Origin of the sequence: Mycobacterium europaeum (genome assembly GCF_034555895.2) — a bacterium.
Taxonomy (GTDB): domain Bacteria; phylum Actinomycetota; class Actinomycetes; order Mycobacteriales; family Mycobacteriaceae; genus Mycobacterium; species Mycobacterium europaeum.
Genome location: NZ_CP157315.1, coordinates 4,450,427 through 4,911,799 on the forward strand (window position 1 = coordinate 4,450,427; position 461,373 = coordinate 4,911,799).

Sequence of the window (461,373 nt, forward strand, 5' to 3'; positions counted from 1 at the left end):
GTCAACATAGCGCTGCACGGCCGCCACCGAGCCGAATCGCGCCTCCGGCGGCAGGGTGAGCTTTGCCCCGAAGAAGTCGACCGCGGGTGACCCGTGCTCGGCGGCACGGTCGAACAGCGTCCGGACGAACTCCTCTGCCGCGTAAACCTTCGCCCGCTGGGAGTCTCGCGTGGCCGACGGCCCCGGGCTCACCGGCCCAGCGGGGTGCGCGCGCCGGGCAGTTCGGGGCTGTTGCCCAGCCGCGCCCGCCGGCCGGCCCGGTCGCCCGCGCGCCGCGCCGCCGACGAATACCCGGCCGTCGCCCGGCTGACCTGATAGGTGCCGCGCGCCTTGGAGGCGCTCCGGTAATAGTCGTGTAGCTCGACATCCTTGTTGCGCAACGCAATAGCGGTGCCGGGCGGGCGGCGGCGGTCCCTGGTGGCCTCGCGCCGGGCCTCGTCGCGGGCCTCCGCCAGCCGCTGACCCACGCGCGCCCCGAAGGCGAGCTGGAAGTTCAGCCGCGCGGTGATGGTCGGCGTGGGGCGGTGCGCGCCCGAGGCGAGGTAGGCGTCGGAGGCCCGCACCATCTGGACGACCAGGCTGGCGTAGAGCGCGTGGGTGGCGTCGATGTCCTCGGCGAACCCGTAGGCGTACACGAACGTCGAATTGGACGCCACGTCACAGCGCACGTCGTTCGCCAGGGCGATCACCACGAACAGCTGCACATACGTGCGCAGGCCCTTGGTGCCCGCGGTTCCGATGGTGATGGTGCGCTGCGTCGGGGCCTGGGCCGGCGAGCGGGTGGCCGCATGGGACCGCGCCACCGCCAGGTCGATGGCGGACGCCGTCGCCAGCCGCTGCGCGGCGCTCATGAAGGCGTCCGCCTCGTGCGGGTTGTCGGTGCCCTCGGCCTGACGCAACAGTGCGGCGATGCGGGCCAGCATCTTGTCGTCACTCATACGCGCCAAACTACGGGAGCGTTCCGACAGTTTCCTCAGAGCCGCGCGGTGATCCAGGAGACCACGTCGTTCAGCACCTGCTCGCGCTCGGGCTCGTTGAAGACCTCGTGGTAGAGGCCCGGGTAGACCTTCAATTCGACGTCGGTCGAGCCGACGCACTCGACCAGGCGCCGGCTGCCGGCGACGGGGATCAGGCGGTCGTCGGAGCCGTGCACCACCAGCAGCGGCGCGGTCAGCGCGGGCGCGCGCTGCGGCATGGTCTCGCCGACCTGGAAGAGCGCGCGCCCGATGCCGGCCGGGACCTTGCCGTGGTACACCAGCGGGTCGTTCTTGTAGGCCGCCACGACCTCGGGGTCCCGGGAGATGGCGTCGACGTCCAGTTCCTGCACCGGCAGGCCGGGCACCACCGCGCCGAGCAGCCGGGCCGCCAGGACCATCAGCGGCGACACCTGATCCTGGGCCGCCACGGCGGGCCCCGACAGCACCATCAGGTCGTAGCTGTCGGGGCGTTCGACGCCGTAGGCGAACACGATCGCGCCGCCCATGCTGTGCCCGAGCACGACGCACTTGAGGCCCGGATGCTCGCGGGTGGCGATGCGGACCAGGCTGTCGAAGTCCGCGGTGTACTCCGAGATGTCCCGCACCAGCACCCGCTTGCCGCCCGAGCGGCCGTGCCCACGGTGATCCAGCGCGTACGTGACCAGGCCCGCCGCACCGAAACACCGCGCGACGTGGTCGTAGCGGCGGGCGTATTCCCCGAGGCCGTGCGAGAGTACGACCACCGCCCGCGGCGCGGTGTCGGGCGTCCAGACGTCGTAAACGATGCGCACGCCGCCGAATCCGTCGAAGTTCCGTTCGTCGCGGTTCACTGCACGGTCCTAGTCATTAGGGGCAGCGTAATGGCTCGCGGGGCGGGTCGCCCCGCCAGACACTGTCGTAGGCTCATGCACTGTGGGGCCGCTTGCACAAGACGCCGCCGACTCCGAACTCGCCTCCGCGGCCGGCGGGGACTTCTCGGCACACGCCGAGCCGTTCCGTCGTGAGCTGCTGGCGCACTGTTACCGGATGACCGGGTCGTTACACGACGCCGAAGACCTGGTTCAGGAGACGTTGCTGCGGGCGTGGAGGGCCTACGACCGCTTCGAAGGCAAGTCCTCGATGCGGACGTGGCTGCACCGCATCGCCACCAACACCTGCCTGAGCGCGCTGGAGGGTCGGCAACGACGGCCGCTGCCGACCGGCCTGGGCACCCCCAGCTCCGACCCGACCGCCGAGCTCGATGAGCGCCGCGAGGTGCCGTGGCTCGAGCCGCTCCCGGACCTGACGAACGACCCGGCCGACCCGTCGGTCATCGTCGGATCGCGCGAGTCGGTGCGGTTGGCTTTTGTCGCCGCGCTGCAACACCTTTCACCCCGGCAACGGGCGGTGCTGTTGCTGCGCGACGTGCTGCAGTGGAAAGCCGCCGAAGTCGCCGGCGCGATCGGCACCACCTCGACCGCCGTCAACAGCCTGCTGCAGCGGGCCCGGTCCCAGCTCGACGCGGTCGGGCCCAGCTCCGGCGATCGGTTGGCGCCGCCGGACTCCCCGGAGACCCAGGACCTGCTGGCCCGCTACATCGCCGCCTTCGAGACCTACGACATCGACCGCCTGGTGGAGTTGTTCACCGCCGAGGCGATCTGGGAGATGCCGCCGTACGCCGGCTGGTACCGGGGCGCGCGGGACATCGTCACCCTCATTCATCAGCAATGCCCCGCCGAGTCCGCCGGCGACATGCGCCTGCTGCCGCTGGTCGCCTACGGCCAGCCCGGCGCCGCCATGTACATGCGTGCCGGCGAGATCCACGTGCCCTTCCAGTTGCACGTGCTCGACGTGCGGGGCGACCGGGTGTCCCACGTGGTGGCGTTCCTCGACGAGACGTTGTTCGCGAAGTTCGGGCTGCCCGGTTCGCTGTGACCGACGCGGCCGAGATCACACCCGCGCCCGGGCGGCCGCGTCTGTTGTTGGGCGCGTACGACCTCGCCGGCGTGGGCTACGGGGCCGCGGAGTTCTTCGTGTCCGGGACGGCCACGTCCTACGCGCCGACGGCGCCGCTGGGACCCGACGGGATGTGGAGCGTATCCCCCTCGGGCACAGCCGATTACACCACCCGGGTGGTGGTGCTGAGCCCCACGGACCCGGCGCGGTTCAATGGCACGGCGCTCGTCGAATGGCTCAACGTGAGTGGTGGCATCGACGCCCCGGCGGTGTGGATGATGGCGCACCGGGAAATCGTGCGGGCCGGCTACGCCTACGTCGCCGTCTCGGCGCAGAAGGTGGGCGTCGACGGCGGGGCGGGTCTGCTCGGCATCGACATGTCGCTGAAAAGCCAGGACCCGGCGCGTTATGCGCGCCTGCACCACCCGGGCGACGCCTTCTCCTACGACATCTTCTCCCAGGTCGGCGGTCTCATCGAAAAGGCCGGGAAACCCGGCCTTTTGGGTGGGCTGCGGGCCCAACGCGTGATCGCGCTGGGCGAGTCGCAATCGGCCATGTTCCTCACCACCTACGTCAACGCCGTCGACCCGCCGGCCCGGACGTACGACGGCTTCCTCGTTCATTCGCGATTCGGCCCCGCGGCCCCGCTCGACGGGGCGTCCATCTTCGACGAAGCCGGCGCGGTGCAGGCCGTCGCGTTCCGACCGGACCTGCGGGTGCCGGTGCTGACGATCATCACCGAGACCGACCTCTTCGGCGGCGCCCGGGAGGGCTACTACTTCGCGAGGCAGCCCGACAACCGATGGCTGCGGGTCTGGGAGATCCCCGGGGCGGCGCACGCCGACAACTACACCATCCAGGTGGCCCCGATCGACAGCGGATCGGCGCCGCTGGCGGACCTCGTCGCCGCGTATGCACCCACCAACGTGCTGATGGGCCAGCAACTTTCGCACCACATCAACTTCGCCCCGCAACACCACTACGTGGCGCAGGCGGCGCTCGCCGCGCTGAACACCTGGGTGCGCGGCGGCGAGGCCGCGCCCGCCGCCCCACCCATGCGGGTCGACGCGGTCGGGCCACAACCCGTTCCGGACGCCAACGGCCTGGCGCAGGGCGGCGTCAGGACCCCGTGGGTGGACGTCCCGGTCGCGCGGACCTCCGGACTCGGCGGCGAGGGGGGCATCATGGCGTCGCTCTTCGGCTCCGGTGAGCTCTTCGACGCCGAGACGTTGCGCCGGCTGTACCCGGGCGGCCTCACCGAGTACCTGGAACGCTTCACCGTCGCGCTCGACGCGTCGATCCGGGCGGGCTTCATCCTGGCGGCCGACCGCGCCGAGATCCTCGAGCTGGCCGCCGCAACCTATCCCGGCGACCGGCCCTAGAACAGGCGGCTGTCCGGTGACGGCCCTGCCACCGGGCGGACCAGTCCGGCGCCGGTCACCAGCGGCAGGTCCAGCGCCGAGAGCAGGCCGGGCGGGGCCGCGCACACCGCCGGAATGGCGTTGACCATCCGCGACGCGCCCGCGATGCGGGCACCCAGGTCGTGGTCGTGGTCTTCGGCCATCTCGAATTCGCAACGCATGCTCGGGGATCCCTCGATCTCCACCCGGTAGAGGCCGCGGCCGGAGGCCTGCCCGAAGCCCAGGTCCTTCGGCGGGATCGAAATGTTGGGCTGCGGCCAGTCCGGGGCGATGTCGTCGCGCATCCGGGTCACGTGGTCGAGGACGAAAGTCGGCTTGCCGCCCACGTATCCGGTCAGCGTGGAGCGCATGGCCGCGATCGTGCCGGCGCCGATGTGGCCGGTGGGCGTGTCGAAGGCCTCGGCGGTGGGGATGCGCTCGTTGCTCTCCTCGATGTCGTCGATCTGCACCCCCAGCCCGGCGGCGAGCTGATGCAGGACGGGGCCCCAGCCGAAGGCGAACATTCCGGGCTGGGCCGCGAACGCCCGGTATTCCGGTGGCTGGCCGAAACCGAGGATCTCGTACACGGCGGCCCGGTCCGGGTAGGTCGCGTAGTTGAACATCTCGGTCACCCGCACCGAGTCGATGGCCCGCGAGACCCCGGTGAGCACCAGCGGCAGCACGTCATTGGCAAAGCCCGAGTCGATGCCGGTGGTGAAGAACGACACCCCGCCGTCCAGCGCGGCCCGCCGCAGCGGGTCGGTGAACGCCGCGTCGACCGCGTCGGGAAACACCAGCGGCACCACCGAACACGACACGACGTTCTTACCCGCCCGCAGGATCGAGACCATGTCCCCGACGGCATCCAGCGGCCGCAGGTTGGCACCGGCGGCGTACACCACCGCGTCGGCGTCGCCGGCGAGCAGCGCGGCCGGATCCTGGGTGGCCACCACGCCGACCGGCGCCGTACCGCACAGTTCGCCGGCGTCGCGGCCCGCCTTGCGGTCGCTGTGCACGACCAGGTCGACCAGCTGCAACTCCGGGTGGTCGATCACGCCCCGCAAGGCGATCACTCCCATGGACCCGGGCCCCCACACTCCCACCTTGATCACGGCGAATTATCTCCTAATATTAGGATCAATATTTCGGTATTTTGGACGGATCGTAGGGAGGTCGACATCGGCACGTCAACCGCCAAATCACCGCCAACCGCTCGCGTGATGGATGTGCTTGCCGCGCTTGCGGATTCCCCGAATGGGCTGACGTCCGCGGAGGTGGCGAAGCGCTGCGCCATCAGCACCTCCACCTGCGCTCTGGTCCTGGCCGAACTGGAGGGCCGCGCCTGGGCGACGCGCCGCGAAGATCGCCGCTACGTCCTGGGCAGTGGCCTGTTCGGTCTGGTGCACGGGCTGCGCCTGCAGTTCCCGTTGCTGGACCGGGGCCGCGAAGCGCTGCGGTTCCTGCACGCGACGCTCGGCGCGGGCTGCTCGATGTCGAAGATCGGCAGGCGGCACCTGACCACCGTGGACGCGGTCGGTCACGGCACCGACGGGGGACGGGCCGTCGGCCAGCGCTTCCCCATCGACCCGCCGTTCGGCCTGGTCGCAATGGCCTGGCGTGACGACGAATTCGTCCACGCCTGGCTGCACCGGGTGACCCCGCGGCTGACCCGGCCGCAGATCGCCGAACACCTGCGGGTGCTCGCCGACATCCGGGCCCGCGGGTACGGTGCCTGGCGGTTCGACGACACCCATCAGTCGCTGCACCATCGCCTGACCGACCTGCTCGCTTCCCTGGAGCCAACGGCCCAGGTCACCCGCCAGCTGACCACGCTGATGACGATGGTGACGCTGCAGTCGGTCACCCGTGATATCGAAAAGAATTTGGCCGCAGTCGAATTCGTGGTGTTGCCGATTTTCGCCCGTGATGGCCAGCCGGAGTACCAGATCGAGATCCACCTGGGCCGCTCCCCCGGGCTGACCCTGCCCGAACTCGACGCCGCGCTGCGGCATGCCCAGGCGCTGCTCGCCACGACGGTGGCCTGACCACCCGATCAGAGTGAGCACATGGCCGCCCGCGTGTCGATAACAACGACATCGTCGCGCCCGGAACGGGATTCGGCACACATCTGCACCGGGACATGGAGATCGTGACCTGGGTCCTGCGGGGGCGACTGGTACACCAGAACTCCCTGGGTCGCCCGGGGCGCGGTCGCGTGCGAGGGCCTGCGGGTGACGGCGGACGGGGCCGTCGGAACTGCTGGTCTGGGAGATGGACGTGAAGCTGGGCGCGCCGAGCCCATAGAGTGGGCGTGACAGACAGGAGCCGGCATGTCGCAACCGCGGCCGCAGCACGCGGCGCCCAACCCCGACCGGAACATCAAGGCCGTCCGCACCGTGCGGTTCTGGGCGGCGCCGCTCGTCATCACGCTGGCCCTGATGTCGGCGTTGTGCGCGCTCTACCTCGGCGGCATCTTGAACCCGATGACCAACCTGCGGCACTTCCCCATCGCCGTGGTCAACGAGGATGCCGGCCCGGCGGGCGCGGAGCTGACGGGGCGGTTGGTCAACGGCCTGGACAAGGAGAAGTACGACGTCCGCGTGCTCACCCGCGACGCGGCCAGGCACCAACTGGACACGGGTCACGTGTACGGCTCGGTGCTGATCCCGCCGAGCTTCTCCTCGAGACTGCGCGACCTGGGGACGAGCGCGGTGATGCCCAGTCATGCGGAACGGCCCGTGATCACGATCTCCACCAATCCGCGGGCCGGCACGCTCGGCTCCAGCATCGCCGGCCAGACCCTGACCATGGCGATGGGCCTGGCGGATGGCGAAGTGGGCGAACGGCTCATCGCACAGGTCGAGGAGCAGGCGGGCGGCGCCCCGCTGGCCGGTGCCGCCGAGGTGGGCCTCGCCTCTCCGATCGAGATCGAATCCAAGGTGTACAACCCGCTGCCCAACGGGACCGGCAACGGGCTGTCCGCCTTCTACTACGCGCTGCTGCTCCTGCTCGCGGGGTTCACCGGCAGCATCGTGGTCAGCACCCTGGTCGACGCGTTGCTCGGCTACGTACCTGCCGAATTCGGGCCGGTGTACCGCTTCGCCGAGCAGGTCAAGATCTCGCGCTTCCAGACGCTGCTGCTCAAGTGGGCCATCATGGTGCTGCTGGGGCTGCTCACCTCGGCCGCCTATCTGGCAATCGCGCACGGGCTCGGCATGCCCATCGATCTCGGCTGGCAGCTCTGGGCCTACGGGGTGTTCGCGATCGCCGCGGTGGGCATCACCTCCTGTTCGCTGCTCTCGGTGCTGGGCACCGGCGGGCTGCTGGTCAGCATGCTGATCTTCGTGATCCTGGGCCTGCCGTCGGCCGGCGCCACCGTGCCGCTGGAGGCCACCCCGGCCTTCTTCCGCTGGCTGGCCGAATTCGAGCCCATGCACCAGGTCTTCCTGGGCGCCCGGTCGCTGCTGTACTTCAAGGGACACGCCGACACCGGGATATCGCAGGCGCTGATCATGACCTCGGTCGGCCTCGTCATCGGGCTGCTCCTGGGCGGCGTCGTCACCCACCTCTACGACCGCAAGGGCTTCCACCGGATCCCGGGCGCGGTCGAGATGGCAATCGCCACGGAACACCAAGCCCAACACCAGGCGCGCCAGGGCAAGCACGAGCGGCCGCCGCAGCCCGAGCCCGAAAGCTCAAGCGAGCAAACGTAATTCGAACGCCACCCGAGCGTCATCCGGCCGTGACCTAGATTGACAGTGTGACGGGTGTGGCTGATGATGTTGATGTTGCATCCAGCTCCGGGTGGAAAGGGCGATCGTGCTGACCCGATGCGCCAGCTTGCGCCGGCTGGTTTCCGGCTGCACCGCCCTCGTCGCGTGTGTCGCCCTCGCGAACAGCACGGGACAGCCCGTGGCGCACGCCGCCGACGGCCGCGACCTGCTGGCCAACGCCATCAACACCACCAAGGGTTCCTACCTGGTCTACAACTTCGGGCCCGGTCACCCGGCGCCGATGCTCAACGCCGGCGGCAGCTGGTATGAGATGAACAACGGCGGCCACCTGATGATCATCAAGAACGCGGCGGGACGGCTGTCGCCGCACCTGCTGGTCGACACCCACCAGGGCGATCAGGCCCGCTGCGAGAACAACCCCGCGGCCCGCACCGGCGAGGGGCTCTGGCAGGCGTCGGAGCTCTATACACCGCTGCAGGCGTGGCAGCGGATGGGCCAGCCGACGATCGCGATCAACGCCAACTTCTTCGACGTGCGCGGGCAGAAGGGCGGCTCGTGGCGCCAGACCGGCTGCAGCTCACCGTTGGGCGCCTTCGTGGACAACACCCACGGCCAGGGCCGCGCCAACCAGGCCGTCACCGGCACCGTCGCCTACCCCGGCAAGCAGGGCCTCTCGGGCGGCGGCGAAAGCTGGAGCGCCCTGACGACGATGATCCTGCCGTCCGGCGGGGCGCCGTACGTGGTGTGGCCCCGGACCAAGAACGACTACGACTCCGCCACTCCCGTGGTCACCGACCTGCTGAACAAGAACGAGCGGTTCGTCGCGGTGTCCGGGATCGGGCTGCTGGCGCCCGGCCAGACGGGACAGCTGCACGACGGCGGACCCAGCGCCGCGCGAACGGCGTTGGCGTACTCGAGGCCGAAAGACGAGATGTACGTCTTCGAGGGCGGCAGCTACACGCCGGACAACATGCAGGACCTGTTCCGCGGCCTGGGCAGCGACAACGCCGTCCTGCTCGACGGCGGCGGGTCGTCGGCCATCGTGTTGCGCCGCGACACCGGCGGCATGTGGGCCGGTGCGGGTTCGCCGCGCGGATCGTGCGACACGCGGCAGGTGCTCTGCGATTCGCACGAACGGGCGCTGCCCAGCTGGCTGGCCTTCAACTAGCCGGGCCCGAAGCGGAAGATCAGCAGGCTGGCCGCCACCACGGCCGCCGTGACCGCGAAGACCGGTGCGACGACGAATCGCGACATGGTCGCGCCCAGGAAGGCGCCGGCGCACATCGTCGCCACGACGCCGAGACGCAGCGCCTGGCGGTCACCGGTGCCGCCGGCCAGGCGGCTGTCCAGACCGAGGCTGACGATCGTCGACGTCAGGACCGTGGTGGACAGTTCCTGGATACCGAACTGGCGGGCGCTCGAGTGCTGCAGGCCGAACGTGACCGCGAGAATGCCGATCATGATCAGCTTGGTGTTGTCGTGATACCGCAGGGCGCCCGTGCCGGCAAGCGCCGCCAGCACCACCAAAAGAGCGGTCTCCGTTGCCAATACGGTGGTGATCCACGGCCGTGTCCGGTCGCCGAAATGCCGCCGCATGCGGCCGCTGAGGATCGTGGTGCACACGAAGGTGGGCAGGGCCACCACGACCGCGGTCAGGTCGACGCTCGTCCGCGGCGCCAGCCAAAAGCCAAGGAAGATGACGTTTCCCGTCATGTTGGCGACGAACACGTGCCCGAGCACCAGGATGCTGATCGAGTCCGCCAGGCCGGTGGCGAAGGTCAGCAAGAGCAGAGCCGCAACCGTCGAGCGCTCCGACACCGGCGAAGTAACGGCCATGGGTCGTCGCGGTCCGCGCTAGACGTGCGGCGTCAAATCCAGCGACGTGATGGTCGTCATCCTGGTCACCAGCCACCGGTTGTTGGCGCGCTTGAGGAACAGCCGGTAGGACAGGTACTTCAGCGAGGGCACGTTCTTGGTCAATGGGCTGGTGGACGTGGTGTTGGTGTACACGATGACGACGGCGTTGGCGTCGTCGATCGATTCGACCGCCGCGCCGGTGACGTCGGTGTGGTTGGTGATCTTGGCCTGCTTGTTGGGCGCCACGATGGCGTCGACGAACTTGCGGTACTGCGCCTCGAAGTCCCCGCTGAGATAGCGCGACGCGCGGTCGGCGAGGGTGTCCATGTTCTCGGGCGTGTAAGTCCACAGCGTGGTGATCGCCTCGGCCGCGGTCCGCGCCGCCTTGAGTTTGGTTGCCGCGGCGGCACGATCGGCCAGGTACGGCTGCACCGTCGCGCCGGCGAACGCGGCCGAACCGACGAACAGCACCGCGGCCGCGACGACGGTGATCGCCAGCCGCTTGCCGGCCAGCCATCTGCGTTTCGCGCGGCCGGCGGGTTGGGCGTCGGCGGCGGAATCCTCGTCGGTCGTGGATTCCTCTGCGGCAGGGGCGGCTTCGTCGCCGTCCGCCGACTCCGCGCGCTCCTCGGGCGCCGCCACCCCGGGGGCGGCGACGGTCTCGTCGGCGGCTAGATCACCTGCTGCAGGTTGCTGATCTTCCACTGCTTCCCTTCCTGCGTGGCGGTCGCCGTCCACCGGTTGGCGTTCTCCCAAGCTTGTTTACCGTCCGGCGATTTGGAGCTGACCGCGGTGGCGACGATGACGGTGGCGCTGCCGTCGTCGTTCCATCGCTCGACCCCGGCGTCCAGGACGGTGCCGGTGGCCGGTTCGGCCCGGGCCACCTGCAGCAAGATCTCGTTCGCCTTGTCGCGGTACTCCTTGGCGAAGTCGCCCGTCGCCTGGGCGAGGACCCGGGTCACATAGTCATTGGCATGGAACGGGTCGATCGAGGTGAACTGCGTCATGAACCCGGTCACGTAGCTGAGCACCTCGCGGTCCTTCGACGCGGCGCGCTCGCGGGATTCATGGTTGCCAAGCATCAGGCTGCACACCGTGATCGCGGCCGCCATCAGCACCGCGGCGACGGCGCTGGCCACGGGCAGGCCCCATGGCCGTCCCGGCGGCACCGGGCTCGGGACCAGCAGCGGTTCCTCCCCCGGTGCGAACTTGCGGCGGGGGCTCACTTTTCGCCCCCGGGCGGTTTGGGCTTGGTGAGCACGGTGAGGTCGTCGACGAGCCAACGCCCGCCGCCGTCCCTGGTGAAGGTCACCCGGACGGTGGCGGAGATGTAGCGTTCGTCGGGCGCGGCGCCGCGCCGCCCCTGCATGAACATCAGCATCGTCGCCCGATCCGGGGCCGCCGCCTGGATCGCGTGGTCGGTCACCCAGTACTCGTTGATGACCGGGGTGCCCTTCTGCACCATGTCCTGTTGGGCGGCCAGCTGCTTGCGGTACTTGTCGGTCGCCAGCGACAGGGCGCGGGCGAAGTCGTCGTGCAGCGACTTGGGGTCGTAGGTCAGCATCTGCGCAACGATCTTGGGCCCCTGGATGTCGAGCTGGGCCCGGGTGCGGTCGGTGGCCCGATCCGGGGCGAACACCGCCCCATAGCTCATCGCCGCACCGGCGACGCACAGCGCGGCCCCGCCCAGCACCACCGCGGCCGTCCACCGTCGCACGGCGAAGGCCGGCTCGGCCGTGTCCCGACGCCGGACCTCGGTGCGCAGCAGCATGTCGGCGAAGGTGCGACGCCCGGAATCCCATAGCGGCCAAAGCCATCCCACCACCGATACGGTGTCGAGCAGGTGTGCCAGGTCGCGCAGCAGCAGCGCCCACGGTCCGATCGGCGCACCGTCGCGGCGCGCCACCGTGACGCCGAAGAGGGCCCGCCCCACGCTCCAGCCGGTGACCGCCGGAAGCAGCGACCGGTTCACCAACACCAGCAGGATGGCCGCGCCACCTACCGAGACGCACAGCCACCACCACACGCCCTGGGCCGGGACGGTGAAACCGACCAGCGCCATCGTCACCACCACCGCGGCACCCGGCAACACGTCGACGGCCAGCGCACCGGCCCGAACATGCCAGGGCACCAAGGGGTTCCGCGCGAGCTCCTGGGCGGCCGTGGCCGGTGGCTTCTCGACCACCACCGTCACTTCGTCACCTGGTCGAGCTTGGCTATCTTGTATTGCCCTTCGGCCAGCGCCATTTTCACCCGCAGGCGGTACCCGGTTTCGTTCTGCGTCTGATCGTTGGCGACCTTGACGCGCACCGCCACCAGCACATCCACGGAACCGTCGGGGTTGTTGCGTTCGACCGCCGCCCGCATGTCGGACACCTGGACATGGACGTTGGCCGCCTGATACGCCTGAACCAGCATGCTGGTGTAGAGCAGCGCCTGGGAGCGGAACGCGTCGGTGCCGCAGTCGATGATCTTCTGCTCGCTCGCCGCCATCGCGTTGGTGTCGGGGGCCTGGGTCGCCGAGACGCAGTCGACGGCGGCCTTGAGGGCCGCGGCGTCGTTGCGGGCGATCGCCTGGCTTTCGTGGTGGTAGCGCAACGCGAAGTAGCCGCCCGCGCCGGCGGCCGCGGCGCAGAGCACGAGGGCAGCGGCGATGCCGGCCAGCCAGCCCCGGCCCATCCGCGACGGGCGACGTACGACCTCACCGGGTCCGGCCCCGGATTCCGCCGGTTCTCCGGCGGCGGCCTCGGGACCGGTCTCCTCCGCGGCCGCGTCCCCGGGCTGCGACGGCTCCTCCGCGGGCGCGGCCGTCGTCTCGGCGTCCGTGGGCTCGTCCGCCGTCACCCCGGAACCGGTCGGCTCGGTTGCCTCCGGATCGGTCGGTTCGTCGGCCGCCACGTCGGGATTGGTCGGGTCGGCGGCGAGCGCCGGGTCCTGGTTCTTCGGACGCCGTCCGCGCAGACGACGAAACTTCGGCATCGGTGGGGGGTTCAGCCGGCTGGTGCCAGCATCTCCTTCCATCCGTCGTCTCCTGTTCTGGCCGAGTTTTCGACAGAGTATTTAACCCCGTCTGGCCCTACCAGTTCACCGCTTTGGGGGCTGTAGGTCGCCACCGGAGGCCCGCCGGGCGTGTAGACACACGGGTTGGGCTGCTGGCCGTTGCACTGCACCGTACCCGACCCCGGCCGCGACAACGGGTCGCTGGTCGGCGGAGGGGTACCGGCCACCCGGTCCGAGGGGGCCGGGTTCAGGCCGGTGTCGATCGACGGCGCCGGGATGACCTGGCCCGGCTTCACCGGCTGGTCACAGCGGGCCGCGGGCGCGGGGCAGCTCACGATCTGGTTGGGGTCGCCGTACCAGGGGTTGGTTCCCGCCGGAACGTACGGCTTGGGGTCGCGGCACTCCCGTGGGGTGGCCGCCCGCTTGTCCGGGATGTCCGTACACGGGATGTTGCGGGACCCGCGCACACTGTTGGCCGGGGTGTCCATCGGAATCTTGCAGTAGGTGCCCGACGGCAACGGCTGAATGCTGGTGTCGGCCGGGGACCGCCACTCCGATGCCGGGATGAAGCCGGTCAGGCACGGCGGCGGCTGGTTGATCGACAACGCCAGGTCCAGCGCGGCCATGTTCGGGAACGGCGCCGCCACCGTCTGGGCGATCGACGCACCCTGCGGCAGGAACACCAGCACCTGCTCGACGCCGGTGTGGTAGCGCTTGAGCAGATCGAACACCACCTCGAGGTTGGCCAGCGTCTGCGGCAACGAATCCCGCACGTCGTTGAACACCTCGTTGACCTGGTCTGCCGTCGGCGCCGCCTGCCGCAGCACGCTTTTCACGTGCTGGTCCTGCTGGGCGGACTGCCTGCCCAGCCGGTTCAGGTTGCGCGCCCAGCGCTCGATGGCATCGCCGGACTTGACCTGGCTGTCCAGGATCGGTCCCGAGTTCTGGATGATGTCGTTGACGTCGGTGATGTTGGTCTTGAAGTCACCCACGATCGCCTGGGTGGAGTCCACCAGCCGCTGCAGCGCGGGCCCCAGGCCGCCCACGGATTGCGCGGTCTCGTCGAGCAATTGGGCGATCTTGTCCTTGGGCAACACGGCCAGCCCGCGGTTGGCGGTGTCCAGCGCCGGGCCGATCTCGGCCGGCACCGTGCCCCTGGTGATCGTCTGGCCGTCCGACAAGAACTTCCCCGGGTTCCCGGTCGACTCCAGGTCCAGGTACTGCTCACCGACGGCCGACACCGAGTGCACGTTGGCCGTCGCGTCGATCGGGATCTTGTAGCGGCTGTCGAGGCTCATCGTCGCCTCGGCGCCGCGCTCGGTCGGCTCGACGTCGGTGACCTTGCCGATGGTGACACCGCGATAGGTCACGTTCGCCGTCGGATACAGCCCACCCGACGCCGGCAGCTCGGCCTTCAGCGTGTACCGGCCGACGCCCACCAGGCTCGGGATCTGCAGGTAGTACACCCCGAGCACGAGCAGCGAGATGACCGTGAGGATCCCGAACGCGATCAGCTGGCGTCTGATGAAAGGAGTCAGCAATTCCTGTCCCCCCTCTCAACCAGCGGTCCACCGGGCGCGTCATTCGGGTTCGGCGTGTAGCGGACGTCGGGGATCATCGTCTCGGGGTCGCGCCCGAACGACTGCTCGAGCGCGCGCAGCGCCCCCGACAACCCGGTGCCGGTGAGGAACGCGTTGTCCACCGAGCTGTAGGTCACGTCGAGCGTCAGCGAGATGTTGATGTAGTCGCCGCGGAAGATCTTCGGCACCGTGTCGATGTCGAACGGCTGCGTGAGGATCAGCTTGAGCGCACCGACCAGGTACGGCGAGGCGCGACCCAGCTCTTTGAGCGGGCATTGCAGCGCCTGCAGGTCGGTGTGCAGCGGCCCACGGGCTTCCGACAGATACTGGTTGGCGGCCTGGCTGAGCCGGCCCACCGCGTCGACGGCGTTGATCAGCAGGTTCTTGGTGTCGGCGAAATGCTTGATCAGCGGCGGGATGTCGGTGAGCACCCGGTCGAGGACGTCGGCCCGGTTGCCGACGTAACCCAGCAGCCGGTTGGTCGAGTCGATCGCGTGGGTGATGTCGTCGCGTTGCTCGTTGAGCTGACTGGTGAAGGTGTCCAGCTTGCCCAGGAAGGAGCGGATCGCCTCGCCGCGGCCGTTGAAGATGTTGTAGACCTCGTTCTGCAGCACCTCCAGGTTGGGGATGCCGCCGCCACGCAGGATCAGCGACAGGCTCGCCAGGGTCTGCTCGGTGGTCGGGTACGCCGAGGAATTCTTCAGCGGGATGGTGTCGCCGTTCTTGAGCAGCTGCTGCGAGGGGTTGGGCGGCGCGGCGAGCTCGACGTGCTGGGAACCCAGCAGCGAGGTCTGGCCGATCTTGGCGGTGGCGTTCTTCGGCAGCTTGACGCTCTTGTCGACGCCCAGTGTCAGCGTGGCGATCCAGTTCTTCAGCTCGATCTTCTTGATGGATCCGACGAACACGTCGGCCACCATCACCTTGCTGTTGCCGTTGATCGCCAGCGTGTCGGGCACCTGCACGTAGATCGTCATGGCGCCCGAGCCGCTGCCCGGGCCACCCGGGATCGCGACGTTGGAGATCCCGCGCCAGCCACACGAACTCAACACCAGCGCCGCCACCAGCAGCACCAGCGCCTGCCAGGTCCGACGGCGGGCCAGCCTCAACAACATCACTGGCCGTCGGTTCGGCTTGCTCCTCACTGGCCACCCCCGAAGTCAGTCGGCACCGCGGGCCCGCCCGCGTTGGGTGCGGGCGCCGCGACCGGCGCCGGCGTCGGGGCCACCGGGCCGGGGGCCACGTCGGGTCCCGGCGGCGGCGGCTGGATCGGCACCGGCGCGTTCAGGCCGATGGGCGGCACGATCGGGTTCTCGTCGTAGGCGTTGGGCGGCCCCGGCGGGGTCTGCAGGTTCGACTGGACGGGCGCGATGTTGGGGCCTCCCATGAGTTCGGCCAGCGAGTCCGGCGTCATCAGGCCCGCGGTGATCGGCCCCACCTGCTGCCCCTGCATCCCGGGCGCCACGATCCAGCCGGGCTGCGTGTTGCGGTGCGACGTCGGGGTGTCCGGGACCCAGATGCCCGGCACGGTGGTGTCCTTGTATCCGTTCGGCGGGTGCAGCCGGTCTTCCGAATAGGCCACTTCCTTGGGCAGGGTCTCCGCGGTGCTGAACAGGTTCGCGCCGAACGGCAGGTAGTTGAACTTGATCGCGTCGAGGATCGGCGCCAGGTACTGCGCGCACAGTTCGGCGGACTCCTGATACCCGAGCCGGCTGCCCGCCTGGATCGAGCTGCAGATGAACTGCATCGGGTTGGCGAAGTTCGTGATCGCCGGGATGGCGACCACCGATCCGTGCGACGGGTGATAGATCTGGTTGATGTTGGCCGCGGCCGTCGGCAGCACGTGCAACGCGGTCTCCAGCCCGTTGAGCGGGTCGGGCTGCAGGATCGTGTTCGTCACGGTCGCCAGGTTGTTGATGTCGTAGGTCAGCACCTCGCGGTTCTTGTTCAGGAACGGGCGCACCGTGGACAACAGGCCGTCGAACTGCTCGATCGCGTTCGAGAGGTCCGTGTCGTTGTGCGCCAGCCGCGTAGTGAACTCCGCCAGGTTCTGGTTCAGCGCGACGAACTGCTGGTCGTCCTTGTGCAGCGCGTTGACGAACAGCGCCAGGCTTTTCACCACGGCGAAGAAGTCGCCGCGGCCCTCGTTGAGCGCCGTCAGCGCCTGCGACAGGTTGCTCAGCGTGGTGTTGATCTCCTTGCCCTTGCCGGCCAGCCCGTTGGCATAGGACTCGATGACCTCACCGAACGGTCCGGTCGGCTGCTCCGGCGTCGGCCCCAGCTTGGAGATGATGTTGGTGATGCTGTTGCGCAGCTGGTCCCATTCCACCGGGACTTGCGTGCGCTCCTCGGGGATCACCGCGTTGTCGGCCAGCACCGGGCCGCCCTTGTAGGGCGGCTCCAACTGGATGGTGCGCGAGGCCACCAGCGTCGGGTTGAGGATGACCGCGTTGGCGTTCGCCGGCACCCGGTACTTGTTCTCGTAGTGGAAGGTGACCTTCATCTTGTCGCCGGCCGGCTCGATCTTGTCGATCGCGCCTACCCGCATTCCCATGATCTGGACCTTGTCGCCCGGGTACAGCGCGTTGGCCGCCGGGAAATAGGCCACCACCGTGTTGGTGGTCAGCTTCTGGTAGAGCCGCCACCCGACGAACCCGACGACGAGGGCAAGCACGATCACCAGCGAGCCGAGGATCACGGTCGCCCGCGTCAGCTTCGGTAGCCGGATGTTCCGGATGTCAAAGGCGGTGCTCAATTCTGGCTACCTCCCCCGGCCGCGCCGCTGCCTCCCGATCCGCCGGGGTTGATGAAGGGCGCCGGCAACTGTTCGCCGGGCCCGGGTGGTGCCGCCGGCCCCGGCGGGAAACCGGGCGCGAACGTCGACGGCGGTGGCGTCGGTCCGGCCGGCGCCAGGTTCTCGGTGCGCGCACCCGGCGGTGCCTGCGCCGGCAGCGGGACGGGGGTCCCCGGAACGTTCGGCGGCGGGTCGCCCGGCCGTCCCGCGATCGGGATGCCCGGCGTCGGCGGCAGGCCGCCCGGGTTCGGCGGCGAGGTCATCACGTCGACCGGCGCCGGGAAGCCCGAACCGCCGAACGGACCGATACCCCCGCCCGCGCAGGGCAGCGGATTCCACGGCCGCGGCAGACCCTCGTCGCCGACGGTGACGTTGCCGCCCGGGTTGGCCGGGGTGTACGAGCAGGGCGATCCCGGCGGGACGGCCGGCCCCGGGTGCTCCGGCGTGCCCTCGAGCACCGGCGGCGCCGGCGGCGGCGCGCCGTTGGGGAACCGGGTGCCGTTCGGGTCGGGCCACCGGAATTCGGGCAGCCCGGCGCTACGCCAGAAGTTCTCCGGGTCGATCCCGCGCTTCTTGAACGCGGCGTCGACCCACGGCTGAATGATCTGGTACAGCGCGAGGTTGTGCAGGACCACCTTGAAGAACGGCCCCGACGCGATGGACTCGTTCAACGACGGCAGGAACTTGCCGACCTCGCTCAGCCCCGCGGCGACGTCGTCTTTGCGTGCCTTCAGGATGTCGCTGACGGTGCGCAGTTGCTCGAGCACGTGGTTGAGGTTGGGGTTGTCGTTGATGAAACCCTTGACCTGCTCGGAGAAGGCGGCGACGTTGGCCAGCAGCGCGTTGATGGCCTGGCCGCGCTCGTTGAAGGCGGCCAGCAGCGTCTTGGTGTTGACCAGCAGCCGGTCCACCTGCTCACTGCGGTCGCCCAGCACGCTGGCCACCTGGTTGGCCTGGGCGAGCAGATGCTTGACCTGCTCGTCGCGCTTGCCGATGGTGTCGGAGAACTTGGCCACGCCGTCGAGCGCCGCACTCAGGTGGGGGTAGGTCTGGTCGATGGTCTGCGACAGCACGTGCAGCGATTCCTTGACCGTGTCGATGTTCCAGCCCTGCGCGGCCTTGGTGACGTCGAAGAACGCGTCGTAGATCTGGTAAGGCGTCGTGCTCTGCCCGATCGGCAGGGTGGCGCCGGGCCGCAGCGGCTGGGCGCCCCGGGCCTCGACGTCCAGGATCTTCTTGCCGAGGATGGTGTCGGTCTTGATCGCCAGCCGGCTCTCGGTGCCGATGGTGGCGGTGCCGATCGAGAACTTCAGCCGAATGTGGTCGCCGTCGATCTCCAGACCTTCGACCTTGCCGACGTCGACGCCGGCGATGCGCACCTTGTCACCGGAGTTGATGCCCCCGGTGTCGGTGAACTGCCCGTAGTAGCTGGGCTTGGCGAAGATCATCGGGACGCTGGTGAAGCTCTGCCCCACGCCGATGACGAGCAGCGTCACCAGGATGCCCATGAGGCCGATGCGAACCCGGTTGGGTGGTTCCAGTGTTCTCATTGCGGGGTGCACCTACCCGTCGGCTGCTGGAACAGCCGGACCGTGCGGACCGGGCCGCCGGCCTGCAGGCCGTTGATCTTGAGCGTGATGTCGCAGGCGTAGAAGTTCACGAAGTCGCCGTAGGAGCCGATGGCGCGGCCGATCATGTTCAACGCGGTGGGCACCCTCTTGAGGTAGTCGTCGAGCCCGTCGCGCTGGTCGATGAGCGGCTGCTGGATCGCGTCCAGGTAGTTGAGCGTCTTGTGCAGCAGGCCGCGGTCCTCGGCGAGCAGGTCGGCGACCGTCCCGGCGGCGTTGCTGATGTGCGCGGTGCCGCCGGCCAGCTGGTCGCCGTGGTCCTTCAGCCCCGTGATGAGCACCTCGAGGTTGTTGACCGTCTGGTCGAACTGCTGGCGGTGGCGCACCGTGGTGTCCAGCACGATGTTCAGGTTCTTGATGACCTCGCCGATGGCCTGGTCGCGCTCACCAATCTGGTTGGTCAGCTGCGCGGTCTGGTCGAGGATGTCGTTGATCGTGCCGCCCTGTCCCTGGAACACGGTGATCAGGGACGTGGCGATGGTGTTCACCTTCTGCGGGTCCAGCGCCCGGAACAGCGGTTTGAACCCACCGATCAGGGCGTCCAGGTCCAGCGCAGGCGAGGTGTGCGACGCCGGGATGAAGCCGCCCGGCGGCAGCACCCGCTCGGCGCCCTCGCCCTCGCCGCGCTTGAGCTCCAGGTAGCGGTTGCCGATCAGATCGAGGTAGCGGATCTGGGCGGTCGTCGACTGGTACAGCGGCACCGAGCGGTCGACGTTGAACTCCACCCGCGCCCGCTTGCCGCCGTCGACCACCTTGACCGAACTGACCTTGCCGATCTCCACGCCGGACGCGCGGACGAATTGGCCGGCCCGCAGCCCGCTCACATTGGTGAACTCCGCCGAGTATCCGTTCGTGCGGTCAAAACGCATCTGACCGAACACGACGACGATCATCACGGTGAAGATCAGCAGCACCAACGAGAAGATGCTGAGCCTGACGATGGTTCCGGTGATTTTCATGGGTTGATCGTGTTATCCCCTACTTGGCGGCCCCAGACGTACTCGATGGCGTACGGGGACCCGGTGTCGAGGTGGTTGTACGGCGCGAGGCTGTTGCCGGTGTCCATCACCAGCTCCGGTGCGGGCCACAGGTCGTGGGTGATCTGCTGCCAGCACCCCGGCGCGCCCCCCGGGCCGCCACGGGCGTTCACCCGCGGCAGGTTCTCCGGGTAGGTATACGGGTTCGGCGCGCCGCCGACGACCCCCGCCAGGCCACCGACCAGGCTGGCCAGGGTGACCACCGCCGACACGGGGTTGGCCAGCAACCCCAACCCGGACAGCGCCTCGGTGTGGGCATTCAGCGAGTATCCGTTGCCGCCCAGGAAGGAGGAGGCCTTCGGCTCGATGTCGTGGTAGTTGCGCAGCGTGCAGAAGAGCTCGGGGCTGTAGGTGTCCAGCAGCTGCGCGCTGGGCACCAGGTCTTGCGCGCCGCGCGCCAGGTACGGGCCACCGCGGTTGAAGATGTCGGCGCCGGTGTTGCCGAACCCGGCCGCCGACAACAGCGCCTGGTCCAGATCCTTCTGCTGGGCATTGACGGTGCGCGCGGTGATCACCGCGTTGTTCAGGAAGTCCAGCAGGTCGGGCGCGGCGTCGGCGTAGGTGTCACCCAGGCCCGCCAGCAGTTGAATGTCGCGACGCGCCTGCGGCATCTGCGGGTTGACGTCATCGAGGACCGCGTTGGCGTTGACCACCGACTGCCCGAATTTGTCGCCCAGCCCGGTCAGCGCCTGGGCGGCCGCGCTCAGCGTCAGGTTCAGCTTGACCGGATCCACCTTCTCCGCGATCGAGGTGACCGTCTGGAACAGCGTGTTGATCTCGGTGGTCACCGACCGCGCGTCGATCACGGTGTGCGGGTTGAGCCTCTGCGGGGAGGGGTGTTGCGGCGTCGTCAGGGACACGTACTTGCCGCCGAACACCGTGGTGGCCTTGATGTCGGCGTTCACGTTGGCCGGGATCAGCGACAGGTACCGCGGATAGACCTCCAGCGTGAACTTGGCGGCCGGCTTGCCGTCGCGCAGGGTCTCGGAGATGTTGCCCACCCGGCCGATCTCCACCCCGTTGTAGGTGACCTTCGAGCCCGGATCCATCACCAGCCCCGCCCGCGACGCCAGCATCGTCAGCTTGGTCTTCGGGGTGAAGTCGCCGCGGAACTGCCCGTAGACCAGGGCCAGCGCCACCAGCGCGATGACCAGCGCCGCGGCGCCCGCCAGCTTGTACGGCGGCTTGCGGGGCGGGTTGACCTTCACCGGCGACGTCATGGCGGCTACACCGTGAGCGCGAAGTTGGGGTTGACGCCGTAGAGCGCCAACGCGGCAGCCAGAACAACGACCTGAACCGATACCAGCGAGAAACGCATCGACCGGCCGACGGCCTCGCCGACACCGACGGGCCCGCCGCCGGCGTTGTAGCCGTAGAAGCAGTGGGTGATCATAACGACCGCCGTGATGATGATGGCTTCCAGGAAGGACCAGAACACGTCGTCGGGACGCAGGAACGTCCGGAAGTAGTGCTCATAGGTGCCGTTGGACTGCCCATAGAGCACCGTGGTGGTGATCTGCGGGGACAGGAACGACATGATCATGGCCAGCGCGTAGAGCGGAATGATGACCACCAGGCCGGCCATGATCCGGGTGGTCGCCAGGAACGAAATCGACTTGATGCCCATGACTTCCAGGGCGTCGATCTCTTCGCTGATGCGCATGGCGCCCAACTCCGCCGTGGCGCCCGCCCCGACGGTGGCGGCCATCGCGATGCCGGTGACGACCGGGGCGGCGATGCGCACGTTGATCAGCGCGGCGAAGAATCCGGTGAACGCCTCGACGCCGATGTTGCCCAGCGAGGCGAAGCCCTGGATGGCCACCAGGGAGCTACCCGACAGGGTGACGAAGCCGACGATCGCGACCGTGCCGCCGATGACGGCCATCGCGCCGGTGCCCATGCCGATCTGGGCGATCAGCCGCAACGTCTCCTTGCGGTAGTTGCGCAGCGCGTGCGGGACGTGCCCGAGGGCCTGCACCCCGAACCAGGCCATCTGGCCGATGTCGTCGAGCCCGCGGCCCGCGGCGCCGCCGTAGCGGTTGAGGTTTTCCACCGCCCGCGGGAAGCGGGAGCGTAATACGGCAGCGGTCGACATGTCAGTGGCCCGTTCCGAATCGCACGCCGATGGTCGTCAGCACCACGTTGACCGCATACAGCGCGACGACGCAGAGCACGACGGTCTCGTTGACTGCGGTGCCCAGGCCCTTGGACCCGCCGCGCACCGTCAGGCCGCGGTAGCAGCCGACCAGCCCGGCGATCAGACCGAACGTCGCGGCCTTGACGGTCGCGATGACCACCTCCGGCAGGCCGGTGATCGTGGTCAGGGTGGCCAGGTAGGCGCCACCGGAGACGTTCTGCAGATAGACGCCGAACAGGTAGCCGCCGACCAGGCCGACGGTGATCACCAGGCCGTTGAGCAAGGTGGCGACCAGGGTCGCGGCGATCACCCGGGGCACCACCAGCCGGTGGATGGGGTCGATGCCGAGCACCTCCATCGCGTCGATCTCCTCGCGGATGGTGCGCGCACCGAGGTCGGCGCAGATCGCCGTCGAACCGGCGCCGGCCACCACCAGCACCGTGGTGAGCGGGCCGAGCTGGGTGACGGCGCCGATCGCCGCGCCCGCCCCCGACAGGTCGGCGGCGCCGAACTGCGCCAGCAGCACGTTGAGCGTGAAGATCAGCAAGACGGTCAGCGGGATCGACACCATGATGGTCGGCAGGAACGCCACCCGCATGATGAACCAGCACTGCAGGACGAACTCGCGCCACTGGAACGGCCAGCGGAACAACGCCCTTCCGGTCAGCACGCACATCCGGAAAAACCCGCCGATGACCGTCAGCGGCGTCTGCAGCTGGTCGCGCAAGTACCCCACCAAATAGGGGCCCTGCCGACTAGCCGACGTTGAAGTCACCGCTGCCCCCTCCAGCTGGTACCGCGCGCCTCACGGCGCCACGGCGGATCGTGTCGCACGCCTCGCCCCCTCGCCGCTTCGCGGTCGAGGTGGTGCCCCCGCTCCGCCTCAATCCAACGTGTGTGACCATCGGCTCCCTACTGGCAAGTAGTAACGGAGACCACAGGAATGTACCCGATGGCCAAGCACGTGTGAACTGCATCAGCACAATTAACCCTTCGTCAACAACGGGCAAACGTTACAGTTTCCGTCAGCTTTCCTCTCTGGCATTTAAATCTCTTGCGGTGGAACGACTTTCGCCGATATTTGCGGACCCGTAGCGAATGCGTAGCTCAGTCTTGAGCACCTTACCGGCCGGGTTGCGCGGCAGCGCATCCACGATCTCGAGCGCCTTGGGATGCTTGTACCGCGCCAGCCGCTCGGTCAGGAATTCCTCCAGCTCGTCGAGCAACAGCGAGTCGCCGGCGACGGCCGCGACCGCGATCGGCACCTCACCCCACTTGTCGTGGGAACGCCCGATCACCGCGACTTCGACGATGCCCGGATGGCTGGCCAGCACGTTTTCCACCTCGGCGCAGTAGATGTTCTCACCGCCCGAGATGATCATGTCCTTCTTGCGGTCCACCACCCAGACGTAGCCGTCGGAGTCCATCCGGACCAGGTCCCCGGAATGGAACCAGCCGCCCGCGAACGCCTCCGCGGTGGCCTCCGGGTTGTTCCAGTAGCCACTCATCAAAGTCGGTGCGCGGTAAACGATTTCGCCGACCTCGCCGATGGGTACGTCGTTCATGTTTTCGTCGACCACGCGGGCGGCCACGGTCGGAATAACCTTGCCGACCGATCCGCGTTTGCGGATCGCGTCCTCGCCCAGCAGCATGCAGGTGACCGGCGACATCTCGGTCTGGCCGAACGCGGCGAGGATCTGAGCTCCGGGGAACGTCGCCGACATCTCGCGCAGCAGCGCGTCGGGCGCCGGCGCGGCCCCCCACGAGATCACCCGCAATCTCAGGTCGCGCGGACGCGCCCGCTGCTCGGCGCAGACCGCCTGCCACTGTGCGGGCACCAGGAAGAGCCCGGTGACCTTCTCTTCGGCCAGCACGTCGAGCAATTGTCCCGGCTCGAACGCTCCGAGCGGGTAGATCACCGTCGGCGTGCCGAGCAGCATGCCGGTCAGCATGTTGCCGATGCCGGCGATGTGAAAGAACGGGACCCCGATGAACCCGACGTCGCTGTTGAGGTCGGCGCCGTTGGTGTACAGCCCCGTCATGGTCTGGCCGGTCAGGTTGGTGTGGGTCAGCACGGCACCCTTCGGGCGGCCGGTGGTGCCCGACGTGTACATGATCAGCGCCGGCGAATCGTTGGGGATGTCGACGGGCTGGTGCGAGGGCCCGGGCTCGTTGATCAAGTCTTCGTAGCCCAGCACGCTGTCGTCGGTCGAGCCGCCGGCCACGACGATCGTGCCCAGCAGGGGCTCGACGTCGCGGACCCCGGTCGCCACCGGGGCGAGCACCGATTCGGTGATCATCACGCGCGCTTCGCAGTCCTGAACCAGGAACGCGATTTCGGCGGCGGTGAGCCGGAAGTTCAGCGGAACGGCGATGCCGCCGAGCATGTTGACCGCCAGCACCGACTCGACGAATTCGGTGCGGTTGAGCATCAGCACCATCACCCGATCGCCGAAGCCGACTCCCCGACGGCTCAGCGCATCGGCCAGCGCCGACACCCGGTCCCGCAACTCCCCCCACGTCACGGTCTTCCCGAGGAACCGCAACGCCGTCGCGCCGGGCTGCATCAGGGCGTGCCGCTCGAGCTGGGTCACCCAGTTCTGTCGCCGGGCCAGATACGGCTGTTCGGTTCCCTGTGCCAGATGGCTCGCCAATTGCGCGGTCAACTCAGCCCTTTCCCTTCACTCGAGCACCGCTTGCGCCAGGTTGATATTTGATAAAACATGGTGTTGTGTGGGTCACATTATGGCCTTGAGGCCCTGCTGACAAGCCCCGACAAAAGTTTCAGACCAACCTCCCCGAAGCCCCCGAAAGCCCTGGCAGCCCCCGTGAACGCACCGATATCCACGCGACTGAGGAGCCGACGGCCGCTGCGCCGGGCGCAGTTGTCCGACGAGGTCGCGGGCCACCTGCGGGCGGCGATCATGTCCGGGACCCTGCGGCCGGGCACGTTCATCCGGCTGGACGAGACCGCGGCCGAGCTCGGCGTCAGCGTCACACCGGTGCGCGAGGCGCTGCTGAAGCTGCGCGGCGAGGGCATGGTGCAACTCGAACCGCACCGCGGCCACGTCGTGCTGCCGCTGACGCGCCAAGACATCGAGGACATCTTCTGGCTGCAGGCCACCATCGCCAGGGAGCTGGCGGCCGCCGCCACCGACCACATCACCGACGCCGACATCAACGAGCTCGAGCGCATCAACGAGGCGCTCGCCGCGGCCGTCGGGTCCAGTGACGCGGAGACCATCGCGGGCATTGAGTTCGCGTTCCACCGGGTCTTCAATCAGGCGAGCGGCCGCATCAAGCTGGCCTGGTTCCTGCTCAACGCCGCGCGCTACATGCCGGTGCTGGTGTACGCCGCCGATCAGCAGTGGGGCGCGGCCGCCGTCGAGAATCACCGGCAGCTGATCGCCGCGCTGCGCCGGCGGGATGCGGCGGCGGTGATCGAGCACACCGTCTGGCAGTTCACCGACGCCGCGGCGCGGCTGATCGAGATGCGGGACCGCACCGGTCCCTAACGGCGATCGCGAGCGCGGCGAAGCCGGGCGAAGCGGGCCGCCGCCATCGGACCCAGCGGCGATCGCGAGCGCGCCGAAGCCGGGCGAAGCGGGTCGCCGCCATCGGACCTAGCCGGTGGCCAGCTGTTCGGCGCGCTGCTTGAGCTTCTCGGCCAGGTGGTCCAGGACGTTGTTGAGGAGCTGCTTGACCATCGGCGCGGGCACCGGCATCGAGGTCTCGACGTCCAGATCCACGGTCAGCAGGCTCGACTCGCCCAGCTCCACCACGCTGAACAGCTGTTCCTGCTTGGTGAAGAGGTCGCCCTGCTGCAGCACGGTCTGGATCTGGTTTTCCCCCGGGTAATACACGGCCTGGATGAACATGCCTTGCATGCCTTGGTAGTCGGTGTCGAGCCGCAGCTGGCTGGGGCGCCCGTCGTCGTAGCGGGCGAGCACCCACAGGCCCTTGATCTCCTCGTTCCACTGCGGGTAGGCCTCGAAGTCGGCGACGATGCCCATGATCCTGGCGGCGTCGGCGCGGACCTCGACGGTCTTGCTCATAACTGGCATTGGCGAAGCATAGCCGGGGCCGCGGGTCCGCTCCGCCGCTGCGGCCCGGACCGCGGGGGAACGCGAAAACGCCGCTGCGACGGGTGATCTCGGCCTACCGGTCCACGACCGCCGTGGACAGCAACGTGCGGACGTCGTCGGGGATGGGAACCGGCTTGCGACTGGACCGGTCGACGTAGACGTGCACCCAGTGCCCCAGCGCGGTGATGGGCTGCGCCTGCTCGGCCTGCACCGGCCGGAACACGCCGAGCCGGTACGTGACGCTGCTGCGGCCCAACCGGGTCACCGCCACGCCCACCACCAGAGCCTCGGGGAAATGCAGTTCCGAGAAGTACCGGCAGCCGGATTCGGCGACGATGCCCAGGGCGGGTGTGGTGAGCGGGTCCAGTCCGGCGCCGGTGTTGATCCAGGCGTTGATCGCGGTGTCGAACAACTGGTAGTACACCGCGTTGTTGAGGTGGCCGAACATGTCGTTGTCGGCCCACCGGGTGCCCACCGGCCACCGCACCGGGAAGTCGTCGCTGGTGAGCCCGTCCGGTGCCGGCGGCACCGCCGGAGCCGGCGAGACCGGGGGGTCCGAAGCCATGGTTGTATTCCAACATGGTTCGGATTCGCGGTGCCGTGCTGGACCGGACTGGCCCGCCCGTACGCCGAGTCCCGGCCGATCCGCGTCGTCGATCTCGACCTGGAGCCGCCGGGCAGCGGTGAGGTGATGATCCGCATCGAGGCGGCGGGCGTGTGTCACTCCGACCTGTCGGTGGTCGACGGTAACCGGGTGCGTCCCATGCCCATGCTGCTCGGGCACGAGGCGGCCGGAATCGTCGAGCAGCTCGGTGACGGCGTCACCGACCTCGCCGTCGGCCAGCGGGTGGTGCTGGTGTTCTTGCCGCGGTGTGGTCATTGCGCGGCGTGCGCGACCGAGGGCCTGACGCCCTGCGAGCCGGGGAGCGCGGCCAACGCCGCCGGGACGCTGCTGGGCGGCGACATCCGGCTCAGCCAGGCCGGCCACCCGGTGCACCACCACCTCGGCGTTTCGGGTTTCGCGACGCACGCCGTCGTCAACCGCGCCAGTGTGGTTCCGGTGCCGCCCGACGTGCCGCCCGAGGTCGCGGCGCTGCTGGGGTGCGCGGTGCTGACCGGCGGTGGCGCCGTGCTCAACGTGGGCGATCCGAGGCCGGGTCAGACAGTCGCCGTCGTCGGCCTCGGCGGCGTCGGCATGGCTGCGGTGCTCACGGCGCTCACCTATGACGGCGTGCGCGTCGTTGCCGTCGACCAGTTACCCGACAAACTGGCCGCCGCCCGCGCCCAGGGCGCGCACGAGGCGTACACGCCGCAGCAGGCGGTGGACGCGGGGGTCAAGGCCGCCGTGGTCATCGAGGCCGTCGGCCATCCCGCCGCGCTCGAGACGGCCATCGACCTGACCGCGCCCGGCGGCCGCACCATCACTGTCGGCCTGCCGCCGCCGGCCGCGCGAATCACGTTGTCGCCGTTAGGTTTCGTGGCCGAGGGCCGCTCCCTGATCGGCAGTTACCTGGGCTCGGCGGTGCCCAGCCGTGACATCCCCCGCTTCGTCGCGCTCTGGCAGGCGGGCCGGCTGCCGGTGGAATCGCTGGTGTCGTCCTCGATCCGGCTGGATCAGATCAACGAGGCGATGGACAATCTGGCCGACGGCATCGCCGTCCGGCAGCTCATCAGGTTCGACTAGCCGCTATCTCGGGTGCAGGGGCGCGACGGGTTCCACCGCCACGTCCGGCAGCCGGTGGTCTTCGATGTAGTCCCAACGGATTTCGTAGCCGAGCCCGGGCGCCGACGGTATCGGGACGAATCCGTCCGGCGTGAGCGGGTCGCACGGCGCGCTGAGGTACGGCGGCGCGACGTCGTAGCGGGCCCCGGGCCCGAGCAGGCCGCGCTCGTAGTATTCGCAGACGTCCTCGCTGGTGGCGCCGAGCACCTGCAGGTTGCCGAAGCCGCTCATGTGGAGCTCGCAGCGCATGCCGACCGCCTCGCACATCCCGGCCAGCTTCATCACGCCCGTGATGCCGCCGCGCAGGACGTCGATGCGGCTGATGTCGGAGGCCCCGCGCAGGATCCAGTCGGCCCGGGTGTAGATGCCACCCTCGGCGATCTCGGGTGAGCAGATCGGGATGTCGAGTTCGTCGCCGAGTCGCCGGTAGGCCTCGACCCGGTACTCCGGCATCGGATGCTCGTACCAGTAGAAGCCCAACCGCTCCAGCTCACGGCCGACCCGCAGTGCGTCTTGGTGGGTGTGGTAGGTGCCCCAGGGGTCGAACATCAACACCATCTCGTCGCCGACGGCCGCCCGAACCTCGCGGCACACCCGGATGTCCCAGTCCACGTAGGACGGTCGCGGCAGCGCGAACTGACCTGTCGCCGGATTCCAGTAGTGGTAGGGGTGAATCTTGTAGGCGGCGTAGCCCTGCCGCTTGCACTCGACGGCGTGGGCGGCGTAATCGTCGGGGGATCCGAGGTTGTTGAAGCTGCTCGCATAGGCCTTGACCCGGTCCCGGGCGCCGCCCAGCAGTTTGTGCACGGGCAGCCCCGCGGCCCGGCCGGCCAGATCCCACAGCGCGAGATCGATGACGCTGCAGACGTTTTCGGGGAGCTTCGCCGCCCACAGTTGCCGCCAGATCTCCGCCCGGTCGAATGGGTCGTGCCCGGCCAGCAGCGGGCTCAGGAATTGCCGGATGATCGCCTGATCGCCGGGCAGCAGGCCGTCCTGGTCGCCGTGGAAGTGACCGCCGAAGTAATAGCCCTCGATCCCCTCGTCGGTGAGCACCTTGGTCACGGTCTGCACCACGGGGTGGTCGGTCATCAGCTGGCCGAATGAGATTCGATCCACGAACGACTCGAACGGCACGACCTCGAGGCCGGTGATCTTCATGGCAGCACATTTTGCCGAGGACCCGCGCGCTCAGAGTAGGGGCGAAGGTCCCGCGCCGACGATGCCGACCTCGGACCCCCTCATCGCACCTGCACGCATTGGCCGCCGTCGACGACCAGTTCCGAACCGGTGATGAACGACGCCCGCTCGGAGACCAGGAACGCGACGGCGTCGGCGATCTCGCTCGGCTGGCCGATGCGCCCGAAGGCCGACGACGCCGCGAGCCGCAGTTGGGTCGCGTCGTCGAGCATCGGGGTCGCGATCGGTCCGGGGAACACGGCGTTGACCCGGATGCCGAGGGGGGCCAGTTCCGCGGCCGCGTTCTGGGTCAGGCCGCGCAGGGCCCACTTCGCCGAACCGTAGGCGGCGTGGTGCGGGAAGGCGCGGATGGCTCCGGTGCTGCAGATGTTGACGACGGCGGCGTGCTGCGCCGCGCGCAGGTGGTTCAGCGCCGCGTGGATACCCAGGAAGGCCCCGAAACAGTTGACCCGCCAGGAATTTTCGAAACCCTCGGCGGTCTCGTCGGCCAGCGAGGCCCGGTGCAGCACGCCGGCGCCGTTGACCAGCGTGGTCAGCGCGCCGAACCGTCCGATCGTGGTGTCGACGGCCGAGCGCCAACCCGCCTCCGAGGTGACGTCGAGTTCGAGCGCGATCACCTCGTCGTCGCCCAGTTCGCCGACCGCGGTGGCCAGTTCGTGCGCGCGCCGGTCGCAGGCGGCCACCGAGTAGCCTTCGGCGCGTAGGTGTTTGGCGATGGCCCAGCCCTGCCCGCCGGCCGCGCCGGTCACCAGTGCGACGCGTGGAGCATCGTTCATGGTTCGGTCGCCTCCCGCAGGTGCTCGGCGGCCCCGCGCCGCAGCGCGTGTGATTCGGCGGTCAGGGTGATCATGGAGAAGCCCAGCTTCGCCATGGCGCGCCCCGTGGTGCCGTCCCCGGCGTGAATGCCGGTCACCAGCCCGGCCTCGTTGGCCGCACGGTGGATTCGCACGATGGCATCCAGGACGGCGGGATCTCTGGTTGCGCCGTCCACGCGCACGCCCAGCGAGAGGGCCAGGTCCGCGGGCCCGACGTAGAGCCCGGCGAGGCCTTCGACGGCGCAGATCCGGTCGAGGCCGGACAGCGCCGCGGCCGTCTCGATCATGGCGAACACGCTGACCCGGGACTCGAGCGCGGCGGTGTCGCGGCCGAGGTCGGCGCGCAGGGGGCCGAAGCTGCGGATGCCTGCGGGCGGGTAGCGGGTGGCTGCCACGGCCGCGGCGGCCTGGTCCGCCGACTCGATCATGGCGATGACGACGGCGTCGGCGCCGGCGTCGAGTACGCGCCCGATCGGGGCCGCGTCGGCGTTGGGCAGCCGCACCAGCGTGCCGATGGGCAGGTGTTCGGTCCGGCGCAGCATGCCGGCGATGTCGGCGTCATCGAGGTAGCCGTGCTGGGCGTCGAAACCCACGTAATCGTAACCGGCGCGGGCGAATTCCTCGGGGCCGAGCAGCGTGGGCCCGGTGACCCAGCCACCCCAGACGGGGGTGGCCCGGTCCAGCGCCCTCCGCAAGTTCTCGGTCATCCCGCGATCGCGATCTTGACGCGCTCGGGGACCGGGCGGCAGGCCAGCTCGAAGGCGGCCTGCACGTCGTCGATGCCGAACGTGTGCGTCAGGTAGGTGGCGAGCAGCCCGGGATGTTCGGCGGCGAACTTCCCCGCGAGCCCCAGCATCCGCCGCCGGTCCAGGGTGACGCCGGACTTCAGCGTCAGGTTGTTGCGCAGCATGCTGCGCATGCTGATCGGATAGGCGTCGTCGTCGGCGACGCCGAAATAGAAGATCGTGCCGCCGGGCGCGGTCGCGTCGATGGCGTGGCCCAGGGTGGCCACCTGGTGGCCGACGGCCTCGATGACGACATCGGCGCGGTCGGCGGCGGCAAGCCGGCTGACCCAGCGGTCGCTGGTGGCGCGTACCGGGTCGTCGACACCGAATGCCGTTGCCAGACTTGACCGGTCGACGGGGTCGACCCCGGTGACGCGCCGCGCGCCAGCCGCCTTGGCGACGTAGGAGAACAGCAGTCCGATGGAGCCCTGGCCGATTATCGCCACGTGTTGGCCGGCGAGGTCCGGGAGTTGCTCGAGGGCGTACAGGACGCACGCCAGTGGTTGCAGGCCGACCGCTTGCGCCGGGGTGAGCGCCGGGTCGTAGGGCGCCAGACCGTCGCCGTCAGTGACCACGCGTTCCATCATGCCGTCGAACCCGGAGGCCCAGCCCACCACGCGGTCGCCGGGACGGTGGTCGGCGTGCCGGCTGGCGATCACCTCGCCGGTGACTTCATGGATCGGGAAGCCGTCCTTCTCGGCCGCGCTGGTGCCGTCGTCGCCCGGCAGCCGGCCGCGCGCGCCGTGGAAGGCCGGCAGGTCGCTACCGCAGACACCGGCCGCCGTGAACCGCAGCAACACCTGGCCGTCGGCGAGGCACTCGGGTGTCTTCTCGGGAATCGATGTCCGCTCGAACACATAGGGGGCGACGATCCGGTAGGACCACACGTCAGACCTCCACCGGGATGGTGTTCCATCCCCACTGGAAACTGGAGGGTAGCCGTTGGGCGGCCTCGGCCTGTATCGCGTAGTCGGGAACCCGGCGCAGCCATTCCTGTAGCAGCACAGCGACTTCCAGCCTGGCCAGGTGGTAGCCGATGCAGAAGTGCTGGCCGCGGCCGAAGGCCAGGGAGCGCCGGATGGGTCTGTCCCAGATGAATTCGTCGGGTTGGGGGTACTCGCGTTCGTCGCGGTTGGCCGAGGCGAGCAGGGTGATGATTCGCTGGCCGGGCCGGATGGTCTGGTCGTGGATGGTGAACGGCTTGCGCGCGGTTCGGGCGAACCACTGCGCCGGCGCGCAGTACCGGATCATCTCCTCGCGCGCGATCGGCACGTTGTTCTCGGGGTCGGCGCGCACCGCGGCCATCTGGTCGGGCCGCCGGCCAAGCTCCCACAGCCCGTGGGCGACGATCTTGGGCACCGTCTCGGTGCCGCCGATGAAGATGCACAGCATCTGGGTGGCGACCTCGACGTCGTCGAGCGGGCTGCCGTCGGGCAGGCGGTAGCCGAGCAGGCCGTCCACGACGGCCAGCGGATCCCCGGACCGGTCCCGGCGGCGGCGGACGGCCGGCAGCAGGTATTCGAAATAGTTGGGCCGCGCTTCGGCGGTGTCCACCCCGACGCCGGGCTCGGCGAGGCTGCCGGCGTTGACCGCCGCGAGGACTTGCGGCGCGAGATCGGTTGGGATGCCCAGCAGTTCGCATACGACCGACGCCACGACGATGCCGCCGTAGTCCTGGGTCAGGTCGAACGAACCGCGGGGCAGCAGCTCGTCGAGGCGCTCGTTGGCCAGCGCGCGGATTCGGGCCTCCCACCCGGCGACGGCCCGGGGGCGCAGCGGCCCGGAGTGCGCCCGCCGGATCTCCGCGTACAGATCCGTGTCGAACACCGCGTGGAACGGCAGCGGGTGCAGCGGCGGGTCGGCCACCGGGCCGGTGTTGTGGGTGGCCAAGACCGACGCCGCCGGCAGGGTCCCTTCCGACGCGACGAACGTCCCGTCGTTGACCTCCAGCACCTGCCAGACGTCCTCGAAGCGGGACAGGGCGAAGGTGTCCCACTGCGGCATGTAGTACACGGGGTGGTGATCGCGAAGGATGCGGTAGTACGGCAGCGGATTGGCCATCACCCGCGCGTCGAAGGGGTCGTAGGAGAAGTTCACGGCCTCTTGCTGTCCCGTCACTGCAGCGGCGACGGCGGTAGGGCCTGCAGGATCGAGTCTTCCCAGCCGTCGCGCAGGGCGGGCGCCACACTCATCCAGGTGACGATCTCGGCGGGTGGGCTTTCCTTCCACGAGGGGTAGTGGTCGGCGAAGCATTGCCAGCCGCCGTCCAGCGCCCAGTAGTGGATGACCTCGTTGTAGCGGAACGTCGTGGTGAAGGACCCCAGCCAGCGCTTGCCGGTGCGTTCCGACCAGGGGACGTAGAGCCGCTCCAGTTCGCGGATGTAGTCGTCCTGACGCCCCGGCTTGGTCTGCATGATCTCCTGAATCACCAGCGGCGCAGTGAAATTCGCCTCGAGCAGCTGGGCGAGGGTCTTGTTGCTGGGGCCCGGGTACATGATGCGGCCCTCCCCGGTGGCGCCGGTGTCGGCCAGAAAGGCCGACCACTTGCCGAACGCGGCCTCGTGGCTGCCGCCGCGGGCCTGGGCCGCCCCGATGCGCGCATAGTCGGCGAACCCGTCGATCTCCCAGATGATTGTCACCTGCGGCCAGTGACCGTTGTAGGGCGTGCTCTCCCAGATCGCGAACAGCCGGGCACCGAGCTCGTCCATCATCGGCCGGTAGGTGTCGGTGAAGACCTCGGTGAAGCAGTCGCTTCGCCCGGAGCCGAGCGAGATCGTCTCGTGCAGATAGAGCAGTGTGTGCCGGTGATACTTCTTCATCAGTCGAGCCGGACCAGCCCCGAATCACCGCGTCCGCAGGTCGCCAGGTCGCAGAGCAGCGTCTCGGTGGAATCGACCGCGGGACAATCGATCCCGGCCGCGGCCAGCGCATGGCCCTTGAACCTTCGGGCGGCCGCGCTGAGCGCGTACTGCGCCCTGGCCACCCCCCGGTCCACCCGTAGGGGCCACCCGGAGGGCGCCCGGCCCCACAAGGCGACTTCGGTCAGCCGGTCGTCGAGCGACGCGAGCACCGTGTCGCGCACGCGCGCATCCGCGGTGAACGCCTCGGCGCTCACCGCCAGGCTCTGGCTCGCCCGGCGGGGACCCGTGGCGGCGAATTGCTCCTCGAAGTCCACCGCCTGCGCACCGAGGATCCGCAGGGACCGGGAGTCGCTGCCGCTCGGCAGCAGCACCGTCACCTGCCAGCCGGCCATCGCCCGATCGTAGAGCCAACCTCCGGCCGATCGGACCACGTCGACGGCGCTGACCGCGATGACGTCGAGCCGGTATCGCAGGCACTCCCGGTCAGCACGGCTCGCCCGGGCGTCGACCCGGCTGCCTTCCCTGATGTCGAACGTTGACGTGACCATTCAATCCGTTCCTCACCGCCGCATCGAATCCGTGCTTCGGCGTTTACCGCAACGCTTGTCCTGGGCTGGCGCCGCTCACGCGACACATCGGACAGCGTGACACTTGTGAGGGATTTTGTAAAGGCGCGACCGGTGGTCACGAGCCGCGGCGCGCTTTGAGTTCGGCGAGGACTTCCTCGGTGTGCTGCCCGAGTTCCGGTGCGGCAGAACGCGGTGCCCACGGGGTGCCGTGGAAATCGGCCGGTGTGGCCACCATCGGGACGCTGGATTGCCCGTCCGGGACGTCGACGATGCCGCCCGCGGCGTGGAATTGCTCGTCGGCCACGACGTCTTCGAGGCTGTTCACCGGCGACCAGAAGAAATCCGGCTCGGCGGCGAAGACCTGAGCCCATTCGTCGAGCGTGCGGGTGGCAAAGACCGCGTCCAGCTCGGCGATCAGCTCGACCGCGTTGACGAACCGCGAGTACGCGTCGCTGAACCGGGGGTCGGAAAGCCACTCCGGGTGGCCGACCGCGCGGCACAGCGGGGGCCAGTGCCGATCGCCTTGGAGCCCGACGATCCAGAATCGGCGCCCGTCGGCCGTGGCGTAGTTGTTCATGCACGGGTTGCCCATCGATTCGCGTTGCCCGATCGCGATCGGCTGGCCGGTCAGCAGGTAGGTGTTGAGGTCAAAGCTCACGGTGTAGGCGCCCTGGCGGTAGAGCGAGGTGCTCACCAGTTGGCCGGTGCCGGTGCGCGCGCGGGCGACCAGCGCCGCGCAGACGGCGGCCGCCAGCGTCATGCCGGCGGAGTGATCGCCCATGCCGCCGCGCTGGAAAGGCGGGGTGTCGCCGGGCCGGGTGAGCAGGTGCGCGACGCCCGCCCGCGACCAGAACGCGGCCACGTCGTAGGCGGCCCGGTCGGCGTCGGGCCCGGTCTCGCCGTATCCCGTGATCAGCCCGTAGACCAGCCGCGGGTTGCGGGCCGCCACCGCTTCGTAGTCGAGCCCCAGCCGTTTTAGCGCCGCCGGCCGCACGTTGGTCACGAAAACGTCCGCGCCGTCGAGCAATTCGAACGCCGTGTCGCGACCGGCCTCCTCGGTGAGGTCGAGCACGACGCTGCGCTTGGAGCGGTTATCCATTTCGAACGGCGGGTTGACCCCGAGGTCGCAGCCCAGCATCTTGCCGAACATCCGGCCCGGATCACCGCCCGGCGGTTCGATCTTGACGACGTCTGCACCCCAGTCGGCCAGGATGCCGCCGGTCGCCGGCCCGGCGACCCACACCCCGAGCTCGACGACGTTGATGCCCTCCATCGGTCCAGTCATGTCTGGAACCATAATGAGCCGGACTAGACGCCGGCGGTAGGGCAGTGGTTGCAGTGCCCGTTCGTCGGGTGTCCAGTCCTCGGGTAGTGCTTCGGGTTCCCGGCGATCGTTCATCCAGGTGCAGAACGGGCTGGTGCTCGGGCCACCCTGGAACGCAAACAACATGTCACGCATTTGGTCTCGGAATCTGCGCGCCGCGACCTTGTCCCTGCGGGCCTGTTGAGCCGTCAGTGCTTTAGCCCCCACCTCAATCTTGAGGGTCCCATCATCCCTGAGATTCACGTCCTTGCCTGGTCACAGGCCATACGGGCGTTAGGGTGACGTCCATGATCCAGCGCCGTAGCCATCGGTGGGCGGCACTGCTGGGCGTTTTAGCGCTCGCCGGTTGTCAGTCGGCGGGCAAGACGGGTCCGACCGCCGCACCATCTGCATCCACACCGAACTCCGCGACAACCGCGCCGGGGACCAAGCCGATGGCTGCGTTGTTCTATGCCAAGGATGGGTCGCTGTATGTCAGCGCACCCGCCGGTACCCCTGGCCGCCAACTGACAGCGGGAAGTGTGGACACACAGCCAGCGCCCTCCCCCGACCAATCGCACGTGGCATTCGTCCGCAAGACAACAGCTTCCGACTATGGCGGTGAGCTGTGGGTGCTCGGCCTCTCGCCGCAACTCGCACCCGCCGGCCCACCCCGGCGGCTGGTGGACCCGGCCGCCCTTCCGCACGGCACCGGCGGCATACCCGCGATGGTCGCGAGTCCCCGGTGGTCACCGACCGGACAACAGGTGGCCTTCGTCGACAACCCGACCGGTGGGGCCGTGGACGGAGGCGTCCTGCTGGTCGCGGCGGCCGACACCGGTGCAGTGCAGCCCAGACAACAACCGCCCGCCGCCGCGTGGGCGCCCTTCGCCGAATCCGCCTTCGCGTGGGCGCCCGACGGCAGCCACATCGTCTGGTTGAACGAACGCAGCGATGTCGGGCCGGTGGACGTCAACGTCCTCGCCGCCGTCGGCGGCGGGTCTACACCGGTCGCTACCGGGACGAACGCCTCCTCGGTGACCTACGGCGACGGGGGCAGCACGATCGTCTTCACCAACGGAGACACCACGGATCCGGTCATGTTCCCCAAGAATCCGTTCGCCGTCCGCACGGGCGGTATCTACTCCGTCGCTGCCCCCGCCGAATCCGGCGCGACGCCGGCCACCCCCACCCCCCTGTTCATCAGGTCGGGGTTGTACTACGGCGACATCGCGGCCCTGGGCTCCGGTGCTGTGGCCTTCACCACGCAAGCCGTCACGCGAGGCGGTGCCAGTTCTCCCAAGACGATCCAGATTCTCGACAAGGGCTCGTCGCTGCCGCGCACGACCATCACCGACGTCGGGACGGGGTTGAATTGTCAAAAGTCTCCTCGGGGACAAGGCTCTTGTCGAGTCACCCAAGGACCGGTGTGGGGTCCCGGCGACGTCGTCGCCTACCTCGACACCTCTTCTCAAAGCGCACTGGTGGTAACCGATCTCGACAACCGCAGCCCCAGACGGGTCGACACCGGCGTGGACTCCTTCGCATGGTCGCCCCGGCAACCATGAGTCAGAGTTTTCGCCGTGCTGCAGGTGTTCGGCACCCCTGCATCAATGCGGGGCGGGCGCCTGCCGATCACCTGATACCGCCGCCGAATTCGCCTCGCCGTCGACGATGACGGACAGCCCAGCGGGTTCTCATCCGACGCCATGGCAGAGCGACCCTAACCGTGGTGACCTTTGGCCCCTGTTCGCACTTGGTCGCGGTACTTACGTTCGACTTCTATGACCGGTCATTTCTGTTCCTCGTGTGGCGCACCACTCGAGCCGGCCGCAGCGTTTTGCGCCAATTGTGCGCACCCAGTCGGCGGGGTGCCCGCGGTTGAGCCGGCGGTGGGTCAGCCCGCCACTCCCAGCGCGGAAATCGCTTCCGGAGCACAACCCTTCGCACGGTCGGTCCGCGCACATGCCGTGTCCCGCCAGTCCCGTCGCCGATCCGTTTTTTCCTACGCGGTTGCATTGCTACTCGTCGTCGGACTCGCCATCGGAATCACACTGTCCCTGACTCGCTCCTCCCGCCAATCCGGCGAGCTCTTCCTTGTCGACGGTCGGACCCCGACGACAGGCACGCCCCCCGCCGAGTCGAGCTGCGGATCATCACGTGAGTCGTTCAGCCCCAAGACCTCAGACGAGAGGACGCTCGTCAGCTACTTCACGGCGATCAACGACAAGGATTACGCAACGGCCTGGAACCTTCTCGGCGATCGCCTCCGTTCCGAGTACGGATCCCAGCAGGCGTTCGCAGACATGATGAGCCAACACGTCAGCTGTGTGCGGGCGCTTGACATCGACCCCGTAGGTGGCCAGGAGTACCGAGTGCAGTTCGCGGCGCAGTACACCACGCCGTTCCCAGCGGGCAGCGGGCAGCTCCCGACCTTCTGGACGGTTTCTGACGGCAAGATCGTCTCATCCGGCACCGGGCCCTAACGACGATGCTCGACCACCATTACGCGCGCATCCGACTCGGCTTCGGCGACGGGAGTGGCGGAGCTCTTTTCAACAGGGGCCGTCACCGCTGGGCGGCGTTGCGCACGATCCTCGCGATCTTCGTCGTCGCGATCGCGAGCTGCGCACATACCGCAGACGACAACCAAAAGGGCACGGGCAGTGGCCGATTCACTCTGCCGCGGGGGTCTGACGAGGTCATGATCGAGGTGTCCAGCGGCGGCGGCCTCGTGCTGCCCGTCGTACGCGTCGACGATTCATTGCCCCGGGTCTGGATCTCGGGAGATGGCCGCTATCTCCGGCAGTCGGCAACGGGGGCCGATACGCCGGTGCTCGTCGCGATGGAGGAACGTCGAATCCCCGAAGCAGCCCTGCAGAACCTGCTCACCGAGGCGAGCAATGCGGGGCTCCTCGCCGACTCGCCGGACTATGGCACCCCGAAAATCTTCGATGCCGTAAACACCCGCATTCTCCTCGTCGCCGACGGCAGGCGGCACGATGTACTCGTGCGCGCGCTCGGGTATCCCGTTGCCGGACTCGACGCCGCCACCGTCGCGGCACGCGAGCGCGTCTCGCGCTTCATCGATTTGCTCGAGCACCCCGAGCGCATCACCGGCGTCGGCACTCCGAGTCCGTACCCACCGACGGGGGTGGCAGTGTTCGTGCTCGGACCGGCGGCGGCCTCGGCTACCAAGCCTGCAGCGATGTGGCCCGTCGGCGATCTCGCCACGGCCGGCACGCCGACAAACTGGCCCGCTGCGTCGACGCGGTGCTTCGTCGTCACCGATGCGGACCTCCGAGCCGTGACCGCCGCAGCGTCTGGGACTTCCCGAACCGCGCCCTGGCGCTCGGGGGATGCTCTCTGGGAGATCGCCATGCGGCCATTGCTCCCGGATGAGCACACCTGCGCCGACGTCGTCGGTTAGACGGGCGACGCTGCCGCCGTCATCCGGCAAACTCCTGCAGGCGGGGGTCGAGCCCTGCATTTCAGCCACCATGCGCTCGAGCGTGCGACGCACGTCCGACACCGATTGTCAGGAATCGGAGGCGCCAGAGCCCGCGCCGACGCCCGGTCTGGGACGCTTGACACCATGAGTCTGGTAGCCGGGCGAGGCCCGCTCAGCAGCGATCCGGCGGGCCGGTTCAGACCCGCGATACCGGCCGGCCTCGACCTCGCGGTCTACATCGAGCCGCACCCCCGCCGCATCCAGGCCATCAAGGACGGGCGCCGGGTGATCGACACCGAGCGGGCGTTGCTGGTGCACCGGCGGGGCCGGCCGCTGAGCTATGCCTTCCCGGCGGGCGAGGTCGGCGACCTGCCCGCCGAGGCCGAGCCGGAGGCCCCGGGCTTCGTGCACGTGCCCTGGGACGCCGTCGACAGCTGGCTGGAAGAAGGCCGCGAACTCGTGCACTACCCGCCCAACCCCTACCATCGCGTCGACTGCCGCCCCACCAGGCGGCGCCTGCGGGTCTCGGTCGCGGGCGCGGTGCTGGTGGACACCGACGACACCGTCATCCTTTTCGAAACTTCGCTGGAGCCAAGGCTTTACGTCGATCCGGCGTGCGTGCGCACCGACCTGCTGCGCCGTTCGGACACGTCGAGCTACTGCAACTACAAGGGTTTCGCGACGTACTGGTCCGCCGTCGTGGATGGTCACGTCGTCGACGACATCGCCTGGAGCTACCGTGACCCGCCCCCGGAAAGCCTGCCCATCAAGGGGTTTTTCAGCTTCGACACCGCCCGGGCCGACGTCGACGCCGAGCTGCCGGCGAGCGGCCTCACCTAGCTCGCCAGCCCGACGATCGCCAGCATGAACAGCACCCCGCCCAGCAGCGTGGTGATGAACGAACCCAGGCCACGAGACCCCCTGCCGGGCCCACCTCACTGCGACCGGTACCCGGTGAGAACGTATCGCGGAAGCCGTTTGTGTCGAGCCGAAGTCAGCCACCGTAGCTGGGGCGCCCCAGCTTGAGCCCGTGCTGTGCGATCATGTTGCGGAACACTTCCAGCGTGCCGCCGTAGATGCCCAGCGGCAGCGCCAGCCGGTAAAGGTGTTCCGCCGCACCGTCGGTCGCGGAGCCGGGAGTTTCGGTGGGCAACGCCGACGCGCTCCCCAGCATGTCCATCAGGTCCGGGGTGACGTCACGCATCGTCTGCGCGACCGCGACCCGGCCGAACATCCCGGGCGTGGACAGCGCCGCCTCCATCCGGGCAACGTCGCGCCCGAGCCGATATTTCACCGAATCGTCGTCGATCGGCCGCCGCCCGTCCGGCCCCGGTCGAGCGACGGCGGCCGCGACTGCGTCGACCACTTCCGCCATGATGTCGCCGTGGGCGGCCATCGCGGCAATGTATTGCAGGCCATGATCTTCCGGCTCCACGACGCCGTGCTCGGAGTCCAACGCCGCACGCATCACGGTCCAGCCACCGTTGACCTCGCCGATGCGGTACAGGTCGTCGACCCGGACGTCGCTGTAGTAGACGATGTTCGTGCGGTCGCCGTCCAGGGTGCGGATGCCTTGGATCTCGATGCCCGGCGAGTCCAGTGGCACCAGGAACATGGTCAGGTTCCGGTGTTTCGGGCCTCGCGGGTCGGTGTTGGTGAGCAGGAAGACGTAACGGGCGTTCTGCGCGTTGGACGTAAACATCTTGGAGCCATTGATGATCCAGCCGTCACCGTCGCGCACGGCGCGGGTCTTGCAGGTGGCGACGTCCGACCCGCCCTCGGGCTCGGTGTAGCCCAGGCACAGCCGGATCTCGCCGGAGAGCACGCCCGGCAGGACGCGGTCGGCGAGCTCCGGCGCCCCGAATTGCCGCACCAGGCGGGCGACGACGGACGTGGTGCCCCAGTGATACCAGGGTGTGTGGGCCCGGGCGATCTCGAGTTGGAAGATGCGGCGCCGAACCGGGCTGAACCCGCCCTCGGACTCCAGCTTCCAGTCCGCTGCCAGGTAGCCGGCCTCGCCCAGCGCCAAATGCACGCCCTCGTCGAAGTTTTCACCGAACTGCAGCTGCCGGTGCAGCACCTCGTCGGTGACGTGCTTCGCGATGAACGCCCGCGTCTCGTCGCGGAAGGCCTGGTCCTCGGGCGAGAGGTCGACGTGGGAGAAGTCCATCAGGCCGCGTCGATCACGAGGGTCCGGAACCGGTCGAGTGTCTCCAGCGCGTGCGCCATGCTGTCGCCGGGGAGGTGAAGGCTCACCCACGTCACGCCCACCTTCGCCAGCTTCTCCAGGCCGTCGAGGTAGGCGTCGGCGTTGAATTCGTCACTGGCGGGGCTGCCGCCCTCGAAGTTGGTGAAGGTGACGTCGATCGCCGACCAGTCCCGGCCCGCGGCGTCGCACCGGCGCCGCAGATCGTCGATACCCTCGGTGAGGCGCGCCACCGAGTCGATCACCGCCGTGCCGGCCGTCTGCGCCAGCTGCGGCGGGGCGGGAAACGGGCACCAGCCGTCACCGTATTGCGCCACCCGCTGGCGCGCCGACGACGTGTTGCCGCCGATCCAGATCGGTGGATGCGGGTCGCTCAGGGGGCGGGGGTGTGCGGTGATCCCCCGCGCGGTGAAATGCCGTCCCTCGTAGGTGATGTCGTCGCCCGTCCATACCGCCCGGATCACCTGTAGGGCTTCCTCGAACAGCTCGGCCCGTTCGTCGTAGCTGACCCCCAGCGCGGCGAACTCCCGTTTGAGGTAGCCCACACCCACCGCGAGCGTGAACCGGCCGCCGGAGAGCAGGTCCAGTGTGGCACCGGACTTGGCCACCACGAACGGGTTCCGGTACGGCAGCACCACGATGTTGGGGATCAGTCGCAGCGTGCTCGTCGTCGCCGCCGCGAAACCCAGTGCGACGAAGGGGTCCAACGCGTCATGGCCACCGGCCTCCAGCCACCGCTGCGACGGGGCGGGGTGGTCGGTGAAGCCGAACCCGTGGATGCCGGCCGCCTCGGTGGCCGCGGCCACTTTCCCGATGCCGTCACCGCTCACCAGCTCGGTGTTGTACGGATGGCTGTGCATCGGGTGGGTGATGGTGAAGCGCATGAAGGCGACCAGCCGCTAGAACCGTGCGCGCGAATCGATGGCCGTGTCGGTGGTGCGCAGCGGCCGGATCAGCGCCTCCTGGGCGAACGAGCACAGCAGCTCGCCCTCCTCGGAGTGCACCGTGCCGCGCACGTAGGACATTCCCGCGCCGACCTGGGTGCTCTCGTGGGTGTAGAGCAGCCACCCGGCCCAGCGCACCGGTTCGTGGAACGCCACCGAGATGCTCATGGGTGCGGTCGACACGGTCAGGTGCGCCTGTGCGGTGCCGATGCCCGGATGCGCGCGCATGGTGGTGGAGATCCCCAGATGCCCGGTGAAGTACGCCAGCAGGGCCTTGGCCAGGTCGTCCCGTTCCGGGATCGGGTCGTAGTGCAGCCACGCGTACAGCTCCGGCGGCCCGACCTCGTCGGGGCTGTTGACGTCGACGACGTCGACCAGGCGAAGCTCCCGGCCGACCATCGGCATCGGCGAGTGGATGGCGTCGGCGGGCGGGGCCACGTCCGGGCGCGGCAGGTGGTGGCGGATGACGTCGCCGGTCGGCACGTCGGCGAGCACCGTGATGCTCAGGCACCGCCGACCGTTCTGGTGCACGGCGACGACCGCGGTGGCGGTGGACCGGCCCTCCGCGACGACGTCGAGGACGAGTTCGATCGGCGGGCCGACGGTGACGGCGCGGGAGAAGACCGCGTGCGCCGAGCGCACCGACTTGTCCGGGAATCGTTTGGCCACCGCGACAATCGCCTGGGCGAGCACCTGCGTGCCCTCCACTACCTGCCGTTCGTCGCCGACGGCGATCCCGGTGTCCCCGGTGTACCGGTCTTGCCCGTCGGGCCGCACGTCGAACAGATCAAGCAGGCCCTGCACCGTCCACTCGGTCTGCTCAGATTCCTCGGAAGCCATGGTCAATTTCGCTCCGCCTCTCGCGCCAGCAGCTCTCGGCTCAGCGTGACACTTGGCGTAGGATTTGTAAAGCTTGGCTAACAACACCGGTCCGCCGGTTGCGCGATTGACACCGGCACCCGCGGTGCCTGACACTTTGGCGGTGTTTTGTAAAGCGGGAGCTGGGGTGGAAGGCACCGGCGCATGATTCCCGAGCCGCTGGCCAACGGCTTCTGCTTCGGCGAGGGGCCACGCTGGTTCGAGGGCCTGCTGTGGTTCTCCGACATGCTGGGCGAGGCGGTGCACACCTCCACCATGGGCGGGTCCCTGACCACGTTGCCGCTGCCCGGGCACTCCCCCTCAGGCCTGGGTTTCCGCCCCGACGGATCGCTGCTGATCGTCTCGGCCGAAGACCGCACCGTGCTGCGTTACGACGGTGAAACCGTCGACACCATCGCCGATCTCGGCGGCCTGGCGCCGGCGGACCTCGGCGACATGGTCATCGACGACGCCGGCCGCGCCTACATCGGATGCCAGGCGCGTAGCGGCGGCGCGATCATCCGGTTGGATCCCGGCGACGACACCGCCACCGTCGTCGCCGAAGACCTCGACTTTCCCAACGGGATGGTGATCACGCCCGACCGCCACACCCTGATCGTCGCCGAGTCGGTCGGCCGGCGGCTGACCGCGTTCACCATCGGCGCCGACGGTGGGCTGGCCGACCGCCGCACGTTCGCCGACGGCCTGGACGGGCCGCCCGACGGCATCGCGCTCGACGCGGACGGCGCGGTGTGGGCGTCGATGACGCTGGCCCGCCAATTCGAGCGGATCGTCGAGGGCGGCGCCGTGACCGACCGCATCGACATGGGCGACCGCGTCGCCATCGCCTGCGCGCTCGGCGGCCCCGAGCGCCGGACGCTGTTCCTGCTGTCCAGCACGGAGGCGTACCCTCAGCGCCTGGTCGGCACCCGCCTCTCGCGGCTGGATGCCGTGACGGTGACCACCCCCGGCGCCGGCCTGCCCTGAGGAAGAGGTTGACGATGTCGGACTCCTATTACGAGCTCATCGACGGCGCCGATCCGTTGGGAGAGAAGTTCCGGGCCACCGACCTGGCGCGCGGCACCTGGTCGGCGTCGATCCAGCACGGCGGTCCGGTGTCGGCGCTGCTGGTGCGGGCGCTGGAGCGCTGCCAGCGGCGCGAGGACACCCGCCTGTCCCGCGTCGTCATCGACCTGCTGGGCGGGGTGCCCGCCGAGGGTGATCTGTGGGTCAACGCGCAGGTGCAGCGCGGCGGGAAGCAGATCGAACTGGTCGGCGCCGAGATGCTGGCGCCCGGCCCCGATGGCCAGCCCCGGCCGGTGGCGCGCGCGAGCGGATGGCGGTTGCAGACGCTGGACACGCGGACGCTGGCCCACGCCGGGGCCCCGATGCCCGGGCCACGCAGCGAGGCGCGCAACCGCAACCTCAAGGCGCGGGAGTGGGACCGCAACTACGTGCACAGCCTGGACTGGCTGTGGTTGACCGAGCCGCTGAGCGAGGGCCCCGGCGAATCGTGGATCAATCCGACCGTGGACCTTGTCACCGGGGAGAGCATGACCCCGCTGGAGCGCCTGTTCGCGGTGGCCGACTGCGCCAACGGCATCGGCAGCAAGCTGGACATCACCCGGTGGACGTTTCTCAACACCGACCTGGCCGTGCATGTGTTCCGGGTTCCCGACGGTGACTGGATCGGCATTCGCGCCGAGACCAGCTACGGCCCGGACGGCGTCGGCGCCACGATCGGCACGTTGTTCGACGAGCAGGGCGCGGTCGGCGCCATCCAGCAGTCGGTGCTGGTGCGCCCGCGTCCGGGCAAGTCTGGCCGGGAGGCGAAATAACGGTGAACGACTTCGTAGAGTTGCACTTATGAGCCGCCCGGCCCAGACCGTGGACCCCGACACCTCGACGCGTCAGCGCATTCTCGACGCGACCGCCGAGGTGCTCGGCCGCAACGGCAAGACCAAGCTCAGCCTGTCCGACGTCGCCGCCCAGGCCGGGGTGTCACGCCCGACGCTGTACCGCTGGTTCGCCTCCAAAGAGGAGTTGCTGTCGGCCTTTTCGAACTACGAGCGGCAGATCTTCGAAAGCGGACTGGTTCGGGCGACGGCGGGCCTGAAGGGGGTCGACAAGCTGGACGCGGTGTTGAGGTTCATCGTCGAATACCAGCATTCGTACTCCGGCGTGCGCATGGTCGACGTCGAGCCCGAGCACACCATCGCCGAGTTCTCGTGGGTGATCCCGCAGATGCGAGAGGGATTGCAACGGCACCTGCCCGGGCCCAACGCCGCGGTGAAGGCGGCGACGGTGATCCGGATCGCCATCTCGCACTACATCGTCCGAAGCGACGACGCGGACCAGTTCCTGGCGCAGCTGCGGCACGCGGTCGGAATCAAGGGCAGTTGAGACTCCGCGAGACTGCTGTGAGCGACGCGTTTCACAAGTAACCCCGTCGGTAGTTGCAGTCTCGCGACGCTGCTACTCGAACAGCACCGCCGCGTTGAGGTAGCCGGTCGGGTCGAGCGCGGCCTTGATCGTGCGCATCGCCGCGATGTCCGCGGGCTCCCGGGACATGCCCAGGTAACGCCGCTTGCGCGTGCCGACGCCGTGTTCGGAGCTGACGTTGCCACCGCACGCCGCGATCAGCTCCATCATCGGCTCGTACAGCGCACGCTCCCGGTCGGCCGGGCAGCGCAACACGTTGAGGTGCAGGTTGCCCTCCCCGATGTGGCCGAACAGCACGGGCACCGCCTCCGGGGCGCGCGAACCGATCAATTCGGCTGCCGCCCCGGCGAATCCGTCGACGGACGCCAGCGGCAGGGAGACGTCGAACTTCAGCGGCGGCCCGTAGACGCCGAGCACGTCGGCGAGCGCCTCGCGAACCTGCCACAACCGTTGTTGCGCACCAACATCCACGCCGACGGCGGGTTCGGAGCACATGTGCGCGCCGTCGAGCAGGTCGGCTAGCCGGTCGGTCTGGTCGTGATCGGCGGCCAGCTCCACCAGTAACAGCCAGTCGCCGGTGACCGGTGCGCCCACCCCGAGGTGCTCGCCGGTCAGCGCGGCGGCCCGGCCGTCGATCAACTCCAGGGCGGCGATGCCGTCCGCATCCCGGAACGTCCGCCCCGCGTCCACCAGAGCGTCGAGTTCGGCGAACCCGCACAGCGCGGTCACCCTCCGCGCGGGAACGGAGTGCAGTCGCAGTTCGAGCGCGGTGATGACACCCAGGGTGCCCTCGGCGCCGACGAACAGCGCCGACAGGTCGTAGCCGGTGTTGTCGCTGCGCACCCGGCTGTGCCGGCGCAGCAGCGACCCGTCGGGCAGCGCCACCTCCAAGCCGACGACCTGTTCGCCCATGTTGCCGTACCGGACGGTGCGCAGGCCGCCGGCGTTCGTCGAGGCCATGCCACCGACCGTCGCAGTGTCCCGCGCGGCCAGGTCCACGCCGAACACCAGGCCGGCGGCACCCGCGGCGCGTTGCACCGCGGCCAGCGTGGCGCCGGCACCGGCGCGGACGCGGCGTTCGAGGGTGTCGACATCATCGACGGCGTGCAGCCGCTCGGTGGACAGCAGCACGTCGTCGTGCTCGGGCACGGTGCCCGCCACCAGAGAGGTCCGGCCGCCCTGCACCGTCACGTGCGCCCCGGCATCCCGGCACACCCGCAGCACCTCGGCGACCTCCAAGGCCGACCCCGGCCGCACCAACGCACTGGCCTTGCCGCGATAGCGGCCGGTGTGGTCGACGCTGCGGCCCGCGAGCACGTCGGGATCGGTGACGACGTGGCCGGACCCGACGATCTGGGTCAAGCCGGCAAGAGACACAAACGCGGTTATAGCACCTAGAAGTCTTTGTGGTTCACGTCGGTCACCAGGCCGCCGTCCATGATGAACTCGCTGCCGGTGGCGTAGGACGACTCGTCGCTGGCCAGGAACACGACGAACGTCGCGACCTCGCGCACACTGCCCGGGCGGCCCAGCGGGATGGTGACCATGTCTTCGGGCAGGTGCTTGGTCATCGGGGTGCGGATGAAGCCGGGGTGGATCGAATTGACCCGGATGTTCAAGGGCGCCAACTCAAGTGCCGCCGATTTGGTCAGGCCGCGCACGCCCCACTTGGACGCGACGTAGGGGTGCACCAAGGGCGCGCCGCGTAGTCCCTCGATGGACGACACGTTGATGATGGAGCCACCGCCGGCCTCGGTCATCGGGTCGACGGCCACCCGCATACCCAGGAAGGTGCCGGTGAGATTGACGTCAATCACCTTCTGCCACTTAGCCATATCAAATTTTTTCAGCTGTCCGAGTGCGACGGTTCCGGCGTTGTTGACCACCACGTTGAGCTTGCCGAATTCGCCGATGGCGGTGGCGACCGCAGCCTCCCACTGGTCGAGCTGGGTGACGTCGAGGTGTACGTAGCGCGCGGAGTCGCCGATCTCCTCGGCCAGCGCCTTGCCCTGGTCGTCCAGGATGTCACCGATCACGACCTTGGCGCCCTCCGCGACCAGCAGGCGCGCGTCTTCGGCGCCCATGCCGCCGGCGCCGCCACTGATGATCGCTACCTTGCCGTCAACCCGTCCCATTGAGTGTCCTTTCGGTGTTACTGAGCTACCAAGTCTTTAGGTGCGTAGAGGCCCTTGCCCGTCACCAACGGCAGGTCGAGCGTGGTCCGGATGCCGGGCGGCGCGGCGATCACCGCGGGAATCGCGTTGACGATGCGCCCGGCGGCACCCACGATCGCGGCGTGGTTGTGATCGCCCTTGCGGCTGCTGGGAACGATGTCCACGGCGTAGGAGGGCTCGCCGGTGATCTCGACGCGGTAGGAGCCGCCGCCGGCGGCCGGCTGGGCCCAGTCCGGTCGCAGGTCGGGCCGCAGCCGGGTGATGTGCTCGATGACGATGGCCGGCCGCCCGTTGGACATGCCCCGGATTTCGAATTGCAGTGCGGCCATGGTGCCCTTGGCGACGTGCCCGACCGCGATGTCGAAGTCTTCCGGCGCGGGTTCGCGCTGGTAGGACTCGGTGATCTCGTCGATGTCGATGCCCAGGCCCGCCGCCAGCTGACGGATCGCCGTCCCCCAGGCGATGCCGAGGATGCCCGGCTGCAGCAGCATCGGCACCTCGTCGAGCGGCCGGCCGAATCCCATGTAGTGCATGACCTCCGCGCCGTCGTAGGTGGCGTAATCGGCGATCTCCATGCAGCGCACCTGCTGGATGCTCTGGCAGGTGCCCGCCAGCGCGAACGGGATGAGGTCGTTGATGAACCCGGGGTCCACGCCGGTGATGAAGATGCTCGAATTGCCTTGCCGGGCAGCGTCTTCGACGCGGTCGATGTACTTGTCGGGCATGACCCCCCACGGGTACTGCAGCAATCCCGGCGAGGACCCGACGACGTTGATGCCGGCGGCCAGGATGCGCATGACGTCGGCCATCGCCTCGGGCAGCCGGGTGTCGCCCATGGCGCAGTAGACGACGCACTCCGGTTTGGTGGCCAACAGGGCATCCAGGTCTCCCACGGCCGCGACGCCGGTGACGACGCCGGGATCGAGGCCGGCGCCGCACAGGTCGCCGGCGTCCTTGCCCACCTTCTCCGGGGTGGACACGCACACGCCCGTCAGCTCGAACTGCGGGTTGGTGATCAGCTCGGTGAGGGCCAACCTCCCGACGTTTCCGGTACCGACGTGCGCGACGCGGATCGCCATGAGAGTCTCCGTTCGTTGAGCGCTCAAACGTTTCTAGACAGTAGTCCATTAAGTCTTGGTGGCATACCGGCGGACTGGTCGTGATCGCCCGGGCAGAATGACTCGGTGATGACACAACGCGAAGACGTCCGATTCCCGTCCGATGGCGATCTGATCAGCGCCTGGCTCTACCGGCCGGCGGGCGGCAGACCCGCGCCCCTGCTGGTGATGGCCCACGGGCTGGGCGGGGTGCGAAGCATGCGGCTGGATGCCTACGCCGAACGGTTCAGCGCCGCCGGTTACGCCTGCCTGGTGTTCGACTACCGCAATTTCGGTGACAGCGAGGGCCGGCCCCGCCAGGTGCTCGACATCGGCATGCAGCTCGCCGACTGGGCCGCGGCAGTCACCTACGCGCGGACTCTGCCGGGCATCGATCCCGATCGAATCGCGTTGTGGGGCACCTCGTTTGCCGGCGGCCACGTGATCGCCACGGCCGCCCGGCTGCCGGGCATCGCCGCCGTGGTCGCCCAGTGCCCCTTCACCGACGGCATCGCGTCGGCGCGCACGATCAGCAACCCGTTGGTCTTCGCGCGGGTCGGCCTGCTGGCGGCACGTGACCTGCTGGCCGCCCGGCTGCGCAAGCCGCCGGTCATGGTGCCGACGGTCGGACGACCGGGAGACGTCGCCTTGATGAGCACACCCGACGCCTACCCCGGCTACCTCAGGCTCGTGCCCGAGGGTGAGGAGCTGACCAACGAGGTGGCGGCCCGCATTGCGTTGACGATCATGGCCTACCGTCCCGGCCGCGACACCGCGAAGGTCCCCTGCCCGATCCTGTTCTGCGTGTGCGAGGCCGACTCGGTGGCGCCCGCGGCGGCGACGCTGCGCTATGCGGCCAAGGCCCCGCGCGGTGAGGTCAAGCTGTACCCCGAGGGTCATTTCGACATCTACGTCGACGAGGCGTTCGAACGCGTGGTGGCCGACCAGCTCGCCTTCCTCGACAAGCACCTGAAAGCCGCGGGCTAGCCCGGGGCGATCGCGAGCGCGGCGCAGCCGGGCGAAGCGGGTCGCCCCGATCGGGACCAGGGGCGATCGCGAGTGCGGCGCAGCCGGGCGAAGCGGGTCGCCCCGATCGGGACCAGGGGCGATCGCGAGCGCGGCGCAGCCGGGCGAAGCGGGTCGCCCCGATCGGGACTACGGGCCGAGCGGGGAGCTCGTGCGGATCGCTTCGTCGCGGATCAGGCCGCGCAGCAGCGCGGTGCTGAATTCGGCGGCGATCTCCTTGGCGCTGCGGCGCCCGCTCGGCCGCAGCCACCGGTAGGCGCCGAGAGTCATGCCGATGTATCCGAGCGCCAGGACGTGGGAGTCGCACTGGTAGAACTCGCCGCTGGCGATCCCCCGGTCGATGAGCCCGTGCACGTGCTCGTAGACCTGGGTTTCCTTCTCCCGGACCGCGGCGACCTGCTCTTCGGTGAACCACTCGGTGATGTAGGGCTGCTCCTGGAAATACACCGCGGCGCCCTCGGGGTTGGCGGCGATCTGGTCGAGCAGACGCACGGTGTACTGGTAGAGCGCCTCGCGCGCCGTCATCGAGGGGTCGTCGTGGACGGCGGCCAGGGTGCGCTCCGCGGCCTGCTGGTAGATGTCGTAGAGGATGAGGGACTTGCTGGCGTAGTAGTGGTACACCGTCGCCTTGTTCAGCCCGATCACGTCGGCGACGTCGTCCATCCGGGTGCCGTGATAACCGCGTGCGGCGAACAGCTTGGTGGCCACAGCCAGCAACTCCTCGCGGCGCGTTCGTCCGTTCTCGGATGCCATCGGTACTCGCTATCGTCATCGCCCGGCCGGTTGCCGGGCGACCGGGCAAGGCCAATTATCAATCAACTGGTTGGACAGTTTAGGCAAACGCCCGGTGTCGCCCCGACGAGGATGGGACTAGACTCGCCGTGGAAGCTCAAGTCGCGACTGGAGGGGTGGCCCCATGGATCCGAATCCGGACTACGACGCTAGCGACGAGATCGAGTTCTTCTTCCGCTACGTCCCGTGGGGCCTGCGCGGGGTGGTCGACGGCAACGGCTACCCGCCGCCCGCCTACCCGCCCGTCTAGCCTGTCGGCCCTACAGGGCCTTCAATTCCTCGGCGACCTCGGTCACCGACTTCTTGGCGTCCCCGAACAACATCGTCGTCCCCTCCGCGTAGAACAGCGGGTTGTCGATGCCCGCGAACCCGGAGTTCATCGACCGCTTGAGCACGATCACCGACTTGGCCTTGTCCACGTTGAGGATGGGCATGCCGTAGATCGGGCTGGACTGTTCGTTGCGGGCCGCGGGGTTGGTGACGTCGTTGGCGCCGATGACGATCGCGACGTCGGTGCGGGCGAACTCGTCGTTGATGTCGTCCATGTCCTTCATGGCGTCATAGTCCACCTCGGCCTCGGCCAGCAGCACGTTCATGTGGCCGGGCATCCGGCCCGCGACCGGGTGGATCGCGTACTTCACCGGCACGCCCTTCTCCTCGAGCAGGCTGGCCATGTCCTTGACGGCGTGCTGGGCCTGCGCGACGGCCAGGCCGTAGCCCGGAACCACGATCACCTGGTTGGCGTAGGCCATCTGGATGGCGGCGTCGGCGGCCGAGGTCGACTTGACGTGTTTGTCGCCGCCGTCTCCGCCGGCGCCCGGGGCCACGCCCCCACCGCCGAAGCCACCGGCGACGATCGCCGGGATGGAGCGGTTCATCGCCTTGGCCATCAGGTTGGTCAGGATCGAGCCGGATGCGCCGACGATCATGCCGGCGACGATCATCGCGGTGTTGTTGAGCGCCAGCCCGGCCGCCGCGGCCGACAGGCCGGTCATCGCGTTCAGCAGCGAGATGACCACCGGCATGTCGGCACCGCCGATCGGCAGCACCACCATCAGGCCGAGCACGCCGGCCGCAGCCAGCAGGCCGACCATCCACCACAGCGACACCCCGCCGGTGCCGGGGTGGGCATGCAGCCCGATGACCACGGCGGCCGCCACCGCGGCGACCAGCAGCAGCAGGTTGATCGGCTGCTGGGCCTTGCCGAAGCCGATCGGCGCCCCGGAGATGATCTCCTGCAGCTTGCCGAACGCGATGATCGATCCCCAGAACGAGATCGAGCCGATGATGGCGGCGAACAACGACGCCACCACGATGTGCACGGTCGGCGACTCGCCATGCTGGAAGGCCGAAAAGCCCTTGGTTTCCATGAATTCCGCCAGGGCGATGAGCGCGACGGTGCCGCCGCCGACGCCGTTGAAGAAGGCCACCAGCTGCGGCATGGCGGTCATCTTGGTCAACCGGGCGGGCGGAACGCCCAGCAGCACACCCACGACCAGGCCGGCGATGATCAGCACCCAGGATTCGGTGTGCCGGATCTTGATCAGGGTCGCGGCGACGGCGATGGCCATGCCCACGGCGGCGATCAGGTTCCCGCGCACCGCGGTCTTGGGGCCCGTCAGGCCCATCAGGCCGTAGATGAAGAGGGCGAACGAGATGATGTAGAGGACGGTGACGAGGTAGTTCATTTCGCCGCCAGGTTCTCGGTCTTCACGGGCGCGGCTTTCTTCTTGCCTTTGAACATGCCCAGCATCCGGTCGGTCACGATGAAGCCGCCGATGACGTTCAGCGTGCCGAAGACCACCGCGACGAACAGGATGATCTGCACCGCCAGCGACGGGTGCTCAACCTCGCCGAACACCACCAGGGCGCCCAGCACCACGATGCCGTGAATGGCGTTGGTCCCCGACATCAGCGGCGTGTGCAGCGTGTTGGGCACTTTGGATATGACTGCGAAGCCGACGAACCCGGACAGCACCAGGATCGCCAGGTTGGCCAATAGCTCGTCGTACATGTAGTCCTCTCTAACCGGCCGCGGGCGTCCGGGTGACGCACGCCGCCGCGACGACCTCGTCGTCGAAGTCGGGGGCGAGCTTGCCGTCGGTGATCAACAGCTCCAGCAGCGCGGTGATGTTCTTGCTGTAGAGCTCGCTGGCGTGCTCGGGCATCGTCGCCGGCAGGTTCAGCGGCGAGGCGATGGTGACCCCGTGCTTGACCACGGTCTTCCCCGGCTCGGTGAGCTCGCAGTTGCCCCCGGTCTCCCCGGCCATGTCCACCACCACGCTGCCGGGCTTCATCGACTCCACCGCGGCGGCGGTCACCAGCCGCGGCGCGGGCCGCCCCGGCACCAGCGCCGTCGTGATGACCACGTCGAACCCGGCGATCGCTGCTTCCAGGGCCTTCTGCTGCTGCGCGCGTTCCTCGTCGGTGAGCTCACGGGCGTACCCGCCCTCGCCGGCCGCGTCGATGCCCAGGTCCAGCCACTGCGACCCGACCGAACGAACCTGGTCGGCCACCTCGGGACGGACGTCGTAGCCCGTAGTCCGCGCGCCGAGGCGCTTGGCCGTGGCCAGCGCCTGCAGCCCGGCCACACCGACACCGAGCACGAGCACGCTGGCCGGCTTCACCGTCCCCGCCGCGGTCGTCAGCATGGGGAAGAACCGGGTCGACTCCGAGGCGGCGAGCAGCACGGCCTTGTAGCCGGCGACGTTGCCCTGCGACGACAGCGCGTCCATGACCTGCGCCCGCGAGATCCGCGGGATGGCCTCGAGCGCGAACGCCTGCACGCCGGCCGCGGTGAGCGCGCCGATCGAGTTGTCGGCATTGCGGGGCGCCAAGAAGCCGATCAGCGTCTGGCCGCGGCGCAACCTGGCGACCTCTTCTTTGGTCGGGGGCGCCACCTTCACGACGACGTCAGCGGACCACGCGTCCCCGATGCTGGCCCCGGCCTCCGTGTAGAGGGCGTCGGGAAGCAACGCCCGTTCGCCGGCACCGGGCTCGACCACCACCGCGACGCCGCTGCCGATCAGCGACGCCACCGCCTTGGGCACCAGCGCGACCCGCCGTTCATCGGCCCCGGACTCGGCGACCACCCCTACCGTCGTCTGAGCATCTGTCATGGCGCGTACATCTGCTTTCCCGCACTTTCCTGCCGTTTTGATGTGCTGCCGCCGGCCGGCCGCACGCTTCGCTACCTTAACGCCTGCCGGATTGAGCCCCGGACGTGCGATCGGCCGGGGCGGGATACCCCCGACGCGGCCGATCGACTCCCTCGATGGTTCGCTACCCGCGGCGTGCGCAGTAGCGGGCATCGAGTTGTGGAGTCACACGAACAGGTTGTGGCCCGCCCGCTACCAGAGGGGGATGTCCTGCCCTCGCTCCGCGGGCGGGCGGGGCCCGAAATAGCGCCGCTCGGACTCGTCGATCCGCACGTCGTTGATGCTGGCCTCGCGGCGCGCCATCAAGCCCGACGGGGCGAACTCCCACAACTCGTTGCCGTAGCTGCGGTACCACTGGCCGCCGGCGTCGTGGCACTCGTACTGAAACCGCACGGCGATGCGGTTGTCGTGGAAATCCCACAGGCTTTTCCGCAGCGCGTAGTCGAGTTCGCGCTGCCACTTGCGGGTCAGGAAGGCCACGATCTTCTCGCGCCCGACCACGTGGTCGCCCCTGTTCCGCCACTGCGAGTCGGGCGTGTACGCGAGGCTGACGCGGTGCGGGTCGCAGGTGTTCCACGCGTCCTCGGCGGCCTGCACCTTCTGCAGGGCCATCTCCAGGGTGAACGGCGGGAACGGCGGACGGGATTCGGTCATGGCGACATGTCTACCGCGAGCAGACACAAAATCGCACTAATCCGCACGCCGGCAGGTGACTTTGCGTCTGCTCGTGGCCCCGAAAGACACGTGTCCTATCGTGACGGCATGGACTTCGCGATGTCGGCCAAAGCCAACGATTACCACCAGCGATTGACCGACTTCATGACCGAGTACGTCTTCCCGGCCGAGGCCGAGTACGACAAGTACCGGGAGCAGGTCGGCCCTAACGACCACACCGTCCCACCGATCATCGAGGAACTGAAGACCAAGGCCAAAGAGAGCGGCCTGTGGAACCTGTTCCTGCCGGCCGAGTCGGGCCTGACCAACCTCGAGTACGCGCCGCTGGCCGAGATCAGCGGCTGGAGCCTGGAGATCGCGCCCGAGGCGCTCAACTGCGCGGCGCCCGACACCGGCAACATGGAGACGCTGCACCTGTTCGCCACCGAGGAGCAGCGCAAGCAGTGGCTGGAGCCGTTGCTGGCCGGCGAGATCCGCAGCGCCTTCTCGATGACCGAGCCGGCGGTCGCCAGCAGCGACGCCCGCAACATCGAGACCTCCATCGTGCGCGACGGTGGCGACTACGTCATCAACGGCCGCAAGTGGTGGACCTCCGGGGCGTCGGACCCGCGCTGCAAGATCCTGATCGTCATGGGCCGCACCAACCCGGAGGCGGCCAGCCACCAGCAGCAGTCGATGGTGCTGGTGCCGATCGACACCCCCGGCGTGACGGTGGTCCGCTCCACCACGGTCTTCGGCTACCAGGATCAGCCCGGGCACTGCGAGATCATCTACGACAACGTCCGGGTGCCGGTGACGAATCTGCTCGGTGAGGAAGGCGGCGGTTTCGCGATCGCCCAGGCCCGGCTCGGCCCGGGCCGCATCCACCACTGCATGCGCGCGCTCGGCGGCGCCGAGCGGGCCCTGGCCCTCATGGTCGACCGGGTACAGAACCGGGTGGCGTTCGGCCGCCCGCTGGCCGAGCAGGGCGTGGTGCGCGAGGCGATCGCCAAGTCGCGCAACGAGATCGACCAGGCGCGGCTGCTGTGCCACAAGGCGGCGTGGACCATCGACCAGCACGGCAACAAGGCCGCCCACACGTTGGTCTCGCAGATCAAGGCGGTCGCGCCACAGGTGGCCTGCAACGTGATCGACCGCGCCATCCAGGTGCACGGCGCCGCCGGCGTCAGCGAGGACACGGTGCTGGCCCGGTCATACGGCTGGCACCGGGCCATGCGCCTGTTCGACGGCCCCGACGAGGTGCACATGCGGACCATCGCGCGCGCCGAACTCGGCGCGGAGAAGTCTCCGCTGGCCGCGGCGGTCACCGCGCATGGGTAGGGCAGCGCTGCGGGAGTTGCCCGGCGCGTGGAACTTTCGCGATGTCGCCGACGGCGTGGGCGCGCTGCGGCCGGGCCGGCTGTTCCGGTCCAGCGAGCTGAGCCGCCTCGACGACCACGGCCGGGCGACGCTGCGGGAGCTGGGCATCACCGACGTCGCCGATCTGCGCGCCGCCCGGGAAGTCGCCCGTCGCGGGCCCGGCCGGGTGCCCGAGGGCGTCGACGTCCACCTGCTGCCGTTCCCGGACCTCGGCGACGAGGCCGACGACACCGACGAGGCCCCGCACGAGCACGCGTTCCGGCAGCTGATGACCAACGGCGAACCCGACGAGTCCATCAACGACACCGCCGCCCGCTACATGGTCGACGAGTATCGCCAGTTCCCCACCCGCAACGGCGCCCAGCGCGCGGTGCACCGCGTCGTCACGCTGCTGGCCGCCGGGCGCCCCGTCCTCACGCACTGCTTCGCGGGCAAGGACCGCACCGGGTTCGTGGTGGCGACGGTGCTGGAGACCGTCGGCATCGATCGCGACACCATCGTCGCGGACTACCTGCGCAGCAATGACGTGGTGTCGGAGCTGCGGGTCCGGATCTCGGAGATGATCCAGCAGCGCTCGGAGGCCGAGCTCACCCCGGAGGTGATGACCTTCACCGAGGCGCGGCTGTCCGACGGTGTGCTCGGGGTCCGGCCGGAGTACCTGGCCGCGGCGTGGCAGACGATCGACGACGAATTCGGTTCGCTGGACGCCTATCTGGGCGATGCGGGCATCACCGAGGCCGACGTGGATCGACTACGCCAGGCGCTGCTCGCCTGACTCGCTCCACGCGGCCCCGGCCCAGACCGCTACAGCTTGAAGTTGGCCTGCTTGGCCGCGGAGAGATCGTCGATCTCGGCCCAGTGCGCGGCGACGTCCTGCACTGACGGCGGCTTGTCGAAGTTGGCGCCCTCGTTCTGGAACAGCGCCACCCGCTGCACCTTCCCGCCGCCGACGACGAAAACCGAGGCGTTGTTGGCGTTTTCCTCGGTGCACAGGTAGGCCACCACCGGCGCGACGTACTCGGGCGTCAGCTTCTCGAGCACTTCCTTGGGCAGGATGTCCTCGGTCATCCGGGTGGCCGCGATCGGCGCGACGGCGTTGGCGTGGATGTTGTACTTCGCCCCCTCCTGCGCCAGCGTGTTGATCATGCCCACCAGGCCGAGCTTGGCCGCGCCGTAGTTGGTCTGCCCGAAGTTTCCGAACAGGCCGCTGGTGGAGGTGGCGACGACGACCCGGCCGTAGCTCTGCTCGCGGAAATGCGGCCACGCGGCCCGCAGCACGTTGTAGCCGCCGTACAGGTGCACCTTGAGCACGGCGTCCCAGTTCTCGAACGTCATCTTGTGGAAGGTGCCGTCGCGCAGGATCCCCGCGTTGCTCACCACGCCGTGCACGGCGCCGAACTCGTCGAGCGCCGTCTTGATGATGTTGGCCGCGCCCTCGGGTTCGGCGACGCTGTCGTAGTTGGCGACGGCACGGCCGCCCGCGTCCTTGATCTCGTTGACGACGTGGTCGGCCATGTTGTGGCCGGCGCCGGTGCCGTCGCGGGCGCCGCCCAGGTCGTTCACGACGACGCTGGCGCCCTCGCGGGCGAGGGTCAGGGCGTACTCACGGCCCAGGCCGCCGCCGGCTCCGGTGACGACGATGACGCGATCCTGCACTCCGGGCATCGGATTCCTCTCTACGGTGAAAAGTAGGTCCTAGTAAGCGATTTCGAGCACTCAGAACATTCTGCGGGCCATCTTGAAGGCCCGCGCCGTGTACGGCGGGTAGATGAAGCTGGACAGGTCGGGGCGGGTCGGCTTGGTCAACACCGACTTGCGGTGGCTGAACTCCTCGAAACCGTAGCGCCCGTGGTAGGCGCCCATCCCCGATGCGCCGACGCCGCCGAACGGCAGCTTGGCCGTCGACACCTGGAAGGCCAGGTGATTGACCAGCATGCCGCCGGCCGGCACCTCCTTGATCACCCGCTCGCGGGTCTCGCGCGTCTTGGTGAACAGGTAGGCCGACAACGGCTTGGGCCGCGAGTTGACGAATCGTATTGCGTCGTCCAGGGATTGGACCGTGATCACCGGCAGCACCGGTCCGAAGATCTCGTTCTGCATCAAAGGCCCGTCCGGGTCGGGGTCGACCACGACGGCGGGCTGGATGCGCAGGCTCGCCGGGTCGCACTTGCCGCCGACGATGACCTTGCCGTCGCCCCCGGCGAGGTAGCCGCTGATCCGGTCGAACTGACGCTGGTTGACGATGCGCATGCCGTTGGGCTTGTCCGAGGTGAACTTGGTGATGGCCGCGCCGATCTTGTTCACCAGGTCGTCGCGAATCTTGGCGTCCGCCAACACGTAGTCGGGGGCGACGCAGGTCTGGCCGGCGTTCAGCAGCTTCATCCAGGCGATCCGCTTGGCCGCGACGTCCACGTCGGCGTCGGCCGCCACGATCACCGGGCTCTTGCCGCCGAGCTCCAGCGTGCACGGCGTCAGGTGGGGCGCGGCGCCTTCGTAGACCTTGCGGCCGATCTCGGTGCCGCCGGTGAACAGCACGCGGTCCAGGCCCTGCGCGATGAGCTCCTGGCTGACCGAACCGTCGCCCTCCACCACGGCGATCGCGTCGCTGTCGAGGTATTTGGGCACCAGCTCGGCCATCAGGTGCGCCGACGCCGCGGCGATCTCAGAGGGCTTGAGGATGACGGCGTTGCCCGCGGCGATCGCGCCGACCGCCGGACCCAGCGTCAGGTAGAACGGGTAGTTCCACGCGCCGATGATCAGCACCGTGCCGTACGGCTCGTACTCGATCCAGCCGCGACCGGGCAGCTGCGGCATCTCGAGCAGCTGGTAGCGGCGGCGCGTCCATCTGCGCACCCGCTTGGCCGCATACTTCGCCTCGCCGGCGGTGGTCGCGACGTCGGCGATGAACGCCTCGAACGGGCTGCGGTCCAGATCCTGGGCGAGGGCGTCCGCGATGGCCGCCTCGTTCTCTTCCATCAGCTTGGCCATCTGCAGCAGCTGCCGTTTGCGCCACTCGATGTCGCGGGTGCGACCGGTGGCGAAGGTCTTGCGCAGCCGCTGCACCGTCGCCGGGATGTTCGCCGGCTGGGGGCTCGGCGCTCCATTGGTGGCGGATGTCGTGGGTGTAACCGATTCGGTGGTCATCGTTGTCCTTCCCTGCTTCGGTCATCCCGGAGGCGCCCGCTACTCGTCGCAGGAGCGCGCGTGGGTGATAACGGCGATCCTAACCATCCGGTTGGGAGAGCAGTAGAAAGGATCTGGCCGACCGCCGCGACCGCCGTTGGCGGCGCTGGCGGCGATGCCGCGAGACTCGCCCGGCCAGCGGGGAATTACAGCCGCTCGGCGATGACGAAGTCGGAGAAGGCGTCGTCGTCGTCGGCCTGCGCGACGTTCTCGACCCAGCGGCCCAGCCGGCGCATCTCGTCGGTCGAGCGCTGCGCCTGCGCGCGCCAGCCGTGGTCGTTCAGCCACTCCGTGACGTCGGCCCGGTGCTCGTCGCGGTACATCAGCTCCCCGACGTCGACGGTCTCTTCGATGCCGAGCTCGTCGGCGACCTTCCGGAATCGCTCGCGCATCTGCTGCCGGCGCTCGTCGGCGTGCGCGGGCGCGGTTTCCGCCGAGACGCGGCTTCCCGCCGGGCTCAGCTCACCGATCTGGGTGAACAGCCGGTCCTGCGCCTCGGCCGGCAGGTACATCAGCAGGCCCTCGGCCAGCCACGCGGTGCGCGCCGTCGGGTCGAAGCCCGCCTCGCGCAGCGCGGCCGGCCAGTCCTGCCGCAGGTCGATGGCCACCGCGCGCCGGTCGGTGGACGGCGTCACGCCGTTTTCCGCCAAGGTCGTGGACTTGTATTCCAGCACCTGGGGCTGGTCGATCTCGTACACCACGGTGCCGGCGGGCCATTCGAGGCGGTACGCGCGCGAATCGAGGCCCGACGCCAGGATCACCACCTGCCGGATCCCGGCGGCGACGGCGTCTGTGAAGTAGGTGTCGAAGAAGTGGGTGCGCACCGCCTGGTAGCCGCGCATGTGCTCGAGCTGCGCCGCGGAGTCGGCGTCGAGGGCTTCGATCTTGGCCGCCACGTCGGGATCGAGCATGTGCTCCCACAAGACCCCGGCGCCGGCGTTGGTGACCAGGAGTTTCGCGTAGGGGTCGCGGATCAGGGCGTCGGGCCGCTCGGTTTCGACGGCCCGGGCGGCGGCGACCATGACCGCCGTGCTGCCGACACTGGTTTTGATGTCCCAGGTGTCGTCGTGGGTGCGCAGTGAGCTCATCGCGTTGCTCCTTGGGTCGTGGGGCGAAAGTCAGGAGGTCGGCTCGCCGAGGCGCGCGCGCAGCAGCGTGCTGCGCACCGCCTCTTCGGCGAGGTCGTCGGGTACCGGGCGGCCCAGCCGGGCCATTTCTTCGCGGTTGTCCACGGTGTCTACCTGCCAGCCGTGGTCGCGCAACCATTGGGCGGGATCCGAGCGGTCCGGCTCGTGATAGGTCAGCGCCTGCACGTTGACGTCGAGCCCGAGCCGTTCCCGCATCCGCAGCCAGCGCTGCGAATTGCTCCGGGAGTTCATGCCGAACGCCTCGATGGCGACCCGGCTGCCCGGGGCGCTCAGGGCGGTGAACATCTCGAAGAGGCGATCTTGCGCATCGCTCGGCAGGTACGGGAGCAAGCCCTCGGCCAGCCAGGCGGTCGGTTGAGTGCGGTCGAACCCGGCCGCGGCCAATGCCGCCGGCCAGTCGTCGCGCAGGTCGACCGGAACCGGGCGGCGACTCGCCGTGGGAGCGGCGCCATGCTGCTGCAGGATTCCGGTCTTGTATTCGAGAACCTTCGGCTGGTCGATCTCGTACAGCGCGGTGCCGTCCGGCCAATTGAGGCGGTAGGCCCGGGAGTCCAGTCCGGCCGCCAGGATGACCACCTGCCGGATGCCGGCGTGGACGGCGCCGTCGAAGTACTCGTCGAAGAAGTGCGTGCGCACGGCCTGATAGTCGATGCCGATGCGATGCGCGCGGCGTCCCTGCTCGTCGCCGTCGAGCCAGGCCAATTCGGGGTCGGCGAGCCGCGCCCATGCCGAACCGGCCGACGAGACCAAGATGCGGGCGAACTGGTCACTGATCAGCGGGTCGCTTCCGGCGGTCTCCGCCGCGCGTGCCGCCGCGACACCCAGCGCGGTGGCACCGACGAGTTCGGTGATGGTCCAGCTGTCGCCGGCTGATCTCAAAGAAGGCGGTAACGACGCGTCCAGGTCAGTCATGACCCGTCCATGCTACCGGGATAAGTTAGTTAGCCTATACGCTTTGTGGGCAAGTTCACTGCGGGCGCAACCGCTAAGCGTCGGGCACGCGGAAAGCGCCTTCGAGCAGTCGGCGGATCATTCCGGTGATGGCCAACAGGGCGTCGGGGGTCTGGACGAAGCCGGCATACAGGCCCACCCCGCACATCAGCACGACCAGCGCCTCGACTAGCGCCGAGGCCTCGAAGTCGGCGGGGATCTCACCCCGCTCGATCGCAGCATTGACCGCCCGGACCAGAAATTCCCGGACGATCCGGACGGAATCGTTTTCGGTCGTGTTCCATTCCGGGTGCCGTTGCGACTCGAGCACTCCGGTGATTATCAGCGCCGATCCGGCGGGAGTGTCGGAATTAGCGCGCACCGCAACGGAAATGAACGCGGCGAGCTGCGCCGGCAGCGTGGTTTCGCGTTCGGCTTCTCTGATCCCGGCGCCGATGACGGCCTCGTTGGTTTGCTGGAGCACCTCTCCGTACAAGACCCGCTTGCTGGAGAAGTAGTGGTTGATGGCCGGGCGCGTCAGGTCGGCGCGGCCCGCGATCGCCTGGAACGTCGCGCCGTCGTAACCGCGTTCGCTGAACACCAGGCGAGCGGCCCGCATGATCCGCTGTCGCGTCTCGTCGGCCTTTGCGGCAGGGGGACGCCCCGGCCGGCGTCCCACCCCTGAAGGCATCGTTAGAGTGTGCCACCGCCATGGTGCGGCATCAGGGCATTTGGCGGAATGCTGCCGAATTTCCCGGCCTGGTAGTCGTGCAACGCCTCGACCAATTCCGCCCGTGAATTCACCACGAAAGGCCCGTAGTGAAATACCGGCTCGCGAATGGGTTGGCCACCCAGCAGCAACACATCCATGGCCGTGAAGCGCGCCGATTCCGGTGCGCGGTCGGCGCCCAAGGTGATCCGATCTCCGGGCCCGAGCACCGCCAATTGGCCCGCGCGAATCGGGTGAGCGAGCGGGCCGACGTGTCCGCTGCCCGAGAGCACGTAAATCAGCGCGTTGAAATCCCGCCGCCACGGCAGGTTCAGGCGGGCGCCGTTTTCGATCGTGGCGTGCGCGAGGGTGATCGGCGTGTGGGTGATGCCGGGCCCGCGGTGACCGTCGATGTCGCCGGCGATGATGCGGATCAGCGTCCCGCCGTCGTCGGAGGCGATCAGCGCCGCGTCGCCCCCTTCGATGGCCTGGTACCGGGGCGGCGCGAACTTGTCCCGCTTGGGCAGGTTCACCCACAACTGGATCCCGTGGAAGAGGCCGCCGCTGTCGACCAGTTCGGCGGGCGGCGTCTCGATGTGCAGGATGCCCGAACCGGCGGTCATCCACTGCGTCGCGCCGTCGGTGATCAGGCCGCCGCCGCCGTGGGAGTCCTGGTGGGCGAATTTGCCGTCGATCATGTAGGTGACGGTCTCGAACCCGCGGTGCGGGTGCCAGTCCGTACCCCTCGGCTCGCCCGGTTCGTAGTCCACCTCGCCCATCTGGTCCATGTGCACGAAGGGGTCGAGGGCGGCGGCGCTGACCCCGGCGAAGGCGCGGACGACGGGAAAGCCCTCCCCCTCGTAGCCACGGGGCCCGGTGGTGATCGACCGGACCGGCCGTTCGGTGTCGGCCGGCGCGGCGGCTCCGACGCGCGGCAACGTCAGCGTGTTTGCGGTAATGGCGGGCATCTGACCTCCGTAATGAGAACTGCCCGTATAACCGGACCGCGGTCCGATTATTCCTCCGGACGCACCCACCGGCCGCCGGATAATTGCGTAGTGCAATATTTGCTCTGGTAGATGGTCGTCGCGTCCGGCCGTCTCGACTCGGTCAACGAGCAAAGTGAGGCCTTCGGGGGAAGGATGCGTGGATGGGGCAAAAACCGACGGCCACCGATCCTGTCCGCGCGGCGAGGCCCGTGGCCGATGCGGTCGGCCGACTCGCGGGGTGGCTGCGGGCGAACCGGCTCGGCCTGTTCTGCGTTGCGCTCGTGGTCGGGCTCGGCGCCGGGCTGGGCGCGGTGGCCTTCCGGTACCTGATCTACGGCTTCACCTGGCTGGCGACCGGGCACGACGAATTCGGCCAGGACGGCTGGGTGGGCAGCGACCATTTGCCCTGGGTCGGAATCGGTTTCTTCGTGATCATCCCGGTCGTCGGCGGTTTGCTGTACGGACCGCTCATCTCGCGGTTCGCCAAGGAGGCCCGCGGCCACGGCGTCCCGGAGGTCATGATCGCGGTCGCGGAGAACGGCGGCCGCATCCGTCCGCAGGTGACGGTGGTGAAGGCGCTGGCCTCCGCGCTGTGCATCGGTACGGGCGGGTCGGTCGGCCGTGAGGGGCCGATCGTACAGATCGGGGCGGCGCTGGCATCCGGCTTCGGCCAGTGGGTGCGCATGCCGGAGAACCGGCTGCGGGTGCTGGTGGCCTGCGGCGCCGCCGGCGGCATCTCGGCCACCTTCAACGCACCGATCACCGGGGTGTTCTTCGCCGTCGAGCTGATCCTGCGCGAACTGTCCGTGGAGGCGGTCTTCACGATCATGCTGTCCTCGATGGTCGCCGACGTGGTCGCCCGCGTCTTTTTCGGCTCGGCGCCCTTCCTGACCAAGCTGCCCGCCGGCATCGAGCTGAACCACATCGCCAACTACCTGCTGGTGGCGCTGCTCGCGGCCATCGCCGGGCTCATCGGGATCGTGTTCAAGAACGTCCTCTACAAGACCGAGGACCTTTGCGACCGGGCGTGGGGCAAGCGCCCCGATTGGGCGCGGCCTGCGGTCGGCGGGATCGTGCTGGGCCTGCTGTTGCTCGCGGTGCCGCAGCTCTACGGCGTCGGCTACCCGGTGATGTACGCCGCGTTCGCCGGCCACTACGCGCTGTGGTTCTTGGTGCTCCTCGCCGCCGGGAAGATGCTGGCGTGCGGCCTGACCATCGGCATCGGCGGATCGGGCGGCGTGTTCGCTCCCTCGCTGTTCGTCGGGGCCACCTCGGGCATGGCCTTCGGGCTGTTCGTCCAACACACGATCGGCACGGCCGTCGGGCACCCCGCCCTCTACGCCATCGTCGGGATGGGCGCCGTGTTCGCCTCGGCCGCGCGCGCCCCGCTCACGGCGCTGGCGAGCACCGTCGAAATGACCGGGGATTTCACCCTCACGCTGCCGGTCATGTTGGCCGTCGCCGTCGGCACGACGGTGTCGCGCGGGCTCTCCTACGGCACCATCTACACGACCAAGTTGTTGCGCCGGGGCATCGACATCGACCGCCCCACCCCCAGCAACGCGTTCGCCGACCTCACCGCGGCCGACGCCATGCACCGGTTCACCGTTCCGGTGGACCTGACCCGCCCGCTCGGCCACACCAACGGCGACCTGACGGGCCTGCTCGGTCCCGTCACGCGCATCCGAGAGCCGCAGGCGCTGTTCGCCAATGACAGCCTCGCTCAGGCCTTGCGCCAGCTCGTGCTCTACGGCCGCGACGGGCTTCCCGTCATCGACACCGAGGTCCGGTCCGTTCAGGGCTGGTTGACCAATCAGAACGTGCTGCGCGCGCTCAGCGCCTACTTCGCCGCCGCCCAGCCCGGTGTCGAGGCCGGCCGCCAGGCCGCCGAGTGGGCCGAACCGCAATCCACGCTCCCCGAACATGACCCGCACAGCCAGCTCGACGGCTACCGCATCGTCGAGCACACCCTGGCCAGCGACTCGGCCGCGGTCGGCCGAACCCTCGGCGACCTCGAGTGGCCGGACGGCCACTTCGCCGTCTCCGTGCTGCACAACCGGCGACTCGTCGATGCCGACGCCACCCTACGGCTCGCCGAGGGCGACCGGGTCAACGTTCTCACGCCCAAAGACGGCGTGCGGCAAGCGGATTCGGCGCCCAGCTAGGAAGCGCCGCGCGCGCTGCTGGCGGCGTCGCGCTCGGTGGTCGAGCCCTCGTGGGTCAGCTTTCCGCCCGCGCTCTCCAGGTGGGCGCGGACGAACCACTGGAACTTCTCCAGGTTTCCGGCCTGATCGATCAACAGGTCCTGGGTGACCGGGTCGAGCTCCTCGGTCTCCTCGATGTACTTGCGGATGTCCTCGATGACACCGGTGTAGACCAGGTCCAGCGCGGCCAGGTGGGCCTGGACGGTGTCGCGACCGACCGAATAGTCGTCCCAGGTGCGGTCTTTGATGATCGCGCCCGGGGTGCCCTGCGGTGAACCGCCCAGGGCCGCGATGCGTTCGGCGACGTCATCGGCGAAGCCACGGACCGCCTCGACCTGCGGGTCGATCATTTCGTGCACACCAATGAAGTTCGGCCCCACCACATTCCAGTGGACGTGCTTGAGCGTCAGGTGAAGATCGTTGTAGGTGCTCAGTTGCTTTTGCAGCAGTTCGGTCAGCCGGGCTCCCTGTTTGTCGGTGAGGCCCGGGATGGTGAACTGGGTCATCGATTTCCTCCGTTTCGCACACGGTCACGTCTCCGCACAGGGTTACCCGATGGCCGGTGCCGAAAACGCCGCCGCGGCGAGGCCATGACCACGTTTAGAGCTCGCTGATGTGCTGCACCGGCAGTCGGGGCCCGCGCCGCGGCTCGTATGCCAGCCCGCTGGCCTCGAGCAAGCGGACCACGCGGTGGCGGTGCGGCCGCATCGGCTCGAGCAGTTCGACCATGCCCGCGTCATCGACCGGGCGGCCCACCAGCGTCCAGCCGATCATCTTGGGGATGTGGTAGTCGCCCACCGACAGCGCGTCGGCATCCCCGAACGCCCGCTGCGCCGTCTCCGCGGCGGTCCACTCCCCCACCCCCGGCAACGACATCAACGCCTCCCGGGCCCGCGCAGCCGGACGGGATGTCAGCCGCTCCAGCGAGTCGGCCCGCCGCGCGCACGTCACCAGCGTCTGCGCCCGCCTCGGGTCGACATTGGCGCGATGGAATTCCCAGGACGGGATGCGTCGCCACACTTCGGCGGGTGGCGGCACCCGCATCCGCGCCGGCGCCGGTCCGGGGGCCGGCGAGCCGTACTTGGACACCAGCAGGCGCCACGACCGGAACGCGTCGGCACCGGGCACCCGCTGCTCGATGATCGCCGGGATCAGGGCCTCCAGCACCAGCCCGGTGCGGCCCAGCCGCAGGTGCGGGACCCGGCGGTGCGCCTCGGCGACGACCGGGTCACGCGGCACGAAATCCGAGGCGTCGTCGTGCAGGCCCAGCAGCGCCGGCAGCCGTTCGACGAACTCCGGGGCCCCGCCACCCCACGCCACGCACCGGGCGGCATTGACGGCCGCCCGGCTGATCCGGGCGGTGACGGGGCCGGTCGGCAACAGGCTGGTCCGCCAGATGGCGCCGTCACCGGATGCCTGGAAACAGGGATCCCCGAAACCGCGCCGCAGCGGCGCCAACGTGTGCCCGAAGCTGACCGCCCCGGGAAACGTGACAGTGCGCGCGATCTCCACCGACCGACTTTCCGATTGACCGTTAACGATGTGCCAAGTCAATATTGCGATGTGATGACGCCGTTCGATGACCCGCAGGGCGAACTGGCCTGGATGTTCCTCCAAAGTACGAGCGACGGGGGCGACCTCGACGAAGGCTTCGCGCTGCTCAGTGACGACTTCACCTACTGGTCACTCGTCACGCGCACTTCCTGCGACAAGGAGACCTTCCGGCGAACCGTCGAGCGGCGCAAGGCCGAACTCGAGCTGACCATCGACCTGGTGCGCTGTGTCAACGAGGGAGAAACCGTGGTGGTCGAGGCCCAGGCGAACGGCACCACCACCGGCGGCGTCGAATACGACAGCCCGTTCGTCTGCATCTTCGACACCCGCGACGGGTTGATCGTCTCGATGCGCCTGTACAGCGACACCCGAGCGCACGAGGCCGCTTTCCCCGGGTGGATCTGCTAGGACGCCGAGACGCTGATCTCCGCCTTGTTGGGGTAGAAGGCGACGTGCCCCGCGATCGCCGCGACCGCCGGATAGGGCCGCTCGTAGGTCCAGATCACGTCCTCGACGGTGTCGCCGGCCGAGCTGGTCACGCTGTAATAGCTGGCCTCCCCCTTGAACGGGCAGTAGGTGCTGGTGTCCGTGCGGGTCAGCCGGTCCTGCACCACGTCGCTCATCGGAATGTATTGCACCGCGGGCAAAGAGGCCTCGCGCAATTCGAGGGCGGCCGTCGTGTCGGCGACCAGCTCACCGTTGACCCGGACCTGTACCCGTCCCCGGGTCGGCTCGATGGTGATCGGGTGGCCGGCGTTGGGCTCTTTGATTTCGGGATGGCTCATGGTCTCCTCCTAGACGCCGATAGCGGGTGCAACACGTGCCGAGGGCCGACACTTCCCGATCAGGGCGGTCCGAACGCGTAGCGGTGATACTGGGCCATATTGGCCATGGCCGGAACCAGCGACATGGCCCTGCCCATCACGTGGTAGGCGCGCGGAAGTCGCTCGAAGGTGTCTGATTCAAACCACCGCACCCAGGAAAGCAGCCGAGTGCCGGGCACCGCCGCCAGTATCTCGCCCGGTCCGTCGATGCCCCAGCTCAACTTTGATCCTGACCGGCGCACCACCGCGTTCATCCACTGCGACTTGATACCCATCCGGTTGAACGCGTCGAATTGCAGCTCGCCGCGGTCGAAGCGATCAACGACCCGTCGCAGCAGCGCGATGCCGTCCTGTTCGCACAGATACATGGTCAGGCCTTCGGCGATCATCAGCGCGGGCCGGCCATTGGGTATCCGCGTCAGCCAGGCCGGATCGGTCACCGACGCCGCGACGACGTGGCAGTGCTCGGCGGCGGGATAGAGCCGGGTGCGCAGCTCGGCGACGTCGGGGTAGTCGATGTCGTACCACTCCACCAGCGGGCCCGGTTGGAGCCGGAAGTATCGACCGTCCAGACCGCAACCCATATGCAGGACAACGGCGCTCGGATGTGCGTCAAGGAATTGGCGTGCCCAAATGTCCAAGTGCGCGGTGCGGGTCGTCACCGACGCTGATTTGCGCGCGGTGATGGTGGTCTTCGTCCAGTCGTAGTCGATCCGCCCGACGGCCTCCTTGGCGTAACGGTCGCCCAGGATCGGGTTCGGCAAGTCCGCGTCCAGCGCCTTGGCGTACAGCGTCGCCAGCATCGTTTGGGGCGGCCCATGCAGGTCGACGCGTATCCGGTCCATCGGCCGGGCGCCTAGTCGGGCTGCGCGGCCGGAGCGTTCTTCCGCGGGGTCCGCATCGCCGCCCAGAATCGGGCCGCCTCGCGGATCGATTCCTCGACCGGGCGGGGCTGCCAACCCAATTCGCGCTTGGCCTTGCTGCTGTCGACGTCGGATTCGGCGCGCATCATGCGCACCGACGCCAGGCTGAGCTCGGAGTCCTTGCCGGTGAGCCGCGCCTTGAAGGTGCCCGCCGCGGCCAGGGCGTAGAGCATCGGGACCGAAATCGCGCGTTGCGGCGGCGGCACCCCGGCCTCGTCGGCCGCGATCCGTACGACGTCGTTCAGCGCGATCATCCGCTCGGAGACCAGGTATCGCTCACCGATGCGCCCGCGCTCGGCGGCCAGGATCATGGCCCGCGCGGCGTCGTCGACGCCGACGACTTCCAGCCGAATGCCGTTCATCAGAAAGGGCAGCTTGCCGAAGACCGCCCCGGCGATGAAGGCACCGTGCGGCGTGCCACCCCAGTCACCGCTGCCGTAGGTCGTCGACACGCACATCGCGACGGCGGGCAGGCCGGCGTCGGCCACGTACCGCATCACCAGGTTCTCGGCCTGCACCCTGGACTGCACGTAGGGCGTCAACCCCCGCGGGCTGATCACGTCGTCTTCGGTGGCCACGTGCCCGTGTCGGCGGCCCACCGTCGCGTAGGTGCTGGTGAAGATGAACCGGCGCAGGTCCGGTTGGTTGACGGCGGCATCGAGAACGTTGCGCAGGCCGTCGACGTTGGTGCGGAACAGCGGCGCCGGATCGCGCAGCCACGCGCGGGTGTCGACGACGCAGTAGTAGACGTCGTCGACGCCGTCCATCGCCTCGCCCAAGGTGGCGTCGTCGAACACGTCGCCATGAAACCGGGTCAGCTCGAGGTCGTCGATGGAGCGGGTGTTGGCGTTGGGCCGCACCATGGCGCGCACCGCGAAACCGTCGGCCACGAGCTGGCGGGTGACGTGCGAGCCCAGAAAGCCGTTGGCGCCTATAACCAGCTTGGGGCCGAGTTTGGGTTTGACGCTCACTGGAATCCTCCGTTTTCCTGCATCCACCGAGCGGCGTCGTCGTCGAGCGTGCCCAGCGCCTGGGCCTTCCGGCACCACTTCATGCCGGCGCGCAGGAAACGCAGCGGGTTGTAGATGTCTTCTTCACGGCTCCACTGGCCGTCCCCGGCATAAGTGATGATCGTGATGTTGGTTGCGCTGATGACGCTGCCGTCGCCCGGGTCGCGCATCGGGTTGTCGAGTTCGAGGATGACCCGCGCGGTCGACTCGTCGACGACGGACCACAACGTGGGGAACGCGACCATGTGGCTGCCCGGAAAGGTTGTCATCGTTTGCTTGATCCACTCGCGCACCTCGTCGCGGCCCCGCATGGTGCCGGCGGCATGCTCGACGTACTCGACGTCCGGTGTGTACTGCTCGACCCAGGCGTCCCAGTCGCGCGTCTCGGCGGCCCGGGCGACCGTTTCCTCGAATTTCTCGAAGGCGGCGGCCAGTTCGCTACGGGAGAACGAACGGGTGGTCACTTTGCGGCACCGTTGCGGCTCATCGGCGGAGTGTAGCCTGGGCGGCATTGCGGCCGGTTAGGAGGACGAGCAATGGCAACCCAAAAAGCGTTACTTGCCGGCGGGTGTTTCTGGGGCATGCAAGAACTCATCCGCAAGCAGCCGGGCGTGGTTTCGACCCGGGTCGGTTACACCGGCGGCGACCTCCCGAACGCCACCTACCGCAATCACGGCACGCACGCCGAGGCGATCGAGATCGTCTTCGACCCGGCCATCACCGACTACCGCACCATGCTGGAGTTCTTCTTCCAGATCCACGATCCGACAACGAAGGACCGCCAGGGCAACGACCGCGGCCCCAGTTACCGGTCGGCCATCTTCTACCTCGACGGGGAGCAGAAGCGCGTCGCGCTGGACACCATCGCCGACGTGGAGGCCTCCGGGCTGTGGCCCGGCAAGGTGGTGACCGAGGTCAGCCCCGCCGGCGACTTCTGGGAGGCCGAGCCCGAGCACCAGGACTACCTGCAGCGCTACCCGAACGGGTACACCTGCCACTACATTCGCCCGGGCTGGAAACTGCCGCGCCGGGCCACCGCGGACCAGTAGGCGGCTCCCACTCCCGGCGCCGGTGTGCGCGGCCACCGAGATGGACATGCGATGGTGTGGCCCGCAACATCGACAGACGGGCCCTTCGAGCACGAGAATTCAACGGACAGGACGCGAAGCGCCCCAACGGTGGTGTGTGCTCCGCGCGCGCGTGAAAATCCACCGCTGAAGGAGCTTCGTGCCCATGCCGTCTCAACCCACCGTCTGGGATGTCACCTACGACCTGCTGCGCACGCTGGGCATGACGACGGTGTTCGGCAATCCCGGCTCAACGGAACAGACATTCCTCAAAAACTTCCCCGACGACTTCACCTACGTCCTGGGCCTCCAGGAGGCGTCGGTGCTGGCCATGGCCGACGGCTTCGCGCAATCCACGGGCGCGCCCGCCCTGGTGAACCTGCACACCGCCGCGGGCACCGGCAACGCCATGGGCAGCCTGATCGCCGCCTACAAGAGCAACACCCCCATGATCGTCACGGCCGGGCAGCAAACCCGCGAAATGCTCTTGTCTGAGCCGTATTTGACCAACACCGGCGAAACCTTGCTGCCGCTGCCGTGGGTGAAATGGGCATACCAGCCGGCCCGCGCCGAGGACGTACCCGCGGCATTCATGCGCGCCTACACAGTCGCGGTCCAGCCTCCGGCCGGCCCGGTCTATCTGTCCATCCCCCTTGATGATTGGGACAAGCCGGCGCTCGGGCCGGCCGTGGTGCGCACGGCCAGTTCGCGGACCGCACCGGACGCGGCGCGGCTCGCCGAATTCGCCGACCGCATCAACCGGGCGCAGCGTCCGCTGCTCGTCTTCGGTCCCGAGGTCGACCGGGCCGGCGCATGGGATGCCGCCATCGCGTTCGCCGACAAGGTGCACGCGCCGGTCTATGCGAGCGCTCTTCCTGATCGAGTGTCGTTCCCCGAGGACCATCCCCTGTACCAGGGCATGCTGCCGATGACGATCGCCGAGGTGAACGCCGTGCTGCAGGGCCATGATCTGGCTGTCGTCGTCGGCGCCCAAGTGTTCCGCTACTACCCGTACGTGGCCGGCGACCACCTGCCCGACGGCACCGAGTTGCTGCACATCACCGCCGACCCGTGGCTGGCGGGTGCGGCGCCGGTGGGTGACAGCCTGCTCAGTGACACGTTGCTGGCCCTGCGGCAGCTCGCCCCGCTCATCGAGTCCAAGCCGGGCCGTCCGACGCCCACGCCGTTGGACCGCAGCCCGGGCACCGTGGAACACGCCACCGCACCACTGACCCCGGCCCAGGTGTACGCCGCTCTCAACACGGTGAAGCCGCCGGAGGCAGCGCTGGTCAACGAATCGACGTCCACCATGGCCGAGCAGGCGCGCTGGCTGCCCACCCTGCATTCGGAGTCCTTCTTTGCCACCGGCAGCGGCGGTATCGGTTGGGGCGTCCCAGGTGCGGTCGGTGTCGCGCTGGGCGATCGCGCCCGCGGCCGCAAACGCGTCGTCGTGGCGACCATCGGAGACGGTTCCTTTCAGTATTCGATTCAGGCGATCTGGACAGCGGCGCAGCATCACTTGCCGATCGTCTTCGTCGTGATGCGCAACGGCGAGTACGCGGTGTTGAAATCCTTTGCGCTGCTTGAGAAGACTCCCAACGTGCCTGGCCTGGACTTGCCGGGACTCGACGTCCAGGCGCTGGCCACCGGCTTCGGGTGCCGGGCGGTCACCGTGGCCGGCACCGAGCAACTGGTAACGGAGTTCAACGCCGCGCTCGGGGCCGACGGCCCGACGGTGATCGTGGTACCCACCAAGCCGCAGCTCGCGCACCTCGGCTGACTCGCAATGCGTGCCATAGAGGTCACCCGCACCGGTGGCCCGGAGGTGCTGCGCTACGTCGAACGGCCGATCCCCGAACCCGGACTCGGGCAGGTGCTGATCAAGGCCGAGGCGATCGGCGTGAACTTCATCGACACCTACTTCCGCACCGGCATGTACCCGCACCCGTTGCCGTTTGTGCCCGGCAGCGAGGCGTGCGGCACCGTCGTCACACTCGGCGAACGTGTCGACCGGATCGGTGTCGGCGATCGGGTGGCCACCTCCGTCGCTCTCGGCGCCTACGCCGAGTACTGCGTGGCGCCAGCCGATTTGGTAACCCCAGTGCCTCACGGGATTTCGTCCGAGGTGGCGGCTTCCGCGCTGCTGAAGGGCCACACCGCACACCTGCTCATCAAGTCGGTCTACCCGGTGCGCCCCGGCGACACGGTGTTGTTGCACGCCGGCGCGGGCGGGGTCGGGCTGATCCTGACCCAGTGGGCAACGACTCTGGGCGCGCACGTCATCACCACCGTGTCGACGCCGCGTAAGGCCGCCCTGTCGCGGGCAGCGGGGGCGATCACCGTCACCACGGGCGAACGGTACCGCCTCCACGACGCCGCGCGTGCCCACCGCGACCTGGAGAGCCGCAAAACCCATGGCTCGACGGTGCTGATTCCCTGAGGCGGCCGACGGCACCGGCACCGGCTAGGCTGCCGCTATGCCGGCCGACCCCGTCGAAGCGCAGCTCGCAGCACTCGGCGGGGCACTGCTGTCGCGCGCCGACGAGCTCGCCGACACCATGGTGACGCTGATGCGCCGCGACGTCAGCTTCCATCGGACCGTCGCCCTTGTCACCGACGAACAACTGCGCCACGCGGTGCGGACCCATCTCGATTTCATTCTGGGCGTATTCGGGCACCCCGACCGGGATTACGACACCAGCGCGGCCGCCGCGACCGGCCGCAGCCGCGCTACCGCGGGCGTGCCCTTGCCTGCCGTCATGGACTCCTACCGGATCTGCGCACGGTTCTTGTGGGACGAGCTGCGCGCCGAGGCGCTGCGGTCGGAATCGGTCAGCGATGCCGGGCTGGTGCGCGCATCGTCGGCGATGTGGATGGCGCTCGAGGATTTCACCACCGCGATGGTGAGCGGGTACCAGCAGGAGATGGCCCGCCAGCTCGTCGGACGCCAGCAGGAGCGTTCGGCGATGGTGCAGGCGCTGATTGACGGCCGGCTCACCGACACCGTCGATCTCTGGAATACCGCCGACGCGCTGCGCATTTCGCTCCAGGGTCCGTACGTCGTGGTGTGCGCCGAATTGGCCAGCATCGGGCGGTCGGTGCTGCCGGGCGTCGAAGACCGGTTGGCCGGGCACGGGGTGTTTTCCGCCTGGCGGTTGCAGCCCGACATCGAGGTCGGGATCGTGCACCTTGGCCCGTCCGGGCAGCTCGACCTCATCGTGGGCGTGTTGAGCGACTATCCGCCGGTGCGGATCGGAATAAGCCCACCGATGGGCGACCTCGCGGACACCGCCGGCGCGTTGCGCTATGCGCGGATCGCGATGACGGCCTCGCGGCCCGACCGCGACCCGATCACCATCTTCGATCAGAAGGTGACGGCGGTGACCGCAGCGGCGGCGCCCGAAGTGATGAACCACATCGCCGCGAACGTGCTTGGCGCCCTTGATGATCTGCCCGCCCATGAGCGCGACGCGCTATTGGACACCCTGGAGGCTTGGTTCGACCACGGCGGTTCGGCGGAGCGCGCGGCCCAGGCACTGTATGTGCATCCCAACACGGTGCGACAACGGCTCCGCAAGCTCGAAGACAGAACGGGACGCCTGGTCACCGAACCCCGCTCCGCGGCCGAGCTGTGCATCGCCCTGGAAACCACCCGCCGCAACGCCGGCGACTGAACCATCCGGCCCGTCAGCGCCGGTGCACCACCACCCGGCCGCCGTCCTTCGGCGTGTAGGCGACGCCCCGGCCGTGCCACCGCTCCCCCGGAGCGGTGGTGGTCTCGATAGTGAAGTGGCGCAACACCGTTCGCAACACGACATCCATCTCCATGTTGGCGAACGCGGCCCCCACGCAGCGGCGGGTGCCACCGCCGAACGGAATCCACGCGAACGCGGACGGCTTGCTCCCGACGTACCGCTGCGGATCGAAGCGCTCCGGATCCGGGAACACGTCGGGGTTTTCGTGGATTTGCGCGATGCTCACCAGCAGGGAATCGCCGCGTGGAATGACCCACTCCCCGAGCTGATAGCGCGCCGGGTAGACGCGCCGGGCGGCGAAGTCGATGACCGTCCGGGCCCGCTGCACTTCCAGGATGGTCGCCAGGCGCAGCTCCTGACCGTCCTCGTCGGCCTCCTCGACCAGTGCCGCCAGCACATCCGGGTGTCGCGTCAGCCGCTCGAACGCCCACGCCAGCGTGGAGGCCGTGGTTTCGTGCCCGGCGGCCAGCAGCGTGAGCAGTTCGTCGCCGATGTCCTTGCGCGACATGACCGAACCGTCGTCGTAGGTGCTGCGCAGCATCAGTGCGAGCACGTCGGTGCGTTCCTCGAAATTCGGATCGGCCCGCTCGGCTTCGATCAGCCTGTCGATGACGATGTCGTACTGGCGGCGCCACTCGTCCAACCGCCCCCACGGGGTGTAGCGGCCGTAACTGCGTTTCGGCTTGGGCATGGTCGCCATCCGCGAGCCCAGCGTGACCCACGGCGGGATGAGGCGGCGCAGCTCGTCGAGTTCGGCGCCCTCGGCACCGAACACGGCGCGCAGGATCGCGTTGAGCGTGATGCGCATCATCGACGGCAGCGTCGGGAAGGCCTCGCCCTCGGGCCACCCTGCCGTCTCGCGCAGGGTCTCTTCCTCGATGATCGCCTCGTACTTCTTCATGCTCTTGCCGTGGAATGGGGGCGCCAGCAGCCGCCGGCGGCGGCGATGATCCTCCCCGTCGAGCGCGAACACGGAGCCGGAGCCGAACAGCCGGCTCAGATTGGGCTGGATGTTGCCGAGCTCGTCCGGGCTGGTGGTGAAGATCTGCTTGGCCAATTGCGGATCTCCGACCACCACGACCGGGCCGTAGATCGGCAGGTTCAGCGTGAATACGTCGCCGTGCCTGCGCGCCAGCCACTGAATCATCACCCGCCGCGACACCGCAAAACCCAGGCCCTGCAAGAACTTCGGCAGCCGGGTCGCCGGGGGCAACCTGACTGCGGCAGTGGCCGGCGGGGCGGTGACGACTTCGCTCATGGTGGGCTGCTCCCCATCTTCACCCCGGGACACCGGGGGTGGTACCGCGGTGTACCAGAACCGTTCGGACATACGGTACTCTGTGGTACCACAGCCTGACAAGGGTGCCGTACCGATAGAAAGGGGCGCCGGCCGTGACATCACCGACGACGGCAGCGGTCGACGACGCGGTTGTCGGCGACCCGTTCCGGGTCCGGCTGCTCGACGGCCTGGCCACCTCGATCGCCGAGCGCGGGTACCGGGCCAGCACCGTCGCCGATGTCGTCCGTAACGCCCGCACCTCCAAGCGCACCTTCTACGACCAGTTCGCGAGCAAGGAGGAGTGCTTCCTGGAGCTGCTGGGCTCCGACATCGAAAGGCTGGGCGAGTGCATCGTGGCGGCGGTCGACCCCGAGGCCGACTGGCATCAGCAGATTCGTCAGGCGGTCGAGGCCTACGTCGGTTACATCGAGTCCCGCCCCGCCATCACGCTGAGCTGGATCCGGGAACTCCCGTCGCTCGGCGCCGCCGCCCGCCCGGTGCAGCGGCGCGGGCTGCAGTTGCTGTCCAGCCTGCTGATCGACCTCAGCGCCAGCCCGGGCTTCCAGCGGGCCGCGCTGCCGCCGCTGACCGCCCCCTTGTCGGTCATCCTGCTCGGCGGTTTGCGCGAACTCACCGCCCTCGCCGTCGAAGATGGAAAACCGGTGCGGGGAATCGTCGAGCCGGCCGTCGACGCCTCCATAGCCCTGCTCGGCCCGCGACACTAGTCTCATTGCAGACCCCTCAACCAAACGGAGGACTCACGATGCGGCTGTCGACCCGAAACCAGCTCAAAGGGACCATCACCGAGGTCGACCTCGGTACCGTGATGGCGATCGTGAAGGTCAAGCTCGACGGCGGCGATCAGGTCGTCACGTCGTCGGTGACCAAGGACGCCGCAACCGATCTCGGACTCAAGGTCGGCCAACCGGCGACCGTGTTCATCAAGTCCACGGAAGTCACCATCGGCGTCGACTAGCCCATGGCGACGACCATGCGCGCCGAGCGCTTCTACGCCGACTCCAAACGGGTTGCGCTCGAAGATGTTCCAATACCGGAGCCCGGCCCGGGTGAGGTCCTGGTCAAGGTCGCCTTCTGCGGCATCTGCCACTCCGACCTGAGCCTGATCAACGGCACCTTCCCGGCGCAGCGTCCGGTGGTGACCCAGGGCCACGAAGCGTCGGGCACCATCGCCAAACTGGGCCCGGAGGTGACCGGCTGGGCCGAGGGCGACCGCGTCGTGGTCGCCGCCGGCCGGCCGTGCCAGACCTGCCCGAACTGCCGGCGCGGTGACGTCGTGAACTGCCTGCGGATCCAGCTGATGGCGTTCGCCTACGACGGTGCCTGGGCCGAGTTCACCGTGGCGCAGGCCGCGGGCCTGACCCGGGTGCCCGACAACGTGCCGCTCGAGCAGGCCGCGATCCTCGCCGACGCGGTGTCCACGCCGTTCGGCGCCGTCGTCCGCACGGGGAAGGTGGCGGTCGGCGAGTCGGTCGGCGTCTGGGGCGTCGGCGGCCTCGGCACGCACATCGTCCAGCTCGCGCGGTTGGTGGGCGCCGTCCCGATCGTCGCCGTCGACATCAACCCCGCCGTCTTGGAGCGGGCGCTGGCCGTCGGGGCGGACTACGCGTTCGACTCCCGCGACGACGGGCTGCGGGACAAGATCGCGGAGATCACCGGCGGGCGCCTGCTGGATGTGGCCTTCGACGCCGTCGGCCTCAAGGCGACGTTCGAGCAGGGGCTCGATTGCCTCACCCCGGGCGGCCGGCTGGTGGGCGTCGGGATGAGTGCCGAGGCGCCGACCGTGGGGCCCACCTCGCTGTTCGGCCTGACCCGCAAGCAGGTGCTGGGCCACCTGGGCTATCAGAACGTCGACATCGAAACCCTGGCGAAGCTGGTTTCGGCCGGGCGCCTTGACCTTTCACGGTCGATCAGCCGGATCGTCGCCCTGGAAGACGTGGCCCACGGCATCGAGATGCTCGAGCGGCAGGAGGGCGACCCGATTCGCATCCTGGTGCGGCCCTGAGGTCGCCCGCGCTCCACGACATATGACCAGTTGCGACGACGCGCCGAAAAGGCGCGCAGCGGTTTATGTTTCGTCGCGCAGGAAGGCCCGGACGCGGTCCAGCACCAGCTCGGGGCGCTGGTCGACGATCCAGTGGCCGACGCCGTCGACCAGCTCCACCTTGAAATCGCTGATGTGGTCGGCATAGCCGTCGGTCAGGTCGGGCGTGATGACCGGGTCTTCGGTGCCGGTCAGCCAGCGGACGGGTACCTCGACGCGGGCGTCGTCGTACTCGCCGCGCATCCAGCGCAGCATCTCCCCGGTCTGGAAGCTGCGATACCACCGGGAACCGGCTTCGGCATGGCCGGGCTGACGCATGCACTCGAGGTACATGGCGACGTCGTCGTCGGGCAGCGTGAAGCCGCCGCCCACCCATGACCCCAACAGGCGGACGAACCGCGAGTTGGGAGCGCTGATCACCCGGGGGCCGATGACCGGCAGGGAGATCGGGATCTGGTACCAGAACCGCCAGACGTTGCGGACCGTCGACAGGCCCCGCTTCACCCACGGCGCCACGGTGTTCACCCCGAAAAACCCGCTCACCTTTTCCGGGTGGCGCAGCATCATGATGAACGCGACCGGCCCGCCCCAGTCGTGGGCGACGAGCTTGACCGTCTGCACGTTCAACCGATCCAGGACGGCCGCCAGATCGTCGGCCATCTCGGCCTTGGTGTAGCTCGAGCGTGGCGCCGAGCTCCAGCCCGCGCCGCGCAGGTCGGGGCACAGCACGCGGTAGCCGTCGGCGGCCAGCGGGCCGATCAGGTTGTGCCATTCCCACCAGTTCTGGGGGAAGCCGTGCACCAGCATCACCGCCGGCCCGTCGGCTGGACCCGCGTCCGCGACGTGGATCGTCACACCGCTTCCCACATCCACGTACCTGTGTTCGACGCCGTCCAGCTCGGGCATGGTCACCATGCTTTGAGAAGGTAGCGGCCCGGCGTGGGTTAAGCCAGAAACCGTTCGACGTAGGGCGCGAAGCGGCGGCGCAGATCGGCCTCGTCCAACCCGAACATCTCGCAGGACGTCACGACGTTGCCCAGCCGGCCGCGGCGGTGGCCGGTCAGGTAGTCGTCGATCGCCGTTCGCGCCTCGTCGGTGAACGGCTCGTCGGCCAGGGCGTACACCCGCTGGGCCACCCCGAGCTCGTCGGCCATGAAGTCGTCGAAGCGGATGTCGATCGCGCGTTCCGGCCCGATGGTGTCGCGGTCGCGGACGAGGGCGGACAGCATGTCGTCCAGGCGTTCGATCCACGAGGCCGCAATGTCCTCCACCGGCACGGGCGTCCGGTGCATGCGGGCGGAGTAGGTGATCATCGCGATCATCGACAGCGCCACCGGCACCGGGTCGCGGTGGGTGAACACGACGATGCTGCCGGGGAAGACGCGATCCAGCACCGGCACCTGCTCGAGGTGTTGGGGCGACTTGAGCAGCCAGCGCCGCCCGCCCCGCAGGAACTGCATGGCCTTGAGTTGCCGGGCGAGGTACTGATAGTGCGGCGTCTGGTCGTGCGCCCGGTAGTACTCACGCCAGCCCGGTACCTCGGCCAGCGTCTCGAACAGCATGGTCGAGAAGTCGTTGGCGAGCAGCTGGATCTCTTCGTGCACGTGGTCGGTGGTCATCTCGTGCATCAGCGGGAAGTGGGGCATCACCGTGTTGATCACCCCGACCGCGACGTCCATGCGCGCCCGCCGCGGGTCGGGCTCGACACCGGCCTCGGCCGGCACGGGGAACGGTTCGGCGCTCTCCCAATACGGCATGGTGCGGAAGGTGGGCGGCGCCGCCAGCAGGTTGTGCAGGTGGGTGGTGCCGGTGCGGGGCAAGCCGGCGATCACCACCGGCGGTTGCAGCTCGATGTCGTCGATCTCGGGGTGCCGCCGCAACAGGTCGGTCAGCAGGAGCCGGTTCTTGAGCAACTGCAGCAGCTGGCCGTAGAAGTTCACCACCCCGGCCCCGTGCAGGCCGTCGATGTCGCGCAGCGCGGCGAGGTAGACGTCGAGCCGCTCGCGGTAGTCCGACGGGCCGAAGTCGTCGAGGCCGGTGTCGGCGGTGGCCCGGGCGTGCAGCGCGTCGGCGTCGAGCGGGCAGTCGGGCGCCAGCGAGGCCATCATGTCGAGGATCTGCTGGGCCTCGGCGCCGAATCGGGGCCGGGCGAGGTCGTCGAGGAGAACGGCGTCGGTCACGGCGACTTATGTTACTCTCGGTTTCGTAATGGTAGTGGATTTTGGCCGACCCCGTGACCCGCGCATCGACGGAGCGGTGCTGAGCGCCACCGTCGAACTGCTCGCCGAGACCGGCTATGCCGGGCTGTTGGTCTCCGCGATCGCCGACCGCGCCGGCACCAGCAAGCCCGCGATCTACCGGCGCTGGCCGAGCAAGGCACACCTCGTGCACGAGGCGGTGTTTCCCATCGGCGCCGCGACCGAGCTGCCCGACACCGGGTCCCTGCCCGAGGATCTGCGCGAGATGGTCCGTCGCTCAATGGTTTTCCTGACCACACCGGCCGCCCGGGCGGCCTTGCCGGGCCTGGTGGCCGAGATGGCCGCCGACCCGTCCCTGCATGCGGCGCTGCTGGAGCGGTTCGCCGGCGTCATCGGCGGCGGCCTCGCCGAGTTGCTGGCGCGGGCCGCGGACCGCGGCGAGGTAAGGCCCGACGTGACCGCCACCGAACTGACCGAGGCCATCGCCGGCATCACGCTGATGGGCTTGCTCACCCGCGTCACCGAGCTCGACTCCGAGACCGGGCAGGCCTGGATCGACCGCACCACCACGTTGCTCCTGAAGGGAATCCGCGCATGACGCACGAAACGACCGCCGCGTGGCAGGACCTGCTCGGCACCCTCGGCGCCCTGGACCGGTCCTTCACGGAGGGCGACCGGGCGGTCACCGACGACCGGCACGTCGCCGACGGCTACCGCATGCTGGCCAGCACGCTCGGCGTGGCCTTCGACGCCTACCTGTTCACCGAACCCGGCCGGCCCCAGTTCGTCGCGGTGAACACGCCGTTCCGCCGCGACCGGCGCTGGGGCGGTGACAACACCGACGCCTACTACTTCGTCTGCCCGGTCGACCCGGAGCGCCGCTACCGCATCAGCGGCAACAAGGGTGACAGCGTGTACTTCTCGGTGACCGCTTACAACGAGCCGTCACCGGGCGCGTGGTCCGACCGGGTGGTCGCGATCGTCCGGGACAGCGATCTGGACGTCCTCGATATTGATGCCGACGGCAACTTCGCCTTCGAACTCGGCCCCACGCCCGACGCCGCCGTGCTGATGACCCGCGACTACCAGGCCGACCCGCTGACCGGGCGCCCCGTCACCTGGCGGATCGAGGCGCTCGACGCGCCGGACCCCATCCGGCACGGCGACGCCGAGACGGCGGCACGCCTGCGCGCCGTCGCGACCTGGTTGCGCACCATGTTCGCGATCGTGCCGCTCGCGGTCGGCACCCGGGTCGACGACGATCACTCCCTCGGGCACGAAACGGCGCACGCGGCAAACGAATTCGCCGACCCCTATCAGGTCCCCGACGCGAACTTCGGCTGGTCGGCGCGCGACGCCTGCTACGCGTACGGCAGCTTCGTGCTCGACGACGACGAAGCGCTGGTGATCACGCACCGCCCGCCCACCTGCCGGTTCTGGAACCTGGTGGTGTGGAACCAGTTCATGGCCACGTTCGGCGCCGCCGAGGGCCCCGACGTCCGCTGCTCGATCAACGGGCACAGCGCCGCGTTCAACGCCGACGGCTCGGTGACGATCGTGTTGTCCCGCGCGATGACCGGCCATCCGAATTCGCTGACCACGCTGGGCTATCCGCGCGGGAACCTCGCCTTCCGGTGGTTTTTGGCCGATGGGGTGCCGGCGCGGCCGGAGGTGAAGCTGGTGAAGGCTTCGCTGGCGCCGACCGCCACCACCTGACCCGGCGAGCGTGGGCCCCGGGTACGCGAATCGCCCCGAATTCGTCCATCGCCCCCACGCTCGAGAGTCAGGTTTCGCGGACCAACTCGATGGCCCGGCCGAGCGTGCGCAGCTTCGCCTCCAGCGTGTCGCCGGCCGGATACATCCGCACGGTGTTCACGCCCGCGTCCCGCCACACCGCAAGCCGGGCGCGCACCAACTCCTCGGTGCCGATCAGCGTGGTGGCCAGCACCATGTCGTCGGTGGCCAACGCGGCCGCGCCGTCGCGGTCACCGCGCTGCCAGCGCTCGCGGACCTCGGCGGCGACGTCGGCCCAGCCCTGCCGGCTGTAGGCCCGGTTGTAGAAGTTGGTGCTCGCGGACCCCATCCCGCCAAGGCTGAAGGCGAGCTCTTTCCTGCGGCCGGCGACCATGCCACGCAGTTCCTCCTCGTCGGCGGCGAAGGCGACCTCGGCCCCCTGGCAGACGTCGATGTCGGCGCGCCTGCGGCCGGCGGCGGCCAGGCCGTCGTCGAGGTGCGAGAAGTAGGCGTTGCCCGCGCCCTCCGGGACGAAGCTGGTACCCAGCCAGCCGTCGGCGACCCGCCCGGTCAACCGCAGCATCGCCGGGGACAGCGCGGCCAGGTAGACGGGGATGGGATGCTCGGGCCGGGTCGACAATCGCATCGGCACGCCCTCACCCCCGGGCAGCGGGATGTGAAAATGCTTGCCGGAGTAAGAGACTTTCCCCCCGGTGCACACCTGCCGCACGATGTCGACGGTTTCGGCGATGCGGCCCAGGGGCCGGCCGAACGAGACGCCGTGCAGCCCCTCGATCACCTGGGGGCCGGACGCGCCCAGGCCGAGCAGGAACCGCCCGCCCGACAGGTTGGACAGGGTGATCGCCGTCTGGGCGACCATGACGGGCGAGCGGACGCCGACCTGCAGCACGCCCGAGCCGAGCAGGATCCGCTCGGTGCGCGCCGCGAGGTAGCCCAGCGCCGACGGCGCGTCGGAGCCCCAGGCCTCGGCGACCCAGCACACGTCGAGGCCCAGCTTCTCCGCCTCGACGACGAACGTCGCGGTGTCACGACCGGCGCTGGACAACTCGACCGTCGTGGCGGTGCGCATCAGCGCACCCCGTGCTCGGCCAGCCTCTTGATCGCCGCGAGGGTCTTGCCCATCGCGCCCTCGAACTCGCGCATCCGCACGAAGACGATCTTCTGTTCCTTGTCGGGCATCGACTCGATGGCCACCGACAGCCCCGAGCGCCCCGGCCCCATCTGCATCCAGTAGCTCAGCGCCGTGCCGCCGTCGCGGGGTGTCAGGCGGAACCGCCACATCGCCGCGGGATTGGCGGGATCGCCCACGGCCCAGGCGAATTCGCGGGGCTCGTCGCACGCGACGATCTGCGAGGTGGCGCTCCATTGCCCGAACGCGTCGTGTCGGTTGTGTCCGATGAACCGGGCGCCCACGCACGGGGCGTCGGCGCCCTCGGCCCACTCCACGGCTTGCAGCTCATTGCTCAGCGTCGGCATCAGTTTGATGTCGGAAACCAGGCTCCACACCCGGGCGGGTTCCGCGTCGATCCACGTCGATGCCTCCACCGTCGGTTTGTCCGCGTAGCGCGCGCCGGTCCATTCCACGACGCCCATTGTCCCCCGCGCGCAAGACCCGGGCGCGGGGGACGTGGGCCGCCGTCAGGCGGCGGCGGGCACCGGACCGGGCGCCCGGTCGTTCGTCACCCTGCGCAGGACCGAGTCCGGGAAGGTGAGCCGGACGATCTTGCGGACGACGGTGCCGAACTGGCGCAGCAGGGGGCCGCGGTTGTAGGGGATGCCGTAGCGCTGGCAGATCTCTTGGACCTCCGGCGCGATCTCGGCGTAGCGACGGGCCGGCATGTCCGGGAACAGGTGGTGCTCGATCTGGTGCGACAGGTTGCCGGAGAGCAGGTGGAAGAGCTTGCCGCCGGTGAGGTTCGCCGAACCGAGAACCTGGCGGAAATACCACATGCCGCGCGACTCGTCCCTGGTCTCCTCGACAGTGAATTCCTGGGTGCCGTCGGGGAAGTGGCCGCAGAAGATGATCATGTACGACCACACGTTGCGCATCAGGTTGGCGGTGAGGTTGCCGGTGAAGACGAACGGCGCGAACGGCCCGGCCAGCAGCGGGAAGGCGACGTAGTCCTTGAGCGTCTGCCGGCGCGTCTTGCGCCAGATCTCGCGCAGCACCTCGCGTTTGTCGGCGAGCTCGATCTCGCCCGAGCGGATGCGCTCGGTTTCCAGCTCGTGCAGCGCGACGCCGTACTGGAACAGCACCATCAGCAGGAAGGCGTAGACCGGGTTGCCGAGGAAGTAGGGCGTCCAGCGCTGGTCCTCGCTCATCCGCAGGATGCCGTAGCCGATGTCGCGGTCCATGCCCACGATGTTGGTGTGGGTGTGGTGCATGTAGTTGTGCGAGTGGCGCCACTGATCGGCCGGGCATGCGGTGTCCCACTCGAAGGAGCGGCCGGAGATGTTCGGGTCGCGCATCCAGTCGTACTGACCGTGCATGATGTTGTGGCCGATCTCCATGTTGTCAAGGATTTTCGACAACCCGAGCATCGTGGTTCCCAGCAGCCAGGCGGGCGGCAGGAACAGCAGCGCCCGGCCGCCGACCTCCAGCGCGCGCTGGGTTTTGATGACGCGGCGGATGTAGTCGGCATCCTCCGCGCCCAGGTCGGCCATCACGCGTTCCCTGATGGCGTCCAGCTCGCGGCCGAATGCGTCGGCCTGTTCGGGGGTGAGGTGAATCGTGTTCTGTGTCATGGCTTTCCTTCAAGAAAATTGTCGCTAGAGGGATAACTCGACGTCGCCGACCGGCACGGAGACGCAGATCTGCACGTCCTCGTCGGGACCGGTCGAGACCGCCCCGGTGATCAGGTTGCGCACCGTCCCGGCGGTTTTCCGCCGGGTACAGGTGTGGCAGATGCCCATCCGGCAGCCGTTCTCCGGTGTCAGGCCCGCCGACTCCGCCTGTTCCAGCAGCGAGCGCCCGTCGTCGACGACATCGACCCCGCTGTCGGAGAAGGTGACCCGCCCGCCCGAGGGATTGGCCGGCGCCTCGAACGACGGCGGCACGAAGCTCTCGGTGCAGACGTTGTCGCAGTGATTTCGGACGGCGTCGACCAAGGGCGTTGGCCCGCAGACGAACACCGCGTCCGGGGATGGCATCGCGGCGGCCAGGTGTGCGGCGCCGAATCGACCGGCGAGGTCGCCGCCGTCGGATCGGGTGTAGCCGTGCAGCACGCGGACGCCGGGCAGCGCGGCGAGCTCGTCGCGGTAGCACGCCTCGGCCGCCGTGCGGGCGTAATGGACGAACGCGATCTCGCCCGGGTGGCCCTCGGCGACCAGGGTGCGCAGCATCGCCATCACCGGCGTGATGCCGCTTCCACCGGAAACGAAGAGGATTCGGCGCGGCCTGTGCTGCGGCAGCGTGAAGTCGCCGCCGACCCCGGCCAAGCCGACCACCATGCCGCGGTGGGCGTGCTCGTACAGGTAGGTCGAGACCAGCCCGCCGTCGTGCCTGCCGATCGTCAGCTCGAGCCGGGCCGCGCCCTCGGCGTTGGCCGGCGAATAGCAGCGGGTGTGCCGGCGGCCGTCGATCTCGACGGTGAGGTTGACGTATCGGCCGGCCCTGACGGTCCAGGCGGACGTGAAGCGCTCGTTCGGGGCGAGAACGAGGGTGACGCTGCGGGCGGTGGTCCGGCGGACGTCGATCACCTTGGCGCGGCCCTCGCCCAGCGTCCAGGTCGGCGCCACCAGCTCGGTGTACCGGTCGACGCCGTGTGGACCGGTGAGCAGGTCGAGAAGGTCTGAACCCAAGACGCGCTTCCGAAACGTGCGAGCGAGGGCCCGACCAGAACTCTGAGCGGTTTGAGTGAACATATGTACACCGTGCGGCCGCACCACCCGGTCAGTCAAGGGTTTACTGCAGCTCTGTGGTAGGGTTCACATAGTGAACAGCCGTACTCCTAGCTCACGGGTGCGCGGTTCTGGTCGCGAGCGCGTGCGCGAAAGCCGGTCGCGCGAGGAGCGCAAAGAGGCGACCCGTCGCGCCATCATCGCCGCGGCGCTCAAGCTGCTGCAGGACCGCAGCTTTTCCAGCCTGAGCCTGCGCGAGGTGACCCGTGAGGTCGGGATCGTCCCGGCGGCGTTCTACCGTCACTTCGAGTCGATGGAGGCCCTCGGGCTGGTCCTGATCGACGAGTCGTTCCGGAGCCTGCGCGACACCCTCCGCGAGGCCCGCGCCGACAAGCTCGACCCGAATCGGGTGATCGAATCGTCCGTCGAGATCCTGGTCGCCAGTGTCGCGCAGCGGCGGGAACATTGGCGATTCATCGCACGCGAACGCAACAGCGGGCTGAGCGTGCTGCGCTATGCCATCCGCACCGAGATCCGGCTGATCACGTCCGAGTTGGCGACCGACCTGGCGCGCTTTCCGCGGCTACACGAATGGAGCACCGAGGACCTCAACGTGCTGGCGACCCTGTTCGTCAACGCGATGATCGTCATCGCGGAGGCCATCGAGGACGCGCAGAGCACCGAGGCTCTGGAAGACATCCGGCGGATCGCCGTCAAGCAACTGCGGATGATCGCGATCGGCATCGCCGGCTGGAAGAGCAGCCCCTAGCGCCCGTTCGCGTGTCCGGCCGGCAGTGAACAGTCGAACACTGGTTGCCTCACTCCGTCGTCTGCGTGAAGTCCGGCGCCCCGTTCTCGTCGACGACCTCGTAGAGCGACCGGCCGTCTTCGGGCGCGCCGTCGATCTGACCGCGATGCGCGCGCCCGGGAGGGCCGTCGGGGGTCGCGCCCGCCGCGTCGTCGCCAGAGACGTCAGGCTCCTCTTCGGCCAGCCGGGCATCCAGGGATTCACCCTCGCGCGCTTCCCGTGCGGTCATGCCGAACCGGTTCGCTTCGCTCCAGCCCTCGGGCGGGTCGACGACGATGTCACCGTCGTCGTTGTGGACCTCGTCGGAGTCGGTGCCTTCACTCGCGTTCAGGGTGTCACCGGGTCCGCCTTCCTCGGGAAAGTCAGCGGGGTCCACCACCTCGTCGGCTTGCGGGTTTTCGCTCATGCGGGAACGGTTGCCCGCCGGGTAGGGGGGCTAAACGCCGGTGACCGCTAGCGCGGCGTCCGCCACATCGCCCACATCGTCGGGCCACCGTCGGGCACGACGATCTCGCGGGTCACCGTGAAGCCGAAACGTTCGTAGTACGGCACGTTTTCGGGCTTGCTCGACTCGAGATAGGCGGGACAGTACTCGGCGTCGCAGCGGTCCAGCCGCGACCGCATCAGCGCCTGACCGAAGCCCCGCCCGCGGACCGAGGGGTCGCTGCCGATCACGGCGAGATACCAGTGCGGCTCTTCGGGATGCGTGCGCTTCATCAACTCCTGCAGCCCACGCGCCCTGCCCGAACGCAGGCCGAACACCCGCAGGAAAGTGGGGATCATCGCGAGTTCACCCAGGCGCGTCTCCCGCCACTGATCGGGTGGATCCCACAGCGCCGCCGCGCCGATGCCGCCGCCGTCACAGGCCACCTCGACACCGCCGCACCCCAGGTGGTGGTGGCGCGTCATGGTCGCGAACAACCGGTGCAGGTGCGCGGCCCGCGCCCTCGGGTCGGGCAGCAGCCAGGTGGTCACCGGGTCGTCGTGGAAGGCCCGGCCCAGCGTGCGTGACAACTCGCGGAGATCGGCCTTGCGCGCCGAGCGTGTCTGGGGGCTCACCCGAGTCAGGCTAGCGGGTGGCCCACCGTCGCATCAGGGGTGTGATCGCCGCGGCGACGGGTACGTTAGACCCGTGACCGGCGTCTCGCGTCGCGCATTCGGGCGGATGGCCGCCGGTGCGGGCGCGCTCGGCACCGCCGGACTTTCCGCCGGCTGCGGGCGCCCCGGCACCGACCACGCCACGCCCGCGGCCCCACCGCCGCCCGCGGCCAAGGCGGTGGGTGTGGTGCTCTCCCACGAGCAGTTCCGCACCGACCAACTGGTGGCCCAAGCCCGGGCCGCCGAACAGGCCGGCTTTCAGCATGTCTGGGCCAGCGACCACATCCAGCCGTGGCAGGACAACGAGGGTCATTCGATGTTCCCGTGGCTGACCCTGGCACTGGTGGGCAACGCCACCAGCCGCATCGCCTTCGGCACGGGCGTGACCTGCCCCACGTACCGGTACCACCCGACGGTGGTGGCACAGGCCTTCGCCTCGCTGGCGGTCCTGTATCCCGGACGCGTCTTCCTCGGGGTCGGGACGGGGGAACGGCTCAACGAACAGGCGGCCACCAACGCGTTCGGCAAGTACACCGAGCGCCACGACCGGCTGGTCGAGGCGATCATCCTGATCCGCCAGTTGTGGAGCGGATCACGAACCTCGTTCGCCGGGCGCTACTTTCAGACCAACTCGTTGAAGCTCTACGACACGCCGCCGACACCGCCGCCCATCTTCGTCGCGGCCAGCGGACCGAAGAGCGCGACAATGGCCGGCCAATACGGCGACGGATGGATCGGTCAGGCCCGAGATGTCACGAACTCCACGCTGCTGGCCGCATTCGACGCCGGCGCCCGCGCGGCCGGCCGCGATCCCGGCAGCATGGGCAAGCGCGCCGAGATGTTCGCAGTAGTCGGCGACAGCGCGGAGGCGACCGCCGCCGCCGACCTGTGGCGCTTCACCGCCGGCGCGGTCGACCAGCCCAACCCGGTCGAAATCCAGCGCGCCGCACAGGTCAACCCCATCGACAAGGTGCTGGCCAACTGGACCGTCGGCACCGACCCCGCGCCGCACATCAAGGCGGTGCAAGCGATCCTGGATGCCGGCGCGGTGCCGTTCATGCATTTCCCCCAGGCAAACCCGCTCACGGCCATCGAGTTCTACCGCACCAACGTGCTGCCCAAGTTGCACTGATCGCCGGCGGAAATCGCCGCCTTCTCGATACGCGCACCGCGGCAAGGCATCTGGCGGGCATGGGTGGACATCACCGCCCGAAGCGTCATGACACTACCCGCAAAGAGGCTGACGGAAACAACTGATGTTTTGCCACAACCCGATGCGCGCCGCCGGCACGGGGAGCTTGAGGAGCAGTTCTTTTGGCCGGCGGTGCGTGACGCGGTCGGTGACGGCATCGTCGACAAAGCGCTCGAACAGGAGCAGGCCGGTAAGCGACTGTTGCAACGGCTCGAGGACGGCAAGCCGGGCGAGCCGGACTACCACGAAGCGTTGCAGGAGTTCGTCAAGGCCGGTCGCGAACACATCGCCTACGAGCAGGACGTGGTGTGGCCGCAGGTCGAGCTCGCGATCAGCCGGGACGACTTGGAGAAGATCGGCGAAAAGCTGGAACAGGCAAAGAAAATCGCTCCGACCCGGCCCCACCCGGCCACCCCGCCCAACCCGGCGGTGCTCAAGACGATGGGGATGGGAGCGGCGATCGTCGACCACGTGCGCGACGCACTCACCGGCCGCGACAAGGACAACCCACCGGATCCGCAGGCCAAGTGAAAACCGCGAGGGCCGGGCGCTGGGACCACAGCGCCCGGCCCTCGTCGTGAATCAGCTTGTGGGAACGCGCTGTTCGTGGGTGAACGGCTTCTCGGCCTTGATGGCCGGCGAGCCCTGCGGGTTGTCCTGTGCGCCCTTGTTCTGCCGAGTGTCACCGCCCAGCCACTGCTGTTCCGGCTTCTCGACGTACTCCCACTCCATACCCTCCGGCCACGGGCCCTGGCCCTGGTTCCACGGGCCGCGGATCGATTCGCCGCCGCCGTTGGACATGTTGAACGCGACGTTCTGGAAGCGCGGGTCGGCGGCCAGCTGCCCCGGAGGGAAGTTCACCGGAAGCTCGTTGAGCGCCGCGGTGAACTGCTGGTAGTGCGCCACCTCGCGGGTCATCAAGAAGTTCAGGGTGTCTTGCACGCCCGGGTCGTCGGTGAACTGCTTGAGGTATTCGTAGACGATCTTCGCCCGCGACTCGGCGGCGAGGTTGCTCCGCAGATCCACCGTGGGGTCGCCGTTGGCGTTGACGTAGGAACCCATCCATGGCACCCCTTGCGAGTTGCTCACATCGGGGCTGCCGCCGTTCAGCGCCATATACAGCGGATTGACCGCGACTTGATGGACGATCTGGTCACGACCGTCGGCGCTGGCCACCGCGGGCATCCAGTCGCACTTCTCGTTGGCCATCTTCAGGTTGTCGTTGAGGCCGTCCAGCAACATCGTGATCATCGAGCCGACCATCTCGAGGTGGCTGAGTTCCTCGGTGGCGATGTCCATGAACAGGTCGTACATCTTCGGGTTCTTGTCGCGTAGGACGAACGCCTGGGTGAAGTACTGCATGGCGGCCTTGAGTTCACCGTTGGCGCCACCGAACTGCTCTTGTAGCAGCGTCGCAAACCGTGGATCGGGCTCGCTGACGCGGACCTCGAATTGAAGATCTTTGTTATGGATGAACACTGGGCCTCCCCGGGGGGTTGAGATAGATCTGGTCGACGGCGGGTACCCGTGGTCGATGCGAACAAACGTTGCCGGCGGCCACCTGCCACCGGCATTCGCAACACCAGCAACCGATGCTCGGCACCGGGCGGACACGCATGCCGGGCGGTGATGGAGAATCCGCTCTTATGGAGTCCGCAGACCCGACCTCGACCCACCAACTGGCCCTGCGCATGGCCGAACTGGCCCGGGACATCGCCACGCCGCGCTCCCTCGGTCAGGTGCTCGCCGACGTGACCACCGCCGCGGTGGAGCTGATCCCGGCGGCGGACATCGCCGGGGTGCTGTTGATCAAGGGCGGCGGAGAGTTCGAATCGGTCGCGGACACCGACAGCCTGGCTGCGCAGCTCGACAGGTTGCAGCACGAGTTCAGCGAGGGCCCCTGCCACGACGCCGCGCTGAAACAGACGATCGTGCGGACCGACGACCTCCGCAACGAGCCACGCTGGCCGCAATACGCCCCCGCGGCGGTGGAACACGGTGTGCTGAGCAGTCTTTCGTTCAAGCTGTACACCGCTGAACGCACCGCCGGCGCGCTGAACCTGTTCAGCTTCCGGGCCGACCCGTGGGACACCGAAGCCGAGACCATCGGCGCGGTCTTCGCCGCGCATGCCGCATCGGCAATCATGGCCGGACGGCACGGGCAGCAGATGCAGTCCGCCCTGTCGACGCGGGACCGCATCGGCCAGGCCAAGGGCATCATCATGGAGCGCTACGGCGTCGACGAACTGCGCGCGTTCGACCTGCTGCGCCGGCTCTCCCAGGAGAGCCAGCTCAAGCTCGTCGACATCGCCCAGCGCGTCATCGACACCCGCGGCGACGGCTGATCCGCCGCCGCCGCCATCTACGATGGGATGGCCTTCATCGACGAAGCCGGCGCGACGCGGTGCCGGGGAACGGGTGGCCACCGTGTGGGATTTCGAAACGGATCCGGAATATCAGGCGAAGCTCGACTGGGTGGAAAAGTTCATGGTCGACGAACTCGAGCCGCTCGATCTGGTCGCGCTAGACCCGTATGACAAGAAGAACGCCGAGATGATGGCGATCCTGCGGCCCTTGCAGCAGCAGGTGAAGGACCAGGGGCTGTGGGCGGCGCACCTGCGCCCCGAGCTCGGCGGACAGGGCTTCGGTCAGGTCAAGCTCGCGCTGCTGAACGAGATCCTCGGCCGGTCCCGCTGGGCGCCGTCGGTGTTCGGCTGCCAGGCGCCGGATTCGGGCAACGCCGAGATCCTGGCGATGTTCGGCACCGACGAGCAGAAGGCCCGCTACCTGCAACCGCTGCTGGACGGCGAGATCACCTCGTGCTATTCGATGACCGAACCGCAGGGCGGTTCCGACCCCGGGCAATTCGTCACCGCCGCCACCCGCGACGGCGACGACTGGGTGATCAACGGCGAGAAGTGGTTCTCCACCAACGCCAAGCACGCCTCGTTCTTCATCGTGATGGCCGTGACCAACCCCGAGTCGCGCACCTACGACAAGATGTCCCTGTTCATCGTTCCGGCCGAGACACCCGGCATCGAGATCGTCCGCAACGTCGGCGTGGGCGCAGAGTCCAGCAAACGCGCCAGCCACGGCTATGTCCGCTACACCGACGTCCGCGTCCCGGCCGACCACGTGCTGGGCGGCGAGGGCCAGGCGTTCATGATCGCGCAGACCCGGCTCGGCGGTGGCCGCATCCACCACGCGATGCGCACAATCGCCTTGGCGCGCAGCGCGTTCGACATGATGTGCGAGCGCGCCGTGTCACGTCAGACGCGGCACGGGCGGCTGTCGGACTTCCAGATGACCCAGGAGAAGATCGCCGACAGCTGGATCCAGATCGAACAGTTCCGGCTACTGGTGCTGCGCACCGCGTGGCTGATCGACAAGCACCACGACTACCAGAAGGTGCGCCGCGACATCGCGGCGGTCAAGGTCGCCATGCCCCAGGTGCTGCACGACGTCGTCCAGCGGGCCATGCACCTGCACGGCGCGCTCGGCGTCTCCGACGAGATGCCGTTCGTCAAGATGATGGTGGCCGCCGAGTCGCTGGGGATCGCCGACGGCGCCACCGAATTGCACAAGATGACGGTGGCCCGCCGCACCTTGCGCGAATACCAGCCCGTGACAACACCTTTCCCCTCCGCACACATCCCCACCCGGCGCGCGGAGGCGCAGGCCCGGCTCGCCGAGCGGCTCGAGCATTCCGTCGCGGAGTTCTGACCCGGGAGCCTGGGCTGCCGTAAAGTGTCACCGCGGTTTATGTCTGGCGGTGGCGCCGGTGGTGCGGTGCCGCCGGCCGAACGGGCGGCCAGGTCAGGTGATGTAGCGGACGATGCTCTCGGCCACACAGGCCGGCTTGGGTGAGCCTTCGATTTCGACGGTGGTCGACATGGTCGCCTGCACGGCGCCGTTCCCGACATCGTCGACGCCGACCAGGGACGTCTGCGCGCGCACCCTGGAGCCGACCGGCACGGGCGCGGGAAAGCGAACCTTGTTGAGGCCGTAGTTTATTGCCAGCTTGATGCCGTTGACGGTGTAGATCTGGTGCTGCAGGCGGGGCAGCAGCGCCAGGGTCATGAAACCGTGGGCGATCGTCCCACCGAACGGACCGGCGGCCGCGCGGTCGGGGTCGACGTGGATCCACTGGTGATCGCCGGTCGCGTCGGCGAACAGGTTGACGTCTTGCTGGGCGATCGTCACCCAGTCGCTGTGCCCGATCGTCTCGCCGGCGGCGGCCGCGAGGTCGGCTACAGATTCGAAGGTGCGCATCGACGTTCCTCCTTGACTCCGGGTGGTAACCATAGCGCTGCAGCCATGCCGGCCCGCCAGCCGGCCCACCCCGCTTGCCCGGGCACCGCGCGGGTAGTCGCGACCGGGAAAGCAGCGCCGCCTCCGGGGAAAGGGCCCGGCGATCGATAGAGCGACCGGTCGCATGGCGCCCGGCCGGCGCGGCATCCAGCGCGCCGCCGACACCCCGGGGGCGGGTTTGGCGTTGGACGCCTGGGGAACCCGTCACAGGGTCAGGAGCCGCACCGAAGGGAAGCACACATGGCAGATTCGAACGGCCACAAGACAGAGTCCGACGTCGAACCGGAGGCTCACGAGTCTCGCTCACGCGCCGCGGCCGGAGAGGCCGACGGCTCGTACGTCGGGGCGGCCAGTGCGGACGATTCCTTCGATGCCGGGGAAACGGGCGCCGAAGCGCGCAGTCAACGCGGCTGACTGACGCCGCGGCTCCAGCACGGCTCTCAGGAGAGCCCGTACAGCAGCACGGCGAAGCCGACCAGCACGGCGGCCGCGGCCGCGAGTGCGCGGCGCTGGTGCTGCATCCAGTGCCTGATCCGCTCCAGCTGAGGGTCGATTCGTGAACCGACGACGAGGTAGGCCAGGACTGGGGCGGCGACAGTCGAACTCGCCAGCGCCGCATAGTAAGCCACCGCCAGCACCGAGCTGACCGGGGTCATGCGGACGGTGGCGATCTCCGTCCCGACGGCCGCGCTGGCGGCCAGCACCTTCGGGTTGGCCAGCATGGGTAACATCCCGATCGCGGCCGCGGCCGACGGAGTGATCGTGCCCACGCTGTTTTCCCACCCGGGCCCGGCCTCTCCGTGGGCGCGTCGCCACCACAGCCAGGCACCGAACGACATCAGCACCACGCCGGCACCCATGACCACCCAGTCGGCCCACGCCGGTGCGGGCCCCAGCAGATCGTCGAACACGCGCGGGAACTGCATGAACCCCGCCGCGAGGACGGTCAGCGACACCAGCCTGCCCGTCAAGTACGCGACACTCGACGAGTACGGCCGGTCGTTGTGAACGAGCAGTACCAACGCCACCACGATGGGTATGGGCGAAAGTGCCACCACGAGGGCCGGTGCGGTCAGCTTCGCCAATACCAGGCCCGAAACTACCGACACACCAATACCTTTCAGACGTCCACCAGCGTCACGTCAGAACGCCGGCAGACTTCGGTGATCACGACACGCTGCCGGGCCCGCGGTAGTCACGGGCCCGGCTCAACCCCCGATGGGCCGGCGTCAGGGCGTCGGAGATGGTTGCTTCAGCGCGCCGATCGCGGCTTCCAGCTTGGCGGTGGCCTGGTCCGCAACGTCCTGCAGGGCGCCCTGCTCACCGGTCACCTTGACCATCAATTGGGGATCCATCGCCTCGACGAGAACCGCGTCACCCGAGCTGTCGGGGTCGGTCCGCACCACGACGTTGCATGGCAGCAACTGGCCGATCTGGCGGTGAATCCCGAGGGCGCGATGCGCCAACGTCGGATTGCAGGCACCCAGGATGACGTAGTCCTCCATGTCCTCACCGAGCTTCTTCTTCAGCGTGGCCTTCACGTCGATGGTGGTCAGCACACCGAAACCCTGCTCGGCCAGAGCTTCCGTCGTCCGATTCACCGCGTCTTCGAACGAGGTGTGCAGCGTGGCGGTCAACCCTGATGTCATTTCTTCCTCCTCTTTCCAGGTTTTCTCGATGGCGCGTGCGCCTCAGGCCGCGTCGCGCGGCCGTTGCAGCTGGGCGAACTGGGGAACCGCGGCCAACGTCGCGATCGCGTCGAACAATGCGACCGAGTCCTTCTCGTCGGGTACCGCGGTGAGGACCGGCCCGAAGAACGCATGCCCGTCGATCTGCAGAATCGGGCTGCCGCCGGTTTCGCCGAGAGCATCCTGTGCCGCCTGGTGCCCTCGGCGGACGGACTCGTCCAGGGACTCGTCGGACACCGCCTCGGCGGTGGTGTCGCGCACCCCCACCGTGGTCAACAGGTGGGCGACGAGGCCGTCGTCGAGGGGCTCCGAGCGGTCGATGTATCGCTCACCGAAGGCGAAGTAGGCGGCAACCCACCCGTCGTCACCCTTCTCCCGCGCTATAGCGGCCATCAACCGGCCGACTTTGCGGGAGTCGCGCATCCGCGCCTGCTGCGGGGGCGGGAGTTCCCGTCCCTCGTTGAGCACCGCCAGGCTCATCAGCTGCCAATCCACCGACATGCCGGTCTTCTCGGCGACGGCGCGGATCCAGCGTGCGGTGTTCCAGGAGAACGGACACACCGGGTCGAGCCACAGCGTGACCTTCGATCCGGCTCGACCACTGTCGGCAGGCTCCATTGCTCATCCCCTTGTCGTAGCGGCCTGTCGTCAGGCCAGGCTGAGGAACAGCTTTTCCAACTCGTCGATCGACAGGCCGGCCCCGTCAGAGGGACTACCCTCCGGCCGGGTGATGCAGTCGCGCAGACCCGAGGCAATGATCTTGAATCCGGCGCGATCCAGCGCCCGCGACACCGCGGCCAACTGGGTGACGACATCTTTACAACTGCGGCCCTGCTCGATCATCGCGATGACGCCGCCGAGTTGGCCGTGGGCCCGGCGCAACCGCGCGAGGACCGCATCCATGTCGGCGGGGTCGTGGCCGGCGAGGTCGGCCTTGACCGGCCAACCGCCCTGAAATACTTCTTCCATGACTCCTTCATACCATACCCCGGGGGGCATCGGAGCCGGAATAGCAATACCCCAGGGGGTATGGTACTACTAGAACCGCGGGTGAAGCAGGAACTCGCGGGTATCCCGGCGTGCGTTGACGCGGGGCGTGTGCCTGCTGACCCTCAACTGCGGGCCGAATGGCCCTATTGGCTTCGATGACGCGGGCTGAGACTCCATACCAGGAGGACCAGGTCACGAGGGAAAGGAAACGTCAGTGTCCACGTTTCTCAGACGGGCGTGGGTACCGCTCGTGGTCGTGGTGGCGGTTGCGCTTGGCGGCGTGGCCGTCGATCGGCTTCGCGGCGTTTTCGGCTCGGAAGCGATCTTCACCGCCACCGGCAGCAGTGCCGCGCCTCTGGAGCCCTCGCATATCAAGCAGGTCATATACGAGATCTACGGGCCCAGCGACACGACAGGAAGCGTGAGTTACTTGGACAAGAACGCTCAGCCGGCACAGGCCGACTTCACCAGCCTGCCCTGGACCTTCACGATCACCACGACCGTGCCTGCCGTGATCGCCAACGTGGTGGCGCAGGGCGATAGCGACCGACTCGGGTGCCGCATCACCGTCAACGGTGTGGTCAAGGACGAGCAGTCCTCGACCGGGCGCCACGCCCAGACTTCCTGCCTGGTGAAGGCCGCATGAACACCGACACCGACACCCGTCCGAGGTTCATGCGGTTCGTCCGCACCTTCGCGTGGCCGATCATCATCGGCTGGCTGCTGCTCACCGTTGCCCTGAACGTGCTTGTGCCGCCGATCGAATCGGTCGCACGCAAGCACGCGGTGACCATGTCACCGCAGGATGCGCCGGCGATGATTGCCGCCAAACGGATGGGCGCGACGTTCCACGAGTCGGATTCCGACAGCATCGCGATGGTCGTCCTGGAGAGCGACAAGCAACTCGGCGACGAGGCGCACCGCTATTACGACGGCCTGGTGAAAAAGCTGGAGAACGACCCCAAACACGTGCAGCACGTCCAGAACGTGTGGGGGGACCCGCTCACCGCCGCCGGCGTTCAGAGCAAGGACGGCAAAGCCGCCTATGTCCAACTCAACCTGGCCGGCAACCAGGGCAGCACCCTGGGCAACGAATCCGTCGATGCGGTGCGCAAGATCGTCGACAAATCAGACCCGCCCAAGGGGCTCAAGGTATATGTCACCGGCCCGGCACCGCTGACGACGGACATGAACGAGGCCGCCGATAAAAGCATGTTCAAGATGATGGGCGTCACGGGCGTGGTCATCATGATCATGCTGTTCATCGCCTATCGGTCCGTCAGCACGGTGCTGCTCGTTCTGGTGATGGTCGGCTTCGAAATGGGGACGGCCAGAGGACTTGTCGCGCTCCTCGGGAATTACCAGCTGTTGGGTTTCTCGACCTTCGTCGTTGCCATGTTGTCCTCGTTGGCGATCGCGGCCGGGACCGACTACGCGATCTTTCTGATCGGGCGCTACCAGGAGGCGCGTCAGGCGGGGCAGGACCGGGAAACGGCCTACTACACCATGTTCCGCGGAACCTCGCACATCATCCTGGGCTCGGGGTTGACGATCGCGGGAGCCACCTTCTGCCTGCACCTGGCGCGGCTGTCGTATTTCAAGGCGCTCGGCATTCCGTCCGCGCTGGGCTTGCTCGTCGTCGTCGCCGGAGCGATGACCGCGGCGCCGGCCGTTGTCGCTGTGGCAACCCGGTTCGGGCTGCTCGACCCCCGCCGGATGATCAAGACCCGTGGGTGGCGGCGCATCGGCACCGCGACGGTGCGCTGGCCCGGCCCGGTGTTCGCGGCCTCCTTGGTCATCGCCATCGTCGGCATCCTCATCATGCCGAGCATGAAGATCAGCTACAACGACCGCTACTACATTCCGCCGGGCGTGCCGTCGAACATCGGATACGCGGCCGCCGAACGCCATTTCAGCGCCGCCACGATGAATCCCGACATCCTCATGATCGAGAGCGATCACGACATGCGGAACAGCGGCGACATGATCATCCTGGACCGGCTCGCCAAAGACATCTTCCGGTCACCGGGAATCGCGATGGTGCAAAGCATCACCCGGCCACTCGGCGGGCCGATCGAGCACACCTCGATACCGTTTCAGATCAGTGCCCAATCGATTCCGATCCAAGAGAACCTCCAGTTCATGAGGGACCGCACGGCCGACATGCTCAAGATGAGCGACGACCTCGGCGCCATGATCGGCTCGATGCAGCGGATGCAGGGCCTGCTCGGGCAGATGAGCAGCGCGACGCATCGCATGGTCGGCGACATGCACGACATGCAGGCCACGCTGGACGAAATGCGGGACCATCTGGCCGATTTCGACGACTTCGCGCGACCGCTCCGCAGCTATCTGTACTGGGAACAGCACTGCTACAACATCCCCATCTGCTGGGCGACGAGGTCGGTGTTCGAGGCGATCGACGGTGTGGACAAGTTCAGCGAGAACATGAGCACGCTGATCAAGGACGTGGACAACATCGACGCGATCATCCCGCAGATGGCCGCGCAGTTCCCGCCGATGATCGCCGTCGCCCAATCCATGCAGGGCACTCTGCTCACCATGCACAGCAGCTTCTCCGGCCTGGTCACGCAGATGGCTCAGATGACCGACACGGCCAGCGCGATGGGGCAGGCCTTTGACGCCTCCCGCAGTGGCGACTACTTCTATCTGCCGCCGGAAGCCTTCCAGAATCCCGACTTCCAGCGCGGTCTGAAGCTCTTCCTGTCTCCGGACGGCAAGGCCGCGCGCTTCATCATCACCCATGACGCGGATCCGGCCACCCCGGCGGGCATTTCAGCCGTCATGCCCGAACTCGCCGCCGCGCACCAAGCGGTCAAGGGAACGACCCTGACCGGGGCCAAGTTCTACCTCGCCGGGACGGCGGCGATCTACCGCGACATCCAGTCGGGATCCCATTACGACCTGCTGATCGTGGGGCTCGCGGCGCTGACGCTGATCTTCGTCGTCATGGTGATCATCACGCGGGCACTGGTGGCGTCCCTGGTGATCGTGGGGACGGTGCTGCTCTCCCTGGGCGCCGCCTTCGGGCTCTCGGTGCTGGTGTGGCAACACCTCTTCGGCCTGGAATTGAACTGGATCGCCCCGGTGTTCGGGTTGATCATCCTGCTGGCCGTCGGCTCGGACTACAACCTGTTGCTGGTGTCGCGGTTCCAGGAGGAGATCGGAGCCGGCCTCAAGACCGGCATCATCCGGTCGATGGGCGAGACCGGTGGGGTCGTCACCACGGCGGGCCTCGTCTTCGCCTTCACCATGATGTCGATGGTCGCCAGCGATCTGCGCTCGATCGGCCAGGCCGGCAGCACCATCGGCCTCGGCCTGCTGTTCGACACGTTGATCGTGCGGTCGTTGATGACGCCGTCGATCGCCGCGCTGCTCGGGCGGTGGTTCTGGTGGCCGATACGAGTGCGCCCGCGACCCGCCAGCTCCATGCTGCGGCCCTTCGGTCCGCGCCGCCTGGTTCGCTCCCTCCTGCTCGGGGAGGAGACGGACGCGCACGCCCCCAGGCGCGAACAGACCATGACCTCGACGCCGGGCTGACGATCGCCGGCGCAAGATGGGGCCTGTGCGGCTACTGCTGATTTCCGACACCCACGTCCCCAACCGCGCCCGCGACCTGCCCGCAGGGGTGTGGGATGAGGTGGACGCGGCCGACGTCGTCGTGCACGCCGGCGATTGGGTGACGACCGAGCTGCTCGACGAGCTCGACAGCAGGTCGGCCCGGCTGGTGGCCTGCTGGGGAAACAACGACGGTCCCGCATTGCGCTCGCGCCTGCCGGAACGCGCGGAGGTCACCCTGGCGGGCGTGCGCATCACGGTCGTGCACGAGACCGGCGCCGCGGCCGGGCGCGAGGCGCGGATGTCGCGGCTCTACCCCGACACCCACGTCCTGGTGTTCGGGCACAGCCACATCCCGTGGGACACCACCACCGAAACCGGCCTGCGCCTGCTCAATCCGGGCTCACCGACCGATCGCCGCCGACAGCCGTTCTGCACCTACATGACCGCCTCCGTCGACGCGGGGGCCGTCACCGACGTCGTCCTGCATCGACTTCCGAAGTAGCCGATACATAACCGGCGCACAGCTTGGCCACATAAATAGCTCGGTTACAGAGATATCCTGGGAAGGGTGCAGTCGAGTACCGATGTGGTCACCGAGGTATTTCGCGTCGTCGGCCGGTTTCGCCGGCAACTGCGGCGGTCCGCCGGCCGCGGCTTCGACTCGTCGCGCCTGACCGAGTCGCAGTCCGAGCTGTTGTGGCTGGTGGGCCGGCGGCCCGGCATCTCGGTGAACGCCGCCGCCGCCGAGCTCGGACTGGCTCCCAACACCGCCTCGACCCTGGTCTCCAAGCTGGTGTCCGGGGGGTTGCTCATTCGGACCGTCGGCGACACCGACCGCAGGGTCGGCCGGTTACACCTCGCCGAGCCCGCCCAGCAGATGATCGACGCGTCCCGGGCCGCGCGGCGCGAGGCGTTGGACAAAGCGCTCGCCGAGCTCGACGACGATCAAATCGAGTCTTTGACAAGAGGATTGGAGGTCATAGAGATGATGACCAAGACACTGCAGGCGCGACAGCCATGAGCGGATCACTGCCGATGGCGATCGACGGCAGGCACCTGAGCTATCGCTATGGCCGGTTCACCGCCGTCAACGACGTGACGTTGCAGGTCCGCCCCGGCGAAACGATGGGCCTGTTGGGCCCCAACGGCGCCGGGAAGACGACCATGGTCCGGATGCTCACCACGCTCGCGCCGGTGCAGCAGGGCGAATTGCGCATCTTCGGGCTGGACGCGCGCCGCCACACCACCGACATTCGCAGCAACATCGGCTATGTCCCGCAACAACTCTCGATCGAGCCCGCATTGACCGGCCGCCAGAACGTCCAGTGGTTCGCGCGGCTCTACGGCGTGCCCCGGGCCGAGCGGTCAGATCGGGTCCGGCAGGCGCTGACCGCCATGGACCTGCTCGAGGTGGCCGATCGGCTGGCCGCGGCCTATTCCGGTGGCATGGTCCGCCGCCTCGAGGTGGCACAGGCGCTGGTCAACCGCCCGTCGCTGCTGGTGCTCGATGAACCGACGGTCGGGCTGGACCCGATTGCGCGGGACGGGGTCTGGACACAGGTGCGAAAGATGCAGGCGCAGTTCGGGATGACCGTGCTGCTGACCACCCACTACATGGAGGAGGCCGACGCGCTGTGCGATCGCGTCGCGCTCATGCACCACGGTGAGTTGCGCGCGGTGGGCACACCGGCCGAGCTGAAATCCACCGTGTCGACGCGGGCGACCCTCGAGGACGTGTTCCGCCACTATGCCGCCTCCGGCCTGCAGGACGAACCGGCCGGGTCCGAGTCGGCGGGTTCGTTTCACGAAATCCGTTCCGCCAGAAAGGTTGCCCGCCGTGTCGGTTGACAACGTCATGCCGGGAAACCTGGTGCGCGCGCCGCGCGGATGGCGGCGGGTGGGCGCCGTGTTCAGCCGGATCGGCGCGTTCGCGATCGTCGAGATGCAGAAGCTGCAACACGACCGGACCGAGCTGGTCACCCGGATGGTGCAGCCGGCGTTGTGGCTGCTGATCTTCGGGACGACATTCAGCCACTTGCACGTCATCCACACCGGATCGGTGTCATACCTGGCCTTCCTGGCGCCGGGGATCATCGCCCAGTCGGCACTGTTCATCTCGATTTTCTATGGGATACAGATCATTTGGGACCGAGACGCCGGCGTATTGGCCAAGCTGATGGTGACACCGGCGCCGGCATCGGCGCTGATCACCGGCAAGGCGTTCGCGGCCGGTGTGCGCTCGGTCGCCCAGGTCGTCGGCGTCATGGCGTTGGCATACCTGATGAATGTCGGGCTGACGGTCAACCCGCTGCGGATCGTGGCGGCGATGGCCGTCGTCATGCTCGGCGCCGGGTTCTTCGCGTGCCTGTCGATGACGCTGGCCGGGCTGGTCCGCAGCCGCGATCGCCTGATGGGGATCGGCCAGGCGATCACGATGCCGCTGTTCTTCGCCTCCAACGCGCTGTACCCGGTGGACGTGATGCCCGCCTGGCTGCACGTGCTGAGCAGGGTCAACCCGCTCAGTTACCAGGTCGACGCCTTGCGCGGACTGCTCATCGGCACGCCCTTCAACCCGATGGACATCGTCGTGCTGGCGGTGGCCGCCGTGCTCGGAATCGCGGCCGCCTCAACGCTATTGCGCCGGCTCGTCACCTAGGCGCAGCGCGCCGATAGCCGTCGCGCCGGCGATTGGGAAGCCCGTCGCGCGGTTTCGGTAGCCGATCGTGACCCGAGCGTGACGATTGCTCGCCGACTCCCAATCGTTAGCCAACCGCGATCTGAACCTGCGGCCGCGACAGGCGATTTCCGTCGTCTCCGCGTGTTTCACTGCCCAGCGAACGGATTCGACCGCCGCACGCGGCAGATGAAAGTTGGGATGGGTAGAGAGCTATGAAGTTCTTCGGACAGTTGCGGAAGTTGCGTGGCGCCGCGGCGACCATGCCGCGCCAACTGGCGGTCGCGGCCATGGGGGCTGCCCTGATGTCCGGCCTCGTCACCGCGGCCGGCGTCTCGGCTACCGCGGGGGCGTTCTCGAAGCCGGGGCTCCCGGTGGAGTACCTGGAGGTGCCGTCACCGTCGATGGGCCGCAACATCAAGGTGCAGTTCGAGGGCGGCGGACCGCACGCGGTGTACCTGCTCGACGGGTTGCGCGCCCAGGATGACTACAACGGCTGGGACATCAACACCCCCGCCTTCGAGGAGTTCTACCAGTCCGGCCTGTCGGTCGTGATGCCCGTCGGCGGCCAGTCCAGCTTCTACAGCAACTGGTACCAGCCGTCGTCGGGCAACGGTCAGAACTACACCTACAAGTGGGAGACCTTCCTGACCCAGGAAATGCCGCTGTGGTTGCAGGCCAACAAGCAGGTTTCACCCACCGGCAACGCCGCGGTGGGCCTGTCGATGTCCGGCGGCTCGGCGCTGATCCTGGCCGCCTACTACCCGCAGCAGTTCCCGTACGCCGCCTCGCTGTCGGGCTTCCTGAACCCGTCCGAGGGCTGGTGGCCGACGCTGATCGGGCTCGCGATGAACGACTCGGGCGGCTACAACGCCAACAGCATGTGGGGCCCGTCGACCGACCCGGCGTGGAAGCGCAACGACCCGATGGTCCAGATTCCGCGGTTGGTCGCCAACAACACCCGGATCTGGGTCTACTGCGGCAACGGCACGCCGAGCGACCTCGGCGGCGACAACATGCCGGCCAAGTTCCTGGAGGGCCTCACGCTGCGCACCAACCAGCAGTTCCAGAACAGCTACGTCGCCGCGGGCGGTCGTAACGGGACGTTCAACTTCCCGGCGAACGGCACGCACTCGTGGCCCTACTGGAACCAGCAGTTGGTCGCGATGAAGCCCGACATCCAGCAGGTGCTGCTGGCCAGCAACACCACCGCCCAGCCGGCCCAGCCGGCACCACCGGCGGCACCGGCGCAGCCGGCCGCCTGAAACCCGCCGAACCAGCATCGGCAGCAGCGCACCGGTCAGCGCTGCTGCCGATGCTTTTTTTCGTTCCGTTCCAGCAACAGGGCGCGCCGGTCCTGGTGGAAGTAGGTGTACCCGGTCGTCACCGCGCATACGGACGTGGCCATCACCAGCATCCAGGTCCCGTTGACGACCACGCTGATGAAGCCGCCCACCGCCGCGCCCACCATAAAGCTGGCCAACAGCAGAAAGTAACCGAGCCAGTCCGAGACGTTTCCGCCACCAGCGATGTGGCGCTCGATGCCCTGGCCCATCTTGACGGTCGTGCCGGTCACATAGCTCAACGGCACCGAAACCTCGCCGTTCTTGACAAAAGAGGTGTTCAACGCCCCGGTACCAAACGCCAACAGCATCATCGGCGCGAAATCGACGAGATTCTGCGCCCATCCCACATCGAAGACGTCGATCACGGTGGCGGCCGCCAAACTGAAGGTGGTCAGCACCGTCGGGCCGTGCGGATGGTCCACCCAGAAAAATCGGCGGCACAGTGACGCAACGACCACACCGGCGACGAACGCCGCAATGAGCAGCCCGGCACTCACGGCCAGCCACCCTTCCCCGGTGAAATACCCGAGCACGGCGCGTTGGGCGTTACCGGTGATGAAAACCACGAAGTAGCCCGCGGAGTGGGTGAATGAGATCGCGCCCACCACCCCGGCCAGCGCCGCCAGCACCCACGACAACCGCGCTTCGCTATTGAAGGTTTCGCTCGCCACGCTGACATGCTGTCAGACGCCCGCCGCCCTCGCAGGGCGACGCATAGCGATTTCCTACCCCGCGCCTACGAGGCGGTGAGCCGGGCGATGGACCGCAACGGAATCGCCAACCAGTGCGGCCGGTGCCGCGCCTCATAGCCGGCCTCGTACACGGCCTTGTCCAGTTCGTAAGCGGCCAACACGTCGGCCGAATCGCGCGGGTCGACCCCCGACGCGGCGGCGTACCCCTCGCAGAACGCGGTCCGGTTGCGCTCGACCCACTCGCGGGCGCGCGCGGCCAGCTGCTTGTCGTCCGCCTGGTCCACCAGTGGTCCGTATGCGGCGTATTCGAAGGACCGCAGCACGCCGGCCACGTCGCGCAACGGTGAATCCGGTGCCCGGCGCTCATCGAGCGGCTGGCCCGGCTCGCCCTCGAAGTCGATCAGCAGCCAGCTTTCGGGGGTGCGCAGCACCTGGCCGAGGTGCAGGTCGCCGTGCACCCGCTGGACGGTGATCGCCTGATCGGACAGCTTGGAGAACCGCTCCTCGATGGTCGCCGCGTACTCCTGCAGCTCGGGCACCTTCGCCACGGTCGACGACAGCCGCGCCAGCACGGTGTCGACCGGGAAGGCCGACTCCGCGGTGCCCAGTGACTGGGCCAGGGTGGCGTGCACGGACGCCACGGCCTCGCCGAGCCGGCAGGACTCGCCGGCGAAGTCGCCGCCGACCTCGTGGGCGTACAAGTCGCCCTCCGCGAACAGGTCGCGCACGCTGGCGGTGGCCATCGCCCACCCTTCCGCGGCGTTGGATGCGAACTCGGTCACCATGCCGAGCGGCCACGCCGCGTCGGCCGGTCCGTCGGGGGCGGCCATCTCGTAGGTGCCGAGCAGCCGGGCCACGTGCGGGTTGCCGGCGCGGCCCAGCACCCGGTTCAGTTCGATGTCGGGGTTGATGCCGCTGCTGACGCGGCGAAACGCCTTGAATATCGCGGCCCGGTCGAAGATGACGCTGGTATTGCTCTGCTCGGCGTCGGACACGTGCGGCAACGCCTGAAGGGGCAGCTCGACGCCGGGCTCCTTGACGAACCTCACCTCGGTGCCCGACGCGGTACGCACGGCCGACGAGTCGATCAGCGACAGCAGAAACTGGGGTGCGTCCGTGTCGTACAGGCCGTCGAAACCGGTGCGGTCGCCGGCGGCGCCGATGGTGGCCACCGAGCTGTACTCGGAGACCGGCCCGGCATCCCATCGGACGATCACCTGGTAGCGCTCCGACGAGCCGTCGGCGTACTGGGCGTCGACCAGGACCAGGTCCAGGTCGTCGCGGAACGGGACGACGACGGCCGCCTCCGCGGAGGTGAGCTCCCGGTTACGTCCGGCGTACCACCGTTGTTGTGGAAGCCAGTCGGACCAGGGCAGCTTGGCCGGCTCGGTCATCGGTACCCCCACCCCATCACTTCGCTCTGCATCGTCGCCAGCGTGCTCATGCGTCCTCCTCACATGCGGTCAGCTGGAACCAGTAGAAACCGTGGCCGGGCAATGTCAGCAGGTAGGGCAGGTGCCCGATCCGGGGAAATTCGACATGCCCGGTCAGTTCCACCGGTGTGCAACCGCTCCAGTGCTGCAGATTCAGTTCGATCGGCTGTGGGAACCGCGACAGATTGTTGACGCACAGCACCGTGTCCCCGCCCCCGGGCGCCTGGCGCACGAACGCCAGCACCGACGGGTTGGAGCCCCCCAACTCCTCGAACGTGCCGATCGCGAAGGCCTCGTGGCGGCGCCGCACGGCCAGCATCATGCGGGTGAAGTTGAGCAGCGACGTGGAGGTGTCGCGCTGGGCCTCCACGTTGACCGCCTGATAGCCGTAGACGGAGTCCTGGCTGGCCGGCAGGTACAGCCGGCCGGGGTTGGCCTTGGAGAAGCCGGCGTTGCGGTCCGGCGTCCACTGCATCGGGGTGCGCACGCCGTCGCGGTCACCCAGCCAGATGACGTCACCCATGCCGATCTCGTCGCCGTAGTAGAGCACCGGCGAGCCGGGCAGCGACAGCAGCAGCGCGGTGAACAGCTCGATCTGGTTGCGGTCGTTGTCCAGCAGCGGCGCCAGGCGGCGCCGGATTCCCACGTTCGCCTTCATCCGCGGGTCCTTGGCGTACTCGGAGTACATGTAGTCGCGCTCTTCGTCGGTGACCATCTCGAGCGTCAACTCGTCGTGGTTGCGCAGGAAGATGCCCCATTGCGCCATGTCGGGGATCTCCGGCGTTTGCGCCAGGATCTCCGAGATCGGAATGCGCGACTCACGGCGAACCGCCATGAAGATGCGCGGCATCAGCGGGAAGTGGAACGCCATGTGGCACTCGTCGCCGCCGGTGGTGGGGTCGCCGAAGTACTCGACGACGTCGGCCGGCCACTGATTGGCCTCCGCCAGCAACACCCGGCCGGGGAACTCGTCGTCGACGACCTTGCGGACGCGTTTGAGGAAGGAGTGCGTCTCGGGCAGGTTCTCGCAGTTGGTGCCCTCCCGCTCGAACAGGTAGGGCACCGCGTCCAGCCGGAAGCCGTCGATGCCCAGGCCCAGCCAGAAGCGGATGACGTCGATCATGGCTTCCTGCACGGCCGGGTTGTCGTAGTTCAGGTCCGGCTGGTGGGAGAAGAAGCGGTGCCAGTAGAACTGGCGGCGCACCGGGTCGAAGGTCCAGTTGGACTCCTCGGTGTCGACGAAGATGATCCGGGCGTCGGTGTAGCGCTCGCTGGTGTCGCTCCACACGTAGAAGTCGCCGTACGGGCCGTCGGGGTCGTGCCGCGATTCCTGGAACCAGGGGTGCGATTCCGACGTGTGGTTCATCACCAGGTCGGTGATGACCCGGATACCCCGCTCGTGCGCGGCGTTGAGCAACGCCACGAAATCCTCGACGGTGCCGAACTCGGGCAGCACCTTGTAGAAATCCCGGATGTCGTAGCCGCCATCGCGCAGCGGCGAATCGTAGAAAGGGGGCAGCCAGATGCAGTCGATGCCCAGCCATTGCAGGTAGTCCAGGCGTCCCAGAAGTCCGCGCAGATCACCCGAACCGTCGGCGTTGGCGTCGAAGAACGCCCGGACCAGCACCTCGTAGAACACGGCGTGCTTGAACCACGTCGGGTCGGTGGGCAGCGCGGCGGCGTTGTCGAAGTCGTCGGACTCGGGGTGCTCGACGACACCGTCCTGAACGTGACTACCCCCTGCGGGATGGTGCTCGACAGCTTCTCTTGCGTCGTTCATCAAATCCACGATGCCACGTGTACCCGAGGCGCGACATTCGGAATCACGCCCACCGACATGCGACGAAACTCGCTTGGCACCAACCGAATTGACCACCAACCGCGCATCATCGGCGCGGGTATCAGGCCGGCGGCCCGTCGCCCAGCGTCACGTTGGTGGTGCGGTCGCCGCCGCCGGCGGAGCGGTAGTGCACCGCGATGTTGTCGCCGGGGTGGTGCGGGACGAGGACCTCCGTCATCGACGTGGCCCCGTTGATCGGGACGGTGTCGACCCCGGTGATGATGTCACCGGGCGAGATCCCGGCCCCCGCGGCGGGGCCGCCGGTCACCACGCGTTCGACGCGCGCGCCGTTGCCGTTGCTGTCGGTGACGCCCAGGCCGAGGAACGCGGTCGGGCCGATGTGCACGGTGTTCGAGCCGGCGCCCGCCCTGATCTGCCCGGCCACGCCCATCGCGTGGCCGATCGGGATGGCGAAGCCCTGTCCCCCGCCCGACATCTTGTAGTTGTCGGTGGCGGCGGTGTTCACGCCGACGACCTGCCCGTCGCCGTTGACCATCGGTCCGCCCGAGTCGCCGGGCCTGATCGGCGTGTCGGCCTGGATCAGGCCGCCGAGCGACTCGTTGGCGCCGGTCAGGGTGTCGGTCGCCGAGACGCTCTGGTTGAGCGCGATGACCTTGCCCGCGACGGCGCTGGGCGTTCCGCCCTGGCCGCCGGCGTTGCCCATCGCCACGACGGGCTGGCCCACCGCGACGCCGCCGCCGATGGCCGCGGTCGGGAGCCCGGCGGCGCCGCGCAGTTGCAGCACCGCGATGTCCTGGGTGCGGTCATAACCGACCACGTCGACGGCATACGTCTGGCCGTTGCCGACGTCGAAGGCGCTGATGTCCGTCGCGCCGGAGATGACGTGGTTGTTGGTCAGCACGACGCCGTTGGGGTCGATCACGATGCCGGTCCCGGCGCCCACCGCGTTGTTGTAGCCGAACTTGGTGTTGATGTTGACCACCTGCGGCCCGACCTGGCCGACCAGTGCCGCCGCATCGACCGGCGCCTGCGGCCGGGTGATCGGCGAGGCGCCCGCCGGCGCGATGCCCAAGCCGAGGCCCAACCCGACCACGGCCAGCACGCTCACCAACCATGACCACCACACCGAGCGGTGGTGCGCTTTGCTCATCCCGTCACCCTTCCTGCGTCGCGGAAAACACCGAACTGTCCCGGCCTTGGGGTCTGGGCGGCACAATCGTGTGTATATAACCGTAATGCAGGTAGCTATTCACGGCAGTGGCAAGGTTCTCATCAGCCACGATGGCCTCCCGTCCACCCTTATGACCGGCGCCTAGGCTGACACGGTGGTCGGATTCGACGCCAAGGCCAGCTTCGCTGAATCGCCGGTGGCCCGGCTGGCCACGATCACCCCGGCCGGCCTGCCCCACCTGGTTCCGGTGGTGTTCGCCGTCGCCGGGGACTCCCCCGACCTGGTGTACACCGCCGTCGACGCGAAACCCAAGACGACGCGGCGGCTGCGGCGGCTGACGAACATCGCGCACGATCCCCACGTGAGCCTGCTCGTCGACCACTACGCCGACGACTGGACGCGGCTGTGGTGGGTACGGGCCGACGGCGCGGCCACCGTCCACACCGAGGGGGCGGCGATGGAGTCCGCCTACCGGCTCCTGCGGGCCAAATACCCGCAGTATCAATCCGTTTCGCTGGACGGACCGGTGATCGCCGTCGCGGTGCGCCGCTGGTCCAGCTGGCACGCCTGACGGCAACGCCCGCCATTGCGCCGGGCCGACGCAATTGTGGCCGGACCGTGGCCTTGTGTTGGGCCGCGGTTGGGGGAAAAGTTGCTTACGGACCCTGTGAGCTAGGACACACCGCACCGGGCGCGCCCCGCCGGTGATGCGGCCGGGGAGAACTGGAGGAACGTCATGGCGGACAAGGCGAGTGCGTCCCAGGGCGCGGCGGCCGCTCCCACCGCGAAGGGGCCCGGCGATGTGCGCAACGTCGTTCTGGTCGGTCCCTCGGGTGGCGGCAAGACCACCCTGGTCGAGGCGCTGTTGGTCGCCGGAGGGGTGCTGACCCGGGCGGGCTCGGTGACCGACGGCAGCACGGTCTGCGACTACGACGACGCCGAGATCCGCCAGCAGCGCTCCGTCGGTGTTGCCGTCGCCTCACTGGCGCACGACGGCGTCAAGATCAACCTGGTCGACACCCCCGGGTACGCCGATTTCGTCGGCGAGTTGCGGGCCGGCCTGCGCGCCGCCGACTGCGCGCTGTTCGTGATCGCGGCCAACGAGGGCGTCGACGAACCCACCAAATCGCTCTGGCAGGAATGCGATCAGGTCGGCATGCCCCGCGCCGTGGTGATCACCAAGCTCGACCACACCCGCGCCAACTACGCCGAGGCCCTGGCGGCCGCGCAGAACGCCTTCGGCGACAAGGTGTTACCGCTTTACCTGCCGACCGGCATGCCGGCCTGCGAAGGCCTGATCGGCCTGCTGTCGCAGACGCGTTACCAATACGCCGGCGGCAGGCGGACCGCCCAGCCACCCGATCCGTCCGACGCCGCCCGGATCGAGGAGGCCCGCGGCACCCTGATCGAGGGCATCATCGAGGAATCCGAGGACGAGTCGCTGATGGATCGCTACCTCGGCGGTGAGTCCATCGACGAGGCGGCGCTCATCGAGGACCTGGAGCGGGCCGTGGCCCGGGCGTCGTTCTTCCCGGTGATCCCGGTGTGCAGCAGTACCGGTGTCGGCACCCTGGAGTTGCTGGAGGTCGCCACCCGCGGGTTCCCGTCGCCGATGGAACACCCGCTCCCCGAGGTGTTCACCCCGCAGGGCGCCCCCCACGCGACGCTGACCTGCGATCCCGACGCTCCCCTGCTCGCGGAGGTGGTGAAGACGACGTCGGACCCTTACGTCGGAAGGCTCAGCCTGGTCCGGGTGTTCTCCGGGACCATCAGGCCCGACACGACGGTTCATGTGTCGGGCCATTTTGCGTCGTTCTTCGGCTCCGTCAACGGCTCCAATTCCCATGGCGGCACGCACCCCGACCACGACGAAGACGAACGCGTCGGCGCCCTGTCGTTTCCGCTCGGCAAGCAGCAGCGCCCCGCGGCGGCCGTGGTGGCCGGCGATATCTGCGCGATCGGCAAGCTGAGCCGCGCCGAGACCGGCGACACGCTCTCGGACAAGGCGGAGCCGCTCGTGCTCAAACCGTGGACGATGCCCGAGCCGCTGCTGCCGGTCGCGATCCAGGCGCACGCCAAGACCGACGAGGACAAGCTGTCGGTGGGGCTGGGCCGGCTGGCCGCCGAGGACCCGACGCTGCGGATCGAGCAGAACCCCGAGACCCACCAGATCGTGTTGTGGTGCATGGGGGAGGCACACGCCGGTGTCGTCCTGGACGCGCTGGCCAACCGGTACGGCGTCACCGTGGACACCGTGGAGCTGCGGGTCCCGCTGCGCGAGACCTTCGGCGGCAAGGCGAAAGGCCACGGCCGGCACGTCAAACAGTCCGGCGGGCACGGCCAGTACGCGGTGTGCGACATCGAGGTGGAACCGCTGCCGGAGGGCGCCGGATTCGAGTTCCTCGACAAGGTGGTCGGCGGGGCGGTGCCCCGGCAGTTCATCCCGAGTGTGGAGAAGGGTGTGCGCGCGCAGATGGAGAAGGGCGTGCATGCCGGCTACCCGGTGGTCGACATCCGGGTCACGCTGCTCGACGGCAAGGCGCACAGCGTCGACTCCTCCGATTTCGCGTTCCAGATGGCCGGGGCCCTGGCGCTGCGCGAGGCGGCCGCGGCGACGAAGGTGAGCCTGCTCGAGCCCATCGACGAGATCTCCGTGCTGGTGCCCGACGACTTCGTGGGCGCGGTGATGAGCGACCTGTCGGGTCGCCGCGGCCGGGTGCTCGGTACCGAGACCGCGGGCGAGCGCACGCTGGTCAGGGCCGAGGTGCCCCAGGTGGAGTTGACGCGCTACGCGATCGACCTGCGCTCGCTGGCCCACGGCGCCTCGTCGTTCACCCGGACCTTCGCCCGCTACGAACCCATGCCGGAGGCCGCGGCGACCCGGGTGAAGGCCACCGTCTGAACGTCAGGCCCCGCCCCCGAAGCGCTGGGCGACGGCGCGGCGGTCCAGCGAGCCCTTGGCGGTGTGGGGCAGCTCCGCGGCCTGCTCGAAGCTGGTCGGCACCTCGAAGGGGGCCAGGCGGTCGCGGGCGAACGACGCGAGTTCGTCCGGGGTCGGCGCGACGGATCCCCGGGGGACGATCACCGCGGCCACCGTCTCGCCGTACAGCGTGTCGGGCATCCCGAAGACGGCGACCTCCAGGACGTCGGGATGGCTGCCCAGCACACCCTCGACGCGTTCGGGCGAGATCTTCTCCCCGCCCCGGTTGATGAGTTCCTTGATCCGGCCCCGGATGACCAGCTCACCGGCCGCCGACAGGGTGCCCAGGTCGCCCGTGCGCAGCCACCCGTCGGTGAAATTGGCGGCGGTGATCGCCGGGTCGCCGAGGTAGCCCCGGACCACGGTGGGGCCGTGCAGCCACACCTCGCCGACCTCACCGGGCGGCACGGGCCGGCCGTCGGTCCCGACGATCCGGATCTCCGGCCCGGTCGAGCGACCGACGAGACCGGGTGTGGCCGCGGGGTTCTCGGTGTGGCCGATTTCGGTCGTCGCCACCTGATGCGTGGCCTCGGTCATGCCGAAGGCGCACACCACCGGGGCCGAGAAGGTGTCCTGCAGGGCCTGCGCGGTTTCCGCGGTGAGCGGGGCGCTGCAACTGCGGATGAAGCGCAACGCGGCGTTGCCCGGCTGGTCGGTCCTGGCCCGCTCCAACAGGATCTGGTGAATCGTCGGGACCGCCGTGTACCAGGTGGCGCGGACGGCGTCGATGTCGTCCCAGAAGGTGTGCGCCGAGAACCGTCCGCGGGCCGGCAGCAGCACCGTGCCCCCGGACACCAGGGTCGCCAGCAGCGCGGCCAGCAGCCCGTGACCGTGGTAGAGCGGCATCACCGCCACGGTGGCGTCCCGGGGGCCGAGCCCGTATCCGGCGCCGATGGCGTGCACCGAGCCGGCGATGTTGCCGCGGGTCCACGGGACCATCTTCGGCACCCCGGTGGTTCCGCCGGTGAACATGATCATGGCGTCGTCGTCGCGGAGGCCCTCCGGCGTCGAAAACTGTTGCGCAGCGCCCGCGGTCGTGTCCAGGCTGACGGTCGGGGCACCACCACCGGTCGTCACCGCGAGTGGCCACCACGGCAGGTGCTGTCCCTCGTCGTCGCCCGGTGCGGCGCCGTCGATGAGGACCGCCCTGGCGCCCACGGCCTCGCTGCGTGCGCGCTGTTCGCCGACCGGCAGCGCCGGATCCAGCGGGACGGCGACCAGGTCGGCCCGTGAAGCGGCCAGCAGCCCGACGACGAACTCCGCGTTGCTTCCGGAGCGCAGCGCGACGCGGTCGCCCGGGCGCAGCCCGGCCCGGGCCAGCCGCCCCGCCAGGTCGTCGGCGAGCCGGAGCAGGTCGCGGTAGCTGACCGGCACCCGATCGGCGGTGACGACCAGCGCGGGGGTGTCCGGGGACCGGCCCCCCGCCTCCTCGACCAGATCGGCGATGCGTGCGCCCGCGGTGCGGGCCGAGCCCACGCCGCCGCCGATGATCTCTTCAGGCCTCGTCGTCCTCATCGCCGCGCTCCCTTTCGTCATTGTCTCGACAACATCCTGCTCGAACCATGCCCGGTGGCGTTGCCGCGCGTCCAATAGTGGTTCGCTCACGACCGATAACCGTTGGCTATCGACGCCGCCGGGCCGCCGCTGCCAGCGCCGATAGACGGCGTGAATCGCTGCATAGCGGTTCGGTCTTGGACAACCGGCGGGTGGCCGCGTCAGAGTATGGGCCGAGCCTTTACTTCAGCGGAAACACACACGAGGAGTCGCCCCATGACCGGGTCCACGCGTTTGATCGACGGCTTCCATCTGGTGGTGGACGCGCTCAAGGCCAACGACGTCGACACCATCTACGGGATCGTCGGCATCCCAATCACCGACCTGGCCCGCGTCGCGCAGGCGTCCGGAATCCGCTACATCGGCTTCCGCCAGGAGACCTCGGCCGGCAATGCCGCGGCCGCCGCCGGATTCCTGACCCGCCGGCCGGGCGTGTGCCTGACGACGTCCGGGCCCGGGTTCCTCAACGGGTTGCCCGCGCTGGCCAACGCCACCGTGAACTGCTTCCCGATGATCCAGATCTCGGGGTCCAGCAACCGGGCGCTGGTCGATCTGCAGCGCGGCGACTATCAGGACATCGACCAGCTCAACGCCGCACGGCCGTTCGCGAAGGCGGCCTATCGGATCGGCCGGGTCGAGGACATCGGGCGCGGCGTCGCGCGTGCCGTGCGCACCGCGATCTCCGGCCGTCCCGGCGGCGTCTACCTCGACATCCCCGGTGACGTGTTGGGGCAAGCGCTGGACGCCGCGGCGGCCGCGGACACGGTCTGGCGGATCGTCGACCCGGCACCCCGGCAGCTGCCGGCGCCCGAGGCGGTCGAACGCGCGCTGCAGATGCTGGCCCAGGCGCGGCGACCGTTGATCGTGCTCGGCAAGGGCGCCGCATACGCCCAGGCCGACACCGTGATTCGCGAGTTCGTCGAGGCCACCGGGATTCCGTTCCTGCCGATGTCGATGGCCAAGGGGCTGCTGCCCGATTCCCACCCGCAGTCCGCGGCGGCCGCGCGGTCCCTGGCGATCGCCCGGGCGGATGTGGTCCTGCTCGTCGGCGCCCGGCTGAACTGGCTGCTGGGCCACGGGGATTCGCCGCAGTGGTCCGCCGACGCCAAGTTCGTGCAGGTCGACATCGCGCCCTCGGAATTCGACAGCAATCAGCCGATCGCCGCGCCCCTGGTCGGCGACATCGGCTCGGTGATGTCGGCGCTGCGCGACGCAGTGGGCGCCCAGCCCATCAGGGTGCCCACGGAATGGACCGCGGAGCTGGCCGAGCGCGCGGACCGCAACGACGCCAAGATGCGCGAGCGCCTGGCCGAGGACGCTCATCCCATGCGGTTCTACAACGCGCTCGCGGCGATTCGGGCGGTGCTGCAGGAGAACCCGGACGTGTACGTGGTCAACGAGGGAGCCAACGCGCTGGACCTGGCCCGCAACGTGATCGGCATGGAGGTCCCGCGGCACCGGCTGGACACGGGAACCTGGGGTGTCATGGGCATCGGCATGGGTTACGCCATCGCCGCCGCCGTCGAAACGGGCCGGCCCGTCGTCGCGATCGAGGGTGACAGCGCATTCGGCTTCAGCGGCATGGAAGTCGAGACGATCTGCCGCTACCGGCTCCCGGTGACCGTGGTCATTCTCAACAACGGCGGCGTCTACCGGGGGGACGAATCCTCCAACGGAGCGGACCCGGCTCCCACCGTGCTGAACGCCCGGGCGCACCACGAGCTGATCGCGCAGGCCTTCGGCGGCAAGGGATATCACGTCACCACCCCTGCGGAACTGTGCTCGGCGCTGGCGGAGGCGATCGACTCCCGGAGCCCGTCGATCATCGACTGCGAGCTCGACCCCACGGCGGGAGTGGAGAGCGGGCATCTGGCGAACCTGAACCCGACCAGCGCGGCCGCGACCGGAAAGGTCAGCGCCGGTGCGTGATTCGCGACAGCTGCACGTCGAAGAACTCGTTCAGCGACAACCCCTCGGCGGAGGCCGCCAGCGCGCGGGCGATCGGTGAACCCGGGCCGGCGGAATTGGTGGCCAGGACGATGTCGGCCTTGAGCACCGGGTCGACCATCTCCACCGCGCGGACCTCCGGACCCAGCGGCGACGTCCACAACCAGGTGTGCGGCACGATGCACGCCCAACTCCCCGCGGCGACCTGAGCGAGTAACGAGGCGACGGAGTCGGTTTCGACCTGCGGGGCGACTTCGATGGCGTGGTCGGCGAAGGCTTTGTCGATGATCTGGCGATCCCGCATGTCGGGGGTGAGCAGCGCCAGCGGCAATTGCGCGGCCTCCGGCCAGGTCATCGTCGGCGCGGCGGACCCCAACATGTCCGCGGGCGACAACAGCACGTAGTGCTCCTGGTACAGCGGCACGAGGTTCATGTCGTGGGCCTCGTCGGGCGACGCGTGCACGATCGCGGCATCCAGTTCGAATTCACGGAGGCGCCGGTACAGTTCGGTGCCCGCCAGCCGGGACGAGATGTGCACCTTCGCCAACGGGTGCGCCGAGCAGAACGCCGAGAGCACCAGCGAGGCCGTCGTGGACGCGGTGGGCACGGTGCCGAGGCGCAGCATGCCGGTGATGCCCGATCGCACCGCGTGCACCTCGGCCTTGAAGGCGTCGTGCTCGGCGAGAATCCGCCTGGCCCACACCACCAACCGCTCCCCTTCGGGTGTGAGGCCCTCGAAGCTGTGCCCGCGATTGATCAGCGTCACGTTCAATTCGCGCTCCAGCTTGGCGATCGCCGCGGACAACGCGGGTTGGGACACGAAGCACTTCTCGGCGGCGCGGGCGAAGTGGCGCTCCTGCGCGACCGCAACGAAATACTCCAATTGTCGGAAGAGCACCCGCACCTCCTCGGCCCACAAAGTTTCGCTGAGGCTAGCGTCTCGCCGGCACGCCAGCCAGTCCGGCGAGCCGATCCACCACCGACCCATTCCCGGGCCGTCGCCCTCACCGGCGAACCGGCAAACGTTTGCTGAAAAGGGCGTGCGGGAACAGCCGGTAGAATACCGTCGTGGTAATCGCACCATCTCGAAGGGCGGGCGCTATGCGTCGAGGTGTTCGTTATCTATTTGTTATGGTCGCGATCACGGCGATGGCGCTCATCGGATCGACCGGTCGCAGCCACGCTTCCGTCCCGGCGCCGCAACCCGCCCCCTCGGTCGCCTCGGTTTTGCCGGCTGACGGCGCGGTGGTGGGCGTCGCGCATCCGGTCGTGGTGACGTTCACCGCGCCGGTCGGCGATCGCGCCGCCGCCGAGCGGTCCATCCACGTCGCCTCGCCGAGCAACACGCCCGGACACTTCGAGTGGGTCGAGAACAACGTCGTGCAGTGGGTGCCCAACCGGTACTGGCCCGCCCACACCCACGTCTCGGTCGGCGTTCAGGCCCTGACGACGGGCTTCGACACCGGAGACGCGTTACTGGGCGTCGCCAGCATCTCTGCGCACACCTTCACCGTCAGCCGTAACGGCGAGGTGCTGCGCACCATGCCGGCCTCGATGGGCAAGCCCAGCCGGCCCACGCCGATCGGCAATTTCACGGCCCTGGAGAAGCAGCGCACCGTCGTCATGGACTCGCGGACCATCGGCATCCCGCTCAGCTCGCCCGAGGGATACAAGATCACCGCCCAATACGCCGTGCGCGTCACCTGGAGCGGCGTCTACGTGCACTCGGCGCCCTGGTCGGTCGACTCCCAGGGCTACGCCAACGTGAGTCATGGGTGCATCAACCTGAGTCCCGACAACGCCGCCTGGTACTTCAACCAGGTGAACGTCGGCGATCCCATCCAAGTCGTCGCCTGATTGCGGGCCCGCGCCGCTCACACCCGCCGCGGCGCGGTCGAGTCCCGTGTGACGACGGTCACAACGCCTGAACGGAAGACCGGCCCGCGGCAGTGAGTTCTCGGTAGACGATGATCCGAACGGGAGGCTGGCGATGACCGGTGATGCGAAGCAAGAGTCAGCCGTTGCGGATTCGAGCGGTTCGGCGCGGCAACACGTGGCCGACCGCATCCGTCACCTCGACGCCGTCGACGAACAGTTCCGCACCACCAAGCCGGACGCCTCGGTCCAACAGACGGCGCGTGAGCCGGGGCTTCGCCTGCCAGAGATCCTGCGAACCTTCGTCGAGGGCTACGCCGACCGTGCGGCACTGGGCTGGCGGGCACGTTCGCTGGTCACCGACTCCGCGACCGGCCGCACCACCGCGCAGTTGCTTCCCCGGTTCGACACCTTGACCTACCGCGAGCTCTGGGCGAACGTCGGGGCGATTGCCAGCGCCTGGCGCGGCGACGCCACGAATCCGGTGGCCCCTGGAGATTTCGTCGCCACAGTCGGTTTCGCCAGCGCCGAGTACCTGACGCTCGACCTGGTCTGCGGATATCTCGGGCTGGTGGCGGTGCCGCTGCAGCACAACGCGGCGGCGTCCCGGTTGCGGCCGATCATGGCCGAGGTCGAGCCGCGGGTGCTCGCGGCGGGCGCTGGTTATCTCGACCTCGCCGTCGAGGCGGCGCTGGGCAGCGCGTCGTTGCGGCGCTTGGTGGTTTTCGACTACTCCCCGCGCATCGACGATCAGCGTGAGGCTGTGGAGCGCGCGCGGGCGACGCTGTCCGCCGCGGGGATGACGGTGACGGTCGAGACGTTCGACGAGCTGATCGGGCGCGGCCGCACCCTGCCGCTTGAGCCGGCCTACACCGGCGGCACCGACGAACGCCTGGCCATGATCATGTACACGTCGGGCAGCACCGGACTGCCCAAGGGCGCCATGTACACCGAGCGCATGCTGTGCAAGCTGTGGACCAACGAGCTGATGCCCGAGTTCGCGGACACGCCGGTGCTGAACGTCAACTTCATGCCGCTCAATCACCTCGGCGGCCGGATACCGCTGTCGACAGCGTTCCAGGCGGGCGGCACCAGCTACTTCGTTCCCGAGAGCGACCTGTCGACGCTGTTCGACGACTGGAACCTGGTGCGCCCCACCGAGATGGGGCTGGTGCCGCGGGTGGCGGAGATGCTCTACCAGCGTTACCAGAGCGCGGTGGACCGGCGCGTCTCCCGGGGCGTCGACCCGGAATCCGCCGCGGCCGAGGCGCGCACCGAGCTGCGCAAGCAGGTATTGGGTGGGCGCATCGTCACCGCCTTCTGCGGCACGGCGCCCCTGGCCGCCGAGATGCGAAGCTTCGTCGAGACCTGCCTGGGCGTACACGTACTCGACGGCTACGGCTTGACCGAGGTGGGGATGGTGACCAAGGACGGCAGCATCGCCCGCCCCCCGGTTCTGGACTACAAGCTCGTGGACGTCCCGGAACTCGGTTACTTCCTTACCGACAAACCCTTCCCGCGCGGCGAGCTGCTGGTCAAGTCGCTGACCGCCACGCCCGGATACTTCAAACGCCCGGACGTCACCGCCAATGCCTTCGACGCGCAGGGCTATTACCGGACCGGGGACGTGATGGCCGAACTGGAGCCGGACCGGCTCGCCTACGTCGACCGCCGCAACAACGTATTGAAGCTCGCGCAGGGTGAATTCGTGGCCGTCGCGCGGCTGGAGGCGGTGTTCAGCAGCGCGGCGCTGATCCGCCAGATCTTCGTCTACGGCAACAGCGAACGACCCTACCTGCTGGCCGTCATCGTGCCGACCGCCGACGCGCTGGAGAGGTTCACCGGCGATGCCGAGGGGCTCAGGGCGGCCCTGGGCGAATCCCTGCGCCAGTCAGGCAAACTCGCCGAGCTCCAGTCCTACGAGGTGCCGGTCGACTTCCTCGTCGAGGCCGATCCGTTCAGCGAGGACAACGGGCTGCTGTCCGGGGTGGGCAAGCTGCTGCGGCCCAAGCTCAAGGAGCACTACGGCGAACGACTCGAGCGGTTGTACGCGGACCTGGCGGCCAACCGGGCCACCGAGCTGCGGGCGCTGCGCGACGGGGCGGCCGACCGCCCGGTGATCGACACGCTGGTGAGCGCCGCCGAAGCTCTGCTCGGCCTGGCGGGCGGGCCGCCGGACCCCGGCGCGTTGTTCATCGAACTCGGCGGAGATTCCCTGTCGGCCCTGACCTTCTCCAATCTGCTGCAGGACATCTTCGACGTCGAGGTCCCGGTGGGCATGATCACCGGCCCGGCGACCACCCTCAGCCAGCTCGCGGAATACGTTGCCGCCGAGCGTCGTTCGGGGTCGCGGCGGCCGACGTTCGCGACGGTGCACGGGCGCGACGCCACCGAGGTCCGCGCGGCCGACCTCACCCTGGACAAATTCATCGACGCGAAAAACCTTGCCGCGGCGGCCGGGCTGCCGCGCGCCACCGGCACGCCGCACACCGTCCTGCTGACCGGCGCCAACGGCTACCTCGGCCGATTCCTGTGCCTGGAATGGCTGGAGCGGCTCGCCGAGACGGGCGGAAAGCTCGTCTGCATCGTCCGCGGCGCGGACGCCGCGGCGGCCGCCGAGCGGCTGGAGGGTGTCTACCGCAGCGGCGACCCGCGGCTGCTCGAGCGGTTCCGCGAGCTGGCGGCCGAGCATCTCGAGGTGATCGCCGGCGACATCGGCGAGCCGAACCTGGGGCTGAACCCGGCAACATGGGACTCGCTGGCCCGCGGCGTGGACCTGATCGTCCACCCGGCGGCGCTGGTCAACCACGTCCTGCCCTACGACCAATTGTTCGGTCCCAATGTCGTTGGCACCGCCGAGATTATCCGCCTGGCGATCACCGAACGCGTCAAGCCGGTGAACTATCTGTCCACCGTGGCGGTGGCCATGTCGGTGGCCGAGTTCGCCGAGGACGGCGACATCCGCGCCATCAGCGCGGTTCGGCCGATCGACGACGGCTACGCCAACGGGTACGCCAACAGCAAGTGGGCCGGCGAGGTGCTCCTGCGGGAGGCACATGACCTGTGCGGGCTGCCCGTCGCCGTCTTCCGGTCCGACATGATCCTCGCCCACAGCCGCTACTCCGGCCAGCTCAACGTCCCGGATGCGTTCACCCGCTTGATCTTCAGCTTGCTGGTCACCGGCATCGCGCCGGCGTCCTTCTACGAGGCCACCGACACCGGCGGCCGCGCCGTCGCCCATTACGACGGGCTGCCCGCCGACTTCGTGGCCGAAGCGGTGACCGCGCTCGGCGAGCAGATCGCAACCGTGGCCGACGATGCGGCGCCCACCGGGACCTTTCGCTCCTATGACGTGATGAACCCGCACGACGACGGCATCTCCCTGGACGTGTTCGTGGATTGGCTGGTCGCCGACGGCCACGACATCCGGCGCATCGACGATTACGACGAGTGGCTCGGAAGGTTCGGCACGGCGCTGCGGGCGCTGCCGGACCGGCAGCGCCAACTCTCGGCGCTGCCGTTGCTGGACGCCTACCGGAAACCGGAGCGACCGCTGCGCGGCGCACCGGCCCCGACCGACGCCTTCCGCGGCGCGGTCCGGGCCGCCAAACTCGGTGCGGACCACGACATCCCGCACCTGTCGGCGGACTTGATCGCCAAGTACGTTCTCGATCTGCGGTTGCTCGGTCTGTTGTAGCCGGGCACCCATTCGGGATGCCTATGCTGGCGGGAAGACTGCATGGTCGCGACGGGGAGGAGATCGACATGGCGGCTGCGGGGGCGCGCGCCGTACGGTTCGACCGGTACGGGGGCCGCGAGGTGTTGTACGTGGCCGACGTCGACATGCCCGTCCCGGGGCCCGGCGAGGTGGTCGTCGAGGTCCGCGCAGCCGGAATCAACCCCGGCGAGGCCGCCATCCGCACCGGCGCCGTGCACGAGATGTTCCCCGCCACCTTTCCGTCCGGCGAGGGCAGCGACCTGGCCGGGATCGTGACCGCGGTGGGCCCCGGTGTGACCGAATTCTCGGTGGGCGATGAGGTTTTGGGGTTCAGCTTCCGCCGGTCCAGCCACGCCAGCCATGCCGCGGTCCCGGTCGGCCAGCTGATTCCCAAACCGGCTCAACTCAGCTGGGAGGTCGCCGGCTCCCTCTACGTCGTCGGTGTGACCGCGTACGCGGCCGTCCGGGCGGTGGCACCGCTACCCGGGGAGACGGTCGCCGTCTCGGCGGCGGCCGGCGGCGTGGGCAGCCTCGTCGTGCAACTCCTGGCGCTGCGGAAGGCACGGGTGCTCGGCATCGCCGGACCCGGCAACGCCGACTGGCTGCGCGCCCACGGCGTCACCCCGGTTCCCTATGGCGACGGGCTGGCCGACCGGCTGCGCGAGGCGGCGCCAACCGGGATCGACGCGTTCATCGACCTTTTCGGGCCCGACTACGTGCAGCTCGCCGTCGACCTGGGCGTCGCGCCCGACCGAATCGACACGATCATCTCGTTCCAGAAGGCCGGCGAAGTCGGCGCCAAGACCGAAGGCAGCGCCGAGGCGTCGACGCCGGAGGTGCTGGCCGAAATGGCCGGGCTCGTCGTCGACGGCACTCTCGATTTCGAGGTCGCGGCCACGTACCCGCTGGATCGGGTCGCCGATGCCTTCGCAGAATTGGAGAAGCGACACACCCGCGGCAAAATCGTTCTGCTGCCGAATGATTCAGAGTGATGAGGCCGGACCCACAACACCGGCCTGCACGATCTTGACGACCACCAGCGCGACCGCCAGCACCAGGTAAGCCCGCAGGGTGAAGAGCCCCGCCCGGCGAATCGGCGACATGGCCGGGCGGGCCAGGCCGTCAAGGCTCGGGGTCTGCCACTCCATCCGGTCCTGGCGGCGGATCGCGCGGCGTTCGGCGCGGGTGAGTGTCGGGGTGTCGTCGAGCTCATCGACCTGGTCGGGGTCCAGGCCGCCCCCGAGCGTCCGCACGACGGCTTCGGCGTCGCGCAGCGCGGAGTACCGGCGTCCGGCGATGATGACGGCGGCACCACCGACGACGCCGATGGCCGCGCCGACGGCCAGGCCCGCCTCGATGGTGGACGTCGGCAGGCCCGGGAAGAACGTCGTCGCCGTCAACGCCAGCGACAGCAGCACCAGCGCCCAGACGATGGTCCACGCAACGATGTTCTGCCGCACGCTGTTTGCCCACGGGCCCAGCAACGCCCGATCGTTGCACAGCAGCACGAGGAAGACGGTTGCCGAAGGCAGCAGGACACCGGCCAGCGCCTGCACACCCTGGGTCACCAGGCCGAGGATGTGGTCGGGGCTGAACGCGACCGCGGCCGACACCGCGAGCAGCAGGGCGTAGCCGCCGTAGAACAGCGGAGCCTCGCTGATCTTCCAGTGCAGGGAGTGCCTCCTGCCCATCGCGTCCCCGATGGCGTAGGTGGTGGCCAGCCCGATGGCGTTCGCCCCGATCAGCGAGGCGTCGAGCAGGATGATCGCGAACAGCGTCCCGACCGTGCCGCCGAGGTGCCGGGACAACTCCGCCGCCACCGCGCCCGCGTCGGTGAAGTGGCCCGCGCCGGCCAGACCGAAGGCCGTGACCGCCATCAGCGCCGTCGCGCCGACCATGACCACGACGATCCCGATCACCAGATCCGCTCGGGCGTAAGCCATCCAGCGGGTGGTGATGCGCTTGTCCACCACGTTGGACTGCTGGAAGAAGAGTTGCCAGGGCGCCACCGTGGTGCCCACGATCGCGATGACCAGCAGCAGCACGGTGGAGTTGACCCCGCCCGCGAAGCGCGGAATCAGGCCGCCGGCAATCCCTTTCGCCGTCGGATGCACCAGCAGCACCATCGGGATGACCAGCACGTTCACCGCGATCAGCAGGAACATCAGCCCCTCCCAGCGGCGAAACGACCCGCCGGCCACCACCGCGAACAGCAGCACGGCAGCGGCCGGGATCGCGATCGCCTTGGGACAGCCCAGGAACCCGAGCGCCAATGCGACACCGATGAATTCGGTGACGATCGTCAACGCATTCAGGATCAGCAGGTCACCGACGCTGAACGCGCCCCAGAACCTGCCGAAGCGCTCGAAGATGAGCCGCGCGTGCCCGACTCGGGTCACCGCGCCGAGCCTGAGCACCATCTCCTGGTTCACGTACAGCACCGGAATCAGCAGCGCCAGCGTCCACAACAGCGCCATCCCGTAGTTCTGTCCGGCCTGAGCGTAGGTCGCGACGCCGCCGGCGTCGTTGTCCCCCACCATCACGATCAGCCCGGGACCGCTGACGACCAGCAGCGTGCGCAGGCGGCGCCAGCGGCCGCCGGATGCCCCGGCGCCGTCACGCCGGATGCGGCCGAATGCCCCGACGATGTCGCCGGGGTGGGCGACGCCGGCATGCGTCGGCGCGGCGGCGGTGACGACGCCGACGGCCTCGGATGAGACGGGGGTCACCGGTGGGGGCCGGCCGACGGGTGACCACCGAGCGACGCGGTGACCACCGCGATCGGCATGCGCGCCACGTACAGGTTGGCCCGCTCCTGGGGGGACAGGACGGTCCGCGCGTGCACCTTGTTGGCCCACAACCGCGCCGACCGCAGCCACGAACGTCCCCGACCCCCGGTCGAAGCGGTGAGACGGTGGGTGACAACAAAAGCCATGATCTTCTCCTTGCGGGAGGTCCGATCGGCTGAGCCCGTGGCACCCGGACAGGAGCGAACGCGCCGCTAGGGACCGGGGTGTCCGTGAAAGCTCAGGCGGCAGAAGGAAAGCCGGAACCGGATCGGAACAAGACGGATTTCGGATAGGGACTATCGCCCGGACTCATCTCGTCCTCACCCCCTCACGGCCGCGACACACGCGGGTGTCATCACTGGTCACCTGAACAGGAGGGAAACGAATGCCGACGACGTGCCGCCGACCGCACCCCTCTCGTCGGAGCTTCGGCACTGCACGGCGTATCCGGAACTTGACCGACGGTCGCGACCCGCTTCGCCCGGCTTCGCCGCGCTTGCGATCGCTCCCGACCGAGGGTCGCGACCCGCTTCGCCCGGCTTCGCCGCGCTTGCGATCGCTCCCCGTTCCGGAAGCCACTTGGGCTCAACCCTTGGGTCCGGGAAGAGCTGTCCTGACCCGGGGCGTCTCTCGACGTTCGGGGTCAGTGGCCTGTGTCCATGCAGACGCCTCACCTACCGAGGTGCTTGCGAAACCCTTTGTACACCGCGGCCCAGGGCCCGTCAAACTCATTCGCGTAACCGTTGCGGCAGGTGGACGGGGCCTGCGCCTGCCCAGGCCGGTCGCTAGGCGCCGGCGCCTACCCTCGACACCATGGCCAACACTCTGCAAGATCCGAAGGTCTCGACCGTGCTCGACCGGATGTACACCGAGGCGAAGAACCAGATGTCGCTGTTGCGCCAGCGGCACGGCGATTTCGACCGGCCGATGACCGCGCGGGAACGCGCCGACGCGATGAGCGAGTTCTACATCCCGGTCACACCGGAGGCCGGCCGGCTGCTCTACGCGCTGGTGCGGGCGGCCCGGCCGGCGACGGTCGTCGAGTTCGGAATGTCGTTCGGCATCTCCGCCGTGCATCTTGCATCGGCGGTGCGCGACAACGGCTCCGGCCGGGTGGTGACGACCGAGCTCAACGAGACGAAGATCGCCGCCGCGCGGCAGACTTTCGCGCTGACCGGTCTGGACGACGTGATCACCGTCCTCGAAGGAGATGCGCTGACCACGCTGGCCGGGCTGGACGGGCCCGTCGACTTCGTCTTGCTGGACGGCTGGAAGGACCTGTATCTGCCGGTGATCGAGCTGCTCGAACCCCGGCTTTCGACGGGGGCGTTGGTGGTAGCCGACAACACCAGCGCCGTCGACACGCAACCGTATCTGGATCGGGTGCGCAATCCCGGCAACGGCTACGTCAGCTTCAACTTCGAAGTCCGGGACAGCGACAGCATGGAGATCAGCTGCCGCACCGGCGATTAGGACCTAGCGCAGCGATTCCTCGAGCCACGGCGTCAACCATTTCACCCCTTCGGGCGTGAGGTGGACGCCGTCACTGCGGACCTTGATGCCGTCGACCTTGGCGGTGTACACGCCGTCCGGACAGAGCTTTTTGTTGAGGTCGAGGATTTGCACGCCCGGGTGGTGGGCGACCGTCTTGCGCAGCATGGTGTTCCACAGGTTGACCCGGTCGGGCTGGTCTTCGGGATACAGGCGGCCGTCCGGCTTCTCACCGCCCCTGCTGTATGGCACCGTCGCGACCACCACTCGAACGCCGTTGGCGCTCACGATGTTCAGCGCACGCTCCAGCTCGCCGTTGAGGTAGGCATCGAAGGTCGGGTCACCGATGTGGGTCCACTGGCCCTCGTTCACGCGGTCGACGGTTTCCCAGCGGCCGATGATAAGCAGCGCGACGTCCGGCTGGTCCTGGCTGACCTGGGTCGACCAGCGGATCGGCCAGCCGTCGCACGCCGGTCGCTGCTCCAGGGTTTGACCGATGTACCGGTACGGCGTGCCGCGGACCAGGCTGCAGCCGATCACGGTGTGGTCGAGGAACGCGAATCCCGGCGTCGGCGGCAGGTAGTGCATCCACGTCCACCCGATCGAATCGCCGAACACCGAGACGGTGAAGGGCCGGTTGGGGTCGCGGGGGCCCGCCGGGCGGCTGCCGCCCGGCGGCGACGGCGACACCGCGGCGACCGCCGAGACCCCCGGCGGCAGACCGACCTCGCGCAGGCCGGGCCCGGCGCCTACCGGGACGACCATCAGTGTCACCGCGGCGGCGCTGGCCACCGTGGCGGCCGCCAGCGGCAATAGCGGCACCCGCGCCGGCCGCCAGCGCCGGATGGGTTGTTCGATCAGCCACCACGACGCGGCGGCCAGCGCCACCGTCGCGCCGCACCGGGCGGCGAACAGCGGCAGCCCCGTCCACCCGGTGCGCTCACCGTTGAGCACCAGAAAGATTGGCCAGTGCCACAGATAGACGCCGTAGGAGATGGTGCCCAGCCACACCAGGGGCGGGGCCGCCAGGATGCGGGCGGCCGCGCCCCGCTGTTCCAAGGCCACGGGCGCCACCACCAGAACGGATGCGATCGCGACCCCGATGAACAGGCCGTGGCGGAACTCGCCGCTACTGCCGGTGGCGTAATGGGTCGCCGTCGCGAGTCCCGCCAGGCCGGCGAGTGGCAGCACGCGGGCGACGCGCCGGGCCCAGCGGGTCCGGATCAGGCACCAGCCCCGGTTCAGCGACGGCCAGTCGCGAACCAGCAGTGCCGCCGCCGCGGCGCCGGTCAGCAGCGCCTGGGCGCGGGTATCGGTCCCGAAGTAGACGCGGTCGCGGGTGTGGTCGGTCACCATCACCATCGCGAGCACGGCCGACGCCAGGGCCCCCACGGTGGCGATCACGAACGTCGCGAACCGGACGCCCCCCACCGTGGCCCGGGTGAGGCGGCGCCGCGCACGGGCGGCCAACAGCAGCGTCACCGCGATCAGCAGCACCGGCCACACGAAGTAGTACTGCTCTTCCACCCCGAGCGACCAGGTGTGCTGCAGCGGCGAGGGCGGGGCACCCTGCGTGAAATAGTCGGTATTCTGGGCGACGAACCGCCAGTTCGCCATCCACACGAACGCCGCGATGGCGTCGTCGCGCAGCCCGGTCAGGGACCGCTCGGGCAGGAGCTGGCGGGCCGCCGCCACCGTGAGCACCATCAGCACCAGGGCCGGCAACAGCCGGCGCGCACGGCGAATCCAGAAGCCGGCCAGCTCGATACGGCCGGTGCGCCCCAGCTCGTCCAGGAGCAGCGAGGTGATCAGGAAGCCGCTGAGCACGAAGAAGACGTCGACGCCGATGAACCCGCCGCCCACGCCGGGGATGCCGCCGTGGCCGACCAGCACCAGCGCGACCGCTATCGCGCGTAACCCGTCGAGCGCGGGAATCCCGCTGCGCCGCTCCGGTTTATCCCAGATCGCCAGGCGGCCGACCCGCCGCACCGGCGCGACCCAGCGGGGCCGCCGAGCCCGACGAGCCGGTGCGGGATGAGTCCCGCCCGGCTCGGTGCTTGCTGTCAGCGCGCCGTAACTACCATCTCGCCCGGCGCCATGGTTGATGCCGATACGTCGCTGCCCCTCCTGTTGAGTTCAGCAAGCCAGCCTAGAGGCGAGGCGGCCGGATCGACCGGAGAGACACGCGAAGACCCGCTTCGCTTTTGGACGGCGCCGCGCGTGCTATACGGGCCCGGCCGGTTCCGCATCGGCGTTCGCCTCGGCGAGGGCCAGGCCGAGTTCCTCGAGCACGTCGGCGGTGTCGGCACCGAGCTCCGGGGCCGGACCGGCGACGCGTCCCGGTGTGCGGGAGAACCAGGTCGGCACGCCGGGGAACCGCACCGGGCCGTGCGGCGTGGGCACCGTCTCGAAGAACCCGAGGGCGTCGAGATGCTCGTCGTCGAAGAGTGTCGCCGGACTGGACAGCGCCGCGGCCGGTATCTGAAGTTCCCGGAACAGATCCAGCCACTCCTGCGTCGTCCGCTGCGCCATCGTCTCGGCCAGCAGCGCGTACACGGTGTCGATCTGCCGCGCGCGCCGCTCGAGAGTCGCGTACAGCTCGCTCTGCCACGGGGGCCGCACCGCCTCCATGAAGGCGGCCCAGTGCTTGTCGTTGTAGATCAGCGCGGCGATGTAGCCGTCACGGGTGCGGTACGGCCTCCGGTTCGGCGCCACCGTCCGCGGATACACCGCGGGCCCCAGGGGCGGGTCGAACATGGCGCCGTTGGCGTGTTCGACGAGCATGAACGACGCCATCGTCTCGAACATGCCGATTTCCACCTCTTGTCCCTCGCCGGTGCGCTCGCGGTGGAACAACGCCATCATGGTGGCGTAGAGCGCGGTCAGTCCGGCGACCTTGTCCGCCATGATGGTGCCGACGTAGCTGGGTTCGCCCGTCAACTGCTCCTGGACGTACGGCAACCCGCAGGCCGCCTGGATGGTGTCGTCGTAGGCGGGCAGGTCCCCGTTCGGGCCGCGCCGGCTGTAGCCGTAGCAGTTGGTGTAGACGATGCCCGGATTGATCGCCGCCACCTCGTCGTAGCTGAACCCCAGCCGGGCAACGGCTTTGGAGCGCATCGAGTGGATGAAGACGTCGGCCCGTTCGATCAGCGCCCGCACGACGGCCTTGCCCGACTCCGACCGCAGGTCGACCGTGATGCCGCGCTTGCCGCGGTTGACGTTGACGAAGACGCCGCCCATGCCCCGGACCGGCCCCACCGACACGTAGCGCGTGTCGTCGCCCTGCGGCGGCTCGACCTTGATCACGTCGGCGCCCATGTCGGCCATGATCTGCGTGCAGTAGGGACCCATCACCATGGCGGTGAGGTCGACGACGCGCACACCGGTCAGCGGGCCGCCGCGCCCGGCTGCGCGACTAGCCATGGCGCACGCCTTCCTTGCGGGCCGCGGTCTCGAAGCTGTAGCGGATGTGGTCGCCGTGGCCGTCCGGCACGACGGGAAAAACCAGCGGCGCGGCCAGGTAGCGGACCGCATCGATCTGCTCGGCCACGTCCTCGAGCGACCACGACGGGCGGTGCACGCCGGGGGTTTCGGCGATCACGGCGCGGGCCACCCGACCGGCGATGGCAATCAGCATTTCGCCGTTCACCGGGCACCTCTCGTGTGCCAGCAAGCCCACCACGGGCGCCACCAGGTCGGGGCCCATCGGCGGATAAGCCAAGATATCAAGACCCTCGGCCATTCTCGTCACCGCCGACGGCACGATCACGTTGCACAGCACCCCTTCCGCGGCGCCCTCGAGCGCGACGACGTTGGACAGGCCGAGCAGGCCCGCCTTGGCGGCGGCATAGTTGGCGACGCCGTGGTTGCCGTAGAGGCCGCCGATCGACGAGGTCAACACGACACGACCGTATCCGGCGTCGCACATGAGCGGGAACGCCGGCCGCACCACGTGGAAAGCGCCCCGCAGGTGGACGTCGATGACGGCGTCGAAGTCCTCGTAGCTCATCTCCTTCAAGGACCCCCGCCGGACATTGCCGGCGTTGTGGATCAGGATGTCGATGCGCCCGTAGTTGTCCAGTGCCGCTTGCACGATCGCCTGGCCGCCCCGCGGCGTCGCGACCGACTCGGTGCAGGCGACGGCGTCGCCGCCCGCCGCCCTGATCTCGAGGACCACCTGATGGGCGGGACCGGCGTCGGCGCCGGCGCCGGTCAACGCGCCGCCGGTGTCGTTGACCACGACCTTGGCGCCCCGGGCGGCCAGGAGCAGCGCGTACTCCCGGCCCAGCCCCCTGCCGGCGCCGGTCACCACCGCCACCCGGTCGTCGAATCTCAGTTGCGCCATCACGATCCCAGTTCTAGACCGTCCAGGTCGCCCTTGTCGCGCCATTCGGTCAGCAGGTCGCTGAAGGCGTAGAACCCCGGCCCGTACGGCTCCCCCAGATGCGACCGGATGCCCTCGCCCCCGCCACCGCCTTCGTTGTTGTAATAGCCCGGCGTGCATTCGGAATCGAACGCGCTGTTGTCGATCGCGGTCTCCCGGATGGTTTGGCACCACCGGGACTGGGCGGCCTCGGTGGGCTCGACGGTGGTCGCGCCACGGGCCAGCGCCTCGGAGATGATGTAGGCGATGTGCTCGCCCTGCAGTTCGTAGTTGGCCGCGATGTTCGCCGAGATGCCGACCTGGGTGAAGCCGGTGAAGAACTGGTTGGGGAAACCCCGGCTGGTCATCCCGTGCAGCGTCTGGTAGCCGTCGCGCCAGTGGTCGAAGAGCGACACCCGATCGCGGCCGGTTATCGCGTCGATGGAATACCGCCGGCTGATCTCCGTGGTGATCTCGAAGCCGCTGGCGTAGATGATGCAGTCGACCTCGTACTCGATGCCGTTGGCCACCAGACCCTTTTCGGTCGCCCGCTCGACGCCCTTGCTCGCCGACACGTCGACCAGGGTCACGTTGGGACGGTTGAAGGTCTGCAGGTACTCGTCATTGGTGGTCGGCCTCTTGCACAGGAACCGGTAGTAGGGCTTGAGCGCCTCGGCGGTCTCCGGGTCCTCGACCAGGCTCTCGACCCTGCGCCGCAGCCGCTCCATCACCTTGAAGTCTTCCTCGTCGCGGATGGCCATGAACTGCTCCGGCGTCATGGCGGCCGGCTCCTCGAGCGCGAGCACCCGCGCGGCGGTGTTGCGGCCCAGCTCGGTCCAGAAGTCACAGACCAGGTCCGGTTGGCCCAGCGCCATCCCCTCGAAGGTCCAGGCATGGAAGTTGCGCTGCCGCTCCTTCTGCCAGCCCGGCTGGAGCGTCTTCACCCACTCCGGATCGGTCGGCGCGTTATTGCGCGCGCCGACCGACGACGGCGTGCGCTGAAAGACATACAGATGCTTGGCATGCCGGCCCAGGAACGGCACGATCTGGATGCCGGTCGCGCCGGTGCCCACCACCGCGACCCGTTTGTCGGCGAGCTTGTCCAGTCCGCCCGAGGTGTCGCCGCCGGTGTATTCGTAGTCCCAGCGCGACGAATGAAAGCTGTGTCCCTTGAAGTCCTTGATCCCCGGGATGCCCGGCAGCTTGGGCCGGTGGAACGGGCCCGACGCCATCACCACGAAACGGGCCCGGATGTCGTCACCCCGGTCGGTGGCGATCCGCCAGCGTTTGCCGGGCTCGTCCCAGTGCAGCTCGCGAACCTGGGTGGAGAAGATCGCCGAGTCGTAGAGCCCGTAGTGTTTCCCGATGCGCCGGCAGTGGTCGTAGATTTCGGCGCCGTCGGCGAACTTCTTCGACGGAATGAAGTTCAGCTCTTCGAGAAGCGGTACATAGCAATAGGATTCGTTGTCGCACTGGATGCCCGGGTAGCGGTTCCAGTACCAGACCCCGCCGAAGTCGCCGCCCAGTTCGATGATCCGGACGTCCTCGATGCCCGCCTTCTTCAGGTGGGCGCCGCACAGCAGGCCGCCGAAGCCACCGCCGATCACGGCGACGTCGATGTCCGCCGAGATCGGATCGCGCACCAACGGCGGTGAGTGCGGGTCGGTTTCGTAGTACCCCGCGAAGTCGTCGACCAGTTCGACGTACTGTTTGGACCCCTCCGGGCGCAGCCGCTTCTCGCGTTCCCGGCGGTACTTGTCGCGCAGCGCCTCGACGTCGATGTCGTCCGGGGTCTGCGACGGCGGGCAATCCGGGTTGGTCATGCCAGGGCGTTCTCCGGTAGCGCCGCGGCGTGCAGGGGCGCCGCCATCTTCTGGACCGCGGGCAGCACCTCCCGGGCGAACAGCTCGGTGCTGGCCATCGCCCGGTCGTAGGGCATCGTGCCGAATTGCGGGACGATGGTCAGCTCGCAGAAGGAGCAGGCTTCCTGCGCGGCCTTGATGCGCGCGTAGATCTCCTCCGGCGTGCCGATCAGCAGGTTGGAGGCGTGGTAGCCCGGCGTCTTGGACGGGGCTTTGGCGTCACCGGTGACCGACGACGCGAGGACCGCGGTCGCGGTGGCCTCGCGGGCCGCGTAGGCCTCATAGCCCTTGACCCCCTTGAAGTTCGAGGCATCGGCAAACCCGTAGTGCACGGTGACGTCGCGGTTGGCCGTCCAGATCCACTCCTCGGACTCGGCGGGGTCGCCGGTGGTGCAGTACATGAACATCACGTTCTTCGGCTGGCAGGGCGGCAGGCCCTCCTCCTTGCGGAACGTGTTGACCTTCTGCACCTCCCGCCCGGCTTCCTCGATCGGCTTGTTGCCGACGAACAGCGGGACCATGCCGCGGCGGGCCAGGATCTCCAGCGACTCGGCCGTCGACGACGAGCTGTAGATGCGCGAGAAGAGGTCTGCGCTGCGCGGTTCGGGGCGCAGCGACATCTCGGGGACGGTGAAGATCTCCCCCTCGTAGGAGAACCGCTCCCCGGACAGCGCCAGCTGCAGGATGTCGAGGGTTTCGTTGAACCGTTGCCGGCTCTCTTCGCGGGGGACGCCGACGGCGTCGAACTCTCCCTTCGAGACCCCGCGACCGATCCCGATCGTCGTGTAGCGGCCGTTGGAGAGGATGTCGAGATAGGCGATCTGGTGCGCCAGCCGGACGGGGTGCCACCACGGCGCGACGACGACGAAGGTGCCCAGGCCGACGCGCTCGGTGCGCCCGGCGAAGTAGCTCAGCGTCTGAATCGGGTTGGGCGTCATGCCATATGGCGTCCCGCAGTGTTCCGGCATCCAGATGCCGTCGAACCCGAGCGGCTCGGCCAGGTCGGCGATGGCGAGCGTCGCCTGCACGCACTCCCAGTCCGGCGTCGCGGGCGGCCGGCTGAAATCCTGGGCGAGCACGCGGTCCCAGTCGTGGGAATTGTGGGCGCCGAAGCCAAGATTGACCTTCATCGTTGCATCTCCGTTGTTAATCTCTGCGGGGCACCGGTGCCCAGGTATCGGGCGAGATTGCGGTGCAGGTTGGCGGTGCTGCGTTCCATGTACGGGTTGGGCTTGGGGCCGCGGAAGCCGTACGACTTCATGCCCTGCTGGACGGCGGCCATGTTGGAGAAGTCCTGCGGCAGCACGCTGCGCCAGCTCGGGTCGTCCGGCGGTGCGTACACCCATTCGGTCTGCGGCTCTTCGCCTTTGGGGTAGAGCTCGTAGCACGAGGCCTCGAAGATGCAGCTGTCGGGGTTGTAGCCGTGCGGCCTGGCGCTGTAGCACAACGCGGTGGTCAGGCCCTGCCCGATCTGGAAGTTCGGGAAGATCTGCCACGCGGTGCCGCTCTTGGCCAGGTGTTCGGGATCGATGGTCGGCCACACCACGCCGCGCGCGGCGTCGTCGCGCCGCGCCGAGGACAGCCAGTGCTCGAGCACCCGGCCGGCCGGGGTGTCCGCGGGTAACTCGTCGACCAACCGGCGCGCCGCCTCCACCAGGGTCGTGGTGGTGGTGGCGTTGGTCTCCTCCAGCGTGTAGCTCTGCATCTCGGCCGTCGAAATGCGGGGATCCGCACCGGTTCCCAGCCGGATCTTCGACTTGGTCTCTTCCAGTCCGTCGGGCGCGTCGTAGCCGATGTTGCTGTGTTTGCCCTGCGCCATCGCCCAGCCACGGAAGTTGCCGAACTTGTTGAACTGCGGATGCGTGGTGGCGACGTGGTAGGTCTCGTTGAAGGCCTCCATGGCGACCTTCCAGTTGCAGTCGAAGTGCAGCCATTTGCGCCATTTGCAGCGCATGTCCTGCAGGCGGAACGGATCGAGCATGGTGGCGGCGGGTTCGAGGTAGTCCCGCAGCGGCTCGCACGCCGGGTCCATGTTGATCCAGATCCAGCCGCCCCAGGTGTCGACGTTGACCGGCGCCAGGTGGGTGTTCTCCGGCGTCAGCGCGTCCCGCCAGTCTGGTCTTTCGGGCACGTGGGTGCAGGCGCCGTCGCGGTCATAGGTCCAGCCGTGAAACCCGCACACGAACGACTTCTTGTGGCCGCAAGCGTTTCTGGCGCCGGCCGGGGTGTCGACCAGCCGGCGGCCGCGGTGCATGCACACGTTGTGGTGGGCCTTCAGCGTATCGGCCGCCGTGCGGATCACGACGACGGAGTCGTCGAGGATGTCGTAGGTCAGATAGCTGCCGACGCCGGGCAGCTCTTCCACGCGTCCGACTTGCTGCCACACCTTGCGCCACAACTTGTCGCGCTCGGCACGCACGTACTCCTCGGAGAGGTACGCCTCCACCGGGATGATGACCGGCTCGGTCAGTTCCTCGGGCGCGGCCGCGCCGTTCTGTGTCATCGGCCCCTCGCTTTCTACCCGTCCCAGCGCGTGATCGCCGCGCGGAATGATTCGTCTTTGAGGAACAAGGAGGTGTTGTCGGCGCCCAGGTGCCCCCACCTCAGGTTCAATCCGCCGTCCACCAGCAGCGTCTGGCCGGTGATGTAGCTCGACAGGTCCGACAGCAGGAAGAGGACCGCGCCGGCCACCTCCGCGGGCCGCCCGCGGCGACCCATCGCGATGGCGCGGCGGTCGCGCTCGGCGTCGGAGTCGACGTAGGCGCCGGACGCCGGCGTCTCGGTCACCCCCGGCGCGACGGCGTTCACCCGGATCGGGGCCGGCCCGTCCGCCAGTTCGAGCGCCATCGTGCGGGTCGCCGCGACGATCGCGGCCTTGGCCGTGCCGTAGGCGATGTGGAAGGGCGCCGTGTTCATCCCGCTGATCGACGAGATCGACACGATCGAGCCGGGGCGGCCGCGGTGCTTCAGCTCGGCGGCCACGGCCTGGCTCATGAAGAACATCGTCTCCAGGTTGCGGGTGAACAGGTCTCGCCAGTCGCCGCGCGTGACCCGGGTCGACGGCATCCAGGTCGAGGGATCCGCACCGCCGGCGACGTTGACCAGTCCGTGCAGTTCGCCGTCCGCGCGCCGCACGGCGTCGATCGTGGTTCGCACGCCGTCGTCGGTGGCGGCGTCGGCCGCGATCGGCACCACCGAGAGGCCCGCCGCGCGCAGCGGCCCGAGGTGCCGGTCGAGGTTGTCGCGCCCGCGACTCACCGCGACCACCGTCGCCCCGGCCTCGGCGACCATCCGCGTGACCGTGGTGCCGATGCCGCCCCCGGCCGCGCCGGAGACCACGACGATGCGCCCGTCCAGGCTGAGTAGGTCCTCAGGCATCGTGTCGACGAATTGTCCGGACAAGATAATGATGTGCACCCATTGGAGAGCATGATTCTCTGCGGTGTAGCGGTGCGTCAAGGGGTGCGGCGGATTTGTGGGCGGCTATTGTCTGGACCACGGTCGGATTGCTAACGTGCGAGCGTGATGGCCGGATTGTCGCCGCCGCAGTGCCGCTATACCGCCGAACGGGCCCCGAGCGTCGCCGACGGCTGGAGCCTCACCCGCCTGACCCCCCCGAGCCGGCTGTTCGGCGCGAACGGCCTACGCACCGGCCCGGACGGCCGGATCTACATCGCCCAGGTGACCGGCAGCCAGATCAGCGCGCTCGACCCGGCGACCGGCCGGCTCGACGTCGTCAGCGCCAAGGGTGGCGACATCATCGCCCCCGACGACGTCGCGTTCGACCCGAACGGCAACCTGTTCGCCACCGAGGTCATGGACGGCCGGGTGAGCGTGCGCGATCCGGCGGGCCGCAGCCGGGTGCTACGCGACGACATGCCATCGGCCAACGGCATCACCTTTCACGGGCACCGGCTGTTCGTCGGCGAATGCCGCGAGGGCGGCCGCCTGCTGGAGCTCGACCCGGCCGGCGGCGCGGCGCGCGTGCTGCTGGAGAACGCGCCGTCGCCCAACGCCATGGAGGTGGGCCCCGACGGCATGTTGTATTTCCCGCTGATGGGCGCCAACGAGATCTGGCGCATCGATCCCGACGGCGGGGAGCCGGAATGCGTCGCCGGTGACCTCGGCATCCCCGACGCGGTGAAGTTCGATTCCCACGGCCGCATCGTGTCGACCCAGGTGCACAGCGGCCAGGTGCTGCGCATCGATCCCCGCACCGGCGAACGCACCGTGCTGGCAGCGTTGAATCCCGGCCTGGACAACCTCGCCTTTGTCGGTGAGCGGCTGTTCGTCTCGAACTTCACCGGCGAGATCACCGAAATCCTCGACGGCGGCCGGACCCGGACCGTGTTGCCGGGCGGGCTGAATTGGCCGCTGGACCTGGCGGTCGGCGCCGACGGCAACCTGTACATCGCCGACGGGACGTACTTCTATGTGCTGGGCATCAAATCCGGCTCTGTACGCACCGCCGGGATGCTGTTCAGCCCGGGCTACCCGGGATTCCTGCGCGGGCTGGCCGCCGTCGCCGACGGCGAGTTCGTCGTCACCACCTCCAACGGCCAGGTGGCACGCTACCGGCCGGGCGACCACGAAAGCATGGTGCTGGCAGGGGGTTTCGACCAGCTCTACGGGGTCGCGGTCGCGCCGGGGGGTGCGGTGATCGCCGCGGAGCTGGGAGCGGGCCGGGTGCTGTCCGTCGGCCCGGGCCGCGTCGAGGTGATCGCCGGCGGCCTCAGCGAACCGGTCGGCGTGGCCGTCGCCCCCGACGGGTCCTGCCTGGTCTCCGAGGCGGGCGCGGGACGGGTGAGCCGGCTCGGCGGCACCGGCGACGCGGTGTGGGACGGCCTGCAACGCCCCCAGGGCATCCTGGTGCGCGACGGTCAGCTGTATGTCGTCGACGCGGGCGCCAAGGAGGTGGTCGCCTTCGATCTGGACACCGGGGTCCGGCGGACCATCGCGTCGGGCCTGCCGGTGGGCGCCCCGCCGGGCGTGACGCCCAAGCCGCTGCGCGGCATGCCGCCCTTCTCCGGGCCGCAGGGGCCGTTCGCCGGCATCGCCGCCGGGCCCGACGGCACGCTGTACGTCTCGGCGGACGCCGACGGCAGCGTGCTGGCATTGCGGCGGGAAGCCTGAGGGGACGAGATGTCAGAAGCCAGAGTCGCCGACCACCGGTACCTGCAGGTGGCCCGCACGTTGCGCAAGGAGATCGTGGAGGGCGTCTATCCGGTGGGGTCCCAGTTGCCGACCGAACACGAGTTGTGTGAGCGGTTTGCGGTCAGCCGGTACACCATTCGGGAGGCGCTGCGGCGCCTGCGCGAGGACAACCTGGTCTCGTCGCGCCCCCGAACCGGAACCCTCGTGGTGCCGCGGCCGTCGTCGGACTCCTACGTCCAGCACGTCATGTCGATCAACGACCTGCTGGCGTTCGCGACGGACACCCGGTTCGCCATCGAGTCGGTCGCCATAATCACCATCGACGACGAGCTGGCCGCCCGCACCGGGCTGGCGGCCGGCGAGCAATGGTTGACCGTGCGCGGTTTCCGGCGCGCCACCGACGCGGCGCCGGGTGCCGCGCTCTGCCGCACCGAGTACTACATCAACCGCGCGTTCGCGGGGGTCGGCCGGTTGTTGCAGCGCCACGAAGGCCCCATCTTCCCGCTGATCGAGGACCTGTTCGGGCTGAGCATCGTCGAGGTCCAGCAGGAGATCGCCGCGGTGCTCATTGACCCCGGCCTGGCCCGCGGACTCGAGATCGATCCCGGGGCACCGGCATTGGAGGTGCGTCGGACCTACACGACCTCCGACGGGCGGGTCGCCCAGGTCACCATCAACACCCATCCCGCATCGCGCTTCCGGCACTCGATGACGATGCGCCGGGTCCGTGGCTAAGCTGCCGCAATGGCGCCCAGCCGGAAGCTGATCGGCGGGCGGTGGGTTCGGTGGGACGACGAACGCGCCGCCGAAGCCTACGCGCGCGGCTGGTGGGTCCGAACGACGCTGGCCGACGCGCTGCGCGAGGCCGCCGAGCGCACGCCGCGGCGGGTGGTGCTGGTCGACGGCGACCGACGGCTGGACTGCCTGACCCTGCACCGGCAGGCGACGACGCTGGCGCACGCGCTGCACGCCCGCATCCCCCCGGGCAGCGTGGTGTCCTTCATGCTGCCCAACTGGCACGAGGCGGCGGTGATCTATCTGGCCACCACCATGGCGGGGATGGTGGCCAACCCCATCCTGCCGTCGATGCGGGACCGGGAACTCCGGTTCGTCCTGGAAGACGCCGACAGCCGAATGATCTTCGCCCCGGCGCAGTTCGGCCGCCACGACTATGCCGCCATGCTGTCCCGGGTGACCGCGCAACTGGAGTCCCCGCCCGGCGTCGTGATCGTGCGCGGGGACGCCGACGCGGGGCAGCTGACTTTCGGCTCGCTGCTCGAAGAAAGCACGCCGGCCCGGGCGCTGCCCGCGCTCGATCCCGACGCCGTGCGCATGATCCTCTATACGTCCGGCACCACCGGGCGTCCGAAAGGCGTTCTGCACAGCCATAACTCGATCCACGCCCTGATCAGCCAGCTCGGTCAGCACTGGCTCGTCGAGCCCGGCGACACGTTCCTGGTCGCGTCGCCGATCGCGCACATCGGCGGCTCCATCTACGCGTTCGAATGCCCGCTGCTGCTGGGCACCACCGCGGTCCTGATGGACCGGTGGAGCGGCGACGGCGCGGTGGCGCTGATGCAAGCCGAGCGGTGCACGCACATGGCCGGGGCCACCCCGTTCCTCGAGCACATCCTGGCCGCCGCCGAGCGCGCGGGCACCCGCCTGCCGGACCTGAAGGTGTTCATCTGCGGCGGCGCGTCGGTGTCGCCCGCGCTGATCCGCCGGGCCGCAGCCTTTTTCGAGTCCGCCACCGTCACCCGCGTCTACGGGTCGACGGAGGTCCCCGTCACCACGGTCGGGTCGCTGCGGGACGCCGCGCGCGCCGCCGACACCGACGGCCGCGTCGGCCTGGCGGAGGTGAAGCTGGTCGGCGGGGAGATCCACGCGCGCGGGCCGCAGATGTTGATCGGCTACCAGCACCCCGAAGACGAGGAAGACGCCTTCGACGACCAGGGCTACTTCCGCACCGGGGACCTGGCGCGCTGGCTCGACGACGACTATCTCGTCGTCACCGGCCGCGCCAAGGACATCATCATCCGCAACGGCGAGAACATCTCGCCGAAGGAGGTCGAGGACATCCTCGCCGGCCACCCCGGCATCGCCGAGATCGCCATCGTCGGACTGCCCGACGCGCGCACCGGGGAACGCGCCTGCGCCGTCGTGGTCCCCGCGGGCGGGCCCGACCTCGACGTGGCCGGCCTGCGCAGCTTCCTCGAAGACTCGGGCGTCGCACGGTTCAAAGCGCCCGAGCAGCTGGAACTTTGGGACGTGCTGCCCAAGAACGACGCGGGAAAGATATTGAAGCACCGGATCAAGGCGGCGCTGATGAAGGCGGAGCAGTGACATGCAGGTAGCGGTGGTGACGGGGGCCAGCGGCGGGATCGGCTTCGGCTGCGCGACCAAGCTCGCCGACGCGGGCATGGCGATCCTGGCGACCGGACGAAACGACGAGCGACTCGCCGAGCTGGCGCACCGCATCGGCGACCCCGACCGGGTGACCACGGTGGCCGTCGATCTCACCGACGACGATGCGCCGCAGCGGATTACCGATGCCGCGGTGCACAGGTGGGGACACATCGACTTCCTGGTCAACATCGCCGGCATCGGCAGCCCCCGGCCCGTTCACGAGACGGACGACGAATCGCTGGACCACTTCCTCGGTTTGATGCTGCGGGCCCCGTTCCGCCTCATCCGGCAGGTGCTGCCGCACATGCCGCCCGGGTCGGCGATCATCAACGTCACGTCGACCTTCGCCGTGGTCGGAGGCCTGCGCGGCGGGGCGTACTCGGCGGCCAAGGGCGGCCTCACGGCGCTGACCACCCACATCGCCTGCCAATACGGGGCGCAGGGCATTCGCTGTAACGCGGTGGCCCCCGGCGTGATTCAGACGCCGATGACAGAGCAGCGCCTGCACGACGAGCGGTTCCGGCGCATCAACACCGAGATGACACCGCATCAGCGGCTGGGCACGGTCGACGACGTGGCGAGCACGGTGGCGTTCCTGTGCTCGCCCGGCGGCGCCTTCATCAACGGCCAGACGATCGTGGTCGACGGCGGGTGGAGTTCGACGAAGTACCTGTCGGAGACGGCGCTCACGTCGGAGTGGAAGCCGCGCTGATCATCGGGTCTCGAAGTGGCGGCGGATGCCGGCCAGCATCGCGATGTGCGCCTTGACGGCTTCGCGCGCCGTGAACGGCGCGAGCGGCCGGGGCGCGGCGATCCGGATGCGTTCGGTCATCCGCGTGCCCGCCGGGATCGGCTCGAAGCTGACGGTTCCGCGCAGGTGTACCCCCGGCGACTGGTCGGCCTCGGTCTGCACGTCACCGGCCGCGGGCACCCGCAACGTCGCCCGGTAGGTGTTGGTTATGGTGAACGGCCCCAACGGGATCCGGTCCCGCACCCGGTAGCTGTGGACGACGCCGTCCGGGGTCTCGCTGCGCGACACCGTCTGCACCGACACGATCAGCGGGTGGACGATCTTGATGTTGTCCAGGTCGACGTAGAAGTCGCGGACCTCGCCGGGGGGTGCGGGCACGTCCTGCGTCAGCGTGTGCTCCGAGTGAGCGACCCACCAGCTCATGCGGAGAACTCCGCGAGCAGCTGCGCCGTGCGCCACCAGACCAACGCGGCGAACGCCACCAAAACGACGAGCGTCACCGCGGCCTGGATCACGTTCCGGAGCTCCCTGGGCGGATACACGTAGGCGGCGGCGACCAGCGCACCGCTGACCAGCCCGCCCAGGTGCGCCTGCCAGCTGATGCGCTGCGAACTGATCAGCGGCACAAGGAAAGTGAAGACCAGGTTGAACGCGACCACCGCCACCACCCAGCGGACGTCAACGGCCAGCCGCTTGCCCACCACGAAGGTGGCACCGAACAGTCCGAAGATGGCCCCCGACGCGCCCGCGGTCGCCGTGTCCAGCGGCGAGACCAGGTAGACCAGCACCGAACCGCCCAACCCGCTCAGCGCGTACAGCGCACCGAAACGCATTCGGCCCAGCCATATCTCGAGGGGCGGGCCCACCACATACAGCGCCCACATGTTGAGCAGCAGGTGCGTCGCCCCGTAGTGCAGGAACGCCGAGGTCACCAAGCGGTAGACCTGGCCCTCCGCGACCGCCGGCGGCCACAGCGCGAGATCCTTTTCCATGGTCCCCGACGCCATCTGCAGCACGAACGCCAGGACGTTGACCGCGATCAGGACGTAGGTGACCACCGGCGTGTCCGACCGCAGGCGTCCGCCGAAGCGGGTCCGCGGCTGCCGGATGGTCCGGGCGCCCGCCCGGACGCACTCCACGCACTGTTGGCCGACGGCGGCGCTGCGCATGCAGTCGCCGCAGATGTAGCGCTCGCATCGGTTGCAACGGACGTACGTCGGGCGGCCGGGATGCCGGTAGCAACTCGGGGCCGCGGACGGCGAGTCCGCTGGGCTGGGTGCGCTCATCGCCCCATTCTCCCCCGCGCCGGCGGGCCGGGCGGACGGCTTCAGCAAACCTGTTTTCCGGCCCGCCGGTCGCTTACTGTGGTGTGCGTGGGGGTGGACGTGAGCGAGCCGGGAACGGTCGAGCGCTACCTGGAGTGCCTGGCCGCACACGATTGGGACGGCCTCGCCGCGACGATCGCCGACGAAGGCCTGGTGCGCGAGGGTCCGTTCTGCGATGTGGTCGAGGGCAAGCAGCACTACGTCGCCTACCTGCGCAAGGTCCTGACCAACTTGGACGGGCATCGGCTGGAGGTGCAGCGGGTCTCCCACGTGAACGCCCGCCTGGCCTACGTCGAGTTGACCGAGGCGTTCGAGATCGACGGGGTCACCAGGCGATGGCCCGAATGCATCCTGTTCGAGCAAAGCGACGACGGGCGGATCCGCCACGTCAGCGTGTTCTTCAAGCAGCCCGGGACGCAGTGACCCCGGGTGCTCGGGAAAGTATTCCCTGACCCACGGAATTGACCTACCGTGTGATGGGTGGAATCAAACGGAAGCCCGGAATTGGTGCCCGTCGAAACATTGCACTCAGGTGATCCCATCATGGATTGCGGCCAGCGGTACATAGTGCTCGAGTCCAAGACCGTCGGCGACGGCTGCGTGGTGCTCGAACTCGAGTCCCGGGTGGACCACCAGCTGCAGGTCATCGAGAAGTCGTTCCCGGCCGGCTACCACGTCAACAGGGCGAACCACCGGATTTTATAACCCGAATTCACTCGGCCGAATATTGCGCGCGTAGCCGTTGGACGGCTACCGCGCATTCGTGTTATTCGGACCGGAAACGCCGAATGCGGATGGGCCGATTCATCGACTGCGCGCCGGGCGCGGGTCATTGGGGTCGCCGGGATCGGGCTCACCGAACCACCGCGACGGCGCGCGCTCGCCGTAGGCGTCGTGCCATTCCCACCACTCGTACGGCGCGGTTTGCGGATAGCCGTCCGGCGAGTCCTCCCAGCTCTCCTGGCGCCCGAGCGCGGTCATGTCGAGGTAACTCCAGGTGTTGCCCAGCGCTTCGTCGCCGCGGTTGTTGATGAAGTAGGTCCGGTACACGCGGCCGCCGTCGCGAATGAACGCGTTGGTGCCGTGCCACTGGTCCACGTTGAAGTCGGCATCGAACTCGTCGGTGATGGTGTACCAGGGCATCTGCCAACCCATTCGCGCCTTCAGCCGCGCGATGTCGGGTTGCGGCGCCCGCGAGGCGAACACCAGCGTGGTGTCGCGGGCGTTGAGGTGCGCGAGGTGCCCCACGTGGTCGGCGATCATCGAGCAGCCGCGACAGGCGTGGTCGGGCCAGCCGTCCACGCCCGGCTCGTAGAAGGCGCGGTACACGATCAGCTGACGCCGGCCCGCGAACAGCTGCGGCAGGTTGAGCCTGCCCTCGGGTCCCTCGAACGCGTACTCCTTGTCGACGGCCAGCCAGGGCATCCGGCGGCGCGCGGCCGCCAGCGCGTCGTGGGCGCGCATCACCTCCTTCTCCTTGATCAGCAGCTGTTCGCGCGCGGCCGCCCAGTCCCGCGCCGACACGATCGGGGGTGTGTTCATGGTGTTGTCCTCCTCGTGGTTTCGCCGGTCTTCAGGCAACCGCCGACAGGCCCGTCGACGTGAGCAGATACGCGTCCTCGCCGTCGGGCTCGCCGAGGGCGAGCGCCAGGACCGACCGGCCCACCTGCTGGGGACTGAGCGCGGGCCCCGCGGCGCGCACGAATGCCTCGACGTCGACCCCTTGGCGTTCGGCATACGCCGCGACGGCCTTGGCGCCGAGGTCGGTGGCCGGTGTCAGCCGTGGCAGGACGGACACGAAGCGGATCCCCAGCCCGGCCCGCTGCGATTCCCCGGCGGCGTAGCCGGCGATGAACCTGACCGTCGCCTTGGCCCCCGCGTAGCCGCCACTCAGCGGCGATCCGGCCACGGCGGCGCCGCTGGACATGACGATCACCGAGCTGCCCGGCGCCAGCGGACGCCGCAGCGCGTGGCGGGTCCAGTGAAAGGCCTGGGCGACATCGACATTCCAGTTCTGGCTGAAGCTGTGCCAGCTCTGATCCTGGATGGGGCTCATCTGTGGCGCCGCGCCGGCGCCCAACACGAGCGTCTGCGGCCGGTACGCGTCGATCAGCCGCTGCGCGGTCGCGGGGTCGGCGGCGTCGGCGACCACCGGCAGGAAGGCGCCGCCCATTTCGTCGCGCGCTTCGTCGAGACCGGATCGGGTGCGCGCGACGCCGACCACCTCGGCGCCGGCCGCCGCCAGCGCGGCGGCGATCGCGCGGCCGAATCCACGGCTCGCCCCGGTCACGATTGCCGTGGTGCCGGCCAGGCCGGCGGTCCGCAGGGGCTCTGTCATGTTCGTCCTCGCTCTCACTAGGTGCGTTCACCAATTGAGAGCCGGCGCGGCGCGCGAATTCATCGCCCGCGCAGCGATGAATTTCGGCGGCCCACTGTCTCTGTACTTCAGTAGCGTTAGGTCGCGGCCCAGACAGGAGATGCCATGCCGGCGAGGGAGGATTTCATCGCGCAGGCGGCGCCGTTTCGCGCGGAGCTGATCGCGCACTGCTACCGCATGCTCGGGTCGGTGCACGACGCCGAGGACCTGGTGCAGGAGACCTACCTCAACGGCTGGCGCGGCTACCCGGCGTTCGAGGAACGCGCGGCGCTGCGAACGTGGCTGTATCGGATCGCGACGACCGCGTGCCTGCGGGCCCTGCAGAACCGCGCCCGCCGGGTGCTGCCGGCCGGGCTGGGCGACGGATCGATCGACCCCGACGCCAGCCTCGACGCGACCGGCGGCGCCCACGAGTGGCTCGAGCCGATCCCCGACTCGCTGATGCTCACACCGGAGGACAACGTCACCGCGCGGCAAAGCCTGCGGCTGGCCGTGATGACGGCCCTGCAGGAGCTGCCCGCCCGCCAGCGAGCGGTGCTCATCCTGCGCGACGTCGTGCAGTTCACCGCCGCCGAGGTCGCCGAGCTGCTCGAGACCACGCCGGCCGCGGTCAACAGCTCGCTGCAGCGGGCGCGGGCCCACCTCGCCGAGCTCTCCCCCGCCGAGGACGACCTGGCCGAGCCCGACGATGCCGCGCGCCGCGAACTCATCGACCGCTACTGCGCCGCGTTCGAGAACGCCGACATGGCTGCGCTGACCGCGCTGCAAGCGGATGTGAAACTCGAAATGCCGCCTCTGCCCGTGTGGTTCACCGGCCGCGACCCGGTGCTGCGGTTCCTCGCCGCGCGCGCTTTCGCCGAGCCCGGGGCCATCGCGATGATGCCGACGGCCGCGAACGCGCAACCCGCGGTCGCCGAGTACCGGCGCGACGCCGGCGGCGCGATGCGGGCCCATTCCATCCACGTCCTCACCGCGGGCGCCGACGGGATCGCCACCATCACGGTCTTCCTGGACCCGGGCCTCTTCAGCACGTTTGGTTTGCCGTCGAGCCGGTAACCTGTCCGCAGGGAAGCGACCCACCTCCGGTCACGGAAGGAAGGCCCGACCCACCGGAGTCATCGGTGCCGCCGCAAGGTCCACGTTGCATATGTGGACAGGCCCCATGCCCCCCAGGATCATTAGGCGCGGTAGACGTAATCGAAGGGTGACTGAGTGAGGATTCCCGGCGTTGCCAGCGTCGTCGCCGGCATGACCGACGGGGCCGCGCAGGTGGTGCGAGCCGGCATGTCCACCGCGGCCGGTGCCGCCGACGCCCTGCAGAATCTGGCCAGCCCGGTCGCCGAATTGGCGGTCCCGGTCGTGCAGTCGATGGCGCAGACGACCGGCCGCGCCATCGGAGTGATCGGTCCCAGCAACGGTTCCGGGCGCAGCGTCACCCCGCCGATCCGGTGGCAGAGCGGGCGGCGGGTGCATCTGGACCTGGATCCGTTGCTGCCGTTCCCCGGTTGGCACGATCACGCGCCCGTGGTGGAGGAGCCGGTCCGCCGAATTCCGGGTGTGGCCGCCGCCCACGTCGAGGGCGCCCTGGGCCGCTTGGTGGTCGAATTCGACAACGACGGCGACAACGACGCGGTGCTGGACCGGGTCCGGGACACGGTCTGCAGCGTCGCGGCGGACCTGACCCTGGTCGTCGGCAAGGATTCGACGCGCACGGCGCCGTTCGCCGACCCCGGAAACCCGTTGGCGATCCTGGTGCCGGCCACCGCCGCGGCGATGGACGTGGCGGCCATCGGTGCCGCGGTGACCGGCTGGCTGGGCCGGTTGCCCGTCGCACCGCGCAGCGCCCGCGCGGCCGCCGCCCTGCTGAACCATCAGCCGCGGGTAGTCGCCGTGCTGGAATCGCGGCTGGGCCGCGTCGGCACCGACATCGCCCTGAGCGCGTCGACCGCGCTGGCCAACGGGCTGACACAGGCGGTCGGCACGCCGCTGCTGGATCTGGCCCAACGAAGCTTGCAGGTCTCCGAGGCCGCGGCGCACCGGCAGCGCTGGCGCGACCGCGAGCCGGAGCTGGCCTCGCCCAACCGGCCGCAGGCGCCGGTGGTTCCGGTGATTTCCTCGGCCGGCCCCAAATCCCAAGCGCCGCGCCACAATTCGGCCGCCGCCGCCGCAGGGGAGGCGTCGCACGTGGTGGTGGGCGGGGCCATCGACGCCGCCATCGACACCGCCAAGGGATCGATGGCCGGGCCGGTCGAGGAGTACGCCGACCAGGCCGCCAACGCGTCGCTGGTGGCGGCGGCCGGTGCGCTGCTGGCCGGTGGGGGCACCGAGGATGCGGCCGGCGCGCTGCTGGCCGGCGTGCCCCGGGCGGCGCACACGGGCCGGCAGGCATTCGCGGCCGTGCTGGGGCGCGGACTGGCCAACGCCGGGCAGCTGTTCCTGGACCCGGGGGCGCTGCGGCGGCTGGACCGCGTCAAGGTGGTCGTCGTCGACGGGGCCGCGCTGCGGGGCGACAACCGCGCCGTGCTCAAGGCCCGGGGCGACGTACCCGGGTGGGACGAGGACCGCGTGTACGAGGTCGCCGACGCGTTGCTGCACGGCGAGGAGGCGCCCGAACCCGACCCCGACGAGCTGCCGGCCACCGGCGCCCGCCTGCGGTGGGTCCGCGCGCAGGGATCGTCCGCGACGCCGGCGCAGGGGCTCGAACATGCCGATCTGGTGGTCGACGGCGAGCGGGTGGGCAGCGTCGACGTCGGCTGGGAGGTCGACCCGTTCGCCATCCCGCTGCTGCAGATCGCGCACCGGACCGGCGCCCGGGTGGTGCTGCGCCACGTCGCCGGCACCGAGGACCTGACCGCCAGCGTCGCGGTGAGCCACCCGCCAGGCACGCCGCTGCTGCAGTTGGTGCGCGACCTGCGCACGGACCGCGGGCCGGTGTTGCTCATCACCGCGCTGCACCGCGACTTCGCGTCGACCGACACGCTGGCCGCGCTGGCCATCGCCGACGTCGGGGTGGCGCTCGACGACCCCCAGGCCGCGACGCCCTGGACGGCGGACATCATCACGGGCACCGACCTGGCCGCGGCGGTGCGCATCCTCTCGGCGCTCCCGGTCGCCCGGGCGGCGACGGAGTCGGCGGTGCGCCTGGCCAAGGGCGGCAGCACGCTGGCCGGGCTGTTGCTGGTCACCGGCGATCCGCGGACCCTCAGCCCGTTCGCCGTGCAGCGCTGGCTCAACCCGGTCAACGCCGCCGCCGCGGCCGCCCTCATGCAGGGCACCTTCGCGGCGTCCCGGGTGCTCCGGCTGGCCGACCCCACACCGCAGCCGCTGACCGCCTGGCACGCCCTGGATCCGGAGATCGTCTATGCCCGGCTGGCCAGCCGCACGCGGCCGTTGGCCGTCGAGCCCGGCGTGGCGCCCTGGCGGCAGCTGCTCGACGACCTGTCCTACAACCCGATGGTCGCGCCGCTGCGCGGTCCGGCGAGCCAGGTGGGGCGGCTGCTGACCGCGACGCGGGCCGAGCTCGCCGATCCGCTGACCCCCATCCTGGCCGTCGGGGCGGCGGCCTCGGCGATCGTCGGCAGCAGCGTCGACGCGCTGTTGGTGGCGGGCGTGATGACGGCCAACGCGATCGCGGGCGGGGTGCAGCGGCTGCGCGCCGAGGCCGCGGTCGCCGAGTTGTTCGCCGAGCAGGACCAGCACGCGCGCCGCGTCGTCGTCCCCGCGGTCGCCACGGCGCACCGCCGGCTGGAGGCGGCCCGCACCGCCGAGCGGACGGTGTCGGTCAACGCCAAATCCTTGCGGCCCGGCGACATCATCGACCTGGCCGCGCCGGAAGTGGTCCCGGCCGACGCGCGCCTGCTGGTGGCCGAGGACCTCGAAGTCGACGAGTCCTTCCTCACCGGCGAATCGCTACCGGTGGACAAGCAGGTCGAACCCGTGGCCGTCGCCGACTCCGACCGCGCCAGCATGCTGTTCGAGGGCAGCACCATCGTCGCCGGGCGGGCCCGCGCGATCGTCGTCGCGACCGGGGCAGGTACCGCCGCGCAGCGCGCGATCTCGGCCATCGCCGACGTCGAGTCGGCAGCCGGGGTGCAGGCCCGGTTGCGCGAGCTGACCAGCAAGGTCCTGCCGCTGACCCTGGCCGGCGGCGCCGCGGTGACCGCCTTGGCGCTGCTGCATCAGGGATCGTTGCGCCAAGCCGTCGCCGACGGGGTCGCGATCGCCGTGGCGGCCGTCCCCGAGGGCCTGCCGCTGGTGGCCACCCTGGCCCAACTCGCCGCCGCGCAGCGCTTGTCGCGGCGGGGGGTCCTGGTCCGGACGCCGCGTGCGGTCGAAGCCCTGGGCCGGGTCGAGACGATCTGTTTCGACAAGACCGGCACGCTCACCGAGAACCATCTGCGCGTCGTGCGCGGCGTCCCGCACGGAACCGACGCGCGCGGTGCGTTCCCCGACCTGGGCGACCCCGCGTCCGCCGCCGTATTGCGGGCCGCCGCGCGCAGCAGCACACAGCCGCACAACGGCGGCGGCCACGCGCACGCCACCGACGAGGCGATCCTCACCGCGGCCAATTCCGTTGACGCCCAATGGGCCTCGGATTGGACCGTGCTCGCGGAGGTGCCGTTCGAGTCCAGTCGCGGATACTCCGCCGCGATCGGCATCACGGGCGGCAACGGCGGCCCGATGCTGATGGTCAAGGGCGCGCCCGAAGAGGTGCTGCCGCGCTGCCGGTTCGCCGACTCCGACGCCGAGCAGGACCGCGCGGAGTCGCTGGTGTTGCGCCTGGCCGAGCAGGGCCTGCGGGTGCTGGCGGTGGCGCAGCGCCATTGGGAGGGTACGACCGGCGAGGAGGAGACCGACGCCGACGCCGTCGACGCCGCCGCCCACGACCTCGAGCTGCTGGGTTACGTCGGTCTGGCCGACACCGCGCGCCCGTCGGCGCGCCCACTCATCGAGGCGCTGGTGGAGGCCGGCCGGCGGGTGGTGCTGATCACCGGCGACCACCCGGTGACCGCGCGGGCGATCGCCCGGCAGTTGGGGCTGCCGCCGGACGCGCGCGAGATCACCGGCGCGGAGCTGGCGGACCTCGGCGAGGAGGACCGCGCCAAGGTCGCGGCCGACGTGCAGGTTTTCGCCCGCGTCAGCCCGGAGCAGAAGGTGCAGATCGTCGCGGCGCTGCAGGCCGGCGGGCAGGCGGTCGCGATGGTCGGCGACGGGGCCAACGACGCGGCCGCCATCCGGATGGCCGACGTGGGCATCGGCGTGAGCGGCCGCGGCTCGTCGGCCGCGCGCGGGGCCGCCGACATCGTGCTGACCGACAGCGATCTGGGTGTGCTGCTCGACGCGCTGGTCGAGGGCCGCGGGATGTGGGGCGGCGTCCGGGACGCGGTCAGCATCCTGGTCGGCGGCAACGTCGGCGAGGTGCTGTTCACCCTCATCGGCACCGCCCTGGGCACCGGCCGCGCCCCGGTGGGCACCCGCCAGCTGCTGCTGGTGAACCTGCTGACCGACATGTTCCCCGCGCTGGCGGTTGCCGTCACCCCGCAGTATCCCGAGCCCGAGGAGGCCGAGGACGGCGTCGACCGCGACGCCGAGGAGTTGCACCGCGCCTTCCAGCTCGCGACGCTGTCCGGGCCGTCGCCGTCCCTCGACGCGCCGCTGATGCGGCAGATCGTCACCCGCGGCGCCGTGACGGCGGCCGGCGCGACGGCGGCGTGGGCGATCGGGCGGTGGACACCGGGGACCGAGCGCCGCACGTCGACCATGGGGCTGACCGCGCTGGTGACCACGCAGCTCGCGCAGACCCTGCTGACGCGCCGCCACAGCCCGCTCGTGCTGGGCACGGCGCTGGGCAGCGCGGGCGTGCTGGTGGCCATCGTCCAAACCCCCGGCGTCAGCCACTTCTTCGGCTGCACCCCGCTGGGCCCGGTCGCCTGGAGCGGCGTCATCAGCGCCACCGCGGGCGCGACCGTCGTCTCGGTGCTGGCGCCCAACTGGCTGACCAAGCAGGTCACCGCGCTGGAACCCAAGCACGACTGAGGCCGCACCCCGCGCCTAGCCGGACAGCTCCTTGCGCAGGACCTTGCCGGCCGGGTTGCGGGGGATGCTGGCGACGACGTTGATGTCGCGGGGCTGTTCGAACCGGGAGACCCTGTCCTTGAGGTATTCGCGCAGCGCTTCCGGGTCGGTGTCGCTGCCCGGCTGCAGGACCACGAACGCGGCCAGCCGGTGACCGAAGCGTTCGTCGGGAACGCCGATCACCGCGTTGTCGGCGACGGCCGGGTGCTCGGCGAGCGCGTTCTCGACCGCGCGGGGGTAGACGTTCTCGCCGCCGGAGATGATCATGTCGTCCTCGCGGCCGACGATGTACAGCCGGCCCGCGTTGTCGAGGTAGCCCATGTCGCCGGTGCTGGTCATGCCGTCGATCACGGTCTTCGCGCCCCCGCCGGTATAGCCCTCGCTCGCCAGTTCGCCGCCCACGAAGATGCGGCCGGTGACGCGCGGGCCGACGGTCCTGCCGTTGCGGTCCAGGATGCGCACCGGGCAGCCGGCGACCGGTTTGCCGACGGTTTCCGGTGCCTCGCGCAGGTCCGCCGGTGTGGCCAGGGCCCCGATCCCGACCTCGGTGGAACCGTAACCGTTGTAGAGGATGTCGCCGTAGGCATCCATGAACCGCTGCCCGAGGGCGGGATCGAGCCGGTCCCCGCTCGACATCACGACCCGCAGGTAGGGCACCGGGTTGCGGGCCCGCACGCGCTCGGGCAGGTCGAGGATGCGCGCGAGCACGATCGGCACGGCGGTGAACGCGTCGGCGCGATGCAGCGACGCCTGCGCCAGCGCGGCCTCGGCGTCGAAGTGGCGATTTGTGAGGACGGTGCCGCCGAGGGCCACGGTCAGCATCAGCATGCCCAGCCCGAGCCCGTGGAACATGGGCATGGCCACCGAGATTCGCGACCCGGTGCGCAGGCCGGTCCGGTCCAGGATGGTCACCCACACGCCCACCGCGGAGCGCAGTTGCGGTGAGCGCGGCACCCCCTTGGGTGTGCCGGTGGTGCCCGACGTCAGCAGAACGATCCGGCCCGGGGCGGCCACGCCGGGCCGCGGATCGCCCGCCCGGGCGGTGTCCTTCGCCGGGTCGATGAGGGCGACCGATCGGTCGGCCGCGCGCACGCGTTCGCCGAATTCGTCGTCGGCGATCATCGTGCCGATTCGGTGCGCGCTCATCGCCGACGCCAGGGCGTCGGTGCGGAAGTCCGTGTTGACCAGGACCACGTCGGCGCCCACCAGCGCGGCGGCGAAGAAGCCGGCGACGAAACCGCGCCCGTTGCGGCACATCACGCCCACCGCGTCGCCGGGCCCCACACCGTCGAGGGACAGCCGGTGCGCCAGCGCTTCGGCGGTCGATCGCAGCTCGCGGTAGTCGCAGACGCCGTCGTCGTCGGCGATCGCGGCCCGGTCGGGCCAGCGAGCCGCGGTCACCGCCAGCAGCGTGTAGGGGTTGGTGCCGCCGCGGCGCACCTCGAGGAGCAGCCGCAGGGTGGCGAGCGGCGACGGCGGGGCGAGCAGTCGCGAGCGCAGCAGCGCCCGGGCCGCGGTGCCGACCACCCCCTCGGTGGTCATCGGCGGGCCTCGCGGGCGCCGGACCCCGAGAAGAACCGCCGGTACCACAGCCGGGCCGCGCGTTCGGCCGGGCCGGCCAGCAGCACCGAGGCCAACTCGGCCGGCAACACCCACGGCGGTTCGCTGCTGCGGGGCCGATCGATGACGGCCTTGGCGATGGCGTCGGCGGCCTGGTCCGCCGACAGGCCGGGGAGCCGGCCCAGGATGGGGGTGGGCTCGATCATCCGGGTGCGGACCAGCGCGAAGTAGACGGTGCTGACGTCCACACCGTCGGCGTGCAGTTCCGGCGCCACGCTGCGCAGCCACCGGTCGAAGGCCCCCTTCGACGCCTGGTAGGCGCCCCATTGCGGCCCCGGCACCACCCGCACGCCGACACTGGACACGTTGACAATGTGTCCGCGCCCGTTCTCCCGCATGGCCGGCAGGAGCCCCAGCAGCAGCCAGATCGGCCCCAGATAGTTGATGTCGATGGTGCGCTGGAAGTCGTGGGGACGGTCGTACTGGTCGTGCAGCGAGCGGCGCAACGACTTGCCGGCGTTGCTGACCACGATGTGAGCGCGCCGTGCCGCTCGGTGATCTCCTTGGTCAGCGCGGCGACGGCCGCCTCGTCGGTGAGGTCGGTCGGGTACGCGATCGCACGGCCGCCGGCGGCGTTGACGGACGCCGCCAGGTCCGCCAGCCGCTCCTGCGACCGGGCGACCGCCAGCACCGTGGCGCCCCCGGCGGCCAACCTGCGCGCGGTCGCCTCGCCGATTCCGTACGAGGCGCCGGTGATCAGGACCGTCTTACCGCTGACGGCGCGGCGCAGCCTGTCGGGATCCGACACCCGCGCCGGATTGGCCAAGTGGTCCGTGACCGTGTTGAGGACCTGCACTACTGGATTCAACTCTGCCGCTGCATTCATTCGCACCGCTTGTCGAGCATCGGCGGATGGCTTCACCGAGCGCTCGACTCGTCTAGTTAGCAGACCACATCGCGACCGGGCCGCGCGCCCCGCCCCGCCCCGTCGGCGGGACGCGCCGAACCCGCGGGCGCGCCGCGGCGACGGATCAGGCCCGCGCGCAAGCCATCTCAGCCGCATACCCCGCGGCGACCCCCGGCGTGAATTCGCAGTAATTTCCCCGGTTCGCTTGTTTAGGCGGTCTGCTCACTGGGCACCATTGCGGCATGATCGCACGTCAAATAGCCCGTTTTGTTGCTCCAGCAGTCGCCGCCGCGTCCGGCCTCGGCGCCTCGGCCCTCGTCGGTTCCGCCCTGCCCACCGCCGCCGCCCAATGTCCGGACGTCCAGGTGGTCTTCGCCCGCGGCACCGGCGAGGCCCCCGGCGTGGGCCCCACCGGACAAGCCTTCGTCGACGCGCTGCACTCGCGCGTGGGCGCCAAGTCCTTCGACGTCTACCCGGTCAACTACCCCGCCAGCGACCAATGGGACACCGGCGTCGACGGCATCAGAGACGCCGCGGCTCATGTCAATTCGATGGCCCACGACTGCCCCAACACCAGGATGGTGCTCGGCGGCTACTCCCAGGGCGCGGCCGTGATGGGCTTCGTCACCTCACCCTCGGTGCCCGACGGCGTCGACCCCAACACCGTGCCCAAGCCCCTGGACCCCTCGGTGGCCAGCCACGTCTCCTCGGTCGTGCTGTTCGGCATGCCCAACGTGCGCGCCATGAACTTCCTCGGCGAGCCGCCGGTGGTCATCGGCCCGGCGTATCAGGACAAGACCATCAAGGTCTGCGCCACCGAAGACCCGGTCTGCTCCGACGGCATGAACTTCGCCGCCCACAACACCTACGCCGACGACGGCGCCATGATCGACAAAGGCGTCGCCTTCGCCTCCAGCCACCTGGGCACCGGCGGCGCCACGACGCTCGCGAGCGGCGGGGGCGGCTTCGGAAGCTGAGCCGGAACGGCTCGTTGGCTCCTCGTCATCAACCACGCCGCCCTGACTCCTCGGGTCAGCCGCTGTCGCGGATGAAGCCCTTGTTGCGCATCAGGGCATCGGCCAGGAACCCGTCGTGCGGAATGGCCGGTGCCGCGTACCAGGTCGGGTGCGGCCCGAAGTACACGTTGGCGATCGTCGGCTCGGCGAGCAGGGCGTCGATCAGCCGCTCGTCCTCGGTGAGCGCGGTGAGCACCAACGAATGCCGCAGCGGCTCGACGGCGGCGTCGACCGACCAGGGCGACACCCAGACGCACGGGAAGGGCAGCTCGATGTTGAGCCTGTCGGCGTCGGGAGCGGGCAACAGATGCACGGCGGGGCGCAGCGCCGCGTAGCCGTCACCGAGGTCGGCGACCACCTGCTCGGCGCCGAGCAGCGGCGTCGACCCGGCGGCCTTGGCCGCCAGGTAATCCGCCACGGCCCGGGCGTTTTCGACGGGCTGGGTGGGCAGGGTCGCGCGCTCGTCGTCCGTGGGCAGCGGCTCGATCTGCGCCAACCGCTGGGCGATCGCCCGCGCCAGCGGGGCGGGGTCGCCCTCGTACAGCACGGCGGTGGTGTTGACGCAGGCCATGCCGCCGAGGTTGGCGATCGAATCGACGATGAGGTCGACGTGGTCGCGCCAATCCTGCTCGGCCGTGATCAGGATCTTGCTGCGCCCCGGCCCGTTGACGATCACCGCCGGGTCGTCGGCGTACTTGTCGACGACCTGCTGCCCGCCGTACACCATGGCGAGGTCGGCCGACCGGATGATCTCGTCGGCGCCGGCATGGTCGGTCGGCAGGTACACGGCGTCCTCGGGGCGAAATCCGCCCTGCCGCAGGGCATGCACCAGCCGGTGGGCCGTCAACGGCTCGCGGCGCGACGGCCGCACCGCGACCCGGTAGCCGAGTGCCAGGGCCTGCGGCCACAAGCCGTGCACGCCCGGACCGTTTCCCGCCGCGTGCACGGCGAACACCTCCCCGCGCCGCGCCCATACCGCACCTCCCCGGCGGGTGGCTTCCGCACGCCAATCCAGCGTCGCGCCCACCGGGCGGGCCGGCCGGATCGCGTCGAAGGCGCCGCCGACGGCGTCCGCCACCCCGCGCGCCCCGGCGCGGGTGACCGCGATCGGCAGCCCCGAAATCCGGCTGGCCAGCCGCACGTAGCCCTCGAAGTCCAATCCGGCGATGACGCCCTCGGTGAAGATCCCCGCGGCCGCCGACAGTGCCGCCGCGCGCTGACCGACGGGCAGTGGGGCCGCCTTGCGTTGCGCGGCCAGGGCGCGCGAGACATACAGCGGCGGCACGATGCTCAGCTCGGCGACCGCGGCGCCGGCGGTGCTGAGCAGGACCTCGCGGCGGCGGGTCCGATATTGCTCGGCGGGGCCGAGCGCGTCGATCGGCACCAAATCGGCCGCGGCGCCGACCGATTCGCCCGCCATGATCAGTACACACCCTCGATGACGGCCTCGCCCTCGAACGTGGAGACCGGGCGGACCGCACTGACCGAGTCGCTGAGCTCGCCCGCCGGCCCCGGCACCCTGACCGCCAGGTCGCGCTCCAGATTGTTCGGGATGAACATGCCCTTGCTGACGTGGTGCATCACCACCTGACCGGTCTGGCCGTACGGCACCCGATCGCCGGTGTCGGGATCGACCACCCAGAACACCACGTACGGTGTCCGCGGGTCGAACACGAACGCGTCGCCGTCGTCCGTTCGCGTGACCGCCTGGGAGAGCACCATGGTGCTGCCGAAGGCCATGGTGATCGTCGTCGCCGGGAAGAGGTCGCGGAGCAGGTCGAGGGTGTCGGCGTCCACGTGCGCGCCGCTGAGCAACAGGTAGCGGACCTTGTCGTTCATCAACTCGACCACCCGGTCGTCCCGGGCCATGGCCTCCAGCAGCGGCGGGGTGGTGTGCAGGTTCGCGACGCTCTGCGTCCGCAGCACGAAGACGGCCTGCTCGACGACGTGGTCGACGTAGGCGGCGACTTCGGCGGCGGCGCCGCGGGCGGCGAGCTTCTTCACCCAACGGGGATCGATGTCGATCGCGTGGAAAGTCGCGCCCAGCCGCTCGGAGACCAGCCGCGAGAAAAAGCCCACCCCGTGCGGTCCGCTGGGCATCAGGCACAGGAAGCCCTCGCCGCGGCGAAACCCGCCGCAGGCGAAGTCCTCGGTCTGCCAGCGCACCACCTGCGCGACCCAATCCGGTAGCTGCGCAGTCCGTTTCGGCGCGCCGGTGGTGCCGCCGGACTCGAATACCTGGGGCACCGGGCGCGGTTCGCCGTAGCCGCGCGGGATGAGGTCCTCCACCGGCACATCGCGCAGTTCGTTGACCAGGTTGGGGAAGAGGCGCAGATCGGCGAACGTCTGCACGTCGGTCAACGGATCGAAGTCCAGCGTCGCGGCGGTCCGGAGCCAGAACGCGGAGCCGGTGTCCTCGCCGAAGTGCCACGCGATCGCCGCGCGCAGATAGGCCTCGGGGTCCTCGACCGGGTCCGATCGCGGAACATCCAACAACGAGAAGTCGACATCGGCCATATCAACAGATACTGGCCCATCCTCATCCGCTCGCCAAGCGCCCGTCACCGTATTGGCTTACTTCGCACGGAATTTCGCCGCCATGAACCCGCTGTTCACTTCGGAGCGGGCGTGCCGCGGCACCCCGGCGAAACGCCGTTTCGGCTATGTTCTCTCTCAGCGAGAGGGGACGAACCATGACGGTGCACAACTGGATACCGGCGGCGCGTATCGGCAGGATGGGTTGCAGATGATCGAGTTCACCCTGACCCGAACCGCCGCGGCGCCGATCGAGACCGTGTTCGACGTCATGACCGACCACCGCCGGATCGCGGACTACATGTGGGCGATCCGGCGCAGCACGCTCGATCGCGAGGGGACCCCCGCACCGAATGGTGTCGGCGCGATCAGACGTCTGGCGGCGATCGGACCCCCATTCGTCGAGGAGATCATCGAATATGAGCGCCCCACCCGCTACGCGTACAAGATGCTCTCCGGCGCACCGACCCGGGATCACATCGGCACGGTACGGCTGCGCGCAACAGACACGGGGACCGAGGTCAGCTGGCACCTGCGGTCAACGCTGAAGATTCCCGGTGTGGACCGGCTGATGCTGCCGGTGTTCAAGAAGGTCATCGACGAGCTGCTCAAAGGCGGCATCGCCGCCGCCGAACGGAGCAGCTAAGCCGAGCGGTTGTGCAACCGGCGCGGGTCGACGCCCGAGCGCCGCCACGCCCTGGCCGCCCATGGCGTGTAGATCGCCCCGACGGGCAGCCGGTTGATCAGCGGGTTCAGCGCCCGCATGGCGGCGGCGAACCGCTGGAATCGCTTCTCCCGCTTGGCGTCCCACTCCAGCCGGCAGACCGCGCGCATCTGCGGCGGCATGGTTCCGACCAGGACCAGGCGGGTGTAGGCGTTGAGGGGCGCCGACAGCACCTTCCACACCGGCCCGGGGACCCGGCGGGGGCCGGGAATTCCCTTCCGGATGTAGCCGGTGCCGTACAGGACGGTCTTGTGCGGGACGAACCGCTCGAGCATCTCGTCCCAGTAGGCGAGGAACTCGTCGTAGGTCTGCGGCTGGCCGCGGTCGCTGACCCCGTACAGGCGATACCACACCTTGCCCTCGTCGAAGATCTGCGCCTTCTCCGCGTGTGAGAGCCGGCGGATGAACGTGTCGGTGGTGTAGATGACCTGGTCGACGAAGGTGGCGTGCGCCCAGTAGAACAGTTCCGGGTTCAGCGCGTGATACCTCGAGCCGTCGCTGATCGTCCCCTTGATCGTCTTGTGGAAGTCCCGCACCTTGCGGCCCCACTCGCGGGGTTCGTCGGAGTACACGGTCTTCATCAGCGGCGGCGCGGTCCGCTTGGCCCGGCCCAACATGTCGCTGAAGATGACCGAGTGGTCGAGCACACCCTGGGCCAGCTGTTCGATGCAGTTCTCGACGCCGGCGGTGCGCTGGAAACCAAAGAACTGGGTGCGGTTGTCCCCGTAGAACTTCCAGATCAACGACTCGGGTCCCAACCGCGCGAGGTCGTCGGCCTCGCCGGCCGGCCCGTCGACCGGCATCGGCACCGCCTCCCGAACGCCGGTGTCGAATCGAGCGCCCGCCGTGGAACGGGCGGGGGCGCCGGTCACAACGTCGTCCTGGGCCGTCATGCTCCCCTCCTGCGGTTCGGACCTGCGATGCGCTTGCGAAGCGATGAAACAAAACCGTATCTTTGTGTCGCAGCCTAGCATTCTGCGGCGAGATTGCAGAAAGGGGTCGTGAGCCATGCCGAACCACAGCCCTGGTGGCAACCTCGTCGAGATCAGCGACCTCGACCGCACCATCCTGGACACCGCGCGCGCCGTATTCGAGACGTACGGCGTGCGCCGGGCCAACATCGAAGACGTCGCCGCCCGCGCGGGCGTCAGCCGCAGCACCATCTACCGGCGGTTTCCGACCAAGGACGACCTGTTCGGGCACGTGGTGCGGCGCGAGGCCGAACAGTTCTTCACCACGCTGGACCGGGCCACCACCGGCTGCGACCCGCAACAGGCCGTGATCGAGGCGTTCGCCCTCGGGGTGCGCCTGGTCCACGATTCCCCGCTGTACTCCCGGATCGCCGACAGCGAACCCGAGCTCCTGGGCATGTTCTCCCGATCGCAGGCCTTCCCCATCGGCCAGTTCGCCGACGGCATCGCCCACACCCTGCGCCGGTGCGGGGCCGACATCCCCGACCGCGACCTGACCAACATCGCCGATATCCTGCTTCGCGTCGCCCTGGGCATCATCGTCTTCCCCACCGACCGGCTCGACACGTCGGACCCCGCGGCCGTCCGCGAGTACGCCGCCCGCTACCTGGTCCCGATCATCCGCCGGTGACGCGCTATGGCATGTCGGTGACCTGCACTAGCCTGAAGACGTGGCTGGGGGTTTTGCGGCTCCACGGACCCGGTACGCCAGTTGCGGCGAGATCGACATCGCCTACCAGGTCTTCGGCGATGGCCCGATCGACCTGCTCGTGCTGCCGGGCCCGTTAATCCCGATCGACTGCGTCGACCTCGAGCCGTCGATGTACCGGTTCCACCGGCGGCTCGCGTCGTTCTGCCGGGTGATCCGCTTCGACCAGCGCGGGATCGGCCTGTCGTCACGGGTCGCGTCGCTGGACATGCTCGGCCCGGAATCCTGGGCCCAGGACGCGATCGCGGTCATGAACGCGGCGGGATGCGAGCGCGCAACGATCTTCGCCCCGGGTTTCACGTCGCTGGCCGGTGTGGTTCTCGCATCCGAGCATTCCGACCGGGTGAACAGCCTGGTGATTGCGAACGGCGCGGCGCGAACGCTGCGCAGTCCGGATTACCCCATCGGCACCAACCTCGACGACGCCGATCGCTTCACGACGGTCGGGATGGAACCGGACGCCGTCGAGCAGGGATTCGACATGCTCGGCATCATCGCCCCCTCCGTGGCGGGCGACGCCGCATTCCGCTCGTGGTGGGACATGGCCGGCAACCGGGCCGCATCACCGAGCATGGCCCGCGCCTTCATCAACAAGATCCGGGAGGGCGATGTCCGCGACCGACTCCCCCTCGTCGCCGTCCCGACGCTGATCCTGCACCGCGACAACCCCGACTTCAGCCCAGTCGGGCACGCACACTATCTGGCGGAACACATCCCTGGGTCGCGCCTCGTCGAACTGCCCGGCCGGGACGCCCTGTACTGGGTCGGCGACACCGCCCCCGTCCTCGACGAGATCGAGGAATTCATCACCGGCGTGCGTGGCGTCTCCGACGCCGAACGCCTGCTCACCACGATCGTGTTCACCGACATCGTCGGTTCCACCGAGCGGGCCGCGGTGCTCGGCGATCATCGCTGGCGCGACCTGCTCGACAACCACGACACCCTCGTGCGCCGCGAGCTCCAGCGGTTCGGCGGGCGTGAAGTCAACACCGCCGGAGACGGATTCGTCGCCACTTTCAGCAGCCCGAGCGCCGCCCTCGCCTGCGCCGACACCATCGTCGATGTGGTCCGCGTGCTGGGCATCGAGGTGCGGGTGGGCATCCACGCCGGTGAAGTGGAGGTGCGCGGCAAGGACGTCGCCGGGATGGCAGTACACATCGGCGCCCGGGTGGCCGCCCTCGCCGGGCCCAGCGAGGTGCTGGTGTCCTCCACACTGCGCGACATTGTCACCGGCTCCCGACACCGCTTCGGCGACCGCGGCGAGACGGCGCTCAAGGGCGTGCCGGGCCAGTGGCGGCTGTACTCGCTGCAGCGCGAGCACGCGGTCGTCCCGCGATAGCCGCGCGCTTCTCGGCTAGCCTGTTCAATGGCTGCCACCGGGGCTCAACGGACTCGGGGCTCCCGCGCTTGCCGGCCGAGTTCCGCCGCGCAGCTTGGTTTTTCACGCGAAGGAGTACGCATGACCGACGTGCACGTTTCGTTGCCTCCGGCGCTGCGCCGAGCGCTGGACCTGCTCGCGGATCCGCCGGCCGATCCCGACGTCAGCAAGGGGTACCTCGACCTGCTGGGCGACGGATCCGCCGAGGGCGGCGAGGTCGAGAAGAACACCGGGCCGATCCAGGCGGCGTGGGCATCACCGATCGGGTCGATGCTCTACGACAACGCGCAGGCCCTGTCGCGACGGTTGATCAGCGCGTGGCAAACCCCTCTCGAGTGGCTGAACATCCCGCCGGGCGGCGTCGCGCTGGACGTCGGCTCGGGCCCGGGCAACGTCACCGCGTCGCTGGCGCGCGCGGCCGGCGCGGACGGGCTGGCCCTGGGGGTCGACATCTCCGAGGCCATGCTCGCGCGCGCCGTCCGCAACGAAGCGGGGCCGCAGGTGGGCTTCATCAAGGCCGACGCGCAGCGACTTCCGTTGCGCGACGACACGGTCGACGCCGTCATCTCGACGGCCGTGCTGCAGCTGGTTCCCAACCCGGCGGCGGCCCTGGGCGAGATGGCGCGGGTGCTGCGGCCGGGCGGGCGGCTGGCCGTCATGGTGCCCACCGTCGGGCCGGCCGCCCGGTTCTTTCAGCGGCTGCCGCACGTGGGGGCGCACGTCTTCGGCGACGACGAGATCGGCGACATTCTGGAGGACCACGGGTTCGTCAGCGTGCGGGTGAAGAACTTCGGCACCGTGCAGTGGGTGCGCGCCAAGAACGGCTGAGTCAGCCGCTGGTCAGCCTTGCCCGCCCGAATCGGGCGCCTGGGCGGCCGTGGCGAGCCGGTCCATGGATTCGCGCAACATGTCCGGCGTCGTCGCACGGGCGCGCGGGAGGCGGGTGGGGTCGGTCAGCGCCGTCCAATCGTAGGTGTGGGTCACCGTGGTGAGTTCGGCGTTCACCGGGCTGAGCTCCCAGCGCCACAGGTGACCGGGCGGCTGCTTCCTGGGTTCGGCCGGGCACCAGGCGATCTTGCTGCCCTCGACGAATTCCACGACGTGGTTCTCCCGCACCACACCGGTGGTCAGCGTCGTCTTGAACACGTCACCGACCGCGCGGACGCGTTGCCCCGGAGCCGACGACGCGAGGTTGTTGTTCCCGTCCCAGCTCGGCTGGCGCGCGGGATCGGCGATCAGTTCGAAGATCCGTGCGGCGTTGGCCGCGATGACGCGCGTGGCGCTCACGATGCGTTCGGCTTCCGTGTCGGTCATGTCGCCTATCCAAACACGTCGACCGCCGGCCTCGCCTGGCCGCCGATGTGACCTTCGGCCGACGCATTGGGGACCTTCGGCCGTCGAGGCCGGCGCCGTGCGGTGCGACCGTAGGGATGCCGGGGCAACCCGGTGGTCTGCCCGAAGTGCAACAAGCCCATTTTTGGGCGAGGCCATCCGCAAGGGCCTGATTGACCCACCGTCTTAAGACGGGGATCTGCCTTCGGGCAGACCTTCATGCTCACGGCATCCGGGGCAGGGCCTCGACCGGTCCGGACAGCGCCGCCTTGACGTAGCGGGTGTCGTCGTCGGCCAGCACCTCGGCGTCGTCGCGCTCGATGCCGTCGACGATCGCGCGCGCCACCTGCCGCGGGTCGTTCTTGGGCGCGTCGAAGCCAGCCGCCATCGCGGTGTCGGTGAAGCTGAGGTGCGCGGCGACCACCAGGGTGCCCTGCTTCTCGAGTTCGATGCGCAGCGAATTGGTCGCCGACCACAGCGCCGCCTTGGAGGCCCCGTACCCGCCCGAGCCGGGCATCCAGGACAGGATCGAGGCGATGTCGACCAGGGCTCCGCCGCCGTTGCCGGCCAGGATCGGCGCGAACGCCTTCGCCACCCGCAGGGCCCCGAAGTAGTTCGTCTCGAACACCGCCCGCACCTCCTCGATGTCGCTGTCGAGCAGCGTCCGCGCCCCCAGCACCCCGGCGTTGTTGATGACGATGTCGGCATCCGGAGCCGAACGGGCCAGGGCCGCTACAGATTCCGGCTCGGTGACATCCAGTTCGACGCTGACCACGCGCGGGTCCGTGCTGGGCCGGGGCGCCCGCGCCGTGGCATACACCTTGGCCGCGCCGCGCGCCAGCAGCTCGTCCACGATCGCCTTGCCGAGTCCGCGCTGTCCGCCGGTGACCACCACCGTCGACCCTTTGATGTTGACCATGTTGCACAACTCCTTGACATAGGTAATTATCGATTACTTCTGTCACGGTAGTTGCCGGCGCCGACATAGTCAAGTATGGTTTAGGTATGTCTGCTGCATGGTCTGCATCACAGCGGTACGGCCTCACCCCGGCCCCGGGCGGTCTGGGATTGGTGCAGGACTTCCTCAACACCAGGGGGATCGCGGGATACGGCCCGGACCTGCTTGCCGACACCTCCCTGGCGCACGACTGGGTGGCGGGCGCGGTGCTGGCCTGGTCGGCCGCCCGGGGCGTGGACCTGCCGCCGCCGACCTTCGACGACGCGGACCTGGTCAAGCTGCGCGCGTTGCGGTCCAAGCTCGATTCGCTGGTCAACGGCGAGGCGCCCGTCGGCCAAAGCGCCGTTCCCGCATCCCTGGTGCTCTCCGACGACGGTGCGGTGCGGTTGGAGCCCACCGGCTCCGGCTGGCGCTGGCTCGCCTCGGCCCTGTGGGCCGAGATCCTGCTCAGCCAGCAGGCCGGCACCTGGCGACGCATCAAGCAGTGCCATAACCACCACTGCGGGTCGACGTTCTACGACCGCTCCAAGAACAACAGCGGGGTGTGGCACGACGTCAAGACATGCGGCAACGCCGCCAACCTGCGCGCGTCCCGGGCCCGTCGGCGCGAACGCGAAGCGGGCTCAACGGTTTCGCCACAGTAGGCGGTATCGGTAGTAGAGGCCGCGACGGATGACCGCCCCCGGTATGACCTCCGCGGACACCCGGCGGATCTCGCGCAGGCTCTCCCTGGGCTCGGCGACCGCCACGCCGATATCGCGGGTCTCGCGATGCAGTAGCGACCCGGCGCGCACCGCCGGCGCGCACGCGGCGGCCCAAATCCAGTCGGCGACGGCCTTGTTGGCAGACAGCCCAACGACGGCGAGTTCGCCCGCGGGCCTGAGCATTTCACGAGCTTTGAGCAGCGTCTCGCGCAGCGGCAGGTGATGCAGGCTCGCCACGAAGGTGATGAGGTCGAACGAACGCGGATTCGCCTCGAACGCTTCGAACCGCGCGACTCGCACCGACACGTTGCCGGCGGCCCGCAACCGCTCGGACGCCCGCCCGACCGCGGACGGGTCGGCATCGATGCCGATAACGCTGCGTGACACCGCGGCCAACCGCTCCGCCAACAGCCCCTCACCGCAGCCCACATCCAGGACATCGCCGCCGTGCCGGGCGGCGATCTCGACCAGCCAGCCGTGATACGCGGTGTTGTGGTTCCAGTAGTCGGCCACGACGCGGGTCACCGGCCCGGCGCGGTCAGCAGCGCTCCGCGCCCGGCTGCATGAGCGTCACGGTGGGGCGGGGACGGGGTGAGCCGCCGCGCAGCACGGCCTGCAATGCGTCACAGGCGCGCGCCTTGAGCGGCGTCACCACATCGATGTTGGTAGGGCTCTGGCTCATCCACGACGGCAGTGTTGCCACGGTTTCGACCCTTCTGTGTTCGGCCTGTGCGCCGACTCATTGAATTGCACCGGGCCCGCTTTACGGATGCGCCGCGCCGGGGTTAACGCGGCGAAAAGCCCCATTGTGGTGCGACGCACATTCCCCGGCGCGCCGGCCGCGCGTCACAGGCTCCTCGAACCTCTGAACCGTCGCAGGTAGCCCGGCAAGCCGCGCGCGGGCGGCGGTTTCGGCCAATCGTCGGCGCGGAAATAGGCGTCGGTCCCGCCATCGACGAAGATCACGCTGCCGCAGAGGAATTCGGCCGACTCGGACAGCATGAAACACATCCAGTCGGCCATGTGCCGCGGCTGACCGAAGCCACCGACCGGAACCGGGAACGACCGGACCGCCTTGGCCTGACGGGGCGTCGCCAGCTGTTCTTCCAACAACGGCGTCATGACGGCTCCGGGCGCCAGGGCGTTCAAGCGCACCCCCGCGCCCGCCCATTCCGGCAGCACCGCCTGGCGCCGCACCCAACGACCGACGGCGATCTTGGACGCCGCGTACATCATCGTCGGTGCCGCCGGACCGAACGGTCGCACCGATCGCAGCGCCTTGTCGCCGTCGTGGGCGAGGAAGGCCTTGACCGCTCGGCCCGGGACGAGCGGCACGGTCGTCGCCGAGTTGCTCGCCACGACCACGACTTTCGCGCGTTCGGCGGCGGCCAGCGCGGGCCGCCAGGCGACCAGCGGCTCGACGACGCCGAAGAAGTTGACCTGACCGATCTGGCGTAGCCGTTCACGGCCGGGGCTGGGCCCGAGGCCGGCGGCCAGGACCGCGCCGTCGAGCTTGCCGCCGGCCGCCGCCAGCACCCCGTCGGCGGCACGCTTACGCCCGTCCGGCGTCGACAGGTCCGCGACGATGTCGGCGTCTTTGATGTCGACGCCGATCACGGTGTGCCCGTCGGCCTTGAGCCGCTGCGCGGTCTCCCGGCCCATCCCGGAAGCCGACCCGGTGACCGCATAAGTGCCCATTGCTTCGTTCTTACCAGTCGGTCCCGCGTCAGGTTCCGGCGGCGGCCTTCTCGACGTCGAGCAGCTGCTCGCCGCGCCGTTCCTCGTCGTAGGCTGCACGGCCGCCCCGCAAGCCGAACAGACGCTTGGAGAACAGCAGGTAGACGACGGCGGCCAGGTTGATGGCGAAGGTGACCGCCCGGGTCATCGTGACGCCCTTCAACAGGTCGTGAACCTCCAGCGGCAGGAACACCGAGGTGGCGATCACCGCGAAGTACTCGCCCCAGCGCTTCAGCAACCACAGGCCGACGCCTTCGACGACCTCCAGCAGCGCATAGGCGGCCAGCATCAAGGTCAGCAGGGTCAGCGTGGATGGCTTGGCGGCCAATGCCTTTTCGAGTTCGTGCACGATCGTCATCTGATCGACCTTGAATCCGGCGGCGCGGAAGATCGGGAGGTCGCGTTCGAGGGTGGCCTGGATGGACCCGCGCGCGCCGCGAAACTTCCACACCGCGTACGCGGCAAGCGCGATCACCACCGCCCGGAACAGGCGTTCCACCGCGAGGGTTCGGATGATGATGGCCTGGCGTAAAGCCTTGCCGCGCATGATCGTCGGCGCGTCTTCGGCGCGTCCCCGTCCATGCGGCCGGCCCACGGTGAACTCACCGCAGCGCAGGCAGCGCCATACTTCGCCCAATCCGGTGGTGCCGCTCAGCCGGGCGGCGAGGTCCCGCTCGTCGGGCGCGTAGGTGGCGTGGCCCGCGACCGCGCAGGTGACCAACTCCCAGCGATTGCCGCCCTGGTGTTTGCGCATGGCCGATCATCGACTGCGGGCGGCGGGCCACGCAAGGGGGCGCGCACGGCATGCGTCAGAACCGCGGGCCGGTGCGCGGCCGTTGCGCGGTGGGGCTCACGGAACCGAGCAGGCCGGCGAGGTGGCCGACGGGGATCTCGTCGAGGCGATCGACCGCCGTGACGATCTCGGCGCGCAGCGCCTCGTCGCAGAAGGGTTCGGCCAGCCATGTGAACTTGTCCGCGACGCGTTCCCACGACATGGGCCGGGTCGGGGAGCCCTCGTAATCGGCTTGCTCGCGGGACAATTCCCGTCCGTCCCGGGTCACCAGGTGCACCCGGGCCGCCGTGCGGCGCGGATAGCCCGCGGTCAGGTCGGCGGCGGGTTTGACGTCGACACGCCTCAGCAGCTCTTGAACGTCGTCGCGCAGGACCCGGTGGGTTTCCAGTTGTTCTGGGCCCACCCCGCCGTCGAGCAGCGCCACCGCACTGAGGTATTTGAGGTTGTAGTCGGCCTGCTCCTTGGTGCGCGGGTCATCCTTGCCGCCGTAGGCTCCCCCGCCGGCGAAGTCGTACGCCCCCTGGAAGACCTCGAGGGTCACCCGCGCGATGTCCGCACCACGCAGGTCGTTTTCGGTGCGCAGGGCCAAGACCGCATCGATGACCACCTGCCCGTGGATGAGGGAGCAGTACTGCTTGAGGTAGGTCTGTTCCACGCAGGTGAGCCGCCGGTCGTGGGTCGCCAGGTCGATGGGCTGGTCGAACAACTGCACCAGGCCGTGGGGACCCTCGAACAACGACTTGGGCCCGGTGACGCCGCGGGCGGCCAGCATGGCCGCATAGACGGCGCGCATCCCGGTGATGGCCGGCGAGATGCCCTTCCAGTTCGAGACCGGTTCGGCGTGCACCGCCGCCAGCGATACGTTGTCGGTCGCGGCGGCCGCGATGGTGTTGGCGGTTTCCTCCACGCTCAGCCCGAGCAGTTTCGCCGTGCCGGCCGCCACCGACATCGACAGCTGCAGGGCGTGGTTGAGCCCCCGCGCCATCACGGGAACCTGGGAACTGAACCGGCATTGCACCTCGTAGGCGACTGCCAGCGCCAACAGGAAGTCGGCTCCGCCGGCGCCCGTGTGCTCGGCCACGGCCAGCACCGCGCCGAAGTTGTCGGCGGGATGGCACAGGCCGCCGACCGTCAGATAGGTGTCGAGCAGATCGGGGTAGCGCACCAGCACCGCGTTGAAGAACGCGGCCTGGTCCACCGACGCCCGGCCGCCGCCCACCAGCGTGGCGGTGGGGGCGCCGCTGAACTGGCGGGTGTGGTCGCGGATCGTCGCGACGAGGTCCCCGTCGAGGGAGCCGACCGCGCAGGCGATGCTGTCGAGGATGTTGCGCTTCATCAGCGCGCGCGGCCGGCCGGTCAGGTCGGCCGGTTGGGCGTCGACGACGAAATCGGCCAGCTCGTCCACGACATGGTTGTGTGCCATCACTTTTCGCCTCCCCGGCTGCGCTACCTTCACCCAAGCGCAGCGCCGGCCCGCCGTCCAGGACCGCTGTCTTACCAGTGGTCGATGCGACTTCTCACCGCAGGTGCGGGTCGTCGGCCGGCGCCCACCACGGCCCGGCGGGAGGCGCCGGCCAGGCGCGGGCACGCGCGACCGCGAGCAGCGCGTCCACGGCGCCGCGCACGCCGGCGCGGTCGTCGTCCCGGCGGTGCAGCAGCGACCACGTCCACAGCGGCACCGGTTCGGCGACGGGCCGCTCGCCCAGGCTGGGCGGGAGAGCCGCGGTGTGGCGCTTCGGCGACGCGAGCACGGCCGCTCCGATCCTGCGCACGTGGGCGTGGAACGCGTCGCCGGTGATGCCGCCGTCGTCGATGGCGATCACGCGGGCGCCGGTGTCGGCGGCGAATTCCCTGGCGTATCGATTCCACGACGACCAGGCCGACTCGTCCGCGTCGACGAGTACGTTGATACGTTGCGCGGCAACGGGTTCCGTCGAGCTGACGCCGGGACTGACCGCGTGCAGCGGCTCGGTTCGCAGCAGATGCGCGCTCAGGCCGCGCTCCTCGACCTGGCCGGCGGTGACCCACGCCAGCGCGATGTCGAGGGTGCCCTCGGCCACCCGGTCGGCCTGGGTGTGCGAGGGCAACACCCAGTCGTCGAGCCGCAGGTCCGCCGCGCGCCCCACCAGGGTGGTGATGTCGTCGGGCAGCCAGCTGACGTAGCCGAGCCGCACCGGGGTGCTGCGCGCGGCCGCCCGCTGCAGCCGGGCCGTGGCGTCGTCGGCCAGCGACAGGATCCGGCGGGCGTCCGGAAGGAGGGTGCGTCCGGCCTCGGTCAACCGGACGCTGCGCCGGTCCCGCACGAACAAGTCGGCGCCCAGCTCGCGTTCCATCGCGATGATCTGTTGCGACAGGGCCGGTCCGGAGATGTGCACGCGTTGCGCGGCGCGGCCGAAGTGCAGCTCCTCTGCGACGGCCACGAAGTAGCGCAACTGCCGCAGTTCCATAGGCGGAGCCTAGACGGCGCGACCGACCGTATCCGGTCGCGGCGGGGCCAGGCTGATCGCCGCCGTTTCGTCGGTCAACTGCTTGCCGATGAGCCGGATCTGCCGCGCCGACAGCGGGCACAGCGGGTGCACGGCCACCATCAGGGCGACGCGTCGTTCATCGAAAACGGGTGCGGCGATGGTCACCACGGGCTGCTTGCGGCGACCGGGGTTGTCGTCGGAGAGAAACCCGATGGTGGTGAACTCGTCGAGCAACTGATCCACGATGTGCCGCACCGGCGTGGGCATCTGATCACTGTCCAAGGTGCCGACCACTTGCACGGCCTGGGCCAGCGCGGGCGTGGTCCAGTCGACGTCGAAACCCCGCTCACGCGTGTGTTCCAACACCCGTTCCAGCCGCCGGGTGCGATCCGCGTTGGTGCCGGCACCGCGGCGGATCCACGCGCGCTGTTCCTCCTCGTCGTCCCAGGCGGCGAGCGCCACCCCGAACGGCGGGGCGTACGGGATGCGATCACCGGGAATGCCGGACGGTGGGGTGGCGGGCCGGCCCTCGAATGCGGTGACCACCAACGAATCTCCGAATCGCTCGACCACGGAGCATCCGTAGCCGACCTCGCGCGACAGTCGCAGGGCCGCGGAACGGGCCGCATGCGCGAGCGGCCGGGCGGTGTCGGTCCGCGCCGCAACGACCGCCAGCGCGGGCCCGAGGGTGAACGTCTTGGCGACGGGATCGCGGCTCGCCCATCCCCGGTCGCACAGCGTCTTGAGGATGGCGTGTGCCGTCGCCTGCGTGAGGTCGAGCTCGCGCACGATGTCGGAGAACCGCAGCCGCGCATTCCCGGACCGGGCCAGGAGCTCGACCACGTCGAGCACCCGGGCGGTCGGCGCCGACGTCGATCCCCGAATGGCTTGACTCCCCTGCGGCACGCTTTAGAGTGAGACGAACATTCGAGAGTCTATATCGACTATTCGAGAGAGCTAAATGCTTTGCACGCTGCGGTGAAGACCTGCCATGACCGAACGTGATGACCGCCAGGACATCTGCGAACTGCTGGTGCGCTACGCCACCGGGATCGACCGGCGCGACTGGCCGCTGTTTCGCACCGTGTTCACCGCTGACTGCGAGCTCGACTACGGCGTGATCGGGTCGTGGACCGGCGTCGACGCCGTCACGGACTTCATGGAGCAGGTGCACGCCCCGGCGGGGCACACCCTGCACCGCCTGACCAACCACGCGATCACGGTCGACGGCGACAAGGCGACGGCGCGAACCTACATCGACGGACTCATCATGGCCGCCGACAACGACTCCGGCGTCAACGCGATCGGCTTCTACGACGACGAGATCGTGCGCACGTCCGACGGGTGGCGCATCGCCCGCCGCCGCTACACCCAGGTGCGCCTGACGACGGTCGGGGGCCCCGAATGACGTTCGCGGCCAAGTACGGGCCGTGGGCGCTGGTGGCCGGGGCCTCGGACGGGGTGGGCGCGGCGTTCGCCCGGGGGCTCGCCGGGCGGGGCGTCAACGTCGTGCTCATCGCCCGCCGGCAAGCGGTCCTCGACGACGTCGCGGCCGGGATCCGCAGCGACACGTCGGCGTCCACGCGGACCCTCGCCATCGATCTCGCCGAACCGGGCGCGGCGGCGGCGATCGCCGCGGCGACCGGCGACCTCGAGGTCGGCTTCCTCGCGTACTGCGCGGGTGCCGACCCGAACTTCGAGCCGTTTCTCGCCAACCCGGTCGAAGTCGCCGAGGCGATGGTGCAACGCAACTGCACGGTGCCGATGCAGCTGTGCCACCACTTCGCCGCCGGCATGGTCGAGCGGGGCCACGGCGGAATCGTGCTGTTCGGGTCGGGCGCCGGCCTGGCCGGTGGGCCCAACATGGTGGCCTACGGCGCGACGAAGGCGTTCGACATGGTCTTCGCCGAGGCGCTGTGGGCCGAACTGCACGACAAGGGCGTCGACGTCCTGGGCCTCATCCTGGGCAAGACCGATACGCCCGCCCTGCGGCAACTCGAGCACAGCCGCGGGCAGATCGCCTCGCTCGACGAGGTACCGCCCGGCGCGGCGGCCGTGGCGGATGTCATCGCGGAGGCGTTCGAGAACCTGGGGAACGGACCGACCCTGATGGTCGGCGACACGATGCGCGCCGCCGAACGGATGTTGGCCTCGCTAACCCGCAACCAAGCCGTCGCACTGTTCGCCCAGGCCGCGGCCGCGGCCATGGGGCCCGACAAATAGCGGAACCTTCCCGGCCCGCGACCCGTCGTACTGCATAGGGGCCCGGTTTTGCCCAGGAAGGTTTGCCAAACTTCGGAATCGGGGGAGCCAAACTTTTCTGCAGCGCCCCTCTGGCCAGCAAAGATGATTACCGGCGCCGGGCCGGCTCCAGCCGTCGAACGCGTTGCTGGGGGCGGGCTGCGCGGGTAGCTTTGGTAGGCGGTTCGGCATGGCAAACCTAACCTCACTACGCCGCTACAGTCGCCACCCCTCCGTATCGAAGGATGACGATGCTCGCCCCAGACAGGCCCGCCACGATTTCCACGGCAGAACGCGGCCGGCGTCGCACCCTGACGCGTTCGGGGCTGATCACCACGGCGTTCGTCGCACCGGCGCTGGTGGTCCGCATCGCGGGGCTGCACCCCGACCCGGTCGTCGCCCTCCTCATCTTCGGGGCCGCGGTGGTCTCGGCCAGCTTCCTGCTGGCGTGGGCGGCCGAAGCCGCGCAGATCGATGTCTCCGGCGGGATGGCGACGGCGGTGCTGGCACTGATCGCGGTGCTGCCCGAGTACGCCGTCGACCTCTATTACGCGTACGTGTCCGGCCACAACGGGGACTACACGCAATACGCCGCCGCGAACATGACCGGGTCCAACCGGCTGCTGATGGGTCTAGGTTGGCCCGTCGTCGTGCTGGTCAGCATCGTGGTGGCACGCAAGGCCGGTGACAGGACGGCCACCGGCCTGGCGCTTCAACCGACCAATCGGGTCGAACTCGGATTCCTGCTGATCGCCGGCCTCATCGCGTTCGCGGCACCGGCGAGCGGCCAGATCCACTTCGGCCTGGGCTTGGCGTTGTTGGCCTGGTTCGGGTTCTACCTCTACAAAGTCAGCCACGGCGATGTGGCGGAGCCCGACCTGATCGGGACCGCCGCCGCCCTGGGGGAGCTGCCCGACCGCGGGCGGCGCATCGTCGTCGTCGGCCTCTTCCTGGCCTCCGGCGCCGTGATCCTGCTGTGCGCCAAGCCGTTCGCCGACAACCTCGTGGCCGCGGGCGCCGAGCTCAGCATCGACCGCTTCCTGCTCGTTCAATGGCTCGCCCCGCTCGCTTCGGAAGCCCCGGAGTTCATCGTCGCCACCATCTTCGCCGCCCGGGGCAAGGGCACGGCGGCCATCGCCACCCTGATCTCGTCCAAGGTCAACCAGTGGACGCTGCTGATCGGGTCGCTGCCGGTCGCCCACCTGCTCGGCGGCGGCGGATTCTCCCTGGAGCTCGACCAGCGTCAGGTGGAGGAAGTGTTGCTCACGGCCACCCAGACCATGATGGGGGTGGCGCTGCTGTTGGCGCTGCGGTTCCACCGCGCCGCGGCGGGCACGCTGCTGGGGCTGTTCGTCGTGCAGTTCCCCATCGCTTCGACCCATGGCCGGCTGCTGCTCTGCGGCGTCTACACCGCCGTGGCCGTCGTCGCGCTGATCCGCCACCGCCGCCACCTGGCCGCCACCCTCAGGGCGCCGTTCTTCGGGACGGCGATTCGCCACAGCGGTCACCCCCACCATCCGGTGCCGGACCCCTAGCCGCGGGCCGCCGGCGGCCGTATACGGTCCAGATATGAATCGAGTGTCGGTGATCACGGGCGGCGCGGGCGGCATGGGTCTGGCCACGGCCAAAGTGGTCGGCCGCGACCACACCGTGGTGCTCTGCGACGTCAGGCGGGACCGGCTCGCGGCCGCGGCCGCGGCCCTCGACGAACTCGGAATGACTCCCACGGCCGTCCACTGTGACGTCACCGATCGACAGGCGGTCGCGGACCTGTTCGACACCGCGGGCAGTCTCGGGACGCTCGCCTCGGTCATCCATACCGCGGGCGTGAGCCCGAGCATGGGCGCGGCCGACTACGTCATGCGGACCAACGCGCTCGGCACCCTCAACGTCGACGAGGCGTTCTACGCGGTGGCCGGCGAGGGCGCGGCGATCGTCAACGTGGCGTCGATGGCCGCCCACCTGCTCCCGGCGGAAATGGTTCCGGTGGAACAATTTCCGCTGGCGCTGCGCGACGCCGACGAGTTCCTGGAAGCCATGATGACGACCTGCGCCATCGTGCCCGAGGAGGCGCAGTCCGGCTTCGCCTACGCCGTCAGCAAGAGCTTCGTGAAGTGGTACAGCCAGTCGCAGGCGGAGAGGTTCAACGCGCGCGGACTGCGCATCGTCTCGGTGTCCCCGGGCTCCATCGACACCGAGATGGGCCGGCTCGAGGAACAGGCCGGCGCCGGCGCGATGGTCACCAACGCCGCGGTCCCGCGGTGGGGCAGGCCCGAGGAGATGGCCGACCTGCTCGCGTTCTGCGCCAGCGACAAGGCGGGTTACCTCACCGGCACCGACATCCTCAACGACGGTGGGGTGATCGCCTCGATGACCGAGCGGGCCAGGGCGGCCGCCGCGGGCTGATCGCGACGGCAGAAAGGCGGCAGGGGTCGATGCGAAGCCGTGCGGCCATCCTCTACGAGTACGGCCACCCGTGGTCCGTCGAAGAGTTCGAGCTGGATCCGCCGAAGGCTGGCGAGGTCATGGTGCGGCTGGCCGCCACCGGGCTCTGCCACTCCGACGAACACATCCGGCAGGGAAAGCTGGCCGCGCCGCCGGAAACGTTGCGCGCCCTGGGATTACCCGCCATGTCACCGACGATCGGTGGGCACGAGGGCTCCGGCGTGGTGGTCGACGTCGGGCCGGGCGTCGCCGGGTTCACGCCGGGCGACCATGTGGTGACCTCCTTCGTGGCGGTCTGCGGCCAGTGCCGGTGGTGTGCCTCGGGGATGGAATACCTCTGCGACACGGGGTCGGGGACGTTGGCGCCGGGCATGCCGACGGACGGCACGTTTCGCCATCACACCGTCGACGGGCGAAGCCTCGGCCACGTGTCCAAGATCGGTGCGTTCGCCGAACACACTGTGGTGGCGGCTAATTCGCTGGTGAAGATCGACCCGGGCTTTCCGCTGGTTCCGGCCGCCCTGCTGGCCTGCGCGGCACCGACCGGGTATGGGTCTGCCGCCCGGCGCGCCGGCGTGCGCGGCGGTGACACCGTGGTGGTGATCGGCACCGGCGGAATCGGCACCGCGGCCGTCCAGGGCGCACGCATCAACGGGGCGGCCCGGATCGTGGCGGTGGACGTCAGCGACTTCAAGCGAACCTCGGCCGTCGCGTTCGGCGCCACCCACACCGCGGCGACGGCCTCGGACGCGCTCGGGCTGGTCCGCGACCTGACCCGCGGAGTGATGGCGGACGCGGTCGTGGTCTCCCCCGCCATGATCGGCGAGGCCGACGTCGGGGCCGCGCTGGCACTCACCCGAAAGGGCGGAACCTGTGTGCTGACCGGGCTGCCGTCGCCCGGGTTGGGTTCCGTCGCCGTCGCGCTGCAGGACTTCATCCTGATGAACAAGACGCTGTGCGGCACGGTCTTCGGGTCGTGCAACCCCAAGAGCGACATCGCGCTGCTGGCCACGTTGTACGAGTCGGGTCAGCTACTCCTGGACGAGATGATCACCAAGCGCTACCGGCTCGACGACATCAACGACGCCTACGCCGACCTGGCCGCCGGCCGCCTGATCCGCGGCGTCATCGACTTCGGGCTCGGCCAGTAGCCAGTCCCGCGGCCGCAGCCGCCAGGTACGTCGGGCGTACTCCAGCTCGGTGTACGGCCACTGGGTGACGATGCGGCCGGAGGGCGAGCGGAAGTAGCTGTCGCACCGGGTCCAGATGGTGCGCTCCAGGTCGGCGGAAAGCCGGTCGTTGTAGCGCTTTTCGGCCTCAGGGCGGACGTCGAGGTAGCCACCCCTGCGGGCCACCCGGCTGACCGCGCTGGCGACGAGCCGCGCGCCCGCCTCCAGGATGTAGACGATCGAGTTCCCGCCCTGGTTGGTGTTGGGGCCATACAGCATGAAGAAATTCGGGAACCCGCTGACCGCGACGCCCAGGTACGCGCTCGGGTCCTCGCCCCACCGCTCGTGCAGCCGGCGTCCCCCGAGGCCGATGACCTCGATGCCCGACAGATAGCGCGACGTCTCGAACCCGGTGGCCAGCACGATCGCGTCGACGTCGACCGCGCGTCCGGCCGAGGTGAGCACCGACGATCCGGCGATCCGCTCGACGGGGTCGGTGACCAGCTCGACGTTGTCGCGCTGCAGCGCTCGGTAGAACTCGTCGCCCAGCAACACCCGCTTGCAGCGGAACGGGTAGTCGGGCGTCAACGCCCGCCGCAGCCGCTCGTCGGCCACGGTGCGCTCCAGAAACGACGTCGCAACGTGCGTGCGCGCGTTGATGACGGGGTCGTCGGCGAAGGTTGCGGTGTTGTCGTGCTGGAATTTCCAGATCTGCCAGCGGGTGCGCCGCACGGCCAGCGGGTCGCGCCGGAACCGGGCCAATTCGCTCGCGCTGTAGGGACGGTCATCCTTGGGCACCATCCACGGCGGCGTGCGCTGGAAGACGCTCACCCGACCGGCGACCTCGGCCAGTTCGGGCACGACCTGCACGCCGCTGGCACCGGTGCCGATGACGGCCACCCGCTTGCCCGCCAGGTCGACCCGGTGATCCCACTGCGCGGTGTGCATGAGCGTGCCGGTGAAGTCGGTCAGGCCCGGAATGTCGGGAAGCCTTGGGGAGCCGAACAATCCGACGGCGCACACGACGACGTCGACGGTCAGGGTGGATTCGCTGCCCGCCCGGTCCAGCCGGCAGTCCCACGCCGCGCCGTTCCACCCGACCGAACGCACCCGGGTGCCCAGCACCAGGTGCCGGCGCAGGTCGAACTCGTCGGCGACCGACTCCAGATAGGCCAGGATCTCGGGCTGCCGCGCATAGGTGCGGCTCCAGGATTTGTTGGGCGCGAACGAGAACGAGTAGAGGTGGCTCTGGATGTCGCACGCCGCACCGGGATAGGTGTTGCGCCGCCAGGTGCCGCCGACCCCGTCGCCGGCCTCGATGATCACCAGGTCGTCGATGCCGGCCCGGCGCAGCGCCACGGCGGCGGCCAGCCCACCGAAACCCGCCCCGACGATCGCCACCCTGGGTGGGCGCCCGCGGCGGGTCGCGGCCCGCAACCGGCCGACACCGTAGCGCCACCGGGCCTGCCGGCTGGTCACGGCCCGGCCTCGCCGCCGCGAATCAGGTAGCCCTCCAGGCCACCGCCGGCCCGCCATTCGCGCAACAGGTCGGCGTACTCCGTGGGTGCGCCGAAGAAGAAGCTGCCCTGCCGAGTCTTGTTGTCCGCCTTCCCCTCCCGGTTGTAGTAGCCGGGGGTGCACGTCTCGGCGCGTTCGGCGCTGGCGGCCGACCGGGCGATCACCGTGTCGACCCAGGCTGATTCGGCGGCGGGGGCGGCCTCGACTTCGCCGACACCGTGCCCGAGCGCCCAGGCGATGATCCAGGCGGCGTGGGTCGCCTGCACGTCGAGCAGGTAGGGAAAGTTCACCGTCAGGCCCGCCTGGGCGATGCTCTCGATGAAGCAGTTCGGGAACTTCGTCGTGCACAGCCCCTGAAACGTGCGCACCCCGTCGCCCCAGTGTTCGGTCAGTGACACCCCGTCGCGGCCGATCAGCTCGAAACCGGTGCGACGGCAGTAGTCGGTGCCGACCTCGAAACCCGTTGCGAAGATGAGGCAGTCGAGTTCGTAAGGCACGCCGTCGACCATCACACCCGACTCGGTGATGCGCTGAACGCCGCGACCGCGGGTGTCGACCAGGGTGACGTTGTCGCGGTTGAACGTCTGCAGGTAGTCGTCGTGGAAGCAGGGTCGTTTGCAGAAGTACCCGTACCACGGCTTGAGGGCCTCCGCGGTGGCCGGATCGGTGACGATGCCCGCGACGCGCGCCCGGATCTCCTCCATCTTGGCGAAGTCCGCGATCTCGATGTCTCGGCCGCGTTGCGCCGGGTCCACGGCGCCGTCACCGTCGTGGCGCATCACCGGAAGCTTGCGCGTGATGCTCGTCCAGGCGTCGTCGACCAGGTCTTCGTCGGCCTGGCCGCCGGCGGTCAGGATCTGGAAGTTCTCGATGCGCCTGCGCTGCCAGCCCGGCCGTAACGCGCTGGCCCAGTGGGGATCGGTGGCTCGGTTGGCCCGCACGTCCACCGATGACGGCGTGCGCTGGAAGACGTAGAGCCGCCGCGTCGCCCGGGCGAGGTGCGGGACGCACTGGATCGCGGTGGCCCCGGTACCGATGATGCCGACGCGCTTGTCGGCCAGGTTCTCCAGGTTCGCCCCGGTGTAGGCGTAGTCCCACCGGCTGGTGTGGAAGGCGTGGCCGCGAAACGTGCCGAGGCCCTCGATCCCGGGCAGCTTGGGTTTGGCCTGATAGCCGTTGGCCATGGACACGAACCGGGCCCGCATCTCATCGCCGCGGTTGGTGCGGATGATCCAGCGCGATTCTTCCGCCTGCCAACGTATCTCGTGTACTTCGGTGCGCAGGCAGGCGTCGCGGTAGAGGTCGTAGTGCCGGGCGATGCGCTGGCAATGGGCGAAGATCTCCGCCCCCTTGGCGTACTTCTCGGTCGGGATGTAGCCCAGTTCCTCCAGCAGCGGCATGTAGACGTAGGACTCGACGTCGCAGGCGATCCCCGGGTACCGGTTCCAGTACCACGTGCCCCCCACATCGGCCGCCCGGTCGATCAGCCGCACACTGTCGACACCGAGCTGACGCAGGCGCACCCCCGTCAGCAGCCCGCCGAAGCCGGCGCCGATGATCGCGACGTCGACCTCGTCGGTCAGCGGCTCACGGTCGAAAGTTCCGTCGGTCCAAGGGTCTTCGGCGAAGTGGGCGAAGGCACCCGTCATCTCCACGTACTGCGCGATGCCGTCCGGGCGCAGACGGCGCGCGCGCTCTTCGGCGTACTTGCGTCGCAGTGCGTCGACGTCGAACGTCACGCCAACGGTTTCAGTCACGGACACGGTCCTCTCGTGCGCCCGACTATATAATCAATCGCTTGATCACATCAAGGGCCCGGCGGAGTACCGCGGCGGCTGCCCGTGGCTACCGCCGGCGCCGGGCCGAGCAGCGTTCCCCGGATCAATTTCTTGGCCGCGTCCAGCGCGGCGTGATAGTCGCGCGGCGGCGACGTGGCCGCCAGTTCCGTCAACCCGTAGATGAGCGCGTAGACGGCCTCGACGATGCCGTTCCGGTCGGCCCGGTGCGCGAGTTCGCCCCGGCGGTAGGCATCGTCGACGACGCCCTCGATGAGCTCGCGGAACACCTGAAAGTCGGCCGCGAGCCGCGAGTCGCGGGCGACGGCGCCTTCGGCGCGGATCACCCACTCGAAGGCGGCGAGGTCGGGATACTCGCGCATCAGCCGGCCGGATTCGTCGAGCACCGCCTCGATCCGGTCGACGGCGGGCCCCGGGCGCGCGGCGGCCGCGCGCAACCGCGGCAGCGCGACGTCCGTGCGGGCGGCGATCGCGGCGTCGATCAGCTCCGCCTTGTTCGGAAAGTAGTTGTAGAGGCTGGCGCTGGTGACGTTCGCGGTGCGGGCGATCTCACGGATGGTGGCGCGCGCGTACCCCACCTCGGCCACACAGCGCATGGTGGCCACGATGATCCGCTGTCGCGTCTCCTCGCCGCTGGCGCCGACCGGGCGCCCCCGTGGCGCCCGCGTCACCGTGCTGTGCCCACTCGCGCGTCCCCGTCCGCCGGTTCCCGGTGCCCGACACGGTCGAATATAATCGAGTGATCGATTAATTCCGGCTTCGCCGCGGAGGTGTGCAGTGCGTGATGGACGGAGTTGCGGCGGGCCGCCCGCCGCATGAGCGTCACGCCACCGCAATTGGGTCGGCCGGTGGGCGCCGACGGCGAACAGACGCGGGCCCGCATCATCACCGCGGCGATGCGATGCGTGGCCGAGAAGGGCTACTCGCGCACCACGATTCGCGAGATCGCCCGGGCCGCCGAGATGACCAGCGGCAGCTTGTACCACTACTTTCCGAACAAGTCCGAATTGCTGGACGCCGCCGTCGAAGACATCGAGCGGATAGCGGCGCCGCGGCTGCGGGCCGCCGCCGCGGAGTCCGGCGACGTCGCCGATCGCCTGGCGGCGGTGCTGGACGAGGCGAGCCGGCTGATGCGCGAGCATCCCCACCTGGCCGCCTTCGATCGCGCGGTCCGTGCGGAGAGCAACCAGCACCCCGGCCGCGGCCGGCCGATGTATCCCGGGCCGAAAGCCTTGCGCGACACCGTGGCCGAGGTCCTGGCCGACGCCAAGGCCCGCGGCGCCCTGCCCGCCGACACGGACGCGCGCGCCGCGGCCGACGCGATCTACGCGCTGACTCGCGGGCTGACGGAGCGGGCGGCGAGCCTGGGCCCGCAGGCTTACACGGCCACACTCGCCTCGGCCAAGGACTTGATCAGGGGGACGATTTTCGGGCACGCGGCCGGTGTCCGGCGATGAGCCTGCTCACCGCGCTGCGGCTGAACATGACCAACATCGCCGATCCGACGGCGCGCCAGGCCGACCGCTACCGGGCGGCGCTGGACATGGCCCAGTTCGCCGACGAACGCGGACTCACCGCGATCAGCGCGGAAGAACATCACCTGGCGGCCACAAGTTGGCTTCCGTCGCCGCTGGTTTTGGCGGCCGCCATCGCCGGACGCACCCGCACCGTGCGCATCAGCATCAACGCCCTGATCGTCCCGCTCTATGAACCGATCCGGTTGGCCGAGGACATCGCCGTGCTGGACAACATCAGCGAGGGCCGTTTCAGTTTCGTGGCCGGCATGGGTTACCGGCCCGAGGAATATCACGCCGCGGGCAAGGAGTGGGCGCGACGGGCGGAGTTGATGGACCGCTGCTTGACGGTCTTGCTCAAGGCGTGGGGCGATCAACCCTTCCGTCATGGCGGGGTGCTGATCGACGTCACGCCGAAGCCGCACACCCGTCCCCATCCGGTGTTCTTTGTCGGCGGCATGAGTGCAGCGGCGGCCCGGCGTGCGGCCCGCTTCGGGCTTCCCTTCTCACCACCGATGGCCATGCCCGAGGTGGAAGCGGTCTATGAGCGGGAGTTGCGCAACCACGGTAAGACGGGTTTCGTCTATCGCCCCGAGAGCGGCAGCAGGGTGACGCTGCTACACGCGGACCCCGACGAAGCCTGGTCGTGTTACGGCCCTTTCATCATGAACGAAGCCGCCGAGTACAGCGGCTGGAAGCGCGCCGGGGTTCCGCGGCCCAACGAAGCCGCCGCCACGTCGATCGAGGACCTGCGCCGGCTCAACCATGTCGAGATCCTCACCCCCGGCCAGCTGGTCGATCAAATCCGCGCCGGGAGAAAGGAGGTCGTGATGAACCCACTCATCGGTGGCCTGCCGATCGACGCGGCGTGGGCAAGCCTGCAGTTGCTGACGGACGAGGTTCTTCCCCACCTGTGACCTTCACCGCCGCAAGGGAATCGCGCGGAGCCCACAATGGTGAGCCCGATCGGCGCCGGGTCCGTGAGCGGGAATCGACCGGGCTTCGCCGAGAGCACGGGAAGGCGGCGAAGTTGGGCGGCGGCCGCAGCCCCAGGTTCACTCGAGGCGGTCCAGGGCCTCGATGATGTCGGCGACCTCGGTGCGGGTGGTGTAGTCGGGATGAACGTCGATCCACCGGACGGTCCCGGCGCTGTCGACGATCGTCACGGTCGGCATCGGCAACCCGTGCGTCCCGTCGGCATTGGCTTCCCGGAGCTCCAGGCCAAGGCTGCGCTGAGCGGCCCGGGCGTCGTCGGACGGTGCGGTGAGGACGCCCAGCCCCGCCGCGACGTGATTGCCCGGGTCGGACAGCACGGTGAAGCTCAACGCGTTCATCTCCTGCGACGACAATGAGCCGTCAGGCTTTTGCGGGCTGATGGCCACCAGAGCGACATCGCGCTGCGCCAGCACCGGCACCAATTGCTCCTGGTAGGCGCGCAGCGCCAGGTTGCAGTACGGGCACCATGCGCCGCGGTAAAGCACAACCACCGCACTGCGTCCACCGACGCTTCGGGCCAGGTTGGTGGGTTGGCCGTGCACGTCAAGGAACTGCCCGTCAGGCATCGGGGTACCGGGCGCGGCGACGCCGGACGGCACGCCACCGTCCCGTAGCCGCGCCTGCTCGGCACCGAAGGCGTCCGCAACGTCTTGCGGCAGCTGGCCCGCCATCTCCTGCTGGAATCGCGCGACCCGCTCGGCGATCGTCACGTGATTGGTGTCGGCGGTACTGGTCATGAGGTCCTCACCCTTCGCAGCGTGCCGGCGTGGCGCACAACGACTTCCGGCACCGATTAGTAGACGTTTGCGGTCAGCATGCTGAACGCAAAATGGAGTGTCAACTCCAAAACGAGTAGATTGCGTGGAATCACTCCACGGAAAGGGGCTCCATGGCGCCGGTCCCGCACGACAGACTGACGGCGAAGGGCCGCGCAACCCGCGCGCGCATCGTGGCCGCCGCGTCGGAGTTGATGCTGCAGCGCGGTGTCGCGCGCACGACCATCGAGGACATCCAGGAAGCCGCGGCCGTCAGCACCTCGCAGATGTACCACTATTTCGCCGACAAGAGCGACCTGGTGGCCGCCGTCATCGACTTCCAGACCGACCGCGTGCTCGACGTGCAGCACCTGGGTCTCGACCGCATCGAAAGCATCGAGGACCTGCGCCGGTGGCGCGACATCATGGTGAACCTGGTGCAGAGCCTGGGCTGCGCGGGCGGCTGCCCGATCGGCTCGATGGCCAACGAGCTCTCCGAAGCGGATCCCGTCGCACGTGCCCAGCTCGCCCGGTCATTCGCCCAGTGGGAGAACATGATTCACGACGGCCTGGCCGCAATCGCCGCGCGCGGCGAGTTGGCCGACGGAACCGACATCGAGCGCGTCGCATTGGCCATGCTCGCCGGCATTCAGGGTGGGTTGCTGCTCAGCCAGGTACGTCGCGACACCGCGCCACTGGAAGCCGCGGTCGACACGATGATCGAACACCTCAGACGCCTCGGCATGCGGTGAGGCGCCTCGCGGCTTCAGCCGGCGTAACGATCCCGCAACCGGGCCAGCGTCGCCTCGATACCCGCGGCGTTGGCCTTCGTGGCGCCGATCAGGGCGTAGTAATTCAGCGCGTTCTTGATCGCACCGGCGTCGCGATAGTCGAACGTCTCGGTGACCCGCGTCCGGGCCGGTGACAGCGACTCGAACTCCCATCGCCACCGGTGACCCACCGGATGACGCCATTCCACCAGTTCGTTCGGTTTCAGGGCGGTCACCGTGCTGGTGATGCGGTACGGCAGGCCATACATCCTCATGTTCGTCGAAAACTTGGATCCGACAACCAATTCCGGCGGCGCCTTGATGTTGTCACGCACCGTCCCCGAACCGTCGAGTTCGCTGTGCCGCCGCGGATCGGCGGCCATCGCATACAGCTCGGCGACCGGCGCGGCCACTTCGACCGACCGGCACACCTGCCGCGGCCCCGCGTCGACAACGGTCACATCCACGATGGTTCCCTCCGATGGGCCGGCAAAGCGCATTCGACGCTACGCTTCGCCGGGGTGATCAGAAAGGACGTCAACAGCCGATGGCCCAGTCTTTGCCGGGAAAGGTGGCGCTGATCACCGGCGCGGCGCGGGGGCAGGGTCGGGCGCACGCCGTACGCCTGGCCGCCGAGGGCGCCGACATCATCGCGGTCGACATCGCCGGGCCGTTGCCGCCGAGCGTCCCTTACGATTCGCCCGCCCCCGACGATCTGACCGAGACGGCGCGGCTGGTCGGCGCCCAGGGCAAGCGGGTCGTCACCGCGGCCGTCGACATCCGCGATCTGGACGCGCTCAAAGGCGCCGTCGCTCGGGCGGTCGGCGAGCTGGGCCGCCTCGACATCATCGTGGCCAACGCGGGAATCTGCAGCCCCGCGCCCTGGGACCAGATCACGGCCGAGGCGTTTCGCGACACCATCGAAACCAACGTGACCGGCACCTGGAACACGGTGATGGCGGGCGCCCCGCACATCATCGACGGCGGCCGCGGCGGATCGATCATCCTGATCGGGTCGGCCGCCGGCATCAACATGCAGTCGTTCATGGTCCACTACACGGCCAGCAAGCACGCCGTCGTCGGGATGGCGCGCGCGTTCGCCGCCGAGCTGGGCCGGCACAACATCCGCGTCAACAGCCTCAACCCCGGAGCGGTCGCGACGCCGATGGGCACCGGCCGGATGCGCGAGGCGCTGCAGGCGGCGGCCGACACGTACCCGCATCTGCGCGGCCTGCACAAGCCGCTGCTGCCCGAGGGGATTGCGCAGCCGGAGGACATCGCCGACGCCGTCGCCTGGCTCGCCTCCGACCAGTCCCGGTTGGTCACGGCCAGCCAGGTTTCGGTCGACATCGGCGTGGGCTACGTCTGATCCCGGGCCGGACCGATCCCGGCCGCGCGTTCGACACGGTCGACCAGGCACAATGGTGGTGCCCTCGTCGCCTGGGTCGGGCCCGGATCTTTTCCCTGACGCCCGTGTGCCCCGACGGCTCTGCGGGGGAATATCGCGGGGGGATGCGCACGTTGCATCGACGTATACCCCACCCGGGTATGAGGAAGGAAGACGATGGTCACCAGCGAATACCGCGTGGACGGGATGACCTGCGCCCACTGCGAGGCGGCGGTCAAGGACGAGGTCGGTCGCATCACGGGGGTGGAGCACGTCGACGTCAGCGCCGACACGGGCAGGCTGGTGGTGACGAGTTCCGTCCCCATCGACGCGACGGCGATCCTCGGCGCCGTCGACGAGGCGGGCTACGAGGCCGTGTCGGTGGCATGAGCGCGGCGCCGGTGAACCATCTCGAGCTCGAGATCGCGGGAATGACGTGCGCATCGTGCGCCGCCCGGATCGAGAAGAAGCTGAACAGGCTCGACGGTGTCGCCGCGACCGTCAACTACGCCACCGAGAAGGCCGCGCTCACCGTCCCGTCGGGGTATGACCCGCAGCTGTTGATCTCCGCCGTCGAACAAGCCGGTTACACCGCGGCCCTGCCGCAACGGCGGGACGAACCCGCCCCCGGCAAGGCCGCGGACCCCGAACTGGGCGCGCTGCGCACCCGCCTGATCACCGTGACAGTGCTCGCCGGCCCGGTGATCGCCATGGCGATGATCCCGGGCCTGCAGTTCCGCTATTGGCAATGGGCGTCGCTGGCTTTGGCCGCACCGGTCGTCGTGTGGGGCGGCCGCCCCTTCCACGCCGCGGCCTGGGCCAACCTCCGACACGGCGCCGCCACCATGGACACGCTCGTCTCGATCGGGACGCTGTCGGCGTTCCTGTGGTCGCTGTATGCGCTGTTCCTGGGCACGGCGGGAGAGCCGGGCATGCGCGACGGCTTTGAGCTCACCGCCCGGGCCGCCGATGGCGGGCACAACATCTACCTGGAAGTCGCCGCGGGCGTGACCCTGTTCGTGCTGGCCGGGCGGTACTTCGAGCAGCGCTCCAAGCGGACGGCGGGCGCCGCGCTGCGCGCCCTGCTGGAGCTGGGAGCCAAGGACGTGGCGGTGCTGCGCGACGGCGCCGAGACCCGCATCCCCGTGGACCGTCTCGCGGTCGGGGACCAGTTCGTGGTGCGGCCCGGGGAGAAGATCGCCACCGACGGAATCGTGCTCTCGGGTTCCTCGGCGGTGGACGCCTCCATGCTCACCGGCGAATCCGTCCCCGTCGAGGTCGGCGCGGGCGACGCCGTCACGGGCGCCACCGTCAACGCCCACGGGCGGCTCGTCGTGCGGGCCACCCGGGTCGGCGACGACACCCAGCTCGCGCACATGGCCAAGCTGGTCGAGGAGGCCCAGTCGGGCAAGGCCGAGGTGCAGCGGCTGGCCGACCGCATCTCCGGCGTGTTCGTTCCCGTGGTCATCGGTATCGCGCTGGCGACGCTCGGCGCCTGGCTCGCGTTGGGCTCACCCGCCACGGCGGCCCTGACCGCGGCCGTCGCGGTGCTCATCATCGCCTGCCCCTGCGCGCTGGGCCTGGCCACCCCGACCGCCCTGCTCGTCGGCACGGGCCGCGCCGCTCAGCTCGGCGTGCTGATCAAAGGGCCCGAGGTGCTGGAGTCCACCCGCAAGGTCGACACCATCGTGCTCGACAAGACCGGCACGGTCACCACCGGCAAGATGACCCTGGTCGACGTGATCAGCGGGCCGGGCACCGACCGCGAGACGCTCCTTCGTTACGCCGGGGCGCTCGAGGACGCCTCCGAACATCCCATCGCCCAGGCCATCGCCCGGGCCGCCAAAGCCGAGCTGCGCGCCCTGCCCGCGCCCGAAGGGTTTGCCAGCGTGGAGGGCAGCGGGGTGCGGGGCGTCGTCGACGGCCACAGCGTCGTGGTCGGGCGCGCCGGCCTGCTGGCCGACTGGGGTCAGCCCCTGGACGCCGCGTTGTCGGCGGGCAAGGCGCGAGCCGAGGACGAGGGCAAGACGGCGGTCGCCGTCGGCTGGGACGGCCACGCCCGCGGGGTCCTGGTCGTCGCCGACACCGTCAAGCCCACCAGTGCCGAAGCGGTTCGGCAGTTCAAGCGGCTTGGCCTCACCCCGATCCTGCTGACCGGCGACAACGGCACCGTCGCCAACCGGATCGCCGACCAGGTCGGCATCGGACAGGTCATCTCCGACACGATGCCCGCCGACAAGGTCGCCGCCGTCAAGCGGCTGCAGTCCGAGGGCAAGGTCGTGGCGATGGTCGGCGACGGCGTCAACGACGCCGCGGCGCTGGCGACCGCAGACCTCGGGGTGGCCATGGGCACCGGCACCGACGTCGCGATCCAGGCCGCCGACCTCACGGTCGCGCGCGGCGACCTGCGCGCCGCCGTGGATGCCATCCGGTTGTCCCGGCGGACACTGACCACCATCAAGGCCAACCTGTTCTGGGCCTTCGGCTACAACATCGCCGCGATCCCGCTTGCCGCGCTCGGCCTGCTGAACCCGATGCTCGCGGGCGCGGCCATGGCGTTTTCCAGCGTCTTCGTCGTCGCCAACAGCCTGCGGCTGCGCTCGTTCACCAGCGTGACGAACGCCTAGAACGCCACGCCCACCGCCGCGACGGCGGCCGGACGGGTGGGGCCGGTGTGGGATAGTTGTCTGCGACCCACCGCGTTCGAAAAGACCAGGGGTCGCCCCGCGCAGCGATCGACTCAGCAAAGGCAACGACCGTTGGACCAATTCTTCGGACGACTGTCCTTGCTGCACGGCTGGCTCCCACTGGCCGTGCAGGCCCTGACTTTGCTGCTGCTGATCATCGCGATCCAGTGGCGTGCGCGGCCCTGGCTCAAGCGGGTGCTGCCGGTGGCCCTGATCGCCGCCGTCGCGGTGACCGCGCTCGCCTACTGGTACATCACATCGCTCGGCGTGGCCGGCGACCCGGCGCCGACGGCGCTGTGGGTCTGGATCGCGCTGACCGGCCTGGCCGCCGCGGTCGTGTTGGTGGGCTGGCCGGGCGCGCGCTGGTGGCGCCGGGCGCTGGCGGTGCTGTCCGTACCCCTGTGCGTGCTGTGCGCGGGGCTGGCCCTGAACGGGTGGGTGGGCTACTTCCCCACCGTCTTGGCCGCGTGGAATCAGCTCACATCGGGCCCGTTGCCCAACGAGGTCGACCGGCTGCGGGTGACCGAGATGCAGGTCGCCGGCACCAGGCCCAGCAAGGGCGTGGTGGTGCCGGTGAACATCGACGACAACGCCTCGCACTTCCCCCACCGCCGGGAATTGGTCTATCTGCCTCCCGCGTGGTTCAACAGCAATCCGCCGCCTCGGCTGCCCGCGGTCATGATGATCGGCTCCGCCTTCAACACCCCCGGCGACTGGCTGGGCCCCGGCGGGGCCTTCACCGCGATCGACAACTTCGCCGCCGCCCACCACGGGTTCTCCCCGGTGCTGGTGTTCGTCGATCCCACCGGCTCGTTCGACAACGACACCGAGTGCGTCAATGGCAGCCGGGGTAACGCCGCCGACCACCTGACCAAGGATGTCGTGCCGTTCGTCGTGTCGAACTTCGGCGTCAGGGCCGACCGTGCCAGCTGGGGCGTCGCGGGATGGTCGATGGGCGGGACCTGCGCGGTTGACCTGGCCGTCATGCATCCGGAGCTGTTCAGCGCGTTCGTCGACATCGCCGGTGACCGCAGCCCCAACGTCGGCCCCAAGGACCAGACGGTCGCCAAGCTGTTCGGCGGCAACCACACCGCCTGGGCCGCGTTCGATCCGCTCACGGTGATCGCGCGGCATGGTCGCTACACGGGGCTGTCGGGCTGGTTCGACGTCCCGGGGTCGTCGGAGCCGCGCAATGTGGCGCAGGAAGCAAACAGCACCGCCGGCGCTCCCGCGACCGACCCCGCGGCCAACCCGGAGGGCCAGGACGCCGCCGCCCACGCGTTGTGCGCCGCCGCCAGCGCCAACGGCGTCACCTGCGCCGTGGTCAGCCAGCCGGGCAGACACGACTGGCCGTTCGCCGCGCAGGCGTTCGCCGCGGCGCTGCCCTGGCTGGCCTCGACGCTGGGAACACCCGAAGCCGAGCCGGTGCAGCTACCCCTGCGCGGCGGAGAATCACGCTAGTTAACAAAATTCACAGCTGCCCCACCGGTCACGCCTCCGACATATCGCCCCTGGTAGTGGTACGGTTCGCTGCTGATGGCTGCGATGTTCCGCACGACGGGCGACCCCTCCGCGGGTCGGCTCGGTGCCCACCGCGCCGCGAATCACCTCGAGCCCGCCCCGCCCCGCGCCCCGAGATGAACCGCCGTCAGTTCCTGGGTTCGCTCGCCGCGTCGGTGGTCGCCGGCGTGGGCGCCGCCCGCCTGGTGGTCGACCCGCAGCCGCGGACGTTCGCCCAGGTACCGCCCGCTTCCGTCGCGGTATCCGGCCCCGCCGCCCCGACGGCGCTCCTGCCGCCCCCACCGCCCGACGCCCGCATCCCGCTGCCCGGCGGCGGCGCATTGATCAAGATCCCCGGCGAGGGCGATCTGCTGGCGCTGACCGTCGACGACGGCGTCAACAGCGAGGTGGTGCGCGCGTACACGCAGTTCGCCAAGGACACCGGCGTGCGGCTGACCTACTTCGTCAACGGCACCTATGACTCCTGGACCGAGAACAAGGAGATGCTGCGGCCCCTGGTCGAAAGCGGGCAGATCCAGCTCGGCAACCACACCTGGTCCCACCCGGACCTGACGACGCTGCCGAAAGACCAAATCGCCCAACAGCTTTCCCGCAACGACGAATTCCTCAAGAAGACCTACGGGGTCGGCGCCAAGCCGTACTGGCGGCCGCCGTACGCGAAGCGCAACGCCGCCGTCGACGCCGTCGCGGCCGACCTCGGCTACACGGTGCCGACGTTATGGTCGGGATCGCTGTCGGATTCGACGTTGATCACCGAGGACTACATCGTGCAGATGGCCGACCAGTACTTCACGCCGCAGGCCATCGTCATCGGGCATCTCAACCACCTGCCGGTCACCCACGTCTATCCCCAACTGGTCGACGTCATCCGCGAGCGAGACCTGCGCACCGTCACGCTCAACGACGTGTTCTTGAAGACGCCGTAGAGCGTCGCGAACCCGGAGAGGTGGCTACGGGACCCGGCATTCGGTTGCCGCTTCCGGTGTGATCACCACGTACGCCGGACTCGACTGGCGGTAATACCGCATCCGCCGCGGCCACAGCCGGAGGTGGCTCAGCTCTACGACCGCGAACCGTGGTTGCAGGTAGTAGCGCCAGGCAATTCGGGCAAGCACCGCAGGCGGCGGTACGCCCCGCACGGCCGTTGCCCGTCCCCGCACCACGAGCCGGTCGGAGCGTGACCCGCCCTCGCCGCCCAGCAGCATGGCGACCTGCGGGCAGGCTTGCACATTGCGTACCGTCCAGGACGACGCCGAGGTGGTGGCATACCAGCGGCCGCGGTGCGCCACGAACCATAGCGGGACCGCGAACGGCGTGCCCTTGGGCGAGCGGGTGGCGAGCAGCATGACCCACGAATTGTGCACGGCCGCTTCAACGTTCAAAGACGGGACGGGATGAACATCGTCGTGCCCGTCGGCAACCGCGGCGGATACCCGCGGCGGTGCCGGTGTCGCCGGCCGTGTCGGCACCTCACGGAGGGAGCCGTAGTCCCAGGCCACGATCCGCCTAGGGACGACCCGATAGGTGCGATCTCCCATGGCCTCGGCCGTCCCCCGGACGGTCAGCGAACGCAGCCGAAACCACTGTGGACCGTCGTCGGCGACCACGACGACCTTGCGATCGGTGAGCTCCGGGCCGCCGGCCGGGACACGAACGACGCGCGGCGACAACGCGGGATCGGCACGCTGGTCCAGCCTGACGGCGGCCGGCAGGACAACGATCTCGTCGTCGACGGTGGCAGCCAGCGCCGCCCGCGGCGGAGAAAGCGCCAAGTCGGCCACCGCGCTCGCCTCGACGTCTCGAGTGATCACGAAGTGCCCTCCCGACAACAGCGCCTCAGAAGCACAGTATGCGCGTCACGGCCGGAACAACGCCGGCGCCGGGGTCGGCTGTCGATAGTCAGAACTGACTATCGACCCGCCCCGATCGCCGCGATTACCTTGAGACCATGGCGCAGTGGGTGCCGCCCCCGCTCCCGGCCGAATTGATCGCTCGTCGCCGCGGCGCGCTCGTGGGTCGCGGCGCGGAACTGGCGGTGTTCGAACAGGCCTGGGAGCGCGTCGAGCGGGGCAATCGCCAGGCCATCTTCATCGGCGGCGAGCCCGGGGCCGGCAAGACGCGGCTGGCCGCGGAGGTCGCCGGAACGCTGCACGAGCACGGCGTCGCGGTGCTGGTGGGCAGTTCGACGGCCGACGAGGATCTGCCCTATGCGCCCTTCGCCGAAGCGCTCGATCGGCTGTTGATCACCGGTCCGTCGGGCGCGCTGGCCGAACCGCTGGGCGACGCGGGGCCGCAGCTGCGGCGGCTGTCGCCGCAGGTGGTTCGGCATTTGCCCGACACAGGCCCGGCTCCGGACCACGGTTCGCCGCGGCATGCCCTCTTCCACGCGATGACCGGCTTCCTGCGGCGGCTGGCGGTCGATCGCCCGATCGCGTTGATCCTCGACGACCTGCACTGGGCCCAGCTTCCGACGCTGGCGTTACTCGAGCACGTGCTGATCGGCTGCGCCGATGTCCGTGTGCTGGTCGTGGTCACCTTCCGCACCACCGAGCCCGACCGGTCCGACGACCTGGCTACCCGGCTGGCCGAGCTGCACCGGTTCGACGGCGTGCGGCGCCTGGACCTCGCCGGCCTGGACACCGAGGCGATCGCCGAATTCGTGGCGCGCACACAGCAGCTCGCCCCGGCGTCGGCGCGTACGGCCGCCGCCTTGCTGCGCGAGCGAACCGGCGGCAATCCGTTCTTCCTCACCGAACTCGTCAACGAGCTCGAACTCCGCGGCGGCCTTGCCACGCTGGGCACGCAGCACACGGTCCCCGCGTCGATCGGCGACGCCATCGCCCGCCGCCTGGCCGGGCTGGGCAGCGGCGTGCGCGCGGTCATCGAACAGGCCGCGGTGCTGGGCCAGACGTTCGACCTGCCGGCGTTGATCTCGACGAGCGGGACGGAGGCCGGCGCGACGCTGGCGGCCATCGATTCGGCCGAGGCCGTCGGGTTGGTGCGCGCCGTTCACGACTCCGACGGTGAATTCGCCTTCGTGCACGCGTTGACCCGAGAAGCGGTGCTGACCGGGATGGCCGCCTCGCGGCTGCGGGTCATGCATGCGCGCGCCGGGGAGGCCCTCGAGGGGCGCGGCGACCCGGCGCTCGTCCCCCGCCTGGCCAACCACTACCTGCGCGCGCACGTGCTCGGCTACCACGAGCAGGCGTTGCGGTACGCGCGTCGGGCGGCCCGCATGGCCGAGCAGAGCCTGGCCTACGAGGACGCGGCGACGTGGTTCGAGCGGGCGGCGTCGCTGCCGGAGCTCACCCTGGCGGACCGGGCCAGGCTGCAGCTCGACGCGGCCGCCAACCACGTGCGCGGTGGCTCGTTCGCACGGGCGCGGTCCATCTACGAGCGCATCGGCGCGACCGACGATCCGCTCATGCGCCTGGAGGCGGCCGTCGGCTACGAAGAGGCCAATTGGCGTCCCGGGCAATCGAATTCGAAGGCCGCGGACTTGTTGGCGTCGGCTCTGGAATCGTGCGGGCTGCGCGCCGAGGACCCACGCTATGTGCAGGCGCTCGGCAGCCTCGGTCGGGCGCTGTCCTTCGCCGGCGAAGCGGCGCGGGCCCGCGAGGTCGGCGCCGACGCGATCGAGCGCGCGCGGTCCGTCGGCGACGCGGCGGTACTGCTGCACACGCTGAAAACCAGCCTGTGGCAAGGCCTCACCCCGGAGATGAGCGAGATCCAAACCGAGCGCGCGGCCGAGGTATCCCGCATGGCGCTATCGCGCCGCGACTACGAGTCGTTGGGCGCGGCATCGCATTTCCACGCCCAGGTCAGCTACCTGGCGGGCCGGCCCGACGGCCTCGCCGCCGCGACCGCCGATATGCGGCGAGCGGCGCAGAGCTGCGGTCAATCCGCCTTCGGCTTCGTCGGCGCGTGCATCGAGCAGGCGCTGGCCTATCTGGGCGGCGACTTCCCCGGTGCCGAACGATGGGCCGACATCGCCTTGCGCACAGGCGGTTTGTTCGGCGCCGACGACACCGAGGGCTCCAACGGGGTCCAGATGTTCATGATTCGCCGCGAGACCGGCGATTTGAAGCGGTTCGGGGGGTTTGTCGACGGCAGTGAGGCGTTCACCGGCCGCTGGGTGCCGGGTCTGCTCGCCCTGTACACCGAGCTGCGGTGCGAGCGCGGCATGACCCGTGCGCTCAGCCAACTGCTCAACCGCAACCTCGGCGACCGCCTGGAGGATGCGCAGTGGCCGATGGAGCTGGTGTTCATGGTCGAGGCGGCGCTGCAGCTCGGCGATCTCGACGCGGTCCGGGCGCTGCACCCGTTCGTCGCGCGTTACGCCGGAAAGAACTTGGTGGCCGGGCAGTTCGTGGCGCTGTTCGGCAGCGCGGACCGGTACCTGGCCCGCATGGCCGCGCTCTGCGGGGACCGCGCGGCGGCCGACCGGCACTTCGCCGCGGCGATCGAGATGGACCGCCGGATGGGCTCGGTGGTCCACATCAGTGAGACCCTGGCCCGGCACGCGGTGTTCGCCGCGTCCTGCGGACGCACCGACGATGCCCGCCGCCTGGCCGGCGAGGCACGCGCCATCGCCGGTGCGGTCGGCCAGACGCGGGTCGCCGACCTCGCGGATTCGGTGCTCGCCGCGCCTGCCGTGGGCCCGGACGGCTTGACCGAGCGGGAGGTCGAGGTGCTGCGGCTGCTCGCTGAGGGGTTGAGCAACCGGGCGATCGGCGAACGCCTTTTCATCAGCACCAACACCGCGGCGAACCACGTGCGCAACATCCTCATCAAGACCGGGGCGGCCAACCGCACCCAGGCGGCGATGTACGCCGCCGATCACGAGCTGCTCGGGTAGTGCCGCGTCAGATGTCGGACAGGGCCCCGTCCGGCATCACGCGGTCTTTCACCTCGACGACGGCGTCGGCGGGCAGGCCCGCCCGGGCGGCCGCGGACCTGATGGCCTCCGGGGACGGCGCCTCGTAGAGGCAGTACGTCTTGCGTTTGTCCGCCGACAGGAAGGAATACATCCAGCGAACGCCCTCCAGGTCGTTGATCCGGTTGATACCGTCGGCAACTTCGAGGCTGGGTTCCAATTCCTCGGCGAAGTTGCGCTCGACCATGAAGATGGGCACGGCGGACTCCTGTCACTGTCTTGGGTCGAGCCTAGGCCGTCGACGACGGTGAGGACACGGGTATTTTCGGCGGGCGTCACTCCCCCGCCGGCTCGGTCTGACCGGCGAGCAACGTCTGTAGGGTCTCCCGCAACTCGGCCAGTCGCCGCCGTCCCAGCAGCTCCTCCCAGCGCTTCTCCAAATCGACTGCGTTCGAACGCATCACACTCAGTGCCCGCCGGCCGCGCGGCGTCAGCTCGATGATCCGGGTCCGCGCGTCCAGGGGGTTGGGTGCCCGGGTGACGTAGCCGTGCCGCTCCAAGCCGGTGATCGCCTGGGCCACCGCCTGCCGGCTCACCTGCAGTCGGTCGGCCAGATCCGACGCGTGCAGCCCGCCGGCCGCCAACGGGACGAGGGCGACCGCTTGCGCCGGGCGGATCCCATCGAGCCCCGCTTCGGCAAACGCCGCCCGCAAGCGCGGCGCACCCGAGGCGGCCACCAGGTTCACCAGCGCCGGCACGGTCGGCTGCCAGTCGGCATCCGCGGGACGTCGCATGGGAAAGAGTGTGCCACCTCCCCCACGATTGACAAGTACCTTGTCAAAACCGCGGGCGGCTGCCACGATGGCGGTCATGCGATCGCGTTGCGCTCGGGTCATCAGCTTGTGCCTCGTCGCGGCCCTGGCCGCCGCGCTCGGCGGGTGCCTGGGCGGCGGACATGCGCGGGGAGCGCCGGGCGCACAATCGATTCCCGTCGGTCAGTCCACCCAGAGCATCGAGGTGGGCGGCGGCAGCCGGACCTTTCACCTGTATCGGCCCGCGGGTTTGACCGAGGCGGCGCCGCTGGTGGTGATGCTGCACGGCGGCTTCGGCACCGGTGAGCAGGCCGAGCGGGCCTACCACTGGGACGCCGAGGCGGATTCCGGGCACTTTCTGGTGGCCTACCCCGACGGCCTCAACCGCGCCTGGAACGCCGGCACCTGCTGCGGTGAACCGCAGCGCGCGAACGCCGACGACGTCGGTTTCATCGCGACCATGGTCGGTGCCATCGAACAACAGATGCCCATCGATCGCGCCCGCGTCTACGTCACCGGCATGTCGAACGGCGCCATGATGGCGCTCCGCCTGGGCTGCCAGTCCGACCTGTTCGCCGCTATCGCCCCGGTGGCCGGCACGCTGCTGACGGACTGCTCCCGGGCGCGGCGCGCATCGCTGCTACAGATCCACGGCACGGCCGACGACCGGGTGCCCTACGACGGCGGCCCGGGGAAGGCGTTCTCGCTCAACGGGACTGCGCGGGTGGACGGACCGTCGGCGCAGTCCGTCAACTCCACCTGGCGCGCCATCGACGGGTGCGCCCCGCCGAGTACGAGCACCTCCGGCGACGTGACGACACAGACCGCCGGATGCGCGGACGGGCGCACGGTCGAGTTGATCTCGGTGGCCGGCGCGGGCCATCAGTGGCCGGGCGGCGAGCCCAGCCCGCTTGCCGAGCGGGTCGCGGGCATCCCCGCACCCTCGACGGCCCTGGACGCCACCGACACCATCTGGCGGTTCTTCGCGCAGAACCATCGTTAGGGCGCGGCGGATCTCTAAAATTTTAGAGAACGCCCTTCCACCGGCGGCCCCCGGTTGTTACCGTTCCGTAATGCGCCGGGTTGGGGGAGCCTTCGCCGTCCTACTGATCATCGCCTCGGCGCTGGCCGGCCTGTCGAACGCGGGCAGCGCCCGCGCCGACGGCGGGGACGAACCGCAATACGCGGAGTTCTACACGCCCCCCGACCCGTTACCGCCCGGCCGGCCTGGAGACCTGATCCGCACCGAGCCGTCCCGACTGGTGCTGGAGCCGTCGGGCCAGCTGGGTGCGATCATGGCCACCGGGACACGAATCATGTACCGCAGCACCGATACCCGGGGGAACCCGATCGCGGTCACCGGCACCTACTTCGAGCCCTACAACGACTGGCCGGGCCGCGGGCCGCGCCCCTTGATCAGTTACGCGCCGGGCACCCAAGGCCAGGGCAATCAGTGCGCCCCGTCGCGAATGTTCAACCAGGGGATCCACTATTCGGGTGGCTGGGACATCATGTTCAACTACGAGGAGCTGTTCGTAGCGACCATGGTCGCCCGCGGTTTCGCCATCGTGATGACCGACTACGAGGGCCTTGGCACCACCTCCATGCACACCTACGTGGGCCGGGTCGCGGAGGGACAGGCCGTGCTCGATGCCGCCCGGGCCGCCATGAAGCTCCCGGGCACGTCGCTGGATCCCCATGGGCCGGTGGCATTTTGGGGCTACTCGCAGGGCGGAGGCGCGACGGCGTCGGCGGCCGAGCTGGCGTCGGCCTATGCCCCCGATCTCCACATCGTGGGCACCTACGCCGGGGCACCGCCGGCCAACCTCAAGGAGCTCCTCCCGTACGCGGACGGCAGTGCCCTGGTCGGTGTCGTCGGGTACGCGCTCAACAGCGTCATGGCCGCCTATCCCGAGTTCGCCGACGTCATCCGGTCCAAGATGACCCCCCGCGGGCTGGCAATGCTCGAATCCGTCTCGCGTCAGTGCGTCGGACAAACCCTGCTGGACTTCATGTTTCGCCATATCCAGCCGTACTTCACCGAAGACATCAATCAACTGGTCAACGAGGAGCCGTTCAACACCATGTTCGAAGACCAGCGGATCGGGCGCTATCGGCCCAACGCCCCGGTGCTGATCAACAGCAATCGCTACGACCCGCTGGTGCCCTGGACGGCGGCCAACCAACTCGGTCGGGACTGGTGCACCCAGGGCGCCGACGTGGAGTTCCGCACCAACGAGGAGCCGCCGTTCCTCAACAAGCTCGTGATCAACCACGCCCTGCCGATGCTCGTCGACGGGGAGCCGGCCATGCAGTGGATCGCCGCCCGCTTCAACGAAGAACCGACCGCGCCCAACTGCGGTCAGTTTTAGACTGGACCGATCGCAGCACGCAGAAAGCACAATGCGCCCGAGCGGCGCCGCCAGCTCGCCGACGCCGCGATCGATCTGCTGGGCACCAACGGAGTCCACGGCGTCAGCCACCCGCGGGTCGACGATCGCGCCGGCGTGCCGGCCGGCACCGCGTCGTTCTACTTCCGGACCCGCAAGGCGCTGCTACACGCGGCCGCGGCGCGGGTGGCCGAGCTCGACGTGGCCGACTTTTCCCGGATGGCCGAGCTCGCCGGCGATCCAGCAATGCAATTCACCGGCACGGCGGGGCTGGCCCGCATTGTCATGTACGTCAACAGCGAGCCCTGGCTGACCCGCGCCAGGGCGCGCTACGAGCTCGCGTTGCTCGCCGGCCGGGACGCCGAACTGGCGACCACCCTGGACGAGTCCGCGGAGCGGCTCTACACCCTGGCCCGCGACGTCGTCGCCCAATGGCATCCCGACGGCAGCGCGCCCGAGCCGGCGCTGGTCGAAGACCAGGCGATCGCCACGCTGGCCTTCATCAACGGGATCATGCTGACGTTCGTCGCGGGGCAGCCGGCCGTCGACAACGCCGACCACCTCGACCGGCTCCTCCAGGGCGTCATCGCGGGCGTCGCCGCGGTCCGGCCCGACTGACGGTCCCGGGGGCGCCGCCGGTCTCCGGTGGTGTGAGCTGACGTTCAAGCGCTCCGGTGATGTCGGTGGTGGTCACCGCGAGGGCGGTCATGAAGTCGACGAGCCGCGGTCGACTCACATCGATCCGGCCCCGATACCACTGGGTGGTCAGCTCGAGCAGACCGCCGACGACCGTCAGCGCGGTCAGCTTGACGCTTGCCTCACTCCCGGCGGCGTCCCCGAGCAGCGTGCGCATCTGCCCCACCATGACCTCGGTGAGGACGTCGATCACTTCATCTCGACGGCCGGCGAGCGCTTCGGCCGATTGCAGCTCGATCAGAAGCCGTGCGCGGCGCGGGTCCTCGTCGATGAAGGCGAAGGCGAATTCGATCACCGCCCGAGCGCGGGGTGCGATCTCGGGTGGCGACTCCGCGACCGTTGCCATGATCCCGGTCAACGCGCGATTGAACTGGTCCTCGAACGTTGCGATCAGCAACTCATGGCAATCGCGAAAGCTCTCGTAAAAATAGCGGTCGTTGAGTCGCGCGCGGGCGCTGACCGCCCGCACGCGGAGGTTGCCCACCCCCTGCTCGGCAATGGTGTCGAACGCGGCCTCGATGAGTTGCCCACGGCGCTGATCGCGGCGCTGATCGGCGGTTAGGCCGCGGTGCACTGCCATGCGAGCCGGCTCCTCTCACCTGACTCGCGGACTTGCGCCCGCGAGCTCTTTGGTGAAGTATCTCACCAAAGCAGTTTGGTGAACCACTTCACCAAACAACCGTAGGGGGACCGGTGAGACGGGGGAGCTTTTCGGCGATCGATGTGCGCTGCTTCGGGCAGGACCCTGTCGAGAGCCCGTGCGGGGGATCGTCGTCGCCGAGGGGACTGCGGTGACCGCGTCCGTCGATGCCCCGCGACGGATCTCGCGCCGCGGCGGCCCGCCGCCCGAACACACCAGCGAATACAGCACGCGCCTTGCCGCATTGGGCGGATTCGCGGTCCGGCGCAAAGGTTTCGTGATCGGCGCGTGGGTCGGCGTGGCGGTGATCCTCGCGATCGCCTTCCCGCAGCTGGAGACCGTCGTGCGCCGGCAATCGGTCCAGCTGCTGCCCACTGACGTGGCGTCGTTTCAAGCGCTCGACCGCATGGCGGCGGCGTTCGACGAGCGGGGCGCGAAGACCTCGATCGTCGTCGCGATGGAAGACCCTGCGGGACTGGCCCCACCGGCGCGGCACCGCTACGACGCGCTCGTTGCCGCGCTGCGCGCCGACAAAGCGCACGTTCTGCTGGTGCAGGATCTGATCGCCGACCCGAGCACCCGAGCGCACGCGGTGAGCAAAGACGGCAAAGCGTGGTTCCTGCCGGTCGGAATCGCAGGCACGCTTGGGGATCCGACGTCCGCCGAATCCGTCGACGCCGTCCGCGCACACGTGTCCTCCGCGTTCGCCGGATCCTCGACCGTCGCCCACGTCACCGGCCCGGCGGCGACATTCCGCGATCAGATCGCCTCGGGCGAGCACGAATTGCTCTTCATCTCGATTGCGACCGCCGCCCTCATCGCGCTCATCCTGTTGTTCGTCTATCGGTCGGTGGCCACCGCCCTGTTGCCACTGCTGGTGATCGGCGCCAGCGTGGGCGTCGGCCGAGGCGTGCTTTCGGCACTCGGTGAATTCGGCGTCCCGGTCTCGCAATTCACCATCGCATTCATGACCGCGGTGCTCCTGGGCGCCGGCACCGACTACAGCGTGTTCCTGATCAGCCGCTATCACGAGCAGCGACGCCGCGGCCATGCCGCGGAGGAGGCCATCGTCCACGCCTGCGGCAGCATCGGCCGCGTCATCCTGGCCTCGGCGGCAACCGTCGCTTTGGCGTTGGCGTCCATGGTGTTCGCCCACCTGAGCGTCTTCCAGGGGGTCGGGCCCGCCTGCGCCATCGCCGTGCTGATCGGGTTCCTGGCCACCGTTACCTTGCTCCCCCCGCTGTTGGCGCTCGCAGCCAAACGCGGCATCGCCGAGCCCCGCGCCGACCTGTCGCGCCGGTATTGGAACCGGATCGCCGTGTTGGTCGTACGACGGCCCGTACCGCTGCTGGCCGCGAGCCTCGTGGCATTGCTTGCCCTCGGGCTGGTCGCGGTCACCATGACGATCAGCTACGACGACCGCCGCGGACAACCCGCCGGCACCGCCAGCAATGAGGGTTACCAGCTGCTGGATCGGCACTTCCCCAAAGACACCGTCATCAACGAATTCCTGCTCGTGCAGTCGGGCACCGACATGCGCACCGCCCGAAGCCTCGCCGATCTCGACGCGCTGGCCTCGCGGATCGCGCAACTCCCCGGGGTCACTCGGGTCGCCGGTGTCACCCGCCCCACCGGGAATCGCCTCGATCAGGCGCAATTGTCTTGGCAGAACGGGCAAATCGGCGACAAGATGGCCAACGCTGTTGCCGACGGGCAGGCACACCGTGACGACCTGGACAAACTCACCAACGGAGCCGATCAGCTCGCGGCCGGCCTGGGCCGGCTGGACACCACCTTGCGTCGTGCTCTGGCGCCGCTGACCGATCTCTTGAGCCGGACCGGAGAGCAGAATCTGCAGGGCGCCCGCTCCCTGCTGCAACAGCTCGACGCGACCGCACCCGCCGTGGATCAGGCCGCGCGGACCGGCGCGGGACTGCGCCCGCTCGCCCAACAAGCCGCCACCGCGATCGCGGCGATCGCACCCCTTGTCGACAACCTCGACTCCTCGCCCTGGTGTGCCACCACGCCGCAGTGCGCGCAACTACGCGATGAGACTCACGTGCTCGTCACACTGCGCAACGGTGGATTCTTCGACCAAGTCGGCAATCTCGGTGACCAGCTCGGCCAAACCACCACCCTCTCGGCCGCACTCACCGGCATCCAGAGCGCCGCCACCACGATGCAGCAGGCGGCCGGTTCCAGTGGTGAACCCGCGGACCTGATCGGCACCATCCACCGCCTGCAAGACGGCATCGCCCGACTCGCATCGGGAGCCCAGGCGCTCGCCGGCGGGGTACATACCCTTGCCGACAGCAACATTCGACTACTCGGCGGCATGAGCCAAATCGCGGCACAGCTGCAGAATTCCGCACGCGCCACGTCGGGATCAGACTCCGCGTCCGGTTTCTACCTACCCCAGGCCGCGTTCGAGAACCACCAATTCAGCGACATGGCAAGGCATTTCATCTCCGTCGACGGACGCACCGCCCGCTTTGCCATCACGTCGTCATACGATCCCTACTCCGCGGAAGCGATGGCCCTGAATCGCCGGGTCATCGATACGGCCAACGCCGCCCGGCCCAATACCTCGCTGGACAACGCCACGGTCTCCATGGCCGGTTTCACCGCGGTCAATTCCGACCTGCAGCACCTGCTGTCCGCCGACTTCAGCCGCCTGGCCACCGCCACCCTGCTGATCGTCGGCGTCGTCTTGATGCTGCTGCTGCGCGCCGTGGTTGCCCCGCTCTACCTGCTGGGCACCGTGGTGCTGAACTATTTCGCCGCACTGGGCCTGGGAGTGCTGGTATTCCAGCACGGCTTCGGCCACGCCATCGCGTGGCCCGTCCCGCTTTTGGCGTTCATCCTGCTGATCGCGGTCGGCGCGGACTACAACATGCTGGTGATCTCCCGGTTGCGCGAAGAGTCCGCTCGCAACATGCGGGTCGGCGTCCTGCGCACGGTGGCCAGCACCGGGTCCGTGATCACCTCGGCGGGCCTGATCTTCGCCGCCAGCATGTTCGGGCTGATGATCGGATCGCTCGACATGATGGTCCAGGCCGGATTCGTGATCGGTTGTGGGCTCCTGTTGGACACCTTCGTGGTGCGAACCCTCACGGTCCCCGCTATCGCCACCCTCTTGCGGGAGCGGAGCTGGTGGCCGCAGCGAGCACGCCCCGGGTCATCCGTTCAGCATCCCGTCGATCAGCCGGTGTAGCACCTGACGCGTCTCCCGGCGCATGCGCTTCGGATCGTCGGCGGTGGCGATCAGCATGGCGGCCTCGTCGAGCGCGCCGATCAGCACGTGCGCCAGCGGCCGCACCGGCTGCTTGGCCAACTGGCCGGCCCGGATGGCCTCGGTGAGCAACTGTTCGGTCATGCCCAGGCTGTATCGCTGGGCAACATCGCGAAAGCCGGCCCAGCCCAGCACACTCGGGGCGTCCAGCAACATCAGCTGGCGCACCTCGGGATCGCCGCTGACCTCCAGCCACGCGTCGACGGCGGCTCGGATCGCGTCCGCCGGTGTGGTCGCTCCCGATTCGGCCACCAGGGTGCCCATCCGGGCCATCACATCCTGCTCCACGGCTTCGACGACCTCGCGGAAAAGCGCTGCCTTGTCGGCGAATTGGTGGTACATCGCCCCGCGCGTCACCCCCGCGGTGGTCGCGATTTCCGGCGTCCCCACCTCCGCGTAGCCCCGCATTCCCCAGAGCCTGCGGGCAGCGGCGATCAGCGCAACGCGGGTCGCCGCGGAACGCTCTTCCTGAGTCCGTCTCTTGCTTTCCATACAACCTGTTGGTAACTTACGAACAGACAGCCTGTTTGTAAATGCGCCTCGAAGTAGGAGTCCTCTATGCCGACGATCGACATTAGCGCCGGAACCATCCATTACGAAGCAACCGGACCCGACAACGGCAGGCCGGTGGTCTTCGTGCACGGGTACATGATGGGGGGCGAGCTGTGGCGCCCGGTCGGCGAACGCCTCGCCGACCTCGGGCTGCGCTGCATCGCCCCGACATGGCCGCTGGGCGCCCATCCGGAACCGTTGCACCGCGGCGCCGATCGCACCATCACCGGGGTCGCGGGGATGGTCGCCGAGGTGCTGGCCGCTCTCGACCTCGAGGACGTCGTGCTCGTCGGCAACGACACCGGCGGGGTCATCACCCAGCTGGTCGCCGTCCACCACCCCGAGCGGCTCGGCGCGCTGGTGCTCACGAGTTGCGATGCGTTCGAACACTTTCCACCGCCTATCCTCAAGCCGGTGATCCTGGCGGCCAAATCGAAGGCGACCTTCCGGGCCGTGGCGCAGGCCATGCGATTGCTGGCCGCACGCAAGCGCGCGTTCGACGGGCTGGCCCACCGCAACATCGATGAGCTCACCGAGGCCTGGGTGCGCCCGGGCCTGTCCGACCCCCGCATCGCCGAAGACCTGCGCCGGTTCACGTTGTCGATGCGCACCGAGGTGACGACGGGCGTGGCGGCCCGGCTGCCCGAGTTCGGCAAGCCCACCCTGATCGCGTGGTCCGCCGACGACGTGTTCTTCGAGCAGGAGGATGGCGTCCGGCTGGCCGCCACCATCCCGCACGCGCGCCTGGAGGTCATCGAGGGGGCCAGGACGTTCTCGATGATCGATCAGCCGGACCGGCTGGCCGACCTGTTGTCGACGATCGCGGTGCGCACGTAACCACCCGCACCGCGCGGCGGTAGCGTCTTGCCCATGTCAGATGCGACACCACCGCTACGCGGCCGGCGAATCCTGGTCACCGGCGGAGCGACCGGAATCGGCGCGGCCGCCGTGGGAGCCCTCACCGAGGCCGGGGCCGAGGTCGCCGCCACCTATCACCGGACCCCGCCACCGGACGGTCTCGCGGCCACCTGGCTGCAGTGCGACGTGCGCGACGCGGACGCGGTCTCGGCGATGGTGCGGGCGGCCGCCGACCACCTCGGCGGGCTCGACGTGCTGGTGAACGCCGCGGGGCTGTGGCAGGCCGGGATCCCCGGCTACATCGGCGTCGACGAGATCTCGTTCCTGTTGGACACCAACGTCAAGGCGACCATCCTGACCAACCAGGCCGCCTACGCCGTCATGAAGGACCAGGAGCCCAAGGGCGGGCGGATCATCAACTTCGGCTCGTCGGAAGCCGTTATGGGCAGCCCGATCTCGGCCGTCTACGCCGCGACCAAGGGCGCCGTGCAGGCGTGGACCCGGTCGGCCGCCAAGGCCTGGGCCGCAGACAAGATCACCGTCAACGCGCTGGCGCCGGCGGTGCAGACGGCCGGCGCCGACCGGCTGCGCGAGTTCCTCGGCCCCGACGCGAGCGCGTTGATCGACCAGCAGATGCAGATGATGATCCCGTTGGGCGGGACACTCGGCGACCCCACCCGCGATCTCGGCCCCATGCTGGTCTTCCTCGCCGGCCCGGGTTCCGGGTTCATCACCGGACAACTGCTGGCCGTCGATGGCGGCCTGATGATGGTGGGCGGCTAGCGGCGGGCAGCGCGGTCAGTGGTCGCCTCGCCGGCTCCGGCAGTGGGCCGAGGGCCCTTGTCACCAATGGCACCAGCGGAGTCAGCGTTCCTGGTCGTCTTTCGGCGCGGTCAGCCGGCCACCGTGACGCCGCCGGCCGTAGAGATCCATCGATCGGGGTTGTGAGACCTGGCGGCGAAATTGTCGCGCTCGATTCCTGAGCAGAATCAGCGACCTGTGCAACTCGAACAGCATGAGCCAATCTTCGCCCTTGAAGATGGACGGGGCCGATATACACGCACTGTTCGAGAGCGAAACCTGGGAAAATCCGGCGTGAAGACTTCCACAACGCGAGGTGGTCATGGGCTGGGATCGGGGGTGCGGACGGCAGCCACCTGCCGTGCTCTCCCGGTCTTCGGTGCCCCCGCTACCATAAGACGGACCGTCTCGTCTCGCAGCGACCAGGCATAGTGAAGGTGATTTGAGACCGATGACTGAGGACACGATTCAAGCGCTGCTGCAGAAACGCGTGTCCGACCCCGGTGTCGCGGTCAAACACCGTGCCCTGCAGTGGAGTTGGAGTCAGTACCTGGCGGGAGCGGCGCAGCGCGCGGCGGCCCTGATCTCCGCCGCCGACCCGAACCGGCCGATGCACGTGGGCGTCCTGCTGGGGAACAACCCCGAGATGCTGGCCCAGATGGCGGCCGCCGGTCTCGGCGGCTACGTCCTGTGCGGCCTGAACAACACGCGGCGCGGTGAGGCGCTCGCCGCCGACGTCCGGCGCGCGCATTGCCAGTTCCTGGTGACCGATGCCGAACACCGGCCGCTGCTGGACGGCCTGGATTTGGAGGGAACCCAGATCCTCGACACCTCGAGCCAGGAGTGGGCCGAGTTCGTCGGGGGTGCAGGCGAACTGGTGCCGCACCGACAGGTGACCGCGACGGACCCGTTCATGATGATCTTCACCTCGGGAACCAGCGGAAACCCCAAGGCGGTACAGGTGTCACACCTGATGGCGACGTTCGCCGGCATCAACCTGGTCCAGCGCTTCGCCCTGTCCGAGCAGGACACCTGCTACGTGTCCATGCCGCTGTTCCACTCCAACGCGGTGGTCGCCGGCTGGGCGCCCGCGGTGGTCTCCGGCGCCGCGATCGTGCCGGCGAAGTTCTCGGCGAGCAGCTTCCTCGACGACGTCCGTCAGTACGGCGCGACGTACATGAACTACGTGGGCAAGCCGCTGGCCTACATCCTGGCCACGCCCGAGCGCGGCGATGACGCCGACAACCCCCTGCGGGTGGCGTTCGGCAACGAGGCCAACGACAAGGACATCGAGGAGTTCGCGCGCCGCTTCGGTGTGCAGGTCGAGGACGGCTTCGGCTCGACCGAGAACGCGGTCATCGTGATCCGCGAGCCCGGAACGCCGAGGGGTTCGATCGGCAAAGGGGTCGACGGGGTGGCGATCTACAACAGCGAGACCGTGACCGAGTGCGCGGTCGCCCGGTTCGACGCCGACGGCGCCCTGGTCAATGCCGACGAAGCCGTGGGCGAGTTGGTCAACACGGCGGGATCGGGTTTCTTCACCGGGTACTACAACGACCCGGAGGCCAACGCCGAACGCATGCGCCACGGCATGTACTGGTCGGGCGACCTCGCCTACCGCGACGCCGAGGGTTGGATATACCTGGCCGGCCGCACCGCCGACTGGATGAGGGTCGACGGGGAGAACCTCGCCGCCGCGCCGATCGAGCGAATCCTGTTGCGGCACCCCGCGATCAACCGCGTGGCGGTGTACGCCGTCCCGGACGGGCGCGTCGGGGACCAGGTGATGGCGGCGATCGTCCTCAACGAGGGGCGCACCCTGGACCCCGCCGAGTTAGAGGCATTCCTCGACGCTCAGCCCGACCTGTCCCCGAAGGCGCGCCCGCGCTACGTCCGCATCGCCACCGACCTGCCCAGCACCGCCACCCACAAGGTGCTCAAGCGTCAACTCATCGCCGAGGCGACCGATGTCGGAGCGGGGGAAACACTGTGGGAGCGCGACCCACGGGGCACCGCCTATGCCATCGCCACGCCTAGCCCTGGCCGGGAGGCACGCGACGGCGGATCTGACCCTTCGACCGTCGCACCCGCTTGACCGGGTCCCGCGCTGTGCCGCAGGCGATCTCGTCGCGCAGCTGCGCGATGTTGGACAGCTCCGCGTACAGGCCGCGGATCGCGTAGTCCAGGACGGCGAACGAGAAGCGCTGGTCGGGATCGGCGCTGATGCCGAGGTCGCGCGACCGCTGCCGCGACCACAACGCCTCGTCCAGCCGCGCCCGGGTCGCCTCGAGATGGCGATCCAACGTGTCGACGATGTGTTCGGGATCCCCGCCACGGGCGAGCCAGGTCTTGAGGATCACGGGGTGCTTGATGACGACCTGGTCGTCACCCGGGAAGTGTCGCACCCACCGGCGCAGTGCGTCGAGCCCGGCATCGGTGGTCTCGTAGAGCGTGATCGCCCGTTTTCCCGACCGGGCGCCGATCTCGCCGACCATTCCGCGGGCCAACAACCGATTCAGTTCGCGGCGTACATGACTGACCGACGGGGACCAGTAGAAGTGGCCGACCGACAGCTCGGCGCGCATCTTGATCTCGCCCGCCGTGAGTTGCTCGTCGTTGGCGGCGAGCACGCCCAGCACCAGGTAGGCCGTCACCGGCAGGCCGTTGCTGGTGCGCCGGGGGCTCATGGCCGGCCTACTTCTCGCCGGTGAAGTAGGGCAGCGTCACGTCGGGGCCGACCGCATGGAATTGCACCCGCACCCGCATGCCGATCCGCAATTGCTTCGGCGCGACGCCGACGACGTTGGTCAGCATCTGGTAGCCCTCGTCCAGCGTGACGATGGCCGGCGCGTAGGGCGGGGAGAACTCCGCCGTCACCGGCCGGTGAACCACGGTCCAGCTGTAGATCTCGCCCAGGCCGGCGCCGCGTTCCCAGCGCACGTCAGCCGAAAGGCATTGGCGGCAGTGCTCGGTCGGCGGGAAGTTGGCACATCCGCAGGCGTCGCAGCGTTGGTAGCGCAGTTCCCCCGATCGACAGCCCTGCCAGAAGGGCAGGCTGAGGTGACTACTGGCATGGGGCAGCGGGCCGGTTTGCGGGCGCAGGGCGTCGGAGGTCACCGCGGTTCGTCCCCCAGCAGCAGCAGGGTGGTGAACAAGGCGCCCGCCCCCCCGTTGCTGCACAACGCGATGTGCGCATCGGGGACCTGGAGCTCGCCGGCCTGACCGCGCAGCTGCTGGACGGCACGGACGGCCCGTTGCATCATCTGCGGGTTGGAACCCGCGTGGCTGAACGACATGGTTCCTCCGTCGGTGGTGATGGGATGGCTGCCGTCGATGGCGATGTGGCCGTCGGCGACGAACGGGCCGCCCTCGCCCTCGCCGCAGAACCCGAACGCTTCGAGCTGGCGGATGATTTCGAAGGAGAACGGGTCGTAGAGCTCGAGCACGTCGACGTCGTCGGGCCGCAGCCCGGCGTGGGCGAACGCGCGCTCGGCGGCGCGCCGGCCGACCACGCCGTTGACGTATCCGCCGTGCCGGTCCCGCCGCCCGGCGAGGTCCCACGCCGGCGGGTGCTGGTAGGACGGGCCGTGGAAGTCGGCGCCGCTGCCCAGCACGTAGATGGGTTGACTTGCGCCGCCAGTCTTTTCGACGTCGGCCACGACCAGGGCGCAGCCGCCCTCGGAGGTGGTGGCGCAGTCCAGGAGGTGAAAGGGGTCGGCGATGGGCCGCGACGCGGTGATGTCGTCGGGGGTGAAGGGTCCGCGTTGGTAGTAGACGGCTTCGGGGTTGCGCGATCCGTTGTTGCGGATGGTCGCGGCGACGATAGAGAGTTGTTCGCGCGTCGTGCCGTAGGTGTGCATGTGGCGGCGCGCGATGAGGGCGAACTCTGCGGTGGTGAACATGCCCCACGGGGCGACGAATTCGTTTTCCGGCCGCGTCCACGGCGCCGTCGCCTCGTGATCGCGGTACTCGCCGGCCTGGGCGGCGACGAGCACCACCACGTCGGCCATGCCGTGCTCGATCGCGGTCACCGCCTCGGTGATCATGCCGACACCGAAGGCGAGCCCCTGCCAGGCCGGCCCGAGGCGCAGGTCGTAGATGAGCGCGGTGGACAGCGGCCCGGCGCTGATCCCGTCGACGTCGTCCAGGCGCAGGCCCGCGTCGTCGAGCGCGCCGCGGATGGCGCTCAGGGTCAGGCTCCGTGAGGTCTCGCCGTCCAGGCGCCGGCCCTGCCGGGTGTTGTGCACGCCGACGATCGCCGCGGTGCGTTTGGTGGCTGCCACTGAATGATCCTTTGCGTTGCTCTAGTTTTCGTCTGCCACGACGCCGAGGTAGGTGCCGACGACGTCGTACCGCCGCCCGTCGCGGGTGATGGTGCCGATCGTCGTGGCGCGGGCACCGGTGGGCGGCCCGCCGGCCCCCGCGCCCCGTTCCACCACGTCGATCCGCACGTCGACGGGCCGCGCGGTCCCGGGGTCGGTGATTTCGACGACCATCGCGACGGCATGCTCGCGCTCGTCCCATTCCACGCTGGTGATGCGGTGCCGTGCGGTCAACTCCATCACCACCGACTCGTGGCGGACCAAAAACCGCACCGGGGCGCACAATTCGCCGGCGCGCGGGGGCACACAGAGCGTGACCGCCATGTCACAGGCCCGCCGGCCTGGCGCTGATGGTTCCCGACTCCCGCAGCGCGGACAGATCCTGTTGGCTGCGTCCCAGCAGGCCGGTGAGGACCTCCTCGGTGTGCTGGCCGTACAGCGGCGGTACCCGGCGGATCCAGCGCCGCGGCCGGCCCAGGAACGTGAACGGCATGCCGGTGCACAGGAAGGAGCCGGCGACCGGATGGTCGACTTGCTCCCAGAAGCCCCGCGCGTGCAGGTGCGGATCGCGCAGCAGTTCCGGGGCCGGCGTGACACGCGCCGCCGCCACCCCCGCCGCGCGCAACGCGTCGACCGCTTCGGTCACCGCCTGCCGTGCGGTCCAGTCGGAGATCAGCTTGTCGATTTCGTCCGGTTGCTCACGCCAGTCGTCGGCCCCGAGGTCCGGCCGGCCGAGCAGCCGGGCCAGCGCCGCGCGGGCGTCGTCGTCCACCGCGGCCAGTGCCACCCAGTCGTCCTCTCCGCGGCAGCGGTAGACGCCCTGCGGGTTGGCGCCGGGGCCGCGGTTGCCGTTGCGGCGCATCTTGATTCCATTGCGTGAGTATTCGACCAGCATCTCGGCGGCCACGTTCAGCGCCGCCTCCACCATGGTGGATTCGACGTGCATCCCGCGCCCGTCGCGGTCGCGGAGCACCAGTGCGGCCACCGCGGCGAACGCCGCGTGCAGGCCCGCGATCGGGTCGCACACGCCACGGGGAATCACCGGGGGGCCGTCGCGGTGTCCGGTCATCCACGCCATGCCGGTCGCCTGCTCCATCGTCTGGGCGAAGCCCACGCGGTCACGCCAGGGACCGTCGAGTCCGAAGGCGGGCATCCGCACCATGACGGCGCGCGGGTTGGCCGCTCGCACGGCATCCCAGCCCAGGCCGAAGTTCGTCATCACCCGCGGCGAGAAGTTCTCGAGAACGAGATCGCTTGCGGCGACGAGCTCCAGCGCGATGGCCCGCCCCGCCTCGGTACTGAGTTCGACGCTGACGGCGCGCTTGTTGTTGTTGCTGCACAGAAAGACCGGGCCCCACTCCCACCACTGATCCCAGCTGGGTGGGCGCCCGGCGGAGAACCGCATGCCGTCGGGCCGCCGGACGCCCTCGACCTTGATCACGTCGGCGCCCAGGGCGCCCAGCAGTTGGGTGGCGACCGGCCCCGCCCAGAAGGCGGTGAAGTCGGTGATCCGCGTGTCCGCCAGCGGCAGAGTGTCCCCCCCGCGCCGCGGGTTGTTCCGCGGTGGCCAGTCGACGCGGCCATTGCCGGCGCCGAGCCGCGGCGGGGGCCCCGGCGGCCTGGTCGTCATCTCATCGCTGCGATACGGCACCCTCGGCTGCAACCCGCCCGCCCCGGATTCGACGAACACCCCGCGCTCCACGAAATGGTCGATCTCCGGCAGCATTTCGGGTGTCCCGATCGGCGCCACCGGGATTCGGAAGGCGACCGCGAGGTCGACGATCTCCTGGGTGGTGCGCGACCGGGTCCACTGCGTGACCATGTCGAGGAATTCGTCGCGGCGGGCGACGCGCCCGTCGAACGAGGCCAGCTCGGCATCGTCGAGGAGATCGGCACGCTCGATCAGCACCAGGAAGTCCTGGAACTGCTGCGCGGTGATGGTGCAGAAGCCCACCAGGCCGTCGGCGGTGGGGACGATCGAGGGCAGTTCCAGGCTGCGCCGCCCCAACAGGGAGTCCGCGCCCAAGACGCTGGCCGACATGGCGGACAGGCCACCCATCGCGATGACCATCGCCTCGTACGTCGAGACGTCGATGACCTCGCCGCGGCCGCTGCGCGCGGCGTGCCGGGCGGTCGCCGCGGTGACCGCGGCCGCGAAGGTGCCCGCCAGCCACTCGCCGAGCTGCCCGCCCGCCTGCACCGGTTCGTCCTCCGGCCAGCCGCGGCCGGCGGTCGATCCGCACAACGCCTGCAGGATGAACTCGTTGGCGATCACCCGATCGTCGACGTAGGGTCCCGTCGTGCCGAACGGTGTCACGGCGACCACCACGGCCGAAGCGCCGGTGTGGGCGGTGATCTCGTCGAGCGTCCATCCGTCGGTCAAGTCGGTGAGCACGATGTCGGCACCGGCGAACAGCGCGGCGATCTCCGCCTGGCCGCTGTCGATCACCGATCTCTTGGCCGCGGCCAGGTAGGCGAACAACGCCCCGGCCGGTCCGCCGGCCGACCGCTCGCGCATCGAATCGCCCTGCGGCGATTCGATCTTGACCACCTCGGCGCCCGCATCGGCGAACATCTTGCCGCAGTAGGACACGGCGATCCCGTTGGACAGCTCCAGCACACGCCAGTCCGCGAACGGCGCTCCTGCTGCCACGTTCAATTGCCCAGGGTGGTGGCGCGCCCCGAAATTCCGGCGGCTTCGGCCGTCACCTGCGACTGCAGGGCGAATTGGGTCATCCGGGTCCACGCGTCCCGATCGCGCTGGCTGGCCCGGCGGCCCACATGCGTCACCACGTCGACGTCGGCGGCCTGCGCGCGCAGGTAACCGGCGCGGGCATGTTCCCTCGGAATGTGCTGGAACGGGTCGAACGAGTAGGCGGCCATGGCGTTTTCGTGCGTGATCTTGTCGATGACCCGGTCATCGAGATGCCCCATCGTCTCCATCACATCCTCGGGCGCGAACGGCCAGTTGCTGTCCGAGTGGGGAAAGTCGGACTCCCAGCACAGCATGTCCTCGTTGAACCAATCCATGTTGCGCACGCCGACCTTGTCGCTGATGAAGCACGTGTAGAAGTGCCGCTTGAACACGTCGGCCGGCCCGCTGTAACCGGGCGGGAACTTGGCCTGCGTCCACCCCGAATGGCGGTTGTAGACATGTTCGGCGCGCCACAGGAAGTACGGTATCCAGCCGACGTCGCCCTCGGTGAGCGAGAACTTCAGCTGCGGGAAGTCCGCCCAGAACTCGGCCCAGATCAGCTCGGTGAAGGTGAACATGCTCATCATCGACGACGCCGTCATCTGCACACTGGGCGGGGCGTCCGTCGACACCTGCGGCGAGCGCGACGCGGAGCCGACATGCGTGCACAGCACCGTGTTGTTCTCGCAGACCGCCTCGAACAGCGGGTACCAGTACTTGGTGTGAATGCTGGGCATTTGCAACGCCTCTGGATTCTCCGAAAACGTCACCGCATGGCAGCCCTTGTCGGCGAGGCGCTTGACCTCCGTGGCCGCCTCGGCCACGTCGAACAGGGGCAGGATGCCGCAGGGGATGAACCGGCCCGGGTAGGCCGCGCACCACTCGTCGACGTGCCAGTCGTTGTAGGCCTTGATCATCACCAGGTTGACCGCACGGTCGGGGCCCTGGCTGAGGACCTGACCGGAGAAGCCGGTGAAGTTCGGGAAGTTCAGGCCGGCCAGCTGCCCGCCGGCGTTCATGTCGCGGACCCGTTCGTCGACGTTGAAGCAGCCGGGGCGCATCTCGTCGTAGCGGGAGGCGTCGATGTTGTACATCTCGCGGGGCTTGCCCGCCACGGCGTTCAGGCCCATGTTCCGGCCGCGGACGTCGCCGTAGTACCACTGCTGGACGCCGTCGGGTTCGACGACCACCCGGGGCGCGCGGTCTTTGTACTTGGCGGGGACGTGCGCGTCGAACATGTCGGCGGGCTCCGCGATGTGATCGTCCACGCTGATCAGGATCAAGTCGTCCTTGTTCATGCCGCGCTCCTCGATGATCTGCGACTAGTAGACAATGGCGCCGATCACAGTGTCAACCGCCAGCTCGGCGCCGGCATCGCTGTGTTCGATTGCCGTGCAATGCGCGCTGCCCACATAGGTGGTCCGGCAGTTCCGGCGCCGGCTATGGACTAATAGTCGCTGCGGCGAGGGTGCGGCTGGCCGCACTTTCGGGCTCGCGTGTCCGGCTGGCCGCACCCCCGGCGAGATCAGTCGGCCGGCTCGTAGCGCAACATCGTGACGTCGTGCTCGGGGTAGTCGAAGAACACCGGCTTCACCCGCATCCCCACCCTGAGGTCGGCGGGGTCGACGTTGACCATTTCGGTGGAAAACCTTGGCCCCTCGTCCCATTCGACGATCGCCAGCAGCTGCGGAACCGCGTCTGCGAAGTGCGGGCTGACCGGGCGCCGCGCCACCGTGTAGGAATACAACGTCCCCATGCCGGAGATCTCTCGCCACTCCAGGTCATCGGCGAGCGTGCGCGGCGCGCGCACCCGCGGGTAGAACACGTAGCTTCCCAGCGAGGGCGAATACTGGATCACGATGCGGTGCTGCGCCAGTGCGTCCCAAAACGGGGCGGTGGTAGGCGTTTTGACCGGCATCGGGCGCTCGAAGGTGGTCATGTCGGAATCAATCCCCCTCGAGTATCAGCGTGGTTTGCTCCGACAGGATGCCGCCGTTGCCGGACACGAAGGCGCGGTGACAGTCGGCGACCTGCGCCGCACCCGCGCGACCCATGATCTGGCGGGTGGCGTCGCAGACATGGTGCATGCCGCCGGCGAGTCCGGCCTGACCGAAACCCAATTGCCCGCCCGCGGTGTTGAGCGGGAAGTCGCCGCGGAAGGTCAGGTCATGGCCGGCGACGAATTCCATGCCTTTGCCCTTCTCGCAGAAGCCCGCGTCCTCCAGCGACAGCAGCACGGTGATGGTGTAGCAGTCGTAGATGGACACCATGTCCATCTGCTCGCGGGTCAGCCCGGTCATCGCGAACGCGGTGTCGGCTGCCTCGACGATGGGGGTGTGCAGCAGGTCCTTGGCGTAGGTCGGGGTCTTGAAAGGGACGTGTTCGCCGAATCCCTTGATCCACACGGGCCGATGGCGCGCGCGCCTGGCCAGGTCGGCGTTGGCGACGACCACCGCGGCACCACCGACGCAGGGCATCACGATCTCCAGCATGTGCAGCGGGTCGGCGATCACGGGGCTGGCCAGGACGTCGTCGACCGTCAGCGGTTTGTCCTTCCAGATCGCGCCCTCGGTGTGGTTGGCGTTGACCCGCTGGTCGACGACGATCTTGGCCATCGCCCGCTCGTCGTAGCCGTACACGGCCGCGTAGCGTTGGGCCACCTGCCCGTAGGGCCCGTTCTGGCCAAGATTGCCGTAGGGGATCTCGAATTCGGCCTGGGGAGAACCATATTGGTTGCTCGACGACCCGAAGAACATCGCGTCCACCATCGGCCTGGGCTTCTTCTTCGAAGACGGCGTGATGTATCGGGCCGGCAGCGCGCACAAGACGGCGTCACAGATGCCCAGCTCGATCGCCGCGGCGGCGCGCCAGACCATGGCCGCGGCGCTGGCGCCGCCGAGGTCGACGTGCTCGGCGAATCGCGCGCCGACGCCCAGGTATTCGGCGATGGTCGACGGCACGAAGATCTCGGACTCCGCCAGGTGCGACGCCACGATGCCGTTGACCGCGTCGCCGGGCAATCCGGCGTCTTCGAGGGCGGCCGCGGACAGCTCCGCCCATTGCTCGATCGCGAACGGGGCGAGCGAGGCCTTGTTGAGCCGCTCGGGCGGCAGCTCGACGTAGCCGACGATCGCGGCCTCTCCACGTAATCCCATGCGCGGTCCTACTTCCGGGGCAGTCCGAGGATCATCTGCGCGATGATGTTCAGCTGAATTTCGCGGGTACCCCCGCCGATCAACTCGGCGGGCAGGTGCAGGTAGCGCTCGACGATGTCGGGGTCGGCGTCGGCGACCATCGCCGCCCGACCGGTCAAGCGCAGTGTGGCCTCGAAGGTCTTGCGCAACAGCACGTTCATCGCGACCTTGGCGATGCTGGACGCCGGGCCCGACGCCTGGCCGTCGAGCAACCGGATGGTCTCCCGCACGCCCAGCGCCTTGATGGCGTTGGTGTACGCGTCCAGTTCGCCGAGCGCGCGCAGCGCGTCGTCGCGGTCGGGTCCCGGTTCGGCCGCCAGCCGGCGCAGCGCCGCCGCGCGGTCGAACTTGACGTATCCGCTGATGGCGGAGCGCTCTTCGGCCATCGTCGCGATCGCCAGGTTCCAGCCGTCGCTGGGGGCGCCCAGCAACATGTCGTCGGGGACGAAGACGTCGTTGAGGAACACCTCGTTGAAGTGCTCCTGCCCGGTGGCCGTTTTGATCGGCTGGATCTCAATGCCGGGCGACCGCATATCCAGGATGAAGTAACCGATGCCACGGTGCTTGCTGGCTTCGGGGTCGGTGCGCGCCAGCAGCGCGCCAAGGTCGGCGTACTGCGCCAACGACGTCCAGATCTTGTGGCCGTTGATCCGCCAACCGCCGTCGACCTTGGTTGCCCGGGTGGCCAGCGACGCGAGGTCGGAGCCGGCGCCCGGCTCGCTGAACAGCTGGCACCAATGAATCTCGCCGCGTTGGGTCGGCGGAATCAGCTTTTCTTGCAGGTCCTTTGGCGCGGCGGCCAGCACCGAGGGCAGAATCCACTCGGCGATGTTGAGCGACGTCCGGACCAGCCCGGGCCGCTTGGCGAACTCTTCGTCGATGATGAGCTGCTTGAGGGGACCCGCATCGACGCCCCACGGCGCCGGCCAGTGCGGCGCGATCAGGCCGGCGTCGGCCATCAACGTGCGCTGGGGCCCGGAGGCCTGGTCCGGGTAGTCGCCGTGCGGCGCCGGTGTGTCGTTGCGCAACTGCATTGCGGCGTCAAGGGTCTCGGCCACCCACGCCCGGAACTCCGCTTCCGCGGCCCCGAGGTCGACCGACATGTCGCGTTGCCGGGTGCAGGTCAGCTCCCCCAGCCGCCTGGCCCAACGATTCGCCGGGCCGATCGAGGCCGCGAGGCTGATCGCCCGCCGCCAGTACAGGTGCAGGTCGTGCTCCCAGGTGAAGCCGATCGCGCCGAACATGGTCAACGCGTCCAGGACGAGGTCGGGCACCGGCGATATCGCGATCACCGCCGCACCCGCGGCCGCCATCTGGTGCTGCTCGATCGGTTCGTCGGCGGCCCGCACCGCATCCCAGGCCGCGGCGGTGGCCAGTTCGCTGCTGACCAACAGCATCGCGGCGTTGTGCTGCAGGGCCTGGAACGTGCCGATCACCTTGCCGAACTGTTCGCGGATCCGCAGGTGCGCGGTCACCGCTTCGACGCACCACTGGACGATGCCGGACATCGCGCTGGCCAGTAAGCCCAGCGTGACGCACCGCGCGCGGTCGTGGTCTATTCCGGTCAGCACCTCCGAGCCCGCGGCCCGGTAGGCGTCCAGTCGCAAGACCCCGGCGTCGGCGACGAGGTCGGTGCCGTTCACGGGTTCGGCTGTCACGCCGGTCTTTTCGGTGTCGACCGGCACCCAGACCAGGCCGTCGCCGTCGGTGTGGGCCCCGACCAGCACGGTCCGCGCCGCGCACACGCCCGCGGTCACCTCCGACGCGCCGGTGACCAGCCACCCCCCGTCGTGGGAGCGCGCGCTGAAGGCGCCTTCGTCGGGAAGCACGACCGCCGCGGTGGCGCCGGCGGCCAGGTCGCGCAGCAGCGCCTCGGCCGCGGGCGTCGCGTCGGCCAGCAACGCAACGGCCCCGGCGGCGACGGTCGGCAACAGCGGCCCCGGCAACAGCGCCTTGCCCGCCGCCTCGAGAACGCACGCGGCGTCGATCAGCCGGCCGCCCTGCCCGCCAACGCTTTCGGGCAGGTGCACCGCATGAAACCCGTTGCCGACCAGAGCCTTCCACCACCCCGGCCGCCGCCCCGCCGCGAGGTCGTCGAAGCTGTCGCGGGTGGCGGCGATGGGCGCGTGCCGGGCGGCGAACTGTCCGACGGCAGCGCTGAGCTCCTGCTGCTCAGGGCTCAATCCGAGGGTCACGATGACGGCCGAGAGGTGACTAAGGTTGGCCGCACCGACTGCTACCCTTCCGACTCACAAGACGGACCGTCTCGTCTTGTGGCAGACTACCGGGGGCAGTCAGGCTATGTAAAGCGGGCCACCGCGGCAGTGAGGATCACCATATGCCAAGCGATCTCAGCCGAGTGAGCCCGCCGCGGCGGCGCAGCGAGAAGTCGCGCACGGCGATCGTCACCGCCACGCGCGAACTGCTTCTGGAGCGGGGGTTCGACGGTCTGACCATCGAGGCGGTCGCCGCTCGGGCCGGGGTCGGCAAGCAGACCATCTATCGCTGGTGGCCCAGCCGACCGGCCCTGGTCGCCGACGTCATGCTCGAGGACGCCGACCAGCTCCTCGCGGCGGTCAATCACACCGACGATCTGGCGGCCGATTTGGTGGGCTGGGTGCGCAAGCTCGCCACGACCCTGACGACGGCCCGCGGTTCGGCCATGCTGCGGATCTTGACCACCGCGGGCATGGAACACGAGGAGACCGCGGCCAAACTGCGCGCCGGATTCAGTGAGCCCCTGCACGAGGGTGTCCGGGCACGGATCCTTGCCGACGGCATCGACGAGCCGACCGCCGAGTCGGCCGCGGACGCGATCGTCGGCGGCGTCGTCTATCCGATCCTGTCCGACCCGCAACGGTATTCACGACACCGAGCCGAGCTCACGACGCGGCTCATCGTCGAGGCACTCAAAGGTTGATACCGGTCGAATCACCCGAGCGTGATCGCCGCCAGCCCGTGACCGACGCGGTCCGGTAGCGATCCCCCGTGACTGAGCCAGTCGTCCAGAGCGATGCGGACGGTGGCCATCGCCAGCGCACCGATCAGGCGGGGCCTGGGGTCCTGCGCGGCCAACCGCTGTAGGCGCGGCGCGATGAGGTCGGCGATGGCCCGTTCGTAGCGCACATAGATGTGGAGTGTCCAGGCGTCCAGTGTCTCGGAAGACCTTGTGAGGATGGCCAGTTCGCGGATCTGGTCCTCGATGTCGGCGGATCCGGCGGCGAGCTCGGCGAAGGCGCCGATGACCGCGTCGATGGCGCTCAGGTGCTCCGGCTGGGCCGCCAGGGCGGTGGTGATCCTGTTGAGCCAGTGGGCGGTCATGCCCTCGGCGACGGCGTCTTCCTTGGAGTTGAAGTACCGGAAGAAGGTCGCCCGCCCGATGTCGGCCTCGTCCGCGATGCGCTCCACCGTCGTCGCGGCCAGTCCGCGGTCGGCGACCAGCTGAGCGGCGGCGTCCGCGATGCGCTGACGCATCGCCGTGCGTTTCCGTTCGGCCAACGACGTCGTGGCAGCCATTCCCCCGCCTTTTCCCGCGAATCGCACCTGAATCGTAAGACATAGTCTTAGCATGAGACGATGTCTCAGGTTGTCGATTCGCCCGATCAGCGGGCCCCGCACGCGCGCGCCGCCTGGCAGTTCTTCGCGCAGATGGTCACGGACGTCACGAAGATCGTGACCGAGGACGCCGAGTCCGAGCGAGAGTTGCTCGAGGGTCTGCGGCTGATCGCCCGTATCTCGTCCCTGTGCGCGCAAATGACGGTCGAGGCCGACGCGGAGCGGCCCTCGTTCTTCGATATGTGCGCGGACAACCGCATGGTCGGCGGCCCGAATCCCGACGGCAACTACTACCTGGCCATGATTCGTGGGGACCGGAGCTACCGGATCACCGCTTCCCGCGGCACCAGCGCCTACCTCGGGGTGCAGATCCTCGCCGGCACCGGGCTGACGCCGCGCCGGATGGCGGGCTACGTCAGCGACCGCGACTTGGCGCTGCGCTCGGGCGAATTCGCGCTCGTGCTCTCCGCGAACGAGCCCTCGGATCTCGCCGGCGCGCAGTGGGTCAAGATTCCCGACGACGCCTCGTCGGTGGTGGTCCGCGAGTACATCGGTGATCGCGGCCGCGAAGAACTCGCGACGCTGCGGATCGAGGCGTTGGCCCCCGCGCCGCTGACGCCGCTGACGGACGCCGAACTCGCCGATCAGTTCACCGCCATGGCCTGGTCCCTGATGAAGCTCGCGACGCTGCACCGCACCATCAAGCCCGAACTGCTCGGCATGCCCAACACGTTGCTGACTGCGCAGGCCGCCGACCTGGGCGCCGCGGACACCACCCCCGACAACCTGTACATGATCGGGACGTACCGGCTCGACCCCGACGAGGTCCTCATGCTCGACATCGTTGCCCCCGACACCCGGTTCTGGAACGTCACGCTGGAAAGCATCTGGCACGAGTGCCTGGAACCGCGCACTCGGCACAGCTCGGTGACGAATCGCGCGGTGGTGCCCGATGCCGACGGCCGGGTGCGAATCGCCGTCTCCGCCAAGGACTTCGGCGTGGGCCACTGGCTCGACACCGGTGGCCGGCACCGCGGATTCGTCGTCCTGCGCTGGCTGGACAATCCGACGCCTCCCGAGGTGACGGTGTCGGTGCACCGCTGTGAGGAGACGGTATGACGCTGCACGACCGGTTCGCGCCGGAACGGCTGATAGACGCGGCCTGCGAGGAGGCCGGCAGCGACGACTTCGGCGCCGAGGGGTGGCGGCCCGGGCTGCACCGCCTCACCGACGGTCTGATCAACGACGCGCGGCTGTCGGACATCGGCGTGGAGATCGCCCACCTCGACATCATGCGGGCGCTGAAGAATCGCCTGGGCGTGATCGCGTGGCGCAAGGAGCATCCCGAGATCGCCACCAAACCGATCGCGGCGCCGATATTCATCGTGGGCCAGCCCCGGACCGGCACCACCATCCTGTACGACCTGCTCGCCCAGGACCCCGCGCTCCGGGCCCCGCTGACATGGGAGGTCGACGAGCCCTGCCCGGTTCCGCAGCCCGAGACCTATCACGACGATCCACGCATCGCGCAGGCGCAGGCCGGCATCGACATGTCCGAACAGATCATGCCGGGGTTTCTGGCGTTCCATCCGATGGGCGCCCTCGTCGGGCAGGAGTGCGTGCGCATCACCGCCGGGGAGTTCGTCAGCATGATCTTCTCGGTGCAGTACCGGCTGCCCGGTTACTACCGCTGGCTGCTCTACGAGGCCGACCATGCGGGTGCCTACCGTTACCATCGAATCTTTCTGCAGCACTTGCAATCCGGTGTGCCAGGCCAGTGGTTGCTGAAGTCTCCGGCACACCTGTGGCAGCTCGACACGCTGCTGGCCGAATACCCCGACGCACTGATCGTGCAGACCCACCGCGACCCGCTCAACGTCATCTCCTCGATCGCCGCCCTGACCCACCACCTGCGCCGGATGTGCAGCGACGAATCAAGCATCGCCGAGTGCGCGGCCCAGTCCTACGAGGAGATCGCGGTCGGCCTCGAACGCGAGATGGCCCTGCGCGAAAGTGCGGCGGTGCCGACGGACCGCGTGATCGACGTGCAATACCGCGACTTCGTCAACGACCCGTGGACCACGATCAAGGACATCTACCAGCGGCTGGATCGTGAACTGCGCCCCGACGCCGAGCAGAGGATGCGCGAGTTCCTCGCGGTCCACCCCGGCGACGGCGGCCGCGGCCGGTACACCTGGTCGGACACCGGCCTGCAGGAAGGCGAGGTGCGCGAGCGGGTGCGCGGCTACCAGGACCGGTACGGCGTCCCGACCGAACAGCTCCGGTGAAGCGGCAAAGCGTCTGCCGCTCGCTCGAACAGCAGCACCAACACGCGATCGGATGGATGGCCGCAAGCGCGTTCATGTTGATGGGGCACTATTGCGTTGGTGAACACTCCGCAAGGGCCTTCGGGCGGTAGCTCGCCGGATTGGATTCGCCGCTTCGGGCCGGCTGGCAATAGTAAGGGGCCGTTACCGCCTGGGCCTCCGCCCGTACCCCCGTCGGAATCTCCGACCCGGCAGATTCCTCAGGGTGGTCGGCCGTATCCACCGCCGTCGTCACCGAACCGACGGCAACCCCCTGGTCGGCGACCGAGTCCGCCGCCGTATCCGGCGGCCGGCCGGCCGTCCTCCCCTCCGCATCCGCCCGGTGGGGCCCCGGCCCCGCCGCAGGGGCGGATCGGGCCACCACCGCGGCAGCCGGAGCAGGCTATGACTGGGTTGTCCGCTGAGCCGCCTTCCAAGCCGGCGCCCGCGCACAGCAGACGTCGCCTGTTCGGAAGCCGCCGGTCGGTGGCCGTAGTCCTGGCCATCGTGACCGTGGTCGTCCTGGCGGTGGCAGTCGGTGCTGAGCTTTTCGTCCGCCACCTGATCCAGAACAAGGTGGCCAGCGCAGTGGCGTGTGAGGTCCAGGACAGCGCGAGCGTGTCGTTCGCCTCCATGCCGCCGGTCATCTGGCAGTACTTCAGTAGCCACTATCCCGACATCTCTGTGCAGACGGGCGGCAATCAGGTCCGCGGCGCCAAGGGGATGAAGGTCAACCTCGTTATCAGGGACCTCCGCCTGAGCAACACCAACAACTCCAAGGGCACCATCGGCGCGCTCAACGGCACGATCAACTGGTCATCCGATGGCATCAAGACGTCGATCCAGGACGCCATCCCGGTGCTGGGCAGCTTTGTGACCAGCAAAGTCACCACCAACCCCGGCGACGGCACCATCCAACTGAAGGGCCTCCTCGACAGCGCCACCGTCAAGCCCCAGATCGCCAACAACGGGCTCTCACTGCAGGTGGTCAACTTGACCGCCCTGGGCTCGAAGATGTCGACGGATACGGTGCAAAAGGACCTGGACAGTCTCACCTCCAAGGCGACCCAGAACTACCCGCTGGGCATCCACGCCGACAGCGTGAGAGTCACCGATACCGGCGTGGAGGCGACCTTCTCGACCACCAACGCGACGATCCCGGCGAGCTCGTCGTCACAGACCGGTCAGGACTGCTTCAGCGGAGCCTGATTGATCCTTGCACCGGCATCAGCGCACGAGCTCTCGGCGGCGTCAATTGAACCGGGGCAAGGTGATGTTCGGATCATCGTCGGTCAAGTGCACCGCATGGATGCCGGGCTTCTTCTTCAGCTTGCCGATGAGGCTTTCCAGTCCGGCGGAGTCGGTGTGCCAATGCTGCACGTCGTCTGGCTTGTCCGCCATCTCGGCGACGAGACGCTGAAGGTTTTCCGGAGTCTCCCCGTCGGGAGAGGACCCGTCCTTGAGCGACGTGGACCGCAGTCGGGTGCTGACGCCGCTGAGAGCATTCGGCGCGGCTGCACCCAGCGCACCTCCGGCCATGCCGGCCACCGCCATTCCGCTCAGCAGCGTGCCCTCACTTACCGCGGCCGCCGGTACGGCCCCCTGGATTGCGCCGGATAGCACCGCGGCGACGGTTCTGATCGCCGGCGTGGCCGTGGCCCAAGTGGGTGGAACCGAAAGGACTCCGATGACGCCGGCCTGGCCCGCGCCGGCGGACACCGCGGGTCCGGCGGCGCCTAAACCCGTCGAATCGACCAGCTGCGTACCCGACGCGAGACCGGCTCCGGCCACGCCGGTCACGGCCTCGCTCGCAGCCGCCAGGGTGGCGCCTCGCGTCCCCATAACCAAGCCCATGATCGTGTTGATCAGGACGCTGTTGGCGGGCAGGATCAGCTTGGGGATGAGCTCGACGTCCGAGGCGACCGAGTTCACGCTCTGCATCCCAGCAAAGTCCTGCAGCGCGGTAAGCAGCCCCGATCCCGGATTCGGACTAGTCGTCATCGTCCCCAGACTCTGCAGCGTTCGGGGTACTGCCCCGAACACTTGCGAGACCTGCGCCTGCGCGCTGGAACCGACCGAGGTATTCAACGCACGCGCCGCCTGCAACAGCTGACCGGACGCCCCCGTGGGATTCGTAGTCGTCGGTGGTTCGGCGAACGGTGTCACCGTTGTGGCGGCGGCTGACCGGCTGGCATAGGTGGACATCGCCACCGCGTCGCGCGCCCACATCCGGGTGTACTGCGCCTCGGTGGCGGCGATCGCCGGCGCGTTCTGCCCGAAGACGTTGGTGGCCACCAACGATGCCAGCTCGCTACGGTTGGCCGCGACCACCGGCGGCGGCACCGTAGCCGCAAATGCGGCTTCATAGGCCATGGCACCCGCCCGGATCTGTGCGGCAGTCTGCTCGGCCTCGGTGGCCGTCGCGCTCATCCAGGTGACGTACGGCCTGGCCGCAGTGGCCATCGCGACCGAGGAGGGACCCTGCCACGCCGTCATCAGACCCGAGATGACTGAAGAGTAGGCCGCGGCGGTGGCGTGCAGCTGGGCCGCCAACGCATCCCACGCCTCCGCTGCGGCCACCATCGATCCCGAGCCCGGACCGGCATACATCCGGCCGGAGTTGACTTCCGGCGGGAAGATTCCGAAATACATAGCACCGTCTCCTAGGCCGCCGAAGCGAGTTTCCCGGGCCGTCGGTCCGCGCGAACGGCGATCATTTTGGGACCGCCGGCACGATGAAGATGTTGACGGGGCCGCTGGCCTCCCCCGTGGCGGACGCGGCGGCCGTAGCCGTCGAAGGTGCGGCGCTGGTGCTGCTGCTGCCGGCGATCGCCCGTCCGGCCAGGCTCGACAAGGCCATGTTGCCGAACAAGCTGCCCTCGCCCGGCGCCGCGGCCGCCGCAACCGGGGCGCCCGCCACCCCACTTTCGGCGAACACCGCGGCGACCGGTTTCACCGCCGGGGCGGCCATCGCCCAGCCCTGGGGTACCGACAGGCCGCTCACCAAGCCGGCCCGCCCCATGCCCGCCGTCACCGCCGAGCCAAGACCGCTCGTGCCGGAGCTCACCAACCCTGTTGCCGCCGGCGTCGCCGCCGCCAGTTTTCCCGCGGCATCGGTCAGGTTCACCCCGGCCTGGGGCAACAGATACAGCTGCGCGCCCAGCAGTTCGGGGACTCCCCCGATACTGAAGAGCGACAACGGGGATGTCGGCCCACCGACGTAACCGAGAAGCGAATTGAGCGACGACGCGAGCGATGCGGGAGCCGACGACGACGGGGTCGAAGCGGCGGGCGCGGCGAGGATGTGCAGTGACGAGGGTACCGCGGACATGACCTGTGGCAGCGCCTGCGCGTTCGCCCCGGCCGCCCTCGCTGAGTTCGGGGCAAGGGCGGCGGCCTGCCTTACCGCACCGGCCGGATCGGTGGTCTGCGGTGGTGAGCCGAACCGGGTCATCTCCGAGGCGGCCGCCGATGCGCCCGCATATCCGTACATGGCCGCGGCGTCTTGGGCCCACATCTCCAGGTACTCGGCCTGAGTCGCCATGATGGCCGGTGTGTTTTGGCCAAAGAAATTGGTCGCGATCAACGCCGTCAGCCGCGCCCGGTTGGCCGCGACTACCGACGGCGGCACCGTTTCCGCAAACGCGGCTTCGAAGGCGGCGGCCGCCGACCTGGCCTGACTAGCCGCCTGCTCAGCCTGTGCAGCCGTGGCTGTCAGCCAAGCCGTATAAGGCACGGCGGCAGCCAGCATCGCTAAAGATGAGGCGCCTTGCCATCGGGCCGTCAACGCCGAGAGCACCGAGGAATAGCGCGCCGCCGTAGCGTGCAGCTCAGCGGCCAGGCTGTCCCAGCCCGACGCGGCGGCCAGCATCGGACCCGATCCCGGCCCCAAATACATACGCCCGGAGTTGATTTCCGGCGGTAGCGCCCCGTAATCGACGAACAAGTCAATCCCCCCTCCCGGCTGATGGCGTCACAGCGAACAGTCGCCGATACGCCGCGACCTCCGAGTGGAAAACGCCCCCGTGCCTGCGCCGTGGCACATGAAGAGGGCGAGGAATCCGGCGCTGTGGCCGACCACCACCAGCGCTGAGCCCACGAGCGGTCGGGCTATGCGGGCCGGCGCAGGGTCCAGCGCCGGCAAAGTGAAGCGGCCTGGATCGTGCAGACGTCTGTTCGCAGACTTCCATGAGAAGCCGCAAGCCATGTCTCGCCCTCCGCGTCACACCACTGCCGACCGAACGGTCAGCTTCGTACCGGGTATTGCGCAGGGACCGTTGGCTGTCGAAGGACGACACGCAGTTGTGGCGAGCCCCACCGCCGTTCTGCGTCGGTCGGGGCCGACGCAGCTTGACTGTTTGTTCGCCAGTCAACGCGAGTCACTGCGCGACTCACAACGGGAGCGATCCGATGCACAGGAGATTGCCAGGAGCTTCCATCAGAACCGCCAGCCGGTCGCCCGCGGAGGTTCGGTTGCGCACGAGGCGATTTCGAGAAGCCGATTGTATTCGGCAACGTCCGGCCCACAGGTCAGCGCTTCGGCGATCGAACCGGCCTTGACGCGCGCCGCTGTCGCCGCACGCCCAGGCCGTCAGAACGGCGCGTCGTCGTCACACGGTGGGTAAAGTTCGGGCGAAGCGGCACCGGCCTATCAAACGCCTTCCGGTCGTTGACGATTTTGACGCCGGTGCCCAGCAAGGCCTGAGGAGCGGCCGTGGACGAGGACTGCCTGAAGCTCACCACCTATCTGGCCGAGCGCCGGCGAACCGACGACGGGTTTGTCTCCGATGTGTTGCTCGACCTCTATGCGCGGCATCGGATCGCTTGTGGCGTGGTGCTGCGCGGCATCGGCGGCTTCGGGAGCGGGCGCCACCTGCGAACCGACGAGTCGCTGTCGTTGTCCGAGGATCCGCCCGTCGCGATCATCGCCGTGGACACCCGCACGAACATCGAGGCCTTGCTCGGCCCGGTCCTTGCCGTCAAACAGCGCGGCCTGGTCACCCTGGAGCGGGCGCGGCTGCTGCGCGACGGAATGGAACCACTGGAACTCCCCGACGAATTGCGCGAAGCCGTCAAGCTGACCGTGTACGTGGGCCGCAAGGAACGGGCCAACGGCGCCCCGGCCTACGTCGCCGTCTGTGACCTCCTGCACCGGCGCCGGATAGCCGGCGCCTCGGTGCTGTTGGGGGTGGACGGCGTCACCCACGGGCAGCGGCACCGGGCGCGCTTCTTCGGCCGGAACGCCAACGTGCCGATGATGATCCTGGCCGTCGGCTCCGGCGATCAGATGGCGGGGGTGGTGCCCGAATTGGCCCAGTTGCTCCGCCGACCCATGTTCACGCTCGAGCGGGTCCGCATCTGCAAACGCGACGGCGAGTTATTCGAACGGCCGCACGCGCTCCCGGGGGTCGACGAACGCGGTCTGCCGCTATGGCAGAAGTTGACGATCTACACCTCCGAGTCGGCCCTGCACGACGGGGTACCGATTCACCGCGCCATCGTGCGGCGGCTTCGTCAGCGGGAAGCGCCCGACGGCGCGACGGTCCTGCGGGGGGTCTGGGGATACCACGGGGACCATCGGCCGCACGGCGACACGCTGTTGTCGCTGCACCGCCGCGTTCCCGTGGTGACCACCGTCATCGACACCCCCGCCAACACCGCCGAAACCTTCGACGTGATCGACGAATTGACGCGCGATGACGGGCTGGTGACGAGCGAGATGCTGCCCGGGGTGGTGTCCGACGAACGCGACACCGACGACGGCCCCCCGCGCATGGCCGACCACCGCTATTAACTAAGTCAGCCGGCGACCGACGCGTCGTAGATCGACTGGATCGCCTTGTCCAGGGTGGCGTTGAACTGCTCGTCGGACTGGTCGACGGTGAGACCCTCGGTCAGGGCGCGGCTGAAGCTGGCGATCAGCCCCGCGTTCTTCGCCAGCAGCTCGTTGGCCTCCTCGCGCGAATAGCCGCCGGAGAGGGCGACCACCCGCATCACCTTCGGGTGCTCGATCAGGGGGCGGTAGAAGTTGACCTCGCTGGGCAGGCTCAGCTTGAGCATCACGCGCTGCCCGTCGGGCACGTTCTCGAGTTGCTTGGTGATCTCGTCGCGCAGGATCGACTCGGCGTCGGCTTTGTCGGAGATCGAGATGGTGACCTCGGGCTCGATGATCGGCACCAGACCGTGCGAGAGCACCTGATGGCCCAGCTCGAACTGCTGGGCGACTACGGCGGCGATGCCCTTGGGGTTGGCGCCGCCGATGACCGACCGTTCCTTGGTGCCGAAGACGCCGAGGCCGGCGGCGCGCTCGAGCAGCTCGTCCAGCCCGGGGATCGGCTTCATCAGCTGCACGTCGTCGGATGCCTCCGCCAGGCCCTTGTCGATCTTGAGGATGGGCACCACACCCTTGGTCTCCCACAGGTAGGTGGTCGACGGCTTGCCCGCGATCTGACGATCCATGGTCTGCTCGAACAGGATCGCGGCCAGCACGCGGTCACCGGTGAAGACCGGGGAGGTGATGATCCGCGACCGCATCTGGTGAATGAGGTCGAACATCTCCTCCTCGGAGGAGTACGCGTCGTCCTGGATGCCGTAGAGGCGCAGCGCCTTGGGAGTCGAACCGCCGCTCTGGTCGAGCGCCGCGATGAATCCCTTGCCCGACGTCATCCGCTCCGCTTGCTTCTCGTTCGGCATGGAAGTCCTCCACTCCTTCGTGGTCGGCGTCAAGGTCACGTCGCGTGCGGTGCCGCGCATCCTTGAGATGATCGTGCCGATCATATTCGGCCGATCAACGGCCGGGGAGGCAGGTCGTCAGAGGTCGGCTTGGCCCGGTTGCGGGGCGGCGGGTCTGCCGCGCCACAGCGCCATGCGATCCAGGAGCCGGTCGCGCAGGACGAGCGTGTGGAAGAGCACGGCGCACACGTGGGCGGTGAACGTCGCGAACAGCAGGACCGCGAAGGCGCCGTGGCACTCGCGCAGCGCCGCGAAGACGTCGATGCTGCGCGGCGCGATACCGGGCAGTTTCACCGGCCCCACCAGCGTGACCGGCAGGCGCGCCGCCGACAGCGTCGCCCATCCGGTGAGGGGCTGCGCCAGCAGTAGGGCGTAAAGCAGGTGTTCCGACCACGTCGCGAGGCGCCGTTCGGCGCCGCTCATGGTGGACAGAAACGCCGGCGGCCGGTGCATGAGCCGATTTCCCAGCCGCACGACGGCGAACGCCAGGATCAGCACACCCAGCGGCCGATGGAAGGCCAGCAGCAGCGGGTAGTAGCTCAGGGAGGCGACCATGGTGACGCCGATGAGCAGTTGTGCGATGACCATCGGCGCCATCAGCCAGTGCAGCAGGCGGGCCGGGAGCGCGAAACGCGTCGCGGCGTTGCCTTGCTTCATCCGAGCACCCGCGAGACGTCGACTGCGCTGGGCGTCTTGGGTTCCTCCGCGCGTCGGGTGAACGAGCGGGCGTAGATGGCCGATCTCGCGGCGAGCAGCGGGTCATCGGATGCGGTGATGCCGTCCGGCAGCACCAGCGGGTCGAAGTTGACGTCGCGGGCGGTGCCGGGCGCCTCGGTCTGCACGGCGGTGACGGTGATGGTGCCGGCCTCGATGGTGCGCCGCGACCGCGGCCAGGGCTTCGTGGCGTCGTGGGTCGGATCGCCGGGCTCCCCAACCGTGAGCACCAGCCGCCAGCTCAGCGGTCCCTGCGCCAGCGTGCGGACGAGGTCGTCGAACAGGTAGTCCTTGCCGGCCGGCGCCGCCCGCGGGTTCGCCGCCTCCTGCGGAATGACGGCCCAGCGCACCGGAACGGTCGCTCCGGCGCGGTTGGTGAACCGGAAGGCGTTGAGGCCGTAAAAGGCGCTGTCGGCGAATCCCGCACCGGGCGCGCCCTGTTTGATGACCTTCATCGCGGCGACGGTCTCGGGGTGGCGGGCGAGGAAGGCGGCCATCTTCTGCGGGTCGGGCCTGCCCGTCTCGGGCCCCGGCGCGGACGCGAGGAGCCGCTCGTAGAAGCCCTGCGGCGTGCTGTCCGGGAAGACGGGGATGTTGATCATCGCGGTGCGCCATTGCTGGCCGTCGGGGCCCTGGAAGAGCAGGCCCAGTCCCCGGACCGTGGCGGACGCGTCCGCCTGGTCCGGCAGGCCCCCCGACAGGGAGAACCGCCCGATCAGCGGCACGCTGCCCTCCCGGAAGACCGCGGCCCGGCAGATCGCCGCCGCCGCGCCCGTGCTCGCGAAGGTCCCCACCGCGCCGAGGCCCTTGGCGTGATTGCGGCGAAAGCCGTCGTGGCGTCCGTAGACGCGTTCGAAGCGGTCGGTGAATCGGGACGGGGTCAGCGCCCCGGGCCGCAGCCAACCGCCGGCATACGCGAAGCCGCCCACATCGGCCGCGGCGATGCCGGCCACCGCCCCCATCCCCAGCAATGCGCGCCGGCGCGACAGCGCGTCGGCAAGGGAACGGGGTTGCTTGGCGTCGACGGTCGGGCCGTCCTGCTCGCCGCCGCGGTCACCGGTCTCCATGCCCACCGTCCTCGGATACTTGCGCAGGCCACCGGGCCCGTCGGACACACTCACAGGACGGTGCCGGCCGGCGATTCGTTCACTCGTTTTGAGAGTGGTCGGCCGAGTGACATACCATCGGGTAAACAACTTGCGGCTGCATCTGTGGCTAGCTGCGCAGATCGACGGAGTGTGTCTCCTCCGACGGCAAGCGCCTTCCGTGGGGTTGAACAAGCAGCCCCCGGGCTTGGCAGCCTGATTTGAGAGCTAACGGTGTCCCGCCAAGGGACCGAATGTGAGTGATAGACCATGGGCGAATTAACCGGCGATCCAATCGATCCGACGGCATTCTCGGTAGGAAAACAGCAGGTCGACCAGGCGGTCGTGCTCACTGTCTCGGGTGAGGTGGACATGCTCAGCTCGCCGCACCTGTCCGAGGCGATCCAGACCGCGCTGGCGACAAAACCCGCCGCGCTCATCGTCGACCTGTCGAAGGTGGACTTCCTGGCGTCGGCCGGAATGACGGTGCTGGTCACGGCGCAGGCGGAGACCACGCCGCCAACCCAGTTCGCGGTCGTCGCGAACGGCTCGGCGACGAGCCGGCCGATCAAGCTGATGGGAATCGACAGCGTGCTCGCGCTCTACAGTTCGCTCGACGACGCGCTGAGCGGCACTACTGGTGGGTGAACCTGGGGATGGGGGCACAGCTGGAAACGATGGGGCGATCTGATCATCAGCCGTACAACGTGCCGGACCTGGACGACCGGTCCCACTTCGTGCGGAACCGCGTCGGCGCGGACCCGCGCAGCGCAGCCCTGGCCCGAGCCGACTTCAGGGCCTGGCTCGAGACGAACTTCGCCTTGGACCGCGCCCGGTTGAGCGACGTCGTGCTGGCGGTGAACGAAGCCATCGCCAACGCCGCGGAGTTCGCCTATTGGGACGCCTCGCAGCGCGGGACGCTGGACGTCAGCGCGTCCTATGACCGTCAGACCGACACGCTGGCCGTCACCGTCGACGATCGCGGCCGGTGGCGCCAGAAGGTTCCCGCCCAGTACCACCGGCAGCTCCGCGGACGCGGTATCCCGCTGATGGAGGCACTCGCCGACGAAGTGGCCATCGACCGCACGCCGCACGGAACCCGCGTCGCAATGACCTGGACCGGCCTGGCGCAGCGCCCCTAGCGTCGACGGGCCGATGCGCCGCATCGGCGATCCGCTTGATTCACAATCGATTTCGTCACTCCGCGCCATCGATCCCGTAACATCTGCGCCGTGGAACCGAGCCGCCGATGGGGCGACGACCGCGCGATCCTCGATGACGAGGAGGCACGCCGGCGCATCCTGGACGCCGCGGGCCGCTGCATCGTGCACCGCGGCAACACCCAGTTCCGGATGGGCGAGGTGGCCGACGAGGCGGGGGTGTCGCGCTCCACGGTGTACCGCTATTTCCCGGGCCGCGACGACGTGCTGCTGGGCCTGATCCTGGCGCGGGTCGACCGCGCGCTCGGTGAGTTGGTGCGCTCGCTGGCCGCTCCGGATGATCCGGAGCGATCGGTGCCCGAGATGGTGCTGGCCCGCGTCGACTCGGTGGACGGCGATCCGCTCAACGAGGCGCTGTTCGCCGCCGAGAGCACCGCCGTGGCGACGGCCCTCGAGAAGGGCTCGGAACCGATTGTCGAGACCTTGTTACGGCACTACGCGCCGCTGCTGGAGCGGTGGAAGACGGCGGGCCGCATCCATCCCGACCTCGATCCGCGGTCGGTGGTCCAGTGGCTGCACGCGACCACGTTGTTCCTCCTGGCGCCGTCCTGGCGATATCGCCCGGCCGTCGACAAGCGCGAGTTCGTCGAGCAGTTCGTGGTGCGGGCCCTCGTGCCAGAGATCAGACAATAATGGCGTATTGTCTGATGTTCACGCGTTCACGTACTTTGCCTAACCCCCTGCCGCGACGCCTCGACGGCTCGCGGCCCCGGTGACATCCCGCACCCACGAATCGAGCGGATATGAACAGCCCTGTGTCGCAGGCGCTTTCGGCCGCCGGCCTGGCCGCTCACCTGGGCGGCGGCGTGCGCCGGGTGGCCACCGACGCGGTGGTCGGCGGCCGGTTCGGGTTGCCCCGCCGGGTGCGGGACATCGACGCGGCAGTGCTCACCAAGGTGATGGGAACCACCGTCCGCTCGGTCCGCGTACTCGGCAGCGACGCCGGGACATCGGCACGGGCGCGGCTGGTACTGACCGGAAAGAACGTCCCCGACTCCGTGTTCGTCAAGCTCGGCGCGGAGACGGCGGCCACCCGTCTGATGGGTGAGCTGGGCCGGCTCGGGCACACAGAGGTGCGGTTCTACCGTCAGCTCGCCCCGCAGATCGTCGGCGCCCCCTATGCATACGGTGCGGTGTTCGACCCGTGGACCGGCCGCTACCTCGTGGTGCTGGAAGACCTACCCGCCGAATCGTGCGAGTTCCCCGACACCCTGCACCCGCTTTCACCCGACCAGGCGAGCCTGATCGTCGAACTGCTGGCCGACCTGCACGCCACCTTCTGGGAACGGCTCCCCCGCGACGGCCGCGGCCCGCTGGGCTGGCTTTACACGGCGTCCGGTGACGTCACCTCCCTGCTGACCGGCTCGCTGATGCACGCCTCGATCAAGCGCCTTGCCGAACGCACCGAAATCCCTTTGGAAAAGGGCCGGTTCATCGCCGACAACTATCGTGCGGTCGCCGCCCTCATCGACACTGCCCCGCACACCGTCATGCACGGCGACGCCCACCCGGGCAACATGTACTTCCACGGCGGCAAGGCGGGGCTGCTGGACTGGCAGGCGGTGCGGCGCGGGCACCCGTCCCGGGAACTGGCCTACACGCTGATCACCAGCCTCACGCCCGAAGATCGCCGGGCGACCCAGCGCGAGTTACTCGACGACTACCGCCGCGCGCTCGCCGCGGCCGGAGGGCCCGAACTCGATCGCGACGAGTTGTGGCTGCGGTTCCGCCAGGCCGCGCTGTACGCCTACGTCGCCCCGCTGATCACGGCGGGAATGGGCGGCATGCAGGTCGAAGACATCGCCATGGAAGGGCTGCGCCGCGGTGTCGCGGCGCTCGATGACCTGGAAACGGTCGCCGCGCTGCAGAGCTCGCTCTGAGGCGAACAAGTTTCCGCCGAACCTGTTGCGACGGCCCGGCACGAGTTACGCTACTTCCCGTAGCGTAATCCTGACGCGTCCCGTGCGTCGTCGGCCCATGGCGGCAAGGAGAGTCTCGTGTTCGACCTGAAGATCGTTGGTGGCACCGTCGTCGACGGCACCGGCGCAGCGCGCTTTCGCGCCGACATCGGCATCAAGGACGGCAAGATCGTCGACGTCGTCCGCCGCGGCGCCGACGACCCGGCGATGCCAGGGGAAGCCGCCGAAACCATCGACGCCACAGGGCGTGTGGTCGCCCCGGGCTTCGTCGACATCCACACCCACTACGACGGTCAGGTGAGCTGGGACAGCCTCCTCGAACCGTCGAGCGGGCACGGGGTCACCACCGTGGTCACCGGCAACTGCGGTGTCGGGTTCGCGCCGGTTCGCCCCGGCACGGAGCAGTGGCTGATCGAGTTGATGGAAGGCGTCGAGGACATTCCCGGCACCGCGCTCACCGAGGGCATCACCTGGGGATGGGAGAGCTACCCCGAGTACCTCGACGCCGTCGGCGAGCACAAGTTCGCGATCGACGTGGGCAGCCAAGTCGCCCACGGCGCCATCCGCGCCTATGCGATGGGCGAGCGCGGCGCCCGCAACGAGCCGGCCACCCCCGACGACATCGCCGCGATGGGCCGGCTGGTTCGGGAGGCGATCGAGGCGGGCGCACTCGGCTTCTCGACGTCGCGCACGATGGGCCACCGCGCGATGGACGGCGAACCCGTCCCCGGCACCTTCGCCGCCGAGGAAGAGCTGTTCGGCCTCGGCCGCGCCATGGCGGCCGGCGGGCAGGCCGTGTTCGAGCTCGCCCCGCAGGGCGCCGCGGGTGAGGACATCGTCGCGCCCAAGAAGGAGCTGGAGTGGATGCGGCGGCTGGGCGCCGAGATCGACCGACCCGTGTCGTTCGCGCTGATCCAGGTCGACGCCGATCCGAAACTGTGGCGCGAGATGCTGGACCTGTCCGCGGACGCGCACGCGGCGGGCGCTCGGCTATACCCGCAGATCGCCGCGCGCCCGTTCGGAATGATGATCGGGTTCCAGGGCCACCACGGCTTCAGCCACCGGCCCACCTACCGCCGGCTGAAGGCCGAACTCGGCCGGGAGGAACTCGCGCATCGCCTCGCCGATCCCGCGGTGAAGGCCGCGATCCTGTCCGAGGACGACCTGCCCCCCGACCCGACGCTGTTGTTCGACGGCATGTTCGCCCTGGTTCAGCACTCGCTGCACCGCCTCTACGCCCTGGGTGATCCGCCCGACTACGAGCCCACCCCGGACCGGACCGTCGCCGCCATCGCGCAGGCCCGCGGCGAGGACCCGCTGTCCACCCTCTACGACCTCATGCTCGAGTCGGACGCCACCTCCATGCTGATGCTGCCGCTGTTCAACTACGCCGACGGCAACTGCGACGCGATCCGGGAGATGCTGTTGCACCCGGCCGGCGTGCTCGGGCTTTCCGACGGCGGCGCCCACTGCGGGATGATCTGCGACGCTTCGTACCCCACCTTCCTGCTGACGCACTGGGCGCGCGACCGGCACCGGGGCGAGAAGCTCTCGCTGGAGTACGTGATCCGCAAGCAATCCCGCGACACCGCACACCTTTTCGGCCTCACCGACCGCGGGACCATCGAGCCGGGAAAGAAGGCCGACATCAACGTCATCGACGTGGACGCCCTGAGGCTGCATCCCGCGGCGATGGCCTTCGACCTGCCCGCCGGCGGGAACCGGATCCTGCAGGGAGCCAGCGGCTACGCGGCCACCATCGTCAGCGGAACGGTCACCCGGCGCGACGACGTCGACACCGGGGCCCGTCCCGGGCGGTTGGTACGCGGGGCGCGCTAAGGCTCCCCCGCATGAACGCGCCCGCCCGCAATCCGGCCCGCGTCCGGGACGAGGACGCGATCGGCGCCCCGCCGGAGACGCCCGCCCTGGTGCCGGCCGAGCGGTATTACGCACCGGCGTTCGCTGCGCTCGAGGTCGAGCGGATGTGGCCGAAGGTCTGGCAGCTGGCGTGCATGGTCGACCACGTCGCCGAGCCGGGCGACTACTTCGAGTACCGGTGCGGACCGTACGGGGTGTTGATCGTGCGGGGCGACGACGGGGTGCTGCGAGCCTTCCAGAACGTCTGCCGCCACCGCGGCAATTCGGTGTGCGTGGGGTCGGGCTCAGGGCTGCGCGAGCTCAAGTGCGGCTACCACGGGTGGACGTGGGACCTGGCCGGCACCCTCAGGCGGGTCCCCGACCGCAAGGGATTCGGGGCGCTCAACCTGTCCGACTTCCCCTTGGTGCCGGTCCGGGTGGACACCTGGGAGGGGCTCGTCTTCGTCAATCTCGACCTCGAGGCGGTGCCGCTGCTCGAGTACCTGGAGGCGGTGCCCGACGACATCGCCTGGTGCCGGCTGAGCGACTTTCGCTGCTACGCCACGCTGACCGTCGAGGTCGCCGCCAATTGGAAGACCATCGCCGACGGCTTCAGCGAGACCTATCACATCCAGACGCTGCACCCGGAATTGCTGCGCTGTGTCGATGATGTGCATGCGCCTCAACGGATCTGGGGACACACCGGCAAATCCGACCAGCCCTACGGGGTGCAGAGCCCGCGCTTCGACGGTGCGCTGAGCGACGAAGAGGTCTGGGACGCTTACGTTTACACGCAGGGCGCGCTGATGGGCGCCGCCGAAGGCACCCCCTTCCCCGCCGACGAACGCCGCGACGGGCAGACGGTCCAGGATCTGATCGCCGCTCACACCCGGGCGTTCGCCGCCTCTCGCGGGGTGGACCTGGACTGGGCGGACACCGACCGCATCACCCGGTTGCATCAGTACAACGTCTTCCCCAACATGACGCTGCTGGCCAACGCCGACCACCTCACCGTCATGTGTTCGCGGCCGGGCGCCACCCCCGATCAAGGCGAGCTGGTCATGTTCTTGATGACGCGGATGCCGCCGGGCGCCGCGCGCGCCAAGCCGACCGATGTCCGGATGAGCGCCGGTGAGGCCGACCCGGGCGTGGTGCTCACCCAGGACATCCAGATACTGGCGGGACTGCAGCGCGGCATGCATCAACCGGGTTTCACCCACTTGGTGCTGTCCAGTGAGGAGCGGCGGGTGATCAACCTGCACCGCAACCTCGAGCGGTATTTGGACCTACCCCGGTCCCAGCGAGTGAGCGGCGGCGTGGCTCGGCCGCCGGCAAGATAATTCGTCCAGACACGCCGTAATCGGTCCGATGCGTTTTAGAATCCGTTTCGTGATAACCCCGTCAAACCCGTGGGGGGAAGACCGAGGGCGACTCGCGCATCAGCTACAGATGCGATATCAACCACTCGCGCGAAGACGCGCGCGGCGAATGTGCCAGAGCTTCGAGCGGGTCGGCGTCCGGACGGCGCCGGACCGCCTGCAGGAGATGCTGGCGGGCGCGCCCCTTGCCGCTCACGAAGCGATGGACGTCAGGTTCGCGTTGATCGCGCTGCGGATCGACCGCGAAACCCGCGCCGCCCGGTACAAGCGGCTGAAGCGCCAAGGCACCCGCTCACTGATGTTCGCCGGGCTGGTCCTGGTGGTGTTGAACTTCCTCATGTGCATGGCGTACTTCCTGCTGAACCTCGCCGAGCAGGGCGCGCCTCTGTGACCCGCTGAGACCCCTCAGCGCGGGACGACGATGCCGTTGTCGTAGGCGTAGACGATCGCCGCCGCGCGGTCCCGCAGGTCGAGTTTTCCGAAGATCCGGCCGATGTGACTCTTGACGGTGACGCTGGAAATGCAGAGCTCGTCGGCGATCTCGGAGTTCGAGAGACCCCGGCCCATCAACGTCAGCACGTCGAGCTCGCGGGTGGTCAGTTCGGCGATCGCGGTGCCGCGGGGCCCGGGCGCGGCTTTGCGGTAGGTGGTCAACACCCGCGCGGTGACGGCGGGATCGAGGTAGCTGTCGCCCCGCGCGACCGCCCGCACGGCGCGGATCAGCTCCTCGGCGGAGGAGTCCTTGAGCACGAACCCGGCCGCGCCGGCGCGCAGCGCCTCGGACAGCAGCTCGTCCTCGTTGAATGTGGTCAGCGCCAACACCGGCGGCGTGCCGCCGAGCCTGCGCGTCGCTTCGATGCCGTCGATTCGCCGCATCCGCAGGTCCATCACGACGACGTCGGGCCGGTGCTCGGCCACCGCGGCGGGCACCTCGTCGCCGTCGGAGCATTCGGCGACGATGCCGAACCCGTCCTTGCGCCGCAGGATCCGGCGCAGCCCCGACCGCACCAGGTCCTGGTCGTCGACCAGGAGGACGGTGACCTCGGGTGGCTCCGGGGCATGTGGGATCACGCCTTGCACCACCACGGCCGCCAGCCGGTGTCACCTTCGTGCAGCGGTATGTCGGCGCGCACCGACCATCCGTCCGGGGTGGGGCCGGCGTCGATGGCCCCGCCCAGCAGTTCGACGCGCTGGCGCATGCCGCGCAACCCGCGCCCCTCGGCGGACAGCGGTACGGCAATCGCCACCGGTAACCGGTTCTCGACCGTGAGGCTCGCCGAGGCCGCTGAGACGTGAAGGGTCACGGTCGATTTCGAGTCGGGCGCGTGTTTGGCGATATTCGCCAGCGATTCCTGGGTGATGCGATACAGCGCCAGCCCAACGGCCGGCGAGACGCGGTCGGTGGGTCCCTCGACGCGCAGCGTGAGGTTCAGTCCGGCGCGCTGAAAGTCCGCGACGAGCGCGCCGACGTCGTCAATGCCGGGTTCGGGCGTCGTCTGCGCGGCTTTGGTCGGTGAGCCGTCCAGTAGCCCGACGGTCCGCCGGATGTCGGCCATCGCCTGCCGGCCCAGGCGTTCGGCCTGTTCGAGCGCCTCGACCGCGTCATCGATGTCGCGGTCCTGCTGCAGCCCTCGACGCGCGCCCGTCACGTGCAGCAGGGTGATGCTCAGCGAGTGGGCAATCACGTCGTGCACTTCGCGGGCGATGCGCCGCCGCTCGTCGGCGGCGGCGTGCTCGGACAACATCTTCTGCGCTTCGATCTGTTCGGCCAGCAGCAACCGCTGACTGCGCATGACATAGCCGAGCAGCCAACCCGCCCCCACGAAGCACAGGTACAGCAGCACCGCGTCCAGGCGGTGCAGTGCCGACGCGGCGAGCAGCAGCGCGGCCGCTGACGCGGCGGCGAGCAGGCCTCCCGCGACCGAGGTCAGCGTCGTAACCGACAACACCATCAGCACCATCAGCGCCGGGGCGAAATCTGCGTGAATGGGGGTCGACGTGCCGAAGAGCATCATGGCGGTCGCCGTCGACCACGTCGCCCACATGAGCACCGGGCTGAGCTTCATGTTCAGCGCGAAGAACAAGAGCGTGGGTGAGATGCACACCGCAAAGGCGGCCAGCGCGACGGGCAGATCGGCGGCGGGCCGCTGCAGGATCGCGATCACCCCACCCGCGAGCTCGGTGGCATCGACGGCGACGAACGACGCCCAGGTGATACCGACCGGTATCAGCCCGCTCCGCCGGTGCAACTGTTCGCGCACGTATCTCGTTGCGGCACGCAACATCGTCCAATCGTAGAAGAGCGCGCCACCAGCGCACATCATGCCGTGGGTGGCAATCGCCTCCTACCGTGGTAGGGGATAAAGACTGCACTTCGGCACGACGCGCATTACCCGGTTGCCTTTCTAGCGTTCCAGTCATGACATGGACACTGCTGCACGATCGGATGGCCTTCATGGCCGAAGTGATCAAGGCCGCCGAGACCGATCCCGATGCGGCTCTCGCGTCGGTCGCCGCGTCACCCGAGGTTTCCAGGCTGTTCGGTGACGAGGAGGGCCTGCTGCTTTCGCTGGGACAGCGCTGGATCACCATGCTGGTGGCCAAGCTGGACCAGGCCGCACACGAGGGTTTGGCGGCCGAGCAGGTGCGGGCCGACCTCGAGGCCGCCGAGCCCGGCCTGCACGCCCTGGTGCGGATCGGCTCGCGGCAATCGCTGCGGCTGCGTTCCCTGTCCCGCGGCGAACACGTCGCCGTGGGCCTGTTCGGCGGGCCGTCCGGCGATCGGCAGACCGTTGCATGACCGAATGGGCATGCTGACGCGGTCCACCGGCCGCTACGCGGTTCTGATCGTCGGCCTGTGGGTTCTGGTAGCGGCATCCGCCAACGTGGTTGTCCCGCAACTGGAACGAGTCGTCGACTCGCACGCCCGATCCTTCATGCCCACCGACGCACCCAGCGCGGTCGCCGCCTCGCGGGCGGCCCAATTGTTCGGTCAGACCCCGAGCAACAACTTCGTCTACGTTGTGCTGGAACGCAATCGGACGCTGACCGCCGACGATCACCGGTTCTACGACGCGATGACGACGGCCCTGGGGGCCGACCGGCGGCACGTGTACGCGGTCACCGACCTGTGGTCGCAGACCGCCACGGCCGCCGGAGCGCAGAGTCCGGACGGGCGGGCCGTCAGCGTCATGGTGCGGCTGGCCGGGATGCTCGGCACGGCCCAGGCGCGCGACTCGGTCGACACCGTCCGCGACACCGTCCGGAATTTCTCGCCGCCGGCCGGCCTGCAGGTCCATGTCACCGGCCCCGGCGCGACGATCGTCGACGAATTCTCCGCGATCGACCGACAGATGCTCGGCATCACCGCCGCCACCATCGGCCTCATCCTGCTTCTGCTGCTGGTGGTGTACCGCTCGCCGATCGCGGCCGCGATTCCGCTGATCTCCGTCGGGCTCGCGCTGGCGCTGGCCCGCGCCGTCGTCGCCGCGCTCGGACAGTCGAATGTGGTTGAGGTGTCCTTGTTTTCGGTTGCGCTGATGGCGGCCATGACGCTCGGCGCCGGGACGGACTACGCGATCTTCCTGGTCGGCCGCTACCAGGAGGGCCGCCGCCGCGGCGTCCCGCCGGCCCGCGCGCTGGCCGAGGCCTACCGTTCCATCGCGCCCGTCGTGATCGGGTCGGCGCTGACCGTGTCGGTGGCGCTGGCCTGCCTGGTGTTCGCCCAGGTCGGTTCGTTCCGCAGCGCCGGGCTGCCCTGCGCCATCGGCATTCTGGCGACCATGCTCGCCGCGCTGACCCTGACGCCCGCGCTGATGAGCCTGGCGATACGCCGCGGCTATCTCGAACCGCGCCCGTCCGGGACGGCGCGGCGCTGGCGTCGCGTCGGCACGGCCGTCGCCCGCTGGCCCGGCCCGATCCTGGTCACCGCCGGTGCGCTGACGCTGCTGGCCGCGTTGCCGCTGGCCGGCATGCGGATCGGCTTCGACGAACCCGCCGCCACGCCGTCGGCCACCGACTCCAATCGCGGATATGTCAGCGCGGACCGTCATTTCCCGGCCAACGCGCTGCTGCCCGACGTCGTCGCGATCCAGGCCGACCACGACCTGCGCAACCCGGCCGGCCTGATCGCCATCGAGCGAATCACCCGTCGCATCATGGCCGTACCCGGTGTGCGCGCGGTGCAGTCCGCCAGCCGTCCCGACGGCAAGGTGCCCGAGCAGGCCACTCTGAGCTATCAGGCCGGTGTGCTCGGCCGCCAGTTCGGCGACACCATGGACTCGCTGACCCGGCGCCTCGCGCGGGTCTCCGAACTGGACGGCGCGCTCTCCCAGACTCAGCGTGCGGTGGACGGCCTCGCCAGCGGATTGCGCGGCGGCGGTACGGGTCTGGCCGAGGTGTCCGGCGCCGCACAAGACATGCGCGCCGGCATGGACGGATTGCAGCGCAATGTCACGACGGTGTCGGGTTACCTCGACCCGCTCCGGGATTTCGTCGGGCGAACCCCCGACTGCCCCGCCAACCCGATCTGCTCGACCGTAGACCGCGTGCTCGAGCCGGTCGACGGGCTGGTACAGACCTCGACCCGCCTCAGCGCCGGCGCCGCGGAACTGACCAGCGGTTCGAGCACGGCCGCCACCGCGATGTCCGGTCTGCCCCAGAGCATCGCGTCGATGAAAGACGCTTTGGCGCAAGCACGTTCGGCCACCCGCGACCTGCTCGGCCTGACCGACACGCTCGGGCCCCAGATGCGGCAGTTGACCGACTACCTCGACGAGATCGCAACGCAATTCCGGGGCAGTGCGGCGGCCGACTTCTATCTGCCGCAGCGGGCGCTGACCGATCCGCGCTATGCGACCGCGCTGGGTCACCTCATCTCCGAGAACGGCCGGGCCGCGTACCTGCTCGTGTACGGCGACGGCTCGGAGTGGGGTGCCGACGGAGCCAAGCGGGCCGACCAGGTGCGGGCCGCCATCAAGGAGGCCACCAAGGAAGGCACCCTGACGCCGGTAGAGGTCGACCTTGCCGGAGTCGGCCCGGTGACCGCCGACCTCCAGCGCTTCGTCGCCGGGGACGTCAAGCTGCTCGTCGGCGTCGCGTTGGTCCTGATCTTTTCGATCGTCACGGCCATGCTGGGCAGCCCGGTCGCGGGATTGGTCGTCGTCGGGACCGTCGTCACCTCGTACGCGTCGGCCGTCGGTGCCAGCGTGCTGATCTGGCAGCACCTCCTGCACCACGATCTGCACTGGGCCGTCGCCCCGATCGCATTCATCGCGCTGATCGCCGTCGGGGCGGACTACAACCTGCTGTTGGCGCTGCGCATCAAACAGGAAGCGGCAGCGGGCCTGAGGACCGGCATCATTCGCGCCTTCGGCGGCACGGGCGGTGTGGTCACGGTCGCCGGGATCGTCTTCGGGCTCACCATGCTGGCGTTGGTGAGCAGCAGCGTGCTCAGCATCGCCCAGATCGGCACCACCATCGCGGCGGGTCTGTTGTTGGACACCCTGGTCGTGCGGGCGTTCATCGTGCCGTCCATCGTGGCGCTGCTGGGCCGTTGGTTCTGGTGGCCCCGCGCGCTGCCACGTCGGGCCGCCGCCGTGGAAACCATTCCCGCGCGGACCCTTTCGTCCGCTACTGCTGTGGGATCGTGACGGTCGACGGCAGCCCGACCAGCACCCCTTCCACGTCGCCGTCGGCACTGACCATCAGACCGCGTCCCGGCGGCAGCGCTTGAGCGCGCACCGCGCGGTTGATCCGGTTCTGCGGGTCGTTGTCCATATAGAGCTGCGCGACTTTCGCCGAGTTCTGGAACCTCATCCACGGATCCATCTGCAGCGTCGCCCAGTTCGCACTGTTGCGGGTGGTGAACACGTGCAGCCCGATCTGCCGCGCGCGCTCCATCAGCTTCCACAACGCCGCACCCACCGGCGGTTTGGGCGGGTAGCTCTGATCGGGCCGCAGGTCCTGGACATCATCGATGAGCACGAAGTGCCGGGCACCTTCCCACGGTTTGAGCGCACGCAGCTCCTCCTGGCTCAAGCCCTTGGGAGGCAGCCGGGGCAGCAAGATCTGTTGCGCGAGTTGGGTTATCACCTCGTCGATCTCGTCCTGGTCATAAGCGTACGCGCGTACATAGCCGGGCCCGCTCAGATCCCGCAGCCCGTGCGGTGCGGTCTTGGGATCGATGAGCGTCAGCTGCGCCTCCTCGGGGCTGAACCGGCTCATGATCGCCTCGCCGATGGACACCAGCGACAGCGTCTTGCCGCAGCCCTGGCGGCCCAGGATCATCAGGCCCGGGCTCTCCCGAAGCTTGAGCGGAACCGGCCCGAGTTCGTGGCGCTCCCCGATGGCGAAGGCGATCGACAGGTCGTCGCCGCTGGGATGTGTGGCCTCGTATTCGAGAATCGCCCGCAACTCGACGCGTTGCGGAAGCCGCTGCAACGTGGCGTGTTTGGTCACACCCGCGACGTCGGCGATGCGCCCGCCGACGTCGACGATGCTGATCAGCGCGCCGGTCGCCGCTTCGGTCAGGGCCGGGATGCCGACGCGCAGCTCGTGCAGGCTGTCCGTCAGACCGAAGCCCGGGCGGTTCAGCGTACGGCGCGCGGCGTCACGCGACTCGAGCGACGAGTGCCCCATCTGGCTTTCGCTGGGGTCGGCCAGTCTCAATTGGATTCGCGCCGTGGCGTTTTGCAATAAGCTCTGCCGCTGGCCGTGAATCCAGCCGCCGGCGCTGCACATCACGTGGACCCCATACTCGGGACCGCGGCTGCTGAGCGAGATGATGCGATCGCCCAAGACGGTGTCTTTCGAGTAGACGTCGTCGTAGTCATCCACCACCACGAACACGTCGCCGAAGGGGTCGTTGGCGTCGGTACCGCCCAGCCCGTCGCTGCCCGGTGCGAACCGGCGCTCGCGGAAGCCGTCGAGGTCGATCTTCAGGCGCCGGAACGAGTTCTCGCGCGCGTCGATCAACGCGTCCATGCTGCTCAAGATGCGCTCGATGCCCTCGGCGTCCTTGGGTGACACGATGTCGGTGACGTGCGGCAGCGACGCCGCCTGCGCCAGGGTGGCCCCGCCGATGCAGAAGAACGTCACGCGCGCGGGGCTGTACATTGCTGCGGCCGAGCACATCAGCGTCATCAGCGTGGTCGTCTTACCCCGCTGCTTGGCGCCCACCACGATCACGTTGCTGCGCAGCGCGTCGACCGCGTGCACGACCTGTTTGGACTCCTCGGGGATGTCCATCACGCCCACCGGGAACATCAGGCCCGCGTTCTGGCCGTAGTCCACATGCCAGGGCTTGCCACGGTAGGCCGACACCAGGACGTCGACGGGCTCGGGGTCCTCCAGCGGCTCGAGCCACGGCCGCCGCGGCGACCGGTGCGGAACTTGGTGCAACGACTCCCGTAGCACGTCGACGATCTTCTTCCGCTTGAAACCATCGTCGTGGTAGAGGAATTCGTCGGGCTCGGTGTCGACGGCGGCCGCGGCTTCGAGCGCCGAGGCGTCGGACGCGTCGAGCGGCTGGTACTGCCAGTTGTAGAGGCGCGGCTTGGTCAGCGTCATGTCGACGGTGGTCGCGACCTCCTTGCCCTTCGGCACCACGAAGGGAGCCGACAGGTAGAAGCAGCGGAACGGTTCGAGGTCGCGTGGCCCCACCTTCAGCAGGGCGAAGCCGTTCTCTTTCGACGGCAGGTGGTAGGCGGCGTCCGAACCGATCACCTCGCGGCTGTCGTCACCGGATTCGGCGCGCAGCGCGATCCGGAACGCGATGTTCGACTTCACCTTCTGCAGCGACGACAGATCCAGCCGCTGCCCGCCCAGCATGAAGAACACGTTCGCGCCGCGGCCTTCCTGGCCGATGTGGATGATCAGGTTGATCCACTTCTCGTGGTTGGCAAACAGTTCCAGGTACTCGTCGACAATGACGAGCAGGACGGGCACCGGCGGCAAGTCGCGCCCGGCCAGCCGGATCTCCTCGTAGTCGTTGGCGTCGCGCGCGCCCACCGAAGTGAACAGCTCGTAGCGCTGCTTGATCTCACCGTCGATGACCCTGCGCATCCGCTCGGCCAGATGCCGCTCGTCCTTGCCCAGGTTCGACAGGGCCGCCACCACGTGCGGGATGCCCAGGATGTCCTGGGCCGCCGATTCGAACTTCATGTCGACGAAGATGACGTTGAACGTCTCCGGTGAGTGGGTCAGGGCGATGCCATAGACCAGCGACAGGAAGAACTCCGACTTTCCCGAACCACTGGTGCCGATGACCACCGAGTGAAAGCCGAAGCCGCCGAAGTCTTTCGCGCGGATGATGATGTTCTGCAGCTCGCCGGTGGGCTTGGCGCCGACCGGGATCTCACACCACCGCTCGTCGCCGCGGCCGCGCCGCTCGGCCCATAGCCGGTCGACGTCCAACTCACGGGGATCGACGATGCCCAGCGCGCGCAACAGTTCGGCGGCGCCGCCGGTCGAGTCGGCGATCTCGCTGCGGCTGGTCGGTGACCACCGCGCCATCGCCCGGGCGTACCGGTAGGCCCGGTGGATCGACAACTGATCGGCGTGCGCGAAGAACTTGCCGCGCACCCGCAACAGCGGCGCCGGACGCCCGTCTTCGCCGTCGGCGTCGGAGCCGTTGCGGCCGAATCTGACGCTGCCGTTGACCGGCGTGCTGTGCCGCTCGCCCATCTCGAAGACCTGGTCCTGGGCGAAGCCCACGCCGGTGCCGACGCGAGATGCGAGACGCAGCAGGGTGATTCCCGCCTTGCCGACCTGCCCGACCACGCTTTCCCATGCGTCGGGGCTGCCGGTGTTGTCGTCGACGATCACCAGGTGCGGTCCCAGATCCACGGCGTCGGCGCCGGTCTCGAGCGCCGACCCCATCGCGGTCGGGCTGGCCGCCGCCGGCGGTGTCCACGCGCCGCGCTTGCCCTTCATGTGCAGCTCGGCGCCGAGCGACTCCTCGAGCTCCTCCGGGGTGGCGAAGACCAGGCGTCGCCAGCCGCAGGCGTCGAACAGCTCGTCGTGCAGGTTGTGCGGCAACCACACCATCCACGACCACACTTCGGGATTGCGGGTGACGACCATCAATTTCACGTCGCGCGGATTGTGAAACACTGCCAGCGAGCACAACACCGACCGCATCAGCGAGCGCAGCCGGTCCAGGTCGTCGCCGACGAAGCTGAAGCCCGGCGCCGACCGCAGGTTGACCACCTTGGCGATATCGCGAATCTTGCGCTGCTCCAAGATGAAATCGCGCAGCGCCTGCCCGGTGACGGGTTCGAGCTCCTCGTCGGAGGCGATGTCCGGCCACGTCACCGACAAGACGGAGTCCGGGGCGTGCTGCACGCCGGTGCCCAGCCGCACCTCCAGGAAATCCGGGTCGCCTCGCCCACGCTCCCACATCCGCGGGCCGCCGATGATCGCCCCCAGGCCACGCGGATCCGAGTGCACCGCGTGCTGCCATTCGCGCTGGGCGCACACCGCGTTCTGGATCTCGTCGCGGTTGGAGTCGAGGTCGCGCAGGTAGCGGCGGCGACCCTTTTCCATTTCGCCCCAAGTGATCTTGCGGGCGCGCCCGAAGCGTCCCGAGAACGCCAGCATGCTGAACGCGCCGATGCCCATCAGGGGGAAGAATCCCGTCGACAGGCTGCGCACCCCGGACACGTAGAGCATGACAATGGTGCCGATCAGCGCCACGATCAGCGCCGGCACCCCGATCATCACCCAGATGTTGCGGGGTTCGCGCTCCGGCAGGGCGATCGGCGCACTCGGTGCCACCCGAACGGGTTTCGGCGGTTCGATTTTGACCCGGTTGATGGGAAACGCTTTCTTGGACATCCCCTAGCCTCCCGCCTTCGCCGATGTCGTCACCACGGCCGCCTTGCCGAGCGCGGGCACGGTGTCACGCGCCACGAGCGCCGCCTCCCGCGACAACGCCGGGCCGGCCGCGAACGTGCGCAGTAAAGGCCACGGCGCCTGGACCGCCGAGGCCGGGTCGAGTCCCAGGGCGCGCATCGTGTCGTCGTTGGCGGCGATGCCGAACCGCACGCCGTTGTCGGACACCCAGAACAGCGATTCGCGGGAATCGGACGTGATCACGCCGCTGGTCGAGGCGACGAAGTTGGCCGCCCCCGGAAGCACCAGCACCTGGTCAGCGACCACCGAGGCCGGGTCCCGGTCGTCGCGCACCAGGTGCACGATCCGGTCGTCGAGGTAGGAGTACACCGGAAGGCCCCGCCCGTTGTAGACGACGACCCGGGCCTGCGGGTCCGTTGAGCCCTTCTCCCAGGCGACACAGGTGGTCGGATTCGCGGCCGTGTCAATGAAATTCAGCCGCTTCGTCGGGTAGTAGTCCACGTCCAGCGAGTTCACCTGGGGGATGTTGACCAACACGTCCGGCGTCACCACCCGCGGCGCGGTCGAGCCGTAGGAGTTGGCGCTGCGAAGCAGGTCGGCGACGAAGCTGGTGATCTTCTGGACGCCGTCGGGCAGGAGTACGTAGAACTGCTTGCCGCCGCCGGCGGTCTGGGCCTGCAGCACCGCGCCCACCTGTGACCCCGAGACCCACGTCGAGGGCGCGCCCGCCTGCGGAACGTTCGGGACGCGCAGCGGCTCGGTCGCCGGCATCCCGTCGTACAGCGCGCGTGAAATCTCAACCGGCGACGTCACTCCGGGGTCCAGCCCCAGGCTCAGGGTGATCGCCCTGCTGGCCGGATCGACCTGCGAGCGTTTGCCGCCCCAGATCACGTACGTGTTGCCCTCGAAGGTCACCAGCACGCCGGCATCATCGGCCAGGGGGGCCGCGCGGTCACCGCCGTTGAGCGTGCCCGCGATTGACGTGACGACCGGCTTCTCCCCGCTGCGCGGGCGGCCCGCCGTATCGCAGACGGCCCACGCCGAGATCGCGCCCCGGTTCACCGGCATCGCCGCCGGCGCCCCCGGGATACCGATCAGCGGCCCGGTCGGATACTTCGCGATCTCGCTGCGCTTCACCCACGTCGGTTCGTTCGCCGTCCCGGTGGCCAGCCGGGCGGACGTCAGATTGAGGGCCGGATAGAGCCGGCCGTCGATGCGGGCGTAGATCGCGCCGGAGTCGCGGTCCCCGATGATCGCCGATTCACCGACTGCGCCAGTCGGTTTCAGCACGTTGAGCAGCATCATCCACCCGGCGGCAATGGCCACCAGCAGGATCGACAACACCAATGCGGCCGTCTGCTTGCGGTCGTCGTGTTTCATTCGCACCGAGAACCGGGTGGTCGCCGCGCGCAGCCGCCGGTTGTAGAACAGGTGACCGGAATTCTGGTCGCGGTTCGACAGACTCAGCGGCATCTCAGTACCCCTTCGGTGATCGGCGAGGATCGGCCTGCTGAATCAGGTCAGCGAGATTCGACGCGTCCGCGGCGACGTGATAGCGGCCCGTCGCATAGTTGATGAACGCGCACGCCTGCGCCACCAAGTTGTGGATGTCGCGTGACGTGCCCGGCTCGTGATAGGCCGCGAAGGTCGGTGCGATGAATTGCCAGGCGCCCTTGCTCGGCGTGCCCCGCGCCGCGTTGGAGTCCCAGTCGTTGACCGCGTTGGCGTTGTAATTGGACTCGCGGCGAGCGACCAGATCCATGCCGCGTTCCCAGCGAGCACGCGCGGCGGGATCGTGAATACCCTTGATGTCCAATGCTTTACGGATGGCCGCCACGACCGCACCGCGCCCGCTGCCGTGGTCGCTTCGCATTGCGGCCCGCCTCTGTCGGTAACGCAGCCGCCGCAGCCGCAGCGCGAGGAGTAATGCCCGCTGGCGCGAGTTGAGGATGTGCCGGTGCTGGGCGCGCAGCCTCGCCGCCATCCGGACCATGGCTTCGCGCCGCGCCATGGGGGTATCGGGCGTCGACGCGGCGTCGGCCTTCGCGTCGTCCAGGATCGCCTGGGTTGCCGTCCTCGCCTGCGCGTAGTCGTCGTGCGCCCCCGCCATAATTCGTGCCAGCGTGCGGTCGGTGGTGCTCGACCGGCGCAGTTCGTTCAGGGTGTTTGTCGACCGTTGCGCCGCGGCGGCGGGTAGGCCGTCGGTTCTCACCGTGGCATGTTGCTGCGTGTTGCCCACCCGCGCGGCGGCGGCCTCACCGGCGAACAGACCGTGGCCGCGGGCCAGGAGCGCCACTGCGTGCATCGTCAGCGGATCAGTCAATGACTGCCCCACCCTGGTCCCCTTTTTCCCACACCCGCGCCGCAAGAATTCGTACTCAATAGCATGCACGAATAGGCAGTTCCGCTGTCAATAACGAGCGATTACGTAGCGACCCTACTGCCGGGGCTGCGGCGCGACCACTCACCTTCCGGCGGAGTGGGAATGGGCCGCGGCGGGCTATTCCTTCGCCTCGTCCTCGGTCGGCATGATGACGATCCGGCGATTCGGCCGGTTGGTGACCACGGTCGGCTTGTCGTCGCCCGGCTTGGGCCCCGGCGGGCTCGGCGGCATCGTCAGGCGGCCCTTGACGGGTTGGCCATTGGGCACGCCGGGCGCCGAGATCCGCTTCTCCGGCGGCTTCTCCTTGTTGCCGCCTTCACCGTGGCCGCCCATCGCTCCGGGCGGCATCATTCCCATACCGCCCATACCGGTCTGGCCCCCGGCGGTCGGCGCGCCGCTGACCGGCGGCATCATGGCGGCCTTGGCCGCGCCGGCGGGTGTCGTCGGCGGCGATGACGTCGGCACCGGAGGCGGACCCAACGAGCTGGCCGGGGTGGTGCCGCCACCGCCCAGGCCCGCGCCGCCACCGCCCGAGCCCAAGCCGCTCCCGGCTCCGGAGCCCGGGCCGACGCTGTCGACGAGATGCGCGTCGCTCGCCAGTCCGGCGCCGTGAGCACCCTGGACGGCGCTCATCAGCGGCTGGATCGCGCTCTGACCCGCCTGCATCGCCTGCTGCGGCAGCTGCGTCAGCGGTTGCATGACGCCGCCGACCGCACCGCCGAGCGCGCCCGTGATGCTTTGCAGCATCTGCTGCATCATCTGCGGCGCTTCTTGACCGACGTTTTGCATCTGCTGCGCTGACTGAGCTTCGTTTTCAGGAAATTTCGCTGCCGCGTCGGCGGCGTGAGCTCGACGGTCCGCATCTCCTTGGGCGCTATCCGCCGCGTCCTTGGGCACGCCCGCACCTGAGGCCGCGTAGAGTCCTGCGCCGGCAGCGCCCGTCGGCGACGGGTCCGGCGGCGGAGGCGGTGGCATTGTCACCGGTGGCGGTGGCGTTATCCCCAGTCCCTGCAGCAGGATCTCCGGTGTGATTCGGATCGGGGCACCGCCAGGACTCGGGGGAAACGCCGGTACCGCATCGCCGGTCATGACTTCACCCCCATCGCTACGGCCCAGTCACCATTTCGCTTGCCGTGTTGCATTCTCATTCTGTCACAGGCGGGCTGACGACGTATTCGCGTCGCCGCGTCGCCGCGGCGGCCGGCGCGGGCTATCAGCGCGGACACGCCTGATGCGGCGCCTTATGAATCACGCCGCGTTGTCGCTATGAACCAGGCTAAGTGGTAGTTCGCGAGGTATTCATGCCCTTCGATTACCGCGTCGATCGCTGCCAAGAGCATCCAATCGCCAACTGCAGCGACGTCGTGATTGGGGTAGAGACTCAATACCGACTGTTGAATATCGTTGATACATTTGTGCAGCAGCTCGGCTTCGCTGTCGAGCACGCCCGTTTTCCGTACCGCTGGCGCCGCGATAGCCTGCGCAATTCGCGGGAGCCCATCGCGTCGACGAACAGCATCGACCAAAGTCGGCCCGAGTTCGTCTACGCGCGGTGCAACTGAGCGGGCAGGCCGATCGCCGCTCAGCGTTGGAGCTTCGGAATCCGATTCCGCGACGTAGGTGTTGTGCTCGTGAGCGGCGGCGACAACGACGACTCCCAGCAAGTCCACCACGGTGGCATCTCGCCGGCGCGGGGCCGGCTCAAGCAGGGTTACATGGGCGGGTAGACGGACGTGAGGCGGCATCCATCCGCCCGCGAGGTCGGTAACCAGCAGAGTGGTTGTGCCATCGTCTCGCAGACCTGCCGCCCACGAAAGTCGCGGCTCCTGGCGGGCCACCGCATCGACGAGCCGCTGCAGCCGTTGTTGTTCGGCAGCCCTGCTCGACGCCGCACCAGCCGTCGCACCAGCGGTGGCGGACACCGCGGTTGCCCCAGCCATCGTCGAGGCGGTGGCCCCGGTCTGCCCCGCGGCGGTCCCTTGCGCCGCCGCGCGCTCGACCGGAGAAACCAGCGGTCCACCCGCTGATGGGGACGAACCTGGCGACGGTGCGACCGGCGCGCCCGATACCGGACTCGCTGCGACCGAAGGCATGGCTGGAGCCGCCGTAATGGGCGGACGCAGATCCGAGCCGTATGCAGGCAATGGCCCCGCAGGGCCGCCGCCAGGGTTCCCGCCTATAGCTGCTGGTGTTCCGGACCACGATCCCCCGGTTATGACTGGCGCTATCGGAGCGGCTGTGCCTGTGGCCGGTGGCGGGGGAGCGGCTGGCGGCGGCGTGTCAACCGGGGTGCTCGCGGGAATGAAAACCCCCCCGCTGGGCGCGGTCGGCGTTACCGGTGGCGGCCCACCCGTTAGCCCAGTCTGCGGAGGCGGGGTTCCAGACTCCATTGCGTTTATCGCGCCTGACGACAGGCCTTGAGCGCCCGCACCAGCTGGCTGCCCCGTCGCCATTCCGGATGCGAATGACTGCGCCAGATTGGGCGCGCTGCCCTGCCCCGTGGCCAACGGTGCCATCGATCCACCGGGTACGCCGGGCATCGCAGGCGCCATCGGTCCGCCGCTACTGCCGGGAAGTTGGACGCCATGAGACGGAGAAGCATTTGGAGGCGGTGGGGTCCCGAGGTTGCCATTCCGGTTCAAAATGCCTGCAGCTGTGGGCGGCGGATGTTCGGCGGCGCTGCGGAAGTTCACCGGGCTGTTATCAGTGCCGACCCTATTTGACGTGCCTTGAGCTGGTGCCATCGTCTGGGGCCCTGCGCCGGGATCAGACCCGCCGCCACCAGTCCTATTCGACACGCCTGAGGATGACGGCGGCGAATTAAGGTCATTTTGACCAATCGCGCGCGGTGGTTGAGCGCCGTCGATATTGAAGCCATGCTCGCGCGCCCACGTCCGTGCATCAGCGCCGACACCTTCGGCATCGAGGACCTTCTGCGTGGCGCCCGAGATCTTGTTCGTCGCGTCCCGGCTCGCGTTCGCCGCGTCGGCGTTGCACCTCTCTTGTACTCCAAGTATTTCGGTCAATTGCTGCGGTACAGGCTCTTTCGACGCAAGAATCTTGTCTATGTCCTGATCGCCCTTGCTCGCTATTTCTGCTAATCGGCTCCGCAGAAAATCGATTGCGTCTGCACCGGAATTGAAGGCTTCCGCCTTTTTCTGATATTTCTCGGCTAGGTCCATGTGGAATTTTGCGCCGTCGTGGTAGCGGGCCACGAGATCGTCCGCTGTATGGCCTTGGTTATTTGCAGCAAGCAGATTCTGAAAGGCGGTCAACTGGTGTGAATACTGCTGCTGCTCTAAGCAAGATTGGCTCCAATACTGCTGTGCGGCGCGCATGGCCATCGAAGGTGCGGGCCACCACGGCCCTATTAACAGGGCCGTCCACCTACCGGGCGGAAGGTCAAGCGCCACCACATACCTTTTTCATGATGGCGTCCTTCGCATTCACGTCATCGACCGCGGCGCGAAAGTCCGCGTCAGACGCGGCGCCACTGCTGCTCTTTGCCGTGTCCACCAAGTAAGCTCGCGCTAGGCCCTTAGCGGCGCTGCGGTATTCGTCGTCGAGAGCGGGATCGGTGGCTGCGTCGTTGAGCATGACGGCGGAGTTTGTAAGTGCCACACGGCCCAAGGCTGGGTCGCTCGCATTGGTGTCCACTTGCACTGCTTTCGCCGCCAGTTGGTAGGTTTGGCACAGTCGCTGTTGCGCAGCCGCGACTTCCGCAGCAGTGTAAGTCGGTGTTTTCGTGATAGAGGACGGGCCCGAAGTCGCTGGCCGAATGAGAGCCAGGATCAGCGCAGCGACAGCGACTATGGCAGTGATAGCTAGGGCGATCGCAAGCCACGGGCGGGAATTCCGTCCTTGGTTGCTGTACCCCGTCGGCGCCCATTGGCCCCGCGGCGGCTGGTCGGCCGACCCATGATCGTGACCTGACATCTGGTTACCCACCACGTACCCTCCTCGCGCCAACAAGCATGCTGACACAATCTGCCAAGAAACCCCCGCTCCATAGTGAGACAGGAAACTGCCACTCAGCAATTCACGAGCCCTAGGTATACAGACCTGCACGTCCGTGTCGGTTATGACCGCACCGGCGGCTGCCGGACCCGTTAGCCTTCCGCAGCGTTCGATGCCTAGCCGCGTTAGAGGGTTTCCGCCGCTACCTTCCTCGCATGCCAGTGACGGACGATACGGCTTGAAAAACAACAAGCAGTTGTGCCGTGATTACACGGGTCTAGCAAATCAGGCGTCACCGCAAACCCTGCTGCGTATTGACCATTGACCAGCGAAAGCGTCGCGTCGAGCCAACAACCTGGAAGCCAGCCAGCCGCGTTGCCTGCCAGGTCGAGCAGTCAGACCCGCGACGGTGACGTGCCGGCCCCCGGCCGCACCGCCCGCAGCTCACCCGCATTCTGCTGGTCCATGCTGGTGAACCCCTTGGCGGCGATATGCGCCTTCGCGCCAACGTCGGTCAGCGTCTGCTTATGACCTTGCAAGTTCTGCACGTGCTGCGTGTGAGCTGCGGTGACGGCCTCGTGGAAAGAATCAGCCGCGGCGAAGTCACCGAACATTCCCGACGCCAGCGGGCCCCTCGCGAGCTGGTCGGCGCCTTCTTGCGCGTGCCCGCCCGCGCGGTGTGACTCGTTGCCCCCAGAGTGCAATAGCGCTGTGTCAACGAACATTGCCACCCCTTTCGCCGTGGCTCGGCAACCTACTGACCAGGCTAAATACACGAGGGGCGGCGGTCAATTCACGTTGTGTCGGCTGGCCTGCTGCACGCCTTACAAAGCGCTAGCTCCGTCAGCCAAGCCGTCGCCATCGCTGTCACTCAGCCGCACGTTCCACTTGCCGTCGCCGTCGGTGTCGACGTATCCGGTGATGCCATCCTCATCCGTGCAGATCACCCGATCGGCCACCCCGTCGCCGTCGATATCAAAGAGTCGGTCGTTGTCGCCACCGTGGCCGTCGAAGTCGACCAGCGGGCCGCCGGTGTGCTCGACGCCGTCGAGCCCGAACCACCGCAGTTGTCGGCCCTGCTCCGTGGCCACGCCCCACGTCCCGGATCCGTCGTCGGTGAAGTACGCCTCAGGAGTGCCATCGTTGTCGAGGTCGACCACCGCGTGATCGGCGATGCCGTCACCGTCGAGGTCCGCAAGCGCGTCGTCATGCAAGCCGTCGCCGTCGAGATCCAGGCCGAAGGCATCGAACCGGCCGTCGCCGTCCAGGTCGAGGTCCAAGTCGTGGTGAAAGATATCCGCCGTGCCATCGTCGGCACCCATGCAATAGTCCACGAAAGATCAGACGCCACAACGCCGTTACTGGTTCCCCCGCGAGTGCCACCAGCTCAGCAGTTCCGCGCTGGCCTCCTCGGACGTCAACGGCCCGCGCTCCAATCGCAACTCTTTGAGGAAGCGCCACGCCTCGCCGACTTGCGGGCCGGCCGGAATGTCGAGCAGCTTCATGATCTGGTTGCCGTCCAGGTCGGGACGCACGCGCGCCAGATCCTCTTGGGCGGCCAGCTCGGCGATCCGCGCCTCCAGCCGGTCATAGCTGGCCTGCAACCGGGCGGCCCGGCGCTTGTTGCGGGTGGTGCAGTCGGCCCGCACCAGCTTGTGCAACCGCGACAGCAGAGGCCCGGCGTCGGTGACGTAGCGGCGCACCGCGGAATCGGTCCACTTGCCCTCGCCGTAACCGTGGAACCGCAGATGGAGGTACACCAGCTGCGAGACGTCCTCGACCATCTGCTTGGAATACTTCAACGCCCGCAACCGCTTTCGGGCCATCTTCGCGCCGACCACCTCGTGGTGGTGGAAGCTCACGCCGCCGTTGGCTTCGTGCCGCCGGGTCGAGGGCTTGCCGATGTCATGCAGCAGCGCGGCCCAGCGCAGCACCAGATCCGGACCGTCGTCTTCCAGCGCGATCGCCTGCCGCAGCACCGTCAGCGAATGCTGATACACATCCTTGTGCTGGTGATGTTCGTCGATGGCCATCTGCATGCCGCCGACCTCGGGCAGCACCACCGCGCCCATCCCGGTCTGCACCAGCAGGTCGATGCCGGAGACCGGGTCGTCGCCGAGGAGCAGCTTGTCCAATTCGGCGGCCACCCGTTCGGCGCTGATCCGTGCCAGCTCGGGGGCCATCGCCTCGATCGCGTCGCGCACCCGCGGCGCGACGGCGAAGCCGAGCTGCGAGACGAACCGCGCGGCACGCAGCATCCGCAGCGGGTCGTCGCCGAAAGACATCTCCGGTGCGGCCGGGGTGTCGAGCACCCGATCGCGCAGGGCCGCCAAACCGCCGAGCGGATCGAGGAATTCGCCCGGCCCGTCCGGCGTGATACGGACGGCCATCGCGTTCGCGGTGAAATCGCGGCGCACCAGATCGTCCTCGAGGCGCTCGCCGTACTGCACCGCGGGTTTGCGCGACACCTGGTCGTAGGCGTCGGCGCGAAACGTGGTGATCTCCAGGCGGTGTTCGCCCTTGCCGATCCCGACGGTTCCGAACTCAATGCCGGTGTCCCACAAGTGGTCGGCCCAGCGCCGCAAGATCTGTTGCACCTGCTCGGGGCGGGCGTCGGTGGTGAAGTCCAAGTCGGGGCTCAGCCTGCCCAGCACCGCATCTCGCACGGACCCGCCGACGAGGTACAGCTCGTTGCCCGCGGCCTGGAACGCCGAACCCAGCTCGCGCAGCATCGGCGCGTGTTGGTTCAGGGCAACTGCGGCGGCGGCAAGCAGTTCCACATCGGCTTCGGGCACGTTCGGTCAGCCTAGTAGGCGGGAACAGGAGACGACGGCCCCGCGCCATCGCAGGCCCGTCAGCGGCGAGTATGTCCTGGGAGACGATGTCGTGCCAGCTACTATCGCTTGGGTGTCGGACGGCGAACAACGCAAGCCACGTCGACGCCGGGGGCGGCGGCGCGGTCGCGGCGCTGCAAGTTCGACCGAGAACCAGACGAACGGTCAAGCGCCCGCCGACTCGACGGCGACGAAATCGCGCCGATCCCGTTCGTCTCGCCGCGGACCGGACCGGCTGCGCACCGTGCACGAAACCTCTGCCGGCGGACTCGTCATCGACGGCCTGGACGGCCCGCGCGACTCCCAGGTCGCCGTGCTGATCGGCCGCGTCGATCGGCGCGGGCGGATGCTGTGGTCGCTGCCCAAGGGGCACATCGAACTGGGCGAGACCGCCGAACAGACCGCTATAAGAGAGGTCGCCGAAGAGACCGGCATCCGCGGCAGCGTGCTGGCCGCGCTGGGGCGAATCGACTATTGGTTCGTCACCGACGACCGCAGGGTGCACAAGACCGTGCACCACTATCTGATGCGCTTCTCCGGCGGAGAGTTGTCCGACGACGACCTCGAGGTGGCCGAGGTGGCCTGGGTGCCGATCCACGAGCTGCCGTCGAAACTGGCCTACGCCGACGAACGCAGACTGGCCCGCGTGGCCGATGAACTGATCGACAAGCTGCAGAGCGACGGTCCGGCCGCCCTGCCGCCGCTGCCGCCCATGTCTCCGCGGCGCCGCCCGCAAACACACTCGCGCACCCGGCATGCCGACAAGCCGGACACCAGCCGCAAGAACGGCCACGGGCCCGGGCCGTGACGCGATCCCGACTGTGCTTGTTGCGCCTCGCGGCGGTGATCGGCATCGTGGCCGGCGTCGCGATGCTCACCGGGCCCGTCATGCCGCCCGCCGCCGCGGGCGAACCCGGCGTGACCCCGTTCGTCCGGGTCCGCATCGACCAAGTCACCCCGGACGTGGTCACCACCACCAGCCCACCCGTTGTCACCGTCAGCGGCATGGTGACCAACATCGGCGACCGCCCCGTCCGCGACGTGATGGTCCGGCTCGAGCACGCCGGCGCGGTCACCGCGTCGGCCGGCCTGCGGACCACCCTCGACGGCGACACCGACCAATACCAACCGGCCGCCGACTTCCTCACGGTCGCTCCCGAACTCCAGCGCGGGCAGGAAGTCGGCTTCACGCTCTCGGCGCCGCTGCGGTCGCTGACCAAGCAGTCGTTGGGGATCGACAAACCCGGCATCTACCCGGTCCTGGTCAACGTCAACGGCACACCCGACTACGGCGCCCCCGCCCGGCTCGACAATGCGCGATTCCTGCTTCCTGCGGTCGGGGTGCCGCCCGACCAGGGCGCCGATCTGGCCTCGGCCGTCGCGCCCGACACCTCCAAACCCGTGTGGCTCACCATGCTGTGGCCGCTGGCCGACCGGCCCCGGCTGGCCCCCGGCGTGCCCGGCGGGACCATCCCGGTGCGCCTGGTCGACGACGACCTTGCCACCTCCCTCGCGGGTGGCGGCCGGCTGGACATCCTGCTGTCCGCGGCCGAGGTCGCCACCAGCCGCGACGTCGACCCTGACGGCGCCGTCGGCCGGGCGCTGTGCCTGGCCGTCGACCCCGACCTGCTTGTCACGGTCAACGCCATGACCGTCGGCTACGTGGTGTCCGACTCGCCCGAGGGCCCAGCCCAACTGCCGGGCACCCCAACCCATCCGGGCGGCGGGCAAGCGGCCGCGACCGAGTGGCTCAACCGGTTGCGCGCACTGGCCCACCGCACCTGTGTCGTGCCCCTCCCGTACGCCCAGGCCGACCTGGACGCGCTGCAACGGGTCAACGACCGCGGGCTGAGCGCCGCCGCCACCACCGCCGTCAACAGCATCGTCGACCGCATCCTGGACGTGCCCTCCGCGCGCGGCGCCACGCCGCTGCCCGACGGCCCGTTGACCAACCGCGCGGTCAACCTGCTCGGCGCCAACGAAAGCACCGTCGCCATCGCCGCCGCCGACTGGTCCGCCGACGCGCAGGGAACCCCCGACGCCGCCGTCGACACCGCGCCGCGGCGGCTGTCCCCGCAAGTGGTGGTCGCCCCGTTCGACCCCGCGGTGGGCGCCGCGCTGGCCGGCGCGGGAAGCTCCCCCACCGTCCCCACCTACCTGGACCCCTCGCTGACCGTGCGGCTCGCGCACGACTCGGCGACCGCGCGCCGCCAGGACGCCCTGGGCTCCATGTTCTGGCACGCCTTGCGCCACGACGACGCACCGCGCACCCAGCTTCTCGTCCCACCGGCGACGTGGAACCTGCAGGGCGACGACGCCCATATCATCCTGACGGCGCTCACCACCGCCATCCGGTCCGGCCTGGCGGTACCGCGACCGCTGCCGGCGGTCATCGCCGAGGCCAACCTGGCGGGACAAAACCACGCTGATCAGCCCGCAACGGTGGGCGCCTTCACCTCCGCCCGCGGACGGTTCGGCGACGACGTCACGGGCGCCATCGCGGGCCAGGTCGGCCGGCTGTGGGGCCTGACGTCGGCGCTGAGCACCGACGAGCGCACCGGGCTGACCGGCATCCAGTACACCGCCCCGCTGCGCGAAGACATGCTGCGCGCGCTGAGCCAATCCGAGCCGCCCGATACCCGCAACGGGATGGCCCAGCAACGCCTTGGCGTCGTCGGCAAGACGATCAACGACCTCTTCGGCGCGGTGACCATCGTCAACCCGGGCGGCTCCTACACCCTGGCCACCGAGCACAGCCCCCTGCCGCTGGCGCTGCACAACGGCCTGGCCGTTCCCATCCGCGTGCGCCTGCAGGTCGACGCCCCGCCCGGGATGACCGTCACCGACGTCGGCCAGATCGAGCTGCCGCCGGGGTACCTACCGCTGCGGGTGCCGATCGAGGTGAACTTCACCCAGCGGGTCGCCATCGACGTGACGCTGCGGACCCCCGACGGCATGCGGCTGGGCGAACCGGTGCGCCTGTCGGTGCATTCCAACGCCTACGGCAAGGTGCTGTTCGCGATCACCATGACGGCCGCGGCGGTGCTGGTGCTGCTGGCCGGGCGCCGCCTGTGGCACCGCTTCCGCGGCCAGCCCGACCGGGCCGACCTGGACCGGCCCGACCCACCGGGCGCCGGCTCAGCGGGCCCGCACGCCGAGGCCGGCGATCGGGTCGAACACGAGCACCGAGTATGAAGCCCGCCCACCGGCAGGCCGCACCACCACACCAACGCCTGCCCCAGCCGCAGCGCCGGCCGCGGGTCCCGGGCTCGCCGCCGACGGGTCCCCTGCCGCCCGTCCCCGCGGGCGTCGATCGCCGGCGGCCCGAACTGTCCGACGCCGCGCTGGTGTCGCGATCGTGGGCGATGGCCTTCGCCACGCTGGTCAGCCGGCTCACCGGGTTCGCCCGGGTCGTGCTCCTGGCGGCGATCCTCGGCGCCGCGCTGTCCAGCGCGTTCTCGGTGGCCAACCAGTTGCCCAACCTGGTGGCCGCGCTGGTGCTGGAGGCGACCTTCACCGCCATCTTCGTGCCCGTGCTGGCCCGCGCCGAGCAGAGCGACCCCGACGGCGGCGCGGCATTCGTGCGTCGCCTGGTCACGCTGACGACCGCGCTGCTGGTGGTGGCCACCGTGTTGTCGGTGGTCGCCGCGCCGCTGCTGGTGCGGCTCATGCTCGGCCGCGACCCGCAGGTCAACGAGCCACTGACCACCGCCTTCGCCTATCTGCTGCTCCCCCAGGTGCTCGCCTACGGACTCACGTCGGTGTTCATGGCGATCCTGAACACCCGCAACGTCTTCGGGCCGACAGCCTGGGCGCCGGTGGTCAACAACGTCGTCGCCCTCGCGACCCTGGCGGTGTACGCGGCCGTCCCCGGGGAGCTGTCCGTCGACCCCGTCCGGATGGGCAACACCAAGCTACTGGTCCTCAGTATCGGCACCACGCTGGGCGTCTTCGCGCAAACCGCCGTCCTGCTGGTGGCGCTGCGCCGACAACGCGTCGACCTGCGCCCCCTGTGGGGAATCGACGACCGCCTCAAGCGCTTCGGCACCATGGCCGCCGCGATGGTGCTCTACGTGTTGATCAGCCAGCTCGGTCTGGTGGTCGGCAACCAGATCGCCAGCACCGCGGCCGCCTCAGGCCCGGCGATCTACAACTACACCTGGCTGGTCCTCATGCTGCCGTTCGGGATGATCGGCGTCACCGTGCTGACCGTGGTCATGCCGCGGTTGAGCCGCAACGCCGCCGCCGACGACACCGCGGCCGTGCTCGCCGATTTGTCGCTGGCCACCCGGCTGACGCTCATCACGTTGATCCCGATCGTCGCCTTCATGACCGTCGGCGGTCCGGCGATCGGCAGCGCGTTGTTCGCCTATGGCCACTTCGGCGGGGTCGACGCCGGGTACCTGGGCGCCGCGATCGCCCTGTCGGCCTTCACGCTGATCCCCTACGGCCTGGTGCTGCTCCAGCTGCGCGTCTTCTACGCGCGCGAGCAGCCCTGGACGCCGATCGTGATCATCCTCGTCATCACGGCCGTCAAGATCGTCGGATCCGTGCTGGCACCTCACGTCACCCACGACCCCAAGCTGGTGGCCGGTTACCTCGGGCTGGCGAACGGCCTCGGCTTTCTGGCGGGCGCGGTCATCGGGTACCTCCTGTTGCGGCACACCCTGCTGCCAACCGGCGGCCACCTGATCGGCAGCGGTGAGCTGCGCACCATCCTGGTGACGATCACCGCCTCGATGCTGGCCGGATTGCTGGCCCACGTGGCCGACCGGCTGCTGCGGCTCGGCCTGCTGACCGCGCACGGCGGCGGCGCCGGCTCGCTGCTGCGCCTGCTCATCCTCGCGGTGATCATGCTGCCGATCATGGCCACGGTCATGCTCCGCGCACACGTCCCCGAGGCCCACGCGGCGCTGGAAGCCCTCAGCCGCCGCTTCGGCGCCCGGCTGCCGGTTCCCCGCAAACCGGTGACATCGGATCGATCGTCTCGCCGGTCCCCGGTCACGTACCCTGAGCAGAGGAATTCGTCCCCGCCTGGGGTAAATGCGGTCCAGGAGCCGATCCGGCGCAGACCTCCGGAGCGGGCAACCCCAGCCCGGATAGCGAAAGGACCGGAGGTGAGCGACCGCCCTGTCGAGAGCGCCGCGTCGGGTGCCGAGCTGCCACGACCGGTCGCCGACGACTTCCAACCCGACATCCCCGCCGGCCGCGAGTCCGAGCCGTCGACGTCGCGCCCGTCCGACCAGCGCAATGGCGACGTTTCCCCCGCGTCGCGGCGCGGCCCCGCCCCGTTCGATGCGCCCCGCGACCGCGGGGCGGACCCGGGGGGGGACGACGTCCATCTGGTCCCCGGGGCCCGCATCGCGGGCGGCCGCTACCGACTGTTGGTCTTCCACGGCGGCGCCCCGCCCTTGCAGTTCTGGCAGGCGCTGGACACCGCGCTGGACCGGCAGGTCGCGCTGACCTTCGTCGACCCCGACGGGGCGTTGCCCGACGACGTGCTGCAGGAGATCCTGTCCCGCACGCTGCGGCTCAGCCGGATCGACAAGCCGGGCATCGCCCGGGTGCTCGACGTGGTCCACACCGGCCACGGCGGCCTGGTGGTTTCCGAGTGGGTGCGGGGCGGTTCGCTGCAGGAGGTGGCCGACACCGCGCCGTCGCCGGTCGGTGCCGTGCGGGCCATGCAGTCGTTGGCGGCGGCGGCCGACGCGGCCCACCGGGCCGGCGTCGCGCTTTCGATCGACCACCCGAGCCGGGTGCGCGTCAGCATCGAGGGCGACGTCGTGCTCGCTTACCCGGCGACCATGCCCGACGCCAACCCGCAGGGCGACATCCGCGGCATCGGTGCCGCGCTGTATGCCCTGCTGGTCAATCGCTGGCCGCTCGCGGAGTCGAGCGTGCGCAGCGGCCTCGCCCCGGCCGAGCGCGATTCGGCGGGTCAGCCGGTGGAACCGATGGCCATCGACCGCGAGATTCCCTTCCAGATTTCCGCCGTCGCGGTGCGCGCGGTTCAGGAGGATGGCGGGATACGCAGCGCCTCAACACTTTTGAACTTGCTGCAGCAAGCGACCGCGGTCGCCGACCGGACCGAGGTGCTGGGCCCCATCGACGATTCGCCCGCGCCGGCCACCGCCCGCGTCGCCGCGGATCAAGACGACGACGCGATCCTGGCGCGCCGGCGCCGCAACGTGCTGATCGGCGTCGGCGCGGCCGTCGTGGTGATCGTGGTGGCACTGTTGGTCCTGGCATCGGTGGTGAGCAAGATCTTCGGCAACGTCGGCGGCGGCCTCAACAAGGACGAGCTGGGGCTGAACGGCCCCTCGTCGTCCACCTCGTCATCGTCCGCGCCGAGCTCCGCGGCCGCCGGCAGCATCGTCAAACCGACCAAGGCGACGGTCTACGCCCCCGACGGCGATGCCGACAACGCGGGCACGGCCGGCCAGGCCATCGACGGCGACCCGTCCACCGCCTGGGCGACCGAGGTCTACACCGACGCCGTGCCGTTCCCCAGCTTCAAGCAGGGCGAAGGGCTCATGCTGCAGCTGCCGAACCCCACGGTGGTCGGGCAGGTCTCCATCGACACGCCCAGCACCGGAACCAAGGTCGAGATCCGCTCGTCGACCACGGCGTCACCGGCCTCGCTGAACGACACCACCGTGCTGGCGCCGGCGTTCACGCTCAAGCCCGGCCACAACGTCATCCCGGTCCGGGCGGGCTCGCCCACATCCAACCTGCTGGTGTGGATCTCCACGCTGGGGACGACGAACGGCAAGAGCCAGGCCGGCTTCTTCGAGATCACGGTCCACGCCGCATCCTGACGCCGCTCACACGGCCACGCCGCGGTGAAGTGCCGGCCCGCGGCCGATTGGATACTGTCCGGCCGTGGGCTCCCGCGGAGACGATCAGGGCGAACGCAGCGACGCCGAGCTGCTGGCAGCCCACGTCGCCGGCGACCGCCACGCCTTCCGGGAGCTGTTCCTTCGCCACCACCGACAGCTGCACCGGCTGGCCCGGCTCACAACGCGCACCGCCGAAGACGCCGAGGACGCACTGCAGGATGCGATGCTCTCGGCGCATCGCGGCGCGGGCGCGTTCCGGCATGACGCGGCCGTCGGCAGCTGGCTGCATCGCATCGTCGTGAACGCCTGTCTGGACCGGTTACGGCGCACCAAGGCCCACCCCACCGTCCCCCTCGAGGATGTCTTCCCTGTGCCCGACCGGACGGCCCAGGTAGAAACCGCGCTGGTGGTGCAGCGCGCCTTGATGCGGCTTCCGGTCGAGCAGCGGGCGGCCGTCGTGGCCGTCGACATGCAGGGGTACTCGGTCGCTGACACCGCCGCGCTGCTGGGCGTTGCCGAGGGCACCGTCAAAAGCCGGTGCGCGCGGGCCCGGGTGCGCCTCGCCGAGCTCCTCGGCTACCTCGAAGCCACCCCCGAGCCGGCCCCTCCCATGGCCGTCAAGCAGCGCATGACGGACACTGGGGCGGATGGATGAAGCCGACCACCCAGCCGACGAACCGCCCCTGACGGTCGAGCTTCTTGCCGACCTGCAGGCCGGCCTGCTGGACGACCAATCGGCGGCCCGTCTGCGTCAACGGGTCCGCAACGACCCGGAGGCGCAGCGGATGCTGCAGGCTCTCAATCGGGTGCGCTGCGACGTCGCCACGCTTGGCGCCGACCCGCCGCCCGACGTCCCGACCGATATCACCGCCAGGATTTCGGCGGCGCTGGAATCCGCGGAGGCGGCCCCACCCGCCGGACACTCGGCCCGGCCGCGGGCGCGGCCCGGGCGGATGGTCGCCGCGGTCGCGGGCGTCGCCGCGATCCTCGCGGCGGTCGGGGTGGGAACCGCCGCGCTGATCACCGCGCCCGAACCCGCCCCCAGCACTCAAGTCACCGCCGAGCACATCACGGTGTCCACCCCGCCCATGGTGATCCCGCTGTCGCAAGACGAGATCCGCGGCCTGCTTGGCCAAAGCCCGGATTACGGCCCGCTCGGCGACCCGGCCCGGCGGGCCTCGTGCCTCACCGGTCTCGGCTATCCGGCGGCCACGCAGGTGCTGGGCGCGCGCCAGGTCGAGATCAACGCCCGTCCTGGCGTCGTGTTGGTGCTGGCCGGTGACAGTCCCCACAGCCTGGCGGTCTACGCCGTCGCGCTCAACTGCAACGCCGCCGATACCGGATTGTTGGCCAACACCGAGATGCCCCGCCCTTAGTCTGGTGCATGGGTGTCTGACGCGCCGGGGAACAGCCGTGCCTACGCTGGCGTTGGTAGGGATCCAGGGACGATCAGTTTGGAAGGGTTCTATGACCGCCGACACTGTGCACGACGTGATCATCATCGGTTCGGGGCCTGCCGGGTACACCGCCGCGTTGTACACGGCCCGGGCCCAGTTGGCACCGGTGGTGTTCGAGGGGATGTCGTTTGGTGGGGCCCTGATGACCACGACCGAGGTGGAGAACTTCCCCGGTTTCCGCGACGGCATCACCGGTCCGGAGTTGATGGATCAGATGCGCGAGCAGGCGCTGCGGTTCGGCGCCGATCTGCGGATGGAAGACGTCGAATCGGTATCGCTGGATGGGCCGGTGAAGTCGGTCACCACGGCCGAGGGCGAGACCGTCCGCGCCCGCTCGGTGATCTTGGCCATGGGCGCAGCGGCCCGCTATCTCGGCGTGCCCGGCGAGCAGGAGCTGCTGGGCCGCGGCGTGAGCTCGTGTGCGACCTGTGACGGATTCTTCTTCAAGGACCAAGACATCGCGGTCATCGGTGGCGGCGACTCGGCGATGGAGGAAGCCACCTTCCTGACCCGGTTCGCCCGCAGCGTCACCCTGGTGCACCGCCGCGACGAATTCCGCGCCTCGCGGATCATGCTCGAACGTGCCCGCGCGAACGAGAAGATCACGATCCTGACCAACAAGGCGGTGCTGGGGGTCGACGGCGATGAGACGGTGACGGGTTTGCGGATGCGCGACACCATCACCGGAGAGGAATCCACCCTGTCCGTCACCGGTGTCTTCGTGGCGATCGGGCACGACCCGCGCTCGGAGCTGGTGCGCGACGTCCTCGACACCGACCCCGACGGCTACGTCCTGGTCCAAGATCGCACCACCGCCACCTCGATCGAGGGCGTGTTCGCCGCCGGCGACCTGGTGGACCGCACCTACCGCCAGGCCATCACCGCCGCCGGCAGTGGCTGCTCGGCGGCAATCGACGCCGAACGCTGGCTGGCCGACCACGTCGAATCAAGTTCACCCGCCCAAAGCGACGCCACCGAATTTCCTGACAATACCGAGATGATTGGAGCACCTCAATGACCGACGCCCAAAAAGCCGGGGCCACAATCGAAGTCTCTGACGCATCCTTCTCCGCGGAGGTGCTGTCCAGCAACAAGCCTGTGCTGGTTGACTTTTGGGCGACGTGGTGCGGTCCGTGCAAGATGGTGGCACCGGTTCTCGAGGAGATCGCCAGCGAGCGGGCCGCGCAACTCACCGTCGCCAAGCTCGACGTGGACGCCAATCCGGTGACCGCACGCGACTTCCAGGTCGTGTCGATCCCGACGATGATCCTGTTCAAGGACGGCCAACCGGTCAAGCGGATCGTCGGCGCCAAAGGCAAGGCAGCCCTGCTGCGTGAGCTCTCGGACGCGGTTCCCAACCTCGGCTGATCGCGGGTTGAATTCGCCGCACCAGACCCCGCGTTCGGCCTGGGGTTTTCCCGAATCCCCGATGCGTCTGCGACAATAACGGTTAGCTATTGCCCAGATGCGAGCCTGTCAGTGTGTCCCGGAGGGCCTTTGGTATGTCGAGTCCGCGCCGTGAATACGGCGATGCGCTGCGCTGCGGGGACCGCAGCGCAGCTGTGACCGAAGTCCGGGCAACACTGGTGGCACTGGGGCTGCTGGAGGGCCCCGAGGACGCCCTCGCAACCGGCCGGCAGGTGCCCGCGGAGCTCTTCGACACCGAACTGGACCAAGCGGTGCGCGCCTTCCAGCAACACCGCGGCCTCCTGGTCGACGGCATCGTCGGCGAGGCCACGTATCGGGCGTTGAAGGAGGCGTCGTACCGGCTCGGGGCGCGCACCCTGTATCACCAATTCGGCGCCCCGCTCTACGGCGACGACGTCGCGACCTTGCAGGCCCGCCTGCAAGACCTCGGCTTCTACACCGGACTGGTCGACGGGCACTTCGGTTTGCAGACCCACAACGCGCTGATGTCATACCAGCGTGAGTACGGACTCGCCGCGGACGGAATCTGTGGGCCAGAAACGTTGCGCTCCTTGTACTTTCTGAGCTCACGCGTCACGGGCGGCTCACCACACGCGATTCGCGAGGAAGAACTAGTCCGCAGATCGGGCCCCAAGCTCTCGGGTAAGCGGATCATCATCGATCCCGGTCGCGGCGGCACCGACCTCGGTGAGCTCATGCACGGTCCCGCGGGGCCGATCAGCGAAGCGGATGTGTTGTGGGACTTGGCAAGCCGGCTCGAGGGGCGGATGACGGCGATCGGCATGGAGACCTTCCTGTCGCGGCCGGTCAACCGCAGCCCCTCCGACGCCGAACGCGCCGCCACCGCCAACAACGTCGGCGCGGACCTGATGATCAGCCTGCGCTGTGAGAACCAGCCCAGCCCCGCGGCCAACGGCGTCGCTTCCTTCCACTTCGGCAACTTGCACGGCTCGGTGTCCACGATCGGACGCAATCTGGCCGACTTCATCCAACGAGAAGTGGTGGCGCGCACCGGGTTACGGGATTGCCGCACGCACGGCCGGACGTGGGACCTGTTGCGGCTGACCCGCATGCCGACCGTGCAGGTTGACGTCGGCTACATCACCAACCCGCAGGACCGCGCGATGTTGATCTCGACGCAAACCCGCGACGCGATCGCCGAAGGCATCCTCGCCGCGGTCAAGCGGCTCTACCTCCTGGGCAAGAACGACCGCCCGACGGGCACATTCACCTTCGCCGAATTGCTGGCGCACGAACTGTCCGTGGAGCGGACCAGCCGGCTCGGCGGCTCCTAGCCGATTTCGGCGCCGCGCAACGTATTTCCCGCCACTGATCCGGCGCCGACCGGCTCCTGCAACTGCGCGTTCTCCAGCAGGCGTTCCAAAGCCGCTTCGACTTCGGCCTTCCAGCCCAAGCCTTTGTCCAACTCGAGCCGCAGCCGCGGGAAGTACGGGTGTGGCGCCACCACAACGAAACCCGCGTCCTGCAAGAATTCCGCGTCGATGACGCAGTGGTCCACCGAGCAGTCTCCGACGGCCTCCAACACCGGCCGCACATCCGGGCTCGCCGCCAGCGGGTCTTGCAATTCCGAAGCCGCCGGCGTGCGACCGAACGCTTCCAGCGCCCGGACTCCGCGCCGGACCAGCTCGTCGATCACCCGGGCGAGCAGACCGTGCGGCAGGTCGTCGGTGGCCTGCCCGGGCTCGATGCCCATCGACGTCAGCAGCACCGCATCCGCGGATACCGGCGCGGTGGGAAATCGCTGCGCCCGGGGCACCGCCCGCGGCGGCGCGTAGAAGACATAGCCCAGGCAGGGCGGCTCGCTCTGGCTCCGCTCGTCCACCGGCGCGGTCGCGACCTGGCCGCACGAGCCCCACTCCAGCATGACCATCGACAGCCAGGCTTCCTTTTCGAACTCCGGGTCGGCAAGGTGGTCCTGGTTACCGAGGGTCGCCGGATCGACCTCCCAATACACGCAGCGGCGGGCATGCTTGGGAAGCTGTTCGAAGGCCTCGAGGCGCAACGGGGTGATTCGGGCGGACACTAGCCTCCTGGCTCCTGTGCGGTACTGCAGCCAATGGCACCGGCAACCCCTCCAGGATAAGAGAGCGGGTCGCAATCGGGCCAGCTTTGCCGCCGAGGCGCCGATCACCGCACCGGACACTCGGCGCGTTACGCTCCCCGCCGGTTCGTTACCGAAAATCCTTAGAACGCATACGCTTTCGTGATTCCAGGGCGGGCGGATGCCGGTCGTTGCGCTCCCGTAACCGCTCCGGTGTCACAGTGACGTAATTACACGGTATGGCGGTTCAGGCCTGCGTCGCCGTCATCATGTCGATAATTCGCTGCAAATCGTCCACGGAGCCGAACTCCACCACGATCTTCCCTTTGCGCTTGCCCAAGCTCACCGTCACCCGCGTGTCGAAGGCGTTGGACAGCCGCTCGGCGACCTCCTGCAGCCCCGGCATCTGGATCGGCTTGCGCCGCTGGGGCGCCGGGGCGGCTGTGCCGGCACGGTTGGCCAGCGTCACCGCCTCCTCGGTCGCCCGCACCGACAGTCCCTCGGCGACGATCCGGCCGGCGAGTTCCTCTTGCGCTTCGGGCCCGGCTTCCAGCGACAGGAGGGCGCGGGCATGGCCGGCCGACAGCACGCCTGCGGCCACCCGCCGCTGCACGGGGATCGGCAGCTTGAGCAACCGGATCATGTTGGTGATCAACGGCCGCGAGCGGCCGATGCGCGACGCGAGTTCATCGTGGGTGACGCCGAATTCGTCGAGCAACTGCTGGTATGCCGCCGCCTCTTCCAAGGGGTTCAGCTGCACCCGGTGGATGTTCTCCAGGAGGGCGTCGCGTAATAGGTTGTCGTCACCGGTCTCGCGCACGATCGTGGGGATGGTGGCGAGCCCCGCTTCTTGAGCCGCGCGCCAGCGCCGCTCCCCCATCACGATCTGATACCGCGGCCCGGTCTTGGCCCCGGGAACCGCGCGCACCACGATCGGCTGCAGCAGTCCGAATTCGCGGATGGAGTGCACCAACTCGGACAGCGCCTCGTCGTCGAACACCTGCCGCGGCTGACGCGGATTGGGCTCGATGTCGGCCGGTGCGATTTCGCGATACACCGCCCCTGCCGGGGCCAGATCCGGTTCCGGTCCCCCGATCAAGACATCCGCTGCGGCGTCACCCATCCGCGGGCCGAGCGTCGCGGGACCCGAGTCACCCTCGGCGGGACCGGTCGGGATCAGCGAGGCCAGGCCCCGGCCGAGGCCGCCCTTCTTGCGTAATGGCTGCGTCATGGTCGTCCCTTCACGGATGGTGGTCAATCACGCTCGGCGAGTTCGCGACTCGCGTCGAGGTAGCTCATCGCCCCGCGCGAACCGGGGTCGTAATCGATGATGGTCATGCTGTAGCCGGGGGCCTCGGAGACCTTGACGCTGCGCGGGATCACCGTCCGCAGCACCTTTGTTCCGAAGTACCGGCGCACCTCTTCGGCGACCTGATCGGCGAGCTTGGTCCGGCCGTCGTACATGGTGAGGATGACGGTGGTCACGTCAAGTTGCGGATTGAGGTGCGCCTTCACCATCTCGATGTTGCGCATCAGCTGCGACACGCCCTCGAGCGCGTAGTACTCGCACTGGATCGGGATCATCACCTCAGGTGCGGCGACGAGCGCGTTGATGGTCAGCAGCCCCAACGACGGTGGGCAGTCGATGAAGACGTAATCGAAGTCGAGGTCGTCGAGGTCGGCCAGGGCCGTCCGTAGCCGGTTCTCGCGGGCCACCATGCTCACCAATTCGATCTCGGCGCCCGCCAAGTCGATGGTGGCCGGGATGCAGAACAGCCGCTCGTTGTGCGGGCTGCGCCGGAGCGCATCCTGCACCGAGGCCTCGCCGATGAGCACCTCGTACGACGAGGGCGTGCCCGAGTGTCGCTCGGTGATACCGAGCGCCGTACTCGCGTTGCCCTGTGGGTCGAGGTCGATGACCAATGTCTTCAGCCCTTGCAGCGCGAGGGCAGCGGCGATGTTCACCGCGGTGGTGGTCTTGCCGACGCCCCCCTTCTGATTGGCCACCGTCAGCACCCGGCGGTGCCTCGGCCGGCGCAGGGGCGGATAGGTGGTGTGCAAGACCCGCATCGCCCGTTCGGCGGCCGCGCCGATCGGTGTATCGAATTCGGCCGCTGTTTCACGTGAAACATTCGCCGCCGGGTCGTCCGTCGGTACCGGGGCCGGGGCGGCCTCCGCCCCGACGGGCCGCGGGGCTTCGGCTGCGGCTGCCGTCGGGGCGGCGGCGGCCGTCGGCATCGATCCCGGCGCGGTCGGCAGATCTCCCGGACTGCTCATCGATTCCCGGCCTTCCCGGTCCGTGCCGGCCGGCGACGGGGCTGCGTTCCGCGCCGCGCTATAACTACGGTTGCGGGGGGACGCAAATAGGTCGCGCCACATGTCACCACCCTGGCATCAACGGCGCCCGATGCTGCCATCACACGCCGGTACTGTTCAACTTCCTCGCCACCCCGTTCGCCCTTGATCGCGAGCATGCGCCCGCCCGGCCGAAGCAACGGCATGCTCCACTTCGCCAACTTGTCCAACGACGCAACCGCTCGTGACACCGCCGCATCCCTTTCCCCGAACTGGTGGCGTACCCACAGTTCCTCGGCACGGCCGCGGACCACTTCGACGGCTAACCCTAGTTGGTCGACGACCTGGCTGAGAAATTCGCTGCGGCGCAGCAACGGTTCGAGAAGCACCATCTCGATGTCGGGGCGCGCGAGCGCCATCGGGATGCCCGGCAACCCCGCGCCGCTGCCGATGTCGATGACCCGCTCCCCTTCATCCAGCAGCTCAGCCACCGCCGCGCTGTTGAGGAGATGGCGCTCCCAGATACGGCCCACTTCCCGCGGGCCGAGGAGTCCTCGTTCCACGCCCGGCCCGGCGAGCAGCTCCGCGTAACGACGTGCGGCGTCGAGCCTTGGGCCGAAGATCGCCTCGGCGGCGTCGGGCGTGACGGGTTCCGCGGGAGCGGGCATGTTCTCCCCCATCTTCCCGAGCCCGCCATGTTTCACGTGAAACATCCTTCGCTCGCCCGACGCACGCTGCCCTCCGCGCGGGAACTACACCTATGTAACTCGTCAGTCGTGCAGCACGACGACGCGCCGCGCGGGCTCCACGCCCTCGCTTTCGCTGTGCACGCCGGGCACCGCCGCGACGGCGTCGTGGACGATCTTGCGCTCGAACGGCGTCATCGGCGCCAGCTCTTCACGCTGACCGGACTCCAGCACCCGCCGGGCCACCTTGTCGCCCAGGGCCGCCAGCTCCTCGCGACGCCGCCGACGCCAGCTCGCGATGTCGAGCATCAGGCGGCTGCGGACGCCCGTCTTCTGGTGGACGGCCAGCCGGGTGAGCTCCTGCAGCGCGTCGAGCACCTCGCCGCCGCGTCCCACCAACTTGTTCAAGTCGTCGCTGCCGTCGATGCTCACCACCGCGCGGTTGCCCTCGACGTCCAAGTCGATGTCGCCGTCGAAGTCCAACAGGTCCAGCAGCTCCTCAAGGTAGTCGCCGGCAATTTCGCCCTCGGCCACCAACCGCTCTTCCTGGTCGTCGAACTCGTCGGCCTCCGCCTCCGCGCCATTCTCGGACGGCCGCTCCGCGTCCAGCTCGCTGTCCACGTCGCGTTCGGTCGTGTCTGCGTCGGTCATGTCTTTCTCTCCCTCATCCGCGGGTCCCTGCCAACCGGGTCGCACGGCCCGGTCCGGCCATGTCTCCGTTGTCAGCGTTTACGTTTCTTGGGGCGCGCGCCCGGCCGAGGTGTCCGATTGACGGCCCCTCCGCTTTCGCCACCCGCATTCGGTTTGGCCGGCTCGGTCTTGGCTGCCGGCGCCTCCCCGTCGGGCGCATCCGACTCCGCCTCCCCTTCCGCGGTCGCCCCGTTGCCGCCGGGCTGTCCCGCCCTGGGATTGCGCTTCGGTTTGGCCCCTGGCGCCGGTGCGTTCGCCGCCCGCCGTTCCAGCGCCTCCTGCTTCTTGGCCTCGTCCTCTTTTTCGATCATGCCGAACACGTAGTGCTGCTGGCCGAACGTCCAGATGTTGTTGGCGAACCAGTACAGGATGATCGCCAGCGGAAGGAACGGCCCACCGACCACGACACCGAGCGGAAACACGTACAGCGCAAGCTTGTTCATCATCGCGGTCTGGGGATTGGCCGCGGCTTCCGGGCTCTGCCGCGCCACCGACGCCCGGCTGTTGAAGTAGGTCGCTATCCCGGCCAGGATCATCACCGGCGCCCCGACCGCGATGACCGCCGGCCGACTGAAGTGGGTGAACGCGTCCAACCCGGTCCGCTGCGTCATGAATGCGCCGATCGGCGCACCGAACAGGTTGGCGTCCAGAAAGTGCGCGACGTCGGTCGGGCTGAAGACGTAGTTTCCGGTGAGGCGATTCTGGGCGACCGAGAGGTGGGGTTGCCCGAAGCCGCCGGTGGTTCGGTTGAACGACCGCAACACGTGATACAGCCCGAGGAACACCGGGATCTGCGCCAGCATCGGCAAGCACCCGAGGATCGGGTTGAAGCCGTGTTCGCGCTGTAGCTTCTGCATCTCCAGCGCCATCCGCTGGCGGTCCTTGCCGTATTTTTTTTGCAGCGCCTTGATTTGCGGTTGCAGTTCCTGCATCTGGCGGGTGGTCCGGATCTGGCGCACAAACGGCTTGTACAACAACGCCCGCAGGCTGAACACCAAGAACATCACCGCCAGCGCCCACGCGAAGAAGTTCGACGGCCCTAGCATCGAAGCGAACAGCTTGTACCAGGCCCACATGATCCAGGACACCGGGTAATAAACGAAGTCCAGGCTAAAGAAATCAAACAAGAGTTCCACTCTCCCCTCGCGCCGCCGGGCCGGCCCACGCGTCGCTGGCATCTTCGAAGTTCACTTGGCATCCCGGGCGTTCGGGTATCGGATCCCATCCGCCCCGGTGCCAGGGTCCGCACTTGGCGAGCCTGACCACAGCCAGCCAACTCCCCCGCAACAAGCCGTACTCGGTCAGCGCCTCGACCGCATACTGGCTGCACGTCGGAACGAAACGACATGTTGCCGGCCGCAGTGGCGAGACCATGTGCCGGTACAGCTGGATTACGGAAACCACACCGCGCACGGTGATCGCGCCCACCGTCTGGACGACCCGCGCGCTCACCGCTCCCGTCCCGCCAACTCGAGCGCGCGTCGCAAACCGCGGCGCAGTTCCTGCTCCAGCCGCGCCGATGATGCGGTCCGGCTCCCGGGCAACGCCCGGATCACCAGCTGGTCGGAATCGTGGAGCTCACCCAAAACGGTTCGTGCCACGTGCCGCAGCCGACGGGACACCCGGTGGCGTTCCACGGCCGAACCCACGGACTTCGCGACGATCAGTCCGACGTGCGGAGCGGTTGCGCCATCGTCCTCGCCGGCACGTCGGAGGTGTACGACCACGTCCGGCTGCGCCGCGCGGATTCCGTGCTTCACCGTCGCGTCAAACTCGGTGGACCGCTTCATGCGGTTGCGTGCCGAAAGCACCGCCGAAAGACCCGACGTTGCGATCAGGCAGATAGCGCGCGGCGACCCTTACGGCGCCGGCTCGACACAATCGAGCGTCCGGCGCGGGTGCGCATGCGCAACCGGAAGCCGTGCACGCGGGCTCGGCGCCGGTTGTTCGGCTGGAAGGTCCGCTTGCCCTTGGCCACGACGTTCTCCTCGTTGTGTCTCGCATTTCCATCCGGCCGGCCAGACGTTCGCTCGTCTGCGGGTCGGTCGGAGGTAATCTTGCTGCTGGCCGGCGCGGTCCCCAGGCAGACCTGGGTCGCAGCCGCATCGCCGACTTTCGGGCGACTGTTTGAGGGTACTGACCGCGCTTCGCCTGGTCAAACCTGGCCTGCCCCAACGCACCCGCTCCATCCGGGGCAGAACACCGTCGCTACCGCACGTTCCGGACCCGGCACCGCGGCGGCGGCGAGTGACAGTAGGCCCGTTGGAGCCTAGACAGCCAGATTGGAATGCAGCAGAACGGTTGGCAGCCGCACGGAAAACTGTTAGCTTCTGCCAGTGTCGTTTTAGACTGCAACGACGCCTCGACAACGAAGCGAGGATGGTGGATCGACTAGCTGCCTAGACAGCCTTCATGGTTTTCTTCCAGCACGGAGATCGCGAGCCGTCGCCGGTAGGTTGTGGTTCGCATACGCTCATCCTGTCCACACCTGTGTATAACTATGTGGACAGTTGCTTTGTCGCCAAGCGTGGTTGTACTTCGACCCGGGATGCTCGAGAACCAGGGGGATGCGTCGTTGACCGATGACCCCGGTTCAAGTTTCACCACCGTGTGGAACGCGGTCGTGTCCGAGCTCAACGGAGAATCCACCCCGGACGCAGCAGCCGGCAACCGCACCACCCTCATCGCCCCCCTGACCCCCCAGCAGCGAGCTTGGCTGAACCTCGTCCAGCCGCTGACCATCGTTGAGGGTTTCGCACTCTTGTCGGTGCCCAGCAGCTTCGTCCAAAACGAGATCGAACGTCATCTGCGCGCCCCCATCACCGACGCACTCAGCCGCCGGCTCGGACAACAGATCCAGCTCGGGGTGCGTATCGCGCCACCCGACGACGACGCCGGCGACGTGGTGCCACCCCACGCCGACCCGTTCCTGCAAACCGACGCACCGTTCACCGACGAGGACACCGGCGAAACGGACGACGCCGACGAGGGCGGTGAACCCGCCGGCGGTACGCAGAGCTGGCCGAACTACTTCACCGAGCGGCCGCTCCCCGCGGACCCGGCCGTCGCGGGCGGCACCAGCCTCAACCGCCGCTACACCTTCGACACGTTCGTCATCGGGGCGTCCAACCGCTTCGCGCACGCCGCGGCCCTCGCCATCGCCGAAGCGCCGGCGCGCGCCTACAACCCACTGTTCATCTGGGGAGAATCCGGTCTGGGCAAGACCCACCTGCTGCACGCCGCGGGCAATTACGCGCAACGACTGTTTCCCGGCATGCGCGTCAAGTACGTGTCCACCGAGGAATTCACCAACGACTTCATCAACTCGCTACGCGACGACCGCAAGGTCGCCTTCAAGCGCAGCTACCGCGACGTCGACGTGTTGCTCGTCGATGACATTCAGTTCATCGAGGGCAAGGAAGGTATTCAGGAGGAGTTCTTCCATACCTTCAACACGCTGCACAACGCCAACAAGCAGATCGTCATCTCCTCTGACCGGCCCCCCAAGCAGCTCGCCACGCTCGAAGACCGCCTGCGCACCCGGTTCGAATGGGGATTGATCACCGACGTCCAGCCGCCCGAGCTCGAGACCCGGATTGCCATCTTGCGCAAGAAGGCACAAATGGAACGGCTCGCGGTCCCCGATGACGTACTGGAACTCATCGCCAGCAGCATCGAACGCAACATCCGCGAACTCGAGGGCGCGCTCATCCGGGTCACCGCGTTCGCCTCGTTGAACAAAACCCCCATCGACAAGGCCCTTGCCGAGATCGTGCTGCGCGACCTCATCGCCGACGCGAGCACGATGCAAATCAGCGCGGCGACGATCATGGCCGCCACGGCCGAGTACTTCGATACCACGGTGGAAGAACTGCGCGGGCCCGGCAAGACGCGGGCGCTGGCCCAGTCGCGCCAGATCGCCATGTACCTGTGTCGCGAGCTCACCGACCTGTCGTTGCCCAAGATCGGGCAGGCGTTCGGGCGTGACCACACCACCGTCATGTACGCCCAGCGCAAGATTTTGTCCGAGATGGCCGAGCGGCGTGAAGTCTTCGATCACGTCAAAGAGCTCACCACTCGCATCCGCCAGCGCTCCAAGCGCTGACACCGCGCTTCTATGGGCCGCGGCGCGGTCGTAATTTCAAAAAACTTCTCACCCGCCTGTCACACACGCCACACTCAGAGCTTGTGTGCAGCACTGTGCACAACGCAATCAAACAGCCGTGTAGTAACCGCCGCTGCGTGCACAGCCACTCTTCCTCCCCAGCGACCCAACACCCAGCACACAGTTGTCGACCCTGTCATCCACAGCCCGATCTCGGCTCTAGCTGGGTCGAACCACCGCTGTCCCCAGAATGCACAGCGCTTATTACTAGTACTGAGATCTCTTCGTCGTTTCTTCTTTGAAATACAGCTCTGGGGACGTTGGGTTCGGCGCCCGTCTCTGATCCGCCGGTACCCCGCCTTGTCGGGCTTCGCGATTAGCTTTCAAGTTGGCCGCCGACGATCTACGGTTGTTCTTCGACTGCCGTTGCGGTCGCTGTTGGTATCACGTGTCAGTGGCGTTCGCGGCGGAGCCCCGTGCTAGCGGGGAGAGGCTAGCCACTGGACTTTGAAACGCTCGGTAGGTGAAGGGACGCTATGGACGCGGCGACGACAAGAGCTGGCCTCAGCGACTTGAAGTTTCGTTTGGTGCGGGAGTCCTTCGCCGATGCGGTGTCGTGGGTGGCGAAGAATCTGCCGACCCGGCCGGCGGTACCCGTGCTGTCGGGAGTGCTGTTATCCGGCACCGACGAGGGTCTGACGATCTCCGGATTCGACTACGAGGTTTCCGCCGAAGCGCAGGTTGCGGCCGAAGTAGCTTCTCCCGGAAGCGTTTTGGTGTCGGGTCGGTTGTTGTCCGACATCACCCGGGCGTTGCCGAACAAGCCCGTCGACTTCTACGTCGACGGGAACCGCGTCGCCTTGAACTGCGGAAGCGCCAGATTCTCACTGCCGACCATGGCGGTCGAGGATTACCCGACGCTGCCGTCGCTGCCCGAGGAGACCGGGACGCTGCCCGCCGATCTGTTCGCCGAGGCGATCGGTCAGGTGGCCGTGGCGGCCGGCCGGGACGACACGTTGCCCATGCTGACCGGGATTCGGGTGGAGATCTCCGGCAACACGGTCGTTTTGGCGGCCACCGACCGGTTCCGGCTGGCGGTGCGTGAGCTGACCTGGTCGGCGTCGTCGCCCGACATCGAAGCGGCGGTATTGGTGCCCGCGAAAACGTTGGCCGAGGCCGCCAGGGCGGGCGCCGACGGCTCCGAAGTCCGGTTGTCGTTGGGCGCCGGCAGCGGGGTCGGCAAGGACGGGCTGCTCGGGATCAGCGGCAATGGCAAACGGAGCACGACACGGCTTCTCGATGCGGAGTTCCCGAAGTTTCGTCAGCTGTTGCCCGCCGAACACACGGCGGTGGCCACCATCAACGTCGCCGAGCTGACCGAGGCGATCAAGCTGGTGGCGTTGGTGGCGGACCGTGGCGCCCAGGTGCGGATGGAATTCTCCGAAGGCTCGCTGCGCCTGTCCGCGGGGGCCGACGATGTCGGCCGGGCTGAGGAAGACCTTGCCGTCGATTTCGTCGGGGAGCCGTTGACGATCGCGTTCAACCCGACTTACCTCACCGACGGGCTGGCGGCGGTGCATTCGGAGCGGGTGTCGTTCGGTTTCACCACGCCGGGCAAGCCGGCGCTGCTGCGGCCCGCTTCGGGCGACGACAGTCCTCCCAGCGGAAACGGCCCCTTCGCGGCCCTGCCGACGGATTACGTCTACCTGTTGATGCCAGTTCGGTTGCCCGGATAGGTGTACGTCCGGCATTTGGGACTGCGCGATTTCCGGTCCTGGGCGCACGCCGACCTCGAATTGGAGCCGGGCCGGACGGTGTTCGTCGGTTCCAATGGGTTCGGCAAAACCAATCTGATTGAGGCGCTGTGGTTTTCGACGACCTTGGGCTCGCATCGGGTGGGCACTGACACGCCACTGATCCGGGTGGGCGCCGAGCGCGCGGTGGTATCGACCATCGTGGTCAACGAGGGCAGGGAATGCGCGATCGATCTGGAGATCGCCGCCGGGCGAGCGAACAAGGCGCGGTTGAACCGGTCACCGGTGCGCAGCACGCGTGAGGTGATCGGTGTTTTGCGGGCGGTGCTTTTCGCGCCGGAAGACTTGGCGTTGGTGCGCGGTGACCCCGCGGAACGTCGCCGTTATCTCGATGACCTGGCGACGGTGCGGCGCCCCGCGGTGGCGGGGGTGCGCGCTGATTACGAAAAAGTTCTGCGGCAGCGCACGGCGTTGTTGAAGTCCGCCTCGGGGATACGGCACCGCGGTGATCGCAGCGCCCTGGACACCCTCGATGTGTGGGACAGCCGATTGGCCGAATACGGCGCCGAATTGATGGCCGCCCGCATCGACCTGGTCAACCAGTTGGCGCCGGAGGTGGAGAAGGCCTATCAGCTGCTGGCACCGGCGTCGCGGCCGGCGTCGATCGCCTATCGCACCAGCCTCGGCGCAGCCGTGGACGCGGATGCGGGCGGCGACCGCCGCGACTTTCTCGAGGCTGCGATGCTGGCCGGGCTGGCCGAACGCCGCGACGCCGAGTTGGAACGCGGAATGTGTCTGGTGGGCCCGCATCGTGACGATCTCGAGCTGTGGTTGGGTGAGCAACCCGCGAAAGGCTTTGCCAGCCATGGGGAATCGTGGTCGTTCGCGGTGGCGTTGCGGCTGGCGTCGTACGAGCTGTTACGCGCCGACGGGAGCGAACCGGTGTTGTTGCTCGATGACGTGTTCGCCGAACTCGACGCGGCCCGCCGCCAGGCGCTGGCGACGGTGGCGGAATCGGCGGAACAGGTTTTGGTGACCGCGGCGGTGGCGGATGACATCCCGGCGGGCTGGTCTGCCAGGCAGGTGGACATCGAACTGCGCGACGACGACCTCGGCCGGGTTTCGGTGGTGCGGCCGTGACGGGCGACGAGCAAGAAGGCGGCGATGTAGTGGACCCGGGTCTGGCGCGGGGGATGGACCTGGTTCGGCGCACCCTGGAGGAGGCGCGCGCCGCGGCGCGAGCACAGGGAAAGGACGCGGGCCGTGGGCGTTCGATGCCACCGCCGGCGCGCCGGGTGGCGGGTCAGCGGCGCAGCTGGTCGGGCCCCGGGCCCGATGTGCGCGACCCCCAGCCGCTGGGCAGGCTGGCGCGGGACCTGGCGAAGAAGCGTGGGTGGTCGGCGCAGGTCGCCGAAGGCACGGTGCTGGGCAACTGGACCTCGGTGGTGGGTGCGCAGATCGCCGATCACGCGACACCGACGGCGTTGAGCGACGGTGTGCTCAGTGTGGCGGCCGAATCGACGGCGTGGGCCACCCAGCTGCGGATGATCCAGGCACAACTGCTGGCCAAGATCGCCGCGGCGGTCGGCAACGGGGTGGTGACGTCGCTGAAAATCACCGGTCCGACCGCTCCGTCGTGGCGCAAGGGGCCCCGGCACATTCCCGGGAGGGGTCCGCGCGACACCTACGGCTAGGCCGCCGACCGGCCGGGACCATCCCCAGAGCCGCCTCTCTCAACAGGGCGCTCAAAGCCGCTAGGACGAAACGAACGGTGTGGACGCACGTCGGGACGCGGCGGGAATACAGAAATCGTCCGCACGGCGCGGTTAGCTGGGTAGAAACGCGCCCAGAGAATCGGTACGGACGGCCCATCACGGTAGACTGGCGCAATGCGACTGATGCGGTGACGAGGTACCGCCCGCATGAAACCCCAAGGAGAGCATTCCGACCGTGGCTGCCCAGAAGAAGAAGGCGCAAGACGAATACGGCGCTTCAGCGATCACCGTGCTGGAAGGGCTGGAAGCGGTCCGCAAACGCCCCGGTATGTACATCGGGTCCACCGGTGAGCGCGGTCTGCACCACCTCATCTGGGAGGTGGTCGACAACTCGGTGGACGAGGCGATGGCCGGCTACGCCACCCGGGTCGACGTTCGACTCCTCGACGACGGCAGTGTGGAGGTCGCCGACGACGGGCGCGGCATCCCGGTGGCGATGCACGCCACCGGCGCCCCCACCGTCGACGTGGTGATGACCCAGCTGCACGCTGGCGGCAAGTTCGGCGGCGAGAACAGCGGCTACACCGTCAGCGGCGGCCTGCACGGGGTCGGCGTATCGGTGGTCAACGCGCTGTCCACTCGGCTGGAAGTCACCATCAAACGCGACGGGCATGAGTGGTTCCAGTACTACGACCGGGCCGTTCCCGGCACCCTCAAGCAGGGCGAGGCCACCAAGAAGACCGGGACCACCATCCGGTTCTGGGCCGACTCCGAGATCTTCGAGACCACCCAGTACGACTTCGAGACCGTGGCGCGCCGTCTGCAGGAGATGGCGTTCCTGAACAAGGGCCTCACCATCAACCTCACCGACGAACGGGTGGAGCAGGACGAGGTCGTCGACGAGGTGGTCAGCGACACGGCCGAGGCGCCCAAGTCCGCCGAGGAGAAGGCGGCCGAATCGACTGCGCCGCACAAGGTCAAGCACCGCACGTTCCACTACCCGGGTGGTCTGGTGGACTTCGTGAAGCACATCAACCGGACCAAGAGCCCGATCCAGCAGAGCGTCATCGACTTCGACGGGAAGGGACCCGGCCACGAGGTCGAGATCGCCATGCAGTGGAACGGCGGCTACTCGGAGTCGGTGCACACCTTCGCCAACACCATCAACACGCACGAGGGCGGAACCCACGAAGAGGGTTTCCGCAGCGCGCTGACCTCGGTGGTGAACAAGTACGCCAAAGACAAGAAGCTGCTGAAGGACAAGGACCCCAACCTCACCGGTGACGACATCCGGGAAGGCTTGGCGGCCGTCATCTCGGTCAAGGTCGCCGAGCCGCAGTTCGAGGGCCAGACCAAGACCAAGCTGGGCAACACCGAGGTCAAGTCGTTCGTGCAGAGGGTCTGCAATGAGCAACTCACGCACTGGTTCGAGGCCAACCCGTCCGAGGCGAAAACCGTTGTGAACAAAGCGGTGTCGTCGGCGCAGGCGCGGATCGCGGCCCGTAAGGCGCGGGAACTGGTACGCCGCAAGAGCGCCACCGACCTGGGCGGGCTGCCCGGCAAGCTGGCCGACTGCCGCTCGACCGATCCGCGCAAGTCGGAACTGTATGTGGTGGAGGGCGATTCGGCCGGCGGCTCGGCGAAGAGCGGTCGCGACTCGATGTTCCAGGCGATTCTGCCGTTGCGCGGCAAGATCATCAACGTCGAGAAGGCCCGCATCGACCGGGTGCTGAAGAACACCGAAGTCCAGGCGATCATCACCGCGCTGGGCACCGGGATTCACGACGAGTTCGACATCACCAAGCTGCGCTACCACAAGATCGTGCTGATGGCCGACGCCGATGTGGACGGCCAGCACATCTCGACGCTGCTGCTGACCCTGTTGTTCCGGTTCATGCGGCCACTGATCGAGAACGGGCACGTGTTCCTGGCGCAGCCGCCGCTGTACAAGTTGAAGTGGCAGCGCACCGATCCCGAGTTCGCCTACTCCGACCGTGAGCGGGACGGCCTGCTGGAGGCGGGGCTGAAGGCCGGCAAGAAGATCAACAAAGAGGACGGCATCCAGCGTTACAAGGGTCTCGGTGAGATGGACGCCAAAGAGTTGTGGGAGACCACGATGGACCCGTCGGTGCGGGTGCTGCGCCAAGTCACGCTCGACGACGCCGCGGCGGCCGACGAGTTGTTCTCCATCTTGATGGGCGAAGACGTCGACGCGCGCCGTAGCTTTATCACCCGCAACGCCAAGGACGTTCGCTTCCTGGATGTCTGACGCTGTCAGGCACGCCAACCCACAAAGGGGACTAGATGACTGACACCACGCTGCCACCGGGCGACGAGGCCGGCGACCGCATCGAACCGGTTGACATTCAGCAGGAGATGCAGCGCAGCTACATCGACTATGCGATGAGCGTGATCGTCGGGCGCGCGCTGCCCGAGGTCCGCGACGGCCTCAAGCCGGTGCACCGCCGCGTGCTGTATGCGATGTACGACTCGGGATTTCGCCCGGATCGCAGCCACGCCAAGTCGGCGCGATCGGTCGCCGAGACCATGGGCAACTACCACCCCCACGGTGACGCGTCGATCTACGACACCTTGGTGCGCATGGCCCAGCCGTGGTCGTTGCGGTACCCCCTGGTCGACGGCCAGGGCAACTTCGGCTCGCCGGGCAACGACCCGCCAGCCGCCATGCGCTACACCGAAGCCCGGCTGACCCCGCTGGCCATGGAGATGCTGCGTGAAATCGACGAGGAGACAGTCGATTTCATCCCGAACTACGACGGCCGGGTGCAGGAACCGACGGTGTTGCCCAGCCGGTTCCCGAACCTGCTGGCCAACGGTTCCGGTGGCATCGCGGTCGGCATGGCGACCAACATCCCGCCGCACAACCTGCGCGAGCTGGCCGAGGCCGTGTTCTGGTGCCTGGAGAACCACGAGGCCGACGAGGAGGCCACCCTGGCGGCGGTCTGCGAACGCGTGAAGGGCCCCGACTTCCCCACCGCCGGACTCATCGTCGGAACCACCGGCATCGCCGACGCCTACAAGACCGGCCGCGGGTCGATCCGGATGCGCGGCGTCGTGGAGGTCGAAGAGGCCAGGGGCAGAACGTCTTTGGTGATCACCGAGTTGCCGTACCAGGTCAACCACGACAACTTCATCACGTCGATCGCCGAGCAGGTGCGCGACGGCCGGCTCGCCGGCATCTCCAACGTCGAGGACCAGGGCAGCGACCGTGTCGGCGTGCGCATCGTCGTCGAAATCAAACGCGACGCGGTGGCCAAGGTGGTGCTCAACAACCTCTACAAGCACACCCAGCTGCAGACCAGCTTCGGCGCCAACATGTTGGCCATCGTCGACGGCGTGCCGCGCACGTTGCGGCTCGACCAGATGATCCGCCACTACGTCGCGCACCAACTCGACGTCATCGTCCGGCGCACCACCTACCGGCTGCGCAAGGCGAATGAACGCGCCCACATTCTGCGCGGTCTGGTCAAGGCGCTCGACGCCCTCGATGAGGTCATCGCGTTGATCCGAGCCTCGGAAACCGTCGACATCGCCCGGGCCGGGCTGATCGAGCTGCTCGACATCGACGAGATCCAGGCCCAGGCGATTCTGGACATGCAGTTGCGTCGCCTTGCGGCCCTGGAGCGCCAGCGCATCATCGACGACCTGGCCAAGATCGAGGCCGAAATCGCCGACCTGGAAGACATTTTGGCCAAGCCGGAGCGTCAGCGCGGCATCGTGCGCGACGAGCTCGCCGAGATCGTCGAGAAGCACGGCGACGACCGTCGCACCCGGATCGTGGCGGCCGACGGCGAGGTCAGCGACGAAGATCTGATCGCCCGCGAGGACGTCGTCGTCACCATCACCGAGACCGGCTACGCCAAGCGGACCAAGACCGATCTGTACCGCAGCCAGAAACGCGGCGGCAAGGGTGTGCAGGGCGCCGGCCTCAAGCAGGACGACATCGTCAAGCACTTCTTCGTCAGCTCCACCCACGACTGGATCCTGTTCTTCACCACGCAGGGCCGGGTGTATCGCGCCAAGGCGTACGAACTACCCGAGGCGTCCCGGACGGCGCGTGGTCAGCACGTCGCCAACCTGCTGGCCTTCCAGCCCGAGGAGCGCATCGCGCAGGTCATCCAGATCCGCGGCTACGAGGACGCCCCGTATCTGGTGCTGGCGACCCGCAACGGGCTGGTGAAGAAGACCAAGCTGACCGACTTCGACTCCAACCGCTCGGGCGGGATCGTGGCGATCAACCTGCGGGACAACGACGAACTGGTCGGCGCGGTGCTGTGCTCGTCGGACGACGACCTGCTGCTGGTGTCGGCCAACGGGCAATCCATCCGGTTCTCGGCGACCGATGAGGCGCTGCGGCCGATGGGACGGGCCACCTCGGGCGTGCAGGGCATGCGGTTCAACACCGACGATTACCTGTTGTCGCTCAACGTGGTTCGCGAGGGCACCTACCTGTTGGTGGCGACGTCGGGCGGGTACGCCAAGCGCACCGCGATCGAGGAGTATCCGGTGCAGGGCCGCGGCGGCAAGGGCGTGCTGACCGTGATGTACGACCGTCGGCGCGGCAGGCTGGTGGGCGCGCTGATCGTCGACGACGACAGCGAGCTCTACGCCATCACCTCCGGAGGCGGCGTGATTCGCACCGCCGCGCGCCAGGTGCGCAAGGCGGGACGGCAGACCAAGGGCGTGCGCCTGATGAACCTGGGCGAGGACAACACGCTGCTGGCCATCGCGCGCAACGCCGAGGAAAACGCGGACGAGGTCGTCGAGGAAGCGGGAGGCGCCGCGGAGTCCGACGACTGATCGGTGACAATCCGGGCGGCCCGCGGAAGAGTCGGGCAATTAGACTCGGCCCGACCAGACAAAATGCGACTGCCATCGCCCGTGAGGGCGTGGCAGGAGATGTAAGGAGTCGGGGTGAGCTCACCGAACGAGCCGGGCGCCCCCAAAAAGGGCGACGGCCTCAATGGGGATGGTTCGGCCGAGCGCGCCGGCATACACCGCGCGACACCGCCCGCACAGGCCGGCCGCGCACCGGATGCCGGGGACTCACCGCCGCGGCAGCAGCGTGGCGGGGCCAGGCCGCCGCAAGCACCCCAGCGCCAGCCCGAGCCTCCGACCGGTGTCGAGGCCCGGCTCAACCGGTTCGTCTCCGGCACCGCGGCCCCGGGCAGCGGTGCTCCCCCGCAGGGCAAGAACCCGCCGCACGACACCGACGCTCCGCCGGGGCGCGGTGACGGGCCGCCCGCGGAGGCCTACGCCAGTGAGTTGCCGGACCTGTCCGGGCCGATGCCGCGGGGTCCGCAGCGGAAGACGCCCGCCGACCGTCCCGCCGAGCCGTCGAGCCCCGGCCGTTCCTCGACGCCGGAAGGCCGGGAGGGACGCGACAGCCGCACCCAGGTCTCCCGCCGACCGCGCGGGCCGGTGCGGGCGAGCATGCAGATCCGGCGGGTCGATCCCTGGAGCACGCTGAAGGTGTCGTTGTTGCTCTCGGTCGCGCTGTTCTTCGTCTGGATGATCGCCGTCGCGTTCCTGTACCTCGTGCTCGGGGGCATGGGCGTGTGGTCGAAGCTGAACAGCAACGTCGGCGATCTGTTGAACAACACCAGCGGCAGCAGCGGCGAGCTCGTGTCCAGCGGCACCATCTTCGGTGGCGCCGTGCTGATCGGTTTGGTCAACATCGTGCTGTTGACCGCGATGGCCACCATCGGCGCCCTCGTCTACAACGTGACCACCGACTTGATCGGCGGGATCGAAGTGACGTTGGCCGACCGCGACTAGCATTTTTGGGGGTGGGGCGGCCAGTGCGGTAATCTCGTCGCTCGGCCGTACGCGTGTACGGGCCTATAGCTCAGGCGGTTAGAGCGCTTCGCTGATAACGAAGAGGTCGGAGGTTCGAGTCCTCCTAGGCCCACAACCATGTGCCCGTCACGACGTTGCGTAAGACTCGCCCTGCCAATCACACTGATCGCTGTGATGGCGGCGGCGGCGCGCTACCGACGCGGGGTCGAGGTCTGGCACGTGGCGGTGGACGACGCATCCGGTCAGCCACCCGATCACGTCGAGGGGCCTTAGCTCAGTTGGTAGAGCACCGCCTTTGCAAGGCGGGTGTCAGGGGTTCGATTCCCCTAGGCTCCACAAATCAGGGGCGCGGCTGCACGTCGACGCTGGGGGGCCGAGACTGGGGTTCCTGCGGCTTCTCCCGCACCTGGCGCCGCACAATGCTGAAGGCGACCGCGCCACCGGCGAGAACCACGATGGCGGCCCCCGCGAAGATCAACGGCCGCCTCGTCCTGCGCTGTGCACGCCGCGCGTCCTGCAGCGCCTGAGGCAGCCCCGCCACCACCTCCTGGGCGGCGGCCAACTCCTGGGCCAGGGTTTCCTGCGCCGCCGCGAGTTCCCTGGCCAGGCGACCCTCTTGGTATTTACGACGAACCTGCGAAGCGGTCGCCTGCGCCGACTGGACACCCAGGCCGACGACTCCGCGGGTCACGTCGACCGGTCCCAGGGTCGAGTAGGTCAGCCCGCGGGCCAGTCGCTCCCGCGGGGTCAGCCGGGATTCCGCCTTCGCGCTCATGTGCCGCCTTTCTGTGCGTGCTGAACAGACTGCCAGCATATGGACACCGGCGGAACCGTTGTGTGCGCGCCGCGATTCGGGTGGCGGCTCGGCTTGAGCGACACCGGGTGCGGGCAGGCCCGCGCGTAATGGCAGACTCTCATGCCGTGACCAATAGCCCCTTTCAGACCGCTACCGCCACACTCCACACCAACCGCGGCGACATCAAGGTCGCCCTCTTCGGAAACCACGCGCCCAAGACCGTCGCCAACTTCGTCGGCCTGGCGCAGGGCACCAAGGAGTACTCGACCCAGAACGCATCGGGCGGGTCGTCCGGTCCGTTCTACGATGGCGCGGTCTTTCACCGGGTGATTCAGGGCTTCATGATCCAGGGCGGCGACCCGACCGGAACGGGCCGCGGCGGACCGGGCTACAAGTTCGCCGACGAGTTCCACCCCGAACTGCAATTCGACAAGCCGTACCTGCTGGCGATGGCGAATGCGGGCCCGGGCACCAACGGCTCCCAGTTCTTCATCACGGTGGGTAAGACGCCGCACCTGAACCGCCGCCACACGATCTTCGGTGAAGTGACGGATCCGGAGTCACAGCAGGTTGTGGACGCGATCTCTGCGACGCCCACCGACGCCAACGACCGCCCCGCCGAGCCGGTCGTCATCGAGTCGATCACGATCTCGTAGGCGTACGCCGGTCCGGTCAGCGCGGGTGAGGGCCCGCGTAGCCGGCCGCCGTCAGTGCATCGAGCACCTCGAGCGGATCTGCCCCGAGGTCCCATCGAGAGAACAGCACCAGCCCGTCGTCGGCGTCTTCGACCTCGAGGAGTCGGACTTTGCGTCCGTAGCGGCGGAACTCGGTGATCCGGATGATCTTGATGTCGGAGCGGCGTAATACCTGCGTCCGGAACCATCCGCGGAGCACCAACCCGTCGGGGGTCATTGCCAGCTTCGGCCGCGCGCGCCACGTCGCGCCCGCAAACAAGATCAGACCCGCCGCGGCAATCCCCGCCAAAATCCGCCCCGGCACATCTGTGACTACGGTCACACTGGCGATAGCCATTAGAACGCCGGCGGCCCCGCAACCAGCGATTCCCGCAGCCGACGGCTCCCATTGGGTTTGCTGCACGCGCTCCTCAGCCCCTCCCACCACGGGCAATGGAGTTATCCACAGACGCTATCAACAGTGGGGATAAATCACACGCGTGTGATTGGGTGCTCGGTACGTTGCTGACGCAGTAACGAAGCAACTCAAAAATGAATTCATTCCGGCGCGGTCCGTCTTCAGTGCCAGCGCATCGTCAGCAACAACCCGGTGATCATGAAAGCGAACGCGATCGCGTAGTTCCACGGCCCCAGTTGCGCCATCCAGTTCAGGGCGGTCGGCGCCTGGCTGCCGACGGCCGCTAGCTGGAACACCATCAGCCAGACCAGGCCGATCAGCATGAGCCCGACGAACAGGGCCACAAACCACACACTCGACGGCCCGACCTTCACCTTGACCGGCGTGCGACTGACCGAGCTGACGGTGAAGTCGTTCTTCTTGCGGACCTTGGACTTGGGCATGATTACCTCAACAACACGGTGAGCGGGACGGGATGCAACGATGAAGACCGCAGCTGCGCGCACAGCTTGGCTACGAGACTAACCCACCTGGCGCGGTGACCAGGAAATTGGAGACCCGATGAGCGACGGAAGCCGCTCTCCGTGGCGCTTCGGCGTCCCGGTGGTGTGCCTGCTGGCCGGGCTGCTGCTGGCCGCCACCCACGGGGTGTCCGGCGGCGCCGAGATCCGCCGCAGTGACGCCCCCCGGCTGGTGGACCTGGTCCGGGGGGCCCAGTCATCGGTGAACCACCTCAACGCCGAGCGCGACGGGCTGTCGGCCGAGATCGATGCCGCGCACGGACGGTCCTCGGATCGCGCGCTGGCGGCCATGCTGCGACGCTCGGCCGAGCTGGCCGCCGAGGCGGGGATGAACCCGGTGCACGGGCCCGGCCTGGTGGTCACCCTGGAGGACGCACCACGGGACGCCAATGGGCGGTTCCCGCGAGATGCGTCCCCCGACGATCTGGTGGTGCACCAGCAAGACATCGAGGCCGTCCTCAATGCGATGTGGAGCGCCGGCGCCGAGGCGATCCAGATGCAGGACCAGCGCATCATCGCCACTTCGGTGCCGCGCTGCGTCGGCAACACGCTGCTGCTCAACGGCCGCACCTACAGCCCGCCCTACACGATCACCGCGATCGGCAACGAGGCTGCCATGCAAGCAGCCCTGGCCGCCGCGCCCCTGGTCGTGCTGTACCGCCAGTACGTGGTCCGGTTCGGTCTCGGCTACCGCGAAGAGGTCAAGTCCGACGTGCACGTTGTCGGCCACACCGAGCCGGACCGGCTGCATTTCGCGCAACCCATGGGAACCATCGGCTACTGACTTCCCGCGGACGGTAACCTGGCACGGTGCGGATCCTGGTCGTCGACAACTACGACAGCTTCGTGTTCAACCTGGTGCAGTATCTGGGCCAGCTGGGCGTCGGGGCCGAGGTGTGGCGCAACGACGATCCCAGGCTCGCCGACGAGTCGGCCGTCGCCAGGGAGTTCGACGGTGTGCTGCTCAGCCCCGGGCCGGGCACGCCGGAACGCGCGGGCGCTTCCATCGCCCTGGTGGGGGCATGCGCCACCGAGCGCACCCCGCTGCTCGGGGTCTGCCTCGGGCACCAGGCCATCGGTGTCGCCTTCGGGGCGACCGTAGACCGCGCGCCCGAGCTGCTGCACGGCAAGACCAGCAGCGTGTTCCACACCAATACCGGTGTGCTGCAAGGGCTTCCGGATCCTTTCACGGCCACCCGGTACCACTCGCTGACCATACTGCCCGAGTCACTGCCCGCAGTGCTCGAAGTGACCGCCCGCACGCGCGGCGGCGTAATCATGGGCGTGCGGCACCGCGAGTTGCCGATTCACGGTGTCCAGTTCCACCCGGAGTCGATCCTGACCGAGGGCGGGCACCGAATGCTGGCGAACTGGCTGGCCTACTGCGGGTGGGCCCGCAACGACACGTTGGTCCGCCGGCTCGAGAACGAGGTCCGGGCCGCGGTGCAGCCCTACTTCCCGGCCGACCCCGCTACTGGCCGAACTTCAGCGTGATGATCCCGTCCCGGTTGCAGCCGGCGCCGGCCGGCGGGTTCTGATAGACCACCCGGTGCGACTGGGAGCCACCCGCGTCCACGTCGGGGCCCTTGTCCAGCACCCCGGTCCAGCCCAGCGCCCTTAACCGCGGCTCGGCGTCCGTCCAGAACATTCCGCTCAGGTCGGGCATCACGAACTGGTTGCCCTTGGACACCTGCAACTCGATCACCGAATCCACCGGAACCATCTGGCCCTTGGGCGGATTGGTGCCGATGACCTCGCCGGCCGGCCGCGGGCTGTCCACCTGCGCCTGGGTGATCTTGGTGAAGCCGTAGACCGTGAGGTTCTTCTGCGCGACGTCGACGGTCTGGCCCGCGACGTCGGGCACCTGTTTGGTCTCCGGGCCGGAGCCGACGATGACGGTGATCACGTTGGTGATCGCCGACGTCTGGTTGGCCGGCGGATTGGTGCCGATCACCTTGCCGAGCAGCTCGGGGCTCGACGGCGAATTCGCCTGCTTGAACTTGCTGAACCCCGCCGCTTTGAGCTTGCTGACCGCGTCGGAGTAGCTCAGCGAGGAGACATCGGGCACCTCGCGCTGTTCGGGACCCGTCGACACGTTGATGGTGATCTCGTCGCCCGCGCTCACCGACGCGTTGGCGCCCGGATCGGTGCTGATGACGTGGTCGGGCGGGATCGTCGAGTCGGGCTTCTGCAGGGTGCGCGTCTTGAAGCCACGATTCTGCAGGGCCGCAATGGCATCGGCGGACACCTGGCCCCGCATGTCGGGCACCTGGACGTCGCGGGTGGTGCCGCCGAAGGTGTTGAAGGCGATAACGACGACGATCGTCAGCACCGCCAGTGCCGCGACCGCGACGATCCAGCGACCGACCGACCCGCCGTTGCCGTCCTCGATGCGGCGGAGGGGCTGCCGCGGCAGCGGATCGGTGCGGGGGCCGGGGTGATTTCCGCCGCTGGCGAGCAGCGATGTGCGGTCCGCGTCGGTGAGCACCTTGGGCGCCTCGGGGGTTTCGCCGTTGTGCACCCGCACCAGATCGGCACGCATCTCGGCGGCCGTCTGATAACGGTTGTCCGGGTTCTTGGCCAGCGCCTTGAGCACGACGGCGTCCAGGTCGGCGGAGATGCCCTCGTGCCGCTGCGACGGTGGAATCGGGTCCTCGCGCACGTGCTGGTATGCGACCGCGACCGGGGAATCGCCGGTGAAAGGCGGCTCGCCCGTGAGGATTTCGTAGAGGACACAACCCAGCGAATAGACGTCGGACCGGGCGTCGACGGTGTCGCCCCGCGCCTGCTCGGGCGACAGGTACTGGGCCGTCCCGATCACAGCCGCGGTCTGCGTGACGCTGTTGCCGCTGTCGGCGATCGCGCGGGCGATGCCGAAGTCCATCACCTTGACCGCATTGGTGTTGCTGATCATGATGTTCGCCGGCTTGACGTCGCGGTGGATGATGCCGTTCTGGTGACTGAAATTCAGCGCCTGGCAGGCGTCGGCGATGATCTCGATGGCCCGCCGCGGCGGCAGCGGACCGTCGGTGTGCACGATGTCGCGCAGCGTGACGCCGTCGACGTACTCCATGACGATGTAGGGCAGCGGACCCGTCGGCGTCTCGGCCTCGCCCGTGTCGTACACCGCCACGATCGAGGGGTGATTGAGCGCGGCCGCGTTTTGCGCCTCGCGGCGGAACCGCAGATAGAAGCTGGGGTCGCGGGCCAGGTCGGCGCGCAGCACTTTCACCGCGACATCGCGGTGGAGCCGGACGTCGCGGGCCAGGTGAACCTCGGACATACCCCCGAATCCGAGGATTTCGCCCAGTTCATAGCGGTCAGACAGGTGCTGAGGGGTGGTCATCGTGGTATCTCGTGTCGGGCCGGTGAGACGCTGGGCGTCAGTCGTTCACCCCACCCGTGCTCGGCCGGCCCTCGTTGGAGTCCAGAATTACCTATCGCCGCGCGATCCGTCCAATTAAGCCGCAGTGCGGGGCCGGGCGCGGAACCGCTCGGCGTCTTGCTGGCCGGGGGCGGCGGCGGACCCCCGGTGTCGGTGACCGTCGGGGGTGGCGATTGCTGCTGGGTGTCGGCGCGGGAATTGATGACGATGAGCACCGCGATGATGATCGCCAGCGCTCCCAGCACGCCGGCGGCCCACAGCAGCGCGCGCTGACCCGACGAGAAGCTGCGCCGTGCCGGGGGCGGGCGGTGACCGCCGGTGGCCGGCCGGGATCGGCGCGGGGCGACAGCCGCCCGTGTGCTGGTGACGGCGGCCGCCCTGGTCGTCGGGCTGGACGGGATCGCCGCCGGCGACGCCCGTCCGGGGGGCGGCGACTGGCTGGGCCGCGGCGGGCGGCGGCCGGCCCGTACCGCAGCCACGGCGTCGGCGAAGGGGCCGCCGCTGCGGTAGCGCATCGCGGGGTTCTTGACCAGCGTGATCTCGATGAGCTCCCGCACGTTGGGCGGCAGCTCGGCGGGCAGCGGGGGCGGCGGCTCCTTGATGTGCTTCATGGCCACCGTAAGGGCGCCGTCGCCGGTGAAGGGCCGCTTGCCCGAGACCACCTCGTAGCCGACGACACCCAGCGAGTACACGTCGCTGGCGGGCGTCGCGTCGTGGCCGAGGGCCTGTTCGGGCGCGATGTATTGGGCGGTGCCCATGACCATCCCGGTCTGCGTGACCGGCGCGGCGTCGACGGCCTTTGCGATACCGAAGTCGGTGATCTTGACCTGGCCCGTCGGGGTGATCAGGATGTTGCCCGGTTTGACGTCGCGGTGCACCAAGCCCGCGGCATGCGCGACCTGCAGGGCCCGGCCGGTCTGCTCGAGCATGTCGAGCGCGTGCCGCAACGACAGCCGGCCCGTGCGCTTGAGCACCGAGTTCAGCGGCTCGCCGTTGACCAGCTCCATCACCAGGTAGGCGGTCCGGCCCTCCCCGTCCAGCTGGCTCTCGCCGTAGTCGTGGACCTGGGCGATGCCGGGGTGGTTCAGCATGGCGGTGGTGCGCGCCTCGGCGCGGAACCGCTCGATGAATTCCGGGTCCTGGGAGAACTCCTGCTTGAGCACCTTGACCGCGACGCGCCGACCCAACCGGCTGTCCACGGCCTCCCAGACTTGGCCCATGCCACCGGTGGCGATCAGGCGCTGCAGGCGGTATCTGCCAGACAGCGTCACACCGACTCGCGGGCTCATGGTCCTCCCTGTAGCGCGGCTTGGATCACAGCCCGTCCGATCGGCGCGGCAAGTGCACCTCCCGTCGCGGACAGGCGGTCGCCGCCATTCTCCACCAACACTGCCACGGCGACTTTGGGCGTCTGCGCGGGCGCGAAGGCGATGTACCACGCGTGCGGCGGCGTATTTCGCGGATCGGTGCCGTGCTCTGCGGTACCGGTCTTGGATGCGATCTGCACGCCGGGAATGGCCCCTTTCTGCTGCGCGACCTTCTCGGCGCCGACCATCAGCTCTGTTAGCTTAGCGGCGACCTGGGGAGACACCGCGCGGCGCTGCTGATAGGGAATGGTGGTGCTGATGCTGGCCAGGTCGGGGCCCTTGAGGCTGTCGATCAGGTAGGGCTGCATCGTGATGCCGTCGTTCGCGATGGTCGCGGCGATCTGAGCGTTCTCCAGCGGTGTCAGCGCGACGTCCTTCTGGCCGATGCTGGACATGCCCAGCGCGGCGGCGTCCGGGATGATCCCCACCGTCGACTCCGCGACCTGCAGCGGGATGACGCTGGGGGTGCTGTCCAGGCCGAACGAGTGCGCCATACTGCGCAGCGCATCGGACCCGGTGTGGATGCCGAGCTGGACGAACGCGGTGTTGCACGACAGGGCGAACGCCTGCTTGAGCGACACCGTGAGCTGGTTGCCGCACGGCTGCCCGCCGTAGTTCTCCAGCGTTGCGGTGCTGTCCGGAAGCTGAATCGACGGCGCCGCGGTCAGCTGCTCGGCATCGGTCGCGCCGGCCTCCAGGGCCGCTGCGGTCGTGATGACCTTGAACGTGGACCCGGGCGGGTAGGTCTCCGAGATGGCGCGGTTGGTCATGGGGTTGGCGGGATCGTCGCGCAGCCGCTGCCACGCCTGCGCCTGGACCTGTGGATCGTGCGACGCGAGCAGGTTGGGGTCATAGGACGGCGATGACACCATGGCCAAGATCTTGCCGGTGGACGGCTCGAGGGCGACGACGGCGCCCTTGCACGGCGGCCCGCCGCAGCCCTGCTGCATCGCGTCCCAGCCGGCCTGCTGGACGCGCGGTCGGATGGTGGTGTCGACGTTGCCGCCGCGGGGGTCGCGACCGGTGAAGAAATCGGCGAGTCGACGCCCGAACAGCCGCTCGTCGGACCCGTTCAGCAGCGGGTCCTCGGCACGCTCCAGACCGGTGCTGGAGTAGCGCAGCGAGTAGAAGCCGGTGATCGGCGCGTAGACCGCGGGGTTGGGGTAGACCCGCAGGAAACGGAAGCGGCTGTCGGTGGCCACCGAGTAGGCCAGGAGTTGGCCGCCCGCCACGATCTGGCCGCGCTGGCGCGAATACTCGTCGAGCAGGACGCGCTGATTGCGCGGGTCCGCGCGCAACGAGTCGGCCGCGAACACCTGCGTCATGGTGGCGTTGATCAGCAGCAGCACGATCAAGGCCATGACCGTGAGCGAGATGCGGCGCAGAGAGGTGTTCATACCTTCTCGATTACCTCGGTCTTGGCCGCCGCGAGCGGGGCGTCCTTGCGCTCCCGGCCGCGCAAGGGGTGCCGCGCGCTGTTGGAGATGCGAGCGATGATCGCCAGCAGTATGTAGTTGGCGAGCAGCGACGATCCGCCGTAGGACATCCACGGTGTGGTCAGCCCGGTCAACGGGATGAGTTGCGTGACACCGCCGACGACGATGAACAACTGGATGGCCAGGGTGGAGGCCAGACCCGCGGCCAGCAGCTTGCCGAAGCTGTCCCGCGTAGCGATCGCGGTGCGCATGCCCCGGATGATGACGATGGTGTAGAGCATCAAGATGCTGGCGAGCCCGACGAGACCGAGTTCTTCACCGAAGGCGGCGATGATGAAGTCGGTCGACGCGGCTGGCACGGTATCGGGCTGGCCGTTGCCGAGCCCGGTGCCGAAGATGCCGCCCGTGGCGAAACTGAACAGCGACTGCACGATCTGGTAGCCGCTGCCGTCGGGGTCGGAGAACGGGTCCCACCACATCTGCACGCGGACCCGCACGTGCGCGAAGATGAAATACGCGATGACGCTGCCCACCGCGAACAGCAGCAGGCCGATCACAACCCAGCTGAATCGTTGTGTCGCAAGGTAAACCACGACCAAGAACGACGCGTAGAGCAGCAGCGAGGTGCCGAGGTCCTTCTCGAAGGCCATCACGCCCACCGAGATCACCCACGCGGCCAGCAGCGGCGCGAGATCGCGCGGGCGCGGCAAGGTCAGGCCCATGAAATGCTTTCCGACGCTGTTGAATAGGCCCCGCTTGGCGATCAAGACGGCGGAGAAGAAGATCAGCAGCAGGATCTTGGAGAACTCGGCGGGCTGAAATGAGAAGCCGGGGAACCGAATCCAGATCTTCGCGCCGTTCTGTTCGGACAGCGACGCCGGCAGCAGGGCGGGAATCACCAGCAGCACCAGGCCGGTGATCCCGCATATGTAGCCATACCGCGCGAGCTGTCGATGGTCTTTGAGAAACGTGACCACGAGCGCGAACGTGACCACCCCGACCACCGTCCACATCATCTGCTGGGTGGCGCTGGGGTGATTGCGGCCGCTCATCTGGTTGTCGACCAGGTCGAGCCGATGGATCATCACCAGCCCAAGCCCGTTGAGCAGCGCCACAATTGGCAACAGCAGCGGGTCGGTATAGGGGGCGAAGCGCCTGATGGCCAGGTGCGCCGAACCGAATACGAGCAGGAACACCAGTCCGTAGGTGACGACATTCCAGCGCACTTCGCGGTCCTGGTTGGCCTCGACGATCAGCAGCGCGGCGACGGTGATGGCTGCGGCGAAGCACAGCAGCAGCAGCTCGGCGTTGCGGCGGGTGGGCAGCGGAGGCGTGACCGCGACGGGCGGCTGCAGTTGTGTGGTCATGCCACCGTCCGGCAGTCAATGCCCGGTTGAAGTGGAGGCGCTGGAAGCGCGGTGACCGTCTGGGAAGTGGTCGTGGGGCCCACCGGCGAAGAGGTCGCGGGGCCGCCTGCGGCGCTCGTGGTGGCTGGGGCGCTGGGGCTGGAGGAAGCGGTGGTCGGCGGAGTGGTTGATGCTGGCGATGCCGCGACACTTGACTCGGGGGTGCCGCTCCCGGGGGCCGGGGACCCCGGCGGCGACGTGGCGCGGGGCGACGGACAGGTCGGCAGCAGGTATTCGGCCAGCAATTGCCGGAGCTGTGATTCGGCCTGGTCCAGGCTGCCGCCGGGCAGCCCGGTCTGCACCTGGACCTGCCCGGGACGGCGCAAGTCCCGCACCGTCATCAGCTGGCAGTTCGAGTGACCGGATTGGCCATAACTGATCAGCGAGAGCTCGTTGCGCGCGCTCAGGCAGCCGACCAGGTAGGGCTCCTGCAGGGGCACCCCCAACAACGACCCCTGAATTCCGCGGACGATCGAGACCTTGCCGTCGTATTCGGTGACGTAATAGTTGCGCTCGATCACCCACCACGCGATGGCCAGGCCCGAGAGAACGAACAACACCGCCAACGTCACGACGAAGAACATTCGCCGCCGCGGCCAGCGGGGCCGATTCGGGGTTTCCGGTTGTGGCGCAACGCGTTTGGCGGCTTCCTCGCGGGGCCTGATCGCCGAGGCGCGGCCCGCGGAGGTGTTGGGCAACGTCATCTGGTCGTCGTCACCGGACACCGCGCCGGCGAGGATCGGTTGGGTCTGGCCGTAGTCGTAGTCGACGACGTCGGCGACCACCACGGTCACGTTGTCCGGGCCGCCGCCGCGCAGCGCCAATTCGATGAGGCGGTAGGCGGCCTCGGCCACGTCCGGAATCTGCAGCGCTTCGAGGATCGTCTCGTCGCTGACGGGGTCGCTGAGCCCGTCAGAGCAGAGCAGGTAGCGGTCGCCGGCGCGCGCCTCGCGCATGGTCAGCGTCGGTTCCACCTCGTGACCGGTCAGCGCGCGCATGATCAGCGACCGCTGCGGATGGCTGTGTGCCTCTTCGCGGGTGATACGGCCCTCGTCGACCAGGGTCTGGACGAAGGTGTCGTCCTTGGTGATCTGCGTCAGCTCACCGTCACGCAGCAGATAGCCGCGCGAGTCGCCGATGTGCACCAAGCCGATCCGGTCGCCCGCGAACAGGATCGCGGTGAGCGTGGTGCCCATCCCTTCGAGCTCGGGCTCCGCCTCCACCTGCGCCGCGATGGCCGCATTGCCCGCGCGCACGGCGGCGTCGAGCTTGGCCAGCAGGTCGCCGCCGGGATCGTCGTCGTCGAGGTGGGCCAGTGCGGCGATCACCAGCTGGGACGCGACCTCGCCCGCGGCGTGGCCGCCCATGCCGTCGGCAAGGGCGAGCAGCCGCGCACCGGCGTATACGGAATCTTCGTTGTTGGCACGTACCAGGCCGCGATCGCTGCGCGCGGCGTAACGCAGGACCAGGGTCACGGGCGCAGCTCGATCGCCGTCTTGCCGATCCGAATCGGCGTCCCTATGGGAACTCGTACCGCAGTCGTCACCTTTGCCCTGTCAAGGTAAGTGCCGTTGGTCGATCCTAGATCCTCGACATACCATTCCGAACCGCGCTGGGACAGCCGGGCGTGCCGCGTCGAGGCGTAGTCGTCGGTGAGCACCAGGGTCGAGTCGTCGGCCCGCCCGATCAACACCGGCTGCCCGCTGAGTGTGATGCGCGCCCCGGCCAACGCCCCCTCGGTCACCACCAGATAGCGCGCGGCGTGCCGGCGTTGCCGCGACGGCAGCAGGGTGCTGCGCAACGCCAAACCCCGGCGCACCATGACGGCACCGGTCGGGGCATAGATATCGGTCCGCAAGATCCGCAACACGGACCAGATGAATACCCACAACAACATCAAAAATCCGGCGCGCGTCAGCTGCAGTACGAGTCCCTGCATCTGGCGTCCTTTCCGTCCTGGCGTCATCCCCCTGGCGCCCGTGACCCCGAGCACATCGGCAACGTCACGATACTTGGACGGTGGTCGAGGCGGGGAGAAGCAGGGCAGCGTTGAGCCAGCGGGTCAGTGGATCCGGACGATGATCTCCGAGTGGCCCAGGCGGATCACGTCACCATCGGCCAACTGCCACTCCTGTACGGGCGCGTTGTTCACGGTGGTGCCGTTGGTCGAGTTGAGGTCCGAAAGGAGCGCCACCTGCCCGTCCCACCGGATCTCGAGGTGACGCCGTGACACGCCGGTGTCGGGCAACCGGAATTGGGCGTCTTGTCCGCGCCCCACGATGTTGGAGCCCTCCCGCAGCTGATAGGTGCGGCCGCTGCCGTCGTCGAGCTGCAGGGTGACCGTCGTCCCGGCCGCCCCGTAGCCGCCGTAAGCGCCGTAGCCGCCGGCCTGCTGGCCGTAGTCGGCGGCCTGGCCATAGTCCGCCTGCTGGCCGTACTCGTAGTCGCGCTGCGGAGCCTCGGCGTACCCGCCGCCCTGGCCGGGGTATCCCCCGCCCGGGACGTTCTCGGCGTACTGCGTGTAGTCGCCGGCGTAGTCCTGCCGGCCGTAGCCGCCGCCCTGCGGGTAGCCCTGCTCGTAGCCGCCAGGCTGCTCATAACCGCCGCCCTGCTCGTACCCGCCGGCGCCCTGCTCGGGGTAGGCCGGCCGCTGCTCGGGCGGCGCGTAGCCACCCTCCTCCGGGCGCGCCGGTCCGCGGCCGTATTCGCCGTACCCGCCGTAGCCCTGCTGGCCACCGCCGGGCTGACCGCCGGCGGGTGGCCCGTACCCGCCGCCCTGGCGGTAGCCCTGGTCGTAGCCTTGGCCCCCGTACCCGCCGGGGGCGGGAGGGCGCTGCTCGTATTGCGGCGCGTAACCGCTTTGGCCCTGCTCGGGGTATCCCCCGCCTTGGCCCTGATAGCCGCGCTGCTCGGGGTATCCCCCCGGGCCTTGGTACCCGCGCTGGTCGGGGTAGCCGCCCGGGGCTTGATAGCCGCCCTGTTCCGGGTAGCCGCCTTGGCCCTGCTCGGGGTAGCCGCCTTGGCCCTGCTCGGGGTAGCCGCCCTGGCCCTGCTCGGGCTGCCGCGGTGGGGGGTAGCCCTGCTGCGGCGGGTAGCCGCTCTGCTCGGGCGGCGGATACCCACCGCGCGGGTCAGGTCCCCCCTGCGGTTCTGCGCTACCCTCTTGCGGACGCCCGTAGCGGTCGTCGTAATACTCGTCGCTGGGCCGCCCCGGCCCCTGAGCCCCGCGGTAGCTCGAATCGTCAGTCATTGGTGCTACTCCTCGTTCTGCGCCGAACGCATTACTTGATTGTGGCCGGACGGGCTCATTGCCTGTCGGGCGGGGCTGCACATCGGGGTTGACAGCACCACGGGCGCGGTACTGGCCGGTACGCAGGTTCGACGACTGCTCGAACCGGACGACCACATCACCATACGTTTGCCACTCCTGTTCACGGATGTAGTCGGCCAAGTACCTAGCGAAAGCGCCCGACGTGAGATCGGGGTCGGCGCCCACCTTCTCGAAGTCGTGCCTTCCGAGGGTAATGATGTATTCGTTGGGGGCCAAAAACCGATTTCCGTGCAGTCGCTGGACGCCGTCGCGGGCCTCGCGGCGCAGCAGGGCCTCCACCTCCTGCGGAACGATCGATCCGCCGAAGACTCGGGCGAACGCATTGTCGACGGTCGCCTCGAGCTTGCGCTCGATGCGCGCCGCGAGCCCCCGTTGGCTACTCATGCCCCGGCGTTCGTCCGCACCTGCCGACGCGTGTCGCCACCGGGCGGCAAACGATGCGCGGGATGACGTCTCACTCCAGCATGGTATCGGGAGCGCATGGCGTCGCGGCACCGTCGAAACTCTGAGAACTGCGTCCGCCCTGATCAGAGGCGTTGCCCCGCAGCGCCGCCCGGCTTCCGGGCCCGACCAGGCAGTTGGGGAATGCGGCTATTAGAGTGGTATGGTCCATCGGTTGTTTTTGCGGGCGAGTGGCGGAATGGCAGACGCGCTGGCTTCAGGTGCCAGTGTCCTTCGGGACGTGGGGGTTCAAGTCCCCCTTCGCCCACATTTGAATATTGGCGTCGCCAGGGCGCCGTTCGTCGGCCTGCTGTGTCAGGCCATCTTGATCTGACGGCGGCGCGGCGACACACATCCATGTGAATTGACGCCCGCGTTCGCGCCGCTAGCGTCATTGCCAGCTCAGGAGGGGTGGCAATGTTCGTCGCGGTGGGACGCCCGGGTGCGGTGTTGTGGGCCTGCCCTACATAGACATTGATGCGCTGATCGCTGAGGCCGGTGGCGACCCCTGGGCGATCAATCGCAGTCTGCAGGCCGGTGAGCCGTTGCACATCTCCCGTCTGGCCGAGGCTTTCCGGGAAGCCGGGCGCTGCACGGCGGAGGCCGACCACGCGTTCGAGCAAGCGCGCAGCCGCTTCGACGCGGCCTGGAACCATCAGAGTGGCGACCACCCCATCAACGACTCGGCAGAAGTGCAACGGGTGGCGAAGTCTCTGGGCGTTGAGTCCCTTCGGTTACCCAAGATCGGTGTCGACCTGGAGAACATCGCAGCCGCCTTGGCCGAAGCGCAACGCAACGCCGCCAGCCAGATCGCCAACCTGGACTCCCAATTGGCGGAGATTTCCGGCTTGATCCGCCAGGCCGTCGCCATGCTGCAAGACAAGAGCCTCAGCGCGGCGGACGTCGACGCACTCCATGGGCTCATCAACACCTGTGAAAGCGATGCCCTGCGGGACACCAAAGCCGCTTTGGCCCAACTGCATTCGATACGCGACGGCTACGCCGGCTGTCTGCAGAAATCGCTGGACAGTTTGCATACCGACGGCTACGACGGCGCCCCGCTACATGGGATCGACAGCGACGGCGTCGCACCGCCATCCGATGACCAGCAGAAAGCGCTGGCCAACATCCGGCGGATCACCGACCAGGCTGTGGTGGATCAAATGGGCAAAGTGCGCGCCGCACAGGCGGCTCTGGATAAAGCCATCGCGGACCTTTATGCCCACGGGCCCGGATCACCGGAGGGCGAGGCGGCCAGGGCCAGGCTGCCCAAGCTCAAGGCAGACCTCGCGAAGGCGCTCGACGACCTCGGAAAGATCCCCAACTACAACAACATCGACCCCGCGTCGGTGAGTACCACTCCCGACGGCCATTTCACCTTCACCTACAGGGTCGACGGGCAGCCCGTCCAGGTCTTCGGGCAGCTGAAGGACGGTACGGGCGAATTCTTTGATCAGGCCACCGGCACGTCCTACACCTTCAACAGCGGCAAGTTGACCGGCATGCGAACGCCGGATCCCGGGAAGGTGGAAGCCACGCCGGAACCGTTGTGGAGTGCGATTACGACGGCAGTGGGCGGCTACGGACTCAAAGCAGGCGGCGAGGTGGCCTGGCAAGGGCTGAAGACGCTGTTCAGTCGCGAAGCGCTGCAGGGTCTTTCGGCAGACAACGTCCTCCCCCGCGCGCTGAGCGCGGCCGAGATGCGTGCGGCGACAGCCGAAGCCGACCTGTCCCCGCATGGCTCACCACTTCCGGACGTCAGCGGACAACCCGTGCCCGGCGCCCACCCCGGCCCTCCGCCCGTCGTCGAGCACGCGCCGCACGGGCCCACAGGCGGTGGAGAGATTCCCCCCGAACATCTCCCCGCGGGCCCGCATGTGCCTGTGGCGCCGGACGGCCATCCGCCGCCGGTTGTGATCGACCCAGCGCGCCCCGAGTTCGTCTTGGACAATCCGCTCAACTACATGACGCCGGAGTTGCAAGCCCTGTCAGAGCAACATCTGACCGGAAGCGGTGAAACCGTCCTCGGCCCATTCAGACCTCCGACCGGAGGCCCCTCTTACATCGATGTAGCACAGCAGCACGGAGCTAGCTACTTCGACTTGGGCGAGGCGTGGAACTCCTTGACGCCGATTGAGCGGCTGGCGGCTAATCAGCACGTACTCGACGTGGCTATCGCAAATGGCGATAAGATCACGCTATCCGTCCCTTTCTACCAAGTTAGGCCGAACACGTTTACAGCTGCAGAGCTTAAATACCTCGAAGCCCACGGGTATCAGCGAGTGGGCGACAATTTGCTCCAGCCCACTGTTGAAGGAGCGCGATAAATAGTGAGAACGTTGCTACAGTTCTACCTGCAGTATCTCGACTTCCTATATCTGGATCCGCGCTATCGCATTACGAACTCAGCCACATCGGGGAACCCGACGATAAATGCATCGCTAACGCTAACAGGGCCAGTAATTAGTTTGGATATTTCTAATGATCGCGGCCAAATCGATTTCACTTTCGCTCCGACTAATTTGGCCACGACGTCGGACAACTGGTTCCGCGCGTCACTGATCCGGCAATACTTAGACAACTACGATGAAACAAACATCGTATCGCCGGAGGCAATGGTGGCGTGGATACGCGGTAACTCACAACGCATTGAAGATCTCTTTACCGACGCAAACGCAGATCGATCCTGCGCGGAGCTTCTCAAGTTAGCGAAGCAGCTAGCCGACAAGTATTTCGGGCCTTCGCACGGCTAGTCGGGTAGCGATCGCTACGACGACCGCAACCACCGGTGCACCTCCGGCGTCACGGCGTCGGTGATGTCGTCGTATTCGGGGTGCTTCATCAGCACGGTGTCGATCATCGAGCACGCCGGCACGATGCGCTTGCCTTCGCGGCGTGCCTCGTCGAGGGCCTGCTCGACGAGGATGGTTGCCAGCCCGCGGCCGCCGTAAGCCGGATCGACTTCGGTGTGATGGAAGATCCGCTGGTCGCCACGGTCGACGAAGTCGGCGAGACCGACCCGCTTGCCTTCCACGGCGATGGTGTAGCGGCCGTCCTGCAGGCTGATGGTCGTTTCGGCCCCAGTTTTGTCGGCGGTCATGTGTCTCTCCTTCTGTGCGGTAGGGGTCGGGGCCGCAGCCGGGTGGTCGGCAGCGGCGGGGCGGGCAGCCGGGCGAGCGAACCGCGGTAACCGCGGACGGCGCCGAAGCGTTCGTCGCCGTCCTCCCACAGTTGGCGGTACCCGACGATGTCCTCGTGGCTTCGTCCCACGAAGTTCCACCACATCACCAGCTCCTCGCTGAACGGTGTCCCACCCAGTAGCAGTACCCGCGCCGGTCCCTCCCCCACGTTCTGCAAGCGCAGCGCTGATCGGCCAGGGCCCAGGTAGGCCAGCTCGGCGGCCGTCAGAGCGGTCTCCTCCGCCCGGACCAAGCCCGCATCGCCGAGCACTCCATGCTCGAATGTCGGGTCGATGTCGAGATCCAGCCCGGCTCCGAGGTCGAGATCGATTTGGGCGCCGAGCAGCGCGGTGAAGCTGTGCACGGGGGAACGGCTGCCGGCCAGCTCGCCGAGGAACACCCGCACCGTCGCGCGCGGGAGCGCGACCGGCTCCGGAGCGTAATGCGTGAAGCCGCGGCCCGTGTCGCGGTCCGCTCCGGGCAGGGCCACCCACAGCTGCACACCGTGCAAGGGGGTCGGCGACTCAACCGACACTTCGGAGTGACAGATACCGGCGCCCGCGGTCATCAGGTTCAGCTCGCCGGGCCGTATCACCGCGTGCACGCCGGCGCTGTCGTTGTGCTCCACTTCCCCACCGAACAACCAACTCACCGTCTGTAGTCCGGTGTGCGGATGCGGCGGGACGTCCATGCGCGTCGACGCCGGCCCGTAGTGGTCGATGAAGCACCACGCCGCGATCAGCGAGCGCTGGCGTTGCGGAAGCGTGCGACGCACTCGCATGGCGCGGGGCCCGCCTAACGGAACCTCTCGGGGGCGCAGCATTTCGACGCCCGCGCTCGGCGACGCCGCGCAGGCGACTTCGACCGGTGCCGGCTCGAGGTTGCTCATCGTCACCCGACGGTACCCAGCCGCCGCTACTTGCGGGGCGGGCGGAGCACCTTCATGGCCAGCCGCATGACGGGCTCTGGCACTCGGTCCTGCATCGACAGCGCGGCGTCGGCGGCGCGGGATCGCAGCGGGGCGCCGCGGCCGAACACCCGGTTCAGCGGTCCGCCGGACGGCTCGAGCACGACATGCAGTGGCGGCGTCCCGACGGTCGCTCCCAGCGCGTTGGCGATCACCATCCGCTGGATTTCACTGGTGCCCTCAAAGATGGTGTACAGCTTGGCATCCCGATACCACTTCTCCACCGGGTGATCGGTGATGTAACCCCACCCGCCCATGGTTTGAATGGCGCGTTCGGTGGCCTTCACGGCCACCTCGCTGGCGGCCATCTTCGACATCGAGCCTTCTCCGCGTTCGAAGGGAACGTTGTTGGCGGCCATCCACGAGGCTCGCCACGTCAACAGGCGGGCGGCGTCGATCTGGGTGGCCAGCTCTGCCAGCGGGAAGGCGATGCCCTGGTTGTCGATGATCGGACCGCCGAAGGCCTCACGCTCGATGGCGTACGCCGTCGCGTACTCGAGCGCGGCGCGCGCGATTCCGATGGCCTGCGCGGCGACCATGGGCCGGGTCTGCTCGAACGTGCCCAAGGTCGCCGACCCCGAACGCTTCCCGCCCGCCACGACCTCGCGCGCTTTGGCGAGCTTGTGCTCCAGCTTTTCCTGTCCGCCAAGCAGATTCGCGGCCGGCACCCGGACGCCCTCGAACAGCAACTCGGCGGTGTGGGAGGCGCGGCAGCCCAGCTTGTCCAGCTTGCGCACCAGCTTCAGCCCGGGTGTGCCACCGGGCACCACGAACAGCGCCTGACCGCGGTGACCGAGTTCCTCGTCGACGACCGCGTTGACCACGTGCACGTTGGCGATGCCGCCGTTGCCGATCCACATCTTGTGACCGTCGATGATCCAGTCGTCACCGTCGCGGCGCGCGCGGGTGCGCAGGTTGCGTACATCACTGCCGCCTTCCGGTTCGGAGATGGCCAGCGCGGCGAGCTTGAGATCGCCTGGCGTACCGAAACATTCGGGCGCCCACTCCAGCATCTGCTCGGGAGACGCGGCCTGCCCGATCGCCGACAGCGCCAGCGCGGGCATCACGATCGCCAAGCCGATCCCGGCGCAGCCCCAAAACATCTCCTCCATGAACATCGGCAGGGAAAGGCCGGTCCGATCGCCGATCAGGTCGCGGTAGAACAGGGGGCTGTAGAAGCCGCGCTGGGCCGCCTCCTCCAACACCGGCCACGGGAACTCCTGGCGTTGGTCGTAGTGGAGCGCCACGGGGCGGATCACTTCTTCGGCGAACTCGTGGGTTCGTCGGGCCAGGTCGTGCTGCGCTGCGGTCGGGGTCAGGTCGAACGTCATGGATCCCGCCTTTGGGTCGGCAGACTCGGTCGTGCCGCCCGTCTACCCCGTCGACCCGGCCAGCAAACTGCCTCTACGCGCGATGGAGCGTCAGGCGGCCGAGCGCGGCCCCACTTGCGCGAGGGGCAGATGCAGCACCACCGCGGGCACTGGAACGACGTCATGTTCGTGGTTGGCGAGCAGGGCCGCATTCTCGGGCAGCTGGCGCGAGTTGATCTCGCCGGACGCGATGCGCCGCAGCACCTCGTGGGCCCGCGCGAGCTGTTCGCGCTTGCGGTATTGGCCCCCGGGCAGCTTGACGCCCGCCCACACGCCGTACTCCTCGCGGTGCGCGATGGCGTGCTGAGCGCACTGGCGCTGCTGCGCCAGCGGGCAGCGGCGTAGGCACTGGATCCGCGCCTCGACGGACGACCGCTCGTACGCACGGGCCTTCGCGGCGCCGTCACCACCGTCGTCGTCGGGGTAGCCGAACCAAAGTTCCGGGTTGGCAGCGCAGGGGTGTCCCATGTCGGTCTCCTTGTCGAGCGTGAAACGTAGGCAAAAGCGTATACAGATGTGACCGCCCAGCGCAAGAGAAACGTGACAAAAACGTATATCCGCAGCGATACGACCCCAGCTGTGTAATATCCGGCCTATGGCCGGAGCGTGCGGTGAGCCGTGAATCGGCCGGCGCGGCGATCCGCGCCCTCCGCGAGTCACGCGACTGGTCGTTGGCCGACCTCGCCGCCGCAACCGGCGTCAGCATCATGGGCCTGAGTTTCCTCGAGCGAGGAGCCCGCAAGCCCCACAAAAGCACAGTTCAGAAGGTCGAGAACGGGCTCGGGCTGCCGCCCGGCACCTACTCACGGCTGCTGGTGGCGGCCGATCCGGAGGCGGAACTGGCCCGGCTGATGGCCGCCCAGCCGCCCGCCCCGATGCCCGCCAGACGCACCGGGCCAGTGGTCGTGGACCGTCACAGCGACACGGAAGTGCTGGAAGGCTATGCCGAAGCTCAGCTCGAAGCCCTCAAATCCGTCATCGATCGCTTGCCGGCGACAACATCAAACGAATATGAGACGTATATTCTGTCTGTGATCGCTCAGTGCGTGAAGGCAGAGATGCTCGCCGCCGGTTCCTGGCGGGTCGCGGTGAATGCCGGCGCGGACTCCACCGACCGCCTCATGGAACACCTCCGGGCCCTCGAGGCGACTCGAACCGCCCTGCTCAAGCGGATGCCGACCAGCTTGAGCGCGCGCTTCGACCGGGCGTGCACGCGGTCGTCGCTGCCGGAGACGATCATCGCCGCGCTGGTCGGTGTCGACGTCGGGGAAATCTGGGACATTCGCAACCGGGGGGTCATTCCACCCGGAGCGCTCCCCCGCGTCCGCGCCTTCACCGCCGCCGTCGAATCGGAAGGCCAGCAAGGCGAGGAGGCGCAGTGACTGCCAGCGAACTCGAGGTGTTGAGCCGCGCTCACGACATGTTCGCCGGTGGCGCGCGGCCCCCGTCACTGGACGCGGCCACGGGGCACTACCGCAAGCTGTTGCGGGCAGCGGGCGGGCTGAACGACACGGTGGCGTGCGGCGGCTACCGGCTCGCCGTGGAGCACAGCCGGCACCGGTTGGCGGCGGCGGCCGCCACCGATACCGCCGCAGCGAACATCATCGCCGGCGCTTTGCGGGATCAGGCCCAGGCGCGTGATCTGACTCGAGGGGTCCTCGACGAAGCCCGGGCCGACGCCGCCGTCCCGCTGACGCCGTTGGCCCAGCGGGAGGCCATGCGGCGCCGCGCGGCGCGACTGCGGACCCAACGCTTACACGTCGTGTCGGCCCGGCTTCGGGCGCGACGACACCTTGCGGAACTGCGTGCGCTGCGCTACCAACTGCTGCGCCAGCGCGCCGCGGGATCGGGGTTGACCGGGCGCGCGGCGATCGCGGTCCGCGCCGCGCTGTCGCGCCTTGGCCGACCCTACGTCTGGGGCGCGACGGGCCCCGACCAGTTCGATTGTTCGGGGCTCGTGCAGTGGAGCTACGCGCAAGCGGGAATTCACTTGGACCGCACCACGTATCAGCAGATCAACGACGGGATCCCGGTGCCGCGGTCGCAAGTGCGCCCCGGTGATCTCGTCTTCCCGCACGCGGGACACGTCCAGCTGGCCATCGGCAACAACCTGGTGGTCGAAGCACCTTATCCGGGAGCCTCGGTCCGGATCAGCCGGCTGGGCGCCAACGTCGCTATTCGCCGACCGCTATGACGAACAGGGTGAACCGATGACGGAACAAGCCGGACCCTCGGTAGCCGCCATGCAGGCGCGGCAATCAGACCTGGCCGGCCAGCACGGCACGGCCGTCGACGCCGACCGCGTGCTGGCCGAGGTGCTCGCCAGCGCGCATGCCGCCACGCGCGAGGGCGCCAGGCGACTGGATGCCATCGCCGAGCAGATCGACCATGCCACCGTGCATCAAGGGCGCCTTGCCCTGGACACACCCATGGGCGCACGGGAATTTCAGCGGTTCCTGCTGGACAAGCAGCGCGAGATCACGGCGGTCATCGAGGAGGCGCGGGAACTCAGTCGCGCGAAAAAGGCTGTACTGGAAGGTCTTCGGGACCAGTACAGCCCGGCCAATGGCTAGCAAGGCAGCCTCGCCGTGTCATCCACAATCGCCGGGTGCAGTGAATTGTCGACAGGACGGTGCCTGGGTACTGTCGCCGGGCATGGAGGGGCCGCGACGCATCCCGCAAAGATGTGCGGTGACCGCAGCGCCGGTCGTGTAGCTGATGTCGGCGTACGAAGAGCTGCTTGCCGCGGTGAAATATGCCCGCGACCGCACCGGTGACCCGAACGCGTGGCAGGCGGGCCTGTCGCGCAGTGAGCTGGCCGCCGTGATCACCCCGACGACCCGGCCCGAGCAGCTCCAGACGATCGTGGGCAAGATCCGTCAACATGCCGCCGCGCCCGAGGGAGAGAGGGGCGAGGCGGCGGAAGCCATTGCACGCGCCGAAGCCGCACTGTCGCACCAGAATTCGGCGAGTTCACAGCTGGACATGCAAGTCATCACGGCCATCTTGAACGCCCACCTCAACGCCGTCGACGGCGGACAGGCACTGGCGAAGTTGCAGCAGGACACCGAAGCCGCGGTGCGAACACGCTCGGATCTGGACACTCCCGCCGGGGCACGGGATTTTCAGCGCTTTCTGATCGGCAAGCTTCGTGACATTCGCGCGGTGGTGCTCAATGCGAGACTCGATGACACGTCGAAATCGGCGCTGATGGCGGCGTGGACGTCGCTCTACGACGCGTCCAAGAGTCAAACGAGCAATCCCGACGAACACCCGCCGGCCAGGGAGCCCGGCGCCGATGCCGCCGCCGCTCCGGCTACGGGGGATTCTGACTGGGATCCGCTGCTGGATTCGTTGTTGGCCGACGACCCGGGGCTGGCGACCGATGATCTGTCGGGAACGGTTGCGCCGGAGGGCGCGACGGCTCCCCTGGCGCCCTTGGCGCCCGTGCCGCCGACGATGCCCAGCCTCACGCCGGGGCTTCCGAGTTTGGGTGCACCGCCGGGCGGGTTTTCGATTCCCGGGCTGCAGGGTGACGACAGAACCGATCCCACTCTGCAGGGCCTCGACGACGAAGGCCTGCTGGACCCGACGGACCAGGGCGATGCGAAGGCGGACCCTTCGTCAGACGAACCGGGCGACCAGGATGAGGACTCCGCCCAGGACGCGTCGGCTGCGGGGGGTGATGCCCCCCTGGCCGGCCCCACCACTGTGACGTTGCCCGATGGCGAGACGGTGACGGCCGCCAGCCCCCAGTTGGCAGCTGCGATCAAGGCCGCGGTTGGTGGAGTGGCGATACCAGATGCCTTCCAACAGCAAGGAATAACAATTCCGCCGCCAGGCACCGCGGTCGCCGAACCGGTCGACGCTGCGCGCGTGGTTCCGGCGGACATCGGAATGTTCGTCGACCGGCACGCGCTTGCGCTCGGGCCGGGCAAGGCCCTTCTCGATGGCCAAATCCAAGACATCGCCACCGTGAGCGGGCCAAGCTTTCTAGGCTGGGAGCATCCGCCGGTGACGGCCGCGACCGCACCGGCGAAGCCCGACACACCGACACCCACGCGGCCGGCGAGTTCGCCGACCATCTGACAATAGTGATCCCGCCGGTCTGGCCGGCGGCCGGGAACAGGAGACAGCGGATGGCAGATTCGATCCATGTGGTGCCCGAGCACTTGCGTCAAGCCGCCGCGCGCCACCAGGAGACCTCTGAGTACTTGCGTACGGTCCCGTCATCGCACGAGGCCATACAGGAAAGCCTGGACTCGCTGGGCCCCATCTTCGGTGAACTCCGTGACGCCGGGCGCGAATTGCTCGAGCTCAGACGCCAGTGCTACGAGCAACAGGCAGCCGACCACGCCGACCTGGCGGACAAACTCACGGCTTCGGCAACGATGTGGGAACAACACGAGCAGGATGCGGCACGCAACCTCGGCGGCATTGCTGACCGCGGTCGATGACGGACGCGAATCCCGCTTTTGACACCGTTCACCCGAGTGGGCACATCCTCGTCCGCTCCTGCCGCGGCGGGTACATGCACAGCGTTGCGCTGAGCGAAGAGGCGATGGAGACCGACGCCGACACGCTGGCGCGAGGCATCTTGCTGACCGCCGACGTGTCTTGCCTGAAGGCATTGCTGGAAATCCGCGCTGAAATCCTGGCGGCCGGACACACCCCCTCGGCCGAGGTACCGACCCCGCGAGACCTCGATGCGGCGATCGAGAAGCTGCTGGCCCACAAATTGCGCCGGCGCGGCAGCGCGATCTAACCGGCTCCCGCGCCTACAGCACCCAGGTCTTGGCCGCCCCGGGATCAGGAACGATATCGGTGGGCGGCTCTACGGGGTTGGGGCCGAACAACTCTCGTGCGCGAGCGAGCAGGGCACGCACTTCGTCGAGTTGCTGCTGCAGGGCAGATTCAGCCATATCTCCACGCTACCCAGGCCGTCACAGCTGCACAATTCACTGACCGAATAGGCGATTCATCAGCTCCCGGTACGCTTAGCCGGTGGCGATCTTCGGTCGGATGACGGCGCGTCAGCGCCTCCGGAGAGCTACCCGGGAATCACTGGCGATGCCCGCCTTCAGCTCTCCCATCGATTGCACCCCGTGGGTGATCGGTGGTCTTTGGCCTGCCGAACTTTCGCCGGTCACCTCCGAAAACGCCGCGCTCGCAGAATATCTGAGGACCGACCTGCAGCGAATCGCCGACAGCGCCAACGAGCAGCTGAAGATGATCAAGCGTGCGGGTCTGGCCGATCTGCCCCGCCAGGCGGAGGAGACTCGGGTCATCGACGAAGCGCGTGCCAGGGCTGTGCGCCGCGTCGAATCGACGATTCGCCAGCTGCGCGCGGCGAACGCCGGGGTGACCGTCGGACATCCCCGACCGCAGGTCGGCGAACCACCGTCATCGGGCATGGATCAGACCCGGGTCATTCCTGCCGTGACGGGCGCGGAACCTCCCGATGCGGCCCCCGCGACTGTGCATAAGCCCCGCTGGCGAATCGCCCGCAAGCCGGCTCCGGTCGTGCCGCAAGGCGGTGGCGATGAGCCCGGGCCACCTCCGGATGAAATCGCCGCCGAGGCGAACACCGCGGACACCGCCGAACCGGGCATGGAGGAGACCCAGGTCATACCGAGCGTCACGGATGCGGAGGCCGCCGTCGGCGCGACGGACGGGAGCGTGCAGCCGGGTCGGGAGCCCGCCGCCGACGGCCGTCGCCTAGACGTGGCCGAGCCGGTGCCGGTCCCCGACGAGGCGCAGCCGGCCGAGCAGGAGCCGCCCGACGACGACGGGGCGGCGGCTGCTCTGGAGCAGACGCAGGTAATCCCGGTCATCACCGAGCCCGGGCCGGTGATGGACCGGCCGACCGAGAGCTCGGAGCCCGTCGCCGACGGTCGCCACCACGTGGAAGCACAAGAGGCGGCAACGTACCGGCCCGAACCCGAGCGGGCTGCAGAGCCGGTGGACGACACCACGGCGGAGTCGACCGAGGAGACGCAGGTGATTCCGGCGATCACCGACGCCGGCCCGGTCAACGAACTGCCGGTCGAGAGCCCCGAGCCCGCCGGGAACGGTCGCCACCACGTCGACGTGGCGGAGCCGGTGCCGGTCGAGGCGCAGCCGGCCCCGCAGGCGCCGCCCGCCGACGGTGCGGCGGCTTCTCTGCAGGACACGCAGGTCATCCCCGCGATCACCGAAGCCGAGCCCGTCGTCGGCGAGCCGGCGGACAGCGGCCGCCATCATGCGGTCGTCGGCGAGCCCGTCGTGGGGCGCGATGTGCCGCAGGCTCCCCCGGAGAAGCCCGCCCCACCGCGCGACAAGGCTGCCGCTGCAACGGGTTTCGAGGTCGACAGACTCAACCGGCTGCTCGAGTTCGTGGTCCGCCAGGAACCGCGGCTGAACTGGGCCGTCGGTGATCGCGCGGACGGTACGACGATTTTGGTTACCGACCTCGCCCACGGATGGATACCGGCGGGTATCACCCTGCCGGCCGGCGTGCGGTTGTTGGAACCCGAGCAACGCAGCGGCAGGGTCTCTGCCTTGATCGGCGACGCGGTGCGGGTCGTGACCTACGCTCCCGGTGATTCGCTGCACCGCTCGGTCGACTTCGCCGCGACCAAATCATCGCTGGAACCGCGCGAGCTGCCGGCCATCGAGGATCTGGGCACAGTGCTGAGCCAGACCACGCGCCGCTTTGATGGGCTCCCCCGAATCGTGCAGAGGCTGGCGGACGCGGCGGCCGCGGGTGCCGTGATCATCGACCAAGAGGTCGACGTGCTGCGGGTGCACCTCGATACGGCGCGCTACCAGCTTCTGGTCCAGTACCCGGCGGTGAATCCGGCACTTCTGCTCAAGTGTCTATTGATGGCCGCCACCGAAGGCATCGCGAGCGGAGACGCGGTGTCAGCGAACTATCACCTCGCCTGGTTTCAGAAACTCGCCGGTCGGCCGCCGGGCACGTAGGCCGCGAGGGGTTGCGCGCAACGGGGGATTTTTGAATTGACGCTGGTGGGAGGGGTCGACATACTGTGACCGTGTCGGGTTCGGGCAGTCGCGCGAATCTCAGCGACAAGGATCTCGTCGAATCAGTCCTTCGCGAACTGAGCGAGGCGGCCGACAAATGGGAAGCCCTCGTTGCCCAGGCCGAGGCCGTCACCTACAGCGTTGACCTCGGCGACATCTATGCCGTGGCGAATTCGGACGGACGGTTGCTCAAGCTGACCCTGCACCCCGGGGTGATGACCGGATATGCCCACGGCGAGCTGGCCGACAGGTTGAATCTGGCGATCGCGGCGCTCCGCGAAGAGGCCGAGGCCGAGAACCGGGCCAGTTACGGCGGACCGCTGCGCTAACGCGCGCGTCGCGCGCTCATCGACCGTCGCGGGATCGGATGGGCGCCGGCTCTCTTCGCGCGCGTCGCGCGCTCATCGACCGTCGCCCGGCGGTCCCGCGAAGGCTTGCGCGATCTCCAGCCAGCGCTGGGCCTCGGCCCCGTGCGCCGTGATGTCCAGGGCGGTGAGCGGGCGGCGCTGCGTGACCAGAAAGCAGAAGTCTTCGGCCGCACCGGTGACCCGCTGCGCCGCGTCGGGGGGTCCCCAGCTCCAGGTGTCGCCGCCCGGTCCGCGCAGCTCGACCAGGAACGGTTCGGCCGGAGCAGGCAAATTGTTGACGAAGAAGGCGTAGTCGCGGGTGCGTACCCCCAGGTGGGCGATCGATCTCAGCCGGTCGGTGGCCGCGCGTTTGACGCCCAGCGCGTCGGCGACATCCAGGCCGTGGGCCCAGGTCTCCATCAACCGCGCGGTTGCCATCGACGCCGCGCTCATCGGCGGCCCGAACCAGGGCAGCTTGCGCCCCGCGGGAACCTTCAGCAGCTCGTCGTGCAGGCGGCTACGGGTGGCCCGCCAATCGGCGAGCAATTCGGCCGGCGAGAGGGCCGCCAACTCTTCGGCGCCCGCGTCGACGAAGCCGGTCGGGTCGGCCGCGGCGGCCTTGAGCTGTTCGGCGAACCCGGCCTCGTCGGTGACCGAGGTCAGCGCGACCCGGTCGGTCCACAACAGGTGGCCGATCTGATGCGCGATGGTCCAGCCGGGCGCCGGCGTCGGATCGGCCCAGCGTTCGGCCGGCAGCGGCGCCACCAGGGCGTCGAGCTCATCGCTTTCCGCACGTAGGTCAGCCACGATCGATTCGGGACCCGCCATCATTGCCTCCGCTCGTCCGTCGCCCCCGCCGGGTAGCGATTATTCGCCTGCTCGCCGCGTCGGCCCAGAAAGCTGTGCATGGCCAGACCGGCCAGGTACAGACCCGAGCCGAACAGCGCGAATGCCGGTGCGTGCCCGTCGGCGGGAATCAACGCCGCGGCCACCGTGATCGCGACGATGAACGATACCCAGAACAGCGCGTCCTGTACGGCGAAGACGTGGCCGCGAAGGGCGTCGTCGACGTCCATCTGCATGGCCGAGTCGGCGCACAGCTTGACCATCTGTCCGCTCACTCCCAGGAAGAAGCCGCACGCCACCATGATCGGCAGCAGTAGCCCCGCGCCCGCGATCTCGATGATCGCCGACGTCGCCAAGGCGCCGTTCACCGTCGTGTAGCGCCCCCAGCGACGGACCGCGGGCGGCGTCAGCACGTTGGCCAGGAACGCGCCCAGGCCCGCGGCGCCGAAGAACAGCAGTGCGGTACCCAATCCCCCGGCTTCGGGATGGGTCATGTGGTGGACCAGCAACAAAACCAGCAAGGAATTGATGCCGATCACCATGCGGTGGACCGCCAGGCCGGACAAGGTGGCGGAGACCGTCGGCCGCTGCGCCACCGTCCGCGCGCCGTGCAGCCAACCGGTGACCACGGCGTAGACGACCGGCCCGTGGATCGCCCGCTTGGTGTCGTCCGGGCCCAGTACATGGGAGCCGAACCGCCAGGACAGCAGCAGCGCGATCAGTATGGGGATCGCGGTCAGGAAGATGATCGCCGAGGCTCCCTTGTCGTCGGCGCCGAACACGAACCGGGGAACGAGCATGAAGTTGGCGCCGATGAAGGCGGCGACGGCCCCGACCGCGTTGGCCGCGGCGTTCATCGTGACAACCTGTTCCCGCGGCACGACGTGCGGCAGTGACGCCGACAGCCCGGACGCGACGAACCGGGCCAGCCCGTTGGCGAACAGCGCGCCCAGTAACAGCGGCAGGTCGCCGGCCCGGACGGCCAGGATGGTGCCGATGGCGGCGATCAGGACGAGGCGGCCGGCGTTGGCGCCGACGAGCACCAGCCGCCGGTCCCAGCGGTCCATCAGCGCTCCCGCGAACGGCCCCAACAGCGAGTAAGGCAGGAACAACACGGTGAACGCCCGCGCGATCGCCATCGGATCGGCAGCGCGGTCCGGATTGAACAGCAACGCCCCCGCAAGCCCCGCCTGAAACAGCCCGTCACCGAATTGGCTCGCCATGCGCACCTGCAGCAGCCGCCAGAAGTCTGGCAAACTGCGCACCGACCGCCATATTTCGGCGGGTGCGCTTGAGTGCATCCGGGATGGGATCACGAACCGACTTCCACGAGGGGGGCTAGCAAGCTCGCCACGATCCGAGCCGCCTTACCAACAGTACAAATCTTCACGCCCCACGCTCGATTCCCCCGGGCGGCAAGCACCGGATGCGATGATGGTGGGGTGCCGCCGCCCGAGGATCCAGAGGACTATGTCGCGCCGGCCGCGCAGCGGGTGCGCGCGGGTACCTTGCTGCTGGCCAACACCGACCTCTTCGAACCGACGTTCCGGCGCAGCGTGATCTACATCGTCGAGCACAACGATGGCGGGACGTTGGGGGTCGTGCTCAACCGCGCCAGCGAGACCGCGGTGTACAACGTGCTGCCGCAGTGGACGAAATTGGCGGTGAAGCCGAAGACGATGTTCATCGGCGGACCGGTGAAGCGTGACGCGGCCCTGTGCCTGGCGGCGTTGCGGGTTGGCGCCGATCCGCAGGGTGTCGCTGGCCTGCGGCATGTGGCCGGCCGGGTGGTGATGGTCGATCTCGACGCGGACCCCGACACGATCGCCCCCCTGGTCGAGGGGGTGCGAATTTTCGCGGGCTACTCCGGCTGGACCATCGGCCAGCTGGAAGGCGAAATCGAGCGCGACGACTGGATCGTCTTGTCCGCCTTGCCATCTGACGTTCTCGCGGGGGCGCGGTCCGACCTGTGGGGACAGGTGCTGCGTCGCCAGCCGCTGCCCCTGTCGCTACTGGCCACCCATCCGATCGACCTCAGCCGCAACTAGCTCCACTCCCCCGCGTTGGGGTGGCGGCCGGATTTCAGTGGCAGGACTGCGTGCAGCCGGCGCAGGTCCCCGCGCATACGGGCGCGGCCGACTCTTCTCGCAATGCGAAGCGCGCGCTCTGCCAGGATCCGGCCGCGACCGTCCCGATGGCGCCGGCGACGCAGACGATCAGCACCACCAGCGCGGTGTGCGGGGGCGCGGCCAGCGCCACCACGCCGCCGGCCGCCAGCATGATCGCCGCTGCCAGTTGCGCAGGAGCCATGGACCGCAGCGCCAACGCGGTGGGCTCGACATTCTGAGGATGCGCCAGCGACCACGTTCCGAATCCGGCGGAGGCCACCGCCGCACACATGCACAGCACGCCCGCAATCAGCATGGGCTCACAATACGAGCACGGCCGCCGGTCCGCTCAGCGGGCTCCGAGGGTGCCGGGGCGCGCGCCTAGTGCTGCAGAAATGAAAAGTTGGGCAGCGGGGGCAGGCCGGGAACCAGGGCCAGCAGGTTCGGTGTCGGCTGCCGGCTGGGCACGGGCGCCTGCACTGGCAGGCGCGCCGGAGCCATGGCCGAGGTCTGCGTCAGCGGAGCCACCGTTGGCGCCTGTGCGATCGGGGGCGTGAGCGGAGCCACCGTTGGCGCCTGTGCGATCGGGGGCGTGGCTGGCGTCTGCCCGACCGGGGCGGTGACGGGCGGCTGTGCGATCGGGGGCGTGGCTGGCGTCTGCCCGGCCGGGGGTGCGGCCGGCGTCTGCCCGGGCAGTCCGGCCGGTGAGGCCGCCGGCGTCTGAGCCGGAGCGGGGGTGTGGGCCCCGGGAACCGTCACGCGAAAGCCGTTGACGATGGCGTCCGTGGCCGGTGCGTCGGCGACGGCCACCGCGCGATCGGTGGTCACGGCGAGCGACACCAGGTATTTGTCCGGCCCTGAGGTGGCGATGACGTGGCGCCGCGAGGTGTTGAGCGTCATGTCGCCGTCACGGTAGGTGCCTTCGACGATCGACGACGGGAAGCCGCCGAAATCGGCCATCGAGGCGTTCGTGGGCTGCCAGGCGAGAAGTCGCTGGCTGTCCACGTAGCCGTGGGAGATGGCCTCCCTGGGGTCGAAATTGCCAACCAGCTTGTAGACCACTACCTGGGCATTTGAGCTGTAGATGCTGCTGCCCTGCCGGTCGGCGATCACCGCGAAGGCGTCGGGCACGTTGGGGTCGGGGACCTGAGTCCACCGCGCCGGCACCGGCAAGGTGATGTCGAGCGCCTTGAGCCCTTGCGGTTTCTGCGCTTCGAGCTTGACCCCCTTCGACTCGAGGTATTCGCGGATGGTCCCGGAGGTGGCGGGGGTGACCGCGGGGGCCACCGGCGCGGCGGGAGCGACCGCGCTCGGCGCCGCGGCGGCCGGGGCCGCCGGCGCCGCGACCGGATTCGCGGCCGGCGGTGCGGCGAGCAGCCGGTTGGTCGGCGCCTGCGCGGGCGCGGCGGCGGCGTTCTGCGGCGCCGGTGCCGGGATCGCGGGAACGGGTGCCGGCGCGGGAAGCGAGGGGTCTGCCGATGCCTGCGCGCTCGTGACAACCGCCATGCCGATCAGGCCGGCGACCAGACCCCCGACGAGCGCACGGTGGGCGGGGACGATCTCGATCATCTGCGTCGGTCCTTCCAATGGCGCACTGCCAGCAGTTAGAGGCCGACTGTAACTACAGGTCAAAGGCGGTGGATAGGCCCGAGACAGAGCTGGGATGAACCCCTGATCCGTGTGCAACGGAACCGAGATCATCCTGTGGCCGGGCGTTTCGGTCGAGGCCACCCTTATACCCTGTTCAGGTGACCGACTCCCCGACCACCGCCGCCGAGAGCAGCCCCGGTGCCGTTCAGACGGACGCCGATGCACCGACGTATCGCTACACCGCGGCGCTGGCGGGCCGTATCGAAAGCACCTGGCAGGAGAACTGGGCGAGGCTCGGGACGTTCAACGTGCCCAATCCGGTCGGTTCGCTGGCCCCGGCGGACGGCACCCCGGTCCCCACCGACAAGTTGTTCGTGCAGGACATGTTTCCCTATCCCTCGGGGGAGGGACTGCACGTCGGCCACCCGCTGGGCTACATCGCCACCGACGTCTACGCCCGCTACTACCGGATGACGGGACATAACGTCCTGCACGCGTTGGGCTTCGACGCCTTCGGGCTGCCCGCCGAGCAATACGCCGTGCAGACCGGCACCCATCCGCGCACCCGGACCGAGGCCAACGTCGTGAACTTCCGGCGTCAACTTGGACGGCTGGGGCTTGGTCACGACAGCCGGCGCAGCTTTTCGACCACCGACGTCGAGTTCTACAAGTGGACGCAGTGGATCTTCCTGCAAATCTACAACGCCTGGTTCGACACCGCGGCCCGCAAGGCCCGCCCGATCGCCGAGCTGATCGCCGAATTCGATTCCGGCACAAGGCGCCTCGAGGATGGACGGGATTGGGCCACGCTGCCGGCGGGGGACCAGGCCGACGTGATCGACAGCCACCGACTGGTGTATCGCGCCGACTCGATGGTGAATTGGTGTCCCGGCCTCGGCACGGTGCTGGCCAACGAGGAGGTCACCTCGGACGGCCGCAGCGACCGCGGCAACTTCCCGGTGTTCCGGAAGCGGTTGCGGCAGTGGATGATGCGCATCACCGCCTACGCCGACCGGTTGCTCGACGACCTGGACGTGCTGGACTGGCCGGAGCCGGTCAAGTCCATGCAGCGCAACTGGATCGGTCGCTCCACCGGCACGCGGGCGCTGTTCTCGGCGCACGACGGCGGCGGCGAGACGGTCGACATCGAGGTGTTCACCACCCGGCCCGACACCATGTTCGGCGCCACCTACCTGGTGCTGGCTCCCGAGCACGACCTGGTCGACGGGCTGATCGCCGGCGCTTGGCCGGAGGGGACCGACGTGCGGTGGACGTATGGGTCCGCGACACCGGGGGAGGCGGTGGCCGCATACCGGCGGGCGATCGCGGCGAAGTCCGACCTCGAGCGTCAGGAGAGCAGGGACAAGACCGGCGTCTTTCTGGGCAGCTACGCGACCAATCCCGCCAACGGCAAACCGGTGCCGATCTTCATCGCCGACTACGTGCTGGCCGGCTACGGCACCGGTGCGATCATGGCGGTTCCCGGCCACGACCAGCGCGACTGGGACTTCGCCAAGGAGTTCGGCCTGCCGATCGTGGAAGTCATTGCCGGAGGCGACATCTCGGAGGCCGCATACGCCGGCGACGGTGTGCTGGTCAACTCCGGCTACCTCGATGGGTTGGACGTGCCGGCGGCGAAGGAAGCGATCACCGCCCGACTGGAGGCGGACGGCCGCGGCTGGGCCCGGATCGAATTCAAGTTGCGGGACTGGCTTTTCGCCCGGCAGCGCTACTGGGGTGAACCGTTTCCGATCGTCTACGACAGCGACGGACGCGCGCACGCGCTCGACGAGGCCGCACTGCCGGTCGAGTTGCCCGACGTGCCCGACTATTCCCCGGTGCTGTTCGACCCCGACGACGCCGACAGCGAGCCGTCGCCACCACTGGCCAAGGCGACCGACTGGGTGCACGTCGAACTCGACCTGGGCGACGGCCTGCGGCCCTACACCCGCGACACCAACGTGATGCCGCAGTGGGCCGGCAGCTCCTGGTACGAACTGCGCTACACCGATCCGCACAACTCGGAGCAGTTGTGCGCCAAGGAAAATGAGGCTTATTGGATGGGCCCGCGGCCCGCCGAGCACGGCCCGCAGGATCCCGGCGGTGTCGACCTCTACGTCGGAGGCGCCGAGCATGCGGTGCTGCACCTGTTGTACGCCCGGTTCTGGCACAAGGTGTTGTACGACCTGGGCCACGTGAGTTCGCGCGAGCCGTATCGCCGCCTGGTCAACCAGGGCTACATCCAAGCGTTCGCCTATACCGACTCGCGCGGCTCATACGTTCCGGCTGACGAGGTGGTCGAGCGCGACGGCCAGTTCTTCTACGGGGGACCGGACGGCGAGATCGAGGTCTTCCAGGAATTCGGCAAAATCGGCAAGAGCCTGAAGAATTCGATCTCGCCCGATGAGATCTGCGACGAGTACGGCGCGGACACGCTCCGGGTCTACGAGATGTCGATGGGCCCGCTGGAAGCCTCCCGCCCATGGGCCACCAAGGACGTCGTCGGGGCGCACCGCTTCCTGCAGCGGGTGTGGCGCCTGGTGGTCGACGAGCAGACCGGCAAGACCCGGGTGCTCGACACCGACGGGCCGCAAGAGCTCGACGGCGACACCCTTCGAGCGCTGCACCGCACCATCGCGGGAGTCTCGGAAGACTATGCCGCACTGCGCAATAACACCGCAGCCGCCAAGCTGATCGAGTACACCAACCACCTGACCAAAGAGCACCGCGACGCGGTGCCGCGGGCCGCGGTCGAGCCGCTGGTGCTGATGCTGGCGCCGCTGGCCCCGCACATGGCAGAGGAGTTGTGGCTGCGGCTGGGCCACACCACCTCGCTGGCGCATGGCCCGTTCCCGGAGGCGGACCCGGCGTACCTGGTCGACGACAGCGTCGAATACCCCGTCCAGGTCAACGGCAAGGTGCGCGGGCGAGTGGTGGTGGCCGCCGACGCCGACCAGGAGACCCTGAAGGCCGCGGCGTTGTCGGACGAGAAGGTCCGGGCCTTCCTGGCGGGCGCCAACCCCCGCAAGGTGATCGTGGTCCCCGGTCGGCTGGTCAACCTGGTCATCTGACCATCGCCGCGTCAGCGCCCCGTCGGCCGCAGCACCACCTCGTGAACGTGGCCGTCCGGTGGCGTGGCCACGACGTTGGCGACGGCGGCGGCGACGGTTTCCGGCTTGAGGAATTTGGTGGGGTCGTAAGTGCCGCCCTCGAATGCGACGAGCTCGCGCTGCATCTCGCTGTCGGTGCGGCCGGGGTAGACCGTCGTCACCCGCAGCTCCGGCTCGTCGGCGCGCAGTGAGTCGGCGAAGGCCCGCAACGCGAACTTGCTGGCCGAGTAGGAGGCCATGCCGGGAGAGACGTTGCGCCCCGCGCCGGAGTTGATGAACACCACCTGACCGCGCGCACGCCGCAGCGCCGGCAGCAAGGCGAGTGTAAGTTCCACCGGCCCAAAGACATTGACGGCGAAGGTGGCACGCCACTCATCGACGCCTGACTCCGCGACACGACCGGGGATGGATACCCCGGCGTTGTGCACCAGCACGTCGAGTTCGTCCACGATCTCGCAGGCGGCCTCGATGTCGTCGGAGTCGGTCAGGTCCAGTGGAAACGTCGTCGAGCCGAGTCGCTCCGCGACGGCGTCGAGCCGGTCAGAAGGCCGGCCGGCCAGGAGCAAGGTGTGGGTGGGGGCCAGCGCGGCGGCGATTGCGGAGCCGATACCGCCACCGGCGCCGGTAATGAGTGCAGTGGGCATGTAAGGGAGTCTACGGACGCAGCCAAAATGGTTGACTGGTAGGTAATTTCACGCCTCTTTGCACGCCGGCGGCTCACCCGCCGGGCCGGATGTCGGTTCGCCGCAGGCCAGCCGCTCCAGCGGCGCCAGCGCCTGCATCAGGGTGCCGAGGTCGGATGCGGGGAGCTGGCTGAGCATGGCGGCCAGGGATGCGCGCCGGTTGGCCAGGGACTCGCCATGGACGGCACGTCCACGCGGCGTGATGTCGACCAGCACTGCCCGCAGGTCGGACGGGTCCCGCGAGCGTTTCACCAGTCCCAGCTTCTCCAGCCGGCGGATCGCCACGGTGGTGGTGGGAGTCCGCACCCGTTCGTGGGCTGCCAGGTCCGTCATTCGTATCGGCCCCTGATCCAGCAAGGTGACCAGGATCGACAATTGCGCCAACGTCAGTTCGCCCGCGGCCGCGCCGCTCGGGTCCCCGCGACGCAGAATTGAAAACAATTTGGACAGCGCGCGGTGCAAACCTTCCGCAAGCTCGGTCACGTCGGCCGAGGTGGGTTCGCTGTCCGCCATAACCGGGGAGTCTAACGCGATATCAGGCACGTACAAGGTAGCTATGCCGACTAATTAGTGGCAATGGGGCGGTCAAAGTACCTGAGACAAGAATCGCTGGAGGCGTTCGGTCTGCGGGGCTTCGAAAATCTGCTCCGGTGGCCCGGATTCCACGACCTTGCCACGATCCATGAAGACAATGGTGTCGGATGCCGAGCGGGCGAAGCCCATTTCGTGGGTGACCACGATCATCGTCATCCCGTCTGCGCCGAGGTCGGCGATGAGTTGGAGAATACCTTTCACCATTTCGGGATCCAGCGCCGACGTCGCCTCGTCGAAGAACATCACTTGGGGAGCCATGGCCAGCGCGCGGGCGATGGCGACTCGTTGTTGTTGGCCACCGGAGAGCATTCCGGGCCGGGCATCGGCTTTGTGCTTCAGGCCAACTCGTTCCAATTGGGCCAGCGCCAGCTCGCGCGCCTCCTCGGCGGGCAGGCGCCGCAATTTGCGGGGCGCCATCGTCACATTCTTCAGCACGCTCAGATGCGGAAAGAGATTGAAATGCTGGAACACCATGCCTATGCGCTGGCGCAGTTCGTCGGGATCGTCGCGGAGCACCGATCGGCCGTCGAGCAGGATGTCGCCGCTATCAGGTTCGTGCAACCGGTTCAAGGTGCGCAGCAGCGTCGACTTGCCGGAGCCGGAGGGTCCGATCACGGCGACGGTGCTGCCGGCGGGAGCCTCGAAATCGACCCCGCGCAGGACCTTGTTCCCGCCGAGGGTTTGGTGAATGTCCTTGGCGGTCAAAGATACTGATGTCCGCCCGGAGGCGACGACGCTCATGTGATCTCCTGGCTGAACGTCGTCGTGAGCATGTCCGAATTGTCGTCGGCGTCGGGGGCGCCCCGGCCGCGGCGCAGGCGAGCGTCGATGTAATTGACCAGATGCGTCAGCGGAATGGTCAATATCAGGTAGAAGAGTCCGGCCGCGACCAGCGGCGACAGGCTTCCGGTCTGTGCGTTCAAGTCGCGGCCCACTTGGAAAAGCTCCCGCTGATCGGCAATCAGGCCAAGGAAGTAGACCAAAGCGGAGGCCTTCAACAACCCGATGAACTGGTTGACCAGCGCCGGCAGCACCCGGCGTATCCCCTGCGGCACCACCACCAACCGCATCGCGGTCGGATAGCTGAATCCCAGAGCGCGGGCGGCCTCCAGCTGACCCGGGTCCACACTTTGTATTCCGGAGCGCAGGATTTCACCGATGTAGGCCGCGGCCATCAAGCCCAGTGCGGCGATTCCCAGCGGGTAGGGGTTCTTGTTGGTCAGTCCGCCGACCAGCGGCCCGATGCCCATTCCGATGAGCAGGATGATCACCACTTCCGGAAGGCCGCGGAAGATGTCGGTGTATACCCGGGCCGGCCAGCGCAACCAGCGCCGATGCGAAATGCCCGCCATGGCCAACACCATGCCGAGCGCCAGACCGATCGCGATGGCGCTGTTGGTCAGGATCAACGTGTTCGGCAGGCCCGTCGTGAGCAGCGCCGGGATGGCCCGCCGGTACATGTCCCAGTCGAAGAACGAGTCACGTAGCTGGGCGAGCGTTGACTTCGGCGCGGCGGCGTCCGGGACCGCGCGATGCCGGCTCGCGGCGATCGCGGCGAAATCCGGCAGGCTGGGCGCGGGGCCGGCTTTCGACCCGGGCTTCCATCCCGGCGGCAGGCTGCGCGGCACCCATTCGCAGTACAGCTTGGCCCAGGTGCCGTCGGCGATCACCGCGTCCAGCCCGGAGTTCAGCGCGTCGATCAGCGGTTTGTTCTCCTTGGCGGCCGCGTATGCCACGAAATTGCCTGGGCTGAAAGTGTTGGCGACGGTCACCGCGGGATCACCCGGCCGAATCAGGGTCGCGGCGAGGGTTCCCGGCGCCACCCACGCGTCGATCTGCCGGGTCTTGAGGCTGGCGTACAGGGTGGCGAAGCCGGGGTACTTCACCGGTTGCAGGTGCAGGGTGTCGACGACGTAGGACTCCTCGACGGTGCCCTGGACGACGCCGATGCGCTGGCCGGCCGCCAGCTCGCTGAACTTGTGGATCGGTGAGCCGGGCGGCACCACCAGGGAGTAGAAGCCGAAGTCGTAGCCGTTGGTGAACGCGACGGTGCGTCGACGCTGGGCGGTGGCCTTCACCGATGCCGACCCCACGTCGAAACGCCGGGAAGCCACTTGCGCGAGCAGCGCGGAAAAGTCTGTGCTGACAAAGCGGAGCTGGAGATGGAGCTTGTCGGCGATGGCGCGCAGCAGCAGGTTGTCGAAGCCGCTGAATTCACCGGTGGGATCGATGCAGATGTTGGGCGGGGCGTCCGACAGGGTCCCCACCGTCAGCACGCCCGGCACGCCGAGGCCCAGCGTGCCGATGTCGACCGCGCTCAAGGGTTCGACCGAATTGGTCGTGTCGCGGTCCTCCTCCTGCGCCGGCCGCGCCTGGGTGAGATCTTTGGGTAAGGCCGTGGCGCTGTCCAAACCGGAAGGCGCGCATTGGTTCCAGTCGGCGGCGGCGGGCGCCGCGAGCCCGCTTGACGCCATCCCGCACACCAACACGATGGCCGCGGTGAGTCCGAACAGCCTTCCGCGGCGCAGGGTGCGCCGGCCCGCGCGCGCATTCATCCCTGCCACCGTATCGACCGGCGGACGGGTTCGTCGGGTGAGTGCCCCCGCTAGAGCGCCAGTGACGGCTCGACGCCCACGGATTCGGCGTCGGCGAGTACCTCGAGCTGTCCGGGTACGACGGGGCTTACGTCGTCGGGCGGTGTGAACACCCTGCGCCTGGACAGCTCGGCCAGCATGGTCTGGGCCGCCAGGTAGGAGCGACTCACGCAGGCGGCCCGCGCGGCCTCGGGATCGCGCCGGTTGATCGCGGCGGTCTCCTCTTCGTAGAACGGCAGCATCTCCTCGCGGCCGCCCTGGTAGGTCAGCCAGAACACCCGGGGGATGAGGTCCTGCGAGGCGCGGATCGTGGCGTGCAGCCGCGGTCCGGCGTATTCGTCGTTGATGGTGCGCCGGTACTCCGCGGCGATGTCGCAGAAGGCCCGCGAATCCTTGGCGCTGCGCAGGGACCGCATGAAGGCGTCGAGTTGGCCGAGGATGCGCGGGGTCGGGCTGGTGGCGGCGCGCGCGGACGCGATCCCGTTCAGCAGACCGTCGAGCTCGTGATGTTCGAGGACGGTGGCCTCGTCGAACCGTTCGACGAACGCGCCCCGGTGATAGCGGGTGGAGACGATGCCGTCGTGTTCGAGCTGGACCAGCGCCTCTTGAATGGGGACCCGGCTGACCCCCAGCCCCAGGGCGATCTCATTGCGATCGACGCGGTCGCCGGTGCGCAACTTTCCCGTCAGCAAGAGGTGCAGGATGTGCGAAACAACCAGGTCTTTTTCTTTGACCCCGTATTTCTTCGGCATTCGTTGTTGAGTCTCTTTCAAACCCCGTTTTGACCAGCTGGCGCAAGAAGTTTCTCACGAGTGGGCTCGTACTTTCCGGTGTTTGACCGATAAATGGTTGCGACCGGTCTACCGATTATCGCGCCAGCGGCACAGCGTTTCTGCGGCGCTGAGGTCGTAATTCGGGCCGTCACACGCCACGGTCAGCAGCGTGACACCGAGGCCGGCCAGTGTTTCGGCGTTGTCGACAAGTCCGCCGCGGTCCTGCACGGCGGCCGACCGTTCGATGCTCGTGGCGTCGCGGCCGACGTCGGTGCAGTGCCGGGCCAGAACCTCTGACTTCGCGGGAAACTCGTCGGCCGACGTGAAACTGTGCCACACGTCGGCGTACTCGGCGACCAGTCGCAGCGTCTTGCGCTCGCCGCCGCCGCCGATCAGGACCGGAATGTCGCGGGTCGGTGGCGGGTTGAGTTTGGCCAGGCGCGCCTTGATCCGGGGCAGGGCGGCCGCGAGGTCATCGAGGCGGCTGCCCGCCGTGCCGAATTCGTAGCCGTATTCGTCGTAGTCCTTTTGCTTCCATCCCGAGCCGATGCCCAGAACCAGCCGACCACTACTGATGTGGTCGACGGTGCGGGCCATGTCGGCCAGCAGTTCCGGATTCCGGTAGGAGTTGCACGTGACCAGCGCGCCGATCTGGATGCGCGACGTTTGTTCGGCCCACGCCCCGAGCATGGTCCAGCATTCGAAATGCGCGCCGTCGGGATCGCCGTAGAGGGGGAAGAAGTGGTCCCAGTTGAATGCGATGTCGACGCCGATGTCCTCGCAGCGGCGCACGGCGTCACGAATTTGTCCGTACTGCGGCGCATGCTGAGGCTGCAATTGCACGCCGATCCGGATGGGCAGGGCAGATGTCATAAGCCCACCGTAGGCTCACCGCCGGTCGAGCACCGCGCGCAGCAGGTCGATCAGGGCGAGCGGTTGGTCGCTTTGCACCGAGTGGCCGGCGTTCTCGACGACGTGCGTCGTGCGGAAATGCTGTGTGCGACGGCTCAGTTCGGCCGCGTCGTCGTCGCTGACGAATCCCGACTTGCCGCCGCGGATGAGCGTGATGGGCGCGGACAGCCTGTCCACGTCGTCCCAGAGGACGTCGAAATCCGGGAACTTGCGAATGGCGTCGTAGCGCCACGTCCAGTTGCCGTTGTCCAGCCGGCGCGAGTTGTGAAACACGCCGCGGCGCAGCGCCTTCACCTCGCGGTGCGGTGCCGCGGCAATCGTCAGGTCCAGCATGGCCTGGAAACTGGGGAATTCACGCTCGCCGTGCATCAGCGCCACCGTGCCCTGCTGTTCCTTGGTCATCTCCGAGTGCCGTTGCAGCGCCGACGGGGTGACGTCGATCAGGACGAGTTCCTTCACGAGTTCGGGTGCCACGGCGGCCAGCCGTATCGCGGTCAACCCGCCCAGCGACATGCCGACGACCAGAGCGGCGCTGGGCGCGTGCGCGCGCAGCGCCGGCAACAGGGCGTCGGCGTTGATCTGCGGCGAGTAGTCGCCGTCCTCGCGCCACGCCGAGTGGCCGTGTCCGGGGAGGTCCACGGCCAGTGCGGGCTCGCCGAGGCCGACGATGACGGTGTCCCAGGTGTGCGCGTTCTGCCCACCGCCGTGCAGGAAGACGATCCGCGGGGGCGTGCCGCCCCAGCGCAGCGCGCTGATCTTGCTCTCGCCCGCGCCTGCCTCGACGCGCTGCACCTCGGGCAGCGGAGCAGTGACGCGGGCCTGTTCGGCGTTCTCGGACAACAGCGAGAATTCGGACAGCCCGTCCAGTTCGTCTTCGGAGATTTCGGCCACGATCTACAGACACTAGTGCGGGTGTCTAGTGGCGATCGCAACGTGGCGTAGCCGCCCGCTGCGGGTCGCCACCAGCGGACTAGAGGGCGTAACGACGGCGAATGCCGTGGAATCGCTCCCACATCGCGGCGGTGCGTTCCGCGGGGCTCACCGTGGCGGTGTCCGCCGGCAGAGTGGGCAGCACGTCGTCGTGCTTGACGACCCGGGTGCTCAGCACGGCGGGTTGACCCTCGAGCATGTGCCGGTAGGTCAGGTTCCCGCACCGAAAGCCCTGGGTGTCGAGCCAGTTGTGCACGCCCGGATCGCGATGAGCCATCACGAGGCGAATGCGACCGTCGGCGTCGGACTTCGTGCGGCTCGGCGTATAGCTCACCGGCCGGTACAGGAAGTCCATGCTGTTGAAGAAGACACCCATATTGGTCAGCATCCACAGCCCGTCGTGGGCATCGAATTCGACGATCAGCGCCTCGTCGTCGCCAAGCTCCCAGTACATGTTGGTAGCCGCCCGGCCACGCTTGTTGTCGGCGTCCGTCGCGCCGACGTGCGGGAAGGCGTTGGGGCGATTGGCGTCGACACCGCCGTAGGTGAAGGGAAACTCGGGCCAGTCGGCCATCAGGCCGGTGACGAAGTCACCGGCCCAGCGCATCGCCCCGACCATCTGGTCGGGCGAGGGCAGCGGCTTGGGTGAGTCCATGTCCACCCGCTCGATGCGAAGCTGCGCCGGCCGCTCGTCCCAGCGGTCGAACCCTTGGCGGATGAACAGCTTTCGTGAGCCGGGCGTGGTGGGCAGCCAGTTCGGCCCGCGCTCGGTCCCGCCGATGTAGAGCTCGAATTCTCCGTCGTCGCCGATCTGGAGCTGATGGCCGAGCAGATTGGCTTCCGGCGTGTCGCCGAAGGGCTCGTGCAGCACGCCCGGACCGGGTGTGCGGGGCCCCTGGACCGTGACATTGAAGAACCGTGCGGTGCCGCGGGTGCCGGTGAGCAGGTAGGTCGATTGCCCGTCGATCCACGCCTGCTGGTAGGTGAAGTCGGCGCAGTCGCCGCCGAGCTTGCGGGTCGGGCCGCAGAAGGTGTGCAGCACCGGGTAGCGGGTGTCGTGGGTTTCCAGCGCCAAATCGAAGGCCTGGCCGAGATTTTGGGTGAGAAACCGATATGCATCGACGCGATGCGCGCCCGACGCCGGGTTGGCCTGCTTGAACACTTGCTCGCCCGCCAACTGCAGCCGCGCGCAGAACTCGTTCCAGGCCGACTGCAGCGTCGCGTCGTCGGGACCGTCACCGAAAGCCATACTCACGCACCCAGTCTGTCCAGCATTGCGCCGACTACATCACATGCGCGCCGGGCGGATTGCAGGCGGCCCTCCCGCTCGATGCGGGGACCGATCAGTTCCAGGTCGAAACCATGTGCATAACCGCCGGCGAGCGCTTGCGCGACGAGGGGTTCGATCGGAATCGTGCCGTCGCCGGGAATCGCCCTGCCCGGCAGCGCCCGGTCGCCGAGGACATAGTCGCTCAATTGGATGAGCGCCGTCCGCGGTAGCGCTCGCCGCACCATCGCGTCGAAATCCCCTTCGGCCCAGCAGTGGAACACGTCGATGCACACGCTCAGGTCGCCCATCTCGGCCAGCGCGACGGTGTCTCGCAGCGTGTGCGCGAGGTGGATGTCGGCGTACAGGCAGGATGCATTCTCGATCGCCAGCGCCACGCCGGCCGCCTTGGCGTGCGTTACGCACGGGGTCACCATGGCGCAGAACCGTTCGGCGGCCTGTCCCCAGGTGAGGTCACCGCGCCCGCCGGTGAGCAGGTAGACGGTGCGCGCGCCGACGGCGGCGGCGGCGTCAATCACGGAGGACAGCGCGGCGCGGGCCGCCTGCGGGTCGCTGGACAACGCGCCGCCGGCGAACAGGTGATAGACGGCCTCCACGGCGTAGTCATTGCGCTGCAACACTATTGGAAATTCCGGGTCCAGCAGCTGGCTGTCCAGGATGCTGAGCCGCGACACGCCGAGCGCCGCCCAGTGCGCTTGCATCTCGGCGAGCGAGTCGCCATAAAAGGTGACGTTGTGCACGGACAGACGTTTGTGCGCGCCCGTCATGTCACACCCGGTTCTCGATGGCGACGCCGAATCGTTCTCGGAAAGGCCAGAATTCCGCGTGCAGCGCATCGAGGTCTTCGCCGATGTCGATCAGCAGTTGGGTGGAGTACTCGAACTTGCCGTAGCGGTCGCCGCGATTATCGGCCAGGTAGGCGCGCATCGCCGATTCGGCCTCGTCCGTGAGTTCGCGGCCGCAGAACGCGTAGTAGCGCCGTACCGTGCCGATGTGGTCGGCGACGAAGTCGGCGTAGCGGACGTGCAGGATGCGCGGGTCGTCGACCAAGGGATTGCTCATCGTGTTGGCGACGCTGGCGCGGGTCATCTCGAGGTGTTTCTTCGCTTCCGCGTGCAGGTCGATCGGACCGACGATGCCTTCGGCGATGTCGGCCATCATCATGGTGCGCGACGCGGCGACCTGTACGGGGTCGCGGTGCAGCCAGACCATGCGCGCGTCGGGATAGGCGTCGAAGAGCTCCTTGAGCCGGAAACCGTGAAAGCCCTTCAGTACCCAGTACTTACGCGGTCGATGATATTGCAGCTGTTGCAGCATGGCCTTATGCAGCCGATACTGCGCCGCCGCGTCGGTGGCCAGGCCGCCGACCAGCGACTGCATCGGCACGCGCCACCATGCGGTTGGCGTCATCACCCGGAAATCGAACGCCCAGGTGCGCTCGTCTTCGGGCAGGCCATCGCCCAGCATGTCGTTGTAGGGGTGGCTGTGCAGCCACTTGGGCATCTTGGCATTGATCTCGCGCCAGTCGGCGTCGGCCCGCTGCCGGCGGTCGTCGCCGGGACCGGCCAGACCCGGTGGCGGTGACGGATACATCACTTCCCAGAAGCGCAGCGCCCGCGCCAGCGGATCGACGGACATCAGGGCGTGCATAAGCGTTGTTCCCGAACGGGGTTCGCCCGTGACAAACATCGGTCCATCGATTACCTCGGCGGCGATCGGGTAGCGGTTGCGGTCTTCGATGAATTCCAGCCGCGACGTCAACAGCCACCGACACACCTGCGCCGCCTGCCGGTTGCCGTCGGAGTCCATGCCGAGGCCGTTCAGATGGTCGACGGCGACGGTGAAGCGTTGCGGCAACGTGGGATCGCCGTAGTCGCGCAGCCCCGTTTCACTCTCCGCGGAGGCGAGCAGCTGGGCGGCGTCCAGACGTGTTGTCACGCGGGACCCCCGCACAGCCGCATCAGTTCGTCTTCGGCGGCGCGCACGTTGGCCGCCGAAGCCTCGGCGTATCTCAGGCCGGCCATGGCGCCGTAATCCAGGATCTTGGGCACGCGCAGGCCCGCGTCCACGTACGTCTTGACGATCTTGGCGACGGCCGCCGGTGTCCCGTGCGGCACGGCGGCCAGCACCATCTCGGGCCGCGCTTTGTCGAGGAACGCGAGGATACGCTCGCGAGTGAGTACCGCCGGGTCGATGTCCTGAAATCCGCGCCATTCATCGCCCATGGGGTGCTCGAAACCGAAGCCGCGCAACGTCTCCGCCGACACCTGCAGCAGGAACGCCTTCACCAGGGGTGCCTGCAGGATCTCGGCCAGAGCGTCCTCGTCCTCGCCGATCAGGCACACCTGGATGAAGCAGGGTGTGATGGCCAGCGGATCACGCCCTGCGTGTTCCGCGGATGCCCTTACCGAGGAGAGCATTTCGGCATAGTGTTCCGGCGTCCATGCGCCGGCCGGCCACCATCCGTCGGCATGCCGGCCTGCGATGTCCAGCATCCGCGGGCCGCTGGCGCCGATCCAGATCTGCGGCGCCCGGCCTGCGTAGGGTTCGGTGTCCAGTCGGGCGTGGCGCAGCGAGTAGAACTGTCCGTCGAAATCGACCGGGCCGTCGCTCTCCCAGAGCAGCCGGATCACCGTCAGCGCTTCCTCGAAACGGCTGACCGGTCTTGAGAAGTCGAAGCCGTAGGGCAGGGTGTTCTCGCTCTCGCCGCTGCCCAGGCCCAGGATGAAACGGCCCTTGGCGAGGTGGTCGATGGTCAGCGCCGTCTGGGCCAGCATGCTGGGGTGGCGACGCACGGTGTCGACGACGGCGCTGACGATCGGAACGTTCTCGGTCAGGACGGCCGCCGCGGCGGCGACCGCCAGGCCGTCCAGGTGGCGGTGCGGCGAAGGGGATGCGGTGGCCAGGTCGGTGAACTCGGGCGTCCAGATCGAGTCGGGCCAGAAGCTGACCATGTGGTCGGGCAACCAGATCGAGTGATACCTGCCGCTGTCCAACTCCTCGAGCCGGGACAGGTCCAGGGGGAGCGTCGTGCGTAGGAAGGCGGCGGGTTGAACGGTCATCGAGAGATGATGCTAAGCACTCGCACAGCGCCGTGTCGACGAATTGGCCCAACGACCGCGAGCGTAACGCCGCGGCGAATTCCAGCAGTGAAAATCGCCCTGGCGTGACGCTCGCGGTTGGCCGTCGCGGAGGGTCAGCCCTCGATGATGAACTCTTCGAGCTGGGTGCGCGCGATGTCGTCGGGCAGCTGCTGCGGCGGGCTCTTCATCAAGTACGCCGAGGCCGGGATCACCGGGCCGCCGATGCCGCGGTCCTTGGCGATCTTGGCCGCCCGCACCGCGTCGATGATGACGCCGGCCGAGTTCGGCGAGTCCCACACCTCGAGCTTGTACTCCAGGTTCAGCGGCACGTCGCCGAACGCGCGACCCTCGAGGCGCACGTAGGCCCACTTGCGGTCGTCGAGCCAGCCGACGTGGTCGGACGGACCGATGTGCACGTCTTTGGTCTTGAACTCGCGCTGCAGGTTGGAGGTGACGGCCTGCGTCTTGGAGATCTTCTTGGACTCCAGCCGCTCACGCTCGAGCATGTTGAGGAAGTCCATGTTGCCGCCCACGTTGAGCTGCATGGTGCGGTCGAGTTGCACGCCGCGGTCCTCGAATAGCTTGGCCATCACCCGGTGGGTGATGGTGGCGCCGACCTGGCTCTTGATGTCGTCGCCCACGATGGGCACACCCGCGTCGGCGAACTTCTTGGCCCACACCGGGTCCGACGCGATGAACACCGGCAGCGCGTTGACGAACGCCACGCCGGCGTCGATGGCGCACTGGGCGTAGAACTTGTCGGCCTCTTCCGAGCCCACGGGCAGGTAGGACACCAGCACGTCGACCCTGGCCTCTTTCAGCGCCTGCACCACGTCGACGGGCTCGACGTCCGACAGCTCGATGGTGTCGGCGTAGTACTTGCCGATCCCGTCCAGCGTCGGGCCGCGCTGCACCGTCACGTTGGTGGGCGGCACGTCGGCGATCTTGATCGTGTTGTTCTCCGAGGCGAAGATCGCGTCGGACAGGTCGAAGCCGACCTTCTTGGCGTCCACGTCGAAGGCGGCGACGAACTTGACGTCGCGCACGTGGTACTGGCCGAACTTGACGTGCATCAGACCGGGCACGGTGCTGTTCTCGTCGGCGTTCTGGTAGTACTCGACGCCCTGTACCAGCGAAGACGCGCAGTTACCGACGCCGACAATGGCGACTCGTACCTCCGTCGACGCGTTCGGCGCGTTCTGGTCACTCATGGGGCGTTCTCCTAACTCCATAACTCTGTGTCGCAGCTGATGAATTTCGTGCAAGGGGCTTTACGTCTGCTCGGAGAGGCCGGGCATCGCCCGCTCCGCAGCAATGAGCTCGTTGAGCCACTTCACTTCGCGTTCGCTCGACTCGAGCCCCAGTTGGTGAAGTTGGCGGGTGTAACGGTCGAACGAGTTACTGGCCCGCGCCACGGCTTCACGCAGGCCCTCCCGTCGCTCCTCAACCTGCCGGCGGCGGCCTTCCAGGATGCGCATGCGCGCTTCAGCCGGAGTCCGGTTGAAGAACGCCAGGTGCACCCCGAAGCCGTCGTCGGTGTAGTTGTGCGGACCGGTGTCGGCCACCAGCTCACCGAAGCGCCGACGGCCCTCGTCTGTTAGCTGGTAGACGCGCCGGGCACGCCGAACCGGTGTTCCGGCCGGCGCGGCATCCTCGGCGATCAACCCTTCGGCCTGCATCCGCCGGAGGGCCGGGTAGAGCGAACCGTACGAGAACGCGCGGAGCGCACCGAGGAGGCCGGTCAGCCGTTTGCGCAACTCGTAGCCATGCATCGGCGATTCGATCAGGAGGCCCAGGATGGCGAGCTCAAGCATCGAATCACCCCCTTTGCGCGGTTGGTTACGACGGTTCGACGCCTCGCGTCATAGTATCGCCCCGATATATTCGCCACAACACCACCGGATGTTCGTCAGCTGTTTGTCCGGGCGCGCAAAAGCGAATCGCCCGGGAGCCGGCCGGCCCGCCCTGCCGTCAGGACGGCAAGTTGAGTTGCTTGACGGTGCCGTCACCTGCGAAAACGATGTAGCCACTACCGTAGTCGGTCGACACATACAGCGACAGGGACAGGGCGCCCGGGGTGGTCGGGTCCTTCGCCGGTTCGATGATCAGGTACTCGGTCTTGACGTCCGCCGGCTTCATGTGCAGGGTCTGCGGGGCGCCCCGCATGATGCCCACCGTCGCGGTCACGTCGAACCTACTCAAGTCCACCGGAACGGGACCGTCCACGGAACTCTTGGCCGAACTGGTCGGATCGCCCCAGCCGCCGCGGTAGGTGTAGGCCAGCACGCGGCGATCGTCGGAGGGATCCGGCCGGTCGAGCACGGCGTACGTCGGGTAGATCACCAGCCGGTACCCCATGGCGTCGCCGAACCGTTTGCGAGTTTGCTCGAGCAGCCCGGTGAGCCCGCCCACCGAATGCAGCTGGGTGGGCGGGGTCAGCACGACGGGGCCCACTCCGTCGGGCTTGGCTCCGGGGTCGCTGGTGAAGTCCAGTGGCGACTGGGTGTTGCCGTACAGGCCCCACCCGATACCGACGCCCAGCAGCACCGACACGACGAAGGCGACGGCGAGCGAGCCCCAGCCGCCCAGCTTCGGTGGCACCCGTGGGCCTTTGACAGCCGGCGTCGGCAGCGCGGAGCTGTCGGTCTGCAGGTCGGTCACCAGGGCCTGCAGGTCGCCGAGAGTGACCGCATTGGTGGCCGCGCTGACCCGTCCCCGGTGTTCCTCCATTGAGAGCTGGCCGTCGTTCAGCGCGTCATCGAGGATTTTGCAGGCGTCTTGCCGATTGGTGTCCGTCGCGCGGGTGTTCGGTGTCGGCCGCCCGCCGAGCGATGTCCCGAGCCATTTCGCCACGGGGATGATCGTAAAGTCCGGTCCCGGTTCAGGCGGGGAAAGCGGCGCCCCGGTCAACGGTGCGGTCCGCCACGGTTTGGTTGCGTATCGGCGTTCGCCGATCGCGACGTACGCTGGGGGGCGTGCGACTGCAGCGACAAGTGGTGGACTACGCGCTCCGGCGGCGGGCCCTGCTGGCCGAGGTGTACTCGGGCCGCACCGGCGTGTCCGAAGTGTGTGACGCGAACCCTTATCTGCTGCGCGCCGCCAAGTTTCACGGGAAACCGAGCCAGGTCATGTGCCCGATCTGCCGCAAGGAGCAGCTGACGCTGGTGTCATGGGTGTTCGGCGAACATCTGGGCCCGGTCTCGGGCTCGGCGCGCACGGCCGAAGAGTTGGTCCTGCTGGCCACCCGGTTCGAGGAGTTCGCCGTCCACGTGGTGGAGGTATGCCGGACCTGCGAGTGGAATCACCTGGTCAAGTCGTACGTGCTCGGCGCGGCGCGCCCACCCAAGGGCACCAGGAGTACGCGGACGGCGCGTAACGGCGCGCGAACGGCCATTGAATAACGGCGGACCCCACCACCAGTCATCCGGCGACGCGGACGGGCCGGCGACTGAGCGTGTGGGCAGACACGGAACCGGCGACCGCCCGCGTGACGCGCAGGCGGCGCCCGGTCACCGCCGTGGGGTTCCTCCCGACGACCGGCTGACGACGATCCTGCCGCCGGTCGTCGACGACCGGTCGCCCCGGCGGCCCGATCCCAGCATCGACCAGGTCAGGGCCGCAATGGACGGTCCTTCGTCGGCGCCCCCGCAACGGGATGCGCTGGAGGAGGTCAAGGCCGCACTGGACAGCCGGACGCCGCCGCGTCGCGACCGGCCGGCCGGGGGAGGGCGCCCGCCGGAAGGCCCACCGCCGCCACCCGGGCGGCGGGGACGACCCGGCGGCCCGGACGGCTTCGGCCCCCGGCGGCGGGGCGACGTGCACTGGACCCAGCAGGTCAACTGGTTGTGGGTGCGGCGGGCGGCCTACCTGTCGGCGGCGGTGCTGGTGCTCCTGCCGATCGTCACGTTCGCGATGGCGTACTTCATCGTCGACATCCCCAAGCCGGGTGACCTGCGTACCAACCAGGTCTCCACCATCCTGGCCAGCGACGGGTCCGAGATCGCCAAAATCATTCCTCCCGAAGGCAATCGGGTTGATGTCAACATCAACCAGGTTCCGGTGCACGTGCGCCAGGCGGTGATCGCCGCCGAGGACCGCAACTTCTATTCGAACCCGGGTTTCGACTTCAGCGGCTTCGCGCGGGCGGTGGACAACAACCTGTTCGGCAACGGTGACCTGCAGGGCGGCTCGACGATCACCCAGCAATACGTGAAGAACGCGCTGGTGGGGTCTGCTCAGCACGGCCTCAGCGGTCTGATGCGCAAGGCCAAAGAACTCGTCATCGCCACCAAGATGTCGGGGGAGTGGTCGAAAGACGATGTGCTGCAGGCCTACCTGAACATCATCTACTTCGGCCGCGGCGCCTACGGGATCTCCGCCGCCGCCAAGGCGTACTTCAACAAGCCCGTCGAGCAGCTCACCGTCTCGGAGGGGGCGCTGCTGGCGGCGCTGATCCGGCGGCCGTCCGCGCTGGACCCCGCCATCGATCCGCAGGGCGCCCGGGCCCGGTGGAACTGGGTGCTCGACGGCATGGTGGAGACCAAGGCCCTGTCACCCGGCGACCGTGCCGCGCAGGAGTTCCCACAGACCGTGCCGCCCGACCAGGCGCGTGCCGAGAACCAGACGACGGGGCCCAACGGCCTGATCGAGCGCCAGGTGACCAAAGAGTTGATGGAGCTGTTCAACATCGACGAGCGGACCCTGAACACCCAGGGCCTGCAGGTCACCACGACCATCGACCCCAAGGCCCAGCAGGCGGCCGAAAAGGCGGTGTCGAAATACCTTGACGGGCAAGACCCCGACATGCGGTCGGCGGTGGTGTCCATCGACCCGCACGACGGGGCGATTCGCGCCTACTACGGCGGCGCGGACGCCAACGGTTTCGACTTCGCGCAGGCCGGGCTGCAGACCGGTTCGTCGTTCAAGGTTTTCGCGCTGGTCGCCGCGCTCGAGCAGGGGATCGGTCTGGGTTACCAGGTCGACAGTTCCCCGCTGACGGTCGACGGCATCAAGATCACCAACGTCGACGGCGAGAGCTGCGGGACATGCAACATCGCCCAGGCGCTCAAGCAATCGTTGAACACCTCCTATTACCGGCTGATGCTCAAGCTCAAGGGCGGACCGCAGGCCGTCGCGGACGCCGCGCACCAGGCCGGCGTCGCGACCAGTTTCCCCGGCGTGGACCACACGCTGTCCGAAGACGGCAAGGGTGGACCGCCCAACAACGGAATCGTGTTGGGGCAGTACCAGACCCGGGTGATCGACATGGCCTCCGCGTACGCCACGCTGGCCGCCTCCGGCGTCTACCACCGGCCGCACTTCGTGCAGAAGGTCGTCAACTCCGACGGCCAGGTGCTCTTCGACGCGAGCAAATCCGAGAACAACGGCGAGCAGCGCATCCCGAAGGCCGTGGCCGACAATGTGACCGCGGCCATGGAGCCGATCGCCAGCTATTCGCGGGGCCACGCCCTGGCCGGCGGCCGGCCATCCGCGGCCAAGACGGGCACCACGCAGCTGGGTGACACCACCGCCGACAAGGACGCCTGGATGGTCGGATACACACCGTCGTTGGCGACGGCGGTGTGGGTGGGCACCGCGAAGGGTGACGTCCCCCTGGTAACCGCTTCGGGCGCACCGGTTTACGGCTCTGGCCTGCCGTCGGACATTTGGAAGTCGACCATGGACGGCGCCCTGAAGGACACCCCCCAAGAATCCTTCCCCAAGCCGACCGAGATCGGCGGCTACGCGGGCGTCCCGGCGCCGCCGCCCCCGCCGCCGCAGCCCTCGGTGACCGTCATCCAGCCCACCATCGAGGTGGCGCCCGGAATCACCATCCCGGTCGGCCCGCCCACGACGATCACCAACGCGCCACCGCCACCCGGCGGGGGCCCCGAGCCGGGCGTCCCGCCGGGCGGGCCGCAAGCCCCGCCCCCCGGCCAGCCGCCACCGTGACCGAGGCTCAGCGGCAGACCGCCACCATTTCCCCGCAGCCGCTGGCCGCCGATCTGCGCAGCGTCGACAACCGCGACTGTCCTAGCCGCACCGACTCGTTGGGTGCCGCGCTGGCGGAGGTCATCGGGGGGCCGGTGGGCAGGCACGCACTGATCGGCCGCACCCGGGTGATGACGCCGCTGCGGGTCATGTTCCTGATCGGCCTGGTGTTCCTGGCGCTGGGCTGGTCGACGAAGGCGGCCTGCCTGCAGAGCACCGGCACCGGCACAGGTGACCAGCGGGTGGCGAACTGGGAGAACCAACGCGCCTACTACGAGTTGTGTTACTCCGATACCGTCCCGCTCTACGGCGCGGAGTTGTTGAGCCAGGGCAAGTTTCCGTACAAGTCGAGCTGGATCGAGACCGACGGCAGCGGCACGCCGCAGACGCGCTACGACGGTCGTCCCGCGGTGCGATACATGGAGTATCCCGTGCTGACCGGGATGTATCAGTACGTGTCGATGGCGCTGGCCAAGACCTACACCGCGCTGAGCAAGCTGGCCCCGCTTCCCGTGGTCGCCGAGGTGGTGATGTTCTTCGACGTCGCGGCGTTCGGCCTGGCGCTGGCGTGGCTGGCCACCATCTGGGCCACCGCCGGTCTGGCGGGCCGCCGGATCTGGGATGCGGCCCTGGTGGCCGCCTCGCCGCTGGTGATCTTCCAGATCTTCACCAACTTCGACGCGCTGGCCACGGGATTCGCCATGGCGGGGCTGCTGGCGTGGGCACGGCGCAAACCGGTGCTGGCCGGTGTGCTGATCGGGTTGGGCGCCGCGGCCAAGCTGTATCCGCTGTTGTTCCTTGGCCCGATGGTGATCCTGGCGCTCCGCACCGGGCGCGTTCGCGCGCTGAGCCGCACCGCGGTGGCGGCCGCGGCGACGTGGTTGTTGGTGAATCTGCCCGTCCTGGTGCTGTTTCCGCGGGGGTGGTCGGAATTCTTCCGGCTCAACACCCGCCGCGGCGACGACATGGATTCGGTGTACAACGTGGTGAAGTCGTTCACCGGTTGGCGCGGATTCGATTCCGGGCTCGGGTTCTGGCAGCCGCCCACCGTGCTCAACGCGGTGGTCACGGTGCTGTTTGTAACCGGTTGTGCGGCAATCGCATACATGGCGCTGACCGCCCCGAAGCGGCCGCGGCTGGCGCAGCTGGTGTTCTTGGTGGTGGCGGTTTTCCTGTTGACCAACAAGGTATGGAGCCCGCAGTTCTCCCTGTGGCTGGTGCCCCTGGCGGTGCTGGCTTTGCCGCATCGCCGGATCCTGCTGGCGTGGATGACCATCGACGCGGTGGTGTGGGTGCCGCGGATGTACTACCTCTACGGGAACCCGAACCGGTCGCTGCCGGAGCAGTTCTTCACCACAACCGTGTTGCTGCGCGACGTCGCCGTCATCGCGCTGTGCGCGCTGGTGATCCGCCAGATCTACCGGCCCGACGAGGATTTGGTGCGCTGGGGCGGCCGGGCGGACGACCCGCCGGGCGGCCCCTTCGACCGGGCTGCCGACGCGCCGCCCGGTTGGCTGCCGGACTGGCTGCGACCGTCCGGCGCGCGCCGGACGCCGGTCCCCGAAGCCGAGCCCGCCGCGCCATGACGCTGGTGGCCGTCCCGTTGTTTCCCCGGGTGACCGCCCTCGACGCGGTCGGCCCGTACGAAGTGCTGCAACGCGTCCCCTCGATCGAGGTGGTGTTCGTCGGTCACCGCCAGGGCGAGGTGCGTACGGAAAACGGGATGCTCGGGCTGAGCTGCGACGCCAGGTTCGACGAGGTCACCTCGCCGGACGTGGTGCTGGTTCCCGGCGGGATCGGCACGCGGCAGCTGATTCACGACGACACCATCCGGGCCTGGCTGCAAGCCGTGCACCCGACTACGACGTTCACCACGTCGGTGTGCACCGGTGCGCTGCTGTTGGCCGCCGCGGGCCTGCTCGACGGGCTCACCGCCACGACGCATTGGCGGGCCGGGGACCTGCTCAACGGCCTGGGCGCGCATTACGTGCCGGACCGGGTCGTCGAGCATTTGCCGCGGCGGATCATCACCGCCGCGGGCGTCTCCAGCGGCATCGACATGGCGTTGCGGCTGGTCGAGCTCCTCGTCGATCGACAGGCGGCGCAGGCCGCCCAGCTGCTCATCGAATACGACCCGCAGCCACCGTTCGACTCGGGTTCCCTCGCGAAGGCCGATCAGCCGACGGTGGACCGGGCCACCGAATACTTGGACGCCCGGCAGTAGCCGGATTGCTCCAGCGCACCGATCCGCCGCGATTTTGGAGGCCACCCCGCCCGTCGGGTAGCCTGGTGCGGTTGCCGACGCAGGCGACCCTCCTGCCACGGATCGACCGTGGCCGTGCAGACCAGAGGAGGTGGTGAGGTTTCCATGCGTCCATACGAAATCATGGTCATTCTTGACCCCACGCTCGACGAGCGCACTGTCGCTCCGTCGTTGGAGACGTTCCTCAACGTCGTCCGCAAAGACGGCGGAACCGTCGAAAAGGTCGACATCTGGGGTAAGCGCCGGCTGGCCTACGAGATCGCCAAGCACGCCGAAGGCATCTATGTTGTCGTCGACCTGAAGGCGGAGCCGGCAACGGTCTCCGAGCTCGACCGCCAGCTGAGCCTCAACGAGTCGGTCTTGCGCACCAAGGTGATGCGGACCGACAAGCACTAACACCCCGTGGCCGAGTCGTGGGCCCACCGTCGGTGGATTTGCGTAGGCTCAGCGAGGACACGTGCCATTCACCGTCGGAGAAGCGAGCAGCAGGGCGGAACGAGGAGGAAATTGTGGCTGGTGACACCACTATCACCGTTGTCGGAAACCTGACCGCCGACCCCGAACTGCGGTTCACCCCGTCCGGTGCCGCCGTCGCGAATTTCACCGTGGCGTCGACACCCCGGATCTTTGACCGCCAGAGTTCGGAATGGAAAGACGGCGAGGCACTGTTCCTGCGGTGCAACATCTGGCGCGAGGCCGCCGAGAACGTCGCCGAGAGCCTCACCCGTGGCGCGCGAGTGATCGTCACCGGCCGGCTCAAGCAGCGGTCCTTCGAGACGCGCGAAGGCGAGAAGCGCACCGTGGTCGAGGTCGAGGTCGACGAGATCGGGCCCTCGCTGCGGTACGCCACGGCCAAGGTCAATAAGGCCAGCCGCAGCGGCGGCGGTGGCGGGGGTGGCGGCTTCGGCGGCGGAGGCGGGTCCCGGCAGGGATCGGCACCCCCGGCGAGTAGCGCACCCGCCGACGACCCGTGGGGCAGCGCCCCGGCATCCGGGTCCTTCGGCGGCGGCGACGACGAACCGCCGTTCTAAAAGAACTTCAACAGTAAGAACGAAAAGAAAGACAGTCATGGCCAAGTCCAGCAAGCGACGTCCCGCTCCGGAAAAGCCCGTCAAGACGCGAAAGTGTGTCTTCTGCGCGAAGAAGGGCCAAGCGATCGATTACAAGGACACCGCGCTGCTGCGCACCTACATCAGTGAGCGCGGCAAGATTCGTGCGCGTCGCGTCACCGGGAACTGCGTGCAGCACCAACGCGACGTCGCGATCGCGGTGAAGAATGCCCGCGAGGTGGCGCTGCTGCCCTTCACCTCCTCGGCGCGATAACCGCCGACGCTCGAGCGAAAGTACGAAAAGATGAAGCTGATTCTGACGGCCGACGTCGACCATCTCGGTACCGTCGGCGACACGGTCGAGGTCAAGGACGGCTATGGCCGCAACTTCCTGCTCCCGCGCGGTCTGGCGATCGTCGCCTCGCGCGGTGCGCAGAAGCAGGCCGACGAGATCCGCCGCTCCCGCGAGAACAAGGCGGTGCGCGACCTCGGGCACGCCAACGAACTCAAGACGGCGATCGAGGCGCTGGGCCCCGTCCAGCTGCCGGTGCGGACGGCGGCCGACTCCGGAAAGCTGTTCGGCTCGGTGACCTCCGGGGACGTCGTCGCGGCCATCAAGAAGGCCGGCGGGCCGAACCTCGACAAACGAATCGTCCGGCTGCCCAAGTCGCACATCAAGGCCGTCGGCACCCACCCGGTGTCGGTGCACCTGCATCCCGAGGTCGACGTCGAGGTCGCCCTCGAGGTTGTCGCGGAGAGCTAAGCCTCCCACGTTTGCTCTGACCCGGCGGCGGCCGTCATCGGCCGCCGCCGGGTTCAGTTGCGCTGCGCGCATGTTTTCGGGTCCCAGCGCGGGCGGTCGCGGACGCGCGCGCTAGCGAACTATCGCCGCGGGGTGTCCCGGGGACCTCATTTACCCTGCCGTAACGCTACGAAAATATGGCTGAAAGCCAACACGCCCGGCGCAGTAACCTGCGACGACACGCCGTAGAGATTCTTGTCCACACGAAATTCATGCCGTTACATGGCCCTTAACAGCAGCGATGTCGAAGCTCCTTGAATTGATACACAGGTTCTCCACACCCCACTCAACACGGGTGTTGAAGGATATGCACACACCATGCACAAGTTCATGAACAGCACCCCTTTCACCTCCTAGCCAGCAACGTCTAACGTCGTCCCGTCGCGAGGCGTACGAATGCTGCGCGGTGAAGGTGTCGGCTCCTTGACTTACGCTGACGAGAGCGGTTTTCGAATGTACGTTCGGGTGCGTGGTAAGGGAGGAGGGATCCATGGCGGTCGTCGATGACCTCGCGTCGGGCATGGATTCGCCGCCGCCGAGTGAGGACTTCGGACGTCAGCCACCGCAGGACCTCGCGGCCGAGCAGGCGGTGCTGGGCGGCATGCTGCTGAGCAAGGACGCCATCGCCGACGTGCTGGAACGGCTGCGGCCCGGTGACTTCTATCGCCCCGCGCACCAGAACGTCTACGACGCGATCCTGGACCTCTATGGCCGCGGCGAGCCGGCCGACGCGGTGACGGTGGCCGCGGAACTGGACCGCCGCGGGATGCTGCGCCGCATCGGCGGTGCGCCCTATCTGCACACGCTGATCTCGACCGTGCCCACCGCCGCCAACGCGGGCTACTACGCCGGCATCGTCGCCGAGAAGGCGCTGCTGCGCCGGCTGGTGGAGGCCGGGACGCGGGTCGTGCAGTACGGCTACGCGGGTGCCGAGGGCGCCGACGTGGCCGAGGTGGTCGATCGCGCGCAGGCGGAGATCTACGACGTGGCCGAGCGGCGGCTGTCGGAGGACTTCGTTCCGCTCGAGGACCTGCTACAGCCGACAATGGACGAGATCGACGCGATTGCCTCGAACGGCGGCATCTCGCGCGGCGTGCCGACCGGATTCACCGAGCTCGACGAGGTGACCAACGGTCTGCACCCCGGACAGATGATCATTGTGGCTGCGAGGCCTGGAGTGGGGAAGGCGCTCGCCTTGGATACGCCGCTGCCCACCCCAACCGGCTGGACGACGATGGGTGACATCGCCGTCGGTGACGAGTTGATCGGCGCCGACGGGCGGCCGACGCGGGTGGTGGCCACCACCGATGTGATGCTGGGCCGGCCCTGCTACGAAGTGGAGTTTTCGGACGGGACGGTGATCGTCGCCGATGCCGAGCATCAGTGGCTGACCGAAACACGTGCGTCGCGGAAGTCGGCGCAGGCTGCGGCGGTGGGTTACAACCGCTCCAAGAATCAGCGCACCTTTGCGGCGGTGCGAACGACGGCTGAGATCGCTGGAACCCTGCGCTGTGACACGCTAGACCGGCGACTGAACCACAGTGTGGTGAACGCGCGCGCGCTTGACCTACCCGAGCACGAATTGTTGATCCCGCCATACACTCTCGGTGCCTGGCTCGGGGACGGCACCAGTGCCGCAGCCCAGATCACCACGGCCGATCCTGAACTCATCATGCGGATCGAAGCGGATGGCGTGGTGGGGACACTGCAGGCGCGGCTGCGCACCCTCGGCGTGCTCGGGAACAAGCACATTCCGTTGGAGTACCTGCGGGGTTCCGAGGCACAACGACGGGCGCTGCTCGCCGGGTTGCTTGACACCGACGGAACGGTGACGGCGGGCGGGGCGGTCCAGTTCTCGGTCACCAACCATCGGCTGGCATCCGATGCCGCCGAACTCATCGTCAGCCTCGGCTACCGCTGCCAAACCTCGACCAAGCGCGTCCGTGGCCGTCGGGAGTCGTCCAGCATCGCCTACACCTTGACGTTCTCCACGGACGACGAAGTGTTCGCTTTGCAGCGAAAAGCTATCCTGCACAAGGAGCGTCGAGCCGCCACTGGCACCGTGCGCTCTGGCTCACGCTTCATCGTCGACGTCCGCCGAGTCGAGACAGTTCCGGTGCGGTGCGTCGAAGTGGACAACGACAGCCACCTCTACCTGGCCAGTAGGGCGATGATCCCGACGCACAATTCCACCCTCGGTCTCGATTTCATGCGGTCGTGCTCGATCAAGCACCGGATGGCCAGCGTCATCTTCTCGCTGGAAATGAGCAAGTCCGAGATCGTGATGCGGCTGCTCTCGGCCGAGGCGAAGATCAAGCTCGCCGACATGCGCTCGGGCCGGATGAGCGACGACGACTGGACCCGGCTGGCGCGGCGGATGAGCGAAATCAGCGAGGCGCCCCTGTATATCGACGACTCGCCCAATTTGACGATGATGGAGATCCGCGCCAAGGCGCGTCGGCTCAAGCAGAAAGCCGACTTGAAGCTGGTGGTGGTCGACTACCTGCAGCTGATGACGTCGGGCAAGAAGCATGAGTCGAGGCAGGTGGAGGTGTCCGAATTCTCAAGGCATCTCAAGCTTTTGGCCAAGGAGATCGAGGTCCCCGTGGTCGCGATCAGCCAGCTCAACCGCGGTCCCGAGCAGCGCACCGACAAGAAGCCAATGCTGTCGGACCTTCGGGAATCGGGATCATTGGAGCAAGATGCCGACATGGTGATCCTGCTGAACCGGCCGGACGCCTTCGAGCGCGACGACCCGCGCGGGGGAGAGGCGGATTTCATTCTGGCCAAACACCGCAACGGCCCGACAAAGACCGTCACCGTCGCGCACCAGCTGCACCTATCGCGTTTTGCCAACATGGCGCGGTGATTCTGTACTGCTGTCGAGATGCAACGAAGATTAGCGAATAGGCTCTGCCAGATTATCTAGCCGCTAGAGCATTGCTGCACCCGTCATCACCTGCGATTTTGCCAGCCTTCGGGAGTCGTAGGGCAGGTGTCAAAGCCGCACGAATGAGTGTTTTGGCTCCGATATCGGAGCCACCGGCAACATTATGTCAAGTTGATGTCTTGTGTCGGTGTGCCGGCGTTGTTACCGTTTATGCGTGTCCACCGCCGGTCATCGGCGCGGATGTGGCCGCTAGGGCGTCTCGCGCAAATAGTCCGGGGAGCGGTGGTCGATCTGGTGCAGGTCGGCGCCCCTATGCGTCTCCTCGAGGCGGGATATCGTTCGGCTCCGACCACTTTGGTAGCGGCGGAGATTCGAGGCCTGTTGCAGCGAGTCGGCGAGGCGCGGAAGTTTTTCAGCTAGAAGCCGTTGGCGCAGTCAGGTGGACGTTCCGGTCGGGGGTCCGCGAAGAGGTGATCTGGGACTGGCAAGCGCGCAACAGTCCGCCGCTGCGTTCGCTGCAACCCGTCCGTGAAACTCGTGCCTCGTGGCACGCGCGGCACATTCCGGTGTCGGCGTTCTCGATGAGCAACGATGACCACGTCTGGTTGGAGTCCGGTCTCGAGCACGATCTACTGCGTAAATGTGATCGCGATCCGCGCGTCAGTTGGCTGGTCTCACAGCCATTTCGACTGTCGTGGGGTGGACCGACGCCAGGCCGTCACACGCCGGACTTGCTCAGTCTCTCGGCTGAGGACGACGTCACTGTCTGGGATGCTCGGCGGCTTGACGAGCAGGACGAGACCTTTTCGTTTCAGGCCGAGGTTACGCGTAAATGTTGTGAGACGGTCGGCTGGCGGTATGAGGTCTTCAATGGACTAGCCACGGTTGAACGCTTGAACCTATTGTGGCTGCACGGTTTCAGGCGACGTCCCGATTGGCTGCCCCGGCAGATTGGCCTGATCCGACGTGTTGCCGGCGCCGATGGTATCTCTCTTAAAGACTTATTTGCGTTTGATGACGGCTCAGGTGAGCTGAAATCGGTTGTATGGCACCTTATTTGGCTCGGCGCGCTCAGCGTCGACCTCATGGCGCCGATTGATGACGATTCTTTTGTCGCTGTGGATGAGGAGTTGTGGGATGTCTGATGGGCGTACGGCCCTTAGCGAGGGGGCACGCGTACTCACGGGCCGAGGCACGGGGGTGGTGGTGTCGATCGGGGTGTCGGGGTGGACGATCAGGGACGCCTTCGGCGGTCTTGAGGTCATCGGGTACTTAGACGTGATTGCGGTGCGTGAAGTTCGGGCGGGCGAAGTTGCACCGATGGCCGATGCGCTGCGACCCCTCTGGGATGCCATTGATGAGAATGCTAGGACTACGGCGTTGGACCGCTTGGAGGTGGTGCAAGAGATTTTTACCGGTTACCGGGAAGGTCATCGTGAACTTGCGCGCGAGGGTGAGCCGCGATATCCGTTCGGGCCCGGGTTCGGGGTTTCTGAAACTCGGCGGTGCGAGGTCATGGCCAGCGTTCTCGCAGAGGAACTCGTTCGTGACCGGGCTGTCCAGCGGCGCGTTCAGGATGGCGAGATACGCGCCATCACAACGAATCCCAGCACGATCAGGAAATGGCTGCGGGGATGGAAGGACGGTGGGCTAAGGGCGCTCATCGACGGTCGCAGCCTGCGTGGCCGGAAGTCGTGGGATCTGATAGATCTGCGATATCGAGAAGCAGCTGTGCAAGAGGTCGACGCCCTCGACGGTGATAAGTCGACGGTAGCGGACGCAGAGATCCATCGGCGGGCGCTTGTGCGACTCAAAGATGACGGCGCCAAGGATCTCGTGATCCCACAGAGACTCTCTGGCGAGTTTATTTCACAGCTAAGGAAGCAGCGAGGGGCGACGCCGCGCGCTCAGCGCAGCAACCGTTTGCGGGAGACATCGGGCACGCAACATTTTCCCGCCATCCGCCCCGGCCAGGTGGTCGCTATTGACGCAACGAGGGCGGACAATTTGGTCTATTCGCCGCTGAGCGGAAAGCCTTATAGCGTCGAGATTTTGACGGCGATAGATGTCTGCACGCGGGTCGTTGTGGCGCTGCGTGTGACACCGCGAAGCGCTGACGGCGTAGACGCTGGGCTGATGGTCTACGACATCTGTCGTCCATTTTCTGCCGTCGTGCGGGGGACCACGATGACTGATTGGCGATGGGTCGGCTTGCCGGAGCACCTCGACTTGTCTCACATTTCAGTACGTGTTGGACGCCAGCTGTTCGCGCCAGATTTTACGACGTTGCAGGGTGCGCACCATATTCCTTCGGTACGTCCGGACGCGATCCATGCCGATCAAGGCGCGATCTTTGTTTGCAGGCTGTTTCGGGCGCTGCTTCGTACCCTTGGGATTGACTTGCTGTTAAGCCGTGGCGGTCATCCAACGGATAATCCTCACGTCGAACGCTGGCATGAAACGTTGCAGCGAGCTCTGCAGCAGTACCCAGGTTATAAGGGACGCAACACTTCTGAACGCGGGCGGTTGGTGTCTAAAGAACCGTTGATGACAGCTCAGCAGCTGCAAGACCACTTACGGCGGTTCGTCGCGCTGGACTATCACCGTGACTGGCACACCGGCATGATCCTTGACGGCGAGCCGGGAGCGAGGATGTGTCCACTGGAGATGTGGGATGCATGTACAGAGGCCACGGGCCGAATCGACGTGCCGCAAACACCCGATCTGATTTACCAATTCTTACCCGTGAAATGGCTGACCATCAGTCATCAGGGCGTCGAGTGCGCCAACTTGGTTTACGACTCGCCGGTGCTCAACGACTACCGAACTGTACCTGTCGGTTACTTCCGCGATGGCGATCGTGCGGCACCGTTTCACGTCGATCCGCACGATATGTCGCGTATCTGGTTTCGCGACCCCGTGACCGACCGGGTGGATCCTGTGCTATGGCGCGGCGCTATGTGCACGGATGCCCCGATGACTGCCCGCATCGTCGCCACCGCCTGCCGCCGGGTCCGTGATCGAGGCGGCAACACCGTTCTCAACAGAAATTCCGCGACGCGCCAGATCCTCGACGAATTAACGGAGCTGTCTCGGGTCACTAAACCGTCCGGGGACTGGAATCCTGTTGTGGCGGCGACACTTCGCGTTGAACAAGCACGCCGGGATCACAACGAAGCGCAACGCGCCATCCATGAGTATCCGCTGAAGAAACACATAGACGATCCGACCGCGACGGCCGTGTCGCGCGATGTATCGATCCGTACGCGGTGGCCGGACCTATTGACCGAGGACTGATTACACGTGGACTCTCGCTGCTGGCATGACTGGTGCATCTCTACTCCACCAGCCGAACCGGCGCCGCTGACACTCAAGCAGTGGAACGCCCTCGGCGATACGCCGCGCAGATCCCATATCAAGCAGTTGAGGCGGTGGCTTCGTCAGTGTTACTTCGAGACCACTCAATTCAACGCGGTAACTAAGCGATTAAACGCAATCGTGGAATTCAACAGTGAAACGCTGCCCGGCGCTAAGCAGATTGCGGTCATCACCGGGCCGAACACGATCGGCAAGAGCGCATTTGTCATGAACTGGGCACGGCAGTGCTACCTCGGCTGGACTGAACACGCTAGCGTAGGTGCCGGGGGCTACCCGGTGTGGTATCCGACGCCGGACGTTGAATGTGACCTGTGCCCAGTAGTGATTTTCAACCTCCAAGAAGACGCTCAGGTGAAGGCGCTTGAATCACAAGTCTTGGACTTTCACCGCTTGCCCAGCGATAGCACCGCCCATGCCACCACTAGGAGCGCGATCAAGGCGGTCATCCGTCACCGGGCTCAAGTGGTGGTGATCGATGATGTCAATCTGCTGAGGACCGAGTGGGGCAGAACGCGTCCTGTTCTTGACCACATCAAATTTCTCAACACCGTCCTGGGTGAAACCAATGCGAGCCTTGTGTTGGTTGGGGCCAACCTATTAGGGGGTGGGCTATTGAATGATCCGCAGATCCAGGGCAGGTCGAAAACAATCTTGGTAACCCAATACGAGATAGACGAACCCGATGAGCAGCGCGCATGGCAGCGCGTAATCCGAGACATCGAGAAGCAACTTCTTCCCCATCTACCAGCGGGCAGGCCGGGGATGCTGTACCGAGACCTTGCGGGCGAAATATGGTTTCGCACGCAAGGCTACTTTCAAGATCTCAAAGAATTGATCTGCGAAGCGACGCTCGCGGCGACCGACGACGGCACCCACAGGATCGTGCGCGCCCACCTCGATGCAGTGACCCTCAGTGATCGGGCTGAATTGAGGCGGCGCGAAATGATGGATCGAGAAGGTCTCCTCAAGGCGGTCAAGAAGAATGCAGGATCAAAGACGCGGACCGCTAAGACATCATCTACTGCCGAGGACGTCCCGCCCTCATTGAAACGAAGCGAGAATCGCCGGTCCGGTCAGCCAGGGCGCTCGTCGAGCACCAGTGACCGCAGGCCTGCCTCAGCGGCGGGCGCGAGCCGCTCCGAAAACTCGCGGTAGCTAGCCTTTGCGCGCGCAGTCACGGAGTTCTGCCAAGCAGGGCTTGCCCCGAGCCATCCCTGAGCCGGCTCACACCACATCCAGGTGATGGCATACAGCAACGATGCCGGGCGACGATCGGGCCGAGATGATGTGCGCCAGCGGTCGAACCAGGCACTGGGGTCGGAGGCGAGGGCCGCAACGCGAGTTTCACGCTGACGGAAGTTGCGGTCCCGCGGCAGCACACGCAGGGTTCGCTGCACCGCATCGGCGAATACCGCCGGTGTCGCACGCATTCGACCGCTTGCGGCTCGTGCCGTTCGCCAGCCGATCGCTGGATCTAGTCCGAGCTGTGTTGCGGCTGCCGGCCAGTTCTGTGCCGCGGTGACCGATCGCGCCAGGCACAGCGAGACGTAGAGCCGGCCCGTCCATTGATAGCCGCCAAGCATGTCGTCGAAGAACTCGACGAACAGCTCGAGATCGAGCAGTTGAGGGACCGCGCAGATCGGTGGCAGCTGCCGGACCCTCATCCCGTTGAGCCGGCGGCCAACGTGATGTCGCCCCGAAAGGGCTGCAATGATCAACTCGTGGGTCGTCGCGGTGCGGGTGGTGCGATTGAGCAGCCAGTTATTCGGTCCGTTGGCGACGCCCGAGATCGGCGCCAGCCATGTCGCGAGGCGCGCTCCGGCGTTGGTGAGTGTGGACTGACCGAGGATGGCGTTGGCTTCTGCGAGAACGTGTCCGCGTAATGCAGAGCTCCTGGGCGGACTGATTCCCCACCGGGGGTTGCGCAGTTCTGCCATACGTGAGGCGGATTCGTTGTGGATGAGGCGTGACCATTCGGGTGATGCAGAATCGCGGGCGGTAGTAAGGAGGTGGAGCAGCATCGTCGCGACGTGCCGCAATTCGGCGAGAAAGATTCGAGGATCGACTTCGCGGCCCAGCATGTCGACGCGCCGACCCGCCAGCGCCAGCGCAACCATGTTCACGGCGGCGACTGCTGCCGGTGCTGCACGTCGGGTTCTTTGGTTCACGATCGGCCACGCGCAGTGGCGCTGAAGTCCGATCGGGTTGCCGCACAGCTGGTCTGGACCTACCGACGGGCGCATGGGGGAGTGCCTCCGTATCCGGAAACGCCGTCGGCACGCAGCGCATTGGGTGAGCAGTTCCACCTCGTGAATCCTGCATACCGCGACCAGAGGCAGCCGCCACTCCAACCTCCATATCCCGTCACGTGCCAGGCATATGGGGCAGGCTTGGGAGCCATGCGGGGGGAACCAGCCCTGTGCGACGAGGCTGCGGTACGTGTGCCGCCGGCTGGGATCAAGCCCCTCCAGATGGAGCGGCAGCCCGTCGCCATAACGCACCAGCGTGGCTGCAGTGAGCGCCGCGCGGTCAGCCCCGCCAAGATCGGCAATCGCTTCGACGGCGGCGCGCTGAGGCTTGATCATCAAAAACACCAACGCCATTGGGTCTGTGCCAAGCGCCTCACGCATGAGCTTGTGCAAGGTCGCGGTGGAGAGCCCGTTCGCCTCGGCGAGCCGCTCGAGGTAGCCGTCCAGCGCTTCAGCCGGGTGTAGCGCAGGGCGACTCGGCAACAGTTCCAACATGACAACGACCAGTCAGCCCCGTTCGACAGCGGACCCGCTGCCAGAGCCAGCTGAACGCAGCACCGCCGGCACAGTCAGCAACCACCACGTCAATGTACTACTAGTAGGGCAGACATCGGGCGGGGTTCGCCGATAACTGAAGCGGTGCCCACTCGTCCGAATCAGAACACTCCGGAACGCGTGGCGCAATGGGAGCAATCCCGACTACACGTCGGGGCCAACATCCGCAGGGTGCGTACTGAACAGGGCATGACGCAGGAAACCCTCGCGCTGAGGTCCGGTGTGACACGCAACGTGCTTATCGACGTGGAATTCGGCCGCCGCGGGCTGCTCTACGAGCGACTCTTTGACATCGCCGACGCTTTGCAGGTGTCCATCTGCGACTTGATGGCTCCGCAAGCGCACTCATCACACCGGGATCGTCAAACTCGCCCGGATTGATCTCTATGGCAACGGCGGTCGAGATGTCGGGAGCGCGGCTGGGTCCGCGAACGCTCCCGCTGGGTATCATGCCGGTGCCCGGGGAGGCACTCGAGTCGTGGTTGGCGGCACTGGCACAGTGCCTCGATCTTCAGTGGGGCAAGTTTCTCAGCGTGATTCTTCCCCGGAGCCTCGTGCCAAGGCCGCACTCGCTGGGTCGGCTGGACCTCACCGCACACCTCACGGAAGCGGAACTGCGATCCATCTCCGCGGCGACGGGTGTTGACGCCGCCTCCATCGAGGCGTTGACGTGGCGGCGATTCGACGGCCTGGTAGGCACCGTCGATGTCGCCCAACGGCAGATGAAGATGAGCTGGCCCTTCCGCCGGTTCCGATTCTGTCCGGAGTGTGTGGCCGATTCGCACGGACGTTGGCAGCTGGAGTGGCGACTGCCGTGGGTGTTTGCCTGCCAGAAGCATTTCCGCTTGCTCGCTGATAGCTGCCCGGCGTGCGGACATACCCAACGCACCAGCCGCGGCTGGCTCAGGGGCGATCTCGTCCCTGCTCCCGAACTGTGTCGTGCAACTGCACCGGACGGAAGTCGTTGTGGACATCTTCTGTCGGCAACATCAACCAGTGCTCTGACGAAAGGACATCCGTTCCTCAAAGCGCAGGCGGCGCTATCCAACATTCTCTCCGACGCGACGGTAGCTGCGGGCTTATACGGAACGATGCCGGCGTCGACGAAACAGTTCCTCGCGGACCTGCGGCTGTTGGCGATGCGGTTTGCTGAGGCAATCGATCCGCGTGAGCGCACGGTCATCACGTCGCTGCATCCGGGCAGCGACCTCGTCGCCGTGTGGGACAGCGTGGAGGTCCGGCGGTGGCGCGCCTCGCCGAAGACGCGTCGCACGGTGCCGGCGCTGATAGCCGCGGTGGGAATCACTTCCGCGCTTGAGGTCCTGCTGTGTCGCAGCGTGGACGAGGCCGCCACCCGGATGCAGCCACTGCTGGCCACGCGCCGCCAAGCCGGCAACAGCGTTTACAACGGGGCTTTGACCACGAGAAACCGCAATCCCGTCATCGACGCGGTAACGGTGCGGGCACTTCGGGATTCAATGGGCCCGTTGGACCAACTGCGATACCGAGCGTGGGAGCCGTTACCGCGATGGTCACGTAAACTAGATGCGTCAGCCCTACGCAGTATCCCTACCTGCCTGTGGAGCGACTGGGCGATTCGGCTGCTGCCCCCGGACCGAAGGACCGGGCGGCGCGGCGCCACACGAGCGGGCCTGGCCATGCTGCTGCTCGCGGTGGGCAATCGCGCTTCCGAACCCGAGATGGCAAAGAACCTCGCGATCGCGCGATTAGCAGCCAAACATGCTGAAAACCCTTGGATTCGTGTCAGATTGCTCCTGCGTGACCACGGGTGGTGGCCTAACGTCGCGACAGCACTGACGAGGCTGGCCGACCATCTGGCTGATCACCCGAGCCCGATCGACTATGCGACGCGACGGCGTCTGGACTACCGAAAACTCTTGCCAGACAACGATTGGCGGGAAATATTCGCGTCGACCGATTTCGGGAACCTGGACTGCGCCCACACTGGACAACGAGTCCGGAACTGGATGTTCGAACGGATCAGCATGTTGCCCGCCGACATGTCCCCCTTCACCGCACGCAATCCTGAACCGGCGGGCCATGTCCTAGAACCCATCGAATTGCTCGCACCCCCAATTGCTGATCGGCTCGACACCATCGCATCACGATTTCTCCAGCAGCACAGGATCGTTGATGAGCCCGTCGCATGGTCGCCGCCGCTATCATTGGTCGCCGATCTCGACCTGCCCGGACCCGACGTCGAGGCGCTCAATATCGAAGTACTCCATCAAGCGATCCTCGCGGGACCGCGATCGATCAGTGGCGCTGCCGAAGGCATGGGTGTGCGGCCGAGGGTAGTTCGCCACCTCCTGGAAAGGTCGCCGCTGCCTCAACCCGTATGCCGAGGACAACAGCGGCCAAAGAAGCCCACACGCCTCGACCGCGCACGCCTTCGACTACCGGGTGCTGAACTCGCCCGACTGCACGAACAGAAGAAATGGTCGCTCTACGCCATCGGAAAGTATTTCGGCATCGATTCAGATGTCGTCAAACAACTGGCCGTCGAGCAGGGCATTGTCATCAATCTTGTCTCGGTGCTACCGAAACCCGTGGACGCCGAGTGGCTGTACCGGGAGTACATCGTCAACGAACGCACCATGGAAGACATCGCGCTCGAAGTCGGCATCAGTCCATGGACACTGCGCGCGAGAGCCAGCGAACTCGGAATACACAAGCGCCGCGTAACGCCGCCCATTTCCGAGGCCTGGATCTACCAGGAGTACATGGTCAACAAGCGCAGCCTAACCGACATGGCGCTCGACGCGGGCGTCGACAGGCAAGTCCTGGCCAGGCGAGCGCATAATCTCGGAATTCCCGTGCGCCGCAACCCACCTCGTCGCGCCACGTCAGTTATCACCCGGGAGCGGTTTTATGCGGAGTACGTAACCAAAAACCGCAGCCTGACGGACATGGAGCGGGACTTCGAGGTCTCCCACGGGACTTTGCGCAAGCTCGCCAACGGATGGGGAATACCGCTGCGCCGAAGCCGTCAGCGGCAAGCAACGCTGGCTACCCAGACCGGGCGAACGAGGAGTCAGCGATCAGACGCCGAACGCCAGAGTGAGAAAAGACCACACGTGTTCAACCGGCGGTCACAGACGCGTTAAACACAGATCCCGATGCGCCAATGGTGGGTCGCGACTACGGCCGAATCAGTCGACGCTGGCATCGGCAGGCCTTGAAATCTCTGCACCGCAGTCGATGTCAGCCGCAGTTATTTGGAGGCACAGGCATTACGCTCCGGCTGCAAATGTAAATCTCGCCGACCACGCCGACCCAGCACACTCGAGGTATGCTACTACTAGTAGCACACCCGATCTGTTTCAGAAGCATCTGCCTGCAGGCGAGGAGATGCTGGCCAAGGAGTTCGTCGTGGCCTGCGGTGCGATCGGATCACCCACACTGCTGTTGCGTTCCATGTTCGCGCTACGTCATGTTGACGCGCACCGCTCAAGTTCAGCCCCAGAAGTGTTCTCAGGCTTTCGGTGAGCCCCGGGAGGGCAAGTCGGGGCGACTCTTTTGCGGCATGCTCCGCTTCCAGCGCGACCGGCCATTACCCGTCGAGCCGGCTCTTTGGTCAAGCCACTCCCGAGGCTCAAAGCCAATATACTACTAGTAGTGAATTAGTCCAGCCGCTTCAATGTGCAGTATCGCGCGGGTTTTGGTTAGAGGTATGTGCCAGTCGGGGTTTCAGCCCGGTAGCGGCCGCGTCCGACTTCAGCGAGGAGTGCCTCAGTACTGACATGTCGCTCAACGCCGGTGAGTACGGCCCGACGTACAAGCTCGCGGATGTCGCTTCCGCTGGTGTGTTGGGGTAGCGCGGCCGCAACTGTGCCGCTGTCGACGGCCCCGCCGCCGGGGAGAACGCGGAGCAGCGCGGTCAGGATGCGAGCGGAGGCGCTGCGGTCGGGGTAGCCGATCTCGATGACAGAGTCGAAGCGGCCGGTTCGTATCGCGGCTTTGTCTAAGGTTGCGGCGTCGTTAGTAGAAGCGAGGGTGAGGATTCGTGACTCGGGCCGAATATCCATGGCGCCGAGTAATTCTGACAGTCCGGCGCCGGGACCGGACGCGCGGTCTCGGCACCAGAGATCGACATCCTCGAGAATGAGCAGTACCGGGCCGCCGAGTTGTTGGGCTTCTTCGACAACGGCGGTCAGCAGTTGAACGCCGGCCTTGGCCTCGACGTAGATGACCGTGAACTCGCCGACGACTTCCTTCGCCACTACCGCGCTGACCGCGGACTTGCCAGTGCCGGGTGGGCCGCACAGCAGGACACCGCGCCGTGCCCCCAGGCCGCTGGCGTTGAGGAGCTCGTGGCGATCTCGTACTGCTGCGATCGCCAAATCGATTTCAGTCCAGACCGTTTCTGGCACGATCACATGATCGCGGGTTGCCAGGGCGGGCAGGTCAATCACCGTGAAGTTGAGGCCCTTGACCGCGGTCGCACGGATTGCTCGACCACGAAAGGGGTTGAAGTCCGCGGCGCGAGCGGTCAGCCGGTCCAGAATCTCGCGGGCAGCGGCTTGATCTCGCTGCAGCGTGCACACGCTGACTTCTGGTGCTCGCAAAACACTGTCGCGCGTTTCGATCCCAATGACGCATCCGATCGCAGCGATTGTTCCAGCGGGGAAGTGAACCTGGAGGCATTGAGGGTGGCGGTAGATTCGCCCACCGACCTTCGTCTGGGTCCACGATGGTGGCTGTGTGTGTTCACCAGAGCCGATCTCGCAGGATGACCCGTGGTCCTCGATCCATTGCGCTAACACCAACGCGGTCGTTAGCCGTGATACCGCGTTAAGCGCGCTTTGTTCATCGAGCAACTGGCCGCCGTCGATGACACACAAGCAGCGCAGTGCGAATTCTTCTGCTGTCTCGGTAGTTTCGGCATGGTCACCGACCCCGATCAACAACTCCCCGAGGGCATGCAGTGCCTGACCAACGCCAGGATCGAGACCACGTAGCCATTCGGCCACATCGGTGACAGGCCGGCGCCGCTCTGGCAAGTCAACCGATGTATCTACGGCCCGCGGGTCATAGTTCCGGGAGTTCATGTGCTCCTAAAGATCGTGGGATCGGTTTCGCGATGCGGCCAGACCCGCAGGGCACTGGCTAACACATCATCCGGTAATCGGGGTTACGAGTTTGGCGGGCAGGCGATCTCGCTGATAGACACGATCTGGGAGGAGAGCCGCCAGTGCTCTGTCCGGTCGGGTTCGTGGGGATCGACAAGGTAGACCAGTGAGGTGGATCCGACCTGCGGCCAACGCTCGACACAGGTAATCGGCATGGGTTGGTTGTCGTAATCGAATGATCCCGAACGACTGCGGGGACCAGGCGAACGCGTGTAGGTCATCGCGTCGAGATCCCATACATGGGTGCTGCCTTGAGTCTCAACGAGCCAACAGCCGCCTACTCCGGGCGCCAGCGCAGCGACTTGCCGCGGCGCTGAGTTATACGCCGGCGCGGCTTTCCGGCTTGGTCGAGGACCGCTCACGACCGAACGGGGTGATCGCACGGAGGCCGGGTTGCCTTCTCAGGCAGGAAAGACCGCGGCGAGACGCCAAACAAACGGGCTAGCTGATCGACCATCACGATAGTGGGCGCAGCTTCGGCTCGGTATAAGCGGTAAATCTGAGTCCGTGACGGCGCAATTGCAGGAGACTGCTGTGCGAGCAGCTGATGAACAGTGAGAGGGGTAAGTTTTCTGGGCTTTGTCCTTTTATCGACCCGCTGAACACGGTGGCGCGCGGTGAGCTCTTGCAAGCGGTGAGCGAAGAACGCGACAACCGGAGAGCAAGACGATTGATTGATGGCTGGTAATGATGCTTTGTCCTTCTTAGGCACCTCAACTCCAACTGTTATGTGTGATGGATGACTTATTACTACTAGTAGTGATTACAAAATGCAATCTAAACCTAGTTGAGTGGTAGTTCAGCCGGCCCAGGGCCTCAGACGCAGCGAAGATCGATGTGAACCGGTATGCGGTGCGCAGCGGGACGACGGTGGTACGGAAGCCGCGAGGGTTACCCGTGATGGAACATTTTGTTTTTAAACGAGTGAACAACGAGTCCGAAAGCAGATTGATAACCGCATTTATAATCCGACCAATAAATGCGTATTGTTTCGGTGGTATAGATGGTTTAAATTGACCGACCGCTCGCACTATCAGCAAATTTCTGGGTTCTAATAACGTTGGATTATCACTTCCTACCAAAGTTCGGAAACGCACGTCGTCAGGATTTAACGCCCCGCTCATCCACTAGCTTGCCTTTAGAAGGTCTGGTCCCTGCTGAATAATTCGAATTCTTCAGCCTCGACCAGCCCTTTGATTTTGCAAGAGGAGTTATTGCTTGCGCTGCCGCCGAGGACGGGTCGGTTCTTCTGGCGGCAGTAGCTCACGGGCTTCGACGCCTAGCGCTTTGGCGATGTCGTACAGCCGCTCGAACAGAAGGCCGCGGCGGCCGTGCTCGACATGGAGGATCACATTTAGGCTCACGCCGGAACTATGGGCGAGCTCTTCTAGCGTGAGGCCGCGTTCGTGCCGGAGGGCATGGATTTTCGCGCCGACCAAGGCCCTGTGGCGAGCCCAATTTTCCGCCTTGGCGGGGTCAGTTTGGCTCGGACGGGTGGGCACTCAACAAGTACTCACGGCCACAGCAAAATAGTCATCGCTACTAGTAGTGAAAAATCATGAGGTCAGAACGTCGATGCATGCGGCCATCGGGGAAACACCTCCGGCTACGCGGATCTCTCGGTGTGGGAAAGATGCGCTCCCGCAACAGCTTTCCACAGGGATGTCGCGGTATTGTGACATCACCGCCCCAGCATACGCACCGGGAGCGCATGCGACCGCAAGGAGTTGGACCGACAGCGGAGCGATCGCGGACCCGGGCTCCACGATTCAGCAACCCAAGCGGGTATCGGTCCGCCCGGGGCTCGGTGCGCGGGCCTAGCGGCCCGCAACGTTCGCCGTGCGCGTAACGGAAGTAGACGCTTTAGCTGCGGCTGCAGCTGCAGACGAGGACCGGTCCTAGCTGGCCGCCCACCAGCTGATCTCGATGAGCTCAAACACCGGCTCAACCGCGCCGCCGTTAATGAGCCAGTCCAAGACCGTGGTTCCACGTCCTGAGATGAGTAAGGCGTCCATGGGAGTCATCAGGAAGCCCGCGACGGCCGTCGGCTGCAAATCGGGAGGCAGCACCGCTAGTACCCGGTCGAGGTGGGGGACCAGTGTCAACGCCGAGCCTCCCTCGACGTCAACGAGGATGAACTGCGCAGTTGGATAGAGCCACAAGCCGTCTACCTCGATTGCCCACAATGTCCGCTCACGGCGCCTTTGGCGAACCACGGATTCGCTGACGCCAAGGCCCACCGCGACCTCGGCGTCTGAGTAAGAGGTGTCGATGAGCCGCGCGGTATCGGCAACCAGTGCGGCTACGGATTCGGCGTATGCCCCGGGAACGGCCACGAAGCCCACGCGGTCGAGCAGCTTCGCCTCATCGGCGTTCAACGTGGCGTGTGCTTGGTCACGGGGCGGCAGGGTCTTAAGCGCCGAAATGAACTCCGCTCGACTCAGATCCAAGCGGTCCCGCAGCAGTGCATCAAGTTCGTCAGCCGACATATGATTTCCAACGCTCAGGGTCAACGGTCGCAAGCCTATGCCTGACAGGTGGCTTTACAGGTCGCGGCGGCTAGTGGCCCACAGTCAGCCGCTCGATCGAGCAGACCCTACCGGTTCTTCGGAAGTTAACTGGAGTGAGGCGATCCCGGCAGAAGCACGCATTATCGGTGCGATCGGCAGTTGCTGTGCAAGCAACGAAAGACTGTGAAAAGCCGGCGCGAAGGAGTCGACGGACTAGACAGTTGTCTCTACCAGCGGTCAGGTGGCCGGACAAAAACGCCAAAGTGGTTAGCTTGTTGGGCTTACGCGATCTCCTGCTGCAGCAGCGGCGCCAGTTCCTTCGCTACGTTGGTGACGCCCTCGAGGGTGAACAACACGTCGAGTGACTGTTCGACCTGGGCGGCCGAGAGGGCTGCTTCTGCGTAGATGCGGTACTTGTCCTTGACCTGGTCATCGGTCATCCTGGTGTCGTTCGACCACGGGTCGCCCCATACGTACTCGCAGCTTTCGCTGAATTGCTCTCCGCGGGCGCTGATCTCGACCTCGTTGGGGATGCGAGTGAAGCGGCCTGCGGCCAGCATCTGCTCGAAGATGGCTTTGCCACTGTCGGGGTGGCCTTCGACGACGACCTTGCGTGCGAACGCGAGGTATCGCGGGTCGTGGATGCTCTCGTTGTCCTGCCAGGAGGGCCCGAGGTCGGACCCGTGAGCGGCAGCGCCCAGCGCCATCGGGATGCTGAACTGTACATCCGACGGTGTCTGGGGGGCGTAGGTGGGTCCGAGCCAGTCCACGCCGCGTTCGAAGGTGCGAACGACTACCCGATCGATATCGTCGGGCTTGAGGTCGTGACGCTGAATAAGTCTGGTGAACAAGGATATTGCGGGATGGCCGTAGCGGCATGCCGAGTAGGGTTTGAATGAGGTTCGTGACACCTGCCATGTCTCCCCGAGTCCGTCGAGCAGGCGCTGCCGGTTGAGGCCCACGGTCCCGAACGCGCGCCAGAATTCTTCCGGGGCGTCAAAGATGTTCTGTTCGCCTACGAAACCTTTGCGCGCGAGCTGCGCGGCCATCACTCCGTTGATGCCCATCGAGCTGACGGGCGAGTACTTCAGCATGTGCTTGCCGGGTCGCAGGACTGGCGCGAAGAATTGTCCGGTCTCGATCGGCGCTGTCCAGCCCGCGAGTCCGAAGGCGTTGTTGTATTGGGCGGGTGCGAAGTCCAACAGCTTGCCGACCGCGCCGGCGACGATGAAGCCGTACCAGCCCAGACATCCCGGTACCGCCTCGATGTCACCAGTTGCTGTCACACGCATGAACTCTAACGCTCCGCCGACCCGGCAACCGACTTCATATCCAAGGGCTACTGCCGCGATCAGCGCTTCACCCGATAATTCCGAGCTTTCCGCGAATGCCAGGCCAGGGAAGACAGCCGCCACCCCCGGGTGGCTGAAACTCAGGTAGGTGTCATCGGCGTCGAGGTAGTTCCCCAGATACATATTGGCCGCGGCAGCCACGGCGGGAGCAGCCGTCACCCTGGTGCCTACCACCGTGGCTGGGCCACCCACGCCCGGGCCGCCCATCTCAGCCGCAACCTCCACGGCCATCTGCGCCGCCGCGTGCTGGCGAGCGCCGAGGGCGCACCCCACCGTGTCGGCAATAAGACGCTTGGTGTCGTGGACAACCTGGGCCGGTAAATCATTGAAATGAACGTCGTGAATCAGATCGATGAGCTGAGCTGTAGCGGTGCTTTCATCGGCCACGATGTCCCAGCTCCTCTTGTTGGCTTTTAAAGCAATCGCGGGTGGTATGGCTCAACTGTGTGAGCTGCGGTCACCTGAATATAGACGTCCGCAGGCGTGCCCCCGAAAACCATTTGACAACCACGTCAACAAGCATCGCTAGCGTCGATCAGCTGCAACGATGCGATATTTTTCGCAGCCGGTCGGACGCCACTTTAGGGAGTTGACAAAACTGTCAAGAGGTAAGCTAGCATGCAGCGAGACGGTGCCGCCAGACGTTTGCAGATCGCCCAACGATGGGACTCATGCCGATGACCGACACGAAAGCCGAGTCCGAGCCACGCTGGCGCGCCGAGGTGGACCTTGATCACCACTCGCCCGGGTTTCGCGAGGATCCGCACGGCAGGTTTCGCGAAATGCGCGAGTCGGGTTGCACGGTCGCGCATTCCTACCACTATGAGGGTTTCTGGGCGCTGGTGGACTATGCCTCGGTTTTCGAGGCCGCCAGAAACGACGATCTGTTCAATTCCTACCCCTCGATCGCAGTGCCTGCTAGCGAGTTACCCCTTCCGATCCTGCCGATCGAGTCTGACCCCCCGGAAACGCAGAAGCTGCGCGACGTTACTCTCAAAAGGTTTTCTCCGGGGTCCGCCGAGCGGTTCCGCGACGCTGCCATCGAGATGACCAATGAGGCGATAGACGCCTTCATCGAGCGTGGCCACGCCGATCTCGTCGGTGAGTTGACGACGCCGCTGCCGGCGCGACTGATCCTGCGACTGTTGAAGTTTGACGAATCGCGGCACTCGCAGTGGGTGCGTTGGGTGCACTCGATGGTGCATGATCGCGCCCATGACCCGGAGAAGGCCGGGGTGGCTGGCATGGAGATGTTCGGCGAGATCGTCACTCACATGGAGCAACGGCGCGCCGAGGGCCTTGGTGACGACCTGTTCAGCGACATCCTGCGTGGCACCGTCGATGGCAAGCCGCTCGACGATACCCAGGTCACCATGTACACGGTGCTGATGATGTTGGGCGGCATGGATACCACCAGCGGCTTCACCGGCAACGTGCTGTTGCGGCTGTGCACGGACACCGAATTGCGGCAGCAGTTCATCGCCGACCCGGACCTGGTGAAGAAATCCGTCGACGAGCTACTGCGGTTGTACACGCCGACTCTGGGCCTGGCGCGCACGGTCTCCCGTGATGCCGAGTTCTTCGGCCAGCCGCTATGCCAGGGTGATCGTGCGATCCTGATGTGGGCGGCCGCCAACCGGGACCCGGTGATGTTCGCCAACCCCGATGACCTGGACCTGTCCCGGCCGAATGCCAAGAAGCACATGGCGTTCGGGGTGGGTATGCACCGGTGTTTGGGCTCGCACTACGCCAAGATGATGTTCGAAGTCATGACGACGCAGGTGCTGCAGCGGTTGCCTGACTTCGAACTGGCGGGCGAGGCGAAGATGTTTGAGGACGCAGGGGAGGTTTTCGCCGTTCGGGAGCTGCCGGTGAGGTTCACGCCGGGGCCGCGCGTTGGTGACACGAACTAGGCTTGACCGCAATGCCTTTGCCCGGGTGGCCCCAGGTCGCCCAGACGCAGGCGTTGCGGATGTCGTTGAGCGTCTCGGCTGATTTGACAGCGGCGCGTTAGGTGATGTCGATGACGAGGTCGGCGCCGGTTGCGGCGATGACGTCGGTCTCGGTGACGCCGGGCGCCAGTTCGCGCAGCACCAGGGTGCCGTCGCCGGGTACGTCGATGACGCAGAGGTTGGTGATGATGCGATTGACGACGCCTTGACCGGTGAGCGGCAGGGTGCAGGTCTCGACGATTTTCGGGTTGCCCGCTCGGTCGGTGTGCTCCATGACGACGATGACCCGGGCTGCACCGTGAACCAGGTCCATCGCCCCGCCCATGCCTTTGACCATCTTGCCGGGCACCATCCAGTTGGCCAGGTCGCCGTTTTTGGACACTTGCATGCCGCCGAGCACCGCGGTGTCGATGTGGCCGCCGCGGATCATCCCGAATGAGAGCGCTGAATCGAAATACGCTGCACCGGGATTGACCGTCACGGTCTCTTTGCCCGCGTTGATCAGATCGGGGTCGACGTCGTCCTGTTCTGGATACGGGCCGGTCCCCAGGATGCCGTTCTCGGAGTGCAGGGTGACGTTGACGTCGCCGCTGAGGTGGCCTGGAATGAGCGTGGGTAGACCGATACCGAGGTTGACGTACTCGCCGTCGACCATTTCCGCCGCGGCGCGGGCGGCCATCTCGTTGCGGTTCCACCCGGTGGGGGTCGAGTCGGTCATTGGGCCGGTCCTTTCGGCCCGCGCACGGTGCGTTTCTCGATCTTCTTGTGCTGTGGTCCGGTGTGCACGATGCGCTGGACGAAGACGCCGGCCAGATGCACTGCGGCCGGGTCGATCTCACCTGGTGCCACCAGCTCTTCGACTTGGGCGATGGTGATGCGTCCGGCCATCGCGGCCAGTGGGTTGAAGTTCATCGCCGTCTTGTTGAAGACGAGGTTGCCGTCGGTGTCACCGCGCAGGGCGTGCACGAGCGCGAAGTCGGCGTTGATCGACTCCTCCAGGACATAGCGCTTGCCGGCGAACTCGCGAACCTCCTTGGGGGGTGAGGCGACCGCGACCGATCCGTCCTCGGCGTAGCGCCAGGGGAGCCCGCCGTCGGATACGGGGCTGCCCACACCTGCCGGCGTGAAGAACGCGGGGATGCCCGCACCACCGGCTCGCAGGCGTTCGGCCAGGGTGCCCTGCGGGGTCAATTCGACTTCGAGTTCGCCGGCGAGGTATTGGCGGGCGAACTCTTTGTTCTCGCCAACGTAGGAGGCGGTGACGCGTCGGATCCGGCCGAGGCAGAGCAGGACGCCCAGCCCAACACCGTCGACCCCGCAGTTGTTGGAGAAGACCTCGAGGTTGGTCGCGGAGGACTGCGCGATCGCCTCGATCAGCCGGTCTGGGATGCCGCACAGGCCGAATCCTCCGACGGCCAGGGTGGCACCGTCGGTGATGTCCACGACGGCCTCGGCGGCCGAGCTGTACACCTTCGATCTCATGAGAATCCCTTTCGCGCGCATCGAGTCCACTCGTCGAATCGGTTAAGCGGTGAATCCCGCGCTGATCGCCGCTCCTGTGGGGTCGCGGAACGATTTCGACAACCGGGTCATTGGCGTTGCGCGTGTAGCTGATTTTCCTTAGGGAGCCACACGATTTTGCGGGGAGATGGTGACGATTGTTCCGGGAAACGCATCGATGTCAGAGACGATTTCCAACGCGCGGGATCCGATTTCCTGATCGGTCAGCCAGTCTGGCTCGGCGACGTCGCGCGTCGATCGGCCGTTGACGTGGGAGGCGATCATCAGCTCCCGGATATGCACGCCGGATCCGCGGGATTCCTTGGCGAAGCCTCGTATCAGGGATCGTTGGGCCGCCTGGGTCATCGATAGCGGCACCAAATTGGGAAACACGGCATCGGCCATTCCTCCACCGACCGCCAGGTACACCGCATTCGACTTCAGCAGCGGCAGGAACACTTTCGCGGCATTGAAATGTAACCGCAAGTAGCGATCAAAGTACTCAGCGATGTCGTCGAAGGTGCACTGTGCGAGGGGTCTCGCCGGCCACGGTGCGCCGATCGTGGTCACCACGGCGTCGAGTTGGTCGGCGCGGGCGTCGTCGGCTAGGCCTCGGGTACTAGTTTCGGTCGCCAAATCGCCAACAAGGGTGGTCAGTTGAGCATCCGGAGTCAGTCGGCGGACCTCGTCACTAAGGTCGCGGAGCTTTTCCGCTGAACGTCCGGCGCCGAGTACTTGCCAGCCGGTCGCCGCGAGTGCGCCCGCCACCCCCCGTCCGACATCTCCCGCCGCGCCGATAACGAGTACCTGCTTCACTGTGACGTCTCCGTTTCTGGGTTGCTGCCGTTGAGGGTCAATCACGACAAGGATTGGAGATTGGCCCGTGCAGGTTCCAGCCCTTGTAGGAGGCGACCGACTTGCCCACTTACATCAGGCGGTTGTGAGGGTGCGGGTGGGTTGCGGGTTGCGGATGGGGATGCCGAGGAGTCGGCGTGCATTGTCTCCCATGAAGTCTCGGGTGCGCTGTTCGTCCATGCCTTCGGCGTATCTGTAGTAGTCCTTGGGTTCGGCGAGCCCTTCGGGGTGGGGGTAATCGGAGCCAAAGAGCACTCTGTCCCAGCCGACGCGGGTGACGACGTCTTCAACGGAGCCTTCCCAGAAGGGACTGACCCAGATGTTGCGGCGGAACACCTCCAGGGGGTGTTCTTCGAAGGCTTGGGGCATCTTGGCGTACATGCTCTCGAAGTCCTCGAACAGCTGGCGGATCCATGCGCTGCCGTTCTCGACGCTGGCGATCCGCAGTTTCGGGAAGCGGGTCAAGGTGCCGTGGCAGATGAGACTGGTCAGCATGTCGGCGATTTCGCGGTGGCCCAGCACTATCCAGCGGAAGGCGCCCATTTCGAAGAAGCTGCCCGAGCCTGCCGGTTCCCACCGCTTGATGTAGCTGTCCAGTGGGGGTTGGCTTGCGTGCAGCACCACGGGTATGCCTGCTTGCTCGACGTCGCTCCAGAACGGGTCGAATTCGGGGAGAGCCGGCGAGCGCCAACCTCGGTAGCCCTTCACTGGTGCTGGTTTCATCAGCACCGCTTTGGCCCCGTTTTCCAGGACGTACGCCAGCTCGCGCCGCGCGTCGTCGACGAGGGCTGCGGTGATGACCGGGGTCATGTAGAGCCGGTTGTCGTAGGTGTAGCCCCAGGTTTCGAGCATCCACTGGTTGAGGGCGTGGATGATCGCGACGACGAGTTCGGGGTCCTCGGCGGCCGAGTGCTCGACGAGGTTAGCCAGCGTCGGGTAGACCAGTGCTTCGTCCACGCCGTGGGCGTTCATCATGTCGATCCGGGCGGCGGGGTTGCGGAAGGCCGGGATCGAGTCGATCGGTTCTCCGGTCATCTCCCGCAGGCTCAGTCCCTCGGGGTTGTTTCCGGCGTAAAACTTCTCATGGGCTCCGGGGGCCGCGACGCGGTCAAAGGTGGGGTTGGGGATGAAGTCGGTGATCTTGTCCAAGATGGAGATTCGGGTGTGCCGCCCGATCTGGACGAACTGCACCGCCTTGCGGAACCGTTCGGGCAGGTGCTTGGTCAGCGCGTCGGGTGTCTCGTACATGTGCTGATCGGCATCGAAAATTGGGGCGTTGGGGAAGTTGTCCACGCTTGATTCCACCTCGAGTTAGACGTTGTCTGGCTGAGGGTAGAGCGAATTGACAAAACCGTCAAGAAGCTGATCTAGGGCAGTGAGCTGGCATTACAGCGACCAGATTCAAGGTGGCGGCAGAGGTGCCAACACTGGTTGACAAACTCGTCAACGAATGGGTTACGATGCGGGAGAGGCGCCGCCAGATGCTGTGCCGGGGTGCGCGATGCGCGAGTGATGGGGAGTCAATGCAGAATCCTTTCGAGCCCGAGTTGCTGATCGAGTCGCGCGGCGCGGTCCGTGTCGTCACCTTGAACCGGCCGGAGGCGTTAAACGCCACAAACGAGGCGCTGCACAGCGCTTTGCAGTCGGTGTGGGGTCACCTTGCCCAAGACGGCGAAGCCCGTGCGGTCGTGCTGACCGGGGCGGGTCGCGCCTTCAGTGCCGGCGGAGACTTCGAGCATTTCGTGGAGTTATGGGGTGACCGGCCGCGGCGCCGCCGCGAGATCGACGGTGCCCGGCGTCTGCTGACGGAGATGGTTGACTTTCCGTTGCCGGTGGTGGCCGCGGTCAATGGTCCGGCGGTCGGATTGGGCTGCAATCTGGCGGTGCTCAGCGACATCGTGCTCATCGCGGAAAGTGCCTATATTTCCGACCCGCATGTCAGTGTCGGTCTGACCGCCGCCGATGGCGGAGCGCCGACGTGGCCGTTGCTGATGAGCATGCTGCGCGCCAAGGAGTATCTGCTCACCAGCGAGCGGATACCCGCCGAGCAGGCGGTGGCGCTCGGTCTGGCCAACCGAGTGGTGCCTGATACTGACCTGTTGGAGGAGGCGCTGGCGGTCGCACAGCGGATCGCCACTCTGCCGCCCCAAGCCGTGCAGAGCACCAAGCGGGCGTTGAACATGCACATCAAGCGCGCCGTCGCGGGTGTGCTGGAGTACGCGCTGTCCGAGGAGTTCGACTCCTTCGAAACCGTGGAACATCAGGCGCTGATCACCAACTTCTTGGAGCGCGCGAAAGCCAGGGCAGCCAAAGCAGAGTCGCCCTCATGACGACCGGTTCGCCGAGTGTTACCGAGCAGCAGATCTTCACCGACGACCTGTGGGCCTACCGGCAGGCGGTGCGCAGCTACGTCCGCGGCGAGCCGGCACTGCAGCGGTGGCGCGGCACCCACTATCCCACGACCGAAGATCACATGGCCGAGCACGCGGCGCTGATGGCGCAGCTCTTTGCCAGTGGCTGGAGCAGGTACGGCTGGCCGCAGGCGGCCGGCGGTTTCGGTGGCGACGAGCGACACCGCGCCGTGCTCTACGACGAACTCAGCGCCGCCGGAGTCGACGTGCCCGAGCAACAGATGCTGCTCGAGGTGCTGGGGCCGGCTGTGTTGCATTTCGCCCCCGACTTGGCGGCCGAATACCTGCGGGCCTACCTGGCAGGCGAGGAGTGGTGGTCGCAGTCGTTCTCCGAGCCCGACGCCGGCAGTGACCTCGCCGGACTGCGCTGCCGCGCGCGTCGAGACGGTGACACCTACGTCGTGTCCGGCCAGAAGATCTGGACCAGCCACGGGGTTACGGCCCGCCGCCTGATCGCTCTGCTGCGGACCGGCACCCTGGAGAGTCGCCACCGCGGGCTGACGATGATCATGATCGACACCGATACCCCGGGGATTTCCATCCGCCCGATCACGTTGGCCAGCGGCCAAAACGAGTTGTCGGAGGTGTTCTTCGACGACGTCGTGGTGCCCGCGTCACGGCTGGTCGGGGCCGAGGGGCAGGGTTGGCAGGTCGCGATGTTCTTGTTGCAGTTCGAGCGGGCGATGTACGCGTGGCTGAGCGCGACGGTCGCTGCACGCAAGCTGCGGGACCTGCGGGACACCCTGGCCGAACTGCCCGACGGCGGTGTACGCCGGCTCGGCCAGTGTTACGCCGACATCGTCACCCTCAAAGCGCGCAGCGCGCAAACCGTGCGCCGGCTTGCCGCAGGTGAAGCCGTGGGGCCCGAGGCCAGCGTCGACAAGATTCTGTTGGCGACCGCGGAGACCGCGCTACACGACCTGGCCCGCGACCTGATGCCTTGCGAGTTCCTGTTCGGAGACGAACCTGCAGCCGCGCATTGGCGTGACGACTGGTGGTACAGCAGGGCCTCGACGATCATGGGTGGCTCCGCGGAGGTGCAGCGCGGCATCATCGCCGACCGGGTGCTGGGACTGCCCAAGGAGACCACCGCGTGAACGTAAACACGGAAACGGGTTTCGACGCTGCGACCCGAGCCGAGATCACCAAATCCCTGCGTGAGATGTTCAGTCGGCGCCGCGCCGGGCAGGACTTGGCACCGTTGCTGGCGAATTTGGGGTGGGCCGACGTTCTGGCCGAGGACCCCGCCTTTGCACTCATGACGCTGTTCGGCGAACACGGTCGGGCACTGGCCACCTCGCGCGCGCTCGACGACGTGGTGCTCACCGAGATGCCAGCTGCGGTGGCCGGTGGCCAGCATCGGGCCGTCATCTATCCGCATCCGGTGGATGGGTTGGTCAGTTTGTCCCGCGACGAGCCGCTGCGCGGGTTGGTCCTGGGTCCCCTCGGCGATGCACAGGACGCCGTGATCCCGGTGACACTCGACGGCGGCGCGGTCGCGTACCTTGTGGTGCGAACCGACGAATTCACGGTGTCGCAGAGCCCGATCCGGGGCTTTGACAGCGACCTGGACTGGCGGACGGTGGCCGGGTCGTACCCGGCGGGCACCGGCGCGGTCCCAGCCGGAAAGACCTGGGATCGTGCCGTGGCGGCAGGACGGCGTGCGCTCGCGGCCGAGATCCTCGGAGTGTGTGAGGCCGCGCTGGAATTGGTGCTCGCGCACGCGATCGCGCGGGTCCAGTTCGGCAGGCCTATCGGCTCGTTTCAAGCGGTCCGCCACCGCCTCGCCGAAGCGTACGTCGCCATGGCCGGCGCTCGGTCGGTACTCGACAACGCCTACGCGGTCGCCGGCAGCGACGGCGACCCGTGGGCGGCGATCGTCGCCAAAGCCCGCGCCGGTCAGGCCCAGGCCGTCCTGATGCGCCACGCCGTTCAGGTGTTCGGCGCGATCGGCCTGACCAGGGAAAGCGACATCCACCGCTACGTGGAACGGGCCGCGGCGCTGGATGCGCTGCTCGGGGGACACCAGGCGCTGACCGAAGTGATCGGCAGTGCGGTGCTCGACGGCCAGGAGACCGATTCGGCGTTCGAGTTGTTATGACCGCATCAACGACCCCAAAGTCGGGAGGGGCGACGGTGCCGAATGCCGCAGCGGATCTGGCTTCGTTCGCCGAGGCGGCGCGACAGTTCCTGCAGAGCAGCGCCCAACGCCGTCCTGACGAAGTTGCAACGGTGGAATGGGGTTCCGGACCTGACCGGATCGCATACTTCAGCAGCGACCCGCCCGAGATCGATCACGCCAACGTGGCGGCGGCCCGCGCCTGGCAGCGCCAGCGCTACGACGCCGGATTCGGCTGGATCACAGGCCCCCGCGAATATGGCGGCGCGGGGTTGACCGCCGTCCACGATCTGGTCTACGACGGCATCGAAGCGGAGTACGACGTCCCCGACACCGGGGTGCTCGCGGTCATCGGTCTGGGCATGATCGGTCCGACGATCCTGGCGCACGCCCGCGACCACATCAAGGACCGCTACCTGCCGGCCATGTACTCCGGCGAGGTCATCGCATGTCAACTGTTCAGCGAACCCGCCGCGGGATCCGACCTGGCTAGCGTCCAGACCAAAGCGGTCCCCGACGGTGAGGAATGGGTCCTCAACGGTCAAAAAGTCTGGACGTCGATCGCCCAGCACGCGCAGATCGGGATGGCGTTGTGCCGCACCGATTCTGAAGCGCCCAAGCACAAGGGGATCACCGCGTTTCTGGTGGACATGTCCGCACCCGGTATCGAGGTGCGGCCACTGCGGCAGATGACCGGCGGCGCAGACTTCAACGAGGTCTTCCTCACCGACGTGCGGGTCCCCGACGATCACCGCCTCGGCGAGGTGCACGGCGGATGGCGCGTCGCGCTGACCACCCTGATGAACGAACGCGCCACCGTTGGCGGTGAGGGCTCCGACTCGGTGACCCGAGCCCTCTCACCACCCTTTCTGACCAAACTGATGGACGTCAACGGCCGCCTCGATGACGGTGCACTGCGACGCGAACTCGCCAAGCTACTCGCCGATCTGACCGCCAGCCAGTACCTCAACCACCAGGCGTTGCGGAGGCTTCAAGCCGGCCAGGATCCCGGCCCCGAGGGATCGGTCTCCAAGCTGATGTTCGCCCAGAATCTCACGCGGGCAGCGCATTTCGCCGCTGAGGTGCTCGGCCCCAAAATCAGCGCGGACATCGGCGAGTGGGGCACCTACGCCTGGTCGGAGCTGCTGTTGTCGGTGCCGGCCCTGCGGATCCTCGGTGGCACCGAGGAAATCATGAAGAACATCCTCGGCGAGCGGGTACTGGGCCTACCCAAGGAACCCGCGCCGGGCAAGGACAACCCGCGATGACCGACACCATCAGCCAGGACGACCTCGCCGAGCTACGCAGCAGCGTCCGCGACTTCCTCGCCACCAAATCCACCGACCACCAGCTGCGGTCGGCAATGGAGTCAGCCCGGGGCTGGGATCCCTTGGTGTGGTCGCTGCTGACCAGCCAGCTCGGTGTGCAGTCAATGGCCCTGCCGGTCGAGTACGGCGGTGACGGGTACGGGTTCCGTGAGCTTCGGGTGGTGCTCGAGGAAATGGGGCGGGCCCTTCTACCCTCCCCATTCTTCTCGACCGTGGTGCTGGCGGGCTCGGCGTTGCTCGCCGCCGGGGACGCCGGCGCGTGCGCGACGTACCTGCCACAGATCGCTGCGGGGGAGATCACCGCGACCCTCGCGGTAGCCGAAAGCGACGGACTCTGGCGGACCGACGCGCTCAACACCCGGGCCGTCCTCGCCGAGAACCGCTGGACGCTCCGAGGCAACAAGATATTCGTCGTCGACGGTGCGAGCGCCGACCTGATCCTGGTGGTGGCCGCCACCGAGACCGGCCCGAGCCTGTTCGCCGTCGAGGCCGAGGCGGCAAATTTGACCAGGACGCCAATGACCACGCTGGACATGACACGCCACCAGGCGGCGCTCTCGTTCGATCACACCCCGGCGGTACTGGTGGGCGAACCCGGTCAAGCTGCGTCTGTGGTCGAGCGGGTGCTCGATTTGGCCACGACTGCGTTGGCCGCCGAGCAGTGCGGCGCCGCCCGCGCCTGCCTGGAGGCAGCCACCAACTACGCCCGGGAGCGCACCCAGTTCGGCCGCCCGATCGGCAGCTTTCAGGCCGTCAAACACAAGTGCGCCGACATGCTGGCCAGGGTCTCACTGGCCGACGCTGCCGCAGCCGAGGCGGCCGACGCCGCCGATGGTGCCCCGGACGCACCGCCTTTGGCAATTGCTGCCGCGGTCGCGCATTCGGTGTGCTCGGAGGCACTGATGTTCGTGGCCTCAGAAAACATCCAGGTCCACGGCGGGATCGGATTCACCTGGGAACACCCCGCGCACTTGTACTTTCGGCGGGCCAAAGCATCCCAACTGTGCTTCGGCGGCCCCGCCGTCTACCACGAACGCGTTCTACATGCCTTCGGCATCTGAATCCGCGGGTCACTCACGGCCGAGCCATTCAGCGATGCATCCGCGGCCCGGTATGCGCGCCGTACGCGGGCACTCTTAAACATGGGGCAGCGACGAAGGATGACGCGTGCATCATGGATGAGTCAACGTGAGAGGTTGCGGAATCCGTTGGTGCGCGAAACATTCGGGGATGCTTCAGCGCCCGCACCGACGATTACCTGTCGTGGTCGCGGTCCCGATGCCAACGTCACGAGCTAGAGGCACAGCCATGCCCGGAATGACCTTTGCGCTGACCGACGATCAGAAGCTGATCCGTAAGTCCGTCGTCGAGTTGGCGTCGAAGTCCGCGAGCGTTATCGCCGTTGCCATGATCGTCGGCGTGGCGAGCGCCTCGATCGGCCCAACCGCCCACGCCGAGGTGACTCTGCTGTCCGCGGACGACCCTCTTGCTGGGAGCGACACAGCCATCATTCTCGGCGGAACCACCGAGCCGACGCCGTCGACCGCTTTCGCGCAGGCCGCCGAGGATCTGTATCTGCACCCGCTGGGTTTCGACGATGGCGCGACCTACTCTTCGGTCTGCGACATGGTCGGGACCGACCCGTGCAGCGCGCCGCTGCAGGTGCTGACGACGCCTGAACTGATTCAACAGGGCCCGAGCAGCCTCACGGCTGCCGACGACGTCACGCTAGCTGTGGAAAACGAATTCCACGAGGATCCGGGCGCTTTCAGCGCTCAGGACCCGCTGACGATCTTCGGATACTCCCAAAGCGCCACCGCCGAGTCGATCGCCATGACACAACTCCAAGCAGACGGCATCCCCAGCGCCGACCTGCACTTCGTGTTCATCGGCGACCCCTCCCTCGCGGGCGGGATTTGGCCCAATCTGGTCCCAGACCTGGACACGATATTCGGCTCGAGTCTGACGAACACTCTTCTCACCGATCTCGGCATTGACGGCGTCCTGGGCAACGTGACGCCGGATGATCTTTACCCGGCGACGATCTACACGCTGGCCGGCGATGGGATCGCTGACTTCCAACCGGACTTCACGGCCGGAGGCCTGCTGGACTCGTTGCTCGCCATCGTCGTCCAGCACGTGGAATACCTGGGGTTGACACCGACGCAAATCGCTGACGCGACCACCTCGACCGATGGCGAGCTCACCTATGTCGACATCTCCGACAACATCAATAACTTCGACGCGTGGATTGGTGCAATCGATCACGGAGTTTTCAGTAGCGGACTGTTCGAGAGCGTATTCGACTCTCTACAACTGTATTCCGGCAACATCTTCTGACGCGAGTCGTGGGCGCACCCAGCAGCGGTGTTAGGTACGCGCACACCGCCCATTCGGCCGGCAGATCTGGCGACCACAACAGTTGTGCCGCGCTTGCGAAGTCGCCACTTGTCAACAAATGGTTATCATTCGACCTGCCGACAACAGTCGAACAACGGTCATGGCCGGTCGTGCTGACGCGTGCGGAGCAGAAGATCGCAGTCGTTCCAACCATTGGCTCGTTGCCGGACGATAGCGGAGATTCAAGAGACGCCGTGTGAGACAAGGTAAGCGGTCCCACGCCGCTATTGCCCGGTGAACACCGGCCTCTCACGGGCGAGGTTGGCGGCGATCCCGATCTTGCTGTCCTCGGTGGCCCACAGCGTCCGTTGTTCGGCTAGCTCACGGTCCAGCACCGCCCGGACCTGGCTTACCAGGGGTGCACGCAGGGTCTGCCGGATCGACTGCACCGCAAGCGGTGCGGCGTCAGCGATCTCGACCGCCCAGATCAGCGCCTCGTCCCGGATGTCCTCCTCGGGCACGAGCCGGTCGACCAGCCCGATGTCGAAGGCCCGTTGACCGTCGATGCGCCGGCTGGTGTAGAGCAGGTCCATAGCGTGTTGCTGGCCGACGATGCCGGGCAGGGTCACGCTCAGTCCGAATCCGTGATGAAACCCCAGCTTTGAGAAGTTGGCGTGAAACCGGCTCGACGGTGCGGCGACCCGAAAGTCGGCCGCACACGCCAAACCAAGACCGCCCCCGACAGCGGAACCCTGAACCGCGGCGATGATCGGCACCGGTACGTCGAACAGCCGAACCGCCTCGCGGTACAGCAGTTCTGAGAACCTGGCCCGGTCCTCACCCATCTCGCCCGGGGCGAAGTTCGCCCCGGCGCAGAAGTGCTTACCGTCTGAGCACAGCACGATGACGCGCGTCCCGTGGGCGTGCACTTCGGCGGCGGCGTCCACGATCTCATTGATGAGCTGACGGTCGAAGTAGTTCGCCGGGGGACGGGTGATTTCGATAATGCTGACGTGGCTGGCGGTGCTCACCTTGATGTTCTGCGCCACTTCATACTCCGATCGTTGATCCGACGGCCGTGACGGCCGTGGTGATGTTGCCGGCGCGGGCGATCGCCGCACCGAGCCTTGTGTTCATCGATGCCTCGTCGCCAAAGTCGCCGCGCCAGGTATGTAGGCGTCGGGTCAGCAGCTGCAGGGCGTACTCCTGTGTCATGCCGATGGCGCCGTGGGCCTGGTGCGCGGCCCGCGCCGCCAGCCCGGCGTTGCGGCTGGCCGCCGATTTGGCGGCGACGATCTCGAAAGAAGCCGAGCCGTGCAGTGCGGCGGCGCCCGCGCGGTCGACCGAAAGCGCTGTCAGTGCGGTCAGCTGCGCCAGTTCGACGACGTGAGCCTGCACGGACTGGAACTTGCCGATCGGGCGGCCGAACTGTTCACGTTTTCCGACGTAGGTCGTGGTCAGTTCGAACGCCCCGGTGATGGCGCCGGATATCTGCGCGGACCGCAGTAGCGCGCCGCGCAGCAGCACCTCGTCGGCGCTGACCTCGGCGGGGTAGACGTCGACATCCGTTCCGTCCGCCGTGATCGTGTCGCGGGGCATCCCCGACAGATCCGCCCCCGCAGTCACCTGCAGGCGGTCCACGTCAATCACCACCACCCCGGTCGCTAGCACCGCCACCACGTGGGTGGCGCCCCGCACCCAGGGCACGTGGGCCGCGGTGCCGGTCAACTGGCCACCGTCGAGGGACAAGCCGCTGGAGTCAGGTACCACGGTCAGCGGGCCGGCCGGTATCTTCGCTCCGGCGCGGGCCAGCAGCCAGCCGGCCAGGCTGGTTTCGGCCAGCGGCAGGGGCACCGCATGACGGCCCGCGCCCTTCATGACCGCGAGCAGATCCTGCAACGAACCGCCCGACCCGCCCATCTCCTCGGCGATCCCGACCAGGGGTAAACCGAGTTCGGCTGCCGACAGCCACAACGGGGTGATCATGCCGTCGCGTTCCACCGCGCCGATGACATCGGCGCTGAAGGTCTGGGAAAAGTAGTCCCGGACCAGCCCGACGAGCTCGGGGTCAGCTTGGGGTGCGGTCATGATGCGATCAGCGCCTTGGCGATGATGTTGCGCATGATTTCGGTGGTGCCGCCGCGGATGGTGAACGACGGGCCGGTCAGCACTGCTCTGGCGAGCAGGGATTCATAGGGGTCCGGTGAGGTCAGTTCCGGTGTCCGGCCGAAGTGTCTGAGCACGATTTCGATGCACTCCTGTTCGAATCGGGTGGCCATTTCCTTGGCCAGCGCTGCCTCGACCGTCGGCGATTCACCGCGGTCGACAGCCCGCGCGATCGACAGGGACAGGCCGTGGAACGCCCAGCAACGCGCTGCGACGGATCCGAGTTCGGTCTGCGCCCAACCGGGTGCGGCGCCGTGCAGCGTGCGGGCCCAGTGGTCCAGCACCGGCATCACCGACATCCACCGGTCGACCCCGCCGCGCTCGAGGACGAGTTCGGCGGTGTTCTGTCCCCAGCCGGCACCCACCTCGCCCAGGCGCCTGGAGTCCGGGACGAAGACGTCGTCGAACGCGACCTCGCAGAAGTGGCGGGTGCCGTCGATGAAGGTGATCTTCGACGGGGTCAGCCCATCGGCGTGGCGGTCCACGATGAACTGGGTCAATCCACGGTAGCGGTCCTCGGAGGTGCGGAACAGCCCCAATAGGTGGGTCGCCTCGGCGGCGCCGGAGGTCCAGATCTTGGTCCCGTTGAGCAGCCACCCACCGTCGACCTGGACCGCCCTTGTTCGCACGGCAGCCAGGTCCGACCCGGCGTCGGGTTCGCTCATGCCAATCGCGAACGACAGTTGGCCGCTGGCGATGCGCGGCAGGAAATATTGCTTCTGCTCTTCGGTGCCGTTCGCGGCGATATTGGGACCGGATTGGCGGTCGGCCACCCAGTGCCATCCCACCGGCGCTCCGACGGCCAGTAACTCCTCGACCACGATGAGCCGTTCCACGGCGGTGCGTCCGCCGCCGCCATACTCCTTCGGCAGCGCCATGCCGAGCCACCCCTGCGCACCCAGGTCGCGGGAGAACGCGGGATCGCTGGGGGCCGCGAACCCTAGGCCGGCCTCATAGCTGCCCGGCGGAAGCCGGTCGGCCAGGAAGGCCCGGACGTCGTCTCGCAACCGTTGTTCGTCGGTGCTGAGTTCGGTTGCCTGGAGTCTCATCGGGTCATCACCGGACCATCACCAGTCCGCCGTCGATCGCCAAGACCTGTCCGGTCATGTAGGTGGCCTCGTCGGAGGCCAGAAAGACGTAGGTGCCGGCGATCTCCTCGGGTTCGGCCCACCGCTTCAACGGAATGCGTTGCAAATAGTTGTCATTGAGCTTGTCGTTGTTGCGCAACCCTTCGGTCATCGGGGTGGCCGCGGCCGGGGCGACGGCGTTGACCACGATGTTGTAGTTGGCGAGTTCGCGGGCGGCCGAGCGCGTCATGCCAAGCAGTGCCGCCTTGGCCGACGCGTAGTTGATCTGTCCGATGGTGCCGTTGAGCCCGGCTGAGGAGGTCGTGAAGATGATGGAGCCCTTCTTGGCTTCCTGCATTCCGGGCACCACCGCCTGCAGCCAGTAAAAGGCTCCGTTGAGGTGGATATTCAGCACGGTTGACCATTGCTCGTCGGTCATCTTCCACAGCATCGCCGGGCGGGTCAGGCCTGCATTGCTCACCAGCACATTGATGGGGCCCAGGTCGGCGGCGGCGCGCGCTGCCGCGTCGTCGACCGCCGCGCGATCGGACACATCACACGCGATTGCGACCGCGGTGCCGCCTGCGGCGGTGATCTCCCCGGCGACAGCGCGCGCGGTGTCAGCGTTGATGTCGACGACGGCGACTCGCGCGCCTTCGGCGGCGTAGCGGATGGCGATCGCCCGGCCCAGTCCCTGGCCGGCGCCGGTCACGACGGCGACGCGGCCGGCCAGTCGTGCGGGATTGGTCATGTCTTTCCTCCTGTAGGTGCGTGTGACGCTGACCGCGGCGGGCTGCCGGAGTCGGGGCGGTACATGGCTTTGACGTCGCGCAAGCTCACCTTCAGCGACGGGGTGCGGGGCAGCCGCTCGACGATCCGAATGTCCACCGGGATGTGATGTGCGGGAACCCGTTGCCTCAGATAGGCCTTCAGGTCCTCGACGCCGGGGGCCGTTGCGCCGGCGTGGAGTTCTGCGGCGGCGAAGGGAATCTCGCCCAGACGCGGATCGGGCACTGCAACGACGGCCGCGTCCCGGACGGCGGGATGGCACAACAGGGCGTTGACAACCGTCTCGGGCAGGACCTTGAAACCACCGCGGTTGATCGCGCCGTCGGCGCGGCCGTGCACGGTGACAAAGCCGTCGGCGTCGATCGAGGCGAGGTCGGTGGTCCGGATCCAGTCCGGGCTGACCACCCCAACCCTGGCCTCCAGCAGGCCCTGCTGGCCGTCGGGCAGCTGCGCGCCGGTGGAAACGTCAACGACGCGCACCTCGGTGCCGGCGGTGGGCCGGCCCGACGCTGCCGGTTTCACCTGGCCGAATTCCTCGTAGAGCGCCGGTGTCCACGCGACCACGGTGCCGGCGAATTCGGTGGCCCCGTAGGCCCACAGGACCGGAACCCCGTACGTGCTCTCGAAGGACTGGCGGGTCTCGGGCTCCAGCGGGCCCGACCCACCGAACAGAAACTTCAACGACGCCAGGTCGCCGCGCGGCACGTTCGCCTCCAGCACCATCCGCACCACGGCGGGCTGCACACCGACGTAGGGCATCTGGTACCGCTTGATCGCGCTGACCCAGTCATCGACCGTAAACTTCTCCAGCAGGACGAGCCGCTTGCCGCTGTGTATAGCGCCGACAAGCTGGGCGATCCCGCCGATCCCGGCGAACGGCCAGAACACGAGTTCCGGTGCAGCGTCGGGATTCCCGGGCGACAGCGCCGTCGCGCTGAGCACCGCACGCTGCAATACCGGGGTGGGGAGGTGGATGCGCTTGGGGGGGCCGGTGGTCCCGCTGGTCAGCACGCCGATCGCCGGCTCTTGGGGCGCTTGGGCGTATCGGCGCTCGCCACGGGCGGGCAGTTCGGGCAGCAGCGCCACGTGTGGCGCTGCCGATTGGACGGCGATGCCGATCGAACCGACCCGCGCCGCGGCCGCGATCACCGGCGCCGTCCAGTCGTCGCGGTCGGCGATGACGATCCCGGGCCGCAGCGCCTCGATGTCCGCAGCGATGGCGGCCGGGGACTGGAACGCGTAGATCTGGGAAAACGATCGCCGCCGCGCCAACAGGCCGACGATGGCGGCGGCGTGGTGGGGTCGGTTGCGGACCACCAGTCCGATGGCGTCGCGCTCGCCGACGCCGGCCGCGCCGATGAGCGAGTCGATGGCGTCGACGGAGCCGGTGAAATCGTCGCCGCGCAACCACGTGCCGCCGAACTCGATGACGGGCGCCGACCCGTAGGCGCGGAGCCGGCGATGTAGCACGGCGGCAAGATCTTCCGCGCTGTCAGCGGCCCCGGAATTGTGCCCGGCGCACATCAATGCGTCCGCGGACACGTCATTGTCGCACCCTCGACCGCGGCGCTGAGCGCTCACCAGCATTGTCGTTGAGCACAGTCCATTCCCGTTCGCGAACGTCGCTGCCACGTCAGAAGTAGAGGCGGGTGATGGACTCGGCGACGCAGACCGGTTTGTCACCGCCCTCGCGCTCCACCGTGGCCAGCCACACCACCTGGACGCCGTCCGGCACGTCGTCCACGGCGGCGATACCGAGCCGAACACGCACCCGGGAATCGACCGGCAGGGGAGCGGGGAAGCGGACCTTGTTGAGGCCGTAGTTGATCCCCATGCGCTTGTTGGCCACTTCGAAGACGTCGTTCATCAGCGGAGGCAGCAGCGACAAGGTGAGGTATCCATGGGCGATCGGCGCCCCGAAGGGCCCCTGGGCGGCCTTCTCAGGGTCGACATGGATCCATTGGTGGTCGTCGGTGGCGTCGGCGAACAGGTTGATGCGGTCCTGATCCACCGCCTTCCAGCCGCTGACACCGATCTCCTGGCCGACCAGTGCGCGCAATTCGTCTGGGCCTTCTATCTTTCGCACGATCCATCCTTCGTTGAATTGATGTGGGGTACCGATGTCGCAGCGCGGGTGCAGTCATTGGACGCGCGGCGGCGCGGCCGTGACGGTCCGAACGTGCACCGGGCGCCTCCATCCCATAAAACAGTTGGAGGATTAAAATGTTCTACACGATGAGCGGTACCGCTCGCCGGTACCGCGATGTCGACACCTAGGGCGCACGGGAGGGGGAAACGATGACGGCAGCGTCCTTTGGTGCCGTCCGGGTTCCCAAGGCCGCCGAGCTGGTCGCCGCCAGTCTGCGCGGACAGATCATCACCGGTGAACTTCCGGCCGATGCGCTGCTGCCGGCCGAAGCCGTATTGATGGAGCAGTTCGACGTCAGCCGGCCCACCCTGCGCGAAGCGTTCCGCATCCTGGAGTCCGAGGCGTTGATCGTCGTGCGGCGCGGCGCCCTGGGCGGCGCACGCGTCAAGCCCCCCGACGGCGTCATGGCAGCGCGTCATCTGGGATATCTGCTGCAATATCGCGGCACCACGATGGCTGATGTCTACCGTGCGCGTAGCGCGCTGGAACGGCCCTTGGGCGAGGCGGTCGCGCGAGACAAACGTCGCCAGAACGTATCCCGGCTCAGCCAGGCGATCACCGAGGCGACACCGCACATCGCGAACCCGGCCGAGTATGCCCGCCACGACATCAACTTTCACCTGCTGGTCGCCGAACTCGCCGGCAACGAGACGGTCCGCACCACCGTGGAGGTGCTGTACCACCTCTTGCTGCCGGCGCGGACCCGCTACGTCGAGGCGCTGGCGCCCGGTGAGTTGGGCGTTGAGTACGGCGAAGTGCATCGCACGCACGCTTATTTTGTGACGCTGATCGAACGCCACGACACCGATGCCGCGATTGAATTGTGGAACAAGCACCTCGACGAGATCGAGCACCACTACACCGCCCGCCCGTTGGCCAAAACGGTGGTGGAGATGCTCGGCTGACCCGACGGCGTACACCTCTGAGGTGACGGTCGTTGGACGGGGGTTCATCCGATGATCTCTTGGGCCACGTCGTAGCCCTCGGCGAGCACCAGATCGGTGAGCCGGGCTAGCTCCCGGTCGGGATTGCCCAACAGGTGCTGGGATGCCGTCGCGCGTTTCAAATAGAGCTGCACCTCGTGCTCCCACGTCAAGGCGAGCCCACCATGGATTTGCATGGCGGTCCGGACCGCCTGCCAGTTCGCCTCGTGCGCGCAGACCGCGGCCACCGCCGCCGACACCGGGATCGGCTGTGGCTGGTCGAGGTGGTCGAACGCGGCCTCCACCGCGGCGGTGGCGGCCTGCACCGCCACGAATAGGTCGGCGCAGCGGTGCTTGATCGCCTGAAAGGAGCCGATCGGTCGGCCGAACTGAACCCGCGTCTTGGCGTAGTCCACCGACATGTCCAGCAGCCGTTGAGCAGCCCCGACCGCGTCGGCGGCTATCGCCAAGCGAATGAGGTCCTGCAGCCGGGCTCGCAGCGCCGCCGCGGCATCCACCTCACCCAGCGCGACTGCCGGTGCAGCGTCGAAGGTGACAGCCGCAACCGGCCGGGTCGCATCGACGGAGCGAAGCGCCTCGATGCACACCCCGGCGTCGTGCCCGTCGACCACGAATAGCCCAGGCCCGGTATCGGTTTCGGCGGCCACGATCAGCCAATCCGCCACATCAGCTTCCAGCACGGCCGGTTCGGCGCCGCTGACTCGCCAAGTGTGTCCATCATGCGTGGCGCGGGGCGCGGCGCCATCCAACGGGCTCAACGCCAGCGCCACCCGCGCCTGTCCCTGAACGATGCCTTTGAGTAGATCGGCGAAGTGTTCCTCGGCGCCGGCCCACCGGATCGCTGTCGGCGCCAGCACGGCGCTCGACAGATACGGCGCGGGCAACAGGCACCGGCCGGCCTCCATCAGGAAAATGGCCAACCCTGCCGCACCGACGTCACCGCCGCCGTACTCCTCGGGCGTCGCCAGTCCGAACACCCCCAATTCCGCGAGGCTCCCGCACAGAATCGGGTCGTCGCGGCGACCCGACTCGGCCAGTTGTCGCGTCCGGGCCAATGGCGCGTGCTGCTGCAGGCCGTCGCGGACCCAGATCCGGAACTCCATCCGGTCGTCATCGGTCAGCAACGGCATTCGGCCCCCTCCAGTCAAAGCACCATATTAGTTCGATTTCGAATACATTAGTATCCTCTATATGATTCTTCGCAATTGCCCGGGGGTGGCCTTGTGACCGCGACAGGACCAGCCGAGACGCCCGGGTTCCGTGATGAGGTCAGGGCGTTTCTTCGAGCCAACCTCCCCGCCGACTGGTCGGGTCCCGGCGCGCTGCCCGGGCCGCAGCGCCGTGAGTTCGTCGACCGGTGGCGCCGCCTGTGCGCGCACGCCGGAATGCTCGGCGTGACGTGGCCGGTGGCCTACGGCGGGCGGGGCCTGACCAAACTGGACCACCTGGTGGTGGTCGAAGAGTTCTCCCGCGCCAGGGTGCCGGTGGGCAGCCCGGGCGACACGCTGTCGATGAAGCTGCTCGGGAACACGTTGGCGGCCTGGGGAACTCACGAACAGAAGCTGCGGTTCCTGCCCCGCATCATCAGCGGCGAGGACATCTGGTGCCAGGGCTACTCCGAGCCCGAGGCCGGTTCAGACCTCGCGGGTCTGCGAACCCGTGCCCGACGCGAAGGCGACCAGTGGCACATCGACGGCCAGAAGATCTGGACCTCGAACGCGACAAACGCCAACTGGATGTTCCTGTTGGCCCGCACCGACCCGGACGCGCCGAAGTCCAAGGGCATCAGCATGCTGCTGATGCCGATGGACCAGCCTGGTGTCGACGTCCGGCCGATCACGATGCTCAACAACACCGAAGACTTTTGCGAGGTCTTTCTCAATGACGCCCGAACCGAGGCCGGTCTGGTCGTCGGGGAGGTCAACAACGGCTGGGCGGTGGCCAATTCGCTGCTCAGCCACGAACGGGGCGAGGAAGCGGCGGTCAACCCGATTCTGTTCGCCCATGAACTCGAACGCGTCTTCGCGCTGGCCAAGGATCGCGGCGCTGACCGGCAACCGGTGACCCGTGAGCGGCTCGGACGCGCCTATCTCGGTGTCGCGGTGATGAAAGCGCTGGGCGACAAGATCCTGTCGGCCTACATGCGCGACGGGTCGCTGGGGCCCGAGGCGTCCGTCGCCAAGCTCTACTGGAGCGAGTATCACCAGAGCACTACGCGGTTGGCCGTCGACATCCTGGGCACGGATGCCCTGGCGTGGGACGGTGACATGCCCATGCGGTGGTTCCGTGCCGATGACGCCGGCGCGCCAAACGATTCCAGCTCGTGGTTGTCGGTGCATCTGTGCAACGCGATGGCCGGCACCATCTACGCAGGCACGTCGGAGATTCAACGCAACATCATCGCCGAGCGGATCCTGGGGTTGCCCCGCGAGGCGCGCGCAGGGTGAGCGCTGATCTAGGGGCGTAACGCCTCGGCCAGCACCATCGGGTTGTGAAATTCCGTCCATGACCTGATCAGGCGGCCGTCGAACTCGAACACGGCGATGTAGGTGTTCTGGTAGGGCTTTCCGGTGTCGCGGGCCACGAAATCACCGTGATAGCGGGCCACGACAGTCCTGTCGTCGGTGGCGGACAACACCTCGTCGAGGTGTAGCGGGTGCGGATCGAACAGCTTGGCCACCCCCTCGAAGAGTTGCCGAACACCGCGCTTGCCCCTGACGTGAGACCAAAAACCGGTGCGCTCATCCTGGAACGGCAGCCGCACCTCGATCTCCTCGGCGAACAACGTCATCGCGGTGTCGAAGTCACCACCGGAGAAGTCACGCAGCAGAGCCGCCACCATCTCCGCTCGGCTCGTATCGGCAACGACGTCAGCCATAGTGGTCTCCTAATTGTGTCGACGGCACACGACCGGATCGAGGTGCACGGCGGCGCCACGCGGGTGACACCCGCTTCTCATGGCCCGACCCTAGCGCTACTTGACGCAAACGCCAAGTATTGTTGACAACAATGCCAAGTTCGTAAATGCGTCTTGAACTGCGTCGATACCGTGCGACGGCGCGGATTCAGCGATCTGCATGACCAGGTCGCCCGCCCTTGTGCAGTATCATCAGGCGACGATACGGGCCTTACCAAACCGCGACGGGACTGTGGACCAACAGCACAACGACATCCCATTGAGTCCTCGCGCGATGCAGACGCGGGACTCAATATTGGAGGCGGCCCGCAGCCTGTTCCTCAGTCGCGGCTACGCCGGTACCCGCATCAACGACATCACCGAGAAGTGCGGGATCTCCCGCGCCGGCTTTTACACCTACTTCAAGGACAAGGCCGAGGTGTTTGCCGCACTTGGTCAGAATGCCTACCACGACGCCCAGACCGTGGTCAGAGGGTGGGAGACGCTCGGCGCTCATCCGACGCTGGATGACGTGAAGTCATGGGTGGGCGCCTACTTCGCCTACATGGACGTCCACGGCGCTTTCGTCCTGTCCTCGAGCAGTTGGTCGTCGAGCAGCGACACGTTCCGGGAGGGCGCGCGTCGGATGGAGATGCACGTGGCCGCCCCGCTGGGGCTCGCGCTGCAGGCACGCCGATCATCGCCGACTCCGTCAACCGACACTCTGGGGCTAGCGGTGCTGGCCCTGCTGGACCGCGCGTGGTACTTCGTGCGACCGGAAGGCCTGCCGGTGGAGGACGACGACATGGTCACCACCGTCGCCGGCATGATCATGGCGATCCTCAACGACTCACTCACGACTCAATCAACGCGACCCGCCGAGGAGACGCCGCGGCCGCAACCTCCCCACACTGCCCCGGTACCCCCGCATAACGGCACGACCACCCCGCCGCGACGGGCATCGGCCACTGTTGCGCGCCCCGGCGGCGGTGCGGCGATGACGATGGGTGACATCGTCATCGACAACGCCGAACGCTTCCCTGACGTCGCGGCCTACCGCCTCAGATCCCGTGTCATCAGCCATCGCCAGTTGCGTGACCGCGGCGTGAAGTTGGCGTCGGCGATGGCCCAGAGCGGACTGCGCCGCCAAGACCGCATCGCCGTGCTCGGTCGCAACAGCATCGAATACGGCGAGTTGTTGGCCGCCACCCAGCTCAGCGGAATCATGATGGCAACGATCAACTTTCGGCTGTCCGCACCCGAAATCCTCGATGCCCTGCGCAGGGTCACGCCGTCCATCATATTTTGCGACGACGAGTTCGCTTCCACCGTGGGCAAACTCGCGCCCCAGCTGAGCGGGGTTCGGCAGATCGTCTGCCTCGGTACGTCCCCTCCGCCGGGAATGACGCGGCTCGACGCCTTCATTGCGCAGGGTGTCGCCGATGCGCTGCCGTTCGCCGCACGACCCGACGACATTGCGTGCCTGCTATTCACCAGCGGCACCACGGGTCCTTCGAAGTGCTGCATGCTCGGACACCGCGAACTGCGCCGAATCGCTTTCGCGGCCAACGTCGAGATGCGCACCGGCTCCGACGACCGCGGGCTGATCAACATGCCGATGTTCCACTTCGGCGCCTTGGCCATCATCAGCGCCCTGCACGCTCGCGGCGGAACCGCAGTCCTCCAAGCACAATTCGACACCGCAGAAGCCCTCCGGTTGGTTACATCCGAACGCATCACCCTGCTGCATCTGGCCCCGGTGATGCTCCAAGCCCTGCTGGACGAACCCGGCGCCCACGAGGCCCTCGGCGCTGTGCGCACCGTCGTCTATTCCGCCGCGCCGATGTCGCCGCACACCCTGCGCCAAGCGCTGACGACCATGCCCAACGCCGGGTTCACCAACCTCTACGGGCAAACCGAAGCCATCGTGTCGGGACTACCACGGGAACTGCACACCCTCGACAACCCCACAGCGGCACACCGACTCGGATCGGTCGGATTCCCCTTTCCCGGTGTGTCGATACGCATCGTCGACGATGACGGCCTCGACGTTCCCGCCGGCCAGCCGGGCGAGATCATCGTTCAGTCGGACTCACTGTTTCGCGGCTACTGGAACGACCAGGCCGCCACGCTGGCGACGTTGCGCGACGGATGGTGTCACACCGGCGATATCGGGCGCATCGACAAAAACGGGCTGCTCTATCTGGTCGACCGGAAGAAGGACGTGATCATCAGCGGTGGGGAAAACGTGTACTCCCCAGAGGTCGAGCTCGCGCTGCGCGGCCTCGACGAGGTCGCGGACTGCGCGGTCGTCGGAACACCGGATCCCCGGTGGGGTGAAGCCGTCACCGCGGTCGTGGTGCTGCGACCCGGCGCGCAGCTGACCCTGGATCGCATCCAGCACTTCCTGCGCGACACCCTGGCCCGGTACAAAGTGCCGCGCCGGCTGGCCATCGTCGACGAACTGCCCGCACTGCCCAGCGGCAAAATCGACAAGAAACGTATCCGCGACATCGTCGCCCACTCGTAGCAGCGCCGCCCGCCCCAAGGCCGTGCGTGAAGGTGCACGACGATGGCATCGGCGGTGATGCGGAACTGCGGTCAAGGTCCTTCCCCGAAATCCGGCGGCAGCTCGCGACCGGGATGGGACAAAATATGCCAGTCCCGTGCCACTTCATCGGATAACGCACGTGATTCGAGGCGTGAGCACAGGTATCGCAGTGGCCTAACAGAGGGTTGGCAATAGCACTGTCACAAGGAAATACATCCCTGGTTCAGGGTCCGCCGGTCACCGCAACCTGACCGATGCGGAGCCCGCCGTTCTGTCATTAACGAACAAAATATTGACACATCACTGTCAGATAGACTTCCCGGGCGCGGCCAGGCGGGCCCGCGCACTCGATCCCTCCGCCACTACCGCGCTGCCGGAACACTAGGACAGGGGCACACATGGGACTGCTCGACAACAAAGTCGCACTGATCACCGGTGCTGCGCGTGGGCAAGGCCGCAGCCACGCGGTAGCGATGGCCGAGCAAGGCGCCGACATCATCGCGGTCGACCGCGCCGCCGATATGGATTCCATCCCCTACTCCTTGGCCAGCCGCGACGATCTGGAGCAGACCGCGCAACTCGTCCGTGATCGGGGCAGGCGGATTCACACGTCGGTGGTAGATGTCCGCGACCTAGTCGACCTGCGAGCGGCTGCCGAGACCGGAATCACCGAACTCGGGGACATCGACATCGTGGTCGCCAACGCCGGCGTGGTGGCCACGGGCAAGACCGACCCCACCGACCAGGGCCTCTACCGAGACATCGTGGAGACGAACCTGTTCGGGGTCTGGAACACCCTGGTAGCCTCAGTGCCCTCGATGATCCGAAAAGGACGCGGCGGCTCCATCATCCTGACCAGTTCGACGCAGGGACTGGTGGGCCGAGGTGGGGACGGCAGCGCGGCAGCCTTCGCCTACGCCGCGTCAAAGCATGGTGTCGTCGGCCTGATGAGGGTGGCGGCTACCTCTTACGCCGAGCACAGCATTCGGGTCAACACGGTGCACCCGACCGGGGTCTTCACTCCAATGGTGGTCAACGAGCACATGGCGCAAGTGTTTACCGAGCATCCGTCGGCGGCGAAGCTGGCCACCAACCTGCTTCCGGTCCCGTTCATCGAGGCACAGGACGTCACCAACGCAGTGGTGTGGCTGGCCAGCGACCACGCCCGCTACATCACCGGGGTGTGCCTGCCCGTCGACGCCGGATACACCGCCATGTAGTAGCGCGTTGCACCGGGGGCACTCGGCCGGCGGTGCGCTAAGCACCGGCACCCAGTGCCGACAACGGACGCACCACTTCGGCGCGAGGGTCAGATCAGCTCAGCGAGGAGCCCGGCCATGAGCACGGCAGGCCACTGGAAAGCGGGTAGTTCACCGAGGGTGTCGCTGAGCGTCGGGTGTGACATGAGCCATCGCCGTACCCACTGCGGTGAGCGCTCCGGAAAGCCCTGCAGCACTGCGAATCTCGGCAAAGGAACGAGTCATTGCATCGGTGACCTCGTGGGTGTCGGCAAACGTGTGGTCGTCGGCGATCACGGAGATGTTGAACTGGTCGACGTAGCTCCACACCGTCATGTTCATTGCGCTGCCGTTCATGACTGGTCCGACGGAGTAGATCTCTGTCATCGGTGCCCCAGCGATCGTTCCCCGTTCCCTGGGGCCGGGCACGTTGGAGATCGGCACGTTCATCAGCATGTTCTGCGCTTCGTGGCGGGCCAGCCAGGCGAATGCGCGGGGCGCGACCGGCGGCGGCAGGTAGGCCGACCACCGGCTCATGATCGCGGGCCCCAGCAGGTGGAAGTTCTCCTTGGCGATCCCGGCTGCGGCGTGGCTGAGCGTCACCCGTTCCACCGGGTCGTCGAGGTGTACTGGCAGCGACACCAGCATCGCCCCCAGTTGGTTGCCGACGATGCGGTCGGGTGAGGTGTCGAGGCTGGCCGGCACCGACGCGATGATCGGCTCGGCAGCGCGACCGTCGTAGCGCAGCAGCAGTTCTCGCAGTGCCCCCGCGGCGGTCGCCAGAACGAGATCGTTGATCGTGACGCCGAAGTGCTTACTGGTCGCCTTGACGTCAGCCAGTGACAGCGTGGCGCTGGCGAACGTTCGGCCGGGTGGTACGAGGTGGTTGAGGAATGTCGGGGGAGGACGGAAATTTTTGGCCATGGTTGCGTTGTGGTCGCGTTCGCGAGATCGACGGCGAACGCGGGTGATTCCGTTAACGGTGCTGGTGATCAGGGCGGGCAGTTCACGGATCTGGTCGAGGTGATCGCGGGCCGCGGCGCGCAGCAGGACACCCGTGGATGGTGGGACGCTGCCGCCGTCGTTGTCGCGTTCGCTACGGCTGGTGCTGCGGGTGTCGATGGCCCGTGCCATCAGGTTGGCGGAGGCCACCCCGTCGGCCAGGGCGTGGTGCACCTTGCCGATCACCGCGAAGCGGTTGTCGGCCATGCCTTCGACGAAGTGGAACTCCCACAGCGGACGGGTGCGGTCCAGGGGGCTAGCGGTGATCTCGCCGATCAGGGTGTCGAGTTCTCGGCGGCCTCCCGGTGCTGCCACCCGGGCGCGGCGCACGTGGTAGTCCAGGTCGATTCGCGCGTTTTCCAGCCACATCGGGCGATGCAGTTTGAAGGGCATGTCGACGAGCTGATAGCGCAGTGGCTCCAGGAGGTGCAGGCGGCGACCCAGTGTCCGTTGGAACAGTTCGAAGGTGTAGTCGCCGGGATGGTTGGAGGCGTCGATGACGGCGACTTTGAGGGTATGCATGTGGATGTTGGGTGTCTCGCTGTACAACATCAGCGCATCCCAGCCGTTGAGCCGCTTCACAATTCACACCTCCGCGGCGATCGCAGGGTCAGTGGTGCCTGTATATCGGGTTTGCTGTCCGCTCGGCGTGGCTTTGCCGGACCTGGTCGAGGAAGATGCCGATGACGGTTGCGGCTGTGGCGGTTCGTGTCGCGTCGGTCATGTCGAATCCGTGGTGACCGCCAGGTAACTCGAGGTAGCCGACAGCCGCTTGTGACGTGGCGCGCAATGCGTCGACGAATGCCCGCGCCTGCCAGACCGGGATCACGGTGTCGGCCGTGCCATGCACCACGAGGAAGGGCGGCGCGTCGGGCCGTACGCGCGCGATCGGCGATGCGCTACGGAAGATGTTGCGGTGGCGCGTGTAGCGACGCCGCACCACCACACGTTCAAGGAAGTCCACGAACTTGTCGCGTTCCGGTGTCGAGCGGTCCTCCCAATCGTATCGGCCGTACATGCTCACCACCGCGTCCACCGACGTCTCGGCACCCGGCGGTAGGTCACCGCGAAAGCGGGGGTCGTCCCAGCTGAGGGCGGCCAGCGCCGAGAGGTGACCACCGGCAGAACAGCCTGCGATCGCGACGAACTCGGTGTCCCCGCCAAATTGGTCGGCGTTCGCGCGGGCCCACGCCACGGCGGCGTTGACGTCGAGTAGGTGCCTTGGCCAGCGGTGCTGGGGCGCAACCCGGTAATCGATCGATAGGCAGATCCAGCCCTGTTCGGCCAGATGCGACATCAGTGCGTAGCCCTGCATCACGCGGCTGCCGTACACCCATGCGCCGCCCGGCACGAAGATCAGGACCGGCGCAGGGTCGGCCGGCAGGGTGCGGCGCCGCCACACGTCGAGGACTTGGCCGGGGCTCTCGCCGTAGGGGACTGACCGTCGATAGAGATAATCTCTGCGTTGCTGACCGGCTTTGAACAGCGGCGCAATTCGCTCGGGAGCGGGCCACTCGACGGAGGTGCGGTCGGGCGTCACGTCGGCCAGGACGGCTTCAGCGGCTGCTCTGGTCTGATCGCGCTCCCGCTTGCGCAGTTCGCCCGCCCCCGGCGCTAGCCGCGACCGCACCGCCGCGGACACGAAGTCAGGGGCATGCCGATACCCCCACACGCCCACGGCGGCGGCGCCCCCGAACGGTTGAAAATACCTGCCGATCATCGGTATCGATCCATACGAGGTTGCCAGCGCCACAATGTAATCGGTGGCGCGGGCGCGCACGACCCATTTGGCCACTGACCGCAGGCCCGGGGTGGTGCCCTCGCGGTCGGTCGAAGTCATTTCGGCACCTTCGGCGTCGCGTCGCGGCGCCGTCGGCAACGGATATTTCACCATGGCGTGCCGTCACGTCGTTGCCGAGAACTCTTCAGTCGTCGTTCGATCGTTGCCACGGGTTCCGTTCTGTGTCGGGGTGACGGTTGCCGCAGGGTGGTCCGCTGCAGAGTCGGGTTCACCCACTGTCGGTGGTGGACACGCGCGCTTGCAGTTCGGCGCGCAGGATCTTGCCGGTGCTGCTGCGCGGCAGCTCTGCCAGGACAGCGATCTCACGCGGCACCTTGTAGTTGGCCAAGGTGTCGCGGACGTGCTGCTTGAGTGCATCCGTGGTGACTGTCGCGGATTCGGCCAACACCACGAACGCGACCAAACGTTGCCCGTATTGCTCGTCATCGACACCGATGACCGCGACCTCTTCCACTGCGGGATGTAGCGCCAACGCTCGCTCCACCTCGATCGGATAGACGTTCTCCCCTCCGGAGACGATCATCTCGTCGTCGCGCCCGACGACGAACAACCGGCCTGCCTCGTCGAGGTAGCCGACGTCTCCGGAGGACATGAATCCTTGATGAAAGTCCTTGGTGGTCCCCGAGGTGTAGCCGTCGAACTGCGTCGAGTTGCGGACGTAGATGCCGCCCACCTCACCGGTCGGCAATTCGGTGAAATCGGCGCCCAGGATCCGGATTTCGGTGCCCTCAGCAGGTCTGCCGGCGGTATCGGGCGCCGCGCGTAAATCCGCCGGGGTGGCGGTGGCGATCATGCCGGCTTCGGTGGCGTTGTAGTTGTTGTAGATGACATCGCCGAACTGGTCCATGAAGGCGATCACCACATCAGGCCGCATCCGTGAACCGGATGCGGCAGCGAACCGCAGCGAGCGCCCGCTGTAGCGGTTGCGGACATCGTCGGGCAGGTCCATGATTCGGTCCAACATCACCGGAACCACGGCCAGCCCGGTGGCGCGGTATCGGTCGACGAGGTCCAGGGTGGCCTCGGGATCGAACTTGCGGCGCGTAACCACGGTGCACGCCATCATCGCCGCGAGCACCAACTGCCCGAAACCCCAGGCGTGAAACATCGGTGCCGCCACGACGGTCGTCTCTTCAGCGCGCCACGGCGTCCGGTTCAGGATCGCCTCGACAGCCCGGAGCCCACCACCGGAATGCCTGGCGCCCTTGGGGAGTCCCGTCGTCCCGGAGGTCAGCAGGATCAGTTTGCCGGTGCGCGTCGCCGGCCAGGGGCGTTGCCCGCGATAGGCGGTGATCATCTTCTCGACCGTCACCTCGTGAGCGGCGGGATCATCGGTCCACGCCACGATGCGGTGCACGTCGGGGTCTACCGCCAATGCGTGCTCGACCGTCTCGGTGAACTCCTCGTCGAAGACAACCACCTCAACGCGTTCCCGCGCCACGACCTCGGCCAAGGCGGGGCCCGCGAACGACGTATTCAGCAGTAGAACGTCGGCGCCGATTCTGCTGGCCGCAACGACGGCTTCGACGAAGCCACGATGATTGCGGCACATAACGCCGATCGTGGCCGGCGGTCCGCTGCGCCGCGCTTGCAGGGCGGCCGCGAACGCGCTGCAACGCCGATCGAGTTCTTGCCAGCTCAATGTCCCGAGTTCATCGATCAGACCGGGCCGGTGCGGACACCGCGCCGCGGCGATCGCAAAACCCGCCGTCGCCGACATTCCTTCACGCCGCACCGCGGAGAGGATCCGAAGGTATTTGTCGGGGCGCAGGACCGTTACAAGCCCGGCGCGGACGAAGGTCGCTGTCAGGGCGTAGAGATCAGTCACGACGCGCCACCAAAACAGTCGCGCCGTGCTCAGTGAGTAGCCGCGGCGTTCAGCGCACGGCAAAGCCGGCATCAAGGGGCCAGGCCGTTCCGGTGATGAACTTGGCTTCATCGGAGACCAGGAAGGCCACCGCGTTCGCCACGTCTTCGGGCATCAGCATCGGGATCGGCAACACGTTCTGCATCGCCTCGATCGCGACGTCCCCGGACTCGAGTAGTTTGCCCATCGCTTCGTTCATGACCATGCCGGTCGCCACCCCAGTGGGGTGGATGGTGTTCACCCGGATGGAATGTTTCCCCAGGTCGTTGGCCCACACCTGCATCAGACCCACGAGTCCTCGCTTGGCGGCTGAATAGGCCTGACCGCCGGTCCGGTCGGTGCCGGTGGCTTTGAGCCCGGCGCTGGAGCTGGTGATGACGATCGATCCGCCGCGCCCGCCCGCGATCAGGGTCGGGATCGCGGCATGCACGGTGTTCCACACCCCAGTCAGGTTGACGTCGACGATGTCACGGAACACCTGCCGGTCGTCACCACCACCGGACAGCCGGATGATGCCGGCGTTGGCGATCACGATGTCCAAGCGCCCGAATTCGGCGAGGCCGTCGGCGAGGACCGCCTCCACCGCGTCGCCGTCGCGGACATCGGCCTGACGCGCCACGATGCGCCGGCCGGCACCCTCGACCAGCTTGACCGTCTCGTCCAAATCCGACCGGGTGGCGTTGGGATAGTCCATCGACGCGATATCGGCACAGATGTCCAACGCGATGATGTCGGCGCCGTCGGCAGCCAACCGCACCGCGTGGGCACGTCCTTGCCCGCGCGCGGCGCCGGTGATGAAAGCAACCCGACCGTCCAACACACCCATGCTCGTCAACCCTTTTCGCTCTTGTGCCGCGCAATGTCGCCTCGCTGGGAGTGAGGTCCGCGTGGACAGCTGTCAGCAGCCCACGCCGCGGGATACCGACACTATGGCAGCCAAGTGTCAAAGGTCAAGACGGTGCTTCTCGGGAGCTCAGCCGAATCTCACGGGTAGCCGCAGAGAACACGAGGACGCCGATCACCATCGAGCGGCGGGCCTGTCACGTTGTCCAAACAGGAATTATCGCCGCAGTTCAACGTCTTCAGTCCGACGTTCTTCACTGATCACCCGCATCGCCGGGCGTCGTACCGCCACGGCACGAATCGACGCTGAATCCAGCGCGTCGCCGATAAGACAATATGGCAGTCACCTGCCAGGCCTCGGGGCATCGAGGAAACTAGCGCAAGGCGGCCGATAACGCGGCGAACTCGTGCCGGACGAGGTCGTCGACGGTGTGATCGGGGCCCGATACCCACCGCTTGACGGCACGGTCGAGCAGCAGCAGCCCGACCCCGGCGAGTACCTCCGCCGCGGCATCCGGCGTCGGAAGCCCGCGGCGCTCTGCGACCGCCATCGCGACGATCTGTGCATTGCCATCCTGGTCCTGGCGTTCCTGACCGCGCAGGACCACAGAGGTGGCGACCGCTTTCTGATAGAGCGAGACGCGGCGGCGGATCCGTTTCAGGCCGATTGCCAGCGACGCGAACGACTCGGTCATGGCGTCGAGGTCTGACACCGACGTCGGTTGGGCGAGATAGACCCCCCGGAATCCTTGGATGAAGTCATAGGCTCCGAAGAACAAGATGGACTGCTTGGTGGGGAAGTAACGGAAGAACGTTCGCGTGGACACGCCGGCCGCCTTGGCGATCTCGTCGGTGGTCGTTGCGTCGTATCCCTGCGTGCTGAAGAGATCGAGTGCGACGTCGACCAGCGTGGTACGCACCCGATCGGCGTGATCGCCACGGGGCGAGCGTTCACCGCGCACCATCGCTGCGCACCTCCTCAAGCCGATGTGCGGGTCTGGGTCACAGTGGCCTCGAAGGATCCCCGCACCACGGGCAAGCCCTCGTCTATTCCGACAGTATGACAGTGAACTGTCAAAATCCTCTACGGTTGGCGGTGATAGCCGGATCACAAGCACTGCACGCAGCTGTCGGTGCCGGCGGCGGGCGGGGTATCGGAGAATGTGATCGCGCCGTGCCGGCGCGTAGCGACGAAGCAACCCTATGCAGGCCGGTCCAGGCATTCAAATAACGGTTCCTAACAGGCTATTCACCGGCTTGGCGCCGCCAATCCCGGGAAGCGCACGCATCATCGCGCAAGCCGTGCGCTGGCATCGACGCGCGCAGGGAGGCCCGGCGCGCCGGGGCGCGCACGACGGTTGGCGACGCAGGTCGCTGTCGATCGGACGCCGAGCCCGCAGCCGTACATTGACTATGACAGTCCTCTGCCATACTCTCGCTAACGAAGCCAGTCTTCGAATCCATCGGCCCGAAAGGCGTGTGCGTGGCGGAGAACGTGTTCCTTGTGTTGAGCAACCCCATCGAGGGTCAAGACGACGCATTCAATGCGTGGTACGACTCCACGCACGTGCCGGAGGTTCTCGACGTTCCCGGTGTCGTGGCCGCCCAGCGCTATGACCTGTCCGAGGTCAAGGTGCCTGAGGACGAGGACCTGCCCGCACAGCTACCGCCGCCGACGCACCGCTATCTCGTGGTCTACGAACTCGATCGCGAGCCCGACGCCGTGATGGCGGAGTTCCTCAAGCGGGTCATGGCGGGCACGTTGACGCTGGGCGAGACGTTGGACCTGAGCACCGTGTCATTGACCGGCTGGACCCCCCGCGGCGAACGCCGGGTAGCGACATGACGGCTGGGTCCCCGTTCCACGTGACACGCGTGCGGACGAGATCCGCTCGAACTCATGACCTTTCGCTGTTCGTCCCGATGAGTGAGGCCGCATCATGCCCTTGGCGTTGACCGAAGACCACGGTGCACTCGCCGACGTCGCCAAATCACTAGTCGCCGGTCGCGGCGGAACCGCAGCCGCGCGCCGCATCCTGCTCGACGCGGACGACAGCGGGCGCTGGTGGCAGAACGACGGCTTGTGGAAGGAGATCGTCTCCACCGGCTGGCTTGGTTTGCACATCGACGAACGCTACGGCGGTCAGGGCTTCGGACTACCCGAGCTGACCATTGTGCTCGAACAACTCGGCCGCGCCGCGATTGCGGGACCGTTTTTGCCCACGGTGGCCGTCTCGGCAGTCATCGCCGAGGTCGGCACCGAGGAGCAACGACAACGTTGGCTCCCGAAGCTGGTGTCCGGCGACGTCGTGGCCGCGGTCGGCACCACCAGTGATGCCGCGCTGAGCGGATCGGCAGTCGCGGCTGACGCAATCGCGACCCTCGGGGAGCGAGACGCCGATCTGTTCCTCATTCCGGTCGGGGACGATCTGGTGCTCGTCGAGGCGGGCGACGCGGTGAGTACAACGCGAAGCGACTCCGTCGATCAGGTGATGCGCCCGATCACCGTGGCCAACTTGGCGTCGGCGCCGGTGGCGGACAGCTTCCCCGGGGCGGCCCGCGTTGCGGCCCGGACGGTGCGCCTGCTGGCCGCGGCCGAAGCCGTCGGCGGTCTCACCGCGTGCACCGAGATGGCCAGCGTCTATGCGGCCACCCGTGAACAGTTCGGCCGCCCGATCGGGTCCTTTCAGTCCATCAAGCACCATTGCGCCAACATGTTGGTCGACACCGAGCTCGCCGTGTCCGCCACCTGGGATGCGGCCCGCACCAAGGCATCCGAGGCCGAGCTGGCGGTGACGATGGCGGCCGGGCACGTGTTGCCCGCCTATCAACGCGCGGCGCTGAAAAACATCCAGATCCACGGCGGCATCGGCTACACCTGGGAACACGACGCCCACCTCTACGTCCGCCGCGCAACGGTGCTGCTGGCGTTCGCCGGCGGCGAGGACGCGCTCCGCGATGACGTCGCAGCCCTGCAGATCGGCGGTGCACGCCAAGGCACGTCGTTGGACCTACCGCCGGAAGCCGAACAGTACCGGCAGGCGGTAAGGGACTTCCGGGCAGAGCTGGCCAAGACCGAACCCGCCGCGCAGCAGAAGCTGTGGGCTCACGCCGGATATCTGGTGCCGCACTGGCCCAAACCCTACGGCCGCGCCGCCGGCTCGATCGAGCAGCTGATCATCGAGCAGGAGCTGCGCGGCGTGGAACGCCCCAGCTTGGGTCTGGGCGAGTGGATGGTGCCCACGGTGTTGCAACACGGCAGCCCTGAACAGATCGACCGGTTCATCTGGCCCAGCCTGGAGGGTGAGGAGCGGTGGTGCCAGCTGTTCAGTGAACCGGGAGCCGGCTCGGATGCGGCTGCGGTGTCCACCAAGGCCGTCCGCACCGACGGCGGGTGGACGCTCACCGGCCAGAAGGTGTGGACCAGCGACGCGGTGAACTGCCAGCTCGGGCTGGCCACGGTGCGCACTGACACGAATGTGCCCAAGCACAAGGGCATTACAGCCATGATCATCGACCTGTCCGCACCGGGTATCGAGATCCGTCCCTTGCGGGAGATCACCGGGGAAGCCCTCTTCAACGAGGTCTTCTTCGACGAGGTGTTCGTCTCCGACGATCGCGTGGTCGGCGAGGTCAACAACGGCTGGCGGGTGGCCATGGCGGCTCTGGGCAATGAGCGGGTGTCGATCGGCGGCGGCTCGGTGACCATGGTCGCCGAGGACCTGCTCGATCTGTTGGCGCGTCACCGCGGCAACGGTCACCGGCTGGCCGGCGAGGTCGGGGCGCTGCTCGTGGAGGCCTACGCCCTGGCGACGGTGAACCTGCGCCAAGCTGCGCGCGCGGTCTTCGAATCCGGACCCGGCATCGAAGGCAACATCGCCAAACTCTTCGGCGCCGAGCACGCCCAGCGCGTCGCCGAACTCGCGCTGCGCATCGCTGGACCGGCCCTGTTGACCGGACCCGACGGCTGCCAGGCCGTCAGCGGCGACCCGCTGGGCCGGCAGGCCGCCGGGACGGTGGTGCACGACTACCTGTTCAGCCGCTGCCTGACCATCGCCGGCGGCACCTCCGAAGTCGTCAGAAATCTGATCGCCGAACGAATCTTGGGCCTGCCCAGGGACCCGGCGCCTGCACCGACCACCAAGTAACGCGATGACTGGAGAAATGACATGACCTGTGCCGTCATCGGAATCGGCCGCACCACCTACTCGAAGAACTCCGGTCGCACCACCCGCGGGATGGCTGTCGCTGCCTGCCGCGACGCCATCGACGACGCCGGGCTGACACCTGCCGACATCGACGGGATCTGCACCTTCATGGCCAACGACTCCGAACAGCCGATCTTCGTCGGGTGGGCGCTGGGCATCGAGGAATTGGCGTGGGCCAACGCCATGTTCGGCGGCGGGAATCTGGTGGCCGACCAGGTCGCGACCGCCGCCGCGGTGATCGAGGCCGGGATCTGCAAGGCCGTGCTGGTGTACCGCTCACTCAACGGCCGCTCCGGACATCGCTTCGGCCACATCGAGGGACCGATGCAGGTGCCCCACCATGACCAGTTCGACACCGCGTCGGGGTTCATGGTGCCGCCGCAATGGTTTGCCATGTGGGCGCGCCGCCACCAACACGAATATGGCTCCACCTCAGAGGATCTGGGGCAGATCGCGATCACCCAGCGTAAGCACGCCGGGCCCAATGAGCACGCGCTACGCCGCGAGCCGCTGTCGATGGATGACTATTTGGCGGCGCGCTGGATCAACGAGCCGTTCCGGGTGCTGGACTGCACCTCCGAGGTCGACGGCGCGGTGGCCATCCTGATTGCGGGCGAGGACATCGCCCGCAACGCCAAGCAGGATCCGATGTGGCTCGTCGGCTCGTCCAACTCTCAAGGCGGTGCCGGTTGGACGGAGTGGAGCGATCCGACCGAAATGTATTCGCGCACAGCCGGTCCCAAGATCTGGGAGAACACGGGGCTGACCCCGGCGGATATGGATCTGGCCTGCATGTACGACTGCTTCACCTACACGGTGATGGCCACCATGGAAGGGTTCGGATTTTGTGAGAAGGGCGAGGTCGGCAAGTTCTTCTCCACCGGCCGCGCGACCTACGGCGGTGACGTGGTGGTGAACCCCCACGGCGGCCTGTTGTCCGAAGGCTACATTCACGGCCTCAACCACCATTACGAAGCCGCACTGCAGTTGCGTCACGCGGCCGGTGTGCGCCAGGTCGACGGCGCCCAACTCGCTCTCGTCACTGCCGGCGGCGGCCCGTTCGGCGGCGCTAACGTCTACAGCAGGGAGAAGCCATGACATCACCCCCGGCCACCAATCCGCTACTGATGCCGCCGATCCCGGTACCCGACCCGGACTCGGCGCCGTACTGGGAAGGCCTCAAGGCCGGCAAGCTGATGCTGTGTCGCTGCGACGACACCGGCAAGTGGATCCACCCCCCGCTGGAACGCAGCCGATACACCGGCGGCCCGGTGCACTTTGAAGAAGTCAGCGGACGGGGCACCGTCTTCAGCTACATCGTGATACGCCAAGCGCTGGTGCCCGGTCGCATACCGCCCTACGTCGTCGGCCTCATCGAACTCGACGAACAGCCCGGCCTACGTATCAATGCGGTCATCGACGCCGACCCCGCCGACGTGCGGATCGGCCAACCAGTGCAGGCCCGCATCGTCGACCTCGGTGACAGTGGTTACCGCATACCCGAATTCACCATCCGGCTCGCGAACGACGGGACCACGCCAGCATGACCGACATGAGCACCGACGCCACCTTCGACGTCGACGATCTACCTTTCACCCGGGACAGAACACTGGCGTGGCAGCAGCTGCGCCAGCACGGCGAGGTCGTGCAAGGTCGCGAGCAGGTGGTGCTGACCAGCGCTGCGGCCGTCGAGTTCGTGGCGAAGCGACCCGAACTCTTTTCCTCGGCCCGGGCGTTCGACCGCCTCGGCAGCCCGGTCCCTTTGGTTCCGATCGCCATCGACCCCCCCGATCACACCCGGTTCCGACGGCTGTTGGACCCGTTTTTCAGTCCGCGAAAGATGGCCGAACGCGAACCCGAGCTGCGGCGGCAGGCGGGCGAATTGATCGATGCCATCAAGGAACGGGGGGAGTGTGAGTTTCTCGCCGACGTCGCCGTCCCGTTTCCTACCCAGGTCTTCCTGACACTGTTCGGGTTGCCGCTAGAAGACCGCGACCGCCTGGTGCACTGGAAGGACTCGATCCTGGAGTTCACCAACCCCGCCAGCGGCGAGCCGACCCCGGAGGTCTTGGCGCTCGCCCTCGAGCTCTACACCTACCTGAACGAGCACATTGCGGCGCGGCGCGCCAACCCCGCGGGTGACGACCTGCTCTCGCAGTTGACCGCGCTCGATGATGAGGGCGGGCTCACCGACCCGGAGATCCTCGGGCTGTGCTTCCTGTTCGTCCTTGCCGGCCTCGATACCGTGACGTCCGCTTTGGGGTTCTCCTTTGCGAGGCTGGCCGCGGACCCGGAACTGCGACATACACTCACCGCTGACTACTCCTTGATTCCGTACTTCATCGAGGAGCAGCTCCGAGTCGACAGCCCGGTTCCGTTCGCGCCGCGCGTTGCCACCGAGGACGTCGAAATAGCGGGGTGTCCCGTGGCCAAGGACACCACCATCCTGATCAGTCTGGGCGGCGCAAACCGCGACCCCCACCAATATCCAGACCCAGACACCGTGCATCTCGACAAGCAGCCACCCCATTTCGCGTTCAGCCGCGGCCCGCATCGTTGCCTGGGATCGCACCTGGCCCGCCTCGAATTGCGCCTGATCCTCGAGGAATGGCACAACCGCATCCCCGACTACGCGCTTCGCGAGGGCGCCCAGCCCACCGTGCCGTGGCCACACGCCACCATGGGCCTGGACGCCGTCCCGCTCGTCCTGCCAACCCACTGAATCGACACGACGGGCGGATGCGCTGCGTGAGCGAGTTGCCGACGATGCAGCCGACCGGATGGTTCCAGGTCGGCTGGAGCTCCGATCTCGCCGTCGGCGCGGTGAAGCCACTGCACTATTTCGGGACCGAGTTAGTCGCCTTCCGAGACTTGGACGGCGACGTCCACGTCCTCGACGCGCACTGTCAACACCTCGGGGCCAATCTGTCCGTCGGGGGCTGTGTGGTCGAGGACGGGATCCAGTGCCCGTTCCACGGCTGGGTCTGGGACGGCAACGGCCGCAACGTCCGCATCCCCTACGAGCAACGCCCCAACCGGGGACGACGGGTACGGGCCTGGCCGGTGTCAGAAATCAACGAATGCCTCTATCTCTGGCACGACGTGCAACGCCGCGATCCGCTCTGGCAGCTACCTCACGCGCTCGAAACCCTCGGCGAGCACGTCAGCAGTCGGTGCTACCGAGCGGTCGGCAGCCAGGAACGCGCCCTGTTTCCCGGAATCCACGTGCACCCGCAGACCGTCGCGGAGAACGGCGTCGACCCCCACCACTTCCAATTCGTCCACCGCACCCCGATCAGCCCCGTCGTGCTCACCGAGCACGTCACCGAAGAGACCTGGCACGCCAAGGTGGGGTTCGGCCGGCGATGGGTCAACGGCGACGACCGCCCCGGCGACACCCACAACACCATCGAGATCCGCTGGTCGGGAATCGGGGTCAGCTTCAACGGTGAGCACACCGCCGACGGTGTGCGGGTCATCGCGATCTGCACAACGCCCGTCGACGACGCCACGTCCGACATCTTCGCGACCTACTGGATCTCCGAGGGTGAGAACTACGACGAACGACTCCGGGTCGCCAAAATGGCGCTGCCCGACGACATCAAGATCTGGGATCACCAGCAGTACCTAGATAAACCGGGGCTCGCGCCGACCGAGGCCGCGGGCTTTCAACGGCTGCGCCACTGGGCGCGCGGCTTCTACCCGAAACCTGACGTCGTCACAGCCCCCCAATAGACCCGCAAGAAAAACCCGGATGCATTTCCCCTGCTGTTCTAGTCACCCCGACAAAGGAGGCACCCGTGCCGCTACAGCCCTGGATGGAATTGATCTCCGTCGACGATCACCTGATCGAGCACCCGACGGTCTGGAGTGATCGACTGCCCACCAAATACTTGGAGGCGGGTCCCAAGATCATCGAATGGGAGCGTCCCGACACCAAGGCGATGTGTCAGGTCTGGGAGTACGAGGGCCGGATCTACCCCTACATCGGGCTGAACGCGGTTGCGGGTAAGAAGCCCGAGGAGTACGGCGTCGAGCCGGTGCGCTACGACGACATGATCCCGGGTTGCTATGACCCCAAGGCGCGGGTCGCCGACATGGACATCGACGGCGTGCAGGCGATGACCTGCTTCCCCTCATTCCCGCGGTTCGCGGGCGCGGTGTTCCACGAGGGCGAGGACAAAGAGTTAGCACGACTGTGCTCGCAGGCCTGGAATGACTTCCACCTCGACGAGTGGGCCGCCACCGCGCCCGATCGGTTCGTCGCGGTTGCGATGTTGCCGTTCTGGGACGTCGAGGCCAGCGTCAAGGAGATCCACCGCGTCGCCGCTAAGGGCGCGAAATGCGTAACCTTCCCGGACCTGCCCGACAAGCTGGGATTGCCGTCAGTGCACTCCGATCACTGGGACCCGCTGCTCTCGGCGATGGAGGACACCGGCCTGGTGCTGGCCCAGCACTTCGGTTCCGGCGGCTTCCCGCCGCCGATTGCTCCGGATGCCCCTTTCGCCGTGTTCGTCACGCTGATGGGCACCATGTCGATGACCGCACTGACCGACTGGTTGTTCAGCCACACGCTGTACCGGCATCCCAAGTTGAAGATCGGCCTGAGCGAGGGCGGCGTCGGGTGGATCCCCTACATCCTGGAGCGCGCCGACAGCGTGTGGCGCAAGCACCGCTTCTACAACAACGTCAACCAAGACCATCCGCCGAGCTACCTGTGGAAGAAGCACTTTCATGGCTGCTTCATCGAGGACGACTTCGGCGTAGAGGTCCGCCACCACATCGGTGTCGACCAGATCACCTGGGAGTGTGACTACCCACACTCGGATTCGTTCTGGCCGCAGAGCCGCGACCGGGCCGCGCAGGCCCTCAAGGACGTGCCCGACGACGAGGCCCACAAGATCGTCGAACTCAATGCCCGTGAGTTCTACAACTTTCCGCGGGTGGCGTGACCCCCGCCGGCGACGACGTGGGGAGGGTTGAGCAGCTTCCTCGGTCGGACTGGACCGACCAGGATCTCCTCACCAAAGACGAGGCCCGCGAGCGCCTCGTCGAGGAGATCGAGCGCACCCACGCTCGGCTCGACGAAGTGAAGGCAAGCTCGGGCGATCCTGCCCAGATCGACGCCGAGATCACCCTGCTGGCCCGCCGCCTCAACGCGATGGAGTCAGTCCGCGCCGAATACAACGACTATCTCGACGGCTAGTCCGTCCCAACCCAAGGAGTCAGTAATGGTGAAGGTGCAGCAATTCGAAGGTGCCTCGGCGATCGTCAGCGGCGGCGCCGGCGGTCTGGGCGAGGCGACGGTTCGCCGGCTGCACGCCGACGGCTTGGGTGTGGTGATCGCCGATCTCGCCGCCGACAAGGGCAAGGCGCTAGCCGACGAGCTGGGCAGCCGGGCGCTGTTCGTGAGCACCGACGTGACCAGCGAGGACAGCATCCTCGGCGCGATTGAGCAGGCCAACCAGCTCGGTCAACTGCGTTATGCGGTCGTGGCACACGGCGGTTTCGGTGTGGCACAACGGATCGTGCAGCGCGACGGCAGCCCGGCGGATATGGCTGGTTTCACCACGACGATCGACCTCTACCTCAACGGCACCTACAACATGGCCCGGTTGGTGGCCGCCGCGATCGCCGCGGCCGAACCCCGGGAAAATGGTGAGCGGGGCGCGCTGGTGCTGACCGCGTCGATCGCGGGCTACGAGGGCCAGATCGGGCAGACCGCCTATGCCGCGGCCAAGGCCGGAGTCATCGGGTTGACCATCGCCGCGGCCCGCGATCTCAGTTCGGTGGGCATCCGGGTCAACACCATCGCACCGGGAACCATGAAGACGCCGATCATGGAATCGGTCGGCGAAGACGCCATCGCCAAGTTCACTGCGAACGTGCCATTCCCGAAGCGGCTCGGATCCCCCGCAGAATTCGCCGACGCGGCTACGTTCCTGCTGACCAACGGCTACGCCAACGGCGAGGTCTTGCGGCTCGACGGCGCGCAACGCTTCACCCCGAAATAACACGCAGGCGCCACACCCGACGATGCTTAATGAACCGAAGGGGGAAAGTGGGATCGAGCGATACCAGCTCCTCGGAGGTCACCAAGTGGGACCCTGAGCTGACCGAGCGGGTGATGGGCTGGATTCGGCCGATCATCAAGGGCTATCACCGTTCCCGGGTGCGCGGTCTGGAATCCTTTCCGCCTGGCGGGGCGCTGGTAGTGTCCAACCACTCGGGCGGGTTGTTCGCGCTGGATGTCCCGGTGTTCGCGACCGGCTTCTACGACAAGTTCGGCTACGACCGGCCCGTCTACACACTCAGTCACGACATCCTCATCACCGGCCCGGCCGGCGACATCTTGTCCAAGACAGGCTTCATCCGCGCCAATCACGACAACGCCGATGCGGCCCTGCGTGCCGGCGGGGTGGTCGTGGTATTCCCCGGCGGTGACTACGACGTCTACCGATCCACCCGGTCAGCCAACATCGTCGACTTCAATGGCCGAACCGGGTACGTCAAGGCGGCGCTCAACGCTGCAGTGCCGATCGTCCCCGCGGTATCCATCGGCGGGCAGGAGAACCAGCTCTATCTGTCCCGCGGTGAAGGGCTGGCCAAGTTGCTCGGGCTCGACAAGCTGCGGCTGAAGATCCTGCCCATCTCGTTCGGATTCCCCTTCGGACTGAGCATCCTGTTGCCGGTCAACGTGCCCCTGCCCACCAAGATCGTCACCCAGGTCCTCGAACCGATCGACATCCTCGCCCAGTTCGGCGCCGACCCCGACATCGACCAGGTCGACGCCCATGTCCGCCACGTCATGCAGCAGGCCCTGGACAGTCTGGCCGACGAGCGCCGCTTCCCGGTGCTGGGCTGAACGGCACCGGGCACCGGGCACTGTGGGCGCACTGCACTGACCCAGGCGGGCCGCAACAACCCCCTTCGTCGAGGCATGAGTGGCCGCCAGCCGGACCAGCCCACGGGCCCGTGACACCACCAGCTCACACGTCCGCGGAAGCCGCCAGCATCACGTGATGCGCAGGGAACGCAACTCCCCGCCCCACATGTAGTCAACGATCCGGCAGAGCGGTGCCACACGTGAGCTTTCCTCGACAGACCGCGGGTCGTTCTGAAAGGGCAAGTCCAGTGCCGGCAACCGGCGGACGCGGCCCCGACGGCCCCACCCTCCGATGACCGTCAGGGTCAGCGGGGCCGCTACTTCAATACCGCGGGCAGCGCCGCGAACTCCTGACGGATCAGATCGTCGAGAGCGCGACCCGGTGTCGACAACCATTGATCGAGGGCACGTTGGACCAGCAGCATCCCGACGGCCGCCAGCAAACGGCACTCGTCGTCGGGTGCCGGCAGATGCCGCCGTTGGGCGATCACCTTCGCCACTGTCGTGGCATTGGCCTCGTGATTACTGCGCTCCCGGCCCATCAGCACCAGCGACGAGGCGACCGCTTCGTGGTACTGCGCGATCCGCTTGCGAATGCGCTTAAGCCCCGGCGCAAGCAACGCGAACGAGCTTGCCAGCGCCTCGAAATCGGATAGCTCCTCGGGCTGCGCGAGGTAGACCCCGCTGACGGCGTCGATGAAGTCGTACTCACCGAAAAACAGCACCGACTCCTTGCCGGGGAAGTACCGGTAGAAGGTCCGCGGCGAAACGCCCGCGCTCTCGGCGATCTGATCGGTGGTAGTCGCGTCGTACCCGTTGGCGCTGAACAGATTCAGGGCGGCCTCCAGCAGCGCATTCCGCGTCCGATCAGCATGCTCGTCACGCGGTGAACGATCGCCTCGCGCCATCCGCCCCTCCTCGACTGTCTCCGATGTCCCGACAGCGACAACCACGGCGTCGGCCCAGATTTGACACCCCCGCCGCGCAGAGGCTCCGACGCCAACTATGACAGTGTATTGCCAAAGTCCAATCAGGCTTGGGCTGGAACATGCAGGCAATTCCGCTCGCACCGCCAAGCCGGGCCAACGGTAACCGCGCGCCTCGGCAGACCTGCTTCGCTAGCCTCGGTCACGCAGCTTTGCTGCGGTCGTTCCTCAGCCCAAGAGGCGGCGAGCGACACTGAATGACGGTCACCTGCAAGCGATCTCAGCAATGAGACCATCACGATGGACTTCGCCCAGTCGCCGATCTCGGCACAGCATCGACCGCGCCCGCGCTCGCGAAGCCCGCCGCCGCGCAGTCATCGTTGGGCGAGTCATCGAAGGCGCACCACCCGCTGACGTCCAGGCGGCGTTCGGCCAGGGTCGCCCCAAAGGACGACAAGCCACGCGCAGCGAGACACCAGAAAGACGCCAGGGGCCGATGCACAGCTATGAGGCGGCCCGACACCACGACGTCCACCCGGACGGCACAACGGTCCTGCGCGCCCGGGCCTCAATGGATCGAACCCCAGCTCGGCCACGGTTGACATTATTGTCAAAATCCCGCTGAAGCGCCTCTGAAGTGGCTAGATGTTGGCCGCACGAAAGGCTAGCGCCCGTCGCGACCCGCCATTTGACAAAAACGTCAACAACCGGGTTACGATGCCCGGGTGAGTGTGCTGACCGCAGCTTCGCCACGTGATGGGGGACTCGTGCCCCATCCACAGGCTGATCGCATTGCTAGTCGACTGACGCCGGCCGTCAGCACTCAACCGATGAACCGATGGACGCTATGACTGACGTGTTGAGCGGGATCCGTGTGGTCGAGCTGGCCGCGTGGACGTTCGTCCCGGCCGCCGGCGCGGTGCTTGCCGACTGGGGCGCCGACGTCATCAAGGTCGAGCATCCCGAGACAGGCGACCCGCAGCGCGGGCTCATCAGCTCAGGGATCGTCACCGGCGCGGGGGGAGTGAACCACTTCGTCGAGCAGCCCAACCGCGGCAAGCGCAGTGTCGGGTTGGATACCTCCACCGCCGAAGGCCTTGAACTGCTGATGAGGCTGATCGAGACCGCCGACGTCTTCATCACCAACCTGCTGCCCGACTCCCGACAGCGGATGGGCATCGACGTCGACCAGATCCGCGCCCGCAACCCCACCATCATCTACGCCCGCGGCCATGGTTACGGCACCAAGGGGGACCTGACCGCCCAGGGCGGTTTCGACCTGGCCGCGTACTGGGCGCGCGGCGGCATCGGCGATGCGTACGCCGACGGTACCGGCTGCTATCCGCCGATTCAGCGACCGGGCTTCGGTGACTCCTACGGAGGTCTGGCGCTCGCGGCCGGTATTGCCGCAGCCCTGGTGAAACGCGAACGCACCCGTGAGCCATCGGTCGTCGACGTCTCGCTGCTCAACGCCGCAATCTGGCAGCTGGGCCCCGACATCGTCGGCGCCGGCGTCACCGGACAGGACATCCCCAAGTTCAACCTCGACGAGATGCCCAACCCGGTGGCCAGCATCTACCGGACGCGCGACAACCGGTTCATCGCCTTCGTGCTGCTGCAGGCCGACCGATTCTGGTCGGACTTCTGCACCCGACTGGGCCGCACCGACCTGATCGACGACCAGCGCTTCGCCCATGCCACCGCGCGGTTCGGCAACCGCAAGCAGTGCATCGCCGAACTGCGGGAGAGCTTCGCGTCGGAGAACCTTGCGCACTGGGAGAAGGCGTTCGCCGGGTTCGATGGTGTGTGGGACGTCATGCGCACCGCCCACGAGGTGCACAGCGATCCGCAGGTGATCGCCAACGGGTACCTGCCTCGGGTCACCGACGCCAAGGCCAACGAGTTCGCCCTGGCGGCAAGCCCCGCCCAGTTCAACGAGATACCGCTGGACCTCACGTGCGCGCCGGCACACGGTGAGCACACCGACGCCGTGCTGGCCGAGCTGGGATTCAGCGAGGACGAGATCATCGACTTCAAGATCAACTCGGTGGTGCTGTGACATGCCGATCTCCGAGGATCTCGCCCGCCGCTTCCTGCACGTCAACCTCAACTGCGCCTCGGTGCAGGCCACCGAGAAGCTCTACGGCGGCGTACTCGGACTGACCACGCGGATGCGGACCGATCCCCAGGTGCCCGGCGACGGCAGCATCATGGGCCTGGATGGCCCCACCTATACCGAGACCGCGTTCCTCTACGACGGTCGCGGGGGCCGCCGCAGTTGCGCTTTGGAAGCCATCGAGTGGAGCACCCCACCGCTGCGGCGCGACACCAACACCGATCCGGTGCGACCCGGCATCCGCTCCACGCTGCTGTCGGTCACCGATCTCGCCGCTATCAGCACGGACCTACGCGCCGCCGGAGTACGGGTCTCCGATCCCATCGACGGGCTCATCTCGGGCACCGAGTCGGTGCTCGCCCTGGATCCCGACGGTGCGGTGATCGAGCTCACCCAGGCGCCCCCGGACGCCGACCCCCACCAGGGGGCGCTGTTCGGCGGCATCCGCATCGCAGCCATCGACGCCGCGGCGACCGTCGCCTTCCTCACCGAGATCGGGTTCGCCGTCATCGACGGACCCACGCGGGTCTCCGCCTCAGGCGAACAGCTCGCCCCCGGCGGCACCGCAGAACCCGTGGACTGCGTGGTGGCGCGGCTCGGCTTGCCTGAGGACGGCGCACAGTTCACCCTCACCGTGGTCGAGCATCCCGACACGGCCCGGCACCCGAGGGCCGACGGCGGCAACAGCCAGGGACTGTACCGCTGCGCGCTGCGGGTGGACAGCGTAGAACGCGCACTGGCTTTGCTGCCGGATTGGATTGCCGTGCAAGGTGATCCGGTGTGGTGCCCGCTGCCCGGCACCAAGATCGACGGACTCTACATCGCCTTCTTGCGCTCGCCGGACGGGGTGTTGTTCGAATTCGTCGAACGCCCCCTGTCGTTCTTCGCACCGACACCGTCGCGGTGATGGCCGCGTGGACAGTACTGACACCGAGAGGATAGTGACCGTGAGCCAACAGGTTCCGCTGGCTGAAGGATTGTTCACCTGGCCGTCAGAGGATCCCGCTTTGATCGGCGGGCGATCCTCCGACGGACAGATCGTCTTCCCGTATCGCTCCCACCGCATTGTCGGTACCCGGCGCGAAGCGCTCGAGCCGGTGGAGCTGCCGCGGCGCGGCACGCTGTGGACGTTCACCACCCAGCAATTCCGGCCTCCGGCGCCGCCGTATGCCGGCGATGACGACGCGACGACGTTCACGCCGTTCGCGATCGGCTATGTCGAGCTGCCCGGAGCGTTGCGGGTGGAAACCCGGCTCACCGAGAGCGACCCCGAGAAGCTGAGAATCGGTCAGCCGATGGAGCTTCGGATCGTGCCGTTCGGCACGAACGCCGACGGCGATCAAACGATGATCTTCGCCTTCGCCCCGGCTGACGGTGACGACGCTGCAGAAGGAGACCACGATGGCCGCAAGTGACGTCGCAATCGTCGGGGTGGGTCTACACCCGTTCGGCCGCTATCCCGGCAAGTCGGCGCTGGAGATGGGCGAAGAGGCCGTGTACGACGCACTCGTCGATGCCGGGGTGGCGTGGACGGACATCCAGGCGCTCTACGCCGGCAGCATGGAGGTCAAGAACCCTGAGGCCATCACCGCGCTGCTCGGTATGACCGGCATACCCGCGCGGGCGGTATTCACCGGATGCGCCACCGGAGGCACGTCACTGGCCATGGCCGCCAACGCAATCCGCGTAGGAGACCACGACCTGACGATCGCGATCGGCCTCGACAAACATCCCCGCGGAGCGTTCTCCGATCACCCCTCGGTATCTGGGCTGCCGGATTGGTATGGCCAAGCGGGTCTGTTTTTGACCACCCACTTCTTCGGAATGAAGATCAACCGCTACATGCACGACTACGGGATCAGCCACGAAACCCTGGCACGGGTTGCGGCTAAGGCCTTCCGCAACGGCGCGGCCAACCCGACGGCCTGGCGGCGCAAGCCGGTCGCTGAACAGGAGATCCTCGCATCGCCGATCCTGAACTATCCACTGCGCCAGTACATGTACTGCGGGCCCGACGAGGGTGCGGCGGCCGCAGTGCTGTGCCGCGCTGACCAAGCCCACAAGTACACCAAACAGCCCATCTACCTGCGGGCGTCCCAACTGTTCTCCCGGCGCGCGGGCGCGCTGGAAGTGCTGAGCCCGTCGATCTCACTCACACCGGCGCCCAGTCCGACGGTCTTCGCGGCCCGGGCTGCCTTCGAGGAAGCCGGGATCGGTCCCGAGGATGTCGACGTGATCCAGCTACAGGACACCGACGCCGGCTCCGAGGTCATCCATCTGGCCGAGAACGGCTTCTGCGCCGACGGTGATCAGGAAAAGCTGATCGCAGCGGGCGAGACCGAGATCAGTGGCCGCCTGCCCGTCAACACCGACGGCGGCCTGTTGGCCAACGGCGAACCCGTTGGCGCGTCGGGATTGCGGCAAATCTACGAACTCGTCACCCAGCTACGCGGACGTGCGGGCGCACGCCAAGTGGACGCACCGCGGGTCGGATATGCGCAGCTGTACGGCGCCCCCGGCACCGCCGCGGTCACCATCCTGTCGACCTGACCCACACACAACCATGGGAGTCCGAAAATGGCCGTAACCACCAGCCGCGCAGCCATCGTCGCCGCGGCGCGCACCCCGATCGGCACCGCCCGCAGGGGCACACTGGCCAACGTCGAGTCCAAGGACCTCGCCAAGCCGGTCGTGGCCGCGGCCATCGATCGATCCGGTATGGACGCCACCGACTTCGAGGACCTGATCCTGGCCGAGGTCATGCAGGGCGGCGGTGACATCGCCCGCTACGTCGCGGTCGATCTCGGATTGACCCAACTGCCGGGGCTCGCGCTGAACCGCCAATGCGCCTCGAGCCTCACCGCAATCGCGGTCGCCGCCGGGCAGATCGCCGCAGGAATGGGCCGGGCGATCCTGGCCGGCGGAGCCGAATCAGCCTCGACGGCACCGATCTCGCGCAAGCGCAAACCGTTCACCACCGGCAAGGACCCCGACGACTGGGCCGGCCCGTGGTTCTCCCTCTCCCACCCACCGACCCCGGACGCGCCGGCAATGGACATGTCGATCACGGTGGCCCACAACTGCGCAGTCCAATACGGAATCTCACGGGAAGCGCAAGACCAGTGGGCACTGCGCTCCCACCAGCGGGCCATCGCCGCCATCGACGCAGGGGCCTTCGTCGAGGAGATCATCCCGGTCGAGGTCCCGCAGGCCGACGGCAGCACCACGACCTTCGCCCAAGACGAGCACCCCCGTCGTGGCAGCACCCTGGAGACGCTGTCGAGTCTCAAAGTGCTCCACCCCGAGATCGAGGGCTTCACCGTGACCGCCGGCAACTCCTCGGGCATCAACGACGCGGCCGCCGTCGTGGCACTGGCCGCGCCGACGACACGCAACGACGTCCTGGCCAACGTGCTGTCCTGGAACGCGGTCGGGGTGGCGCCCAACCGCACCGGGAGCGCGCCCATCACGGCGATCCCCAAGGCGCTGGAACTGGCCGGGCGAAAGATCGAGGACGTCGCACTGTTCGAGATCAACGAGGCATTCGCCGCCCAAGCCGTGGCCTGCGCCCGCGAACTGGGTCTAGATGAAGACATCGTCAACGTCTACGGCTCGGGCATCAGTCTGGGCCACCCAATCGCCGCGACCGGGGCCCGCATGGTCACCTCGGCGATCTATGAGTTGCGCCGCCGCGGCGGCGGCATCGGCGTCCTGTCCATGTGCGCCGGCGGCGGAATGGGTGCAGCCATGGTGATCGAGGTGGCCTGACGGCAATCAATGCCCCGCACACAAATCCGACAAGAACGTCCATGACCACCATCGGCAGGCAGACACTCCCATGTCGGGCGGCGCCGCGGTGACCCTGACCCATGGGCGCGGCGACTTCGCCGCGACGCTGCGCACAGAGTTACACGCGTTAGCCCGGTCACGAGCACCTGGCGCTGGTTTCACGGTCGCCGTCGGCGATGGTGTCGGCCAGCTGCGCACACTCGACGACGGCACCGCTTTCGGTGCCGCGCTGAGCGCGGCGGCACGCGATATCAGTGCAATGCGGTTGGTGCTCAGTTGGCTGACCGCGCCCTTGGACGGCCTCGAGCCGGATGCATTCGCCGAGGTGGTGGCGTTGATGCCCGGTTGGGGAATGCGGGCCGTGCTGCACAGCCCGTCAGCACGATTCCTGCCCACCAGCCTCGCCGCGCAGCCGGCGCTGCTGCTCGGGCCGTTGCGGCCCGACGTGTTGATCACCCGGCTGGTGCAGCGCGGCGACCAGCTCCTGTTCAGCACCGAGGTGTCCTGGCAGCGAGAGCTCATCGACGCGGGCATCCCGGTGCTGGCCGTCATCGACAGCACCGCCCCAGCCGCGAGCGCCGAGTCACCGCTGAATCCCCATCAGGTGCGCATCATCGGACGCAGTTGCGATGGCCCGTATCAGTTCCTGCAGAAGCAACCCGAAGCGGTGCACCACGCGCTCGCCGATGAGGTGCTCAGATTCGTGCCCGCGGGAGCCCGGCTACAGTACGGGCCGGGCCAGCTGGGCACCGCGCTGCTCCAGCGCGCACAAGTTCCGCTACGCCTGGACACCGGACTGCTCACCGACGCCGTGGTCGATCTCGACCGGCGTGGCCTGCTTGTCGGTGAACCCTCGGCCACCTATCTGCTGGGCAGCGACGTCCTCTATGACTGGGCCGATGGCCGCGCCATCCTGCGGGGCGTCGCGCACACCCACGACCTCACCCGCCTCAGCCAGGGCGAGCCTCTCATCACGGTCAACACCGCCATCGAAATCGACCCCACGGGACAGGTCAACGTCGAAGGGGTCGCCGACAAGGTCGTCGGCGGCATCGGCGGGCACCCCGACTACTGCCGGGCCGGCCGACTGAGCCGCGGCGGTCTATCCATCATCGCCGTCGGGTCCACCTTCAACGGGCGCTCACCGCTGGTGGATCAGTTGAGCCGGCCAGCGTCGACCCCGGCATTCGACGTCGACATCATCGTGACCGAAAACGGTTGCGTTGATGTGCGTTTAGCGGACTGGGCGCAGCGCCGCACCCTGATCACCGAGCTGTTCACGCGCTAGCAGGTTCCGGGCGCCGCGGCGGGACCCGACCATCGGTACGCGAGAGCGCGTGCCCAACAGAGGAGAGAAGCACCGATGAAGGTGATCGCGTCCGTCGACGATGCACTGCGACTGGTGGGCCACGACCTCGGAGTGAGCAACTGGAAGGAGATCGATCAGGCGCGCATCGACGCCTTCGCCGACGTCACCGAAGACCACCAGTGGATACACGTCGATGCCGACCGCGCAGCGTCCGACAGCCCTTACGGCGCCACGGTTGCACATGGCTTCCTGTTGCTGTCGCTGATCCCGAAGATGAGCAAGGACAACTACGTCGTCGAGAACGCGAAGATGGGCGTCAACTACGGGCTCAACAAAGTGCGCTTTGTCGCCGCGGTCACCGCGGACAGTCGGATCCGCGTTCGCTCCGAATTGATCGACGCCGCCAACGCGGCCGACAACGTCGTGAACCTGACCGTGCGCCACACCATCGAGATCGACGGATCGGACAAACCGGCCGCAGTCGTCGACCTGATCGCACGGTATGTGTTCTGAACGAACTCGGCGTTGCGGTCGGACCGCAACAGGCCGCTTTGCGTAACAGCACTGCCCCCGAGGAGTCGTCGCCTATTGAGCGAGGAGCGGTTTGAGTTTGGTGGCGATCAGTCGGATGTGATCGGCCACCAACTGCTCTGGCATTCCCGCGATGGATGACCACAGGAAGATCTCCTCGACAGGTGCGTCGTCGACATAAGCGCGCACTGACGCGGCGACAACCTCGGGGGTGTTGTGGACGAACGCCCCGAGCACCCTGCCCAAGTCGGATTCGCTGCGGATACGGTCGGGGTCAACCGGACGGGGCAGCGGCGCGTCGGTGCCCTCGACCATGTACCGCCGGTAGGAGTCGAGCTGGTACCGCAGATGTTCGCTCACCACGGGCCAGTCGGCATCGGGGTCCTCGGTCACCCAACCCGAGAAGGCGCCCTTCATGCGGCCCACCGACGGATCGTGACCACCCGCGACGAGCCCCTCTCGGTAGTGCGGCCACAGAGCGCCGTTCGCGCTCAGCAGACCGGCACCGAGTTTCCCGGCCCGTCTAGCCCCTTTCGGCCCCTGGTAGCCCAGATAGATCGGAATCTGACCGTGGACCGGCGCAGGCACATGCCGGGCATCAGAGAAGATCTCCCGCAACTCGGTGACCCGACGGTCAGTCGTGGTGTAGCGCCGGGAGATGTCCACCCCGAACAGCTCGAACTCCGGATGGCGGTACCCCGCACCGAGACCGAGGTCGACCCGCCCGCCGGTGATCACGTCGACGATGGTCGCCTCCTCGGCGATCTGAATCGCCGAGCGCAACGGTGCAAGCAGAACGGCAGTGCCGAGCCGAACCTTCCGGGTGACGGCACCCATCGCCGCCAACATCGTCAACGGCTGTGTGAGGTAGCCGTCTTCGAATAAGTGATGCTCACTGGTCCACACCGAGTCGATGCCGAGGTGCTCGGCCTCTTGGCACATCTCCAATGTGAACCCGTAGAGCCGATTCCAGTCCTGGCGCCATGCGGGCGGGTTGCGCATGTCGAAGTACACGCCGACCTTCATCGCCGAATCCGCGGTGTCAGCGCTTGTCGCTGGACAGGATGGTGACCGCGGACACCGCGGTCGGTCCGCCGATGTTGTGCGCCAACCCCACTCGTGCCCCGTCGACCTGGTTTTCGGCTTCGCCACGTAACTGGTTGAACAGTTCGTAGCACTGCGCCACACCGGTCGCGCCCGGCGGGTGCCCCTTAGCCTTCAGCCCGCCGCTGGGGTTGATCGGGATGGAGCCTCCCACGTAATGTTCGCGGCCCTCGACCAGTTTGTAGGCCTCGAATCGGCTGGCGAAACCCAGGTCTTCGTAGCTGATCAGCTCGACGCCGGTGAAGCAGTCGTGCACTTCGGCGACGTCGATATCGCAGGGCGTCAGCCCGGCCATGTTCATCGCGGCCTTGGCGGCGCGCACCGTCGGCGGGAAACTCGTCATATCCGACTTGTGCTGATGCATCACACGGTCCATGCCCACCCCCACGCCGCGCACCCACACCGGGCGATCGGTGTAACGGTCAACGACGTCCTCGGCCGCCAGGATCAGCGCGGCGGCACCGTCACTTTGCGGCGTACAGTCATACAGTCCGAACGGGTCAGCAATGATCGGCGCGGCCAGTGCCTGCTCGACAGTGATCTCAAAGCGCAGTTGGGCTTTGGGGTTCTTCAGGGCGTGGAAGTGGTTCTTCACCGCGACCATCGCCATGTGCTCCTTGGTGGCCGGCGACTCGTGCAGGTAACGGGTGACGTGCAACGCGAAGTTGGCCGGGGCGACCAGCCCCAAGGGATAGTCCCAGGCGGTGTCGCGGGTCAGCCCGGCCCACTCCCAGAATGTGGCGTTGGTCGCGGTCTCGCGGACCTTGTCTGCACCCACCACGAGCACCACGTCGTAGGCGCCGGACGCAATCGCCAGCACGCCGTTGCGGACGGCGTCATTGCCAGTGGCGCAGGCATTTTCGACCCGGGTTACCGGAATACCGGTGAGGTCGAGGGTATCGGCCAGGATGCCGGCCGGGAAGCCGTCCGTCGTGGTCAACTCGCCGAACCAGGCGGCCTGCAATTCGGATTTGGCGATGCCCTTGTCGACGTTGGCGACGCACTCGGCGTAGGCCATCGGGATGAGATCTTTGATCCCGAGGTCGAAATGCTCTGCAAATGCGGTCATTCCGGCCCCAACGACGGCGACGTTTCTCATGCCACTGCTCCTCGTGAATCGCGGCCGGGCCAGAACGCGTAGCCGTAGTCGGGAATTCCGGCGCGGGTAGCGAGCCGGCGGAGCACCACCGAGCCGGGCTGACCGATAGCGGCTTCTCCAGCCGGAACTCCGGTTACTTTGAGCAGCACCCGTACTGGGCTGTCGTCGAGTTGGACAACAGCCAGCGAATAAGGGCCGGGCAGATCGGGTACCGGGATCCGCACTGTGGTGTGGGTGTAGACGGTGCCGGTGCGCGGCAGCGGCTCGAGCCGGTAATCGGCGGCGAGCACACCGTTGTCGTCGACACGGGTGCGTGGCGGGAATTGCGCTGCGGAGTCGATACCGGGCCGCTCCTCGAATACAGCGACCTCCCACCGCAGCTTCGGATCGAACGCGCGCGCATAAGCAGGAAGCGAGATCGGGATGCCGATGCCCTCGGCCGTCCTGAAGGGGGGCAGATCGCGAGCGGTCACCTCATCGCGGGTGATCGTCGGCGGTTGTGCGCGCAACTCCAGTTGCGCGGCGGTCACGCTGGACTGCTCGACAGCCAGCACCAACCCTGCTGTGCCCTTCTCGATGGCTGCGGCCAGGACGCGGATCAGTGCGGCCGCCGAGACAGTCGCGTCTTCGGCCGCGGCGCCCGCATCGAAACCACCCCCGAGTTGGCCTGCCGCGACTCCCGCGACCGCGGCCACGGACTGTGTCCCGTCGAGTCCCAGCAAGGCCACCGTCGACTTCACGCCGACTTCGCGCTGCAACCGCGGATCGGCGTACACGTGCCGCGCCCCGTCTGGCCCGCGCGCGATCGTCGGCAGGCTGCGGGTCTGTCGAGCGACTGCATTCACCGCCGCACCGGAACCGTCGACTCCGGTCAGTACCGCGGCGGCGGAGGCGACGCCATCGGTGTCATCGGCGGCGATGACGAGCGTGCCGGCAGGGGCAGACGTTATCTGGTCGAGCACCACCGGCGCACCTCCGAGAACCTCGGTCACCGCAGCGTCGGCGGACAGCGAAAGGCCGGCGAGAAGCACAGCACCGTTGCCACCCTCCAGCAGTGGAAAGTCACGCGAGACGAGAACGACGCGCTGCGCAGAGGCCGTCGGATCGGCCGCCCGACCGGCGGCAACCGCCATGGTCAGCGCATCCTCGTCAGGTCCCTTGACCCGACGAGCGCGGTTACCCACGCCAGTCGTCCAGGGCGGAAGGTAAGTGCCAATCGACACAACATCAGTCACGGTCGTCTACCTCGCGCTTCGGTGGGACAAGCGCACAAACTCCGAACGGCGCTGCTCTGCCAGGAATAACTCACCCGTCCACAATAAGGTATATAGTTATATATTTAGCTGTGAATTGTGCCACTTGTGAGCGGCGATCATCGCTGCGATCAGAGGCGGCTGGTGAGAATAGAGGCGAGCCACAACGGCAGCCGGTTTGTGGCCATTCGTGCGAAGAAACGGATGGGCGGGCTCAGGTTGCGCAGCACGCTGGTTCCTTTGACGCGGGACATTGCACGCCACAAAGACGATGCGTCGCACACGGCGGGATCCGAGCTCGGCAGCAACACCGGGAACGTTGATCCCCGCCAACGAGTGCGCCACCAGCGCCACGTGATCGACACCCGCCGCCTCGACCTGCCGCACGATCGACGCACTGACTGACGGTCAGGGTCCGCAGGTCTCCGGGAATCCGCTGGCGCCCCGGCAGATTAGGCGTGATCACCCGCGCCTGAGGGGGTCTGACTTGCGACCGCGCTGCCAGCGGCAAGCACCGAAATCGCCCACTATTTGAGCGACAAGCAGCGCGCGGCGCTCGGCACGGTGCCGCAGCTGGTTCGACCACACCGGCCCGCCGGTACCTGGAATCCCGGCGATCACTACTGCGCGGCCGGCTAACTACTGGCCGCCGAACCGGGTTATAAGTGCTGGGCGATCCGCGGGCAGATCGTTGAGATCTCCCGCGAGGTCGGCTCGCGTTGAGCAGATGCCACCTCGTCGGGATTGCCGGTACGCAACTGCGCCCTGGCGAGGACGTCGGACAAGTCGTCGAGATCTCTGATCCGTTAGGCCGACGCAGCCAAGCTTTCGGAAGCGAGCCGGATGCCGACGGCTTGTTTCGACACCTGCAGAAGCTCGGCGAGGGTCGTGGTGAGCGATTCTGTGTCGTGCGCCGCGACTGGCGGGGTGCCCAAGCCGAGTTCGCGTATTTCACGCAGGGCCAGTCGCCTGAAGATTCGACGCGGCATCAGCAGGGCCGCCATCGCCCGGTTGGCTTGAACTTCGCGCCAATCTGGACGCCGGCGCACCGAGTTCCACTCCGCCACGGTGGGTGAGATGTCGCGGTGCAGACAGCGCATCAGTCCACCCTCGCTCGGGTTGGCAACGCCACCACGCCCAGCCAGCTGGGCCATCTCGGGATCGAACAGGTAGCGGTGAAGGAAGATGTGGGCCGCCTCGTGCGCGAGGGTCGCTCGCCAGCGACCAACCACTCCTACGGGTGCGCCTTCGGCGTCTCGCGCCTCGGTCAACGCACTGTCGATCTGGACCTTCGGCGCGCCCCGAGCCGGGAACTCGGTTAGCCCGAGGACTCCGTCGGGCAGGTTGGCGTACAGGTCGAGTTGGGCCCGAAGATGGACTTCGATCAGTCGCTCAACATCGGTGACCGGATCCTGCAGCGCAGGCATCAGCTCAGCTCGACGAAGTTGCTCAGTCGCGATTTGTTCGATGTCCTCGGCTTCGTACCAGATCCGCTGATCGCCCTCCGGGCCGGAGTACCACTGCATCGTTATCGCTCCGAGTTGTTGTCCTGTGTCATCTCGTCAACCTGTTTGAGCAGGCGTTTGAGCTGGCCTTCGGTCAACTGATCGTGGGTCACCCGTCGAAACAGCACCCCGGCGCTCGGATTCTCGCGAATGTACTGCTCGGCGTCCTTGGTGGCGAGACCTAGCCGCCCCGCCGCCGCCAATAACGTGTCGAGGTCCAGGGCGAGCCGCTTGGCAATCTGCTCTAGCACCTCAGCGGACGGCACCCGACGATCGAATTCAATGTCATTCAGGTAGGACGGCGACAATCCCAGATCGCGCGCCAGGCCGCGCAACGTCAGTTCTGCGTCGACGCGAGCGTTCCGTATCTGTTTTCCGAGCGATTCGCCCCTGCCTTGGCTTGCCATGTTCGCAAACTAGCGTACGCCGCTGGTCTGCGGAAATCTCGTGTCCGCGTGCCGTGCTACACTGTAGGCGTGTACGCGGACATGCGTACAACCCGATGGGAGATTCCCGTCGGCGTCGGCATCGAAAGGACCGATCACTGATGAATGAAGACGAGAGGACTGCGGGGGTCGACCTCGCGGATCGTGGCAAGGAGTATGCGATCGTGATTAACGGGGAACTGGCCGTCGTCCCGCACGAGGTTGTCTCCTACGCGGAGGTGGTGGCGATCGCCTATCCGGAGCAGGCCGATCCGAGCACCACCTACACCGTGACCTTCCGTAAGGCTGAGGGGACCCGTCATGAGGGTGTCCTCGTTGAGGGCCAGAAGGTCACGGTCAAGCACAAAGGCACGGTCTTCAATGTCACCGCTACAAATAAGTCGTAGCCCGGATCTGCAGCGTTTGCGCGACGAGGGCTTCAACATCGAGGTCCGCGCCAACTACCTGCACGTGCACGACGTCCCGTACGTCACCTCCGCCGGCGAGGTGGCGTACGGAACGATCGTGAGCGAGCTGACCACCAATGGCGTGAGCACCGTGGCGCCCAGCGACCACACTGTCTGCTTCGTCGGCGGCATCCCCTGCGACCCGCGCGGCGAGCAGTTGTCGAAGATCATCAACAACCCCAACGCGATCACCCTCGCAGAGGGAGTGGTGGCCGACTGCCAGTTCTCCAGCAAGCCGCCCAGCGGCGCCTACGTCGACTACTACGAGAAAGTCGTCTCCTACATCAACATGGTGTCAGGGGCCGCCCAGGCCATCGATCCGCAGGCGACCGCCAGGACGTTCCCTGTCGCGGCGGTCACTGCTGAGGAATCGGTGTTTCGGTATCACGACGCGGCGTCAAGCCGCGCCCGGATCAGCGCAGTGACCGAGAAGCTGGCCATCGCCAGCGTCGCGGTCGTCGGCCTCGGGGGAACCGGCGCCTACATCCTGGACCAGGTGGCTAAGACTCCGGTCGGAGAGATCCATCTGTACGACCCGGATCGTCTGTACGCGCACAATGCATTTCGGTCGCCCGGCGCGGCGTCGATTGATCAACTCGCGCAGTCGCCACTGAAGGTCCATTACTACAAGAGCATCTACGACGCGATCCGCTACGGGATCGTTGCGCATCCCGAGCGCGTCGACGAGAACATCATCGCGCAGCTGCAGTCGATGACGTTCGTGTTCTTGGCGATCGACTCCGGCCCCTGCAGGAAGTTCATCTCCGAGCGGCTGCTGGAGTACGGGGTGCCGTTCATCGACTGCGGAATCGGCATGTACCGCACGGGCGAGTCCTTGGCCGGCATCGTCCGCACCACCGCATGCACGCCGGAGCGGCACGAACTGCACCGTTTGCCCGTCGTCGACGATGATGATGAGGAGTACGACAACATCCAGCTCGCAGACATCAACGCGCTCAACGCAATTTATGCGGTGATCAAGTGGAAGAAGCTGTTCGGCTTCTACGCCGACTTGGAACGCGAGCATCACAGCGCCTACACCATCGACGGCAACCATCTCACCAACGAGGATTCTCCCGAATGAGGCACACCACGCTGACGCCCGAGTTCGTCGAGTACATCCCCAGTCAGCTTGACGACGGCGCGCTCTATGTGTCGATCCCGTACTGCACCGCGGTCCACAAATGTGCATGTGGGTGCGGCTACAAGGTTGTCACCCCGATCTCACCGGCCGACTGGCAGATCCTGTTCGACGGCGAGGCGGTGTCGCTGTTCCCGTCGGTGGGCAACTGGGAATTCCCGTGCCAAACCCACTACTGGATCCGCTCCAACCGTGTGATCCGGGCGAAAACCTGCACACCAGAGCAGATTGCCCGGGGTCGGGCTCGCGAAGACCGGGCACGACGGGAGTACTTCGCCCGCAAATCAGGCCACGCCGACCCATCGGTCGAACAACCGCAGACCCGGACGCTCCACGACCGTTTCCGAGCGATTCTCTTCCAACGCATCGCGAAGCGCAGGTTGTGGCGATCCTCGCGCCCCGATCCGACGATGGCGACGGGGAAGGACCAATAACGCATGCTGCGCGGCCTCTTCATCGGAATCGACAAATATCCAGCGCCTATCACGCGGTTGACCTGCGCCAGGGCCGACGCCCTAGCGCTGGGCAGCCTCTTTGAGGACAACAGCGACAACGGATCGGTCACCAAGCTGGTCGACGCGGACGCCACCGGCGAGAACATCGTGCACGCCATCGAAGACCTCAAGGCCGCGCGCGAGGACGATTTCGTCGTCATCACATTCTCCGGCCACGGAACCGATGACCACCGCCTCGTGCCAATCGATGCGGACGCCAGCGATCTTGCCGGCACATGCATATCCCTTGATGAACTGGCGGTCCACCTCGATGGGATCCCCAGCCGCCAGATGTTCGTCGTCCTCGACTGCTGCTTTTCCGGAGGGATCGGAGGCGCGCGCGTATTCGCTCCGACCGCGGCCCGGCTTCCGATCGAGGACCGGCACAGCGTTGAGCGCCTGATCCGGGGCGACGGGCGCCTGGTGCTCACGGCCTCAGCCGCCTCAGAGCCCGCAATTGAAACGAAGCAGTTCGGCCATGGCCTGCTGTCCTACCACCTCATTCGTGCCGTTCAGGGTTACGGGGACTACCTCGACAGTGAATTCATTCCGTTGCTGGCCTTGATCGACTACGTCACCCTGAACGTTTTGGATTCCGCGCAGCTTCTCGGTGAGATACAGACCCCCACCGTCTATGGGGCGGTCGAGGGTGCGCCGGCTCTGCCCCGCTTGACCCCCGGCGCAGCGTACGCTGCTGTCTTCCCTGAACGGGTTCGGAAACCAGCAACCAGGGACTGGAACTCATTGCGGCCGTTCGGTTTCAGCCAGCCGGTGCTCGATCGCTGGTCGTCACAGATGGTGGCGCTTAATGAGCTACAGCTCGCCGCGATCAACGACTGCGGCGTGCTTGACGGGAAATCGTTGCTTGTGGTCGCCCCCACATCGTCGGGGAAGACCATGATCGGCGAGCTGGCAGCGGTACGAGAAGCCGAGCAGGGTGCACGCGTGGTCATGCTTCTGCCGATGCGCGCCCTCGTCAACGACAAATTCGACTACTTCCAAGAGCTGTACGGCGATCACCTAGCCGTTGTGCGGGCGACAGGGGAGCACGCCGATCAGGTCGGCATGATCTACAGTGGGCAATTCGATCTCGCTCTACTGACCTACGAGAAATTCCTGAGCATCGTTACCGCGTCGCCGTGGGTGTTGCGCGGTGTCACACTCGTCGTAATCGATGAAGCCCAGAACATTGCTGAGCAATCGAGGGGACCGAGTCTAGAGTTTCTCCTCGCTCTGCTGCGGTCCGGCCATGCCCGGGGCGGCGCCCCTCAGGTTGTAGCACTCTCCGCCGTGATCGGCGATACCAATGGTCTCGAGCGCTGGCTCGGGGCAGAGCTGCTACGGACCGAATCTAGGCCGATTCCGTTGCGCGAAAGTGTTGTTGACGCATCGGGCCAGGCTCAGCACCTTAATCCGGACGGCTCGTCGTCGACGGAGCATTTCGTCGCTCCTGATTGGGGGGTTGGTGGAGAAGGCAGCAAGCAGATCATCATCCCCCTGGTGAGACGCCTTGTGGGAGAAGATAAAAAGGTGATCGTTTTCCGAGCCATCAAAGGCGAAACCGTAGGCACCGCTCGATACCTTGCCCACAGTCTCGGTCTACCGCCCGCCAACACGGTCCTCTCCTTGCTGCCGGATGGCGACCTGTCGACCGCATCGCACTCACTGCGGGACGCCCTCGTGGGAGGAGTTGGCTTTCACAACGCGGACCTCAGCCCAGATGAGCGCGTCGCATTAGAAAAGCGATTCCGCGACCCGTCTTCGGACCTGAAAGTGATTGTCGCGACGACCACGCTCGCGATGGGCATCAACACACCCGCGGAGGCGGTCGTCATTGCCGGGCTTACCCATCCGGGGCCGAGCCCAAGCCCTTACTCAGTGGCCGAGTACAAGAACATGGCGGGGCGTGCCGGCAGAGTTGGCTTCGCAGACGAGGGTCAGTCCTACATCGTCGCAACAGGCGATCCGCCGCCATCGCAGGCTTGGCTCCGCTACGTCCAGGGTCAGCCCGAAACCATCCGATCGCACTTCCTCAGCGCAAGCACCGACCCGCAAACCTTGATTCTACGAAGTCTGGTCACGTTGGGAGGATCCGTTCTGCGTGCGGAGTTGCTAGCGTTGCTGGAGAACAGCTTCGCGATCTGGCAGCAGGTAGACCGAGGCGGGTCAGGCTGGAACCACGACGCACTCGACCGGGACCTCGAATCACTTAGGCGCGCAGAGCTTCTCGATATCGAGGCTGACGGTCGTGTCTCGGTTACCGAACTTGGTCGGTACGCCGGCGAGTCCGGAATCGAGGTCCGATCAGTGACACAGGTATCCTCGCTTCTGCGGTTCGCACCCGCCGGACGGGAGTTGACCGAAGCCGACCTCGTCACCCTGGCGCAGGTTACCGTGGAGCTCGATGAGACGTATCTGCCCGTCGCGGGCCGGTCGCGCCAAGAGCAGTTTCGCTGGTTTCCAACCGCTTCCGCGTTAGGAGTTAGTGGGGCGCTCCTTCGTGGCTTGCATGTCGGCGGAGGTGACCCGCTGACGCGAGCGAAGAAGGTCGCGGCGGTGTTGCTATTTGCCAGCGATTCACCGATGGTCGATATCGAGGCTGAATTGATGCGGCACATGCGAAATACAAACGCAGCCGGCCCGATTCGATCCGTTGCCGCACGGACTCGTGATGTTATCGATGCTGTCGCCACGATCTGCCGGGTGCGTGGATATCAGCTTCCCGATGAAGTTGGGTTGTCGAATCTTGGTGTGCGGCTTGAGATCGGGCTGCCAAGCCGAATCGGTACGGTCGCCGCGGTACTCGGCGCCCGGCTGTCCAGAGTCGAATACCTCAAGCTGCTCGCTGAAGGACTTGACACCGTCGCGGACCTGCAGACCGCAGGGGATGCTTTGCACAACATCCTTGGTGACGATCGAGCCGAACAGGTCCTGCAGTGGATAGCAGATCCCGTCGACAGGTGAGGTTCCGGTGGGCGCCCCTATACCCTCGCGTGATGGGAAGGCGCTCAGCCATAGCGATACCGTAAATTGTCCATGACCTGGGTTTATGCAGCGAAGATTAGCGAGCCTTTTCGACACGCCGAAGTTTTGTCAAAGTAGGCAGGCGTGTCTTGTCAATCTTCGTTGCATCTCGACAACTGCGTTGTTGGTGGTGGCGTTTGGGTTGAGTGCTGTGCGAGAAGCGTCGGAGGCGCCTTATCGCCAGCGTTCTGCTCACTTTCGCGGATGAATGAAAACCCCTTCTGCTGAGACGGTTACGCCACCGCTGTCGCTTAGTTGTCCAACGGCAAAGGTCTTGACTCCTTCGACGCGGTCGACCCAGGCCTTGGCGCGGAGAGCCTTTCGTAGCGGGGTTCCTCGGTGGTAGCGCAGGGTCAGCGTCCCGGTGTAGGCGGGCCGGCCCGGCTTGTGGGCGGTGGCGCCCAGTACATGGTCCAACACCATCGCGCAGACACCGCCGTGCACGTAACCCGCCGGTCCTTCATAGGCTGCACCGAGGATAAGTTCCGACCAGACGGCTCCGTTTCCCTCATGAATCACGAGTGGGGGAGCCAACGGATTGCGGACTCCAATTACTGCGTTACCCGAAGCTGGGCTCTGCCCGTCGGTGCTGACACGTTCGCCGAACGAGCCAGGCATCTGTTCGGTGCTCAGTCGGCCTGTAATAGCGTCGATCTGGGTTGCAATGGAGGCAATCGCGTTGGGCTCCAACTCTGTTCGGATCGTCGCATCGATCAGGTTGCGCACGGAGATGGCCAGTAGCTCGTATGTCGACGATGGGTCAGTCATCGTTAGGCTCAGATCGCCGGTGTCCGCGATGCCGCTGGCAAGGTCTTCGCCCTCACTGACAGCGAACCGCGAGCCGGGACCCCGTCATCACTTAGGCGTGGCACGCCGACCGTTGGCGTTGCGGCGGGCGTGGTGCGCGCCGCGTGCTGCAGAACGCCAGGGACGCTGCGCACGGGATCGACGCCTGCGACTTCGGTGGTCATCGACTAACAGCATGAAATGATGAGGTAGCGGCCCGGAAGGTGGCGTCCCGTCCAGCGGGCATATCACCGAGGCATCTCGGCTGTGCTGTTAATCTGGCAAAATGGCCGAGCCCAGTGATAAGCAGGTGAAGTCGGTACTTGCCGCCACCAGTTGGGCGTTGCTGGGCATGCTGTCATACGAAGAGGAAGTATCCGGCTACGACCTGAAAAAGTGGATCGACTGGAGCGTTGACCTCTACTACTGGAGCCCGTCGAATAGCCAGATTTATACCGAGCTGAAGAAGCTCCAAAGCTTGGGGCTTGTGACATCACGAATTGAGCGTGACGAGGGCACACGCAGCCGCCGGCTGTACAAGATCACCGCGGCCGGGTTGGACGCGGTCACCGACTGGACCAACAATGCCCCCGTGGATCCGCCGGTGCTCAAACACAGTGTGCTGATGCGGGTGACGTTCGGCCATCTGACCACTCCCGCTCGGCTCAAGGAGATGTTGCAGGACCACGTCGCCTACGCCGAGGCCAGGCACCGCAAAGCGGTCGAGGACGCTGAGGGCGCCGAGGACGAACCCGCTTGGGCCTACTCGGTGCTCGCGCTGCGCTGGGCGGCCAAGTATTACGCTGCCGAGCGTGAGTTCGCGTTGGAACTGATGAAGGAAATCGACGAGGCCGACGCCTTCATGCAGAAGGCTAAAGGCGGTGCGGGCAAAGTACGCCCCACGCCCGGCTACTGGCGCGAGGTGGAAAAGCAGGTCCAATCCAAGCGTCGAGCCGACTAACCGCCGCCGGCGGCGTCACGAGCGGCGATGTAGCCGTATACCAATCCCTGCGCGATTGTCGCACCCGCGCCGGGATATGTGGCGCCGAACGCGTTGGCGGCGGTGTTACCGATCGCATACAACCCGGTGATGACAGTGCCGTCTTCGCGCAGCACCCGTGCCCGCTCGTCGGCCTTGAGCCCACCGCAGGTACCCAGGTCGCTGAGCACCATTTTCACAGCGTAGAACGGGCCCTTGGTCAGCGGTCGCAGGTTGGGATTCGGTGTTATCGTCGGGTCACCGTAGTAGCGGTCGTAGGCGCTGCGGCCGCGACCGAAATCGGGATCCTCACCGACAGCGGCGTTTTCGTTGAAGCGCGTCATCGTCTGATTGAACTCTGACATCGGAGCGCCGATCCGTGCGCCGAGTTCGCGCAGGCTGTCGGCGCGCACCGCGATGCCCGCGTCATACCAGGTCTGTGGAATGGGCATCCGCGGAAACAGTTCGGCGCCAAAGACATAGCTGTTGCGGTATTGCCGATCGAAGATGATCCACATCGCTTCTACCGGTTGCCCGGACTGCTCGAGTTCGAGCAATCGCTGACCGAACGACATGTAGTCGGCCGACTCGTTGGCGAATCGATGCCCGTTTTGATTGACGATCAGGCAGCCCGGAAGTGATCGCTCGGCGAGCATGACCGCGGGCGCCTTGCCCGGCAGCGGGGCGATCGCGGGAAACCACCAGGCCTGGTCCATCAGATCGATGTCTGCGCCCAGTTCTTGGGCGACGCGGATCCCCTCGCCGGTATTGGAGTCGGCGCCCAGGCTGACGTTGGCGTCCAGTGCCTCGGACTGAAATTTCCAGCGCATCTCCATGCAGTGGTCAAAGCCGCCGGTGGCCAGCACCACCCCGTGCCGGGCCGTGATGGTCACTTTGCGGCCACCGTGGCCGACAACCGCCCCGCTGACGCGGTCGTCGTCGCCGACCAGGCGCAGCAAGGTGGTGTCGGTCCACACCGGGATCTGAGCCCGCAACACACCGGCGAAGAGGGCTGCGGCCAGGGCTTGCCCGCCCGCGGCATAGTGCCGGCCAAGCAGGCGGCCACCCAGACCCTGGGCCACTCGCTTCGCCAGAGTCGGAATTCCCTTGCGCGGCACCCGCGCCACCAGATTGAGCCAACGGTAGTCCGCGCCCGTTGTCGGGATGGATAAGCCGGACTCCATGACCCCGGGCCGGAGCCGGCTGCGGTATTCGCCCAGGACGGCAGTGTCTAGGGGCCGGCACTCGCAGGTACGCCCGGCTGCGCTGCCACCGGGCTCTTCGGGGTGGTAGTCGGAGTAGTCCCGGGCCCAGAACAGCCGCATCGGAGTCGTTCGCTCTAGCAGCTCGACGGTCGCGGAGAGATGTGTCAAAAATCCCGCGGAACGCGGAGGTGGGGCTGAGCCCGCAACCACGGAGTCAAGATAGGTGGCGGCGCGCTCGGCGGTGTCGTTGGCACCGGCCCGCTGCAGCACCGGGCCCGCGGGCAGCCACAGCGCACCACCGGAACGTGCGGTCGAACCACCCACGTGCGAGGACTTTTCGACAATCAGCACGGAGAGCCCCCGGTCGTGGGCGGCGAGTGCTGCGGCCATGCCGGTTCCCGAACCGATCACGAGTAGGTCCACCGTCGTGTCGGACACGGGAAGTCCAGCAGGAATCGTCGTGCTGTGCGTTGTCACGCCTGGGAACGGTAAGCGGCCGGGCTGCTTAGCGGGAAGAGGCGTCCTGATCAGTGGAACACGTGCCCTCCACCTGCCGGTCAGTCGGGGTTGAATGGCGCCCATGAATTCGCAGTCCGAAGCCGGCGAAGTTCGGCTGATCGAGGCAGATGCTGCGCCAACTCGATTCGCCCGCGGCTGGCATTGCCTGGGTCTGATCAAAGACTTCAGTGACAGCAAGCCGCACGCGATCAATGCTTTCGGCCAGAAGCTGGTGGTGTTTCGCGGCGGTGATGGGCAGGTCAATGTCCTCGACGGCTACTGCCGCCACATGGGCGGTGACCTGTCGCAGGGTGAGGTCAAGGGCAACGAGGTGGCGTGCCCGTTCCATGACTGGCGTTGGGGTGGTGACGGACGTTGCAAGCTCGTGCCCTACAGCAAGCGCACACCCAAGCTGGCCCGCACGCGAGCGTGGACCACCTTGCAGCAGGACGGCATGTTGTTTGTGTGGAACGATCCCGAGCGCAAACCACCCCCACCTGAGGTCAGGATCCCACGCATCGAAGGCGCTACCAGCGACGAGTGGACCGAGTGGCATTGGTACACCACCGTCGTGAACACCAACTGCCGTGAGATCATCGACAACGTCGTGGACATGGCCCACTTCTTCTATATTCACGGGTCCCTGCCCACTCATTTCAAGAACATCTTCGAAGGGCACGTGGCTACCCAGTACATGAACAGTGCGGGCAGGCCCGACCTGGGCGCCGCGGAAGGTCCTCAGTTGCTCGGCACGACATCGGTGGCGTCTTACTATGGACCGTCTTTTATGGTCGACGACCTGACTTATCACTACGAGGATGGTGACCACCACACCGTCTTGATCAATTGCCACTACCCGGTTGACGCGAATTCCTTTGTGTTGCAGTACGGCATCATCGTCAAGAAATCGGAGGCGCTGCCCGATGACGCCGCGGTGCAGACTGCGGTCGCCCTGGGGGACTTCGTCAAACTCGGTTTCGAACAAGATGTGCAGATCTGGCGGCACAAGGCGCGCATCGACAACCCGCTCTTGGTCGAAGAAGACGGCCCGGTTTACCAACTGCGACGCTGGTATGAGCAGTTCTACGTCGATATTGCCGATGTTCAACCGGATATGGTGGACCGCTTCGAGTTTGAGCTTGACACCACCCGCCCGTACGAGGCCTGGATGAAGGAGGTCGAGGCCAATATCGCTGCGCAGGCGACCGCCAAAGACCCGGTGTGATGACGTTGGGTTCGCTTGTGAGAGAGGATGAGCGCCTCGCCGACATGCCCACGATGGCCGTGGCATGCCGGCGCTGCGGAGCGCGAGTGCAGGTTCGTAAAAGCAGCTGGAGCCAGACGAGCGTGCAGTGGACCGCCCCGGCCTTGGCCCGTTGTCAGGAGCGTTCCGCCGCTGCACAACTAGCGCCATATGGACGGTGTGATCTCTTCCTGTCATGCTCGGCTCTTACCGAGTCGATCACGAATGCCGTGCGTACCGGGACGCTTCGGATCGTCGATGCAAGCGGCGGAACTCCGGCATGACGGCCAAAAAGGTTGGAACTTAAGCGGCCGGCAGCGCGTGGGTGGATACGCGGTCAATCCACTGAGCTGCATCGTCGCCTATTGCGTGACACCGTGGACTTGTTAGGTGATGAGCCCCTGCGAACCGATTGCTGTCGAGCGAGTGTTGTGTGTATCGAGTGGGTTTGGGACGCATTGAGTCTCCGGTCGTGTCACACGCACGGTTCATGGTCGGGCTTGGCCGGGCCCCGCAGCTCTCGGCCAAGGAGCCGCGGCCACGCCACTTCCTAGGTCGATGACACCGGCATGATCGGGATCTTCTTCATTGCGCTGGCGCGCGGATCAGGGGCGGCGGCAGCAGCTTCATGGTTTTCTTCGCCGCGCGTGTACGTCCACACGCAGAAGGGTTCTCCTTGGGCAAACTTGAAATCCTTTGGCGGCAAGTTGATGTCGAGTTTGCACCCAGGAAAGAACGGGGCTGAGATGCGCTGCTCGAAAGTGCAGTTCATCCAGGCCCTTGCCGGCGGGTAGAGGCCTTCGTCGGTGTACTTCTGTAGCACTTCGCACCGACGCATGTTGAGCACCACGTGATCGGGGTTGTACACGATGTACTCACCGCCGTACCCGAGCGTGCCATCGATGCTCAGGCAGGCCAACTTGAGAAAGTCCACGACGTGCACCGGCTCGATCTTGAACACTCTGGCCAGCTTGGGGTATTGGTAATCGATGATGAGTTGATACATGTCGGGGAGCCCGAGCCAGACCTCCTCCTCAGGGATGATCTTGGTCCACTGGTCGATGAAATAGTTGTGCCCTTTGAGGTACTGGTCCCAATAGGTCTTGATCAGACGTATCAGGGCCGGCTTGGTCAGGTCCTCAGTCTGCACATCAAAAGGAATCGCTTGGTATTGCGCATTTTTCCAGTCCCAACCCGGCGGGGCGATGTAGCGCCCCATAGGCATCACTTGACGCATCCCCGCCCGCGACAGCTCCGCGGCGACGTCCATGGCGGCGCTAATGCCAACCTTCTCCGAATAGATCTTGACATGGGCGTAGGGCATGAAGTTCAAGACGTCTTCGAACACTCGCGCGAGGCCCAGGAGGAAATCGCGCGAAAAGTCTTGAACGTTGCCGACCTTCCCCATGAAGTCATGGGTGTAGTCGTCATAGTTGAGTTCGTCGTTTTCAGCGGTCATAGGGGCTTCTCCTCAATGGGCTCGGCTGGTGTCGAGACATCGTTGGCTGCGTGGTTCGGCCCTCTTGGGGGACAGTCATCGCATATCTGTCAACGGGCCACTGCTTATGCGGCACGTCACCACGGTGTCGTGTCAGATCACGACATAAATGGCAGAATCTGACATTCCTCAGGCTAGTTCCTAGAGGTGTGCGTCACCATCGCGATCCCGCTCAGCGGGATGCCGTCGCAGGTGGAGTACATGAGTCAGGGATTTTCGCGGTTAGGATCGACATGCCGCTCGTGTGGCGAGGAAGTGAGGTAAGGCTGGTGAGCAGTCCGGCGACGCACGCGGAGCGTCGCGCCGACGACCTTCGAATGCACATCGCGCTGGCTGCCCGCGACACGTTTCTCGCCGACGGGTCGACCTCGGCGACCGTCGAGCGGATCTGCGAAGCGGTGGGCATTGCGCCGCGGACATTTCACCGCTACTTCCCGGTCAAAGAAGACGTCGTTATGCCGCTATTCCGGGAATTCGGCAGGCTCAGCATCCAGATTTTAAGTGACGCAGCACCGGACAGCGACACCGTCGAGGTCCTCGTTGCGGCATTTAGCACCGAAGTTCCCCGGCGGGGCCGGATGGAGATCGATCGCAGGTTCATGGCGATGATGATCAGCGATCCCCAATATCGATTACGGTGGCTGGACTGGGGACAAGACCTTGTCGGTGCCATCACCGAGTTCCTTGCCGTCCGGTTCGATCTAAGCGATGACCCATTCACCCGAGAGCTGCCTGCCCAGTTGGTGGTTCAAGCGTGTCGGCACGCCTACGTCCACTGGGTCCAGCACGGCGACTTCGCCGCCCTGCAATCCGCGTTGCGCTGCGGCATGCAGATGATCGTAGGAACGCTGGCGTGCCCGGCTGTCTGAGCCGCAGGTCACTGTCGGCCGATCACGATAGATCCAACGCCGTGTGGCTCGGCACATTTCGTTGCCCCACTACGTGAGCGCCTTCGTTGAGCCGGGTCGGGGCTCAACGGCGCCGCATACCCCGGACCCGTCCAAGTCGGGATGCCCCCGGGATTCCCCGAAATGATCCTTGATGCTGCGTCTTTCGGTGCTTAAGCCAATTGGAACGCGCTCAGTGGCGCTTCTTCTGGATAGGTTGTCGGTCCGCCAAGGTCGTATGCGGCGTTGAGGGCGGCGATGAATGCCGGGTCGTGCAGGGGATCGCTGGGAGTGTCGAGCTTGATGCCCTTGCCCTTGAGATCATCGACCATGATGCCGATCGCCCGTTCGATCGTGATGTCGTCGGAGCCGTCCATGTTCTTTTTCAGTTCCTCGAAGTCGGAGAACACTTCGGCGGACCAGTGCACCAGGAAACGCAATTCGTCGGTGTGGTGGCGGGCGATGACGTCGTCACCGTTCTTCAGAAGCCAGTGGTTGGGGTCGGCCGGATCGCCGGCGAAGACTGTGTCGAAGGCCAGTCCCGGCGGAACCTGTTGTTCCAGCGGCCCGTTGGCTTCTCCGCGGTGCACCATCATCTCGTTCTGAACGACCACTCCGCGGTTGTTGATGGGCGGCAAGACCCGGGCGGGGGCCTTCAGTGGGCCGTCGGGCCAATAGGTAAAACCGGACCCCTCGTCGAGGGAGAACCAGGTGATGACCTGAGCCATTTTGATGAGGTAGTCGGTGAACAGGCCCGACTTGCCCATCACGCTGCACAGCCAGGTGGGGGCGTTCTCGTGGCGTACACCGCGGAAGCTCGGCGAGTCCAGATGGCCCGGATCGCGGTTGGCGCACGGGCCGTTGATGTTGAACAACATCATCTCAGGCTTGGCGTACTCGGCGTTCCAGTAGCTCTTCGCGTGCTCGAGGAACGTGGCGTTGTAGAAGCAGTCGTGCAGCTCCGGGTAGAGAACAGCCCCGTAGTTGGCCAGGTAGCCGCGGAATGTCGGCGTCAGAAAAAGGTCCAGCGACGGAGTGAATCCCTCGGGGAAGGCGCCGCTCATGGTGGCCATCAACTCGTCGGCCGATGCGAAGTGCTGGGCGATGATCAGCTTCCAAGGGCCGTGCGCGTGTACGACATTGAGCAGCCGCCCGCGTTGCTCGGCCGTGTAGACGTTGTCGATTTCGCGCGGCGGCGCGGCGGGCCGCAATACGTTGGAAAGCTCCATCCGGCGCTCATCGGTGAGCATCAGCGGTCTCCTTCTGCATGTTTCGATTGGTGTGATTGTCGTCGCCGACGTCGACGCGCGGTCGATTCGTGTCCGGTGATCGGGACGTCAAAATGGGAGCGGATTGGCGAACTTGGCGCCCAATACCGCGCCGATCTCGGCAATGGCCAGCCGGCCGCGGGCGGTCGCGGCGGGGTACATGAGAAAGCCGTGGTAGGTACCCGGATAGCGGGTGAGGGTGGTCTGAACTCCGGCGTCCCGGAGCCGGACCGCGTATCGCTCACCCCAGTCCCGGATCGGGTCGCAGCCGGCGGTGACCACGATCGCGGGCGGCAGCCCGGAAAGGTCGGAAGCGTAGGCGGGCACCAGGTACGGGTCCTCGGGCGGCCCGGCATCTCCGTCGGCAAGTGCGTGCATGTAGTCGATGTCGTCGCGGGTGAGTAGCGGCGCGTCGGCCGTCGAGGCGACCGACGGGGCCGTCATGTCGCGATCCAGGCCCGGGTACAGCAGCACCTGAGCGCAGATCGCCGGACCGCGGCGGTCACGCGCGGCCAGGGCAACCGAGGCCGCCAACGAACCTCCGGCGCTATCGCCGACCACTGCGAGCCGGCTGGCATCGACACGCAGATCCGCGGCTCGGCGCGACACCCATTCAGTGGCGGCGTAGGCATCGTCGAACTGCGCCGGCGGTGCCGCTTCGGGGGCCAGGCGGTAGTCGACGGCGACGACGGTGGCCATGGACGCCGATGCGAGCGCGCGGGCCAGCGGTTCGAACGAGTGGTTGGATCCCATGACCAGGCCGCCGCCGTGGAAATACACCAGCACGGGTGGGCAGGAATCTGAGGTGGGACGATAGATTCGCGTGGGTATCGGCCCGGCGGGCCCCGGGATGGTGGTCTCGGTGATGTTGTCCATCTGTGGCATTGCCTCGGGCAGCGGCGCGGATTCGATCGCGGCCCGCACCGCGGCGAGGCCGCGTTGGCGCATCGGCGGGATCGTACCGAGCGACGTGACTCGGGCGGCGGCGTCGGGATCCAGCGGGGGAGTGGACACGCTAATGCCGGGCGGGGTCGAACCGGCGCTCGGTCCGCAAAACCGGAGCCTGTTGGGACGCAAGGACGTTGGCGCGCTCTTGCATCGCCGACCGAACATAGTCGGGATGGGTGAGCAGATAGAAGCTGCCTTGAGCGGCTTGCTCGAACACGACCGCGGCAGCTGTCAGCGGGTCCATCGCGTCGGCCTTCAGGTCGAGCATGGCCGTACGGTGCGCCTCGGCAGCCGCGACGTCGGTGGCCTCAGTGGCGTCGACGCCGCCGGCTGATTCGAAAATGTTGGACAGCACCGGGCCGGGCAGCACGGCCTGGACGTGAATGTGGTGGTCGTGCCCGCTGGACTGTACTTCGAGGTTGAGACACTCGGTCATCGCCAGTACGGCGTGCTTGCTCACGATGTAGGGCGTTTGCAAGGGCATCGCGACGACCCCACCGACCGACGACACATTCCACACCCACGCCTGCTCGGGGGTGGCCATCATTGGCGGCAGGAATGCGCGGATGCCGTAGAAGACCCCGCTGATGTTGATGTCGACGATCCGTTGCCAATTGGCCACCGGGGTGTCCCACAGGTAGCCGAACTGTTCAATTCCGGCGTTGTTCACCAGCAATCGCACCGGCCCGACGTCACGGATGGTCGTGTCGGCAAGCTCTTGCATGGCGACGGGATCCCGCACGTCGCACACCATGTCGACCGCGGTGCTGCCCGCGGCGGTGAGCTCCTCGCGCAGGGCGGCGATGCTGTGCGCATCGACATCGGCGAGCACCACGGTCATGCCCAATTTGCCGGCGTAGCGGGCCATGCCGGCGCCGATCCCGGAGCCGGCTCCGGTGATGACGGCGACGCCGCCAGAGAAGAGCTCTTGAACGGTCATGGTTGCGATGCGGTGGGGGTGCCGCTGTGCAGTTCGGATAGCAGCACGGAGTTGGTGGCATCCAGCACGACGTCCATATCGGTGAACTCCAGCCCGTGGGGGCCGCGGCGCACGCCGACGTTGACCACTCCGCTGGACACCGCGAACGGCACGAAGTTGGCGATCTGGTTGACGAAGATGTAAAAGCGGGCGCGGGTTACGCCGTTATCGGTGCCGGTGCGGTGCACGTTGGTGGCGTGGTGACGCAGCGGGTAGGGGCTTTGCTTGCGATGCTCGGACAGCCACTCGATGACCGCATCACGACCGTCGAGTTCGGGCGACATCAGCTCCTCGAAAGGACTGGCGCCACTGTCGCTTCGGGTCACGTAGTGCACATCGTGGGCGTAGCTGGCGGCCAGCTCGTCATAGTTGGCTTCGTCGTAGTGGTACCAGAAGGCGGCGATGAACTCCTGCAGTTCCGACAGCGTGATGTCGTTGCTCATGCCCACAGTCAATCCCGGCTGTGGCGCCGCTAACACCCCGACGCCCGTTGAGTGGAACACCGTCGTTGCTCCTCAGCCGCTGATCAGGCTCCATAGCCCGGCGGCTCCCGCCTCAAGCGCGGCCGACGTGACCTGTTCGTCCCAATACTGCACGGAGCCGAACTCCCCGCGCCACACCAGGGCAGGCCGGGTGAACTCGTGTAGCCGGTGCTCGCGCGTGGTGCCGATCGCGCCATGAACCTGGTGAGCGTTACGCACCGCCACGGACGCGGCGTGGCCCACACACGAACGTGCCACTGCGACAAGGAAGGCGAGGTTGGACGCCGACCACGCGCTGGTGACCGCCGCCATCAGCGCCGCCTCGGTGGCCGATCGCGCCAGGGCGGCCTGTGCGGCGATGTCGGCGATCATGCTCTGCACGGCCTGAAAGCGCGAAAGGGGCCGACCGAACTGGACGCGTGAGCTCGCGTGCTCGATCGAAAGCTCGAGAATCTGGTCCAGCGCGGCACACACTTGCACTGCGCGCACCAAGGCCGATTTCAGCCGCAGCTGGTCGACCAACGTCGCCTCGAGGGGAACACCGCGCAAGGCGGCGGGGTCGGCGACGACGATATCCCGCGGCTCGCCGATCATATTGGCGCCGGGCGTGATATCCAGCGACTCGACATTGACATCGGCGGCGTGATGCTCGCCGCCCCGCTGCCAGATGACCACGATCTGTTGGGCGCGAGACGCCCAGGGCACCCCCCTCGCGGCGCCCCGGGCATCGAGCCGGCACACGGTCCGCACAGCGTCGTCGCACGGTAATCCAATGGCCTCCAGCAGCCAGCACGCCAATAAATCGTGCTCGGCCAATGGGATTCGTGCGCTGTGCTGAACAGCGACGGTGAGCAGCTCGGCCGCTTCATGCCAGCCGGCGCCGCTGCCGCCGGAGTGTTCAGGGCCGGTGAGGCGCACCAGTCCGAGCTCGTCAAGCTGGTGCCATAGCTGGGCGTCACGATCGACAGTGGCGACGGATGACTGCGTTGTGCGGTACGCGCCGAACACCGCGCGCATCATGTCGATCAGGGCCGGGTCCACCGGGGACGCGTCGATCGGTGAGGTTGTCAACGGATCCCCAATCCGCGGGCAATCACACCGCGCAACACCTCGTTGGTTCCGCCGCGCAGGGTAAAGCCGGGGCGCTGGTCGACCGCGGCGGTTATCAGCTCCGAGGATGCCGCATCGACGCCGCCATGCCGGTCGGCAAGGTCGGCGATGTCACCTTCGACAGTGGTGCCCAGCACCTTGACCACCGCCGCGGCCACGTCAGCGGAGTCGCGGCGCTCCAGGGCGCCGGCGACCGCGGTCGACATCTGGTGCAGGCCGGCGACGCGGGCCACCAGGCGCCCGAGGCTCTCGTCTCGCGAGATGCGCTGGGTCGCCATGTTGGCGGTGGTCGCTGCGAGCAGAACGAAAGTAGAGAGGAAGCGTTCGGGTCCGCTGCGCTCAAAACTCAACTCGGACGTCACCTGCGCCCAGCCGGCGCCGATGTCACCGAACACCATGGCGTCGGGCACAAATGTCTGGTCGAGGATCACCTCGTTGAAGTGGTGCGCTCCGTTCATCGAAATGATCGGACGGACCTGCACCCCCGAACCGCGCAGGTCGACGATGAATTGGCTGAGCCCATCATGGCGCTCGTCTGGATTCACCGGTGCAGTGCGGGCAAGCACGATGAAGGCGTGGGCGCGGTGTGCGCCCGACGTCCAAACCTTCGTGCCCGATAGTGACCAACCGCCCTCCACACGCACGGCGCGGGTACGCACGCTGGCCAGATCAGAACCGGAATCGGGCTCGCTCATGCCGATAGCGAAGAAGCAGTCGCCGCGTACGATCCGAGGCAAGAATTGCGACTTCTGCAGTTCGGTGCCGTGTTTCAGCAGTGATGGCACGATCTGGCGGTCGGCGATCCAGTGCGCGGCGACCGGTGCGCCGGCGGCCAGCAGCTCCTCGGTAACCGCGAACCGTTCCAGAAATGAGCGCCCATGTCCGCCGTACTCGACGGGCACCGTCATACCGATCCAGCCGCGCGCCGCCAGGGCGGCGGTGAAAGTCTCGTCCCACCCCGTGAGCCAGGCGTCAACGGACGGGGTGAAGGCGCCCGCGGCGCGTTGGTCGGCGAGAAACTGACGGACCTCCGCGCGTAGCGCCTGCGTCGATGGGTCGACGGCGGCCGGTGGCACCATCCGGGGCAGCGCCATCAGGTCGTCTTCCACTTGGCGATGCGCCGTTCATGTTCGGGATCGCGGTGTGCCAGCGGCTGCATGGCCGCGGCCATCCCCAGCGTGGTTTCCAGTGACGCCGTCTGCGATTCCCGCAGCAACCGTTTGGCCATCCGCAGCGCGTGCGCAGGGTTTGCAGCGATGCGCTCGGCCAACGCGTGCGCGTGGGCGAGCAGGTCGTCGTGTGGCACCACCCGGCTGACCATGCCCCACTGCAGGGCGGTCGCCGCATCGATGCGGTCACCGGTGAAGGTCATCTCGGCGGCGCGCTCGTAGCCCACCGCCCGCGGCAGAAACCAGGTTCCCCCGTCGCCGGGGATCAGGCCGAGCTGTACGAAGCTCTCGGCGAAGGACGCCCGCTCAGAGGCCACTCGGATGTCGCACATCATCGCCAGATCGCAACCGGCGCCGATGGCCGGCCCATTGACTGCTGCGATCAGCGGAACCTCGAGTCGGGCCAGCGCCCGCGGAATCCGTTGGATGCCGTCGATGTAGGCGTGCCGTTGGGCCCGAGCGTCCAGACCGAACATGCCGTCTCGGTCGGCCATCTCTTTGACGTTGCCGCCGGCGGAGAAGATTTTGCCGCGCCCGGTGAGGATCAACGCACGAATGTCGGTGTCGGCGTTGGCATTGTCGACCGCGGCCTCGAACGCGGAGATGAACGCTTTGTCGGTGATCGCGTTGCCAAGGTGCGGCAGGTCGATCGTCCATACCTGCGTGGGTCCGCTGGTCGCGATATCGAGAGGCCCGCTCATGCCGGCAGCTGCAGGGACTTGGTCTGCAAGTACTCTTCGAATCCGGCGCGGCCGAGTTCACGTCCGATGCCGGACTTCTTGTAGCCGCCGAACGGTGCCACCGGGTTGTACTTGCCGCCGTTGATGTCGAGCTGGCCGGTCTGCACCCCGCGCGCAAAGGCGATGGCCCGGTCGGTGTCGGCCGCCCACACCGCGCCCGACAGGCCGTATGGGGTGCCGTTGGCGATGCGCAGGGCGTCGGTCTCGTCGGTAAATGGGATGACCGCCAGGACGGGACCGAAGACCTCTTCTTGGCCGAGTTCGGAGTCCGGGTCGACGTCGCCGAACACCGTGGGTGCGATGTAGTAGCCGACCTCGCGGATCGGCTCGGCGCCCCCGGTGATCAGGCGCGCACCGTCGCGTTGGGCGCGCTCGATGAATCCCCGCACGGTTTCGAACTGGCCCGCCGAAGCCGAGGGTCCGATTCGGGTCGCCGGGTCGAGCGGATCGCCCACGGTGTATTTCGACACGGCGGCCTCGATCAGTTCCAGGGCCTCCCCGTAGCGGGACTGGGGCACCAGCATCCGTGTCCAGGCCATGCAGGTCTGGCCGCCGTTGAGGAAGGCGTTGCCGACTCCGACCTTGACCGCGGTCGCCAGGTCGGCGTCGTCGAGGATGACGTTGGCTGACTTGCCGCCAAGTTCAAGTGCGACCTTCTTCACCGACCGCCCGGCCAACTCCCCGACGCGGGCTCCGACGCCCGTGGAACCGGTGAACGAGACGAAGTCGATCTCGGGATGGGCGGCGATGCGCTCACCGATCAGCGCGCCGCGCCCCGAAACCAGGTTCACCACGCCGGCGGGCAGACCGGCCTCCTCGAGGGCCTCGACGAACTCGAACACCGACAGCGGTGCTTCATTGCTGGGTTTGAGAACCACCGTGCAACCGGCCGCGATCGCCGGGACCACCTTGGCGACCACCTGATAAAGCGGATAGTTCCAGGGGGTGATTGCGCCGACCACGCCGTAGGGTTCGCGCAGGATCAGCGAGTTTCCCACTTGTTCTTCGAATTCGAAACCATCAAGGACGGCAGCGAAGCCGCGGGCCACCGCCAGCGGGACCTGGGTCTGCACGGTCTGCGCGATGCGCACCGGCGCACCCATTTCCCGGGTGATCGTCTCGGCGATGTCCGGCAGACGCTTCTCCAGGGCGGCGATCACCGCCGCGACGCGCTGGCGGCGCTCGGCGACGCTGATCAGCGGGTCAAAGGCGCGCCGTGCTGCGGACACTGCCGCATCGACGTCTGCTTCGGTACCTCCGGGAACCGTGCCGATGACCTGTTCTGTCGAGGGGTCGATCACCTCGATGAGGTCCGTGCCGGCCGGCGTGATCCACTCGCCGCCGATGAACAATGTCTTCCTGGCGTAGTCATGCATTGGTCGTGGTCTGCTTTCTGTCGTTAGGGCACGATGCTCGCGCGAACGTCGCGCTTGCTCTCGGCCGCCGCGAAGGCGTCGTTGATGTTGTCGAGTGGGTAACAGGCCGCGGCCAGTCGGTGCAACGGCAGCCTTGCCTGATGCTGTTCGAGAAATGTCAGCGCCCGCGACAACACGATGGGGTCGTACAACGAGACGCCGACCATCATCTTGTTGCCGAAGACAAAGCGGGACGGGTCGAATTCGAAGGTCTTGCCAATGTTGATGTTTCCGATCTCCACGTAGCGGCCGAATTGGCCGAGCATCTTGAGGCCTTCGTCGATGGCCGAGGGATGGCCGACCACCTCGACCACGACATCGGCGCCCTGGCCGTCAGTCAGTTGTCGCACGAGCTTGGTCCGGTCTTTGACCGTCGCGACGTCGTTGATGTCGATGACCGTGTCGGCGCCGAAGGCGGTCGCCAGCTCTAGGCGCTCGGCCACGCCGTCGATGGCGATCACGCGGGCAGCGCCGCGCGCTTTTGCCACCGCCACTGCGTACAGACCCAGCGCACCCGCCCCCTGCACCACCACCGATTCACCAAGCTGCAGGTCGACACGCTCCAGACCGTACATGACCTGTGACAGTGCGCAATTCGCGCCTGCAGCGATGTCATCGGATACCGAATCGGGGACCGTGTAGACCACCGCCCCGGCGGGCAGCAGGAAGTAGTCGGCGTAGCCGCCGACGAAATAGGGTGGCTCGTCGGCGCGGCCGAGCATGGCCATCGTCAGCTTCAGACAGGCGTTTCGCCTGCCCGCCAGGCAATTTCGGCAGGTGTGACACGAGAAGAAGTAGGGAAAGACCACCCGGGTGCCCACGGTCAGCGGCGCGCCGTCCGAATCGGTGGTGACACCCGCGCCCAGCGCCTCGATCGCGCCGACCATTTCATGGCCCAACACGGTGGGTAGTTGACCTCCCAGGCCGCCGGTGGCGAATGTGCCGTGCCAGGCGTGTAGGTCAGAGCCGCAGATGTTGGCGCGACTCACTTTGATCAGGATTTGACCAGGACCCACCTCCGGAAGGCTGACCGTTTCGATGTCGAACGGCTTACCGGGTTGGTCGAATCGCGCGATGCGGCCTTTAAACACAGAGAGCGGTCCCTTCATTGGCTGGCGAATTCGAGGGTGAAAGCGTCCCGCAGGGCGCGTTTGAGAAGTTTGCCGCTGGGGTTTTTCGGCAGTGAATCGACGAAGAAGACCCGTTTGGGCGTCTTGAAGCCGGCGAGATGCTGCCGGCAGTGCACGACGACGTCGTCTTCGGTGAGGGTGACGCCGTTGCGGGTTACTACTGCGGCGACCACGGCCTCCACCCAGACGGGATGCGCCAGACCGAATACGGCGGCCTCCTGGATCCCGTTGTGGCGGTACAGAATTTCTTCTACTTCGCGGCTGGCGACGTTCTCGCCGCCGGTTTTTATCATGTCTTTTTTGCGGTCCACGACGTGCAACAGCCCGTGCTCGTCGTAGTAACCCAGGTCGCCGGAATGAAACCAGCCGCCGCGGAAGGCCTCCGCCGTTTTAGCAGGGTCGTCCAGGTAGCCGACCATCAGATGCGGGCTGCGGTGGGCGATTTCACCCACCATGCCGGGTGCCACGGGGCAATCCTCGTCATCGAAGATGGTGGTTTCGACGTTGACCACCGGGCGTCCGGCCGCGCCGGCGTGGGTGTCCTGCTCGTCGGGTCCCAGCGCCGAGGCGAGCGGCGCCATCTCGGTTTGCCCATAGAAGTTCCACAGCCTCAGATTCGGCAGCCGTCGGCGTATTTCGTGTAGGACTTCGGCGGGCATCGGTGAGGCGCCGTAGTAGCCCTTGCGCAGGCTGGACAGGTCGACATCGTCGAAGATCGGGCAACGCAGCAGTGAAATCCACACCGTCGGTGGCGCAAAGTAATTCGTCACTCCGTACCGCGCGATGGTACGCAGGACCAATTCGGGGTCCGGCCGCGACAGGATGATGCTGGTCGCTCCCAGATAGAGGTCGGTGGCCAAGAAGTTGTCCAACTGCGCGCAGTGATAAAGCGGCAGTGAGTGGATTTCGACGTCGTCCGGTGACATCGCCCCGGCCACGATGGTGCTGACGTACTGCCACATCAGGCTGCGGCTGGTGTGCATGACGGCCTTGGGCCGTGATTCGGTGCCACTGGTGTACATCAGCCGCACGAGTTGCTCATCATCGATGGGCGGGTTCGGTGCGGCTGTGGTCGTGGTGAGCCACTGACCAAAGTCGTGCCAGCCGACAGGAGGGATGGCGCCGTCGGCCATCAGCGCAACTTTTGTCGTGACCGCCCCGCCCAAGCGCATCGCCTTTTCGGCTATCGTCGTCAGAGCGGATTCGACGACGAATCCACGGACCCGGCTGTGCCCGAGGATATAGGCGATCTCCTCGGCCGTGAGCATGAAATTGATGGGCACCAGGACCACCCCCGCGCGCGCGGTCGCGAATGCCAAGACCGCGAACTGCCAGCAGTTGTGGGACAGCAGCGCCACGCGATCGCCGGGGGCAAAGCCGTTGTCGCGCAGCGCGGCTGCGGCTTTGTTCACCAGCTGGTCGAACTCGGCGAAGGTCAGCACCACATCACCGTCGATGATCGCGGTTTTCTCCGGCTGCCGGCGGGCTGACCGGCGGGGGATGTCGCCGAGCGATTGACTGCGCGCCTGAGCGACCGCGGCGTCCAGTTCCCGTGTCACTCGGTCGTCGTGGTGCGCGGGTTGCATGGGACGAACACTAGGTCCAAATGTCGTTTTCCGTGATCCTGACCTCCCGCTGAGTAGACAACAGCGGTGCCCGGGGTGGCGGCGGGCTTCAGACTCAATGGCATGACCGCCGCTACCGAATCGACGTCGCCCACCGGACCGGCCGCTCCTGATCCCGACGAACTGCGCGCCAACCTGCGTCAGGCGGACCCGGGTGTGCTGGTGGCCGTGCTGGCGCAGCTCACCGGCGACTTGTCGGTGATCGACACCTACGCGCCCAAGATCTCCTATGTTGCCGACCCGCCCGAGCAGGCCGGCGTCACAGACGCCGACACGGCCGATTCGCTGGTGAACGCCCTCGTCGAGGCGCTGGGACGGCCACGATGCACCGATGCGACATCCCCTGTGGACCGGGACTTCTTCGCAAAGCTGCTACCTGTAGCGCTGGGTTCGCAGGTCGATGACGAGCAGGTGGACCTGTTGCTCGAACAGGGCGGCTTCCAGCGGTCGCGGCCAACTTTGCCGCGAACTGTGCCGATCCCCGAGACAATCACCATCGCCATCATCGGTGCCGGTCTGGCCGGGATCAGCGTCGCGCTGGCCGCCGCCGCTGAGGGAGTCGCGTTTGAGATCTTCGACCGCAATGACGAGGTCGGCGGCACCTGGCTGACCACCACCTACCCGGGCATCGGTGTGGATACGCCGTCGGCGTATTACTCGCTGTCGTGGGAGGTGAACCCGGACTGGAGCAGCTACTACCCGCAGGGTGGGGAATATCAGAACTATTTGGTGACGCTGGCCGATAAACACAAGCTGCGCGACCACATTCGGTTCGGCACCGAGATCGAGGCGTTGTGGTGGGACGACGAACGCAACCAATGGCAACTCCATGCGGTCGATGCCCAGGGCCGTCGCACGATCAGCTACGCCAGCGTCGTGGTCGCCGCGGCGGGCTACCTCAACCGTCCGCGCTGGCCGGACATCAAGGGTCGAGACACCTTCGCGGGCACCAGCATTCATTCGGCGCTGTGGGATTCTTCCCTCGATCTCACCGGCAAGAAGGTGGCCGTGATCGGGGCGGGCTGCACCGCCGTACAGATCGTCGACGCGTGTGTCGACCAGGTCGAGCACCTGACGGTGTTCCAGCGGCAGCCACACTGGGTGGCGCCGCGTAAGCGGCTGACCGATGAGGTGCCCGCGTTCCGGCGTTACCTGGGACGGCATCTGCCCTACTACGCGAAGTGGCACCGGCTCAAGTCCTATTGGGGCACCGCGGACAACAACTACCCGATCATCCTGCAAGACCCGGACTGGAACAAAGATCACCTGTCGATCTCGCCGGCCAATGACGTGCTTTTGCAAATGTGCCTGCGCTACATCGAGGACACGTTTGGAAAAGACACCGAGCTGGCCAAAAAGGTCACCCCGGACTTCGCGCCCTACGGCAAGCGGATCATCCGTGACCCGGGCGGCTACTACGCGGCGTTGACCCGCGACCATGTCGACGTGGAGGCCAGCGAGCCGGCCGAGGTCAACCCGAAAGGCATTGTCACCCAGGACGGCCGGCAGATTGACCTCGATGTCATCGTCTACGCGACCGGCTACTACTTGGACTTCTTATCCACCGTGGACATACGTGGACGCGGCGGCAAGAAGCTGGCTGACGAATGGGGTGACAACCCCCGTGCGTACCGTGGTGGCACGGTGCCCGGCTTTCCCAACCTGTTCATCATGTCGGCACCCAACTACAGCCCGGGACACGGTGCGGGAGCGAACTTCTCTATGGAGGTGCTCGCGCACTACATCATCGAATGCTTGCAGTTGATGGCGCTCCGCCGCGCCACCACGATCGAGGTCACCCAGCAGGCGTACGAGGATTACGTTGCCGCGATCGATGAGGCGATGCTCGGCACGGTATGGTGCCACACACCCAACGCCCACACTTACTACCGGTCCGGCTCGGGCCGGGTAGTGGTGGCCACCCCGTACCGACTGGTCGACGTCTGGCATCAGCACCGAGCGCCGAGCGAGCAGGACTTTACGCTGCGGTGAACGAGTTGCTGACTGGCAGGACGGCTTTGGTAACCGGAAGCAGCCGCGGCATCGGTCGCGCGGTGGCCCAACGGCTGGCGGCCGAGGGTGCCACCGTCGCGGTGACGGCGCGCGCTCACGCGCCCTCACGCTCGCAGCGCGCCGGGTCCGATCGCACGCTACCCGGCACGATCGAGGAGACCATCGCCCTGATCGAAGATGCCGGCGGGTCGGCGTTCGGGGTGGTGGCCGACCTCGAAGACGCCCAGGCGCGCGAGACCCTGGTCGACCAGGTGCTCGACCGCACAGGCCGCATCGACATCTTGGTCAACAACGCCGGCTTCGCCGACTACTCGGTCATCGAGGACATGCCGCTGCAGACCTTCGACCGCACCGTCGACCACTATCTGCGCACGCCCTTCGTGTTGACCAAGGCCGCGGTTCCGCACATGCGCAAGCTGGGCGGCGGGTGGATCGTCAACATCGGCTCGGTCACCGGTGTGGCACCGGTGCGGCCGTACCGCGATTACAACAAGACCTCCGGCGATGTGATTTACGCGTCGTGCAAGGCCGCACTGCACCGGTTCACCCAGGGGGTCGCCGCCGAACTGCTCGACGCGAACATCGCGGTGAATTGTGTTGGCCCGTCGACCGCTGTGCGCACTCCCGGCGCATCCTCGCTCATCCCTGAGGGCTTTCCGACCGAGCCGGTGGAGTATCTGGCCGAAACCGTGCTGGCAATGTGCCATCTACCGGCGGCTGAACGCACCGGCCTGGTGGCGTTTAGCTTGCACTACCCGTGGTCACAACGCCTGCGGGTGCACAGCCTGGACGGAAAAACCGAACTGCCGCCACTCGAACCGCCGGCGAACGCTAATACGAACATCCTGCCCGCCGGGATGTGAATCCCTCGGCGGACAACGGAGATCCGCCCGACACTGACGAGGCCCGAGACCGACTAGGTGGGCGATGCGGTCAAGACGGGGTGATCGCATCGACAGAAGCTGTGGCACACTCGGTCTCGGATGATGACGTCGGGGCATTCGGGATCAAACCAGCGGTCCACGACTGCCCAGTGGATCGGATGCATCAGGTAGGGGCCCATCAGCGCATCGAAGTCGCTGAACTCTTGCTCGAACACGTGGGTCCATCGTGATGCCCCGACCGCATCGTCGACCCGGCTGAGCTGCCATGCCCTGATCGTCGGTATGAAGCGCGGCATCGAGGCCAACTCGTCCTCGAAACGCGCAACGGTGTCGACGTCCGTGTCGGGCAGCACGCGTAAAAGCAGGGCCCGGTAGACTGTGCCCGGGCGGCCGCCATTGGGAGTTGGAGCACCCCTGTAGCTGACCCCGTTGACATGGGTGATCGCGGGATCGCCCAAAATCGCGGTGAAATCGTCTGCGGCGGTAAGCCATTGACTCGGGGAATCAAACCTCAAGTGGACGAGGACGTCACCGCCGTTGCGCGCCCCGGGCAGCGTCGGTTCGACGAGCCGGTGACGGGCGCCGGTCGCCTCAGCGCTCGCGCGCACCAGCGTGAGTATCCGGTCGCGGTGTTCGTCTGCGACGTCGAGGAGGCGGGTGACGTTATACATCGCAGAGCCCGTCGACGTCGTCGGCGGCCGCAGCGACCGAGCGGGAGCGCTCGGTGATGAGTTCCTCGATCTGGTCCCACCACCGGGCCAGCGTCGGGTCGGGGCGGCCCTTCCAGGTCATCTCCCACCAGGCCTGGGCGGTCGGCAGGGCCCAGGTGATGGTGACGGTGTTGGATTGGTCCGTGAACCAGATCGGGGGACTAACCAGGACATCGCGCAGCGTCATTCCGCGGGAGCGGGCACCGGGCGCGTACTCGGCGAGGTAGGTTTCCACGAACTTCCGTGCGCAGCCAGGCCGCGTCACCACCCTGTCGATCACGAAAATTCGACCGTCGGCCATGGGCGTGACCGTACCGACCGTGTGTAACCCCGGACAGGTTCAGTCCCGGCCATCGGGAGGACCTCATTGCCCCCCGTCCGGCTGGGCACCACGGTGGGAGGATGAGCGCTTCCTTCAGTCCCGTGCAGCTCGGCCCGGCCACCTTACGCAACCCGATCATCAAGGCCGCGACCTCCGAAGGCCGATCGCCCCAGGGGCTGGTCACCGATGATCTAATCGCGTTTCACCGGGCGTTCGCCGACGGGGGAGTGGGCATGACGACGGTGGCCTACTGCTGTGTCGCGCCCGAGGGCGCCAGCGCCCCGGGTCAGATCGTCATGAGCTCACAAGCGCTGCCCGGCCTGCGCAGACTTACCGATGCCGTGCACGGGGCGGGTGCGGCGATCTCGGCCCAGCTCGGCCACGCCGGGGTGGTAGCCCCCAGGGCGCTGACCGGGGTGACCGCCCTGTCGCCGAGCCGGTTCGTCAATCCGACGTCGTTGGCCTACTGCCGGGCGATCACCCGCGACGAGATAGCAGCCGTCATCGAGCAGTTCGGCGCGGCGGCCCAGGTAGCGATCGATGCCGGATTCGACGCGGTGGAACTGCATTTCGGACACCTGTATCTGCCGAGCTCGTTTTTGAGCCCACTTATCAACCGCCGCACCGACGAGTACGGCGGCTCCATCGACAACCGTTCCCGCCTGGCACGGGAGATCGCCGAACGCGTCCGCGAGGTGGCCGCCGGACGGATCGCCGTTATCGCCAAATTGAATATGGACGACGGACTGCCCGGCAGTATCTGGATCGATGAGGCGTTGCGCACCGCGCAGCTCCTCGACACCGACGGCACGCTCGACGCGCTCGAACTGACCCAAGGGTCCTCGGTCTTCAAGCCGATGTACCTGTTCCGGGGCGACGTCCCGGTGCGCGAATTCGCCCGCGTCATGCCGGCCGCGCTGCGGCCCGCCATCAGGCTGGCCGGCAAGCGCGTGATGGGCAGCTACCCGTATCGCGACCTCTACATGCTCGAAGCCGCACGCCAATTCGTGCCGGTGATGCGCAACACCAAACTGATCCTGCTGGGCGGCATCACCCGCCGCGACCACGTCGAGACCGCACGAGAGGAGGGATTTGACTTCGTGGCGATGGGTCGGGCGCTGCTGCGGGAACCCGACCTGGTCAACAAGATGATCGCCGACCCGGGCAGTCGCAGCCGGTGCAATCACAACAACAAGTGCATGGTCACCGTTTTCGGCCGCACCCACTGCGTGCTCGATCCCGACCAACGCTATGGGCCACCTACCAAGATCGAGGAGCAGCCCGCCCAGCCCGCGGAACGGTAATCAACCCAGCAGCGTGGCCAACTCGCGGCACGCCTGCCGCCGGGCTTGGTGAGCGATGTCGAGCATCGGCATCGTCATGAACCCATGGATGCCTCCCTCGTAGCCGCACCGCACGGTGACTACCCCGGCGGATTGCAGCGCGTCGGCGTAGGCGATGGCTTCGTCCCGAAGCGGATCATGCCCGGCGGTGACCATCACTGCGGGCGGCAGTCCGTGTAGGTCCGCTCGCAGCGGTGAGGCGTAGGGATGGTCGCGGTCGGCGGGTGCGGGCACATACTGGTCCCAATACCATTGCAGCGCAGCCGCCGGATTGTAGAAACCCTTGCCGAACAGTCGATATGACTCAGTGTCGAAGCCGGCCGCGAGCATCGGGTAGAGCAGCAGCTGCGCGGCAATCGCCGGGCCACTGCGATCGCGCGCCATCAACGCCACGACGGCGGCCAGGTTGCCGCCCGCGCTGTCACCGCCCACCACGACCGCGCGCGAATCTCCGCCGGCGATGTCGGCGGCCCATCGGGTGGCGGCGTACACGTCCTCGGCCGCGGCGGGCCACGGATTTTCTGGAGCCAGCCGGTATCCCACGGAGACCACCACGGCGGGAACGAGGTTGGCCAGACTGCGGCACAGGCCGTCGTGGCTGTCGAGGTCGCAAAACACGAATCCGCCGCCGTGCGCGTATACCAGGATCGGCAGGCCCGCGTCGTCGGCGTGGCCGCGGGGCCGGTAGATCCGTATCGGGATGTCAGCACCGGCGCCCGAAATGGTCTGATCTCGGATTGTGGCGACCGGCTCGGGTTGGGCGGGCGGTACCAACCGCTCGCGGATGGCCGCCCTGGCCTGGGCGCCCGTCATGGTGTGCACCGGCGGAAAGCCCGCGTCCAGCCCCTCAATCAGCGCGGCGACCTGGGGGTCGAGGTTCACGCGTACTGCAAGGTGGGCTGCGGCGCCGGCATCGGGCGTTGGGGCAGCAGCGGTCGCATTGTTTGCAGCGTGGGCGCCACGCGGTGGGCGCCGTCTTCGATGTTGCGCCAGATGTTCACCGCGGTCATGCGGACCGGGGTGGTCAGTCGCTGATCGAACATCATGCGATTCATCGGCGCGCACACCGACACCGCGGCAATCGCCTCACCGGGGTTGCCGATGGGGGCCGCCACGCAGCCAAAACCAAGCAGCGACTCCTCGCGCTCGAAGGCGACGCCGTGGGCGCGCACCTTGGCTAACTCAGCGGCAAGTTGCGAGCCGGTGCAAATGGAAAACTTGGTCTTGCGGGCCTGCAGATGAACGTCGGCATGCTGGTCGCCATAGGCCAGGATCGCCTTGCCGACCGCGGTACAGTGCGCGGGTTGCCGACCCCCGACCCTGGTGGGGATCGCGTTGATCAGTCGGTCACCGATCTTGTCGAGGTAGACAACGTCCGGCCCGTCCAGAACCGCCAGATGAACGACAAGCCCGGTGGCGCGGTGCAATTCGCCCAGCAAGGGGGCGGCTGCGCGCACCAGGCGGTCTTGGTGCACGGCCAGTGAGCCCAACTCCACCAGCCGCATGCCGAGCTCGTAGTCGCGGCCGTTGCGGCGTAGCCAGCGCAGCTGGACCAATCGCTCGAGCATCCGGTGCGCCGACGAGCGCGGCAGGCCCGTGCGACGCACGATCTGGGCGAGCGTTAGTCGTCCCGGTCCTTCGAAGGCGTCCAACACCAAGGAGACGCGGTCGATGACGGCGGTGGGAGTTGCTGGTTCCAGGGGCGCTGACATCGGTCCTCCAAAGCTCCATTGCATCTGGCTGTGATATCTCTATTAGAGATACCTCAGTTTGTACCATAGCCCTGTGCTCGCTGTCACATGGCATGCCAAAAGCGCCACCGGCCACAGCTGTGTCGGGTGGGAGATGTATGAATCAGTGCAGGTCGGCTAGCCCTTGGCCGCCGACCGGCCCGCGCACCGGCCGTAGAAGCTACCGTCGCCCAGCGAGATGCCGCTGGCGTAACCCCAGGCGGCGAGCCCGGCGGTGACGCCGCCGAGGTAGATGAACCCGCCGGCCATCGCCGCGGCGCCGCCCCGCGACCCGGTGCGTTCGGTCACCAGCACATCGGCGCGGGAGCGCGCCGCCTCGAACGCCGCGGCGGCCCCGGCCACCCCGTAGCCGGCGATGACCACGTCGGCCTCGTCATCCCACGAGGTGACCGAGGAGGCCGGGAGCGCGGTGACGTCGGAATCGGGCGTCATAACCGCATGGCCGCGGGCATCTCGCCGATCCACTGGTGTCCCCAGTAGCTGTCGGCGGTGATTTCCTCTGCGGTGTAATAGGTTTCGTCGACACGCATGCCGTCGGTGCCGAATTCGATGTCCCAGTCCCCGGGCGCGCGGACGTAGAACGAGACCATCTTGTCGTTGGTGTGCCGGCCCAGGGTGGAGGACAGCTGGAAGCCCTCGGCGTTCACCCGGTCCAGCGCCTGGCCGACGGCGTCGAGGCTGTCGACCTCGACCATGATGTGCACCAGGCGCGGGTCGCGCTGGTGTGCGGCCGGCACGATCGCCAGGCTGTGGTGGCGTTCGTTGATGCCCAGGAACCGAACCCGCACGGGCCCATACTGTTTGGGCAAGGGCACCCGGAACGCGCCGCGGGAGCGGAACCCCAGCACCTCGGTGTAGAAGTCGAACGGCCCGTTGGGGTCCATCGCCGGCACCACCACGTGGCCCAAGCCCTGGTCGCCGGTCACGAACCTCGCGCCGAACGGGGTGACGACGGGGCTGTGGTCGAGCACCGCCCCGTGGAACACCTCGAGCGTGGTGCCCGCCGGGTCCTCGAAGGTGATCACCTCTTCCACGCGCCGGGCCTCGGCCTCCTCGGTCGACAGCTGCTTGTACGCCACGCCGGCGCGGTCGAGGGAGACTTGCACTCGCTGCAGCGCCGGGCGGTCACGCACCTCCCAGCCGACGGTCAGCACCCGGTCGGTCTCACCGGGCACCACGATCAGCCGGGCCGCGCGCTCGTCCATCCGCAGATACAGCGCGCCCGGGTCCGGACCCTTACCCTCGGCGAAACCCAGGACACCAAAGGCGAAGTGCCGCCAGCGGTCGATGTCGCTCGTCGAAATGGTGATGTAGCCCAGGCTTTTCAGGTCACCCACGTCAGCGCTTCCTCTTGTCGCCTCAAACGTGCTAAATCATCGCGCGGAGCGGACCCTGCGGGTCGACGCCCAGCGAACTGAGCGCCGACGCGTGATACACGGTGCCAGGGACATGAATGGCATGCGCCTGCCCGACATGTGCATCACGCCAATAGCGCTGGAGCGGCTTGTCCATGCGGGCCGCGTTGCCGCCCGAGCGGGCGAAGATCTCGTCGACCGCCGACACCGCGCGCCACACCGCGCGCACCTGGGTGCGCCGCCCGGCCGCGCGGTCGGCGAACGACACCTCCTTGCCGGCGGCGACCATGTCGTAGATGCGGTCGGCGTTGGCCAGCAGCTCCTGCCGCGCGGCGTTGATGTCAGCCGCGGCCTCCCCGACGGCGTACATCACGTACGGGTCGTCCTTGATCGCGGTTCCGCTGGCACCCACGCGGTCCCGCTGGTAATCCAGGTGCGCGGCCAGGGCACCCTCGGCGATCCCGATGGTGGCCGCCGAGATGCCCAGCGGGAACATCGTCGACCACGGCATCAGATACAGCGGCTCGGTCATGCCGGCCTCGCGCTGGGCGGTGCCGTCCATCACCTTCGTGGCGTCCATCGTCCGGTAGGACGGGACGAACGCATCCTTGACGATGACGTCCTTGGACCCGGTCCCGCGCAGCCCCACCACATCCCACGAGTCCTCGACGATCTCGTAGTCCTTGCGCGGCAGGATCATGTGCAGCATCTGCGGCGGCATCAGCGGCTTTCCCTGCTCGTCGCCGAGCATCGCGCCCAAGATGATCCAGTCGCAGTGGTCGGTACCCGAGCTGAACTGCCAGCGCCCGTTGAACAGGTAGCCACCGTCGACCGGCCTGGCCACGCCCTGCGGCGCGTACGGGGACGCCATCCACGTGTCGACGTCATCGGCCCATACCTCGTTGGGCACTTTCGGGTCCGCGTAGGCCAGCTGGTAGGGGTGCACACCCACCACGCCGACGATCCAGCCGGCCGCCGGATCGAGTGCGGCGGTGGCCATCACGGTCTCGGCGAACTCGCGGGGGTGGACCTCAAGGCCGCCGTGGTTCTTGGGCTGCAGCAGCCGGATCAACCCGGCCGACTTCATCAGCTTGACCGTGTCATCGGTCAGCCGGCCGATCCGCTCGGCCTCGGGGGCCTGCTCGCGCAACTGGTCGGCCATGGCCACTACCCGGTCGATTACCCGCTCGCTCATATCCCTGTCCTTTACTTTTTGGGCGTAGTAATGATCTATCGATCTCTGCACCGAACCGGACGTCGTTCCCGGTGAGCGGACGCCGATATCAGAACGTGAGGTGCCGCTACGCGCCCAACCGAGGCTGCCAGCGGTCCGATACCATCGGCAGCCTTCTGGCATCGTCCGGTAGCCGGGAGGCAGGGCATCTAGTACCTGTCGATAGGCCTAGTCTCAGTGCCTATGGACCAGGCCCAGGGACCAGCCTCTGGATGCGGCCGCGGCCAGCAGGCACCGATGCCGGAAAAGCAAATCCTGCCGTCGGCCGCCCAGATAGCCCAATTGCCCTGTGCCGTCACGCGAACCGTGTCCCGTGACTTGATCGATGGGAACGGGCACATGAACGTGTTGCACTATCTGGATCTCGGTTCGGCCGCCGCAGACGCGTTGGTGCGTGAAATCGGGATCGATGACGCCTACCGGACTGATCGACAGCTCGGCCTCTTCACCGTCGAACACCACCTGCGCTACTACAGCGAGCTGATCGAAGATGACACAGCCGATCTCTACGCCCGCGTCCTCGACCGCTCACCCAAGGTGGTGCACATGATCTCATTCGCCGTGGATCGGTACCGGCAACGTCTATCGGCAACACTTGAGATGGTCCTTGTCCACGTCGATCTGACCCGCCGACTGCCCGTGGCGATGCCGGTCGACATCGCCGCTGCTTTCGACGAGCACGTCAGGTACTCGTCGGCCCTGGAGTGGGCCGCGCCCGTCTGCGGCGCGATGGGCGTGCGACGCCAACCATGAAACGGCCAGCGGCCCGGTGATTACCGCCGTCAAACCTATCGCCGACGGCCAAACCTCAGCAACCGCCACATATACCGCGGCAGTCGCGGAGTGGGGACGCGGGCCGGCCAGTCGTCGGCGCGGAAGTAGGCATCAGACCCGCCGTCGACGAAAAGCACGCTGCCGCAGAGAAACGCGGCGGCATCCGACAACATGAACACCATCCAGTCCGCGAGGTGCGTGGGGTCACCGAACCCACCGACCGGGACCGGAAACGCGCGGATGGCCTTGGCTTCACGCGGTGTGGCGAGCTGTCGCTCGAGCAGCGGGGTCATGACCGCGCCCGGGGCGATCGCATTGAGCCGGATACCCGCACCCGCCCACGCCGACGTGACCGCGGTCCGCCGCACCCAGCGAGCCACTGCGATCTTCGATGCGCCGTAGGCCATCGATGGGGCAGCCGATCGGAACACTCGTAGTGCACGCTCGGCCTTGTCGAGATCGCGGCCCAGTAACGCCCGCACGGCACGTCGGGGCACCAACGGCATTGTCGTTGTCGAATTGCTGCTCACTACAACAACCTTGGCGCTGCCAGCTGCCGCCAATGCCGGATGCCATGCCTCTAGGAGCTCGACCACACCGAAGAAGTTCACCGCCAGGATCCGGCCGGTGCTACCGGCGCCCGGGGTGGGTCCCACACCAGCGGCCAGTACGACACCGTCGAGTCGACCGTCGCTGGCAGCGGACACGGCAGCGGCGGCCGACCTGCGTCCGTCGGGAGTCGACAGATCGGCGAGGACGTCGGCGTCTTTGATGTCGACGCCGATCACGCGGTGACCCGCGGCCCGCAGTTTATGCACGACGGCCTGACCCATGCCCGATGCCGATCCGGTGACGGCGTAGACACCCATCTGCGTTGCCCGTTAGGTCTTGGCCAAGAGGCCCGCGTCAACGACGAGCTCGGTGCCGGTGATGTAGCGGGCATGGTCGGAGGCCAGGAACACCACGGCATTGGCCACGTCGCCGGGTTCCACCCACGGCACCGGGAGCAGGTGGCGAGCTGTGAGCACCTCGGCGGCGTCGGCCGCCGTCGGGCTGGCCAGGTCAGGCCGAAGACGTTTAAACGTCGCCTCATTGAGCACCGTCGAGGTCCCGACGGCTCCCGGGTGAACAGTATTGACGCGAATTCCGCGCGGGCCGAGCTCGTTGGCGAGCGTGCGCGCCAGCCCAACCACGGCATGCTTGCTCGCGGTGTAAGGAGCGGTGTTGGCCGTACCGCGAAGAGCGTTGGTAGAGCCGATGATCACGATCGACCCGCCGTCCTCGCCGAGGTGGGGGACGGCGGCTTTGACGGTATGCCAGACGCCGGTCACATTGACGTCGAGGGCTTGTTGCCAACTCTGGGCAGTGATCTCCCACGTCGGGGCGTGGGTGGTATGGATTCCGGCGTTGGCGACAATGATGTCAAGGCGTCCCACGTCGGCGACGGCGGCATCCACCGCGCCGGTCAGTGCGCCCAAGTCGCTGACATCGGCCAGACCTGTCACCGCGCGTCGGCCGCGCTGCGCCACCGCGGCGGCGGTCTGTTCGAGGTCTTCTGCTGACGCCGGCACGTCCACCGCGATGACGTCGGCGCCTTCGTCGGCGAATCGCTCGCACAGGGCGCGCCCGGTGCCGCGCCCAGCGCCTGTCACCAGCGCCACACGACCAGACAGGCTCGACATCAGGGCGCCTTGGTCAGCGAAAACCCTTTGTACCCGGCCTCGGCGACTTCGTTGCAGATGTCGAGGTAGGTCCCAAACCCGCCGAGAAACAGCATGAACACCCGCGGCTTGCCGGGCACGTTGGCGCCCATGTACCAGGAGTTGGCCTTGGTGAACAGGGTGGCCTCGGCTCGGCGCGCGCATTCGGCGACCCAGTTGTCCACCGCATCGGGAGTCGCCTCGATCGCCGTGTAGCCGTGGTCGTCGAGATATCTGATCGAGTCGGCGATCCAATTCACATTCGCCTCGGCGTGCAGCACCATGTTGGCCAGCACCGCCGGCGCGCCGGGGCCGCACACGACAAACAAGTTGGGAAAGCCGTCAATGCTCAGACCCAAATAGGTCCGCGGTCCATTGCTCCAGTCATCGCGCAGCCGTTTGCCGCCCCGGCCGACGATGTCGATTTTGGCCAATGCCCCTGTCATCGCGTCAAATCCGGTAGCCAACACGATCATGTCCAGGTCGTAATGGGCGTTGCTGGTGTTGATGCCGGTGGCATCGACAGATTCGATCGGCGTGTTTCGCACACTGATCAGTGTCACGTTGGGGCGGTTGAATGTCTGAAAGTAATTGCTGTCGGTGCAGATTCGCTTGGTGCCGATCGGGTGATCCGTGGGGATCAGCAGTTCGGCCAGCGCGGGATCATCAATGATGGCCCGCACTTTCTCCTCGTAGAACTTGCGCGCCTCCTCGTTGGCGTCCGGGTCGATCATCTGGTCGGAGAAGGTTTTGGAGAACAGCACCCCGCCGAGATCCCAGCGTTTTTCGAACGCCGCGCGCCGCTCTTCGGGGCTGGCTTGCATCGTCAGTTTCGGATGGGCGATGTGTGGTGAGCCGCCGCCGCTTCGCCATGATAAGCGCCTGCGTTCGGAGTAATTGGCCTTGACCCGGGCCCGGTCTTCGTCGGTCAGAGGCCGATTGCCGGCGGGGACACTGTAATTCGGGGTGCGCTGAAAGACGTAGAGTTGCGAGGCTTGTTCGGCGATGATCGGGATCGACTGAATGCCCGAAGATCCCGTCCCGATGACCGCGACGCGCTTACCGGTGAAGTCGACCGTCTCGTGTGGCCATGCCGCGGTGTGGTAGATCTCGCCGGTGAAACTCTCCAGGCCGGCAAAAGGTGGGGTCATCGCCGCGGACAGTGGGCCCGTCGCCATCACACAAAACCGCGCGCTCACCGGTTGCCCGGCATCGGTGGTCACCGTCCACCGCAACCGCTGCTCGTCGAGAACCGCCGACGTGACACGGGTGTTGAAGACGATGTCGCGGCGCAGATCCAACCTGTCGGCCACCCAGTTGACGTAGCGCAGGATCTCCTCTTGGGTGGCGTACTTTTCCGACCAGTCCCACTCCTGCTGCAGGTCATCGGAGAACGAATAGCAGTAGTCGACGCTCTCGACGTCGCAGCGGGCGCCGGGATACCGGTTGAAATACCACGTGCCACCCACGTCGGGACCGGCCTCGAACACCTTGACCGTCAACCCGTCGGCGCGCAGCTTGTGCAGGGCGTAAAGCCCGGCAAAGCCGGCACCTACGACCACCACGTCGATGCTCTGGTCCAACCCGTCGTTCGTGCTACTGGTCACGAACAGCGACGGTAGAGCCGCTGCACCCGGAATCGCAGGAGACGTCCCGGTGACTGGACGCCGGGATGGCGACCTCCCGTCCATCGGAATCCGACCAAGACATCACGCACCAACATGGCAAGGATCAGCCGCATGGCAGATGTCGAAGAACAAGGCGCTGCGCTGTGCACCGACGTCGGGGTGGCCACCGTAGACGTCGAGTTGGACGGTGCTCTCCATCGACTGGAATGGCGACGCGACCGCACCCTGGTCGACACGTTGCTTGATGCCGGGATCAATGTGCCGCACTCGTGTCGTGAAGGGCATTGCGGCTCCTGCGTGGCGACCCTGATTTCCGGCGAGGTGGATATGGCCGGTGGAGATGTGCTGGGACCCGAAGACCGCGCCGAAGGCTTGATCCTCGGCTGTCAAGCCCGACCAGTGACCGACAACATCCACATTGAGTTCTAGGCGCATGAACGGCGTGTCGATATGACGGAGTTTGCGACGTGACCGGCAGGGTCGCCGGGAAGGTGGCCCTGATCACGGGCGCGGCGCGGGGAATCGGGCGTGCGCAGGCGGTTCGGTTAGCCCAGGAGGGCGCCGATATCGTGGCCCTTGACGTGTGCGCTTCCGTTGACACAGTGGTGGTTCCGCACAGCACACGTGAAGACCTCGAGCACACCGCCGTCCAAGTGCGCGATACCGGCGCCAAAATACATACCGAGATCGTCGACGTGCGCGACCGCGACGGCGTCCAGGCCGCCACCGATCGCGGTGTGCGACGGCTGGGAAGATTGGACGTGGTGTGTGCTACCGCTGGGATCACCTCGCGTGCACTGGCGCTCGACCTCACCGAAGCGGCCTGGCGCACCATGTTGGATGTCAACCTCACCGGTGTGTGGCACACGTGTCGGGCCGCTGCGCCACACCTGATCGCACAAGGTGGGGGTGCGATCGTCCTGACCAATTCGATCGCGGGCCTTCGCGGATTGGTGGGCGTCGCCCATTACACCGCGGCTAAGCACGGCGTGGTCGGCCTAATGCAGAGCCTGGCCAAAGAACTTGCGCCGCACAATGTCCGAGTCAATTGCGTCCATCCGACCAATGTGGACACTCCGCTGATTCAAAACGACGCAGTGCGCAACGCGTTTCGTCCCGACCTCGACAGGACGCCGACGCGTGCCGAGTTCGCCGAAGCGGCCCTTCGCATGAACATGCTCGCGGTGCCGTGGGTAGAACCGGTCGATGTCGCCAACGCCGCTTTGTTTCTCGCTTCCGACGAGGCGCGCTATATCACCGCGGTCACGCTGCCCGTCGACGCCGGTGCGACTCAACGATAGGGAGGGCGCGACATGAAAGACTGTTCGCTGGCTTTCTTTTCCTTTGTCGCGCTGGACAATCCGGAGCCGCATCTGCACCGCCGTTACAACGAATGGCATCAACTCGACCATCGACCAGAGAACTTGGCCCTACCGGGAGTCGCGTGGGGTGATCGGTGGGCGCGGACTGCTGAGTGCCGCGCTGACTCAACCGCCGAGCCCGAGCAGGCGGACGCGGATTACATCGCCATGTATTGGTTTCGCAATCCCGTCGCCGACGCAGTACGGGAATGGGAGCAATTGGGCGTGGACTCCTTCGAGTGGGGTCGGGGCCCCATGATTCCGGGTGTGCGGCGGACGTTGCTGGCGTTCTTCCGGCCCGTCAAGGGCTACGCGGCGGCATCTTCTTTAGTGTCGCCGGCGGTAATTCCGTATCGGCCCAATCGCGGGTTGCACCTGACGGTGACCAGGTTCGCCGACCCGCTTGGGACGGACACCCACGAGAATCATCGTTGGGAAGACCGCGTACTCATCCCGGAGCTGCTCAATCTGCCGGGAGTGGCCGGGGCGTGGACATTTTCGCTCGACCGCCATCAGGATGACGGTCTCGGCCTTCGGCGAGTTGACGCCACTGATACTCGGGGAGCATTGCGGGTTCGCGTGCTCTACCTTGATGGTGAACCGATCGCCACCTCGAGACTCGTGCGTGACTGCGTCGCTGCAGCCGAAACTCTGCTACCGGCCTCAACATTGGGACAAACCGTGATCAGCACGCCGCTGCGCACGATCATCCCTTGGCAGGACTGGTGACGCGGCGTTCCCATCGCCGCTTCATGAATGCTGCCGTGAGAGGAACGCCAGCACGGTGCTTTCGAAGGCTTGCTTCGCTTCGATCATCGCCCAGTGCCCGGACTTGGGAAATACGTGAAGTTCGGCGTCTTGGATGGTGCGCATCGGGATCAGCGCCATATCCGGTGGGCTCACTCTGTCGTCGCGACCCCACGTCAGCAGCGTGGGGACAGTCAACTTGTGCAGGACCGCCCACGGCATCGGGTTTTCGGACGCGGCCATCGCGGCGTTCATTGCGGCAAACGCCGCTTTGCCGTACATCCGGCGCGCCGCGGCCAGGGTGTCCGGATCGGTGGCCAACTGCCAGCGCTCCTCGACCAGTTCCTCAGTGACCAAGGACTGGTCGTACACCATCGATTTGAGCCAGTCGACCAGCCGCTGCCGCGTCGGGTCCTCGACGAACTCCTGCAACAGCCGGATGCCCTCACTCGGGCTGGGGCTGAAGATGTTGATGCCGATTCCGCCGATGGTGACCAGCCGGTCGACACGGTCGGGGTTGTGGATAGCGAAGTTGATGCCCACACCCCCGCCCATCGAGTTGCCGACGATATGCGCCTTATCGACGCCCAGCGCATCCAAGAACGGCGATACGGTGCCAAATGCCATGACCATGGGATGGCCGCCGAAGTCGTCGCTGACGCCGAAACCGGGAAATTCCAGGATGATGCAGCGGAATCGCTCGGCGAAGGTGGGCAGTATGCCGCGGAAGTTGCGCCATCCGGTGACTCCGGGACCCGAGCCATGCAGGAAGAGCAGCGGCGACGCCAGCGAGGCCTCCGGACCGGTGTCGTAATAGCGCAAAATCCCTTCCGGTAGGCGGATTTCGTGCACGTCCTGCTCGCCTAGGAAGACCCGTTCGGAAGTGTCTGTCACGGTGTCAGCCTGCCACGGTGTTGCGGGTGGCACGCCGCGGTGTTCCGCTGACCGGGTGGTGTTATGACTGGTGCTGGATAGCGTCCGGCGACACCTGTTGCTGCACAGCCGACTTGCCGTCCACCAGGTGTCTCACACCGCTTTCTTGCTCGCGTTTGATTTCGAGCGCGATGTCGATGAGTTGGTCTTCTTGGCCGCCGATGAGTTTGCGCTGGCCGGCGCGGTGCAGCAGTTGGTGGGCGGGCACGCCGTAGCGTTCGGATTGGCGGATGGCGTGTTTGAGGAAGCTGGAGTAGACCCCGGAGTAGCCCATGATCAGGGCGTTGCGGTCCAGCAGGCACTCGGCGGGCATGGCCGGGGCGACCACCTCTTCGGCGGCATCAGCGATGTCGAAGAAGTCGATGCCGGTCTTGACGCCGATCTTGTCGAACACCCCGATGAGCGCCTCCACGGGCGCGTTGCCCGCCCCGGCGCCGAACCGCCGACACGAGCCGTCGATCTGCTTGGCGCCCGCGCGCACGGCCTCCACGCTGTTGGCCACCCCCAGCCCGAGGTTCTCATGGCCGTGGAAGCCGACCTGGGCGTCGTCGCCGAGCTCGGCGACCAGCGCGGCCACCCGGTCGCGCACCCCTTCGAGGACCAGCGCCCCGGCCGAATCGACCACGTAGACGCATTGGCAGCCCGCGTCGGCCATGATGCGGGCCTGGGCCGCGAGTTTCTCCGGCGCGATGGTGTGGCTCATCATCAAAAACCCGACGGTTTCCAGCCCGAGTTCGCGGGCCAGGCCGAAGTGCTGGATGGACACGTCGGCCTCGGTGCAATGCGTGGCGATCCGGCAGATCGACCCGCCGTTGTTCTGGGCCTCCTTGATGTCCTCCTTGGTGCCCACACCGGGCAGCATCAAGAAGGCGATCTTGGCCTCTGTGGCGGTCTGCGCGGCCAGCTTGATCAGCTCCTGCTCCGGGGTCTTGGAGAACCCGTAGTTGAAGCTCGACCCGCCCAGTCCGTCGCCGTGGGTGACCTCGATGACCGGCACACCCGCGGTGTCCAGGGCGGCCACGATCGCCCCCACCTCGTCCTTGGTGAACTGGTGGCGCTTGTGATGCGAGCCGTCGCGCAGCGACGTGTCGGTCAGCCGCACATCCCAGATCGGGTTGAAGAAAATCTCCTGCGTGCTCATGCCTGTGTCCCTCCCGCCGTCCCACCAGCGGCCGCCGCCAGGGATTCCTTGGCGATCTCCTCGCCGACCTTGGTGGCCGCGGCGGTCATGATGTCCAGGTTGCCCGCATAGGGGGGCAGGTAATCGCCGGCACCCTCGACCTCGACGAACGTGGTCACCACGGCCTGACCACCGGAGTTCAGCGACGGCTCGTCGAACTGCGGCTCGTTGAGCAGCCGGTATCCCGGCACATAGGTCTGCACCTCGGCCACCACGTCGTGAATCGACTTGGCGATCGCGTCACGGTCGGCGTCCTCGGGGATCGCGCAGAAGATCGTGTCGCGCATGATCATCGGCGGATCGGCCGGATTCAGGATGATGATCGCCTTGCCCCGCTTCGCGCCACCGATGGTCTGCACGCCCCGGCTGGTGGTCTTGGTGAACTCGTCGATGTTGGCCCGCGTCCCGGGACCCGCGGACACCGACGCCACCGACGCCACGATCTCGGCATACGGCACCTCAACGACACGGCTGACCGCGTAGACGATGGGGATGGTCGCCTGCCCCCCGCAGGTGATCATGTTGACATTCGGCGCGTCCAAATGCTGGCGCAGGTTCGCCGGCGGGATCACCGCCGGGCCCACCGCGGCCGGGGTCAGATCGATCGCCCGAATACCGGCGGCCTCATACTTCGGGGCGGCGTCGCGGTGCACATAGGCACTGGTGGCCTCGAACACCAGGTCGGGCTTCTCCGACTGGGCCAACAACCAGTCCACACCCTCGTGGGTGGTCTCCAAACCCAGCTTGCGGGCCCGGGCCAGCCCCTCGCTTTCCGGGTCGATGCCCACCATCCACCGCGGCTCCAACCACTCCGACCGCAGCAACTTATACAGCAGGTCAGTACTGATGTTCCCCGACCCGACAATGGCCACACTCGCCTTAGCCGGCATGACGCTCCCCTTCAAATGACAGGCGGACACAGCCCAGCCCGGTGAATTCGGCGACGAAGTCGTCGCCGGCGTGCGCGTCGATGGCGCGCGTGCACGATCCGGGCAGCACCAGGTCGCCTTTGCGCAACCGCACGCCGAAGCCCTCCACCTTGCGGGCCAGCCAGGCCACCGCGGTGACCGGGTTGCCCAGCACCGCATCGGTGCGGCCCGTGGCGACGACCTCACCGTTGCAGCGCAGCACCGCATCGATGCCCTTGACGTCGACGTCGCGCGGCGCCACCCGGGCCTGACCCAGCACAAAGCCCGCCGACGAGGCGTTGTCGGCGATGGTGTCGCACAACTCGATCTTCCAGTCAGTGATCCTGGTGTCGATCAACTCGATCGAGGGAACCAGCGCCTCCGTGCCCGCCAGCACGTCGTCCTCCGTGCAGCCGGCCCCCGGCAGGTCGGCGTTCAGGAGGAAACCCACCTCCACCTCCACCCGCGGCCACAGGTAGCGGTTCGCCTTGACCGGGCGGTCTTCGAACAACTGCATCTCATCCAGCAAATGCCCGTAGTCCGGCTCGTCGACCCCCATCATCTGCTGGATCGCCTTCGACGACAGCCCCACCTTGTGGCCCAGCACGCGGGCGCCCTCGGCAACCCGCTGACGGATATTGATGAGCTGAATCTCATACGCGTCCACGACATCGATCTCCGGGTGAACAGCGGTCAGCGGAGCGATCGGCTCGCGGCTCCGCTCGGCCTCCGCCAGCTGGACACCCAGCTGGCGCCGTAATTCCCTGCTAAGCACGAGAACTGCTTCCCTCAGCATTTGCAGGCGAAGTCATTGCCTTGGCGTCCATGCCGCCGAGTGGGCCGGTGCCGATCTCGGCGTTATGGGCATGCGCGAAGTGGTGAAGACCGAAGACAGCCTCCATGCCGTTGCGTAATCCCATGTGGTCTTCGCATTGGTTGACCGCTCGCTTGGCCAGGGCGAGCCCGAATTGGGGCATCGCCGCGATACGCGTTGCAAGGCTCAAGGTTTGGTTCCACAGCTGCGATCGCGGAACGACTCGATTAACCATGCCGATTTCGTAGGCGCGCTGTGCGCTGAACCTCTCACCTGTGTACAGGACCTCCTTGGCAAACCTGGGTCCGAGCACCCAAGGGTGGGCGAAGTATTCGACACCCGGAATACCCATGCGCACAACGGGATCGCTGAAGAAGGCATCATCGGCGGCCACGGTCAGGTCGCAGGCCCAGGCCAGCATCAGTCCACCGGCCACACACGCGCCTTGCACCATCGCAATAGTGGGTTTGGGGATCTCGCGCCACCGACGGCACATCCCAAGGTAAACCTCCGCCTCCCGCGCAAAACGTTGGTCGCCGGCTGGCTTGTCAACATGGTCCCACCACAACACCGCCCGATTTTCGTAGCGCACATTGTGGTCGCGTCCGGGGGTGCCGATGTCATGGCCGGCGCTGAAGTGCTCGCCAGCCCCGGCCAACACGATCACCTTGATGTCGTCATCGTTGACAGCGCGGCCAAACGCGGCATCCAGGGCGTAGGTCATCGCCGAGTTCTGCGCATTGCGGTAGCGCGGACGGTTCATGGTGACCACAGCGACCCCGGAAGTCACTTCATAGGTGACCACCTCGTCTACATCTGGCGTGTCCATGTTGATGCCTTCCGTCACCACGCATTCCGGTCCCGGCCATCATCAGCGCAGTCCGACTCAGACAGGTGGTCGGTGTCCATACACCGGGAGTCATCTCGCTCACAGCTGTTGGGATCCATCCCGGGAATCAGTGCGGCACCGCCACGTCACTCGGAGCATCCCGACTGTCGGGATTACCGAACCAGTACATGCGCCGTTGTCTCGTAGCGTCAACGCTATGCGCTTCTCCTGCCGCTTCGAGCGGACATGTGCCGCGCCGGCGCAGATCGTTTACGACCTGCTCGCTGACGTCGCGCGATGGCCGCAGTGGCTAGACGGTGTGCGGGCCGCAGACTGGGAGTACCCCGGAACGGCCAGCTCCCGGATAGGGGCTATCCGCCAAATCACGGTGAGCGGCTTGACTATGCGCGAAAAGATTCTGATTGCCGACCGCCCTTACCACCACGCATATACCATCCTGTCGGGAATCCCCGTCACCGATCACCGTGCCGACGTTCACATATCCACGACACCTAGCGGATCTCGCATCGTGTGGAAGGCAACGTTTCGCCCCCGCATCCCGCTCACGGGGCCGCTGATCTGGCTGATGCTGCGCGCGAGCATGCCCACGATGGTGACCGCTCTAGCCCGGGGAGCCGAAGCGCAGCCGACGTAACCACCGTGCCGGTGAGCATGGATTGCAATCGGTCTCGGCTCCAGGATCAAGGTGGCCCAAAGCCATTTGCCGCCAGGCTCGTTGGTCGTTACACGCGGCCCGACAACGGGCTGGGCTTGGTGCCCCGCGTGCCGGCCGGATCCAGCCCGTTGTTCTCGCATCGCCGATCACCGCTACCCACACGTGCGGACCAGTGACCGAAAGTCGTTGATGTTAGCCACTCGCCGCGCAGGGGAGGAGGTTAGATTGCACGAGCTACATGCGCACCAGGGTGAACGGGTACGTGTAGGTTCCCGCCGGCGACCCGTTACAGCCCGAGGAAAACGAGGAGTCCAACGAGCCGGCAAGGGTGGACGCATCCCATGCGTAGACGTCGTGCGTGGGTATCACGGGGCCGTAGTAGATGTCACCACAGCGCAGACCGTCGGGAACGTCGACACTCAAGATATAGCGGCCATCGGCGAACCGCGCGCTGCCATGGTACTCGAATGCCCTGGCCACCGGTTGGGGTATCGCGCTCACGCTGACACAGTCACCGCTGCACGACGAAATCGCCCAGATCCAGGTATGGAAATCGTACCTGCCGGTGATCAAAAGCTGGTAATTGCCGGTTCGCATCTCCGCATGGGCCACGGGCGCGAGCCCTAAGGCCGCCGGCGCCAGGCAGATGCCCAGTATGAGCGCCTTCATGTTCGTTCCATTCTGCTTGGGCCGAGGATCAGACAACATGCCATTACCCACCGCAATGGTGGCCTGCTCATGGCGAAGCCGCTGGTTTCGGCTCACATATGCGAGCCGCCGTCGACACGGACTTCGGTGCCGGTGATGAAATAGGCGTCGGGACAGCCCAGCATGGCCACCACGGCGGCTACGGCGTCTGGTCTGGCGAAGATCGCGCCGTCAGCCAGTGGAAGCACAGGCTGCACCTTGCCGAAGAGGGAAAAGTCGACGTCAGCGGGTAGGCCCGGACCGATGCTCTGCTTCGATTCTCCTGTGCCATCAGTCATTCCGGAGGAAATCGAACCCGGCTGCACTGAGTTGAACCGGATTCCCTCTTTGCTGAACTCCATGGCCAACGCATGCGTCATCGCCTGAATTCCGCCCTTGGACGCGGCGTAGGCGGACATATACGGGTGAGCAAAGGCCGCCGAGGTGGAGCTGAAGTTGACCACCGCCGGCCCTACGCCCTGGCGTAGGGCCGGGATCGCCTCGCGGGTCATCAGGAAGGTGCCGACCAGGTTGATGCGGAGTACCTGCTCAAAATCGGCCGCGGTGGTGTCCAGGAAATGGGCCGAGCGCAGGATCCCCGCCGCGTTGACCAACGTGTCGAGACCTCCCAGCGCGGCGAGCGCCCGGCCGACACCGTCGCGGACGGACTGCTCGTCTCCGACGTCCAACGTCACCGTGGCGAGTCGGTCCGCATACGTGTCGGCCTTGGCCACCGTGTCCTTCAACCCGGACTCGCTGATGTCGGCGGCCACAACTCGCCCGCCTTCCTCCAGCACGCGCAGCACGGTTGCCTGTCCGATGCCCGAGCCACCCCCGCTGATCAGGACGCGGCGATTCGCATATCTCTGAGGACTGTTCACAACGGGGATGGTGCTCCGCGGAATCGGCAATGTCAGCCGCATGTCCCGGTGGGTGGTCCTCTCCTCGGCGGGAACGGCGCGGTATGGACCCGGTTCGGGTGACCTCGCGCGGGATCCGCAGCGATGGATAGGCGTCCCGGTAAGCGGGACATCGTGTGGTCCACGTCTCACCCGACTGGGAGGGTTCTGCTCGACGCAGCTCGGACCGATGTGGTGCAGGGCGTGACCCGAGCTGCGATGTCTGCTGTCGACGAGGTAAAGGAGCCACAGCCGGTGATCACGAAGGCGCCCGACCTTTGGTCGCCGGGGCTTTCGTCGTTTGGCGCCAAGCTGGCCGGGCCCATGCAGGCCATCGGGGGGCTGGCCGCGATGGCGGCCGATGCGGCGAAGTTCGCTTTCCGCAGGCCGTTTCAGGGACGAGAGTTCCTGGACCAGTCGTGGTTTGTCGCGCGCGTCTCGCTGATGCCCACGCTGCTGGTAGCCATTCCGTTTACCGTGCTGGTCAGCTTCACGCTCAATATCTTGCTGCGCGAGCTGGGCGCGGCCGACCTTTCGGGGGCGGGTGCCGCCTTCGGGGCGGTCACCCAGGTCGGCCCCCTGGTCACTGTGCTGATCGTGGCCGGCGCCGGCGCCACGGCGATGTGCGCGGATCTGGGTTCGCGCACCATCCGTGAGGAGATCGACGCGTTGGAAGTGTTGGGAATCAATCCCGTTCAACGATTGGTGACCCCGCGCATGCTGGCGTCGGGACTGGTGGCACTGCTCCTCAACAGCGTCGTCTGCATCATCGGCATTCTGGGTGGCTACACGTTCTCGGTGTTCGTCCAGGACGTCAACCCTGGTGCATTCGCAGCGGGCATCACGCTGCTGACCGGGGTGCCCGAATTGATCATTTCCTCGGTCAAAGCGCTGCTGTTCGGTCTGATCGCCGGCCTGGTGGCCTGCTACCGCGGGCTGACGATCACCGGTGGCGGCGCCAAAGCTGTGGGCAACGCCGTCAACGAGACGGTGGTATACGCGTTCATGTCGCTGTTTGTCATCAACGTGGTGGTGACCGCTATCGGTATCCAGATGACGGCGAAGTAGGCCGACAGTGACGCTGCGAGCGGCCTATCCGGGCCTGGCCCGAGAAATCAACAGACCGATCACCGCGCTGGGCGGCATCGGTGACCACGTCGCGTTCTACGGGAAAGCGATCGCCGGGGCCCCGTTTGCGGCCACCCGCTACCGGCGAGAAATCATCCGCTTGATCGCCGAAATCAGCATGGGCGCTGGCACCTTGGCGATGATCGGCGGGACAGTGGTCATCGTCGGGTTCCTCACCTTGGCGACAGGTGGGACGCTGGCTATCCAGGGATACAGCTCGCTGGGCAACATTGGTATCGAGGCGTTAACCGGCTTTTTGGCCGCGTTCATCAACGTCCGTATCTCGGCGCCGATTGTCGCCGGCATCGGCTTGGCGGCCACCTTCGGCGCTGGCGTGACCGCCCAACTGGGTGCCATGCGCATCAATGAGGAAATCGATGCGCTCGAAAGTATGGGGATCCGGCCCGTTTCCTACCTAGTGAGCACACGGATCGTCGCAGGGATGCTGGCGATCACGCCGCTGTACTCGATCGCGGTCATCTTGTCGTTTGTGGCTAGCCAATTCACCACCGTGGTCGTGTTGGGGCAATCCGGGGGGCTCTATGGTCACTACTTCTCGACGTTTCTGAACCCAACCGACCTATTGTGGTCATTTCTGCAGGCGATCCTGATGGCCTTGGCCATCCTGTTCACCCACACCTACTACGGCTACTTCGCCAGCGGGGGACCCTCGGGTGTCGGGGTCGCAGTGGGCACTGCGGTGCGCACTTCCCTGATCATCATCGTGTCGGTCACCCTGCTGGTCTCGCTGGCCATTTACGGCGCCAACGGCAATTTCAACTTGTCGGGCTAGGGGAAGAAAGCTGATGTGGAACAACGCAGTCCGCCCCTTGCTGGGTCTGGCCACCGTCGCGGTGATCGGCGCGATCGTCGCTGCCACCATCGTGTTGTTTGAAGGCGGCGCCATCGAATCGGTACCGGTCACGGTGCTATCGCCCCGGGCGGGACTGGTGATGAACCCCGACGCCAAGGTGAAGCTGCATGGTGCACAAGTGGGCAAGGTCTCCTCGATCGACAACCTGCCCGACGGCCGGGCCGCGATTCACCTGGCGATCAATCCCTCCTGGCTGCATCTGATTCCCGCCAATACCGGCGTCGACATCGAGTCCACGACCGTCTTCGGGTCGAAATTCGTGCAACTCATCCCACCGCCCGATCCCTCCCCCCAGTCGCTGAAGGCTGGTCAAATCCTTGACTCCGAGCATGTCACCGTCGAAATCGACACCGTATTCGAGCAATTGGTGTCGGTGTTGTCGCAGATCGAACCCGAAAAGCTCAACGAGACCCTTGGCGCCCTCGCGCAAGCGTTCAGCGGTCGCGGTGAAAAACTCGGCCACACCCTGGCCGATCTGGACACCCTGTTGACCAAGATCGACCCGAGCCTGACCTCCCTGGGCCACGAACTCTCCGTGGCCCCACAGGTGCTCAACGCCTACGCCGACGTGGCCCCCGACCTGGTCAAGACAATCCAGAACGCGACCCGGCTGAGCGACACCGTGGTCGACCGGCAGCGTGATCTGGACACCGCGCTCATCAGCGCGATCGCGCTGGCCGACATCGGAAACGACGTCCTGGCCGGCAACGCGCAGGCGTTCACTGCCGTCCTTCATCTGCTGGTCCCCACCACGAACCTGACCAGCAAATACAACCAGGCCATCACCTGCGCCCTGGCCGGCCTCAAGCCGCTGGCCACCGGTCCGCCCCTGCCCGTACCGGGTGTCCTGTTGCTGGATTCATTTCTGCTGGGCACCGAACGCTACCGGTACCCGCAGAACCTCCCCAAGGTCGCGGCGACGGGCGGTCCGCAATGCATGGGCCTACCAGACGTGGGCTTCGGGAACCGCCCGCCCTACCTGGTCACCGATATTGATGCCAACCAGGCACAGTACGGAAACCAGGGAATCCTGCTGAACTCCAATCGCCTTAAGCAATGGCTGTTCGGGCCGATCGACGGGCCGCCGCGCAACACCCCACAGATCGGGATGCCGGGATGACGGGCTCGGTCGCGACGACCATCAAGTTTGGGGTGTTCGCGGCGGTGACGATTGTGCTGACGGCTGCCCTGTTCGCCATCCTCGGCCAATACCGCACCGGTTCGACATATGGCTATTCCGCGGTGTTCAGCGATGCCTCCAGCCTGAAGACCGGTGATTCGGTGCGTGCCGCCGGGATCCGGGTCGGCACAGTCAACGGTGTTGCACTGCAACCGAATAACACCGTGTTGGTGCGTTTCGACGCCAACCGCGAGGTCAGGCTCACTACCAGCACGCGAGTCGCGGTGCGTTACCTCAACCTCGTCGGGGATCGCTACCTTGACCTGCTCGACGCGCCCGGTTCTGCCGGGATTCAGCCGCCCGGATCGCGGATTCCGCTAACCCGCACCGAGCCGGCGCTCGATCTCGATTTGTTGTTGGGTGGGCTCAAACCGGTGATTCAGGGCCTTAACCCTCAATCGGTGAATGCACTGACCAATTCGTTGATCCAGATTCTGCAAGGCAGCAGTGGCGATGTGGAGTCGTTGTTCGCCAAGACCTCATCGTTTTCCAATGCGCTGGCAGACAACGGGCAAGTGGTGCAGCGATTGATCGACAATCTCAACGAGGTGGTCGCTACGGTGGCCAAGGATGGCAGCAAATTCTCGGCGACGGTCGAGCGCCTCGAGCGGCTCATCACCGACTTGTCGGCTGACCGCGATCCGATCGGAGACGCCATCACCGCGCTCGACAAGGGAACCGCATCATTAGCCGACCTGCTTACCCAGGCCCGTCCGCCGCTGGCCGGTACCGTCGACCAACTCAATCGGCTGGCTCCGTTGCTCGACAATGACAAGGCGCGGTTGGACCTCGCGCTGCAGAAAGCCCCCGAAAACTACCGCAAACTCGTGCGGTTGGGCGCCTACGGAAGCTTCATCAACCAATACCTGTGCGGCATCTCCATTCGCGTCACCGACCTGCAGGGCCGCACGGCCGTCTTCCCGTGGATCACCCAAAACACCGGACGATGCGGGGAACCCTGATGTTGAAATATCGTGGCGCACAACTTATCCGGGCCGGCTTCATCGCGTTCGTGCTGGTCGCGCTAGTCATCATCATCGGCCTGCACCCCCAACAGCTGGTGTCGATGGCCACCTCCATCCGGTACCAGGCGCTGTTCACCGAGGCCGGAGGCCTAACCCCAGGCAACGACGTCCGAGTGTCGGGCGTGAAAATGGGAACGGTCTCCGACGTCACGCTCAGCCATGGCAAAGCATTGGTGACGTTTAGCCTCGACGCCAAGGTGCACCTGGGATCGAGCACGACAGCCCACATCAGGACGGGCACCCTGCTGGGTGCGCGGATGCTGGCCGTAGAGCCCGCAGGCACCGGCAGCATGCACGCCTCCGATGTCATCCCGGTACATCGGACGTCCTCGCCATACTCCCTGACCGACGCCGTCAGCGACTTCACCGCCAACACCGCCGCCACCGACACCGGCGCGCTCAACGCATCCTTGGACACCTTGGCCGAAACGATCGAGCGGATCACACCACGACTGGGGCCCACGTTCGACGGCCTGAGCAGACTGTCGCAATCGTTGAACAGCAGGAATGAATCGCTGGCCCATCTGCTCAAAAGCGCCGCCGATGTCACCGGCATCCTGTCGGAACGCAGCCAGCAGGTCAACACCATGTTGCTCAATGCCAACGACCTGCTCGGAGTTCTGAATCAGCGTCGCTACGCGATCGTCAACCTGCTGGCCAACACCTCGGCGCTGGCCCAGCAGCTCACGGGCATGGTGGCAGACAACGAAAAAGAACTGGCGCCCACGCTGACCAAACTCAACTCGGTCACCGCGATGCTGGAGAAAAACCGCGACAACATCGCCAAGGCGATCGTCGGACTAGCCAAATACCAAGTAACCCAGGGCGAATCGGTCAACAACGGCTTCTATTACAACGCATTCGTCGGCAATCTGATCCCGGCGCAGGCCCTGCAACCGTTCCTGGACTACGCGTTCGGATTCCGGCGAGGCGTCAATGCGGGTCAACCACCCGACAATGCGGGCCCGCGCGCGGAATTCCCCTGGCCGCACAACGGCATTCCCGGAGGACGATGATGGCGACCGGGGCGAACAAGGCGTGGTACACCAGGGCGCTGCTGGTGGCATTGGTGGGGCTTGTCGCTGCGGGAACGGCTTTCGTGGTACATGCCGAGGTCTTCGGGCCCAGGATGATTACCGCATATTTCAGCTCCGCGACCGCCATCTACCCCGGCGATGAGGTACGCGTGGTGGGGGTCAAGGTGGGCACCATCAAGTCCATCGAACCCCAAGGGACCCAGGCCAAGATGACACTGGCCGTCGACCGTGATGTGCCGATCCCGGCCGACGCCAAGGCCGTGATAGTGGCACAGAACCTGGTGGCGGCACGGTATGTGCAGCTGACCCCGGCTTACGAAGCCGCGGGAACCGGCGGTCCGATGATGGCCGATGGGGCGGTGATCGGCGTGGAGCGTACCGCGGTGCCCGTCGAGTGGGATCAGGTCAAAACGCAACTGATGCGGCTGGCCACCGAATTAGGTCCCGCAAGCGGCCTTTCCACCAGCTCGCTCGGGCACTTTATCGACAGCGCGGCCAATGCCATGGCCGGCAACGGCGACAAGCTTCGGCAGACGATCACCGAGCTGTCTCAGGTTGGGCGCATCCTCGCCGGCGGTAGCGGCAACATCGTCGACATCATCAAAAATCTCCAGATCTTCGTTACCGCCCTGCGCGACAGCAACGTTCAGATCGTCGAATTCCAAGACCGCCTCGCAACGGTGAGCAGCGTCGTGGACGGTAACCGGTCAGACCTGGACGCCGCGCTGACCAACCTATCCTCGGCGGTCGGCGAGGTACGCCGATTCATCGCCGGAAGCAGAGACCAGACCGCAGAACAGATTCAACGGCTGGCCAACGTGACGAAAAACCTCGCCGACAACCGCATGGCGGTGGAAAATCTTCTGCACGTGGCGCCCAACGCAATCGCTAACGGCTACAACATCTATAGTCCGGACTCCGGAACGGCACGCGGAGCCTTCGCCATGTCGAACTTCGCCAATCCGGTGGCACTGGTGTGCTCGGCGATCGGCGCGGTCAAGAATGCCACCGCGACCGAGACGGCGAAGCTGTGCGCCCAATACCTGGGCCCCGCACTGCGTTTGATCAACTTCAACTACATGCCGATCCCGTTCAACGCCTATCTGGCCAAATCG

General features: G+C 67.7%; 421 protein-coding genes, 3 tRNA genes, 9 pseudogenes and 1 riboswitch (2 of these 434 only partly in view). Of the genes and pseudogenes, 196 read left to right on the top strand and 237 right to left on the bottom strand.

What is annotated here, in order from left to right; translation table 11 throughout:
* The 3 genes in view from U8D42_RS20470 to U8D42_RS20480 are tightly spaced (at most 35 nt apart) and all read right to left on the bottom strand, a layout consistent with a single transcriptional unit that may run on beyond the window.
* Positions 1-192, bottom strand: partial view of a TIGR04338 family metallohydrolase gene (locus U8D42_RS20470; protein ID WP_322858428.1) — the 5' portion only. The gene continues 321 nt to the left of window position 1, outside the view; 192 of the gene's 513 nt are visible here — the first part of the coding sequence; the start codon lies at positions 190-192; its stop codon lies beyond the left edge, outside the window.
* On the bottom strand, positions 189-938 hold the full coding sequence (locus tag U8D42_RS20475; RefSeq protein ID WP_085243593.1) for a DUF2786 domain-containing protein: 750 nt from the start codon (positions 936-938) through the stop codon (positions 189-191). The genes U8D42_RS20470 and U8D42_RS20475 overlap by 4 nt, the downstream gene beginning before the upstream one ends.
* A gap of 35 nt (positions 939-973) precedes the next feature.
* Positions 974-1,768 carry an alpha/beta hydrolase gene (locus tag U8D42_RS20480; protein WP_420845699.1) on the bottom strand — a complete coding sequence of 265 codons (795 nt, stop codon included), beginning with the start codon at positions 1,766-1,768 and terminating at the stop codon, positions 974-976.
* Here U8D42_RS20480 and U8D42_RS20485 point away from each other — a divergent pair.
* Both U8D42_RS20485 and U8D42_RS20490 read left to right on the top strand, forming a co-directional pair.
* Positions 1,761-2,891 (top strand): annotated as a pseudogene (locus tag U8D42_RS20485) (sigma-70 family RNA polymerase sigma factor). The gene U8D42_RS20480 and the pseudogene U8D42_RS20485 sit on opposite strands and share 8 nt — an antisense overlap.
* Positions 2,888-4,294 carry an alpha/beta hydrolase domain-containing protein gene (locus U8D42_RS20490; protein WP_322858427.1) on the top strand — a complete coding sequence of 469 codons (1,407 nt, stop codon included), beginning with the start codon at positions 2,888-2,890 and terminating at the stop codon, positions 4,292-4,294. Before U8D42_RS20485 ends, U8D42_RS20490 begins: the two are co-directional and overlap by 4 nt.
* Here the strand turns inward: U8D42_RS20490 and U8D42_RS20495 are convergent.
* Positions 4,291-5,424, bottom strand: a complete 1,134-nt coding sequence (locus U8D42_RS20495) for an NAD(P)H-dependent amine dehydrogenase family protein (RefSeq protein ID WP_322858426.1) — start codon at positions 5,422-5,424, stop codon at positions 4,291-4,293. The genes U8D42_RS20490 and U8D42_RS20495 overlap by 4 nt on opposite strands.
* A gap of 108 nt (positions 5,425-5,532) precedes the next feature.
* Between U8D42_RS20495 and U8D42_RS20500 the strand changes: the two genes are divergently transcribed.
* From U8D42_RS20500 to U8D42_RS20515, 4 genes and pseudogenes are all read left to right on the top strand, one after another.
* A complete protein-coding gene (locus U8D42_RS20500) occupies positions 5,533-6,357 on the top strand; it encodes a MarR family transcriptional regulator (RefSeq protein WP_322858425.1) in 825 nt (274 codons plus the stop codon).
* A 20-nt stretch (positions 6,358-6,377) separates the two neighbouring features.
* A pseudogene (locus U8D42_RS20505) lies at positions 6,378-6,518 on the top strand (pirin family protein); the annotation flags it as partial.
* A gap of 124 nt (positions 6,519-6,642) precedes the next feature.
* Positions 6,643-8,025, top strand: coding sequence for a YhgE/Pip domain-containing protein (locus tag U8D42_RS20510; protein ID WP_322858424.1), 1,383 nt, complete (start codon positions 6,643-6,645; stop codon positions 8,023-8,025).
* Positions 8,026-8,104: 79 nt separating this feature from the next.
* A complete protein-coding gene (locus U8D42_RS20515; protein WP_322858802.1) occupies positions 8,105-9,214 on the top strand; it encodes a phosphodiester glycosidase family protein in 1,110 nt (369 codons plus the stop codon).
* Here U8D42_RS20515 and U8D42_RS20520 read toward each other — a convergent pair.
* The 14 genes from U8D42_RS20520 to fadD5 all read right to left on the bottom strand — a co-directional run bounded on the left by U8D42_RS20520 (position 9,211) and on the right by fadD5 (position 24,742).
* Positions 9,211-9,882: a YoaK family protein gene (locus U8D42_RS20520; protein WP_085243586.1), complete on the bottom strand. Its 672-nt coding sequence runs from the start codon at positions 9,880-9,882 to the stop codon at positions 9,211-9,213. The two genes, U8D42_RS20515 and U8D42_RS20520, sit on opposite strands and share 4 nt — an antisense overlap.
* A gap of 18 nt (positions 9,883-9,900) precedes the next feature.
* The gene (locus U8D42_RS20525; protein ID WP_322858423.1) at positions 9,901-10,608 is read right to left on the bottom strand and encodes an Mce protein; all 708 of its coding nucleotides are present in this window, start codon (positions 10,606-10,608) and stop codon (positions 9,901-9,903) included.
* A complete protein-coding gene (locus U8D42_RS20530) occupies positions 10,575-11,129 on the bottom strand; it encodes a mammalian cell entry protein (protein WP_322858422.1) in 555 nt (184 codons plus the stop codon). Before U8D42_RS20530 ends, U8D42_RS20525 begins: the two co-directional genes overlap by 34 nt.
* The gene (locus tag U8D42_RS20535; RefSeq protein ID WP_322858421.1) at positions 11,126-12,097 is read right to left on the bottom strand and encodes an RDD family protein; all 972 of its coding nucleotides are present in this window, start codon (positions 12,095-12,097) and stop codon (positions 11,126-11,128) included. Before U8D42_RS20535 ends, U8D42_RS20530 begins: the two co-directional genes overlap by 4 nt.
* A complete protein-coding gene (locus tag U8D42_RS20540) occupies positions 12,094-12,924 on the bottom strand; it encodes an Mce protein (protein ID WP_322858420.1) in 831 nt (276 codons plus the stop codon). The genes U8D42_RS20535 and U8D42_RS20540 overlap by 4 nt, the downstream gene beginning before the upstream one ends.
* Positions 12,894-14,444, bottom strand: coding sequence for a virulence factor Mce family protein (locus U8D42_RS20545; protein ID WP_322858419.1), 1,551 nt, complete (start codon positions 14,442-14,444; stop codon positions 12,894-12,896). The genes U8D42_RS20540 and U8D42_RS20545 overlap by 31 nt, the downstream gene beginning before the upstream one ends.
* Positions 14,438-15,595, bottom strand: coding sequence for a virulence factor Mce family protein (locus U8D42_RS20550; protein ID WP_085243596.1), 1,158 nt, complete (start codon positions 15,593-15,595; stop codon positions 14,438-14,440). The genes U8D42_RS20545 and U8D42_RS20550 overlap by 7 nt, the downstream gene beginning before the upstream one ends.
* A 26-nt stretch (positions 15,596-15,621) precedes the next feature.
* The gene (locus U8D42_RS20555; RefSeq protein ID WP_322858418.1) at positions 15,622-17,235 is read right to left on the bottom strand and encodes a virulence factor Mce family protein; all 1,614 of its coding nucleotides are present in this window, start codon (positions 17,233-17,235) and stop codon (positions 15,622-15,624) included.
* Positions 17,232-18,824 (bottom strand): virulence factor Mce family protein, encoded by a 1,593-nt coding sequence (locus U8D42_RS20560; protein ID WP_322858417.1) that lies wholly within the window; start codon positions 18,822-18,824, stop codon positions 17,232-17,234. Before U8D42_RS20560 ends, U8D42_RS20555 begins: the two co-directional genes overlap by 4 nt.
* Positions 18,821-19,861 (bottom strand): virulence factor Mce family protein, encoded by a 1,041-nt coding sequence (locus U8D42_RS20565; protein ID WP_085243138.1) that lies wholly within the window; start codon positions 19,859-19,861, stop codon positions 18,821-18,823. The genes U8D42_RS20560 and U8D42_RS20565 overlap by 4 nt, the downstream gene beginning before the upstream one ends.
* The gene (locus U8D42_RS20570) at positions 19,858-21,159 is read right to left on the bottom strand and encodes an MCE family protein (RefSeq protein ID WP_322858416.1); all 1,302 of its coding nucleotides are present in this window, start codon (positions 21,157-21,159) and stop codon (positions 19,858-19,860) included. Before U8D42_RS20570 ends, U8D42_RS20565 begins: the two co-directional genes overlap by 4 nt.
* 5 nt (positions 21,160-21,164) lie before the next feature.
* The gene (locus U8D42_RS20575; protein WP_085239496.1) at positions 21,165-22,034 is read right to left on the bottom strand and encodes an MlaE family ABC transporter permease; all 870 of its coding nucleotides are present in this window, start codon (positions 22,032-22,034) and stop codon (positions 21,165-21,167) included.
* A gap of 1 nt (position 22,035) precedes the next feature.
* The gene (locus U8D42_RS20580; RefSeq protein ID WP_085239495.1) at positions 22,036-22,851 is read right to left on the bottom strand and encodes an MlaE family ABC transporter permease; all 816 of its coding nucleotides are present in this window, start codon (positions 22,849-22,851) and stop codon (positions 22,036-22,038) included.
* A 250-nt stretch (positions 22,852-23,101) separates the two neighbouring features.
* On the bottom strand, positions 23,102-24,742 hold the full coding sequence (fadD5, locus tag U8D42_RS20585; RefSeq protein WP_322858415.1) for a fatty-acid--CoA ligase FadD5: 1,641 nt from the start codon (positions 24,740-24,742) through the stop codon (positions 23,102-23,104).
* Positions 24,743-24,904: 162 nt separating this feature from the next.
* Here fadD5 and U8D42_RS20590 point away from each other — a divergent pair, with 162 nt between their 5' ends.
* Positions 24,905-25,591 carry a GntR family transcriptional regulator gene (locus U8D42_RS20590; RefSeq protein WP_322858414.1) on the top strand — a complete coding sequence of 229 codons (687 nt, stop codon included), beginning with the start codon at positions 24,905-24,907 and terminating at the stop codon, positions 25,589-25,591.
* On the opposite strand, the pseudogene U8D42_RS20595 reads toward U8D42_RS20590, so the two are convergent.
* The 3 genes and pseudogenes from U8D42_RS20595 to U8D42_RS20605 all read right to left on the bottom strand — a co-directional run.
* Positions 25,520-25,698: pseudogene (locus U8D42_RS20595) on the bottom strand (gamma-glutamyl-gamma-aminobutyrate hydrolase family protein); the annotation flags it as partial. The gene U8D42_RS20590 and the pseudogene U8D42_RS20595 sit on opposite strands and share 72 nt — an antisense overlap.
* 1 nt (position 25,699) lies before the next feature.
* Positions 25,700-26,140 carry an SRPBCC family protein gene (locus U8D42_RS20600; RefSeq protein WP_085239492.1) on the bottom strand — a complete coding sequence of 147 codons (441 nt, stop codon included), beginning with the start codon at positions 26,138-26,140 and terminating at the stop codon, positions 25,700-25,702.
* Between the two features lie 94 nt (positions 26,141-26,234).
* Positions 26,235-26,726, bottom strand: a complete 492-nt coding sequence (locus U8D42_RS20605; protein ID WP_322858413.1) for an acyl-CoA thioesterase — start codon at positions 26,724-26,726, stop codon at positions 26,235-26,237.
* A gap of 14 nt (positions 26,727-26,740) precedes the next feature.
* On the opposite strand from U8D42_RS20605, the pseudogene U8D42_RS20610 reads away from it, so the two are divergent.
* Positions 26,741-27,845 (top strand): annotated as a pseudogene (locus U8D42_RS20610) (alcohol dehydrogenase catalytic domain-containing protein).
* Positions 27,846-27,848: 3 nt separating this feature from the next.
* Here the strand turns inward: U8D42_RS20610 and U8D42_RS20615 are convergent.
* The 8 genes from U8D42_RS20615 to U8D42_RS20650 form a co-directional block, all read right to left on the bottom strand.
* The gene (locus U8D42_RS20615) at positions 27,849-29,042 is read right to left on the bottom strand and encodes an enolase C-terminal domain-like protein (RefSeq protein WP_322858412.1); all 1,194 of its coding nucleotides are present in this window, start codon (positions 29,040-29,042) and stop codon (positions 27,849-27,851) included.
* 80 nt (positions 29,043-29,122) lie between these two features.
* A complete protein-coding gene (locus U8D42_RS20620) occupies positions 29,123-29,857 on the bottom strand; it encodes an SDR family NAD(P)-dependent oxidoreductase (protein ID WP_322858411.1) in 735 nt (244 codons plus the stop codon).
* The gene (locus tag U8D42_RS20625) at positions 29,854-30,603 is read right to left on the bottom strand and encodes an HpcH/HpaI aldolase family protein (protein WP_322858410.1); all 750 of its coding nucleotides are present in this window, start codon (positions 30,601-30,603) and stop codon (positions 29,854-29,856) included. The genes U8D42_RS20620 and U8D42_RS20625 overlap by 4 nt, the downstream gene beginning before the upstream one ends.
* Positions 30,600-31,568, bottom strand: coding sequence for a zinc-binding dehydrogenase (locus tag U8D42_RS20630; protein ID WP_322858409.1), 969 nt, complete (start codon positions 31,566-31,568; stop codon positions 30,600-30,602). The genes U8D42_RS20625 and U8D42_RS20630 overlap by 4 nt, the downstream gene beginning before the upstream one ends.
* 1 nt (position 31,569) lies before the next feature.
* On the bottom strand, positions 31,570-32,778 hold the full coding sequence (locus U8D42_RS20635) for a cytochrome P450 (protein ID WP_085239536.1): 1,209 nt from the start codon (positions 32,776-32,778) through the stop codon (positions 31,570-31,572).
* Positions 32,779-32,795: 17 nt separating this feature from the next.
* Positions 32,796-33,500 (bottom strand): NIPSNAP family protein, encoded by a 705-nt coding sequence (locus tag U8D42_RS20640; RefSeq protein ID WP_322858408.1) that lies wholly within the window; start codon positions 33,498-33,500, stop codon positions 32,796-32,798.
* The gene (locus U8D42_RS20645; RefSeq protein WP_322858407.1) at positions 33,500-34,090 is read right to left on the bottom strand and encodes a hypothetical protein; all 591 of its coding nucleotides are present in this window, start codon (positions 34,088-34,090) and stop codon (positions 33,500-33,502) included. Before U8D42_RS20645 ends, U8D42_RS20640 begins: the two co-directional genes overlap by 1 nt.
* A 136-nt stretch (positions 34,091-34,226) precedes the next feature.
* Positions 34,227-35,396, bottom strand: coding sequence for a CaiB/BaiF CoA transferase family protein (locus U8D42_RS20650; protein ID WP_322858406.1), 1,170 nt, complete (start codon positions 35,394-35,396; stop codon positions 34,227-34,229).
* A gap of 599 nt (positions 35,397-35,995) precedes the next feature.
* Between U8D42_RS20650 and U8D42_RS20655 the strand changes: the two genes are divergently transcribed.
* The 4 genes from U8D42_RS20655 to U8D42_RS20670 all read left to right on the top strand — a co-directional run bounded on the left by U8D42_RS20655 (position 35,996) and on the right by U8D42_RS20670 (position 39,705).
* Positions 35,996-36,982 (top strand): TolB family protein, encoded by a 987-nt coding sequence (locus tag U8D42_RS20655; protein WP_322858405.1) that lies wholly within the window; start codon positions 35,996-35,998, stop codon positions 36,980-36,982.
* 450 nt (positions 36,983-37,432) lie between these two features.
* Positions 37,433-37,900 carry a hypothetical protein gene (locus U8D42_RS20660; RefSeq protein ID WP_322858404.1) on the top strand — a complete coding sequence of 156 codons (468 nt, stop codon included), beginning with the start codon at positions 37,433-37,435 and terminating at the stop codon, positions 37,898-37,900.
* Between the two features lie 5 nt (positions 37,901-37,905).
* Complete coding sequence (locus U8D42_RS20665) at positions 37,906-38,844, top strand: hypothetical protein (protein ID WP_322858403.1); 939 nt, start codon at positions 37,906-37,908, stop codon at positions 38,842-38,844.
* 165 nt (positions 38,845-39,009) lie between these two features.
* Complete coding sequence (locus U8D42_RS20670; RefSeq protein ID WP_322858402.1) at positions 39,010-39,705, top strand: DUF427 domain-containing protein; 696 nt, start codon at positions 39,010-39,012, stop codon at positions 39,703-39,705.
* A 154-nt stretch (positions 39,706-39,859) separates the two neighbouring features.
* Here the strand turns inward: U8D42_RS20670 and U8D42_RS20675 are convergent, their stop codons facing one another.
* The 3 genes from U8D42_RS20675 to U8D42_RS20685 are packed head-to-tail and all read right to left on the bottom strand — an operon-like array spanning position 39,860 to position 42,855.
* Positions 39,860-41,035 (bottom strand): acyl-CoA dehydrogenase family protein, encoded by a 1,176-nt coding sequence (locus tag U8D42_RS20675; RefSeq protein WP_322858401.1) that lies wholly within the window; start codon positions 41,033-41,035, stop codon positions 39,860-39,862.
* Complete coding sequence (locus tag U8D42_RS20680; protein WP_322858400.1) at positions 41,035-41,955, bottom strand: LLM class F420-dependent oxidoreductase; 921 nt, start codon at positions 41,953-41,955, stop codon at positions 41,035-41,037. Before U8D42_RS20680 ends, U8D42_RS20675 begins: the two co-directional genes overlap by 1 nt.
* Positions 41,956-41,970: 15 nt before the next feature.
* The gene (locus U8D42_RS20685; protein WP_322858801.1) at positions 41,971-42,855 is read right to left on the bottom strand and encodes an acyl-CoA thioesterase; all 885 of its coding nucleotides are present in this window, start codon (positions 42,853-42,855) and stop codon (positions 41,971-41,973) included.
* Between the two features lie 183 nt (positions 42,856-43,038).
* On the opposite strand from U8D42_RS20685, the gene U8D42_RS20690 reads away from it, so the two are divergent.
* The 3 genes from U8D42_RS20690 to U8D42_RS20700 are packed head-to-tail and all read left to right on the top strand — an operon-like array spanning position 43,039 to position 45,276.
* Positions 43,039-43,860, top strand: coding sequence for an SMP-30/gluconolactonase/LRE family protein (locus tag U8D42_RS20690; RefSeq protein WP_322858399.1), 822 nt, complete (start codon positions 43,039-43,041; stop codon positions 43,858-43,860).
* Positions 43,861-43,874: 14 nt separating this feature from the next.
* Entirely contained in the window at positions 43,875-44,711 is an 837-nt protein-coding gene (locus tag U8D42_RS20695) for a thioesterase family protein (protein ID WP_322858398.1), read from the top strand.
* Positions 44,712-44,739: 28 nt separating this feature from the next.
* Positions 44,740-45,276 carry a TetR/AcrR family transcriptional regulator gene (locus U8D42_RS20700; RefSeq protein WP_322858397.1) on the top strand — a complete coding sequence of 179 codons (537 nt, stop codon included), beginning with the start codon at positions 44,740-44,742 and terminating at the stop codon, positions 45,274-45,276.
* 72 nt (positions 45,277-45,348) lie between these two features.
* Here U8D42_RS20700 and U8D42_RS20705 read toward each other — a convergent pair whose 3' ends face one another.
* The 3 genes from U8D42_RS20705 to U8D42_RS20715 are packed head-to-tail and all read right to left on the bottom strand — an operon-like array spanning position 45,349 to position 48,568.
* The gene (locus U8D42_RS20705) at positions 45,349-46,677 is read right to left on the bottom strand and encodes an FAD-binding oxidoreductase (protein WP_322858800.1); all 1,329 of its coding nucleotides are present in this window, start codon (positions 46,675-46,677) and stop codon (positions 45,349-45,351) included.
* Between the two features lie 32 nt (positions 46,678-46,709).
* The gene (locus U8D42_RS20710; RefSeq protein ID WP_322858396.1) at positions 46,710-47,450 is read right to left on the bottom strand and encodes a glucose 1-dehydrogenase; all 741 of its coding nucleotides are present in this window, start codon (positions 47,448-47,450) and stop codon (positions 46,710-46,712) included.
* Positions 47,451-47,467: 17 nt separating this feature from the next.
* Entirely contained in the window at positions 47,468-48,568 is a 1,101-nt protein-coding gene (locus tag U8D42_RS20715) for an NAD(P)H-dependent amine dehydrogenase family protein (protein ID WP_322858395.1), read from the bottom strand.
* A gap of 108 nt (positions 48,569-48,676) precedes the next feature.
* Here U8D42_RS20715 and U8D42_RS20720 point away from each other — a divergent pair, with 108 nt between their 5' ends.
* On the top strand, positions 48,677-49,573 hold the full coding sequence (locus U8D42_RS20720) for an alpha/beta hydrolase (protein ID WP_085239472.1): 897 nt from the start codon (positions 48,677-48,679) through the stop codon (positions 49,571-49,573).
* A 168-nt stretch (positions 49,574-49,741) separates the two neighbouring features.
* Here the strand turns inward: U8D42_RS20720 and U8D42_RS20725 are convergent, their stop codons facing one another.
* Positions 49,742-50,365: a TetR/AcrR family transcriptional regulator gene (locus tag U8D42_RS20725; protein WP_067919179.1), complete on the bottom strand. Its 624-nt coding sequence runs from the start codon at positions 50,363-50,365 to the stop codon at positions 49,742-49,744.
* A 163-nt stretch (positions 50,366-50,528) separates the two neighbouring features.
* Here U8D42_RS20725 and U8D42_RS20730 point away from each other — a divergent pair, with 163 nt between their 5' ends.
* Positions 50,529-50,654 (top strand): hypothetical protein, encoded by a 126-nt coding sequence (locus U8D42_RS20730; RefSeq protein WP_090419821.1) that lies wholly within the window; start codon positions 50,529-50,531, stop codon positions 50,652-50,654.
* Between the two features lie 10 nt (positions 50,655-50,664).
* Here U8D42_RS20730 and U8D42_RS20735 read toward each other — a convergent pair whose 3' ends face one another.
* The 4 genes from U8D42_RS20735 to U8D42_RS20750 form a co-directional block, all read right to left on the bottom strand.
* Entirely contained in the window at positions 50,665-52,092 is a 1,428-nt protein-coding gene (locus U8D42_RS20735; RefSeq protein WP_085239471.1) for an NAD(P)(+) transhydrogenase (Re/Si-specific) subunit beta, read from the bottom strand.
* The gene (locus tag U8D42_RS20740; protein WP_085239470.1) at positions 52,089-52,418 is read right to left on the bottom strand and encodes an NAD(P) transhydrogenase subunit alpha; all 330 of its coding nucleotides are present in this window, start codon (positions 52,416-52,418) and stop codon (positions 52,089-52,091) included. Before U8D42_RS20740 ends, U8D42_RS20735 begins: the two co-directional genes overlap by 4 nt.
* Positions 52,419-52,428: 10 nt before the next feature.
* Complete coding sequence (locus U8D42_RS20745) at positions 52,429-53,523, bottom strand: Re/Si-specific NAD(P)(+) transhydrogenase subunit alpha (protein WP_085239469.1); 1,095 nt, start codon at positions 53,521-53,523, stop codon at positions 52,429-52,431.
* Positions 53,524-53,754: 231 nt separating this feature from the next.
* The gene (locus U8D42_RS20750) at positions 53,755-54,216 is read right to left on the bottom strand and encodes a nuclear transport factor 2 family protein (protein ID WP_322858393.1); all 462 of its coding nucleotides are present in this window, start codon (positions 54,214-54,216) and stop codon (positions 53,755-53,757) included.
* Between the two features lie 120 nt (positions 54,217-54,336).
* Between U8D42_RS20750 and U8D42_RS20755 the strand changes: the two genes are divergently transcribed.
* The gene (locus tag U8D42_RS20755; protein WP_322858799.1) at positions 54,337-55,557 is read left to right on the top strand and encodes an acyl-CoA dehydrogenase family protein; all 1,221 of its coding nucleotides are present in this window, start codon (positions 54,337-54,339) and stop codon (positions 55,555-55,557) included.
* Entirely contained in the window at positions 55,550-56,371 is an 822-nt protein-coding gene (locus U8D42_RS20760; protein ID WP_322858391.1) for a tyrosine-protein phosphatase, read from the top strand. Before U8D42_RS20755 ends, U8D42_RS20760 begins: the two co-directional genes overlap by 8 nt.
* Before the next feature lie 29 nt (positions 56,372-56,400).
* Here the strand turns inward: U8D42_RS20760 and U8D42_RS20765 are convergent, their stop codons facing one another.
* From U8D42_RS20765 to U8D42_RS20790, 6 genes are all read right to left on the bottom strand, one after another.
* Positions 56,401-57,261: an SDR family oxidoreductase gene (locus U8D42_RS20765; protein WP_085239466.1), complete on the bottom strand. Its 861-nt coding sequence runs from the start codon at positions 57,259-57,261 to the stop codon at positions 56,401-56,403.
* Between the two features lie 51 nt (positions 57,262-57,312).
* The gene (locus U8D42_RS20770; protein ID WP_322858389.1) at positions 57,313-58,740 is read right to left on the bottom strand and encodes an aldehyde dehydrogenase family protein; all 1,428 of its coding nucleotides are present in this window, start codon (positions 58,738-58,740) and stop codon (positions 57,313-57,315) included.
* Positions 58,741-58,925: 185 nt separating this feature from the next.
* Positions 58,926-59,858 (bottom strand): class I SAM-dependent methyltransferase, encoded by a 933-nt coding sequence (locus U8D42_RS20775; RefSeq protein WP_322858798.1) that lies wholly within the window; start codon positions 59,856-59,858, stop codon positions 58,926-58,928.
* 39 nt (positions 59,859-59,897) lie between these two features.
* Positions 59,898-60,839 carry a class I SAM-dependent methyltransferase gene (locus U8D42_RS20780; RefSeq protein WP_322858388.1) on the bottom strand — a complete coding sequence of 314 codons (942 nt, stop codon included), beginning with the start codon at positions 60,837-60,839 and terminating at the stop codon, positions 59,898-59,900.
* A 73-nt stretch (positions 60,840-60,912) separates the two neighbouring features.
* Entirely contained in the window at positions 60,913-61,548 is a 636-nt protein-coding gene (locus U8D42_RS20785; protein WP_322858387.1) for a TetR/AcrR family transcriptional regulator, read from the bottom strand.
* 2 nt (positions 61,549-61,550) lie between these two features.
* Complete coding sequence (locus U8D42_RS20790) at positions 61,551-62,534, bottom strand: pirin family protein (protein ID WP_322858386.1); 984 nt, start codon at positions 62,532-62,534, stop codon at positions 61,551-61,553.
* Between the two features lie 182 nt (positions 62,535-62,716).
* Between U8D42_RS20790 and U8D42_RS20795 the strand changes: the two genes are divergently transcribed.
* Positions 62,717-64,720, top strand: coding sequence for a chloride channel protein (locus U8D42_RS20795; protein WP_322858385.1), 2,004 nt, complete (start codon positions 62,717-62,719; stop codon positions 64,718-64,720).
* Here the strand turns inward: U8D42_RS20795 and dps are convergent.
* Positions 64,717-65,265, bottom strand: a complete 549-nt coding sequence (gene dps / locus U8D42_RS20800) for a DNA starvation/stationary phase protection protein Dps (protein ID WP_085239459.1) — start codon at positions 65,263-65,265, stop codon at positions 64,717-64,719. The two genes, U8D42_RS20795 and dps, sit on opposite strands and share 4 nt — an antisense overlap.
* 94 nt (positions 65,266-65,359) lie before the next feature.
* Positions 65,360-66,271, bottom strand: coding sequence for a DNA-3-methyladenine glycosylase family protein (locus U8D42_RS20805; protein ID WP_322858384.1), 912 nt, complete (start codon positions 66,269-66,271; stop codon positions 65,360-65,362).
* 54 nt (positions 66,272-66,325) lie between these two features.
* On the opposite strand from U8D42_RS20805, the gene U8D42_RS20810 reads away from it, so the two are divergent.
* The gene (locus tag U8D42_RS20810; RefSeq protein WP_244275140.1) at positions 66,326-66,721 is read left to right on the top strand and encodes a nuclear transport factor 2 family protein; all 396 of its coding nucleotides are present in this window, start codon (positions 66,326-66,328) and stop codon (positions 66,719-66,721) included.
* Here U8D42_RS20810 and U8D42_RS20815 read toward each other — a convergent pair.
* From U8D42_RS20815 to U8D42_RS20830, 4 genes are read right to left on the bottom strand one after another with little or no spacing between them, the layout of a single operon-like run.
* Positions 66,718-67,098 (bottom strand): DUF427 domain-containing protein, encoded by a 381-nt coding sequence (locus U8D42_RS20815; protein ID WP_322858383.1) that lies wholly within the window; start codon positions 67,096-67,098, stop codon positions 66,718-66,720. The two genes, U8D42_RS20810 and U8D42_RS20815, sit on opposite strands and share 4 nt — an antisense overlap.
* Before the next feature lie 59 nt (positions 67,099-67,157).
* Complete coding sequence (locus U8D42_RS20820) at positions 67,158-67,973, bottom strand: class I SAM-dependent methyltransferase (RefSeq protein ID WP_322858797.1); 816 nt, start codon at positions 67,971-67,973, stop codon at positions 67,158-67,160.
* Between the two features lie 20 nt (positions 67,974-67,993).
* Positions 67,994-69,031 carry an NAD-dependent epimerase/dehydratase family protein gene (locus tag U8D42_RS20825; protein WP_322858382.1) on the bottom strand — a complete coding sequence of 346 codons (1,038 nt, stop codon included), beginning with the start codon at positions 69,029-69,031 and terminating at the stop codon, positions 67,994-67,996.
* A complete protein-coding gene (locus U8D42_RS20830) occupies positions 69,028-69,534 on the bottom strand; it encodes a nuclear transport factor 2 family protein (protein WP_085239454.1) in 507 nt (168 codons plus the stop codon). Before U8D42_RS20830 ends, U8D42_RS20825 begins: the two co-directional genes overlap by 4 nt.
* Before the next feature lie 72 nt (positions 69,535-69,606).
* Here U8D42_RS20830 and msrA point away from each other — a divergent pair, with 72 nt between their 5' ends.
* The 4 genes and pseudogenes from msrA to U8D42_RS20850 all read left to right on the top strand — a co-directional run bounded on the left by msrA (position 69,607) and on the right by U8D42_RS20850 (position 73,811).
* Complete coding sequence (gene msrA / locus U8D42_RS20835) at positions 69,607-70,119, top strand: peptide-methionine (S)-S-oxide reductase MsrA (protein WP_322858381.1); 513 nt, start codon at positions 69,607-69,609, stop codon at positions 70,117-70,119.
* 184 nt (positions 70,120-70,303) lie between these two features.
* The gene (mdlC, locus tag U8D42_RS20840; protein WP_322858380.1) at positions 70,304-71,917 is read left to right on the top strand and encodes a benzoylformate decarboxylase; all 1,614 of its coding nucleotides are present in this window, start codon (positions 70,304-70,306) and stop codon (positions 71,915-71,917) included.
* A 6-nt stretch (positions 71,918-71,923) separates the two neighbouring features.
* Positions 71,924-72,472: pseudogene (locus tag U8D42_RS20845) on the top strand (alcohol dehydrogenase catalytic domain-containing protein); the annotation flags it as partial.
* Between the two features lie 142 nt (positions 72,473-72,614).
* Positions 72,615-73,811 (top strand): PucR family transcriptional regulator, encoded by a 1,197-nt coding sequence (locus U8D42_RS20850; RefSeq protein ID WP_322858377.1) that lies wholly within the window; start codon positions 72,615-72,617, stop codon positions 73,809-73,811.
* A 13-nt stretch (positions 73,812-73,824) separates the two neighbouring features.
* Here U8D42_RS20850 and U8D42_RS20855 read toward each other — a convergent pair whose 3' ends face one another.
* Positions 73,825-75,150 (bottom strand): cytochrome P450, encoded by a 1,326-nt coding sequence (locus U8D42_RS20855; protein WP_322858376.1) that lies wholly within the window; start codon positions 75,148-75,150, stop codon positions 73,825-73,827.
* 134 nt (positions 75,151-75,284) lie between these two features.
* On the opposite strand from U8D42_RS20855, the gene U8D42_RS20860 reads away from it, so the two are divergent.
* The 3 genes from U8D42_RS20860 to U8D42_RS20870 are packed head-to-tail and all read left to right on the top strand — an operon-like array spanning position 75,285 to position 77,194.
* Positions 75,285-75,896, top strand: coding sequence for a TetR/AcrR family transcriptional regulator (locus U8D42_RS20860; protein ID WP_085239451.1), 612 nt, complete (start codon positions 75,285-75,287; stop codon positions 75,894-75,896).
* Positions 75,897-75,934: 38 nt separating this feature from the next.
* On the top strand, positions 75,935-76,147 hold the full coding sequence (locus U8D42_RS20865; RefSeq protein WP_066949331.1) for a TOBE domain-containing protein: 213 nt from the start codon (positions 75,935-75,937) through the stop codon (positions 76,145-76,147).
* A 3-nt stretch (positions 76,148-76,150) separates the two neighbouring features.
* The gene (locus tag U8D42_RS20870; RefSeq protein WP_322858375.1) at positions 76,151-77,194 is read left to right on the top strand and encodes a zinc-binding dehydrogenase; all 1,044 of its coding nucleotides are present in this window, start codon (positions 76,151-76,153) and stop codon (positions 77,192-77,194) included.
* A gap of 63 nt (positions 77,195-77,257) precedes the next feature.
* Here the strand turns inward: U8D42_RS20870 and U8D42_RS20875 are convergent, their stop codons facing one another.
* Together U8D42_RS20875 and U8D42_RS20880 are read right to left on the bottom strand one after the other, a co-directional pair.
* Positions 77,258-78,148: an alpha/beta fold hydrolase gene (locus tag U8D42_RS20875; protein WP_322858374.1), complete on the bottom strand. Its 891-nt coding sequence runs from the start codon at positions 78,146-78,148 to the stop codon at positions 77,258-77,260.
* Positions 78,149-78,177: 29 nt separating this feature from the next.
* Positions 78,178-79,413 (bottom strand): sulfotransferase family protein, encoded by a 1,236-nt coding sequence (locus tag U8D42_RS20880; RefSeq protein ID WP_322858373.1) that lies wholly within the window; start codon positions 79,411-79,413, stop codon positions 78,178-78,180.
* A 28-nt stretch (positions 79,414-79,441) separates the two neighbouring features.
* Here U8D42_RS20880 and U8D42_RS20885 point away from each other — a divergent pair, with 28 nt between their 5' ends.
* Both U8D42_RS20885 and U8D42_RS20890 read left to right on the top strand, forming a co-directional pair.
* Entirely contained in the window at positions 79,442-80,029 is a 588-nt protein-coding gene (locus tag U8D42_RS20885; RefSeq protein WP_085239447.1) for a TetR/AcrR family transcriptional regulator, read from the top strand.
* Positions 80,026-81,147, top strand: coding sequence for a DUF1214 domain-containing protein (locus U8D42_RS20890; protein ID WP_322858372.1), 1,122 nt, complete (start codon positions 80,026-80,028; stop codon positions 81,145-81,147). The genes U8D42_RS20885 and U8D42_RS20890 overlap by 4 nt, the downstream gene beginning before the upstream one ends.
* Positions 81,148-81,214: 67 nt before the next feature.
* Here U8D42_RS20890 and U8D42_RS20895 read toward each other — a convergent pair whose 3' ends face one another.
* The 4 genes from U8D42_RS20895 to U8D42_RS20910 are packed head-to-tail and all read right to left on the bottom strand — an operon-like array spanning position 81,215 to position 85,050.
* Positions 81,215-82,255: an LLM class flavin-dependent oxidoreductase gene (locus tag U8D42_RS20895; protein WP_322858371.1), complete on the bottom strand. Its 1,041-nt coding sequence runs from the start codon at positions 82,253-82,255 to the stop codon at positions 81,215-81,217.
* The gene (locus U8D42_RS20900) at positions 82,255-82,779 is read right to left on the bottom strand and encodes an SRPBCC family protein (RefSeq protein WP_208859325.1); all 525 of its coding nucleotides are present in this window, start codon (positions 82,777-82,779) and stop codon (positions 82,255-82,257) included. The genes U8D42_RS20895 and U8D42_RS20900 overlap by 1 nt, the downstream gene beginning before the upstream one ends.
* 45 nt (positions 82,780-82,824) lie before the next feature.
* Positions 82,825-83,931 (bottom strand): fatty acid desaturase family protein, encoded by a 1,107-nt coding sequence (locus U8D42_RS20905; RefSeq protein WP_322858370.1) that lies wholly within the window; start codon positions 83,929-83,931, stop codon positions 82,825-82,827.
* A gap of 24 nt (positions 83,932-83,955) precedes the next feature.
* On the bottom strand, positions 83,956-85,050 hold the full coding sequence (locus U8D42_RS20910; RefSeq protein WP_322858369.1) for a ferredoxin reductase: 1,095 nt from the start codon (positions 85,048-85,050) through the stop codon (positions 83,956-83,958).
* 97 nt (positions 85,051-85,147) lie between these two features.
* Between U8D42_RS20910 and U8D42_RS20915 the strand changes: the two genes are divergently transcribed.
* Entirely contained in the window at positions 85,148-85,795 is a 648-nt protein-coding gene (locus tag U8D42_RS20915) for a TetR family transcriptional regulator (RefSeq protein ID WP_322858368.1), read from the top strand.
* A 49-nt stretch (positions 85,796-85,844) separates the two neighbouring features.
* Here the strand turns inward: U8D42_RS20915 and U8D42_RS20920 are convergent, their stop codons facing one another.
* Together U8D42_RS20920 and U8D42_RS20925 are read right to left on the bottom strand one after the other, a co-directional pair.
* Positions 85,845-86,240, bottom strand: coding sequence for a hypothetical protein (locus U8D42_RS20920; RefSeq protein WP_085239441.1), 396 nt, complete (start codon positions 86,238-86,240; stop codon positions 85,845-85,847).
* A 47-nt stretch (positions 86,241-86,287) separates the two neighbouring features.
* Positions 86,288-86,893: a GNAT family N-acetyltransferase gene (locus U8D42_RS20925; protein WP_090419791.1), complete on the bottom strand. Its 606-nt coding sequence runs from the start codon at positions 86,891-86,893 to the stop codon at positions 86,288-86,290.
* Positions 86,894-86,966: 73 nt separating this feature from the next.
* Here U8D42_RS20925 and U8D42_RS20930 point away from each other — a divergent pair, with 73 nt between their 5' ends.
* Positions 86,967-88,064 carry a F420-dependent hydroxymycolic acid dehydrogenase gene (locus U8D42_RS20930; RefSeq protein ID WP_322858367.1) on the top strand — a complete coding sequence of 366 codons (1,098 nt, stop codon included), beginning with the start codon at positions 86,967-86,969 and terminating at the stop codon, positions 88,062-88,064.
* A 63-nt stretch (positions 88,065-88,127) separates the two neighbouring features.
* Positions 88,128-88,655: a hemerythrin domain-containing protein gene (locus U8D42_RS20935; RefSeq protein ID WP_322858366.1), complete on the top strand. Its 528-nt coding sequence runs from the start codon at positions 88,128-88,130 to the stop codon at positions 88,653-88,655.
* 51 nt (positions 88,656-88,706) lie between these two features.
* Here the strand turns inward: U8D42_RS20935 and U8D42_RS20940 are convergent, their stop codons facing one another.
* Positions 88,707-89,603 carry a manganese catalase family protein gene (locus tag U8D42_RS20940; protein ID WP_085239437.1) on the bottom strand — a complete coding sequence of 299 codons (897 nt, stop codon included), beginning with the start codon at positions 89,601-89,603 and terminating at the stop codon, positions 88,707-88,709.
* Between the two features lie 167 nt (positions 89,604-89,770).
* On the opposite strand from U8D42_RS20940, the gene U8D42_RS20945 reads away from it, so the two are divergent.
* Both U8D42_RS20945 and U8D42_RS20950 read left to right on the top strand, forming a co-directional pair.
* Entirely contained in the window at positions 89,771-90,469 is a 699-nt protein-coding gene (locus tag U8D42_RS20945; protein WP_322858365.1) for a GAF and ANTAR domain-containing protein, read from the top strand.
* 82 nt (positions 90,470-90,551) lie between these two features.
* Positions 90,552-91,847 (top strand): acyl-CoA dehydrogenase family protein, encoded by a 1,296-nt coding sequence (locus U8D42_RS20950; RefSeq protein WP_085239532.1) that lies wholly within the window; start codon positions 90,552-90,554, stop codon positions 91,845-91,847.
* 93 nt (positions 91,848-91,940) lie between these two features.
* On the opposite strand, the gene U8D42_RS20955 is transcribed toward U8D42_RS20950, so the two are convergent.
* Positions 91,941-92,396 carry a MaoC family dehydratase gene (locus U8D42_RS20955; RefSeq protein ID WP_322858364.1) on the bottom strand — a complete coding sequence of 152 codons (456 nt, stop codon included), beginning with the start codon at positions 92,394-92,396 and terminating at the stop codon, positions 91,941-91,943.
* A 279-nt stretch (positions 92,397-92,675) separates the two neighbouring features.
* Here U8D42_RS20955 and U8D42_RS20960 point away from each other — a divergent pair, with 279 nt between their 5' ends.
* Positions 92,676-92,849, top strand: coding sequence for a hypothetical protein (locus tag U8D42_RS20960; protein ID WP_322858363.1), 174 nt, complete (start codon positions 92,676-92,678; stop codon positions 92,847-92,849).
* Between the two features lie 26 nt (positions 92,850-92,875).
* Here U8D42_RS20960 and U8D42_RS20965 read toward each other — a convergent pair whose 3' ends face one another.
* The 4 genes from U8D42_RS20965 to U8D42_RS20980 form a co-directional block, all read right to left on the bottom strand.
* A complete protein-coding gene (locus tag U8D42_RS20965) occupies positions 92,876-93,544 on the bottom strand; it encodes a GAP family protein (protein ID WP_158089949.1) in 669 nt (222 codons plus the stop codon).
* Positions 93,545-93,664: 120 nt separating this feature from the next.
* Positions 93,665-94,084, bottom strand: a complete 420-nt coding sequence (locus U8D42_RS20970) for a DUF302 domain-containing protein (protein WP_322858362.1) — start codon at positions 94,082-94,084, stop codon at positions 93,665-93,667.
* 42 nt (positions 94,085-94,126) lie between these two features.
* A complete protein-coding gene (locus tag U8D42_RS20975; protein ID WP_322858361.1) occupies positions 94,127-94,741 on the bottom strand; it encodes a DsbA family protein in 615 nt (204 codons plus the stop codon).
* A gap of 30 nt (positions 94,742-94,771) precedes the next feature.
* Positions 94,772-95,092, bottom strand: a complete 321-nt coding sequence (locus U8D42_RS20980) for a metal-sensitive transcriptional regulator (RefSeq protein WP_322858360.1) — start codon at positions 95,090-95,092, stop codon at positions 94,772-94,774.
* Positions 95,093-95,327: 235 nt separating this feature from the next.
* On the opposite strand from U8D42_RS20980, the gene U8D42_RS20985 reads away from it, so the two are divergent.
* From U8D42_RS20985 to ag85C, 7 genes are all read left to right on the top strand, one after another.
* Complete coding sequence (locus U8D42_RS20985) at positions 95,328-95,759, top strand: MmpS family transport accessory protein (RefSeq protein ID WP_322858359.1); 432 nt, start codon at positions 95,328-95,330, stop codon at positions 95,757-95,759.
* On the top strand, positions 95,756-98,674 hold the full coding sequence (locus U8D42_RS20990; RefSeq protein WP_322858358.1) for an RND family transporter: 2,919 nt from the start codon (positions 95,756-95,758) through the stop codon (positions 98,672-98,674). Before U8D42_RS20985 ends, U8D42_RS20990 begins: the two co-directional genes overlap by 4 nt.
* 25 nt (positions 98,675-98,699) lie before the next feature.
* Positions 98,700-99,197, top strand: coding sequence for a metallophosphoesterase family protein (locus tag U8D42_RS20995; protein ID WP_090419775.1), 498 nt, complete (start codon positions 98,700-98,702; stop codon positions 99,195-99,197).
* A gap of 57 nt (positions 99,198-99,254) precedes the next feature.
* Complete coding sequence (locus tag U8D42_RS21000) at positions 99,255-99,716, top strand: MarR family winged helix-turn-helix transcriptional regulator (RefSeq protein WP_322858796.1); 462 nt, start codon at positions 99,255-99,257, stop codon at positions 99,714-99,716.
* Positions 99,713-100,543 carry an ATP-binding cassette domain-containing protein gene (locus U8D42_RS21005; protein ID WP_322858357.1) on the top strand — a complete coding sequence of 277 codons (831 nt, stop codon included), beginning with the start codon at positions 99,713-99,715 and terminating at the stop codon, positions 100,541-100,543. The genes U8D42_RS21000 and U8D42_RS21005 overlap by 4 nt, the downstream gene beginning before the upstream one ends.
* Before the next feature lie 7 nt (positions 100,544-100,550).
* Complete coding sequence (locus U8D42_RS21010) at positions 100,551-101,351, top strand: ABC transporter permease (RefSeq protein WP_431523886.1); 801 nt, start codon at positions 100,551-100,553, stop codon at positions 101,349-101,351.
* A gap of 233 nt (positions 101,352-101,584) precedes the next feature.
* On the top strand, positions 101,585-102,634 hold the full coding sequence (gene ag85C / locus U8D42_RS21015) for a diacylglycerol acyltransferase/mycolyltransferase Ag85C (protein ID WP_322858355.1): 1,050 nt from the start codon (positions 101,585-101,587) through the stop codon (positions 102,632-102,634).
* Positions 102,635-102,669: 35 nt separating this feature from the next.
* Here the strand turns inward: ag85C and U8D42_RS21020 are convergent, their stop codons facing one another.
* The 4 genes from U8D42_RS21020 to U8D42_RS21035 form a co-directional block, all read right to left on the bottom strand.
* Entirely contained in the window at positions 102,670-103,386 is a 717-nt protein-coding gene (locus U8D42_RS21020) for a YoaK family protein (RefSeq protein ID WP_322858354.1), read from the bottom strand.
* Positions 103,387-103,451: 65 nt separating this feature from the next.
* The gene (locus tag U8D42_RS21025; protein WP_322858353.1) at positions 103,452-104,801 is read right to left on the bottom strand and encodes a maltokinase N-terminal cap-like domain-containing protein; all 1,350 of its coding nucleotides are present in this window, start codon (positions 104,799-104,801) and stop codon (positions 103,452-103,454) included.
* Positions 104,802-104,847: 46 nt separating this feature from the next.
* Complete coding sequence (treS, locus tag U8D42_RS21030; RefSeq protein WP_085239531.1) at positions 104,848-106,620, bottom strand: maltose alpha-D-glucosyltransferase; 1,773 nt, start codon at positions 106,618-106,620, stop codon at positions 104,848-104,850.
* A gap of 121 nt (positions 106,621-106,741) precedes the next feature.
* Entirely contained in the window at positions 106,742-107,791 is a 1,050-nt protein-coding gene (locus U8D42_RS21035; protein ID WP_322858351.1) for a S1C family serine protease, read from the bottom strand.
* 175 nt (positions 107,792-107,966) lie between these two features.
* On the opposite strand from U8D42_RS21035, the gene U8D42_RS21040 reads away from it, so the two are divergent.
* Positions 107,967-108,383, top strand: a complete 417-nt coding sequence (locus U8D42_RS21040) for a TIGR03668 family PPOX class F420-dependent oxidoreductase (protein ID WP_322858349.1) — start codon at positions 107,967-107,969, stop codon at positions 108,381-108,383.
* A gap of 165 nt (positions 108,384-108,548) precedes the next feature.
* A complete protein-coding gene (locus tag U8D42_RS21045) occupies positions 108,549-110,714 on the top strand; it encodes an elongation factor G-like protein EF-G2 (RefSeq protein WP_090419769.1) in 2,166 nt (721 codons plus the stop codon).
* A gap of 3 nt (positions 110,715-110,717) precedes the next feature.
* Here the strand turns inward: U8D42_RS21045 and U8D42_RS21050 are convergent, their stop codons facing one another.
* Positions 110,718-112,307 (bottom strand): FadD7 family fatty acid--CoA ligase, encoded by a 1,590-nt coding sequence (locus U8D42_RS21050; RefSeq protein ID WP_322858347.1) that lies wholly within the window; start codon positions 112,305-112,307, stop codon positions 110,718-110,720.
* A gap of 255 nt (positions 112,308-112,562) precedes the next feature.
* Between U8D42_RS21050 and oxc the strand changes: the two genes are divergently transcribed.
* Positions 112,563-114,275: an oxalyl-CoA decarboxylase gene (gene oxc, locus U8D42_RS21055; RefSeq protein ID WP_322858345.1), complete on the top strand. Its 1,713-nt coding sequence runs from the start codon at positions 112,563-112,565 to the stop codon at positions 114,273-114,275.
* Here the strand turns inward: oxc and U8D42_RS21060 are convergent.
* Positions 114,259-115,191, bottom strand: coding sequence for a LysR family transcriptional regulator (locus U8D42_RS21060; protein WP_322858344.1), 933 nt, complete (start codon positions 115,189-115,191; stop codon positions 114,259-114,261). The genes oxc and U8D42_RS21060 overlap by 17 nt on opposite strands.
* 203 nt (positions 115,192-115,394) lie before the next feature.
* Here U8D42_RS21060 and U8D42_RS21065 point away from each other — a divergent pair, with 203 nt between their 5' ends.
* From U8D42_RS21065 to U8D42_RS21075, 3 genes are all read left to right on the top strand, one after another.
* Entirely contained in the window at positions 115,395-116,150 is a 756-nt protein-coding gene (locus U8D42_RS21065; protein ID WP_322858343.1) for a L,D-transpeptidase, read from the top strand.
* A gap of 133 nt (positions 116,151-116,283) precedes the next feature.
* Positions 116,284-119,865 carry a carboxylic acid reductase gene (gene car, locus U8D42_RS21070; RefSeq protein WP_322858342.1) on the top strand — a complete coding sequence of 1,194 codons (3,582 nt, stop codon included), beginning with the start codon at positions 116,284-116,286 and terminating at the stop codon, positions 119,863-119,865.
* 68 nt (positions 119,866-119,933) lie between these two features.
* Positions 119,934-120,878 (top strand): NADP-dependent oxidoreductase, encoded by a 945-nt coding sequence (locus U8D42_RS21075; protein ID WP_322858341.1) that lies wholly within the window; start codon positions 119,934-119,936, stop codon positions 120,876-120,878.
* Here U8D42_RS21075 and U8D42_RS21080 read toward each other — a convergent pair.
* Positions 120,870-122,615, bottom strand: coding sequence for an NRAMP family divalent metal transporter (locus U8D42_RS21080; RefSeq protein ID WP_322858340.1), 1,746 nt, complete (start codon positions 122,613-122,615; stop codon positions 120,870-120,872). The genes U8D42_RS21075 and U8D42_RS21080 overlap by 9 nt on opposite strands.
* Positions 122,612-122,821, bottom strand: coding sequence for a hypothetical protein (locus U8D42_RS21085; RefSeq protein WP_085239413.1), 210 nt, complete (start codon positions 122,819-122,821; stop codon positions 122,612-122,614). The genes U8D42_RS21080 and U8D42_RS21085 overlap by 4 nt, the downstream gene beginning before the upstream one ends.
* A gap of 373 nt (positions 122,822-123,194) precedes the next feature.
* Positions 123,195-123,364: riboswitch (M-box (ykoK) riboswitch) on the bottom strand.
* Positions 123,365-123,488: 124 nt separating this feature from the next.
* Here U8D42_RS21085 and U8D42_RS21090 point away from each other — a divergent pair.
* Positions 123,489-124,148, top strand: coding sequence for an O-methyltransferase (locus tag U8D42_RS21090; RefSeq protein ID WP_322858339.1), 660 nt, complete (start codon positions 123,489-123,491; stop codon positions 124,146-124,148).
* Between the two features lie 3 nt (positions 124,149-124,151).
* Here the strand turns inward: U8D42_RS21090 and U8D42_RS21095 are convergent, their stop codons facing one another.
* From U8D42_RS21095 to U8D42_RS21125, 7 genes are all read right to left on the bottom strand, one after another.
* A complete protein-coding gene (locus U8D42_RS21095) occupies positions 124,152-126,155 on the bottom strand; it encodes an acyltransferase family protein (RefSeq protein WP_322858338.1) in 2,004 nt (667 codons plus the stop codon).
* Between the two features lie 234 nt (positions 126,156-126,389).
* Positions 126,390-127,589, bottom strand: a complete 1,200-nt coding sequence (locus tag U8D42_RS21100; protein ID WP_085239409.1) for a CaiB/BaiF CoA transferase family protein — start codon at positions 127,587-127,589, stop codon at positions 126,390-126,392.
* Entirely contained in the window at positions 127,582-128,511 is a 930-nt protein-coding gene (locus tag U8D42_RS21105; RefSeq protein WP_322858337.1) for an SDR family NAD(P)-dependent oxidoreductase, read from the bottom strand. The genes U8D42_RS21100 and U8D42_RS21105 overlap by 8 nt, the downstream gene beginning before the upstream one ends.
* A complete protein-coding gene (locus U8D42_RS21110) occupies positions 128,511-130,352 on the bottom strand; it encodes a flavin-containing monooxygenase (RefSeq protein ID WP_322858336.1) in 1,842 nt (613 codons plus the stop codon). Before U8D42_RS21110 ends, U8D42_RS21105 begins: the two co-directional genes overlap by 1 nt.
* Positions 130,349-131,521 carry an LLM class flavin-dependent oxidoreductase gene (locus tag U8D42_RS21115; protein ID WP_322858335.1) on the bottom strand — a complete coding sequence of 391 codons (1,173 nt, stop codon included), beginning with the start codon at positions 131,519-131,521 and terminating at the stop codon, positions 130,349-130,351. The genes U8D42_RS21110 and U8D42_RS21115 overlap by 4 nt, the downstream gene beginning before the upstream one ends.
* Positions 131,518-132,894 carry an aromatic ring-hydroxylating oxygenase subunit alpha gene (locus U8D42_RS21120; protein ID WP_085239405.1) on the bottom strand — a complete coding sequence of 459 codons (1,377 nt, stop codon included), beginning with the start codon at positions 132,892-132,894 and terminating at the stop codon, positions 131,518-131,520. The genes U8D42_RS21115 and U8D42_RS21120 overlap by 4 nt, the downstream gene beginning before the upstream one ends.
* A 14-nt stretch (positions 132,895-132,908) precedes the next feature.
* A complete protein-coding gene (locus U8D42_RS21125; protein ID WP_322858795.1) occupies positions 132,909-133,769 on the bottom strand; it encodes an SDR family NAD(P)-dependent oxidoreductase in 861 nt (286 codons plus the stop codon).
* 147 nt (positions 133,770-133,916) lie between these two features.
* On the opposite strand from U8D42_RS21125, the gene U8D42_RS21130 reads away from it, so the two are divergent.
* From U8D42_RS21130 to U8D42_RS21145, 4 genes are read left to right on the top strand one after another with little or no spacing between them, the layout of a single operon-like run.
* Positions 133,917-135,524: a Vgb family protein gene (locus U8D42_RS21130; RefSeq protein WP_322858794.1), complete on the top strand. Its 1,608-nt coding sequence runs from the start codon at positions 133,917-133,919 to the stop codon at positions 135,522-135,524.
* A gap of 9 nt (positions 135,525-135,533) precedes the next feature.
* Positions 135,534-136,280: a GntR family transcriptional regulator gene (locus U8D42_RS21135; RefSeq protein WP_322858334.1), complete on the top strand. Its 747-nt coding sequence runs from the start codon at positions 135,534-135,536 to the stop codon at positions 136,278-136,280.
* 9 nt (positions 136,281-136,289) lie between these two features.
* A complete protein-coding gene (locus U8D42_RS21140; RefSeq protein ID WP_322858333.1) occupies positions 136,290-137,888 on the top strand; it encodes an AMP-binding protein in 1,599 nt (532 codons plus the stop codon).
* A 1-nt stretch (position 137,889) separates the two neighbouring features.
* Positions 137,890-138,663, top strand: a complete 774-nt coding sequence (locus U8D42_RS21145; RefSeq protein WP_322858332.1) for an SDR family NAD(P)-dependent oxidoreductase — start codon at positions 137,890-137,892, stop codon at positions 138,661-138,663.
* Here U8D42_RS21145 and U8D42_RS21150 read toward each other — a convergent pair whose 3' ends face one another.
* Both U8D42_RS21150 and U8D42_RS21155 read right to left on the bottom strand, forming a co-directional pair.
* Complete coding sequence (locus U8D42_RS21150; RefSeq protein ID WP_322858331.1) at positions 138,664-139,125, bottom strand: SRPBCC family protein; 462 nt, start codon at positions 139,123-139,125, stop codon at positions 138,664-138,666.
* On the bottom strand, positions 139,122-139,988 hold the full coding sequence (locus tag U8D42_RS21155; RefSeq protein ID WP_322858330.1) for a rhomboid family intramembrane serine protease: 867 nt from the start codon (positions 139,986-139,988) through the stop codon (positions 139,122-139,124). Before U8D42_RS21155 ends, U8D42_RS21150 begins: the two co-directional genes overlap by 4 nt.
* An 87-nt stretch (positions 139,989-140,075) precedes the next feature.
* On the opposite strand from U8D42_RS21155, the gene U8D42_RS21160 reads away from it, so the two are divergent.
* Together U8D42_RS21160 and U8D42_RS21165 are read left to right on the top strand one after the other, a co-directional pair.
* Positions 140,076-140,450: a nuclear transport factor 2 family protein gene (locus U8D42_RS21160; protein ID WP_322858329.1), complete on the top strand. Its 375-nt coding sequence runs from the start codon at positions 140,076-140,078 to the stop codon at positions 140,448-140,450.
* A 57-nt stretch (positions 140,451-140,507) separates the two neighbouring features.
* On the top strand, positions 140,508-140,732 hold the full coding sequence (locus U8D42_RS21165) for a hypothetical protein (protein ID WP_085239398.1): 225 nt from the start codon (positions 140,508-140,510) through the stop codon (positions 140,730-140,732).
* A 99-nt stretch (positions 140,733-140,831) separates the two neighbouring features.
* Here U8D42_RS21165 and U8D42_RS21170 read toward each other — a convergent pair whose 3' ends face one another.
* Together U8D42_RS21170 and U8D42_RS21175 are read right to left on the bottom strand one after the other, a co-directional pair.
* The gene (locus U8D42_RS21170; RefSeq protein ID WP_322858328.1) at positions 140,832-141,569 is read right to left on the bottom strand and encodes a DUF899 domain-containing protein; all 738 of its coding nucleotides are present in this window, start codon (positions 141,567-141,569) and stop codon (positions 140,832-140,834) included.
* 31 nt (positions 141,570-141,600) lie between these two features.
* Entirely contained in the window at positions 141,601-142,365 is a 765-nt protein-coding gene (locus U8D42_RS21175; RefSeq protein WP_322858327.1) for an SDR family oxidoreductase, read from the bottom strand.
* Between the two features lie 144 nt (positions 142,366-142,509).
* On the opposite strand from U8D42_RS21175, the gene U8D42_RS21180 reads away from it, so the two are divergent.
* Positions 142,510-143,460, top strand: a complete 951-nt coding sequence (locus U8D42_RS21180) for a sigma-70 family RNA polymerase sigma factor (RefSeq protein WP_322858326.1) — start codon at positions 142,510-142,512, stop codon at positions 143,458-143,460.
* Positions 143,461-143,616: 156 nt separating this feature from the next.
* Positions 143,617-148,440, top strand: coding sequence for a cation-translocating P-type ATPase (locus U8D42_RS21185; RefSeq protein WP_322858325.1), 4,824 nt, complete (start codon positions 143,617-143,619; stop codon positions 148,438-148,440).
* Between the two features lie 15 nt (positions 148,441-148,455).
* Here the strand turns inward: U8D42_RS21185 and U8D42_RS21190 are convergent, their stop codons facing one another.
* Both U8D42_RS21190 and U8D42_RS21195 read right to left on the bottom strand, forming a co-directional pair.
* Positions 148,456-150,021 carry an AMP-binding protein gene (locus U8D42_RS21190; protein WP_322858324.1) on the bottom strand — a complete coding sequence of 522 codons (1,566 nt, stop codon included), beginning with the start codon at positions 150,019-150,021 and terminating at the stop codon, positions 148,456-148,458.
* Positions 150,018-150,925, bottom strand: a pseudogene (locus U8D42_RS21195) (SDR family NAD(P)-dependent oxidoreductase). The gene U8D42_RS21190 and the pseudogene U8D42_RS21195 overlap by 4 nt, the downstream one beginning before the upstream one ends.
* A gap of 263 nt (positions 150,926-151,188) precedes the next feature.
* On the opposite strand from U8D42_RS21195, the gene U8D42_RS21200 reads away from it, so the two are divergent.
* Entirely contained in the window at positions 151,189-151,923 is a 735-nt protein-coding gene (locus U8D42_RS21200) for a cutinase family protein (RefSeq protein ID WP_322858323.1), read from the top strand.
* 55 nt (positions 151,924-151,978) lie between these two features.
* Here U8D42_RS21200 and U8D42_RS21205 read toward each other — a convergent pair whose 3' ends face one another.
* A complete protein-coding gene (locus U8D42_RS21205) occupies positions 151,979-153,349 on the bottom strand; it encodes an aldehyde dehydrogenase family protein (protein ID WP_322858793.1) in 1,371 nt (456 codons plus the stop codon).
* Between the two features lie 35 nt (positions 153,350-153,384).
* Complete coding sequence (locus U8D42_RS21210; RefSeq protein ID WP_322858322.1) at positions 153,385-154,479, bottom strand: AMP-binding protein; 1,095 nt, start codon at positions 154,477-154,479, stop codon at positions 153,385-153,387.
* Between the two features lie 82 nt (positions 154,480-154,561).
* On the opposite strand from U8D42_RS21210, the gene U8D42_RS21215 reads away from it, so the two are divergent.
* The gene (locus U8D42_RS21215; protein WP_244275136.1) at positions 154,562-155,143 is read left to right on the top strand and encodes an SRPBCC family protein; all 582 of its coding nucleotides are present in this window, start codon (positions 154,562-154,564) and stop codon (positions 155,141-155,143) included.
* Here the strand turns inward: U8D42_RS21215 and U8D42_RS21220 are convergent.
* Entirely contained in the window at positions 155,140-156,114 is a 975-nt protein-coding gene (locus U8D42_RS21220) for an oxygenase MpaB family protein (protein WP_090419708.1), read from the bottom strand. The genes U8D42_RS21215 and U8D42_RS21220 overlap by 4 nt on opposite strands.
* Before the next feature lie 115 nt (positions 156,115-156,229).
* On the opposite strand from U8D42_RS21220, the gene U8D42_RS21225 reads away from it, so the two are divergent.
* The 3 genes from U8D42_RS21225 (at position 156,230) to U8D42_RS21235 (ending at position 159,107) form a co-directional block, all read left to right on the top strand.
* Entirely contained in the window at positions 156,230-156,823 is a 594-nt protein-coding gene (locus tag U8D42_RS21225; protein ID WP_085239389.1) for a TetR/AcrR family transcriptional regulator, read from the top strand.
* A gap of 40 nt (positions 156,824-156,863) precedes the next feature.
* Complete coding sequence (locus U8D42_RS21230) at positions 156,864-158,240, top strand: adenylate/guanylate cyclase domain-containing protein (RefSeq protein WP_322858321.1); 1,377 nt, start codon at positions 156,864-156,866, stop codon at positions 158,238-158,240.
* 120 nt (positions 158,241-158,360) lie between these two features.
* Entirely contained in the window at positions 158,361-159,107 is a 747-nt protein-coding gene (locus U8D42_RS21235) for a methyltransferase domain-containing protein (protein ID WP_322858320.1), read from the top strand.
* 12 nt (positions 159,108-159,119) lie between these two features.
* Here U8D42_RS21235 and U8D42_RS21240 read toward each other — a convergent pair whose 3' ends face one another.
* Together U8D42_RS21240 and U8D42_RS21245 are read right to left on the bottom strand one after the other, a co-directional pair.
* Positions 159,120-159,593 carry an SRPBCC family protein gene (locus U8D42_RS21240; RefSeq protein ID WP_322858319.1) on the bottom strand — a complete coding sequence of 158 codons (474 nt, stop codon included), beginning with the start codon at positions 159,591-159,593 and terminating at the stop codon, positions 159,120-159,122.
* 241 nt (positions 159,594-159,834) lie between these two features.
* On the bottom strand, positions 159,835-160,530 hold the full coding sequence (locus U8D42_RS21245) for an SDR family oxidoreductase (RefSeq protein ID WP_322858318.1): 696 nt from the start codon (positions 160,528-160,530) through the stop codon (positions 159,835-159,837).
* A gap of 86 nt (positions 160,531-160,616) precedes the next feature.
* Here U8D42_RS21245 and U8D42_RS21250 point away from each other — a divergent pair, with 86 nt between their 5' ends.
* Positions 160,617-161,213 carry a CGNR zinc finger domain-containing protein gene (locus tag U8D42_RS21250; protein ID WP_322858317.1) on the top strand — a complete coding sequence of 199 codons (597 nt, stop codon included), beginning with the start codon at positions 160,617-160,619 and terminating at the stop codon, positions 161,211-161,213.
* On the opposite strand, the gene U8D42_RS21255 is transcribed toward U8D42_RS21250, so the two are convergent.
* From U8D42_RS21255 to U8D42_RS21285, 7 genes are all read right to left on the bottom strand, one after another.
* Positions 161,193-161,798 carry a class I SAM-dependent methyltransferase gene (locus U8D42_RS21255; RefSeq protein ID WP_322858316.1) on the bottom strand — a complete coding sequence of 202 codons (606 nt, stop codon included), beginning with the start codon at positions 161,796-161,798 and terminating at the stop codon, positions 161,193-161,195. The two genes, U8D42_RS21250 and U8D42_RS21255, sit on opposite strands and share 21 nt — an antisense overlap.
* A 13-nt stretch (positions 161,799-161,811) precedes the next feature.
* Complete coding sequence (locus tag U8D42_RS21260) at positions 161,812-161,955, bottom strand: hypothetical protein (protein ID WP_322858315.1); 144 nt, start codon at positions 161,953-161,955, stop codon at positions 161,812-161,814.
* Positions 161,956-162,119: 164 nt separating this feature from the next.
* The gene (locus U8D42_RS21265; protein ID WP_322858314.1) at positions 162,120-162,971 is read right to left on the bottom strand and encodes an SDR family oxidoreductase; all 852 of its coding nucleotides are present in this window, start codon (positions 162,969-162,971) and stop codon (positions 162,120-162,122) included.
* Positions 162,972-162,999: 28 nt separating this feature from the next.
* Positions 163,000-163,764 carry a DUF2127 domain-containing protein gene (locus U8D42_RS21270; RefSeq protein WP_322858313.1) on the bottom strand — a complete coding sequence of 255 codons (765 nt, stop codon included), beginning with the start codon at positions 163,762-163,764 and terminating at the stop codon, positions 163,000-163,002.
* A 55-nt stretch (positions 163,765-163,819) separates the two neighbouring features.
* The gene (locus U8D42_RS21275; RefSeq protein WP_322858792.1) at positions 163,820-165,208 is read right to left on the bottom strand and encodes an MmgE/PrpD family protein; all 1,389 of its coding nucleotides are present in this window, start codon (positions 165,206-165,208) and stop codon (positions 163,820-163,822) included.
* A 112-nt stretch (positions 165,209-165,320) separates the two neighbouring features.
* On the bottom strand, positions 165,321-166,250 hold the full coding sequence (locus tag U8D42_RS21280) for a LysR family transcriptional regulator (protein ID WP_322858312.1): 930 nt from the start codon (positions 166,248-166,250) through the stop codon (positions 165,321-165,323).
* Positions 166,251-166,259: 9 nt separating this feature from the next.
* Complete coding sequence (locus U8D42_RS21285) at positions 166,260-167,123, bottom strand: helix-turn-helix domain-containing protein (protein WP_090419696.1); 864 nt, start codon at positions 167,121-167,123, stop codon at positions 166,260-166,262.
* Positions 167,124-167,262: 139 nt separating this feature from the next.
* On the opposite strand from U8D42_RS21285, the gene U8D42_RS21290 reads away from it, so the two are divergent.
* From U8D42_RS21290 to U8D42_RS21310, 5 genes are all read left to right on the top strand, one after another.
* Positions 167,263-167,679: a nuclear transport factor 2 family protein gene (locus U8D42_RS21290; protein ID WP_322858311.1), complete on the top strand. Its 417-nt coding sequence runs from the start codon at positions 167,263-167,265 to the stop codon at positions 167,677-167,679.
* Positions 167,676-168,494 (top strand): SDR family NAD(P)-dependent oxidoreductase, encoded by an 819-nt coding sequence (locus U8D42_RS21295; protein WP_322858310.1) that lies wholly within the window; start codon positions 167,676-167,678, stop codon positions 168,492-168,494. The genes U8D42_RS21290 and U8D42_RS21295 overlap by 4 nt, the downstream gene beginning before the upstream one ends.
* Before the next feature lie 263 nt (positions 168,495-168,757).
* Positions 168,758-170,047, top strand: coding sequence for a sodium:proton exchanger (locus tag U8D42_RS21300; RefSeq protein WP_322858309.1), 1,290 nt, complete (start codon positions 168,758-168,760; stop codon positions 170,045-170,047).
* A 34-nt stretch (positions 170,048-170,081) separates the two neighbouring features.
* On the top strand, positions 170,082-170,918 hold the full coding sequence (locus U8D42_RS21305; RefSeq protein ID WP_322858308.1) for an SDR family oxidoreductase: 837 nt from the start codon (positions 170,082-170,084) through the stop codon (positions 170,916-170,918).
* 29 nt (positions 170,919-170,947) lie between these two features.
* Positions 170,948-172,108: a Zn-dependent alcohol dehydrogenase gene (locus tag U8D42_RS21310; protein ID WP_322858307.1), complete on the top strand. Its 1,161-nt coding sequence runs from the start codon at positions 170,948-170,950 to the stop codon at positions 172,106-172,108.
* On the opposite strand, the gene U8D42_RS21315 is transcribed toward U8D42_RS21310, so the two are convergent.
* From U8D42_RS21315 to U8D42_RS21325, 3 genes are read right to left on the bottom strand one after another with little or no spacing between them, the layout of a single operon-like run.
* Positions 171,989-173,605 carry a flavin-containing monooxygenase gene (locus U8D42_RS21315; RefSeq protein WP_322858306.1) on the bottom strand — a complete coding sequence of 539 codons (1,617 nt, stop codon included), beginning with the start codon at positions 173,603-173,605 and terminating at the stop codon, positions 171,989-171,991. The two genes, U8D42_RS21310 and U8D42_RS21315, sit on opposite strands and share 120 nt — an antisense overlap.
* A complete protein-coding gene (locus tag U8D42_RS21320; RefSeq protein WP_322858305.1) occupies positions 173,602-175,401 on the bottom strand; it encodes a flavin-containing monooxygenase in 1,800 nt (599 codons plus the stop codon). Before U8D42_RS21320 ends, U8D42_RS21315 begins: the two co-directional genes overlap by 4 nt.
* A 50-nt stretch (positions 175,402-175,451) precedes the next feature.
* A complete protein-coding gene (locus tag U8D42_RS21325) occupies positions 175,452-176,111 on the bottom strand; it encodes a TetR/AcrR family transcriptional regulator (protein ID WP_322858304.1) in 660 nt (219 codons plus the stop codon).
* 144 nt (positions 176,112-176,255) lie between these two features.
* Here U8D42_RS21325 and U8D42_RS21330 point away from each other — a divergent pair, with 144 nt between their 5' ends.
* Positions 176,256-176,897, top strand: coding sequence for a TetR/AcrR family transcriptional regulator (locus tag U8D42_RS21330; RefSeq protein WP_322858303.1), 642 nt, complete (start codon positions 176,256-176,258; stop codon positions 176,895-176,897).
* The gene (locus U8D42_RS21335) at positions 176,894-177,871 is read left to right on the top strand and encodes an LLM class flavin-dependent oxidoreductase (protein ID WP_322858302.1); all 978 of its coding nucleotides are present in this window, start codon (positions 176,894-176,896) and stop codon (positions 177,869-177,871) included. Before U8D42_RS21330 ends, U8D42_RS21335 begins: the two co-directional genes overlap by 4 nt.
* Positions 177,872-178,009: 138 nt before the next feature.
* On the opposite strand, the gene U8D42_RS21340 is transcribed toward U8D42_RS21335, so the two are convergent.
* Positions 178,010-178,687 (bottom strand): peroxiredoxin-like family protein, encoded by a 678-nt coding sequence (locus U8D42_RS21340; protein ID WP_322858301.1) that lies wholly within the window; start codon positions 178,685-178,687, stop codon positions 178,010-178,012.
* A 152-nt stretch (positions 178,688-178,839) separates the two neighbouring features.
* Between U8D42_RS21340 and U8D42_RS21345 the strand changes: the two genes are divergently transcribed.
* The gene (locus tag U8D42_RS21345) at positions 178,840-179,457 is read left to right on the top strand and encodes a TetR/AcrR family transcriptional regulator (protein ID WP_322858300.1); all 618 of its coding nucleotides are present in this window, start codon (positions 178,840-178,842) and stop codon (positions 179,455-179,457) included.
* A 14-nt stretch (positions 179,458-179,471) separates the two neighbouring features.
* Here the strand turns inward: U8D42_RS21345 and U8D42_RS21350 are convergent, their stop codons facing one another.
* Entirely contained in the window at positions 179,472-179,942 is a 471-nt protein-coding gene (locus tag U8D42_RS21350; protein ID WP_322858299.1) for an SRPBCC family protein, read from the bottom strand.
* An 80-nt stretch (positions 179,943-180,022) separates the two neighbouring features.
* Between U8D42_RS21350 and U8D42_RS21355 the strand changes: the two genes are divergently transcribed.
* The 5 genes from U8D42_RS21355 (at position 180,023) to U8D42_RS21375 (ending at position 185,996) form a co-directional block, all read left to right on the top strand.
* Entirely contained in the window at positions 180,023-180,844 is an 822-nt protein-coding gene (locus tag U8D42_RS21355) for a mycofactocin-coupled SDR family oxidoreductase (protein ID WP_322858298.1), read from the top strand.
* A gap of 195 nt (positions 180,845-181,039) precedes the next feature.
* The gene (locus tag U8D42_RS21360) at positions 181,040-181,252 is read left to right on the top strand and encodes a heavy-metal-associated domain-containing protein (protein ID WP_322858297.1); all 213 of its coding nucleotides are present in this window, start codon (positions 181,040-181,042) and stop codon (positions 181,250-181,252) included.
* Complete coding sequence (locus U8D42_RS21365) at positions 181,249-183,489, top strand: heavy metal translocating P-type ATPase (protein WP_090419677.1); 2,241 nt, start codon at positions 181,249-181,251, stop codon at positions 183,487-183,489. Before U8D42_RS21360 ends, U8D42_RS21365 begins: the two co-directional genes overlap by 4 nt.
* 132 nt (positions 183,490-183,621) lie before the next feature.
* Positions 183,622-185,010 (top strand): alpha/beta hydrolase, encoded by a 1,389-nt coding sequence (locus U8D42_RS21370; protein WP_085239367.1) that lies wholly within the window; start codon positions 183,622-183,624, stop codon positions 185,008-185,010.
* A 176-nt stretch (positions 185,011-185,186) separates the two neighbouring features.
* Positions 185,187-185,996, top strand: coding sequence for a polysaccharide deacetylase family protein (locus U8D42_RS21375; RefSeq protein WP_322858296.1), 810 nt, complete (start codon positions 185,187-185,189; stop codon positions 185,994-185,996).
* A 24-nt stretch (positions 185,997-186,020) separates the two neighbouring features.
* Here the strand turns inward: U8D42_RS21375 and U8D42_RS21380 are convergent, their stop codons facing one another.
* Positions 186,021-186,881 carry a pyridoxamine 5'-phosphate oxidase family protein gene (locus U8D42_RS21380; RefSeq protein WP_322858295.1) on the bottom strand — a complete coding sequence of 287 codons (861 nt, stop codon included), beginning with the start codon at positions 186,879-186,881 and terminating at the stop codon, positions 186,021-186,023.
* 137 nt (positions 186,882-187,018) lie between these two features.
* Here U8D42_RS21380 and U8D42_RS21385 point away from each other — a divergent pair, with 137 nt between their 5' ends.
* Positions 187,019-189,928, top strand: a complete 2,910-nt coding sequence (locus U8D42_RS21385) for a helix-turn-helix transcriptional regulator (RefSeq protein ID WP_322858294.1) — start codon at positions 187,019-187,021, stop codon at positions 189,926-189,928.
* Positions 189,929-189,935: 7 nt separating this feature from the next.
* Here U8D42_RS21385 and U8D42_RS21390 read toward each other — a convergent pair whose 3' ends face one another.
* Positions 189,936-190,205 carry a DUF4242 domain-containing protein gene (locus U8D42_RS21390; RefSeq protein ID WP_085239363.1) on the bottom strand — a complete coding sequence of 90 codons (270 nt, stop codon included), beginning with the start codon at positions 190,203-190,205 and terminating at the stop codon, positions 189,936-189,938.
* A 76-nt stretch (positions 190,206-190,281) separates the two neighbouring features.
* Positions 190,282-190,740 carry a MarR family winged helix-turn-helix transcriptional regulator gene (locus U8D42_RS21395; RefSeq protein WP_322858293.1) on the bottom strand — a complete coding sequence of 153 codons (459 nt, stop codon included), beginning with the start codon at positions 190,738-190,740 and terminating at the stop codon, positions 190,282-190,284.
* A 76-nt stretch (positions 190,741-190,816) separates the two neighbouring features.
* Here U8D42_RS21395 and U8D42_RS21400 point away from each other — a divergent pair, with 76 nt between their 5' ends.
* The 3 genes from U8D42_RS21400 (at position 190,817) to U8D42_RS21410 (ending at position 193,766) form a co-directional block, all read left to right on the top strand.
* Positions 190,817-191,761, top strand: a complete 945-nt coding sequence (locus tag U8D42_RS21400) for an extracellular catalytic domain type 1 short-chain-length polyhydroxyalkanoate depolymerase (RefSeq protein ID WP_322858292.1) — start codon at positions 190,817-190,819, stop codon at positions 191,759-191,761.
* A 70-nt stretch (positions 191,762-191,831) separates the two neighbouring features.
* Positions 191,832-193,130 carry a lipase family protein gene (locus U8D42_RS21405; protein ID WP_322858291.1) on the top strand — a complete coding sequence of 433 codons (1,299 nt, stop codon included), beginning with the start codon at positions 191,832-191,834 and terminating at the stop codon, positions 193,128-193,130.
* Between the two features lie 75 nt (positions 193,131-193,205).
* Positions 193,206-193,766, top strand: coding sequence for a TetR/AcrR family transcriptional regulator (locus U8D42_RS21410; protein ID WP_085239361.1), 561 nt, complete (start codon positions 193,206-193,208; stop codon positions 193,764-193,766).
* Here the strand turns inward: U8D42_RS21410 and U8D42_RS21415 are convergent.
* Positions 193,732-194,424, bottom strand: coding sequence for a TetR/AcrR family transcriptional regulator (locus tag U8D42_RS21415; RefSeq protein ID WP_322858290.1), 693 nt, complete (start codon positions 194,422-194,424; stop codon positions 193,732-193,734). The genes U8D42_RS21410 and U8D42_RS21415 overlap by 35 nt on opposite strands.
* A 211-nt stretch (positions 194,425-194,635) precedes the next feature.
* On the opposite strand from U8D42_RS21415, the gene U8D42_RS21420 reads away from it, so the two are divergent.
* Positions 194,636-197,698 (top strand): RND family transporter, encoded by a 3,063-nt coding sequence (locus tag U8D42_RS21420; RefSeq protein WP_431523798.1) that lies wholly within the window; start codon positions 194,636-194,638, stop codon positions 197,696-197,698.
* Here the strand turns inward: U8D42_RS21420 and U8D42_RS21425 are convergent.
* On the bottom strand, positions 197,663-198,268 hold the full coding sequence (locus U8D42_RS21425; RefSeq protein WP_085239358.1) for a TetR/AcrR family transcriptional regulator: 606 nt from the start codon (positions 198,266-198,268) through the stop codon (positions 197,663-197,665). The two genes, U8D42_RS21420 and U8D42_RS21425, sit on opposite strands and share 36 nt — an antisense overlap.
* A gap of 66 nt (positions 198,269-198,334) precedes the next feature.
* On the opposite strand from U8D42_RS21425, the gene U8D42_RS21430 reads away from it, so the two are divergent.
* The 3 genes from U8D42_RS21430 to fadD1 all read left to right on the top strand — a co-directional run bounded on the left by U8D42_RS21430 (position 198,335) and on the right by fadD1 (position 202,082).
* A complete protein-coding gene (locus tag U8D42_RS21430; protein ID WP_322858289.1) occupies positions 198,335-199,165 on the top strand; it encodes an alpha/beta fold hydrolase in 831 nt (276 codons plus the stop codon).
* Positions 199,166-199,198: 33 nt separating this feature from the next.
* Positions 199,199-199,969, top strand: a complete 771-nt coding sequence (locus U8D42_RS21435) for an SDR family NAD(P)-dependent oxidoreductase (protein WP_090419659.1) — start codon at positions 199,199-199,201, stop codon at positions 199,967-199,969.
* Positions 199,970-200,438: 469 nt separating this feature from the next.
* Positions 200,439-202,082 carry a fatty-acid--CoA ligase FadD1 gene (fadD1, locus tag U8D42_RS21440; RefSeq protein WP_322858288.1) on the top strand — a complete coding sequence of 548 codons (1,644 nt, stop codon included), beginning with the start codon at positions 200,439-200,441 and terminating at the stop codon, positions 202,080-202,082.
* Here fadD1 and U8D42_RS21445 read toward each other — a convergent pair.
* The 9 genes from U8D42_RS21445 to U8D42_RS21485 all read right to left on the bottom strand — a co-directional run bounded on the left by U8D42_RS21445 (position 202,021) and on the right by U8D42_RS21485 (position 212,393).
* Positions 202,021-202,674 carry a MarR family transcriptional regulator gene (locus U8D42_RS21445; RefSeq protein ID WP_322858287.1) on the bottom strand — a complete coding sequence of 218 codons (654 nt, stop codon included), beginning with the start codon at positions 202,672-202,674 and terminating at the stop codon, positions 202,021-202,023. The genes fadD1 and U8D42_RS21445 overlap by 62 nt on opposite strands.
* A 7-nt stretch (positions 202,675-202,681) precedes the next feature.
* Positions 202,682-203,104 carry a Zn-ribbon domain-containing OB-fold protein gene (locus tag U8D42_RS21450; RefSeq protein ID WP_322858286.1) on the bottom strand — a complete coding sequence of 141 codons (423 nt, stop codon included), beginning with the start codon at positions 203,102-203,104 and terminating at the stop codon, positions 202,682-202,684.
* Positions 203,101-204,270 carry a thiolase family protein gene (locus tag U8D42_RS21455; protein ID WP_322858285.1) on the bottom strand — a complete coding sequence of 390 codons (1,170 nt, stop codon included), beginning with the start codon at positions 204,268-204,270 and terminating at the stop codon, positions 203,101-203,103. The genes U8D42_RS21450 and U8D42_RS21455 overlap by 4 nt, the downstream gene beginning before the upstream one ends.
* Positions 204,271-204,291: 21 nt before the next feature.
* Positions 204,292-204,633, bottom strand: a complete 342-nt coding sequence (locus U8D42_RS21460; protein ID WP_322858284.1) for a hypothetical protein — start codon at positions 204,631-204,633, stop codon at positions 204,292-204,294.
* 1 nt (position 204,634) lies between these two features.
* Positions 204,635-206,962 (bottom strand): CaiB/BaiF CoA-transferase family protein, encoded by a 2,328-nt coding sequence (locus tag U8D42_RS21465; protein WP_322858789.1) that lies wholly within the window; start codon positions 206,960-206,962, stop codon positions 204,635-204,637.
* Positions 206,963-206,964: 2 nt separating this feature from the next.
* Positions 206,965-208,302, bottom strand: a complete 1,338-nt coding sequence (locus U8D42_RS21470; RefSeq protein ID WP_322858283.1) for an amidohydrolase family protein — start codon at positions 208,300-208,302, stop codon at positions 206,965-206,967.
* Between the two features lie 227 nt (positions 208,303-208,529).
* On the bottom strand, positions 208,530-208,943 hold the full coding sequence (locus U8D42_RS21475; protein ID WP_085239346.1) for a Zn-ribbon domain-containing OB-fold protein: 414 nt from the start codon (positions 208,941-208,943) through the stop codon (positions 208,530-208,532).
* Positions 208,944-208,950: 7 nt separating this feature from the next.
* Positions 208,951-210,159, bottom strand: a complete 1,209-nt coding sequence (locus U8D42_RS21480) for a thiolase family protein (RefSeq protein ID WP_085239345.1) — start codon at positions 210,157-210,159, stop codon at positions 208,951-208,953.
* 8 nt (positions 210,160-210,167) lie between these two features.
* The gene (locus U8D42_RS21485; RefSeq protein WP_322858282.1) at positions 210,168-212,393 is read right to left on the bottom strand and encodes an acyl-CoA dehydrogenase; all 2,226 of its coding nucleotides are present in this window, start codon (positions 212,391-212,393) and stop codon (positions 210,168-210,170) included.
* Positions 212,394-212,536: 143 nt separating this feature from the next.
* On the opposite strand from U8D42_RS21485, the gene U8D42_RS21490 reads away from it, so the two are divergent.
* Positions 212,537-213,118 (top strand): TetR/AcrR family transcriptional regulator, encoded by a 582-nt coding sequence (locus U8D42_RS21490; protein WP_322858281.1) that lies wholly within the window; start codon positions 212,537-212,539, stop codon positions 213,116-213,118.
* Between the two features lie 11 nt (positions 213,119-213,129).
* On the opposite strand, the gene U8D42_RS21495 is transcribed toward U8D42_RS21490, so the two are convergent.
* Positions 213,130-213,714, bottom strand: coding sequence for a TetR family transcriptional regulator (locus U8D42_RS21495; protein ID WP_322858280.1), 585 nt, complete (start codon positions 213,712-213,714; stop codon positions 213,130-213,132).
* A 60-nt stretch (positions 213,715-213,774) separates the two neighbouring features.
* Between U8D42_RS21495 and U8D42_RS21500 the strand changes: the two genes are divergently transcribed.
* The 3 genes from U8D42_RS21500 (at position 213,775) to U8D42_RS21510 (ending at position 217,268) form a co-directional block, all read left to right on the top strand.
* Positions 213,775-214,872, top strand: coding sequence for a DUF1214 domain-containing protein (locus tag U8D42_RS21500; RefSeq protein WP_322858279.1), 1,098 nt, complete (start codon positions 213,775-213,777; stop codon positions 214,870-214,872).
* Positions 214,869-216,041: a sulfotransferase family protein gene (locus U8D42_RS21505; RefSeq protein ID WP_322858278.1), complete on the top strand. Its 1,173-nt coding sequence runs from the start codon at positions 214,869-214,871 to the stop codon at positions 216,039-216,041. Before U8D42_RS21500 ends, U8D42_RS21505 begins: the two co-directional genes overlap by 4 nt.
* A gap of 504 nt (positions 216,042-216,545) precedes the next feature.
* On the top strand, positions 216,546-217,268 hold the full coding sequence (locus tag U8D42_RS21510) for an LmeA family phospholipid-binding protein (protein ID WP_085239339.1): 723 nt from the start codon (positions 216,546-216,548) through the stop codon (positions 217,266-217,268).
* A gap of 42 nt (positions 217,269-217,310) precedes the next feature.
* Here U8D42_RS21510 and U8D42_RS21515 read toward each other — a convergent pair whose 3' ends face one another.
* The gene (locus U8D42_RS21515) at positions 217,311-218,711 is read right to left on the bottom strand and encodes a PPE family protein (RefSeq protein WP_322858277.1); all 1,401 of its coding nucleotides are present in this window, start codon (positions 218,709-218,711) and stop codon (positions 217,311-217,313) included.
* A gap of 61 nt (positions 218,712-218,772) precedes the next feature.
* Positions 218,773-219,957, bottom strand: a complete 1,185-nt coding sequence (locus U8D42_RS21520) for a PPE family protein (protein WP_244275246.1) — start codon at positions 219,955-219,957, stop codon at positions 218,773-218,775.
* 816 nt (positions 219,958-220,773) lie between these two features.
* On the opposite strand from U8D42_RS21520, the gene U8D42_RS21525 reads away from it, so the two are divergent.
* On the top strand, positions 220,774-221,853 hold the full coding sequence (locus tag U8D42_RS21525; protein WP_085239336.1) for a DUF190 domain-containing protein: 1,080 nt from the start codon (positions 220,774-220,776) through the stop codon (positions 221,851-221,853).
* A gap of 5 nt (positions 221,854-221,858) precedes the next feature.
* On the opposite strand, the gene U8D42_RS21530 is transcribed toward U8D42_RS21525, so the two are convergent.
* The 3 genes from U8D42_RS21530 to U8D42_RS21540 all read right to left on the bottom strand — a co-directional run bounded on the left by U8D42_RS21530 (position 221,859) and on the right by U8D42_RS21540 (position 224,572).
* Positions 221,859-222,752 carry a fructose bisphosphate aldolase gene (locus tag U8D42_RS21530; protein ID WP_322858276.1) on the bottom strand — a complete coding sequence of 298 codons (894 nt, stop codon included), beginning with the start codon at positions 222,750-222,752 and terminating at the stop codon, positions 221,859-221,861.
* A 117-nt stretch (positions 222,753-222,869) separates the two neighbouring features.
* The gene (locus U8D42_RS21535) at positions 222,870-223,448 is read right to left on the bottom strand and encodes a cytochrome b (RefSeq protein ID WP_322858275.1); all 579 of its coding nucleotides are present in this window, start codon (positions 223,446-223,448) and stop codon (positions 222,870-222,872) included.
* Complete coding sequence (locus U8D42_RS21540) at positions 223,445-224,572, bottom strand: catalase family peroxidase (RefSeq protein WP_322858788.1); 1,128 nt, start codon at positions 224,570-224,572, stop codon at positions 223,445-223,447. The genes U8D42_RS21535 and U8D42_RS21540 overlap by 4 nt, the downstream gene beginning before the upstream one ends.
* 288 nt (positions 224,573-224,860) lie before the next feature.
* On the opposite strand from U8D42_RS21540, the gene U8D42_RS21545 reads away from it, so the two are divergent.
* The 7 genes from U8D42_RS21545 to U8D42_RS21575 all read left to right on the top strand — a co-directional run bounded on the left by U8D42_RS21545 (position 224,861) and on the right by U8D42_RS21575 (position 231,356).
* The gene (locus U8D42_RS21545; protein WP_322858274.1) at positions 224,861-225,238 is read left to right on the top strand and encodes an STAS domain-containing protein; all 378 of its coding nucleotides are present in this window, start codon (positions 224,861-224,863) and stop codon (positions 225,236-225,238) included.
* Between the two features lie 59 nt (positions 225,239-225,297).
* Positions 225,298-225,732 carry an ATP-binding protein gene (locus tag U8D42_RS21550; protein WP_085239513.1) on the top strand — a complete coding sequence of 145 codons (435 nt, stop codon included), beginning with the start codon at positions 225,298-225,300 and terminating at the stop codon, positions 225,730-225,732.
* A 90-nt stretch (positions 225,733-225,822) separates the two neighbouring features.
* Positions 225,823-226,443, top strand: a complete 621-nt coding sequence (locus U8D42_RS21555; protein ID WP_085239333.1) for a TetR/AcrR family transcriptional regulator — start codon at positions 225,823-225,825, stop codon at positions 226,441-226,443.
* 110 nt (positions 226,444-226,553) lie between these two features.
* On the top strand, positions 226,554-227,690 hold the full coding sequence (locus U8D42_RS21560) for a phosphotransferase (RefSeq protein WP_322858273.1): 1,137 nt from the start codon (positions 226,554-226,556) through the stop codon (positions 227,688-227,690).
* Positions 227,691-227,807: 117 nt separating this feature from the next.
* Entirely contained in the window at positions 227,808-229,568 is a 1,761-nt protein-coding gene (locus U8D42_RS21565; protein WP_322858272.1) for an N-acyl-D-amino-acid deacylase family protein, read from the top strand.
* 11 nt (positions 229,569-229,579) lie between these two features.
* On the top strand, positions 229,580-230,926 hold the full coding sequence (locus U8D42_RS21570) for an aromatic ring-hydroxylating oxygenase subunit alpha (RefSeq protein WP_322858271.1): 1,347 nt from the start codon (positions 229,580-229,582) through the stop codon (positions 230,924-230,926).
* Between the two features lie 148 nt (positions 230,927-231,074).
* Positions 231,075-231,356 carry a hypothetical protein gene (locus tag U8D42_RS21575; RefSeq protein WP_090419610.1) on the top strand — a complete coding sequence of 94 codons (282 nt, stop codon included), beginning with the start codon at positions 231,075-231,077 and terminating at the stop codon, positions 231,354-231,356.
* 14 nt (positions 231,357-231,370) lie between these two features.
* On the opposite strand, the gene U8D42_RS21580 is transcribed toward U8D42_RS21575, so the two are convergent.
* Positions 231,371-232,033: a response regulator transcription factor gene (locus U8D42_RS21580; RefSeq protein ID WP_322858787.1), complete on the bottom strand. Its 663-nt coding sequence runs from the start codon at positions 232,031-232,033 to the stop codon at positions 231,371-231,373.
* The gene (locus U8D42_RS21585; protein ID WP_322858270.1) at positions 232,033-233,250 is read right to left on the bottom strand and encodes a sensor histidine kinase; all 1,218 of its coding nucleotides are present in this window, start codon (positions 233,248-233,250) and stop codon (positions 232,033-232,035) included. Before U8D42_RS21585 ends, U8D42_RS21580 begins: the two co-directional genes overlap by 1 nt.
* 134 nt (positions 233,251-233,384) lie before the next feature.
* On the opposite strand from U8D42_RS21585, the gene U8D42_RS21590 reads away from it, so the two are divergent.
* Together U8D42_RS21590 and U8D42_RS21595 are read left to right on the top strand one after the other, a co-directional pair.
* Entirely contained in the window at positions 233,385-233,765 is a 381-nt protein-coding gene (locus U8D42_RS21590; RefSeq protein WP_085239329.1) for a hypothetical protein, read from the top strand.
* Positions 233,758-236,616: an RND family transporter gene (locus U8D42_RS21595; protein WP_322858269.1), complete on the top strand. Its 2,859-nt coding sequence runs from the start codon at positions 233,758-233,760 to the stop codon at positions 236,614-236,616. The genes U8D42_RS21590 and U8D42_RS21595 overlap by 8 nt, the downstream gene beginning before the upstream one ends.
* Here U8D42_RS21595 and eccCa read toward each other — a convergent pair.
* From eccCa to U8D42_RS21640, 9 genes are all read right to left on the bottom strand, one after another.
* A complete protein-coding gene (eccCa, locus tag U8D42_RS21600) occupies positions 236,597-240,802 on the bottom strand; it encodes a type VII secretion protein EccCa (protein WP_322858268.1) in 4,206 nt (1,401 codons plus the stop codon). The genes U8D42_RS21595 and eccCa overlap by 20 nt on opposite strands.
* 3 nt (positions 240,803-240,805) lie before the next feature.
* A complete protein-coding gene (eccB, locus tag U8D42_RS21605) occupies positions 240,806-242,293 on the bottom strand; it encodes a type VII secretion protein EccB (RefSeq protein WP_322858267.1) in 1,488 nt (495 codons plus the stop codon).
* Position 242,294: 1 nt separating this feature from the next.
* Complete coding sequence (locus U8D42_RS21610) at positions 242,295-243,125, bottom strand: transglycosylase (RefSeq protein WP_322858786.1); 831 nt, start codon at positions 243,123-243,125, stop codon at positions 242,295-242,297.
* Between the two features lie 195 nt (positions 243,126-243,320).
* Positions 243,321-244,292: a hypothetical protein gene (locus tag U8D42_RS21615; RefSeq protein ID WP_431523799.1), complete on the bottom strand. Its 972-nt coding sequence runs from the start codon at positions 244,290-244,292 to the stop codon at positions 243,321-243,323.
* A gap of 152 nt (positions 244,293-244,444) precedes the next feature.
* A complete protein-coding gene (locus U8D42_RS21620; protein ID WP_348636927.1) occupies positions 244,445-245,125 on the bottom strand; it encodes a DUF5631 domain-containing protein in 681 nt (226 codons plus the stop codon).
* Between the two features lie 1,480 nt (positions 245,126-246,605).
* Positions 246,606-246,800, bottom strand: coding sequence for a hypothetical protein (locus tag U8D42_RS29400; protein ID WP_431523800.1), 195 nt, complete (start codon positions 246,798-246,800; stop codon positions 246,606-246,608).
* A gap of 755 nt (positions 246,801-247,555) precedes the next feature.
* The gene (locus U8D42_RS21630) at positions 247,556-247,885 is read right to left on the bottom strand and encodes a DUF2563 family protein (protein WP_322858266.1); all 330 of its coding nucleotides are present in this window, start codon (positions 247,883-247,885) and stop codon (positions 247,556-247,558) included.
* A 99-nt stretch (positions 247,886-247,984) separates the two neighbouring features.
* Complete coding sequence (locus U8D42_RS21635; protein ID WP_085239321.1) at positions 247,985-248,494, bottom strand: pullulanase; 510 nt, start codon at positions 248,492-248,494, stop codon at positions 247,985-247,987.
* A 24-nt stretch (positions 248,495-248,518) separates the two neighbouring features.
* The gene (locus tag U8D42_RS21640; RefSeq protein ID WP_322858265.1) at positions 248,519-249,955 is read right to left on the bottom strand and encodes a CCA tRNA nucleotidyltransferase; all 1,437 of its coding nucleotides are present in this window, start codon (positions 249,953-249,955) and stop codon (positions 248,519-248,521) included.
* Between the two features lie 112 nt (positions 249,956-250,067).
* Between U8D42_RS21640 and U8D42_RS21645 the strand changes: the two genes are divergently transcribed.
* The 8 genes from U8D42_RS21645 to U8D42_RS21680 all read left to right on the top strand — a co-directional run bounded on the left by U8D42_RS21645 (position 250,068) and on the right by U8D42_RS21680 (position 261,013).
* Positions 250,068-250,802, top strand: a complete 735-nt coding sequence (locus U8D42_RS21645) for an NUDIX hydrolase (protein ID WP_322858264.1) — start codon at positions 250,068-250,070, stop codon at positions 250,800-250,802.
* Positions 250,799-253,189: a hypothetical protein gene (locus U8D42_RS21650; RefSeq protein WP_322858263.1), complete on the top strand. Its 2,391-nt coding sequence runs from the start codon at positions 250,799-250,801 to the stop codon at positions 253,187-253,189. The genes U8D42_RS21645 and U8D42_RS21650 overlap by 4 nt, the downstream gene beginning before the upstream one ends.
* Positions 253,186-256,812: a lipid II flippase MurJ gene (locus U8D42_RS21655; protein WP_322858262.1), complete on the top strand. Its 3,627-nt coding sequence runs from the start codon at positions 253,186-253,188 to the stop codon at positions 256,810-256,812. The genes U8D42_RS21650 and U8D42_RS21655 overlap by 4 nt, the downstream gene beginning before the upstream one ends.
* 64 nt (positions 256,813-256,876) lie before the next feature.
* Positions 256,877-257,488, top strand: coding sequence for an RNA polymerase sigma factor SigM (gene sigM / locus U8D42_RS21660; protein WP_322858261.1), 612 nt, complete (start codon positions 256,877-256,879; stop codon positions 257,486-257,488).
* Positions 257,481-258,209 carry a hypothetical protein gene (locus U8D42_RS21665; protein WP_322858260.1) on the top strand — a complete coding sequence of 243 codons (729 nt, stop codon included), beginning with the start codon at positions 257,481-257,483 and terminating at the stop codon, positions 258,207-258,209. The genes sigM and U8D42_RS21665 overlap by 8 nt, the downstream gene beginning before the upstream one ends.
* A 91-nt stretch (positions 258,210-258,300) precedes the next feature.
* Positions 258,301-259,308 carry a thioredoxin-disulfide reductase gene (gene trxB, locus U8D42_RS21670; protein WP_322858259.1) on the top strand — a complete coding sequence of 336 codons (1,008 nt, stop codon included), beginning with the start codon at positions 258,301-258,303 and terminating at the stop codon, positions 259,306-259,308.
* Positions 259,305-259,658, top strand: coding sequence for a thioredoxin (gene trxA / locus U8D42_RS21675; RefSeq protein WP_085239314.1), 354 nt, complete (start codon positions 259,305-259,307; stop codon positions 259,656-259,658). Before trxB ends, trxA begins: the two co-directional genes overlap by 4 nt.
* A gap of 134 nt (positions 259,659-259,792) precedes the next feature.
* Positions 259,793-261,013 (top strand): N-acetylmuramoyl-L-alanine amidase, encoded by a 1,221-nt coding sequence (locus U8D42_RS21680; RefSeq protein ID WP_322858258.1) that lies wholly within the window; start codon positions 259,793-259,795, stop codon positions 261,011-261,013.
* Here U8D42_RS21680 and U8D42_RS21685 read toward each other — a convergent pair.
* The 9 genes from U8D42_RS21685 to rpmH form a co-directional block, all read right to left on the bottom strand.
* Positions 261,010-261,762, bottom strand: a complete 753-nt coding sequence (locus tag U8D42_RS21685) for an acetyltransferase (protein WP_090419567.1) — start codon at positions 261,760-261,762, stop codon at positions 261,010-261,012. The two genes, U8D42_RS21680 and U8D42_RS21685, sit on opposite strands and share 4 nt — an antisense overlap.
* 265 nt (positions 261,763-262,027) lie before the next feature.
* Entirely contained in the window at positions 262,028-263,011 is a 984-nt protein-coding gene (locus U8D42_RS21690) for a ParB/RepB/Spo0J family partition protein (RefSeq protein ID WP_322858257.1), read from the bottom strand.
* A 23-nt stretch (positions 263,012-263,034) separates the two neighbouring features.
* Positions 263,035-264,057 (bottom strand): ParA family protein, encoded by a 1,023-nt coding sequence (locus tag U8D42_RS21695; protein WP_322858256.1) that lies wholly within the window; start codon positions 264,055-264,057, stop codon positions 263,035-263,037.
* Entirely contained in the window at positions 264,054-264,755 is a 702-nt protein-coding gene (gene rsmG / locus U8D42_RS21700) for a 16S rRNA (guanine(527)-N(7))-methyltransferase RsmG (protein ID WP_322858782.1), read from the bottom strand. Before rsmG ends, U8D42_RS21695 begins: the two co-directional genes overlap by 4 nt.
* A 90-nt stretch (positions 264,756-264,845) precedes the next feature.
* Entirely contained in the window at positions 264,846-265,412 is a 567-nt protein-coding gene (locus tag U8D42_RS21705) for a protein jag (RefSeq protein ID WP_085239308.1), read from the bottom strand.
* Between the two features lie 71 nt (positions 265,413-265,483).
* The gene (gene yidC, locus U8D42_RS21710) at positions 265,484-266,587 is read right to left on the bottom strand and encodes a membrane protein insertase YidC (RefSeq protein WP_090419559.1); all 1,104 of its coding nucleotides are present in this window, start codon (positions 266,585-266,587) and stop codon (positions 265,484-265,486) included.
* The gene (gene yidD / locus U8D42_RS21715) at positions 266,571-266,825 is read right to left on the bottom strand and encodes a membrane protein insertion efficiency factor YidD (RefSeq protein ID WP_208859382.1); all 255 of its coding nucleotides are present in this window, start codon (positions 266,823-266,825) and stop codon (positions 266,571-266,573) included. The genes yidC and yidD overlap by 17 nt, the downstream gene beginning before the upstream one ends.
* Positions 266,826-266,899: 74 nt before the next feature.
* Positions 266,900-267,262, bottom strand: a complete 363-nt coding sequence (rnpA, locus tag U8D42_RS21720; protein WP_322858255.1) for a ribonuclease P protein component — start codon at positions 267,260-267,262, stop codon at positions 266,900-266,902.
* 23 nt (positions 267,263-267,285) lie between these two features.
* Entirely contained in the window at positions 267,286-267,429 is a 144-nt protein-coding gene (rpmH, locus tag U8D42_RS21725) for a 50S ribosomal protein L34 (RefSeq protein ID WP_073880743.1), read from the bottom strand.
* A 597-nt stretch (positions 267,430-268,026) separates the two neighbouring features.
* Here rpmH and dnaA point away from each other — a divergent pair.
* The 9 genes from dnaA (at position 268,027) to U8D42_RS21770 (ending at position 279,181) form a co-directional block, all read left to right on the top strand.
* Positions 268,027-269,556 carry a chromosomal replication initiator protein DnaA gene (gene dnaA, locus U8D42_RS21730; protein WP_322858781.1) on the top strand — a complete coding sequence of 510 codons (1,530 nt, stop codon included), beginning with the start codon at positions 268,027-268,029 and terminating at the stop codon, positions 269,554-269,556.
* Between the two features lie 536 nt (positions 269,557-270,092).
* Positions 270,093-271,292, top strand: coding sequence for a DNA polymerase III subunit beta (gene dnaN, locus U8D42_RS21735; RefSeq protein WP_085239304.1), 1,200 nt, complete (start codon positions 270,093-270,095; stop codon positions 271,290-271,292).
* Positions 271,293-272,450 carry a DNA replication/repair protein RecF gene (recF, locus tag U8D42_RS21740; RefSeq protein ID WP_322858254.1) on the top strand — a complete coding sequence of 386 codons (1,158 nt, stop codon included), beginning with the start codon at positions 271,293-271,295 and terminating at the stop codon, positions 272,448-272,450.
* Between the two features lie 53 nt (positions 272,451-272,503).
* Positions 272,504-273,004 carry a DUF721 family protein gene (locus U8D42_RS21745; protein WP_244275245.1) on the top strand — a complete coding sequence of 167 codons (501 nt, stop codon included), beginning with the start codon at positions 272,504-272,506 and terminating at the stop codon, positions 273,002-273,004.
* 256 nt (positions 273,005-273,260) lie between these two features.
* Complete coding sequence (gene gyrB / locus U8D42_RS21750) at positions 273,261-275,294, top strand: DNA topoisomerase (ATP-hydrolyzing) subunit B (protein WP_322858253.1); 2,034 nt, start codon at positions 273,261-273,263, stop codon at positions 275,292-275,294.
* Between the two features lie 35 nt (positions 275,295-275,329).
* A complete protein-coding gene (gyrA, locus tag U8D42_RS21755) occupies positions 275,330-277,846 on the top strand; it encodes a DNA gyrase subunit A (protein WP_322858252.1) in 2,517 nt (838 codons plus the stop codon).
* A gap of 114 nt (positions 277,847-277,960) precedes the next feature.
* Positions 277,961-278,824 (top strand): DUF3566 domain-containing protein, encoded by an 864-nt coding sequence (locus tag U8D42_RS21760; RefSeq protein ID WP_085239299.1) that lies wholly within the window; start codon positions 277,961-277,963, stop codon positions 278,822-278,824.
* A 59-nt stretch (positions 278,825-278,883) separates the two neighbouring features.
* A tRNA-Ile gene (locus tag U8D42_RS21765) sits at positions 278,884-278,957 on the top strand.
* Positions 278,958-279,108: 151 nt separating this feature from the next.
* Positions 279,109-279,181, top strand: a tRNA-Ala gene (locus tag U8D42_RS21770).
* 4 nt (positions 279,182-279,185) lie between these two features.
* Here the strand turns inward: U8D42_RS21770 and cwsA are convergent.
* Positions 279,186-279,620: a cell wall synthesis protein CwsA gene (gene cwsA, locus U8D42_RS21775; RefSeq protein ID WP_322858251.1), complete on the bottom strand. Its 435-nt coding sequence runs from the start codon at positions 279,618-279,620 to the stop codon at positions 279,186-279,188.
* 128 nt (positions 279,621-279,748) lie between these two features.
* Between cwsA and U8D42_RS21780 the strand changes: the two genes are divergently transcribed.
* Positions 279,749-280,297: a peptidylprolyl isomerase gene (locus U8D42_RS21780; protein WP_090419490.1), complete on the top strand. Its 549-nt coding sequence runs from the start codon at positions 279,749-279,751 to the stop codon at positions 280,295-280,297.
* Positions 280,298-280,313: 16 nt separating this feature from the next.
* Here the strand turns inward: U8D42_RS21780 and U8D42_RS21785 are convergent, their stop codons facing one another.
* Positions 280,314-280,739, bottom strand: a complete 426-nt coding sequence (locus U8D42_RS21785; protein ID WP_085239505.1) for a PH domain-containing protein — start codon at positions 280,737-280,739, stop codon at positions 280,314-280,316.
* Positions 280,740-280,894: 155 nt separating this feature from the next.
* Positions 280,895-281,176 carry a cell division protein CrgA gene (gene crgA, locus U8D42_RS21790; protein ID WP_055404552.1) on the bottom strand — a complete coding sequence of 94 codons (282 nt, stop codon included), beginning with the start codon at positions 281,174-281,176 and terminating at the stop codon, positions 280,895-280,897.
* 118 nt (positions 281,177-281,294) lie between these two features.
* Here crgA and U8D42_RS21795 point away from each other — a divergent pair, with 118 nt between their 5' ends.
* Positions 281,295-282,038, top strand: a complete 744-nt coding sequence (locus U8D42_RS21795) for a DUF881 domain-containing protein (RefSeq protein WP_322858250.1) — start codon at positions 281,295-281,297, stop codon at positions 282,036-282,038.
* Positions 282,039-282,064: 26 nt separating this feature from the next.
* On the top strand, positions 282,065-282,748 hold the full coding sequence (locus U8D42_RS21800) for an aminodeoxychorismate/anthranilate synthase component II (protein ID WP_085239295.1): 684 nt from the start codon (positions 282,065-282,067) through the stop codon (positions 282,746-282,748).
* Here U8D42_RS21800 and pknB read toward each other — a convergent pair.
* The 7 genes from pknB to U8D42_RS21835 all read right to left on the bottom strand — a co-directional run bounded on the left by pknB (position 282,726) and on the right by U8D42_RS21835 (position 292,563).
* Positions 282,726-284,600 (bottom strand): Stk1 family PASTA domain-containing Ser/Thr kinase, encoded by a 1,875-nt coding sequence (gene pknB, locus U8D42_RS21805; RefSeq protein WP_322858249.1) that lies wholly within the window; start codon positions 284,598-284,600, stop codon positions 282,726-282,728. The two genes, U8D42_RS21800 and pknB, sit on opposite strands and share 23 nt — an antisense overlap.
* Positions 284,597-285,928, bottom strand: a complete 1,332-nt coding sequence (locus U8D42_RS21810; protein WP_322858248.1) for a serine/threonine-protein kinase — start codon at positions 285,926-285,928, stop codon at positions 284,597-284,599. The genes pknB and U8D42_RS21810 overlap by 4 nt, the downstream gene beginning before the upstream one ends.
* Positions 285,925-287,403: a D,D-transpeptidase PbpA gene (gene pbpA / locus U8D42_RS21815; RefSeq protein ID WP_322858247.1), complete on the bottom strand. Its 1,479-nt coding sequence runs from the start codon at positions 287,401-287,403 to the stop codon at positions 285,925-285,927. Before pbpA ends, U8D42_RS21810 begins: the two co-directional genes overlap by 4 nt.
* A complete protein-coding gene (locus tag U8D42_RS21820; RefSeq protein WP_090419473.1) occupies positions 287,400-288,809 on the bottom strand; it encodes an FtsW/RodA/SpoVE family cell cycle protein in 1,410 nt (469 codons plus the stop codon). Before U8D42_RS21820 ends, pbpA begins: the two co-directional genes overlap by 4 nt.
* The gene (locus U8D42_RS21825; protein ID WP_090419470.1) at positions 288,806-290,323 is read right to left on the bottom strand and encodes a protein phosphatase 2C domain-containing protein; all 1,518 of its coding nucleotides are present in this window, start codon (positions 290,321-290,323) and stop codon (positions 288,806-288,808) included. Before U8D42_RS21825 ends, U8D42_RS21820 begins: the two co-directional genes overlap by 4 nt.
* Entirely contained in the window at positions 290,320-290,787 is a 468-nt protein-coding gene (locus U8D42_RS21830) for an FHA domain-containing protein FhaB/FipA (protein ID WP_046183038.1), read from the bottom strand. The genes U8D42_RS21825 and U8D42_RS21830 overlap by 4 nt, the downstream gene beginning before the upstream one ends.
* Positions 290,788-290,910: 123 nt before the next feature.
* The gene (locus U8D42_RS21835; RefSeq protein ID WP_322858246.1) at positions 290,911-292,563 is read right to left on the bottom strand and encodes a DUF3662 and FHA domain-containing protein; all 1,653 of its coding nucleotides are present in this window, start codon (positions 292,561-292,563) and stop codon (positions 290,911-290,913) included.
* Positions 292,564-292,805: 242 nt separating this feature from the next.
* Between U8D42_RS21835 and U8D42_RS21840 the strand changes: the two genes are divergently transcribed.
* From U8D42_RS21840 to U8D42_RS21850, 3 genes are all read left to right on the top strand, one after another.
* Positions 292,806-292,888 (top strand) — tRNA-Leu (locus U8D42_RS21840).
* A gap of 184 nt (positions 292,889-293,072) precedes the next feature.
* On the top strand, positions 293,073-294,947 hold the full coding sequence (locus tag U8D42_RS21845) for a hypothetical protein (RefSeq protein ID WP_322858245.1): 1,875 nt from the start codon (positions 293,073-293,075) through the stop codon (positions 294,945-294,947).
* A 3-nt stretch (positions 294,948-294,950) separates the two neighbouring features.
* Positions 294,951-295,373 carry a hypothetical protein gene (locus tag U8D42_RS21850; RefSeq protein ID WP_322858244.1) on the top strand — a complete coding sequence of 141 codons (423 nt, stop codon included), beginning with the start codon at positions 294,951-294,953 and terminating at the stop codon, positions 295,371-295,373.
* Between the two features lie 14 nt (positions 295,374-295,387).
* Here U8D42_RS21850 and U8D42_RS21855 read toward each other — a convergent pair whose 3' ends face one another.
* The 4 genes from U8D42_RS21855 to U8D42_RS21870 all read right to left on the bottom strand — a co-directional run bounded on the left by U8D42_RS21855 (position 295,388) and on the right by U8D42_RS21870 (position 298,604).
* Positions 295,388-295,720, bottom strand: a complete 333-nt coding sequence (locus U8D42_RS21855) for a GNAT family N-acetyltransferase (protein ID WP_322858243.1) — start codon at positions 295,718-295,720, stop codon at positions 295,388-295,390.
* Complete coding sequence (locus tag U8D42_RS21860) at positions 295,717-296,688, bottom strand: pirin family protein (protein ID WP_322858242.1); 972 nt, start codon at positions 296,686-296,688, stop codon at positions 295,717-295,719. The genes U8D42_RS21855 and U8D42_RS21860 overlap by 4 nt, the downstream gene beginning before the upstream one ends.
* A 26-nt stretch (positions 296,689-296,714) precedes the next feature.
* Positions 296,715-298,097: an acyl-CoA dehydrogenase family protein gene (locus U8D42_RS21865; RefSeq protein ID WP_090419452.1), complete on the bottom strand. Its 1,383-nt coding sequence runs from the start codon at positions 298,095-298,097 to the stop codon at positions 296,715-296,717.
* Between the two features lie 90 nt (positions 298,098-298,187).
* Complete coding sequence (locus U8D42_RS21870) at positions 298,188-298,604, bottom strand: WhiB family transcriptional regulator (RefSeq protein WP_085239284.1); 417 nt, start codon at positions 298,602-298,604, stop codon at positions 298,188-298,190.
* Between the two features lie 143 nt (positions 298,605-298,747).
* Here U8D42_RS21870 and U8D42_RS21875 point away from each other — a divergent pair, with 143 nt between their 5' ends.
* The 6 genes from U8D42_RS21875 to U8D42_RS21900 all read left to right on the top strand — a co-directional run bounded on the left by U8D42_RS21875 (position 298,748) and on the right by U8D42_RS21900 (position 302,901).
* Positions 298,748-299,518: a helix-turn-helix domain-containing protein gene (locus tag U8D42_RS21875; protein ID WP_090419449.1), complete on the top strand. Its 771-nt coding sequence runs from the start codon at positions 298,748-298,750 to the stop codon at positions 299,516-299,518.
* The gene (locus U8D42_RS21880) at positions 299,515-300,330 is read left to right on the top strand and encodes a C40 family peptidase (protein WP_322858241.1); all 816 of its coding nucleotides are present in this window, start codon (positions 299,515-299,517) and stop codon (positions 300,328-300,330) included. The genes U8D42_RS21875 and U8D42_RS21880 overlap by 4 nt, the downstream gene beginning before the upstream one ends.
* A 16-nt stretch (positions 300,331-300,346) precedes the next feature.
* Positions 300,347-300,709, top strand: a complete 363-nt coding sequence (locus tag U8D42_RS21885; RefSeq protein WP_085239281.1) for a DUF4226 domain-containing protein — start codon at positions 300,347-300,349, stop codon at positions 300,707-300,709.
* 145 nt (positions 300,710-300,854) lie between these two features.
* The gene (locus U8D42_RS21890) at positions 300,855-302,225 is read left to right on the top strand and encodes a DUF4226 domain-containing protein (RefSeq protein ID WP_322858240.1); all 1,371 of its coding nucleotides are present in this window, start codon (positions 300,855-300,857) and stop codon (positions 302,223-302,225) included.
* Positions 302,226-302,275: 50 nt separating this feature from the next.
* A complete protein-coding gene (locus U8D42_RS21895; RefSeq protein WP_085239503.1) occupies positions 302,276-302,593 on the top strand; it encodes an ESX-1 secretion-associated protein in 318 nt (105 codons plus the stop codon).
* The gene (locus tag U8D42_RS21900) at positions 302,590-302,901 is read left to right on the top strand and encodes a DUF2694 family protein (RefSeq protein WP_090419440.1); all 312 of its coding nucleotides are present in this window, start codon (positions 302,590-302,592) and stop codon (positions 302,899-302,901) included. The genes U8D42_RS21895 and U8D42_RS21900 overlap by 4 nt, the downstream gene beginning before the upstream one ends.
* Before the next feature lie 13 nt (positions 302,902-302,914).
* On the opposite strand, the gene U8D42_RS21905 is transcribed toward U8D42_RS21900, so the two are convergent.
* Positions 302,915-303,058 (bottom strand): hypothetical protein, encoded by a 144-nt coding sequence (locus tag U8D42_RS21905; protein ID WP_167542651.1) that lies wholly within the window; start codon positions 303,056-303,058, stop codon positions 302,915-302,917.
* A gap of 82 nt (positions 303,059-303,140) precedes the next feature.
* On the opposite strand from U8D42_RS21905, the gene U8D42_RS21910 reads away from it, so the two are divergent.
* Positions 303,141-305,099, top strand: coding sequence for a DUF5631 domain-containing protein (locus tag U8D42_RS21910; protein ID WP_431523801.1), 1,959 nt, complete (start codon positions 303,141-303,143; stop codon positions 305,097-305,099).
* A 65-nt stretch (positions 305,100-305,164) separates the two neighbouring features.
* The gene (locus tag U8D42_RS21915; RefSeq protein ID WP_208859318.1) at positions 305,165-305,488 is read left to right on the top strand and encodes a DUF2710 family protein; all 324 of its coding nucleotides are present in this window, start codon (positions 305,165-305,167) and stop codon (positions 305,486-305,488) included.
* Positions 305,489-305,560: 72 nt separating this feature from the next.
* On the opposite strand, the gene U8D42_RS21920 is transcribed toward U8D42_RS21915, so the two are convergent.
* Both U8D42_RS21920 and U8D42_RS21925 read right to left on the bottom strand, forming a co-directional pair.
* On the bottom strand, positions 305,561-306,334 hold the full coding sequence (locus U8D42_RS21920) for a TIGR03084 family metal-binding protein (RefSeq protein ID WP_322858239.1): 774 nt from the start codon (positions 306,332-306,334) through the stop codon (positions 305,561-305,563).
* Positions 306,334-307,697, bottom strand: a pseudogene (locus U8D42_RS21925) (MFS transporter). Before U8D42_RS21925 ends, U8D42_RS21920 begins: the two are co-directional and overlap by 1 nt.
* A gap of 97 nt (positions 307,698-307,794) precedes the next feature.
* Here U8D42_RS21925 and U8D42_RS21930 point away from each other — a divergent pair.
* Complete coding sequence (locus U8D42_RS21930; protein ID WP_322858237.1) at positions 307,795-308,400, top strand: YqgE/AlgH family protein; 606 nt, start codon at positions 307,795-307,797, stop codon at positions 308,398-308,400.
* A gap of 34 nt (positions 308,401-308,434) precedes the next feature.
* Here U8D42_RS21930 and U8D42_RS21935 read toward each other — a convergent pair whose 3' ends face one another.
* Both U8D42_RS21935 and U8D42_RS21940 read right to left on the bottom strand, forming a co-directional pair.
* Positions 308,435-308,776 (bottom strand): hypothetical protein, encoded by a 342-nt coding sequence (locus U8D42_RS21935; protein ID WP_085239276.1) that lies wholly within the window; start codon positions 308,774-308,776, stop codon positions 308,435-308,437.
* A 65-nt stretch (positions 308,777-308,841) separates the two neighbouring features.
* Entirely contained in the window at positions 308,842-310,029 is a 1,188-nt protein-coding gene (locus tag U8D42_RS21940) for an LpqN/LpqT family lipoprotein (protein WP_322858236.1), read from the bottom strand.
* A 179-nt stretch (positions 310,030-310,208) separates the two neighbouring features.
* On the opposite strand from U8D42_RS21940, the gene leuS reads away from it, so the two are divergent.
* On the top strand, positions 310,209-313,121 hold the full coding sequence (gene leuS, locus U8D42_RS21945; RefSeq protein WP_322858235.1) for a leucine--tRNA ligase: 2,913 nt from the start codon (positions 310,209-310,211) through the stop codon (positions 313,119-313,121).
* A gap of 11 nt (positions 313,122-313,132) precedes the next feature.
* Here the strand turns inward: leuS and U8D42_RS21950 are convergent, their stop codons facing one another.
* The 14 genes from U8D42_RS21950 to U8D42_RS22015 form a co-directional block, all read right to left on the bottom strand.
* The gene (locus tag U8D42_RS21950; RefSeq protein WP_322858234.1) at positions 313,133-313,804 is read right to left on the bottom strand and encodes an SDR family oxidoreductase; all 672 of its coding nucleotides are present in this window, start codon (positions 313,802-313,804) and stop codon (positions 313,133-313,135) included.
* A 48-nt stretch (positions 313,805-313,852) separates the two neighbouring features.
* Positions 313,853-314,356, bottom strand: coding sequence for a MarR family winged helix-turn-helix transcriptional regulator (locus U8D42_RS21955; RefSeq protein WP_085239272.1), 504 nt, complete (start codon positions 314,354-314,356; stop codon positions 313,853-313,855).
* A 72-nt stretch (positions 314,357-314,428) separates the two neighbouring features.
* Positions 314,429-315,178: an amino acid ABC transporter ATP-binding protein gene (locus U8D42_RS21960; protein WP_322858233.1), complete on the bottom strand. Its 750-nt coding sequence runs from the start codon at positions 315,176-315,178 to the stop codon at positions 314,429-314,431.
* A complete protein-coding gene (locus U8D42_RS21965) occupies positions 315,175-316,992 on the bottom strand; it encodes an ABC transporter substrate-binding protein/permease (protein WP_322858232.1) in 1,818 nt (605 codons plus the stop codon). The genes U8D42_RS21960 and U8D42_RS21965 overlap by 4 nt, the downstream gene beginning before the upstream one ends.
* A 50-nt stretch (positions 316,993-317,042) precedes the next feature.
* Positions 317,043-317,783, bottom strand: a complete 741-nt coding sequence (locus U8D42_RS21970) for a GntR family transcriptional regulator (RefSeq protein WP_322858231.1) — start codon at positions 317,781-317,783, stop codon at positions 317,043-317,045.
* A 108-nt stretch (positions 317,784-317,891) separates the two neighbouring features.
* The gene (locus U8D42_RS21975) at positions 317,892-318,677 is read right to left on the bottom strand and encodes an LLM class F420-dependent oxidoreductase (RefSeq protein WP_085239268.1); all 786 of its coding nucleotides are present in this window, start codon (positions 318,675-318,677) and stop codon (positions 317,892-317,894) included.
* Positions 318,678-318,692: 15 nt separating this feature from the next.
* Positions 318,693-319,607, bottom strand: coding sequence for an alpha/beta fold hydrolase (locus tag U8D42_RS21980; RefSeq protein ID WP_322858230.1), 915 nt, complete (start codon positions 319,605-319,607; stop codon positions 318,693-318,695).
* A 79-nt stretch (positions 319,608-319,686) separates the two neighbouring features.
* Positions 319,687-320,895, bottom strand: coding sequence for a DUF1214 domain-containing protein (locus U8D42_RS21985; protein WP_322858779.1), 1,209 nt, complete (start codon positions 320,893-320,895; stop codon positions 319,687-319,689).
* Between the two features lie 2 nt (positions 320,896-320,897).
* Entirely contained in the window at positions 320,898-321,701 is an 804-nt protein-coding gene (locus tag U8D42_RS21990) for a sugar phosphate isomerase/epimerase family protein (protein ID WP_322858229.1), read from the bottom strand.
* A gap of 1 nt (position 321,702) precedes the next feature.
* Entirely contained in the window at positions 321,703-322,872 is a 1,170-nt protein-coding gene (locus U8D42_RS21995) for a sulfotransferase family protein (RefSeq protein ID WP_085239499.1), read from the bottom strand.
* On the bottom strand, positions 322,869-323,996 hold the full coding sequence (locus U8D42_RS22000) for an LLM class flavin-dependent oxidoreductase (protein WP_322858228.1): 1,128 nt from the start codon (positions 323,994-323,996) through the stop codon (positions 322,869-322,871). The genes U8D42_RS21995 and U8D42_RS22000 overlap by 4 nt, the downstream gene beginning before the upstream one ends.
* A gap of 134 nt (positions 323,997-324,130) precedes the next feature.
* Positions 324,131-325,228 carry an inositol-3-phosphate synthase gene (locus tag U8D42_RS22005; protein WP_322858227.1) on the bottom strand — a complete coding sequence of 366 codons (1,098 nt, stop codon included), beginning with the start codon at positions 325,226-325,228 and terminating at the stop codon, positions 324,131-324,133.
* Between the two features lie 60 nt (positions 325,229-325,288).
* Positions 325,289-325,831, bottom strand: a complete 543-nt coding sequence (locus U8D42_RS22010; protein ID WP_322858226.1) for a PadR family transcriptional regulator — start codon at positions 325,829-325,831, stop codon at positions 325,289-325,291.
* Between the two features lie 157 nt (positions 325,832-325,988).
* The gene (locus U8D42_RS22015) at positions 325,989-326,870 is read right to left on the bottom strand and encodes a DUF1707 SHOCT-like domain-containing protein (protein ID WP_322858225.1); all 882 of its coding nucleotides are present in this window, start codon (positions 326,868-326,870) and stop codon (positions 325,989-325,991) included.
* Positions 326,871-326,992: 122 nt separating this feature from the next.
* Between U8D42_RS22015 and U8D42_RS22020 the strand changes: the two genes are divergently transcribed.
* From U8D42_RS22020 to U8D42_RS22075, 12 genes are all read left to right on the top strand, one after another.
* A complete protein-coding gene (locus U8D42_RS22020; RefSeq protein ID WP_085239261.1) occupies positions 326,993-327,418 on the top strand; it encodes a DUF5318 family protein in 426 nt (141 codons plus the stop codon).
* Positions 327,419-327,473: 55 nt separating this feature from the next.
* Positions 327,474-329,969: a transglycosylase domain-containing protein gene (locus U8D42_RS22025; protein WP_431523802.1), complete on the top strand. Its 2,496-nt coding sequence runs from the start codon at positions 327,474-327,476 to the stop codon at positions 329,967-329,969.
* Complete coding sequence (locus tag U8D42_RS22030) at positions 329,966-331,594, top strand: glycosyltransferase family 87 protein (RefSeq protein ID WP_322858223.1); 1,629 nt, start codon at positions 329,966-329,968, stop codon at positions 331,592-331,594. The genes U8D42_RS22025 and U8D42_RS22030 overlap by 4 nt, the downstream gene beginning before the upstream one ends.
* On the top strand, positions 331,591-332,232 hold the full coding sequence (locus U8D42_RS22035) for a DJ-1/PfpI family protein (protein ID WP_322858222.1): 642 nt from the start codon (positions 331,591-331,593) through the stop codon (positions 332,230-332,232). Before U8D42_RS22030 ends, U8D42_RS22035 begins: the two co-directional genes overlap by 4 nt.
* Before the next feature lie 144 nt (positions 332,233-332,376).
* Positions 332,377-332,667 carry a 30S ribosomal protein S6 gene (gene rpsF, locus U8D42_RS22040; protein WP_067007424.1) on the top strand — a complete coding sequence of 97 codons (291 nt, stop codon included), beginning with the start codon at positions 332,377-332,379 and terminating at the stop codon, positions 332,665-332,667.
* A gap of 113 nt (positions 332,668-332,780) precedes the next feature.
* On the top strand, positions 332,781-333,302 hold the full coding sequence (locus tag U8D42_RS22045) for a single-stranded DNA-binding protein (RefSeq protein ID WP_085239258.1): 522 nt from the start codon (positions 332,781-332,783) through the stop codon (positions 333,300-333,302).
* A 37-nt stretch (positions 333,303-333,339) separates the two neighbouring features.
* Entirely contained in the window at positions 333,340-333,594 is a 255-nt protein-coding gene (gene rpsR, locus U8D42_RS22050; protein ID WP_085239257.1) for a 30S ribosomal protein S18, read from the top strand.
* Between the two features lie 30 nt (positions 333,595-333,624).
* A complete protein-coding gene (gene rplI, locus U8D42_RS22055; protein ID WP_007166948.1) occupies positions 333,625-334,083 on the top strand; it encodes a 50S ribosomal protein L9 in 459 nt (152 codons plus the stop codon).
* Between the two features lie 529 nt (positions 334,084-334,612).
* The gene (dnaB, locus tag U8D42_RS22060; protein WP_322858221.1) at positions 334,613-336,991 is read left to right on the top strand and encodes a replicative DNA helicase; all 2,379 of its coding nucleotides are present in this window, start codon (positions 334,613-334,615) and stop codon (positions 336,989-336,991) included.
* A gap of 491 nt (positions 336,992-337,482) precedes the next feature.
* Entirely contained in the window at positions 337,483-338,157 is a 675-nt protein-coding gene (locus U8D42_RS22065; RefSeq protein WP_180984688.1) for a TnsA-like heteromeric transposase endonuclease subunit, read from the top strand.
* 55 nt (positions 338,158-338,212) lie between these two features.
* A complete protein-coding gene (locus tag U8D42_RS22070) occupies positions 338,213-340,309 on the top strand; it encodes an integrase (protein WP_322858220.1) in 2,097 nt (698 codons plus the stop codon).
* A 201-nt stretch (positions 340,310-340,510) separates the two neighbouring features.
* Positions 340,511-341,545: a TniB family NTP-binding protein gene (locus U8D42_RS22075; RefSeq protein ID WP_231110839.1), complete on the top strand. Its 1,035-nt coding sequence runs from the start codon at positions 340,511-340,513 to the stop codon at positions 341,543-341,545.
* On the opposite strand, the gene U8D42_RS22080 is transcribed toward U8D42_RS22075, so the two are convergent.
* Entirely contained in the window at positions 341,464-343,134 is a 1,671-nt protein-coding gene (locus U8D42_RS22080; protein WP_322858218.1) for a TniQ family protein, read from the bottom strand. The genes U8D42_RS22075 and U8D42_RS22080 overlap by 82 nt on opposite strands.
* Before the next feature lie 144 nt (positions 343,135-343,278).
* Between U8D42_RS22080 and U8D42_RS22085 the strand changes: the two genes are divergently transcribed.
* Both U8D42_RS22085 and U8D42_RS22090 read left to right on the top strand, forming a co-directional pair.
* A complete protein-coding gene (locus U8D42_RS22085; protein WP_062886270.1) occupies positions 343,279-343,575 on the top strand; it encodes a helix-turn-helix domain-containing protein in 297 nt (98 codons plus the stop codon).
* 5 nt (positions 343,576-343,580) lie between these two features.
* Positions 343,581-346,322 carry a TniQ family protein gene (locus tag U8D42_RS22090; protein ID WP_081241793.1) on the top strand — a complete coding sequence of 914 codons (2,742 nt, stop codon included), beginning with the start codon at positions 343,581-343,583 and terminating at the stop codon, positions 346,320-346,322.
* Between the two features lie 558 nt (positions 346,323-346,880).
* On the opposite strand, the gene U8D42_RS22095 is transcribed toward U8D42_RS22090, so the two are convergent.
* From U8D42_RS22095 to U8D42_RS22110, 4 genes are all read right to left on the bottom strand, one after another.
* Entirely contained in the window at positions 346,881-348,266 is a 1,386-nt protein-coding gene (locus tag U8D42_RS22095) for an AAA family ATPase (protein ID WP_062886273.1), read from the bottom strand.
* A gap of 1,292 nt (positions 348,267-349,558) precedes the next feature.
* Positions 349,559-349,849: a helix-turn-helix domain-containing protein gene (locus U8D42_RS22100; RefSeq protein ID WP_076221280.1), complete on the bottom strand. Its 291-nt coding sequence runs from the start codon at positions 349,847-349,849 to the stop codon at positions 349,559-349,561.
* 396 nt (positions 349,850-350,245) lie between these two features.
* Positions 350,246-350,860, bottom strand: coding sequence for a DNA-binding protein (locus U8D42_RS22105; protein WP_225341980.1), 615 nt, complete (start codon positions 350,858-350,860; stop codon positions 350,246-350,248).
* Between the two features lie 278 nt (positions 350,861-351,138).
* A complete protein-coding gene (locus U8D42_RS22110) occupies positions 351,139-352,596 on the bottom strand; it encodes an MmgE/PrpD family protein (protein WP_322858217.1) in 1,458 nt (485 codons plus the stop codon).
* A gap of 290 nt (positions 352,597-352,886) precedes the next feature.
* Between U8D42_RS22110 and U8D42_RS22115 the strand changes: the two genes are divergently transcribed.
* Positions 352,887-354,122, top strand: coding sequence for a cytochrome P450 (locus U8D42_RS22115; RefSeq protein ID WP_322858778.1), 1,236 nt, complete (start codon positions 352,887-352,889; stop codon positions 354,120-354,122).
* Between the two features lie 97 nt (positions 354,123-354,219).
* Here U8D42_RS22115 and U8D42_RS22120 read toward each other — a convergent pair whose 3' ends face one another.
* From U8D42_RS22120 to U8D42_RS22135, 4 genes are all read right to left on the bottom strand, one after another.
* Entirely contained in the window at positions 354,220-354,879 is a 660-nt protein-coding gene (locus U8D42_RS22120; protein WP_062886277.1) for a 3-oxoacid CoA-transferase subunit B, read from the bottom strand.
* Positions 354,876-355,643 carry a CoA transferase subunit A gene (locus tag U8D42_RS22125; protein WP_322858216.1) on the bottom strand — a complete coding sequence of 256 codons (768 nt, stop codon included), beginning with the start codon at positions 355,641-355,643 and terminating at the stop codon, positions 354,876-354,878. Before U8D42_RS22125 ends, U8D42_RS22120 begins: the two co-directional genes overlap by 4 nt.
* A gap of 138 nt (positions 355,644-355,781) precedes the next feature.
* Positions 355,782-356,477, bottom strand: coding sequence for an SDR family oxidoreductase (locus tag U8D42_RS22130; RefSeq protein ID WP_076221255.1), 696 nt, complete (start codon positions 356,475-356,477; stop codon positions 355,782-355,784).
* A 114-nt stretch (positions 356,478-356,591) separates the two neighbouring features.
* Complete coding sequence (locus U8D42_RS22135; RefSeq protein ID WP_062886295.1) at positions 356,592-357,764, bottom strand: amidohydrolase family protein; 1,173 nt, start codon at positions 357,762-357,764, stop codon at positions 356,592-356,594.
* Between the two features lie 275 nt (positions 357,765-358,039).
* Here U8D42_RS22135 and U8D42_RS22140 point away from each other — a divergent pair, with 275 nt between their 5' ends.
* From U8D42_RS22140 to U8D42_RS22165, 6 genes are all read left to right on the top strand, one after another.
* On the top strand, positions 358,040-358,846 hold the full coding sequence (locus U8D42_RS22140) for an enoyl-CoA hydratase/isomerase family protein (protein WP_062886280.1): 807 nt from the start codon (positions 358,040-358,042) through the stop codon (positions 358,844-358,846).
* Entirely contained in the window at positions 358,843-360,024 is a 1,182-nt protein-coding gene (locus tag U8D42_RS22145) for an acyl-CoA dehydrogenase family protein (protein ID WP_062886281.1), read from the top strand. Before U8D42_RS22140 ends, U8D42_RS22145 begins: the two co-directional genes overlap by 4 nt.
* Complete coding sequence (locus U8D42_RS22150; protein ID WP_322858215.1) at positions 360,021-361,028, top strand: acyl-CoA dehydrogenase family protein; 1,008 nt, start codon at positions 360,021-360,023, stop codon at positions 361,026-361,028. The genes U8D42_RS22145 and U8D42_RS22150 overlap by 4 nt, the downstream gene beginning before the upstream one ends.
* 35 nt (positions 361,029-361,063) lie before the next feature.
* On the top strand, positions 361,064-362,314 hold the full coding sequence (locus U8D42_RS22155; protein WP_322858214.1) for an acyl-CoA dehydrogenase family protein: 1,251 nt from the start codon (positions 361,064-361,066) through the stop codon (positions 362,312-362,314).
* Positions 362,311-363,435: an acyl-CoA dehydrogenase family protein gene (locus U8D42_RS22160; RefSeq protein WP_225341985.1), complete on the top strand. Its 1,125-nt coding sequence runs from the start codon at positions 362,311-362,313 to the stop codon at positions 363,433-363,435. The genes U8D42_RS22155 and U8D42_RS22160 overlap by 4 nt, the downstream gene beginning before the upstream one ends.
* Positions 363,436-363,691: 256 nt before the next feature.
* Positions 363,692-364,714, top strand: a complete 1,023-nt coding sequence (locus U8D42_RS22165) for a PE-PPE domain-containing protein (protein WP_348636928.1) — start codon at positions 363,692-363,694, stop codon at positions 364,712-364,714.
* Between the two features lie 284 nt (positions 364,715-364,998).
* Here U8D42_RS22165 and U8D42_RS22170 read toward each other — a convergent pair whose 3' ends face one another.
* From U8D42_RS22170 to U8D42_RS22195, 6 genes are all read right to left on the bottom strand, one after another.
* Positions 364,999-365,763: an enoyl-CoA hydratase/isomerase family protein gene (locus U8D42_RS22170; protein WP_062886283.1), complete on the bottom strand. Its 765-nt coding sequence runs from the start codon at positions 365,761-365,763 to the stop codon at positions 364,999-365,001.
* A 1-nt stretch (position 365,764) separates the two neighbouring features.
* Positions 365,765-366,802: an acyl-CoA dehydrogenase gene (locus tag U8D42_RS22175; protein ID WP_322858213.1), complete on the bottom strand. Its 1,038-nt coding sequence runs from the start codon at positions 366,800-366,802 to the stop codon at positions 365,765-365,767.
* Complete coding sequence (locus U8D42_RS22180; RefSeq protein WP_062886285.1) at positions 366,799-367,929, bottom strand: acyl-CoA dehydrogenase family protein; 1,131 nt, start codon at positions 367,927-367,929, stop codon at positions 366,799-366,801. Before U8D42_RS22180 ends, U8D42_RS22175 begins: the two co-directional genes overlap by 4 nt.
* 7 nt (positions 367,930-367,936) lie before the next feature.
* On the bottom strand, positions 367,937-368,698 hold the full coding sequence (locus U8D42_RS22185) for an SDR family NAD(P)-dependent oxidoreductase (protein WP_062887744.1): 762 nt from the start codon (positions 368,696-368,698) through the stop codon (positions 367,937-367,939).
* Entirely contained in the window at positions 368,695-370,278 is a 1,584-nt protein-coding gene (locus U8D42_RS22190) for a class I adenylate-forming enzyme family protein (protein ID WP_322858212.1), read from the bottom strand. Before U8D42_RS22190 ends, U8D42_RS22185 begins: the two co-directional genes overlap by 4 nt.
* A 91-nt stretch (positions 370,279-370,369) precedes the next feature.
* Positions 370,370-370,822 (bottom strand): MaoC family dehydratase, encoded by a 453-nt coding sequence (locus U8D42_RS22195; protein WP_076221269.1) that lies wholly within the window; start codon positions 370,820-370,822, stop codon positions 370,370-370,372.
* Positions 370,823-371,034: 212 nt separating this feature from the next.
* Here U8D42_RS22195 and U8D42_RS22200 point away from each other — a divergent pair, with 212 nt between their 5' ends.
* On the top strand, positions 371,035-371,790 hold the full coding sequence (locus U8D42_RS22200; protein WP_062886288.1) for a FadR/GntR family transcriptional regulator: 756 nt from the start codon (positions 371,035-371,037) through the stop codon (positions 371,788-371,790).
* Between the two features lie 44 nt (positions 371,791-371,834).
* Here the strand turns inward: U8D42_RS22200 and U8D42_RS22205 are convergent, their stop codons facing one another.
* Positions 371,835-372,959 (bottom strand): acyl-CoA dehydrogenase family protein, encoded by a 1,125-nt coding sequence (locus tag U8D42_RS22205; RefSeq protein ID WP_322858211.1) that lies wholly within the window; start codon positions 372,957-372,959, stop codon positions 371,835-371,837.
* A gap of 93 nt (positions 372,960-373,052) precedes the next feature.
* On the opposite strand from U8D42_RS22205, the gene U8D42_RS22210 reads away from it, so the two are divergent.
* Entirely contained in the window at positions 373,053-374,276 is a 1,224-nt protein-coding gene (locus U8D42_RS22210) for an acyl-CoA dehydrogenase family protein (protein WP_062886290.1), read from the top strand.
* Between the two features lie 8 nt (positions 374,277-374,284).
* Here U8D42_RS22210 and U8D42_RS22215 read toward each other — a convergent pair whose 3' ends face one another.
* Positions 374,285-374,707 (bottom strand): nuclear transport factor 2 family protein, encoded by a 423-nt coding sequence (locus tag U8D42_RS22215; protein WP_081216144.1) that lies wholly within the window; start codon positions 374,705-374,707, stop codon positions 374,285-374,287.
* 313 nt (positions 374,708-375,020) lie between these two features.
* On the opposite strand from U8D42_RS22215, the pseudogene U8D42_RS29405 reads away from it, so the two are divergent.
* The 3 genes and pseudogenes from U8D42_RS29405 to U8D42_RS22225 all read left to right on the top strand — a co-directional run.
* Positions 375,021-375,119, top strand: a pseudogene (locus U8D42_RS29405) (TetR family transcriptional regulator); the annotation flags it as partial.
* A gap of 603 nt (positions 375,120-375,722) precedes the next feature.
* Complete coding sequence (locus U8D42_RS22220) at positions 375,723-377,255, top strand: AMP-binding protein (RefSeq protein ID WP_431523887.1); 1,533 nt, start codon at positions 375,723-375,725, stop codon at positions 377,253-377,255.
* Between the two features lie 419 nt (positions 377,256-377,674).
* Positions 377,675-378,496 carry a mycofactocin-coupled SDR family oxidoreductase gene (locus U8D42_RS22225; RefSeq protein WP_062887352.1) on the top strand — a complete coding sequence of 274 codons (822 nt, stop codon included), beginning with the start codon at positions 377,675-377,677 and terminating at the stop codon, positions 378,494-378,496.
* A gap of 150 nt (positions 378,497-378,646) precedes the next feature.
* Here the strand turns inward: U8D42_RS22225 and U8D42_RS22230 are convergent, their stop codons facing one another.
* The 5 genes from U8D42_RS22230 to U8D42_RS22250 all read right to left on the bottom strand — a co-directional run bounded on the left by U8D42_RS22230 (position 378,647) and on the right by U8D42_RS22250 (position 384,992).
* Positions 378,647-380,098 (bottom strand): WS/DGAT/MGAT family O-acyltransferase, encoded by a 1,452-nt coding sequence (locus tag U8D42_RS22230; protein WP_085288702.1) that lies wholly within the window; start codon positions 380,096-380,098, stop codon positions 378,647-378,649.
* Between the two features lie 28 nt (positions 380,099-380,126).
* Positions 380,127-381,356, bottom strand: a complete 1,230-nt coding sequence (locus tag U8D42_RS22235; RefSeq protein WP_322858209.1) for an alpha/beta hydrolase — start codon at positions 381,354-381,356, stop codon at positions 380,127-380,129.
* 169 nt (positions 381,357-381,525) lie between these two features.
* Positions 381,526-383,145 carry an acyl-CoA ligase FadD12 gene (gene fadD12 / locus U8D42_RS22240; protein ID WP_322858208.1) on the bottom strand — a complete coding sequence of 540 codons (1,620 nt, stop codon included), beginning with the start codon at positions 383,143-383,145 and terminating at the stop codon, positions 381,526-381,528.
* A gap of 49 nt (positions 383,146-383,194) precedes the next feature.
* Positions 383,195-384,010, bottom strand: coding sequence for a mycofactocin-coupled SDR family oxidoreductase (locus U8D42_RS22245; protein ID WP_322858207.1), 816 nt, complete (start codon positions 384,008-384,010; stop codon positions 383,195-383,197).
* Positions 384,011-384,401: 391 nt separating this feature from the next.
* On the bottom strand, positions 384,402-384,992 hold the full coding sequence (locus tag U8D42_RS22250; protein WP_062887743.1) for a TetR family transcriptional regulator: 591 nt from the start codon (positions 384,990-384,992) through the stop codon (positions 384,402-384,404).
* A gap of 518 nt (positions 384,993-385,510) precedes the next feature.
* On the opposite strand from U8D42_RS22250, the gene U8D42_RS22255 reads away from it, so the two are divergent.
* From U8D42_RS22255 to U8D42_RS22300, 10 genes are all read left to right on the top strand, one after another.
* Positions 385,511-385,873: a DUF4286 family protein gene (locus tag U8D42_RS22255; RefSeq protein ID WP_062886387.1), complete on the top strand. Its 363-nt coding sequence runs from the start codon at positions 385,511-385,513 to the stop codon at positions 385,871-385,873.
* A 94-nt stretch (positions 385,874-385,967) separates the two neighbouring features.
* Complete coding sequence (locus U8D42_RS22260) at positions 385,968-388,175, top strand: acyl-CoA dehydrogenase (protein ID WP_322858206.1); 2,208 nt, start codon at positions 385,968-385,970, stop codon at positions 388,173-388,175.
* Between the two features lie 21 nt (positions 388,176-388,196).
* Positions 388,197-389,333 (top strand): thiolase C-terminal domain-containing protein, encoded by a 1,137-nt coding sequence (locus U8D42_RS22265; protein ID WP_062886382.1) that lies wholly within the window; start codon positions 388,197-388,199, stop codon positions 389,331-389,333.
* Complete coding sequence (locus U8D42_RS22270; protein WP_085288697.1) at positions 389,330-389,782, top strand: Zn-ribbon domain-containing OB-fold protein; 453 nt, start codon at positions 389,330-389,332, stop codon at positions 389,780-389,782. Before U8D42_RS22265 ends, U8D42_RS22270 begins: the two co-directional genes overlap by 4 nt.
* Positions 389,779-390,957 carry a cytochrome P450 gene (locus U8D42_RS22275; RefSeq protein WP_085288696.1) on the top strand — a complete coding sequence of 393 codons (1,179 nt, stop codon included), beginning with the start codon at positions 389,779-389,781 and terminating at the stop codon, positions 390,955-390,957. The genes U8D42_RS22270 and U8D42_RS22275 overlap by 4 nt, the downstream gene beginning before the upstream one ends.
* A gap of 26 nt (positions 390,958-390,983) precedes the next feature.
* Entirely contained in the window at positions 390,984-391,970 is a 987-nt protein-coding gene (locus U8D42_RS22280) for a Rieske 2Fe-2S domain-containing protein (RefSeq protein ID WP_245843101.1), read from the top strand.
* Between the two features lie 65 nt (positions 391,971-392,035).
* Positions 392,036-393,187, top strand: coding sequence for an amidohydrolase family protein (locus tag U8D42_RS22285; protein WP_196760415.1), 1,152 nt, complete (start codon positions 392,036-392,038; stop codon positions 393,185-393,187).
* Entirely contained in the window at positions 393,184-393,441 is a 258-nt protein-coding gene (locus U8D42_RS22290; protein ID WP_085288693.1) for a hypothetical protein, read from the top strand. The genes U8D42_RS22285 and U8D42_RS22290 overlap by 4 nt, the downstream gene beginning before the upstream one ends.
* Positions 393,442-393,469: 28 nt before the next feature.
* Positions 393,470-394,249, top strand: a complete 780-nt coding sequence (locus tag U8D42_RS22295) for an SDR family oxidoreductase (protein ID WP_322858776.1) — start codon at positions 393,470-393,472, stop codon at positions 394,247-394,249.
* 29 nt (positions 394,250-394,278) lie between these two features.
* Positions 394,279-395,100, top strand: coding sequence for a 1-acyl-sn-glycerol-3-phosphate acyltransferase (locus U8D42_RS22300; protein ID WP_110881827.1), 822 nt, complete (start codon positions 394,279-394,281; stop codon positions 395,098-395,100).
* A gap of 338 nt (positions 395,101-395,438) precedes the next feature.
* Here the strand turns inward: U8D42_RS22300 and U8D42_RS22305 are convergent, their stop codons facing one another.
* Complete coding sequence (locus U8D42_RS22305; RefSeq protein ID WP_062886633.1) at positions 395,439-396,029, bottom strand: TetR family transcriptional regulator; 591 nt, start codon at positions 396,027-396,029, stop codon at positions 395,439-395,441.
* Positions 396,030-396,894: 865 nt separating this feature from the next.
* Between U8D42_RS22305 and U8D42_RS22310 the strand changes: the two genes are divergently transcribed.
* The 7 genes from U8D42_RS22310 (at position 396,895) to U8D42_RS22340 (ending at position 403,774) form a co-directional block, all read left to right on the top strand.
* Positions 396,895-398,106 carry a CaiB/BaiF CoA transferase family protein gene (locus U8D42_RS22310; RefSeq protein WP_085288806.1) on the top strand — a complete coding sequence of 404 codons (1,212 nt, stop codon included), beginning with the start codon at positions 396,895-396,897 and terminating at the stop codon, positions 398,104-398,106.
* A gap of 1 nt (position 398,107) precedes the next feature.
* Positions 398,108-399,070: a VOC family protein gene (locus U8D42_RS22315; protein WP_322858205.1), complete on the top strand. Its 963-nt coding sequence runs from the start codon at positions 398,108-398,110 to the stop codon at positions 399,068-399,070.
* Positions 399,071-399,110: 40 nt separating this feature from the next.
* Complete coding sequence (locus tag U8D42_RS22320) at positions 399,111-399,578, top strand: Zn-ribbon domain-containing OB-fold protein (RefSeq protein WP_085288805.1); 468 nt, start codon at positions 399,111-399,113, stop codon at positions 399,576-399,578.
* Entirely contained in the window at positions 399,565-400,713 is a 1,149-nt protein-coding gene (locus U8D42_RS22325; protein WP_062886642.1) for a thiolase family protein, read from the top strand. The genes U8D42_RS22320 and U8D42_RS22325 overlap by 14 nt, the downstream gene beginning before the upstream one ends.
* Positions 400,714-400,740: 27 nt before the next feature.
* Entirely contained in the window at positions 400,741-401,931 is a 1,191-nt protein-coding gene (locus tag U8D42_RS22330; protein ID WP_322858204.1) for a thiolase family protein, read from the top strand.
* 70 nt (positions 401,932-402,001) lie between these two features.
* A complete protein-coding gene (locus U8D42_RS22335; RefSeq protein WP_322858203.1) occupies positions 402,002-403,240 on the top strand; it encodes an acetyl-CoA hydrolase/transferase C-terminal domain-containing protein in 1,239 nt (412 codons plus the stop codon).
* A 75-nt stretch (positions 403,241-403,315) separates the two neighbouring features.
* Complete coding sequence (locus U8D42_RS22340; protein ID WP_322858202.1) at positions 403,316-403,774, top strand: MaoC family dehydratase; 459 nt, start codon at positions 403,316-403,318, stop codon at positions 403,772-403,774.
* A 72-nt stretch (positions 403,775-403,846) separates the two neighbouring features.
* On the opposite strand, the gene U8D42_RS22345 is transcribed toward U8D42_RS22340, so the two are convergent.
* The 6 genes from U8D42_RS22345 to U8D42_RS22370 form a co-directional block, all read right to left on the bottom strand.
* Positions 403,847-404,818 carry an LLM class flavin-dependent oxidoreductase gene (locus U8D42_RS22345; RefSeq protein WP_322858201.1) on the bottom strand — a complete coding sequence of 324 codons (972 nt, stop codon included), beginning with the start codon at positions 404,816-404,818 and terminating at the stop codon, positions 403,847-403,849.
* A 16-nt stretch (positions 404,819-404,834) separates the two neighbouring features.
* Entirely contained in the window at positions 404,835-405,995 is a 1,161-nt protein-coding gene (locus U8D42_RS22350; protein ID WP_085288687.1) for a thiolase C-terminal domain-containing protein, read from the bottom strand.
* Positions 405,992-407,230, bottom strand: a complete 1,239-nt coding sequence (locus tag U8D42_RS22355; protein WP_322858200.1) for a Zn-ribbon domain-containing OB-fold protein — start codon at positions 407,228-407,230, stop codon at positions 405,992-405,994. The genes U8D42_RS22350 and U8D42_RS22355 overlap by 4 nt, the downstream gene beginning before the upstream one ends.
* Before the next feature lie 96 nt (positions 407,231-407,326).
* Positions 407,327-407,635, bottom strand: coding sequence for an alpha/beta hydrolase (locus U8D42_RS29410; protein ID WP_431523803.1), 309 nt, complete (start codon positions 407,633-407,635; stop codon positions 407,327-407,329).
* Positions 407,636-408,054: 419 nt separating this feature from the next.
* Positions 408,055-408,774, bottom strand: coding sequence for an ImmA/IrrE family metallo-endopeptidase (locus tag U8D42_RS22365; RefSeq protein WP_322858198.1), 720 nt, complete (start codon positions 408,772-408,774; stop codon positions 408,055-408,057).
* Between the two features lie 2 nt (positions 408,775-408,776).
* Positions 408,777-409,160 (bottom strand): helix-turn-helix domain-containing protein, encoded by a 384-nt coding sequence (locus U8D42_RS22370; protein WP_322858197.1) that lies wholly within the window; start codon positions 409,158-409,160, stop codon positions 408,777-408,779.
* A gap of 140 nt (positions 409,161-409,300) precedes the next feature.
* On the opposite strand from U8D42_RS22370, the gene U8D42_RS22375 reads away from it, so the two are divergent.
* Genes U8D42_RS22375 through U8D42_RS22390 form a run of 4 tightly spaced genes read left to right on the top strand, consistent with a single transcriptional unit; the run spans position 409,301 to position 414,244 of the window.
* On the top strand, positions 409,301-409,585 hold the full coding sequence (locus U8D42_RS22375) for a multiubiquitin domain-containing protein (RefSeq protein ID WP_322858196.1): 285 nt from the start codon (positions 409,301-409,303) through the stop codon (positions 409,583-409,585).
* A complete protein-coding gene (locus tag U8D42_RS22380) occupies positions 409,560-410,729 on the top strand; it encodes a ThiF family adenylyltransferase (RefSeq protein ID WP_322858195.1) in 1,170 nt (389 codons plus the stop codon). The genes U8D42_RS22375 and U8D42_RS22380 overlap by 26 nt, the downstream gene beginning before the upstream one ends.
* Entirely contained in the window at positions 410,726-411,220 is a 495-nt protein-coding gene (locus tag U8D42_RS22385) for a DUF6527 family protein (RefSeq protein ID WP_322858194.1), read from the top strand. The genes U8D42_RS22380 and U8D42_RS22385 overlap by 4 nt, the downstream gene beginning before the upstream one ends.
* A gap of 3 nt (positions 411,221-411,223) precedes the next feature.
* Positions 411,224-414,244 carry a DEAD/DEAH box helicase gene (locus U8D42_RS22390; RefSeq protein ID WP_322858193.1) on the top strand — a complete coding sequence of 1,007 codons (3,021 nt, stop codon included), beginning with the start codon at positions 411,224-411,226 and terminating at the stop codon, positions 414,242-414,244.
* 252 nt (positions 414,245-414,496) lie between these two features.
* Here the strand turns inward: U8D42_RS22390 and U8D42_RS22395 are convergent, their stop codons facing one another.
* Positions 414,497-415,072, bottom strand: a complete 576-nt coding sequence (locus U8D42_RS22395) for a PaaI family thioesterase (protein WP_322858192.1) — start codon at positions 415,070-415,072, stop codon at positions 414,497-414,499.
* 304 nt (positions 415,073-415,376) lie between these two features.
* On the opposite strand from U8D42_RS22395, the gene U8D42_RS22400 reads away from it, so the two are divergent.
* Positions 415,377-416,051, top strand: a complete 675-nt coding sequence (locus tag U8D42_RS22400) for a PadR family transcriptional regulator (RefSeq protein WP_322858191.1) — start codon at positions 415,377-415,379, stop codon at positions 416,049-416,051.
* Here U8D42_RS22400 and U8D42_RS22405 read toward each other — a convergent pair.
* Entirely contained in the window at positions 416,048-417,751 is a 1,704-nt protein-coding gene (locus U8D42_RS22405; RefSeq protein ID WP_322858190.1) for a 3-ketosteroid-delta-1-dehydrogenase, read from the bottom strand. The genes U8D42_RS22400 and U8D42_RS22405 overlap by 4 nt on opposite strands.
* Before the next feature lie 103 nt (positions 417,752-417,854).
* Between U8D42_RS22405 and U8D42_RS22410 the strand changes: the two genes are divergently transcribed.
* Positions 417,855-418,997: a Rieske 2Fe-2S domain-containing protein gene (locus U8D42_RS22410; RefSeq protein ID WP_322858189.1), complete on the top strand. Its 1,143-nt coding sequence runs from the start codon at positions 417,855-417,857 to the stop codon at positions 418,995-418,997.
* Between the two features lie 568 nt (positions 418,998-419,565).
* Here the strand turns inward: U8D42_RS22410 and U8D42_RS22415 are convergent.
* A complete protein-coding gene (locus U8D42_RS22415) occupies positions 419,566-420,474 on the bottom strand; it encodes a hypothetical protein (protein WP_322858188.1) in 909 nt (302 codons plus the stop codon).
* A 308-nt stretch (positions 420,475-420,782) separates the two neighbouring features.
* Here U8D42_RS22415 and U8D42_RS22420 point away from each other — a divergent pair, with 308 nt between their 5' ends.
* The gene (locus tag U8D42_RS22420) at positions 420,783-421,382 is read left to right on the top strand and encodes a TetR family transcriptional regulator (protein ID WP_322858187.1); all 600 of its coding nucleotides are present in this window, start codon (positions 420,783-420,785) and stop codon (positions 421,380-421,382) included.
* 191 nt (positions 421,383-421,573) lie between these two features.
* Here the strand turns inward: U8D42_RS22420 and U8D42_RS22425 are convergent, their stop codons facing one another.
* The 10 genes from U8D42_RS22425 to U8D42_RS22470 all read right to left on the bottom strand — a co-directional run bounded on the left by U8D42_RS22425 (position 421,574) and on the right by U8D42_RS22470 (position 432,227).
* Positions 421,574-422,650, bottom strand: a complete 1,077-nt coding sequence (locus tag U8D42_RS22425; protein ID WP_322858186.1) for a hypothetical protein — start codon at positions 422,648-422,650, stop codon at positions 421,574-421,576.
* 87 nt (positions 422,651-422,737) lie between these two features.
* Positions 422,738-423,682, bottom strand: a complete 945-nt coding sequence (locus U8D42_RS22430; RefSeq protein WP_322858185.1) for an alpha/beta hydrolase — start codon at positions 423,680-423,682, stop codon at positions 422,738-422,740.
* 1 nt (position 423,683) lies between these two features.
* The gene (locus U8D42_RS22435) at positions 423,684-424,556 is read right to left on the bottom strand and encodes an SDR family NAD(P)-dependent oxidoreductase (protein ID WP_322858184.1); all 873 of its coding nucleotides are present in this window, start codon (positions 424,554-424,556) and stop codon (positions 423,684-423,686) included.
* Entirely contained in the window at positions 424,553-425,038 is a 486-nt protein-coding gene (locus U8D42_RS22440; RefSeq protein WP_322858183.1) for a nuclear transport factor 2 family protein, read from the bottom strand. The genes U8D42_RS22435 and U8D42_RS22440 overlap by 4 nt, the downstream gene beginning before the upstream one ends.
* Positions 425,039-425,110: 72 nt before the next feature.
* Positions 425,111-426,097 carry an acyl-CoA dehydrogenase gene (locus U8D42_RS22445; protein ID WP_322858775.1) on the bottom strand — a complete coding sequence of 329 codons (987 nt, stop codon included), beginning with the start codon at positions 426,095-426,097 and terminating at the stop codon, positions 425,111-425,113.
* A gap of 47 nt (positions 426,098-426,144) precedes the next feature.
* Positions 426,145-427,281, bottom strand: a complete 1,137-nt coding sequence (locus tag U8D42_RS22450; protein WP_322858774.1) for an acyl-CoA dehydrogenase family protein — start codon at positions 427,279-427,281, stop codon at positions 426,145-426,147.
* The gene (locus U8D42_RS22455) at positions 427,281-428,057 is read right to left on the bottom strand and encodes a crotonase/enoyl-CoA hydratase family protein (protein WP_322858182.1); all 777 of its coding nucleotides are present in this window, start codon (positions 428,055-428,057) and stop codon (positions 427,281-427,283) included. Before U8D42_RS22455 ends, U8D42_RS22450 begins: the two co-directional genes overlap by 1 nt.
* On the bottom strand, positions 428,054-429,472 hold the full coding sequence (locus U8D42_RS22460; protein WP_322858181.1) for an aldehyde dehydrogenase family protein: 1,419 nt from the start codon (positions 429,470-429,472) through the stop codon (positions 428,054-428,056). The genes U8D42_RS22455 and U8D42_RS22460 overlap by 4 nt, the downstream gene beginning before the upstream one ends.
* A 23-nt stretch (positions 429,473-429,495) precedes the next feature.
* Positions 429,496-430,620, bottom strand: coding sequence for a zinc-binding dehydrogenase (locus tag U8D42_RS22465; RefSeq protein WP_085241986.1), 1,125 nt, complete (start codon positions 430,618-430,620; stop codon positions 429,496-429,498).
* Entirely contained in the window at positions 430,617-432,227 is a 1,611-nt protein-coding gene (locus U8D42_RS22470; RefSeq protein WP_322858180.1) for an acyl-CoA synthetase, read from the bottom strand. The genes U8D42_RS22465 and U8D42_RS22470 overlap by 4 nt, the downstream gene beginning before the upstream one ends.
* A gap of 102 nt (positions 432,228-432,329) precedes the next feature.
* On the opposite strand from U8D42_RS22470, the gene U8D42_RS22475 reads away from it, so the two are divergent.
* Both U8D42_RS22475 and U8D42_RS22480 read left to right on the top strand, forming a co-directional pair.
* Complete coding sequence (locus U8D42_RS22475) at positions 432,330-434,258, top strand: flavin-containing monooxygenase (protein WP_322858179.1); 1,929 nt, start codon at positions 432,330-432,332, stop codon at positions 434,256-434,258.
* Positions 434,255-435,142 carry an SDR family NAD(P)-dependent oxidoreductase gene (locus U8D42_RS22480; RefSeq protein WP_085241989.1) on the top strand — a complete coding sequence of 296 codons (888 nt, stop codon included), beginning with the start codon at positions 434,255-434,257 and terminating at the stop codon, positions 435,140-435,142. Before U8D42_RS22475 ends, U8D42_RS22480 begins: the two co-directional genes overlap by 4 nt.
* Positions 435,143-435,195: 53 nt before the next feature.
* Here U8D42_RS22480 and U8D42_RS22485 read toward each other — a convergent pair whose 3' ends face one another.
* Positions 435,196-435,834: a Dabb family protein gene (locus tag U8D42_RS22485; protein ID WP_322858178.1), complete on the bottom strand. Its 639-nt coding sequence runs from the start codon at positions 435,832-435,834 to the stop codon at positions 435,196-435,198.
* The gene (locus tag U8D42_RS22490; protein WP_085241991.1) at positions 435,827-436,174 is read right to left on the bottom strand and encodes a hypothetical protein; all 348 of its coding nucleotides are present in this window, start codon (positions 436,172-436,174) and stop codon (positions 435,827-435,829) included. The genes U8D42_RS22485 and U8D42_RS22490 overlap by 8 nt, the downstream gene beginning before the upstream one ends.
* 101 nt (positions 436,175-436,275) lie before the next feature.
* Here U8D42_RS22490 and U8D42_RS22495 point away from each other — a divergent pair, with 101 nt between their 5' ends.
* A complete protein-coding gene (locus U8D42_RS22495) occupies positions 436,276-437,499 on the top strand; it encodes an NADH:flavin oxidoreductase (protein ID WP_322858177.1) in 1,224 nt (407 codons plus the stop codon).
* Here the strand turns inward: U8D42_RS22495 and U8D42_RS22500 are convergent, their stop codons facing one another.
* The 5 genes and pseudogenes from U8D42_RS22500 to U8D42_RS22520 all read right to left on the bottom strand — a co-directional run bounded on the left by U8D42_RS22500 (position 437,500) and on the right by U8D42_RS22520 (position 441,839).
* Positions 437,500-438,420, bottom strand: coding sequence for an alpha/beta hydrolase (locus U8D42_RS22500; protein WP_085241993.1), 921 nt, complete (start codon positions 438,418-438,420; stop codon positions 437,500-437,502).
* A complete protein-coding gene (locus tag U8D42_RS22505; protein WP_085241994.1) occupies positions 438,417-439,250 on the bottom strand; it encodes an IclR family transcriptional regulator in 834 nt (277 codons plus the stop codon). The genes U8D42_RS22500 and U8D42_RS22505 overlap by 4 nt, the downstream gene beginning before the upstream one ends.
* Positions 439,251-439,466: 216 nt before the next feature.
* A pseudogene (locus U8D42_RS22510) lies at positions 439,467-439,721 on the bottom strand (FAD-binding protein); the annotation flags it as partial.
* Positions 439,718-440,626, bottom strand: a complete 909-nt coding sequence (bphC, locus tag U8D42_RS22515; RefSeq protein WP_322858176.1) for a biphenyl-2,3-diol 1,2-dioxygenase — start codon at positions 440,624-440,626, stop codon at positions 439,718-439,720. The gene bphC and the pseudogene U8D42_RS22510, both read right to left, overlap by 4 nt.
* Positions 440,627-440,657: 31 nt before the next feature.
* Entirely contained in the window at positions 440,658-441,839 is a 1,182-nt protein-coding gene (locus U8D42_RS22520) for an acyl-CoA dehydrogenase family protein (protein WP_322858175.1), read from the bottom strand.
* Positions 441,840-442,115: 276 nt separating this feature from the next.
* On the opposite strand from U8D42_RS22520, the gene U8D42_RS22525 reads away from it, so the two are divergent.
* Positions 442,116-442,631, top strand: a complete 516-nt coding sequence (locus tag U8D42_RS22525; RefSeq protein ID WP_322858174.1) for a thioesterase family protein — start codon at positions 442,116-442,118, stop codon at positions 442,629-442,631.
* 35 nt (positions 442,632-442,666) lie between these two features.
* Here the strand turns inward: U8D42_RS22525 and U8D42_RS22530 are convergent, their stop codons facing one another.
* From U8D42_RS22530 to U8D42_RS22540, 3 genes are read right to left on the bottom strand one after another with little or no spacing between them, the layout of a single operon-like run.
* Positions 442,667-443,521 carry an SDR family oxidoreductase gene (locus U8D42_RS22530; protein WP_085241997.1) on the bottom strand — a complete coding sequence of 285 codons (855 nt, stop codon included), beginning with the start codon at positions 443,519-443,521 and terminating at the stop codon, positions 442,667-442,669.
* Positions 443,522-443,533: 12 nt separating this feature from the next.
* The gene (locus tag U8D42_RS22535; RefSeq protein ID WP_322858173.1) at positions 443,534-444,334 is read right to left on the bottom strand and encodes a mycofactocin-coupled SDR family oxidoreductase; all 801 of its coding nucleotides are present in this window, start codon (positions 444,332-444,334) and stop codon (positions 443,534-443,536) included.
* Positions 444,334-445,959, bottom strand: coding sequence for a flavin-containing monooxygenase (locus U8D42_RS22540; RefSeq protein ID WP_322858172.1), 1,626 nt, complete (start codon positions 445,957-445,959; stop codon positions 444,334-444,336). The genes U8D42_RS22535 and U8D42_RS22540 overlap by 1 nt, the downstream gene beginning before the upstream one ends.
* 132 nt (positions 445,960-446,091) lie before the next feature.
* Between U8D42_RS22540 and U8D42_RS22545 the strand changes: the two genes are divergently transcribed.
* From U8D42_RS22545 to U8D42_RS22555, 3 genes are read left to right on the top strand one after another with little or no spacing between them, the layout of a single operon-like run.
* Positions 446,092-446,409, top strand: coding sequence for a 2Fe-2S iron-sulfur cluster-binding protein (locus tag U8D42_RS22545; protein ID WP_322858171.1), 318 nt, complete (start codon positions 446,092-446,094; stop codon positions 446,407-446,409).
* A gap of 38 nt (positions 446,410-446,447) precedes the next feature.
* Positions 446,448-447,281, top strand: a complete 834-nt coding sequence (locus U8D42_RS22550) for a mycofactocin-coupled SDR family oxidoreductase (RefSeq protein ID WP_322858170.1) — start codon at positions 446,448-446,450, stop codon at positions 447,279-447,281.
* Between the two features lie 12 nt (positions 447,282-447,293).
* Positions 447,294-448,070, top strand: coding sequence for a hypothetical protein (locus U8D42_RS22555; protein WP_322858169.1), 777 nt, complete (start codon positions 447,294-447,296; stop codon positions 448,068-448,070).
* Positions 448,071-448,091: 21 nt separating this feature from the next.
* Here the strand turns inward: U8D42_RS22555 and U8D42_RS22560 are convergent, their stop codons facing one another.
* The 5 genes from U8D42_RS22560 to U8D42_RS22580 form a co-directional block, all read right to left on the bottom strand.
* Complete coding sequence (locus U8D42_RS22560) at positions 448,092-448,982, bottom strand: alpha/beta fold hydrolase (RefSeq protein ID WP_322858168.1); 891 nt, start codon at positions 448,980-448,982, stop codon at positions 448,092-448,094.
* A gap of 61 nt (positions 448,983-449,043) precedes the next feature.
* Positions 449,044-450,162 (bottom strand): 4-hydroxy-2-oxovalerate aldolase, encoded by a 1,119-nt coding sequence (dmpG, locus tag U8D42_RS22565; RefSeq protein WP_322858167.1) that lies wholly within the window; start codon positions 450,160-450,162, stop codon positions 449,044-449,046.
* Entirely contained in the window at positions 450,159-451,091 is a 933-nt protein-coding gene (locus U8D42_RS22570; protein WP_322858166.1) for an acetaldehyde dehydrogenase (acetylating), read from the bottom strand. The genes dmpG and U8D42_RS22570 overlap by 4 nt, the downstream gene beginning before the upstream one ends.
* Positions 451,081-451,884, bottom strand: coding sequence for a 2-keto-4-pentenoate hydratase (locus tag U8D42_RS22575; RefSeq protein ID WP_322858165.1), 804 nt, complete (start codon positions 451,882-451,884; stop codon positions 451,081-451,083). Before U8D42_RS22575 ends, U8D42_RS22570 begins: the two co-directional genes overlap by 11 nt.
* Complete coding sequence (locus U8D42_RS22580) at positions 451,877-452,752, bottom strand: enoyl-CoA hydratase (RefSeq protein WP_322858773.1); 876 nt, start codon at positions 452,750-452,752, stop codon at positions 451,877-451,879. The genes U8D42_RS22575 and U8D42_RS22580 overlap by 8 nt, the downstream gene beginning before the upstream one ends.
* Before the next feature lie 217 nt (positions 452,753-452,969).
* On the opposite strand from U8D42_RS22580, the gene U8D42_RS22585 reads away from it, so the two are divergent.
* The gene (locus U8D42_RS22585) at positions 452,970-453,407 is read left to right on the top strand and encodes an SRPBCC family protein (protein WP_322858164.1); all 438 of its coding nucleotides are present in this window, start codon (positions 452,970-452,972) and stop codon (positions 453,405-453,407) included.
* Positions 453,408-453,662: 255 nt separating this feature from the next.
* Here U8D42_RS22585 and U8D42_RS22590 read toward each other — a convergent pair whose 3' ends face one another.
* Both U8D42_RS22590 and U8D42_RS22595 read right to left on the bottom strand, forming a co-directional pair.
* Positions 453,663-454,025, bottom strand: a complete 363-nt coding sequence (locus U8D42_RS22590; protein ID WP_085242717.1) for a hypothetical protein — start codon at positions 454,023-454,025, stop codon at positions 453,663-453,665.
* Positions 454,026-454,189: 164 nt separating this feature from the next.
* On the bottom strand, positions 454,190-455,038 hold the full coding sequence (locus U8D42_RS22595; RefSeq protein WP_322858163.1) for an SDR family NAD(P)-dependent oxidoreductase: 849 nt from the start codon (positions 455,036-455,038) through the stop codon (positions 454,190-454,192).
* Positions 455,039-455,233: 195 nt separating this feature from the next.
* Between U8D42_RS22595 and U8D42_RS22600 the strand changes: the two genes are divergently transcribed.
* The 6 genes in view from U8D42_RS22600 to U8D42_RS22625 are tightly spaced (at most 13 nt apart) and all read left to right on the top strand, a layout consistent with a single transcriptional unit that may run on beyond the window.
* Positions 455,234-456,082, top strand: a complete 849-nt coding sequence (locus U8D42_RS22600; RefSeq protein ID WP_431523804.1) for an MlaE family ABC transporter permease — start codon at positions 455,234-455,236, stop codon at positions 456,080-456,082.
* 7 nt (positions 456,083-456,089) lie between these two features.
* Complete coding sequence (locus U8D42_RS22605) at positions 456,090-456,935, top strand: MlaE family ABC transporter permease (protein WP_322858161.1); 846 nt, start codon at positions 456,090-456,092, stop codon at positions 456,933-456,935.
* A gap of 13 nt (positions 456,936-456,948) precedes the next feature.
* Positions 456,949-458,136 (top strand): MCE family protein, encoded by a 1,188-nt coding sequence (locus U8D42_RS22610; RefSeq protein ID WP_322858160.1) that lies wholly within the window; start codon positions 456,949-456,951, stop codon positions 458,134-458,136.
* Positions 458,133-459,158 (top strand): MCE family protein, encoded by a 1,026-nt coding sequence (locus tag U8D42_RS22615; protein WP_085242640.1) that lies wholly within the window; start codon positions 458,133-458,135, stop codon positions 459,156-459,158. The genes U8D42_RS22610 and U8D42_RS22615 overlap by 4 nt, the downstream gene beginning before the upstream one ends.
* A complete protein-coding gene (locus U8D42_RS22620) occupies positions 459,158-460,237 on the top strand; it encodes an MCE family protein (protein WP_322858772.1) in 1,080 nt (359 codons plus the stop codon). The genes U8D42_RS22615 and U8D42_RS22620 overlap by 1 nt, the downstream gene beginning before the upstream one ends.
* Positions 460,234-461,373, top strand: partial view of an MCE family protein gene (locus tag U8D42_RS22625; RefSeq protein WP_431523805.1) — the 5' portion only. It continues 351 nt past the right edge of the window; only the first 1,140 of its 1,491 coding nucleotides appear in the window; its start codon is at positions 460,234-460,236; its stop codon lies off the right edge, out of view. The genes U8D42_RS22620 and U8D42_RS22625 overlap by 4 nt, the downstream gene beginning before the upstream one ends.

Bases quoted from the DNA above. Each gene is read 5' to 3' on its own strand.
- U8D42_RS20475 (WP_085243593.1), bottom strand. From the start codon at position 938: ATGAGTGACGACAAGATGCTGGCCCGCATCGCCGCACTGTTGCGTCAG.
- U8D42_RS20500 (WP_322858425.1), top strand. From the start codon at position 5,533: ATGGATGTGCTTGCCGCGCTTGCGGATTCCCCGAATGGGCTGACGTCC.
- U8D42_RS20510 (WP_322858424.1), top strand. From the start codon at position 6,643: ATGTCGCAACCGCGGCCGCAGCACGCGGCGCCCAACCCCGACCGGAAC.
- U8D42_RS20520 (WP_085243586.1), bottom strand. From the start codon at position 9,882: ATGGCCGTTACTTCGCCGGTGTCGGAGCGCTCGACGGTTGCGGCTCTG.
- U8D42_RS20540 (WP_322858420.1), bottom strand. From the start codon at position 12,924: ATGGAAGGAGATGCTGGCACCAGCCGGCTGAACCCCCCACCGATGCCG.
- U8D42_RS20550 (WP_085243596.1), bottom strand. From the start codon at position 15,595: ATGTTGTTGAGGCTGGCCCGCCGTCGGACCTGGCAGGCGCTGGTGCTG.
- U8D42_RS20560 (WP_322858417.1), bottom strand. From the start codon at position 18,824: ATGAGAACACTGGAACCACCCAACCGGGTTCGCATCGGCCTCATGGGC.
- U8D42_RS20565 (WP_085243138.1), bottom strand. From the start codon at position 19,861: ATGAAAATCACCGGAACCATCGTCAGGCTCAGCATCTTCTCGTTGGTG.
- U8D42_RS20570 (WP_322858416.1), bottom strand. From the start codon at position 21,159: ATGACGTCGCCGGTGAAGGTCAACCCGCCCCGCAAGCCGCCGTACAAG.
- U8D42_RS20575 (WP_085239496.1), bottom strand. From the start codon at position 22,034: ATGTCGACCGCTGCCGTATTACGCTCCCGCTTCCCGCGGGCGGTGGAA.
- U8D42_RS20600 (WP_085239492.1), bottom strand. From the start codon at position 26,140: ATGCCAGTTATGAGCAAGACCGTCGAGGTCCGCGCCGACGCCGCCAGG.
- U8D42_RS20605 (WP_322858413.1), bottom strand. From the start codon at position 26,726: ATGGCTTCGGACCCCCCGGTCTCGCCGGCTCCGGCGGTGCCGCCGGCA.
- U8D42_RS20615 (WP_322858412.1), bottom strand. From the start codon at position 29,042: ATGAAGATCACCGGCCTCGAGGTCGTGCCGTTCGAGTCGTTCGTGGAT.
- U8D42_RS20620 (WP_322858411.1), bottom strand. From the start codon at position 29,857: ATGAACGATGCTCCACGCGTCGCACTGGTGACCGGCGCGGCCGGCGGG.
- U8D42_RS20625 (WP_322858410.1), bottom strand. From the start codon at position 30,603: ATGACCGAGAACTTGCGGAGGGCGCTGGACCGGGCCACCCCCGTCTGG.
- U8D42_RS20640 (WP_322858408.1), bottom strand. From the start codon at position 33,500: ATGAAGAAGTATCACCGGCACACACTGCTCTATCTGCACGAGACGATC.
- U8D42_RS20645 (WP_322858407.1), bottom strand. From the start codon at position 34,090: ATGGTCACGTCAACGTTCGACATCAGGGAAGGCAGCCGGGTCGACGCC.
- U8D42_RS20650 (WP_322858406.1), bottom strand. From the start codon at position 35,396: ATGACTGGACCGATGGAGGGCATCAACGTCGTCGAGCTCGGGGTGTGG.
- U8D42_RS20665 (WP_322858403.1), top strand. From the start codon at position 37,906: ATGCTCGACCACCATTACGCGCGCATCCGACTCGGCTTCGGCGACGGG.
- U8D42_RS20670 (WP_322858402.1), top strand. From the start codon at position 39,010: ATGAGTCTGGTAGCCGGGCGAGGCCCGCTCAGCAGCGATCCGGCGGGC.
- U8D42_RS20675 (WP_322858401.1), bottom strand. From the start codon at position 41,035: ATGGACTTCTCCCACGTCGACCTCTCGCCCGAGGACCAGGCCTTCCGC.
- U8D42_RS20680 (WP_322858400.1), bottom strand. From the start codon at position 41,955: ATGCGCTTCACCATCACCCACCCGATGCACAGCCATCCGTACAACACC.
- U8D42_RS20685 (WP_322858801.1), bottom strand. From the start codon at position 42,855: ATGGCTTCCGAGGAATCTGAGCAGACCGAGTGGACGGTGCAGGGCCTG.
- U8D42_RS20690 (WP_322858399.1), top strand. From the start codon at position 43,039: ATGATTCCCGAGCCGCTGGCCAACGGCTTCTGCTTCGGCGAGGGGCCA.
- U8D42_RS20695 (WP_322858398.1), top strand. From the start codon at position 43,875: ATGTCGGACTCCTATTACGAGCTCATCGACGGCGCCGATCCGTTGGGA.
- U8D42_RS20700 (WP_322858397.1), top strand. From the start codon at position 44,740: ATGAGCCGCCCGGCCCAGACCGTGGACCCCGACACCTCGACGCGTCAG.
- U8D42_RS20710 (WP_322858396.1), bottom strand. From the start codon at position 47,450: ATGGGACGGGTTGACGGCAAGGTAGCGATCATCAGTGGCGGCGCCGGC.
- U8D42_RS20715 (WP_322858395.1), bottom strand. From the start codon at position 48,568: ATGGCGATCCGCGTCGCGCACGTCGGTACCGGAAACGTCGGGAGGTTG.
- U8D42_RS20720 (WP_085239472.1), top strand. From the start codon at position 48,677: ATGACACAACGCGAAGACGTCCGATTCCCGTCCGATGGCGATCTGATC.
- U8D42_RS20725 (WP_067919179.1), bottom strand. From the start codon at position 50,365: ATGGCATCCGAGAACGGACGAACGCGCCGCGAGGAGTTGCTGGCTGTG.
- U8D42_RS20730 (WP_090419821.1), top strand. From the start codon at position 50,529: ATGGATCCGAATCCGGACTACGACGCTAGCGACGAGATCGAGTTCTTC.
- U8D42_RS20735 (WP_085239471.1), bottom strand. From the start codon at position 52,092: ATGAACTACCTCGTCACCGTCCTCTACATCATCTCGTTCGCCCTCTTC.
- U8D42_RS20740 (WP_085239470.1), bottom strand. From the start codon at position 52,418: ATGTACGACGAGCTATTGGCCAACCTGGCGATCCTGGTGCTGTCCGGG.
- U8D42_RS20745 (WP_085239469.1), bottom strand. From the start codon at position 53,523: ATGACAGATGCTCAGACGACGGTAGGGGTGGTCGCCGAGTCCGGGGCC.
- U8D42_RS20750 (WP_322858393.1), bottom strand. From the start codon at position 54,216: ATGACCGAATCCCGTCCGCCGTTCCCGCCGTTCACCCTGGAGATGGCC.
- U8D42_RS20755 (WP_322858799.1), top strand. From the start codon at position 54,337: ATGTCGGCCAAAGCCAACGATTACCACCAGCGATTGACCGACTTCATG.
- U8D42_RS20760 (WP_322858391.1), top strand. From the start codon at position 55,550: ATGGGTAGGGCAGCGCTGCGGGAGTTGCCCGGCGCGTGGAACTTTCGC.
- U8D42_RS20765 (WP_085239466.1), bottom strand. From the start codon at position 57,261: ATGCCCGGAGTGCAGGATCGCGTCATCGTCGTCACCGGAGCCGGCGGC.
- U8D42_RS20770 (WP_322858389.1), bottom strand. From the start codon at position 58,740: ATGACCACCGAATCGGTTACACCCACGACATCCGCCACCAATGGAGCG.
- U8D42_RS20780 (WP_322858388.1), bottom strand. From the start codon at position 60,839: ATGACTGACCTGGACGCGTCGTTACCGCCTTCTTTGAGATCAGCCGGC.
- U8D42_RS20785 (WP_322858387.1), bottom strand. From the start codon at position 61,548: ATGCCTTCAGGGGTGGGACGCCGGCCGGGGCGTCCCCCTGCCGCAAAG.
- U8D42_RS20790 (WP_322858386.1), bottom strand. From the start codon at position 62,534: ATGCCCGCCATTACCGCAAACACGCTGACGTTGCCGCGCGTCGGAGCC.
- U8D42_RS20795 (WP_322858385.1), top strand. From the start codon at position 62,717: ATGGGGCAAAAACCGACGGCCACCGATCCTGTCCGCGCGGCGAGGCCC.
- dps (WP_085239459.1), bottom strand. From the start codon at position 65,265: ATGACCCAGTTCACCATCCCGGGCCTCACCGACAAACAGGGAGCCCGG.
- U8D42_RS20810 (WP_244275140.1), top strand. From the start codon at position 66,326: ATGACGCCGTTCGATGACCCGCAGGGCGAACTGGCCTGGATGTTCCTC.
- U8D42_RS20815 (WP_322858383.1), bottom strand. From the start codon at position 67,098: ATGAGCCATCCCGAAATCAAAGAGCCCAACGCCGGCCACCCGATCACC.
- msrA (WP_322858381.1), top strand. From the start codon at position 69,607: ATGGCAACCCAAAAAGCGTTACTTGCCGGCGGGTGTTTCTGGGGCATG.
- mdlC (WP_322858380.1), top strand. From the start codon at position 70,304: ATGCCGTCTCAACCCACCGTCTGGGATGTCACCTACGACCTGCTGCGC.
- U8D42_RS20850 (WP_322858377.1), top strand. From the start codon at position 72,615: ATGCCGGCCGACCCCGTCGAAGCGCAGCTCGCAGCACTCGGCGGGGCA.
- U8D42_RS20855 (WP_322858376.1), bottom strand. From the start codon at position 75,150: ATGAGCGAAGTCGTCACCGCCCCGCCGGCCACTGCCGCAGTCAGGTTG.
- U8D42_RS20865 (WP_066949331.1), top strand. From the start codon at position 75,935: ATGCGGCTGTCGACCCGAAACCAGCTCAAAGGGACCATCACCGAGGTC.
- U8D42_RS20870 (WP_322858375.1), top strand. From the start codon at position 76,151: ATGGCGACGACCATGCGCGCCGAGCGCTTCTACGCCGACTCCAAACGG.
- U8D42_RS20875 (WP_322858374.1), bottom strand. From the start codon at position 78,148: ATGGTGACCATGCCCGAGCTGGACGGCGTCGAACACAGGTACGTGGAT.
- U8D42_RS20885 (WP_085239447.1), top strand. From the start codon at position 79,442: ATGGTAGTGGATTTTGGCCGACCCCGTGACCCGCGCATCGACGGAGCG.
- U8D42_RS20890 (WP_322858372.1), top strand. From the start codon at position 80,026: ATGACGCACGAAACGACCGCCGCGTGGCAGGACCTGCTCGGCACCCTC.
- U8D42_RS20895 (WP_322858371.1), bottom strand. From the start codon at position 82,255: ATGCGCACCGCCACGACGGTCGAGTTGTCCAGCGCCGGTCGTGACACC.
- U8D42_RS20900 (WP_208859325.1), bottom strand. From the start codon at position 82,779: ATGGGCGTCGTGGAATGGACCGGCGCGCGCTACGCGGACAAACCGACG.
- U8D42_RS20905 (WP_322858370.1), bottom strand. From the start codon at position 83,931: ATGACACAGAACACGATTCACCTCACCCCCGAACAGGCCGACGCATTC.
- U8D42_RS20910 (WP_322858369.1), bottom strand. From the start codon at position 85,050: ATGTTCACTCAAACCGCTCAGAGTTCTGGTCGGGCCCTCGCTCGCACG.
- U8D42_RS20920 (WP_085239441.1), bottom strand. From the start codon at position 86,240: ATGAGCGAAAACCCGCAAGCCGACGAGGTGGTGGACCCCGCTGACTTT.
- U8D42_RS20945 (WP_322858365.1), top strand. From the start codon at position 89,771: ATGGAGTCCGCAGACCCGACCTCGACCCACCAACTGGCCCTGCGCATG.
- U8D42_RS20955 (WP_322858364.1), bottom strand. From the start codon at position 92,396: ATGCGCACCTTCGAATCTGTAGCCGACCTCGCGGCCGCCGCCGGCGAG.
- U8D42_RS20960 (WP_322858363.1), top strand. From the start codon at position 92,676: ATGGCAGATTCGAACGGCCACAAGACAGAGTCCGACGTCGAACCGGAG.
- U8D42_RS20970 (WP_322858362.1), bottom strand. From the start codon at position 94,084: ATGACATCAGGGTTGACCGCCACGCTGCACACCTCGTTCGAAGACGCG.
- U8D42_RS20975 (WP_322858361.1), bottom strand. From the start codon at position 94,741: ATGGAGCCTGCCGACAGTGGTCGAGCCGGATCGAAGGTCACGCTGTGG.
- U8D42_RS20980 (WP_322858360.1), bottom strand. From the start codon at position 95,092: ATGGAAGAAGTATTTCAGGGCGGTTGGCCGGTCAAGGCCGACCTCGCC.
- U8D42_RS20990 (WP_322858358.1), top strand. From the start codon at position 95,756: ATGAACACCGACACCGACACCCGTCCGAGGTTCATGCGGTTCGTCCGC.
- U8D42_RS21005 (WP_322858357.1), top strand. From the start codon at position 99,713: ATGAGCGGATCACTGCCGATGGCGATCGACGGCAGGCACCTGAGCTAT.
- U8D42_RS21010 (WP_431523886.1), top strand. From the start codon at position 100,551: ATGCCGGGAAACCTGGTGCGCGCGCCGCGCGGATGGCGGCGGGTGGGC.
- ag85C (WP_322858355.1), top strand. From the start codon at position 101,585: ATGAAGTTCTTCGGACAGTTGCGGAAGTTGCGTGGCGCCGCGGCGACC.
- U8D42_RS21025 (WP_322858353.1), bottom strand. From the start codon at position 104,801: ATGACCGAGCCGGCCAAGCTGCCCTGGTCCGACTGGCTTCCACAACAA.
- treS (WP_085239531.1), bottom strand. From the start codon at position 106,620: ATGAACGACGCAAGAGAAGCTGTCGAGCACCATCCCGCAGGGGGTAGT.
- U8D42_RS21035 (WP_322858351.1), bottom strand. From the start codon at position 107,791: ATGAGCAAAGCGCACCACCGCTCGGTGTGGTGGTCATGGTTGGTGAGC.
- U8D42_RS21045 (WP_090419769.1), top strand. From the start codon at position 108,549: ATGGCGGACAAGGCGAGTGCGTCCCAGGGCGCGGCGGCCGCTCCCACC.
- U8D42_RS21050 (WP_322858347.1), bottom strand. From the start codon at position 112,307: ATGAGGACGACGAGGCCTGAAGAGATCATCGGCGGCGGCGTGGGCTCG.
- oxc (WP_322858345.1), top strand. From the start codon at position 112,563: ATGACCGGGTCCACGCGTTTGATCGACGGCTTCCATCTGGTGGTGGAC.
- U8D42_RS21065 (WP_322858343.1), top strand. From the start codon at position 115,395: ATGCGTCGAGGTGTTCGTTATCTATTTGTTATGGTCGCGATCACGGCG.
- car (WP_322858342.1), top strand. From the start codon at position 116,284: ATGACCGGTGATGCGAAGCAAGAGTCAGCCGTTGCGGATTCGAGCGGT.
- U8D42_RS21075 (WP_322858341.1), top strand. From the start codon at position 119,934: ATGGCGGCTGCGGGGGCGCGCGCCGTACGGTTCGACCGGTACGGGGGC.
- U8D42_RS21085 (WP_085239413.1), bottom strand. From the start codon at position 122,821: ATGGCTTTTGTTGTCACCCACCGTCTCACCGCTTCGACCGGGGGTCGG.
- U8D42_RS21090 (WP_322858339.1), top strand. From the start codon at position 123,489: ATGGCCAACACTCTGCAAGATCCGAAGGTCTCGACCGTGCTCGACCGG.
- U8D42_RS21100 (WP_085239409.1), bottom strand. From the start codon at position 127,589: ATGGCTAGTCGCGCAGCCGGGCGCGGCGGCCCGCTGACCGGTGTGCGC.
- U8D42_RS21105 (WP_322858337.1), bottom strand. From the start codon at position 128,511: ATGGCGCAACTGAGATTCGACGACCGGGTGGCGGTGGTGACCGGCGCC.
- U8D42_RS21110 (WP_322858336.1), bottom strand. From the start codon at position 130,352: ATGACCAACCCGGATTGCCCGCCGTCGCAGACCCCGGACGACATCGAC.
- U8D42_RS21115 (WP_322858335.1), bottom strand. From the start codon at position 131,521: ATGAAGGTCAATCTTGGCTTCGGCGCCCACAATTCCCACGACTGGGAC.
- U8D42_RS21120 (WP_085239405.1), bottom strand. From the start codon at position 132,894: ATGACACAGAACGGCGCGGCCGCGCCCGAGGAACTGACCGAGCCGGTC.
- U8D42_RS21125 (WP_322858795.1), bottom strand. From the start codon at position 133,769: ATGCCTGAGGACCTACTCAGCCTGGACGGGCGCATCGTCGTGGTCTCC.
- U8D42_RS21130 (WP_322858794.1), top strand. From the start codon at position 133,917: ATGGCCGGATTGTCGCCGCCGCAGTGCCGCTATACCGCCGAACGGGCC.
- U8D42_RS21135 (WP_322858334.1), top strand. From the start codon at position 135,534: ATGTCAGAAGCCAGAGTCGCCGACCACCGGTACCTGCAGGTGGCCCGC.
- U8D42_RS21140 (WP_322858333.1), top strand. From the start codon at position 136,290: ATGGCGCCCAGCCGGAAGCTGATCGGCGGGCGGTGGGTTCGGTGGGAC.
- U8D42_RS21145 (WP_322858332.1), top strand. From the start codon at position 137,890: ATGCAGGTAGCGGTGGTGACGGGGGCCAGCGGCGGGATCGGCTTCGGC.
- U8D42_RS21150 (WP_322858331.1), bottom strand. From the start codon at position 139,125: ATGAGCTGGTGGGTCGCTCACTCGGAGCACACGCTGACGCAGGACGTG.
- U8D42_RS21155 (WP_322858330.1), bottom strand. From the start codon at position 139,988: ATGAGCGCACCCAGCCCAGCGGACTCGCCGTCCGCGGCCCCGAGTTGC.
- U8D42_RS21170 (WP_322858328.1), bottom strand. From the start codon at position 141,569: ATGAACACACCCCCGATCGTGTCGGCGCGGGACTGGGCGGCCGCGCGC.
- U8D42_RS21175 (WP_322858327.1), bottom strand. From the start codon at position 142,365: ATGACAGAGCCCCTGCGGACCGCCGGCCTGGCCGGCACCACGGCAATC.
- U8D42_RS21180 (WP_322858326.1), top strand. From the start codon at position 142,510: ATGCCGGCGAGGGAGGATTTCATCGCGCAGGCGGCGCCGTTTCGCGCG.
- U8D42_RS21190 (WP_322858324.1), bottom strand. From the start codon at position 150,021: ATGACCACCGAGGGGGTGGTCGGCACCGCGGCCCGGGCGCTGCTGCGC.
- U8D42_RS21200 (WP_322858323.1), top strand. From the start codon at position 151,189: ATGATCGCACGTCAAATAGCCCGTTTTGTTGCTCCAGCAGTCGCCGCC.
- U8D42_RS21210 (WP_322858322.1), bottom strand. From the start codon at position 154,479: ATGGCCGATGTCGACTTCTCGTTGTTGGATGTTCCGCGATCGGACCCG.
- U8D42_RS21215 (WP_244275136.1), top strand. From the start codon at position 154,562: ATGAACCCGCTGTTCACTTCGGAGCGGGCGTGCCGCGGCACCCCGGCG.
- U8D42_RS21220 (WP_090419708.1), bottom strand. From the start codon at position 156,114: ATGACGGCCCAGGACGACGTTGTGACCGGCGCCCCCGCCCGTTCCACG.
- U8D42_RS21225 (WP_085239389.1), top strand. From the start codon at position 156,230: ATGCCGAACCACAGCCCTGGTGGCAACCTCGTCGAGATCAGCGACCTC.
- U8D42_RS21235 (WP_322858320.1), top strand. From the start codon at position 158,361: ATGACCGACGTGCACGTTTCGTTGCCTCCGGCGCTGCGCCGAGCGCTG.
- U8D42_RS21240 (WP_322858319.1), bottom strand. From the start codon at position 159,593: ATGACCGACACGGAAGCCGAACGCATCGTGAGCGCCACGCGCGTCATC.
- U8D42_RS21245 (WP_322858318.1), bottom strand. From the start codon at position 160,530: ATGGTCAACATCAAAGGGTCGACGGTGGTGGTCACCGGCGGACAGCGC.
- U8D42_RS21250 (WP_322858317.1), top strand. From the start codon at position 160,617: ATGTCTGCTGCATGGTCTGCATCACAGCGGTACGGCCTCACCCCGGCC.
- U8D42_RS21260 (WP_322858315.1), bottom strand. From the start codon at position 161,955: ATGAGCCAGAGCCCTACCAACATCGATGTGGTGACGCCGCTCAAGGCG.
- U8D42_RS21265 (WP_322858314.1), bottom strand. From the start codon at position 162,971: ATGGGCACTTATGCGGTCACCGGGTCGGCTTCCGGGATGGGCCGGGAG.
- U8D42_RS21270 (WP_322858313.1), bottom strand. From the start codon at position 163,764: ATGCGCAAACACCAGGGCGGCAATCGCTGGGAGTTGGTCACCTGCGCG.
- U8D42_RS21280 (WP_322858312.1), bottom strand. From the start codon at position 166,250: ATGGAACTGCGGCAGTTGCGCTACTTCGTGGCCGTCGCAGAGGAGCTG.
- U8D42_RS21290 (WP_322858311.1), top strand. From the start codon at position 167,263: ATGACCGAACGTGATGACCGCCAGGACATCTGCGAACTGCTGGTGCGC.
- U8D42_RS21295 (WP_322858310.1), top strand. From the start codon at position 167,676: ATGACGTTCGCGGCCAAGTACGGGCCGTGGGCGCTGGTGGCCGGGGCC.
- U8D42_RS21300 (WP_322858309.1), top strand. From the start codon at position 168,758: ATGACGATGCTCGCCCCAGACAGGCCCGCCACGATTTCCACGGCAGAA.
- U8D42_RS21305 (WP_322858308.1), top strand. From the start codon at position 170,082: ATGAATCGAGTGTCGGTGATCACGGGCGGCGCGGGCGGCATGGGTCTG.
- U8D42_RS21310 (WP_322858307.1), top strand. From the start codon at position 170,948: ATGCGAAGCCGTGCGGCCATCCTCTACGAGTACGGCCACCCGTGGTCC.
- U8D42_RS21330 (WP_322858303.1), top strand. From the start codon at position 176,256: ATGAGCGTCACGCCACCGCAATTGGGTCGGCCGGTGGGCGCCGACGGC.
- U8D42_RS21335 (WP_322858302.1), top strand. From the start codon at position 176,894: ATGAGCCTGCTCACCGCGCTGCGGCTGAACATGACCAACATCGCCGAT.
- U8D42_RS21340 (WP_322858301.1), bottom strand. From the start codon at position 178,687: ATGACCAGTACCGCCGACACCAATCACGTGACGATCGCCGAGCGGGTC.
- U8D42_RS21345 (WP_322858300.1), top strand. From the start codon at position 178,840: ATGGCGCCGGTCCCGCACGACAGACTGACGGCGAAGGGCCGCGCAACC.
- U8D42_RS21355 (WP_322858298.1), top strand. From the start codon at position 180,023: ATGGCCCAGTCTTTGCCGGGAAAGGTGGCGCTGATCACCGGCGCGGCG.
- U8D42_RS21360 (WP_322858297.1), top strand. From the start codon at position 181,040: ATGGTCACCAGCGAATACCGCGTGGACGGGATGACCTGCGCCCACTGC.
- U8D42_RS21365 (WP_090419677.1), top strand. From the start codon at position 181,249: ATGAGCGCGGCGCCGGTGAACCATCTCGAGCTCGAGATCGCGGGAATG.
- U8D42_RS21375 (WP_322858296.1), top strand. From the start codon at position 185,187: ATGAACCGCCGTCAGTTCCTGGGTTCGCTCGCCGCGTCGGTGGTCGCC.
- U8D42_RS21385 (WP_322858294.1), top strand. From the start codon at position 187,019: ATGGCGCAGTGGGTGCCGCCCCCGCTCCCGGCCGAATTGATCGCTCGT.
- U8D42_RS21395 (WP_322858293.1), bottom strand. From the start codon at position 190,740: ATGCGACGTCCCGCGGATGCCGACTGGCAGCCGACCGTGCCGGCGCTG.
- U8D42_RS21400 (WP_322858292.1), top strand. From the start codon at position 190,817: ATGCGATCGCGTTGCGCTCGGGTCATCAGCTTGTGCCTCGTCGCGGCC.
- U8D42_RS21405 (WP_322858291.1), top strand. From the start codon at position 191,832: ATGCGCCGGGTTGGGGGAGCCTTCGCCGTCCTACTGATCATCGCCTCG.
- U8D42_RS21415 (WP_322858290.1), bottom strand. From the start codon at position 194,424: ATGGCAGTGCACCGCGGCCTAACCGCCGATCAGCGCCGCGATCAGCGC.
- U8D42_RS21425 (WP_085239358.1), bottom strand. From the start codon at position 198,268: ATGGAAAGCAAGAGACGGACTCAGGAAGAGCGTTCCGCGGCGACCCGC.
- U8D42_RS21430 (WP_322858289.1), top strand. From the start codon at position 198,335: ATGCCGACGATCGACATTAGCGCCGGAACCATCCATTACGAAGCAACC.
- U8D42_RS21435 (WP_090419659.1), top strand. From the start codon at position 199,199: ATGTCAGATGCGACACCACCGCTACGCGGCCGGCGAATCCTGGTCACC.
- fadD1 (WP_322858288.1), top strand. From the start codon at position 200,439: ATGACTGAGGACACGATTCAAGCGCTGCTGCAGAAACGCGTGTCCGAC.
- U8D42_RS21445 (WP_322858287.1), bottom strand. From the start codon at position 202,674: ATGAGCCCCCGGCGCACCAGCAACGGCCTGCCGGTGACGGCCTACCTG.
- U8D42_RS21460 (WP_322858284.1), bottom strand. From the start codon at position 204,633: ATGGCGGTCACGCTCTGTGTGCCCCCGCGCGCCGGCGAATTGTGCGCC.
- U8D42_RS21470 (WP_322858283.1), bottom strand. From the start codon at position 208,302: ATGAACAAGGACGACTTGATCCTGATCAGCGTGGACGATCACATCGCG.
- U8D42_RS21475 (WP_085239346.1), bottom strand. From the start codon at position 208,943: ATGACCACCTTCGAGCGCCCGATGCCGGTCAAAACGCCTACCACCGCC.
- U8D42_RS21480 (WP_085239345.1), bottom strand. From the start codon at position 210,159: ATGGGATTACGTGGAGAGGCCGCGATCGTCGGCTACGTCGAGCTGCCG.
- U8D42_RS21490 (WP_322858281.1), top strand. From the start codon at position 212,537: ATGCCAAGCGATCTCAGCCGAGTGAGCCCGCCGCGGCGGCGCAGCGAG.
- U8D42_RS21495 (WP_322858280.1), bottom strand. From the start codon at position 213,714: ATGGCTGCCACGACGTCGTTGGCCGAACGGAAACGCACGGCGATGCGT.
- U8D42_RS21500 (WP_322858279.1), top strand. From the start codon at position 213,775: ATGTCTCAGGTTGTCGATTCGCCCGATCAGCGGGCCCCGCACGCGCGC.
- U8D42_RS21505 (WP_322858278.1), top strand. From the start codon at position 214,869: ATGACGCTGCACGACCGGTTCGCGCCGGAACGGCTGATAGACGCGGCC.
- U8D42_RS21515 (WP_322858277.1), bottom strand. From the start codon at position 218,711: ATGTATTTCGGAATCTTCCCGCCGGAAGTCAACTCCGGCCGGATGTAT.
- U8D42_RS21520 (WP_244275246.1), bottom strand. From the start codon at position 219,957: ATGTATTTGGGGCCGGGATCGGGTCCGATGCTGGCCGCCGCGTCGGGC.
- U8D42_RS21530 (WP_322858276.1), bottom strand. From the start codon at position 222,752: ATGCCGAACGAGAAGCAAGCGGAGCGGATGACGTCGGGCAAGGGATTC.
- U8D42_RS21535 (WP_322858275.1), bottom strand. From the start codon at position 223,448: ATGAAGCAAGGCAACGCCGCGACGCGTTTCGCGCTCCCGGCCCGCCTG.
- U8D42_RS21540 (WP_322858788.1), bottom strand. From the start codon at position 224,572: ATGGAGACCGGTGACCGCGGCGGCGAGCAGGACGGCCCGACCGTCGAC.
- U8D42_RS21545 (WP_322858274.1), top strand. From the start codon at position 224,861: ATGGGCGAATTAACCGGCGATCCAATCGATCCGACGGCATTCTCGGTA.
- U8D42_RS21560 (WP_322858273.1), top strand. From the start codon at position 226,554: ATGAACAGCCCTGTGTCGCAGGCGCTTTCGGCCGCCGGCCTGGCCGCT.
- U8D42_RS21570 (WP_322858271.1), top strand. From the start codon at position 229,580: ATGAACGCGCCCGCCCGCAATCCGGCCCGCGTCCGGGACGAGGACGCG.
- U8D42_RS21575 (WP_090419610.1), top strand. From the start codon at position 231,075: ATGTGCCAGAGCTTCGAGCGGGTCGGCGTCCGGACGGCGCCGGACCGC.
- U8D42_RS21585 (WP_322858270.1), bottom strand. From the start codon at position 233,250: ATGTTGCGTGCCGCAACGAGATACGTGCGCGAACAGTTGCACCGGCGG.
- U8D42_RS21590 (WP_085239329.1), top strand. From the start codon at position 233,385: ATGACATGGACACTGCTGCACGATCGGATGGCCTTCATGGCCGAAGTG.
- eccCa (WP_322858268.1), bottom strand. From the start codon at position 240,802: ATGTCCAAGAAAGCGTTTCCCATCAACCGGGTCAAAATCGAACCGCCG.
- eccB (WP_322858267.1), bottom strand. From the start codon at position 242,293: ATGCCGCTGAGTCTGTCGAACCGCGACCAGAATTCCGGTCACCTGTTC.
- U8D42_RS21610 (WP_322858786.1), bottom strand. From the start codon at position 243,125: ATGCACGCAGTGGCGCTCCTGGCCCGCGGCCACGGTCTGTTCGCCGGT.
- U8D42_RS21615 (WP_431523799.1), bottom strand. From the start codon at position 244,292: ATGACCGGCGATGCGGTACCGGCGTTTCCCCCGAGTCCTGGCGGTGCC.
- U8D42_RS29400 (WP_431523800.1), bottom strand. From the start codon at position 246,800: ATGCTCAACGACGCAGCCACCGATCCCGCTCTCGACGACGAATACCGC.
- U8D42_RS21630 (WP_322858266.1), bottom strand. From the start codon at position 247,885: ATGTTCGTTGACACAGCGCTATTGCACTCTGGGGGCAACGAGTCACAC.
- U8D42_RS21655 (WP_322858262.1), top strand. From the start codon at position 253,186: ATGAAGCCCGCCCACCGGCAGGCCGCACCACCACACCAACGCCTGCCC.
- U8D42_RS21665 (WP_322858260.1), top strand. From the start codon at position 257,481: ATGGATGAAGCCGACCACCCAGCCGACGAACCGCCCCTGACGGTCGAG.
- trxB (WP_322858259.1), top strand. From the start codon at position 258,301: ATGACCGCCGACACTGTGCACGACGTGATCATCATCGGTTCGGGGCCT.
- trxA (WP_085239314.1), top strand. From the start codon at position 259,305: ATGACCGACGCCCAAAAAGCCGGGGCCACAATCGAAGTCTCTGACGCA.
- U8D42_RS21680 (WP_322858258.1), top strand. From the start codon at position 259,793: ATGTCGAGTCCGCGCCGTGAATACGGCGATGCGCTGCGCTGCGGGGAC.
- U8D42_RS21690 (WP_322858257.1), bottom strand. From the start codon at position 263,011: ATGACGCAGCCATTACGCAAGAAGGGCGGCCTCGGCCGGGGCCTGGCC.
- U8D42_RS21695 (WP_322858256.1), bottom strand. From the start codon at position 264,057: ATGAGCAGTCCGGGAGATCTGCCGACCGCGCCGGGATCGATGCCGACG.
- rsmG (WP_322858782.1), bottom strand. From the start codon at position 264,755: ATGGGGGAGAACATGCCCGCTCCCGCGGAACCCGTCACGCCCGACGCC.
- U8D42_RS21705 (WP_085239308.1), bottom strand. From the start codon at position 265,412: ATGACCGACGCAGACACGACCGAACGCGACGTGGACAGCGAGCTGGAC.
- yidD (WP_208859382.1), bottom strand. From the start codon at position 266,825: ATGGTCTCGCCACTGCGGCCGGCAACATGTCGTTTCGTTCCGACGTGC.
- dnaN (WP_085239304.1), top strand. From the start codon at position 270,093: ATGGACGCGGCGACGACAAGAGCTGGCCTCAGCGACTTGAAGTTTCGT.
- U8D42_RS21745 (WP_244275245.1), top strand. From the start codon at position 272,504: ATGGACCTGGTTCGGCGCACCCTGGAGGAGGCGCGCGCCGCGGCGCGA.
- gyrA (WP_322858252.1), top strand. From the start codon at position 275,330: ATGACTGACACCACGCTGCCACCGGGCGACGAGGCCGGCGACCGCATC.
- cwsA (WP_322858251.1), bottom strand. From the start codon at position 279,620: ATGAGCGCGAAGGCGGAATCCCGGCTGACCCCGCGGGAGCGACTGGCC.
- U8D42_RS21780 (WP_090419490.1), top strand. From the start codon at position 279,749: ATGGCAGACTCTCATGCCGTGACCAATAGCCCCTTTCAGACCGCTACC.
- crgA (WP_055404552.1), bottom strand. From the start codon at position 281,176: ATGCCCAAGTCCAAGGTCCGCAAGAAGAACGACTTCACCGTCAGCTCG.
- U8D42_RS21795 (WP_322858250.1), top strand. From the start codon at position 281,295: ATGAGCGACGGAAGCCGCTCTCCGTGGCGCTTCGGCGTCCCGGTGGTG.
- pknB (WP_322858249.1), bottom strand. From the start codon at position 284,600: ATGACCACCCCTCAGCACCTGTCTGACCGCTATGAACTGGGCGAAATC.
- U8D42_RS21810 (WP_322858248.1), bottom strand. From the start codon at position 285,928: ATGAGCCCGCGAGTCGGTGTGACGCTGTCTGGCAGATACCGCCTGCAG.
- pbpA (WP_322858247.1), bottom strand. From the start codon at position 287,403: ATGAACACCTCTCTGCGCCGCATCTCGCTCACGGTCATGGCCTTGATC.
- U8D42_RS21820 (WP_090419473.1), bottom strand. From the start codon at position 288,809: ATGACCACACAACTGCAGCCGCCCGTCGCGGTCACGCCTCCGCTGCCC.
- U8D42_RS21830 (WP_046183038.1), bottom strand. From the start codon at position 290,787: ATGCAGGGACTCGTACTGCAGCTGACGCGCGCCGGATTTTTGATGTTG.
- U8D42_RS21835 (WP_322858246.1), bottom strand. From the start codon at position 292,563: ATGAGTAGCCAACGGGGGCTCGCGGCGCGCATCGAGCGCAAGCTCGAG.
- U8D42_RS21855 (WP_322858243.1), bottom strand. From the start codon at position 295,720: ATGACCGCCGACAAAACTGGGGCCGAAACGACCATCAGCCTGCAGGAC.
- U8D42_RS21860 (WP_322858242.1), bottom strand. From the start codon at position 296,688: ATGAGCAACCTCGAGCCGGCACCGGTCGAAGTCGCCTGCGCGGCGTCG.
- U8D42_RS21865 (WP_090419452.1), bottom strand. From the start codon at position 298,097: ATGACGTTCGACCTGACCCCGACCGCAGCGCAGCACGACCTGGCCCGA.
- U8D42_RS21870 (WP_085239284.1), bottom strand. From the start codon at position 298,604: ATGGGACACCCCTGCGCTGCCAACCCGGAACTTTGGTTCGGCTACCCC.
- U8D42_RS21885 (WP_085239281.1), top strand. From the start codon at position 300,347: ATGACGGAACAAGCCGGACCCTCGGTAGCCGCCATGCAGGCGCGGCAA.
- U8D42_RS21890 (WP_322858240.1), top strand. From the start codon at position 300,855: ATGTCGGCGTACGAAGAGCTGCTTGCCGCGGTGAAATATGCCCGCGAC.
- U8D42_RS21895 (WP_085239503.1), top strand. From the start codon at position 302,276: ATGGCAGATTCGATCCATGTGGTGCCCGAGCACTTGCGTCAAGCCGCC.
- U8D42_RS21900 (WP_090419440.1), top strand. From the start codon at position 302,590: ATGACGGACGCGAATCCCGCTTTTGACACCGTTCACCCGAGTGGGCAC.
- U8D42_RS21905 (WP_167542651.1), bottom strand. From the start codon at position 303,058: ATGGCTGAATCTGCCCTGCAGCAGCAACTCGACGAAGTGCGTGCCCTG.
- U8D42_RS21920 (WP_322858239.1), bottom strand. From the start codon at position 306,334: ATGGCGGGTCCCGAATCGATCGTGGCTGACCTACGTGCGGAAAGCGAT.
- U8D42_RS21935 (WP_085239276.1), bottom strand. From the start codon at position 308,776: ATGCTGATTGCGGGCGTGCTGTGCATGTGTGCGGCGGTGGCCTCCGCC.
- U8D42_RS21940 (WP_322858236.1), bottom strand. From the start codon at position 310,029: ATGATCGAGATCGTCCCCGCCCACCGTGCGCTCGTCGGGGGTCTGGTC.
- U8D42_RS21950 (WP_322858234.1), bottom strand. From the start codon at position 313,804: ATGCCCACTGCACTCATTACCGGCGCCGGTGGCGGTATCGGCTCCGCA.
- U8D42_RS21955 (WP_085239272.1), bottom strand. From the start codon at position 314,356: ATGGCGGACAGCGAACCCACCTCGGCCGACGTGACCGAGCTTGCGGAA.
- U8D42_RS21960 (WP_322858233.1), bottom strand. From the start codon at position 315,178: ATGAGCGTCGTCGCCTCCGGGCGGACATCAGTATCTTTGACCGCCAAG.
- U8D42_RS21965 (WP_322858232.1), bottom strand. From the start codon at position 316,992: ATGAATGCGCGCGCGGGCCGGCGCACCCTGCGCCGCGGAAGGCTGTTC.
- U8D42_RS21970 (WP_322858231.1), bottom strand. From the start codon at position 317,783: ATGCCGAAGAAATACGGGGTCAAAGAAAAAGACCTGGTTGTTTCGCAC.
- U8D42_RS21975 (WP_085239268.1), bottom strand. From the start codon at position 318,677: ATGACATCTGCCCTGCCCATCCGGATCGGCGTGCAATTGCAGCCTCAG.
- U8D42_RS21985 (WP_322858779.1), bottom strand. From the start codon at position 320,895: ATGGCTTTCGGTGACGGTCCCGACGACGCGACGCTGCAGTCGGCCTGG.
- U8D42_RS21990 (WP_322858229.1), bottom strand. From the start codon at position 321,701: ATGACGGGCGCGCACAAACGTCTGTCCGTGCACAACGTCACCTTTTAT.
- U8D42_RS22000 (WP_322858228.1), bottom strand. From the start codon at position 323,996: ATGACCGTTCAACCCGCCGCCTTCCTACGCACGACGCTCCCCCTGGAC.
- U8D42_RS22005 (WP_322858227.1), bottom strand. From the start codon at position 325,228: ATGAGTGACCAGAACGCGCCGAACGCGTCGACGGAGGTACGAGTCGCC.
- U8D42_RS22010 (WP_322858226.1), bottom strand. From the start codon at position 325,831: ATGCTTGAGCTCGCCATCCTGGGCCTCCTGATCGAATCGCCGATGCAT.
- U8D42_RS22035 (WP_322858222.1), top strand. From the start codon at position 331,591: ATGACGCTGGTGGCCGTCCCGTTGTTTCCCCGGGTGACCGCCCTCGAC.
- rpsF (WP_067007424.1), top strand. From the start codon at position 332,377: ATGCGTCCATACGAAATCATGGTCATTCTTGACCCCACGCTCGACGAG.
- rpsR (WP_085239257.1), top strand. From the start codon at position 333,340: ATGGCCAAGTCCAGCAAGCGACGTCCCGCTCCGGAAAAGCCCGTCAAG.
- rplI (WP_007166948.1), top strand. From the start codon at position 333,625: ATGAAGCTGATTCTGACGGCCGACGTCGACCATCTCGGTACCGTCGGC.
- dnaB (WP_322858221.1), top strand. From the start codon at position 334,613: ATGGCGGTCGTCGATGACCTCGCGTCGGGCATGGATTCGCCGCCGCCG.
- U8D42_RS22080 (WP_322858218.1), bottom strand. From the start codon at position 343,134: ATGTTGGAACTGTTGCCGAGTCGCCCTGCGCTACACCCGGCTGAAGCG.
- U8D42_RS22090 (WP_081241793.1), top strand. From the start codon at position 343,581: ATGGCAACGGCGGTCGAGATGTCGGGAGCGCGGCTGGGTCCGCGAACG.
- U8D42_RS22095 (WP_062886273.1), bottom strand. From the start codon at position 348,266: ATGAACTCCCGGAACTATGACCCGCGGGCCGTAGATACATCGGTTGAC.
- U8D42_RS22115 (WP_322858778.1), top strand. From the start codon at position 352,887: ATGACCGACACGAAAGCCGAGTCCGAGCCACGCTGGCGCGCCGAGGTG.
- U8D42_RS22120 (WP_062886277.1), bottom strand. From the start codon at position 354,879: ATGACCGACTCGACCCCCACCGGGTGGAACCGCAACGAGATGGCCGCC.
- U8D42_RS22125 (WP_322858216.1), bottom strand. From the start codon at position 355,643: ATGAGATCGAAGGTGTACAGCTCGGCCGCCGAGGCCGTCGTGGACATC.
- U8D42_RS22135 (WP_062886295.1), bottom strand. From the start codon at position 357,764: ATGTACGAGACACCCGACGCGCTGACCAAGCACCTGCCCGAACGGTTC.
- U8D42_RS22140 (WP_062886280.1), top strand. From the start codon at position 358,040: ATGCAGAATCCTTTCGAGCCCGAGTTGCTGATCGAGTCGCGCGGCGCG.
- U8D42_RS22145 (WP_062886281.1), top strand. From the start codon at position 358,843: ATGACGACCGGTTCGCCGAGTGTTACCGAGCAGCAGATCTTCACCGAC.
- U8D42_RS22160 (WP_225341985.1), top strand. From the start codon at position 362,311: ATGACCGACACCATCAGCCAGGACGACCTCGCCGAGCTACGCAGCAGC.
- U8D42_RS22165 (WP_348636928.1), top strand. From the start codon at position 363,692: ATGACCTTTGCGCTGACCGACGATCAGAAGCTGATCCGTAAGTCCGTC.
- U8D42_RS22175 (WP_322858213.1), bottom strand. From the start codon at position 366,802: ATGACCGCACCCCAAGCTGACCCCGAGCTCGTCGGGCTGGTCCGGGAC.
- U8D42_RS22180 (WP_062886285.1), bottom strand. From the start codon at position 367,929: ATGAGACTCCAGGCAACCGAACTCAGCACCGACGAACAACGGTTGCGA.
- U8D42_RS22185 (WP_062887744.1), bottom strand. From the start codon at position 368,698: ATGACCAATCCCGCACGACTGGCCGGCCGCGTCGCCGTCGTGACCGGC.
- U8D42_RS22200 (WP_062886288.1), top strand. From the start codon at position 371,035: ATGACGGCAGCGTCCTTTGGTGCCGTCCGGGTTCCCAAGGCCGCCGAG.
- U8D42_RS22205 (WP_322858211.1), bottom strand. From the start codon at position 372,959: ATGCCGTTGCTGACCGATGACGACCGGATGGAGTTCCGGATCTGGGTC.
- U8D42_RS22215 (WP_081216144.1), bottom strand. From the start codon at position 374,707: ATGGCTGACGTCGTTGCCGATACGAGCCGAGCGGAGATGGTGGCGGCT.
- U8D42_RS22220 (WP_431523887.1), top strand. From the start codon at position 375,723: ATGACGATGGGTGACATCGTCATCGACAACGCCGAACGCTTCCCTGAC.
- U8D42_RS22225 (WP_062887352.1), top strand. From the start codon at position 377,675: ATGGGACTGCTCGACAACAAAGTCGCACTGATCACCGGTGCTGCGCGT.
- U8D42_RS22235 (WP_322858209.1), bottom strand. From the start codon at position 381,356: ATGACTTCGACCGACCGCGAGGGCACCACCCCGGGCCTGCGGTCAGTG.
- U8D42_RS22245 (WP_322858207.1), bottom strand. From the start codon at position 384,010: ATGGGTGTGTTGGACGGTCGGGTTGCTTTCATCACCGGCGCCGCGCGC.
- U8D42_RS22250 (WP_062887743.1), bottom strand. From the start codon at position 384,992: ATGGTGCGCGGTGAACGCTCGCCCCGTGGCGATCACGCCGATCGGGTG.
- U8D42_RS22260 (WP_322858206.1), top strand. From the start codon at position 385,968: ATGCCCTTGGCGTTGACCGAAGACCACGGTGCACTCGCCGACGTCGCC.
- U8D42_RS22265 (WP_062886382.1), top strand. From the start codon at position 388,197: ATGACCTGTGCCGTCATCGGAATCGGCCGCACCACCTACTCGAAGAAC.
- U8D42_RS22270 (WP_085288697.1), top strand. From the start codon at position 389,330: ATGACATCACCCCCGGCCACCAATCCGCTACTGATGCCGCCGATCCCG.
- U8D42_RS22275 (WP_085288696.1), top strand. From the start codon at position 389,779: ATGACCGACATGAGCACCGACGCCACCTTCGACGTCGACGATCTACCT.
- U8D42_RS22300 (WP_110881827.1), top strand. From the start codon at position 394,279: ATGAACCGAAGGGGGAAAGTGGGATCGAGCGATACCAGCTCCTCGGAG.
- U8D42_RS22305 (WP_062886633.1), bottom strand. From the start codon at position 396,029: ATGGCGCGAGGCGATCGTTCACCGCGTGACGAGCATGCTGATCGGACG.
- U8D42_RS22310 (WP_085288806.1), top strand. From the start codon at position 396,895: ATGACTGACGTGTTGAGCGGGATCCGTGTGGTCGAGCTGGCCGCGTGG.
- U8D42_RS22315 (WP_322858205.1), top strand. From the start codon at position 398,108: ATGCCGATCTCCGAGGATCTCGCCCGCCGCTTCCTGCACGTCAACCTC.
- U8D42_RS22325 (WP_062886642.1), top strand. From the start codon at position 399,565: ATGGCCGCAAGTGACGTCGCAATCGTCGGGGTGGGTCTACACCCGTTC.
- U8D42_RS22330 (WP_322858204.1), top strand. From the start codon at position 400,741: ATGGCCGTAACCACCAGCCGCGCAGCCATCGTCGCCGCGGCGCGCACC.
- U8D42_RS22335 (WP_322858203.1), top strand. From the start codon at position 402,002: ATGTCGGGCGGCGCCGCGGTGACCCTGACCCATGGGCGCGGCGACTTC.
- U8D42_RS22340 (WP_322858202.1), top strand. From the start codon at position 403,316: ATGAAGGTGATCGCGTCCGTCGACGATGCACTGCGACTGGTGGGCCAC.
- U8D42_RS22345 (WP_322858201.1), bottom strand. From the start codon at position 404,818: ATGAAGGTCGGCGTGTACTTCGACATGCGCAACCCGCCCGCATGGCGC.
- U8D42_RS22350 (WP_085288687.1), bottom strand. From the start codon at position 405,995: ATGAGAAACGTCGCCGTCGTTGGGGCCGGAATGACCGCATTTGCAGAG.
- U8D42_RS22365 (WP_322858198.1), bottom strand. From the start codon at position 408,774: ATGCAGTGGTACTCCGGCCCGGAGGGCGATCAGCGGATCTGGTACGAA.
- U8D42_RS22370 (WP_322858197.1), bottom strand. From the start codon at position 409,160: ATGGCAAGCCAAGGCAGGGGCGAATCGCTCGGAAAACAGATACGGAAC.
- U8D42_RS22375 (WP_322858196.1), top strand. From the start codon at position 409,301: ATGAATGAAGACGAGAGGACTGCGGGGGTCGACCTCGCGGATCGTGGC.
- U8D42_RS22380 (WP_322858195.1), top strand. From the start codon at position 409,560: ATGTCACCGCTACAAATAAGTCGTAGCCCGGATCTGCAGCGTTTGCGC.
- U8D42_RS22385 (WP_322858194.1), top strand. From the start codon at position 410,726: ATGAGGCACACCACGCTGACGCCCGAGTTCGTCGAGTACATCCCCAGT.
- U8D42_RS22390 (WP_322858193.1), top strand. From the start codon at position 411,224: ATGCTGCGCGGCCTCTTCATCGGAATCGACAAATATCCAGCGCCTATC.
- U8D42_RS22395 (WP_322858192.1), bottom strand. From the start codon at position 415,072: ATGACTGACCCATCGTCGACATACGAGCTACTGGCCATCTCCGTGCGC.
- U8D42_RS22400 (WP_322858191.1), top strand. From the start codon at position 415,377: ATGGCCGAGCCCAGTGATAAGCAGGTGAAGTCGGTACTTGCCGCCACC.
- U8D42_RS22410 (WP_322858189.1), top strand. From the start codon at position 417,855: ATGAATTCGCAGTCCGAAGCCGGCGAAGTTCGGCTGATCGAGGCAGAT.
- U8D42_RS22415 (WP_322858188.1), bottom strand. From the start codon at position 420,474: ATGACCGCTGAAAACGACGAACTCAACTATGACGACTACACCCATGAC.
- U8D42_RS22425 (WP_322858186.1), bottom strand. From the start codon at position 422,650: ATGCTCACCGATGAGCGCCGGATGGAGCTTTCCAACGTATTGCGGCCC.
- U8D42_RS22435 (WP_322858184.1), bottom strand. From the start codon at position 424,556: ATGACCGTTCAAGAGCTCTTCTCTGGCGGCGTCGCCGTCATCACCGGA.
- U8D42_RS22440 (WP_322858183.1), bottom strand. From the start codon at position 425,038: ATGAGCAACGACATCACGCTGTCGGAACTGCAGGAGTTCATCGCCGCC.
- U8D42_RS22445 (WP_322858775.1), bottom strand. From the start codon at position 426,097: ATGATGCGCGCGGTGTTCGGCGCGTACCGCACAACGCAGTCATCCGTC.
- U8D42_RS22450 (WP_322858774.1), bottom strand. From the start codon at position 427,281: ATGGCGCTGCCCCGGATGGTGCCACCGGCCGCCGTCGACCCATCGACG.
- U8D42_RS22455 (WP_322858182.1), bottom strand. From the start codon at position 428,057: ATGAGCGGGCCTCTCGATATCGCGACCAGCGGACCCACGCAGGTATGG.
- U8D42_RS22460 (WP_322858181.1), bottom strand. From the start codon at position 429,472: ATGCATGACTACGCCAGGAAGACATTGTTCATCGGCGGCGAGTGGATC.
- U8D42_RS22465 (WP_085241986.1), bottom strand. From the start codon at position 430,620: ATGAAGGGACCGCTCTCTGTGTTTAAAGGCCGCATCGCGCGATTCGAC.
- U8D42_RS22470 (WP_322858180.1), bottom strand. From the start codon at position 432,227: ATGCAACCCGCGCACCACGACGACCGAGTGACACGGGAACTGGACGCC.
- U8D42_RS22475 (WP_322858179.1), top strand. From the start codon at position 432,330: ATGACCGCCGCTACCGAATCGACGTCGCCCACCGGACCGGCCGCTCCT.
- U8D42_RS22485 (WP_322858178.1), bottom strand. From the start codon at position 435,834: ATGTATAACGTCACCCGCCTCCTCGACGTCGCAGACGAACACCGCGAC.
- U8D42_RS22490 (WP_085241991.1), bottom strand. From the start codon at position 436,174: ATGGCCGACGGTCGAATTTTCGTGATCGACAGGGTGGTGACGCGGCCT.
- U8D42_RS22495 (WP_322858177.1), top strand. From the start codon at position 436,276: ATGAGCGCTTCCTTCAGTCCCGTGCAGCTCGGCCCGGCCACCTTACGC.
- U8D42_RS22505 (WP_085241994.1), bottom strand. From the start codon at position 439,250: ATGTCAGCGCCCCTGGAACCAGCAACTCCCACCGCCGTCATCGACCGC.
- U8D42_RS22520 (WP_322858175.1), bottom strand. From the start codon at position 441,839: ATGAGCGAGCGGGTAATCGACCGGGTAGTGGCCATGGCCGACCAGTTG.
- U8D42_RS22525 (WP_322858174.1), top strand. From the start codon at position 442,116: ATGCCGGAAAAGCAAATCCTGCCGTCGGCCGCCCAGATAGCCCAATTG.
- U8D42_RS22530 (WP_085241997.1), bottom strand. From the start codon at position 443,521: ATGGGTGTCTACGCCGTCACCGGATCGGCATCGGGCATGGGTCAGGCC.
- U8D42_RS22535 (WP_322858173.1), bottom strand. From the start codon at position 444,334: ATGTCGAGCCTGTCTGGTCGTGTGGCGCTGGTGACAGGCGCTGGGCGC.
- U8D42_RS22545 (WP_322858171.1), top strand. From the start codon at position 446,092: ATGGCAGATGTCGAAGAACAAGGCGCTGCGCTGTGCACCGACGTCGGG.
- U8D42_RS22555 (WP_322858169.1), top strand. From the start codon at position 447,294: ATGAAAGACTGTTCGCTGGCTTTCTTTTCCTTTGTCGCGCTGGACAAT.
- dmpG (WP_322858167.1), bottom strand. From the start codon at position 450,162: ATGAGCACGCAGGAGATTTTCTTCAACCCGATCTGGGATGTGCGGCTG.
- U8D42_RS22570 (WP_322858166.1), bottom strand. From the start codon at position 451,091: ATGCCGGCTAAGGCGAGTGTGGCCATTGTCGGGTCGGGGAACATCAGT.
- U8D42_RS22580 (WP_322858773.1), bottom strand. From the start codon at position 452,752: ATGGACACGCCAGATGTAGACGAGGTGGTCACCTATGAAGTGACTTCC.
- U8D42_RS22585 (WP_322858164.1), top strand. From the start codon at position 452,970: ATGCGCTTCTCCTGCCGCTTCGAGCGGACATGTGCCGCGCCGGCGCAG.
- U8D42_RS22590 (WP_085242717.1), bottom strand. From the start codon at position 454,025: ATGCGAACCGGCAATTACCAGCTTTTGATCACCGGCAGGTACGATTTC.
- U8D42_RS22595 (WP_322858163.1), bottom strand. From the start codon at position 455,038: ATGCGGCTGACATTGCCGATTCCGCGGAGCACCATCCCCGTTGTGAAC.
- U8D42_RS22600 (WP_431523804.1), top strand. From the start codon at position 455,234: ATGTCTGCTGTCGACGAGGTAAAGGAGCCACAGCCGGTGATCACGAAG.
- U8D42_RS22610 (WP_322858160.1), top strand. From the start codon at position 456,949: ATGTGGAACAACGCAGTCCGCCCCTTGCTGGGTCTGGCCACCGTCGCG.
- U8D42_RS22615 (WP_085242640.1), top strand. From the start codon at position 458,133: ATGACGGGCTCGGTCGCGACGACCATCAAGTTTGGGGTGTTCGCGGCG.
- U8D42_RS22620 (WP_322858772.1), top strand. From the start codon at position 459,158: ATGTTGAAATATCGTGGCGCACAACTTATCCGGGCCGGCTTCATCGCG.